Raw genomic sequence first — 461,373 nt, 5'->3', positions numbered from 1 at the left:
TTTATTAGAAGAAAAAGGCTTGTATTATGCCATGTGGAGACAGCAAATTGGTGAAAGAAAATAGTCCAACTAAGCTTCAACAGGATTGGTCAGCGTATTCAAATCTTTTTTCATTTTGTTCAACTTGCGTTTTTTAACCACATAGGTTTCCGAAAAAGAATCATGCCATCCTCTTGGAATTTCTCCAAAATAAGTAAAAGCTTCAAAAGGAATAAAACGGCAACAGGTTCTAATAAAAAAACGCTTTCCGGAAGGTTTAGAACCATCAGCATTAACAACGATAGTATGTGTGATTAACTTGGCAATAGTACGGGAAAAATACACTTCGGTAAAATAATAATACAAAAAGGCGACTATCGCTGAATAAAAACTAACTTCCAGAATAGCCATATTTTCTACCCAATTAGTAAGAGCAAAATTATTAGCCGACAAAGCCACTAAAATAATTGTGGTTCCTAAACTTAAAACAATGATATAAATAAACATTAAATCGATGCAAAGATTAAGAAAACGCTGAAATTGGGTGGCGTATAAATCATTGGTTATTGTAAATCCTTCGTTTTTCATGACTATCGTATTTAGTGTTAAAAAAGAATCTTTAAACAATATTAACTTACTCAAATATAAGGAATTATTAACTAAAACAGAAAGAAAGCGAGTTTTATGTTTTTCGATTAAAACCAAAAAAAACAGCTATCATTACGATAGCTGTTTTTCTTTGTTCTTTATTCTATTCTCTAAAAAATTACGCTCCACACATTTCGCAATCCTCCGGACCGCCTGCTTGGGCTTGTAAAATCATCTTTTTATAATCTTCAATATCAATCGCTTCTGTTTTTATTTCTTCAGCAACTGGCTGTTCTTTTTTATCGTTATTTAAAGTAAATTTAATTGCATCTACAGCCGATTTAGTTCTTAAATAATACATACCTGTTTTCAATCCAGATTGCCAAGCATAGAAGTGCATTGATGTTAATTTAGCATAATTAGCATCTTGCATAAACAAGTTCAATGATTGCGACTGGTCAATAAAATATCCTCTTTGACGAGACATATCAATAATATCCTTCATTGACATTTCCCAAACGGTTTTGTACAATTCTTTTAAGTCTTGCGGAATAATATCAATGTTTTGAACTGATCCATTATGACGCATAATTTCTTGTTTCAAACTTTCATTCCACAATCCGCGTTCTACTAAATCATGTAATAAATGTTTGTTTACTACAATAAATTCTCCTGATAACACACGACGGGTATAAATATTAGAAGTATATGGTTCGAAAGCTTCGTTGTTCCCTAAAATTTGAGAAGTAGAAGCAGTAGGCATTGGCGCTACTAATAAAGAGTTACGAACTCCGTGTTCCATCACTTCTTTTCTTAATGAAGCCCAGTCCCAACGACCTGATAATTCCTCATCTTTCAAGCCCCACATATTGTGCTGGAATTCTCCCTGAGAAATTGGAGAACCCGCATAAGTAGAGTATGGTCCTTCTTCTTTAGCCATTTCCATAGAAGCGGTAACAGCAGCGAAGTATAAGGTTTCAAAAATCTCCTGATTTAATTTTTTAGCTTCCTCACTTGTAAACGGCATACGCAACATAATGAAAGCATCGGCCAAACCTTGAACTCCTAAACCAACCGGTCTATGACGAAGGTTAGAATTTTCTGCTTCAGGAACCGGATAGTAATTTCTGTCGATAACCTTATTCAGGTTTCTGGTAACACGTTTCGTTACATTGAATAAAGCTTCGTGATTAAATGCGCCGTTTTCAACAAACATTGGCAATGAAAGCGAAGCCAAGTTACAAACTGCAATTTCATCCTTAGAAGTGTACTCCATAATCTCAGTACACAAGTTAGACGAACGAATAACTCCTAAATTCTTTTGGTTTGATTTACGGTTAACGGAGTCTTTGTACAACATGTATGGTGTCCCTGTCTCAATTTGAGATTCCAGGATTTTCTCCCATAATTCACGTGCTCTGATGGTTTTTCTACCTTTTCCACGGTTTTCATAGTCGATGTACATCGCTTCAAATTCGTCTCCATAAACATCATACAATCCCGGGCATTCGTTAGGACACATTAAAGTCCATTGTCCATCTTCCTGTACGCGTTTCATGAATAAATCAGAAGTCCACATGGCAAAAAATAAATCTCTTGCACGCATTTCTTCTTTTCCGGTATTCTTTTTCAAGTCTAAGAATTCGAAAATATCAGCATGCCAGGTTTCGATGTAAATAGCAAAACTACCTTTGCGCTTTCCTCCACCCTGATCTACGTAACGAGCTGTATCATTAAACACTCTCAACATCGGAACAATACCGTTTGAAGTTCCGTTAGTACCACGAATATAAGAACCTGTAGCACGAACATTATGAATAGAAAGTCCAATTCCTCCCGCTGATTGCGAAATTTTAGCCGTTTGTTTCAAAGTATCGTAAATACCGTCAATACTATCATCCTGCATTGCCAAAAGGAAACAAGAAGACATTTGAGGTTTTGGCGTACCTGCGTTAAACAAGGTAGGAGTTGCATGCGTAAAAAACTTTTTAGACATCAAGTCGTAAGTTTCTAAAACAGCCTGTAAATCATCTAAATGAATTCCAACTGCCACACGCATTAACATATGTTGTGGTCTTTCAACAATTTTCCCGTTTATTTTTAACAAATAAGAACGCTCTAAAGTTTTGAAACCAAAATAATCATAATTAAAATCTCTGGTATAAATAATATGAGAATCTAAGAAAGCTGCATTTTCCTGAATTACTTTGAATACTTCATCTGAAATTAACGGAGCTGCCTGACCATTTCTTGGATTCACATAGTGATACATTTCGGTCATTGTTTCCGAAAATGATTTTTTTGTATTCGAATGCAGGTTTGAAATTGCAATTCTAGCTGCCAACTGAGCATAATCCGGATGTGCAATAGTCATCGAAGCCGCAGTCTCAGCCGCTAAATTATCTAACTCTGACGTAGAAACTCCATCATATAATCCTTCTATCACGCGCATTGCCACTTTTACGGCATCCACTAAATCATTTAAACCATAGCAAAGTTTTTTAATTCTTTCTGTGATTTTGTCGAACATTACTGGCTCTTTGTGGCCGTCTCTTTTTACTACGTACATAAGTTTTGGGTTTTGTAAAACAGGGAATCCCTTCACTGTTTCTGGTTATTTGTAACATTTTTTTTTGCCGCTAAGGCGCTAAGACACAAAGTGCTTATTTTTTCCACTCACGAAACCAAGTCTTTTATTTGTGACTTAGTGCCTTTGTGGTGATTTTTTAAAAATCAGCGTCGAAAGAAATTTCCTGAGCATCAGAGTCATTAGCTTTCCCACTGTTTAAAACTCCTGCTTTTTGATATTCAGATACTTTTTTCTCGAAGAAATTAGTTTTTCCCTGAAGCGAAATCATATCCATAAAATCGAATGGATTTGAAGTATTGTAAACTCTTTCGCAACCTAATTCCACTAATAATCTATCGGTAACAAACTCTAAATATTGCGTCATCAAACTGGCATTCATTCCAATTAAACTTACCGGAAGTGACTCAGTGATAAACTCTCTTTCAATATCCAAAGCGTCAACGATAATCTCTTTGATTCTTTCTTTAGACACTTTATTCACCAGATGGTGGTTGTGTAAATGCACTGCAAAATCACAGTGTACACCTTCGTCACGAGAAATCAATTCGTTAGAAAAGGTCAATCCTGGCATTAAACCACGTTTTTTCAACCAATAAATAGAACAGAAAGCACCTGAGAAAAAGATTCCTTCTACAGCAGCAAAAGCAATTAATCTTTCAGCAAAAGAATCGGATTCTATCCATTTTAAAGCCCAGTCAGCTTTTTTTCTAATAGCAGGAAAAACATCTAAGGCATTAAATAATTCGTCTTTTTCTTTTTCGTCTTTTACATAAGTATCTATCAAAAGCGAATAAGTTTCACTATGAATATTTTCCATCATAATTTGGAAACCATAGAAAAATTTAGCTTCAGCATATTGTACCTCATTTACAAAATTCTCAGCTAAGTTTTCATTTACAATTCCGTCAGAAGCAGCGAAGAAGGCTAAAATATGTTTGATAAAATATTTCTCATCTGAATTCAACTTGTTGTTCCAGTCATGTAAGTCCTGAGACAAATCGATTTCCTCAGCTGTCCAAAAACTAGCCTCCATCTTTTTATACCATTCCCAAATATCATGGTGTTTTATAGGAAATATTACGAAACGATTTTTATTCTCTTGTAAAATGGGTTCTACTTGCGACATTGCTATTATTTTTATATGAGATTTAAGGATGTTTTTTGCTTTTTGAAGCTTTACAAAGATTATGAAATATTGCGGTAATTAAAAGTCAAACTTATTCACAATACACCCTAGTTTTTAACAAAGAAAGAAAAGACATTCAAATCCATTTTAAAAAACAAACCTTTATAAATCAATCATTTAAAAAACCGAAAACGTTATAAACAGGCGTAGAATATAGGATTTAAACAATACAAAACAAGAAAAAAATATTTTATTTTGACTTGACTTTTTTCCATTCCTGAGCTACTAATTCAAGCTCTAAATACCAATCTTCACCAAACCTTCTAATCAATGCTTCTTTGACGAATTTATACACCGGAACTTCCAACTCTTTACCTAAAGAGCAGGCATCATCACAAATATCCCATTTGTCATAATTAACCGCTGCAAACTCCGTGAAATCTTTTACACGAATAGGATACAAATGACAGGAAACTGGTTTTTTCCAATCTACAATTCCCTGATTATAGGCTTGCTCAATACCGCAAAGAGCAGTTTTTCCATCAAAAATTACATAAGCACAATCCTTATTATCAATTAATGGCGTTTCAAGGTCACCATCGGTACCTTTTACCCAGGTCCCCTGAGCCTCAATAGCCTCAATACCTTCTTTGCGTAAAAAAGGTTTTACTTTAGGAAATATTTCCTCTAAAATTTTAGTCTCCTCTTCATTTAAAGGCGCACCTGCATCACCATCAACACAGCAGGCTCCGTGACAGGCTGATAAATTACAAACAAATTCTTTTTCTAAAATGTCTTCCGAAACTATGGTTTTTCCTAACTGAAACATGGATTTACTTAGTATAATTTATAAAATGCAAAGATAATCATTCCTTATCGTACACTATCAAACAAGCTCTGTTTTATCCTGAACTTTAACTAAATTCAAGCCTATTTAAAATCAAAAAAAACAAGCACTAATCCGCAGTAAACCAAGGACTACAACAAAACCATAACTAATTAAAAACCAAAAACTTATGATTCTATTTTAACATATCGCTGTTAAATTATAAGCTTCTAATGTTAAAGGACTATTGCTCTAAACATTTTTTTTATAATTTTACCCCGTAATTTAGCCTGTAGAAACAACTTGAATTTCAATCTACAAGCCAACACTAATATCATGAAAATCTTTACTAACATCTTAGTGTTTCTAGCATCAGCACTGGTCATTTTTAACATCACTCAATTAGATTTCAATAATCTGTTTGGAGGAGATAACGCAGTTGCTTTTATTGGAATAGCTGCTTCTTGTTGCGCCATCTTAATTCTGGTGATTTTTAGATTATCTAAGAAAATAGATGACAAAATGAACGACAAACTATAAATTATATGTTTGACGTACTTATAATTGGCGGTGGAGTTTCGGGAATGTCGTGCGCTTTAGTTCTTGGCTCAGCCAAAAACAAAAGTTTTATGACCGAAAAGAGAATTGGCATTTTTACCCACCAGAAATCTTCTTCACTTCAGGACGCCTTATTTTATAACGCTTATGGTATCCCTGCCGGTAAATTAGGCTCGGAATTATTAACCGAAAGCAGTACTCACCTGGCTGAAACCTACCCGCATATTACACAAATTCAAAACGAAAAAGTCCTTCGTATTGAAGGTGAATATCCAAATTTTAATATAATTACCAACAAAAACAGCTACCAAACTAAAAAAATAGTAATCGGTATTGGTTCAGCAAATACTTTTGTTATTGAAGGATTAATGAATTATGTTATTCCGCACCAAAAAGCACTTCCTGAAAAACAAAGAATTCAATTAAAAAACACTGACCATAAAGTAGCCGAAGGCATTTATGTAATCGGGACATTAGCAGGATGGAGAAGCCAGCTTGCCATTGCCGCCGGAAGCGGAGCCGCTGTTGCCACAGACATTCTCACTTTATGGAATAACGGCATTCAAACTCACGCTCACGACAGCATTCGATAAATCAAAAAGTTTATTAAAAAATACCATTAAGAGATTAAGTTCATGAAGCGTACAGCTAAATTTCCTTAATCTCTTAATGGTTTTATAAATTTATTCAAGACCTAGTTGACCAAAACTATCTCGGTAACTTTTATATGTTTTTCCGTATCTGTTTTCCAGATCTCTCCTTTTAACACCACCTTATTTCCTGTCTTGAAAACTTTATAGTTTTGCTCAAGATTAACTCTACTTACAGTAGCTAAGTAAATTTGATTTTTATCCGTTTTGATTTTTGCAGTGTAGCCGTCCTTACCATATACAATTGACTCCACACTACCTTCAACCTGATTTTTATCTTTTAGCGAAGCACAAGAGAAAATCAAACCAACAAAAAACAACAGGCTCAAAAACTTTTTCATATTGCTATTTTTTACTTAAAACTTTTTTAATCATAACATCATCTTTCAAAACAATGTCATAATAGGCTTTTTCTCCGTACAATTGTCGGGCAAATTCGGCATTCAGATAACGTTTTACTACCCATTTACTTTTGCGTAACTGAATCCCTTTTACATGTTTAACCATAAAGTCTTCAAAAATATCAAAATAAACATCGGTAGCATTCATTTTATCTAAAAACTGTTCAAACGAAAGCCCTTTGAAAGCATTTCGATTTTTATCCAATTGTTCAAAAACAAAATTCCCCACAATTCCCGACTCCATCAGATAAACAGTTGCTTCATCGGCATTTTCATATTCGATTGGCACAAAAACATCGGGAACAATCCCGCCTCCTCCGTATACAATTTTCCCTTTTGGAGTCTTAAATTTCAAATTAGCAGCAACTTTTATGCTATCTTTTGCATATAATTCACCATTTTTAAAACGAGTTTCCGATTCCTCAAAATACTGCTCACTTCCTTTTTCATAAGGTTTTTGAATCGACCTTCCCGTAGGTGTATAATAGCGCGCTACCGTTAATCGCACCGCCGAACCATCTTTAAAATCCATTTCGCGCTGTACCAAGCCTTTTCCAAACGAACGACGCCCTACTATAGTTCCGCGATCATTATCCTGAACCGCACCGGCAAGAATTTCACTGGCCGAAGCCGAATTTTCATTAATCAGAACAAACAATCTGCCTTTTTCAAATTCACCTCTTTCGGTCGCATAGGTTTTCTCAACACGACCCTTTTTATTTTTAGTAAAGACTATTAATTTTCTGTTACCCAATAATTCATCGGCAATAGCAATAGCTTCTTCCATATAGCCGCCTCCATTATCCCTAAGATTAATCACCAGTGTTTTTGCGCCTTGTGCTTTCAATCGGAGCAAATTAGTTTTAAACTCTTCATAAGTAGTTTCGGCAAAACGATTGATTTTTATATAAGCCGTTGAAGGGTTCAGCATCAAAGCCACATCAACACTCTTTAACGGAATGACATCGCGTTTTATCTTAAATTCGATTTTTCTTTTCTCAGATTTTCTATAAACCGTAAGTACTACCTCAGTTCCTTCTTTGCCTTTGAGTTTGGCGAACAAACTATCCGTAGGTAATTTTCGTCCAAACAATTTTGTCCCATCGGCAAACAAAATTCGGTCTCCGGCTTTGATTCCTGCTTTTGCCGAAGGGCCATTTTCAATAGGCTGAACAATAGCAACCGTATCTTTATAAACATAAAATCGAACACCAATCCCCACAAAATCACCTTTCATATTCTCAGCTACCTCGGCCTGTTGTGTTGGCGGAACATAAACCGAATGCGGATCTAATTGAGCTAAAATATTATCTACGGTTCTGTCAACAATCGAATCGGTATCAATATCATCAACATATTCATTGTCGATGAAATCAATCAACTGATTGAGTTTTGCTTTCGAACTATTTGTGGGCGAAAGCTGATTTTCTGTTGAAAAATCCAACAAACCACCTATAAAAATTCCTATCGCCAGAATAGCGCTAATATAAATAGGAATGTATTTACTATCTATTTTCACTTTTAATCTTCTAATTCCGGAATATGATCCACAATTACACCTGCTTTCTTTAAAAACTGAATTCCCGAATCATCACGGTATCCGTTTTGATATACAACCCTCTTAATTCCGGATTGATGAATTAATTTACTGCATTCTTTACAAGGCGAAAGTGTGATATACAATGTAGCTCCTTCACAAGATTGTGTAGATCTTGCCACTTTTAGAATAGCATTGGCTTCGGCATGCAACACATCCCATCTGGTTAGACCTTCTTCGTCTTCACAACAATTATCAAAACCCGAAGGCGTACCATTGTAACCATCAGAAATAATCATTCTGTCTTTAACAATAATAGCTCCTACCTGTTTGCGTTTGCAATAAGATAAAAGCCCCCATTCCTTAGCAATTCGAAGATAAGCCTTATCGTATTTATTCAATTTCTTTTGTTCCATAATCTATCTTAACCAAATTTCATTACCAATAATAATTGGCAAAACTACTCCAATAATAAATGCCGACATAACCAAAGTCCAATCTCTTTTAGAAAACCGAAAAACAGTTTGCACTATATATGCCAAAATCAAAACAACCAGCATGACAACTAACTGAGCGGCTTCGATTCCCAACGCAAATTCTAAGATTGCTAACAACTTAGAAGTTGCACTTCCATGATGAATAGATTTAAAAGTATTCAAAAATCCTAAACCGTGGATAATCCCAAAGAAAAGTGTGATAAAGAAAACCAAATTAATACTTTCCTTTTTACCCGATTTTCCTGCTGTAAAAAGATGAAACAAGGCCACTATTAAAATTGTAATGGGAATCAACAATTCGATTACGGCTACTTTGACAGCTATAATTCCATAAATAGTTAACAATAATGCAATAGTATGACCTAAAGTAAATGTAGTCACTAAGAGTAAAATGCGTTTCCAGTCTTTAAAAGCAAGCGGAATTGCAAGGGCGATTAGAAACAAAATATGGTCGTAGGAATAGATATTTAAAATATGTTTTAATCCTAATTGAAAATAAATTAAAAATTGGGACATCGATTGCATTATTTGATTGATAAAGGGATTGTAAACTTACGATTAATTTTGAAACCCTCAATTCAATTGCAGAGCAAACGCATCAGTTTTATTTTTGCCACAAATCACACTAATTTGTAGCAATTTTAATGACTTAAAAAAAATTACACTAATTTTAAATCTGCCTTTAACAGATTCGTGTAATCAATAACATCACAATTTGTGTTATTTCGTGCAATCTGCCTGTCGGCAGACAGGTTCGTGGCTGTTTTTTTTATTACTAAAAGCAATGCGTTTGCCCTCAATTCAATTGCAAATTTCTTTAAAATAAAATTGATTCTAAATTAGATTCCCCATTAAATTAAAATTCAAAAGAAAATTAATAATTTAAAAATTGAAGTATATTTGTCTAATAAAAAAACACAGAAATTATGTCATTTTCAGATTTATTTGATAGCGAATTTAAACAAAGAAACAAAGGTCATTTTGCTGCAATTGTTCGTGTTGCTCTAGCTGACGGCATTGTTTCTGAGGAAGAAAAAGCGTTCATCAACAAACTAGCTACAAGACTTGAAATTGCTCCTTCAGAATACGAAGAGATTGTAGAAAATCCGGCAATTCACCCAATTAATCCCCCTTATTTATATTCTCAAAGACTGGAGCGTTTGTACGATTTAGCAAGAATGGTTCATGTTGATCACCAATTAGGAGACAAACAAGAAGTACTTTTGAGAAAAATAGGAATTGGCTTAGGTTTTACACCAAGCAACGTAAATCACATTATAGCAAAAGCCTTATCATTAGTTGACAAAAAAGTGGATTTTGATACTTTTGCCTACGAAATGCAAAACATGCACAAGTAATTTTACCTTTTTAAGTACATATAAAAAGCTCTTGATATTGAATTCAAGAGCTTTTTATATGATGTATTTATCTGAAAAACTATTATTTAGAAGCCTTCAACATAAACTCTTCTGCCTTAGTTACCATGTTATAACTTCCACAGAAAAACGGTACACGTTCATGTAATTCTGTTGGCTTAATTTCCATAATTCGTCTAAATCCATCCGAAGCTTTACCACCGGCTTGTTCAGCAATAAAAGCCATTGGATTGCATTCGTACAGCAATCGCAATTTACCTTTAGGTGCCTTAGAACTTGTAGGATAAATATAAATCCCTCCCTTAATCATATTTCGGTGAATATCCGAAACTAAACTACCAATATATCTTGAAGTATAAGGCCTATCCCCTTCTTCGGATTGACAATATTTAATATAATCTTTAACTCCTTGAGGAAACTGAATATAATTCCCTTCATTGATAGAATAAATATGTCCGTCTTTAGTAAATTTCATATCAGGATGCGAAAGATAGAAAGTACCAATTGCAGGATTCAACGTAAAACCATTCACTCCATGACCAGTGGTATAAACCAGCATTGTCGATGTACCGTAAATTACATAACCCGCCGCTACCTGCATGGTTCCCGGTTGCAAAAAATCTTCTAAGGTAACAGGAGTTCCCACCGGAGTAACACGTCGGTAAACCGAGAAAACAGTTCCTACCGAAACATTCACATCAATATTAGAAGAACCATCCAAAGGATCCATTAAAACGACATATTTGTTTTTATGCCCTTTGTCTTTTCCTTCAACAGTTATAAAATCATCATTTTCTTCAGAGGCAATTCCGCAAACAATCTCGCGATTTTTTAAAGTTTGGATAAAAACCTCATTAGCATAAACATCTAATTTCTGCTGGTCTTCTCCTTGAATATTTTGTTCACCAGCCGCTCCGGTAATATCAATTAAACCCGCTTTATTTACTTTGTAACTTACTACTTTTGCAGCCAATCGGATTGAATTGATTATTCGGGATAATTCGCCAGATGAATATTGAAAGGCATTTTGATTTTCAATAATAAATTCTCCTAAGGTTTTAGTGCTTTCTTCCATTACGAAATCGATATAATTTGAATTTGAAGTCACAAATATCGTTTTTTTTGTGATAATGATTCAATAAAACTTACTTAGTTTGGCAGTATTGTATATTTGCTAATAATTAGCAGCCTATCAGTTTCCAGGAAAGCCTTATTGTTAAATTTTAATCCAAATAATACGAATATATGAATATTAGAGTAGGTAAAAAAGAAGACATGAAGGCGGTTCTTAGCCTAATTCAGGAGTTAGCCGAATTTGAAAAAGAACCCGATGCTGTCAAAGTTACAGAAGCCGATTTGATTAGGGATGGTTTTGGTGAAAAACCCCTGTTTCATGTTTTTGTTGCCGAAGTACAGCAGGAGATTGTTGGAATTGCGCTCTATTATTACCGATATTCAACCTGGAAAGGAAAAATAATCCATCTTGAAGATTTGGTAGTAAAAAACAGCATGCGCGGTCAAGGTGTAGGTTATGCACTTTATTCCGAAATTATCAGGCAGGCACAGAGAGACAAGGTCAGACGAATTGACTGGAATGTACTGGATTGGAATACACCGGCAATTGATTTTTACGAAAAAACAGGAGCCAAAGTACTCAATGAATGGTGCGTAGCTCAAATGGATGAAGACGGTATTGCCAATTTTATAGAAAAGAAATTAAAATAAAAAACATATAATAATGACTTTAAATTTTTCAGCGATAAATCTTAAGTCTTAAATCTTAATTTAAAATGAAAGTATTCAAATTTGGTGGAGCATCTGTAAAAGATGCTGCCGGTATAAGAAACGTATATGACGTTTTACAAAAAGCAGGTTACGAGGATGTATTATTAGTTGTTTCGGCAATGGGGAAAACTACCAATGCCTTAGAAGTAGTAATCAAAAATTATTTCGATAAATCACCTGAACTTAACGCTTCGGTTCAGGAAATTAAAAAATACCACAATCAGATTTTATTGGATTTATTCGAAGACGATAAACATGAGGTATTTGCTGCTGTACAAAATCATTTTACTGATTTAGAGTATTTCCTGGCTCATAACAAATCGCCTAACTACAACTTTGTTTACGACCAAATAGTAAGCATGGGAGAGATTATTTCGACAACTGTTTTGAGTTACTACATGAATTTCATGGGGATTGAAACCCAATGGATTGATGTTCGTAATTACATTAAAACAAACAACAATTACCGTGATGCCGAAGTTGACTGGGAATTAACTCAAAGCAACATCTCTAAAAACATCAAAACCAAAAGCTTAAACATCACTCAGGGATTCTTAGGTTCTGACGAAAATAACTTTACAACAACCTTAGGCCGTGAAGGTTCTGATTATACTGCCGCAATTTTTGCTTATTGCTTAAATGCCGAAAGTGTTACTATCTGGAAAGACGTTCCGGGAGTTATGAATGCCGACCCTAGATATTTTGAAAATGCAAGTTTGTTAAATCAAATTTCGTACAGAGAAGCTATCGAATTAGCTTTCTACGGAGCAACGGTTATTCACCCAAAAACATTACAACCATTGCAAAAAAAGGAAATTCCTTTACACGTAAAATCATTCATCAATCCTTTATTAAAAGGAACTGTTGTGAGCAAAGGAGCAACACTTGAGCCATTCATGCCTTGTTTCATTGTAAAAAGAGAACAATTATTAATTTCACTTTCTTCTATTGATTTTTCATTCATCATGGAAGAAAACATTAGTGAAATATTTGGTTTATTCCACGAATTTAAAATTAAGGTAAACTTAATTCAAAACTCGGCTATCAGTTTTTCTGTATGTGTTGAGGACAAATTTGGTAACTTTAAAGACCTTCTTGCTATTTTATCTAAAAAATTCAAAGTGGGTTACAACGAAGATGTTACTTTATACACGATTAGACATTTTAATGACGCTGCTGCTCAAACAGTAGTAGAAGGAAAAACGGTGCTATTGAAACAATTAGGTACTGAAACGATGCAAATTGTTACTAAAGAAGGCTAATCTTTTCGCTATAATTATACAAAAAGACACTGTTGTTTTGCAGTGTCTTTTTTTTTACAAATTCCTCATTTAATTGTTATTTTAGGAAATAAAAACTTAATAGTTTGATAATTCATAAGCAAGTTTACAAAAACTTTGTTTAAGTATTTTTATCATTAAAAATGATTTAAAAAAATGAATTTAAACTCTCCTAGCAAAAACATTTTAGTAGCTCCGTTAAACTGGGGCTTGGGACACGCAACACGCTGTATTCCTATTATTAAAGCCTTACAAGACAATAATTTCATACCAATTATTGCCTCAGACGGCATTGCTTTGGACTTATTAAAAAAAGAATTTCCCTATTTAAAATTTCTTGAACTACCTTCTTACCAAATAGAATATGCCAAAAACGGCAAGTATTTTAAATGGAAACTGCTCAAAAATTGCCCAAAAATGATTGAAGCCATTTTAGAAGAAAAAAGATTAGTAAAAAAATGGATTAAAAAACACGACATCGACGGAATTATCTCTGACAACAGACTTGGTGTATTTAACAAAAAAGTGCCTTCGGTATTTGTTACTCACCAACTCAATGTAATGACAGGAAATACTACCTGGTTGAGCAGCATTTTACATCAAAATATTATAAAAAAATATACCGAATGCTGGATTCCGGACACAGCAAGCACACCCAATTTAGCCGGCGAATTAAGTCATTTAAAAAATCATGATTTAAACATCAAATACATCGGGCCATTGAGTAGAATGCAGCAAAAAAAAGCAACTAAAAAATACGACTTGATGATTATACTTTCCGGCCCTGAACCGCAACGCGGAATGCTGGAAGAAAAATTGAAAAAAGAAATTACACTTTACAATGGTAACATTCTTTTTATAAAAGGAATTATAGAAAAAGAACAAAAAAAAGAGCAAATAGGTAGTATTACTTTTTATAACTTCATGCACAGCCGACAACTGGAACAAGCACTGAACGAAAGTGACATCATTCTTTGCCGCTCAGGATATACCTCGATTATGGATTTGGCAAAACTGAATAAAAAAGCCTTTTTTATTCCTACTCCCGGACAATACGAACAAGAATATTTAGCCAAAAAACTAAAAAAAGAAGCTCTTGTTCCTTTTACAAAACAAGAGCTTTTTACTATTAAAGATTTGGATCAAATTGACAACTACAAAGGGCTTTCTGAGATAAAATCAGATTTAAACTGGTCTGAAATTTTCAAAGTTTTTTCATTAAACGAACACTAATCGACCATTAAAAATGGTCAATTAGTGCGTTTAAAGTGTTATCCTATATAACCCCCGTTTATAGGATAACGAAACAAAAACTAACCTAACTAACTAGTTACTTTATTGAAACAATTACAAATTCACTTCGTCTATTGGCCTGGTGTTCATCTTCAGTACATTCAACACCATCGGCACATTTATTAACTAATTTTGACTCTCCGTAACCCACAGCGGTCAATCGGGAAACTTCAATTCCGTTTTGAATCAACCAGGCTTTAGTGGCAGCTGCTCTCCTTTCTGATAATTTCCAATTGTACATAGCTGTATTTCTACTATCGGTATGCGAACGAATATCAATTTTGATCGTTGGATTTTGCATCATTACATCTAAAATCTTAGACAATTCTAAAGCTGCATCAGCTCGGATATCGGATTTATTCAAATCAAAATAGATGATTTTTATCCCGAATACCTTAGCAATATCATCACCAACAGTTACTTTTTTCAAGGTTTTTTCTATGGTAACCGGAACAAAAGTTTTACCAGTATTATCAGCAATTGTTGTAGAGATTTCGTCGGTATTATAAGCTTCTTTTTCAGTTTTGATATAATATTTAGCCTCACATTCGACTTCTCCAAAATCAAACTCACCTTTGTCGTTAGTGGCCGATGATTTCAACAATTGATAACTACTGTTATACAAACTCACCTTAGCATTTGTAATCAATTGACTAGTCTCAACATCGGTCACTTTTCCTGCTAAAAACTGCTCGCATGGATATTCAATTGATCTGTTTTCTTTAACTTTATAGATATCGTCTCCTCCTAACCCCCCATCTCTGTTTGAAGTAACATAACCTATTTTAGTAGCAGGATTAATTAACAAAGCAAAATCATCCTTAGAACTATTCAAGGGTTCACCCACATTTAAAACTTCTTTAAAGCTTCCGTCCTGTCTGGCTTTTGCAACAAAAACATCCATTCCTCCCAAACCGGGATGACCATCTGAGGCAAAATAGAGTTCGTTTTTTTCGGTTACAAATGGAAAAGTTTCCCTGCCTTCGGTATTGATTCCTTTTCCTAAATTCTCAGGAGTTCCATAAGTTCCATCGTCATATATTTTCACCTTATAAAGATCGGACTGCCCTAAAGTTCCCGGCATATCCGAAGCAAAATACAAGGTCTTTTCGTCAAAACTCAAGGCTGGATGTGCCACACTGTAATTGTCATTATTAAAAGGTAATTCGGTCACATTCTCCCATTTTTCACCATTTAAAGTGGCTCTGTAAATTTTCAGTAAAGTAGTTTTATTGGCATCATTGCCACGCTTACCTGCATTATAATTGTTTCGGGTAAAGTATACCGTTTTAGCATCGGCAGTAAAAACAGGAGTTGACTCATGAAACTTGCTATTCAAATTTTCGAATGCTTTTTTTACATTACCCAACATGCCATCTGAATCAATGTTGGATTGGTACAAATTAGTAAAGCCCTCTCCTGTCCATGGATCCATTCGTTTTACAAAACTCCCAGTATCCCGAGCCGAAGTAAAGACCAGATTTCCTTTGTAATAAGAACTTCCATAATCGGAATATTTAGAGTTGATTCCGGCATTTTCAATGATATATCTTCCTGAATTTTTCTTAATAATATCAAGGTAGTTTTTTTGAGTTGAAGCGAGTTTTGCTCTTAAATCATTACCGTTTTCCTTGTTAAACTTAGCCATCATTTCATCGGCTTTTTCATACTCTTTAATCGACTTTAAAGATTGAGCAAATCGATAATAACATTCGGGAGTCACAATGGTTTCGGTTGCAAATAACTCTTTGTAATATTTAGCAGCGTTTTCTAAATCGCCACTGAAATAATAAGCATTAGCCAACTTTAGCAGCATATCCGGAGACTTATAGCCTCTGTCAAACATGCGTTCGTAGGTTTTAATCGCATCAATATAAGCGAATCTGTCATAATCTTTATCTGCCTTTGTATCTCTGGAACCTACCTGTGCTGAAAGTTGCAAAGCAAAAAAGCCAAACAACAATATGGATATGTAATACTTTTTCATAAAACTATTATTTAAAAGAATCTTGGAGTTATTATCCTTCTTTGAATGTTGAACAATTCGAAACGCAGGAAAATCTCATGAGAACCTGAGTTGTAATTTTCCAGACTTGTGGTATCAAAATCATAACTATAGCCTACCAGTAATCCATCGGTAATTTGGATCCCTGCCATAGCTGTTGCAGCAGCACTCCATCGATAAGCAAGTCCTAACGAAACCTTATCCTGCAATAAAACATTGGCAGACAAATCAACTTGTAATGGAGCTCCCGAAACTATTTTAGTCAAAACACTTGGTTTTAACTTCACCGACGGACTCAAATCAAAAACATAACCTCCCATTAAATAGTAATGCAATCGGTCTTTGACAGCAGCCGAAGCATTGTCATCAAAATGCCTTACATTTAAAAAATTGGGAACCGAAAAACCTAAATACAATTGATCCGAATGATAATAAACCCCAGCCCCAACATTGGGTGCAAACTCATTATCAATATTGTTTTGAAACAAGGGATTACTGGGATCATATCGATTTAATTTAGTGTAATCCACATTCAACAAATCAGCCGAAACTTTGATTCCAAAAGACAAATCATACTTCTCAGATGTTGGAATCGAGTATGACAAATCTGCTCCAATATTACTTTGATCTCCAGCTCCAATTTTGTCATTTACAAATGAAAGTCCAATCCCTAACCTTGAATTTTGTATCGGGGAATGAATTGAAAACGCATTTGTAGTAGGTGCTCCGTCTAAACCGACCCATTGTGTACGATGCAAACCAAAAATACTTGTTACACCACGGCTACCGGCATAAGCAGGATTAATAGTAATGGTATTATACATATAATGGGTGTATTGCGAATCTTGCTGTGCAAAACCAGGCACCATTGCTAACAACAGAAGTAGTATTATAGAATTTGTTTTCATATATGTAAATTTTATTTGTCAGAGGTCATAGCTGCTTGCTGACAGTCAGCTATGGTATCCCGATTTCATTCTATTATTTTAATTTATTTCGAAAGAAACTTCCTTGCGGCAAACTGGATTATTAATCATTAATTAAATGCAGATAACCTGATTTATCATGTCCTTTTCCTTCTATATCTACATATTTAAGGATGTAGAAATATGTTCCGTTTGGCAAACCTTTGGATTGACTTACCGTTGTTCTTCCTTCGGAAATTCCCCTAAACGCCTTATCCCTATTATTATAACCATCTACTTCATAGACTTTCACTCCCCAACGGTCAAATACCTGAACAGTATTATCAGGATAACAATCCAATCCTCTTATGTATAAAACCCTTTCATATACTGAACCTACATTTGGAGAAACGGCATTAAAAACCTCTACAACACAGCCTTCAATACCTATTACAGTGGAATCATCTTCTAACGGACTATCATCATCTGACAAATCCTGAACTACAACTCCCAGTGGACTTGTTCCAAATACTATTGCCTGATTGTGAACATTTCCTGCAATAATATCCTGCTGAGTAAGTGTATAAGTTGCTGTAAAAGTGGTATTATCCATAGCTCCAATAGGCATATTAATAGTGCCCGAATTCATATCAAGCCCAACCTTTGTATCCTGAATCCAAACATTAGACAATGGTACATTACCCATATTCATAATCGTGTAAGTATATTGGATTGTCTCTCCTATTTGTGCCTGATCATCATTATTCTCATCCTGAAATTCACCCACTAACATTAATGCTATCTTTGGAGATTGGGCTAATGGAGTAATCGTACATGTTGGACAATCCGGATTAACCGGACAACTAACACAAGGTGTAGGATCGGTTGATGTATTGGTTACTTCTGTTTCTTTAGGTGTAGTTGCTTTAACAAGAGCTAAATTATAAACTAAACCGGCATCAATATCAGCCTGAGTGATAACATAAGTTGCCGTAAAAGCGGTACTATTTGAAGTATTATAAGCCAAAGTTGGAATAGGACTTCCTACTATTGTAACTTTTTCATCAGTTACAACTACATCATAAAGTGTTGTATTTCCTGTATTTCTAACCACAAAAGTGTAATTAATATGATCTCCTACATTTGTTAATCCATCATTATTAGCATCAATATAAACACCGTCTTTAGTAACACTAATAGAAGGGTTTGCTGTAATTTCAGTAATTGTTGGATTATCATTAGTAATTGTTGTACCTGATATATCTTCAACATCATTCCCTTGCGGATCTTTAGCCACTACTAAGGCCGAATTTGTTATTTCACCGGCATCAACATCAGCCTGTGTTAAAACATAAGTCCCAACAATAGTATTATTAGTAGCCCCAGGAGCTAAGCTGGCTATTGGACTTCCTGAAATCACTAAACCAACCATTGGGTCAGTAACCACAACATTTGTCAAAGTAGTATTTCCTGTATTTCTTACTGCAAATGTATAAGTGATAACATTTCCTAAAACTCCTGTTCCTCCTACTACTGCGGTTTTCACCAAGGCAATAGCATGATTTTGGGCAAGCGGAGTTTCGGTAGTATCATTAGTGGTTTCTGTAGTTCCTGAAATATCCGTCACATTATTATTCTGTGGATCTTTAGCAGTTACTAAAGCCGAGTTGCTTACTTTTCCGGCATCAATATCGGCTTGAGTGATGGCGTAAGTCCCCGTAATACTTGTATTCGTAGCCCCAGGAGCTAAACTAGCTATTGGACTTCCTGAAATCACTAAACCAACCATTGGGTCAGTAACCACAACATTTGTCAAAGTAGTATTTCCTGTATTTCTTACTGCAAATGTATAAGTGATAACATTTCCTAAAACTCCTGTTCCTCCTACTACTGCGGTTTTCACTAAGGCAATAGCATGATTTTGGGTAAGCGGCGTTTCGGTACTATCATTAGTAGTTTCTGTAGTTCCTGAAATATCCGTTACATTATTATTTTGTGGATCCTTGGCTGTTACCAAAGCCGAGTTGCTTACTTTTCCGGCATCAATATCGGCTTGAGTGATGGTGTAAGTTCCCGTAATACTTGTATTGGTAGCTCCAGGAGCTAAGCTGGCTATTGGACTTCCTGAAATCACTAGACCAACCATTGGGTCAGTAACCACAACATTTGTCAAAGTAGTATTTCCTGTATTTCTTACTGCAAATGTATAAGTGATAACATTTCCTAAAACTCCTGTTCCTCCTACTACTGCGGTTTTCACCAAGGCAATAGCATGATTTTGGGCAAGCGGAGTTTCGGTAGTATCATTAGTGGTTTCTGTAGTTCCTGAAATATCCGTCACATTATTATTCTGTTGATCTTTAGCAGTTACTAAAGCCGAGTTGCTTACTTTTCCGGCATCAATATCGGCTTGAGTGATGGTGTAAGTTCCCGTAATACTTGTATTGGTAGCTCCAGGAGCTAAACTGGCTATTGGACTTCCTGAAATTACTAATCCTGGCATTGGATCAGTCACAACAACATTAGTCAAAGTAGTATTTCCTATATTTCTTACTGCAAATGTATAAGTGATAACATTTCCTAAAACTCCTGTTCCTCCTACTACTGCGGTTTTCACCAAGGCAATAGCATGATTTTGGGTAAGCGGAGTTTCGGTACTATCATTAGTGGTTTCTGTAGTTCCTGAAATATCCGTTACATTATTATTCTGTGGATCTTTAGCAGTTACTAAAGCCGAGTTGCTTACTTTTCCGGCATCAATATCGGCTTGGGTGATAGTGTAAGTTCCCGTAATACTTGTATTGGTAGCTCCAGGAGCTAAACTGGCTATTGGATTTCCTGTTATACTTAAACCCACCATCGGATCGGACACTAAAATATTCTTTAATGTTGTTGTTCCTGTATTTTTCACTGTAAATGTATAAGTAATAACATCCCCTAAAACTCCTGTTCCTCCTACTACTGCAGTTTTCACCAAGGCAATAGCATGATTTTGGGTAAGCGGAGTTTCGGTACTATCATTAGTGGTTTCTGTAGTTCCTGAAATATCCGTTACATTATTATTTTGAGGATCCTTGGCGGTTACCAAAGCCGAGTTGCTTACTTTTCCGGCATCAATATCGGCTTGGGTGATGGTGTAAGTTCCTGTAATACTTGTATTGGTAGCTCCAGGAGCTAAACTGGCTATTGGACTTCCTGAAATCACTAAACCAACCATTGGGTCAGTAACCACAACATTTGTCAAAGTAGTATTTCCTGTATTTCTTACTGCAAATGTATAAGTGATAACATTTCCTAAAACTCCTGTTCCTCCTACTACTGCAGTTTTCACCAAGGCAATAGCATGATTTTGGGTAAGCGGAGTTTCGGTAGTATCATTAGTGGTTTCTGTAGTTCCTGAAATATCCGTTACATTATTATTTTGTGAATCCTTGGCTGTTACCAAAGCCGAGTTGCTTACTTTTCCGGCATCAATATCGGCTTGAGTAATGGTGTAAGTCCCTGTAATACTTGTATTTGTAGCTCCAGGAGCTAAACTGGCTATTGGATTTCCTGTTATACTTAAACCCACCATCGGATCGGACACTAAAATATTCTTTAATGTTGTTGTTCCTGTATTTTTTACTGTAAATGTATAAGTAATAACATCCCCTAAAACTCCTGTTCCTCCTACTACTGCGGTTTTTACTAAAGTAATAGATGAAGTTTGTGTAACCGGAGTTTCGGTACTATTATTGGTTCCTATTGTAGTCCCTGAAATATCCGTTACATCATTATCCAATGGATCCTTAGCAGTTACCAAAGCGGAGTTAACAACTTTTCCTGCATCGACATCGGCTTGCGTAATAGTGTAAGTTCCTGTTATAGTTGTATCAGTAACCCCAGGTGCTAAACTTGCAATAGGGCTTCCTGAAATCAGCAATCCTGGCATTGGATCGGTTACTACAACATCAGTTAAAGTTGTTGTTCCTGTATTGGTTACTGCAAAAGTGTAAGTAATTGTATCTCCAAATTCTCTAACTGCTGCCACATTTGCTGTTTTAACCAATGCAATTGTTGATCTTTGCCCAACCGGAGTTTCGGTACTATCATCGGTAGTAACTGTTGTTCCTGAAACATCGGTTACATTATTATTCTGTGGATCTTTAGCAGTTACTAAAGCCGAATTAGTTACCATTCCTGCATCGACATCTGCTTGCGTAATGGTGTAAGTTCCAGTTACACTAATATCGGTAGCCCCTGGAGCTAAACTGGCTATTGGACTTCCTGAAATTACTAATCCTGGCATTGGATCAGTCACAACAACATTAGTCAAAGTTGTTGTTCCTGTATTGGTTACTGCAAAAGTGTAATTAACAGTATCTCCTAAACCTCCTGCGCCTACAACACTTGCTGTTTTAACTAAAGCAATCGAATTAGTCTGACTTACAGATGTTTCGGTACTATCATCCGTAGCCAATGTAGTTCCCGAAATATCAGTAACATCATTATTCTGGGGATCTTTGGCTGTTACTAATGCTGAGTTAGTTACCATACCTACATTAACATCAGCCTGAGTAATAATATAAATCCCTTTAACAGTAGCATTAGTTGCTCCCGGAGCTAAACTGGCTATCGGACTTCCTGAAATCACTAACCCTGCCATTGGATCAGTCACAACAACATTAGTCAAAGTAGTATTTCCTGTATTGGTAACAGCAAAAGTATAAGTAATAACATCACCTAAAACTCCTGTTCCTCCTACTACTGCGGTTTTCACCAAGCCAATAGAATTCGTTTGAGCTATTGGAGTAGCCGTACAATCCGGACAAGCTGGGTTTACCGGACAAGTTGTACATGGTGTTGGATCAGTTGAAGTTGCAGTAATAATTGTACCCAAATTAGTTGTGGCAGTAACCGTTGCTAAATTATAAACCACTCCGGCATCAATATCAGCCTGAGTTATCATATAAGTCGCTGTATATGAGGCTGTATCATTTCCAGCCGGAGCTAAAGTAGCTATTGGACTTCCGCTTACTGTGGCATTATTATCCGTTACAGTTACATTAGTTAAAGTTTTACTACCTGTATTTCTTACATCAAAAGCATAATCCACTCTATCACCGGCATTTACAATTCCGTCATTGTTAGCATCTACATAAGTCCCGTCTTTTGTTACTGAAATGGATGAAGAATTACAAGACAAATTTCCACTACCTTCATCATCACTTTCTGAAGTATTTACAAATGCTCCATATACATTTATAGAATTGATGACACTTGCTACAGAATTTAAAGTCAATTTAATTTCGTCAAAGGCTAAATTAGTTTTGAAACCAACATTATAAACTCCCGGAGTAGATCCTAAAACATCAATTCCTAAAAGAGATAAATCGATTAACTGAGCTGCTGATCTTGCTTCTTGCAAAATGCCATTGTTATAGGTGCTTATTGTCATCGATTGCAATAAATTTACCTGTGCTAATGTTCCTAAATCTCTAATAACAAAACCTGCAAAAGTTCCTTTAGGATAAGTAAACAAATGATCTTTTACCGCTACAGAACCCGAGCCTACTACTCCTGCAATCAAAGTAATATTGGCAAAATCAGTTTCGTCAGCTGTTAATAAATTATCGGTATCATTTACTGCACAGGCCACACAGGCCACGCCCTCAATACCGGTATTATCTCCATTTATTGTTACCGGAAAAGCCGGATTTGTCCAAAGATAATTTTGATTACATTCAACTATTGGATTACATAATCTTTGAAAAACCGCACTATATACTTTAACTTCTCCAAGATTTACTGCAACCAGATTTTGAAATGTAATTCGAACCTCATCAAAAAGCAATGTAGCAACAAAACCTATCGTCTGTTTTCCTGTTCCAACTAACAAATCAGTTCCAACAGCAACTAATGGTCCATTACCCGATTTTGATTCCTGTTGAACACCATCTAAATAAGTAGTTACCCTTACAGCTCCTAAAGCATCAACATTAAGCAAGGCTGGATTTTCTATAGTATAACCGGCAAATGTTCCTGCAGGATAATTAGTTATTTGGTCTTTTACAGACAGACTTCCTGTTGTTCCTACCCCTACAGATAAATTGACACTGGCATAATTACTAAGGTCAGCATCTATTAAATTATCCTGATTAGTTACCGTACACAATGCACACACTAAACCATTAATTCCCGAATTGACATTATTAATATATACCGGATATGCCGGTGTGTTCATTACTGTTTGCATATTACAAGTGAGCTCAGGTCCTGCACAGAATCTCTGAAAAACTGCTCCATATACTCTGGTAGTCCCCAGATTTAAACCTATTGTCTGATTAACGGACAGTTTTACTTCATCAAATGACTGATTCGCAACAAATCCCAGTTTAAAACGTCCTCCCGAAGCAAGCAATGAAGCATTAGCAACCAAATTAGTCCCTGAAAATTGTTCCCGAAGTACTCCGTCCAAATAAGTCGAAACCACAACATTTCCTAAAGCAGCTATACTTAAAAGATTCAAATTCTCAATTTCAACACCGGCATAAGTTCCGGCAGGATAATCAGTAATCATCTCTTTTATGGCTATACTTCCTGAAGCCAGCAAACCAACAGTTAAGTTAATAGTTGCATAATCAGTATCACTGGCACTAATTGCATTTTCAACATCGGTAACACTGCCCACGCTTACTCCTGACATTCCTGTATTAGCCTGACTAATAGCAACCGGATGAGTAGGCAAACTTAGTTTAGTAACTGTATTACAGTCTAAGGCAGGTCCGGCGCAATATTCCCTTATTACTGCATGGTAAATATCAGTAGAACTTAATAAAGACACTCCTCCATCTAATACTATTTCGACAGCATCAAATGTTAGAGCAGTATTAAACCCAACAATATAATCAGTTGGACTGGAAAGCAATGTTAATCCCAATAAAGAAGCTCCCGACATTGTTTCTCTTAAAACACCATCGTTATAAGTTCGTATCCTTATTCCGTTTAATAAATCCAAACTAAGCAGTCCTCCGGCAGGAGCTATCTTAAATCCGGCAAAAGTACCCGCTGCAAAAGTTGAATTCCCATCAGTTACACGCAACGAATGATTGGTACCAATACTTAGCACTCCAAAACTTGCCGTAGCAAAATCGGTCAAACTGGCATTGATTAAGCGGCTTTCATTAAATATCCCGCATCCTAAAAGCGAAATACATCCTCCACTGGTATTAGTACTTACTGATAAATCATCAAAATTAGCCGATACAAAAGGAGTTGGAGTTGCTACATTACATTGTCCAAAAGAATTAAAAGACACTATAAATAAACCTATAAACAAAAACAACTGATGCTGTATGTTTCTGAGTAGCGTATTTTTAATAACATTCTTATTAAATAAATCAAGGTAATTATTTCTCATAATCTAAAGAATTTGAATTTGATTTAAATCAATATTTTATAGGTTTAGTTTTGAGTAATTGACACTCAAAAAAGAGTTAAACCCAATAGCAGTAACGATTTATTTACAAAAATAAAGCATTGATTATGTAAATTGTGAGAATATACGCTGATATAAAACGATTTATAAGTAAAATAAAAACTACAAAAAAATTGATAAAATTCTATACCAAAACCGATTTATTCTTACAAAAATAACAGCAGCATATTTGATATATTTGTAGTACACGATAATCTAATTAAGATAAAAATCATCTTCAACGTCTTAGCCATTCTCAAATAGCAACAAAAAAATAACATACAAACCTCAATAGTTAAGATTTGAAACAAGCCAAAAGAAATACTATCACTTTTTTAGTTCTTATATTAACCGCATGTTCTATGTTAATAGTGATTAATTTTTACACCATAAAAACTTTATCAGCAACCAGAGCTTATGTAAATGGAGAATCCCGCTATTCAAAAGGACACAATGTGGCAACCCGCAATTTGATAAACTATCTTTATACAAACAAAGAAGAATATTGGATGAAGTTCAAATCCAATATCAGTATTCCTTTAGGTGATAAAAAAGCCCGAATAGCACTCATTAATAAATTAGATTCTGAAACCATCAAACAAGGCTTTAGAGAAGGTAAAAATCATGAAGAAGACTTAAACGATATGATTTGGCTCTTTAATAATTTTAAAAGTATCTGGTTTTTAAAAAATGCCATTGCCGAGTGGAAAGTGGGCGATTCGTTAAACACCGAGCTCAATAAATTAGGACTTAAGGTAAAGCAAAAAATAGATAATAATGAATTAGACCACAATGCCAAGATTAAAACACTACTGCAACTGGACGATTTGAATAAAAAAATAGGACTTAGTGAAGAACGCTTTTCTACTCTTTTGGGGGACGGAACACGTAAAACAAACTATTACCTTTTGTTGACTAACATCTTTTTTATATGTGTAATTATAGGTTCCATAAGCATTTACTACAGCACTATGCTCCAAAAGATATTAAAATCAAAACAAGAACTAAAACAACAAAAAGAGCAACTGGAAGCCATTATTAAAGATTTAGAAAAAACAAAGCAGGACTTACATACCGAAATCATTCAACACAAAAAAATAATTGGAACCATTAGTCACGACATCAGAAGTCCGCTAAAATACATTCAGCTTATTGCCAAACACCTAAGCATCAGCACTAAAAAAGCAAAAAATACCATTACCTATAAATATGCCGATTCTATCTACAAATCATCCTCCCAACTCTATAATTTTACAAAAACACTGATTGAATATTCTAAAATATACATCGAAGACAAAGATTACAATCAGAACTATTATTCGGTTCATGAATTAATTGAAAACAAAAAGATTTTTTTTGAAGAAATTGCCTTAAACAACAATACCCAAATTATAAATAATACTAAGAACAGTCTAAAATCAAATATAAACATCCGAATTATTTCGATAATCATCCACAATTTGATAGACAATGCTGTAAAAAACACCCAATCGGGAATTATAGAAATTGGCGCAAAGGCAAATACTGAAAAAATAAGCTATTGGATTAAAGACACAGGCAGCGGAATGAGTCAGGATATAATTGATTATTACACCAAATTATTCCAAAACAGAGACCCCGAAAAGCTAATTTTAAGCACCTATGGAATAGGCTTACATCTGGTACTCGAATTACTAATAATCCTAAAAGGGAATATCACATTTTCAAATCCTAATAACCAGGGAACAACAGTAACTATAGACATTAATCTAAAAGAAAATTTTTAATCTAAATATACAATCATGCAAAAAGAAATCCTTATCGTTGACGACCATCTAGTTGTAAGAACAGGTGTTTCCATAATTTTAGAAGAAAAAATTAAAAACGTTGCTATTTCAACCAAAGACAATTACAGCGGAACATTAGATTTTTTAAAAAAGAAAAAAATAGATTTAATCATACTGGACATCAATATTCCCGGGGGCAGAAATACCGCTATGATAGAAGAAATCAAAAACATTCAACCTGATGTCAAAATACTCATTTTTTCTGTTTATGAAGAAGAAACCCATGCCTGCCCTTATATTATTGCCGGAGCCAATGGTTATCTCAATAAATTAAGTGACAAAAAAATGCTTGTTAATGCTATTGACACAATCTTAAAAACAGGAAATTATTTAACTCCAAATATTGTAAACGAACTGGTAAAAGCTTCTACAAATAAAACCAGTAATGACCCATTAGAAAAGCTCTCCAAACGAGAAAGAGAAATTTCGGAGTTATTAGTCAAAGGCGACGGAAACATTGAAATTGCCAACAAACTGAGTATTCAACTCACTACAGTAAGCACTCATAAAAACAAAATATTCAACAAACTCAACATCAAAAACATAGTTGAACTCATTGGTCTTTTCAACAAAACCAACGGAATAAATATCTGATAAAAATATTTTTGAGCTTTTTAAAAAAAGCTCAAAAATATTTCAACATAACTTTTCAAAATTTTTCTATCGTAAAATTAAATCTCGTAAACTTTCCTACTTCAGATTCAACATCAATAGTACCACCTAAGGCCAGTACTAATTTTTTTACTGTTGCAAGACCAATTCCGTTTCCTGTTTCTCCATTATGGTCACAGGTATCCAAAACTTCAAAAATTTCAAAAATTTTATGCTGATTTTCTTTTGATATGCCGGGACCATTATCTGTTACCGAAATTCGATATTGTAAATCTTCTTCATTTACCATAATTTCAATTTGAGCTATTTCTTTGTCATTGTATTTGATGGCATTAGAAATAAGATTAATTAAAATTTGCTCTAAGGCTACCTTATTGATAATCAATTTAGAAACATTCGATTTTAAACTAATATCATATTTATTATTAAAACTAAATAGTCCTAAAATTTCTTTCTTTAGTATTTGTAAATCGATTTCAGCTTTCTCTTGCTCAATAATTTTATCGTATTTACTATACTCTAATAATTCATCAATAAGTCCTCTTAATTTAGCCGAAGACTGATGAATTAACGCTATAATTTCGGACGCCTCTTCTTCTAAATCTTCACAATAATGTTCTATAAAAAAATCTGTCAAAGCATTAATATTCCCTAATGGTGATTTTAAATCGTGAGCTGCTATATAAGCAAAGCGCTCTAATTCTTTGTTTTTGTTTTCAAATTCGAATAAATTTTTTTCGAGTTGTTTTTTTTTCTTTCTCAACTCTAACAACTTCATTGCCTGATTCGAAAGTGCTTTCAAGGATTTTATCTGATTCTCACTTAATTCATTAGGTTTATTATCAATAACACATAAAGTCCCAAGGGGTAAACCATTTTGACTAACCAACGGAGCTCCTGCATAAAAAACAACATTAGGTTCCTCAATTACAAGAGGATTATCATAGAAGCGATGATCATTTCTGGCATCCTGAACAATAAATACTTCATCAGGATTGAGTATTGCATGGGCACAAAAAGCAATTTCCTTAGAAGTTTCCATAACATCGGTACCATAATGTGATTTAAACCACTGTCTTTTATTGTCTAAAAGACTAATCAGTGAAATTGGAGTACCACATATTTGAGATGCTAAATAAGTTAACTCATCGTACTCATCTTCAGGCAGAGTATCTATAATAGCATAAGAATCTAAGTCTTTTAACCTCTCATTTTCCCATACAAACGTATCTGGTTTAATCATATATCTTTAGTATTATATCTCGTTATTTTTATTAAGTCAATTTAAAAAATATATTCATTACCCGCTATTGAAATTTAAAATATTTTATAAAATACAAAGAAAAAAACAGTCGTACTTAAATTGTCTTACCGGATTAATTGTTTTCAAAACTAAAAGGCACAAAAAAAGCCGGCTCTTTTATTGCAAAAAAACCAGCTTTTTTTTCATTAAAATATTCGATTACTGTTGCTTATCATCAAACTTTTCATGTTTGATAATCTTGGCTTTAATCATAAAATGGACGTGCTCGGCAATATTAGTACAATGTTCTGAAACGCGTTCTAAATGTTTTAAAACCATAACCAGATTCATTCCTGAAACTACAGCCTTAGAGTTCGATTTCATTTCGTTCATCAAGCTATGAATCATATCATCCGTTCCTTTTTTAATACTGTTATTGAGTACAAAAATTTCTCCAATAGTGGTTTCGCTTCTATCTAAGAAACACTGATTCATTTTTACCGTGATTTCCTCAACTTGTTTTGCCAATTCGGCTACATTGAATTTTACGATTAAATCGTGCTTGTCTTTAATGTTTTTCGAATTTTTGATAACACTCATTGCCAAATCGCCAATTCTTTCAATCTCATTACTGATTTGCATCGAAGCCATGATAAACCGCAAATCGGAAGCTACAGGCTGTTGCAAGGCAAAAATAGTTTGACAAATCTCATCGATTTTCACATCTAATCTATCTATTTTTTCTTCGGTTTTTTTCACCTCTTTCTTCTCTGCCATAGGCTCTGAAAGCAGTGCTTTTACCGCTTCAATTAATTGATTTTCGGCAAGAGTACCTATCTTGATTATTACGTTTTTAAGTTTATCTAATTCTATTTCGAAGTGTGATGCCATTTTTTTAATTTTAAAGTTATCCGATTACAAATTGGGAACAAATATCAGCCAAATCTTCCTGTTATATAATCCTCAGTTTGCTGTATTGCCGGTTTGGTAAAAATCGTTTTTGTCTTATCACATTCAATCAATTTTCCCATATAGAAAAAAGCCGTATTGTCGCTCACACGCGCTGCCTGCTGCATATTATGCGTCACAATAACAATAGTATATTGCTTTTTTAATTCGTGTACTAATTCTTCAATTTTTGAAGTCGAAATAGGATCTAATGCCGAAGTAGGCTCATCCATCAATAAAACCGAAGGCTGTATAGCCAGAGCACGGGCAATACACAAACGCTGTTGTTGTCCACCGGATAATTCAAATGCCGATTTTTTTAACTTGTCTTTTACCTCATCCCAGAGTGCCACCTGCTCAATGGAAGTAATCACTCTTTCTTCGATTAAATGTTTATCCTCAACTCCGTTCACTCTCAAACCATAGGCCACATTTTCATAGATTGTTTTAGGAAAAGGATTAGGTTTCTGGAACACCATTCCCACATTCTTTCTCAAATCATCAACATTAGTATTCTTTTGATAAATATCCTTTTGATCAATTAAAATACTTCCTTCCATTCGGGTGTTATCAATCAAATCATTCATTCGATTCAATAAACGCAAATAAGTTGACTTCCCACAACCTGATGGCCCAATAAGTGCCGTAACGGTATTCTCCTTCATCGATAACGAAATGTCGTGTAAGGCCTGGGTTTCTCCGTAAAAAAAATTTACGTTTCTGGATTCTATTTTGTGCATGTTATACTTTTTACTTTTACTTAATAAACCAACTTTAATGGCATTAATTCATTTTTACTTTTTTCCCGTAATATTTACGAAGTGCATTCGCCAATAAATTAGAGATTAATACAATTATAATTAAAATAAGTGCCGTTCCATAAGCCATTGCTCTCGATTTCTCAATATTAGTTCCACTGGTTGCAATTACATATAAATGATACGGCAAAGCCATAGCCTGATCAAAAATAGACGAAGGTAATTTAGGCAAAAAATAAGCGGCTACAGTAAATAAAATAGGAGCTGTTTCGCCGGAAACCCTTCCGATGGAAAGAATCAAACCGGTAATGATATTTGGAAAAGCGATTGGCAAAACTACTTTGCTTGTTGTTTGCCATTTAGAAGCTCCCAAACCTAAACTGGCCTGCCTGAAAGTAGAATCAACAGCTTTTAAAGATTCTTCAGTTGTTCTGATAACAACAGGAAGTACTAATAATCCCAGAGTTAATCCACCGGCTAAAATTGAATCGCCAAAACCCAGTTTATTGACAAACAACGACATCCCAAATAATCCAAAAACAATCGATGGAACTCCCGCCAGATTATTTGTCATCTGTTTGATTATCTTTTTAACCCAACCGTCTTTTACATATTCGTTCATGTAAATTGCAGCAAAAACACCCACCGGAAAAGCAAAAATCATACTTGCCAAAACCAAACAAAGCGTACCTATGATGGCTGGAAAAATTCCGCCTTCGGTCATTCCGTTACTTGGCATTGCTGTAATGAATTCCCAACTAATTACGCCGATTCCTTTGACCACAATAAATGCCAGAATAACAAATAAAAGGGCTACAATAGCATAACTTATTGCTGTAAAGATTCCAAAAGCAATGTTTTGGCTAATTCTCTTTTTACGGGCTAATTTATTTTGTGCTTTCATTATTAATGTTTTTTGTGTGCTTTTCTGTTAGTCACTAATTCGACTAACATATTGATCCCAAATGTGATTAGGAATAAAATACAACCCAAAGCAAATAAGGCTTCGTAATGCAAACCTCCGTTTGGTGCTTCACCCAGTTCGGCAGCAATGGTTGCCGGAATGGTTCTTACCGGAGCTAAAAGGGTATTAGGAATTACAGCAGCATTTCCGGTCACCATTAATACCGCCATGGTTTCGCCAATAGCCCTACCAATTCCTAAAATAGCTCCCGCAGTAATTCCCGAAGCCGAATAAGGCATGACCACCTTATAAATAGTTTGCCATTTGGATGCACCTAAAGCCAAACTGGCTTCTTTCATGGCACGTGGCGTATTGCGCATGGCATCTTCTGAAATAGTAATAATAGTTGGCAAAGCCATAATAGCTAAAACCACACTTCCTGCTAATCCGGTTTCGCCTACAGGCAAATTAAACATTTCCTGAATTAAAGGGACAATCACCACTAATCCAAAAAAACCATAAACTACCGATGGAATTCCGGCTAATAATTCGATTAAAGGTTTTAATAAACTTCGGGTTCTTTTTTGAGCAATTTCACTAAGATAAATTGCCGCCGCTAATCCAATAGGCAAAGCCAATAAAATAGCACCAAAACTTACCCACAGCGTTCCATAAATTAAAGGCTTTACTCCCATTTGAGCAATGGGTTGGGCTGTAGGAAACCATTCTTCACCTGATAAAAATTCCCAAACCTTAATTTTATCAATATCTAACTCTTTACCAACAAATTGATCCGACTTGTATTTATCTGAAAAAAAAGCAATAATGCCGGGTTGTTTCTGAATTAGTTCATTAATTTTTTCAGGAAAATGCTCAAAGTTAGCTCCTAATTCTTCCTCAGTATAATATTGGGTAATATCACTGGTTGTAAATAACACTATGGGCCTGTTCTCACCTCCGAGTTGGTTCCAATTGGTTATTTTTTTATCAAAAACATCTTTTACTTGCGAAGGCTGAAGTGTCTTTACTTTGTTAGTAGCATTAACCACTAACAAATAACCATCATCAATGGGTTTTCTATTAAAAACTCCAGCACCTTCAATAAATAGAAAAAAAACAATCAAAACTACGGTAATACTTGTGGCCGCACCACTTAGCATTAAAACGGCTTCGATAAGCTTCTCTTTCAGCTGTTTAAAATTTGTTTTCAAATCAGTATCTTTTATTTTTTTGCAAAATTACATCAGCCTGACTGACTGAATGTTCTGTAGTTATTACTATTGAGTTAACTTAATGTTAAGCCAATGTATTTTTGGGTATAAAAAAAGGTTATCGATAAAAAATGATAACCTTTTCAAGAACTTATAATAACCTTTAGAATTATTTTAATGGAATATAACCAATATCTGAAACTGTTTTTTGACCTACATCCGAAAGCGCATAATCAACTATTGATTTTACTTTGGCTGCATTTGTTTTATCATACATATAAAATAACGGTCTTGAAATTGGATAGCTTTTATCTTTAGCAGTTGCTATTGAAGGCTCAACAAAAGTCTTTCCCTGATCATAAGAAACCGCTAATTGTTTTACTTCTTTAGTTTCATAAGCCAATCCGATATAACCAATAGCTCCTTTTGTCTGACCTACTGCCTGAACAATTGCTCCTGTAGCCGGTAAGCTTAACACATCAGTTGCATAGTTTTTCTTAGCCATTACTTCTTCTTTAAAAAACTCATAAGTTCCTGAAGAAGATTCTCTGGAATAAGCCACAATTTTCTCATCGGCTCCACCTACTTCTTTCCAGTTTTTAATTGCTCCTGTAAAAATTCCTTCTAATTGCTCACGAGTTAATTTAGAAACTCCATTAGCCGGATTCACAATTACTGTTAAAGCATCAAATGCAATAACTACTTCTTCAATCTCTTTTTTAGCTTCCGAAAATTTTAATTTCTCTTCTGTTTTCAAATCTCTTGAAGCCATTGCAATATCAGTAGTTCCATCAATAAGAGCGGTAATACCTACTCCTGACCCTCCACCTACTACAGTAACACTGATGTTTTTGTCAGATTTCATTAAATCCTCAGCTTCTTTTTGAGCCAATGGCAAAACAGTATCACTTCCTTTGATAGTTACTGAAACAGCTGCTGCATTATCCTCAGAAGCCTTATCTTCTGTTTTAGCCTTACCACAACTCAACATACCTATTAAAGGTAAAATCAAAAATAATTTTGTTTTTTTCATTTTGTTATAAATTAATTGTTGCAAAAGTAAATCCTCAATATTAAGCCTGCGTTAATTCATCATTAAGCAATTGGACGCTTTTTTCAAGGAAAACTAATTTTTAAATATATTGTTTAGATTAGAATGAATTAAAAATTAAACTGCGCTTGTAATCGCAATAAATTACCACGTTGTCTGTTGACAGGCAATGCGCTGTCTTCAAAAGTACGATCGGCAATTACCCATTCGGCTACTAATTCAAAAGCTTTAAAAGGCTGCCATTCCAATCCTAATTCGTAATCTCTTACTACATAACTTCTGGCATCTTTTTCAAATTTCTTTCCTCCATCATAGTATTGGAATTTTGCAAAAGGATAAATCAAATGGTGCTTAGGCAAATCTAATTTGTAGTTCAGCAATACATAACCACCTTCTAAATGAGACACATCAACAGTATTTGTTGTTTTGTTATAACGAGGTCCTTTACCAATGTTGTATTCTGCCTGAATCCCGAATGGTTTTGGATACAATATAAAAGAAGCCGCCACACGTTGATCCAAGGTATTTTGTTTGTTAGCAGTGGTTACTCCTGTTGAAAGTTCACTACCAAAAGCCCATTTTCCGGTATAAGCCTGAATTCCCGGCTCGATAATTTGATTCCCTACTACAAACGGATAACTAAAACGGGTTACCACATGCAGGTTTCTATTTGCTTCTGATTTATTAGCCGTTTGACCGTTGTAAGCTCCAAAGGCAAATACTCCGTAATCCCCTGAACCTTTGTAACCGTCTTTAATTAACATTGCAAAACGCTCTCTAACCACAGCTGGTGCCCAGTAGAAAAAAGCTCCTAAATCACGCTCATTAACCACAGCACTGTTCAAACCGTCGTTTCGGTCTAATGTCAATCGGTTTTGACTCGATTGCATATTTTCAAAACCATAAGGCACTTTACTTTGCCCTAAACGCACTCTAAATTCTCTCTTTTTATCAAATGACAAATCAAAATACGCATCTCTTAATTGAGCAAAATGATTCACCCCAGAAGCTGGAGAACTGGCAAAATCCGGCTGAATATAAACATAAACATTAGGATGAATTTGCCCGGAAAACACCAAACGTGCACGTCTTATAAAAAGACCATTGTTTGATTTTGCATCCGGAGCAGTCGAAGTCGTTCCCCAGGATTTATCACATTGGTCACAAGCTACTTTATCATTTGTTGACAACAAGCCATTGTATCGTACCTGCACATAACCTCTTAAACCAATATTATCATACCAATGTTCTTTTTTCTCGGATTTCTCCGGTTTTTCAGTAAGCATTGGTTTTTCCTGTTCGCTCTGTTTTTGTTTGTTAGCCGAATTAATAGAATCTAAAATTCGAACTACTTCTTTTTTAATCTCGTCTTTCTTTACATCTTGCGCATTCATTAATGACGAAACCAACAGTAAACCTGTAAATAAAAATCTTTTCATTTTAAGTATAAATCAATATTACATTATTTTAACGCAAAACTAATATTAAACTTTTTATCCAATATTAAGCCTGAGTTACCATTTGAACACCACCGCATAAACATTTGTTTACATTAGCACTCTAATTCTACATTTAAACACATACGCAGAAATTAAAAAACCAATAAACACAGTACTTAAGAAGCTTTTGTTTGTTAACGTTTACTTAACATTGAGAAAAAACAGCATTCTATTTTTATCAAAAAAAATACTTTTCGGCTTCATATTTGAGGATATTTATTTACAATTCCAAAATTCGTTTATCTTAAAATTTCCATTTAAATACTAAAACGAAGCTCTAAATCTGATTTTTAAAACAACCAAACGACCTTCGTATCGCTATTTTTTCAAAAATGACTCAATTACACTTGTATAAAACAAAAAAGGTGTCGCTGTACAAACAACGACACCTTTTAAGTGTTTTTAATTTACAAATGCTATTCAGGCACTAATTCTTTATCCTTATCTTTTTCTTTCTTTTTCTTCTTAGCTTTTTCGATGGTAAATGAAAACTCAGATCCAATTCCGAATTCACTTTCTACATATATTTTCTCTTTATGCGCTTCGATAATATGTTTTACGATGGCTAAACCTAATCCCGAACCTCCCTCGGCTCTGGAACCACTTTTGTTCACGCGATAAAAACGTTCAAAAAGCCTTGGAATATTTTGTTTTTCAATTCCTTCGCCGTCATCACTTATTCTGACTAAGACCTTTTCTTTAGTTAAATTCACAACGGCAATTTCGGTAGTTCCTTCTTTTTTACCGTACTTAATCGAATTCACAATCAGATTTTCTATCACCTGCTGGATTCGGTCTTTATCGGCTTTGACAAAATTAGGCTGGATATTTTCGTTTTCAAAAACCAAATTGATTTTCTTTTTATCAGCTTTCATTTCTAACAAATCGAAAACATTTCGAATCAGCTCTACAATATCAAATTCGGTTATTTCTAAATTCAAATCACCCGATTCGAGTTTAGTAATCATATCCAAATCTTCTACAATATAAATGAGTCGCTCTACTCCTTTATCGGCACGTTTTAAATATTTTTTACGAATAGCCTTGTCTTCCATTGCTCCGTCAAGCAAAGTAGAAATATAACCTTGCACGGTAAACAATGGTGTTTTTAACTCATGCGAAATATTCCCCAGGAACTCTCTTCGGTATTCTTCACGCACCTGAAGCATTTCGATTTCCAGTTTTTTATCGGTGGCAAACTTCTTGACTTCACGGGTCAGCGTTTCCATATCAGTTGTGATAGGCTGATTGATAAGCGTACTGGATTCTAACAGGGAAACATCGTCGTAGATTTTTTTGACTCTTCTGTAAATAAAACGCTCCACACGGTATTGAAGTACCAAAAATGAAAAGAGATAAATAGCAAAAACAAAAATAATCCCGAAAAGAAATAAGGTTTTGGTAGTGGTATTAAAAATTATCATTGCCAGAAAAAGAACAAAAGCCGTAGAAAAAAGGCTGATGTAAAATGCCGATTTGATGGCAAACTTGTATGTTTTTTTGAAGCTAATTTTCATTTATTCGTCTTTGTTCTTAAATAATAACAACCCTGTCTTTTTTTAACCATATACCTGTCTGCCGACAGGCAGGAGTCAGATACGTTTTTTCTCTTTGGCTGATTACAAAAATATCATTTTGAAAATAAGAGCATGTAAGCATAAGAACAAAAAGAAAACCTAACTATAACATTGGTTAAACTTATATGACTTCACGTTGGGTGTAATACCATTTAGAAATATAGAGAGGTCTGATTGTTTTTTGTCAAATCGAGCGCAGTCGAGATTAATAGTAGTTCTCGACTGCTCTCGAACTGACAATCAAGAACATTTTATATTTCTAAATGGTGGTATAACTTATATGGTTTTAAAAACCAACATTATACTTCAAATTTATATCCTACTCCTTTTATGGTTTTAAAAAGATCATCACCTATTTTTTCACGCAATTTTCTAATGTGTACATCAATAGTTCTTCCGCCTACCACAACTTCATTACCCCAAACCTTATCCAGGATTTCGTCTCTTTTAAATACTTTTCCTGGTTTTGAAGCTAAAAGGTAAAATAATTCAAACTCTTTTCTAGGCAAAGCAATCTCTACATCGTCTTTGATAATCTTATATTCTTCACGATTAATTTCGATTCCGCCCACATTTAGCGTTTCGCTGTCCTGTCCGCTTGCTTCTTTCAATCTTCGCAATAAAGCTTTTACTTTACTTACTAATAACTTTGGCTTAATCGGCTTAGTGATATAATCATCGGCTCCGGCATCAAAACCGGCTACCTGAGAATAATCTTCACTTCTTGCTGTTAAGAAAGTAATAATCACTTCGCTCAATTCAGGAATGTTTCTAATATTCTCACAGGCTTCCATACCGTCCATTTCCGGCATCATCACATCCATGATAATTAAATCAGGTAATTCCTTTTTAGCTTTAGTAATTGCCTCTCTACCATTAGAAGCTGTAACAATTTGATAGCCTTCCTGAGCTAAATTGTAACCTACAATTTCTAAAATATCTGGTTCATCATCTACCAGTAAAATCTTTGTGTTTTTCTTTTTCATAGCTAGCAAATTTTCTTTTGCGATGGTAAATGTACTAATAAAAAAACAGCATAAAAGTTGTGTTAACTGTAATTTAAAGAGATAACGATTTGATAATATTGAAGCAACATAATCGTAACAACCGATTAACACCAACTTTACAAAGCTGACATTACTTTGCAAAAAATTTAATCAAATTATGAAACTTAGATTATTGATTCTAACGCTTTTTATTACAACAATTAGCTTTGCTCAGAGTAAAGGTACAATTTCAGGAGTAATAACAGACAAAAATTCGAACAATGAAACACTACCTTTTGCAACTGTGCTTGTAAAAGGGACTAAAATTAACACTACTACCGATATTGATGGAAAATACACCATTAGTATCGCTCCGGGAAGCTACACAATTCAATATAGCTTTGTTGGTTATGAAACTAAGGAAGTTGCCGTAAAAGTAACCGAAGGAGCTAAACTAACTCTTGATCAATCACTCTCATCAGGTGGTTATACCCTCAAGGATGTTGTAGTAACTGCTACTAAAAACAGACAAAAAGAAACAGCATTATTACTTGAACAAAAAAATGCAGTTGAAATTAAGCAATCTATTGGCGCACAGGAAATGTCCCGAAAAGGTGTTAGTGATGTTGAATCAGGACTAACAAAAATAACCGGAATCACCAAAGTAGAATCCAGAGGGTTATTTGTACGTGGATTAGAAGACCGATACAACAATCTACAAGTAAATGATTTGGCGGTTCCTTCAAACAGCCCTTTTAAGAAAATCATTCCTTTAGATTTATTCCCAACTGATATTGTTGGCTATATGGATGTTTTTAAAACTTTCAATCCAAATATTTATGGTGATTTTGCCGGTGCAACAATTGATATTCATACATCACAACCTACAACTAGCTTTACCAAATTAAGCTATGGTGTTGGATATACTACCAATAACAATATGAGTGATTTTCTACTTTCATCAGATGCTGATAACACAAAAAGCTTCTTTGGATTTGGAGGACAGGAAAGACAATTACCAAGTGGATTTGGTAAAATACCAAACGGACAAATTAATAATAATTTCGAATCAAGCTGGAATGTAAAGAAAATGAAATCACCTTTAAACACAAGTTTTGGGGTTACTCATGCTGATAATTTTTCAATAGGAAAAAACAGTAACACATTAAAATACATTCTGGGAGTTAATTTTGATAATAAATATCAAATTAGAAAAGGAGCTGATCGATTTTTTGCAATTGGACAAGGAGAATACGACAACAACTTAAATCGTTCCCAATACAAATTTTTGACTCAGGCTTCTGCTTTACTTGGATTAGAATACAAAACTGACCGCCTAAAATTATCAACAACTTCATTGTTTTTAAAATCTACCGAAAATCAAATTCAAGATCAGGTTGGTTACACCAGAAATGCCAAAGACAATCCAAATGAAATTATTCGTTTAAATCAATATGACGAATCTAACTTTTTTACTAATCAGTTAAAGTCAGAATATAAGTTAACCGAAGAGGGTAATCATCTTATTAAAGGAGGATTATCATACACCAGAACAAAATACAATCAGCCTGATAGAAAATTTATAAACGGTGTACTTTTAAATGAGGAAGAAGCAGAAACACGTTATGGAAGTAACCACCTTATCAGACAATTTTTAGACGTTGAAAACAATTTTCATCTGTCAGGATTTTTTGAATATCAATATTTATTCGGAAAGAATGAAGACAAAAAAAATAAATTATCAGCAGGATACAACGGCTATGCCGAATACATGACGACCTCCTACCGATTTATTTCCGGAATTCCAAACGGATCTCAACCTGCTAATATTGTAAACATAAACAATATTGACAGTTCCATTCAAAATGATATTGCTAACAACAACTTATCATTTACTGAAAGTACTAACGGAGAATACAAAACCAAACTTGATAACAGAGTTGATGGTGTTTACGCTAATTTGTTATTTCATGTAGGAGAAAAACTTGAGATCAACACCGGTTTACGTGCTGAAAATACCATTCGTGATCTGAAATACCGATTGATTTTTGACCCAATAGGATCTGCATACAGAACAAATCTAACTGAAAAACTAGACATCCTGCCATCATTAAACATCAAATATTTAGTTAGCGAAAACAGCAACATCCGTTTTGCAGCAAGTAGAACAATTACCAGACCTGTTTTGTTTGAAACACTTCCAATGACTTATATTAGTGCAGACGGAACATCTGAAAGAGGAAATGAAAATCTAAAAAATTCCACAAATACAAATGTGGATTTGAAATACGAAATCTTCCCAACTAAAAACGAACTTTTCGCAGTTACATTATTTGGAAAACACATTCAAGATCCTATAGAACGTTCATTTGACAATTTTGGTGGTGGTTCCGGAAGACAAGTTGCCTATTACAACAATAAAACAGCTTCAATTTTTGGTGCTGAATTCGAAGTAATTATTGAACTAAGCAGATTATCCGAACAATTAGAAGGACTATCTTTTGGAGCTAATACATCAATTATGCACACAGAAGCTGTTGCCGACACAAACAGAGGATCCTATTTTGATACTTTTGAAAAAAGACAACTACAAGGAGCTTCAAACTGGTTAGTAAATGCCGATTTAAAATATGCGTTTGAATTCAATAGTGAATGGAAAAATACTGCAACCCTAGTTTATGGAGTTTACGGAGACAGGATATACGCAGTAGGTATTGCAGGACAAGATAATGAATACGAAAAAGCTTTTCATAAACTAGACTTTATTTGGGGACAAAGCATTAATAAAAAATGGGATATTAAATTCAGTATCAACAACATTTTAAACCCAAATTACAGAAGAGTTTTAGGAGGTGACAATAAAATTCCAATATTAGAATCTTCATTAACCTTACAAGAATACAAAAGAGGTACAGGATTTTCAACCAGCATTTCTTATACATTTTAACACTAACAACTTACCATCCGAAAGGATGGTTTTTTGTTTACACTAAAGCAACATTAAGATTACAATTAATCCAAATATGATAACTGTTTCATAAACTTTAGAAAACACCTAAAATTCCTTACCAATATACATTTGTAAAAAAATATTAAAACAATTCAATCATGAAAAAATTAGCATTAAGCTTATCAATCTTAGCAGCTTTATTCACAAGTTGTTCAACTAATGACGACGAAGGAACTATTCAACCTGTAGAAGGAGAATTAACCGGAGCTATTACAACAAACAGAACTATTGCATATGGAAACTATACTATTAAAGGTATTGTAACTATTGAAAGCGGAGTTACTGTTACTTTTGATGCTGGTTCAACAGTTACAGCAAATGCTGCTGATGGTGTTGATGCACTAGTAGTTAAAAATGGTGGAAAATTAATCATGAACGGAACTGCTAATCAACCTATCGTTTTAACTGAGCAATCAAAAATTGCCGGTTCATGGGGTGGAATTATCATGTATGGTGATGCTCCAATTAGAGGTGCTGGTGATACGGCTTCAAAAACATCAGAAGACGGATTAAACTACACTTATGGAGGTACAAATGCTGCTCATAACGGTGGAACATTAAGATACGTTAGAGTAGAATATGCCGGTAAAAAAATTACTGACGGAACAAGTGAAATGAATGCGTTTTCATTCTACTCTGTAGGATCAGGAACTACATTAGACCATTTAGTTGCTTACAAAGGAGCTGATGATGGATATGAATTTTATGGTGGTACAGTAAGTGCTACAAACTTGATTTCTTACGGAAACTTTGACGACTCTTTTGACTGGCAAGACGGATGGAGAGGACAAAACAACTCTAACTGGTTAGCAATTCAAGTAGGTACAGGAAATTTCGGAATGGAAATTGAAGCTTCTAACAACAACAATACTTACTGGCCAGTTATAGCTAATATTACATTAAAAAGAACAGCCGGAACACAAACAGAAGGAGGTTCATCTGCAGCAGAATATGATGCAATCCAGTTCAAAAAAGAAGGAAATGGAGAATTTTCAAACGTAGTAATCTCTGGATACACAACAACCGGAGCAGCTGCTGTAAGAATTCAAGATGTAACTACAAACACAAATCAAGTAACTGGAAGTAAAATTAAATTAACTAACATAAAAATTAATGATGTTAGTACTACTCAATATGCTGGAGCTGGTGCTATAAACCCTATTTTCCCAGCAGGACAATTTACTACAAACTCTTCCGCTACTGGAGCTTCTTTAACAACTGGAACTTGGGCAACTGTTGATGGTGTTAATTTAGTTAACTAATCAGTAAACACCCTTTAATACTTTCAAAAACATCCTGATAATCAGGATGTTTTTTTTTGGCATACTATTTGATTTTTTGTATATTTACTACACAAAATCAAGCTGATGAAAAAAAACTACTTTTATAGTATCCTTTTAACGGTTTTTTTCTGCTCCCTAAGCGTTGTTGCTCAGGATAACAAGCAGCAAAATAACCTGAGCGCACCCTCAGTTATTGAGGGCTTGAATTTGTACCCTAATCCCGTAAGTACCGGTCGAGTAAATATTACAACTAAAAATGATGGTGAAAAAGAAATTATCATTTTTGACTTATTGGGAAAAAAAGTACTTCAAACCCATCTTAACTCCAGGGAACTGAATGTTTCCGGTCTAATACCAGGTGTTTACATTATTAAAATAAACGAACAAAACGCTTCGGCTACCCGAAAATTAATTATCAGATAATCTAAACTTAAATAGTAAAAAGCTTCAAAATTCAACCTTTGAAGCTTTTTTTATGCTAAAGAAAAAGCAATAAATTTATACCTTTACCAAAAAAAATTCTTGATTACAGCTACCGATATATTTACCATTTCCAGCCAAAAGCAATTTGAAAAAACAGCCTTAAAAGTGTTTCGTTTTCAACATGAAAACAACTTAGTATATCGGGAATTTTGCGATTTTCTAAAAGTCGATGTTCAAAAAGTAAAATCACTACAACAGATTCCGTTTCTTCCCATTCAGTTTTTTAAAAGCCACAATGTAGTTTCCAACAGTAATCCTATTCAAACTACTTTTACAAGTAGCGGAACTACAGGGATGATTACCAGCAAACATCCGGTAACTGATGTAAGCCTTTATGAAGAAAGTTACCGAAAGGGATTTGCTGAATTTTACGGCAACATCGAAGATTATGTCATCTTGGCGTTACTTCCTTCCTATTTGGAAAGAGAAGGTTCTTCATTAATTTATATGGTCGAAGATTTGATAAAATCGTCTAATCATCCCGAAAGCGGTTTTTACCTCCACAACCACGAGGATTTGATTAAAAAATTAACCGAATTAGACCAATCAGGACAAAATGTAATCTTAATTGGAGTTACTTATGCCTTACTCGATTTAATCGAAAAACAGCAATTCCAACTCCAAAATACCATTATCATGGAAACAGGAGGCATGAAAGGCAAACGCAAAGAAATGATCCGCGAAGAACTACACACGCAATTATGCAAAGGTTTTGGCGTTTCGGCAATCCATTCTGAATACGGTATGACCGAATTATTGTCGCAAGCCTATTCTTTAGGCGAAGGTGTATTCGAATGTCCTTCCTGGATGCAAATTCTCATTCGCGATACCGAAGATGCTTTGACTTACATTCCTCAGGGAAAAACAGGTGGTATCAACGTAATTGACCTTGCTAATATCAATTCCTGTTCGTTTATCGCTACACAAGATTTAGGAAAAAAATATCCCAATAATTCTTTCGAAGTATTGGGACGTTTTGATAATTCGGATATCAGAGGTTGTAACTTGATGGTGGTTTAAAATCCCACTATATCTCAAAACAAAAGTAAACTATAAATTTTAAGCATAAAAAATGTCCGAAAATCACTTCTCGGACATTTTTTTTAACAACAACAATACTTATTATTATTCGAGTACTATTTTTAAATTTTTCTCTCCATCTGCACTAAGTACTTTCAGAAGGTACAGACCTCTTGCATGATTAGAAATATTACATAAAACAGTTTGCTTACCACCTACCAGACTAACTTCTTTTTGCATTAAAACTTGCCCAACTGTACTCATTATCACAACATTTGCTTTAGACGATTTATAACCATTAAGTTGAACCGTAAATTGTCCAGCTGTAGGATTAGGATACGCTAATACTTCAACTGTTGGCTCTTGAACCGCACAAGATCCTAATTTGCATCCATGATCTAGATGAGCCTGCACAGCAGCTGAGGCAACACAAAGAGCGACTCCGTTATGGCAGATCATCACTTTGTCATTTTTATTTCCACAGCTAACGTCTAACACATTAATCACTATTGATGCTTCACTAGTACAACCTTTAGTATCTGTAATAGTTAGGGTGTAGGTTCCTGCATTACTTACATTGATAGAAGAACTTGTTTCACCTGTACTCCATAAGTAACTATGATTTCCTGTGCCACCTTCGGAAATTGCATTCAAAGTAAGAAAAGTTGGTCCATAGCCAAGGTATAGTGTGTTAACCAAGTCGATGCTTGGGTTCATTGCATATACATCAGGAATACTCACAACTAAAGGAGCATTTACGATAACCGTAGTAGTGTCAATAGTTTGATTATTATTAACATCCGTTACTGTCCAAGTAATCGTAGATTCGCCTACATTGAAACTTCCGCTTGCATCTGTGCCAGAACCACTTCTTTCCGTAGCTCCTGTAATGTTATAAGTAACAGCAGCTATTCCGCAGTTGTCATTCGCTATCAGAGCAGGAATAGAGTAGGTTTCACTGTAGCATAGGTTTTGGGCAGCCGGAGTTGTCAAAACAGGAGCAATTGAATCCATTACTGTAACTTCAAAACTGTAATTAACCGAACCGGAAGTATTGCTGGCTGTAACGGTTACATTGGTAACTCCTTTGTTGAATATGCTACCAGAACCTGTGCCATTTCCAGAAGCTGTGGTTGCTCCTGTAAAAGTATACGTGTAACTTGGCGCTGGAAAACCTGAAGCTTCAGCGGCATAATCTACCATTGTATCGCATCCATCAATACGTGTATTTTTAGTTGTATTCATAACCTCCGGTGCTGTAATATATTTTACCTCAATATTAGGAGTTGGTGCTTCGGCCATATCATAGCCAAGGAAAAAACTTGGGTGAGGAGGCTGGTTATATCCTGAATTTTGCCAAGCTACAGCAGTACGATATTGCGGATCATGCATCAAGGTGTAAATTCTGTTTTCTGTTGGAATATTAGTAGTAAAAATAATCAACGCAGTATTGTCGCTACGGCGTAAGATGATTTCCTCTCTCCAATCACCAAATATATCAGCAGTAAGAGCAGGATTCTTTTTAGAATCGTTGTTTGACGAAACTGGTGCTGCTTGGTATATAGTAAACAAGCGATTCAGTGATTTTGTCACAGGATTCCATTTGTCCATAATTGTACCATCCAACACTTCTCGACCTAAATCTCCATCCCACCATACTAAGTGATTGACAGCTTGACTACCACCTGTAGGTTTAGCTGTTCCAATTTCTCCATCTTGAACGTTATAAAGATTTCCGGAAGAACTCCACATCTCATAACCTCTATGATTTGGGTCAATATCTGCTGCTAAAGCACGACCCACATCACCTGTTGTTGGTACACCAAAAATCATTGCTCCCGTTTTAGCATCATTAAGTCGAATACCATACGGACTGTATTGTCCCGGAGATTCCAAACATTGCCAGATTTCCTGACCTGGACGATCCGGATCCATATCGGACATGTGTAGTGCATCCCCATGACCTTGACCATAAGTCCATAGACGTTTACCATTATCGTTAATAGCACTCGATCCATTAATAATTTCGTCTTTACCATCACCGTCTACATCACCAACAGTCATCTGGTGATTTCCTTGGCTGGAGTAAGCGTTATTGGCAGGATCACTCGGGTCTTTACTGTCAAAAATCCATCTAAGCGTCAATTGACCGTCGCGCCAGTCATAAGCTGCACGGACTAATTTGTCATAATATCCACGTCCAACAACAATACTCGGACGTGCACCATCAAGGTAAGCCACAGCAGAAACAAAACGATCCTGACGGTTACCATAACTGTCTCCCCAATCGGAAGTATTTGCTCTAGCTGGTTGGTAAGTCGTGCTAGCCATAGCAGCACCTGTTAAGCCGTTGAATACTGTCAAGAACTCTGGCCCCTGTTGTACCCATCCGGAAGAATTTCGGTAATCAACAGTAGCATTACCAATCACTGTTCCTGTTCCATCAATAGTACCGTCGGCCGTTTTTAGAATAATTTCGGCTTTGCCATCTCCATCAAAATCATAAACCATAAACGGATTAAAATGAGGCCCCCCATTCATGTTGATCCCTAGGTCGATTCGCCATAATTTGATTCCGTTCAATTTATAACAATCAAAAATTTGGTTTCCACTATAACCACCTGAGTTATGATTGGCAACAGTAGGTTCCCATTTCAAGATGACTTCATATTCTCCATCACCGTCAACATCTCCTACACTGGCATCATTGGCAGTATAAGTATAGGCTTTCCCATCAGGTGTAGTTCCTCCTGGTGGAATTTGCAAAGGAATAGATAATTGATTGTTTGCCCAAACCGAAACTGGCGCAGAAACTGCTCCTTCGGTATTGTTATTTACTGCTTTCACAATATAAGTGCCATTAACGGCAGTATTGTCCAGAAAGTTTGTTGAATTAGTAATAGGAGTTGTATTGAGTTTTACATTATCACGGTAGATATTAAAGGCAATACCAGAAGGATCATTACCTAATAAACGCCAGCTAATAAATACCTGACTGCTCGATTTACGCAATGCAACTACTCCACGATTCAGGAATTCCATTTGCTTTGGTGTAGTCACCACTGCATCAGGTAATGCAAGAGTATTTAAACGTACATTGTCTCCGTAAGAGGTACCAGTGCTGTTAATAGCGTATGCTCTTATATAATACAAAGTAGCCGGGTTTAGATTAGGAATAGTTACATTATATGAACCTGAACCGGCACTAGAAGCTACAACCTTAGTATTCGCCGTTGTTGGGTTTCCACTGGTATTGTAAACAATTCCTCTTTCCGTGATGGCTGTTCCTCCATCAGAAGTAATATTCCCACCAGTTTCTGCAGTAGTAGTGGTAATATTGGTTACTGCAAGAGTACTCAATACGGCTGGCGGCGGAGGCGGTGTGTACATTCTAACAATAGGTGTACTGATGCTACTAGAATTGTTTTTTGTATATACCACAAAAGGATATTCGCTTCCTGCGGCAATAGTTAAATTACCCACAGGTTCGTCGATGCCTCGCGCTACAGTAGGATCTTTCATTTCAGTCCATGCTGTTGCACCTGCTAATTGTTTGAAAACACGTGCGGAGTAGGTTGGGGTGCTACTAACATTATCAATAAAAGAGCAATAAAGATTTCCTGATACATCTTTTATTAAACTTAAACTTGGGGAGTCTCTAGAACCTATTCGGGTGGTAGAACTCCAAGTAGCAGTAGTTTTGTTGTAAACAATAGATGTGGCTCTATTAGTATCAGCAGTATTAAAATAAGCAATAACTAAGTTTCCAGCAGAATTAAGCTCCATGCTGGTATGACGAATACCCGCAGTAACAGTTGGAGAAATAGAATTCCAAGTACCACTATTGTATTGGTAAAGAGCCATAGTTCCGGTAGAAGTAGTAGGTGTAGCAAGGCTACAAAACGTTAACCAAGGAGTGTCTGCTTCATCGATGACCAAGCTTACTGCTACTGCTTTTGCTGCTGCATTAACTGGGGCCGAACCTACGGTTATCCATGAAGTACCGTCAAATTTCTTTACATAAGGAGTCAGATTAGCACCATCTCCAAAAGCGATGTATGGGTTATTATCTGAATCGAATGCTAATGAACTACGTGGTGTTGAACTATATTGCCCTACATTGTTGGTAACTGAACCCGTAGAAACATAGAGATTGTTTGCATCCCCATTTATTGGCTCCCAAATTTGGCTGCTTTCGTTATATACTTTTACAGCTAGTTTATTTCCGTTAGAAGCATCAACATAAGTAATAAAAAGATTATTGGCTTTGTCCACATATATCCTTGTATAGGTGAGATTAGTACCAATATCATTTCCAAATTGCTCCCAGACTCCTGTAGCGGTGTTTCTCTTTTTTACTTTTGCAGTGGTGCCTTCTCTGTATACAACATAAGGAACATTATTCAAAGCTGCGATAGAAGTGTAAGTAGAAGCAACGGAGGATACTTGGTTTTCATTCCCTAAAATAGTCCATTGTTGGGCAAACGTAGTTTGAGTTATTAAAAAACTCAAAAGAACAAAAAAAGTAAGTCTTAAAAGCATCTTTTGAAAAAGAAACGATTTAGACTCATAGAGTAATTGTTTTTTCATAAAATAATGGTTAATGGTTAGTCATTTCAAAACTATTCCATTAACATTTTATTAGCATCCTGCCCTATCCTGCTACATATCAATATCTTAGAATAAACAATTACTAATAAAACTTTCAAAACCACCCAATCTACTGAAAATCAAAAATCTACAATAAATAATTAATATTAAAAATTAGCATAATAAAAATCATCGTTTTATTTTACGATTTACACAATCACTAATCTTAGATTAATTAAAAAAAACAAAATCCTCTCTTCTTGACATAACCAAAACAAAATATCCCAACAACTCTTTCGAGGTATTGGGACGTTCTGATAATTCGGATATTAGAGGTTGTAATTTGATGGTGGTTTAATAATTTTAAATCCATCTAATTATTAATTGAATAACGAATTCCCATTTCGAGACCTGCCAATTCAGCCAGACCTTTTAATCTCCCAATTAATGGGTAACCAGGATTTCCTGCTCTGTTAAAATCATCTAACATTTTATGTCCGTGATCAGGACGAATTGGAATATTATAATCGGTTCTTCCTGAAGATTTTCTTCTAATTTGTTCCTCGACAATAGCTTTCATCACTCTAGGTAAATCCACTGTTGGATCTAAATGCTCGGTTTCGTAAAAATCACCGTTGTCTAATATTTTTGTACTTCTTAAATGCAGAAAATGCACACGTTCTGCATATTTTTGAAAAATTTCTGCAAGATTATTATCCTTTCGCGCTCCTAAAGATCCTGTGCAAAAAGTAATTCCGTTATGTAATGACGGACAGGCTTTAGACAACCATTCAAAATCATCTCCACTGCTCACAATTCTTGGTAATCCTAACAAAGGAAATGGAGGATCATCAGGATGAACCGCTAAACGAACGCCATTCTCTTCAGCAACCGGAATCACTTCATTTAAGAAAAATGCAAAATTCTCTCTCAATTTATTCTTATCAATACCGTCATATTCGGCCAATAATTTTAAGAAAATGGCAATTGGTTCTTTTTCATCAGCATCAACAGCTCCATCTATAAAAGATTGAGTAGCGACAATGATATTGTAAGCAAGTGCTCTGGCATCTTCTTTAGTTAAAGTTTGATAAATATCCTCAGCTTTTTTAATTTGTTCATCGGTATAATCCCTAGAAGCATTTGGTCTTTCTAAAATAAACAGATCAAATGCTGCAAATAAATCAGCTTGAAAATACATGGCTTCAGTTCCGTTTTCAAGTGTATAGTGCAAATTAGTTCTGGCCCAATCTAATACCGGCATGAAATTATAGCAAATGGTGGTTATCCCACATTTACCTAAGTTTTTCACGCTTTCCTTATAATTGGCAATAATCTTATCACGACTGGCTTTTCCTTTCTTGATATCCTCATGAACGGGCAAACTCTCTACCACATCCCAAGTCAAACCATAAGATTCAATGTTGTTTTTAGTTTTCAAAATCTCTTCTACCGACCAAATTTCTCCATTTGGGATATGATGTAAAGCCGTAACAATACCTGTTGCTCCTGTTTGTTTGATTTGAGCTAAACTAATAGGATCTTTAGCACCAAACCACCTCAATGTTTTTTTTAATTCCATTTTATTATTTTTTAGACTATCCTTTTCTTATACCAATTATTGAGAATGGCACACAGATGAAACTGATTTTAGCGGATTATCGCAGATTGTAATTTACAAAAAACTATGAAAAATCCGTTTTTATCTGTTTAACCAGTGTTATCTGTGGGCTATTTTTTTTATTTAGTCCGCTTAGCGGACAGTCATATTATTTTTTAAACTCCGCTAAAAGAACTAAAACCTCCGTCAACAGGAATAATAGTTCCTGTTATAAAACTCGCTGCATCCGAACATAAAAATTGAACAATTCCGTTTAGTTCATTAATATCCCCAAAACGTTGCATTGGCGTTCTTGCCAACACTTTTTTACTTCTTTCTGTATAAGAACCATCCTCATTGATTAATACTTTTCTATTTTGATCTCCCACAAAAAATCCAGGTGAAATGGCATTTACTCTCACTTTTTCTCCAAATTTAGTTCCCAATTCCATAGCCAGCCATTTTGTAAAAATATCAATACCGCTTTTAGCTACCGAATAACCCGGAACTCTTGTTATAGCTGATAAGGTTGCCATTGAAGAAACATTAATGATACTTCCTTTTCCCTGATTTGCCATAACTTCACCAAAAACAATACAAGGATAAACACTTCCATTCAAATTCAAATCAGTTACTTTTTCAAAGTCAATAATTTTCATATCAAAGATAGTTTGTTCTTCTGTCAATGTTGCTCCAGGCATATTTCCTCCCGCTGCATTAATCAATATATCAATTGTACCCCAGATATCTACTATCTTTTTTCTTGTTTCTTTCATTTCTTCAACATCCAAAACATTAGAAACAAAACCGATAGCCTCTCCCCCCATTTGCTTTAATTCGGCCACTCGGTCATTAACATTTTCTTCTCTAATATCCAGTACAACAACCTTACATCCTGCACTAATTAAATGTTTAGCGATACTTCCTCCAAGTACTCCACCACCTCCTGTAACAATTGCAACTTTTCCTTCAATACTAAACGTATCATTCATATCTTATTTACTTTTAGATTACTATATACAAATCTAAGAAGAAGCAAAACCAATATTATTTCCTAAATTTGCACACACTGAGTCTATTTTTGCAAATTAAATAGCGATCTATGAAAACGATTATGAACGAAAGACTTCCTATTTCGAAGTCTTCACCATTAAAAGTACGCTTTTTTGACTATGAGCATTTTTCATACCCTTTGCATTTTCATTCGGAATACGAAATCATTTATATCAAAGAAGGTACAGGAACCCGATTTTTGGGCAACAACATTGCCGAATATCAAGCGGGAGATATCTTACTCATTGGTTCTAATTTACCTCATTTTTTGAAAAGTGATGCTATTTACCATTCCGGAAATACCGATTTAAGAGTAAAAGGCACCATCATTCAATTTGAAAAAGATTTTATGTATTATGCCATTAATCATTATCCCCATTTTATCAAAATAAAAAAGTTGCTGTATGAATCCCAAAGGGGAATTTATTTTTCATCAACCAATTTGCCAAGATTGGAATCTTTAGTGGCAAATCTACCATTAGAAAACGGTTTAAACCAACTGATGCTTTTTCTTGAAATTCTCAAAGAAATGTCGGAAACTGACAACAGACAAATTATTTCCACTACAGATTTTGTCAATGAAACGATATATGATACCGCAAGAATAGACAAAATAATATCCTTTTTGAATAAAAACTATACCCGTAATATCAGTCTTGAAGAAATTGCCTCATTTGCTGCAATGAATACTTCTGCTTTTTGTCGTTATTTTAAAAGCAAAACAGGCAAGTCTTTTAAAAATTATATTTTGGATATGCGAATTGGTTATGCGTGTAAATTATTATTAATGGAAGACATCAGTATTTCCCAATTGAGCAGCCAATGTGGTTTTGACACTATCTCTCATTTCAATAAAACCTTTAAAAAAATCATGGGATATGTGCCATCTCAATACCGAAAAACAATGTTAAGTAATTGACCTGATCTATAGCAAAAGACAAAGTTTATATATCCTTAAAAAATAAAGTGATCAGAATTTCTCCCAACCACTTTATACTTTGCTATCTATTTCTAATAATTAAATCAGACTATTTTAATTCCCATCAGGCTTTACAATTTCAACTCTGGCACTCGCTGGAACGGTCCAATCACTAAACTGACTTGGCTTTTTAGGATCATAATTTGGCACAGATGATTTTATGTTTTTAGCGATGTCCAATTTTAAATCCCTAATTCCCTGCACCACACATTTTGCCACTTCATTAGCTCCAAAACTTCCAAAATGGGTATTATCGGCCAAGGCTTTTGTTTGCCCTGGAAAAGTGTTTGCAGGATAAAACACAAATGCTTTTTTAGAGGCTTCATCTCCCCAGCTTTCATACATGGCTGTTGTCATATTAGTAACATCTATCAAAGGTACTTGCAGCTCCTGGGCTACTTTGCGCATTGCATCCGGAAATTCACCATGAGTAGGCTGCAAAGTTCCGTCAGTATTAAAACGACGTCTTTGTGTAGGGGTTATTAATACTGGAATTCCACCTTTTTTTCTGGCTCTGGTTACATATTCTTTTAACAAAGTGGTATATTCTCCCCAGGCTCCTTTACCTTCGCCTTTTGCTTTTTCGTCATTATGGCCAAACTCAATAAAAAGGTAATCCTCCGCTTGCATCAGGTATAATATTTTCTCCAATCTATTTCCTGATTTGAAAGAACTCAAAGCTAAACCGGAACAGGCATAATTAGCTACTGTTACATCTGTTGTTAGATAATTAGGGAAAAATTGCCCCCAAGATCCCCATGGTTCATTACCTTGATCAGTTACGGTAGAATCTCCGGCTATAAACAGGGTCTTAATTTTAGAAACCGGGGTAATTTTAATACTTTGAATAATGGGTGTACCCAAAAACTCCAAGGTTAATTTATTATCCCAATTCAAGCCACTAATTTCACCAGGTTTAAGACGAATATTATTGTTAGTGTCAAATTTTCCCGTTCTGACGTTTACTATAAAACGTTCTGTTTTAGTTTCTTTAGCAGCGGTTTTTATTTCTCTTAACATCAATCTTCTGGACTCGGCATTCACCGTAGTTGTTGTACTCGAATTTCCACCTAAAACTATCTCAACAGAATAATTTCCTTCTGGAAGTTTCACAGAAAAATAAAACGGACTTTGGGCTGAAATGGATTTCTTATCAAAAATTACATTTTTACCCGATTCAAATTCGAATCCGTACCCCAACTCCTCAGTATATCCAATTGTTTTATTTATAATTACTCCCGATTTTTTACTGGAATTTTCTCCAAAATTAAATTCTATGGTTGATTCTTTTTTTTGGGCATTGGCATTGAAAAACATAGCAATGCATAAAAACGGTAAAAGGATTTTTTTAGGGTATTTCATGATGTTTTTTTTAATTATCAAAAAGAATAATTTGGTTCCAAAAAATTGCCTATCAGAGTAAAACCACGTACTTGATAGGCAACTAACTACAAAACCAAACTAAAACCTATTAAATTATCTTTAATCTATTGATTGTATGTATTACTGTATCGGCTCATAAAACTCCACTTCTACTATTGGTAACTTCTGAATATTTTTATCAGATTTTAAACCCGCTTCATCCACTTTTCCTGTAATTTCTACCAGGTTCATAGCATCACTGTTTTTAGCATTTCCTATTAACTCAATTTTTACTTTTTTACCTTTTGTTGGCTTCACGTCAAGTGTAACATATCCTAAACTAAGAGGTGTGGATCCTTCGAATACTTTTTTATTATCAACAAAAATTCGAACTGGATATTTTTTACTTCTCCATCCTGCCAATTTCATCACTACCTGATTGATAGTAGCTTCGCGCTCTAATTCATATTCAATCACCGCATCATCACTTTTTCCGTAAGACCATTGTGTCAATTCGTTGTCATCATAACTATTAATGGCTTCTACCTGATTCGAATTGGTTTTAGCTCCAATAATTCCCACCGCAGTTCTTGTTCTCGTGAAAGAAGGCGTATTAGGCGTAGGTCCTTTTTCCATAAACGAAGGTAAGTTCTCATTTGGCATTTGTTGAGACAGTTTTTCAATGTCAGTTTTAATCGTTCTAAGAGTCAGCAAATCCCCTTTAAGTGCATCCGAAGATGCCTTGATTTTTATTTCACCATCAACTTCGGTTGCTCTTACCAAAATCCGGTTCACTCCACATTCTACAGGAAGACTTGATGCTCCAATATAATTATCCGGTCCCTGAGCAATTCCACCCACAAAAGTTCCTTGTCCCGTCACCTCAAAATTCACCATATTCAATGCCGTAGGACAACGATTTCCTTTAGCATCAACTAATTCAACCTGTACTAAAACCAAGTCGTTACCATTAGCCAAAGTTCCTCCCGGTCTTTCGATAGCTGTCAACTTCAATCCGGTCGCTTTTCCGGCAGTGATTATTTCTTTTTCGCAAACTTTTTTTCCTGATTTATCATAGCCAATAGCTTTGATAGCTCCCGGTTTAAATACCACATTTTTAAAAGTATAAATGAATCTTTTACTTTGAATTCCTTTACCAAGGCTCACATTATTAACGAATAATTCTACTGCATCAGCTGTCGAAATTACCGTAATATCTTTAGTTACTCCTTTTTCGTAATTCCAGTGTCCAATAATATGCGCTGCCGGTTTTTCGGTATCAACCCATCCATCCCAAATTACCTGATGTGTATAAAACCCATCTTTAGGAATTCGCATTGCATCCACTTCACCACTTCTACGATAATTTTCCTGTCCGCGGTAATGGGTATTTGAATCACTAAAAATAATATTCACTCCTCCCGAACTCACCCTTTCTCCCGTTCCCGGTCTCGATTCCCAGTAGTCATACCAACGTTCTGCATTCTCAATCGCATGAGTATCCTGATTGCGATTATAGGCACTGGCATCTGCAACTTTTGTACCATTCACATTTGTATGTGTAGTTCCTCCTGTCCCGTTTTTATGGAATGGCGGCGTAAATTCGTCCCAGTATTTACGTAAACCTTCGTCTCTGCTGTATTCCGTAGCCCAAAAAGGAAGCTTTGCACTCTTATTGATATACAACATTTCTCCTCCGTATTCAGCTACTTTACTATCCAGCATTTCTCTACTACCGATGGCGCGTCCTCCATAAGGATCATACGTATTTCTGATAGCCAACATTTCTTTCATGTGTTCCTCCGAAATACTTTCATTCCCACATTCGTAAAATAAAATACTTGGATTATTACGATTGTAAATAATCGCATCCCGCATTAATTCGGTACGTTGTTCCCATCTTCTCCCTGTAACATCGGCTTCTGCATCTCCAGCCGGCATTGCCTGAATCAAACCCACTCTATCACAAGATTCTACATCTTGTTTCCAAGGCGTAATGTGCATCCAACGCACTAAGTTCCCATTGCTTTTTACCATTAAACTATTAGAATAATCACTTAACCAAGCCGGAGCCGACATTCCAATCGAAGGCCATTCGTTGCTGGTGCGTTGTGCGTAACCGTGCATCATAATCACACGGTCATTTAAATAAACCATTCCGTTTTTAAATTCCGCTTTTCTAAAACCTGTACGAATTTCTGTTTTATCAACCGATTGATTATCTACTACTAATTCAGAAGTAACAGTATACAGATAACCATAACCCCAACTCCAGAAATTCAAATCCTGTAAAGCTTTAGACGCTTTTAAATCCTTCATTTCATTTGGAGCCAATGATATTGCATCGCCTAAAAAAGAAGCCACTTCTTTACCTTGCATATCTTTAACACTTACTTTCAATTGTGCACTGACCGTTTTAGCCTCTTCATTTTTCACTTGCGAAGAAACATTTACAGTAGCCTTCTTTTCAGCTATATTGAAATCAGTGGCATACACATAAGTTCCTGTTGTGCCTAAAAATGAATACAAAGGCAGGGTTTGGTATACTTTGGATTTTAGATGCAGAAATACATTTTTTGGAATTCCTCCATAATTGGCATTGAAGTTTTTATCATTCCATTGAAATCCTGAACCTGTAGCTTTTTCTTTGTATCGCCAATCGTTGTCGGTTTTAACGGCAATTACATTTTCCTGAGGAAAAGGATTCACAAAAGCAGAAATATCGATTCCAAAAGCCATAGCCCCATTTTCATGACGCCCCGCAAATTTTCCGTTTACATAAACTTCACCCATTTGACGCACCCCTTCAAATTCGATAAAGACTTTTTTGTTAACAGCCTCTTTTGGCAGTTGAAATGTTTTTCGGTACCAGGCAACTCCTGTTGAGAGATGGGAAATATCCAGTCTGAAAGCTTCCCCCTGATTCCATGAATATGGCAAATTTACGTTAGTCCATGACTTATCATTAAAGTTGGTATTTTGTGCCTCCTCTACATCTCCAATATTTAATTTCCAGCCGTAATTGAAGTTGTATTTTTCCCTGGCTGATTTTTTATCCTGTGCACTTACCGAGTTTGCCAATAGCGTTACAAAACTGAGTGCATATAAAACTCCTTTCAAATTCATTGCTTAATAGTTATTTGGTTTATTTTTTATAATGAACATAGATCAACAATACATCTACAAATGTAAATTCCTTAATTCATTTTGAATTATCATAGATTGCCATTAGCATTCATATCTTGACATTTGGCAGAATTTGATATAAAATGGCGGAATATGACTAGTGGATACGACGAAAAACAATAAGTAACAAGAATAATTTTATTTTGAATTTGACAAACTGAAACCACGAAACTACAAATTCAAAACCTAAACTTTGGAAAATAAATTTTACCACAGATTCGCAGATTATTAAAAATTTGCGAATTTGCGGTAATTATTTTTAGAACCTGAAAACTAAATAGTAATGATAAGCTTAAAACTATTGCCTACAATTTATTTTAGATATTGCGAAGGACTACAGCCAAAATGCTTAGAAAAAGTTCTGGAGAAATTAGAAGGTTCAGAAAAACCTACTTTGTATGCAATTTCGGAAATACTAAGATTGGAGTTTTTAAGCAGGGCTTCGGCATGATCCATCTTTACTTTTGTAATAAACTCGTGCACGGTACAACCACTAACTGCCTTTATTTTTCGATACAACTGTCTTTGGCTGATGTTTAATTCCTGTGCTAAGACATCAGAATTAAAATCTGCTTCTTCAATACGACTACTGATCAGCTCAACCATTTTACCCAGAAAAACCTTGTCTAAGCTAGGCGATTCTTCCTGAAGTTGTTTGATATCCTTGATTCCCGAAAGTCGGTTGAGCAAAATCATACGATTTTCTAAAACACTTTTTAGCTGTGCTTTTAAAACTTCCACACTAAAAGGTTTCATCACATAAGCTTCGGCTCCTAATTCGTAACCTTCAATCTGATTTTCATCAGAACCTTTTGCTGTTAATAGAATAACCGGAATATGACATGTATTTTCGTTTGCTTTGAGCTCCTTAACCAGTTCTGTCCCTTCCATCTCAGGCATCATAACATCCGAAATAATAATATCAGGAATGTATTGGATAGCGGCTTCTAATCCTTTTTTTCCGTTGTACTCCTGAATTAAAACATATTCTTTTTGGAACTCATTACTTAAATACGCCTGAACATCCGGATTGTCCTCAACAATAAGTACCGTGAGTTTGTTGGTCTCCAAGCCTGTGGTTGGCATTTCCTTTGGAATTGCATACGTTACTGCATCATCAACAGATTCTTCTTTAATTTTGACAACCGGCATTTGTTGAGAAGCGACATAAGGCAACGTAATCAGGACTTTTGTTCCCTGACTTACCACACTTTCCACAGCAATTGTTCCACTTAAAAACTGAACCAAACTTTGAGTTAACGACAAACCAATTCCCGAAGAATAACCATGAAAAGGACTCGGTCCTATATTATTGAAGGGTTCGAATATTTTTTCTAATTCTTTAGCTTCGATTCCAATACCATTGTCTTCGATACTAATTTCTAAGGCTGTTTTTTCTTTATTCAAATATGCCGAAAAGCAAACAACTCCTCCATCCGGTGTGTATTTTAAAGCGTTAGACAAAACATTAATGATAATCTGCTCTGTTTTTTCGAAATCCAAATCGCAATACAATGGCACTTTTTCAAGCTGTAATTTAAAATCGATATTACGCTTCATCGCTATGTACTTAAAGGTATTATAGCATTCTTCTATAAATACATTGAAATCCTGCGTAGAAGGTTTTAGCTTTAATTTACCTATTTCCGATTTTCTAAAATCTAATATTTGATGAATCAGCTTAGTTAAATAACTTAAATTCCTATTGATTATCGAAAAATATAACGCCTTGTCCTTAGCCGACAAACTCTTGTTTTCCAATTGTTTTAACGGATCAACAATCAGCGTTAAAGGTGTTTTCAAATCGTGGGAAATGTTGGTGAAAAATTCTAATTTTTCCCTGTTTAACTCTTCCTTTTTCTCGGCATTTAGTCTTTCTAATTTGATTTCGTTTTTCAATCGGTCACGATACAACATCGATTTAAAAACCCAATACACAGCCGCTACAATCAATCCCACGAAAATGAATTTAGCATACCAGGTAGCATACCAGGGCGCACTAACATTTACTTCCAAAGTTTGTATTGGCGATTTGCTGTCATTAAGTGAAACGATGCGCGCCTTGAAAACATAATCCCCCGGCGGCACTTTGTTATAAGTTATTTTGCTGCTGCTGGTTTTGATCCACTTGTCCTCATAACCTTCGAGCATGTACTCATAAACTTCCTTATTGGTTCTGTTGAAATTTAGGGAAGCAAATTCAATTGCAAAACTTCTGTTTTCATAATCCAACTGAATCGATTGAGTTTGCGATAAATCCTGCTCCAAAACAATTTGATCATTAATTGTATCCATCGGAATTACTTTTTCATTCGATAAATACAAGGTTTTGAAAATCAATTTATCATTAACTGAATTCGTTTTGATTTCTTTTGGACTAAAAGAAAGATAGCCGTTTTTATCCCCAAAATAGAGTTTCTGATTGGCTACATCCTTATAAAAAGCTCTTTCTGAAAAAGTCCATGACCCAAACTGATCTTCTCTCCTATAATTAGAAATTTTATTCGTTCCAATATCAATCATCGAAAGTCCCTGTTTATGGGCAATCCAAAGATTTCCTTTGACATCATCAGTTATAGACGAAATATAGATATTAGGACTTTCCGATTGCAATTGTATTTTTTCAATTCGCATCGGATTTTTATTCGTGTAGATTTTATTCAATCCTTCGCTGGAACCAACCCAAATTGCTCCTTGTTTGTCTCTATGCAAAGCGTAAATTATATTTCCTGAAATCTTATTCTTAAGATGCTTATCAAAAGTATTCAATGCTAATTTATCATATATTTTTCCCTGACTATTTATTTTTAATCGGATAACCCCGCTTCCCTCAGTTGCTAACCAAAGTTCTCGACCATTAACAGATAAAACATCCATAACACTACCATTATGGACAGTAGCCGCTAAATCATAATAGCTGATTTTATCGTTGGCTAAATTGATACGGGCAATACCATTGTACAAACCAACCCACAAATTATTCCCGGATGCTTCTAAGGCATAAACAGACCAAATTTCTAAATTTGGGCTTAAAGCCCTATTGATAATAAACTTACATTGATTGGTTTTAGGATCATAACACTCTAATCCGTTAATACCACCTATCCAAATTCTGCCCTTATTGTCCTTCAAAAAACTACGCGCATTCTTAATTTGGCTATTTGATTTATAAAAAGGATGATTATAATCTAAACCCTTGTTTTTGTAGATTAATATTCCTTCATCAGTAGCCAGCCATATTTTATCATCTACTTTTAAAATGCCTTTAACAGTAGCTAATTTGGTGTTTTCACTATCCTTCCTATAGCTGTAATGCAATTCAAAAGGATTCCTGTTTGGATTTGCCTTATATACATCACCACCTCTGGTTCCCAGCCAGATAATATTTTCATCATCAATAAAAAAATCAGTGATATAATCATCCAATAATTGCCCCGGACGATTGATATTAGCCGTATAACGATATTCTTCGCCTGATTTTACATCCTGAGAAGTAAATTGATGTGAGGATAAATAATAGCTTTTCCCATTTACAATCCGGTTTTTATTTAACTCACTGGATTTATTGTTAAGCCTCTCAATTATAATCTTAGGTACTTTATAAGTAGCAACAATTTTAAACGAATTTAACTGATAATTAAATCGCACGTATTTTCTATCGAAGGTAAAAAACCAAAGCCCTAATTTTTTGTCGGAAACAATATTGCGTATTCGATTATTAGGTAACGAAGTCTTATCTTTTGGGTTGTGATAAAAAAAGTCGAATGTTTTTCCGTCGTATCGGTAAGCGCCATTCCAGCTCCCAATCCAGATATAACCCACAGAATCCTTAGCAATACCATGTATTTGAGTAACTGGGTTTGCTTCACGACCGGAAATTTTTTCGAAAAAAAGATTTTGGGCTTTCAATCCTGATAAAGACAGGAGAGAAACCACAAAAAAAGAAACTACGTAAGACCAAACTTGTTGATTTTTCATACTGATAGTAAAATTCAAAAATAGATAACGGTTCTTAAAACACAAAAACCTGATAACAATATTATCAGGCTTTTGGATTTTTAATGTAATTCCCTAAAAAGAAAATCACTTTATTTATTGTTTGTTGAATGATTAAACTACTCTAACCACAAAATAATTTTTCTTTCCGCTTTGCAATAACACAAATTGGTCATTGATTAAATCTTTTGTCGAAAGGACAAAATCTTCTTTTACTTTTTCTCTGTTTACCGAAATAGAATTAGCAGTCAAAGCACGTCTTGCTTCTCCATTAGATTTCATAAATCCTGTCTTTTCATTTAAAACAGTCACAATATCTAATCCGGCTTCTATATCCGCTTTAGCGATTTCAGCCTGAGGCACTCCATCAAAAACTTCTAAGAAAGTAGCTGCATCTAATTGTTTTAAATCCTCAGCATTCGAGTTTCCAAAAAGAATATTCGAAGCTTTAATGGCATTTTCTAAATCTTCGGCTGAGTGAACCATAATTGTAATTTCTTCGGCCAACTTTTTTTGCAACACACGTAAATGCGGTGCTTCTCTGTGCTGTACTGTTAAATCTTCGATTTCCTCTTTCGATAAAAAAGTAAAGATCTTAATATACTTTTCAGCATCAATATCAGAAGTATTCAACCAATATTGGTAGAATTTATAAGGTGAAGTTCTGGCAGCATCCAGCCAGATATTTCCTCCTTCGGATTTACCAAATTTAGTTCCGTCCGCTTTTGTAATTAATGGACAAGTCAAGGCATAAGCTTTTCCACTGGCAATTCTGCGTACTAATTCGGTTCCGGTTGTGATATTTCCCCACTGGTCACTTCCTCCCATTTGCAGCGTACAGCTTTTATCTCTGTACAAATGCAAGAAATCGTAACCCTGAACCAATTGGTATGTAAACTCAGTAAATGACATTCCTTCAGCCGATTCGGATGACAAACGTTTCTTTACCGAATCTTTAGCCATCATATAGTTGACAGTAATGTGTTTACCCACATCACGAATGAAATCCAGAAAAGAGAAATTCTTCATCCAATCGTAGTTATTTACTAACTCGGCAGCATTTGGAGCATCGGAAGTAAAATCTAAGAAACGAGCCAATTGTCCTTTTATCGCTTCCTGATTGTGACGCAAAGTGATTTCGTCTAATAAATTTCTTTCGTTTGATTTCCCTGATGGATCTCCAATCATTCCTGTGGCACCACCCACCAATGCTAATGGTTTGTGTCCGGACAACTGAAAATGTTTCAGCAACATCACGCCTACTAAATGTCCTATATGTAATGAATCTGCAGTTGGGTCAATCCCCACATACGCCACACGCATTTGTTCCATCAAATGTTCTTCGGTGCCTGGCATAACATCGTGGAGCATTCCTCTCCAAGTTACTTCTTCAATAAAATTCTTCATGTTTTTAATCAATTTACGTCGTCAGTTCAGCCCTTTGGGCTTCGAGTGCGCAAATATAATGAATCAATGGCAAAAATCAATTTCAATGACAATAACAATAAAAAATCAATCATAATAACCATAGAAATATTCGACAAAACTTTAAAATTGAAATTGATTTTTGAAATTGCCATTGAAATTGATTTTATTACATTTACAAAATGATTTTAGTTACAGGAGGAACCGGTTTAGTGGGTGCACATTTATTACTTCATTTATTAGAGAATGGAGAAAAAGTCCGTGCTATTTACCGCAAAAAAAGCAATATCCAAAAAACAAAATCCTTATTCCTACATTATAACAAATCCGCTTTGTTTGATGCTATCGAATGGGTTCAGGCAGATATTCTTGATATTCCTTCATTAGAACATGCCTTTGTAGATATTACAAGAGTTTATCATTGTGCTGCCGTTATTTCGTTTGACCCAAAAGACGAAAAACAATTGCGCAAAACCAATATTGAAGGCACTGCTAATATTGTCAATTTCTGTATTGCCAAAGAAGTTCAAAAACTATGTTATGTTAGTTCCATTGCTGCACTTGGTGATTTAGCTTCACACGAAAGTATTGTCACCGAAGAAACTGAGTGGAATCCGGAGAGACACCATAGCGATTATGCTATTTCTAAATATGGTGCCGAAATGGAAATTTGGCGTGGTCAGCAAGAAGGCTTAAATGTCATCATTGTTAATCCGGGCGTTATTATTGGTCCCGGATTTCCAAAACAGGGCAGCGGACAGTTGATACAAAAAATAGCCGACGGTTTGCCATTTTACACCTCCGGAAACAGCGGTTTTGTGAGTGTAGATGATGTAGTACGAATTATGTACCAATTGATGCAAAGCAGTATTTGCAACGAACGCTATATTCTGATTGCTGAAAATATTGGTTTTAAAGCCCTTTTCAACACCATTGCCGACAGCCTTAAAGTAAAAAGACCCAGCATTGAAGCCAAGTCTTTTATTCTGGAAATAACGTGGAGATTACAATGGATTCTTAGTCTGTTTTCTAAAAAAACAAATAATTTATCTAAAGATGCTATTCGCTCTTTTATTAGCAAAACCGAATATTCAAATAACAAAATTAAAAACACATTAAACACTTCTTTTTTAGATGTACATCAATACATCGAAGAGAAATTTGCAGTTAATCAATCCTAACTCCGTTTTTAATTACTTTTGATTTTATTGTTGGCGTAACTGTTTTTGGTTTTTTCTTCAACAAAAGCAGGCTGTCTTTTTTCTTAATTTTTTGTAACGAATCTTTCTTCTTAGCCAAAATTACTTTTTTAGCCTTTTTAATCGAATCCAATTCTTTCTTTTTAGCAATCAAAGAATCTCTTTTTGCTTCTTTTTTAAGAACAGTATCAATAACTGCTTTTTTACTGTCAATTCGCTTAATCACATTATCATACATCTCTTTGTACTCTTCAAAATTTGATGCGTAATAAATGTTATTTTGTGCAAATTGCGCACTGTCTATTTTATATTTTTTATAAATAAACTCTTTTGGATTGACTTTATAATTTTCGGTCGTAGCAGGTTCGTTGTATTTTATCGCATCCAAAAGCGACAAATCATAAATAATATTTTGCATCACTTCCTTGTCTATAAGACGATCCGGTTCTTTTACCGTCTCTTCCTTACAGCCAATAAATGACATCATTATCATTAAAAAAAATACCGCTTTTTTCATGGTCTTATCGATCAAATGACAATCTTTTTCCAGCTCGGATGTTTTTTACTTTAAAAGCATTGTACACTAGCTGTCCGTTTACAAAAGTATGTGTAATTCTGGATTTAAAAGTAAATCCTTCAAACGGAGACCATCCGCATTTAGCAAAGATATTCTCTTTTTTAACTCCCCAAGGCAAACCTGCATTTACTATTACTAAGTCGGCATAATAACCTTCTTTAATAAAACCGCGTTTTTCAATCTTGAAAATCTTAGCCGGATTGTGACACATTTTCTCCACAATTTTCTCCACGCTAATTTTTCCCTGATGAAAAGCTTCAAACATAGCCACAACTGCGTGTTGTACCAGCGGCCCTCCTGATGGTGCTTTTAAATAGGATTGTTTTTTTTCTTCCAGTGTATGCGGAGCATGATCCGTTGCAATAACATCGATTCGGTCATCTAACAAGGCTTTCCACAAAGCGTCCCTGTCATTAGCGGTTTTAACTGCCGGATTCCATTTGATAAAATTACCTTTGGTAGCATAATCATCATTGGTAAACCATAAATGATGTACACAAACTTCAGCCGTAATTTTCTTTTCTTCCAATGGGATTTTATTGGTAAACAAATCCATTTCTTTAGCAGTTGAAAGATGAAAAATATGCAAACGCGCACCTGTTTTCTTAGCCAAAGCAATGGCTTTTGAAGAAGACAAATAACAAGCTTCTTCACTTCTTATTAAATGATGCGCCGTAACCGGAACATCTTCTCCGTATTCTTCTTTATATTTTTCTGAATTGGCTCTAATAGTCGCTTCGTCTTCACAGTGAACCGCAATCAACATTGGCGTACTTGAGAATATTTTTTCAAGTGTAGCTTCGTTATCCACTAACATATTTCCGGTTGAAGAACCTAAAAATATCTTGATTCCGGCAACATTTTTTGGATTGGTTTTTAAAACTTCTTCTAAATTGTCATTAGTTGCCCCCATCATAAACGAATAATTCGCATAGGATTTCTCGGCAGCCAACTGGTATTTTTCTTCTAAAATTTCCTGAGTCACTGCATTAGGAACCGTATTGGGCTGTTCGATATACGAAGTAATTCCGCCCGCAACAGCAGCTCTTGATTCTGATTCAATATCGCCTTTGTGAGTTAAACCCGGTTCTCTAAAATGCACCTGATCGTCGATAGCTCCCGGAATTAAGTAATTCCCTTCGGCATCAATAATTTTACAATCGGATGATTTTGCACTAATGCTTTCTGAAATTTCAACAATTAAGTCATTCTCAATTAAAACATCGCCTTCAAAAATTACTCCTTCATTTACTATTTTGGCATTCTTAATTAAAACCCTGTTCATTGTCTTTTTTTTATAATCTATTTATTAATTTTTTTAATCGAAGAGAAATAACTCCAAATACCGCTTCTACTATTATTGAATTACTCATTTTTGACTGCCCTTTAGTACGGTCGGTAAAAATAATAGGCACTTCGGTAATTTTAAAATTATGGCTAAAAGTGCGGTATTTCATTTCTATTTGAAAAGCGTAACCCACAAATTTTATTTTATCCAAGTTTATTTTTTCTAAAACTTCGCGTTTGTAACACACAAAACCAGCTGTAGCATCGTGAATTTGCATTCCGGTAATCATTCGAACATAAACCGAAGCAAAATAAGAAAGCAACACCCTGTTTAATGGCCAGTTCACCACATTAACACCTGTAACATAACGGGAACCAATAGCCAAATCAGCATCACCAAAATGGCAGGCATTGTATAATTTTTCTAAATCATTAGGATTGTGTGAAAAATCGGCATCCATTTCAAAAATAAACTCATAATTATTAGCCAATGCCCACTTAAATCCGTGTACATAAGCCGTTCCTAATCCTGATTTTTCTTTTCTGTTTTCTAAAAATAAACGCCCTTCAAATTCCGTTTGCAACAATCTAACCTTATCAGCAGTATGATCCGGAGAATTATCGTCCACTATAAGCACATGAAAATGTTTGTGTTGGGAGAGCACCGCTCTTATGATACTTTCTACATTTTCAATTTCGTTATAGGTAGGAATTATAACAATGCAATTATTCATATTTCTAAAAATTTCATCGCAAAAATAACCTTTTTATGCCATTTGATTCATAATAATATTATAATAATACCGATTGTATTTTCAATATAATTCAATTGTAATGCACTATTTTCATATTGCACGGGCATCAAACAAGAATAATTTGTGCTTATTTGTGGCAAAAATTTTTAAATGCCAATGCCTTGACAAAATATTGATATAAAATTTCACTAATTTTGCTATCGCTATGACAGAATACCTCTTACATCCGAGAATCACGGAGAACAAAGACTGGGCAACTTTTCTTTTTGTTCTTGCCTTTGGCATTATTGCCATCACTAAATCAGTTTACGGAAATCGATTTAGCGATTTTATCAATCTTTTTTTTTCGGATAAATATTCCAAAGTATATCGCGATAGCAGCCAGCTAAAAAGCAGTTTTACTATCTCTTTATTTTTTGTTCAGGTAATTTCTTTTGCCTTTTTTATCCAAATTTCCCTGAGTATTTTTGGTTATGCTTCAAAAACCGATTGGATTTTATACATCCAAATCATCACTTTTCTGAGCTTTTTTATTTTATCAAAGTATTTGGTCGAAAAAATTATTGCCACCACCTTTAATATCGAGGAATTTATGGAGCAATTTAACCTGCAAAAAATCACTTACCGAACCTATATTGGAATTATTATCCTGCCTGTAAACATTATTTTATATTACTATAATACTGTTTCTCAAAACATTCCTATTGTAATTATCAGCATAATCCTCTTACTTAGCATACTGACTTATTCTCTTTCAATAAAAAAATATCAAAGTGTAATATTCAGTAAGTTGTTTTATTTTATTTTATATCTTTGCACTCTCGAAATAGCTCCCTATTTTTTCATGTATTATTTGTTTACAAGAGGGAGCGCTTAGAAAATGTTAAAATATGAAAGTCAAAACAATTTTGGTATCGCAACCAGAGCCTAAAGTAGAGAATTCGCCTTACTTTGAACTCCAACAAAAACATAAAATCAAAATTGATTTCCGCCCTTTTATCCACATAGAAGGAGTTAGTGCCAAGGAAATTAGACTTCAAAAAATTGACCTCAACAATTTTTCTGCTATTATTTTAACCAGTAGAAATGCTGTTGACCACTTTTTTAGAGTGGCCGAAGAAATGCGCTTTAAAGTTCCTGAAGGTTTAAAATATTTTTGTCAGTCAGAAGCAGTAGCTTTCTACCTGCAGAAATATGTGGTTTACAGAAAAAGAAAAATATATGTTGGTGCAAAAGATTTTGCCGACTTATCGCCTTTAATTAAAAAATACAAGGACGAAAAATTCTTATTACCTGCTTCAGACCAATTGAACGCAGAAGCTCCTATAGTATTAGACAATTTAAAAGTGGATTGGAAACAAGCTACTTTTTACAAAACGGTAATGAGTGATTTATCGGATTTAGCGGATGTTTATTATGATGTTCTGGCGTTTTTTAGCCCAACAGGAATCAAATCCTTGTTTAAAAACTTCCCGGATTTCCAACAAAACAACACCCGAATTGCTGTTTTTGGAAGTACCACTCAAAAGGAAGCACTCGATCACGGATTAAGAGTTGACATTATGGCTCCCGCTCCGGGAACACCATCAATGACTATGGCATTAGAAAAATACGTTATTGAAGCCAACAAAGGGAAATAATCTCCTAAATCATATACTTCTAGCCGTCCCGAAAATATCGGGACGGCTTTTTTTATACTTATTTACAGGAAGCTAAAACAACAAAAAAAACAGCAATCTCTTTATTTTTATATTAAAAAAGCTTATTTTGCCATAAGCGATAAGACAAAAACTGTTGCTATTTATTTAAAAAAGCCTTTTTCCTGACACAAAACCTAATACCACATGATAGGCGAAAACGAAATTAAAAATCTTCGTTCCGAATTCTTTAATAATTCCGAATTGCATTTTATTGTATTTGACAAAGACCTCAACGTCATTGACATCAACGACAGCCTGCTTAAATTTTACCATATCGACTATAACAAAATCATTGGCAAAAACATTCTCGACATCTCACCAGACATAAGAGAAAGAGGCCTGTATGACAAATACCTCGAAGTAATTAGAACAGGAACTCCCATAGTTATCGAAGACAGCTTAAGTCATCCCAATTACGGCAACCAACTAAACAGACTCAAAGTGTTTAAAGTAGGCGACGGAATTGGTGTTACGGCTTCAAACATAACCGAATTAAAAGACACTATAAGTGCCTTAGAATTATTCTCCTACAAGATAACGCACGATGTCAATAGTCCAATGGCAAGCATATTAGGAATTACCGACCTGGCTCTTAACGAACCTAACGATTCTGACGAATTAAAAATGTACTTCGAATTAGTTCAGGAAAACATCCAAAAACTAATGAGCACATTGGAGCAAATTAATAAAACACTAAGGATTCAAAAAGGAAACACCCATTTAGAATTAATCGATTTCAAAAAAATAATCCCTGAGGTCAAAAAAACACTGGCCTATATGCCGGGTTACAACACTATTCGATTTGAAGAAAACATAGACCCCATAACTGATTTTTATTTTGACAAACTAATCATTATTTCTCTATTCCAAAACCTTATCGACAATGCTATAAAGTACAGAAAGGAAACTCAAAACGATTCCTTCATAAAAATCGATGTTTTAAAAAAAGAAGACAACACTACTACAATTACAGTTGCAGATAACGGGATAGGAATAATTGCAGCCTTACAAAAAAACATTTTTAAATTATTTTATCGGGCAACCACGCAATCCAGTGGAAACGGAATTGGGCTCTACACTCTTAGATATGGCATTGAAAAACTGGGAGGGCATATTAAATTTGAAAGCACCGAAAATATCGGTACTACTTTTACTGTTTATTTACCCAATCAAAAATAAATCAGAGAGTTTCCATCACGAATTGCACTAACAAACACGAATTAAAGCGTATCTCAATCACAGCAATTCTCACAATAGTCATTATCCAAATCGGACAAGATTAATCCCAATTGGCATGATTCACAGCACACTTAAAACCGAATATTCTGAAAACAAATCGACATTTAATACTCGAATCCTTTTTTTACTATTTTTGACCAACAACTGAAATAAAAAATCATGAAAAGAAACCAATTAATTGTCCTTATCATTCCATTATCCATGTTAATGGCAAACTGTAGTTCTGCCAAAAAAGGAAAAGACTATGTAGAAGCTAAAAAAATAAGCTACACCGCCGATGTAAAACCTATTATCACTAACAGCTGTACACCATGCCACATGCCACCTCAAGGACGTAAAGAACCATTTGAAAACTACGAACAGGTAAAAGAACATATCGCAGCTATAATTGCCCGTGTAAAATTACCTCAAGACGACCGTAAATTTATGCCTCCTGTGAATAAAAAACCGGCTTTAACTAATGAGCAAGTTGCGATTTTGGTACAATGGCAACAACAAAATATGCCGCAATAACAGCCCAAAATATTCAATAAAAAAATTCCAAATTCCAATTGTCACACTGAGCTTGTCGAAGTGTTATTGGAATTTGGAATTTTTGTTTTTGGATTTTTTTTTAATTTCTCCTGTTTCCTCCTAAATAAATAGACAAATAATACAACAGCGTAGCAATAGAACCCAAAGCCGCTACCACATACGTACGGGCAGCCCATTTCAAAGAATCTTCTGCACCCGCATATTCAGCGGGGTTAAGCATATTTTTATTTTTTAGCCAGGCCAAAGCGCGATTACTGGCATCGTATTCCACCGGCAAAGTAACAATCGAAAACAAGGTAGTAGCCGCAAACAGGATAATCCCAATTAACAACAATCCCGGAAAGGTCTTCAACATCAGAATTCCCGCCAACAAAATCCATTGCATATACGAAGAAGCCACATTGACAAATGGAACCAATTTAGAACGCATTGTCAACCACTCATAACCCACGGCATGTTGCACCGCGTGACCGCATTCGTGTGCCGCTACAGCCGCAGCCGCAGCATTGCGCTGATTATACACCGACTCGCTTAAATTAACCGTTTTATCCACCGGATTGTAATGATCCGTCAGTTGTCCCTCAGTCGAAATCACGCGTACATCATAAATCCCGTTATCCGATAACATTTTCTGCGCAATCTCAGCACCGCTCATATTATTTTGCAAATGCAATTGTGAATAATGTTCAAACTTGCTCTTCAGTCTTGAACTCACTAACCAACTGAACAACATAATTGCTCCCGCCAGAATTAAATAACCACTTCCCATATCTTTTTATATTTTTGTTTCAAATTTTAAAAGTAAACCTCAAATTCTAAACCAATTTACAAAAATGTCATTTTGACAGCTGTTAAAAAAATTACAATTTCAAAAATCAATTTCAAAAAAAAATCCAAACTCCAATTACACTTCGACAAGCTCAGTGTGACAATTGGAATTTGGATTTTGGAATTTACTTATTTCAACTTAATCATTGACGATTGAAATTGATATTGGAATTAAAATTACCCCACAAGGTTAATGATTTTCCCCGGAACAATAATCACCTTGTTTGGTGTTCTACCGTCTAATTGTTTTTGGGTTCTTTCGTCTTTCATAACGATTTCCTCAATCTGTTCTTTAGTTAAATCCAAAGGCAAATTAATCGTAAAACGCATTTTTCCGTTGAAAGAAACCGGATATTCTTTATCAGATTCTACCAAATGAGCTGCTTCGAATTTAGGGAAAGCCACAGTCGCAATCGAACCTTCGTGTCCCAAAGCACTCCATAATTCTTCAGCAATATGAGGTGCATAAGAAGAAATCACAATGGTCAATGGTTCTAAAATTGCTCTTGAATGACAATTTTGAGTTGACAATTCATTCACACAAATCATAAACTGGGAAACCGAAGTATTAAAAGAGAAACTCTCGATATCTTCTGAAACTTTCTTGATGGTTTTGTGTAACGATTTTAAGTTGTCTTTGGTTGGTTCGTCATTGTTTACGATTAAACCATTGTCATCGAAATACAATCTCCATAATTTTTTCAGGAAACCAAAAACTCCCGAAATACCAGCCGTGTTCCAAGGTTTTGCCTGTTCCAATGGCCCTAAAAACATTTCGTATAAACGCAAAGTATCCGCACCGTATTCAGCACAAATATTGTCCGGAGTTACTACATTGTATTTCGATTTCGACATTTTTTCGACTTCTCGACCTACAATGTATTTACCGTTATCATCCAAAATGAATTCAGCGTTTTTATAATCTTCTCTCCAATTTTTAAAAGCTTCAACATCTAATTCATCAGAAGAATTTACTATTGAAACATCTGCATGAATTGGCTGAACCGTTTGTCCTTCAATTTTGTTTTTAGAAACAAATGTATTTGTACCTTCCAATCTATAAACAAAAGCACTCGTTCCCAAAATCATTCCCTGATTAATCAGTTTTTTGAACGGCTCTTCAGTTGGAGCAAAACCTTTGTCTTTTAAAAATTTGTTCCAAAAACGAGAATACAATAAATGGCCTGTTGCGTGTTCGCTTCCGCCAATGTATAAATCCACAGATTCCCAATATTTCAGCGCTTCTTTACCAGCAAATTCGTTTTCATTAGCCGCATCCATATAACGCATCCAATACCAAGAAGAACCTGCCCAACCTGGCATGGTATTTAATTCTAATGGAAATATAGTTGCATTGTCAACCAAATTAGTTTCAACTACTTTATTATTCACACTATCCCAAGCCCAAACAGAAGCGTTTCCTAATGGAGGCAATCCGTCTTCGGTTGGTAAATATTTCTCTACTTCCGGCAAAATAATTGGCAAATGTTGCGCATCAATCATCTGTGGCAAACCATTCACATAATACACCGGAAATGGTTCTCCCCAATATCTTTGACGGGAGAAAACCGCATCACGCAAACGGTAATTTACCTTACCGTAACCCTGATTGATTTTTTCCAATTCGGCAATTACTTTTTGAGTTCCATCTTTGTAACCCATACCGTTTAAGAAATCAGAATTCACTAATTGAAAACCTTCTTTTCCTCCAAAAGCCGCTTCGGAAATATCTTTATCAACAATATTTTTAATTTCCGGCATTCCGTTTTGTCCCTTGAAGAAATTGGCAAAAGCATAATCCCTTTCATCACCACAAGGAACTGCCATTACAGCACCTGTTCCGTAACCCGCCAAAACATAATCACCAATCCAAACTGGAATCGCTTCTTTGGTAAACGGATGCTCGGCATAAGCTCCTGTGAAAACTCCCGAAATGGTTTTCACATCCGCCATACGCTCTCTTTCGGAACGTTTTGCTGTTTTTTCGATATATGCTTCAACTGCTGCTTTTTGTTCAGGGGTGGTAATTTGAGCTACCAATTCGTGTTCCGGTGCTAAAGTCATAAACGTCACTCCAAAAATAGTATCAGGTCTGGTTGTAAATACTGAAATACTGCTTTCTGAATTCTGCAGTCTGAAATCTACCATTGCCCCAACGGATTTTCCAATCCAGTTACGTTGACTTTCTTTGATACTTTCACTCCAGTCGATATCATTTAAACCTTGTAACAAACGTTCCGCATAAGCCGAAATACGCATGCTCCATTGGGTCATTTTTTTACGAACTACCGGATATCCTCCACGTTCTGAAACGCCATTGATGATTTCGTCATTAGCCAAAACAGTTCCTAATCCAGGACACCAGTTTACTTCGGTTTCAGCCAAATAAGTCAGTCTATATTGTAACAAGATTTTCTCTTGCTGTTCTTTTGCGAAAGCATTCCATTCAGCAGCCGAAAAACCTTCAATATTATCATCGCAAACGGCATTGACATTAGCATTTCCTTCTTTTTCGAAAAGGGCAATCAAAGTCGAAATATCCTCTGCTTTATCTGAATCTTTATTGTACCAGGAATTGAATAATTGGATAAAAATCCACTGTGTATGCTTGTAATAATCAGGATTTGAAGTTCGCACCTCTCTATCCCAATCAAATGAAAATCCTATTTTATCCAATTGCTTGCGGTAACCAGCAATTTGGTTTCCTTCTTTATCCACACCACCATCAATATTCACGCGAGTAGTATCTTCCGGACGTTGCCCAGTCTGAATAGCATATTGCTCGGCTGGCAATCCAAAACTGTCGTAACCCATTGGGTGCAAAACGTTAAAACCTTGGTGTCTTTTAAAACGAGAATACACGTCAGAAGCAATATAACCCAGCGGATGCCCCACGTGCAATCCCGCTCCCGAAGGATAAGGAAACATATCTAAAACGTAGTGTTTTGGTTTTTCAGAAGTATTGGATGCTGCAAAAGTTTTGTTATCAGCCCAGTATTTTTGCCATTTGGCTTCAATTTCGTTCGGATTGTATTTCATTCCTTTTATTTTAATTTTAAATTAAACCCATTCAGGGTTTTGAACCCTGAATGGGTTACAAAAAAATTGAGTGGCAAATTTACGTTTATTGCACATTGCACCAAAGTTATTTCTTGAAAAGAAGAAATAAATCAACAACTGATCAAATGCTAAGTAAGAATACTTATTTTTGCAATCTGTTTAAAAAGCATTTTGCACAAACAACTTTCTATGAAAAAAACGGCTCTGCTCTGCTTTCTTACTATTCTAAGCTTTTTCGCTTTTGAAAAAACAGCAGCACAAAACAACTCAGCCATTACCAATTTATTACTTCAAAAAAAACTCATTACACAAAGAGAGGCCGATTCAATAATGGCACTTCCAATTGTAAATCAAAACAAAAATTCGGAGAACAAAGAATTTAACATTGGTTTAGAATTCAGACCCAGAACTGAATATCGTGATGGATACAAACAATTGAGAACAGCCGATACTAAAGCCGCTTTTTTTACAACTCAAAGAAGCCGATTGTATTTTAATTACAGCCAACCCAAATTCAAATTTCATACTTCCATTCAGGATTTGAGAGTTTGGGGACAATACGGCCAAACTTCAACATCGGGTTCACTAAATGTTTTTGAAGCCTATGTAGATGCCAATATTAACGAGCAGTTTTTGGTTCGAATGGGCCGCCAAAAAGTAGAATTAGACAATGGAAGACTTTTTTCGGCTGCCAACTGGAGTCAGGCTGCCAGAGCACATGACGGAATTAATTTTATCTTTAACAACAGTAACATTCATTCGGAATTGATAACTTCTTTTAATCAAACAGCCGAACGCATTTTTGACACTGATTTTTCTCCAACCACATTTACCAATTACAAATTGCTCAATGTTCATTATCTAAAAGCAAAACTCAACGAACATTTTAGCCTGACCACAATCAATGCTGCTGATAGTTATCAGAGTAAAACAAATACCAATACCTTATACACCCGCGGAACTTCGGGAGGACGACTGGATTTTGAAAAAGGCAATTTATATGTAACGCTCAGCGGATATTATCAATACGGACAATTGCAAACAGGCAATCGTATTTCTGCCTATTATTTCCAACCAGAAATCCAACTGAAAACAAACAAACTCACCAGCCGTTTAGGAGCCGAATTTGTAAGTGGCGAGAATTCCGAAAAAACAAGCGAATTCTCAAAATCGTTTGTACCTCTTTATGGTGTGGCATGGCGATTTATGGGAAATATGGATTATTTTACTGCTTTTCCTACCGATGTAAAAAACGGCGGATTGTTTAATCCGTATTTATTCTTTATTTATGATTTGAATAAAAAAGTGAACTTACGTTCTGATTTTCACTTATTCTATTTGTCCAACAAGACTAAAAACGATTTGGGCAATACAATTAATCCTTACTTAGGTTTTGAAAACGATTTGTCAATCCATTACAAATGCAACTCATTTACAATGATTGATTTTGGATTCTCTTATATGACAGCCAAAAAAAGCATGGAAACACTTAAAGCAGGAAACAGCAACATCATTCCGGTTTGGAGCTACGTTATGATTACTTTTAAACCGGAATTGTTTAGTTTTAAAAAATAATCTTCATGGATTACACCCCTATTTTACTACTGTTTTTATTAGTATTAGTTGCATTTGTCTATTCGGCTGTAGGTCACGGTGGTGCCAGTGGTTATCTGGCTATCATGGCAATAGCTGGCGTAGCTCCTGCTATGATGAAACAATCGGCATTAGTGATGAATTTAGCAGTATCCTTATTCTCTTTTATTGGTTTTTACAGAGCTGGGGTTTTTCGATTAAAATTATTTCTTCCATTTGTAATTGCTAGTATTCCCATGGCTTTTTTGGGAGGAACTATGAGTTTACCGGATGCTATTTATAAAAAAATATTAGGCATTTGTATCTTTATTTCAATTATTAGATTAGTCTATCAATTTGAAGAAAAAAACGAACCCAATCGGGAAATTCCTCTGTGGGCAGGACTTTTTTCAGGTGGTAGCATAGGACTTCTTTCCGGACTTTTAGGCATTGGCGGAGGCATCATCCTTAGTCCTTTGATGCTTTTAATGCGTTGGTCAAAACTAAAAGAAACCGCAGCTGTTTCGGCATTATTCATTTTTGTCAATTCGCTTTCGGGACTTTATGGTCAAATTCAAAAAGGAGGTTTTAACCTCACACCCGATTTACAAATAGCGGTTATTGCTACAATTATAGGGGGATTATTAGGCTCTTATTTTGGAAGCCAAAAATTCAACTCCAAAACACTAAAATATCTTTTAGCAGTTGGATTAACAATTGCAGGCTTAAAATTACTTTTTACCTGAAAAATATTTTAAAAAGCCGTTCTTTATGACAAGAAAATCGAAACTTTGAACGTTATTAACTTCAAATAAAGAAATTCTTTATTATTTTTACCGCAAATTAAAGTAAACTATGAGTTCTTCATTTGATAAGTTTCAAAAACGCAGGTTAATTTCCTCTTATTTTTCGGTAGTTTTAAGTATTTCCTTAGTTTTATTTTTACTGGGAACATTAGGACTTTTTATTATCAATTCTAAAAGATTAGCTGACAATTTTAAAGAAAAAATTGCCATGACGGTATTCTTTAAAAATGAAGCCAATGATACAATTTTGAAAAATTTTGGCACTGAATTAAAAAGAGCAGCTTACGCAAAAAAGATTGTTTATGTCAGCAAAGATGCCGCTGCAAAACAACACACCGATATTATTGGTGAAGATTTCCTGACTTTCCTTGGCGAAAATCCGCTACAAAATTCTTATGACATTCACATCAAAGCGGCTTATGTAGAAAATGACAGCGTAGCCAAAATAGAACGTCAATTGCGCACTAACCCAATGATTTCAGACATTGTTTACGATAAACAATTAGTGAATTTAGTCAACGACAATATCAAAAAAGTAAGTATGTGGATTTTAATCATCAGCGGATTTTTAACTTTTATTGCTGTATTATTAATTAACAGTTCGCTTCGTTTGTCTATATATTCGCATCGTTTTATCATTAAAACCATGCAAATGGTAGGTGCTACAAAATCGTTTATTAGAAAACCTTTTGTAATGCGAAGTGTAAAACTGGGAATGCTGGGAGCTATTTTAGCAATTCTGGCTCTAATAGGACTTTTATTTTATGTACAAACTAACTTCCCTGATTTAGGAATTCTAAATGATAAAGTGCTGATTTTACTGGTTTTCGCTGCTGTTTTTGGATTTGGAGTTTTAATCACCTGGTTAAGCACCCATTTTGCTACACAACGTTTCTTAAACCTTAGAACAGACGATTTATACTAGTCATAAACTAACTTAATAATGAGGAAGAGATTGCTTCCGCCACGGCGGACAAGTAGTTCCTCGCAATGACATTATGAAAGACGACAAACAAGAATTCTTATTCGATAAAATCAATTATAAAATTCTATTAATCGGAATTGGAGTAATTGCACTTGGATTTATATTAATGTCCGGTGGCGGTAGTGATGACCCTAAGGTGTATAGCGATGCTATTTTTAACTTTAGAAGAATTCGTTTAGCTCCTACAACGGTTTTAATTGGTTTTGGAATTACAATTTATGCTATTTTAAAAAACCCTAAAAAACAGTAAACAGTAAGCAGCATTAGTTTGCAGCAAAAAGCAAATCTAATAAACTGAATACTAATCCTGATTCCGAATAATCGGGACGGGACTGAACACTGAACACTAAATAATGGATACATTACAGGCTATTGTTTTGGCAATTATCGAAGGAATCACCGAATTTCTTCCGGTTTCTTCAACAGGACACATGATTATTGCTTCTTCTTTTTACGGAATTGCACAAGATGATTTTACCAAACTTTTCACTATAGTAATCCAATTGGGAGCCATTCTTTCAGTTTTGGTACTTTACTTCAAACGCTTTTTTCAGTCTTTTGATTTTTATTTCAAATTATTGGTCGCTTTTATTCCCGCGGTAGTTTTTGGTTTGCTTTTCAGCAAAAAAATAGATGCTTTATTAGAAAATCCGTTAACGGTAGCCATTTCGTTATTAGTGGGTGGCATCATTCTGCTAAAAGTAGATGACTGGTTTAGCCATTCAACCGAAACCGAAATCAGCTATTTAAGAGCTTTCAAAATCGGATTATTCCAATGTCTTGCCATGATTCCTGGAGTTTCCAGAAGTGGCGCTTCTATTGTAGGCGGAATGTCTCAAAACTTATCGAGAACCTCAGCAGCCGAATTCTCTTTTTTCCTGGCGGTACCCACTATGTTAGGTGCAACAGTAAAAAAATGCTACGATTATTACAAAGACGGTTATGTATTGACCGAAGACCAAATTAACATATTAATCATTGGGAACATTGTTGCTTTTATCGTGGCCATGTTAGCCATTAAATCATTCATTGGTTTTCTAAGCAAAAAAGGATTCAAAATCTTTGGTTATTACCGCATTGCAGCCGGAATTATTCTGCTGATTATCCATTATTTTATTCACCCATTGACTATTATCTAATGAAGCCCGAAGAATATTTAGAAGGACAGGTTTTACTGATAGACAAACCCTTGAAATGGAGCTCATTTCAGGCGGTGAATAAATTAAAATACCTACTCATCAACAAAGTAGGATTACCTAAAAAATTCAAAATTGGTCATGCCGGAACTCTCGATCCATTGGCAACCGGATTGCTGTTAATTTGCACCGGAAAATTCACTAAGAAAATAGCAGAACTTCAGGGTCAAGCCAAAGAATACACCGGTACTTTTTATATTGGAGCCACTACTCCATCCTATGATTTAGAAACCGAAATTGACGAAACTTTTCCAACGGAACATATTAATGAAGCCTTAATTTACGAAACAGTGAAACATTTTTTGGGCGAAATTGATCAAAAACCACCAATTTTTTCTGCAATAAAAAAAGATGGTAAACGCTTGTACGAACACGCTCGTGCCGGAGAAGAGGTAGAAATTGCAAGCAGAAAAACGACCATTCTCGAATTTGAAATCACCCGAATTGCACTGCCTGAAATCGATTTCAGAGTAGTTTGCAGCAAAGGAACTTACATCCGTTCTTTGGCTTATGATTTTGGAAAAGCCATGAATTCAGGTTCACACTTGACGGCATTACGTCGAACAAAAATTGGTGATTATGACGTGAAAAACGCTATTGGTGTTACGCTGTTTGAAGAGTCTTTGGGATTGGATTCTGAATAAATATTGATTTTACAACAAAATATAGAAAGCTATGATTCAATTCATGGCTTTTTTTGTTGAGAAAAATACTACAAAAATATTTTTTTGACTCCTGTTTTTTATTAGATTTGTTTTAACCATTTTAAACGAAGACTAATAACAAAACCATTAAAATATGATTATCCGGAAACTTACTTTATTGTTTCTTTTGTGTTTTGGCTTTAACACTTATGCTCAAATTGAAGCTGTTCAGGTTACTTACACCCGCTGCCGCACGAATCCTTTCGTGTGGCATTGTAAACAGAAGTAGAAATTCTAACAACCTTGTTGACACAATTTGTCAACAAGGTTTGTTTTTTAGAATCAATCAATTCAATACCAAACATACAGGAATAATATATATTGAAGTGCCTGAATATTGACAATATTTTTTTAGGTCAATTAAAATTAAAAATAAAAGTTGAGGATCGTCCAGACCCCATTAACGTAAATTATATTTATGAAAACAATTAATTTATTAATTATGGTTATAGTACTTGCTTTATCTTCATGTACTAAAAAGAGCACATTAGAGGATATTTTTATTACTCCTAAAAATCAATATTGGCAATATAGCAGTACCAAACAATATGATTTATCATGTGGTAGTATAAATTTTCAATTTCATAAAGATGGATATTCTCACAGGTATAAATTTAGTACAAAAGAAGGTTATACTTTACTTGAAGGAATGGCTGGTGATGTTATAATTCGTCCTCAAAAATGGTCAGTTAAAAATGACTCTACTTTTGTTTGGGGCCATATCACTTACAAAATAGAACATATAGATCGTACCGTAATCGTTCTTAGTTTTCCTAGACCAGACAGTACGAAGCAACTACATTGGGTAAGACTACTTAAAGTATTAGGAGAAAAATAATTTTAATTCTCTAAAGGTTTTTTTGTAAAAATAATTCCGCATTGTCTTTTGACTTTGCGGAATTTTGTATTTAAAGAAAAACATATTTAAAACGATAATCTTAAACCATACCATCAATTTAAGATTATACTAACTATGCTCAAAAATTTTAATTTCATCCCTATAAAACCACCAAAAAGTGTATTTTTATCAAAATTGCAAAAGATGAACTTAAATTCAAAATCAATTGGCTTAGCGCTTTCGGGTGGCGGAACAAAGGGTTTGGCCCATGCGGGTGCTATCAAATTTTTAGAAGAAAAAAACATTCGCCCTAATCAAATTGCGGGAACCAGTGCCGGTTCTATCGTTGGTGCCATGTATGCCTGGGGAAAAACACCTGAAGAAATCTTAGAATTCTTCAAATCAATTTATTTATTTCACTGGAAACACATAACCTTTACTAAGGCAGGTTTGATTGACTCTGAAGCATTTCGTGAATATTTCCGGGTGGTTTTTGAAGATGCAACTCTGGCTGATTTGAATATTCCAACACAAATCACTGCCACCGACATGATCAAAGGACAATTAAAAATATTTGAACCTGAAACTAAAATTGTCGATGCCCTTATCTCTTCGTCTTCCTTTCCCGGGATTATTTCGCCTTATGAAATTAACGGCAATCATTATAGTGATGGCGGTATTTTAAACCACTTCCCTACCGATTTATTAAGAGACAGCTCTGATATGATTATTGGCGTTTATGTAAGCCCTATTAATATGATTACCGCTAAGGATTTAAGTTCTATCAGAGCTGTAACCACCAGAGCTTTTGATATTCTTTCGGAAAACTCTAATATCACAAAGTTTAATCATTGCGACTGGATGATTCAACCTAAAGAACTCAGCATCTACAGCACCTTTGAAACTAATAAAGTCAAGATGGACACTATATTCAATTTAGGTTATCAGGCGGCAAAATACAGTTACGAAAACAAAATCTATAAAATTTAAGTTGCCCTATTTCAGAAAAAAAGAATATCCCTATATTTGCACCAATCAACGCAACAAAGACATGAAATACAAAAGAATTCTTCTAAAATTAAGCGGTGAAGCTTTAATGGGAGATCGTCAATATGGAATAGATCCTGTAAGATTAGCTGAATATGCTGAAGAAATCAAAAAAGTTCACGCCAAAGGAGTAGAAATCGCCATCGTAATAGGTGGAGGAAACATCTTTAGAGGAGTTGCCGGAGCCAGCAGCGGAATGGACAGAGTGCAAGGAGATTATATGGGAATGCTTGCTACCGTTATTAACGGAATGGCTTTGCAAGGTGCTCTTGAGGACAAAGGCATGAAAACGCGTTTGCAAACTGCCTTAAAAATGGAGTCTATTGCTGAACCTTATATCAAAAGAAGAGCCGATCGTCACTTAGAAAAAGGTCGAATTGTAATCTTTGGTGCCGGAACAGGAAATCCTTATTTTACTACTGATACAGCTGCTGTTTTACGTGGAATTGAAATCAATGCCGACGTAATCCTGAAAGGAACCCGCGTAGATGGTGTATATGATTCAGATCCTGAAAAAAATGCTTCGGCAGTAAAATTTGACTATATTTCGTTTGATGATGTCATCAAAAAAGGATTAAATGTAATGGACACAACTGCTTTTACATTAAGCCAGGAAAACAAATTACCGATACTTATTTTTGACATGAACCAAAGCGGAAATCTGGAAAAAATCTGCGATGGGGAAAATATTGGAACTGTAGTTAATATATAGTTTATGGTTTTGAGTTTATTGTTTATAGTCCAGTAACATTCCAAAAGACAACATCTGAATTAGAACAATAAAACAACAACAAGCTATAAACAACAAACTATAAACATTAAAGAAATGACTGAAGAAATAGATTTTATATTAGAAAGTACCGAAGAATCAATGGAAGGTTCTATAGGACACCTTGAAAAAGAATTTCTAAATATTCGTGCCGGAAAAGCATCTCCTGCTATGCTAGGAAGTGTTTTTGTAGATTATTATGGTTCGTCAACAGCTCTTAATCAGGTTGCTAAAATCAGCACTCCGGATGCCAGAACCATTACATTGCAGCCTTTTGAAAAAAATATGCTGCAAACTATTGAAAAAGCCATTATGATTGCTAATCTTGGGTTCAACCCAATGAACAATGGCGATATCATTATCATTAGTGTTCCGCCTTTGACAGAAGACCGTCGTCGTGAACTGGCAAAACAAGCTAAAGCTGAAGCTGAAGACGCAAAAATTGGTATCCGAAATGCTCGAAAAGAAGCCAATACTGATATCAAAAAATTAGAGAAAGAAGGAACATCAGAAGACATTTGTAAAAGTGCCGAAGAAGAAGTTCAAAATCTTACCAATACTTATATCAAAAAAATTGACGAACTTCTTGCTGCTAAAGAAGCCGAAATAATGAAAGTATAACTTTCGAAAAACTCATTTAAAATCCGTCTTGTTAAAAATAATAAGGCGGTTTTTTTATTCTTACTTTTGCCATACCAAAACACGTTTATCCACGTTTTTGATTCAAACAGCAACCATGAAGCATTTTCTATTGTTATTCTTGTTCTCGATTTCGCTTCAGGCACAATTTCATATTAGCGGAATTGTAAAAGAATCCGGTTCTAACAAAACATTACCATTTGCTACAATAAGCACAAACAATGGCATTAACAGCATTAGCGATGTAGATGGGAAATTTGAAATCAACTCAAAAACTACCATTGTTTCCTTCACTGTTTCTTACATTGGTTACAACAAAATAAAAGTTGAAGTTCAAAAAAACAAGTTGTTTTTTAATTTGAAATTAACTCCAAAAACGGATCGTCTTAACGAAATTATCATCAGCAATGAAAATACAGCATTAAGCATCATCAAAAAAACCATTGTATTAAAAAACAATAATGATCCTCAAAAAAGACTTTCTAATTTTGCATTTAAAAACTACAATAAATTAATTGTTTCCGCCAATCCGGATTCTATTTCAGGACAAATAGATTCTGTCTTTGTTAGAAAATACAAACAAGGAGCCTTATACAAAATCGATTCTACAAATTACAAATTTAAAAATACGGTTAGCAAACGTCACTTATTCCAGACCGAAAAAGTATCCCAACATCAGTTTAGCAACAACCAACTAAAAGAAACTATTTTAGGCACAAAAATGGCCGGATTAAAACAGCCGTTGTACGAAATAATTGCTTTCAACCTCCAATCTTTTTCTATCTACGACCCGAAATACGAACTCTTTGAAACCAAATATAACAGCCCGATAGCTGACGATGCCGTCAAAGAATACAACTACAAATTACTGGATACCGTAGCCATTAATGGCAGGAGTTCCTATATGATTTACTTTAAGAACAAAAAGAAAAGCAAAGCCAAAGGTCTTGAAGGGGTTTTATATATTGACCAAAACAATTTTGCCGTTTCTAAAGCCATTATGCGTATAAGAGGCTTACTCAACATTAGCGGAACACATGAATTCGAATACTTACCCGAAGAAAATATCTGGTTTCCTGTTCATAAAACCTTTCAAATCATCAAAGGCCACAATGACGACGACATCAATATTTTCGGAGGTACCATTCAGTTTGACGGCGATATCGAACAAGATTTCAAGTCCCGAAAAAAACAGCCTTCGGATTATATTTATCTGCGCTCGGAAAACCATATTTTTGACATCCAAAAAAACAAAAATACTCCTATTGAAAACCCTTATTTTACTGTCGAAATTAACAAAAATGCTTTTGACAAAGACGAATCTTTTTGGGAACAGTATCGAAAGGACAGCATTGATATTCGCTTTAAAAAAACCTATAGCGAACTTGACAGTATTGCAATTAAGAAAAAATTTGCCAATAGGCTGTTTTTTGGAAAGAAAATCATCAACGGCTATTTGCCAATTGGTTTTTTCGATCTGGATTTACGAAAAATTTTCAGCTACAACAACTACGAAGGTTTCCGTTTGGGATTAGGCGGAGTTACTAACGAACGTTTATCTAAAAATTTCAGAGTTGAAGGTTATTATGCCTATGGGACAAAAGACGGTATTTTTAAAGGCAGCATAGGTGCTGCAGCAAAAATTAACCAACAAGCTAATTCCTGGCTTGGTTTTTCATACACCGACGATATTCGGGAAATTGCGAGTACTTCTTTTTCAATCGAAAAGAAACCTTATAAAATCTATGACCCCAGACCTATCAATATCAGCACTTTTTACAATTATATTAGTTGGAAAAGCTATTTTGAATCCAAACTAATTCCAAAAACAGAAAGCATTTGGGAAATTGCACAGGCCGAAATCCAACCCAAATTCAATTATGCTTTTAATCCAAAAAATCAATTATATACTCATTACACCATGACAACCGCTATGGTTTCACTCCAATGGAGTCCGTTTAGCGATTTTATGCAAACGCCAACAGGACAAATTGAGATTGAAAAACGCTTTCCAAAATTCAGTTTTCAATACACCCAATCCTTAGGAAGAGTATTAAACAATGACTTTGATTTTAGCAAATTTGACTTTAAAACTGAATATGAAAAGAAATATTTGAACGGTCAAAAAACCAGCTTACTCTTTCAGGCCGGATATGCCTTGGGCGATGTACCGCTAACGCATTTGTACAATACCTCTCCTAACAATATCACTAAAGAAACAATTATTCAAAGAATTACCTTTGGCGGAAAAAACAGTTTTGAAACCATGTTTTTTAACGAATTTTTCTCAAATAAGTACAGCTTATTTCAAATTAAACACGCTTTTAACAGAGTTACATTATTCAAAAAAGTAAAACCTTCGTTAGTTTTAGTTTCCCGAATGGCCTGGGGCGATTTAGACAATCCCGAAGAACACCTGGGACTTAATTTCAAAACCCTGAACAGAGGATACTTTGAATCAGGAATTGAACTCAATCAAATTTTTAATGGATTGGGATTGACTACTTTTTTCCGTTACGGCCCTAATCAACTAGCAAAATTTGAAGACAATATCGCCATCAAACTAAGTTATGTTTTGAATTTAGGGTTTTAGAATTTTAGAATGCAGATTAACAATTTTTGACCCGAGCGATAGCGAACTGGCGAAGCATTTCAGATTTTTATACACTAACACAAAATCTGAAATCATCATTAAAGTTTTGTAATCAAAACTGAGATAACGCAATTAACTAAAAGAGCCATAGGCTCGTATAATATTGTAACAACGTCCCGAAAGCATTCGGGATTAATCCGTTGAGAACAGATGATAACACATAAAAAAGTTCCGTAGGAACAATTCATTTCAAACACAGCTTTAGTCATTGATTAGATGGTATAAATGAATCGTTCCTACGGAACTTTTTTACTATACTATTTTTTTTAACGGAATAAACTGCCTCGGGGCAGAGCCCACGAGGTATTAAAAAAACAACCGCAGATTCGCAGATTTTCATATTATAATCTGCCAATCTACGGTAAAAAACGAAGCAGAGCTTCGAGGAATTAAACCTAAAGAGATCAAAATCCGTTGTTACAATATCAATCGTCCGCTATGCGGACTATTAAATACCAATCAACAATTTTTGAATTCAGATTTTTATATTAGCATATAACTTTTAAGGACTTATACGTCTGAAATCAAAAATCGTTAATCAAAAATCGTTAATCAAAAATCTAAAATCCTTTTTACGGTTTTATAATCAAAACTGAGGAAACATCTACCAGCCAATTGGTATCCGCATCAATAATATGCTTCCAACTTTCCAAACTTATAATCATTAAGTTCTGACTTTGCAGAAACTCTTTTCTAATAATTTTATCATTCATAATCATAATATGATTAGGAGCAATTTGCTCAATAGAGCGAATCGATTCCTCAATATCACGGGTCTTTTTAATCTCGCCTACAGCATCCAAAATCGTAATCTGAGAACCATTATTATTGATTAATTTTTTGGCATACTCAATTAAGAAAGCATCTTCTTTGCTGAAAATCGGCATAAAAACCTGATCGATTTCGTCTAAATCCTTATCAATAAAAATTCCGACAGGCATTTTGCTTTTAGCAATAATATGACGGGTTTTTTCGTCAAAAGGGGAATTTTCAAACAAGCCTTCTTTTCCTGTAAACTTATCTATCAATCGATCCGGATTGACAATTTGAGTAGTAAAACCTAAAATTTTTCCCAACAGGGTTTCATCAAAAATAGACTGACCTAAACCCACTAACAACAAGTCATATTCACCCTGATTAGCGGTATCAATTATATCCGTTACAATATCGTTAGTCACCTTAAAAACACTTACCACTTCCTGATTTAACAACTGCGATTCTTTAATTACGGGTGCTAACATATTTCGCTCATGATCTTTTACATCAAACGAATGTATTTCGGTACTTAAAGAACAGTGCATTGCAGCAACAATCGAACTATCGGCTTGTTTTTTAACCAAACTATTGGCAATTTTTAATAGTTTTTTACCTTTTTGGGGAGTAGAGAAAGAGAATAAAATTTTGTACTTACTTTTATTGGCTATTTCCTCAGGAACTACTGTAGCCTTATCTTTAAAAATAAGATTGATAAAATCTAAAGCCGGTCCGGTCATAAAAGTGGTTACTAATGCCATGATGACCATCATTGTAAAAATCTCAGTTGACAAAACCCCTAAATCATAACCAATATTCAAAACGACCAGCTCCATTAACCCACGGGTGTTCATTAAAGCACCAATAGCCAGACTATCTTTCCAGCTTTGCCCCATAAATTTAGCCGCAAGGGCACTTCCGAAAAATTTTCCAACCACAGCAACAGCAATAATTAAAGCTGTGATTTTCCATAAATAAGGATCGTTTAACAAGCCTATTTGGGTACGCAAACCTGTAAAAACAAAAAACAAAGGCAATAAAACAATAATAGAAACGTCTTCTACTTTTTCGATAAAAATATTTCTAAATTTACTGTTTTCAGGCATAATAGCTCCAGCCAAAAAAGCTCCAAATAACGCATGAATCCCTATTAATTCAGAAGCATAAGAAGAGAATAAAAGAGTTAAAAAGAAAATAGCCACCACAGGTTTATTCAAACTTTCGGGAGTGGAATTCAAATCGCCTACACGTTTTAGAAATGGACGAACTATCTTAAGCATTACAATTACATACAAAACAGCCAAACCAATTACATATAATGCACTGGTAAATGAACCTGCTTTAACAATAGCAATTACTACAGCCAGAATACACCAGGCCGTAATATCATCGGCAGCGGCACAGGTGATAACAATAGTTCCTAATTTGGTTTTTTGCATTTCACGTTCCTGAACAATTCGGGCCAGGACCGGAAATGCTGTGATACTCATGGCAATTCCCATAAACAATCCGAAAGAGGAAAACTCAACTCCCATGGGTGCAAAAATAGGATAAATAAAAAAAGCCAAAGTCAATCCTAAAGCAAACGGAATAACAATACTGGCGTGACTAATCACAACCGCATCACTGGCTTTATTCTTAAGCACTTTCAGGTCTAATTCCATCCCAATAACAAACATGAAAAATATTAAACCTATCTGACTCAAAAACTGCAAATTCCCTAAAGATGCCACAGGAAATAAGGCAGCGGAGAATTCCGGAAAGTACATTCCAACTACCGATGGTCCCAGAAAAATTCCGGCAATCATTTCGCCTATTACTGATGGTTGTCCTATCTTTCTAAAAAGCCAGCCAAACAAGCGTGCTACCAAAATAATAGTCACAATTTGAGCCAATAAAATAGCCAAAGGATGCTGCAAGTTTTCAACCATCGAATGTATAAAATCATTCCAGTGATTGCTTTCTATGCGTTTATGAACAATTCCACGACCTACTTCAAGCGAAGGCCCTATAGAAAGCAGCCAATATATTAAAGCTGTAAAACCACCTATAACAGAAACGTAAAACAAAGAATTCTTAATATTAGCCATACGCCATTTTTAAAATTTATTGGCAAATATCAGAAGTGATTTTTAAGTACAAAAAGAATTTTAAGGCTAATTTTTAATCTATGTAATAAACAGGAAAAAATTTGTAATAAGTTAGATTTTTATCTTTTTCAAAAAATCAGCCCGATAGGTTTCACTCAGTATTAGCGTAGTATTCTTAGCATTAGCATCTAAATGATGTAGCACAATTTCGTTATGATTGAAAAACTTTATCGCCTTTAAGGACACTATTTCTTTCTTGTTAATACGACAAAAATCAGCTTCGGGCAATTCATCCAAAAGCGAATCGAACTTTACATTTTTTAAATTCAAAAAACTGCCATCGGTTAAAAGTACCGTTTTGTCACGGCTATCGCCCAAAGCGGTTTTGATATACAAAACTTGGTTAAAATACAACAGACTCTTTCCTTTATCAGTATTGAGATGGATGAATTTCTTAGTATTTGCAGTGCTTCCAAAACGTTCTGTAGCCTTAGTAATTGCTTTTTGCAAACGCTCTAATTTTACCGGCTTGGTAATATAATCAACGGCATCAATAGTAAAAGCATCAGCAGCATAGGCTTTGTATGCTGTACAAAAAACAACTAATTTTTCTTTTAGCAAAGTTGCCAAATGCAAGCCGTCAATTCCGGGCATTTCGATATCTGATATTAACAAATCAAAATCGAGATTTGGAATTTCGGCCAACAGTTTTTCAGGATTATTAAACGTCTTTACGATTTCTACTTCGGGAATTTGTTCGCAAAGCATTTTCAAATACGTTAATCCCGGCAACTCATCGTCCAGCAGTAAACATTTCAGTTTTGTATTCAAGCAAATTAATCTTTAAATGAGCAATATAGATATCGTTTTCTACAAACTTATCGAGCTTAAAATTATTTTTATAAATAATGCGTAAACGTTGTTCTAAAGTGGCATTTCCTATACCGCTTCTTTCTTTTTTCAACACCTTTTTGTCCGAAATTTTATTCGAAACCGTCATTGCAAAAGCATTGTTTTTAAACTCAAAAATAACCGAAATAAAAGCATCAGGGCTTTGCAAATCGGCGTGTTTAAAAGCATTCTCAATCAAATCAATCGAAATTAACGGTGCCAGTAAAGGCTCTTCATACAATTTATCTTCCTTATCGATATGCGTTTTTATCTTTAATTCAAAAAGCGGACTGATTTTAATTTTGTTGATTTCGATTAAATTCAGTGCAAAATCAATTTCTTCTTTTGGAGTAACAAATTTTTTCTTGCTTTCATACAAAATATAATCCAGCACATTGGCTAATTTATCTAACGCAAAATAAGTTTGATAGGCATGGGATTGAATCGAATTGAGGATATTCTTAAAAAGATGCGGATTTAGTTTTGACTCTAAAGTTTCCAATTGCAAATCATTGACTTTCCTTTCGAGTACATAAAAATTATTTTCAAGCTCTCTTTTTTCTTTTTTGGCTTGCAGTAAATGATACAATACAAAACCAATAATCGCTATTAAAAGCAAAATGATGAGACCCAAAATATAACCCAGATTATTCGTTTCCTGCATACTATTGAAGTTGTCAATTGATTAATGACTCGACACAAATTTTAAACCGATGATAGACGAAATAAGTGTCATTAAAAAAAATAACCTCCAAAAACCGGCCGGTTCTTTAAAAACAAAAATGCCTACTAAAACAGTTCCTACAGCTCCAATTCCAGTCCAAACCGCATAAGCTGTCCCAATGGGTAAAACCTGAGTAACCTTGTACAGCAAAAACATACTTACTGATAGACAAACAAAAAAACCAATCATCCAATAGGTCGAAATTATTCCCGTTGTTTCTTTAGCTTTTCCAAGACAGGAAGCAAATGCTACTTCAAACAATCCTGCAATTACCAGCAAAATCCAATTCATTTTTGTTCCATTTTTAAATAAAATACAAATATGGGAAAAGCTACCATAGGAATTATAAAAACCTTAAAGAATTCGCACATCTTCAATGGTAAATTTTTGTTAACATACGGTGAAAGCTAGTGTATTATTTATGATTCCGAGCATTATTCACTACATTTGCGCCCGTTAAATATTCATTATGATTAAGTGGTTTAGTTTAGGATTCTGGGAGTTAATTGCCCGTGTTGTCCTCCGAAATAAAATTTTAATGCTATCGATTATTGTTGCTGCAACAATTTTCTTGTCGATGCAATGGAAAAACATCCATTTTACTTTTACAGAGGCCAATATGTTACCCAGCGATAACATTGCTAATGTTGAATACAATGCGTTCTTAGATAAATTTGGCGAAGAAGGAAATCTGGTTATCATTGGGGTAAAAGACAACACTTTCTTTACTCCAAAAGCTTTTAAAGCCTGGAACACCTTGATGAATAGTCTAAAAAAAGACAAAGCTATTGATCTGGTAATTTCGATTAATGACCTGAAAAAATTACAAAAAAACGATTCCCTTCAAAAATTTGAATTAATTCCTTTTGTTGACCAAAGTAAAACCGTTGACGAAGCTTATTTAAAAAACATCCAAAAGGATCTTTTTAATAACATGCCATTTTACGAAGGATTGTTGTTCAACAAGAAATCCGGAAGTATTCGCTCTGCCGTTTACATGGACAAGAAAATTGTAAACACTAAGGAGCGCAAAGACTATATCTTAGAAAAATTAATCCCTGCGGTTGAAAAATTCGAAAAAGAAACCAATATCGATTTGCGTGTTTCGGGAATGCCTTACATCCGAACCCTGAATGCCCAGACAATTACTGACGAAATCAGTATTTTTATTGGAGCTTCATTATTAGTAACCTCTTTACTGTTTTTCTTCTTTTTTAGAAGTTTCAGAGCCACTTTAATCTCCATCATTATTGTGATTATTGGTGTTATGTGGTCCTTTGGATTTTTAGGATTATTTAATTACGAAATCACGGTTTTAACAGCTCTGGTTCCTTCGTTGATTATTGTTATTGGGATTCCAAATTGCATTTTCCTGACTAATAAATACCATCAGGAATACAAGGTTCACCGCAATAAAGTCAAAGCTTTACAAAGAGTAACCACCAAAATTGGTATGGCAACTTTGATGACAAACGTTACCACTGCTATTGGTTTTTTCACCTTTATTTCTTCAAATAACAAATTGCTTATCGAGTTTGGAAATGTAACTTCCATCAACATTATGGCGTTGTTTTTCCTGTGTATCATAGTAATTCCTATTTTCCATAGTTACATCCCGGCACCAATAGACCGTCACATCGAACACTTAGACAGAGGTTCGGTAAAAAGATTCATGGATTGGATTCTGCGCAACGTAAAAACCAATCGCTTTTCTATCTATGTTGTTGCCATTTTATTACTTGTTATTAGCATCATCGGAATTTACAAAATGCGTATTTCGGGAAGTTTGATTGAAGACATGCCTAAAAAAGAAGCCTTTTTCCAGGATATTGTTTTCTTCGAAAATGAATTTGATGGTGTAATGCCACTGGAAATTATGATTGACACCAAACGTAAAAAAGGCGTAATGAAACTCTCTACGCTAAAACGAATGGACGAATTAGAACAGGCTATTGATGAAATCCCTGAACTGTCTAAACCTATCTCTATTGTCAATTTAGTAAAATATTCCAAACAGGCTTACTATAACGGAAACCCGGAATATTATGAATTACCTACTTCTCAGGAACAAGGATTCATTTTGTCCTATGCTAAAAATGCCACTAAGAATTCCAAAGAAAACCTAATGAAAAGCTATGTGGATTCGACAGGACAATTTGCCCGAATTACCACTTTTATGAGGGATGACAACGGAGGAGCAATACCAAAAGTGGAAGCTGAAATCAGAAAACAAGCCGACAAAATATTCCCACCGGATCGCTACAATGTAAGCATTACCGGAAAAGCATTGGTTTTCCAAAAAGGAACGGGTTACTTACTGGATAACTTGCTTTCGTCACTGGTTTTTGCCTTTTTCTTAACGGCACTTTTAATCGGATTTATGTTCCGTTCGTTCAAAATGATTTTGGTTTCCATCATTCCAAATTTATTACCATTATTGTTAACCGCAGGACTTATGGGCTTTTTAGACATTCCGTTAAAACCATCCACAATATTGGTATTCGGGATTGCGTTTGGACTTTCGGTAGATGATACTGTTCGATTCCTGGCACAATACCGTGAAGAATTAAAGAAAAACAACTGGAAAATTCGCAAATCAGTTTATGCAACTTTTAACGATGCCGGTTTGAGTATGTTCTATACTTCTATCGTATTATTCTTTGGATTTTCGGTATTTATGCTCTCCAGTTTTGGTGGAACCATCGCCCTTGGCGGATTGATTTCATTGACTTTATTATTCGGAATGCTGTCTAATTTAATGTTATTACCTGCTTTGGTATTAACCTTAAACAAAACATTGGCAAACGAACAGGAATTTATCGAACCAAAAATTGACATCATCGAACATAGTGATGAAGAAATCGATGCTTTGAAAAAAACTAAATTATTATAAAGGAAAAACAATTAAAATGTTAATAGATCAACAAGTTACACTAGTAAATAAGTACATCGAAAAATCAATCGATTTTGGTTTTGAATACGCACCAAAATTAGTTGGCGGAATGATCGTTCTGGTAATTGGTTTATGGTTTACCAAAATAGTTACCAAAGCAGTTGGAAGATCATTAGAAAAATCAAAGATTGATCAATCTCTGATTCCATTTTTAAGAAGTTTAACTAACATCACCCTAAAGGTTTTAGTCGCCATCACCGTAATGGGCATGATTGGCATCCAAATGACTTCGTTTGTAGCTATCCTGGGAGCTGCAGGTCTGGCCGTGGGTATGGCACTATCAGGAACACTTCAAAATTTTGCCGGAGGTGTAATTATTTTAATCCTGAAACCTTTTAAAATAGGTGATACCATCGAAGCACAGGGTTTTGTAGGAACTGTAAAAGAAATTACTATTTTTTCAACCCTACTCAATACTGCCGATAAAAAATTAGTTATTATCCCTAACGGACCACTTTCAACAGGAGCATTGACCAATTATTCTTTTGAGACAACACGAAGAGTGGACTGGACATTCGGAATTTCCTATGGCGATGATGTTGAAAATTTCAAAAAAGCGCTGAATGATTTTATTGCTGAGGATTCGAGAATTTTAAAAAATCCTGAGCCTTTTGTAGGACTTTTGGCACTTGCAAGCAACTCTGTTAATTTTACGGTAAGAGTATGGGTAAATAGTCCGGATTATTGGAATGTATTTTTTGACATGAATGAAAAAGTATATACCAAATTCCCTAATTACGACCTTCATATTCCTTTTCCTCAAACGGATGCTCCAATTAATAAGAAATAAAAAAGAACCTATTTTTTTTCAAAATACCAAAACTCCCCTCTTTTGAAGACGGGGAGTTTTTTATATAAAATAGTTTTTTCTTACAAACAAAATAAAATTGATATATTTGAAATTGATTATTATAAAACCAATTCCAAATGACCAAAAACTTAATCTTCCTTTTTTTATTAGTTAGTATTATTTGCAATGCCCAAAGCACAACAATCACTACAACTGGAAAAGACTCCATCTTAATTTGTCCTTTTCCAACAAACTGCGGTTATTACAAAGGAGAAACAACCATAGTAAATGGGAAAAGTGAAGCCAATGGAAAAGGCAAAGCAAATTTACGTGGCGGTATTGCAGAAGGCAACTGGAAAAACAATAGACTAGAAGGTTATGGAACTTATGAAGTTAAAAATGGATATAAATATATTGGCAATTTTAAAGATGGCCAGTTTTTCGGGCAAGGCTCAATAATTTATAATATTGGCAACAAATATGTTGGCGAATGGAAAGACAGTAAATTCTACGGACAAGGTGTTTTTTACACATCAAATGGCACTAAATATGCTGGCAAATGGAGTTCTGGTATAGGTAATGACTTAGGATTTGTTATTTTTATTAAAAACTCTATGTATACCGGTACAAAATATAACGGTAAAGGAACTCGAATAAACCAAAATGGAGATGTTTATACAGGCGATTTTAAAGATGGAAAACCAAATGGTCAAGGAACTAGAAAATACCCAAATGGAGCTGTTTATACAGGTGCATTTAAAGATGGAAAACCAAATGGTCAAGGAATAGAAACTTATAAAGATGGCCGGAAATATACTGGTCAATGGAAAGAAGGCAAATTTGATGGAAAAGGTACACTTAGAAATACTATAATAGACTTCAGTTATACTGGTGATTGGAAGGACGGAAAGCTTAACGGCAAAGGAACTTACATTGATACGAAACAAAAATACATTGGGGAATTTAAAGATGACCAAATGTACGGACAAGGAACAATTTCATACGAAAACAAAGAAAAATATTCCGGAGAGTGGAAAGAAGGCTATCGAGCAGGACAAGGCACTTACACTTGGCCTAATGGAGACACCTATACAGGTCATTTTGAAAAAAACAAACATCAAGGCCAAGGAACCATGATTTATGCCAATGGAGAAAAATTTGTTGGCGAATGGAAAGTTAGCAAAGAATTTAACGGAATTCTTTACAATAGCAATGGAACAAAAAAATCCAGCTATAAAGACGGTCTTCTAATAGAATAAAACGAGTACTACTTCATCAAAAAAATCGCTTATTTTTTTTCGAAAAACAAAAAGATTCTTAACAATACCAACAATTAGACAATACTTCTTCATCGAATGGGCAGTTGTGGAAAAAAATCTTATTTTTACTAATGACCGTATAGAAAATTACATTGAAAATGAGTTTTTAAAAACAGGTCTTAGCATTTAAATACCACTAACTAGCACACAAACAATATGGGGCATACCAATTCGGAAACAGAAAGACTAGCCGTTCCTAATAATTACAAAAATTGGAAAAAATGGGGCCCTTATTTAGCCGAAAGGCAATGGGGAACTGTTCGCGAAGATTACAGCGAGCACGGAGAAGCCTGGGAATTTATCGATCACGACAAAGCGCGTAGCAACGCCTACCGATGGGGAGAAGAAGGAATAGGAGGTTTTTGTGATTCCCGTGAGATTTTATGTCTGGCTCCTGCCTTTTGGAATGGCAAGGATCCTATTTTAAAAGAACGTTTGTTTGGTCTTACCAACAATCAGGGGAATCATGGCGAAGACGTAAAAGAACTCTACTTTCATCAACTTTCCACGCCTACGCACACGTACAACAAATACCTTTATAAGTATCCACAAAATGAATTTCCTTACAGCGATTTAGTCAACAACAATAGGAAAAGTAGGGAAGAAACCGAATTTGAACTACTGGATAGCAATGCCTTTAAAGACAATGCTTATTTTGATTGTTATATCGAATATGCTAAAGCCGGTATAGATGATATCCTGATGAAAGTTACCGTGGTCAATAGAGGTACGAATGATGCCAGCATACATGTGTTACCTCATCTTTGGTTTCGCAATTTCTGGAAACACAACAACAGACATCCGAGACCTAATATGGAGTCGGTTTCTAATAATGCGATACTTTCTAAAAGCAGCAGAAACGGAGACTATTATTTCTATCATGAACATGGCGAACAGCTATTTTGTGAAAACGAAACCAATAACGAACGCATTTATAAGTTTGATAACGAATATGAGTACGTTAAAGACGGAATTAACAATCATGTTGTAAACGGAGAATCTTCTGTGAACCCTAACAAAATTGGGACTAAAGCAGCTATTTGGTACAAACTAGATTTAAAAGCAGGTGAAGAAAAAAGTATTAATCTTCGCTTAAGTAACGTTGCCTTAGAAAATCCCTGGGCCGATTTTGAAAATCTATTTGACCAAAAGAAACAGGAATGTGAAGCTTTTTATAACGAAACCATAAATGAAAAAATCCCCGAAGCACACCGAGCGATTGCAAAAAGTGCTTTTTCAGGTTTGTTATGGACCAAGCAATTTTATTATTTTAATATCCACAAATGGCTATTTGGTGGTACCGAGGAAACACCGGCAAACAGAAGCAATCCGCGTAATTTTAGCTGGCAACATCTTAACAACCGTCACGTTATTTCTATGCCCGACAAATGGGAATATCCTTGGTATGCCGCTTGGGATTTAGCATTTCACATGGCATCGTTTGTAGAAATCGATCCTTGTTTTGCTAAACAGCAGCTGCTGTTAGTTTTACAGGAAAGTTATATGCACCCTAATGGTCAAATTCCGGCTTACGAATGGAATTTTAGCGATGTGAATCCTCCGGTTCATTCCTGGGCAGTTTGGCATGTTTACGAAAAAGACAAAGTTCGCACTGGCAAAGCCGATACCCCATTTCTGGAAAAAGCATTCCAAAAACTACTTATTAATTTCACTTGGTGGGTAAACCAAAAAGATACCAGCGGAACCGACTTATTTGAAGGTGGATTTTTAGGATTGGATAACATTGGGGTTTTCGACCGCAATCACATGCCGGAAGGAATTAAGAAAATGCAACAGGCCGATGCGACGAGTTGGATGGCTATGTTCTCGTTAAATATGCTTCGCATGTCGCTCGAGCTAGCAAAAACCAACAAAATCTACGAAGAAGTATCTGCTAAGTTTTTCAGACACTTTTTGAATATTGCGTGGGCGATGCACCATATCGGAAAAAAAGACATTTCGCTTTGGGACGACGAAGACAATTTCTACTATGATGTTGTCGAAATGTCAAACGGAAAAACGGATCGTTTAAGAGTTCGCTCTTTAGTGGGTGTTATCCCAATGTTTGCTGTCGAAATCATGCATAAAGATTTATTTGACCAATTACAAGACTTTAGAAGACGCGCCAACGAGATTATAAGAACACGTCCAGACCTGGCGTCGTTAATTTCTAATCTAGAAAAAGCCAACGAGGAAGGGAATTTTCTATTCTCGATTATGCGTGGTTTTAGATTAGAAAATCTATTAAAACGCTTGCTGGATGAAAATGAGTTTTTATCCGAGTTTGGAATTCGTTCGCTTTCTAAGTTCCACAAAGACCATCCATTTGTATTTAATGGTTCGCACCAAATTCAGTATGAGCCCGGTGAAAGCCGTTCGGCTATGTTTGGCGGAAATTCGAACTGGCGAGGCCCTATCTGGATGCCATTAAATTATATGATTATTCAATCGTTGCGTAAATATTATACTTTCTATGGTCCAACTTACATCTACGAATTCCCAACAGGTTCCGGAAACAAATTGAACTTAAAAGAAATTGCAAACGAACTGAGCAAGCGATTGATAAAACTCTTCGAAAGAAACGACGAAGGCAAATTTCAATACCATGCCGATGACCATGAAAAGCTTTTTACAAAAGACGAGCATTTTAGAAACGAACACTTCTTCTATGAATTTTTTGATGGTGATAGCGGTAAAGGACTCGGTGCTTCTCATCAAACAGGTTGGACAGCGCTTATTGCTAATTTGATTTTGGAATTAGACGAATAAAATATTTTTACAAATTATAAAATCCCGTCTCGTTTTTAGGAACGAGGCGGGATTTTATATGCAAACTAAATGACTTTAAAAAGAATTGACAAGCTTAGGGTTACTATACTTTACAAACTTTCGCATTGCAAATTAAATGTTCCGTACCTACGGCACTCAAACAAATTATCGTCAATTGTGGATGGATTAAAATCCATCCCTACAAAATATACCGAGCCTACGGCTCTTTGACATGCTTCTATAAAATGAATTGTATTTCTATACCCAATTTACACCGAAAAGTTCCGTAGGAACGGTATGTTTATAGCTCCATAGGAACGACACATTTTGTAGCCCCGAAATTTATTTCGGGGGAAATTGTTGATACGCATTAGAAAGTCCCGTAGGGACGACACATAATTCTTTTAATTAACCGATTAAAAACCTCGTGATTCTTTGTATTTCCTTTGGGCATCTTTGTGAAATAGCTCACCCCAATGCTCTTTTTTGATGATAAACGATAATTCCACTACACCCTAGCCCCGACCTGTCTGCCGACAGGCAGGTAGCAATGGAAATCCTTAATGTTTTTGTTGCCAAAAACATTAAGATTGAAATGGATTGCTTCGCCAATTCGGCTTTCAGCCTCGTGTGCGGGAAATTGCTACAAAAATCAGCAATAACAGCTCCCGATTGCTTTGTTAGTGGCAATGGCATTTCCAAACAAATCCTTTATATTTGCAATACGAACAAGAGCGAATTTTAAAATCAACTCTATACATAAAATGAGGCATACAAAAGTTAAAGACTTACTAAATAGTACCACGACGCTTCAGGAAGTAAATGCAAAAGGTTGGGTGCGAACTTTTAGAAACAACCAATTTATTGCTTTGAATGATGGCTCGACCATCAACAACATACAATGTGTAGTCGATTTTGAGAATACTCCTGACGAAACTCTAAAAAGAATTACTACCGGAGCTGCGGTTTCGGTAACTGGAAATTTGGTAGAGAGCAAAGGTGCCGGTCAAAAATATGAAATTAAGGTAGCGAAGTTAGAAATCTTAGGAGACTCAGACCCGGAGAAATTCCCAATGCAACCCAAAAAACACTCGTTGGAATTCCTGCGCGAAAACGCGCATTTGCGTGTAAGAACCAATGCTTTTGGTGCTATTATGCGAATCCGTTCAGTATTGTCATTTGCGGTACATAACTATTTTCAACAAAAAGGTTTTGTGTACGTCAATACGCCAATTATTACTGGAGCTGATGCCGAAGGAGCTGGAGAAATGTTTCAGGTAACTTCGTTGCCATTGGAAAATTTGCCAAAAAATGAAGAAGGAACTATCGATTATAAAAAAGATTTTTTTGGAAAACATACCAACTTAACGGTTTCAGGACAGCTGGAGGGCGAAACTTTTGCGATGGCTTTGGGACAGATTTATACTTTTGGGCCAACGTTCAGAGCCGAAAATTCCAATACTTCCCGCCATTTGGCCGAATTCTGGATGATTGAACCGGAAGTGGCTTTCAATGATTTGGATGCCAATATGGATTTGGCTGAAGATTTCATTCAATATGTAATCAAATATGCTTTGGATAATTGTGGAGATGATTTGAAGTTTTTAGAAGGACGACTTTTAGAAGAAGAAAAATCAAAACCACAGGCGGAAAGAAGCGAAATGACTTTGTTGGAAAAGTTGAATTTTGTCTTAGAAAACAATTTCAAACGCATTTCTTATACCGAAGCTATTGATATTTTAAGAGAATCCACTCCAAATAAAAAGAAAAAATTCAGCTATATCATCAACGAATGGGGCGCCGATTTACAATCGGAACACGAGCGTTACTTAGTAGAAAAACACTTTAAATGTCCGGTAATTTTATTTGATTACCCAGCAAATATTAAAGCGTTTTACATGCGTTTGAACGAAGACGGAAAAACCGTTCGTGCGATGGATATCCTTTTCCCGGGAATTGGAGAAATTGTAGGAGGCTCACAAAGAGAAGAACGTTTTGATGTTTTGGTTGAAAAAATGGCAGCCTTAGGAATTGACGAAAAAGAACTATCATGGTATTTAGATACCAGAAGATTCGGTAGTGCCGTTCACTCAGGTTTCGGACTTGGATTTGAAAGATTAGTACTTTTTGTGACAGGGATGACCAATATTCGTGATGTTATTCCGTTTCCTAGAACACCGGGAAGTGCAGAATTTTAAAAAAAGTTAGAAGTTAGAAGCTGGAGGTTAGAAGTTTAACAAAACCTCGAACCATAACTTCAAAAAATAAACATTTATGAGTTATGCATCAAAAGCGAACTCTTAATTTAAAAAAATTAGAAATTAGAAGTTAAAGGTTAGAAGTAATGAGTTAGGCAGCAAATCCCAACTCATAACCCATAACTCATAACCCACAACTAGAAATATGCTAAAGCAATTCTTAAATTTAAAATTATCACAGAAATTATCTCCACAGCAAATTCAGCTGATGAAGTTAATTCAATTGCCTACGCAAGCCTTTGAACAACGTCTTTTAGAAGAAATGAATGAAAATCCAGCTTTAGAAACTGGAAAAGACGAAGAGGAATACGAAAAAGACGAATTTGAAAACGATGATTATGACGATTACGATGACTCTGAGAGCATTGATGCCGACGACATCAATATTGACGAATATCTAAGTGACGACGACACTCCTGATTATAAAACCCAGGCTAATAATTACAGTGACGACGATGAATCGCGCGAATCGCCACTAGCGGCACCTATCAGTTTTCATCAGGATTTAATCAATCAATTAAATACTTTTATTCTCGACGATCACGAAAGAGAGATTGCCGAATTTTTGGTGGGCAGTATTGATGACATGGGTTACATCCGCAGAAGCATTCCCGATATGGTAGATGATATGGCATTTACTCAGGGAATTTACACCGATGAATACATGGTAGAACGTATGTTGCAGGTCATTCACCAATTAGAACCTTCAGGTGTGGGCGCTCGCGATTTACAGGAATGTCTATTATTGCAACTAAAACACAAAACACCTACAGATTCGGTTGAATTAGCTGCAGACATTATCGAAAATCAATTTGATGCTTTTACCAAAAAACATTACGACAAACTCATCCAGAAATACAACGTTTCGAATGAGCAATTGAAAAAAGCGATTTACGAAATTGAAAAACTGAATCCAAAACCGGGAGGCGGTTTTACAGGAAACAATAAAATCACTGAAAATGTGGTTCCGGATTTTGCCATTCGAATTATTGATAATGAACTCGAACTAACCTTAAACGGTCGAAATGCACCTTCGTTACACGTTTCTAAGGATTATCAGGAAATGATGCAAACCTACAAGGCTTCAAGAGACAAATCGAATTCTCAAAAAGAAGCCGTTCAGTTTATCAAACAAAAACTAGATTCGGCCAAATGGTTCATCGATGCTATCAAACAACGCCAGGAAACATTGTTTGTAACCATGAACGCCATCATGCACTATCAGGAAGAATATTTCTTTGATGGTGACGAAACCAAGTTAAAACCAATGATTCTAAAAGACATTGCCGACATTGTAGGACTTGACATTTCTACAGTTTCCCGTGTGGCCAACAGCAAATATGTAGAAACGCCTTATGGTACAAAACTGATTAAGGAATTTTTCTCGGAAGCAATGAAAAACGACCAGGGTGAAGATGTTTCAACTTTGGAAATTAAAAAAATACTTCAGAATATTATTGAAGAAGAAGACAAGAAAAAACCACTTCCTGACGACCAACTAGCCGAATTATTAAAAGAAAAAGGCTATCCTATTGCCCGAAGAACTATTGCCAAATACCGCGAACAACTCGATATTCCGGTAGCAAGAATGCGAAAAAAGATATAACATTTTAATTTATTTCGAAAATAAGAAAGGCTGTTTCAAATTCATGAAACAGCCTTTTTCTATATAAAAAACAATCTATTATTCTTTCTTACTGTCAATAATAGCTCCAGTACCCGCACCAACACCAGCACCAGCCAAACCACCAATAATGGCACCTTCGCCTTTTTTCTTACTGATAATTGCTCCTGTTGCCGCACCTACTCCGGCACCAATAACAGCACCTTTAGCAGTACTACTCCATTTTTTCTTCTCCGGAGCCGGAGCCGCCTGAGTAGTTTGGTTAACAACCACTACTTCTTTCTCTTTAGCTGCTTGCTGTTTTTCCATTTCTATTTTCATGGAATCAATAGCCTTTTGTTTTACTATTTCCATTTTCATAGAATCAATACTCGCTTGTTTGATTGAATCGATAGTTGCCTGATTATCGTTCATTACGCCTTCTTTATCCGCTTTTTTACAAGAAATAATCATTAAAGAAGCTACTAATACATACATATATTTCATGACCTAAGATTTTAAATATTAATACTAAACAAAGATACACCCAACTCCTACCAAAATCTTTTATATGATTCTGCTTATTTTTTACAGAATTTTAATTTCATCTTCAGGAAAACCTTAATCTTCCTGACTTTTCTGCATGGCTTCAAAATATGCCGCACGACTTAAGGGCTCGTATTCCTCTGTTTCTCCTAACAAGACTAATTTATCATTGGCTGTTTTTCTGAAACTATAATGCGCCAAATTACCTGTTCGGGTACACACCGCATGAACCTTAGTTACATATTCGGCTGTTGCCATCAGAGCTGGCATGGGACCAAAAGGATTTCCTTTGAAATCCATGTCTAATCCGGCAACAATAACACGGATTCCCTGGTTAGCTAAATCATTGCAAACAGTCACAATTTCGTCATCAAAAAACTGGGCTTCGTCAATGCCTACTACATCACAGCCCTGAGCCAGAATAGCAATATTAGCTGCTGCGGGAACCGGTGTGGAACGAATTTCATTGGCATCATGGGAAACTACCATATCCTGATGGTAACGGGTATCGACTTCCGGTTTGAAAATTTCTACTTTTTGTTTGGCAAACTGTGCTCTTTTTAATCGACGAATCAATTCTTCCGTTTTACCCGAAAACATCGAACCGCAAATAACTTCAATCCAACCAAATTGCTCTTTATGATTTACTGTATTTTCGAGAAACATTTTGTATTTTTCTAACTTAAAAAATGAATAGTTTTTATTACTTTGTAAACTTATAAATCGACTTAAGATTTTATACTTTTACACATTCTCAAAAGTAGAAAATTTTTAGCAATTCGAAGGTTTATGACTGTTTTATTAAAAACAATCGTTTAAAGCCTTACGCTAGTAAATAAACTAAAAAGACATTAGCCAAAATACATACTATAATTTAACTATTATGAAAAAAAGATTAGAAGCCGATTTAATTAGCATTGCTCACAGAATTTTACAACTCAAAGATAAATCCGACATCAATCAATTGTATTTGGAAACCCAAAAACTCTACGAAAAACTCTCTGTTTTAAAATTTATAGACGAAAATTATGCAGATGTAAAACCTACAATTGGCAACTACAGCGAAATTGAAAAAGAAATTGAAAACATCTACGACAAAAAAGCTTCTCAAACAGTTGAAACTGAAATAACAGAAATTAACTTAGCCCCGGAAACTGAAATTGTGGAAACACCAGAAGAAGTTCAAGAAACAGTTGCTCCGGAAACCGAGATAGAAAACCCGGATGACGAAATTCCTTCCGAAGAAATAATTGCTATTGAAGAAGCCGAACTAGAAAATAACGAAGCTGATTTCCATGAAGAAGAACCTGAAATTGAAGACGAAGCTGAAATTGAAGACGAAGCTGAAATTGAAACTGAAGAGATTGACGAGAATACAGCCAAAGAAGAAGTAGAAATCCCTGAATTCAAAGCTGCATTTGAACTTGACAAAGAAGCTGAAACAGAAGAATTAGAAGAAGCTAAAAAACCGGAAGCTGTTCAAATCTCATTTGAAGATTTATTAGGATTAAGCTATAACGAACCTGAATTTGTAAAAGTGGACGAGGTAGCCGCTCCTCCTGCTAAAGATATTATTTTTGAAAAAATAGAAGAAGTTGAAGCTGCGGAAGAGGTTGGAAAAGAAATTGAAGAAACAGAAACTCCACTACAAAAAGAGATAGAAACTACTGAAAAATCAAGTCCAAAAACAGTTTCCCTAAATGAAAAATTCTCAAAAGGAATAGATATCGACTTAAATGATCGCATTGCATTTGTAAAACATCTTTTTGGCAACAGCAACGAAGATTACAACCGTGTAATGAATCAGTTAATTACCTATGATAATTTTTACGAAACAAAAAGTTTCATAGACGAAATGGTAAAACCAGATTACAATAACTGGGAAGGAAAAGAAGAATACGAAGAACGTTTTATGGAATTAATCGAAAAAAAATTCCTTTAAAAACACACAAACAGTAAATCACTGTTTAAAGTTTTAAAATTACTTATGTCAAAATTATATATCGTTCCCACGCCCATTGGAAATCTTGAAGACATGACTTTTAGAGCCATTAGAATTCTAAAAGAAGCCGACTTGATTCTTGCCGAAGACACACGTACCAGCGGAAAACTCTTAAAGCATTTCGAGATTAGCACCCACATGCACAGTCATCACATGCACAATGAGCACAAAACCATCGAAAATGTAATTTCCCGACTCAAAGCTGGCGAAAATATTGCACTCATTTCGGATGCCGGGACACCAGCCATTTCTGATCCTGGTTTTCTTTTAACGCGTGCCTGTGTCGAAAACGGAATTGCCGTAGAATGCCTTCCGGGCGCAACCGCTTTTGTCCCTGCCTTGGTCAATAGTGGCTTGCCAAATGATAAATTTGTTTTCGAAGGTTTTTTACCTGAGAAAAAAGGCCGTCAAACCCGATACTTAGAACTAGCCGAAGAAACCAGAACAATGATTCTATATGTTTCTCCGCATAAATTAGTAAAAACACTGGCTGAATTTGTAACATACTTTGGCGAAGACCGACAAATATGTGTTTCCAGAGAACTCTCTAAATTACACGAAGAAAACCGCCGGGGAACAGCAAAAGAAGTTTTGGCTCACTTTGAAAAAACAGCTCCACGTGGCGAAATTGTTATGGTTGTAGCTGGAAAAACCATCACTAAAGAAGCCAAGAAAAGTAAATTTTCGAAAGAAGAAAAAGAATAAATCTCGAACAGAATTATTTCTTTTTTAATTATAAGTCACCTTTATAAACGATGATATGAAGAAGAAAATTCCATTACAAATTTTAAAAACATTAGAACCATTTTTAAAAGAACATTCTTCAATGTTTGAAATCGTTCCACAAAATGAATATTTAATTAAGATTTTAGATAAAGATAAAAATTCAGATTTCTATTTTGTAATTGAAGATTTTAAAACTCAATCTACACTTTCTGTTTTAGTAAATCGTAAACCAGAAAATGATTCTACAACAAAAGTTATTAGAAAATGGACAACTATTGACTCGTTAAAAAATGATTTTCAAGATTGGTTAAATATCCTTCAAGGTTATGACAATGTCAAATCAATATTTGACGATGTTATTACGGAAGCTTTTGCAAATGATTATTATTCTGAATTTGAAATCATTGATGAAGATGCAGCTGTAAATCCACTTAAAATAAACCAAATACTTTTATTAGATCAGCATTTAGAAAACATTCAAAATAATATTGATAAATATAAAACTGAGGAAAATAAACTTGAGATAGAGAGCATTTTACATGAAGTAATTGAGTTGAGAGAAAACTTAACTAAAAAATCAAAAAAATGGGTAATTAAAAAGCTATCCTTTGTTTGGGCAAAAATATCTAAACAAGGACCTATTTTCATTAAAGATTTTTTGACAGAAGGAAATAAACACTTAATAAAAGAAAGTGTAAAATTTGTGTTTGAAAAGGGAATGGACTTATTAAATTAAATACAAAAATTATATTACGTACAAATAAAAAATCAGAAAATTAAATCATGAGCATACAAGCCTTTTTAGAAAAATTAAAAGAAACACCAGAAGCAATCACTTTTCCTGAAACTATAGCTGTAATCGAAGAAAATTATCTTTTTACTCCGACAGCTTTCCAAAATGGGAATACCCATAATGCAGCAGGAACCAATTCAGGTTCTTGTAAATTATTTGCTTTTGCCCAATTGCAAAACTTATCCAAAGACGAAACCTTAGCTTGTTTTGGTGCTTTTTATCGTGACGAAGTATTGGGAGATCCTGAAGGAACCAATCACCAAAATATCAGAAATTTTATGATTCACGGTTGGGACGGAATCCAGTTTGAAGGAACAGCTTTAGAATTAAAATAAAAAATATTTTAGATTTTAGAATGTAGATTTTAGATTTCTGCATTCTGAAATCTGAAATCTAAAATCTAAAATCAAATGCGTTGGACTCTTAAACCCAAACCTTCGGAAGACAAAATCAAACATTTGGCGCAAGCCTTAAACGTTGAAGATTTTGTTGCCCAATTGTTAGTACAACGCGGCATTGAAACTTTTGAAGAAGCCAAACATTTTTTTCGTCCTTCCTTAGAACATTTACACGATTCTTATCTAATGAAGGATATGGATAAGGCAATCGAAAGAATTGAAAACGCCATCGAAAACCAGGAACGCATTCTTGTTTTTGGGGATTATGATGTAGATGGGACAACAGCAGTTTCGCTTGTTTCTTCTTATTTAAAAAGTTTTTACCCCAATGTGGCCACTTATATTCCGGATCGTTATGACGAAGGTTATGGCGTTTCTTTTAAAGGAATTGACTTTGCTGATGACAATGGTTTTTCATTAATTATTGCACTAGATTGCGGTATTAAATCGATTGATCATGTGGCTTACGCCAAAGAGCGAAACATCGATTTCATTATTTGTGACCACCACCGCCCCGGAGATACTTTACCCGAAGCCGTTGCTGTTCTCGACCCAAAGAGAAACGATTGCAACTATCCTTATGATGAATTATGCGGTTGCGGAATTGGCTTTAAACTCATTCAGGCTTTGGGATTGAATAGAAATCAAACTATCGAAGATTTAGCTCCTTATTTGGATTTGGTTGCCACCGCCATTGCTGCCGATATTGTTCCAATGACTGGCGAAAACCGGGTATTGGCTTATTTTGGTTTGCAAGTCATCAACAACAATCCAAGACCGGGAATTAAAGCTTTGATTCATCAGGTAAAAAAACAAAAATTAGACATTACCGACGTTGTTTTTATAGTTGCACCCCGAATCAATGCCGCAGGACGCATCAAACACGGCAATCATGCAGTGGAATTGTTAAGCGAATTTAACTTTGAACAAGCGCAACAATTTGCTTCTGAAATTGAAAAATACAATGCCGACCGCAAAGATTTAGACAAGCACATTACCAAAGAAGCTTTTCAGCAAATTGAACAAAATCAGGAACAAAAACGTTTTACGACCGTAGTTTTTCAGGAAGACTGGCACAAAGGCGTTATCGGAATTGTAGCTTCCCGGTTAATCGAAACTTATTATCGTCCTACCTTGGTTTTTACCAAAAGTGGCGATAAATATGCTGCTTCAGCTCGCTCAGTAAAAGGATTTGATGTTTACAATGCGTTAGAAGCCTGTTCGGAACATTTAGAGCAATTTGGAGGACACATGTATGCCGCAGGAATGACTTTAAAGGCTGAAAAATATGCTGTTTTCAAAGAAGCTTTTGAAAAACAAGTGCAGGAAACCATCCATCCTGACCAACTAATCCCTGAAATAGAAATTGATGCCGAAATCAACTTTTCGGACATTACACCAAAACTCAGCCGAATCCTGAAACAATTCGAACCTTTTGGTCCTCAAAACATGACACCTGTTTTTTTAACCAAAAATGTTATCGATACTGGTTATGCTAAAAAACTGGGTGCAGAAGACGAACATTTGAAACTATTTGTAAAACAAAATAACTCCGAGGGCATTGCCGCTATAGGTTTTGGATTAGGGAACAAAATCGATTTAACCACCAATCAAAAAACATTTCAAATTGCTTATTGCATTGATGAAAATGAATGGAATGGTAAAGTTTCAACTCAATTACGATTAAAAAGCATTCAATAATGAATTCCAAAAAATTAGACAAAAAAGACCCTTACGCAGCCTTGCGTTACAAAGAATTTAATACTTTTTTATTGCTGCGCTTTGCTATGGTTTTTGCCTGGTCAATGCAATTTATCGTTATCGAATGGCAGGTTTACAGCATCACTAAAGATGCACTTTCACTAGGAATCATCGGCTTAATGGAAGTAATTCCGGCAGTTTCATTAGCTTTATTTGCTGGACATATCGTTGACCAAAAAGAGAAAAAAGGATTATTGATGAAATGTATTTTTGGCTTTTCAGTAATTAGCTTTGGACTTTTCCTGCTAACCTGGCCAGCCGTAGTCGAAGGATTTTCGAAACAAATTATATTGTATTCCATCTATTTTCTGGTTTTTTTAGGCGGATTAGTTAGAGCCTTTCTTGGACCAACTATTTTTTCTCTTTTGTCTCTAATTGTACCTAAAAAAGTCTATCCAAATGCAGCCACCTGGAGCAGTAGTGTTTGGCAAATTGGTTCGGTTGTAGGACCTGCTGTCGCTGGTTTTTCAATTACTTTAATGGGAGTTCATTGGTCGTTATGTCTGGTTTTTGCCTGTTCGATAATGGCCCTGTTAGCCTTGTCCCAAATAAGTGAAAAACCTATTTTAAATCCAAAAATTGGAGAGCCTGTAATGCAAAGTTTGACCGAAGGTATTAAATTTGTTTTCAATAATAAAACGGTTCTAGGGGCTATTACTCTGGATATGGTTGCAGTTCTCTTTGGAGGCGCCGTAGCCTTATTACCTATTTTTGCTCAGGACATTCTAAAAGTAGGACCGGAAGGTTTCGGATTCCTAAGAGCAGCACCAGCTGTCGGGGCGTTTTTAACTATGCTAATTACAGCTTATGTTCCTCTGAGTAAAAATGCAGGAATGAAATTATTGGGAGCCATTTTTGGTTTCGGAGTCTGTATTATTGTGTTTGGACTTTCTACCCTATTTTGGGTTTCCCTTTTTGCCTTATTCTTCAGTGGTGTTTTCGATGGTATTTCGGTAGTCATACGCCAAACCATTTTACAGATTAAAACTCCTGACAATATGCGCGGAAGAGTTTCGGCTGTAAATTCTATGTTTGTTGGTTCTTCAAATGAGTTGGGTGCTTTTGAAAGTGGATTGACTGCCCGATTGATGGGAACCGTAACAGCGGTTGTTTTTGGCGGAAGCATGACGCTTTTAGTGGTTTTAACTACCGGAATTATCTCTCCATCTTTTAGAAAGTTAGATTTGACTAAAGATATCGAAGAACATGAAAAAGAAGGATAAATAAAATCTCTAAAATTCTTTCTAACTTTATTATTTTTATTTAGAATTAATATAAATAAAATATTTATATTTGTTTCATACATTAGAAATTATGGAACAAATACACCAAATTTATTTAAATAGTCTGGGAATAGCTTTTTTTTGGGAAAAAGAAGAAGGAAACATTCCAAACAAAGTTCAATTGATATTCAAGGAAATAGGTTTGTTTTTCTCTATAACTGAGCTCCAAGAATTTGAATATTTAATCAATGAAAGTATTGCCAAAAACAGCTGCTGCGAAGGCTGCGCCTTAAGAAACAGCAATTGCAAATTTTTACTAAAAACACCCTTGTATCAAATTGATTTATCCGTTTCTATGGACGAATTGAATAAGATTAAAGATTTAGTAAACGGAACTTTGTTTAGAATAAATATGGAAAGTTATTTAAACGGAGAAGGTAAAAATTAATTTTCGAATGTCTTGATTTCGAAATTTTCTCCGTCAAAAACTCCATAGGTAAAGTACGAAATCCAATCACCCAGATTGACATAATCGGAGTTTTTACCTACTGAATGAATCATTGGTAAATGACGGTGACCAAAAACCAAATAATTATAATGTTTGGTTTCTAATTTTCGTTTGGCGTAAAGAATTAGCCATTCATTGTCTTCTCCTAAAAATTTAACGTCAGATTCTCCGGAAATCAATTTGTTCTTTACCGAAAGATATTGTGCCAAACGCACTCCAATATCCGGATGAAGCCACCTGAAAAGCCATTTAGAAAATGGATTGGTAAACACTTTTTTCATGCGTTTGTATCCTAAATCGCCTGGACCTTTTCCGTCTCCGTGCCCTATAAGAAAGGTTTTTCCGTTAAAACTGAACTCTTTATTATCGTGAAAAACCGGAATATTCAATTCTTTTTCAAAATAATCATTCATCCATAAATCATGATTTCCAACGAAGAAATAAATTGGAATTCCGCTGTCGCGAATTTCGGCCAGTTTCCCTAAAACACGTACAAAACCCTTTGGAACTACGGTTTTGTATTCAAACCAAAAATCGAATAAATCACCTAAAAGAAAAATGGCTTCGGCATCTTTTTTCACTTCGTCAAGCCAGGCAACGAATTTCTGTTCTCTGGGAAAACTCGATTCGGCTGTTGGCGCTCCAAAATGTTGGTCAGAAGCAAAATAGACTTTTTTCATTTAGATAAACTTGGAATTTGGAATTTAAAAAATTGGAATTTCTACAAATTATCACTCGCAAACCATTCTGCAAACGAAGATTCTGTTTCCTGCAATTTTAAGGAGAAAAGCGTAATTCTTTCAGGCAATCTTCTGATTATTCTTTCTGCAAAATCAACTACCATATTTTCACTGGTAGGCTGGTAATCCACTAAAATTACGTGATGTCCACGGTTTTTTAATTCCTGAGCCAACTCTACGTGAGGAGTTGTTTCGTTAAAAACAGTCGCATGATCAAACTGATCTACAATTTCTTCTTTGACGATTTTTTTTAAATCCGAAAAATCGATTACCATTCCGAATTTCACATCATTACGGTTTGTAATTGGTTTTCCAATAACCGTTACAGACAATTTATAACTATGACCATGTACGTTTTTACACTTTCCGTCGTAGCCGTATAAGGCATGACCTGTTTCGAAACTAAATTGTTTTGTAATTCTGATATTACTCATCGTGGATTTATTTTGAGTGCAAATTTAAGGAATTGATATGAGAAATGACTTGCCTTCTATGAACTTATGCAGATTGCAAAATATAAGCTTTTGACTTTTTAAACCATTTAGAAATTAAGAATCATTTAGAAATACATCTTCTATGAACTTATACTATTACAAAAACTGATCTTTTAATTAAGAATAAAACTTAAATGACTTATATGGTAAATCAATTATTTACGTTTAAATTGTTCCAAAGCATTTCTAGTAAAATCAGACATAACCAATTTTCCCGTAATTGCGGCTCTTCCCAACAAAAGTGATTCCCAATTTTCAGTTCCTTCCCAAATCACTTTCTTCATTTCCAATAAAGCATCAGGATTATAGGAAGCTAATTTGAAAGCAAAATCGACAATAGCATTATCTAATAATTCTGGAGTTTCAAAAACGGCAGCATACAATCCTTTTTCTTGTGCCCAAGCTGCCGATTTCCATTCGTGAGCGGCTAAAGTCATTTCGGTCATCGCTGTTTTCCCTATTTTTCTACTCACGGCTGGTTCAATCACAAAAGGACCAATTCCAATGGCTAATTCCGATAATTTAATCGAAGCATTTGCTGTTGCAAAAACATAATCGCAGGCTGCTGCAATGCCCACTCCTCCTCCAACTGCTTTTCCATGAATACGTCCGATAATCAGTTTAGAACAACAACGCATCGCATTAATTAAATAAGCAAATCCGGAAAAAAACTCCAATCCTTCTTCGGGATTTGAAACAGCCAAAAGCTCATCAAAAGAAGCACCTGCACAAAAAGCAGCCGTTCCCTGACTCTTTAAAACAATTACATTAACAGTGTCATTATCACTTAATTTATTGATTTCGGAAGTCAACAAGTCTAATAACGAACGAGGAAAAGAATTACTTGCCGGATGTCCAAACTCGACCGTAGCAATATTATTTTCGATTATTGTTATTAACGAACCATTAGAATTTTGCATATCCATTGAATAGTTTTTAGGTAAAGTTAAAAATATTCGACAGAAAGAATACTTTTTTCAAAAGTTGTTTTTTTAATCCTATAAAATGCTATATTTGCGACTCTATTGGGGGATTAGCTCATTTGGCTAGAGCGCTACGCTGGCAGCGTAGAGGCGACCGGTTCGAATCCGGTATTCTCCACAAAGACTCAAACATTTATTGTTTGGGTCTTTTTCATTTCTACTCTTATGTTTTACACTTATATCATTTATTCAAAGACAATCGACAAATTTTACGTTGGTTCTTGTCAGGATATACAAGCACGTCTTCAAGACCATTTAAACAGCAGAAGTAAATACACAAAACAAACAAAAGATTGGGTTTTAAAATATTCCGAAAATTTCCAATCAAGAGCTGAAGCAGTTCGGCGAGAATTAGAAATCAAGAAAAAGAAAAGCAGAAAACATATTGAATATCTCATATTGAGCAACTCAATTACCTAGAGCGTCCCGAAAGCATTCGGGAAGGCGACCGGTTCGAATCCGGTATTCTCCACAAGTAAAAACCGTCTCGTTTTTTTAGAACGAGACGGTTTTTTACTTTCTGAAAAATTCAAAAATCGCTATTTAATTTCAATAACACTAATGGCATATCCACCCCCAGGAGCAGAAAACTGAGACAACTTAGACTTATTATTCACTTTTATTTTTCGAATATTATAAGCCTGTGGATTAGTTTTATAATGCGCATCTTTTGCGTCAGCATAAATAGTAGCTTCATATTTTTTTCCTTTTTCAAGGAAATCGAATGTAATGTTTGAAACACGAGCCGTTTCGCCGTTTACATTTCCAATGAACCAATTGTTAGTTCCTTTGGCTTTTCTGGCAACACTAATATATTCACCCGGTTCAGCTTCTAAATATTTACTGTCACTCCAGTCTATTGCTACATCCTTAATAAACTGAAAAGCATCTGCAAAGCGCATATAATTTTCTGGTAAGTCGGCTGCCATTTGTAGCGGACTATACATAGTTACATACAATGCCAGTTGATTAGCCAACGTACTGTTTAAGTGCGAAGTATTGCCTGGATTTAATTTACTAATATCCATTTCAAAAATACCCGGAGTATAATCCATTGGTCCACCAATCAAACGAGTGAATGGTAAAATGGTAACGTGATTTGGTTTAGACCCACCAAAAGCCTGGTATTCGGTTCCTCTTGCCGATTCGTTTCCAATTAAATTTGGGTAGGTTCTACAAATTCCTGTTGGTCGGATTGCTTCGTGCGCATTGACCATAATTTTGTAATCGGCTGCTTTTTCAATAGCATATTGATAATGGTTTACAGTCCATTGATTGTAGTGATTTTCACCACGCGGAAGAATTGGCCCTACATAACCACTTTTTACAGCATCATAGCCATTGTCTTTCATAAACTGATACGCTTTATCCATGTGACGCTCATAATTGCGGGTAGAACCTGAAGTTTCATGGTGCATAATCATTTTCACGCCTTTAGATTTTGCATAATCACGAATCCCTTTTACATCAAAATCCGGATAAGGAGTTACAAAATCAAAAACATAATCTTTAAATTGACCAAACCAATCTTCCCAACCTTCATTCCAGCCTTCTACTAAAACTGCATCAAATCCGTGAGTAGCTGCAAAATCAATGTATTTTTTCACATTAGCAGTATTGGCTCCGTGTTTGCCATTTGGTTTGGATTTATCATAATTAGTTACTCCTAATTGTACTGTTGAAAAATCATCAGTATAAGCCCAAGAACTTTTTCCGGTAATCATTTCCCACCAAACACCAACATATTTAACCGGTTTTATCCAAGAAGTATCTTCAATTTTACAGGGATCATTCAAATTCAAAGTCATTTTTGAAGACAAAATTTCGGTAGCATTATCACTAACCATAATTGTTCTCCATGGCGAATGATCCGGTGCCTGCATGTAACCTTTGTCTCCATTAGCATCAGGTGTTAACCAGGATTCAAAAATCATGTTTTTATCATCCAGATTCAGGTGCATACAGGAATAATTAATTAAGGCAGCTTCGTGTAAATTAATATACAGTCCATCGGCTGTTTTCATCATCAAAGACGTTTGTACTCCGGTAGGCGAAAATGTTTTTTGAGATACATTTTCGGTAGTTGCTTTTGTTGTTAAACCTCTAATTTCGGATAATTTTGAAGTGGTATAATCGTATTCCTGAGTATCATAATCTCCCGGTAACCAAAAAGCAGTATGATTTCCTGCCATAGCAAATTGGGAGCGCTCTTCTTTGATTACAAAATAAGTCAGATTCTTTTGCGCAGGAAATTCATAACGAAATCCAAGTCCGTCATCAAACAAACGAAAACGAATAATCAATTGTCTTTCGCTCACTTTTTGATTTAAGGTTACCACTAATTCGTTATAATGATTACGAATAGAAGCTACTTCGCCCCACACTGGTTTCCAAACTTCATCAAACGTACTGGTCTTTGTATCTGAAATTGTAAAATCGTTCAATAATGATTTAGCATCATTTTTTAGTTCTAATCCTAATTTACTTGGTTTTACAACAACTTTTCCTTTGTAATTTAAACTGTAAACAGGCGTACCATCACTTTGCAGAGAAAACTCCATTTGGAATTTTTGATCAGGTGATTTTAACTGCTGCGCAAAAGTGGTATGAACTAATGCAAAACAGCACAGCATTAATAAATAAAAATTTTTCATTTGGTTATATTAATAGATTAATAATTTGCTTAAAAAAGCATTCGATAACCAAATTTATATTGATTTTATCCGACTAATTTTTATTGATAAAAAATGGTAGTCAAAAACAATACAAAAACACCATAACTTACTGATTTACATACAAATATATAGTTTTAAAAGAATCAAAAAAGTAGTAAATCTGTAGTTTAAAAATCAACTTTTATAGTCAAAAAATGAAGATAAACCTAAGTAAAAAAAGTAAATTACTTATTTGTTGATTCTATACGCATCACATTTGCCTCAAATTCATCACGAGGTCCTAAAGCCTTATTTCTTAATTTAGTTCTATAATTATAAATAGTTGATAATGAATAACGTAAAAACTCCGCTATTTTCACACTGTCTGAAATCCCTAAACGAATCAACGCAAAAATTCGCAACTCGGTATTCATCAATTCGCCTTGTTTTAACTTAATATCCTCATTGTCAACCAGCAAATTATTGAAATCTTCAATAAAGTTAGGAAAAAGTAATAAGAAAGTCTTATCAAAGTTGTGATAAAAATCTTTTAATTCTTCCTCAATAAATTCTTTTGATTTTATCACTTTTACCAATTCGGCTGTTTTTCCACTGCTGACAATAACATTTAATTTTCGACGGTATTCGTCTAATTTACTAATGTAAACCGAACATTGATCCATATAGCGACCGATGTAAATTTCTTTTACCAAATTAGCTTCCTTCAATGTATTATTGGTTTCATTCAACTTTTCGTTAAAAAGATGCAATTCATTATTAAGTGCAACTAACTGAGCATTTGTAGAACTAATTTCCTGTTTAGCTTTGGATAATTTTTTCATTTGTTTGAACAACAAAAACAAAACAACCATTAAGAACAACGATAAAATACTGGCACTCACCAAAAACGTAATTAATTGATTGCGATTAGTATCATTTTGTTTTTGATAAGCATCATTAATGATGGGCATCATCTTCGAAATTTCGTAGGTTCTTAAACGTGCATTACAAAAAAGCGCATCGTCCAGTGAACGTTTGATATATTTATAAGCACGATCAATATCACCTTCTTTGTACATCATAAACGCTAACGAACGAAGAGAAATGTATTCTTTTTTCTCTAATTGCAAATCGGATATTGCCGAAAGAATCAACCATTTTTTTTCCTGTTGCAAGTCTTTTTTTCGAAAATAAGTTTGCGAAATGATATAAGCCACAACCGCTTTATCAGTATTATTATCATCCATTTTAGAGAAATAATTTTCTAATAAGCGAATTGTTTCATCGTATTTTCCTTTTTCAAAAAGTTTATTAGCCTGAGTAATAAAATAGGAATTTGAACCCACAGCATCGGACTGAAAGGTCGAATCGCGGTACTTCATCGTCAACAAATCGTATTTCTCTTTCTCCTGATTTGAAGCAGCATATTCGGCCATATTAAGGTAAATAGAGCTATTCACACCATAATACAAACTCTTAATTTCGGGAGTGGATTTAATGTCAAAACGGTACAATATATCAGTAGCTTCTTTGTACATCCCCAAGGTTCCCATGATAGAAGCCAGATTTATCTTTGCCGTATTTATCTTAGTTAAATCTTTTAAAGTATTGGCAACCGCCAGACTTTTTCTGGCATAGTTTAAGGCTGAATCCGATTGATAAAACTTAAACTCAGTAAACAACTTTTCATAAATTTCATATTTATGAACCTCTGTAGAAGTCAGTTTCAACAGACTGCGCAGTTTATTAATTTCGGCTTCTTTTTTATCATGATATAATTCACTTTTGTCTATAACAGCATCTAACTCTTTTAATAATGAGTCTATTCCAGCTTGAGAAAAAAGAAATAATGGAAAAAAAATAACAAGGATTGAAGTCCAAAATTTAAACATTGCAGTGATTTTAGTTTTATGTTAAATTAAAACTAATTTATTAAATATTCCTTATTTTAATGCTTTTTTTAAGTCAAAAAAAATAGTATTTATAAAAAAGCCAATCTATATTATCTAAAAATATAAGACACACTAATAGAACCATAAAAATAACCGATGTTTCTGTAGAATTTTAGTTCTTTCCCTCTGTAAACAAAAGCATAGGAAAGATTCAAATTCTTTCGGCGATACCTTAAACCTGTTTCGGCATTAAAACGAAAAGGAATAATATCAAAAGTAACCGGACTGTTATCATTAAAAAGACTTCCCTGAATGGTGGCATCATAAAATTGATAATTAACTGTAGGCAAAACATAGAAATACAATTCGCTATCTAATAAACCATTGGCTTTATTTAGTGAAGCTCCGTAAAAATTGGAATCCGAAAAAGGAACTAATTTTTTTATCCCGATTCTGCCAACAAATCCGGTTGAAAGTGATGTAAATATGGTTCCTAACTTTGCTTCCGATTGCCATCTAAAATCGATTGTTTTACTCTTCAGAGCATTAAAAACTGGCTTAGAAAACATAAAATAAGTTTGTATTCCCAGCGTATTTTTAATTTGATAATCCCATTCTTCAAAAGCGGTATAATCAAATAATTTATGTGTTTCTGATTGAATTTTGTCAGCAAAAGAATTTGGCCCTACGTACCCCAGTTGAATGTGTTTTTTAAACACAGACTGATTGGCATAAAAATTAGTACTGGCAAATTCCCCAAAAAGATAACCCGCAAAAGGCCTGTCAAACATTTGCTCTTCATCTTTATAAATAAACCGGGGGCTGTACATATACTGTCCTATCCTTATTTCATTGATTTTTTTTAAAAGTTGAGGCTTTTCCTTTTTAGACAAATACCGATAAAAAATTTCTAAACCATTGGTATAATACTGATCGTTTTTAGAAGAAGTATATAAATCATTATCGGTAACAACACCTATTTCAACCGCAGTATGCTGCCCCGATACCACCACCGAAAACAGAAAGAACATATTGAAAAAAAGTACTGTTATTAGTCGCATCTAATATTCAATTTTTCCAACGGTACGCATCACACGCATAATTTTATCTTTTCTTCGATTGATATAAGAAGACGAACTGGTTGCAGTATATTTTCTGGGATTTGGCAAGATAGCAGCAATTCCGGCTGCCTGTTTTCGCGTTAAATTGGCAGCATCTTTTCGATACCAATGTTCTGCGGCGGCCTGAGCTCCATAAACGCCATTACCCATTTCTATACTATTAAGATACACTTCCATAATGCGTTCTTTTCCCCAAATCAACTCAATCAAAACCGTAAAATACGCCTCTAAACCTTTCCTTATATAGCTTCGGCCCTGCCACAGAAATACATTTTTGGCCGTTTGCTGTGAAATGGTACTTCCGCCTTTTATTCTTCGACCTCTTTCGTTGTTTTTATAAGCTTTTTGCATGGCTCTAAAATCAAAACCATTATGTGTTAAAAACAAACCGTCTTCGCTGGCAATAACTGCTTTTTGTAAATTGACTGAAATATTCTCTAAAGGTTCCCAGTCATGACTAAAATAAACCGGTTTACCAGCCACTTTATTTTCTATTGCGCGGATAACCATCAAGGGAGTAAATGGCACCGGAACAAATTTAAAAAAGACAACAGAAAACAAAGAAAGTCCAATAAACCATAGAATTATTTTGAACAAAAACACTCTCAATCGAGCCATAAAACCTTGAGATTGTTTTTTTACGGGTCTTTTACCTGAGGAATTGGAAGTGATTTTTGTTGCCATTTATCTGTACTCTTAATGCTATTTTCTTTAAAAGATTTTAAAACCCTAACACTCAAAATCGATTAGAATTTTATAAAAAGTAAAATTACTTTTTTTAGCTAATCATCCAATAGATTTATCTTTATTTCTAATTCATTTTAAATTAAGTTAAAAAAAATCTGTTGCCATTAAATTAAACTATTTTTATACTCCCAAAACAATAGTAGCTCAAAAACAATGACACAACATAGAATGACAGCCCATTTGCTATGGCAATTAGGAAGAATAACAGCACTTGGATTTTGTAAAGACAAACAAAATATTGTTTACAAAGTCAGCACCCCTTCGGTTGAAGAAAACAAACAAAACACAAAACATTATTATATTCCAATAGAAGGCGGAAATCCCATTGAAATTGAAAAAACCGATGGCATTTTAGTAAACAAAAATCAATCTCCTGATGGTAAATACCTGCTTTCGCATCAGGAAGTAAAATTACAGAATGTTTTAGGTAAAGATTTTTATCCTGAATTAGAAAAAGCCGAAGTTCAAATTTATGATTCCTTGAATTACCGCCACTGGGACACTTGGAACGAAGGCAAATTCAATCATGTTTTTTATAAAGAAAATAAAGAAGATGCTACGCAAATTGACATCATGAAAGACGAACTTTTTGATTGTCCACAAAAACCTTTTGGTGATGATGAAGATTACATTTGGTCGCCCGACAGTAAAAGCATTCTTTATGTATCAAAGAAAAAAACAGGCACCGAATATGCTATTTCTACTAATAGTAACATTTTTCAATACGAACTGGCAACAGCAAAAACCACTAATCTTACCGAAGAAAATTTAGGTTATGATGTTGCTCCGCAATTTTCAAAATCAGGAATTTTGGCTTGGTTACAAATGCATCGCGATGGTTACGAAGCCGATAAAAATGACATTATAATTCTTTTTCAAGGAATAAAAACCAACCTCACTGCACACTGGGACGGAACTGTGGATAGTTTTATTTGGAGCGAAGACAGTCAAAAGATTTACTTTATTGCTCCAATTGATGGCACCAAACAATTATTTGAAATTCATTTGCCCGAACTTACGAAGATGCTGCCTCAAATAAATCAAATTACCGATGGATACTTTGACATTACTAAACTTATTGGTTTAAACAACAATAAAATTCTCGTTTCCAGAGAAGACACCAACCATGCAGCAGAAATTTTCTCTTATGATTTAATGGAGAAAAATTGGCAACAATTAACCAATATCAACACAGAAATTTATCAGTCTTTAGCTTTAAGCAAAACCGAAAAAAGATACGTAACTACCACCGACGGAAAGAAAATGTTGGTTTGGGTAATTTTCCCGCCTGATTTCGATGCTTCTAAAAAATACCCCACCTTACTTTATTGCCAGGGTGGGCCGCAATCTGCCTTGAGCCAATTTTATTCATTCAGATGGAATTTTCAATTAATGGCGGCCAATGATTATATTATTGTAGCGCCTAACCGCCGTGGAATGCCGGGTCACGGAGTAGAATGGAACGAACAAATCAGTAAAGACTGGGGCGGTCAGGTTATGAACGATTATCTTTCGGCTATTGATGATGTTTCCAAAGAATCTTATGTTGATTCTAACCGATTGGGCTGTATTGGAGCGAGTTACGGCGGTTATTCTGCTTTTTATTTGGCTGGAATACATCAAAATCGTTTCAAAACTTTCATTGCTCACGATGGCGTTTTTAATACCCAAAGTATGTTTGGAACTACTGAAGAAATATTCTTCAACAACTGGGATTTTGGCGGAGCTTACTGGGAAAAAGACAATGCTGTTGCTCAAAAAGCCTACAACGAATTCAATCCGATAAATTTAATCAACAACTGGAATACGCCTATATTGATTATTCAGGGAGGAAAAGATTTCCGAGTTCCTATTGGTCAGGCTCAGGAAGCCTTTCAGGCAGCACAATTACGCGGGATTAAAAGTCGTTTTCTCTATTTTCCTGACGAAAACCATTGGGTTCTCAACCCGCAAAATGCACAGGTTTGGCAAAAAGAATTCTTTAAATGGCTGAAAGAAACTTTATAAAACCAGAAATTCAGAATTAAAAATGAGCAACAAAAACAGTAATATTCCTGTAAAAGTATTTATCAGTTACATTCTACTTGTGGCACTTGTAACCAGTGTGGGCTGGATTTTGTATTCTGAAAACAGGGATTATTCAAAAATTGAAAACAAAATTGCTTTCGAAAAAAACAAGGTGCTAAAAATAAGCCAACTCTTTTCGAATGTATATAAAACGGAGAATTTAGCCCGAAAAACCATTCAATCTAATTCAGAAACCGACTATAAAAACTACATTCAGGAAACCGATTCTTTGCAAAAGAGAATTGGCTCCTTAAAAAAAACACTTTCGAGTGACTATCAAATCAAATTATTAGATAGTGTAATGATTTTGCTTACCGAAAAAACGCAAAATATTAAACAACTCAAAGCCATAAAAAACAAAACTTCTGATGAAGCTTCAGTTAACGAAGCCATCGAAGAACTAACCCAATTGGAATTTTCGCTTAGCAAATTAAAACTGGAAGATTTCACCAAAAACCCCGAAAATCTGAGCCCTTACCAACGCAAAGTTTTACAAAACTACGTTGACTATCTCAATCAGAATATTCCTGATGACACCAGCAATACGCTAACAAAAAAAGAAACCGATTCTATTTTAGCCGCTTCTAAACGATTGCTTAGTAAAGTAAAACTCGAAACCGAAAAGAAAAAAGAATCCTTAAATATCCAGGAAAGCAAGTTACTTACTAATGAACTTTTAATTTCAGATCAACTTAGAAAAGTACTACGAATTATCGAGCAGGAAATCCTGACTTCATCAATAAAAAACAACACCGAAAAAGAAAAATCACTAAAAAAAATCAATCAGATTGTAACTTATGCCGCCATTTTAGGTTTATTGCTCACTGTTTTTTTCTCGGTACTAATTGCCAATGATTTTTCGAAAACACAGCTGTATAAAAAACAACTCGAAATTGCCAATTTTAAAACTCAAAACCTATTAAAAAGCAGGGAACAACTTATTTCGACCGTTAGTCACGACCTAAAAACCCCATTAAGTACCATTGTGGGTTATGCTGAACTTTTAGGTAATTCAACCTTAAGCAGTAAACAATCCTATTTTACCAATAACATCAAAAACTCTTCGGAATACATTTCCAGATTAGTTCAGGATTTATTAGACTTTTCGCAAATAGAAGCCGGAAAAATCAACTTAGAAAGAAAGCCTTTTTCATTAGCCGAAACCATTAAAGAAGTAGCGAAAAACATTCAATCGGTTTACCCGCAGAAAGACATTGAACTTATAATTGTAATAGACCAAAAACTCAATAAACCTATCATAGGTGATGCTTTCAGGCTCAAACAACTTTTAATAAATATTATTGGCAATGCCTATAAATTTACTACTGAAGGCTATATAAAAATAGATGCGAAGTTAAATTCAGATCAGAATAAAGCATTTATAAGCATTGAAGACTCAGGCATTGGAATAGAGAAATCCAGTCAGGAATTAATCTTTGAAGAATTTGCCCAGGCAAACGAAACCATCGAAAAAAATTATGGTGGCACAGGTCTGGGATTAGCTATATCTAAAAAAATAGCTGCTCTTTTAGATGGAGAATTGTATTTGAAAAACAGCTCTAAAAAAGGAAGTTGTTTTGAAATTGAATTGGCTATAACTTTTGATACACAAAAAGAAACTCATAAACCAGCAACTTCAATTTATACACCCTCACTAACTGATAAAACCATAGTGGTAGTAGATGATGATCCCGATTTATTACAACTTACCACCGAAGTTTTAAAACAACATTACAGGGTTATTTCTTTTTCTAATGCCGAACAGGCCTTACAAAGCCTAAATTCTGAATATTTTGACCTGCTGATTACCGATATTCAAATGCCAATAAAGGACGGTTTTGAATTTATCAAAGAATTACAAAAGAAGAAAAACTACAACTATAACAACCAACCTTTGATTGCTGTAACCGGAAGAACCGATTTAAAAGATGAAATATATAGCCAGGCAGGATTTATTGCCGTACTTAAAAAACCCTTTACTCCTAGCATTCTCCTGCAAACCATAGATGCCGTTTTTAATAAAACATCGCTGCCTATTCAAGAAACTGCGGTTACAGCTATTACAAATCAAGAGAAACTTTTCTCTCTTGATTCTTTAAAATTATTTTTAAAGAACGACAAAGACGCATTAAAAACGGTAGTACAATCTTTTATAAACTCTACTAATTCGAATCTTTTTATTCTTGAAAACACTATTCAAACTTTAGAACATGAAAAAATAAAAGAAGTAGCTCATAAAATGGCCCCTATGTTCAAACAAATTGAAGCTACTGAAATTGCCGCAATTCTAAAAAAACTAGAATCGGAAGAATACAACGAAACCGAATTAACAACTCTGTTTTTAGATTTAAAATCTAAAGTTAGAAGCTTATTAATTATCCTTGAGGATAGCATTTAATTAATATCGTACAATTTTAATTTATTGTACAAGGTCTTTCGGGTAATTTTGAGCAATTTTGCCGCTTCCGATTTGTTATTTTTTGTTTTAGCCAAAGCATTTTCTATGGCTTCTTTTTCATTTTCGGATAATGAAAACTGCTCTGCTTTCAATTCGTTTTGATTAAAAAACTCTAAAGGCAAAACACTACTTTCAATAAAATCGCCCTGAGTCAACAGAGTAGCCCGTTTTACACAGTTTTGTAATTCCCTTAAATTTCCAGGCCAGGAATAATTTTGAAAAATCGTCACCACTTCCTTAGAAAAACCAATAACATCTTTATGTAACTGCACATTGGCTTTATCCAGAAAAAATTCTGCAAAAAGAATTAGATCTTCTTCTCTTTCAGTAAGCGAAGGCGAATGAATAGAAAATTCATTTATTCGGTGGTATAAGTCTTCTCTGAAATCACCATTTTTGACTGCTTCGCGCAAATCTTCATTGGTCGCCGTAATTATTCGAATATCAACTTCAATTTCTTTATTACTCCCCACGGGTTTTATTTTTCTTTCCTGCAGTGCACGCAATAATTGAATTTGGTTTTCATACGACAGATTTCCTATTTCATCCAGAAAAAGAGTTCCACCATTGGCAGCTTCAAAATAACCTGTCTTATCTGAAATTGCTCCGGTAAAAGAACCTTTTAAATGTCCAAAAAATTCACTTGCAGCTAATTCTTTTGGTATAGCACCACAATCGACCGCTATAAAATTATTCTGTTTTCTACGGCTTTGTTGATGTATACTTTTAGCAATTATTTCTTTTCCTGTTCCGCTTTCGCCAATGATTAAAACCGACATATCAGTTGGACTTACTAACTTGATGTGTTCAGATAATTTCTTAGAAGCTGCCGAAATTCCCTGAACATATCCGCTCGCGGCAACTTCTTTAACTACTTTATCATTTTTCTTTTGGGGAATAGTTGTTGTTTTTTCTGAAACTAATGCATTGCTGATAACGGCTAAAACTTCGTCAGGATTAAAAGGTTTCGAAATATAATCAGAAGCCCCATTTTTTATGGCTTTTACGGCTGTACTCACCTCCGAATAACCTGTCATCAAAATCACAGGAATGGCAGGATAATCGGTTTTAATCTCAGTCAACAAATCAATTCCATCGGCATCCGGCAAACGCAAATCGGTCAAAATCAAATCGAAATTTTCTTTTTGAATTGCCAATCGTGCTTCGGCAGCCGAAAAACTTAGATTAACGGTATAAGCATTTTTGCTTAGAAACTTTTCTAATAATTTGCAAAACGAAATATCATCTTCAACAATTAAAATCTTCGACATTAGACAGGCACTTTTTATGCTAAATTAAGTCTTATATAATTGGATTTTCATAAAATTATGCAAAAAAAAGAGGTTGTAAACCACAACCTCTTTTTCCAAAAAACAATAAGTTAATTCACCAACTTATTTCTTTAACCAGTTCCCATCGACATCTGTGTAAACAGTAGCCGTCTGGTCTTTAACTGATATTTCCAATTTATATTCTTTTTTTTCGTTTACATAAGCCTTGGACAAAACAGCATCAGGATATGATTTCTTTAAAGCCTCAGTTACCGCTGTTGGCAAATCGGTTGCTTTAATTTCAGTATAAGTTTCCGTTGCCGGAGCTACTTTCTCTGTTGAAGTTCCATTCTGAGCTTGCTCTTGGCCTGAAATTGTCGAAAAACTTCCTAAAGCAATCAGGGCGGATAAAATTAATTTTTTCATGGTAGTGAGTATTTTCAAATTATTTTTTAATCCATTTTCCGTTTGCATCAGCAAATAAAGCTCCTTCTTTGTCGCCAACTTTAACCTCTAGCTTGTATTCTTTCTTTTCGTTTATATAAGCCTTTGTAAGTATTGCATCCGGAAAAGCTTTCTTTAAAGCCTCGGTTACAGCTGCAGGTACTTCTTCTGATTTAATTTCTGTATAGCCGTCTGTTGCCGGAGCTGCTTGTTCCGTTGCAACTGATTTTTGTTCTTGTGCAGGAGCCTGATCCTGAGCTGACATAGTTGTTAAACTTCCTAATACGATTGCTGCTGATAGAATTAATTTTTTCATAATGTGTAATTTTTAAAATATTATTGATGTTTTACACTTGTGACAATGAAATTATTATACCAACATTTTTTAAAACCAATACAAAACACACAAACACTTGATTTACAGACAACAAACAAATGTTTAATCTTTATAAAAACATCATCCTGTTGTGTAAAAGTGTTTCTTTGTGTATAATTTTTACACACTAAAATGCATAAAAAAAGCCGCACATGATTGTGCGGCTTGATTCTATAAAAAAATATTTTTATTCCGGTTCGTTCATTTTGAAAGAATCCATAAAAGCAGTAGTATAATCTCCCGCAATATAACGTGGGTCATCCATTAATTGTCTGTGAAAAGGAATAGTTGTTTTGATACCTTCGATTACGAATTCGTCTAAGGCTCTTCTCATTTTACTGATTGCCTCCTCACGAGATTGGGCAGTAGTAATCAATTTAGCAATCATCGAATCGTAATTTGGTGGAATTGTATAACCTGAATATACGTGAGTATCTAAACGAACTCCATGACCACCCGGCATGTGTAATGTAGTAATTTTTCCTGGCGAAGGTCTAAAATCATTGTATGGATCTTCGGCATTGATACGACATTCGATAGCGTGCAATTGTGGCAAGTAGTTTTTACCAGAAATCGGAATTCCTGCTGCTACCATAATTTGCTCACGAATCAAATCGTAATCAATAACTTGTTCGGTGATTGGGTGTTCCACCTGGATACGCGTATTCATTTCCATGAAATAGAAATTACGGTGTTTATCCACTAAGAACTCAACTGTACCAGCACCTTCATATTTAATATATTCAGCTGCTTTTACTGCTGCTTCTCCCATTCTCTGACGCAATTCGTCTGTCATAAATGGAGAAGGAGTTTCTTCAGTTAATTTTTGGTGACGTCTCTGTACAGAACAATCTCTTTCAGAAAGATGACAAGCTTTTCCATAAGCATCTCCTACAACCTGGATTTCGATATGACGTGGTTCTTCAATTAATTTTTCCATGTACATACCGTCATTTCCAAAAGCAGCCGCTGCTTCCTGACGAGCACTTTCCCAAGCTTTGTGAAGATCTTCTTCTTTCCAGATAGCACGCATTCCTTTTCCACCACCACCGGCAGTAGCTTTCATCATAACAGGATATCCTATTTCTTTAGCTACTATTTGTGCTTGTTCAAAAGATTCTAAAATTCCTTCAGAACCCGGAACACAAGGAACACCAGCTTCAATCATAGTTGATTTTGCAGAAGCCTTATCTCCCATTCTGTCAATCATCTCAGGAGCTGCTCCAATGAACTTAATTCCGTGTTCTTGACAAATTTTTGAAAATTTAGAATTTTCAGAAAGGAATCCATAACCCGGATGTATGGCATCAGCATTTGTAATCTCGGCTGCGGCAATAATATTTGACATTTTCAAATAAGAAAGATTACTTGGAGCCGGTCCGATACAAACTGCTTCATCAGCAAATTTCACATGTAAACTTTCTGCATCGGCAGTAGAATAAACTGCTACCGTTTTGATGCCCATTTCTTTACACGTTCTAATTACACGAAGTGCAATTTCTCCCCTATTTGCAACTAATATTTTTTTAAACATCTTTTAAAAGTTAGAAGTTAGAAGTTAGAAATTAGAAGTCAAGAATGCAATTGATTTGAATCTGAATATTAATTAAGGTCAAATCTGCAATCTAAAATCTGTAATCTAAAATCTTAAATTTATGATGGATCTACTAAGAATAATGGTTGATCAAATTCAACTGGAGACATATCATCAACTAATATTTTAACGATTTTTCCAGAAACTTCAGATTCGATTTCGTTAAATAATTTCATTGCCTCAACTACACAAAGTACATCTCCTTTAGCAATAGAACTACCTACTTCAACAAACATTGGTTTGTCTGGGGATGGTTTTCTGTAGAAAGTACCAATCATTGGTGACTTAATAGTGATATATTTAGAATCATCAGTAGCTGGAGCAGCAGCAACAGGCGCAGCAGCGGCAGGCGCAGCAGGAGTTGCTATAATTTGTTGTACCGGAGCCTGAGCAGGCAACTGTTGTACATAAGTCGGTTCTGGAGCAGCGGTTTCTAAAGTAGTTCTAATGGTAATTTTTACATCGTCCATTTCTAACTTAACTTCAGCAACGCCAGAATTAGATACAAATTTAATTAGGTTCTGAATTTCTTTTAAATCCATAATATTTGTGATTTTAGTTTAAATTATTGTTTGTTATATGCCCATTTCAGATAAATAGACCCCCAAGTGAATCCTCCTCCAAATGCAGCAAAAATAATGGTATCTCCTTTTTTAAACAAATGTTCAAAATCATTTAAAACCAGAGGTAAGGTTGCTGATGTAGTATTTCCATATCTTTCGATATTCATTAAAACCTTAGAGTCCTCCAGATTCATTCTGTGTGCAGTAGCATCTATAATTCGTTTATTTGCCTGATGTGGCACTAAAAAGGCAACATCCTCGTTAGTCAGGTTGTTTCTTTTCAAGATTTGCTCACTAGCATCAGCCATATTGGTCACAGCATATTTAAATACCGTTTTCCCATCTTGTCTTATACTGTGTCTTTTCTCTTCAATTGTTTGAATAGTTGTTGGGTGAAGTGATCCTCCGGCATCAATTTTCAAGAAATCGCGACCTACACCGTCACTTCTTAAATATTCATCTTGCAATCCTAATCCTTCATGATTAGGTTCAAATAGTACAGCTCCTGCTCCATCACCAAATATAATACAAGTGGTTCTGTCAGTATAATCAACTATAGAAGACATTTTATCGGCACCTATTAATAGTACTTTTTTATATCTTCCTGATTCAATATAAGCAGCAGCCGTAGACATTCCGTATAGAAAACTAGAACAAGCTGCTTGTAAATCATATGCAAAAGCATTTGTAGCTCCTATTTGAGTAGCCACATAAGCTCCGGTTGCCGAAACCTGCATATCTGGAGTTGCTGTTGCCATTAAGACCAAATCAATTTCTAAAGGATTGATATTTGCTTTAGCAATTAAATCTTCAGCTGCTTTTATGGCTAAAAAAGAAGTTCCTTTATCAGCATCTTTCAAAATTCTTCTTTCCTTTATTCCTGTACGCGAAGTAATCCACTCGTCGTTTGTATCAACCATTGTTTCAAGAACCTGGTTTGATAGTACAAAATCAGGAACATAAGCTCCAACAGCAGTAATTGCGGCCGTAATTTTATTCATTTTATTCGGATATTTTTCCTTCCGTTTTTACACAAAAGAAAACGTTTAAAAAGGGGTTAAAAATACAAAAAAAATCTAAACCCTTTATCTTTAAAAACCTCTTATTTAACGAAAATCTTAAACAACAAAAAACTCTCACAATGTGTGAGAGTTCTCGTATTATCTATAAAAACGTATTATGCAAAAGTAGCTTCTGACTTATCAATAACCACTTGTCCTCTGTAGTACATTTTTCCTTCATGCCAGTAAGCTCTGTGGTATAAGTGAGCTTCACCTGTAATAGGACAAGTAGCAATTTGCGCTACAGTAGCTTTATAATGTGTTCTTCTCTTGTCTCTTCTTGTTTTCGAGGTTTTTCTTTTAGGATGTGCCATTTTACTATATTATTTATCCGTTAATAGTTGCTTTAATTTGTCCCAACGCGGGTCTATATTCTCTTCTTTATTCTCTTTTTCATCTACTTCTTTTACCTGCAATTTATTCAGTTTTTCTAAAGCTTCAGTTTTCAAACTTCCGTCTTTAACACCTGGATGAACTCGTTTTAAAGGAACCGAAAGCGCAATCATCTCATAGATATACTGTGCTATATCTATCTCAAATTCACCAAAAGGCAAAATCAACAACTCTTCATTGTCATTATTAAACACTTCCCCAAAACGAACAATTAACTTCATTTTACCTTTAATTGGCAAATCAAAATCTTCTCCCGTCAAGTCGCAAGGCACATTTACTGTCCCCTTGTGCTTAAAATTCAACTCAAGCATATTGCTTTTCTTCTCTAAAACTACAGCTACTTTGATATCCGAATTTTGAAATTCATCATACTCAAAGTTCTCAAAGAACGCATTACTTATTTGATACTCAAAATGATGTTTCCCTAGCTTTAAGCCTACGAAAGGAATTAAAAATTCTTTTGTCCTATTCATTTCAACAAAATTTTGCCCAATTCCGAAGCTTCGGAACGGGAGTGCAAAGATATAAAATTATTATAAATCCAATAACCTTATTAATCTTTTTTTATCTACATTTATTTTTCCTTAACTTTTAACGGCTTTTCAGTCATTTCTTCATACTGAATCCTTGATCGATAGACATCTAAAGCTAAATACACCGCTTCTTTAAACGAATTAAAATCTGCAATTCCTTTACCGGCAATATCATAAGCTGTTCCGTGATCTGGCGAAGTCCTCACCTTACTCAAACCAGCTGTAAAATTAACCCCTTTTCCAAAAGACAAAGTCTTAAACGGCACTAATCCCTGATCATGATAAGTCGCAATAACGGCATCAAATTTTTCGTAATGACCACTTCCAAAAAAACCATCTGCAGCAAAAGGACCAAAAACCATTGTTCCTTTGTCAAACATTTTTTTCAAAACTGGCTTTATCAACTCCTCATCTTCCTTACCTATAACACCACCATCACCACAATGCGGATTCAAACCTAAAACAGCAATCTTTGGATTACTAATACTAAAATCACGTATTAAAGACTGTTTTACCGTTTCAATTTTCTTGACAATCAAATCTTCCGTCAGTCGCGATGCCACTTCATTTATAGGCACATGATCCGTCAACAGCCCCACCCTTAAACTATCCTGTACCATAAACATCAAAGCATCACCTTCTAGTTCCTGATCCAAATAATCCGTATGGCCCGGAAATTTAAAATCTTCCGATTGTATATTGTATTTATTTATAGGCGCAGTTACCAAAACATCTACCAACCCTTCTTTCAAAGCCTTAGTAGCAGCAACGAAAGACTTGATAGCATACTCACCTACCTTATCATCATTGACACCTAAATTCAAATCAACTCCTTCTTTCCAAACATTCAACACATTAATTTTACCGGGAACAAGTTGATCCAACTTATCAATTCCATGCAACACCACAGTAGATTCGAGATTTCTTTTTATAAAAGACAAAATCTTTACATTAGCAAAAACTACAGGCGTACATAGTTCTAACATTCGAGAATCTTCAAATGTTTTTAGAATAACCTCGCTTCCAATACCATTCAAATCTCCAATCGAAATTCCTACGATAATATTTTCTGCTTTTTTAATCATATCCACAAGTATTTATTGCTAATTTTGAAGTGCAAATTTAGTAAAATAAAACAAGAATGTTTACAGGAATAATAGAAACCCTTGGTACCATCCAGGAAATAAAAAAAGACAAAGACAATATCCACGTAACGATTGACTCTTCGATTACAAACGAACTCAAAATAGACCAAAGCGTAGCCCATAACGGAATTTGCCTAACCGTAGTAGCCATAAAAGAAAACAGCTACACTGTAACCGCAATTGACGAAACTATAAAAAAAACAAACTTAGGAGAATGGCAAAAAGGAGATTTAGTCAATCTGGAAAGAGCAATGAAACTAGGCGATCGCCTGGATGGACATATCGTTCAAGGTCACGTTGACCAAACCGGGACTTGCATTTCCATACAGGAAACTAACGGAAGTTGGCTTTACACCTTTGAATACGATGACAAACTAAACAATCTAACCATCGAAAAAGGCTCTATCACTGTAAACGGAGTAAGCCTAACTGTTGTAAACTCTAAGAAAAACCAATTCAGCGTAGCCATCATCCCTTACACTCACGAGCATACCAATTTTAAAAATTTTACAGTGGACTCAAAAATTAATTTAGAGTTTGATGTTATTGGGAAATACGTTTCCAAACTACACGGAAACAAACCATAAAAAGAAACGCTCGGTTAAACCGAGCGTTTCTTTTTTACAGTAAAAACACATATTTTATAAAATCCGAATAACAAGCCTAAAGCCAACAAGCCCAACAAACCTTTATCTATTGGCAATCCAGGAGGCGAGGGAGGACACACAGGACACGGAGGCTCCTCTCCTCCCTGTGCAACAGCCGCAACACTCACATAGAAGCAGGCAATTAAAAAAATATATTTATTTAACATTTCTCTCATAGAATAGAAAAAAAATGTTTAGAAACCCCAAGCATATTCAACCAAATACATTAGACTCAATCTACATAAACTAAACATCAGCAACAAAGATATAGCATTTGAATTGATTTACTACAAAATAAAAAGCCTTTAAAACGTTAATTTTAAAGGCTTTTTATCGATTATTAATCAACTTACAACGATTGACTTTTGTTAAATATCGTAACATTCTATTGAATTAAAAGAATTTAAACCCAAATTAAAAAAATCAGCCCCTCATTCACTCCCTAGAAATAAAAAAACCTTACAAACATAGTGTTCATAAGGCTTTTTAAACTTAAAATGTGGTCCCACCTGGGCTCGAACCAGGGACCACCTGATTATGAGTCAGGTGCTCTAACCAGCTGAGCTATAGGACCAGTTAAGAGTTTGCAATATTACTATTATTTTTTGGTTGCTCCAAATATTTTTGACTTAGTTTTTTAGGCAATAACTAATATAAAAAATCCATTAATACAAAAGTACTGATTATTAGAATCATACTTTGATTATAAAATCTAAATGCTTTGACACAATTCCACCAAAACCCCATTGGTGCTTTTTGGATGCAAAAAAACTACCCATTTATTATCAGCACCCTTTTTAGGGATTTCATTCAAAACAACAAAACCTTCACTCTTTAATCTTTCAACTTCTTCCTGAATGTTCTCAACCTCAAAAGCAATATGATGAATTCCTTCTCCTTTTTTTTCTAAAAATTTTGCTATCGGACTCTCTGGATTTGTTGCTGCTAAAAGTTCAATTTTATTGGTATCTGTTTTAAAAAAAGAAGTCAAAACCCCTTCGCTTTCTACTTCTTCTAGCTTATAAGGCGAAACTCCTAATAGTTTTTCAAACAAAGCATTCGAAACATCAATATCTTTTACTGCAATTCCTACATGATCTATTTTTTTCATAAAATCCCAAATTTTAAACAACAAAAACTCCAAAATCAATTTTAAAGATACTTATTCTACAACTCAACTCCCTTAATAATTCTATAAAAAGTTTTAATTCCAGTAATTATAATTGTTATTTTGTACTTCTAAATTCTAAATTACATGTTGAAAGACAAACTAAAATACATTTCGATACTATTAATCCTAATTATAGCAAGCTGCGCCAAAAGAGGAAGCATTACCGGCGGATTAAAAGATACCATTGCTCCAACTTTAAGAACAAGTTTCCCAGAGAATTTCAGCACTAATTTTAACGACAAACAAATCAAATTAGAGTTTGACGAAATTGTAATCCTTAAAGGCTTGAGCAAACAATTAGTGATTTCGCCACCCATGAAATATGAACCTCTAATTATTCCTACCACTGCCAGCAAATACATTACTATAAAAATAAAGGACACCCTTAAACCCAACACTACCTACAGCTTTAATTTTGGACAAAGTATAACCGACAACAACGAAGGAAACCCTTTGAACCAATTTAAGTACGTTTTTTCTACAGGAAGCTACATCGATTCTTTAGCTCTTAACGGAAAAGTAAAATATGCTTTCGAAAAAGAAGCAGAACCCTTTATTTCAGTAATGCTTTATGAAGTAAATGACAACTTCAACGATTCGATAATTTACAAAGAAAGCCCAAGATACATTACCAACACCTTAGACAGTTTAAAAACATTCTCTCTGGAGAATTTAAAAGAAGGAAAATACTTTTTAGTCGCCTTAAAAGACCTAAACAAAAACAATAAATTTGACCCTAAAACAGAAAAAATTGGTTTTATAAAAGACTTTATAAACATTCCAAACGACACTATTTTTGAATTAGAATTATTTCAGGAAAAAACCCCTTTTAAAGCATTCAAACCCACTCAAGAAACAGCAAACAGATTGTTGATGGGCTATGAAGGCGATCTTTCTAAAGCCAAAACAAAACCCCAAATTAGCCTAAAAAACAACAGCGAAATACTTCCAAGCATTGTTACTAAAATGCCAAAAAAAGATTCGCTCCAAATTTGGTTTAAACCCATCAAAACCGATTCTTTAAAAGTAGCCATTAGTTATAATCAATACGAGAAAGATTTTAGTCTTAAAATCAGAAGTCCCAAAAAAGACAGCTTAAGCATCAACGCCATAAGTCCAACAAGTTTTAAAGATATTTTTACTCTTGAATCATCGATTCCAATAGTCAAATTTGACGAAACAAAAATCAATTTGATTGATGGTGATTCTACCGCTATAAAATTCACCAAAACCTACGATGAATTCAACCAAAAATTATATTTGGACTTCAAAAAAGAGCCTGCTAAAAAATACAACTTTAGCATTCTACCGGGTGCATTAACTGATTTTTACGAACACACTAATGACACATTAAGCTACCAAATCAGCACCAGAGAACTCAAAGAATACGGAAACTTAAAAGTAAAACTTGAAAATGTAAAATCATTTCCTGTTATCATCGAATTATTAAAATCCACCGGAGAGGTTGTTAGTAGTGAATACATCGAAAAGTCAGCTACAATTGATTTTAATTTATTAGACCCAGCCAAATTTAGCCTTCGCGCGATTTACGACACTAATAAAAACCAACAATACGATCCCGGTAATTATTTAGAGAAAAAATACGCCGAAGAAGTAGTTTATTTTTCCGGAGAAATCGATGTAAGAAGCAATTGGGACGTAGAACAAACTTTTGATTTAAGTATTCCCTACACGCCGCCGCCGCCAATCAAAAAAGAAGACTTAAAAAAGAAGAAAAAACAATATTAAAGCAACTTAAACGAATCCCGATCATTCAAAAAACCCAGCTTTTGTCTGGCTGCGATCATTTTCTGTTGATCTAACTCAGCTATAAAAACATTTTCTGATTCCGTTGGAGCAACCACATAATCACCCAGACAATCCAGCAGCTGAGAATGTCCTGGATAATTATGTCCATTAGCGTCAACTCCAATTCTATTAACACCAATAGTATAACTCATATTCTCAATAGAACGGGCTTTAAGAAGCGCATCCCAGGCATTTATTCTTTTTTCCGGCCAACTCGCCACATACAGCAGCAAATCGTAATTTTCGGTATTTCTGGAAAATACCGGAAAACGCAAATCATAACACACCATCGGACAGATTTTCCAGCCCAGATAATTCACAATTGATCTTTGGTTGCCTGCCGTATAAAATTTATCCTCACCAGCCAGCGTAAACAAATGCTTTTTATCGTAAAACTGAATTTCTCCAGAAGGAAACACAAACAACATTCGGTTATAAAAATTCCCAGATTCTTCAATAACTACGCTTCCTGTAATAGCCGTTTTTTTGGCTTTCGCCAAAGATTGCATCCATAACACCGTTTCTCCCTGCATGGTTTCAGCAACAACGCCAGGATTCATTGTAAAGCCTGTAGAAAACATTTCAGGTAGCACAATCAAATTGACAGACTCATTGATTCCATTAATTTTTTCTTCGAAAGAATCTCGGTTAGCTTTAGGATTTTCCCAAACTAAATCTGACTGGATTAAGGATATTTTCATAACAAAAAAGTTGTTTCACAAAGATACACAAAGTTTGTCCCAACAAAAAAAGCGCATTCAAATCAATGAATGCGCTTTTTAAACTATTCACCCTTTAGTTTTTTGACTTATTTTTATTTTATAAAATTACTAAAATTTGACATCAGAATCCAAGTCTACAAAGATCAGTACTATTTTGAATTTAATCCTTTATAGTTCTTGACATATTCGTAAAAATGAATAAGAATAGGAAACGAAACAAATACTATCCAAATAATTGATTGTCTATTCATAAATTGACATTTGTAATTCATCCAAAATAATGAAGTACTAAAAACAACACAAAACAAGGAATACCAAACACTTACTTGTTCCTCAGAATATCTCTCAACATGATCTTTTTTTAAAACTTTAATACGACGTGAATTTCGATACGATTTCTCATTTTTATCGGGAAGAAATCCAAAAATCATACTAATATTCTGGGCAATATAAATTGCTGAAACACCCAATAAAAAATACTGAAAAAAAAGATAAACCTCTTGCTGAAATGATACAGCATTACTAATTTCTCCATTTTTAAAAACTCTAATAATATAGTCCAATGCAAATACAATCATAGCTATTGAACTCCAAAGACTCAATAAAAAACGATTTGTTTTAGAAAGTGGAATTTTTGTAAAAGCGTTAATAATAGAAAATACAGATATGCAAAAAACAATAAAGAAAAACACATAAACAATTTTTGCATAAACATAATCCTTTGAAAAATCTACTAACCAATAAATAATTGCAATTGAATACAAAAGTGTTATACCTTCGGTCAATTTTGGAATTATCAACTCTCTGCTTTTTTTAAATTTAGCAAGAAATGCCAGTATAAAGCATAACAAAAAAGCATAAGTAATTAAATATATTTTCTCTCCAATATTATTAATACCCTTGTGAGAAATAATAAAAACAAAAAAACCTCCCGCAAGTGCAATTACAAAATTTTCAATTAAGGGTCTCCAAGTTCCATACAATCTTTTGCCTTGAAAAATGAGACCTAAAATTAAAGGAAAAAAACTCCACTGATTAAGTGTTACAAGGAGATATAACACCTGCAAAATAACTGGAATTACAAAAACACCAATAACTACATATAACATCTTATGACCACTTTCATTACTGTCAAATATGCTTTTATACTTCATAACTTATTCTATAAAAAACTAAAAATTGAATATCACAATGTAATATTTTTATTTTAAAAATCTATATATACAAAAAAAGCGCATTCAAATCAATGAATGCGCTTTTATAAAATATATTGAAAAAATATTATCCTTTCAAACTTGCTGACATGTACTCTCTATTCATACGAGCAATATTTTCTAGAGAAATTCCTTTTGGACATTCTACTTCACAAGCTCCAGTGTTAGTACAGTTACCAAAACCTTCGTCGTCCATTTGGCTTACCATGTTCAATACACGATCAACCGCTTCTACCTGACCTTGTGGCAATAGCGCAAATTGAGAAACTTTAGCAGCAACAAATAACATAGCCGATGAGTTTTTACAAGTAGCCACACAAGCTCCACATCCAATACAAGTTGCAGCATCAAAAGCAGCATCAGCATCTTTTTTATTTACCGGAATTGTATTTGCATCGATAGTGTTTCCTGAAGTATTTACCGAGATAAATCCTCCTGCGTGTTGAATTCTGTCAAAAGAACTTCTGTCAACAACTAAATCTTTAACTACAGGGAAAGCAGCTGCACGGAATGGCTCGATAGTGATAGTATCACCATCTTTAAACATACGCATGTGCAATTGACAAGTAGTAACCCCTCTGTCCGGTCCGTGAGCTTCACCATTGATGAATAAAGAACACATTCCGCAGATTCCTTCGCGACAGTCGTGGTCAAAAGCTACTGGCTCTTCGCCAGCATTGATTTGTTGTTCGTTGAATACGTCAAGCATTTCAAGGAATGACATATCAGGTTCAATTCCGTCGATTTTATAATCGACCATTTTCCCTTTATCTTGGGCGTTTTTTTGACGCCATATTTTTAATGTAAGTTTCATTTTGTCTAAGTATTAAGTATTAAGAAACAAGTATCAAGACTTTCTCAGAATACTATTTATAACTACGTTGAACTAATTTTATGTTTTCGTAATTCAATGGTTCTTTGTGCAATACTGCATCACTTGGTTTTCCTTTGTATTCCCAAGCTGCAACGTATGCAAAGTTTTCATCATCACGAAGTGCTTCTCCTTCTTCTGTTTGGTATTCCTCACGGAAGTGACCACCACAAGACTCTTTACGGTGTAAAGCATCTTTAGCAAACAATTCTCCTAATTCTAAGAAATCAGCAACACGAATTGCTTTTTCTAATTCCTGATTGAATTCTTTATCTGTTCCAGGTACTTTTACATCTTTATAAAACTCCTCACGTAAAGCGGCAATTTCTTCCATTGCTTCAGTTAAGCCTTTCTCATTACGAGCCATACCTACTTTATTCCACATAATTTTACCTAATTTTTTGTGGAAATAGTCAACTGAATGCGTTCCTTTATTATTGATAAAGTTTGCAATCAAATCTTTTACTGATTTTTCAGCTTCTTCAAATTCAGGTCTATCTGTAGAAATAGGTCCCATTTTGATATCCGGAGCTAAATAATCACCAATTGTATAAGGCAATACAAAATATCCATCAGCCAAACCTTGCATCAAAGCAGAAGCTCCCAAACGGTTAGCTCCGTGGTCAGAGAAGTTAGATTCTCCAATGGAGAAACATCCCGGAATTGTAGTCATCAGGTTATAATCAACCCAAGTTCCTCCCATTGTATAGTGAACCGCAGGGTAAATCATCATTGGAGTTGTATACGGATCCTCATCTACAATTTTATAATACATTTGGAACAAGTTCCCGTATTTACTTTTTACAATTTCAGTTCCTAATTTAGTTACTAAAGCTTTATCATTAGCATCTAAACCTTTTACATAAGCCGCTTCAGTTCCGTAACGTTGGATTGCCGCAGCAAAATCCAAGTAAACAGCTTCTCCTGTTTTGTTAACACCAAAACCGGCATCACATCTTTCTTTAGCAGCACGAGAAGCTACGTCACGTGGTACCAAGTTACCAAAAGCAGGGTATCTTCTTTCCAAGAAATAATCTCTGTCAGCTTCAGCTAAATCAGTTGCTTTTTTCTTTCCTTCACGAATAGCCTGAGCATCTTCTAATTTTGCAGGAACCCAGATACGTCCATCATTACGCAACGACTCTGACATCAAAGTCAATTTAGACTGATGATCTCCTGAAACCGGAATACAAGTTGGGTGAATTTGAGTATAACAAGGGTTTGCGAAGAAAGCTCCTTTTTTGTGGATTTTCCAAGCAGCAGTAGCATTAGAGCCCATCGCATTAGTTGATAAGAAAAAAACGTTTCCGTAACCTCCAGAACCGATAACAACTGCGTGAGCTGAATGTCTTTCGATTTCTCCAGTAATCAAGTTACGAGCGATAATTCCTCTTGCTTTACCATCAATAATTACTAATTCAAGCATTTCGTGACGGTTGTACATTTTGATTTTTCCACGACCAATTTGACGGTTCATTGCAGAATAAGCTCCTAGCAATAATTGTTGTCCGGTTTGACCTTGTGCATAAAATGTACGGGAAACCAAAGTTCCTCCAAATGAACGGTTGTCCAATAATCCACCATATTCACGAGCCAATGGCACCCCTTGAGCCACACATTGGTCAATAATATTAGCAGAAACTTCAGCCAAACGGTGTACGTTTGCCTCACGAGCGCGGTAATCTCCTCCTTTTACAGTGTCATAAAACAATCTGTAAACCGAGTCACCGTCTCCTTTATAATTTTTTGCCGCGTTGATTCCCCCTTGTGCTGCAATAGAGTGCGCACGACGTGGTGAATCCTGAAAACAAAATGCTTTTACGTTATATCCTAATTCTGCTAAAGTAGCAGCAGCAGAACCTCCAGCTAATCCTGTTCCAACAACGATAATATCTAAATTACGTTTGTTAGCAGGGTTTACTAAATTAATATGATCTTTATAATTTGTCCATTTGTCCGCAATTGGACCATTTGGAATTTTTGAATCTAATGCCATTATAATTGAATATTAATGATTGAAATGATGAAATAATGCAATAAATACGAATCCTAAAGGAACGATTACAGAAAACCATAATCCAAAACCTTTCATCCCTTTTGTGTATTTATTATTTGCTCCTACTGATTGAAAAGAAGAACTAAATCCGTGACGTAAGTGTAAAGACAACAATACAAACGATAAACTGTATAGTCCAGTACGCACAGGGCTAACGAATTTTTCAGCTAACTCATGAAAATAACGAGTTTCATCAGCAGGATTAAATTCTACATACTTATAAACCATTTCCGGAACCCAGAAATCATAAAAATGTACCGCTAAGAAAGCTAAAATAACAGAACCTGAAATGATCATGTTACGTGAAGCCCAACTTGCATTTGCAGCTCCATTGTAGCTTGCGTACCCTATAGGTCTCGCTTTTTTGTTTTGAATATCCAATACAAATCCCATGATAAAGTGGAAAATAACACCCACAATAAGAATTGGTTGAATAACAAACTGAACCAAAGGATTAGTTCCCATGAAATGAGAAATCGAATTAAACACATCGGCACTAATTACCGAAGTCAAATTAATTAAAAAATGCTGCGCCAGGAACAACATCAAAAAAAGTCCTGAAAGTGCCATAGCTACTTTTTTTGCTATTGACGATTTCAATAATCCAGATTTTGCCATAATATTTTAGAATATAATTTAAAAAGTACACAAAAATAGAGTAATTAGGAACGAACTACAACCTTTTCGTTCTTATTTAGAAACGTTATAAAGTTTTTAGCGAAAAACAAGGTTAATCAATCTCAAAATAGATTTTAAACAATTGATTTACAGTTTTTTAAATAAATTAAATCCTTTAAAAACCAGAAAAAAAACACAAAAACCAAATTAATTATTAGCATTCAAAAGCCTAAAAAATATACATTTAATAATTTTTAGAATAAAATGCTTTTAAATCAACAAAAAACACAAAAACAGACTATTTTGTGTAGTTAAAGAAACAGCAATTCCAAAGCGTCATTTTATCTTTGTGATTTCTAAAAAAATGATAATGAAAACAGGAATTGACGCACTCTCATTTGACGTAGCCAAACTACATTTACCCATAAAAACATTGGCAGAAGCCAGAAATATAGAACCCGAAAAACTAGAAAAAGGTTTAGGATTACTTAAAATGACTTTGCCCGATACGCATCAGGACAGCGTAGTTTTTGCTGCAAATGCTTTGACTAAATTAATCCAGGACAACCAAATCGACCTTAATGAAATTGCCCGTATTTATGTTGGTACCGAAAGTGCCATCGATAACGCGAAACCTATTGGTTCTTTCCTTATCGATTTAATGGAACAAAAATTTGGAGAAAACACTCTAGCCGAATGCGATGTTGTCGATTTCACTTTTGCCTGTATTGGCGGTGTCGACGCGATGCAAAACTGCCTTGACTTTATCAAATTAAACCCAACTAAAAAAGCAATTGTAGTTACTACCGATTTTGCCAAATACGATTTGAATTCTACCGGAGAATATACTCAAGGTGCCGGAGCAACAGCGATGTTAATCACTGTGAACCCAAGAATTATAGCTTTCGAAAATCATTGGGCGACTAATACTAAAGGTGTTTTTGATTTTTTCAAACCTCATAGAACAGTTTCAAAAGAAGCCATAACCGGAAACACCAACAACGAATCCTGGTTTGATAATTTGGAAGCCGAAATCGAAATCCACAAAGACCAACCGGTTTTTGACGGACAATATTCAAATCAATGTTACATGGACAGAACCAGAAATGCTTATTTCTCGTTCAAGAAACTAAAACAAACTTCAGCTACTTTATACCAAAGCTGGAACAGCATCATCATGCACCTGCCTTACTCCTTTCAAGGTCGCCGTATGTTATCTGAAATTTATGCTTTGGATGCCGAAAATTCAATTATTTCCGGAGAAGAAACCCCGGCTGAATACCAAAACAAGTTAAAGGAAACCAGCAAAACTCCGGAATACAAAAACTTTGTGGAAGAAAAATTAATGCCTGCCGAATTAGCTTCTTCGCTAATTGGGAATTTATATACGGGATCTATTTTCATGGGATTCCTTTCTACTCTAGCTCATTTTTATGACACGAAAAAAGAAATCTCAGGAAACACTTTTGGATTTCTTGCTTATGGAAGTGGTTCGAAATCAAAAGTATTCGAAGGAATCATTCAGGACGAATGGAAAGCGGCTTTAGCCAATGTAAACCTTTTTGAAACCTTAGCAGAAAGTTTCGAAATTGATTTTGACACCTACGAAAAACTTCATAAAAAAGAACAAAAACAAAGCATTCAATCACCAAAAAACGAATGGATTTTAGACAGAATCGAAAAAGAAATTCCAAATCTTATTGGTGCGCGTTATTACAAATGGATTGATTAAATTTGAGATCATAAATTACTATAATAAAAAACTTTAACCTATACATTTAGTTTGTCATTCCGACGAAGGAGGAATCTCATCAAACTGCTCACGCAACGAAGATTCCTCCTTCGTCGGAATGACAAGATTGTGGTTATGTCTATTTATAGTATTCAAAAATTAAATAACACAAATAAAAACTTTTTCTAAATGAAATACCATCCGATTGATCGCCATTTATTTATAAAAAATCGCAGCAAATTTACGGCTCAAATGAGTCCAAAAAGTATTGCGATTTTCAACTCAAACGACATTTATCCCGTTAGTGCCGACAGCACTTTGCCGTTTGCACAACATCGCGATATTTTTTATTTAAGCGGAATCGATCAGGAAGAAAGTATTTTATTGCTTTGCCCGGACGCGCCTTACGAACACCAAAAAGAAATGCTTTTCTTGAAGGAAACCAGCGAATTGATTGCTATTTGGGAAGGTGCCAAGTTAACAAAAGAAGAAGCCTTTGCTGTTTCAGGGATCAAAACCGTGCATTGGTTACAGGATTTTGAAAAAGTCCTGTTCGAAATGATGACCTACACCGATACGATGTACATCAACACTAACGAACACTACCGTTCTCATGTAGAAACCGAAACACGTGAAGCGCGTTTTGTAAAATGGTGGAAAGAAAAATATCCTGCACATGCTGTTGCCAAAAGCAATCCTATTTTACAACGCCTTCGTTCGGTAAAAGAAAACGAAGAATTGGATTTAATTCAGCATGCCTGTAACATTACCGAAAAAGGCTTTAGACGCGTTCTTTCGTTTGTAAAACCCAATGTAACGGAATACGAAATCGAAGCCGAATTCATTCACGAATTCATTCGCAATCGTTCCAAGGGTTTTGCTTACACGCCGATTATTGCTTCGGGAAATAATGCCAATGTGTTGCATTACATCGAAAACAACAAAGAATGCAAAGCAGGCGATTTGATTTTGCTTGACGTTGCTGCCGAATACGCTAATTATTCCAGCGATTTAACCCGAACCATTCCCATTTCAGGCCGTTATTCCGAAAGACAAAAAGCAGTTTACAATGCCGTTTTAAGAGTAAAAAACGAAGCTACTCATATGCTAACTCCGGGAACACTCTGGAAACAATATCAGGCAGAAGTGGGTAAAATCATGTCTTCAGAATTATTAGGTTTGGGACTTTTAGACAAAGCCGATGTACAAAACGAAAATCCGGAATGGCCGGCATACAAAAAATATTTCATGCACGGCACTTCGCATCACATGGGACTAGACACCCACGATTACGGCATCCTGACCGAACCGATGCAAGCCAATATGGTTTTTACCGTAGAACCAGGAATCTACATCCCTGAAGAAGGTTTCGGAATTCGTCTGGAAGATAATGTTGTCATTCAGCCTACAGGCGAGCCTTTTAATTTGATGAAAAATATTCCAATTGAAATTGAGGAAATTGAGAACTTGATGAACAGTTAGTATTCAGTTTTCAGTTCTCAGTATTCAGTTGGCACAGATAATACAAAACGGTTTGCGGTAATGCGAGCCGTTTTTTTTACCCCTAAATTTATCCAAAATTGTCATTCCGACGAAGGAGGAATCTCATCCAGCAACTCGACAAAGTATTTCTATTTGCTTATTATATTATGTATGTTAATTACAAATCTTTACCATCTGGACGAAAAAGTATTGAGGAGATTCCTCCTTCATCGGAAAGACAAACTAGGTGGTTTTTGTTTGTGTAAAAGAACTTTTCAAGGAGTTTTACTCCCAATAATTTCCATTCCTAAGAACTAGGACACGAGCGAAACGAACTAGTAAAGCAATCTCATTATCTAAATACTTTATGCGATTTCTAGTTTCTCGAAATGACAAAAACTACTATTTTTTTGGTAATTGAATTTGTGGCAAAGGGTGACAAAGCGTTTTGTTAACTATTTTTTCTCTCATTAATTTCTTTTTGTTAAAATGTCTAGATATATTTTGAATAATTTCAGTATAATTATCACTTCCATCTTCTCTTTGATGATAAAAAACTTTTATTGATATACAATTTGAATGTTCAAAAATGGTATTTAGCATAGTTCTATCTGACAAACCGCATGAATGTCCCATTATGTAAACTTGAAATTTTTTATCACTTTCAACAAAATCTAAAAGACTTTTATAATTTGAATTTTGTAGATATTGAAATGATTTAAAGTTCTTTAAATATTCATTATCATCTATATTTTCAATCAATTTATAATCATCATCCATTTCATCTCCAAAGCCAAAATTAACTTTATTAACCGAAGTGTTTAATTTACCGTGTATATAATTTATTTGTTTACTAAATGCAAATATATTATAATATTGTTCAACCACTTTCGTATAGTTAAAGCTTAAAAAACATGTTATCAAGTGATTCTTTTCTCCAAATTTTTCCAAAAATTCTCTAACATATAAATGATCTCCTGATTTAAATTCTTTAAGGTATCGGTCTTCATCAAACCTATTTATAAATTCTGGTAAGAGAAGATCTATAAAGGGGTTATTTCTGTGCATCGTAAAATCATATTGTTCTTCAACTTTTTCTTTCAAATATCTCTCCAGAAGATTTTTAACTTGTTCAAACTCGTTATTAAGTCTTAATATTTTTTTTTTTTAGAAATTTCAAACTCATTGTTATCTACTAAACTGTTTTCTGGTTTTGAAACAACAATTTTTTTTAATTCTCTATAGTATTCATTTTCAATATCAACCCAATTTTCAATTGCTTTTTGATTAATTAATCTAAAAAAATCGTTTTTATAATTGAGAATATGTGCTCTTGGATATTTTCCAGTTAGAATATTATTACCATATTCATGATAAATTTCCGCTTCAGAAAATTTTACATTTTCATCGAGTGCAATAAATTGTTTTGAAATACAATCAATATTTTTAATATTTTCAAATTCGATTTTAGTATTAAAAGTAAAAGAAGTAAACTCATCATTATGATTTGAATCTTTAATTCCTCTCCAATAATCATTAATAAAATCTCTATATGAAGTTGGCAATCCATGTGCTAAATCAAATCCGTTTCCAATAATAACTAGTCTATTCATATAAAAATCCTTTTCTCAAATATACTGACTTTTAGTACAAATAAGTGTCGCCGTTTTAAACCAAAAAGTATTTTTATCAACATAATTTCTTGCAAAATAGCAATAGAGAACAAAACGTAATCAATAGCCCCGATTGCAGTGGAAATCCTATTGCTTTTTTTTGAAAAGCAATAGATTGTAACGGAAAGCGGGAGAATTCGTGAATAACACGAAAATCATCTGCTCCAAAGAAAATAAGTATTCAGTTGACAAAAATAAAACGAAACGGCTTACTGTAATGTAAGCCGTTCTATTATTCTACTTTTAAATCTTTTACCATTTTTTGTATGCTAAAAACTTCCCATCCAGTATAATTTTGATACGATCTCCTTTTGGATTTTCTTCTTTCTCAATGTCCATAGTAAAATCAATTGCACTCATAATACCATCACCTGCTTTTTCGTGAATTACTTCTTTTATGGTTTCGCCATAGACTAATACAATTTCATAAAGTCTATAAATTAAAGGATCCGTGGGAGGCATAATAGCACTCACTCCCTTTTCAGGAAAAATTTGCAACGCTTTTTCGACATTAACATCTAAATCAAGTATTTCACAAATTATCTTAGCTTCATTGGCGTCAAAAGTATTTTGCCCTAAAATTGCCGAAGTAGTCCAAACTATATTTCTATTTATAGCTTGAGCAATATACTGATAGGTAATTTGTTTTTGTTGTTTGGCTTCGATTACCATTGCTGTGCAAACTTCTCTATTCATATTAATTAATTTTAAAATTAGACTTATTCATTAAAAATACAAATCGAAGAACAAATCCGCAACAACAAACCGCAATTAAAACCAATAAACACTCAAAAACATATTTTTTATTGCGAAAAATCAATTTTAACCAAAACCAAAAAAAAATCCCTTAACAACTATACGTCATTAAGGGATTTTAAATTTATTACTTGGTTTTTATTATCCAATTTTTGCGATTTGCACATCCAATGCAAATTTTCCAGTAGCTTCATTTTCATTGATTAATTCGAAAAGTTCTAAAGCTCTACGAGCATTTTTCTCTTCTTCTCTTTGCTCTGAAACATACCACATCATAAAATCTTCAGTAGCATAATCATTTTCTGCTCTACATTTTGCAATTACCTTATTAACCGCTTTAGTTACAGCAATTTCGTTTTGTAAAGCAATTTCAAACACTTCTCTAAAAGAAGCAAATTCTTGTTGTACTTCAGAAACAGAAGGCGTGATCGCAATTCCTCCCATATCAGTAATATACTTAAACACTTTTAAAAAATGCTCACGTTCTTCTTCGGCTTGTTTATATAAATATTCAGCTGTATTAGCATAACCGTTTCTATCCAACCAAGCTGCCATTGCTAAATATTTGTTAGAAGCATCGCTCTCAATTTTAGCTTGCAGGTTTAATATCTGTTCAATTCCTTCTGTTAACGAAGTATTGGTTCTTAGTAAATCTTTCATGACCTTTAAATTTTATACTACTAAATTATAAAATATAAAGGGATAAGGCTATACGAATGAGAAATTTGTATTTATTCTAAGTAAAATCAAACTAAATTTACGGTTAATATATCGCAAAGCATCGAATGTAAACTCAGGGTAAATTTTGTTCCGTTTAATAATTCTCTAAGTTGAACTATTTCGCAAATAGTAAGCTTACGAGAGAAGTTTCTTTTGGTAGTTTCAATCAATTGTGCATCTGATTGGTCTGATAAATCATAAAGCATATTCAAAATATCAACACTATTTACTTTTCTTTGAAAAATCAAAAAATCCTGAATTTTATAAGTAGAAACAGTATCCGCAAAATTAATAATGACACTATTAGTTACATCACATTGGTAACTATATCCTTTTTCAGTTTCAAATAAAACGTTAGTTGTCAGATCACTCACTTGATTCATAATGCTAAAATAATGCAGCAAATTTATATAAATTAAATGGATTCTACACATAATTAAGACTCATTTAAAATAACAACTACAGCTTTTAGAGTTAAATTTTGAAAATTTTCATCAATATTAGTGTCAAAATCTTACTTCTTTTTAACTCTAAAATTCCATCATTATAAAAACATTTAAAAGAAAACCAAAAAATAACTTTTTGCAATCCTTAGATAAAACTTTATTTTTGCACAAATACAAACCTTTCACTTGAAACAAATTCAATTTAAAAACACTAGCATTTCTTATACTGATTCCGGCAAAGGAACGGCTATTATCCTGTTACACGGTTTTTTGGAAAACCAAACGATGTGGGATGCTTTTGTACCTAAATTTTCTAAAAAATACCGCATCATTACCATTGATTTATTGGGTCATGGTGAAACTGATTGCATGGGTTATGTTCACTCCATGGAAAATAATGCCGATGTGGTTCATGCCGTTTTAGCTGAATTGCGCATTCGAAAAGCAATCTTTGTTGGACATTCTATGGGTGGTTATGTAGCTTTGGCTTTCGCCGAAATGTATCCGGATTACATCAAAGGATTAGTTTTGTTGAATTCCACTTCCAGAGCCGACAGCGACGAAAGAAAAGCGAATCGGGACCGAGCCATTAAAGCCGTAAAACAATCTTTCATTAATTTTATCTCACTTTCTATTGCCAATTTATTCAGCGAAGAAAATCGCGAAAGACTGCAGGACAAAATAGAATTGGTAAAAAAAGAAGCTTTAAAAACACCGCTTCAAGGCATCGTTGCTTCACTTGAAGGCATGAAAATAAGAATGGATCGCGAAGTAATATTACATCTAACGCCTTACCCAAAAATGCTGATTCTTGGAAAAAAAGATCCTGTTTTAACTTATGAAGAAAACATGGAGCAAATTGAAGAAACGGCTGTTCAATTAGTCACTTTTCCTGATGGACACATGAGCCATATTGAAAATGAAACCGAATTGACTAAAGTTTTATTGGATTTTTTCAAGAAGATTTAAAACTAAACTTTGTGTCCTTTGTGGTTAAATATTTTCTTCAAATGACTTTTCTGGATCTAGAATCTCTTTCAACAACAACACAATTTGTTCCAGATAATTAGTCATTATTTCTTGATTAATAATTTGCTGAACGTCTTTATCGACTTTAAATTGGAACGGTAAAAATCCTGATTTTAGATTTTTAAAGGAAATAATCCCCGCTTCTATTTGTTTTCCGTTGGCTTGCTGTTCATACATAAACGCATAAGCCAGAACCTGAATTATTTTATCATTTTTAAGCTCCTGAGTCAGTCCGTTCCAGGTTTTCAGACTAACACTTGTTTTTTCGACTTTACCGGTCTTATAATCTATAATGCGAATGATTCCGTTGCGCTCTTCAATTCTATCTACTTCTCCTCCAATTTTTACACGAAATGGCAAATCAGGGTGCTCTAAAAATCGTTCATAACGTTGTTCCAAAGCAATAATCTTGACAGCATCACCAGCTTTTATGCTTTCTAATTCCATTTTTAAAAAATTAGACACATTGCGTTTTGCTACTTCAAAAGCTAATAGGTTTCGTCCTTTCTTAATTTCTCCTTCTTTGTAAACAATTTTAAATTGCTTTAAAACCTCAGCATCAATCAATTTGAAACAATTGTCAATATCCGATTCTGAAATAAATTTCCCAATAAACGGTTCATATAAGACTTTTAAAGTTTCGTGAATTATGGTTCCTAAAGTATTCAAAGCGATGTTCTCTTCAACTTCTTCTACTTCTCTAATTCGCAATATTTTTTGGAAATAAAATTGAATCGGATTCCGAATATAACTTGTCAAAGCCGAAGGAGAAAATCCTTCTTCAGCAATTTTTTTCAAACGCTCCATTACCGCTGGTGATTTTTCTATCACCATTGGCGAATAGGCTGTTTCAGGTAAAACAGCATTGTAAATTTCGTGCGATAAATTATGACTTTGTTGTTTTTCGACTTCTAATTGCGTGATAAAACGGCTTTTTTCACCAGCATCGAGTCCTTCGCTTTCGGTATTGTACAACAAATAAATATTCTTAGCCCGTTGCAACAAATGATAAAAGTGATAGGTATAAATAGCATCTTTTTCTTTGAATGTAGGCAAGCCCAGTTCTCGTTTCACATCATAAGGAATAAAGGAATTTTGCGATTTCCCCGCCGGAAATTTACCTTCGTTCATTGAAGTGACAATTACAGTGTCAAAATCCAAAACACGACTTTCCAATACTCCCATAATTTGCAAACCATTCAGCGGCTCACCTTCAAAAGAAACTTCAGCCAAATCAATTACTTGCTTATAAATGGCATGTAAAGTTTCGATTTTATCGATATGTTGGTGTTTCGAATAATAATTGATTAGCTTATTTATTACTTTAAAAATAGCAAAAACAAAGGCTTTCGTAATCTTTTCCTCTTCATTATCATTGCTTAAATTTCCTTTTATAGTCAACAATAATTTTGAAACCGTTTGCAAGACCGCTATCGAACCCTCTTCCCATTTTTGAAACAACAACAAAAATAAATCAGTCGGATTAGCATTCAGTTCCATCAATTTATGAAGGCTGATAAAAGTATAATTGTTCTTATTGATTATATCAACCAAAGCGGTGGTTTTAGCATAAGGTTCCACCAAAGGATGGGTCAAAATATCCAAAACATCTTTATAATAAAACACATAACTTTTTGCATTTCTAGACAAAGCGTTGGTGTGCATTTTGAACAATTTGGCAATCAAAATTTGGGCAGGATTGTTTTTACTGGAATAGCCCATAGTAATATTCAAAGCCCCCACCGTTGACGGCAAAGAATACAAAAGCGGCACTAAAAGATTTTCTTCACCAAGTACAATCGCTACTTTATCCAATGATGTTGTTGGATTTTCTTCTATGATTTTCTCAATAATACTTCCTGAAATTTTGGCTTGTCCAATGCTTTTTGGCGTTCCAATAATCTGAATGTTTTTAGACTGCGAAAAATCATCTACAATCCATTCGAAAGGATTGGTTTTATAATGCTTCCAACTTTCTTTAAATCGACGCAAAAACAATCCTGCATCATGATAAGGATCATTTAAAAAAATTTGGTCGGCATCCCAATAAATCTTGGCTTGGTCATTCGAAATCAAATGCTGAATAATTTTTTCTTCGGAAGCATTCAATGCATTAAATCCGGCAAAAACAAATTGTTTATCAGTAATTGAATTCGAAAAATGATTTAGATTTTCGACCGATTCACGATAAATTAATCCTTGATACCCGATTCCTTTTTGAAGTAAATGTGCATGTAAAGATTGGTAATAAAGAGGTAGTAATTTCCAAAAATCGATATATTTTTCAAGTAATTGGGTTTTGTTCTCCACTTCAATTCCCCATTTTTTAATATCTTCAATATCCTTTAAATAAGACAGTACATGTGTGGGATCTAATAAATAACGGTCAATCTCATTAAAGTCTTGTAAAAGTGTTTTTGCCCAATTAGCAAACAACTCAAAAGACTGTTGGCTTGATTTGTCCGTTATAGATAAGTAAACTTCATAGAATTCAAATAGCAACTCTATTGGATCAACAGTGCGAGCACCCGCAATATCCTGAATAAAATCTTCTATGCTAATAATCTCCGGAGCAAGAATATTATTAGAAACTTGTTTTTTAAGTGCTTCAATCAAAAAAATCTTAGCTCTTTTATTAGGCAAAACTACTATTGTATTAGCTAATCTAGCTGAATATTTTTCAATTAAAACCTGGGCAATCTTATCTAAAAAAGTACTGTTTATCATTTTATAAAAATAAAAAAACGCCCCGATAAATCGGGGCGTTCCTATAATTATTTAGAAAGAAATTATTTGATTAATTTCACTTCAGTTCTTCTGTTTAATGCTTTTCCAGCAGCAGTTTTATTAGTAGCAACTGGCATAGACTCACCATATCCTACTGATTTCAATTTACTAGAAGAGATACCTCTATCAAGTAAAGCGTTTTTAACTGCAGCAGCTCTAGCCTCAGAAAGTTTTTGGTTGAACGCATCAGAACCATCGCTATCTGTATGTCCTTCGATTAAGAATTCAGAGTTAGCATAATTTTTAAGCAATGCAGCCATAGCATCTAATCTCTTAGGAACATCAGCAGATTTGAAAGTAGATTTTCCAGAGTTGAAATAGATAAATCTAGCTTGAGATTTAAGAGCATCCATAGCTTCCTCAGTTACTTCAGGACAACCTTTGTTGCTAGCTGGACCAGCAACTTCAGGACAAGCATCATCTTTATCAGCTACACCATCTTTATCAGTATCTGGCCAAGGACAACCTGCGTTTTCTTTAGGACCAGCAACATTAGGACATTTGTCATCTTTATCAGCTACACCGTCTTTATCAGCATCCGGACAACCTTTTAAAGAAGCTAAACCAGCAACATTAGGACAAGCATCTTCTGCATCAGTGATACCATCACCGTCAGCATCTGGACAACCTTTTAAAGAAGCTAAACCAGCAACTTCAGGACAAGCATCTTCTGAATCAATGATTCCGTCTCCATCAGTATCAGGACAACCATTGAATTGTTTTAAACCAGCAACTTCAGGACAAGCATCTTCTTTATCGTAGATTCCGTCTCCATCTGTATCTTTTCCACCAAATTTGAAAACAATACCTGCAGTGTGTTGAGCATGAGAACGAACTAATGGATCAGAAGTTCCAAATGCTTTTTTGTATGTTGTAGCAAGAGCCAAACCAACATTTTCGGTAAACCAGAAAGTCAAACCAGCACCAGCATTAACTGTTCCAAAACTACTATCTCCCAAGAAAGTATAACCTCCACCTAAGTGTAAGCTTGGATCAATTACTTTAGATTTAATTAAATTCATGAAACTGTATTTTACATTTCCATCAATTCCATAGTACATTAAATCTCCAGGATTAACTACATAATGATCTTGTGATGGATTACCATCCCACATTACTAATTTGTCAATTTTGTTAACAGAACCTTGGAGACCAACAGAAAAATTACTTCCAACATAACGAGACACGCTCAAATAAGATACAGAAGGAAGAATGTTCCAGTTCTCTTTTACATTAAATGGCTGAGAAAAATGGTCATCTAACCATCCTCCAGGTCCACCTGCACTAGTTCTAAAATCTACAGCATTTACTCCAAAAGCAATAGCCCATGGGTTGTTACTGTCCTGCGCCTGAGAACTTATCCCCATAGCCATCAATACAGCAACAAAAAGTTTGTTAAGATGTTTCATACTTAAAAAATTTAATTACAATTTAGTTAATTATTAACAAAAGTAACGCGTAATTCTTTAACTACAAAATAGAATATTAAAAAAAAAGTTATAAATTACGACTATCAACTCCTGTTAATCACTACAAAAGAACCACAAACTCAATACAGCAATGAGTTTTAACAACAAGCTTACTATATTAACAAAACTTCTAAAAATAAGAAATTATCATCTTTTTTACGATAAAAAAACTAACAAAATAACATTAAACACAATTATTATGCAAAATCAAAGCCCAACAACCTGAATATCTTCGCTTATATAAACCAGTACTTTCTTTTGAACTTTAAATCCCATCTGCTCAATTGCATACTGATAATCCTCTAACTGTCTATTGTATTTTGCGTTAGGAATACCTGTTTTATAATCCAGTAAAAAAACGGCTTTCTCTTGTGTAATTACCATTCTGTCAGGCTTTACAACAGCCCCTTTTTTCTGTACAATAGTTTGTTCATTTAACACTTGATTTCCTTCTGCGAAAAACAATTCCAATTCTGTATGGCTTACAATTTCCTGAATCTTTTTGTAAACCAATTCTTTCTGTATTGAATTAATCAAGCCATTTTCAATTGCCTTATCAACTGCTAAATCCACATCCTTTTTTGTTTTTACAAAAGACAAAATTTCATGAACTACATTACCATATTCTATCGATTCCTGCTGATGAGTACCCCACATTAAAGCTTCTCTTTGAGCTATTTTGATATTTTTAGGATTTAATGTTACAGCAACATTTTCAATTGGTTTCGAAGTATCAATGTGTTTTGTCTCTGAAGAAATTTTTATTCTATTTCCAAATCCATATTCCAATTTACTTTCATCAAAAAGCCCTTTATTCATCAAATAATTAATAAAAAAAGCACACATATTATTTTTTGGAATCTCTCCTTTTTTGGACAAATTCATATTAGAAACAACATATAATTGTTCTTCTGCACGTGTCAAAGCAACATAAAGCACATTTACATTATCCAACAATTCTTCCTGCTTTTTTTGATCATAAACCAATTTAGCTTCTTCCCCAAAGCCTTCCACAGCACTGCTATTATCGATTAGAGCCTTTGGTAAACCTAAATCCATTTCTTCAGCATCGAGCCACAACTTATCTTTTGGTTTTCTATTATAATCTTCTTCGGCAAAAGGCATAATTACAACTGGAAATTCCAAGCCTTTCGATTTATGAATCGTCATAATTCGAACTGCGTTATTCCCTTCTGGCGAAGGAATACTGAATTTTTCTCCATTTTTATCCCAGAAAATCAAAAAATCAGCTATCCCTGCCTGATTGCGCACATCTCGTTCGAGAACAATATCCAGAAAATACTGCACGTAAGCATTCCCCGAACTTGTAATATCAGAAAGGAATTTAGAAACAATAATCTCAACAGCTTCATAAAGAGACTTTTTTCGAATATTTTGAAACGAAAGCGAAATATCAAAACTCATCAGCCATTTTTCAAAATCGGCTTCTTGTTTTTGTTGCATTCCTTTAGCTATAAAATCATGGACTGGCATTTGGTCCTGAATATTTTTGGCGATATAATGCAAGAAATTGGCTTTCGATTCTAAATCGGCATTGTTTTTTAGATATTTTAAAAGATGAATAATCAATCTAACTTCGGTTGCATTTTGAATCATCAAAGTTTCCGAAGACAACAACGGAATATTTTGCTCCGTCAGATAACTAGCAATTGCAATTCCCTCGCTTCTTTTACGGGTTAAAATCACAATATCTTTGTATTCAAAACCTTGTTTTAAAACTTTTTGAATTGTATTTAAAGTAGCTAAAACATATAATTCTGTTTTATCTAACACCTCTTCCTCACTTTCTTCAGCTGTTTCTGTCTTTGGAATAAAAGAAATATTGACATAACCTCCTTTTTTGTCATTTATATGTTGATGACTATGATTTTCGTATAAATCTTTATAATCTGGATGCTCAAATTCAGATGATAACAACTTGAAAAAATCATTATTAAATTCGATAATTTGAGAATAGGAACGGTAATTTTTATCTAAATGCTCTAATTTTTTATCCGGATTATTAAACGGATTATTGTCTTTACTCAATTCAATAAATTGCTCCGCTTTTCCACCACGCCAGCGATAAATTGACTGTTTAGGATCTCCCACAATCATCAAAGTTCCCTTTTCTCCATAATCATCCTGACCCGAAAGTGCATTATCAATAAGCGGAATCAAATTTTGCCATTGCATCTCCGACGTATCCTGAAATTCATCAATAAAAAAGTGACGGTAGCGCTCGCCTAATCGCTCATATATAAAAGGAGCTGGCTGATTTTGAATTTCTCGATGAATAATAGCATTAAATTCGGATATTGAAAGCACATTTTGCTCTTCCTGAATTTTAGCCAATTCATTGCTCACTGTATTCAATAACGAAAGCGGCGTTATGTTTTTAAGGAATGCTTTGTAAAAATCACGTTTTTCGAAATTTTTATAAATCGTTGCTAAAATTTGTAATAATTCTGGAATTAAATTTTCAATCAAAGCGCGGTCTTTGGCCGTTTTATTAATTACAATATCATCAAACTCATGAAAAGTTTTATTTTTAGGATTGTATTTTCCGTCTCGAATGCTAGCCAAATGATTAGGAAAAGTACCTCTCGAAAATGATTTCAAATCAATACCATTATTCTCAATTAAAATCAGAGCAGCTTCGGCAAAGGCTACATTTTCTTTCTCTAAATCTTTACAAACTACAAGCAGTTTCTTCTTAATTTCGACAAACTCGGCAATGGATTTATCATGGAATTGAGTAATTTCATTTCGATTGTTTTCATTCAAAACCAACTTACCCGTTTCCATTATCTCTCTGGAAATATCCCAGGATTTATCGTCATCGGTTTTTTCCATCGTAAAATCGATGAGTAGTTTAGTTAAGGTTTCGTCTTCACCGGCTTGAGCAATAATGGCATCTATGGCTTCTGTCAACAAATTTTCGGTATCCAAAGTAACTTCAAAAGTCATTGGCAAATTCAAATCGTGGGCAAAAGCACGAATCACTTTATGCGTGAATTTATCGATTGTCGAAATATCAAAAGCGGCATAATTATGAATAATATGCTTGATGATTTGCTTTGATTTGGTTTTAATTTGGATTAGCGAGAGTTGTGTATCGATAGCTAAATCCCGCATTAAATCCTGTGCTTTTTTTGAAGGCTCGTCTTTTGCAAATTCAGACAAACTGCCTACGATACGGCTTTTCATTTCGTGTACCGCTTTATTAGTAAAAGTGATAGCCAAAATATTGCGATACGCATCATTTTTTGGAGCAACTAAAATGATTTTCAGGTATTCTTTGACCAATGCATAGGTTTTTCCAGAACCTGCAGAAGCGTCGTATATAGAAAAAGAATGTCTTTGCATAAACTTTTTGTTGTTGATTATCCAATGCCCTAGCCCCGATAGAAGCGGCATCCTCTTGTATTGCGTTAGCAAATACAAGAGATAAAGCGGATAGCGGGAAATAGCTCCTAAAAATCAGAAACTATAAAATTGCATTTTTAATGCTTAAAAGTAGTATTTTTGCAGTATGGAAACAAACAGACAGAAAAAAATAGGCGGAGTTATCCAAAAAGATTTGGTGGATATTTTGCAAGGTGAAGTGAGAAAAAATGGCGTTAGCAATTTGGTTATTTCGGTATCCAAAGTGTCGGTGACTACTGATTTATCTGTGGCTACAGTATATTTAAGTATTTTTCCTCAGGAAAAAGCACAAGAAACATTGGACGGAATTAAATCGAATACGACCTTAATTAAGCATGATTTAGCACAAAGAGTTCGTAAACAATTACGCAGAGTTCCTAATTTGGTTTTCTTTATTGATGATTCTTTGGATTACATCGAAAAAATTGACAATGCACTAAAAAACCAGGAAAACCCTATTGAAAACAGAGATTTATTAGAAAAAAGAAGACAGTTCTAGCAATTGAATTTCCCACTATACATAGCCAAACGCTACATTCGTAGCAACAGTAAAAACAATGCCATTAACATTATTAATCGCATTGCGAGCATGGGAATCATTGTTGGCGCGATGGCTTTGTTTGTGGTATTATCGGTTTTTAGCGGACTGAAAGTTTTTAGCCTTTCGTTTAGCAATGATATTGATCCTGATTTAAAAATAACCAGCACCTTAGGAAAATCGTTTTTTGTCACACCTAATCAGGAAGAACAAATCAAAAAAATTGATGGCGTTGTTTTTTATTCTAAAATTATCGAGGAACGCGTTTTATTTACTTTTGACAACAAACAGGAAGTAACTTACCTCAAAGGAGTTGATTCTAACTACAGCAAAGTCAACAACGTCAATAAAATTATTTACAACGGTCAATGGCTTGAAGACAATACTTATCAGGTAGTTGTAGGTTTTGGTCTGGTTCAAAAACTTTCGTTAGGACTACTCGACTTCAATAAACATTTGGAAGTTTTAGTTCCAAAAGCCGGTAAAGGAAACATAGAAAATGCCGAAGAGGCATTTAATTCATCGGAGATTTTCCCGATAGGGATTTACGCCATTAATGAAGATTTAGATTCCAAATATGTTTTTGCCAATTTAGATTTGGCTCAGGAATTACTGGAATACAAACCCAATCAAATTTCGGGAATTGAACTTAAAGAAAAGCCTAATGTTGATGAAAACGCTATCATCGAAAAACTAAACACTATCTTTAAAGGAAAAGTAACTGTTAAAAACAGAGCGCAACTCAATGAATCCTTATACAAAATGTTGAATACCGAAAATATTGCCGTGTATTTAATATTTACCCTTGTGATTATTGTTGCCCTTTTCAACCTGATTGGAGCATTAATTATGATGATTCTTGACAAAAAAGGAAACCTGAAAACCCTCTTTAATCTGGGAACTGAAATCAAAAATTTGCGTAAAATATTTTTATTGCAAGGTACTTTATTGAGCTTTTTCGGCGGACTTATTGGACTCGCTATAGGAATTATAATTGTGTTATTACAACAACATTTTGAGTGGATTATGATTACTCCAACCCTTGCTTATCCTGTTGTTTTCTCTATCGAAAATGTTTTAATAGTAATGGCTACAATTATTACTCTTGGATTTATCGCTTCGTTAATTGCAAGTAGTCGTGTGAGTGAAAAGTTATTGGATTAGATAAAGATTCAATTTAGGTTTCTATTATAAAAAAAGATAAAAACCCCCATTAGTACAAATACCAATAATTCTGGCCAGTATTTTTTTATTTGGCTAACTCTAGGTTTTACCTCTTCAATAAATCTCTCTTTATCAAATTTAAATAGAAGTATCAAATAGACTATTCCTAAACAAAACAAGATTAAGAAAACAGAATCATGATCTTCTCTTGCATAATAATCTCTCAAAAAGATTCTACACAAAACAGAAATAAGGAAAATCCAAGAAATAATTCTCCCAAATATTTTGATATACTTTTTTGCTTGTTGATTTTCCATAATCTATTTCAAAACATTGTTTTAATGTCTTGTAAATATAGTATTAAAAACTAATTGAAAGAAAAAAAGTACAATTGCTTTTTTTACACCAACTCATAACCTGAATATGCTTCCTCAATCTCATTCAAGACAGCATATAATTCCTCCGGATGATCTAAGGTCACTAATTTTTGTTTGTAGCTTTTAAACGAATGGATTCCTTTGAAATAATTAGTATAATGAGGACGGGTTTCAACAATTCCTAATCGCTCTCCTTTCCAATCCATAGCCCAGGTTAAATGGTTACGCACTGCTTCCACCCTATCAGCAACAGTAGGTTTTGCCAAATGCTCTCCTGTTTTGAAATAGTGTTTTATTTCGTTAAAAATCCAAGGATAACCAATAGCAGCACGACCAATCATGATACCGTCAATACCGTATTCATTTTTATAATGCAATGCTTTCTCAGGACTGTCGATATCGCCGTTCCCAAAAATTGGCATAGTAATTCTAGGGTTGTTTTTTACTCTTGCAATGTGTGACCAATCCGAATGGCCTTTGTACATTTGAGCACGAGTTCTCGCATGAATACTCAAAGCCTGCACACCAATATCCTGTAAACGTTCGGCAACTTCATCAATATTAATCGAATTATCATCCCAACCCAAACGGGTTTTTACCGTTACAGGAAGATTAGTACTATCAATTACGGCTTTTGTCAAACGCACCATCAAATCAACATCTTTCAATACTCCAGCACCAGCACCTTTACAAACCACTTTTTTAACCGGACAACCAAAGTTGATGTCAATTAAATCCGGATTTACTGTTGTTACAATTTTTGATGACAATGCCATCGCTTCTTCATCACCACCAAAAATCTGGATTCCTACCGGACGTTCGTAATCGAAGATGTCTAATTTCATTCGGCTTTTAATGGCATCACGAATCAAACCTTCAGAAGAAATAAATTCAGAGTACATCATATCGGCTCCGTGCATTTTACACAATCTACGAAATGGCGGATCGCTCACGTCCTCCATAGGTGCAAGTAAAAGTGGAAAATCGGGTAATTCTATGTTGCCTATCTTAATCATCTTCTGAAATTTGCTGCAAAATTACACTTTTTAGATGAAAAGATAAAAGAAGAATTAGGAAAGACTTAATTATAAAGCTTTTAGTTTATAAATTATAAGCTTTGAAGCTAGGGAATTTAGCGTATATTTGCAGATTAATCGACTGGTTTTTTGGGTTAAGTTAGTAGTTGAAACGGAATCTTTTTGTAGAACGAAACTCCTAAACTCCTATTTACAATTCAGTAGGATTTACAATATTGATATTTAGACAAAATGAAAAAAATAAGAAATTTTTGCATTATTGCACATATTGACCACGGAAAAAGTACACTTGCTGACAGACTTCTTGCTGCTACACAAACCGTTACGGCTCGAGAAGAAAAAGCGCAATTACTGGACAACATGGATTTGGAGCGTGAACGTGGGATTACCATTAAGAGTCATGCCATCCAAATGGAATACAAATACAAGGGCGAAGAATATATCCTAAACCTGATTGACACTCCGGGACACGTAGATTTTTCGTACGAAGTTTCCCGTTCGATTGCAGCTTGTGAAGGCGCACTTTTGATTGTGGATGCTGCACAAAGTATTCAGGCACAAACCATTTCGAACTTATATTTAGCTTTAGAAAACGACCTGGAAATTATTCCGGTTTTGAATAAAGTAGATTTACCATCTGCCAATCCTGAGGAAGTAAGTGACGACATTATTGATTTATTGGGATGTAAACTGGAAGATATTATTCATGCATCGGGAAAAACCGGTTTTGGTGTTGAAAATATTTTAGCTGCCATTATCGAAAAAATTCCTGCTCCAAAAGGAAATCCTGAAGAACCATTACAAGCTTTAATTTTCGATTCTCATTACAATCCGTTCCGCGGAATCGAAGTTATTTTCCGTGTGGTAAATGGTGAGATTAAAAAAGGTCAGAAAATCAAATTCATGGCTACCGGCAATGAATATTTTGCTGACGAAGTGGGAACTTTAAAATTAAATCAAGTTCCTAAAAATGTAATTTCAACTGGTGACGTAGGTTATTTAATTTCGGGAATTAAAGAAGCCAAAGAAGTAAAAGTAGGTGATACTATTACTGATGCAAAAGTTCCAACTACCAATATGATTACTGGTTTTGAGGATGTAAAACCAATGGTTTTTGCCGGAATTTACCCTGTAGATACTGAGGACTACGAAGATTTGCGTTCTTCTATGGAAAAATTACAATTGAACGATGCTTCGCTTGTATTTACTCCGGAAAGTTCGGCAGCTTTAGGCTTTGGTTTCCGTTGCGGATTCTTAGGAATGTTGCACATGGAAATTATTCAGGAACGTTTAGAGCGTGAATTTGACATGACTGTAATTACTACAGTTCCTAACGTTTCTTATCATGCGTTCACTAAAAAAGAACCGGATACCATTTTAATTGTAAACAATCCTTCTGACTTACCGGAACCATCAAAACTGGACAGAGTAGAAGAACCTTATATTAAAGCAACCATCATTACTAAAGCCGATTTTGTTGGAAACGTAATGAGTTTGTGTATCGAAAAACGTGGATTAATTACTAATCAAACTTATTTGACGACTGAAAGAGTTGAATTGAATTTTGATATGCCATTGGCCGAAATTGTATTTGATTTCTACGACCGTTTAAAAACCGTTTCTAAAGGATATGCTTCTTTTGATTATTCTCCTATTGGAATGCGAACTTCAAAATTGGTTAAACTGGACGTATTGTTAAACGGACAAAATGTAGATGCACTTTCCGCTTTGATTCACGAAGACAACGCCTATAACATTGGTAAAAAAATGACTGAAAAATTGCGTGAGTTGATTCCGAGACAGCAATTTGACATTCCTATTCAAGCGGCAATTGGAGCAAAAATTATCGCTCGTGAAACTATTAAAGCACTTCGTAAAGACGTTACTGCCAAATGTTATGGTGGAGATATTTCGCGTAAGCGTAAATTATTGGAAAAACAGAAAAAAGGTAAAAAACGTATGCGTCAGGTAGGAAATGTTGAAATTCCACAAGAAGCATTTATGGCTGTTTTGAAATTGAATGACTAGTTTTTTTCTAGAAAATAGAAGAAAGAACAAAGAATATAGAGAGAACCTGATGATGAAAATTGTCAGGTTTTTTATTTAGGTCAATTAAATTTCTTAACTTTAATAAAAATTTTAGTTATGGTCTTAATTATAAAAAAGAAAAACACCAAAAAAGAAATTGATTCTATTTTAGAAAAGAAAGAGAAATCTGCTTCTAAAAAAGGTAACCTTTCTAAACATTTTGGGAAACTAAAACGAAATATTGACGGATTAGAATATCAATTGGAAACAAGAAAAAATGAAGATTGACTTTTTAGCCGACACTAATTTTCTGATTTATTTACACGAAGGAAAGCCTTTTATAGAACCCTTTTTGAATTATAATTTTGGTATTTCTTTTATTTCAGAAATAGAACTTCTAGGTCATAAAAACATTTCTAAACAAGATGAAAAATCCTTAAAAGGTTTATTAAAAGACAGCTTTGTTTTCAATTTTAGTGAAGACATAAAACTTCAAACTATCAAATTAAAGCAGAAGTATTCTATAAAACTTCCCGATGCAATAATTGCCTCAACAAGTATTATTTTTCAAATCCCATTAATTACTTCAGATAAAGGATTTAAAAGCGTTGAAGAGTTAGATTTAATTTTACTTGAAAATTAGATATTCTACAAAAGGCGTTTATGGCGGTTCTTAAACTGAATGACTAGTTTTTTATAGGATATAGAGAAAACCTGATGATGAAAATTGTCAGGTTTTTTGTTTTAATTCAATTTCCAAAAACAGCAAAACTGTATCTTTGAAGTAAAAAATCATACTCATGTTTGATGAATCTCCAAAACGATTTGACCGCATTGTAGCCATTTTGATTCAATTGCAATCCAAAAAGATTGTAAAAGCACAGGAATTGGCGAATCGGTTTGAGGTGAGTTTACGAACCATTTATCGTGACATTCGCACCTTAGAAGCTTCAGGAGTTCCTATTTATAGTGAGGCAGGTGTTGGTTATGCTTTAATGGAAGGTTATCGATTGCCGCCGGTAATGTTTACGAGAGAAGAAGCCAGTAGCTTTATTGCTGCCGAAAAATTAATGCAGAAATTTACGGATGTGACTCTTGGCAATCATTATGCTTCGGCGATGTACAAACTAAAAGCCGTACTTCGAAGTGATGATAAAGATTGGGTTTCCAGTATTGAATCGAATGTTTTGATGCAAACATCGGAGAAACTTTTTAACGATAAATCACCGAATACTTTAGCCACCATTTTTGAAAGCATCGCCGAGAAAACGCAAGTAATTCTTTCGTATGAAGCCATTGATGCCGATGGAATTACGATGCGACATATTGAGCCTGTTGGTGTTTTTCACGACAACAATAATTGGTACATGCTAGGCTATTGTCATTTGCGAAAGGATTACCGTCAATTTAGAACTGATCGGGTACACGGAATTAAGAAAACAGCAATTCCTTTCTCGATAGAGCATGAGGCTTTAGAAACCTATTTGGATAAAAGCAAAAATATTCCGACTACTAAAATTCGAATTCTTGTAGATAAAAAAATTGCCAAATATTTAAGCTCTGAACGAAAGTACCACGGCTTTGTTTCTGAAAAGAAAATCAACAACAAAATCGAAATGACTTTTATGTCTTGTGCTACCTTGGAAGGATTTTCGCGTTGGTACTTGATGTTTGGCGATTACGCCACCATATTAGAACCAGAAGGATTGAAAACCAGAATTCTGGAATTACTGGAAATAAACAAACAACGACTTTTATAAAAAAGATCCTAAAACGAAATTCATCTAATGTTTTATTTATAAACCATTAAGAGATTAAGATGAGTTAAGTCTAAATTTTTCTTAATCTCTTAATGGTGAAAATCAATTTTTATCTTTCCCAGAAAAAAGGAGGTTCGATTCCCAAAGCACGCAGATACACATAAGCCTGACCGCGATGGTGCACTTCATTATCAATAAAATATAGAATGTTCTGAATGATTGGGAACTCATATTGACCAAACAAATTAAAGGTTTCATTAAAATCCTCAATAGATAATTGTTGCCAATATTTATTAATTTCAGCAGTAGCTTCATCCCATTTTTGCAGATATTGGGCTTTGAAAATTAATTTTTCTCTTCCTTCTTCATTATAAGGCTGAACTTCTCTATTTACAATTCCTTTCATAGCAGGCGCTGCAATAGCTAAAAGTTCATCTGCTAGTTTTGAAAAAGGTCTCATTCCGCCAATTGAAAATTCGAAGAAGTCTTTCTCGGGAAATATTTCAATTACACGACGTGTCAAGGCGCGGTGTCCTTGCCAATGTTGCAATAAATCTTCGGGAGTAATTACTTGTGCTGCTTGTGTTTTCATAATTTTAAAGTTTTAATTTTTTACTTCTTCAAAAGTAGATACAGCTGGTGACAACAGTTTGTCAGTAGTATTTTTATTTTTTTCGAAAAAAATAATACAAGCTATTATTCCTCCAAATAGATTTTTTAATTGGTCAAAACCTTTGCTCCCGAAGCTTCGGGATTGTATCTTTGCAGCTTTGAAACTTACAAACTATGATTGAAGATAAAAACCCACAACGTACCAGCATTGCTCAATTGGGCGAATTTGGATTGATAGACCATTTGACTAAAAATTTTGAAATCAATCAGGCTTCTACCTTAAAAGGAATTGGTGATGATGCGGCTGTTCTAGATTTTAAAGACAAAAAAGTAGTGGTTTCTACTGATATTATGGTTGAAGGTGTTCATTTTGACCTGGCTTATATGCCGTTGAAGCATTTAGGCTACAAAGCCGTAGTATCGAATGTGTCAGACATTTGTGCCATGAATGCCAAAGCCACTCAAATTACGGTTTCGATTGCGGTTTCGAATCGTTTTCCACTAGAGGCTTTAGAAGAATTATTCCACGGAATTACATTGGCGGCCAATGAGTACAAAGTGGATGTTATTGGCGGTGACACTACTTCTTCACAAAAAGGATTAATCATCAGTATTACTGTTTTAGGCGAAGCTGATGAAGAAGAAATCGTCTATAGAAATGGTGCTAAGCCTACTAATTTATTAGTTGTTACTGGCGATATTGGAGCAGCTTATATGGGATTACAGGTTTTAGAAAGAGAAAAACAGGTTTTCCAGGTAAATCCAAATTCGCAACCTGATTTAGAATTATATACTTATTTAATTGAACGCCAGTTAAAACCTGAAGCACGAAAAGATGTCCGTACTTTATTACATGCTTTAGAAATAAAACCAACTTCAATGATTGATATTTCAGATGGATTATCATCAGAGATTATTCATTTATGCAAACAGTCAAAAGTGGGATGTAATTTATACGAAGACAAACTACCATTAGACCCGCAATTTATCAATGTGTGTGAAGAATTTGATATTGACAGCACTACAGTAGCCATCAACGGCGGCGAAGATTACGAATTACTCTTTACTATTCCGATTGAAGATTTTGACAAAATCAAAGGAAATCCTAACTTCTCTATCATTGGTCACATGACCGAAGAAAGCGAAGGAATTCACCTTGTAACCAGAGCCAACACTAAAATTCCATTAAAAGCGCGTGGCTGGAATGCCCTGAGCGAATAATAAAACCCATATCTAAACAAGCGGCAATCTGAAATTTATTTTTGGATTGCCGTTTTTTTATCACTCTATTTTAATACTAAAATCCTAAAAAAGACAAGAATAAACCTGCATAAATTTGGTTTACACCAAAAATTTATACTGAATCAAATTCAGAAACTTTATTAAATGTATTCATAATAGCGCAACAATTCATCCAATAAAAGAACTGTTGCATCATCAGGCTATTGCTAACTTATTGAACTCAAGGCATCATTTGGCTTTAAAATTAATCATCCTCAAAAAGGAACTCTCTGCCATTATATAACTGTTATACCGCATTTTTTCAAGTTATTTTTTTGACTAAAAATTTTATTAAGAATATATTTATTCGTAACTTAAATTGTATTTTTTATAATTAATTAAAGAAATAATTGTTTAATATACAATTATTTACTCATTAATTCAACTATTTACTAAAAGGGCAAAAAAACAACTAAAACTCGGTTTTTTAACTACATATTCACTACTTTTTTTTAAATACAAAAAAAGCACAAACTACTGATTTTTAGGGTGTTTACAATAAAAAAACCACTCATTTAACTACATTTTTATTGTTGTTAAAATTGAGGCTGTTAAATCCATCTAATTTTACATTATCGAAATCGAAATACTGTTTCTAAACTACAAACTAAAACACATTAACGATTTTGTAAAACCAAAATTATTAACAACCAAAAACAAAAAATTATGGTCAAAATGAAAAACAGTATGTATTACATTTTACTATTATGTAACATGCTATTTATTGTACCAAACCTAGTTGCCCAAACTGCAACTAAAAAGATTTCCGGTCTTGTTGTAGATCAAAAAGGAGAACCGCTAATTGGGGCAAGTGTATTAATCAAAGGAACAACTATTGGTACAATAACAGATGTAAATGGCGCATTTACTTTACCGCTATCAGGCAACTCTGCTGTATTGCAATTTTCTTTTATTGGATTTACTTCAAAAGAAGTACCCGCTAATGGACAAGATCTTAGAGTAGTACTAACCGAAGATTTTAGCGAATTAAAAGAAGTAGTAGTACAGGTGGGTTATGGTACGGTGAAGAAAAAAGACGCAACGGGTTCAGTATCCCAAATCTCTGCTAAAGAATTTAATAAAGGAGTCAATGTAACTCCGGAAAGTTTAATTAGCGGTCGTATTTCGGGGGTTAATGTAACTGGCGGAGGAGCTCCTGGTGCAAAAGCAGACATTAGAATCCGTGGCGGTTCGTCTTTATCAGCGTCGAATGAGCCTTTAATTGTATTGGACGGACTTCCGTTGAGTAATGCAGTGCCAAGCGGTGCTACCAGTATTCTTTCTACAATTGATCCAAATGACATTGAATCTTTTACTGTTTTGAAAGATGCTTCTGCAGCGGCAATTTACGGTTCGCGTGCAGCCAATGGGGTAATTGTAATTACTACTAAAAAAGGAACAAAAGGCGGCGTGAAAGTAAACTTTAGTTCTCAGTTAGGTGTTAATACTGTGGCCAATCAAGTGGATGTTTTAAGTGCTGATCAGTTTCGGGCTTTAGTAAATGAGAAAGGTTCTGATGCTCAAAAAGCTTTATTAGGAACAGCAAATACGAATTGGCAGGATGAAATTTTCCATACCTCATTGACAATGAATAACAACATCTCCGTAAGTGGTGCTTTGTTTAATAAATTACCAATACGTTTATCTGTGGGAAATGTTGATAATTCAGGGCTTTTAAGAAATACTTCTTTTGAAAGAACTACAACTTCTATCTCTTTGAATCCTGTTTTATTTGATAATCATTTAAGAATTGATATTAGCGGAAATATGTCTTTCGGTAAAAATCAATTTCAGGATGAAGGAGCTGTAATTGGAAGCGCCATTGGTTTTGATCCAACACAGCCGGTTTATGATGCCAATTCTCGTTATGGTGGTTATTTTGAATGGTTAGAACCTAATGGAAATTTACCTTTATTACCAGCAAGAAATCCTGTATCAAGACTAAATCAGGATGAAAGAAGAGCTACTTCTACCCGAAAATGGGGAAATGTTAGATTGGATTATAAATTGCATTTCTTTGAAGATTTAAGAGTAGTTGCTGAAGCAGGTATTGATAGATTTGATAGCAAAGGATATACCGAAGTAAGTACGCAAAGTCCTTTAGGATTTCAGCCGAATGCTTTTAGCTCAGGAAACTGGGTCAATTTAGGAAATTACTCCAGTTATACTGATATGCTTCAAAATAAAAACTTAAATACCTACTTTAATTACACTAAAGATGTAGGCAAGTTTAAAATTGATGCTACGGCGGGTTATAACTACCAATTATTCCAAAAAGAAAAATACGAATCCGGAGAAACCAGACAGCCAAATCCTAAAGAAGATGTTATTACTGATCCGAATATCAATCTTCAATCTTATTTTGGACGTTTGAATTTAGGGTATGACAGCCGTTATTTATTGACATTAAACTATAGACGAGACGGAACTTCCCGTTTTTCTGAAGCTAACCGATGGGGTAATTTCTCAGGAGCTGCTTTTGCATGGAATGTTGCCGAAGAATCTTTCTTAAAAGACAATGAAACTTTATCAAGCTTGAAATTAAGAGTAGGTTATGGAACAACAGGACAACAGGACATTTCGGCTCAGTATGATTACTTACAAAGAGTTACACTGGGTACTATAAGCTCACAGTATATTTTTGGAAACACAGTTTATTCAACTGCCAGACCGGAAGGTTATAATGAAAATATTAAATGGGAAGAATTGGCCGAGACTAACGTAGGTATTGATTATGGTTTCTTTAACGACAGAATTACAGGATCTATCAATTATTTTGATAAAAAATCGACTGATTTATTAGCTGAAATTGCAGTTCCTGACGGAGCGAATATTAGAAATCAAGGTTTCTTTAATATTGGTAGCGTGAGAACCAAAGGAGTTGAATTTAATATTCAGTCGGATATTATTAAAAATGATAATCTGACCTGGAACTTGGCTTTCAACACCACTTATATCGATCAAAAAATTGACCAATTAGGAATAACCGTTCCTGGTTTCCAAGGTTATTTTACAGGAGATAATATCGCTGGTGGTGGTGGAAATAAAATCCAAATTAACTCGGTAGGATTTACACCTAATTCATTTTTTGTTTATGAACAATTATATGATGCTAACAAAAAACCAATTGCAGGAGCTTATGTTGATCGAAATAATGATGGAACATTAAATGATGGCGATCGTTATAGAGCTAACAAACCGGCACCTGACTATACATTTGGTTTATTCTCAACTGTAAACTACAAAAATTTTGACTTTACCATGAACTGGAGAGCCAGTTTAGGCAACTATATTTTTGATAACGTGAGTTCTAATTTGGGCTATTCGGATGCAGGTTTAAGAAGACAAACCGATTTATCAAACGTAAGTACCGATTACCTGAATACAGGTTTCACTTTTGAAGATAACGGTACTTCCAGATACTTATCTGACTATTATGTAAAAGATGCTTCTTTTATAAAATTGGACAACATCACTCTGGGATACTCCTTTGATAAAAAACTATTTAAAGCGGCTTCAGTACGATTTACAGCGGGAGTTCAAAACGTTCTTGTACTTACAAAATACAACGGTTTAGACCCGGAGAAATTCAACGGAATTGATAATAATGTATATCCGAGAGCAAGAACTTTCTTGTTTGGTGTTAATGCGAATTTCTAATAAGTGAACTGAAAAACAAATTTTTAAAAAGAAATAAAATGAAAATAGCATTTAAAAATATATCTTATTTTTTCCTATTGATTTTAGGGTTAAATATGGCGCTTACTTCGTGTACCAACGACTTAGAAGTAACTCCAAAAGATGACGATGAATTTTTATCGGAAACGTTTTTTGAAAATCCTGAATCTTACAAACAAGTATTGGCTAAGCTATATGCGGGTTTGTATGTAGGAGGAAATGATGGAGACGGATCAGCAGATATTGCCGGAATTGGAGGTGATTTCAGTAGTTATTTAAGACTGCTTTTTGTAGTGCAGGAATTCCCTACTGACGAAGCTATTATTGCCTGGGCCGACGGAACTTTACCTACATTAAACACTCAAAACTGGTCTCCTGCCAATGAGTTTTTAGCAGGAACTTTTTCAAGAGCTTTCTATCAAATTAGTGTGGCGAATGAATTTTTAAGACAAACAACCGATGAGAAATTAAACAGCAGAGGTGTTGATGCAAGCTTAAAAGCTGAAATTGCCACTTTTAGAGCCGAGGCTCGTTTTTTAAGAGCTTTCTCCTACTACAATTTGATGGATTTATTCGGAAATGTACCTATCACAACTGAGAATGATCCTGTTGGGTTTTTCTATCCGGAACAAAAAACCAGAGCCGAAGTCTTTGCTTTTATCGAATCAGAATTAAAAGACTTAGATAATAGTCTTGCGGCTTCAAGAACAAATGAATATGGTAGAGTAGATAAAACGGCAGCTAAATTTTTATTGGCACAAATTTATTTGAATTCTAAAGTTTATACAGGAACCGAAAGATTTAATGAGGCAGGTACTGTATGTGCTGACATCATCAACAATTCCGGATATACTTTTGCGAATGTTCCTTATCGTTATTTATTCTCTGCTGATAATAATACGAATGGTGCTCAAAACGAATTTATTTTTCCAATTGTAAGTGACGGAAATGCCATTAGAGCTACTGGTGGTGGTATGAGTTTTATTCTACATGCCTCTATTGGAGGAAGTATGGATGCTGCTTCCAGAGGTATGGACGGAGGATGGCAGGGAATCAGAACCCGTAAAGAGCTTGTACAGCTTTTCCCGGATGCTACTGCCACTGCTGATAAACGAGGTACTTTTTATACTGATGGACAAACACTGGATATTGCTAATGTGGGAACTTTTACAAATGGATATGCGGTTACTAAATACATCAACAAAAAAGCGGATGGTTCTGCTGCCCAAAGAAATGATATTCCGGATACTGATTTTCCAATGTATCGATTATCTGATGTGTATTTAATGTATGCCGAAGCAACTGTTAGAGGAGCATCTTCAGGAAATATTGCGACAGCTGTGGGTTATATCAACCAACTGAGAGACAGAGCTGATGCTGCATCAATAAGTGCATCCGACTTAACTCTTGATTTTATTTTAGATGAAAGAGGAAGAGAATTATTCTGGGAATGCCATAGAAGAACCGATTTGATTCGTTTTGGAAAATTCACCGGAGGAAGTAAAATCTGGCAATGGAAAGGCGGAACAGCAAATGGTTCTGCAACCGAATCTTATAGAGATTTAATGCCAATTCCTTCCCGAATTATTCAGGCAAATCCAACATTGGAACAAAATACAGGCTACGTAAACTAATTTTTTAATTTATAAATAATGATACAATTGAAAAATATATATAAAATTATAATCGCGTTGATTAGCATCTTAGCAGTTTCATGTAACGCTGATGATGTTGACAATAGACCAATTCTTGAGAGTGTTTCAGCTCCCGAAATGACCTTACCTGTAACAGGAAAAACATTTGTACTTACCGAAGAAAATGCTGAGGATGAAGCCGATTTGTTCAAATGGAATCCAGCAGCATATTCTCATGATGTAGTAGTTAGTTATTCATTACTGATGGATGTAAAAGATGGCGATTTTGCCAATGCTCAAACATTAGCAAGTACAAGTGATATTAGTCAGGCATCCATTAGTGTTAAAACGCTAAATCAGGCCGCAATCGAATTGGGGGCAGTTCCAGGAACAGCTAAGTTGTTTGATGTAAAGGTAAAATGCAATGTTTCCGGAAGTACAGCAATGGAAACGGAAGAAACTATTACCATCAGTATTACTGCTTATTCCGGATTAGTAACTTATCCGTTTACCGACTGGTATCTGGTAGGTGATGCTACAGTTGCGGGATGGGATAATAATAAAGGAAACCAACCGCTGTTTAGAAGCGGAGTAAACCCTAAATTATATAAATATACCGGTTATTTCAAAGCGGGTTATTTCAAAGTAATTTCAACTTTAGGGAAATGGGCTCCTATGTATGGAGGTGCAGGAGGAAACTTAGCGTACAGAGCTACAGATGCCGATGGCGACCCTGCAAGTTTCAACATCCCAACAGCGGGCTATTATACTTTTGCAATAGATACCCAAACCTTGACTTATACTTTGAATCCTTATGATGCTTCGGCAGCAACCGTGCATGCAACCATTGGATTAATAGGGTCTTCAAGAACAGGAACTGAAGCAGGATGGAACGATGATACTGATATGGTTCAATCTACTTTTGACCCTCATATCTGGACACTTACAATCAGCTTATTTGACGGTAAAGCTAAGTTTAGAGCTAACAATGCCTGGGATGTAAACTGGGGAGGTGATAAAGCTTTTTCAGGATATCCTGGAAACGGAACTGGTGGCGGAGATATTCCGGTAGCCAAATCAAAATACAAAGTCTATTTTAATGATTTAGACGGAAGTTATCTGATGATTCCTAATCAGCAATAAATTAATGAAATAATGAAAAGGCTATCTATCATCAGATAGCCTTTTTTTTCCTAAACCAACTATCATGAAAAAAACACTACTTCTTATTTGTAGTTTTTTTTCAATTATAGCTTTTGCCCAACAGCAAACAGTGACTTATTCAGTAAGTCCTGCTATTTTTGAAGAAACTACAGCAATTACTATAACTATAAACGGAAATAGTATTAACGAATCTAGCTGGGGTGTCACTGGAAATGCCCTGTATATGTGGGCTTGGGCTTTTGGTCTTGATGATACTACTGCCAAAGGAACTCCGGATAACGGAACTTGGGAGGCTTCTTCCGAAGCGAGTAAATTTACCTACAACGCCGCAACCGACACCTATACAAAAACCATAACGCCGGCTACTTATTATAATGCTACAGCATTGGGTAAAATTGGGTTTTTAATAAAAGCCAAAAATGGAACCGGAGATAAAAAATCGCAGGATATTTTTGCAGAAGTGGGTGGTTTTCAATTGACACTCACTGCTCCGTCAGAAAACAGCACCACAATTGTAACTTCGGGGTCTAATTTTACTGTTTCGGCCACTAATACTGGTGGGAATGCTGCCTATGTTTTAAAAGCTAATGGAACAACGCTAAATTCTAACAGCAGTACCGCTTCTTTTTCTTATACACATTCGGGAATTACCGCTAATCAAAATTATGAATTGCAAGTCACGCAGGGAGCAACTGTTATAACTAAGAAATTTACAGTTATTATTAATCCGAATACTGTTTTGGAAGCAATGACTACTGCTTTGGAGGATGGAATTAATTATAATACTACCGATAATTCTAAGGCAACTTTAGTTTTGAATGCTCCGGGGAAAGACTTTGTGTATGTCGCTGGAAGTTTTAATAATTGGCAGCCTACTTCGGCTTATGCCATGAAAAAAGATCCCACAACGGGAAAATTTTGGTTGGAATTAAGCGGGCTGACTTCCGGAACGAATTATACCTACCAATATTGGGTGGTTGATCAAACCCCATTGACTAATTCGCCAACGATGGTCAAAATTGCCGATCCTTATTCTACTTTGGTGCTTTCGCCTTATGATGATTCGGGAATTCCAAGTACTACTTATCCTAATATGCCCGTATATCCTGCGGGACAAAATTTTGAAGTAACGGTTTTAAAAACAGGACAAACGGCTTACAATTGGCAAGTGACTAATTTTACAAAACCAGAAAAGGAAAAATTAGTCGTTTACGAAGTATTAGTACGTGACTTTGATTCACATCGCAACTTTCAGGATTTAATTAATCGCATCGATTATTTCAAAAAATTAAAAATTAACGCCATCGAATTAATGCCGGTTATGGAATTTGAAGGGAACGAAAGCTGGGGTTATAATACCTCTTTTCATATGGCATTGGATAAGTTTTACGGACCTTCGGACAAGTTAAAAGAGTTTATCGATTTGTGTCACCAAAATGGAATTGCAGTTATTCTGGATGTGGCATTAAATCATGCTTTTGGTCGCAATCCTATGGTGCGTATGTGGATGAACGACCCTGATGGCGATGGTTTTGGTTCGCCTACTACCGAAAATCCTTATTTCAATACCGTTGCTAAACATACCTACAATGTTGGTGAAGATTTTAATCATCAACAAGCCTTAACGCAGTATTATGTAAAAAGAGTAATTAAACAATGGATTCAGGAATATCATATTGATGGATTTCGTTGGGATTTGACCAAAGGTTTTACTCAAAATTGTACCGCTTCTGATGAAAGTTGTACCAATGCGTATCAGCAGGATCGTGTAGATGTTTTAAAATCCTATGCCGATTATTCCTGGAGTTTGGACCCTACCCATTACACTATTTTTGAACATCTTGGAACCGATGCCGAGGAACAACAATGGGCTAATTATCGAATTGCTGAATCGCCAAGTAAAGGGATTATGTTATGGGGAAAAATGACAAACGAGTACAACGAATTGTCAATGGGATATACCTCAAATATTGCCCGAATGAACAGCAGTAGCAGAGGATTTACTAAGAACCGATTGATGGGATTTGCTGAAAGTCATGACGAAGAACGTTTGATGTATAAAAATTTGCAATACGGCAATGCAACTAATGCTTCTCATAATGTCAAAAACTTAAATACAGCTTTGTCCAGAATGTCGGCCATTGGAGCGGTTTCCTTGTTGGTTCCGGGGCCAAAAATGATTTGGCATTTTGGAGAATTAGGTTTCGAAAATTCTATTTATAGCTGTGATAATGGAACAGTAAATACCGAATCGGATGCCACCTCGGGTGATTGTAAATTGTCAACCAAGCCACAACCACAATGGACGAATAACTGGTTAGCCAATGATAATCGCTATAAAATTTATTCAGATTGGGCAAGAATGATTAAGTTAAAAACGGAAGAACCCGTTTTCTTAGGAACTGTAACAATGGCTAACAGTAGTTCCTTAACTAAAAACATCAAAATTTCAGATGCTTCATTACCTGCTAATACTTTGAAAGATGTGGTGATTTTGGGCAATTTTGATGTGAATACCCAAAATGTTGCAACTGGATTTCCTTATACGGGCGAATGGTACAATTTGATGGATAATTCGGTGTGGAATGTAACTAATGTCAATGACCCAATTGCCATTCCGGCTGGTCAATATCGAATTTACGGGAACAAACCCGCATTTGCAGCCAATGTTCCTTTTGCTTTGCCTTCGGATAATTTTACGGTTGAGGCTAAATCAGAAACTTGTGCCAATAAAAAAAATGGGCAAATTAGTATTACAGCACTTCAATCGTATAATTATGTTGCCAATATCAATGGAACGAATTACAATTTTGTAAATAATAGTTTGACGGTTTCCAATTTGGCTCCAGGAACTTATCCTATTTGCGTAAGCATTACAGGTAAAACTTTCGAACAATGTTTTTCAATCACTATCAATGCAGGTGGAACTTTGGTTGGAAAATCGACACTTTCTTCGAACAAATTGGCAATTGAAATCGCCGAGGGAACAGCACCTTATCAAGTGGTGGTGAATGGCGTTACTCAATTTGAAACAAATGAAACTGCTTTTTCGGTTGAGGTTCAAAAAGGAGATGTTTTAGAAGTAAAAACAGCAGTTCCTTGCGAAGGGGTGTATATGCAAAACATTGCCGATAACTTGGGCAATGTTATGGCTTATCCTAATCCAGTTCAGGATATTTTAACTATTGCAGTTCCTACTTCTAAAAAAGAAGTCAACATTGCTTTGTATTCTATAGGAGGGCAATTAATTTCTAATACCACTTATCCAATTGTAAATCAAATGGTGCAAATGAATTTAGGGAAATTGGCTTCGGCAGTGTATTTCGCTAAAGTTGAGCTGGAAAATCCTGTAAGTATAACTATTATAAAAGAATAACATGAAAAAGAATATTTATATCCTTCTAATAGCTTCATACATGTTGTTTTCATGTGGTGGAGGTGATTCTTCATCTGATGAAGAAGTTACAAATACAGCACCTACTGTGCCTACATTGACTTTACCGGCTAATAATCAATTGTGTATTAATAATGCAGTAAGTTTCGAATGGAATCTATCAACAGATGCCGAAAAAAATCCGCTTACTTATCAAATTCAAATTGCCACCGATAATCAGTTTGCACAAATTGTAAAAACGACCGAAGGTTCTTCAACCTATCAATCCTTTACATTGAATAAAGGAGTTGCTTATTATTGGAGAGTAAAAGCAACAGATAGTAAAAATGCCTCGAGTAATTATTCGGCTACCTATAGTTTTTATACCGAGGCTGATGCCGTAGCTAATCATACGCCATTTTTACCGCAGATTGTGCAACCGGAACTCAGTTCTTTTGTAAACACAACTACTGCAACTCTTAAATGGACTGCATCCGATGTCGATACTAGTGACGTGCTGGTTTATGATGTTTATTTTGGAACAACATCCACACCCACTACAAAAGTAGCAACTAATATTTCGACTACTTCATGGACAAGTACAACGTTGCAGGCGGCTACCAGTTATTACTGGAAAGTAGTCGTTAAGGATAATAAAGGAGGGGAGACTATAGGTCAGGTTTGGAGTTTTAAAACTAATTAATCACTGCAAATATGAATCTTAAAGGATATAATAAAAAATCGAAAATAGTAAAAGCAGTCACGCTGTTATTGCTTTTGTTTTCATTAAACACTATTGCTCAAATACAAAGAGTAGAGCCTCCGTTTTGGTATGCCGGAATGCACAATCCCGAACTGCAGATTTTATTTTATGGCAAAAACATTGCTGAAAATGAAGTAACTGTTTCCAATGGAATTTCTATTAAATCCATCCAAAAAACAGAAAATCCTAATTATCTTTTTATAACCATTGATACCAAAGGAATTGCTGCACAGGAAATTGTTTTTTCATTTTCGAAAAATAAAAAAGTAATCTTTACTAAGAAATACACCTTAAAACAGCGTAAGGAAAATTCCGCTTCACGCAAAAGTTACGATGCTTCGGACATGATTTACCTGATAATGCCCGATCGTTTTGCCAATGGAAATCCGAAAAACGACAGCCAAAAATCACTAGCCGAAACAGCAAATCGAAACAATCCGAGCGGAAGACATGGAGGCGATATCGAAGGAATAATTCAAAATTTGGATTATATTCAGGAATTGGGTGCAACGGCACTTTGGCCAACACCACTTTGCGAAGACAATGACCCCCAGGGTTCCTATCATGGATACGGACAATCGGATGTTTATAAAATAGATCCGCGTTATGGAACCAATGAGGATTACCTGAAATTGACTGCCGAATTGCACAAAAGAGACATGAAACTCATCATGGATTATGTGACGAATCATTGGGGAGCAAAACATTGGATGCTAAATGATTTGCCAACTTACGATTGGATTCATCAATTTCCGGGTTATGCCCAAACCAATTATCGTATGGCGACGCAATTTGACACCAATGCTTCCAAAATTGATGCAAAAATGTGTATGGACGGCTGGTTTGTAAAATCAATGCCCGACTTGAACCAGTCGAATCCTTTAGTGCTAAATTATTTGATTCAAAATGCCATTTGGTGGATAGAATATGCTGATTTGGATGGATTCCGGGTAGATACCTATTCGTATAATGATAAAATTGGAATTTCAAAATGGACCAAAGCCATCACTGACGAATACCCTAATTTTAATATTGTGGGCGAAGTCTGGATGCACGATCAGGCACAAATGGCGTATTGGCAAAAAGACAGTAAACTGGGCGCTATTCAAAACTACAATTCCTATTTGCCAAGTGTAATGGATTTTACTTTACACAATGCAACATCTGTAGCTTTCAACGAAAATCAGGCGGATTGGGACAAAGGACTTATGCGAATCTATGATAATTTTACCAATGATTTTCTGTACCCCAATCCAAACAATATCTTGACTTTTGTCGAAAATCATGATACCCAACGTTTTAACGAAATCTATAAAAAAGATTTCAAAAAATACCAAATGGCAATGGCTCTGATTGCTACTGTCCGTGGAATTCCACAGTTGTATTATGGTTCCGAAATTGCTATGGCAGGAAATAAAAATGAAGGCGATGGAGCTATTCGTCTGGATTTTCCCGGAGGTTGGAATGGCGACAGTAATAACGCTTTTACTCAAAAAGGAAGAACAGCTGAACAGCAACAATTTTTTGATTTTACATCAAAATTATTCCAATGGCGCAAAACGAATGAAGCGGTACATTTTGGGAAAATGACGCATTATATCCCGGAAAACAATGTCTATGTTTATTTTAGATATACCGATAGTAAAACGGTTATGGTTGTTGTAAATAATAATTTGACTTCAAGTGCCGTCAATCCAAAACGTTTTCAGGAAAATATAAAAGATTTCAAATTAGGTAAAGATGTTTTGTCTGGAAAAGCGGTAGATTTAAACTATGAATTTACGATTGAAGCACAATCGGTTTTGTTACTGGAATTGGAATAAAAAAAACATGATTGTCCGCTAAGCGGACTAGACTAAAAACAGGCCGCAGACCTGTCTGCCGACAGGCAGGTGACACTGATTGAACAGATAAAAACGGATTTTTCATTGCTATTTGTAAATCACAATCTGCGATAATCCGTTAAAATCAGTTTCATCTGTGTGCCATTCTCAATCATTGGTATATGAGACGGATAGTCATTAAAAAAATAGTAGTTTTGTCTAGTCCTAAATTTTAGGATGGTATAAGTATTTTTTGCTTTAAGATAAATTACAATTGATATGAAGATTAATAAGTTGATTTTTGGAATTTTGTTGGTTGCCATTTTTGCTTGCAATAACAAAGAGCAAGTTATCAAAGATCAGCCCGAAAATGTTGTAACTCCGCCCAATATGGTGTGGGTTTCGGGAAATACATTTACACAAGGAGCAAAAGAAAACGATCGATTAGCACTCGAACATGAAAAACCGGCACATAGTGTTGCTGTTGATGGTTTTTTTATGGATATCTCCGAAGTTACGAATGCCTGTTTTAAAAAATTTGTAGCTGAAACTCATTATGTAACCACTGCCGAAAGACCAATTAACTGGGAAGAATTTAAAAAATCCTTGCCCGAAGGAACACCAAAACCAGCCGATTCTATATTGCAGCCCGGTTCTTTGGTTTTTAATGATGAGGTAAAAAATGTGACTAATTATACTGATTTTCGTCAGTGGTGGAAATGGCAAACAGGAGCTAATTGGAGACATCCAGAAGGGAAAAATTCCAATATCATAGGAAAAGATAATCATCCAGTGGTTCATATTTCTTTTGAAGATGCTCAGGCTTATTGCAAATGGGCGAAACGCAGATTGCCTACAGAAGCCGAATGGGAATTAGCAGCTATGGGAAATTTAAAAAATCCTGTTTACAGTTGGGGCGATGATCAATCAAAAATGGATAAAAAGGCCAATACCTGGCAGGGAGATTTCCCAAATTACAACGCTAAAAGTGATGGCTATTCAGCTTTGGCTGCGGTGAAATCATTTACTCCAAATTCATTAGGAATTTATGATATTGCCGGAAATGTTTGGGAATACACTCAGGATTGGTACAATGTAAATTACTATCAGGAGTTATTTTCGAAAGGGGAAACTACCAGAAATCCTCAGGGGGCTACTGAAGCATGGAATCCAAGCAATCAATATGAAAATGAGCGAATAATAAAAGGAGGTTCTTTTTTGTGTAACGAATCCTATTGTTCCAGTTTCAGAATTTCTGCCCGAATGGGAATGGCTGAAGGTTCCAGTTCAAACCATGTGGGTTTTAGAACAGTTGTTGATTTGAAAATGCTTCAAAAGAATTGATTTTGAAACTGTACAACTATAAAACCGTCTCGTTTTAAAAAAAGCGAGACGGTTTTTTTTGTAGTTTCGTTATTGTGAATTCCAATAACAATTATGAATAGTAATTTTCGTCGTTATATTTTACTGGGGTTGTTTTTGTTTTGCTGTGTATCTCTAAATGCGCAGCAGTCTTTCGTATTTACAGCTATCGATTCTAAAAACGGACTTTCTGAAAATAGAGTGCGTACCATTTTGCAACTTCAAGATGGTCGAATGGTAATTACCACCGAAGGTGTAACCAATATTTATGACGGAACTTCTTTTAAATATTTACATCTAAAAGGCAACAACATTTCCCGATTAACGGGCTATTCAGGATTTCACCATGGCTATGTGGACAAAGAATATGTCTGGATAAAAGACAAAGCAAAGCTGATGGGTATTGATATAAAACAGGAACGTTTTGTGTCGAAACCTGATAGTATTTTATTGAAAATGGGAATTCGGGAACCCATTGCTGACTTTTTTCTGGATGCTTCTCAGAATTATTGGGTGCTCACATCTTCCGATAAGTTGTTATTTCGAAATGCCAAAAACGGAAAGACTTCAATTTTTCTCAAAAACGTTTCGACTCCCAATGGGACAAAAGACCAACTTTATGATATAGCTGTTATTAAGCAACAACTTTTTCTGTTCTATAGACATGGATTGATAGTTTGTTATGATTTGAAGACGGCTAAAGAGTTGTATAAAACCAATTCTTTGTCGAATGAAAATCCAACGAAATATGGCAACACGCTGATGGTTGTTCAGTCGGAGAATTCATTGTATCAAATACGGAATGGAGGAGGGAGTGTCATGTTGGCTTATGATATTAAAAAACGGACGCATACAAAAATACTTCAAACTGACTATTGGCTCAATACCATTTCTGTCGATAAAAAAGGCAATTTATGGGTGAGTTGCGCTATCGGATTGTGGTTTATTGACAAAAATCTGAAAGAAAAACATTTTATTCCATCGTTTAAATTGGTTGATGGAACCGCAGTAAATACCGAAGCGAGTACACTTTATAACGATTCACAAGGCGGACTCTGGATTGGGACATTCAATCATGGATTGTTGTATTACCATCCTGACCGATTCAAATTTAAGAATGTTGGGAAAACGTTTTTTGGAACACAATTAAAAGATATTGATGTAAGTTGTTTTGAGCAAACGACACAAAATACGATTTTGGTTGGAACAAAAAATGGACTGTACAGTTATTCTCCGGAAACTTCGAAACTTTCCATTTTTACTGGATTGCCAGCCGATGTAGATTGTTTTTCGATGACAAAAGATTCCCAAAATCGGATTTGGATTTGTACACGAAATAAAGGAGTGTATTGTTTGCAAAACAATCAGCTTAAACATATTGATCCTCTCGGTGGAAATTGTCGTTCCATTGTGGAAAAACCAGATGGAGAATTTTTAGTCGCAACATCAGATGGATTAGCTGTTTTTAATTCTGCGAATGGAGTGTTTCAGCCGTTGAAATTGGTGTTGAATGGAGAATCCTTAGGTTCAGTTTCTCAATTGATTGCTTTTGATACCCAATCTTTTTTGGGAAGAAGCAACGCTGAATTGTTTGTTTATAATTATAAAAAGAATAAAATCAGCCAACCGCTGAAAAAATTGCTGAAAAACGAAAACCAAAATTATACAGCTATTTTCAAGGACAGTCGTGGAATTGTATGGATTGGCACTCAGGATGGGTTAAGTGTTTGGCAGCCATCAAAATCCGAATTGCATACGCTTTTTACCGATGATGGCTTGGTGAATAATAGCATTAAAGGAATTGTAGAAGACAAGCAAGGACTAATATGGGTTACCACCGCGGGAGGTGTTTCCCGTATTGCAGTAGATACTAAGGAAAAAAAGCTTCGTTTTTCGATTGCCAATTTCAACCATTACGATGGAGTGATTGAGAATGAATTTACAGCTTCCGCTACTTTTGCATCGAATAATGGACAGCTGTTAATGGGCGGTGTTAATGGTTTTAACAGCATCGATTTACAAAAACCTTGGTCGTTTAAACAATTGCAAAAACCATTGTTTACTGGTTTAATGCTTTTTGGAACAAAAGTTAAATCGGGTGAATCTTATGATGGTAATATCATATTGAAAAATGCAATTGCTACAACTAAAAGTATTGCGTTAAATTACAATCAGAATTTTATAAGTGTTGATTTTTCGGCATTGAATTATGTCAATCCTACGCAAACCTATTACCGCTATCGTCTGGAAGGTGTGGATGATAATTGGCGTGAAATAGTGGCGCAAAATGGAACTGGAAATGCTTCGTATACTAATTTGGCTCCAGGAACTTATGTGCTGAAAGTGAAGGCGGCAAGCAATAGTAGAGAATGGTCGAAAGAGTATGCCGAAATCAAAATTGTTGTAAATCCACCTTTTTGGAAAACGCCAGTTGCTTATGTTTTGTATTTGGTACTCCTCTCGTTGTTGCTTTATTTTTCATTATCTTATTATAAAAAATGGACCAATCAGCAATTAATACGTAAGAATGAAGAAAAACTGAATGAAATGAAATTTAGTTTTTTTACCAATGTCAGCCATGAATTCCGCACCCCGCTTACGTTGATTATTACTCCGCTGGAATCCATTTTGAAAGAAATAAAAGGAACTGCAATCGAATCCAGAATTCAATTAGTGCACCGTCATGCATTAAATTTGCAACATTTGGTCAATCAGTTATTGGATTTTAGACGATTGGAAATTTCGGGTGAAAAACTGAATCTTACTTTTGGCGATTTGATAGATTTTGTAATGCAATTTGAAGATTTATTTGGCAAACTGGCACAGGAAAAACAGATTGATTTTTCGATACAATCCGAAAAGCCAGAGTTGTTCCTGTATTTTGATAATGATAAATTATATAAAGTAATTAATAATTTGTTGTCGAATGCTTTCAAGTTTACTCCAGCAGGAGGAACAATTACCGTGCGAATTTCGAAACCAAAAGAAAGTCAAAATTCGGATGTTATACAACTGGAAGTTGTTGATTCAGGTTTAGGAATTTCGGAAAATGATGCGCCTAATGTATTCAACCGTTTTTATCAGGCTTCGACAACTCAGGGCGGAAGCGGAATTGGATTGCATCTGGTAAAAGAATATGTTGAATTACATTCTGGAGATGTAATGGTGGAAAGTGAACCGAATATAAAAACGATATTTTCGGTTAGAATTCCAACAAATCTTGTTCCTCAAAAATTAGATTCTGAAATTCTTGTTGCTGTTCCTGAAGATACAATCGATAATCAGAATATTGAAACAACATCAAAGAAAGAGACTCTTTTAGTAGTGGAAGACAATGATGATTTAAGACGTTTTCTGGTAACCGAATTGTCTCATCAATATGAAGTTTTTGAAGCTGCTGATGGCGAAGAAGGAGAAGTTTTGGCTTTGTCAAAATCTCCCGATTTAATCATAAGCGATGTGATGATGCCCAAAGTTGATGGATTCGAATTGTGCAAACGCATAAAATCAAACGTACAAACTTCGCATATTCCTGTGATATTATTGACCGCACGCACATCCGAAGAACTTAAAATGACGGGCTATCAATCGGGAGCTGATGAATATTTGGCTAAGCCGTTTAATCTGAAAATATTATTACTTCGAATAGAGAAATTGATTGCACAGAAAAACCAACGGCAATCGGCATTTTCGAAAAAATTAGAAGTGAATCCAAAAGAGATTACGATTACCTCAATTGACGAACAGCTGATTGAAAAGGCACTTGACTGCATGGAAAAAAACATGGATAATCCAGATTATTCCGTTCAGCAATTTAGTCAGGATTTGGGAATGGATCGAACGGTTTTGTATAAAAAAATGCACTCTATAACAGGACTGGCACCTTCGGAATTTATTCGTTCCATTCGATTAAAACGCGCTGCTCAACTTTTAATTCAGGGACAATATCCAGTAGCTGAAGTAGCCGAAAAAGTAGGTTTCAATACGCAGAAATATTTCAGCAAATATTTTAAAGAAGCTTTTGGAGTCAGTCCGTCAAAGTATGTTCAAAACGTTAAAAGTACTGATAATGAGTTGTTGTAAAAGAATAAACAACGAAATGTACCAATGAAAACAACATATCGTACCACTTTCTTTAAATGAATATAAATAGCTTTGGTTGATATTGATTAACTTAAAATAAACCAAATGAAAAATGCATTTCTGAGTAGAAACCGCCAGTACATTTTGTTGCTTGCGCTGTTTTCTTTTTCGTCATTAGCAGCTCAAAATTATCAAAAAACGGCTTTAGGGCTAAAAACCAAACTTCAGTATATGGATGTTGAGGTTCAGTTTTACAGTCCAGGTATTGTTCGTATTTTAAAATCACCTGAAGGAGTTGCTTTCAAAAAAGAAAGTCTATCCGTTACCAAAAAACCACAGCAAACAAAATTCACAATTCAACAAAAAGGAGATGTGGTTTCGTTAAAAAGCGAAAAACTGAAAGTGGATGTTGATTTAAAATCGGGTAAAATAGCATATTACACAATTGCTGGAGGAGCACTTTTAAATGAGGCAGCATCAGGATCAAAATTTACTGATTTTGATGATGCAGGATCTAAAACCTATAGTATCAATCAATTATTTGTGTTAGATAAAGACGAGGCTATTTATGGTCTGGGTCAACAACAGCGAGGTAAATTATCACTGCGTAATGCAAAAATCAACATGGTACAAGGCAATGTTGATGATTATGTACCTTTCCTGGTTTCTACAAAAGGCTACGGATTGTTCTGGGATAATTATTCGCCTACTACTTTTGAAGATAAGCCAGAAAGTGCTTCATTCAAATCAGAAGTTGGCGATTGTATTGATTATTATTTTATGGTTGGTGGAAACATTGATGGTTCGATTGCAGGTATGCGAGAGCTTACCGGACAAGCTCCGATGTTTCCATTATGGACATTTGGTTATTGGCAAAGTAAAGAACGCTACAAAAGCCAAGATGAACTGGTAGGCGTAGTGAGTAAATACCGTGAATTGGGTGTTCCGCTTGATGGAATTATTCAGGATTGGCAATATTGGGGAAATAATTATTTGTGGAATGCGATGGATTTTCTAAATCCTGAATTCCCACAACCAAAGAAAATGGTGGATGATATTCACAACATGAATGCACACCTAATTATTTCTATTTGGAATTCATTTGGACCACAAACTAAGCAATTTCGAGAAATGCAACCAAAGGGTATGCTTTTAAATTTTGGTACCTGGCCACAATCAGGATTAGAAACCTGGCCGCCAAACCGTGACTATCCATCAGGTGTTCAGCCTTATGATCCATACAATCCAGGAGCTCGTGATATATATTGGAAGTATTTAAACAAAGGTCTTTTCTCGTTGGGAATTGACGGATGGTGGATGGATTCGTCCGAACCAGATCATCTAGACTTTAAACCTTCCGATTTTGATTTAAAAACGCACCTTGGTTCGTTCCGAAAAGTACGCAACGCTTTTCCATTGATGACGGTAGGAGGAGTTTCAGAACACCAACGTGCAGCAAGTGCTGATAAACGTATTTTTATTCTTACCCGCTCAGCTTTTGCTGGACAACAACGTTACGGAGCTAATACCTGGTCGGGTGATGTGAATTCCTCTTGGCAATCCTTACGCAATCAGATACCGGCTGGTCTAAACTTTTCTATGAGTGCCATTCCGTATTGGAATACGGATATTGGAGGTTTTTTCGCAGGTGCTTATAAAAGAGGATGGGGCGACGGAACTAAGAATCCATCGTTTCAGGAATTGTATGTTCGCTGGCTTCAGTTTGGGGCATTCACTCCTATGATGCGTTCGCATGGTACAGATATTCCAAGAGAGATTTATAATTTTGGAAAAAAAGGCGAAACAATTTATGATGCGATAGTTAAAACAATTGATTTGCGTTATTCATTGTTGCCCTATATTTATTCTGCTTCTTGGGATATTACCAATAATCAATCGACTATGATGCGTGCTTTGGTGATGGATTTTAATGATAAGAAGGTGGTAGATATGAACAATGAGTATCTATTTGGTAAATCAATATTGGTTGCACCTGTTGTTAATGCGCAATATACTCCGGAAACTATTGTAAAATCAAACGAAGAAACAGGTTGGAATAAAGATAATGATGCTAACGGAGCTAAAGTACAAGCTGTTACTTTTACCCAGGCTAAATCGACAAAAGTGTATTTGCCAGAAGGAGCAGCATGGTTTGATTTCTGGACAAATGAGAAAATTAATGGTGGTCAGGAAATTGAAAAAGCAACAACTATCGATGAAATTCCTTTGTACATTAAAGCAGGAAGTATTATTCCTTTTGGTCCAAAAGTGCAATATGCTACGGAGAAAAAATGGGATAACTTAGAAATTCGTGTTTATCCCGGAGCTAATGGTGAATTCACTTTATACGAAGATGAAAACGACAATTACAATTATGAAAAAGGAGCCTATTCTACAATAACTTTTAAATGGAATGAGCAAACTAAAACATTAACTGTTGGAAAAAGAAAAGGAGACTTCAAAGGAATGATAAAAAACAGAACGTTTAATATTATACTTGCAACTAAGGGAAAAGGAACTGGAATGACTGGTACAACTAATTTCGATAAAACTATAAGTTACGACGGAAAGGAAAAATCGGTGAAATTGTAATAGCATTTTTAGATTTTTGAATTCTCTTCAATTACATTACAAAGGCTGTTTCACAAAAAGTGAGACAGCCTTTTTACTAAGCTAATTTTTCATCGATGCTAAAGGCAAACTAAACTTAAAAGTACTCCCCTTACCTATTTCACTTTCTACCCAAATTTCGCCTTGGTGTTTTTTTATAAATTCACTGCAAAGTAACAAACCCAGTCCTGTTCCTATTTCGTTTTCAGTCCCTTTTTGCGTAACTCTCCCATTGATTTTAAACAATTTTTCTTTGATGTTATTAGGAATCCCAACACCGCTATCTATAACAGAAACCTCAGCATTTTGAGCCTGTTTTTTCATTTTCACCTGTATTTGACCGTGTTTATCAGTAAACTTAATTGCGTTTGTCAGTAAATTTCGCACTATGGTATCAATCATATTCTTATCGGCTTCGACTTCGATAAATTCATCCGAATCAAACATAAGACGGATATTTTTATTCAATGCTGCATTTTTATTGAGTTCCAGATTATCCTCAATTAAAGCATTCAACGCAATTTTCTTCGGATTAAACTCAATCATACCGGTTTGTACCTGCGACCATCCTAATAGATTTTCCAGCAGTTTGTAACTGTTTTTGTTGGATTGATGGAGCATTTCAGTAATCTCTTTAATTTCTTCAAGACTATACTGTCCAATATTTTCGGTTAGTATTTCCGAAAGTCCAACCGAAGATCCTAAAGGCCCACGCAAATCATGAGCGATGATAGAAAAAAACTGATTTTTATCTTTTAAAAGTCGCTGGATTTTCAAATCCTGTTTTTCTTTTATCAGTAATAAAAAACCAACGGTACTGGTTAACGACAGCAAAAACAAAGTGACATTATACATGCTATCAAAAACACTTTGTGCAAAGAAATCCGTTTGCGGATTGAAATAATTATAAATGATTCTGATGACCAATAAAATTTCAAATCCGGAAAAACATAGTCCGTAGAAGGTTCTGAAGAAATTATGTTTTGTATCCGTAAAATAGCTAATAGTTGGTCGTAAATAAATAGCAAATAAACCAATAGAAACAATCAAAACACGGGTATTAATGGTGCTTTCTAAAACTGTTGCGATGTTAAAAACGATTGCTGCCACAATAGTTATCCCTATTTGTATTTTAACCGACTGCTTTGATTTTGTTTTAAACATAGCAAGTATTGCAATTGTTTCATAACAACAGGCCGAAAAAACAATCATATTAGCTATATTAATCGAAAGGAAATCAGGAATGGTATTTCTTAAAAAAAGAAAAACCCAACCTATGGTTAACAATAACTTGCCAAGACCATAGTAGTTTAAAATCTTTCTGTTGTCGGTAGTAGCATAAGAAAACGAGTAGCTAAATATCAGAATACAAACAAATAAATTTCCTAAAAAATAAAGTTGGAAAACAGTTTTGGGGTCTAACAGCAGAAATTGAGACATTATAATTGTATTTCATTAAAAAACCGGGGAGATAAATGTACGAATTAAGAGAATATTCAGCCTTATTTATTAGTGATTTTTTATATTATTGTCAAAATAAACAACAAAATCAGAATAAAAAAATTAAGAAGAATTAAACAAATTTCCTGAAAAATATCATTTATATTTGGCTAACATAAAATGTAATGTACTATGGAATTCAAATCTAGAAACCCTTTTTTAAACAATAAAAGTTTCTCGCCTACATCAAGAGCAGAACAAGTTCACGAAGCCACTGTTATTGGTTATGATCAGGACATGACCATTTCGGGAACTATCAACAAAACTATTTTATTATTCTTATTGCTTACAGCAGCTGCCATGGTAACCTGGTGGATGACTTTTAACGGAATGAACCCTATTGTTCCTGCCATTGGCGGAGCTATAATCGGTTTTGTTTTAGTTATTATTTCTGCTTTTAAACCACAATATTCCGGCTATTTAGCTCCGGGTTACGCTATATTTGAAGGCTTATTCATTGGAGGAATTTCAGCAATTTTTGAAGTCAAATACCCGGGAATTGTCATTCAGGCTGTAGGAGCAACATTTGTAACCTTTGCCGTTTGTCTGGGATTGTACAAATACCGAATAATAAAAGTAACCGAACAATTCAAATCTGTCGTTGTTGCTGCTACACTGGCTATAGCTACTTATTATTTGATTTCCTGGCTGTTTTCGCTATTTACAAGCTACCAACCGGTACATTATGGAAATTCGATGTGGAGTATTGGAATCAGTGTTTTTGTGATTATAATTGCCGCCTTAAATTTATTCCTTGATTTTGATCGAATTGAAGAAGGAGCGCAACAAAGAATGCCAAAATACATGGAATGGTTTGGTGCCATGGGATTGATGATTACCTTAGTTTGGCTATACATCGAATTCCTGAGATTGCTATCTAAACTTTCCAGTAAAGACTAATTTCAAATTATAATATTAAATGTAAACCCTTCCCCAAAAGAAGGGTTTTGTGTTTTTTAAAAGTCAAATTTCAATTGAACTGCAACCACTGCTTTTTTAACTTCGGTATTTAAGTTACTCATAGAAATCCCAAGCAACCGAACCGAATCTTTCATTCGTTCCTGATACAACAATTCTTTTACTGTTTCTAAAATCAATCCTTTATCGGCAATAAAATAAGGCAGGGTTTTACTTCGGGTTTGTTGTGTAAAATCGCTGTATTTTATCTTTAAGGTTACTGTTTTTCCTGAAACATGATGTTTTTTCAACCTTCGCTCTAAACTATTGGCAATGTTCTCCAATTGTTCCAACATAAAGATTTCCGAAGACAAATTAGTTTCAAAAGTATGTTCGGCGGCTACTGATTTCGCAATTCGACTCGATTTCACTTCGCTATTGTGAATACCGCGCACCACATGGTAATAATAACTCCCTGATTTACCGAAATGCTTTTCTAAAAATTCTAATGATTTACTCTTTAATTCCTGTCCGGTAAAAATCCCCAGTTGGTACATTTTCTCCGTTGTCACCTTACCCACACCATAAAATTTGCGAATAGGTAAAACTTCCAGAAACGGAATCACCTCATCGGGAGTAACGGTTTTTTGTCCGTTGGGCTTATTGTAATCACTTGCAATTTTGGCCACAAATTTATTAATCGAAATTCCCGCCGAAGCCGTTAAACCCACTTCATTAAAAATACGATTTCGAATTTCCTGTGCCAATAAACTCGCACTGGGATTTCCTTTTTTATTTTGGGTTACATCCAGATAAGCTTCGTCAAGCGAAAGCGGTTCAATCAAATCGGTATAGTCGCGGAAAATCTTATGAATTTGATTCGAAATTTCCTTGTAACGCTCAAATCGGGGACGGACAAATATAAGTTCCGGACAATATTTCTTGGCCAAAACTCCGCTTATTGCCGAACGAACACCAAATTTCCTCGCCTCATAACTCGCCGCTGCCACTACCCCTCTGTTTTCAGAACCTCCCACAGCAATAGGTTTTCCTCGCAGCTCCGGATTGTCCATTTGCTCCACAGAAGCAAAAAAAGCATCCATATCGATGTGTATGATTTTTCTATGAGAATTTATTTCGAGCATAAAACAAAATTATAGAAAATTATCATTTTAAAATCTACAAAAATTACTTACATTTAATCCTGAATAAAATCAACAAACATTTCATTTACACAAAATAACATGAATATAAAAATACTTTCTTTTCTATTATTTTTCCCAATCTTATTCTGGAGTCAAAACAATAACTCTAATAAAACTGTTTTTAAATACTTCTACAGAGATAAAATAGTTTCTGTAGAAATTTGGAAAGGATCTGACAAAAAAATAGATAGCCTAAAAACCTATCATAATAATGGAAAAATAAACGAAGTTTTTTATTATGACGACAATGGACGTAGAGATTCCAATAGTTTTCAATACGACAGCCAAGGCGAAAAATTAGTTACCTGGAACTTTTCGCATGGTAAATTATTAAGCAGAACCGATCATAAACTACCTTTCAGTAACAAAGAAAATGAAGAAAATGCAAAAAAACATCTCCAATTACTTACTCAATTAAACACCAGAACCAACTACAATCCAACCCACATCAACGACCTGTTTCAGAGAGGTAATTTAAGAGCTCGTCTTGGAAACAGAACATTAGCTATTGATGATTTAAAAAGAGTAGAATCGATTATTAAAAAATCCGAAAAAGATACTACTAAAGTAATTTCGGAAGCTGTAAAAACCAGTAGAACTAAGTTTAAAAGCAGTCTTTATGATTTATTAGCTAACCAGTTTGGCGCACTTGAAATGGAACTTTCAGCCTATCAATATTATCTAAAAGCGATGGCTGCAGCTCCAAAAGACTATCGGATTTTATATAATTTTGCCAATTATCTGCAGCAGAAAAAATCCACTGATTTAGCCCGCTATTATTTGGAAAAAATTGTTACCGAGCAACCGCAACACGGTCACGCAAGATGGGGACTGGCTAAACTTTATAGTGATATTGGCGAATATGAAAAAGCCATGGAGAATATTAACATTGCTTTTACCAGAGAAGCAAAAATCATCTCACATTCATCTAATTACGGAAGTAGAGATTTACGAACTACCAGAGGTTTATTGTATCATAAACTGGGGGAATCCGAAAAAGGAATTGAAGATTTACAAGAAGCCTTAAAAATGGACAAAAACAATTCGTATGCGATGAAAAATTTAGGAATTATTTATCTCGATCAAAAAAAACACAGCGAAGCTTGTGAATTATTTGAAAAAGCTAAAGCACTTGATTACACCTTAATTTTTGATGAAAATGATTTAGCTTCTTTGATAGAAAGTGCCTGCAACAATATTCCTTATGTTGAAACCATTACTACTCCAACACCTTTTGTATTCCCTAATCCTGCTACTACAGTGGTTACAATTAAAAACTACGATTACAAAAGTTTTGATTATGACTTTTTTGACTTTGAATCCAATGCTGTTTTACATGGAAAAAGCACCGATGGCACCATTGATGTTTCCAGACTAAACGCTGGTTTTTATATACTTAAAATTTCAAATACTGATTCGCCACAGACATTTAAAATTATCAAAGAATAAGCTATCTTTAAACTTTGTAATTTATCAATAAGATGTTAGAAATAGAAAGAAAATTTTTAGTCACTTCCGATTCTTATAAAAAAGAAGCTTTTTCTAAAAAACGCATTATCCAAGGTTATTTGAGTTCTAATCCCGAGCGCACAGTACGTGTGAGAATCAAAGAAAACAAGGCTTATTTAACTATAAAAGGCAGTTCCAGCGCAAGTGGCATGTCGCGTTTTGAATGGGAAAAAGAAATTGCCGTTGATGAGGCTAAAAATTTATTGTTGCTTTGTGAAAAAGGAGTAATAGACAAAACACGTTTTGAGGTAAAAGTAGGTCATCACACCTATGAAGTGGATGAATTTTACGGCGAAAACGAAGGTCTTGAAATGGCCGAAATAGAACTAAAATCAGAAACTGAAGATTTTGAAAAACCCAATTGGCTGGGTGAAGAAGTAACTAATGATAAACGATATTATAATTCGTATTTAAGCAAAAATCCGTATCAAAATTGGTAAAAAAAGGTAATGTGGTCAAAAATAGTTGGTAATTTTTCATTTTGGATTAGTTAAATTACGCTATCAAATTGAAGAGGAAGTTGGCTCTGCTGAGGAGCAACCAGCCAGCAATAAATTTGATGATTATACGATAATTAAAAGGATAGTTTTTAGCTATCCTTTTAATTATCGGCAATCTGATATGGCTTACAAAAAACCTATTTTAGGTTTGGTTTTTATAATATAAATACCATTTCAAGAAGTTCTTTCTATTAGCTAAACTTAATCCTCTATGAATATTCAAGTTACCTTTTAAGTGTCCAAAAAAGGATTCTAGAGAGTTTGTTGAGTTGGGTATTTTGTCATCCTTCAAGTACAGGAACATGTTAGGTATAGCTTTCTTGATTACGGTAAATGATCTTTTAACCATTTTATGAGTATACCAATATCTTCCTGTTTCAATATTATATGATTTTTGGTTAATAAAATCTCTATATCGTTCTTCCCATTGAATGAGCTCTATTAGCCATAATTGTCGTTTGTATTCAGAATCAATATGATGGATTTTTACTGCTATTTGTTTGAGTTCAAAACCAGATTTATGTTTAGGGTTCTGTGTAAGCCATATTCTACACATTCTTGAGATATGGACTAAACATCTTTGAAAAGGCACTCGTGGACAAACTTTTTTAATGGCTTTTATAGATGATTTGTCTCCATCAGATGTAATACTTTTTATTTTGATTCCTAGACTTAATAAATTTTGCAAGTCTTCTGCTATTTCCTCAAAATGCTCTCCATTAGTCATTCTATAAAGCTGTGTCGACTTTAAATGAAAGTTTCTATAAACCACCAGACAAATATCATTTGGAAAATAAGTTCCATCAATTACCAGGTAAATTTCATCTGTTGAATTAAATTCTAAAATTGGAGCTTTGGATAACATTTTAGAAAAATAACGTTGCAATGTACTTTTGCTATATCCTGATTCGACTGATAGTTTATCAAATGTATCTTTGCCAATTACCCAGTTTCTAAACCAAATTTCTTTATTAGAATCCGAAACAGATTTATTATTTGATGTAAATAATTGTCCACAATCTTTACATTTAAATCTTTGCTTATTTAACTGGATTCCCCATTTAATAGTTTGAAGACTTTTACATGTTGGACAGCGCTTTTTTTTGAGTTTTTCATAAATAAAAAAAGTTTATTGAAACGAATTTCAATAAACTTTCGGGAGTGTCATATTTTTCAATGCTTAACAGAACTTTTACCAACTATTTTTGACTATTAAACCTAAAAAAAATTACTTTACAATTTCTTCGATGGTAACAATCATTGAACCTGCACCTCTATTTCGGGCAATTTCCATAAAGGCTCTTTTTGTCAAATCAATTTCTCTGGATCTTACAAAAGGACCTCTGTCAACAACTTCTACAATAACCGATTTCCCATTGGCCTCGTTGGTAATTCTTAATTTAGTTCCAAAAGGAAATTTTTTATGAGCCGCCGTATAATCGTTATTATTGAATTTTATACCACTTGCTGTTCGCTTTCCATTAAATTTATCAGCGTAATACGAAGCATGAACACTTTTTTTATAGACTTTTAACTTACCAACTACCTCATCCTGAATGGTATCTCTTACAACTTGATTTTTAGCTACAAATGCAAAACCTTTCACCGTATCCTTAGCCAGATTACCCTTAGTAGTTGAAACCGTTTTTGACTTAGCCGAATTTTGAGCATGAGCAAAAAAAACAGTAATAAATAGAAAAAGTAGTGTTATTGATTTTTTCATATTAGCTTTTTAGTTCGAATCTATTTAAAAACAAAAACCAGATAAAAAAAGTCCTGAAAAGGACTTTTTAAGATTTTATTGCATCCATAACGACCATGGAATTCTACTTAAAATAAGCAATAATCCAAATCCGTAGAAAATCGAGAAGGTTTTAAATTTTGATTCGCTTGTGCTTAACTTTTTGTGTTTAGACCAACCAATTGTAATTAGAACAATAGCAATAATATTAATTAATGGATGTTCTAATGACGTTAATCGCAACATTTTGTCTGACATTTGTCCCAGAGAATTTAATCCAAGTGGTGAAACAAAATACAAAATCAAACCAATCAATAATTGAGTATGTGTTCCTATTAATCCAAAAATTGCAATCTTTCTGTCTTTAGCAGTAAATTCTTTTTTAGAAACAAAACCAATAAAAGCATTAATCACTGCAACTACTAATAATAAAAGTGCTAAATAAGCCCAACCTGAATGAAATTTTTGAATGAATTCGTACATGTTTTTGATATTTTTTTTAACAAATATAAACAAAAAAGGTCTAAAAAAAACCTCATTATACTAAAAGCAAATGAGGTTTTTATTCGTATAATATAGCCGTTTTAAAAATAACAACTGATAATCAGTTATTTAAACAAAATCAGCTAAATGTTATTTATTTCTTAAAAAATGCCCCAATAAAGAAGCTGTAGAACTATCGTGATTTTTCACTTCATTCGAATTGATCTCGTCCAGGATAGAATTAGCTAATTGTTTTCCAAGCTCTACTCCCCATTGATCATAACTAAAAATGTTCCAGATAAATCCTTGCACAAAAATTTTATGCTCGTATAAAGAAATCAATGAACCCAAAGATTTAGGAGTTAATTTCTGAATCAAGAAGGTATTTGTAGGCTTGTTTCCGGCAAAAACTTTGAATGGCAAAAGAAAAGCAGCTGCCTCAGCCGACAATCCTTGTTTGTCAAATTCAGCCTGAACTTTTGCTTCCTCTTTTCCGTTTAACAAGGCTTCTGTTTGTGCAAAAAAGTTAGACATCAATTTATCATGATGATTGATATCACCATACAAAGGTTGAACGTAACCAATAAAATCGGTTGGAATCAACTTAGTTCCCTGGTGGATTAACTGGAAAAAAGCGTGTTGAGCATTCGTTCCCGGCTCTCCCCAAATAATAGTTCCTGTTTGATAATCTACTTCTTTTCCATCGCGACCTACACTCTTACCATTACTTTCCATAGTTCCTTGTTGTAAGTAAGGCGCTAATTTTTGTAAATATTGGGTATATGGAATCAAAGCTTCGCTTTCTGCTCCAAAGAAATTATTGTACCAAACGCTTAACAATGCCAAAACAACCGGAATATTTTTGTCAAATTCAGCTGTTTTAAAATGTTCGTCCATTTCGTTAGCTCCGTTTAATAATTCATCAAAATTATCAAAGCCTACCGCTAAACTGATAGACAATCCTACAGCGCTCCAAAGAGAAAAACGTCCTCCAACCCAGTCCCACATTGGAAATACATTATCAGGATTAATTCCGAATTCGGTTACTTTTTGCAAATTAGTAGAAACTGCCACAAAATGCTTAGCCACATCTTCCTGTGAAGCCGATTGTAAAAACCATTTTCTAATTGTTTCAGAATTGGTTAAAGTCTCCTGAGTAGTAAACGTTTTAGAAACAATAACAAAAAGAGTCGTTTCCGGATTTAACTTTTTAATAATTTCATTCACATGATCCCCATCAACATTGGAAACAAAATGAACATTCAGATTGTTTTTATAATATTGTAAAGCTTCCACTACCATTGCCGGTCCTAAATCAGAACCACCAATACCGATATTAACTACATCAGTAAAAGCTTTCCCGGTATAACCCGTTCTTTTCCCCGAAGTAATTTCGTTAGTAAAAGTTTTAATTTTATTTTTTACTTCATAAACTTCCGGAATTACATTTACTCCGTTTACATTGATTACCGCCGATTCTTTTGCTCTTAATGCAGTATGAAGCACCGCTCTGTTTTCAGTTTGATTGATTATTCCACCTCCAAAATAATCCTCAATTCCACTTTTAAGTCCCATTTCATTTGCCAATTCAAGCAACAATGCCATCGTTTCCTGATTGATAATGTTTTTAGAATAATCAATTAAAAAATCATTCCAAAGAATACTGAATTTCTCCGCTCTTGTAGCATCTTGTTTGAACATTTGCTGCATAGAAACATTTTTCAATTGACCAAAATGAGTTTCCAGCTTCTTCCATGAAGTTGTTTTTGTTGGGTTTAGAGTACTTAAAGCCATTTATATTTTTGTTTTTAGTGTTTTAGATTTGGGCGTAAAAATACTGAAATTAGTTGTAATAGCAGAAAGGATTCCAACTATATAACAACAAAACCCAACCAGTTTTTACTATAAAAAAACAGGAAACACAAGCCACTAACTATGTATTTCCTGTTCTAATTTGATTTTTCATTTTGTTACAAATTTCCAATACTATCCAATTCTCGCTTTAAAGGCTCGATGGCACTCATAAATCGGGCTTTGTTCCTGCTTTCCATTGGTGTTCCTGTTGGCAATTTTAATTTTAACGCATCAACCTGCACACCATTTTTCCAAAAACGATAACACACATGCGGACCTGATGCTAAACCTGTACTTCCTACTCTACCAATAACGTCTCCCTGATTCACATGCTGACCACGTCTAACTAGGATTTTTGACATGTGTAAATACTGAGTAGAATAAGTCCCATTGTGTTTTACTTTCACAAAATTCCCATTACCTGCGGTATATCCGGTTGCTTCTACCACACCAGTTGCCGTAGTCATAATAGGAGTTCCTGTAGGGGCAGCATAATCGGTTCCTTTATGTGCTTTCCATCGATGCTGTACAGGATGAAATCTATTCATTGTAAATCGGGAAGTAATTCGACTGAACTTAATAGGCGATTTCAGGAAGAGATTTTTCATCGTTTTTCCATCCTCATCATAATAATCCACTTTCCCCGAAGCCTGATTTTGAACAAATGGAAAAGCATACATGATTTTGCCTTTGTATTCAAAAAATGCACCTTCAATATTACTCTCACTCCGTTATAAATAGAATCATTAATGTAGCGTTCGTTGAAAGCAATCCCAAATCGATCACCTTTTTTTAATTTGAAAAAATCAATTGACCAGGAATAAATTTTAGTAATTTGACTTGCCAAGTTAGCATCAACTCCCGAATTTGAAAGTGTTTCCGACAAAGATCCTTTTAAAACTCCTGTAATTAGTTTACGTTTATAAGTTACCGGCCTCACTTTCTTATAAGCCACTACCGCCGAATCACGCAAATCAAAAACATAATACATTAAGTCGTTGGGCTCATACACAAAAACCTGAAGTTTATTGGTTTTATCCTTAGAACGCAACATGGTAAACGCCTTGTCTGGTCTAATCACACGTACATCAAAAGTATCTTTTATATCGTTTACAATCTCATAGATTTTGCGATCGCCAATATTTTGTCCATTAATAATTGTACCAAAAGTATCTCCTTTTTTTACGGTATCCTGAACCACATTAAAATCGGAAAAATTAAATCCAAAATCAGAATTATCTTTTTTATGCTTTTGCTTAGCTACTAACTGTTTTTTAGCTGTTTCAGAATCTGTTTTTTTACAGGATACTACTAAAGTCAGTGTAATTATAATTATTAAAAAATATTTCAAACTGTTGCTATTTATTGTATTCTACATTTATTCTTGTCCCCAATTTGCTAATTCAGCTTCACTCCATAATTCCGGAAAAAATATTCTTTTTTGATGCTTTGGGTGCATGTATTTTCTCCAGTCACTTCCTCCCGTTGCCTCTCCATCACCCATTCCACTCTCATCAATATACTTTATTGCCACATTCAGATGCTGCATTACCCAGGTAATATTGACCGTATAATCTAAATGACGCATCGCCTCTTTTAACGATGGTAATTCCTGATCCTCAACAGAAAGCTGCTTGTATTTTTGCCAAATATTTTTCGACTTATATTCTTCCATACAATCCAAAAAAGTGGCTTTGTATTTTTTTTCGAACTCTTCTAAGGTGTAAGTTTTTTTTCCTGTTTCAGGATCCGTTCCGGCTGCCTGCCAATAGAGAATATCAAACGCATTTTCATTGGAAATAGTATTATTAAATGATGATCTGAAACGACTATCAATTAAATTAACCACATCAGTTGCTCCAAACTCTATTAAACGGTATTGTGCACTTTGAAAACCGCTGGCCGGAGTGAGCGTATTTCTAAATTTCATATACTGATTTACATCCATCCCGTTTTCCATAATAGAAAAAGAGGTTGTCAACATATCAAAATAACGGCTAATACGCATTAATCTGTCCGTAAAAAAATCGGCTTTAATTTCCTGATGATGGGCAATTTGATTGATTTCTAAAAGTACCATTTTGAATATCAATTCATTAATTTGATGATAGAGAATAAAAACCATCTCATCAGGAAGCACCGTTCTTTGCGTTTGCAAATTCAACAATACATCGGTATGAATATAATCCCAGTAAGTAACAGGTTTAGACCAAAGCAAGCCTTCTAGCTGCGTATCCGTTTTTTGATCAATGGACGCATATTTTTGCTCTATTTGCTTTAGAATACTTGCTGTACTGGCATTAACACTCATTTTTTCTTTATTTTAAAAGAGCTTTTCAATCCTTTAAAAGCGTCTAAATCAGCTTTGAGTGAACCCACTGCCAAGTCGGCCTTAATACGCACCGGCAATCTATTCTCATCATCTGAAACCCAAATTGTTAAACTCTCCTCTTCTTTAAAAACACGACCCGACTGAACTAAAGGTTTAAAAACCATAGAAGGCACTACCCCAAATTTAGTTGTAATATCCTGACGTCCGACGAATTTTAACTTAAATTTTGTGGTTTCATCATCAAAAAACATATCTATTGCAATATATTCTCCAGGATGAATCTTATCAATAGTAGGATAATTGCGTAAATAGTAAAAAGCAGAGAGTATATCCTGAGTGTTTTTTGGAATTACAAAAGTCTTTTCGGTTTTTCTCTTGTAATCTTTTACCGTTATCTTATGGTCTGATTGATTAAAAAATCCTTCCTGATTTTTAGTATAACCGCCTTCATCAATCTTACGTACAAATTGATACGGATTTCCTGTTTCTTTATCAATATAACTTTCGTAGGTGTCATTTACTTTAAAAAAAAAGCGCGATACTCCTGTGGTATAACCTTTGCCCACAACATGAAAAACTTTTTTATTATTGATTACAGCGTCTTTTACTTCAAGTGTTGCAAAACCGGCATTGACAAATCCGTAGTGTACCCTGAATTTAAACCATTCACCTACGCCGTAAGAATCATCAGAATGGGAGTCAAAACTGGTGATTAAAATCAATAATGAGAGTAGCATTATCTTTTTCATAATTTACTTTTTTTATTGATTCAATTTGCAAATTTTGTTCCAAATATATTAAAACAAAAAAACTCAGTCAAATAATGACTGAGTTTTTATGCTATTAACCAACCAAAAAATTATAAATTATTAAATTTATATAAACCAAAAGGAAACCACCCCTTTTGTTTTGATATGACAAAGATACGGCAAGAAAATGCGATTTCTATAGTAAAAATGCAGTTTAACATAATTTTAAAATAAGATTCGGAAGCATCGCCATTTTTTTTTACATATCATAAAAAAAACAGCAATAAAAAATTAAAGTGTTAATTTTACTTTTAAGTCAAAAAATAAAAAGCCAAATTTCATGAGCTTAAAAAGCTTTTGTTAACAAAAAAAAGTCGCAGTTTTAGTCAAAAACCGCGACTTTTAGTCAACTATTAATTTGTGTGTTTAATTACTAAAAAGGAAAACCAACACTAAACCAGGTAAAACCACTATTAGTTTCCGGAGACCAACTGCGTTTTATCTCAATAGGCCCTATAGCCGTTTCTAAACCATAACCTATAGCATAGCCGGAAATTTTAGGGATTGAAACCCAGTTGACGGTTTCAAAAATATCTTCTCCTATATTAGCATAATTAGCTGTAAAATTGATATGGTTATTTTTAAATATTTCGCAATCTAAAGACAGTGTGGATTTAACATAACTATTACCCCCTAAACTCAGGAAATCATAACCATAAAAATGACTGAAATTATTATCCACATTATAGCCAAAACCTCCGAGAATAAAATTAAAAAAAGACACACTTTTAGCACCTATTGCAAAACCGGCTTCTGTTTGAATTTTAGCTGCAAACGATTTAAACAAAGGAATGGCTATTCCAAAATTAGCCTTAGCAATAGAAAATGGTGCAAATTCTTTAGTATAATCAGAAGAAAAGAGATACGAATGAATATCTCCTGAAAAGCTCCATCCTTTTGTTGGAAAAAATTTATTGTCCATGGAATCAAAATCCAGTCGCCCAAAAACACTTAAATAATGACTCCTGTCAATTACAGGATCAATATTGTCCAAAGTACGGGAATTAATACTCAAATATTTATGCTCTAAACCGGCTCCTATTAAAAAACGTCTGGCAAACATGGTTTGTAAATACAGCTGATTTGTCAAATCAAACAAATCAACATTCAAACTATTAATACCTAAGTCATCAAAATCAAAATTGGTTATTTGCCCCTCAATATTGCGGTTAAACGTATTTAGATAGGATTTGAATCCAAGACTTATATTGTATCCATTCTCTACATAATAATCAAAATTGTACCTGAAATTATCCCCTAAAATAACATCAAGCGAAGCCACATCATTTTTAAAAAAATTCTTTTTATGGGTTAAATTAACTAAAATAGCACTTTTATAAAGTCCGTCATAATGCAAACCAAATTTCAAATAGGTATCTGTTGGATTCTCTTTTAAAACCAAATTCAAATCGTCTTTGTCATTAGTGCCTTCAAATGAATAGTCTATAGCACTAAAATTTTCGGTAGCATTGAGATTATTAATCCCTTTTTGTAATTGATTGTAACTAATTTTAGCTCCTGGTTTAAATCGTAATTTTCCATAAACATAATCCTTAGTATAATTTTTCAATTTGTTGCAATTAACATCTTCAATTTGTAAACTGTCAACCTGAATTTTCAATTTGCTTTTTTTATAATTTCCTGATGCAACACCTAATTGCTTTAAACGTTCAAAAACCGAAAAAGCAGCTTCTTCTCCCTTACTCAAAATCTCCTGACCACTATCAAAAGACATCACACCATAATCTCTTATATCCGGTCGAATATAAATATCCGTTTTCAAAATATTCTCCTTCATCTTATCAACAGAATGAAGATTAGTAATTTGAACCAGAATTTTCGTGGCATCATTAAGGGCTTTTCGATCTAATAAATCATTTTGAACATCGACTCCAATTATGATATCAGCACCTAATTTTCTAACCTCATCTATTGGATAATTATTCACTACTCCTCCGTCAACTAAAAACCGATCCTGATATTCCACCGGAGAAAATAATGACGGAAACGCCGAACTGGCAATCATGGCTCTTGCCAGATTTCCTTTGTTCAAAACCACCTGCTCCCCTGTTTCAATATCCGAACCGATACATAAAAAAGGAATTGGCAACTGATTAAAATCTCTTACATGCCTAACATTTCGGGTAATTCGGCTTAGTAAATTAAAATTATACAAACCTTTAGAAAGCGCATCGGGAATCCCAATTTTGTAGTTGTTAAATGGCAAAACAAGCGCATAAACATCATCGTTTCTTTTCTCGTAAAAATTCTTAGTTTCTCTGGGAATATAGTCACTTAATAATTCATCAAAATTAGTGTCTTTAAAAATCGAATCGAGTTGTGCCGCATTATAGCCCGAAGCATACAAACCGCCAACTACAGCCCCCATACTGGTTCCGCCAATGTAATCAATCTTAATCCCGGCCTCTTCAATTACTTTAAGAACCCCAATATGAGCAAATCCTTTCGCACCACCGCCACTCAGCACTAAGCCTATTTTTGGCTGGTCTTTTCTTTGCGCAAATAAAGTCAGGCCACTAAAAACAACAAGCAATAAAAAGATGTATTTCTTCATAAAAAATATTCTTGCAACGTTAAAATTTAAGGCATTATGGTTTTGTAAAAATCGGTAATTTTTTTGGCTTTTGATACTCCTACAACGTCCGAAATTTCTTTTTCTGTTGCTAATTTCAATCTTTTAACACTTTTAAAGTGCTGAATTAACGTCAACATGGTTTTTTCGCCAATTCCCGGAATGGATTCAATCGAAGAATTCAAGGCCGCTTTACTCCTTTTGTCCCGATGATGGGTAATCCCAAAACGATGCGCCTCATTTCGCAGTTGCTGAATTACTTTCAAGGTTTCGGATTTTTTGTCCAAATACAACGGAACAGAATCGCCCGGATAAAACAGCTCTTCTAATCTTTTAGCGATACCAATGATACTGATTTTTCCCCGTAAACCTAAATCGTCAATACTTTTCAATGCCGATGACAACTGCCCTTTTCCTCCATCAATAATGATTAATTGTGGTAACGATTGTTTTTCGTCTAACAATCTTTTGTATCTGCGATACACCACCTCTTCCATCGAAGCAAAATCGTTAGGACCTTCAACCGTTTTTATATTAAAATGACGGTAATCTTTCTTACTGGGTTTTCCATCTTTAAAAACCACACAGGCCGAAACAGGATTTGTTCCCTGAATATTCGAATTATCAAAACATTCAATATGTCTGGGCTCTACCGGCAAACGCAAATCTTTTTGCATCTGCGCCATAATTCGGTTAGTGTGCCTGTCAGGATCTACAATCTGCAATTGCTTCAACTGTTCGATTCGATAAAATTTTGCATTTCGAATAGACAAATCCAGAATTTGCTTTTTATCTCCTAATTGCGGTACGGTGACTTTGATGTTTTCGCCCAAATCAACCGCAAATGGCACAATTACTTCTTTTGACAATAACTGGAATCGCTCTCTCAATTCCACAATAGCTAATTCCAACAATTCTTCATCGGTTTCGGCTAATTTTTTCTTGATTTCCAAAGTATGAGAACGAATAATCGAACCGTGTGAAATTTGTAAAAAATTGACATAAGCGGCACTTTCGTCAGAAACAATAGAAAACACATCAATATTGGTAATCTTAGGATTCACAATCGTAGAACGCGACTGATAATTCTCTAAAACTTCTATCTTTTCTTTTATTTTTTGCGCCTCTTCAAAATGCATATCTTGCGCCAATTGCATCATTAATTTCTTGAAATCTTTCAAACTGTCTTTGAAATTCCCTTTCAGAATTTCCCGGATAGCGTTAACCTGTTTCTGGTATTCTTCTAATGATTCATAGCCTTCACATGGCCCTTTGCAGTTGCCAATATGATATTCGAGACAAACCTTAAACTTGCCACTTTCAATATTCGAATCCGTCAAATCATAATTACAAGTGCGTAACGGATATAATTCTTTTATCAATTCTAAAATAGTATTCACCGTTTTAAAACTGGTATAAGGCCCAAAATATTCCGAACCATCCTTGACCATTCTTCGGGTAGAAAATATTCTCGAAAAAGGTTCTTTTTTGATACAAATCCAGGGATAACTTTTATCGTCTTTTAAATTGATATTGTATCGGGGCTGAAGCGTTTTTATCAGATTATTTTCCAGCAAAAGCGCATCAGTTTCAGTAGGAACCACAATGTGTTTTATGGTTACAATTTTCTTAACCAAGACATTGGTTTTAGCCGTATCGTGAATTTTATTGAAATAAGAAGAAACTCGTTTTTTTAAATTCTTAGCCTTACCCACATATAAAATCTTGCCTTCTTTATCATAATATTGATAAACACCCGGACTGTCGGGTAAAGTTTGAATTTGAAGTTCGAGAGCTGTTTTTTGCATTAGAATTTTGTTTCAGAAAAAGATAGAGAACATCAAAACAACCTAAAATCATACGGATTTAAAGCTATTATTTGATTTCTAATCAAATTTACGAATTACAAATAATTATTTCTATTTTTAGTTTTTAATTCCACAGCTTAAAATCAAAAATGCAAAACACTAAAAAAGAATTACGTTTAAAATACAAATCACTACGAAAACAGCTATCTGAGGAAGAAATGGAAGAAATGAGTTTAGCCATTGCCAATCAATTGCTGAAACTCAACATTTGGGACAAAAACTATTTCCATGTTTTCCTGCCCATTCAGGAACAACAGGAAATAGACACCGAATTAATTTTACATTTGCTTTCAGGGAAAGACAAAAACATTTTGATTTCTAAATCAGATTTTGAAAGTCGTGAAATGACACATTTTCTTTTAACCGATAATACCCAAATCAAAAAAAACGAATACAATATTCCCGAACCCGTTGACGGAATAGAAGCACCGTCCAAAAAAATAGAAGTTGTTTTTATACCGCTTTTAGCATTTGACAAAAAAGGACATCGTGTGGGTTACGGCAAAGGTTTTTATGATAAATTCCTAAGCGAATGCCAAGCTGAAACCATCAAAGTGGGACTTTCTTTCTTTGAAGCCGAAGCATTAATAGAAGATGTTCACGAAGGCGACATACAATTGGATTATTGTGTAACTCCCAATAAAATCTATCGCTTTTAAATTTGTACCTTCGTGGCTCACAAAGCCCCATTATTTTATGAAACAAATTCAAAATTCAAGATTTTATGCAATCCTTTTAATTGCGATATTTTCTATCTCTTTATCCGGTTGCGCTGTCGGAATTGGAACCAGATCAAGTAGAAGTTCTTATAAATCTAAACCGCTTCCTCCGGGACAAGCCAAAAAGATTACCGGTGAAAAAAGTGCCAAACGTTACGCCCCGGGACAAAACAAATAACACTTAAAAAAGAAGACCTGTTTCGTAATGAAACAGGTCTTCTTTTTATGTTTTATATAACTAAAATTATGCTTCTTTGTGATGAAATGCCTTTTTATTAAACGCAATCAAAATTCCTACTCCTGTTGAAATAGCTACATCAGCTACGTTAAAAATGGCATTGAAAAAAGTAAAATTTCTTCCGCCCCAAACAGGCAACCATTCCGGGAGATTCCCTTGCCAAATTGGAAAATAAAACATATCGACTACTTTGCCATGAAAATAGGTACCATAAGGCTCTTTTGAAAATAATGTTGCCAATTGAGAACTGCTGTCGTCAAAAATGACTCCATAAAAAACGGAATCAATAATGTTTCCGAATGCACCTGCCAAAATTAAAGCGATAGCTACAACTAAATAATTAGAACTGTGTTTCTTTTCAACCGAATCCCACAACCAATATCCAATTCCGCCTACGGCAACTAAACGAAACAAAGTAAGGAACAATTTTCCATAAGTTCCAGGGATTTGAGTTCCCCAAGCCATCCCTTCATTTTCAATAAAATGAATTTTAAACCAATTGAAAACTTCAACTTCTTCTCCTAATATAAAATTAGTTTTGATATATATTTTAGAAATCTGATCTACTATTAATACTAAGAAAATAAGCAGATAGGCTTTTCGTAATGACATTTTAAAAAATTTAAGTGCGTAAAAATAGATAAATTCCAAACATTAAATTCCAAATCCCATCACTAGTTTTGGAATTTGGAATTTAATGTTTGGAATTTGAAATAACAATTATCGTTGCATGTTTTTTGCCTCAATACTCATGGTTGCATGAGGAACAATTTTCAATCTTTCTTTGCTAATTAATTTACCTGTTACTTTGCAAATTCCGTACGTTTTGTTCTCTACACGAAATAAAGCATTCTTTAAATCGCGGATAAATTTCTCCTGACGGATTGCTAATTGAGAGTTAGCTTCCTTAGACATGGTTTCGCTACCTTCTTCAAAAGCTTTGAATGTTGGCGATGTATCATCGGTACCATTATTCAAATCATTCATATAGGCACTTTTTATCAAATCTAAATCGGCTTGCGCTTTCTCAATTTTCTTTTGAATTATCTCTTTGAACTCTGCCAAGTCGGCGTCTGAGTATCGTGTTGCTTCATCTACCATAATCAATATTATTTAGTAATCGTTATTTTAGTTTTAATGTCGTCAAATTCAATTTCTGTGCCATTCTCGATATGCTCTTCAAAAACCAACTCTTCCGTTAAGGTTTCTGATTTGATGTAACCATCATTTTCGTTTACTGCGGCCTCTAAAACAGCATTGTTTTGCAAATACACTTTAATCTTGTCAGTTACCTCAAATCCAGAATCTTTTCTGATGTTCTGAATTCTGTTGACTAACTCTCTTGCAATTCCTTCTTTTTTCAATTCTTCAGAAATAGTGATGTCAAGCGCAACAGTTATTCCGTTCGAATTGGCTACCAGCCAACCCTCAATATCCTGAGAAGTTATCTCTACATCCTCTAATGATAAAGTTACGTCTTTTCCTGCAATGACAATACTTAAGCTTCCTTCCTTATCCAACTGATTAATTTGCTCCGGAGAAAAACCTTGTATCTCTTTGGAAATCAATCCCATATCTTTTCCAAAACGTGGCCCAAGTGCTTTAAAATTAGGCTTAATTTGCTTTACCAATACCCCTGAAGCATCGTCTAAAAGTTCAATTTCTTTGACGTTTACCTCTGCTTTTATTAGCTCAGAAACGGCTTCAATTTCAGCTCTCTGTTTCTCGTCAAGTACCGGAATCATTACCTTTTGCAGCGGTTGACGCACCTTGATCATCTCCTTCTTACGCAGCGATAAAACCAGTGACGAAATGGTCTGTGCTTTCTGCATTTTGCTCTCTAACGATTTATCAACAAAGTTTTCAACGTATTTTGGAAATTCCGCCAAATGTACACTATCAAATTTTTCTGTTTGTGCAGCCTGTGTTAAGTCTCTGTAAAGCTTATCCATAAAGAAAGGAGCTATTGGAGCACTTAGTTTACTTACGGTTAACAAACAAGTATATAATGTTTGATAAGCCGCAATTTTATCCTGAGCGTATTCTCCTTTCCAGAAACGACGACGACACAAACGAACGTACCAGTTACTCAGGTTTTCCTGTACGAAATCAGAAATAGCACGGGCAGCTCTCGTTGGCTCATAATCGGCATAGGCTTCATCAACTAATTTGATTAAAGTATGTAATTCTGATAAAATCCAACGGTCAATTTCCGGTCTTTCATTCAACGAAACCTCAGCCTCATCAAATTTGAAACCATCAATATTAGCATACAAACTAAAGAATGAATACGTATTATAAAGTGTTCCAAAGAATTTTCTTCTTACCTCAGCCACACCTTCAATATCAAATTTTAAGTTATCCCAAGGATTCGCATTGGCAATCATATACCAGCGCGTAGCATCAGGACCGTATTCAGCCAAAGTTGTAAATGGATCAACAGCATTCCCCAGACGCTTAGACATTTTTTGTCCGTTTTTGTCTAAAACCAATCCGTTAGAAACTACATTTTTATAAGCAATGTTATCAAAAACCAAGGTTCCGATAGCGTGAAGCGTATAAAACCATCCGCGCGTTTGATCCACTCCTTCGGCAATAAAATCAGCCGGGAATGACTTATTGTTGTCAATTAGCTCTTTGTTTTCAAATGGATAATGCCATTGTGCATAAGGCATCGCCCCTGAATCAAACCAAACATCAATCAAATCACTTTCGCGCTTCATTGGTTTTCCTGAAGCCGAAACCAACGTAATTCCATCTACCACATTCTTATGCAGGTCAATTAAATCATAATTACTTTCGCTCATGTTTCCAATTTCAAAACCTTTGAACGGGTTTTCTTTTTGGAATCCGGCAGCAATAGATTTCTCGATTTCGTTGTATAATTCCTCAACCGAACCAATCAGAACTTCCTCTTGTTTATCATCGGTTCTCCAAATTGGCAATGGAATTCCCCAATATCTTGAACGTGACAAGTTCCAGTCGTTGGCATTTTTCAACCAGTTCCCAAAACGTCCTTCTCCGGTTGCTTTAGGTTTCCAGTTAATGGTTTCATTCAAATCAAACATTCTGTCTCTCACTTCAGTGATTTTGATAAACCAAGAATCAAGAGGATAGTATAAAATAGGCTTATCAGTTCTCCAGCAATGTGGGTAACTGTGTACATATTTCTCAACCTTAAAGGCTTTATTTTCTTCTTTTAATCGAATAGCAATCTCTACGTCAACCGAACGCTCCGGTGCCTGATCGGCATCATAATATTCATTTTTCACATATTTCCCTGCAAATTCGCCTAACCCTTCAACAAATCTACCTTGCAAATCTACCAATGGAACTGCTGTTCCGTTTTCGTCTAAAACTAACATTGGCGGAACTTCAGGAGTAGCTTCTTTAGCCACCTTGGCATCATCAGCACCAAAAGTTGGTGCCGTGTGCACAATTCCTGTTCCGTCCTCAGTAGTAACGAAATCTCCCGAAATTACTCTAAACGCATTTTCAGGATTTTGATATGGTAATGCCCAAGGCAATAATTGTTCGTAACGGATACCAACTAAATCAGCTCCTTTAGCTTCTGCTAAAATTTGGTATGGGATTTTCTTATCTCCTGCTTTGTAATTTTCAAAATCAGCAGCTTCTTCAGTTGCGAAATAAGATTTCCCAAACTGTTTACCTACTAAGTTTTTAGCCAAAACAACATTGATTGGCTCAAAAGTATATTGATTAAAAGTCTTTACTAAAACATAATCTATTTTTGGACCTACTGTCAAAGCGGTATTCGATGGCAAAGTCCAGGGAGTTGTCGTCCAGGCCAAGATATGAATCGTTCCAAAACCTTCTAAAAAGCCCGGTAAACTTTCCGTTTTAGCTTTGAACTGAGCTACAATTGTAGTATCAGTAACATCGCGGTAAGAACCTGGCTGATTCACCTCATGCGATGACAATCCTGTTCCTGCTTTTGGAGAATACGGCTGAATCGTATAACCTTTGTACATCAAATCTTTGTTATAGATTTGTTTCAAAAGCCACCAAACACTCTCCATATATTTTGGTTTATAAGTCACATACGGATCTTCCATATCTACCCAATACCCCATTTTTTCGGTCAAATCATTCCATACGTCTGTATAACGCATTACCGTTTTTTTACAGGCTTCGTTATAATCTTCTACCGAAATGGTTTTCCCGATATCTTCTTTGGTAATTCCAAGTTCTTTCTCAGTACCTAATTCTACTGGCAAACCGTGTGTATCCCAACCCGCTTTTCTTTTTACCTGAAAACCTTTTTGGGTTTTATATCTGCAAAAAATATCTTTAATGGCACGTGCCATCACGTGGTGAATTCCCGGCAATCCGTTTGCCGAAGGTGGCCCTTCAAAAAACACGAAAGGCTCAGCACCTTCGCGAGTAGTTACACTCTTTTCAAATATATTTTCTTTCTTCCAAAAATCAAGAACTTCCGACGCTACTGTTGGCAAGTCAAGTCCTTTGTACTCAGTAAATTTTGTGCTCATTTTATCCTTTTCTTAAACGAGGTGCGAAAGTAAGGAATTTTGAGGAAAATAGAGAAAAGAGGAAAGAAAAAAGAGCGAATAAACACAATTTCAGAAGGTTTTTGCAAAAAACAAGAAAGTTGTAACAATTAAAACTATTAGAACTTTCTGGCTTTCACCACAAACTTGTCATCCTGACGAAGGAAGACCCGAGCGATAGCGAACTGGCGAAGCAATCTCATCAAGTAACTCCACAAAGTGGCTCCTCTTTGTGGGCACAGAATGCAATTCTGCACTAACGTTTACATATATCCGAGCTATCTGGTGTCATTGCGAGGAACGAAGCAATCTCATCAAGTAACTCCACAAAGTGGCTCCTGTTTGTGGGCACAGAATGCAATTCTGCACTAACGTTTACATATATCCGAGCTATCTGGTGTCATTGCGAGGAACGAAGCAATCTCATCAAGTAACTCCACAAAGTGGCTCCTCTTTGTGGGCACAGAATGCAATTCTGCGCTAACGTTTACGGATATCAGAACTACCTGGGTCATTATAATTAACAAGATGCCACACGAAAGGATTCGTGCGGCAGCGTGGGGTTTAAAACAAAAAAGAACCTAATATTAGTATAATTGGCAAGACATATATTAATCCAAATATTTTAAAAAAGTCTGAGCGTTTCTGTTCTTTCGCAATTATTATTTTAACAATAAGAATTAATGAATAAATAGCGATAATCAGAAATGTTAACATAATTAAACCTCCATTCGCAGCTCCGCAAGAGTGAGGATAACTAGAAGAGCCTGATTTAAACCAATTGATAACGAAGATTATCCAAAATATGTAAATAAGAAGAAAAAAAGTCGAAATTTTGTGCCTATTAAATAATCCCATTTAGATTTAAAATATTTTGATTATATATTATTTTTAGTTTTCGTTATTTTTAGTTTGCTTACCGCTAACGTTTCGCGCATTTGCGCAGGAGCGGAAATAGGAGCAGAGTTCTCTCTGCTAAAATAGAATTTTCTTGGTTTGAACAAACGTTCAATTTACTAAAAACCAGCTCTTGCGTAAATGCGGTGTTGTGCGAGGTTTACTTTCTTTCTAATAAACTGACTATTTCAGCTGCTTCACTTTCGAAAAATCCAGATGCAATAGTTTTCTCTGATTCGGATTTTATCAGAACAACACTCCAATTTTTTTTATGGATTTTTGAAATAATATCAAGATATAATTTTCCGAGAGGAAAGATTTTTATAAACTGGACATTGTCTAAATTTCTTGTAACAAAAAAGTCATTTGAATTTATCGAGTATGTGGAAGAGTTTTTAAAGATAAAATAGTTTTTTTCTACATCTAATACATTTTCTTCGATAGAGATTTTCCAAAAACCAAAAACTTCCCAAAATATCCTTTTAAACAATAAAAAACCGAAAATTACAGCTACTATCAAAAATAAGTAAATGACATTCCAATTTGCTTTCACAGCCAAAATAAAGCTTGTGACCGAGCAAAAAAGGAGAAAAAGGAAAACTATGCTCAAACCAATAATTTTAAAATAGTTTCTTTTTAATTCAATTTTTAAACTATTTGATTTTCCCTTAATGTCCATTTCGTTTTAGGTTTTTTCTTAAATCTCGCACAACGTTTTTCGGCTTGGCGATGTGGCGGAAATCGAAGCACTTCACTGTCAACCAAGTAGAAACTTTGATAGAAGCACAAAGCTTGATTTAACCTCTGAACCGCCACTTTTGGGTAGGTGCTGTTGGGTGCTGGCTTTCTATTTGATGTCATACTTTTTCTCACGCTGTTTAAATGCTTCATTACCTCCCTCGAGTATTTCACAGACGTGTTCTTTAATTCCTTGTCTCTCTAAAATAATGTCAATTTTCGCATCAGTCTCTTTCGTGTTTTCCAAACTACCTGTGATATATTGAAATTTAGTTCCGTTTCTATTCTTGGTGTCAACACCATTTTGATTAGCAACAATTACTTGCTCTGAATCAGCACCTACCACGATATTTGGATTATGCGTTACCACAATTATTTGTCTTTCTTTTTTCTTCTTTTTCAGATACTTAACCAACTCTTTATAAATTGCCCTATTATCTAAATCGTCTTCTGGTTGGTCAATTAAAATTGGACAATCTTTATCACTAAAGTCTAACAGCAACATAAGAACAACAAAGGCTTTTTTTCCTTCTGACATTTGATTAAATGTGTCTTCATAAAGAATATTGTAGGAAATTTGAAAGAAATTTGTAGCCATTAATTTTAATGCTAAACCCAAATGTTCATTTCCGCCCTTTAATGTAATGTTAGCATTTAAGAGTTTCTCAAAAATCTCATTTGTAAGTTTAAAATAGTCTTCTACTTTATTTTCAATAGGAGTATTTACTAACCTTTTTCCTTCGTCACTTTGCTGATTGATACTCCAGTTAAGAAGTTCCTTGAATTCATTCGATTTTAATTTTGGGAAAGCTAATATTTCTAGTTTACCCTCTGAAATTTTAAGGCTTTCTTTAATTTCTTCAATCTTGATATAAAAGTTCCTATGTGCTTGTTTTATAGAGGTTTTAAAACTGTCAATTTGTAAAATAAACTCTTCTATTTCTTTTTTAATTAACGTTATGTCGGCAAGCTTGTCTCTTTGATTTTTGAGCTTCTCCTCAACTTCCTTGTATTGTTTGTTATTCTTGAAAGCTTCTATTCCTTTTATAAAATTTGGATTTTTTTCAATCTCGTTTATTGCTTCGCTGTTTGCTTTGACAATTACAGTGTTTTTTAAAGATATCTTATCAATTTCAGATTCCCATTCATTCTGAAATTTTTCTCTAAGCTTTTCAAAAGAAGATTTAATTTCACTTCTGTTTGCATCTGAGAGTGAAACTATATCAAAGTCGATGTCTTTATTAAGGAAAAACTTCTCCTTTAATGCTTGTATTTTTGAGATTTGAGTATTGTAGGTTTCGTTGGTCTTTGTAAGCTCCTCTAATTGCAATTTTAACTTGTTATATTCTTCAAGTTCTTGTTCGGATATTTGAATTTTTAGTTTTAGCTCTGAAAGTTCTTTAGTCAGTTTTTCGATTTCATTTCTAATTCCTTTTTCATCCCCTTTTTCTTTCAGTTTTAGCTTTCGCTTGATTAAATCTTCTTGTAATTGAAAGAGCTTGTTGATTTTTGTTGTTATATCAGAATTGTTTTCGCTTGAGAAGGAATCATAATTTGTTATTAACTGATTTTTTACTATATCCTGTTTAATAATTTCCTCTACTAATTTATCAAGTTCTCCATTTTTGTTTTTGGCTAATTGATACATATAGCTTTGTGGAAAATATTCGATATTTCTGTCGTTGTTTTCAACACCATCTTTCCAAGTAATGGAAAGACCAGAAACTATTGCGTTAACAAAGTCGGTGTATTCTTGATTGCCAAATTTTACAGGTTTATCGCAATTTAATTTCTTTGCAATTGCTCCAAGCAAAACGGATTTTCCTGTTGACCTTCCGCCTATTATACAGTTAAGGTTTTGATTTAAGTATAAAGTTTGATGTGTAAAATCACTATGAGTTATGGTTACAGAATCAATAGCCTGATATCCTGCTTTTTCTTGTGGTTTAATTTGCTCAATAATTACTCTCTCATCAGGTTCGTAATCAATTTGCTTTAGACCATTAAATGTTGGGTCTGCTTTTATCCAAGTATGGCAATGATAATTTTCAATTGGCTTTTTATTTCCATTTTCGTCAAATTCAAATGTGTCTAAATATTTGAATGAATGAATGTCTAGTGAATGAAGTAATTTTTTATTTCCAAACTCATTAAGCCAATTTTGATTTTTTTCATTTGAATCAATATTATTACTGAAAAATGCTTTGACTTGTGAATATAAATGGTCTTTTAAAGGTTTAAGCTGTTGATTTTTTTCCAGATTGCTCCATTCTTTATATCCAAGGAATAGAAAAGTTTTGTCCTTCCAAGCAGTTGAATTTACTAGTTCTAAAACTTCCTCTGTTGAAGGTATTAGTGATTCAAAACCGTCTTTTAATGTTCCGCCTATTTCAGAAAAATTTTCTTTTGAGAGTTTTTTAGTTTTATGAGCTTCTAATTTCGAAATCTTTATGTTGTCGATAAATTCTTCACGAATTTTCTTTATTTCAGCATCTAGTTTTGATTCATCTATATCGAATAAAATATGTAAATTAATTTTTTGAAGTCTGTTTTCATTTCCGCTTCCAAAGGTGTCAATTCGAAACTCAAGAATTGGAAATATTTTTTCAAGGTTTTTCAATCTTCCTTTGGCTTTATAAGCCATTACTTTCTCATATCCATCAATGAAATAGTAATCAGTTATACCAATCACTTTCACATCTTCTGGTAGGTTTTCTAGGCAGTTAATAAACTTCTCCCAATTCTCAGGTGTATTTTTATAGTCTTGACATATTGATTCAGGAGTATGAATATGTAAATCCCAAATTCTCCATTCTGAACCCCTTACAATTTTTGTCATAATTTTATTTTTTACGGTGTGTTTTTAAGCTTGCACCCAACTCATAAATATACGCAACTCTATTGCGCCTATCTGTCTGTATTTGGTATGATATACGCAATAGCTATTGCGTAAAAATTATTTCCGCTAATATATAAATAATTCTTACAAAAAAACTACTTCTTTATCATTTCTCTTAAGGTTTCGAGCTGTATTTCCAGTTTCTGGATATAAGCGTTTTTCTCATCGAGTTCTTTTTTTAGGGCTTTTTCACGTTTGTTCTCGTATGGAAAGGGTACGTATTCGCCCAGTTGTGCAATAAAATTGTGCTTGAGGGCTAGACTTAACTTCCAGAGTATAGCAAACTGCAAGGACTCTTTTTTGAAATATTCGTTCAATCCTGTGGGAAGTATGCCGAGTTGCCTGGCTACTTCGGCTTTCTTGATTTTATGCTGTACAATGTGATAATGGATAAAATTACCTATCAGGGGATAATGTTCTCCTTTTCCGTTCTTGTATTTGTTACTGGTGGATATCATCTTTTATTTGCTTTGCATTATTAATCTATAACATTTCCCTTAAAAACTAGTGCTAAACACTAATAGTATTGGTTCGAACTAGGTGGTTTATTGGTTCGAACTAGATGCTTTATTGGTTCGAACTACATATACTATTGGTTTAAACTAGATGGTTTATTGGTTCGGACTACATATACTATTGGTTCAAACTAGATGGTTTATTGGTTCGAACTACCTATACTATTGGTTCGACAAACCAATAAAGCAGGTTCGAAGCACCTATACTGTTGGTTCGAACTAGATGGTTTTTTGTTTCTTATCAATCAGAAAAGCGACAAAAAAATCGCTTCTTTATGACAGAAGCGATTGTAGCTGCTTTTACTAATTGTTGTCTTACTCTGTAGGCATGACAGGAGGTGTTGTAACCGCATTGCCCTTGCTGGCTACAAAACGAGTTTTGAGTTTATCAACAATGCTGTCGGCACCCACCACTCCGGCATCGGCGGCAGCCCCAAAGGATTTATACAGGCTAAGTGCTGTATTATAGGCTTCGCTACCCGCCAGCATTTTAGTATCGTCAATGCGTTCACACAATTGGTTCGCTAACCCCGAGATTTCGTCCATTTGGGCAAACAGCGTCAGGTCGCTTTGCATATTAGGCACCGAAATATAGCCGGGAACCAGCGTGGCATTGTTTACCGCAGCATTAAGAGCATCTTCGGCAAAGGCTTTGTTGTTGACATCAATGGCGTTTAAGGATTTCCTTTCGTCGGCAGTAAGTCCCACCAGAAAAGGAAGATTGGTTAAAATGGTTTGAAATGCAGTTTTTACTGCTGTTAGCTGTGCTGCCGTAGCCGTAGTGTTTACACGGTTGTTGAGTAAATTTGACATAAATTAATGGTTTAATGGTAAATAATTAATAAGATTATACACTCAAAGCTAAACTATTTTTCTTTTGGTTTGTAGTTTTTTTAGTTCTTTTTTTGATTTTTTTTATAAGTGATAGACTACGGATGAGGTTTTGGATAATTATTGTTTTGTGAATAGCGTCTGGCTTTAACCAGATGATTTGAATTAATAAACTGCCTCGGGGCAGAGCCCACGAGGCATTAGAAAAAAAACCGCTGATTCGCAGATTTTCATATTATAATCTGCGAATCAGCGGTAAAAAACGAAGCAGAACTTCGAGGAATTAAACCTAAAGAGATTAAAACAGAAAAGGCTTTAGCCAAATCTTGATTTAGATTTTGGCTAAAGCCTTTGGGAAGCTTTAATTTGTAAACGGGCTAAAGCCCGTTCCAATTGATACTTTTAAGATTGATTAATAATTTAAAACCCTGTCAGAGTTTTAAACTCTGACAGGATTGACTATAAAGCTGTTCTAATTGAATATTTAAAAATAATCTGTGATAATCCGTTTCATCGGTGTCACCTGCCTGTCGGCAGACAGGTCTGTGGCCTTTTTTTTTAGCTCGCTTAGCTGAAAGTCATAAACAATTCAAGAAAAAACCTCCTTTAAAACATCAAGCGATTTTGGTCTTTTAAAACCATCTAAATGATAGGCGTAATAGTCAATCAGAATTTTTAAAAGCAGTTGTCTTTCGATAACATGAAACACTTTTTGGTCGTTATCGAATTTTAAAGAAATGAGTTTTTTGAACAATTGGGTTTCATGCTCACTTAAAGAACCAATGGCATGAAAGGGAGTAAAAACACCTTCGTTCATTTCGAAAAAAGGCATATCCATATCGGAAGTATCGGGATAAAAACCCAGGTATTTGGTCATTTCGAGCATTAGCATCAAATGAAAATTAGCCATTTCATCGTGTTCGTCTAACCAATGCAAGGCAGTTTCCAAAAAAGTAAAAAGCGTCTCATTTTTTTCTTCTTCATGAATGGAATGATGCAAAATTTCCGAAAGAAACAGCACAATGGTACTCTTGTAAATATCAGAATGTATCGACTGAAATGGCTCTGCAATTTTAATTTCCTTAAAATGCTCTAAAGTCCCTTTGTTCTTGTGATTGGCTTCGATTTCCAGAATAGTCATCGGCTGAAAATAAGCCATTTTTTGACTGGTTTTTCTACTCGAAAAAGCATCTCGAACAAAATAAGATTTCAATCCATGCGACAACGTAAAACATTTTACTATCAGACTTTTTTCCTGGTATTTTAAAGCCGAAATAACAATTGCCTTGGTTTTAATTTGCATGAATTTGATTTTTTGCGAAGATAGTTAAAAGAGTCCTTAGTCCTTAGTAGTTAGTCCTTAGCTTTACAAATATAAAGTCCCTAGTCCTTAGTAATTAGTCCTTAGCTTTACAAAATATAAAGTCCTTAGTAGTTAGTCCTTAGAAAACACTAAAGTACAAACTAAAACTAAGCACTTAAAAGACTAAGGACTATGGACTATGGACTAAGGACTAAGGACTCACCAACTAAGGACTAAAAAACTAAACTACCCCTTGAGCCAGCATGGCATCGGCAACTTTTACAAAACCGGCAATATTAGCTCCTTTTACATAATCAACATAACCATCGGCATCAGCACCGTATTGCACACAGGCTGCATGAATATTAAGCATAATCTTCCTCAATTTTTCATCCACCTCCTCGGCAGTCCAGCTCAATCGCAGGGAATTTTGCGACATTTCTAATCCTGAAGTAGCTACGCCACCGGCATTAGAAGCTTTTCCCGGAGCAAACAAAATTTTAGCATCGTGAAAAACAACCACTGCCTCATAAGTGGAAGGCATATTAGCTCCTTCGGCAACACAAATACAACCGTTGGCCACTAAAGTTTTGGCACTTTCTTCATCCAACTCGTTTTGAGTGGCACAAGGCAAGGCAATATCACATTTTTGTTCCCATGGCTTCGCTCCTTCAATGTATTTTGCATTGGAATATTTTAGAACATATTCGCTAATTCGGGTTCGCAATTCGTTTTTCAAATACATAACATGAGCTAATTTTTCGGCATCGATTCCGTCAGCATCATAAATATAGCCCGCTGAATCTGACATCGTAACAACTTTAGCTCCTAGCTGAGTGGCTTTTTGAACAGCGTATTGTGCCACATTTCCGGAACCCGAAACCGTAACAATTTTGTCTTTCATATCATTTCCTTTGGTAGCCAGCATACTTTGGGCAAAATAAACCACACCATATCCTGTAGCTTCGGGTCTGATTAACGAACCTCCAAAAGAAACTCCTTTGCCCGTTAAAACGCCCGTAAATTCATTTCTAATTTTTTTGTATTGTCCAAAAAGATACCCTACCTCTCTTGCGCCTACTCCAATATCTCCTGCCGGAACATCAATATCAGCTCCAATATATTTAGACAATTCAATCATAAAACTTTGGCAAAAACGCATTACCTCATTATCCGATTTTCCTTTTGGATCAAAATCCGAACCTCCTTTTCCTCCGCCCATTGGCAAAGTAGTTAAACTGTTTTTAAAGGTTTGTTCGAAAGCTAAAAATTTTAAGACACTCAAATTTACCGTTGGATGAAAACGAAGTCCGCCTTTATATGGCCCGATTGCCGAGTTCATCTGGATACGATAACCTCTGTTCACCTGGATTTCGCCTTTATCATCAATCCATGCCACCCGAAAAATAACAATTCTATCAGCCTCCACCATTCGCTCTAAAAGCATCTTGTTCTGATATTTAGCATTTTGCTCAATAAAAGGAATGACTGTTTCGGCAACTTCTAAAACGGCTTGTAAAAATTCGGGTTCGTTGGGATTTTTAAGAGTTACCCCATTTATAAAATCTTGAATCGCTTGAGACATACTATCTTGGATTTTTAGTTAAAAAAATATTTTATGCTATTTATTATTTTATTCCAATGCTATTGAATACTTTATTTAATCTTACCTAATTTGCTGAATTACGGGACTTTTTCTACATAATAACCGGCATTACTCTTTCTACAAATATACATTTTATAGAAAAACACCATTCATAATCAACTTAAAAAAAGAAAGAATTAACTTATTTTGCAGAAAATTCAAATCATCCATTTTATTACACAATATACTAAAATTAGAAAGAAATTTTATGCTAATTAGTTTACTATTATTTGAATAGAGAAATAATGTTTTTATATCTTTGTTCCTACTCGAATGCTAGGAAAATGCTCAGAAATAATTGGCTAACTTTATTTTCACTATTTCTATTACTTGGAATTTCCAATAAAATGAATGCGCAGTTAGGTTTTTCACATGAAATAGGAGCTATTGCCGGCCCGGTTGCTTTTCAGTCTGATTACGGGGAACGCCATGATCTTAGTACAAATGCAGGAAATACCGGAATTGGAGTAGGAATCATTCATTACATCAACTTCTCTTATACCGCAGAATGTGATTGTTACAGTCCTGAAACTTATTTTAACGACCACTTTAAACTAAGAAGCGAATTATCATATAATAAAACCGAATTTGAACACTTTGGCGAATGGGTACGCCCCGAAAGAACTTCGCTTCAAGCCGATCAATTGCGTGCCATGAAAGGAAATAGTGCAGTGACTAATTTAGGCATGCAGTTAGAATATTTTCCTTTAAGCATTAGAGACTTCTCGGCAACAATAGGAAGTTTAGGCCCTTTTGTAAGTCTTGGAGCCCAGTTTAGCTATTACAACACCGAAGCTTATTCTACCATGGGACCTTTAGGAACACCATTGACCACCTATCCAAAATACCTGACTCCTACCGATAATCGCCAATATGGATTTTCAACCGAAGGCGGCAGCGTTTGGTCAGTTGTATCCAGTGTAGGAACCCGTTACAAATTAACGCCACTAAGCGATTTAATGGTCGATTTACGATTTCAATACTATTTCTCTGATTGGGTTGACGGCTTAAAACCAAATCCGGATTTATATAAAGAAAATAAGGCCAACGACTGGTTAGTTTGGTTCAACGTAGGCTACATTTACTACTTGCAATAAATATTAAACCATCTCATCAAAAATAATAAAAAGAGCTTCCACTGGAAGCTCTTTTGCTATAAAATATTTTCAAACGAAATGGATTATACCAATTTTCGAATAGCCATAATCACACCAATATGAAGTCCTTCATGAAAGTTATTAAACTCCATCGAGTCGCGATTGTTTTTTAAAACAAATCCTGTAGAGGTAGGATATTCGTTAAAATTTTGAAACAAATTATTTTCAACATCTTTCTCAGTTTGCTCAATTGTAGTATGCAACAAAGACAAAACTTCATCTACTTCTTCCTGAGTTGCCTCATGCTCCGTTTGAGTTCCTTTCTTGTACTTTTCTATCAATTCATCAGAAACCATTACAGGCAAACCAGCCAGTTTATAAACCAATAATTGTTGGGTAACCACAACATGAGCTACATTCCAAATCAAATTATTTTTAAATCCTTCAGGAACCTTATTTAATTGTTCTAAAGTATATCCCTGGATCAATTTAGAAATCATGTTTCTACTGGTCTTGGTAATCTCTAAAATATCTTTCATTGTATTGAGTTTGTAAATTTTGAGCAAAAATACGCATTTAACGTCGCAAATGATTTTTCTTTGCACAAAGAAATAAAAACTATGGCTAACAAAATATACTATCTCGCTTCTTGCGACACTTGTCGAAAAATCATCAAATCATTACCAAAAGACCACAATCTAGTTTTTCACGACATCAAACAAGACCCAATTACTGCTGAAGAACTGGAAGCAATGTATGCGCTTTCGGGAAGTTACGAAGCTCTTTTTAGCAAAAAAGCACAATTATACAAATCGATGGGATTAAAGGACAAAGGCCTGACCGAGGATGATTTCAAGAAATACATTCTGGAACATTACACTTTCCTGAGCCGCCCCGTTTTTATTATTGATGGCAAAATTTACATTGGCAACAGCCAACAAAATATCCATCAGGTAATGAAAGCATTGGAAAAATAGTCATTTTAGGCACTGCTGACTAAACACTGACTACTGAATACTTTTTTAGTATCTTTGAGCACTTTTTAAGAAACAATATGATACAATCTATGACGGGTTTTGGTAAAGCCACTTTGCAATTACCAACCAAAAAAATAACAGTCGAAGTCAAATCTTTAAACAGTAAAGGCCTGGACTTAAATGTACGAATGCCTTCGCTTTACCGCGAAATGGAATTGGGTTTACGTACACAAATTGCCTCAACATTAGAAAGAGGAAAAGTAGATTTTTCTATTTATATCGAAAGTACCGCCGAACAAACTTCGACAAAAGTGAATGTACCTATTGTAAAAGCCTACATCAACCAGTTAAGAGAAGTATATGCTGATGCCGAGGAAACCGAATTGATGAAAATGGCCGTGCGTATGCCTGACACCATGAAAGTGGAAAGAGAGGAAATTGACGAAAACGAATGGGCTCAGATAAAAGAAGTAATCAACGAAAGTTTGAACAACATACTTTCTTTTAGAAAAGACGAAGGTGCTTCTCTTGAGAAAGAATTCCAATTGCGTATTGGAAACATCCGCCAATTTATGAACGATGCGCTGGCTCTTGATCCGGAACGCGTTCAGGCCATCAAAGACCGTTTGCAAACCGCCATTGATGAGTTAAAAGTAAATGTTGACGAAAATCGTTTTGAACAAGAATTAATCTATTATTTAGAAAAATTAGACATCACTGAGGAAAAAGTGCGTTTGACAAATCATTTGGATTATTTCTTAGAAACTATCAATGGAACAGAAGCTAATGGAAGAAAATTAGGTTTCATTACTCAGGAAATGGGACGCGAAATCAACACCATGGGTTCTAAATCCAATCATGCACAAATGCAAAAACTAGTCGTGATGATGAAAGACGAATTGGAAAAAATCAAAGAACAGGTTTTGAACGTATTGTAAAAGTAATTAGTCCTTAGTGGTTAGTGCTTAGCATCAGAAACTAAGAACTAAGGACTAAGGACTAGGAACTAATCACTAAATTATGAAAGGAAAATTAATCGTATTCTCGGCGCCATCAGGTTCCGGAAAAACAACTATAGTTAGGCATTTATTAAAACAGGAAGACTTGAATTTAGAGTTTTCTATTTCGGCAGCAACCCGTGAAGCCAGAGGCGAAGAAGTAAACGGAAAGGATTACTATTTTATCTCTTTGGACGAATTTAAGAAACATATCAAAAACGAGGATTTCGTAGAATGGGAAGAAGTTTACAGAGATAACTTTTACGGAACTTTAAAAAGTGAAGTAGAACGCATTTGGGCTTTGGGCAAAAACGTGATTTTTGACATTGATGTGGCTGGTGGATTGCGTATCAAGCACAAATTCCCCAAAGAAACTTTGGCTGTTTTTGTAAAACCACCTAGCGTAGACGAACTAAAAAGACGTTTGAAAGAACGCTCTACCGAAAGCGAAGAAAAAATCAGTATGCGAATTGCTAAAGCTCACGTAGAACTGGCAACTGCTCCGCAATTTGATGTGGTTATAAAAAATTATGATTTAGAAGTGGCGTTAGAAGAAGCGACTCAGTTAGTAAAGGAGTTTGTGAGTAAATAGTCCTTAGTAGTTAGTACATAGTCCTTAGTATTAAAAACAATCAACCTAAAAACAATAAATTATGAGTGGAGTTAAATCATACAAAGAATTATTAATTTGGCAAAAGGGTATCAAGATTGTAGTTTTAATATATAAACTCACAAAGGATTTTCCGAAAGAAGAAATTTATGCCTTAACAAGTCAGTTAAAGAGAGCCAGTATCTCAGTTACTTCAAATATTGCCGAAGGATTTGGGCGACAAACTGACAAATCATTTAATCATTTTTTGAATATTTCCAGAGGTTCATTAAACGAAATTGAAACACAACTAATTATCGCAAAAGAATTAGATTTTGTAGTTGATGACAACTTATTTAATGAGATTCTGTTTTTAATAGAAGAAGAAAGTAAAATGATTAACGCCTTCTCAAAAAATTTGAAAGAATAAAAACTTAGGACTAACAGCTAAGGACTAGGGACTAAAAAACTAAGGACTAAAACAATGAAAATAGGATTGTATTTCGGCACTTTCAACCCCATTCATGTTGGACATCTCATTATTGCCAATCACATGGCTGAGCATTCCGACTTAGATCAGGTGTGGTTAGTGGTTACGCCACACAATCCTTTGAAGAAAAAAAGTACGCTGCTGGACGATTACCACCGTTTGCAAATGGTTTATCTCGCCACAGAAGATTATCCAAAACTAAAACCATCGGATATTGAGTTCAAATTGCCACAGCCTAATTACACCGTAACAACTTTAGTACATCTGGAAGAGAAATATCCGCATCATCAATTTTCTTTAATTATGGGCGAAGACAATCTGAAATCTTTGCACAAATGGAAGAATTACGAAGCTATTCTGGCGCATCATGAGATTTATGTTTATCCACGAATCTCAGCTGAAGCCGAGAATTCAGAATTCAAAAACCATCCTAAAATCCGCATGATTGATGCTCCTGTTGTTGAAATTTCTTCAACTTTTATTCGGGAAAACATTAAACTAGGAAAAAATGTTCGCCCTTTAGTTCCTACTAAAGTATGGGAATATATCGACCATAATTTATTTTATAAAAAGTAAATCAATTTTTTAAAACATATAAGTCATTTAAGTTTTTTAGCTTTATTCTATTCTTTATAATTTATATAGCTTTACAAATAAGAACATATAAGTATTAAAATAAATAGTACTTAACTTAAAAGCTTTTTCAACTCTTCTTCGATTTCCTGAGCGGCCAAATTAAACCCTGAATTTTTCGCTGACAAAAGATAGGCTGCAGTCTCAGGCATTTGATTTGTTTCCCACAGCAATTGCAATTTTTCATCCTGAATAAAAGAACGTGCATTGATATCCCAGCTAACGGCTACACCTGAATTCTTAGAAAGCACCTCCAGCATTTCGGACTCTGATGGAATAATATAATTCGGAACCATCGAAGGTCGTTTTTTATTGAAAACATGCAACCAAAACAATTTTATATGAGGAATTCCTGAATCATGACTGTACCATTTTTGATCGTTTAGCCAATTTTCAATGGCGTTATAATCGCTATTCTTAATGTCCGATTGTAACTTTGCAGCATCAATGTTTTTTGAACCTACGATGATTTGTCTAATATCACCCAACTTTTTTTGCACCGTGTCAAAGGTGTCATATTTTTTAGTTACAATAGCAAAATCAATCTTTTTAGCATTTACCAATTCGAAAAGCGCATCATTTTCCTGAAAGCTAAAATCGATATAATCAAATTTGGAAATCAAAAGACTGGCCATACTACTAAATAAATGTTTCGAGATCCCTACCGTAATTAAGCGATTGGCATCAAATGCTTTAGAGCGAAAACCATTTTCCACATTTTCTAAACGATCTAAGGCTTCTATAATTAAGTTATTGAGTAACTTAGCGTATTCCGTTGGTTCAACTCCTTTCGATTTTCTATTGAATAATTTATAACCCACATGGGCTTCCAACATCGAAATTTGCTGACTTACCGCTGGCTGACTGATAAATAATTCTTTGGCAGCCAATGAAAAGTTTCCGTTTTTATACACCGATTTAAAGGTTCGATACCATTCTAAATTCACCATGATATAAATAAATTTATCACAAACATAATTTAAATTATTTTTACTAATAACATATCTGTCCTAAATTTGTAACAACAAAAAAAATCAACTATGAAAAAATTTAAATTATTCAGCATTATAATCTCAGCTGTAGCTTCTTTTACTGCAACAGCACAAAATAAAACACCTATGAAAAAAGTATTATTTGTAGTTACCAGTCACGATAAACTGGGAAACACAGGAGAAAAAACAGGATTTTGGACCGAAGAATTGGCTGCACCTTATTATGAATTAGCCGATAAGGGAATCCAAATTGACATTGCCACTCCGCTGGGCGGACAACCTCCAATTGACCCAAAAAGTGCTGATCCTGCATCAGCTACCGAAGACACTAAAAGATTTGATGCCGACACGGAATTATTGGCTAAACTAAAACACACGCTAAAATTAGCTCATGTAAAAGAATCTGATTACGATGCTGTTTTTTATCCTGGCGGACACGGCCCATTATGGGATTTAACCAAAGACAGAAATTCGATTGCATTGATTGAATCTTTTTACAACAGCAATAAGCCTATAGCTTTTGTTTGTCACGCTCCAGGCGTATTAAAAGATGTGAAAATAAAAGACGAATATTTAGTAAAAGGGAAAAAAGTAACCGGATTTTCAAACGCTGAAGAAGCTGCCGTAGGACTGACTAATGTCGTTCCGTTTTTATTAGAAGAAGTACTTCAAGCCAATGGTGGTATTTATTCTAAAACCGAAAACTGGCAACCTTATGCCGTTGAAGATGGCATATTAATTACAGGACAAAATCCAGCCTCATCTAAACTAGTAGCACAAAAATTATTAGAACAATTAAACACTAAAAAATAAGATGTTAAACTTCGAATTATACAATCCTACGAAACTGGTTTTCGGGAAAGGACAAATAGAAAAATTATCTGAATTAGTTCCACAAGGCGCCAAAATCCTATTGGCTTATGGCGGTGGAAGTATTTTTAAAAATGGAATTCACCAACAAGTAATTGAGAATCTTAAAGGATTTGAAATAGTAGAATTTGGCGGAATTGAACCCAATCCGCATTTTGAAACTTTGATGAAAGCTGTTGAAGTGATAAAAGCAGAAAAAATAGATTTTATTCTGGCAGTAGGCGGTGGTTCGGTAATTGACGGCGTTAAATTCATTTCGGCAGCAGTAAATTTTGACGGAAATCCAATTGATATTCTTCAAAAACATATTTTAATAAAAGAAAATGCGATGCCATTTGGAACAATTCTAACACTTCCGGCAACGGGAAGCGAAATGAATTCGGGATATGTGGTAACAATTAAAGCAACTCAGGAGAAATTAGCTTCTGGCGGAAGCGCTTTATTTCCGCAATTCTCCATTTGCGACCCAACAGTGATTCAATCTTTACCAAAAAGACAATTGCAAAACGGAGTTGTTGATGCTTTCACACATGTAATGGAACAATATTTAACCTATCCACACGACGGTTATTTACAAGACCGAATTGCCGAAGGAATTTTACAAACTTTAATCGAAGTGGGACCAAAAGTAGTGGAGAATCCTGCCGATTATGCGCTGGCATCTAACTTTATGTGGAGTTGTACGATGGCTTTAAACGGATTAATCGCAAAAGGAGTTCCAACCGATTGGGCAACGCATATGATTGGTCACGAATTAACAGCACTTTATGAAATTGATCATGCCAGAACATTGGCTATTATTGGACCTAATTTATACCGCGTTTTATTCGAAACCAAAAAAGAAAAACTGGCACAATACGGAAAACGCATCTTTAATTTATCCGGAACGGATAACGAAATTGCTAATGAAGCCATCAACAAAACTGTAGCGTTTTTCCACACGATGGGAATAGACACAAAATTATCGCAATACACAGATGATTACAGCAAAACTGCCGATTTTATCGTGAACCGTTTTGATGAAAGAGGCTGGAAAGCTATGGGAGAAAAACAAAATATTACTTTGGAAAAACTAAAAGCCATTGTAGAATTAAGTTACTAATTCTTACTTATTTCTAAATCAACAAAAAAGGCGTCTTCGAAATTTCTTAGACGCCTTTTAAATAACACCAAAACTAAATTAACTAATTCTAATAATTCTAAAACACAAACTACTTATATACAAAAACTTATAACGAAAGAAACATTCTATTTATTGTAATTATTCAGAAAAAAATTAAAAAAAATTACAATTTCATTTATAAGTCCAATCCCAATTCGAAACAATTCCCCTTGCTTCATTACTACATTTTTAAGTACTTTTGATTAAACTATAAAAAGATGAGTGAAAATATAAAGTTTGCAGTAATTGGCGGTGGAAGTTGGGCAACAGCCATTACAAAAATGCTCTGTGTTAATCTTTCTGAAGTTTCATGGTACATGCGTAATGAATCGGCAATTGAGCATATAAAAGCGCATAAACACAACCCAAACTACATTAGCTCTGTTGAATTTGACACCAAAAAGCTAAAACTTACTAATGACATCAACGAAGCTGTTTCTTATGCTGACTATGTTATTTTTGCTATTCCTTCGGCTTTTTTAGATGCCGAATTACAAAAATTAACGGTTTCCCTAAAAGATAAAATCATCTTCTCAGCCATAAAAGGTATTGTTCCCGAAACGAGTTTGATTGTTGGGGAACATTTTCATTTTCAATACGATATTCCTTATTACAATATTGGTGTAATTACCGGACCTTGCCACGCCGAAGAAGTCGCTTTAGAGCGTTTGTCTTACCTGACAATTGCTTGTGGCGATGCTGAAAAAGCAAAGAATGTAGCCAAAAATCTGGCTGGAAACTACATCAAAACTAAGATTACTGACGATATTATTGGTACTGAATATGCGGCAATGCTTAAAAACATTTACGCTATTGCAGCCGGAATTGCACATGGTTTAGGTTATGGCGATAACTTCCAATCGGTTTTGATGAGTAATGCGATTCGCGAAATGAAGAAATTCATTCGAAAAGTACACAAGATGAAACGCAATATCAATGATTCGGCTTATTTGGGCGATTTGTTGGTTACAGGATATTCTGTTTTTTCAAGAAACAGAATGTTCGGAAACATGATTGGGAAAGGTTATACCGTAAAAAGCGCGATGATGGAAATGAGCATGGTTGCCGAAGGTTACTATGCCGCAAAAAGCGCCTACAAACTCAACCAGGGTTATGGTGCTAAAACGCCTATTATAGATGCGGTTCATGAAATTTTGTACGAAGGTAAAAATGCCAAGGCTGTATTTAAAAAACTGGTTGATAAACTGGATTAATGTCATTGCGAGGAACGAAGCAATCACATAACGAGAGCAATTGCAATGAGCAACTATTGAGATTGCTTCGTTCCTCGCAATGACATTTTACCTCACAATCACCCCTTCTACAAACAGAATCGGCACTTCTTCAGTATTGTTTTCGTTAATGGAATTGGCTTTAAAGATAAACTTCTTGTCGTACAAAGTGTTTCCAATAAAGAAAGTCAGCATGAATTCGTTATTCAAAGCCAAAACACTTTTCTCTACCATTTCTATTTTCACTACTGAAACAGCAGGAACTTCCACAAAAGCATGACGCAAAATAGAGGTTTTCTTCATTTCGCCATCAATAGTTCCAAAAGCTTTCGAAACCACCATGGCACTTTCGATGTTAAAATCGCTGTCGTTTACTAAATAAGCGTACCAAACTTTCTCCATAAAATCATCGCTCCATTCCTGAACGGCAGCAATAAATACGTTTTCTACTTCGGGGATTGTAATATCTTTTTTCATAGTTCAGATGAAGAGTACTTAGTCCCTAGTCCTTAGTAAAGTGTATTTGCTAAGGACTAGGGACTAAAAACTAAGGACTCAAATTATATAATCGATTTGAATTGCTCTAAGAAACGCACATCGTTTTCATAAAACATGCGGATGTCTCCAATTTGGTACAACAACATCGCAATACGCTCTACTCCCATTCCAAAAGCAAATCCGTTGTATTCGTCAGGATTGATGCCACAGTTTTTCAAAACATTAGGATCTACCATTCCGCAACCACCAATTTCTAACCAACCGGTTCCTTTGGTAATTCTATAATCAGTTTCGGTTTTTAATCCCCAATAAATATCAATTTCGGCACTAGGCTCTGTAAATGGAAAATAAGAAGGACGCAAACGGATTTTTGACTTTCCAAACATCTCTTTAGTGAAATACAAAAGCGTTTGTTTCAAATCGGCAAAAGAAACGTCTTTGTCAATATACAATCCTTCCACCTGATGAAAAATACAGTGTGAACGTGACGAAACGGCTTCATTACGGAAAACACGTCCCGGAGAAATGGTTCTGATAGGCGGTTTATTGTTCTCCATATAACGCACCTGAACCGATGAAGTGTGGGTACGCAATAAAATATCAGGATTGGTCTGGATGAAAAAAGTATCCTGCATGTCACGTGCCGGATGGTATTCTGGCAGGTTTAAAGCAGTAAAATTATGCCAATCGTCTTCGATTTCAGGACCTTCGGAAACATTGAATCCAATGGTTGAAAAGATATCTATGATTTGGTTTTTTACTATAGAAATCGGATGACGAGAACCGATAGTTACCGGTTCGGCAGCACGGGTCAAATCGCCATAAATTCCTTTAGATTCTTCTTTGCTTTCTAAAGTTTCCTGGATTGATTTTACTTTTTCCTCTGCAGAAGTCTTAAGCAGGTTAATTACCTGACCAAATTCCTTTTTTTGCTCATTAGGAACATTTTTAAATTCAGCAAAAAATTCTTTTAGAATTCCTTTACTTCCTAAAAACTTAATTCTAAATGATTCTAATTCGGCAGTATCTTGTGTTGAAAAAGCTTGTGCTTCACCAATATATTCTTTTATCTTATCTATCATTTTCATCCAATAATTGAGTGTGCAAATTTAAGCAAAAAGTTAGAAGTTAGAAGTTAGAAGTTGGAAGTTTTTCTACACTTCTGTCATAAAATAACAACGAATCAATCAATAAGTTGTTTTTCTATAAAATAACTCACAATGGCTTCCTTCATTAAAACCGATTGTTCCCCTGCTTTTAAAGCGGGTAATTGTTCCTTTACTTTGTAATGTGGCCAGCCTTCTTCATCAAAAAAGTCGAACTCATAAAAGCCATAAGGCTCCAGCAAACGACAAATAGCGATGTGCATCAGGTTTAGTTTTTCGTCTTTTTTATATTCTCGGTGTACCTGACCCAATTCCTGAACTCCGATTAAAAAAATAATGGCATCCAAATCCAAATCTTCACCTTGTGAAAATTGATTAGAAAGTATATCGACAAGCTTATCCCAGCGCTCTTTAAGTTGTGTGTCTCTTGACATTTTTTGAAAGTTAGAAATTAGAAGTTAGAAGTTAGAAATTGCTATTCTGATTTTCTACTATCTAAAATTATTAGGGCAAAGATACCAACATAATTCTTTTATCTTTGCTCTTTATTATTTTCTATTTTATTATGGGTTTTTTAGATATTATTTTAGGTGCTTTATTGGCATTTGCATTGTACAAAGGAACGGTAAATGGTCTTTTTATTGAAATCGCATCCTTTTTCTCCTTACTTTTCGGGATTTATTTAGCCGTTAAATTCTCGGTTATCACCAAAGATATTCTTTTAGGATTTGTGCATTGGAACCCCAATACGGTTCAGGTTACGGCTTTTATTCTCACTTTTATTCTGGTAGTAATTGGCATTCATTTTTTAGCAAAAATCCTAACCGGAATAGTGGATTTTGCTTTTTTAGGATGGATAAACAAACTTGGTGGCGGATTATTCCGAACACTCAAAACGGTCTTAATCATTGGAATTGTATTTTCTGTTTTCGAAAAAATAAACTACAATCATTTTTTTGCTAAAAAAGAAACGCTTGACAAATCGACTTTTTACTATCCAATTCAGAAAACGGCGGCTTTTATGTATCCCTGTATCACCGAATGGTATGGAACAATAAAAGAAGAACAAAACTAAACCCGATTAGGGATTTTATGTTTTTCTCTGTAAAAAAATGCAACAAAAAAGCCGCAACATCGCGGCTTTTTTGTTTAACAGTATCATTTAGGCTTCGACAAGCTCAGCCTGACATCATTATATATTATCTTCTTTTCACATAATCCAATTGCTCGTCCTGGTCGATGATTTCAAATTCGGCATCTTTTTCCCAAATTTCCATTTCACAAGGTTTGCAGTTGAATTTCAATTTGTATTCCGTTTCACCGTGTTTTAACGTTAGCGGTTCTTTTACTTTTTCTCCCATAGTATCACGCTGGAAGCGGGCACATTTACCCAATTCGTATTTCACGCAATATTTGGTAGTCATTACACGGGCTTTTCCAGGATCCCATTGCAATTCAAATGCCTTTTCAATCTCGGTTACACCGTGTCTTTTATAAAAAGCTCTCGCTAATTTATTCGAAACATTAAAAGTAAAATCTAATTTTTCGGTTGGATAAGGAATATCCGATTTTGTAATTTGGAATTCTTCTCTATGGTATTCGTTGATTCGAATATCAATCAATTGTTCCAAAGCAATTCTTCGCACTTCATTCACTTTCGAAATCGGCAAGAACCAATTCTTAGTAAATTCTACTTCAATATTGTCAACTATAAAAGGCGTATTTCCTGTTTTAACTAAGTTCTTTTTGATATTCGGGATTACTGATTCCTCGCTTTTTGCCAGTTCTTTTTCAGTAACCAAATTCGATATACTCTGGTGTCCGTCTTCATCCACCACTGTTAATTGGAAACCTTCTTCTGTTTCAGAAAAACGAAGACTTACACCAATTTTTCGAACCGCAGCATTTTCTTTTTCTACAATTCGGTTAAACTCTGCATCCGAATTTCGATAAATAACTGTTCCTACAGCAATATTTTTAAAGGTATTTGGCACCACAATATCATTCACGATAATATTGATTTGGACTCCATCGGCAATTCCCTCTTCATTGATAAAAAACAAACCATCACCATTGTTTAGCTTATCATGATTTTCAATCACATAACCATTGGCTTTGATTTCAGTTACTTTACCAATGTACTGCCCTTGTGATTTTGGACTTTCCCAGTTTCCTATTTTTTCTTTACGCTGGTTCACAAAATAATCGGTATACCCTCTATTGAAACTTCTGTCCATTTCAGGTTCGAAATTATAGAAAGTCCTTCCTGAAGAAGCTTTTTGGAAACTCTCATTATTTTCTAAGAAAGCATCCAGTTTCTTTCTTAAAAACGAAGTATTATTTTTTACGTAAACAATATCTTTTAAACGACCTTCAATCTTAAACGAAGTAATTCCTGCCTCAATCAAATTGGGCAATTGGTCACTTAAATCCAAATCCTTTATCGAAAGCAAATGACTTTCGGTCAATAAAGTTGTTCCATTTCCGTCAATCAAATTGTACGGCAAACGACAGTTTTGCGCACAAGAACCACGATTAGCGCTACGTTCTCCACCCGCGATACTCATGTAGCAATTTCCGCTAAAAGACACGCAAAGCGCACCAGAAACGAAGAATTCTAATTCTACATCAGTTGCTGCGGCAATGTCTCTCACCTGGTCTAAATTCAACTCTCTGGCCAAAACTACACGTTGCATCCCGACATCTTTCAGGAATTTTACGTGTTTTGGTTCACGGTTGTTCGCTTGAGTACTCGCGTGAATAACTATTGGCGGCAAATCCATTTCCATGATCGCCATGTCCTGCACAATAAGCGCATCGACACCAATATCGTATAATTGATAGATTAATTTTTTACAAGCGTCTAATTCGTTGTCGTACAAAATGGTATTGATCACCACAAAAACCTGCGCCTTAAATAAGTGAGCATATTTGACCATTTCGGCAATATCCTCAACTGAATTGGTTGCATTGGTACGCGCTCCAAAAAGCGGAGCACCAATATACACAGCATCTGCACCCGCATTGATAGCTGCAATTCCCTGAACCAAATTTTTAGCCGGAGCAAGAATTTCTACTTTCTTTTTCATATAATCATTGCTATAATTCCAAATTTTTTGGAATCAGAGTGCAAAAGTATAAAATACTTCTCAAAAAAGCAGGGTTTTGGAAAGATTAAGATTTAAATCATTTGAAAAACAGCTATTTATAAAATAACCCAAACGATTTAAACGAAAAAAAGCATGAATAAGATCCGTGCTTTTTAAATCTGAAAAATATTCTATGTTATTATTCCACTTTTTAACTCGTTTTTTAAAGGAGGTTCTTTTTTAATAAACATTTCTGATAGCCACTAACTAACTTTAGCCTCATTCAAGAATTTTTGCCAACTCAAATGATGCTTTCTCTTCTTTAGTAATACTGTTTTTAAGAGTATTTTTAATAATTATCGCAGAAAAATTTTCTCCAATTTGAAATTCTTTTATTTTATCTAAAAAAGACATCGGAAATGAAACCTTAAAAAGTTTACCTCCATCTTCTTCGATTTCAAGCTGTCCTTTTAGACTTTGCATAACCAATGTGCCTGAAATTTCGATTTCTTCAGGAGTAATGGTTTCTATTTTTGAAATAGAATTATTAAGTTGCTTTATTCTATCAAAGTTTCCTTCCCATTTAAAAACTTTTGAATTTGGTGAAGACCATTCTAAATCAAATTCTAAATGGTTATTAATACTTAAGTTTAATATTTTATTTAATTTTTTAATTCCTGCTCCACCATACTTTTCAGACTTATTCATTAATTCAGAATCATTATGCACATTTAACAACTCAAAAGTATTAATTAAAGCATTCTCTATCATACTATTACCAAATAAATCAGGACTATTGTTACCAGTAACTAAAATATGTGTTGAACCAGGGACTAATCTATCGAAGCGTAAATCTACAGTGTTTTTAATCGAGGTTAATATTTTTGCACCACCTTTATTACCATATTGATATTTCCTAGATGACTCTATAATACAATCTGATAAGCTTTTAGCAAACTCACCCAATAAATCTAAAGGTAGCTTCCCTACTTTTGCAACTTTACCTTTTAAGCGTATATCAATAATTTCTTTTTCTCTTTTCTGTTTTTCGAAAGCAAGATTAGAACGCAATTCTATCATTTGTTCTAAGGTATTTTTCACCATACCTTTATTGAACAAACTATTTGGATTGCCTTTAAGCAAATTCTCATATTTCAATAAAGTATCTTCCGAATTTGCTAATAATTCCTCTATACGTTCTATACTATACATCTTTTGGCAATTGTATTTTATATATTCCTTTGCTATTTATTTTTCTTGTATCAAAGCCATATGTTGTTATCCATTTTTGCTTTTCAATTTCATCATTTCTATCTATAAAATAAACATCTACTGAATATCTGGCTTTAACTATTTCTCTATTTAGAAACAATTCTTCAAATAACTTCAGTTTTCTATCATTTAAACTGTTTATTTCACTTTCGTCTAATAAAAAAACAACATCTATGTCTTCTGGTTCAGGTTTAAGAGTCGAAAATGATCCATCTATCCAAAGTTCTGCATTTAAACCTAAATATGAAAACTCACTTAAGTAAGCATTTAAGCGATTTATCAATTGCTTTCTTTGCTCATTTTCTCCAAAAGGCTCCAAAAAAATAACATCTAACTGCCACAAAGCAATCTCTTTAAACCCATTTCCCAACAGAGGCTCGTATTCTCTTTTGTACATTTTATTGACAAATTAGTTATGTAATTTACACCTTATTTTAATATTATTTAGTTAAAGTACTGCAAATTTAAATCCTTATAAGTTATAAACAAGCAAAACATTTCTTACTATGATAGAAAAGTAATAAAAATTAGACCTTCATATTTACAGAAATATAACAATCTCGATTATGAACCTTATATATTTCACCAATTACATATAAAATGGAAAACTTTTATAATCTACTATATGAAACTTCTCTTTATCTAATTCAAGGAACTTTGTTATTAATTGATCAATATCATCTTCATTAAGTAAAAACCACTCTCTACGAATTAATTTTGATGAAAGCATTTTATGTATTTCTTTTTCTAATTCCTTATAATGCTTAGTTATAATGTAAAATCTCAAACGAATTTGATTGGGTGACATCGTTCTAATAGCCTTCAGTCTTGCATCTAGATTCTTAGTAAAACCTATTTTATATTTATCTATATTACTAACATTAACAACGTACATTCCAGAAAATCTTGAAGTATGGTATTCAACAATTTTTATCATTCCACTACCTTCATAATAAATTTTGGATTTATAAGAAACTATTCGTGGAGACTCTCTTTCGATAATTCTAAAATCTAATTCTTTCAATAATTCCAATGAAGGCCAATAGTTATAGTCATCTTCATCATTATCTACATAATTTTCAAGTAGTTCATTTGGTATTGTGCAAATTTTCTTTGCTCTAGCATAGCCTCGATCGAAACCTTCTCCATCTTCATGAAAATTTCTAGCCTCCTGTTCTGAAGTTGATATAATAAACCAATTCTCAATATTACAAGGAGTCGTTACCCAATATATATTCTTATTTTGCATAAATTAGACATAGTATTGTTTATATAATGGCAAAAGAGTATTTAATAAATTGACACACTAATATAGCACTAATTTTATTACAAATAACAACCTGAAAGATAATTATCAAATTTGCTATCTAAAACGATTTTTCACATAAGTATATGATTAACCCAAAAACAAAATTAGAAGAATAAATTCATAAAAAAACTCCATTATTACTAATGAAGTTTTGAATACAATTATTTTTTTAAGATATTTATTCTACTTTAATACTCACAGTACCTAAGCTGATATTTCCTGCTGTAGTAGCTTCAAGAGTTATGTTTTCTGCTTTTTTATTCGATTGCAAAATCACTACACATTTTCCATTATATAATTTTCGATAATCGGCTTTAAAAGGTTCTAAACTGGCTTGGTAGCCATTGTCAACACCAACAATTTTAGCACCACCAGAAACTTTAAAGTTAATTAGATTATCGGCTTTTGGAAGTAGATTTCCGTCTTTGTCCTGCAAAGAAACCGTTACGTAAACCAAATCATATCCATCGTTTTTAATACTCGTTTTATCCGACTTCAAATCGATTTTAACTGCTTCGCCAGCGGTATGAATTTCGGTTTCCTTCACTATTTTACCCTCTTTTCTGGAAATCGCTTTCAAAGTTCCTGCTTCAAAAGGCACTTTCCAGGCAATGTGCAATTCTTCTCCTTTTTTAGCTTTCGAACCTAGAGATTTGCCGTTTAACAATAATTCAACTTCATCAGCATTGTTGTAATACGACCAAACATCAATCATTTGACCCTGTTTCCAGTTCCAATGTGGCAATAAATGCAACACATCTTTATCACTCCATTCGCTTTGGTACATATAATACACATCTTTAGGCAAGCCCGCCAAATCTACGATTCCAAAATACGAACTACGTGCAGGATACGGATACGGATCAGGTTCGCCCAGATAATCGAAGCCTGTCCAAATGAAAGTCCCCGCCATAAAATCCTGTTTTTTGATAGTTTTCCAGTTTTCTTCATGTGTCGTTCCCCAGTAAGAAGCAATATTATCATAAGCCGTAACCGTTAAATCAGCATTGCCATCAAAAGGGGCATTGTGTTTTGTTGGCCACATTCTTATGGAATCAGTTGGCATATCATAATGACCACGGGTTTCCAGTGCCGAAACACTTTCGGAAGCAAGTATTTTTTGTCCTTTAAATTTGGTTGGGAAATCTTTATAATCTTCGTGCTTGTAATTGAATCCCAATAAATCCAAAGCGCCCGACTGATAAATGAAATTTTTCTCAATAACATTCTCGGTCAAAGCACTCGTAACTGGACGAGTGGTATCCAGCGATTTTACGATTTGAGCCAGTTCTCTGGTAATAGCAATTCCAGTACTGTCAAATTGTTCCCTGATTTCATTCCCAATACTCCACATCATTACCGAAGGATGGTTGCGGTCTCTTTTGATAAAATCTTCCAGATCCTGTTTGTGCCAAGCATCCCAGTCTTTATGGTAATCATTGGTGACTTTTTTCTTTTTCCAGACATCGGTAAACTCATCCTGAACAATAAATCCCATCTCATCACACAGCTTCATCATTTCCAAAGAATGCGGATTGTGCGACATTCTGATGGCATTGGTTCCCATTTCTTTCAGGATTTTCAATTTTCTTTTGACAGCATGAATATTCTCCACAGCGCCCAAAGCACCGTTATCATGATGCAGGCAAACGCCTAATATTTTGGTAGGTTTTCCATTTAACGAAAATCCTTTTTCGGCATCGAAATTGAAATAACGAACTCCAAGCGGTGTTTCATAAGTATCAACTACAGTCGAACCATCATAAACCTTTGTTACTATCTTGTATAAATACGGATTCTCAGTATCCCAAAGAATTGGGTTTTCTATCTTAGTGTTTTGTTTAACTTGTAAAATTGAATTTGCTGGGATATTTCCATCAGAGATTGCTTTTGCAACTTCAACATTATTCTTATCTAAAATTGTCGAAACTAACTTAAAAAGTTTATTGGTCCCCAAACCATTTTTCACGTCAACATCAATATCAACAATAGCTTTATCTTTGGTGATTCCACGCGTAGTTACATACGTTCCCCATTTTGCTACGTGAAGTTTTTCGCTGGCAACCAATCGCACATTTCTGTAAATTCCGGAACCGGTGTACCATCTGGAATTGGGTTGTGCATCGTTATCAACTTTTACAGCGATGATGTTTTTCTGGGTCCCAAAGTTCAGGTATTGTGACAATTCGTAGGCAAATGAAATGTATCCATTTGGGCGCATTCCTAACGAATGTCCATTAATGAATACTTCGCTGTTTTTGAAAACGCCGTCAAATTCAATCGAAACGTTTTTGTTCTTCCAATCTTCGGGAAGTGTAAATGTTTTTCGGTACCAGCCTTTTCCTGCCGGCAAAAATGCCTGAGCCTGTTTGGTTGGATTATCTTTATTAAACGCACCTTCGATACTCCAATCGTGCGGTAAATCTAACGTACGCCAATCATTCGCATCAAAATTAGCCTGTATTGCCGTTGGATAATCGCCTAATTTAAAATTCCAATCCGGATTAAAATCAGCTATTATTCGGCTTTCTTTTTTTGTTGATGCACAGGCAACCAAGAACAACAACGCAATTGCTATTGTTCCTTTTTGTAAAACACTTTTATGTAAATTCATAAATCTATTTTCTTTATTCTTTTTTCTATTCTCTACTTATTGAAACTCAAAAGATTCCAAACGCAATCCTTTCATGTTATCCGATTCAATTCTGATTTTATATTTTCCAGCATTGATATAACCTCCCGAAGTGGTATTTAAAACCTTCCATTTCTCTGTAGGCGCCGGAAATTCAATTTCATCATTTCGCATCAAAATTCCGTAAGCATCTTCGATAATCAACTTCACCTTTATCGGTTCGGCATTCATATTCATGTATCTAAAACGCATCAGGTATATATTAGCAACACCAGGATTCACTTCAAATTCGATACTATTTGGTGTGTTTTTTGCAAATTCAACATAATCACTCGACTTGAAATTTCCTTTTACCGTTCCCCCACCTTTTATTTTAGCATCTTCTGCTTCGAATTTTAACGAAGGTCTGTCGTCTTTAACTTTTCCCAAATCGGAAGTTGGGACAACCACAATAGTAAATGATGGCGTACCATCGCCTTTGTTACCAAAAAATACGGTTTCTCCTTTTTTTACTTCTTTTTCGAAAATAGTAAAAACATCTCCGTTACTGTTTTTTGCAGTTGCTTCTGATTTTTTATAATCAGCAAGCCAAGGCAAAGTTGTTTCTATTTTCGAATCTACTAAAACTGAAACCGTAGCTTCTTCTTTCGAAATAAAAGAACCCGTAACATTATTTTCATTTGAAAATTGAATATAATCGGCAGCATACAACGCAGCTGGTAATTGTGTAAAAGTCACATCAGAATTTAAATATTGTTTCGAATTGAGATTTAACCAAGATGCAATTTCAAATGAAGCATTAGTTACAACATCCAAAATATTCTTTGGCGAAGGCGCAGCTGCTTTCACTGATTTGTCTTTGGTAGCAATCGCAATCGCAGAGATAATTCCTTCTCCCGAACTTACTTTTGGAAAATCAATTACTAACTTACCATTTTTACTTCTCACCGTGAACGTTTTTTTCACTGCTTTTGAAAAACCAACTTCACTCCAAATATCAAAATCTTTAAGCATTACATTATCATTAATTGCCACATCAAATACGCGCCAATCTTTGCAATCCAATCCGCCGCCAGTCCCGTACCAAGGCTCAGAAAAATACAAATCGACTAAATATTCACCATCAGGAACAGGAAATTCATATTTTAATTTATCCATTCCGTAACGGAAAGTTTGAAATAAAGCATCATTTTGAGTCCCATCAACTAAATCAGAAGTAGATCGCTGACTTGCAAAATAAGCAGGTAAATTTTTAAAATCATCTGTCCAGGAAACGGAACCCCAGGTATTCGCTTCGGTTTTATGAACATCAGCTGACCATACATTTCCGTCAGTATCTTTGAAATCAGGACCGCCACAATTGACACGATAAATGTAATTATAGTTCGCTTTTGAAGAAACGATTTCTTCTTTTGAACTTAAAGATTTCAAATGAGGCGCTTCAGGCAAATTGTTCAAAACAATATAATCCTGAGCTACTTTTTTACCATTTACATAACCTACAGCATACAACACATTGTACTGAATATTGACTTTATTCCATTGAAAATGTTGTCCTCTTCCTGGGTTTTTCAATTTCCCTAAAGATTGATTGTTGACATCATTAAACAATTCAACCTCATCACAATTCGAATAGACATCAATTCCGTTTTTAACTCCAGGAGCTTCCCAACGATTCGGCCAGGTGTGCGAAACAATATAGACCATTGGATTGGTTTTATTCGATGCATAATTGGCGCGGTACATATAATACGCATCCAAAGGCTCGCCCCAAATGCTAAACAACCCTTTGTAATTAACGGGTCCCACCTGATCGATAGCTCTGAATCCTTCGCCATTTTGTTCACGCCCCGGATTTTCATGCGAAGCAAATAACCAGTTGTATTGTCCTGCAATTTTATCTTTTACCGATTCAGCTTCACGGATTTTAATTTCCATTAACTGCGAAAAACGGTTTTCACTAAGAATTCCTTTTTGCGCAAATTCACCTTCGCTGTGCAAATCATGTGAACGCCAGGCACCGTATTCTCCGTTCAATAATTGCGTACTCATTTCGACAGCATAGTTAAAGGGATCTCCTCCGTAAGTTCCGGACCAGTTTTGCACCACATTCCAGTCGGTTCCTTCACCACCATTACAAGTTGTTACCTTGCGTTGTGAAGAAGCAGTTGGATCCATTTCACGAATGATTTTTGTACACTCTTCCGCAAATTCTTTTGGGATGGTACTTTCATTTTGTAATCCCCACAAAACTACTGATGGATTGTTACGACGTTCTTTAATCCATTCGCGCAATAAAGTCTTGAAGTTTTCTTTGAATTCCGGAGTATCGTACCAAATATGCGCCGAAAACTGACTCCAAAACAAAATACCACTTTCATCCAATAATTCCTGATATTTCAAATTGTGCGGTTGGTGTGCTTCTCTAAAAGAGTTGAATCCAGCCGCTTTGATTTGTTCAATTCTGGCTTTTATTTGGGTATCCGAAAAAGCATGACTTTGCCCTAATTGATGTTCATATTCACAAGTTCCATTAATAAATACGGGTTGATCATTAATAAAAAATCGCTTGTCATTGCCCGGTCTATCCACTGGCCAGGAAACCCAACGAATTCCATAAGGCGTCGTAATTTTATCTAAAACTTTATTTTTTTCTAAAATAGTAGTCGAAAGTGTATACAAATACGGACTTTCTGGCGACCATAAATTAGGATTCTTGATTTCAGGCAAAGTCTGTTGAATTTCTTTAGTCTCTTTCGAAAACAAAACAGAACTCTTAGCCGAAGCTACTTCTTTTCCATTTTTATCTAAAAGTTTATTGACAACAGTAATTGTTCGATTCGGACTGCTGTAATTTTGAATTTCAGTTGTAGTGTGTAAAATAGCCTGTTCTTTAGAAACCGTTTTGTCATTCCAAATGTGAATTCCAAAAGGCGCTATTCGAACATCATTTGTAATGACTAAGGTTACCGGTCTAAAAATCCCCATCGGTTGTGAACCTTCTGAAAATCCCCATTCGCCAGAACAACCACCACAAACCCAAGGTAAATCGGCAATAAAAGCAGGATGAGCTGCTTTGACCACAATTTTATTATTCGAACTGTATTTTACTGCATCAGTAATATCCAACGTAAAAGTGGTTCGACCTCCTTTGTGCTGACCAACTTCTTTTCCGTTTACCCAAACCGTAGCGTAACTGCTCACTCCTTCAAAAAACAGAAACAGTTTTTTCCCTTTTTGTTGTTTGCCAATTTTTAAATTTTTCGAATACCAGGCCGTTCCGTGCAAGTTACCATGTTTCATTTGGCGAAAGCCTTCATATTGATCCCAATTGTGAGGAACATTTACCGTTTTCCAGTTGGCATCAGCATTTGAATCTTGCGCAAAATCCTGTTTTGCTTCTGGATGAGAATCCACCATAGTGGTTTTCCAACCCGCATTCAACGAAATCTCTTTACGAAATGAAGTTGCTCTTTCTTGAGTTTGCGCCCAGGAAACAGTAGTTATAAAAAATAGTATATAAATTAATCTCTTCATTTTTTATGTATTTAACCCTTTCAAAGTACACTCTGAAAGGGTTTGAAATTTTCTATTCTTAGTAAAACAACCAGTCTACTGCTTCTTTTTCGCCAGCATCTATAAAGCCCACATCACGAGGTTCAATTTTTTGATTGGCATCAATGAATCCTAAAATCAGGACTCTTCCTTTACCTAAATTCAGTTGGTTTTCACCCGCTTTAAAAGTATAAGTATGAATATTTACCCTTGGTAATTCTTTTAAATTCATGGCATTCGCCAAAATTACCTCGGCTTCTCCCATTTCATTTCCGGCTGCATTTGTTTCTAAACTTGGAGGCAATAAAAACCTTTTTTGATCAGAATTGAAATAACCCACTACCAATTTTACCGGAGTATCATTCTTGAATTTTAAAGTTGTTCCTTCAGTGTTTTGCTGATCTTCAACGAATGAAATTCCTTTTAGGTTTTTAAGTTCCGGAGCTACTTTTATCAATTCTGAAATTGGCGTTCCGTACACTTTTGTTCCTTCTTTAACAGCGTAAGAATTTGATTTTGGACTTAACATAGTAACACTAGCCGTTTTCCAAGGCGTAACTGTTTTTTGTTTTACTTTTCCGTTTTTAGCATCTTTTAAAAGACTAATATTTCTTTTTAAATTAGCAAGTTCACGCTCGTAATGCGGTAACAATTCAGCCCAGGTTTTGTTGTTCCCGTCATCACCTCCAATAGGAATTCTACGTTGAGCAGTTTGCATACTATTAGCATACAAATAAGTATCTTTTGTCAATTTCACCAACTCTTCAAAGTACTCCAACGATTTTTCTAAATGCGGAACGGCTTTATCTAAATCGGCAATATCATTAGAATAACTGTATCTTAAAACTAACAAAGCCGCCTCAACTTTTTCAGAAAAACAATTTGCGAATGCATTGTAGCAATAGACATCATTTTTCAAACGATTAAATTCGTCTTTTTCCTTAGTAACCGAAAGAGTCGCTTTGTCAATGGCTTCGACAGCTATTTTTCCGTGTTGTACAATTTCTTTGATAATCTGCGTTGGTGTTTCACCAATATGCGGCTGTTTATTCCATTCTTTTTTAGCATATTCCAGAAGCAATTCGCCTACAGGTCCACAAGACTCATGGAATCCCGGATAAACACGCCATTTAGCCGGATTAACCAATTGGCTTTCGAACATTCCTAACAATAAAGTCTGACGGTTTCCTTCGGTAATTCCGAAACGTCTTAAGGTTTTAGGAGCAATTTCGCCTATTTGTTCATAAGCTTCTAAGATATTCTTTCCTGCTTCTGAATCTGTTCCATATTTTTTAGCAAATTGATTGTCCCAGTAACCAATTTCCTGAGTACGGTCTCTTTTACTGTCCCAGGCGTATCTTGCCCAGGCTTTGTACCAAATCCAGTCCCGATCCATTTCCATTAATCGTTCTCCCGTTTTGGTTTTATCAGCTGTATAAGGCCAGTCCCAATATGATGCCTGAGGATACAAATGCAGTGCATTTGCTCCATGAATATTATGCATTGCTTTTACTGTTTTTTGGATAAAATCTGGAGAACCATATCTAAAAGGCTCCAAATTTGCCAAAATATGCACATTTTCAATATGAATTGATCCTAAAGAACTCAATTGTTTGTGAGTTTCTCCCCAAGGTCCGCCTGGTGTATAAGTAGTCAACGATTCCCCAGTATACTTACTCATGGTGTATAAGTTTTTATACAATGGCAAAGCTTTCGCCATTACCGCTGGAGCATCTGTATCGTGTGAACGTAGGATAATAGGCGGTTCTTCGGTTTTTCCTAAGGCTTTCAAACCATCCTGAACACCTGGAAGAATTGTATTGGTAAACCAATTCACATCATCTTCAACCGTATTCATTGCTTCTCCTAAACAAACTAATAGACCAACATTTGGGTATTTTTCAATAAATGCAGTGATTGATTTTTTAGTATAATCGGCAATCAATGGCGTAATAACACGTTCTCTTTCCTGAGTTTTAAGATTATAATGATCCGCAAAAGGCTTAGAAAGAATAATGTTATAAAACATCTGAATCACCCAGATTCCTCTTTTATTAGCTTCTTCAGTTAGGAATTTGAAGACTTCTTCATTTTTCTTAAAAGTTTCGTCACTAACCTCAACCGCAAATGGATACTCTTTTAGTTTTACCAAAGAAGCAAATGGATGTCCGTTCCACAAATACAAAGAATTCATACGGTTTTCGACCATCATATCCAGGTATTTTATCCAAAGGGCTTTATCATAAAACCAAGGAAAAGATTCCGGAGTATACGGATATTCATAAACGCCACGACCTTCAAGATAAGTGGTTTTTTGCATCCCAATACAAGTTCCTCTCAATACCATTTCCGGGCTGTCCTGAATGGCTATTTCCGATGGGATTTTGCCTTCTTCTTTAATGCGATTGGCTAATTCTAAAGCGCCATACAAAGCACCAGAAGCATCAGTACCTTCAATGTAAATTATGTTCTTTTGAGTACTAATTTGAAAACCTTCTTTCTTGGTTAATTGACTATCATCAATTTTAGCATTTTTAGAATTTTGTTTCCAAAAATCAGTTCCTTTTTCGCCAATGATAATTACTTTATCTTTTGATTTTTTAGGTGCTTTATCAGCAAAAACTACTTTGAATCCTTTTGCTGTTGCTATTTCTGATAATTTTTCGGCACCAAATTGTGCTCTTGGTGCATTGGCATCACGAACAATGGTAACATTTTGCGCTGATGCAAAAGTAACACAAAGTGCTAAAAAAAGTAAGCTTAAATATTTCATTTGTATTATAATTTTTGTTTTGCCACAAAGACGCAAAGACTCAATTTTTTTAGAAGCCAATAATTTATTAAATCCGTTGAACTTAAATTTTCTTTGTGACTTTGTGCCTTCGTGGTATTTAATTTTTAATTCTGAAAAATTTTCTTCAAGTAAGCGACATTCGCTCCGTAATTGGCTTTTACATTATGTACATCCGTAGTATCACGGGAACGTTCCACAATAAGCCAGCCTTTCCAGTTCATCTTATCTAAAGTCGACTTGATTTTATGCATATCAATGGCTTTGTCATTTTGCAACCAAAAACCATCGGTATTGGAAGCATGAATTTGGGCTAAGTATTTTTTTCCTAAAATTTTAAGCTCAGCCGAGATATCCTTTTTATTTTCGATAGCATTCGAAAAATTGAATGAACTCTTGATGCTTTTACAACCAATATCTTTTAGTAATTTTTTCTCTGCAGTAGCATCTAGTGAAGTTTCGATAGCGATTACTCCTCCTATTTTAGCTACTTGTTTGCCAGCCCATTGCAAACGTTCAATAATAATTGGACGCAATTCTGGGAATTTTTTCAAATCACATTGTGTTCCTAATGGCAAATAAGCCACTTTTACATTCATAGTTTTCATGGCATCAATACAATCCTTAACCATTCTTTTTACGGTTTCTCTTTTTGCAAAAGATTGTCCGTAAAATCCAGACATAGCAATGGATGAAATCCCAACATTAAATTCTTTGGACTTATCCTTGAATTTTTTCACCTCAACAGGGTCAGCCAGTTTACTATCAAAAGTTTCACGATTGCCCAAACCGCCCATGTCTAGTTCGATTCCATCTGCTTTAATTTCACTCGCCAACTGAAATGAACCTAGCTTTTGTCTTTTTAAGATCATCCAGTCGCAAACTGCCACTTTGTAACGTTGATTTTTTGAGGTTTGAGCAAATGCAATATTATTAAACGTACTACTCAAAACAGCAAGAACTATAATAAGTGAATTTCTTTTTAAATAAGTTAATTTCATATTATTAGTTTTTACCATTAAGACAATAAGAAAGTTAAGATGAATCCTCAATGAAACTTACTATCTTAATGGTTAAATTTTTGATTTTTATTCTTCTTCCGCTTTAACAGCTTTGACCACTTTATTTTCTTCTCCAGGCCAAATACCATTGTTAATTGGTAAAGCTTTTAATTTTTTAGGATCTACTTTTACGTATTTCAATTTTTGACGTCTCCAGGTGTAAACAATATGCACCATTCCGTCTTTACTCTGTATCATCGAAGGATAGGAATATTGACTAATATTCGAATCTTCTAAAACCAATGCTGCTTTCCAGTTGATTCCATCATCAGAAATAGAAACATTCAACGGTGTTCTAGGTCCTTTAGCTTCTGTTCCTGGAGGCAAAACGTGATTGTAAACCAATAAATGTTTTCCATTTTTCAAAGTCACAGCATCGGTTCCTGAGTTGTTATTGGGTAAACCAATTAATTCTACATCAGTCCATGTTTTTCCGTTGTCTTTAGAAAAAGTACTGAAAATAGCTCTGTTTTTAGTTCTTCCAATTGCCTGAATGCTTCCATCTTTATGAAACAAAATACTTGGCTGAATGGCATTGATTTTTTGCTTTCCTCTTGAAATGGTATCTCCCATTACCCATGTTTTTCCAAAATCAGGAGTTGATTCCATACGCAAATGCCAGCCATTTCCTTCGGTGCTTGAAGGCAATAATAATGTTCCGTTACTCAACAAAACTGGTTTGTTTTTGATTGGCCCCAAAAAATCTTTACTCGGCATATCAATCTTGTCAGACCAGGTTTTTCCTCCGTCAGAAGAAGTTCTGTAAACTCCCCACCACTCAGATGGTTTTGGTCCTATTTTATAAAACAACATCAAATCACCTCCCGGAATTTGGTACAAAACAGGATTCCAGGTTGGAAATCTTGTTCCATCAGGCATTACTCCATCGGCAACTTTAACACCTTCATTCCACTTATCACTTCCCTTAGGTTTTATAGCTACATAAATACAAACATCAGGATGTCTTTCGTGCGTACCACCAAACCAAGACGAAACTAAATCTCCATTAGTTGCTTCTACAATTGTTACGGCATGGCAAGAAGGATAAGGTGCTTTATCGTATATAAACTGATCTACTAAAATCCCCTCTTTCCATGTCTTTTTTTCCAAAGCCGATTTACAACTTGCAAAAAGTATTACGGTTAAAACGAGAAGGCTTGTTTTTAAGGTTTTCATATGTTACTATTTATTGTTTTTTTTAAGGTCATATGTAATTCACATATCATTATTGGCTCTTGTAACCAATTATAGAGTATGCTCATTTCATCATTATTGTTTTATATTATTTACATTGAGTTGGTAAGTTCCCGAAGGCAATTCAAGAACCATTTTATTCTTTTCTATTTTAGAATTTTTATCCACCTTTTGTTTATTCACTTTTACATCAGAAGCATTCGCTGTTGGCAAATACACCAATGCCGATGAATTGGCCGGAATGGTAATTTTCCATTCTAAAGTGTTTTTGTTTTTCTTCCAGTCACTTTTAATCAGTCCGTAAATGGATTCATAAGACGCGTTTACAAAAGTCAATCCTGCATTGAAATCCGGTTTCATAATGATTTGCTTGAAGCCCGGAGTTTCAGGATTGCTCTTGATTCCCGCCATATTTTCGTAATACCAAATCAGTAAGTCTCCCAAAAGCATCACGTGGTTTTGTGAATTCATGGATGGGTCAGCAGTATTTCCGTTCCATAATTCCCAAATGGTAGTCGCTCCGTTTTCGACCATAAAGCCCCAACTTGGATAGGTTTTGTTCGAAGCCAGTTTATAAGCCAAATCTCCTCTTCCGAAGTTTGTCAGTGTTCGCATCAAAAATTGTGTTCCAATCACACCTGTGCTGATATGACCGTTTTTAGTCACCTCCACTTCGTGAGCCATATTTTGGAATACTTTGTCTTTTACATTTTCCGGAACTATTCCGAAAGCTAAAGGCAAGAGATTAGCTGTAACCGTATTATTAGCGTAAGTATTTTTGTCAACATTAAAAAACTTAGCGTTGAATGCTTTTTTAATTCTTGTTTCTAAATCACCATAATGGGCAATATCGGCATCAGCATTTGCTATTTTGGCAAACTTTTTCATTATCCCCAAAAGCTGATAATAAAACGCACTCGAAATCAATTCGCCATCCGTTAAACGGGCAGGATCTTTGGAACGAATCAATTCCAGCGATTCCGGCGGAACACACCAGTCACCGTATTTGTCCTTATCCATCAAATCATTTTGCAGATAATTTTCCTCCATATACACCATCCATTTTTTCATGTATGGATATTGTTTTTTAATCACTTCCGCATCACCAAATTGCTGGTACAGCATATCACCCACAGTGATGTACGTTCCCGGCCAGGTCACATTATCACCATAATAACGCCAAAATGCCGGCGCCACATCCGGCAATCCTCCGTCCTGAGTTTGGGAATATTTGATATCGTCTAACCATTTAGCATACAAAGTCTGGTTGTTGAATAAAAAACTTTCACCATAAGCACCCGTTGTTCGGTCGCCCAGCCAAGGCTGACGCTCGTTTCTTTGTGGACAATCGATTGGCATTCCTTTGTAATTTCCGCTGATTCCCCACCAGGCATTTTTGAAAATCTGGTTCATAGTCGCATCCGAAGATTCGAATGTTCCCGTTGTTTTCATATCGTCATAAACCACTTTTCCAACGAAATTATCCAATGTTGGTTTAGTCAGAAAACCCGAAATTTCTACAAATCGAAAACCGTGAAATATAAAACGAGGTTCCCAGATTTCTTCGCCTTCACCTTTCAAAGTATAAACATCAGTCGTTTTCGCATCACGCAAATTGGCAATGTACAGCAAACCATCAGCCTGCAACGATTCGGCAAATTTCATCGTGATTTGGTCACCGCTTTTTCCTTTCACTTTCAGTTGCAGCCAACCCACCATATTCTGTCCCATATCGAGAATATACGTTCCATTGGCAGTAGCCTTAATCGAAATCGGTTTCACTTCACGCATTATTTTCATATTCGGCGTCATTTGCGCTTCATAAAAACCACCCGGTTCCTGAACATATCTGGCATTAACCCAGTTTTTATCGTCAAAATTGGTAGTGTTCCAACCTTTCATTTCCTTGCGGGCATCGTATTCTTCACCGTCATATTCGTTGTTGGATAAAATCGGTCCGTCCGTAGTTAGTTTCCAGGTATCGTCTGTTCGAATAACTTCATTAGTTCCATCAGTATATTCGACAAACAATTGCAAAGCCATCTTTGGGAATCCAAATGATTTGATTTTATACGGTTTGTAATCCTGACGCATCGCAAAAAAACGTCCGTTCCCTAAAATCGTTCCCAGCATATTCTTACCTTCTTTCAATTGCGAAGTCACATCAAAAACATTGTATTTTACGTTTTTTGTGTAATCCGTCGGAACGGGTGCCAAAACTTGGTCGCCAATTTTATTTCCGTTAATGTACAGCTCATACAAGCCCATCCCCATAATATAAACTTTGGCAGATTTGACTTGTTTTTTTACATCAATTTCTTTTCGCAAATAACGCGCAGACAATCTCGAATATTGAGAAACGCTATCATCTTTCGATAATTTTTCATAGCCAATCCAGCGAGTCGATTTCCAGTCGGCATAAGTTAAAATCCCAATACTAAAATGAGCCTTATCTGTAGATTTTATTTCGCCTTTATTGGTAAAAGCAATTACTTTCCAAAACGCATTTTGTCGGTCTCCCAGCTTTTTCCCGTTGTAAACAACATTAACCGAATTATCGCTTGTTACTTTTCCACTATCCCACAAATCGGCTTGGTTTGCATTCAGGTTTTCTAAAGTCGAAGCCACAAGAATTTGATAGGCCGTTTGCTTTACATCGTTTACATCCGACTTTATCTGCCAGCTCAAACGAGGTTTTAAAACATCAATCCCTTCCGGATTGTTCAGCATTTCGCACTGCAGATTGGTTACGCTGATTTTATTTTGGGCTTGCGCCGAATAAGTCAAAAGTGTAATGATTAATGTAAAATGTAAAAAAAACTTTTTCATAATGTTATTTTAACCAATGTAAAATCCCAAAGGGACGATATATTTATAGATTTTATAATAGTAAAGTTCATTAAGCCCCAGCTAGGCGACATAATTTTTTATATGTATCGCTCCGCTGGAGCTTTTTATCATTCGGACGTATTTTGCTATAAATATTATGCTTCTCCGAAGCATTCAAAACTCTATTCCGAAATCACTCGCTGCAATTTTTCAGAAACCGCAATTTCCTTACCGTTTTTAAAAATTCTGAAACCTTTTCCTTTACCATATTTCTCCCCTGTTTTATCCCAAAGAATCGTTATGATATTCCCGTGATACAAAACATTATCCAAACAAAACCAATCCCACTTATCTTGTGGAATCAACGGATTCACTTCAATTTTTTCATCCGCTCTTGGACGTAAACCAACCAATCCGGTAATCATCAAATCGTTAAAAGTCGAGTGATTGTAATAACGGCTTCTTTCCCTGTCACCCATCAGCCAATAACCTGTCGTTTCATCCAGATATTCTCCAATATAAGGTCTGCCACGATAGTATTGTGATTCGACATACAGATTCATCTGTTTAAAATAATCGGTTTTGGCAACGAAATTCTGATTGTAATTGTTCAGAACATTCGCCAAAGCTGTCAAAGTCTGTGAACTCGCAAAAGGCCAAATTGCACCGTCCCATTCGCAGGTTCCGGTTCCGTGAGTTCTAAAACGAGGACTTCTGCGTTCTGCCGTTGTCAATCCAAAAGGTGCCGAAAACCCTTTTTCATCCTTAATTTGTTCCCAGGCTTTTTCAAAACCTTTGTCTTTTTGTGGCAGATTAAAATACCACGGAATAAATCCAATCGCTTCTCTCACTTGCGCCAGTGTATCTTTCTCGGTAAACGTTTCAAAGAATTCACTTTTCGAATTCCATAATTTGGTTTCTATCAATTGTTTCAGGACATCAGCTTTGGCTTTAAACTTCGCTTCCACTTCCTTGTCGCCTTTCATAGATGCCATTTTAGCAATCGCAATTGCATTTCCATACATATAACTGTTAATCGTCGGTCTTGCATTTTGCACTTTTCGCCCGCCACTCAACGACTCTTCCATTCCGTCCTTTACGTCATGTTGCCAAAACAAACCATCTTTACGCTGACGGTCTTTTTCCCAAACCGCATAATCAGTCACCATATCTGGGTACATATCCAATAAGAATTTTTCATCCTTATTCACCAAATAACGATTGTACAAAGCATCAGCTGTCCAACTGCTGAATTTATACAATTTGTTCATAGGTTTTCCTTCATTGCCACGGTACCAAATTTTCACATCCTGCTCAATGTACTGCGGATTGTGCACCCAACGAAATTCATTGATATGATGCCCAACCGCACAAGCAATCAAATTGTATTTATCAGCATACGAACGATCTACCAAAAACTCCGTAATTCCGAAACCAAGTGGCGTTTTCTTGATGTGTTTTCGAGCTGTCCACCAACGATAATAATAAATTTCCTCAAAATTCTGTTGCGGACATTCAAACAACGGAATATTTTTTTCCATCCACGCCCACGCACTATCATTCGGAATCGCAAATTTCAGATTCTCCTCTTCCATGGTGTTGAAATAATCAACATAATGCTTGTAATTATCCGCTTTTAAAATAACTGCCGTTCCTTTTTTAGAATGTGCCGCTCCTGACTTACAACTACTGAAAGCTGCAATCATTATTACGAAAGCTATTATCTTGTATTTAAATTGGTGTAACATTGTTCTAATTATTTTATTTAGTTTTCCGTTTGTCATTGCGAGGAACGAAGCAATCACATCTGTTGCTCACGTTATGAGATTGCTTCGTTCCTCGCAATGACCATTAATTCCCATAAAAAGTATAAGTCTGCCCAGCTTTCATTTCCACATCATATTCATTATACTTTGGCAATTGCACTTTAGGCAATTTTGCTTCTTTAGAAATGATTGGTTTCTTTACTTCAACCTCATAAAACAACGGATTCGGGTTTTTACCTTTTGCTTTTTTAAACGCAATTCCTTTTTCTGCTTTTAATGTATTTTCCAATTTCAATCGGCAGTTTCCTCCTAATTTTGAATACACTTTCAAAGTCGAAACTTTATTGTTTTTCCAGGTCATATCAATTACAAATCCGCCTCGGGTTACCAAACCTTTGATGCTTCCTTCTTTCCAAACCGTTGGCAAGGCCGGTAATAAATGAATCGCATCTTCCTGAGATTGCATCAGCATTTCGGCAATTCCGGCAGTACATCCAAAGTTACCGTCAATCTGAAATGGCTGATGGGCGTCAAGCATATTTGGGTAAGTTCCTCCACCTTTGCGTTGGTCAGCGGTTACCAAATGCAATTGGTCCTGAATTAATTTATAAGCGTGATTTCCGTCTAGTAAACGAGCCCATAAATTAACTTTCCAACCCATAGACCATCCTGTCGATTCATCTGTTCTGTAAATCAAGGATTGTTTAGCCGCTTCAAATAATTCAGGTGTTTTAATTGGTGAAATTTGATTACTCGGAAACAAACCGTATAAATGCGAAACATGACGGTGATTGTCTTTTGGATTGTCCCAATCTTCCTGCCATTCCTGTAACTGATTGTGTTTTCCCACTTTCATCGGAGGCATTTTAGCCAAAGCTTCCTTCAATTTTTTAGTAAAAGCTGCATCTGGAGAAACCAAAGCTGAAGCTTTCATCACATTAGTAAATAAATCAAAAACCAACTGATTATCCATAGTTGTTCCCGAAGCAATGGTCGATTTTCCATCCTCACCGGCATGAACATTCTCAGGCGAAGAAGAAGGCACTACCACCAAATAACCTGTATTTGGATCTTGAATCATAAAATCTAAAAAGAACTGAGCCGCTCCTTTCATCACCGGATAAATTTCGTTTAAATATTTTTTATCACCGGTGTACAAATAACGTTCCCACAAATCCTGACAAACCCAGGCGCCACCTGTTGGCCACATTCCTGAAGCTGCCTGATCTACAGGAGCGGTTACGCGCCAAATATCGGTATTATGATGCAAGACCCAACCGCGGGCATTATACATTGTTTTTGCTGTTTCGGCACCGGTAACACTCAATTCTTTTGCCATTTGGATAAACGGCTCGTGCATTTCAGAAAGATTGGTAACCTCAGACGGCCAATAATTCATCTCTGCATTGATATTCATGGTGTATTTACTATCCCAAGGCGGAGAAACCATATCGTTCCAAATCCCCTGTAAATTAGCCGGCTGACCACCCGGTTGCGAAGAAGAAATCAACAAATAACGTCCAAACTGAAAATACAGCGCTGCCAGTTGCGGATCAAATTGATTCTTAAAATCACGAATACGTTCGTCTGTAGGTTTCTTTGCATTAACATTTGAACCTAAATCTAAACTCACACGATCGAAGTACTTTTGATAAAAAGCTACATGATTCTTTTTAATGGTTTCGAAATCTTTTGGCAAAGCCACTGCTAAATATTTTTTACATTTTGGAGTTTGATCTTCATCCAAAGTTTTATAGTCCACAAAATTGGTCGCAATCGAAATGTACAAAGTCGCTTCATCGGCACCATTAATGCTTACAACACCATTTTTAGAAGTTACTTTTCCGCCTTTATTTTGAACTGCCAAACGCCCTTCAAATTTCACTTTTCCTTTTACTCCTTCAAAATTAGTTCCCGTTCCTGTCATTACAATCTCGTTGCTGTCTGAAAAAGAAACTGTTTTATCAATCGGGCTGTTCATCATTACATTACAAGTGATTTTTCCAGCTTTACTTGCCGATAATTTCACTGCAATCACCTGATCAGAAAAAGAAGTCAAGACTTCTCTCTTGTAAGTCACACCATCTACTTCGTATTGTACCGAAGCAGTGGCATTAGAAATATCTAAATCTCTATAATAGTTTTTGTAATCATTATGTCCGTTAAACGAAATATAAACGCTTCCAAAAGTCTGGTATGGCATTCCGTCATTGGTTTGCGACATAATATCGCGGGTTGCCAAATCCTGAGCTTCTTTGAATTTGCCTTCGAAAACTAATTTTCTAACAACCGGCAAAGCTTCCAATGATTTTGAATGCGCATTAGTATTTGGCGAACCAGCCCAAATAGTTTCTTCGTTTAATTGTAATCTTTCAATTGACGGATCTCCAAAAACCATCGCTCCTAAACGACCATTACCCAAAGGCAGGGCTTCGTTCCAGATAGCTGCGGGTTTATTGTACCAAAGTTTTAAATCGGATTTTGATTGCGCCTGAAATGTAAACGTTACCACAAAAGCCGATAATACAAATATTATTTTCGCTATATTATTTCTTAACTTCATATACTTTTTCGTTTTTTTCGCCAAAAAGGGCATACAATTCATTAATATCTTTTAAAGCATTTGCCGGTAACTTTTCGCCTTTAGTACCAAAAACCAATAACTTTTCTGTTGGTTCAATTACGCAAGTCGATTCATCTATTTCGCCTTTGCTGTTTTTTACTTTGCTAATATCCAAACCTAAATATTTCGCCATAAAAGGATACATCGCCATGCGTTTTGACTCTCCATAATTATGTCCTTCTTTAGGAAAATGTACATTTTCAACCAAACTTTGTTTTCCATACATACCATAGGTTTTTTGAATAAATGGAAATTCTAATTCCGGCACTGTAGCCGTCCAATCGCCACCATCGGAAACAATCAACTGTGGTTTTGGAGCTGCCATGGCTGCAATTTCAGCATTGTTAGTTCCGTTTCCACAAAGGTGTAAACCGCGACCACTTTCGCAAGGACAACCGCCCACAAAATGAGAAGAAGTCATCACCACTGGAACCGAAACTTTTATTCTGTCATCAATCGCTGCCAGGAACATTGTCATCGAACCACCGCCTGAACCACCAGTTACTCCCACTCGGTTCATGTCGGCATATTTTTGTGTTGTCAAATAATCTAACAATCTTTCTGCACTTAAAACCTGAATGGTTTGCGCAATACTATTTCGATGCAAAGTAGATTCAAATTGCAAAGTAGATTCGCCCCAGGCAAACAAATCAAAATCAACTACCACAGCTCCCATTTTTGCTAACATAGCGCAACGCAATTGCTGGTCTTTTCTATATCTTCCATCACCAAAATGCCCATTTGGCGTAATTACCACCGGCACTTTTCCTTTTAAAGGATAGGGTTTATAAATAGAACCTGTTACATAAACACCCGGAATAATTTCTAAACCAATATTCTCCACACTGTAATCTTTATAGATTCTTTTTGGGGTTAAAATTGGCTTTCCCTTTGGCATCGGCGGTGCTTTGTCTAAACCAATGGAACTAATGATGCATTGTTTTAAATCGGCTTTTCTGGTTTCCCAAGCTTTTAAATTAGGATACAAATCAGCCAAAAATTCTAAACGTTCTTTTCCAATAGTAGCCGATCTTCTGGCATATTCAAATTTTCGAATAGCATAAGTTGAATCGTTTTCTTTAAAAAAAGTAAGATCAAATGGCGCTAAAATGGCTGTCAATGAAACATCCAAATTGCCCTGACGAATTCTCCATTCGGCATAATCCAGTTCCTTGCCTTTTAGCAAACCATCTTTGTCGATGATGGTTATTTTAAAAATAGATTCTATTGTTTTGATAGCCTTTACTATCGGTTCTTTATAATTATCATCCGATGTTTGTGCTTCTACCTTTGGCAGCAACAAAAATAGCAATACCACAATAAACAACTTCTTCATTTTATTCCTTTTCATCCTTAAATTTATCATTTTATTTTCATTTACAAAGCACATTCTACAACATACATTCCTGAACCTAAAACAAATGAAGCTTTTTCTTCATTAGTTAAAACTTTCAGAACATTTTTAGAATCGCTTAGTATTTTACCATTTACTTTGATAACTGCATTCTTTTTTACCGGCAATTTTACTGTTGCCGTGGTATTAGCCGGAATCGTAAATTTAAAAGATACTTTATCTTCTTTTTTCTCCCATTCAGAAGCAATTTCCCCAAAAACCGAATTGTAACTTCCTTTTACAAAAGTCATATCACCTAAAATTTCCGGTTGCAGGAAGAAATGTTTGAATCCTGGATTCGTTTCATCAGGAACAATCCCTACTAAACTTTCATAAAACCATTCCTCAATTTGCCCCATCATAAAATGGTTCCATGAATTTCCTTTTCTCGGATCCCATTGCTCCGTTAAGGTGGTCAAGCCAAATTTAATTTGGAAACCATAACCCGGAGCATCATAATGATTGTGCATTTTGTACATTACCTCATTCAGCCCATTATCGGCCAAAACCTGAAATAAATAACGATTCCCCACATCGCCAGTGGTCAATCGATAATTTCTGGCTTTGATGTCATTAACCAAATTATCTAAAACAGCCTGCTTATCTTCTTTCGCCACCATACCTAAAAACAACGGAATAGCATTGCTAAACTGACTTCCTGTGCCATATTGTTTCGTCTTTGTATCAAAGAACTTGCCATTAAATGCTTTTTTTACACTTATTGCTAAATTTTCGTAAGTAACGGCATCTTCTTTCTTATTTAATAGCTTCGCAGCCTTAGCCAGCAAATCGACTCCAAAATAATAATGTGATGTAGCGGAAAGTGCTATCGGACTGTTTTTAGAATAACCCGCCGCATGTTCTCCGTAGTCATACCAATCGCCCAAGCCATAAGAAACAATGCCTTTGTCTGCCTTTGAAGTCAGGTAATCCACATATTTTTTCATTACAGGATAATATTCTTTCAACAAAGAATCATCGCCATAATATTCATAATACATCCAAGGCAAAATTACACCTGCCACACCCCATTCAGGCGAATCGGTAAAATCGCCACCAAAAATCACATATTCCGGCGCAATAGTAGGAATCATGCCGTTTTCACGCTGTGCATCGGCAATGTTTTGCATGATGGACGGAATATAATTTTTCAGATTGTAATTGTAAATTAATCCGGGACCGTTTAGATGTGATTCTTCAAGCCAACCCAGTTTTTCTCTATGCGGACAATCGGTCAACACAGATTGAAAATTACTCTTAATGGCATTATTAATCAACTCGTGTGTTTTATTAAAAATTTCATTCGAAGAAGTAAAACTTCCAGCTGTTCCTGCCGAATTATAAATGAAATTAGATTTTAAATCTACAATTGTTGGCAACGAAAAATCCTTTGTTTCTTTGTAATTCACACCTTCAATTTGAATATATTGGTAACCATAATAGCTAAATCTTGGCTGCCATTCTTCTACACCTTCACCTTTTAAAGTATAATCAAAATAATAGGGTTTTCCAGATCTTCCCTGACCGACGGTTCCATCGTCATTCAATCCTTCACCAACCCAAATGCGTACCGTTTGTCCTTTTTTTCCTTTTACTTTTATCGTTGGAAAACCGGATAAATTTTGTCCCATATTAAAAACACGAACTCCAACCTGTGGTTCCGTCACTGCTTTAACGCCAAATTGCTCTTCAATTTGTATTGGAGTCGTTTGCTGCGCTCTTAAAACGCCTTTTGGTGATTCCTGAACGACAACTGCTTTCCAATCTTTGTCATTAAAACCAGTCCTATTCCAGCCTTTCTGCTCTAAATTGGCATTGTAATCTTCGCCTCCAAAAATACTGTTGAAAGTAATCGGGCTTTTAGAATATTTCCAGCTTTTATCAGTTTTTATAATTTGTTCCGAACCGTCTTCGTACACCACTTTCATTTTCAGAAACAAGGTTGGCGGACCAAAACTCACAAAGAATTTTGCATACCTTTCAGCAAGCATATTATACATTCCGTTACCCAATAAAACCCCAAGAACATTCTCGCCTTTCAGCAATTCGTTTGCATTGATTTCGTAAGTATTGTAATAAACGGTTTTGTCATAATCCGTCCACAAAGGTGCAAACACACTATTACCTACTTTTTTTCCATTCAGTGTCAACTCATAATGTCCCAATCCAGAAACATAAACCACGGCTTCTTTTATTTTTTTCGAAACAACAAATGATTTACGCAATTGAATACTTCTTCGCGACAAAGAATCAGAGGCATCAATAATGGCTTGTTTTTTCTCTTTTTTGAAAGTAACAGCATGATAATTCCGGCCTTCCGGCAAATGACTATCTGCTTTTGTAATGGCACCAATCCAAGTTGGATTCAAATCCGAAGGTTGCGTTCTGAAATAAGCTGCGACACTCCAATTAGAAGCTTTTTTATCATTCGACCAAACCCTTACTTTCCAAAAATACTTGATTTCGCTTTTTAAGCCTTTGCCATTATAACGCACATCCTGACTTGCAGCAGAAACTACTTTTCCGCTATCCCAAACATCTCCTTCGTTCTTCTTTAGTTTCTCTTCAGAAGAAGCTATCAATAACTGATAAGCCGTTTGAGAAACATTGAAATCTTTAGAACTTAATTGCCAACTAAAAACAGGAGTTTGCGCACTTATCGCCAAAGGATTTGTAGCGCTATTGCATGTTAAATGGCTAACAGCAATTTGTCCATTAGAACTAAAAGCTACTAATAGACAAAGCAGAAATAATATGGATTTTAAATTCTTCATTTCTTATTGTTGAGATTAGTACACTGATGCCACGGATTTACTTTGTAAAAACGCGGATAAAAACGGATTTTTAAAATCTGTATTAATCTGCGTCTTCGCGATAGCGAATCCGTTACATCTGTGTTCTATAATTTTTTAGTAACCAAAGATTTGATATTAAAAACAGCCTCCGGAATTAATTTACCTGTATCAGGCAAATCAACAAAGTCCGGGGTATCCGGTTCTGTATCTGGATTTGGCGTATAACGTTGCTCTCCTGTACGGAACATAATGCGTGATATACCATCAACCGGAGCATAGAATATCTTAAAGGTTTCTTTACTATCGTTCACCTGAATCGTATAAGAACGGGAAGTAACATCTAACTTTACGGTAAGCTTATATTCTTTTCCTGCCTCATACTTGCCAATTCCACCATGACGAGCCCCGTGTTTAACTTTTATTTCCCCATCCGAATCAAATACAATTCGAATAGCAGGAAGTCCTTGTTTATTTTGGAATTCAACCTGTAAAAGACCATTATTATTTTGTTCAGGAACTACGGTAAAAGTAGCTTCCATTTTTTGGGCAAACGGAATCACACGTTCAGCTCGGGAATAATCGAAAGCATCCTGATCTCGAAGAGTCAGGGCTTTTTGTCCATCGGCTTTCTTTTCTATTTTAGCAGAAGCCCATGCCAAATCATAGGTATTCCACAGTTTCAATTCATCGCCATTTGGCAAATTATTGAAAACATCGTTGGCATTTTCTTTCACCTCACTGGTTACCGGAACCGGAATTGAAGCGACCCAAATATCTTCTTTGTTCACACTGTAACTCACCCAAAGTTTACCATCGGGTGGCGTTCCGTTGCCTTCCAGAATTCCTCGTACATACTGTGGACCTGCCGATTTGTAGTTTCCACCGTAACGCATCGGACTGATTTCGCCGTGAACTAACAACAAATCTTTATAATTTAAACCGTCATCAGAGGTAGAAATTGCCAATGGCCAACGGTATTCTGAAGGATTATACACTGTTGCATAACGGTTATCAGATGTTTTTTGTCCCCAGATTTTAGCATTGCTGTTTACAAAACCAGGCGCACGCAAAGGGGTGTATTCCCAGGTTTTTCCATTGTCTTTACTTAAAGATGTCAAAGCAAATTTCCAAAGTCCCACTACATTTCCGTTAGGCAAATGATAATAATTGAAAGCTTTGTATTGTTTCTTTAACGGAATTAATTCGTCATCCCTGTCGGCTTCTTCCACCCATTGTTGCATTAACAAAGGTTTAGAAAGTAACTCATCGCAGGCTTTGATGAATTTTTTGTCTTTACTCTTTTTATAAAACGGAAACGTTGTTGGCAGTGGATTTCCTGTTTTATTGTATCTGATAAAATAAATTGGTCCAAAAGTTCCGTCTTTGTAAATTTCCCTCACCACACGACCAATTCCTTTCCCGTCATTAGGGTCGTCTTTTTTATCCATGGCTACTCCGTAATAACCTAAAGAAAGTAATCTGTTATCCGAAGAAACATAAAATCCCATACGTTGGTGCATAATAGCATCCAGATTTTTAGCCACTCCTTCTACCTCTGTTTTTTTAAATCCGTCAGGAACACGGTAAATAGGAAAAAGCACCTTAGGTTTTGTCCAGTTGACCCCATCTTTGGAAGTCATCAAAAAAGTCTGGCTCGGCGGAATGTGCTCACCAGAAGGATCACTCAAATAATGTAAATAAAAAGTATTATTCCAATATGCCATCATTGACTGATGATTGTAGGTCCAACCAAAACCATCTGCTTTTTCAGGATGCTCACGACTGGCACGCATAATTTGCGTAGCGTGAACCCCCACAGCCGGACTCAATTGTCCATGATGGTAATCGACATTAGAAAGTGTTTTACCAACATATTTTATGGTATCATTTTGAGCAACTGCAGAATGAATTGCACCACAAGTCAATAAAATTGTTGTTGCTGTTGCAATATTGCTTTTTATATTTTGAAATAGAATCATTGTTCTTTAATTTTATTTTTGCCACAGATTTTACGGATTTCCAAGATTTCTAATCCTTTTAATCTGTGGCATTATATTTTACTTCTTTTCAATTAAAGCTTTCAAAGTTTTCTTTGAAATAGTTGTAATCGTTCCGTGTTTATGACCTTCCGGAAGTTTAATTTTTGAACTTACGTTTTCAAAATTTTTAAAATCAGCAGTTCGAATGGCCTGGTAATTTTTAGCTCCGTAGTTATCGTAATAAATCAACCAGTCTTTGCCTAAATTCACTACTGTAGGCCCTTCCGACAAATAATCGGTTAAGGGATTTGAAATATTTTCGAATGGTCCCAGAGGTGTTTTTCCAAAAGCCACTTTTATATTTCGCATCGGTCGGGTATTGTCCTTTAAAACCAAAACATAATCGTTTTTAGCACGTTTTAACAACACACAATCAATTACGCTAAAACCAGGTTCGAAAAACAATTTGGTATCCGAAAAAGTCTTGAAATCCTTAGTCGTTACATAATACATTCGATGATTGTTTTTCTCTTCTTCCACTCCTTTTGCAAAACGGAAAGGAATAGTAGAAGCCCAAATGATAATATAACGATCCTGCTCATCATCATAAAAAATTTCAGGAGCCCAGACATTAACTACCTCAGGTTCGTTCTTCATCACGTGGATGTATTGTTGTTCTGACCAATGGATTAAATCTTTAGAACTGGCATAACCAAAACCGTCCCCACCTTTCCAATCGGTTGTCCAAACCATGTGATACACATCATTTTTTCCTTTTACAATGGAAGGATCTCTCATGATTTTACTCTTTCCGGCTTCAGGTTTTAAGTAAGGCCCGCCCAAATCTTTCCAATGGTAACCGTCTTCACTGGAAGCCAAATACAATCCATCAGTAGCCGGTTCTCTAAAAGAAGTAAACAGATAAGCTTCTGCTTTTTTAGAAACACAACTGGATAAACCAACTAATACTAATAATGCTATTGTAATTTTTTTCATCAAATTAATCCTTTTATTCAACAATGGCTGCTGCGTTTAATGCTGCTCCTTTGTTTACTACTTTTTTCACATTGTTAAAAACGTTATTCTTTAAATAAATTCCTTTGGTTTTAGCACCATCGGCTTCTAAGAAAATATCAGTAGCAAACATTGGAAAATTATTATTAATCATCATGTTTGAAACATCCGTTAATTTAATCAATGGGGTATTGGCAATTGGTTTCATTGTAGCCACATTGTCTAAAATCAAATTATTTGAATTTTCGATTTCGAAAGAAGCCCCCATTTTAGTGGTAACTTTTACATCGTGAAATTCAACATTATCTGTGGTGTTCAATGTAAATCCGTCTTCAGACTGGATATTTATGTTCGAAAAAGAAATATTTTGAACTGGCATTTCAGAAATCCCAACAATAGATCCAGCTTTTTTAACATCAGTTCCTGTTAAATTACTGATGTGAATGTTTCTAAAAATAGGTGTTCGCTCCGAAACCGGTTCTTCTTTACTTGATTTATCATAAAACAAATCCATGATAATAGCATTTTCTTTGATGTTTTTCATCACGATATTGTCAACACGAATGTCTTCGACAACACCTCCACGACCACGAGCCGATTTCAATCGGATTCCTCTGTCGGTACCGTCAAAAACACAATTTGAAATCGTGATTTTTTTGATTCCACCCGACATTTCACTTCCAATAACAACTCCACCGTGACCACTCAACATCGTACAATTGGTAATTGTTACGTTCTCGGTAGCTACACCATATTTTCTACCATCGGCATCTCTTCCTGATTTAATGGTAATACAATCATCTCCTACGCTAATGTGACAATTAGAAATGTGTACATTTTTGCAAGACGAAGGATTGATTCCGTCGGTATTAGGCGAATGCGGATTGTTGATTGTAATTCCAGTAATGGTTATGTTCTCACAAAACTCCGGATTTATCGTCCAAAAAGGAGAATTTTGAAAAGTAACTCCTTCTATTAAAATGTTCTTACAATTAAGCACCTGGAAAAAAGAAGGTCTGAAGAACTTTTTATCCATGGTTCTTTTATAATATGGTTCATAACCAATTGCAGGATTTTGTTCGTCCCACATTTTTTGCCATTTTGTTAAAGGAATTGGTCCTTTGGCAGTTTCAATTCGGTACACTTCATTCCACCAGACTTTTCCCTGTCCGTCGATTACTCCTCTTCCTTTGATGCTAATGTTTTCGGCATCTTTAGCATAAAATAATGGCGAAAAAGTTTTCATCATGATACCTTCATAACGCATTTCTACATAAGGCAGGTAATCATCAAAATTCTCAGAAAATTTTAAAACTGCCCCGGCATCCAAATAAATTGTGATGTTGCTTTTTAATTTTAAAGCACCTGTTAAATAATTTCCGGCAGGAAAATAAACAGTTCCGCCTCCATCATTAGTTGATGCTTTATCAATAGCACCTTGAATTGCTTTTGTACACAGGATTCCTTTGTTGTTTCCACCAGCTTTAAGAATGTTTATCCAACCCTCATTTGCGAAAGCAGTGTTTAGTCCTGTAATAAAACAGAGAATGATAAGTATGTTTTTAATTTTCATAGTGTTATTATTTTGTTTCACGCAGATTCGACAGATTTATGCAGATTATATTTTTGGATAAACTGATTCTAAAATTAGTACCCAGTCATTTCCATCTTCTTTTTTCCCAGAAGGCTGGAATTCTTTTTTTCCTTTGTTATCAAAAACGCCAATTGGTGTTTTTTCTCCGTTTCTTGGGTTGTACCAGCTTGCAGTTACTTTATTTCCTTCTATTTTACCAAGATTTATGGCTAATTTTCTTCCGTTATAAGTATAAATCAAAGCATATTTTTTGCCTTTTATAGCTGGCAAATAATCGTATTTTGTACCCTGATTAGCAATTATCGAAGCATCGGCAACACCTTCAGTAAAAGGAAATTCCTCTATCAATTTTTTGATGTAAATCATTTGTCCTGCTCCAGTATCATTTATTGCATCATTCCAAAGTACTTTATTCCCATAAGCCGGATTATCTCCTTTTCTGAAAAACTGCATTACAGCACTGTGTCCGTATGTATATCCTGCAGCTCCCGAAAGTACCGACCAATATCCGTAACGACGTACATCATTAGCATTCCATTTTGGCTGTAAAGTGTCGTGTAAACCATGAGGAATTCCTTCATAAGATGGTTCTCCGTCAAGTGTTGGTTTTTTAGGTTTTAATTCTAAATCTCTTAAAACAAATTTGTAATTGTCTTCTTTAAAAGCAGTAGGATCTGTTTCCTGTGCATACGTTTTATGTCCAGATTGAAACATATTGAAATCTAACCAAGTGGCGTTATGGAAATTCTCAGATGAATCTGTTCTTCCAAATGGATGAAAAGTTACTAATTGATTTGGATTAGATGTTTTTAAAGTTGTTCCAATGGCATTCCAAATGTCTTGAAATTCATTTCCTTTAGTATCACCACCGTTTAACCAAATTACATTAGTACGTTTTTTATATCTATCTGCTAAAAATTTAGCGTATTTTTCAGCTTGATCTTTCGTTACCTTACTGTCTTTTTTACTCACATTTGTACCCCAAACAGGAACCATTGCAACATAAATTCCGTTTTGTTGCGCTACATCCAAAGTATAATCTACATGATCCCAATAATCATATTCAGAAGCATTATTTGGATCGTTACCAGGCGAAGTAATCTGATGTGTTAAATTATCATTCATTAATGCCTGAGCACCATACACATTTACAGCATTCAAATTATGCAATACCATAACCTGAACAACATTGAATCCTTTTGCTTTTCGATCTTCAAAATATTTTTTTACTCCTTCTCTATCCAGTTTACTGAATGCCAACCAGCCTGTATCACCTAACCAGAAAAATGGTTTTCCATCCTCTGTTTGAAAATACTGTTTGTTTGCAGTGATTTGAAGGTTTTGTAAAGGTTTTACAGTGTTCTGTGCATTAGAACAAATACTCGCAAAACTCAATCCTGCAAGAGTAATTATTTTACCAATCTTCTTTTTAGAAATCATTATTTTCATTTTTATTTCTTTTTAATATATGCTACTATTTTAGTTTCTTTTCCTTCAGGTACTGTCAAAGTATGTACTGATTTTCCTTGAATTGTTTCTTTAGAAATAACATTTCCTTTTTCAGGATTAATCCAATATACCTCAAAAGTACCGCTATACTGTGATAAATCAACTGTCGCTTTATTGGCTTTTAACAGATAAAAAAGATAAGCTTTTCCATCATCTTTTAAAGTCCAAATCGCACTGTTATAGTTCTCATCCTTGGCTGTTTTCATGTTTGCCAATGATTCATAAAAACCGGAAATTGCAATCTCAGGAATTGCCGGCAAAGAACCTCCTGCCATTAACACTGACCAACCAAATCTATTTGCTCCGGGCGTATTATAAATAACCGCTTTATCGGCATATTTATCTCGGTATTCGCGAACCGCTCTGTAAGTTTGTTCGTAGGTTTCTTTACCCACTTTCATATGTCGGGCGTGTTGCCTTGGCGCCAGGTTTTTTCCGCCTTCAGGAGCATACAAACTTCCGTCTTCTTTATAATACCAATATCTAATATCGATTACATCAACTACCGCAGATCTAGAGGCATCATTTAAAACAGCATCCTGCACATCTTTAGTAGCACTCAAAGCGATTTTAGATTGGTTTTGATGTGCTTTTTTGTAATTAGCCATTACGTCTATCCAAAATTGCATGAAGGACAATGGGCCTGTATATTCGGCACTTGTAAACTGAATCACATTAGCATTATCCTTAAAGTTTTCTAAGCTTTTTTCGATAAAGCCCTGATGTAATTTCTTGATATTCTCATTTTTAATATCATAGAATTGTTCGGCAATAAAAATTCTTTTATCACCCATATAAGGCGGTGGTTCAGGAAGCCCTGTGTTATTAATATTATTGGCCGGACGCCAAGGAGAACTTGACCAATGTGCTCCCGCTTCTAAAATATTATGCTGAAAATACTGTTGATTCATCAATATTTTATTTTGTTGAGCAGCTAAATCAGCAAAAGTTTTCAAACGATCCCAATACCAGGTATTGAATCTTGTCAAATCGTATTTACTCAAATGATCCCAGGCAGTACCTTGTCCTGTTCTGTCAAAAGGTTGTTCGTAAAAAGGTGCCCAAACATCGGCATCCATTCTGCGAATACGCTCGTGGTCTGCCATACGTTGTTCGTACCATAAACCATAATTATGATCCAAAGCCACTTTGTTATTATCCACTAAAAACTGAACTGTTTCGGATAAATTATCGGTATAACCCACACCATAATGTCCCGGTACAAAACGCGTAATATGCGGTCTTGCTTTTGCTATTTCCGACTCACGCAAACTTCCTCTCCACCAAGGAACATCAATAGTTTCGCCCGCAAGCAATCCTTTATTGGTAACTAAAAGTCCGTTTTTAATCGTGATTTTGGAAGTAACTTCTGTTGATTTGGCTTCTGCCTTTACTTCACTAAACTGTTTTGCTTTCGAATAATCAACTCCAATTGGATTTCTGGTTGCAGCCTCCTCAATCCATTGTTTCAGGGTAGTTTGTTTCTTGCGGGATTCGGCAGTTAAAATTGCTGCCTGTTCAATTGTAGGACTTGAAGAAGGTTCTGTTCCTAAGTCTAAAATTTGAGCCTGCATTGGTAATTTCCCAAGGCGTTGTTCCAATAAAGCATAATACAAACTTCTAGGCGAAATATGATTATTAACATCAGTCCAATGACCGTTTCCAGCCCATTGTGCCCAGACTCCAAAAGCCCAGTTATCGGCTGTAGGCGGACTGTAATTTTCGATTTTAGAGGCCGAAGATTCCCAAATAACACTATTGGCAGCATTCCATCCCAATCCACGGGCATCCTGTTCTTTGTTTTTAAAACTGATGGCATTACCGTCAATTAAAACTACATCAAATAACATTCCTGTAGCCCAGCTTCCTATGGAACCACTAAAACTATAAGGCAAATAAGACTGACATTGTAAAAAGACATTTGGCCCTGCCGTAGCATAACCACCAACAGCAAAATCATTATATCCATATTCAGAATAGCAACGTTGAAATAAGGTTTGCTGGCCTTCGGTATAAAAAGTATTTCTTCTGAAAGCGGCAATTTCTGAAATTGGATTCAAAGAGATACAATCTTCAACGGTGATTCTTTTAGCCGATTTTAATATCGAAACTGCACCACCGGCAAACTGCTCGAAGTTCACTTGTCTTACCCAGGCATCTTCGGTATTTTGTATCGAAACACCATGCCATCTGTGTTGTTCGTCTTTAGGATTTGTAGTGTCAAAATCTGATTTTAAAGTCAGATTTTCAACTCCAATACTATTAATTCTACCTGACCAATTGTAAACTACCACTTCCGATTGAGATAATTTTTCGTTCAAAGCATTAGTCAATGGAGCATCGATAGTGATTTTGTTATTCTGTACCTGATTTACCTCTCTATCGGCACGAATTACAAAGTCATCTTTTTTCCAACCTATCCATCCCGTTTCTGCCCCGTATTCGGTCATACCAAGACTTTCTATCCACTGCTGACTGATAGGAGTATTAATCAAAATATGATCGCCTTTTTTAATAGTCGTACCATTTTTTAATGAAATAGTAGTACTTCCCAAAGGAGTATATTCATCGGCCAGTTGAAATTTATCTTTCAAAACACGATTAGCTTTTCCCGAAATATTGACAATCGCTTCTCTATTAGTTCCAGTTCCCAGTATAATTGTACCGTTGTTTCCAGCTCCGCTTCCTCTTAAAACAATTCCGCTTACATTGATATTAATAATTCCCGAAACGGTATAAGTTCCTTTGTCTAAAAGTACTGTTCCTCTAAAACCATTGGCATCAACTTTAAGTGTAGCCACATAATCTATTGCTGCCTGAATAGTTGCAGTAGCATCTCCCGAAATATTTGGAACAAATGCTTTGACAGCAATAGTAGGAATTGCATATTGGGCTGCGCGATAACCCGCAAATGAAAAATCAGGTATTTGATTTCCTGAGTTATCCTGAGTTCTAACTATTTTCCCAGCCTTATCTTTGATAATGGTAGGAAAGTTATTTTGAGCAAAACTACTTTGGAAACTAAAAAACAAAACAAAACAGGAAATAATAATTACATCCTGTTTTGATAGTATTCTATATTTAAGTTTTATAAAATTCACGTTGAAGTGGTTTTAAAATTTATCTAAAAGAATTACTTCAAATGATTCTTTTTCTCTAATTGCTTTTTCTCCCAGGCTTTGCTTGTATGATGCAATTCAATTCCTTGTGAAGCCAAGATGTTATTTATTTTTCCTCTGTATTTAGCAAACCATTGAAATTGCCATTTATGAGTTCCCACATTCATAGCATTTTCTCTTGCTTCAACCAAATGATCATAAATCATCTTTTTTTGAACATCTTTAAGATTCTGAAACATATCCAGAAAATTATGATATGTTTTAGGCATAACATGATAAGTCATTGCATCTTTGACCTGAACTATTTGCAATTCATTTAATTTTTTAGATAATTTATCCAAATAAGAATCATGCAATTTACTAATCGAAGCTTTATATTTTACCCAAACTTCTTCTGATTTTAACTTCTGTTCCTCCTGATCAGTTACTGTTTTTTTAAGTTTTTCTAATTGAGAATCTCTTTTGAATTCGATTTTTTCAATATTAATATATTGCTTAAGAACAATTGTTTTGACTTCTTTTTTATCAGCATCATTGATATCTAATTTAGATACTATAGTTGCAGCGCGTTCGTTAATATCATTTATGTAATCTTTAACTTCATGCTGTTGCGCAGTGGCAACAAAACCAATACACATCAAAAATAACAGCTGTAATTTATTGATTTTTTTCAACATAAAGCTTCGTATTAATTTAATAATGATTGATTTAGAGTTTCTTTATTATTTGCAGGATTTGTCCAATCTACTTTTTGATTAGGATCAATTCCGTTAATATATTTTTCAATATTAGTGTAGCCGTCTCCATTCAAATCGCCATTAGCATCCGAAGCATCTTTAGGATTTAAACCGTATTTTTTCTCCCAGGCATCCGGAATACCGTCATTATCTGAATCTTTATAAGCTTTTCCTTTATAATTAGGATAACCGCCCACTTGATCCGGATGCGTTATAATTCCTTTTTTATAAGAATCGGCCGGCAATCTTCTTTTGATAAATTCTTTTCCAATACTGTTTTCCAAGCCGTCTTTGTACTCAATAGTTCCTGTGCGAACTTGTTTAATTACTCGTTCATCAACTGCATCTCTCTTTGGTAAAGTAGCACCAACATTGTTCAATACAAATTCATAAGCCGCCTCAGCACTCATAATGGTAATTTGTGGCATCGGGAATGCTTTACTTTGTTTAATATAAGCCAATTTATCTTTGGCTTCTTCAAAAGAAAGATTCTCTAATTGCACCCCACCATTCCAGTTGTCTTTAGTTACTTCGGGAACACCATCTATAAAATTTCCGTTTACATAAGCACGTCCAAAAGTCTTTGGAACCATATAACCTGATTCCGGTTTTAAGATGCGGTAGCTAATCGGCTCCCCTTTTGGCGTAATAGGTCCCGGTTTGAAATAATTGTTGATGATATTAAACATCGAACGATAATCACCTCCATCCAATGAACGATTCCACCAATTGAAAACCACGTTGTTTACAAAGTTAAAATCGCCATACATCCCGATAGAGCAGTTTCTCGAAATATTATTAGCCCAAAGATTACGCATAAAAGTACTGTTTAGCCCTCCAATGGTACTTCCAAAAGCGTGGTTGTAAGTATCTAAACCTTCTGACGAAATAGTGTTCTGAATAGTAATATTACAAGCCGGTAATTTTTCTAATTTAGATTTTTCATTAGCCTGAAACTGATGACGGTACAACGAAATATTTTCGTCTAATCCCCAACTCATCGAACAATGATCAATAATAACATTCCCAATTACATTTCCGCCTAACGCATCATCTCTACGAGTTACTTCAGTGGCTCCTCTTCTAAAACGCATGTGTCTGATAACAACATCATGTGTATCTATCAATAATGACTCTCCTGCAATACAAATTCCGTCACCCGGAGCGGTTTGACCTGCAATGGTTACATAAGGTGCACGAAGAGCGATAGGTTTCTTTAATTTGATAATTCCCGAAACGTTAAAAACAATAGTTCTTGCTCCAACGGCTTCACAGGCTTCTCTAAAAGTTCCCACACCGCTGTCTTCTAAGCTGCTCACTACAAATAGTTTACCGCCACGACCACCCGGAGTAAAAGCGCCTCCGCCTTCGGCTCCCGGGAAAGCAGGAATGCTGGCATGAACAAAATCTTTTGGGTAAGATGCCCAAGGCAAATAGGGACGACCTTGGAGTGTTTCTTTTTTGATTACATCAGCATTATCAGCCCAAATTTTAGCTAATCTTGCTTCTTCCTGTGCTAAAACAGCATCGGTTTTATCCTGAATTTCTTTTGGAATATCCGGATATTGGGCATGAATTGCTGAACAACTAAATAAAACAATACTTAAGTTGAACAAATATTTTAAATAGTACTTCATTTTTGAGGGATTAAGAATGAATTATTGATTCGAAAATAGAATTGATACAGTAAATCAATTATTAATTCGAACAATATAACTGAATAAGTCAAATTGCATCGTTTTGTAATTGCTTCACCTGTTCACTATCGTTCGAGTTCGACGAAAGAGGAGTCACATAAGATGAGTACCTAGTGTGATTCCTTCGTTCCTCGGAATGACATAAAATGAATAGTTTTGATCTACTTCTTTTTGTTTTTCTCTCTTTCTTCCAAACGTTTGTGCCAATCAGCACTTTCTTTGTTCAAATCGTAACCTTGTTTAGAAAGGTAATTGTTGATTCTTCCTTTGTATTTCCCAAACCAAGCATGCTTTTCTTTAGAAGTACCACCATCCATAGCGTGTTCTCTTGCTTCCACAAGTGCGTCATAGATGTATTTTTTTTGCTCAGCAGTTAAATTAGGCAACATATCATTGTAACCTAAAACAGTAATAGGCAATACGCCATAAGTCATCCCGTCTTTGACCTGAACAATTTGGCTGTTAGTTAGCTTTTTACTCAACTTTTTCAGATATGATTTATGAAGCGACAGGATTTTTTTATCAGCATCATTTTTTAATTTGTCAATTGCTTTTTGCTGTTGGTCTTTATCAGTAACTGCTTTTTTAGCAGCATCAATTTTAGCATCACGAGATTCATGAATTGTATTCAACGAACGGTATTGCTCAGCAATTATATCTCTAACGGCTAATTGATCTTCTTTTGAATTTAATTTCAAATCATCAACTATTTTTTGAGCTCTTTCATTTGTCACTTTTACATATTCCGGATCATATCCTTTTTGTGCCAAAACTACATTGGTACCCAGAAAAAGGAATAAAACCGCTACGGTTAATTTCTTGTACATTTTCATCTTCTATATTTTTTAAAAACTTAAGGATTATAAAGCAAAATTCTTGCTTCATCAGTTACAGACGAAGCAAGAAGTGTGCCATTTACAATTAAATTATTTCTTATACTCGGCTAATCCTTGTTCGATTTTAGCCAAAGTATCTTCATTATTATCTAAGTTTTTCCAATCTACTTTTTTAGTAGGATCTATGCCATTAATGTACTTTTCGATGTTTGTATAACCATCACCATTTAAATCTCCATTAGCATCAGAAGCATCATTAGGATTCAATCCGTATTTTTTCTCCCAAGCGTCTGGCATACCATCATTATCCGAATCTTTATAAGCTTTTCCTTTGTATTCAGGATAACCACCTACTTGAGCAATATCAGTAATAATTCCTAATTTATACGAATCAGGTCCAAGACGTCTATGTTCAAACTGATAAAAAGTTTTCTTCTCTAAACCTTTGGCATATTCTGGAACACCTGTTTTAACCACTCTTAAGATACGAGTATCAACAGGATCACGTAATGGCAAATTAGCTCCTACATTCTTAAGAACATAATCATAAGTTTCATTAGCAGTCATAAACTTTTTTAACCAAGGCATTGGCATTGGTTTATTTACTTTCATCTTAGCAAAATAAGTTGAAGCCTCTTCAAATGTCATAGGATTTCCCTTTTTGTTTTCCATTTGCACTCCACCAGCCCAGTTGTCATTAGACACTTTTTCATTGCCTTCCACCACGTTTCCGTTCACATAAGCTCTACCAAAAACCACATAAGGTAATTTACTTCTACCCGATTCCGGTTTTAAAATTCGGTAGCTAATAGGATCATTTTTATCTGTAGCCGGACCTGGCTTGAAATAGTTGTTTATAATATTGTATTGAGCAGTATAATCTCCACCGTCTATAGAACGATTTACCCAGTTAAAAATCACATTATTGGCAAAATTAAAGATTCCGTTCCAACCAATAGATGGATTTCTACCTGTATTAGAAGACCATAAATTTCTAACGAAAGAACAATTTTCGCCTCCTAAAGTACTACCAAAAGCATGGTTGTAAGTATCTAATCCTTCGGCAAACAAGCTGTTTTGAATTGTAACATTTACGGTTGGGAATTTTTTCTCCGGAATACCTGTACCATCATCATACATGTGTCTATAAAAAGACATATTTTCATCTAATCCCCAAGTGGCTGATACGTGATCGATAATGATATTTCCAACCGGATTTCCACCAATAGCATCGTCACGACGACCTACGAAAGTTTCTCCTCTACGAAAACGCATGTGACGAATAACCACATCATGTGTATCAATCCAAATGGTTTCACCAGCTACACAAATTCCGTCTCCGGGAGCAGTTTGCCCGGCAATAGTTACATAAGGAGCACGAACAATTAACGGACTTTTTAATTTAATAATTCCTGAAACATTAAAAACGATGATTCTCGCTCCACCTTGTTCCAAAGCTTCACGCAAGGTACCCGGTCCTCTGTCCTCTAAACTTGTCACAGTATAAACCTTACCTCCGTGACCACCAAAACTATACATTCCTCCTCCTTCAGCACCTGGAAAAGCAGGAATGGAAGCCTGTGGCAAATCAGTTGGTCTGGATGCCCAAGGAATAAAAGGTTTACCTTCTCGCTCTTGCTGTTCCACAATTACTTTAGCTTTTTCCCAAGCCTCATTTGAAAGTTTCTCCGCTTCCGCCTTAATCGCATTTTCTCTCGCCTGAACCTCAGGTGATATTTTCGGGTATTGTGCAAAACAATTCGCACTTCCCAAAACTAAAAAAGCTAATAAAAAATTTAATTTGTTCATTTTAAAATTATTCTTAATTAATAAAAAAATTGGGTTAGAATTGCTATTAATTAGATTAAAATTTGGTGGTTTAAAAGAAGAAATGCCTGAAATTATTCAGGCATTTCTATTATATAATTAGTTATTCTTGATAATTGAAAGTGCCTGTATTACCAGAAGCATCATTCCAACCCTTAGTTTGTGTTAACCATGGATTTTGAGACAAAACTGTAAGATTAAGTCCCATGATATAATAATGTGATTTCCAATCAATATTAGTTGCCACATTACCTACTTGATCCATTGGTGTTGGAGGAGAACGTAATTCAAAGTTAGTTGTGTAAAAAGTTGCCAAAGCCGTAATTTGAGTAGCAAAATTTGCAGCATCAGGATCTACTGAAATAGAAGCACGCGCAGTAGCTAATGGATCTGTATTAGCTGCACTAGTTCCTAATTTATAATGTAGATAGTTACCTATACGTTGTGTGCCATTTATTACAGGGATACCTAGCTTAGAATTTGTGTTATCATTTATAGTCGCATCATCGCTATATAACATCCAACGTTGAATATCATAAAAACGTTTACCTTCATACGCTAACTCTACGCTACGTTCATACAAACAAGCTTCTAAAGCAGCATATTTAGTAGCTAAAGTTCCAATACCATAATTGTTAGCGGCAGGAATTCCTACACGATTTCTAATTTTACCTAAATACGTTATAGTATTTGAAATATCTCCTTTAGCAGCATAACACTCGGCAATATTCAACAATAATTCAGCATAACGGTATTCCATAATATCCGTACCTGAAAACTGGAAATTTGATGCATTACTAACCGTAGGACTTGACATTTTACGAACAAAGGCTGGACTTGACACATCATTACCCATACTATACGCTACACCTGTAGTTGCATTAGTTGACCAACGGTATGCCCATACTGTAGGTTGAGTAGTCGATGTAGTAATGGTATTGTTATATGGCCAGAAACATCCTGAAAAACCGAAAGTTCTGTAAAAACGAGGATCACGATCTTTAAAGAACAAGAATGGATTATAAGTATTAATGGCCGTACCATTAATATCCATTGGACGTGTACCGTCTTTCATAGGAAACAAATCAATCATTCTTTTTGGAACATCAACACCTCCACTACCTTGACCTCCTTGACTAGCCAAACGAATTGTTCTTTCCCAAGAATTATTTGAATACAATGACCCTGTATTACCATCTGATAAAAGTTTAATAGTAATTGCTTCTTTATTAAAAGCATTATTATTAATATAAAACATTTCAGCCCATTGTTTAGCATTTGTCCCATATAAGCCATAGCCATCAGCAGTTAATTGCGTTTCGGCAGCTAATCCTGCATCTAAAGCATCTTGCCATCTGTTTTTATCACCTTTATAACCATTCGCAATAGATGAATCATCCCAATTTTTGTTAAATAAAGGGCTAGCATAAGTCAATAATACACGAGATTTTTGAGCTAAAGCAGCACCTTTGGTAAAACGTCCATAATTAGCATTATCCCAATTTGGAGGCAATAAAGTTGCTGCTTGATCTAAGTCAGCAACTATCTGATTCACCACTTGCGTAACTGTAGCTCTAGGCAATTTGATAGATTCATCTGTATTAGTAGCAATCTGAACTGTGGTTACAATAGGAACTCCACCAAAAGTACGCATTAAGTCATAATACTGTAGTGCTCTTAAGTAATACATTTGTCCTTTTATTCTATCACGAAAAAGCTGTGGTAAATTAGCCCCTAAAACATCAATATTTTCTAACATAGCATTACAATCTCTAATTCGATTGTAAGGCACATTATCAAAAGCATCCCTTAAAGCCGGCCCATAATAACCCGAACCATCTTGTGCATTTACCAAACTAACATTAGGATTAATCAAATTTGAAATCCCTCCTATTTCTTCTGTATATGAAGTTTCTGTTGTAGTATAAGAACCTACTCTAATTGCAGTTGGCGATTTATAGGCATCGAAAAAATCAAAATACAAATTATTCACATATTGAGTAACACGATCCTCGTTTTGATAAAACTCTTCATCAAAGTACTTATATTGTTTTTTATCCTCTAAAAAATCATCACTACAGGAAGAAACAACCCCCAGAACCACTAATAGTGACAGTACTATATATTTATTAATTTTTGTTTTCATAATTGTAATTAAATTAAAATTAGAATGATACATTCATACTAAGCGACCAAGTTCTAAGTGTTGGATATTTTGTAGATGAATCATCATACATATTACGGTATTTATTAGGATATGGATTGTACAAATCCCAAAGATTATTACCTGTAATACCAAAATTAAGTCCATCAATTTTTATAGATTTAAGTGCTTCTTTTGGAATAGCAAAACCTACTGTTAAATTTCTAATCACACATCTGAATGTGTTCAATTGCCAGAAATCAGATGGTGCAAATATATAATCCTGTTGCCCCATGTTAGGATATTTTCCATCTGGATTATCAGTAGCATCATACATGTCATTCCAGAAAATTTCATGAGCCCAATCATTATGTGCAGAAGAAGTTCCTTGTTTTACCATATCTAATGTATTGTAACCTCCCCAAGAAGTAGATATTTGAGATCTTAAATAAAAGCTTTTGTATTTCATTCCTAAGTTAGTAGTAAAACCATAAGTTCTATTTTGGTTAACTAACTTTTGATAATCATCAAGTCTAGTGATTTTTCCATCAGCAGCACGTCTCTCTCCCGTAGCAGGATCAAAAGCACCCGCTACATCTTGATAGGCCAACATCCCTTTTCTCATATTGGTTACACTGGTAATATTCATGTAATTTGGAGTTCCTCCAACTGCTGTAGCACGTTCTGTTAAATAATTCCAATAGTTAGTAACATCCTCATCGGTACGCAAAATACCGTCTCCTGTTGAAGTTTCTTTCCATGTTTTGAATCCCCAAACTGGAGTAAACATTGAACTACCTGCAACCCTAGCATTATTTGCAGGATCACCTAAAGCCGCCTCTGGGTATTTTTTAATTTCATTATTTGAAAAACCAAAGTTAACACCAACATTGTAACTGAAATTATCTTTTATATTGTCTCTCCAATTTACAGAAAATTCAGTTCCCCATGTATTAATTGCTGCATAATTTGACTCAGCAGTTGCACCTCCTACAGAAATTGGAGTACCAGCCTGAGTAGCTAAAGTAATCAACATATCTGTTTTTTTATCAAAATAATAATCAGCTGTAATTTGCAACCTATTATCTAATACGGCTAAATCAACACCATAGTTATGTTTCAAAGTAGCATCCCATCTTACATCTCTATTTGGAGTAACCCTAGGAGTTACACCAGGCCCTAATGTACCCCCTGCACTTCCAAATTGAGCTCCTTTATCAACTATAGTTTCCCATAATTGCAACCAACGCCACATTTGTAGATTATCATTTCCTGTTTTACCTACGGAATAACGCAATTTAAGGTTATCTACCCATGATACATTATCAGCAAACCAATTTTCCTTAGACACTACCCAACCCACCTGAGCTCCAGGAAAGAATGCTCGATAATTTTCAGGCGCAAACTTAGTTGAAGCATCACTTCTAAAAATCAACGATAACAAATACTTATCCTTAAAACTATAATTCAAACGCCCTAAGTAAGAAAGTGTTCCAGCCTCTCCTTTGTCAGCCGTTGAGTTAGTACTTATCGGCCCAGCAGTTGTGCTAGAACCTACATAATCTTTTCCAGTTCCCTCATAAGCCAAACGAACATTTTTGTACTCTGAATCAGAACGCTCCATACCTACCATAGCATCAAGATCATGATCTCCAAAAGTTCTAGCATAATTAGCAAAAATGTTTGCCTGAATTAAATTACTTAAATCAGTATTATAATATACTCTTGAACCACGAATGTTGGTTTCTGGTAAACCATTGTTAGCATAAGTAGAATTGGGATTTAAAAGATGATTACCCTCTAAGTGATGATTTGTAATTCTAAGTAAATCATAAGGCAACTGAACTTGTTCAGTATTTGCACTGGATTGACTTCTGGCATAACTTCCTTTAACCGACATTCCTTTAATAAAAGGCACTTTGTAGGTCAAATTCAAATTCACATTATATGAGAATTCTTGGTCAATTTGTTTACCAACTTCCTGAGTCGCAAAATAGTTCCATCCTGCAATAGTAGTATTTGCATTAGCACTACCTAAATTACGATCGGTACGAGGGAATGGTGACATCCAATACTCTTTACCATTATAAGTAGTTTGCCAAGGAACATATTTAGGCATGTGCAATAAATACATATAATCAGCTTGCTCTCCACCACCAAGAGAACCAAAACTACTATCATTCAAGTTTGCCGAAGCTTTTGAAAATGATTTTTGCACATCCAATGTACTAATACCAATAGAAGCAGAAAAATCCAAACTATTACTTACTTTAACATTAGTTCCTGTACGGAAATTCCATCTATTGTAATCCTGCTCCCCTAAATTAGCCCCTTGAGTAAAATAAGTTAATCCGGCAAAATAAGTTGCCTTATCAGTACCACCACTCACATTCAAAACATGTCTTTGTTGGGTAGCCGGTTTCCAGGCTTCTTTTAACCAATCATAATTCAAACCTTTCATTTGTTCTAACTCATCTGCTGAAAAATAATTAGCTGGTGTTGGATTCAAATTAGAATTTAAGAATCTGTTTTTCCAAATTCCATGTTCATAAGCATTCATTGTTTTCACATGACTAATCGCATCATTAACTGCAAATTGAGAATAATAAGTAAACTTAGCTTTTCCTTCTTTACCTCTTTTGGTTTTCACAATAATCGCTCCTTGTGATGCACGAGAACCATAGATTGCAGCCGAACCGTCTTTCAAAATTGTAATACTCTCAATTTCAGAAGGATCTAATCTATTAAAAGCTTCCTGAGAAGGCTTACCTGTTTCCGTATCTATCTGAATCATATCATCGATTATAATCAACGGAATAGTAGAGTTTCCATCTTTAGAAAACCCATAACTTTGACGAATTTGAATATCAGCAGCTCCTCCTGGACGGCTAGAACCATTGGCATTACTTACAGATAACCCCGGAGTCAACCCTCTTAAAGCTTCTGACAAATTAGATACAGGTAAATCCTGAACCGTTTCCGGATTAATAGTTGCCACAGCAGCTGTTAAATTTGATTTTTTCTGAGTACCATAACCTACAACTATTACCTCGTTCAAAGTAGAAGTATCTTCCTGCATCGTTAAATTAATTGTTGTAGCAGTACCCACTGTTCTTTCCTGGGTTTTCATCCCAATAAAAGTAAACTGTAACACCGCTCCTTTAGGAACCTGAATTTTATAGTTACCATCAATATCAGTCAAAACAGCGTGTTTTGTTCCTTTTTCGACAACATTAAGACCTATAACTCCCAGCCCATCTTTGTCCACCACCTTTCCAGTGATAGCAGTCCTTTCAGCTGCATTTTGAGCAAAACCATTCAGACACATAATACTGAACAGTAATACACTAAACACTATTTTAAATGTTTGTTTCATAAGTGTGTTTCTTTTTGGTTAAAAAATTAATTATTTAAGTTTGGTTTATTATTTCTATTTGTAACTGAGAAATCGAAAGTAAAGCTCTTCATACTATTTATTTTTTTAATGGTTCACTATTTTTAAAGAGCAAATCAAAATTTGTAAACGTTTACATTTTTTAAAACCACCTTAACATTTTATCTGAACTACAAGGTAAGCAAGTAAAATGTAAACGTTTACATTTATCAAAAGTAATAAAATTTTATTACACCACTCTTTTTTATCTATTTTTTTTTAAGTTTATTTTAAGTTTTCGTGTTTTTTTTATGTTAAAATTTCATTATCGCAATATTTCCGTGGTTTTAACAAGTCTTTTAATGTGAAAACCAAACACTCATTTCTTTAGCCGTTCCGTTGCCCCAGGAAAAATACGGAATTAATCGTAAGAAAATTTCTTCTTTATCCTGATTTAAAGGCTGATACAATTTCTTATTCCATGAATTATTGTCTAAAAATCCTTGTGCCGCTATCGAAATTAGACTTCTATTGCTCTTTTGAATAGGCTCAATTTTAAAATCAGAATTGGTATTCAGCACAATATTGTTTATCGAAGCCGTTTTAGAAATCCCATCTGATTCTAAACAATAAACTAATGGACCACGTTTAACCGCCACCTGATTTTTAGTTTCTTCCACTAATGGATTGGCTTCCATCAGTTCCACCGGCATTGGAATATTCAAACTAATTACATCCCCTTTTTTCCATTTACGTTCCACTTTTAAATAAGAACCAGAAACCGGATTACCTTCGATCTTTTGATTATTAACCAAAATAGTAGTTCCATTACTCCAGCCCGGAATTCTTAAAAACAACGCATACGCTTCTTTTGGAGCTTTATCAATGGTAATTGTAATAGCACCATCCCATGGATAATTGGTTTGTTGACGCAATTGAATTGCATCACCTTCCTGAGAAGTTGTATTTAAATTATTGCTTCCGTATAAATTAACATACAATCCTTCATTAGATAAACTATAAGCATAATTACCCACTTCGGCTAGCGTTCGGGTAACGTTTGGCGCACAGCAATTAGACAAGGCAATATATCCTTCACGTTCATTACTCCATCTTTGTTCGAAAGGCAAATCGACAGTTACAGTCAAAGGATTATTATAGCAAAATTTATTTCCCTCTAAATTAACTCCGGACAATACGCTGTTATATAGAGCCAATTCCACAATATCAGCATATTTGGCATCAGCCGTAATTTGTAACATTCTCCAGTTCCATAATACGTTTCCAATATTGGCACAGGTTTCAGTATGCGCTGTCGCATTCGGCAATTGGTACGGACGACCATAAGCCTGGTGTATTTTTTGAACAACAGTTGGATCATAAGAAGTTCCATCAGGAGAAACACCATCATACAAAGCTCCACAAGCTCCGGTAATGTACATTTTTCTAAAAGCCACATCATCCCAAATTGACTTTAAATTCTCCAACAATTTAGCTTCTCCAGTTTCGGCATACAAATCGGCAACACCAGCGTATAAATAATTGGCTCTCACCGCATGTCCCATAGCAGTAGTTTGTTGTCTAAACGGAATTCGATCCTGATTATCATCGGTTCCGTCATTTGTAGTTCCTCTAATATCAATTAGATTATTAGCCAGTTCCAGGTATTTTGGATTCTTTGTCGTGCGGTACATTTCGACAATTCCCATATAATGAGAAGGACAAATGGCATTTCGGGCTAACTCCGGCGAAGCTTTTTTATAAAAATCATATAAAAAGTCGGCAACTCCTTTGGCTACATTTAAAAAACTGGTTTTCCCTGTGGCACGATAATGTACACAGGCAGCTGTCATTAAATGCCCCATATTGTATTTCTCAAAACCCAATTGTTTTTTTACTTCTTCAGGACCCAAAGTTCCCCAACGCTGGTCAATTAAAACAGGGGTGTGCAAATAACCATCTTTACGTTGTACTTTCGCAAACATAGCAATGGCTTCGTCCATTTGCTTATCCAATTTTTTGTCTTTGGTTACAGCATAAGTAGCTGCCATTCCTTCGAAAATTTTATAGAAATCACCATCATGAAAAGAAGGACCCTTGAAGGTTCCTTTTCTATTTCCAGCAGCTATTTCAAAATTGGCATAGGCGTGAGAAACTTCATCATTATGATACAAATCCCACATAAAAGGTAAGGTTTCCTGATTCGCTACATTCAGTTGCTCTTTCCAAAATCCATTGGTCCAATTCACATCCTGCAAACCAACACTTCTCAATTTAGAATAAGGACTGGCCGAATTATCAACCAATCCCTTATTCTGAGCGAATGACACAGTCGAAAAAAGTACGACTGACAATAGAATAATATTCTTTTTCATTTTTATGATTTTAATATTTCGCACCAGATTAAAGTTTATTTTTTTACCGCAGATTCGCAGATTTTAATAATTAATAAAATCTGCGAATCTGCGGTATAATTTATTTTACAAATACATTTATTATTCTATTCATACTATCTCCATCAGCATCTTCAACCCTAACTTCAAGAGAGGCAAAACCTTTTTTAGTTGCTTTAAAAACAACTTCTTTTTTAGAAATTGAAGCAGAACCGTTTTCTTCTTTTACAATAGTGTATTTTGGTTTATCTGTAAAACCTTTAAATAAACTTTCAACATCTATTTTTAGAGATTCAGTAGCATTCACAAAATAATGTGGTTGTGCCATCCAGTTCAAATAATCTTCTAACTGTGTAAAACCTTTTCCTGTACCTTCATTGGCATCAGCGAAATCCCCTTTAATCGAATTTACGTTCAACCCTTTTGATTCTTCCCACCAGTTTGGCAATCCATCTTGATCGGTATCCCAATTAGCATCTCGGCTTTCATTTGGATAATTTTCCCAACCTCCGGCATCATCCTGGTGATCGATCATTCCGCCTAAACCACTTTTACTTCCTTTATAAGTATAAGTCCCTTTAAGTGTTTCATTAATAATTCTTTGATCATGACTATCAAATACAGGTTGATTAGCACCTACATCTGACAAAACATTTTTATAAGCAGCTTCCGCCGATTGTGTATTTACATGCGATTCGAAAAATGGTTTCGGTAGAAACACATCATAATCTACTATTGCTTTATTAGACAGGGTAAACTTTCTCCCTTTCTCCTGATTTTTAACATCAAAATAACCTGGCATAACATTACCATCAAAATAATATTGCTGTTTTCCTTTACCCACACCTTCAATCTGTGCATTCAAAGCGACAAATATTTTAGTAGCAACTCCCGGTTTGTAATAATTATTGACAAAGTTTACCTGATTAGCTCCTCCATCGGTAGCACGTCCACCCCAATTATACACCACATTATTACGAATATCAATTTTCCCACCATAATAACCATCTCCATTCAAACCTCCACCAATACTCCAATTGCGTCCGTAATTGTGAGCCAATAAATTATGATGAAAACTACCTACATCACCACCAATAGTGGCTGCATAGCCATGCATTTTTCCGGCTGGATATTTATCGTGACCTGCAACATTTAAGGCTTCGGAAATCAAAGTACGTTGCAAACTAATGTTATGCGCTCCTCTTGAACTGAAAGATTCGTCAATAGTCCAGCTAATCGAACAGTGATCAATAATACTATGATTAGCCCCTGTTAATCCCATTCCGTCATAAGTCGTTCCACCACCAATTCTAACTCTCAAAAATCGAATAATCCCATCATTTCCAGTCAACCCAATAGGTGCTCTGCTAATCATGATTCCTTTTCCGGGAGCTGTTTGCCCGGCAATAGTTACAAATGGCTGACTTACAACTAAACGTGATTTCAATTGGATATTTCCAGAAACATTAAAAACAATGGTTTTTGGTCCTACTTCCTGCTCAACAGCATCACGCAAGCTTCCCGGTCCGCTATCATTTAAGTTGGTTACCGCAATCACTTTTCCACCTCTTCCACCTATGGCAAAACGTCCGTAACCTTCAGCACCTGGGAAAGCAATTTGGGCCGGTTTAAAAAACCAAACTTTTCCTTGGGTTACTTCCTTATTGGCATCAATTTCATCCACTCTCCAATAATAATTTTTCAAATTACTAAGTGATGCATTATCAACAGTAGCGGTATTTTTGTTCAAATTTCCTTTGAATTCTGGCGAATTATGATTGGCTTCAGCAACTTTTTGTTCATTTTCTCCAAAATAAAAATCGTGAGAAACAGTTCCTTCCGGAGAATTCCATCCCAACTTAAAATCATTTCCTAAAATCACATGACCGTCATTATTTGCCGGCGTTGGCGTATTGGCTTGCTTTTTTAGATTTGGTAAATCCAATTCAAAACCATTAAGAATCACTTTTTGAATTTTTCCGGTTGCTTTTGCATCAGCTTCAAAACGGATAACAACGTCTTTTCCGGTTTCAGCATTAAAATTAATGTAAGAAGTAGCAGCCTGAATGGTAGCCGTTACCCTATTAGTAGGCTGAATAGTTTGTGAAAAAACACCATTCACAAAGATTGAAACCGGAGCATAATTAGCCAGTTCAGGACTATCAAAAGTATTGCTAAAAACCAGCAAACTATGACGCCCTTTAGACAATCCACTAATTACAATTTCAACACTTTTATCAGCAACAATTCCATCACTTACCAAACGGGCGTAAAATGGTGCCTGAATTCCTGTTTTGTGCCAGCTCGAATTAATAGCTCCTTTCATAGTCACTTTTAGGTCTCCAAAACTTTTCTCAAATTGAGTTCCTTCGCTAATTGGCCAGGAAATATAATTGGGATCATTTACTTCCAAAGTTCTGCGTTGTGCCAAATCAAAATCGACTTTTACCGATTTACTAACCGGAATTACATTCTGAGTTTGCGCACTAGCACTAAATGTAAACGTTATCATTGTTCCTGCGCAAAAGGCAAGCGTCTTAACTATATTCATTGCTGTTTTATTTTAAATTTGATTTTTCCGTTAGACTTTTTCCTAACAGATTTATGATATCTTTTTCTCTCTCTTTTGGAAAAACATTAAGAAAAGTTACTTTTCCTTTTTCCATTTTTACTTCAACGGTCGTGTTTTTTGGTGCGTGCAATTTAAAATGCACATCCCAGGCTGCTGGCCAGGCAGGGAAAATATAAATTACATCTCCGTTAGTTTGCAACAGCATTTCCTGCATTCCTATCATTCCTGCACCACCCCAGTTGTGATCCGGAACCCAATCAAATCCTGGCCCCCAAAAAGCAGGGAAGCGTCTCTCAGAATTTGCCATTTTTAACAAATTGTATTTTGCTGCTTCCTCAGTCAAACCAAGTCTTGCCGCAAAAATATTATCCTGTTTCCAACCAACATGACTTCTAAATTTCAATGCATCCGTATCGTATTTCCAGGTATTCAACGCGGTTTGCAAATCACTTTTTCCAATACCGTAAATTCCCCAAGGATAAACCGGATACAATTGCGGCACTTCAGAATTATTGATTCTTTCCCAAGTTTTGGCTGGAGCCAAAGTTTTATGTCCGTCAAATTCCCTGAAATTCAAAGGTGGAATCCGGGTTTGAAACCCTTGCAAATAAGCTAAATCCTCTTTTGATAATTCATTTTGCGATAATAACAAAAACTGTTCCGTAATTGTTCTTAAAGCCGAAATTGTGCTATTTGCATTATTCGTCATTTTATAAGTTTCGGCAGCTGAACCTGGAAAAAGAACCAAATGACCATTTCCATCCAATGTTTTTCTACCTCTATTTTTTGCTAAATACAGATAATGTTCATCAAAAAAACGAATACAACTCATGATAAACGGATTGTATTTTCGAATATCTTCATTCGCATATTGCTTTTGTTGCAACATCATTTGGCAAAACTCAAAAACCGTATCCCATTCATATTCTAACCAGGCATTATATTCCATTCCCGGGTCATAATCCGCAGGGCGTTTCCAATCGTATTCGGCTGGATTGGGTAAACCAAAATTTTCCAATTGTTCTGTAAAAGAAGCTCCGCCGTGTTTCCAATAGACTTCACTTCGCAATTCGGCATTTTTTTGTAAGCTCAAATAATAATCCAATTGGGATTTCATCATATCAAAATCGCCACTTTTTGCCATCGGAAAATAAACCAATCGCTGATTTTGTGCTGTCATCGTTCCGCCACCCCAATTTCTAAAATCAGGTGTAAAATTCAATTCTTTATTCGTATGCACTGGATCTACAGTAAAAAGTCCACCGTTAAATTTGGTTGGATATTTTCCATACGCATTACAACCCAGCATGTAACGAAACAACTGATAATTTTGTCCGATTTGATAGACCGAATCCTTATCACTTTTTGCTTTTTGTGTATAAATAAAGGAACGATTCCAGAATTTATTCCACCATGCAATAGTATTTTTCTCGGCTTTATTGGCTACTTTTTTATAAGCCAAAAATTGTTTTTGCAATTCCTTTTTCCATAAAGTCGCATCAGTAGATTGATTAGTATGCAACTGGATTTGGAATTCATGTTTTTTGGCTAATTTTACACTCGAAAGCTGGAATCCCCTAAAATCCGTATCCTGATAGATTCCGTTATAAGTTCCATTTGCTTTCAAATTGCTTCCAAATAATTGTCCGCCAAAAGTAAGATTAGCAATAGGATTCAACATTTGGTCTTTTACCGATTCCATTTTCTGTTGCTTCACCGTGACATCAAAAACAGTATTGGCTCTATTCCTGTGGTAAAACTGCACTGAATTTCCTTCAAAAGAAATCGAATCTTTATACGTTACAATATCGCCTTGCGGAGCCCATTTGTATGAATTGGCATTATTAGCTTTTCCTTTCGAATCTCTGTTTTTATAACGCCAACTTTCATAAGCTACTTTCATTTCAGTTGGAACTTTGCTATTTACATCAACATGAATCACAGGATTGAAAACATCAACCCAAAGTTTCACTGAAGTTCCGTTTTGAGAAACAGTTATATAGCCACCTTTCAATTGCAATTCCTGCTTAAAACCTTCATTATCCTTAAAAGGATTAGGACTCAAACTTACTTTTACTCTTCCTAATTTCAGTAATGTATTGTGCTCATCAAAAGTACCAGAACGAGAAAAATAGAAATACAAATCGCCTTTTTCTACCCACACATTCGCACCAATATCACCTCCACCCAAAGACATGGATTCAGATGAATTGTTACTCTGGGTTTTCCAAACCTGATTGTAATTATCAAGCGTGGAAATTTGCGCCTTGGTACAAAGCGTTACTAAAAGAAGAAATAGGAATATTTTATTTTTCAAAATTATTATTTTATTTATTAGTCATTGCGAGGAACGAAGCAATCACAAGTAGTTATTCACGTTATGTGATTGCTTCGTTCCTCGCAATGACAAAACCCTACCAATTATCAGTCCTGAAAGATGAAACAGGCAAACCTCCGTTACTAAAAATTTGCGCTTTTGCAACATCTTTAAATAAGTAACGAACTGCAACCGGTTTTTCTACCTGTGGCGAAGAAAGCAAAACGGATTTTCTTCTTAATTCGGCTTTAGCGGGATAAAAAACCTTGTTTTCTCCTGCAATTTCGAAACCGATTACTTCTTTTCCATAAGAAGTAATTCCGTTTGGAGCATTATCAAAAGCAACTGTCACGATACTTCCTTTAATTTCCAATGCCTTAAATACGGGGCTTTCAAACTCAAAACCAGTCAATCCATAAGTTTTGTTCAAAGCCAAATACCCTAATCGGCTTCCGCCCGCTTCTTTATCAGCGGGATGAATATTATTTTCTTCGCCAATATCCATCAATACCACCATTCCAGCATTCGGAATTTCTGTTGAAGCTTTCAGCTGTGCCTCACGCAAATAAGCCGAATTGTATTCTTCTTTATTGTCTTTTGGATGAAACTGTGCATAATTAAACGGAGCGATTTGGCAATAGTAAAAAGGAAAATCGCCTTGTTGCCAAAGCCCTCTCCAACTGCTCACCATCTTTTTCATCAAATCTTTATATTGCCCGGCACGCTCATAATTCGATTCGCCTTGGTACCAAATACAACCTTTAATTCCATAACCAATTACAGGCGATAACATTCCGTTAAACAAAGTTGTTGCCACACGATTAGGATCTTTAGCAATATCTTCTTTCTTGGTTGGAATCTTTGCTTCTTTAAAATCCTTCAACATTTCCTGATTCATCCAGGCTTCCATACTCGAACCACCATAGGAAACGTGAATTAAACCCACAGGAACATCTAAAACTTCCTGTAAAAGTGAACCAAAATACCAAGCTGTAGCGCTAAAATCTCCTGTAGTTTGAGCACTGGCAACATTCCATTGTCCCACAAAATCCTCGTTTGGAGTCAAAACTGTAGCTCTTGGAATAGTAATAAAACGGATTTTATTATTTTTCGAATGAACCACCGCCTCGTTTCCTTTCAACACTGGTTGTCCCGGAAATCCTTTCAACGGCATTTCCATATTCGATTGACCAGAACACAACCAAACTTCTCCAATTAAAATATTTTTAATCGATTTTGTTTCTGCACCATCCGAAACCGAAATTTCATAAGGTCCGCCTGCTGCAGGAGTTTGCAAAGCTATTTTCCATTTTCCTGATTTATCGGCTTTCACTTCATAAGTTTTAGCATCCCATGAAGTTTGGATTTTTATCGTTTGATTTTTATCTGCCCAGCCCCAAATTGGCGCATTACTTTGCTGTTGCAACATCATATTATCCGAAAACAAAGCCGGTAGTTTGATAGCTGCATTCATCTGGAAGCTACCTATCAAACATACAATCGCAACAAAACCGTTTATTAAATTCTTCATCATTAAAATTTCATTTTAATTCTATTAAACTTTCACCATTAAGAAGTTAAGTTTCATTTAGCTTAATACTCTAAATATCTTAATGGTAAAAAAACTTATTTTTCAATTTCTAATGTCACTGGTCCCAGCAATCCCGCTTTCAATAAATTCTCTGATTCTACTAATCGATACGGAGCCGTTGTCCAGGTTAATCGCTCTTTTTCTGGTAATTTTTGATCACCAATTAATCGATTCGCCCAGGTATTTGTAAGCTTTATAATAATCGTATTTTTTCCTTTTTTCAATGCTTGTGAAATGTCTGTTTTATAAGGAAACGTCCAAATCGTACCACAATCTTTTCCATTAACAATTACTTCGGCCATATTTGCAATGTTACCCAAATCAATCCAGATTTTATCAGGGTTTTTTCCTTTCCAAACAAAATCTTTTTTATAAACCGCTGTTCCTGAATAATATTTAATTTGTTCATTAGTTGAACTACTCCAATCAAAAAGCTTGTTGATTTTCACCACCTCTTTTGGACCTTTAAATTCAGCATCAAATTGCAATTCCCAATTTTCATCTAAAGTTTGCACGGTTTCAAAATTGGCACTATTTTGATTTCCTTTCGCCAAAGTATTTTTAGTTTCTTCTTTAAAAATTACAAAACCTGACTCATTTGCGTCTAAAGTTAGCGAAACAATGGTTCTTCCATTATCAATTTTCCAATTGGCTAATTCCGAACTTTTATCAGTCACCGGATTGTACCAAACTGGAACTTTTCCAGCAATTCGAAATGAAACTTCCAGTTGTCTTTTTTCTTGAATTTGATTCGAAAGAAAATAAATTTCTTCGTCACCATTTTTTCGGTGTGTCCAGGCAATCGAACTTCTGTCATTATTTTTAGCATCCGAAAACAAAACATCTGCCTCTATTCCTATTTTTGCAAAATCAGTATCTAAAAACGGAAGCACAATAACTGTTCCTTTTGCTAGCTTCCATGAAGTAGAACCTTGATTATTTTTATTCGTTTCTTTTCCTTTTGTCCATAATTCGTCAACAACAGCCTGCCATTTTTTAGCCTCTAAATCCGATTGAAAACTAGGTGTATCCATCGGTTTTTCATCAATAAATACCGTAGCTCCTTCTTTTACTAATTGCAGTATTTTTTCGGCTGCAGCCAAAGAAATAATCTTATTTGGCGCCATTCTTCTACTTCCCGGAAACAATAAAGCTCCGTATTCAATTCCGCCGCCAAAAGTCACTTTCGAATTTTCAACCTTCGCTCTGTTCAGTAAAACATCGGTATTAAAAGAATCGTATTGGTATCCATTCATTGGATTTATCCATTGGGACAAATCAGTATTGTTTTTTGAAAAAGTAACTTCTTTCGGCATTTTTGTTGTCGGCTGCCCTTCATTTTCCAATCGTATTTTTTCACTTGTTACTCTTTCTTGTCCAAAAACATTTGGAATAAAAGGAAACAAACGATCTGGAACTAGCGAACGTGATGGTAAATCCTCGCCAATAAAAACGGCTAAATCCACCACTGGTTTTCCTTTTTGCAATTGGAATTGTACTCTTTGACAATAATCAAACCAGACTTTTCCTGGTTTCCACCAAGTTTGGTCTCTTTGAAAAAAAGTTCCAATATCGTCTAAAGTCATCCCCGGTTTTCTGTCTGTCCAAGGATTGTGTACAAAAACGTGATAGAAAAAACGGTTGATTCCTAAAGCATAATTTCTATCGGCCAATGTTTTTAAATTTCCCGGATGTTCATCCCAGTCCATTCGTAAAGCAGTAAAAGCTTCTGCCTGAATAATGTCTTTTCCATAAATATGTCCACCCGAAATAGCATCCAGCATATCGAAAGGTTTGTCGTGCGTAGGGCTTTTTAACCAAAATTCCCCACTTGGATAATCCACATATTTAAAATGCAACAAAGCATCACTCATCATTGTTGGCGCCACATTCTCGGAACTAAACTTCACATTCGCTTTTTTAGCGATATCAGCCAGCGTTCCATAAAAATTATCCGCAACTAATTCAGCTATTGTTTTTCGAACATCGTATAAAACCTTCTCAGAAGTGGTTACATTTTCGATAGAAATTCCAGCCATTACAGGTAAATAATCCACAATATCATAACCGCGACGTTTTTGAAATTCTGCCTGAAAAACTGAAGACCAGTTTTGGCTTCCACATTCCCAGCTATCCAAATGTAAAATTTCCAATACTCTTGAAGCTAATTCGGGACCGGCAGTACGAATGGCTTCGCCAAACCAATGATCCAGTTGAAAACGAATCAGTTCAGGATTGAATTTATCTACTTCCAAACCTTTTCCTGCACCACCGGTAGCGTTTTCATGTCCTGTAGATGTATGTCCCATTCGGATAATTTTCCATTTTCCTTTGGGTGCTTTCCAACTTAAATTGCCGTCAGCATCAACAAATTTTGAAATATTGATGATCGAAGATTTTTTAAACGAATCGGAATTTGGAATTTGTTCCGCAGTTGTTGTTGGACTCAATCGCCAAACCGCTCCTGATTTTCCTTCGTAATTATCGATTAAAGATTGGTTCGAAAGCTTAATTTTACTCACTTTCAAATTGTTCTGTCTCCATTTGGCGAAATCCAAATCTTCCGCGCCGGGCTCAGTTCCAGTAACATCATAAACGAATCGGAAATATTTAGCCGTTACGGGTTTTATGGTATGTGTATGATGCACATCCATATCCTGCCAACCGTGACGCGGTGCAATCATTCTTTCGTGAAACTTAAAATGAACACCATCATCACTCACTTCCACAATTAGGCGTTGCGCCTGAAAATCTCTGCCTTTGGTTTCAATTACAATTGATTTACATGTAAATGGTTTTTCAAATTCGTACTGAATCCATCCTTTTTCACCCAATCTAAAATTCTCATCTTTTTTTACATCAGCCAAAAAGGAAGCATCAGTATTATTAGAAGTTGTAACCTTAGGTGCTATTTCCTGCGAATTGATTGTATTTTCTTTTATTGGAATAGCAAAAGTGGCAATGTCTTTATAGTAGTCTTTGTAATGCTCAGGAACTGCTAATTTGGTCGTCAATTTTTTTCCTCCAACAAATTCTGTTGTTGACCAAACTACTTTTTGCATCGACATCTCGGGTGTAATCCATGGACCTCCAGCAACGGCAAAACCATCGGCAGCGTGAAAAGCCAATTTTAAACCCAAACGATCTGCTTCAATAAAAGCCCATTTTACCATATCCCAAAATTCAGGACTCAATTGTAAAACTGGCGGGTCGATTAATGGCGGAGTACTTGGTCCTTTTATTGTCATCAAATAAGCACCTGCAATTCCAGCTTGTTTCATCGCTTCTAAGTCGGCTGTGATACCCACTTTAGAATACGCCGATTTCATCCAATACCAATACACCCAAGTTTTTGAGGATTCAATTGTTGGCTGAAATGAAATGTTTTCTTTCTTATGAATTTCCTGTGCGGAAAGCATTCCTACAAAGAGTAAAATAAAAAAGAGGTGTGTTTTTTGAAACATTGTTGCTATTATTTATTCATTTGTTTTGTTATTACGAGGAACGGGCGTCATCTCATTTTTTGCTCTCGTTATGAGATTGCTTCGTTCCTCGCAATGACACCACTAATACTTAAGTTTTTTTAAACTAGTTTCTAAACCGTTTTTACTTTCGTTAAATGGAATTAAATAGAAACTATAATTATAATCTTGTGCTTTAATTTGGTATTTTTCCATAGGAGCAGCCACCGGCGACCAACTGTCATTTCCGCCCACACCCATTTGCAACAAATCGATATTTAATGTCACAAATCCCGGATTTTCCAATTCATAAGTACGTTTCGCAGCATTCATATTTTCCTGCGTAAACGGCCAGACACTCATTTGCAACAATTGATCTTTATGTAAAACCAATAATCCTTTATTTTGATTTGCAGCAGATAAAGCCATCCAACGTACTTCCATACGATTCGCATTTTCTTGTGGCTTCTGATAAGGTTCAATGAATTTCTCGATAGCTAATGAATAACGACCAACGGTAAATCCGAAACTACGGTCACAATAATTTTCCAATTCCCCTTTTCCGTACCACGAAATTTGGTTAAAATTATTTGGAACGCCCATTTGCATTCCTACTTTTGGAATATTTGGCAACGGTTTTTCAATTTTTAATTGGTAATCTACCTGAATAATACCTTTTCCCTGTACCAAATAATTCACACGTACCGAAGCAGAATCTTTTACAATTTCGTAATCACTACTGATTTTGATTTGGCTGCCAACTGTTTCTGAACTCATTTTTTTCAATTTTGGAACCGCATTGTACCATTGCTTCAACAATTTATTTGGTTTCCAACCTTTACGATCATTATCGGTTAAAGGACGCGTAAAATTTGGCAACAAAGGTGCTAAAATCTGTTCCTCTTTTTTAAACACATAAGAAGTTAATGCTCCATTAGATTTATCGATTGTAATTTCAAAATCAGTTCCGGAAACTTTATAATTCGAAGTTGATTCAGCAAGTTTTGCAGTTCCTTTCGAAGTTAATTCAACATCCTGACCTTTTTGCAACAAAAATTGATCTGTTGAAACTGAGTATCCTTTTGATGCCCAAAACTCGTCTTTGGCTAGCTGAAATTCGATATTCAAGAAATACTCCGCATCTTTATTAAACTTAGGAAGGTATTTTTTCACATCCAAAACCAAATCACTTCCAGCCTCAATATCCATTGGTTTTAAAACCACTTGTTTGACAACATTCCCATCTTCTAAAACTTTCAAAACAGGAATAAAATCAATTAAATTTTGAACAACCTGACGATTATGAATCTTTAATTTAAAATCCTGACTTAAAGTTGAAGTTGCGGGTTGATAAATCCATTTGTTCTCATACATTGCAGCTTTTGGTCTTCCATCAGCAGCTATCAATCCATTGATATTGAAATTTCCATCGTGTTTTTTCTCACCAAAATCACCACCATAACCTAAATATTCTCTACCGGTTTTAGCATCTTTTCTCCATAAACCCTGGTCTTTTAAATCCCAGATACAACCACCGATAACTCTTGGAGTCGAACGGAATTCATCCCACAATTCTTTTAAATTCCCTGTCGAATTCCCCATAGAATGCGAATATTCTACAAACAAAATCGGACGTGTATCTTTCTTTTGATCTACTAAGAATTTTGGCGTAAAAACACCTGGATAAAAACGACTCACTATATCTACATAAGGTTCGTCCTGCGGGTTCTCATAACGGTGCGAATGATCTACCGTTTTTGGATAACGTGGATCTAACGGATCGATGTAACCGTCTAATCGAGGATTACCTTGCGCCGGTTCGTAATGCACTGGTCTTGTAATATCATAATCGTGTGTCCAGCCCGCCATAGCGGCGTGATTAGGCCCTTTTCCAGCTTCGTTACCTAAACTCCACATCACAATACTTGGATGGTTTTTATCACGATGCACCATTCGGGTCATACGCTCTAAATAAGCCGCTGTCCATTGCTGGTCATTACTCAAATGTCCGCCTAAACCATGGGTTTCCAGATTGGCTTCGTCCATTACCATCAAACCATATTTGTCACATAATTCATAGAAATAAGGATCTTCTGGAAAATGACTGGTACGCACAAAATTGAAATTGAATTTCTTCATTACTTTCACATCCTCTTCTAAATCCTGATGATTGACTGCTTCCCCACGAGCCGGATGATGTCCGTGATGATTTACACCGTACACATAAGTTTCCTTGCCATTGATAAGCATTTTTCCATTCTCTTTCGAAAATTCGATAGAACGAAAACCCAACTTACAACTTTTCACTTCGCTAATACTTCCATCAGAATTTTTAAGCGTCATGACTAAGGTGTATAAATTAGGCTTTTCGGCACTCCATTTTAAAGGATTTTTAATCGTTTCCTGAAAAAATCCAAAACGTACTTTATCCAAACGTGGGGAAACTTCACCAATAATTTCGGAAGCTTTTCGAACTAAGGCTTTTTCAAATAGTGGTTTGTTTTGTGCATCATACAACTGCACTTCAAAAGTGTGATTCTTGATGGTATCACCCGTAAAATTGTCTAAACGCGGACGCAATTGGAAAACTGCATCTTGGTATTTTTTGTCTAATTTGGTTTGGTAAAAGAAATCGGCAATACGCAATTTTGGCTCTGCCATGATATAGACTTCACGTTGAATTCCGCTTAAACGCCAGTGGTCCTGGTCTTCCAAATAAGAGCCGTCACTGTAACGCAACACACGTACGGATAAAATATTCCCTCCTTTTTTTAAATAAGGAGTAATATTAAATTCGGATGAGTTACAACTGTCTTCTCCATACCCCACAAAATCACCATTGACCCATACCTGAAAAGCCGAACTTACTCCACCAAAATGAAGTGAAACCGTCATTCCGTTCCAATTTTCAGGAACTGTAAAACTACGTTGGTACGAGCCTACCGGATTATCATCTTGTGGTACGAATGGTGGATTTACTGGTCGAAAAGAGTACACCGCACTTTTATAAATAGCCTGTCCGTAACCTTTCATTTCCCAATTCGAAGGCACTTCGATTTTATCCCAGCCTTTCACTTCATTTTTATAGAAATCCTGTGGCGCTTCCTGAAGGTTTTTGGCAAATTTAAAATCCCAATCTCCATTCAATATTTTGATTCTGCTTTTGGCTCTATTCCCTTCCAAAGCATCGGCTACTGTTGCATACGAATAGGCTGTTGCTCTGGCCGGTTCCCGATTAATACTCGTAACCATTGGATTTTCCCAAGGATTATCAATGAATTTTTGTGGGACTCTTGGAATTCCGGCAGGTTCACCGGTTACCAATTGCGCATTGGCAGCCACTGAAGCCAAAAGTGTAAATGCTATAATCTTAATTTTTTTCATATTTTTTTTCACGCAGTCCCGATAGCTATCGGGAGCAGATTTTTTTGAATTAATAGATAACTAAACTAATTCTTTTTTTTCTTTTCCGGAGGAGCCACAAAATTAGTTTCACTCTTACCTAAATCTTTAGAGGTTGCAACAGCAATTCCTCTTTGCTCTGCTTTGTTTACCGCACAATAAAAATGATATACCACTCCGTCGTGCTTTACTACAAATGATTTGTGGGCAAACATATTATCATACGGTTCTGAAGATTCAATCAAATTATCACCTTTCCATTCTTTCCAGTTTACTAAATCATTCGAAACAGCAAAACGATTGAATGCACCTTGATCCCAGCCAGTCCAAAAAGCTCCAAAATAAAACATCACCCAGGTATCGTTAACACGCTGAATATAGGCATCGCCTGTAATTCCTCTATGGTGATTTAGCAAAGCTTTTTTACCATAACGTTTCCAGGTTTTCATATCATTAGAAACTGCCATACCAATACGTTCAGCTCCTTTTGCCGGATTCAAACTATCGCCACGGGCATTGTAATACATGATAAATTTGTTTCCGGTAATGCGTTCTTTGTCTTCAATAACCGAATTTTTGTACATCGTACTGTTATCCCAAAAACTTGCATCTTTATCTTTTGGCGTTAAAACAGGTTTCGGTAAACGTTCAAATTCGTGTGCTTTTGTTGGAGATTGTTTCGTATAAGCCATTCCGATTGACAAAACACCTGCTTCATATCCGGTTGTATTTCCACCAAAATAACTCATCCAGTATTTACCATCGAATTTATTCCATTTGTAGCTTCCACCCCAAGTTGGGTCTTGTAATGCAATATAACCTGCTTTTTGATTGACATCCCAATGAGTTTCATCTTTTGAAAAAGACATTACTTTTCCTAAATGTTTCCAATGCAATAGATCGTCACTTTCAGCCAACCAGGTTTCGTATCCTCTTCCATCATAAATCAAATAAGTCATAAACCATTTGTTGTCTTTTCGGAAAACCGAAGGACAATCCATTTTGTATGAGTTATCCGCTGGCACCATCACCAAACCGTATTTATAAGGTGTTTTTACCTCGTTATAAATTTCATTCATAACGCTGTCGGTAATTTCTCTTTTCTTGTATTTGGTGGTTGCACAACTTGCAATCAGCAAAGCTGAAATTACTAGTGCAAAATATTTAATTGTGTTCTTCATTTCTAATGTTAATTTACTTCAATAGCCCACAGATTATACGGATTTAACCGATCTATGCGGATTTCTTTTTCTTTTTTCTTTCCACAGATTAAAAGATTATTACAGATTCATTATTAATTTAAAATCTGTACCAATCTGTTTCATCCGTGTAATCCGTGGCCTATTTTTCCAATTCCTTCAATCGGGCATCCATAACCTCTCTATTCAATTTTACTTTGACCATTCCGGTAGGATGAAATCTTTTTTTCAAATCGATAGCATTATACACAATCGTATATACATCGTTTCCTTCAGGAATCAAACACAATGGCGTTCTCATAATATCCCACCATTTAGCAACCTTAGTTTCTATAGGCCAATAATGTGCTTCCGACCAATTCACTCCATCTTTAGACAATGAGTAACCCATCATATTTGGCAAATGATGTCCCCAACCGTCTGGTCCTCCGTCAAAAATAGCAATGTACAAACCATTTGGAAGTTGACTCACAATGGGATTTTCAACAAAAACAGGATGTATCGATTTTATGGGTTCCAAACCTTTATTTAATCTTGTCCAGGGACCTTCTAAACTATTGGATTCTGCCAAAGCAACAAACCAGCCTTTTCCTGAATTTTTAGGATAATCAGCCCAAGATTCGAAAGGATAAGCTCCGCTGTAAAAACCAAACCATTTTTCACCTACCTGATATGGAAAGAACGAAGCTACTCCCTGACGTCCTTCCCAAGGTTGAGAATCCAATCCTGGCTCCATAATAATCCCTATATCTTTATAAGGACCGCCTATTCCGTTGATACCTTCTACAGTAGATTCGCATCTCCAAATTCTTCCAAAAGAGTGATTCGGTTGGATTTCTTTGTGAACGGTATATGCCAAATAATAGCCGTACCATTTGTTTGCTTTTTCGTTAAAAACTGGCATGTAAGACCAAATTGCTCCACGACGATCGTTCATCGGGTTATCATCTTCCGTTAGCGCATATGTTCCGCTGGCTTGGTAAATAGTTGATTGGCGTTTCCAATGAATCGCATCTTTACTCGTCCAATGTCCGATTTTAGTTTTTACACGATCATAGTACATTTCGACACCCACTTCTCCTGCTCTTTCCGTTGGGAACATGTGATAAGTATCGCCTACTTTTACCACACGACCACCTTCAAAACCACCTTGAATTCCTTCGGTTCCCAGAAAACCTTCATCAATTACGGGTTTGTTTTCGCCGCCAATAATTTCGAATAATGGTTTTTCATCTGAGAAACCTTCCACGATGAACGTTGGATTCCACAGCTTTCCGTCTGGAAATTCAGCATTTCGTGCAACTAAATTCTGATTGCTTTTTACCGCTCCTAAAACAACAAACAAACCTTTTGCTTTAGGTAAAATTGTTTGTGTTCCTTTAGAATACGAAATCGCATATACATTTACTGCTGGCAAACCTGTTACGGTCACTCCATTTTCAAGAACTAATTTAGCATTATCAGCCGCCGATAGCTGTAAATAATCTTTGTTGTCTTTTTCCTGAAAAACACCAACAAGCAATTGTACATTCTCTTTGAATTTCAGTTTCAAAGGTGCATTCGTTCCATTTTTGTATTGATCCAAAGGGAGTTCTACTCCTGTTAATCCTTGCAATTCCGGAGCAAGTTTGACAATATTGTGTTTGCTTCCTGAAAATACGTGTGCGTATTGTGTTGTTTTGAATGTCTTGTAATTCGAATTAACAACTTCAAAAGAAGCAGCCTGCCAAGGTGGGTTTTGTGCTTTTACTGAAAATTGAAAAAACACTAAACACAGCATTAAAAAAGCTGTGTCTAATTTGAAATTATATTTTGTGCTTTTTGAAAACATTGATTCTAACTTTTATTTAAAAATGTGAGCAACTAGTGTGATTGCTTCGTTCCTCGCAATGACTAAATTGCTTTATAACTTATTTTGTACTCTACATTCGGTTTTACCGTCAATTGATATTTGTTTTTAGCCAATTCTGTAATCGTTCCCGAATTGGTTTTTGGCTTGCTCTTACTTTCAATAATCAGTTTTCCTTCGCCTTCAGCCGCTTTTACTTTGATTTCTGATTTGCTTACATACAATGCCACTTCACCTTTTGGTGTTGGCACTTTTCCTTCCATCCATTGCAATCCGCCTAAATTCGGTTTGATTTCATATTCGTTATAACCCGGAGCTGTTGGTTTTACACCTAAATAATATTTTCCTAATAGATAAATCGGACTTGCTCCCCAGGCATGGCAAAGGCTTTTTCCATAAGGACGACCATACATCGTTAAATGTTCTGTTCCTTTTTTACTTGGATTGTATTCTTCCCAGAAAGATGTTGCGCCTTCTTTTAACATTCCGCCCCAATAATCTTTCATTTCTTTTAAAACGTAATTCTGTTCGCCCATAGCACACAAGGCTTCCAACTCGTAAAAACGCATGTATGGTGTTGTGATTTGAAGAACATCTTTATTCAGCAACACCTTATTTTTTACACTTTGTTTTTGTTCTTCATTAAAATAATTAAAGAAAATACCAAACATATTAGCGTATCTGGTTACAATATCCTGTATTTTACCATCTATACGCTGGTGCTTCATCACGTTTTGTTTCTTGTCCCAAAACACATCAAATAATTTTGTTTTTAAATCATCTGCTAGTTTTTTATACTGTTTTTGGTCATCCTTTTGACCTGCAATTTCAGCACTAACTGCCATAGCTTCTAAACTTCTTGCTAAAAGCATTTGCTCAAAACTAACCTCGCCGGTTTTTGGTAATCCGTTTGCCCAATCAATAAAAACCCAATCGCCTTCTAATGGCTCCAGAAATCCGTTTTTGTTTCTTCTTTCTAAGCAGAATTCCATCAACGATTTCATTCTTGGATAAAAAGTTTGGATAAATTTTGTATCACCCGTGTGCAAATAGTAATCGTAAACGCCCACAAACCAATACAGCGAATAATCCATTATGATATTTACATGAGCCGTTACAGGTTCTTTACCACGAAGCGCCAACATAGTTCTTTCTACAGAAGGCGAATCAAAGAATAGATAATAATTCATCAAATAACTTTGATAAGCATCGCCAGACCAAACCCAACGATCACGTTTAATTCCGTCTATAAAAAATTCGCGGGACGTTAAATGCATGGTATAAGCCGATACATCCCAAATTTTATTCAATTGTTGGTCAGAAGATTTGAATGCACCACGATAATCTAATGGCAAATATTCGTAAAGCATCGAAATCGAATCGTACTTTACCGTTGGATCAGCTTGTACCTGAACATATCGGAAAGCTTTTGACCCATCATGTGTGTAGGTTTCGGGCTGGTTTCCATCAAAAGATAAATGATCTAATGTTTCACATTTGGCTGTATCCAGTGCTTCTTCGCGAGATTCACCATAATACAATGCTAGTTTACCTTTTCCTTTTAAACCGTGAATTTTAATATAACCAAAAGTTTCTTTACCAAAATCTACCAACTCACCTGCTCCAATTTTTTCTGTTTTCTTAGCACTCCAAGGGGTAGTTGTGAGTTTAAACTCTGAAGGTTTACTCTCTGGCAAATCAAAATTCCAGGTCCCCACAGGCACCCATGGTGTTCCTGATTGTTGTGCTTTCCCATTTTCATCAATCCAAAGTTTATCTTCATTAGTCACCTTCCAGGATGCATCTGATTTTACATACTTACCAGCAATATAAATAGCCGGCAACACTTCCTGATTATATACTTTAAAGGAAATTTTGTGCTTCCCGGCAGGAACTTTTATTGATTTTGGCTGTCCATAAATTTGAACGCCATCTAAAAGTAACTGAAAAGGTCCTTCCGAATAGATTTTTACATCGTCTGGGGCAGGAATATCTACTTCTGTCTGAAAAGTTACCAAGGCATACGGACTGTAATATTGCCAAAGCGGTGGAAATACTGCTTCGCGTTCTGTACGTCTTACTTGCATTTTATTACTTAACCAAACTTCGAAATCTCCCGGATACCAGATCCAGGTTTGAGCCGAAGCCGCTTCTGACAAAAAGAATACCGCAACAACACAAACAATCGTTTTAAAACTTTGGCGTAAAGAAGAAAATAGGTTCATATTAATTGAAATTAAAAATGAGATATAAAACGACAATTGTTACTCCTAATAAACCAAACAACAATTTGACTTTTTTACTGGTTTTAGGAACTTCTGACTCGATTTCGAAATTAGTTTCGGGATTTTTATCCACTAATGAAATGACAATGGCTGTCACCATTAAAACGACAAAAATGTAAAAAGAAATTAATAAAAAGTGAGGCCAGGCTGTGTAAATATCAGCTGGAAAAATCCATAAATACAAAACCCCAACAAACAAACTAAAAGCTGAACCCCATGAAAGTGTCCAGTTTACGGCTCTCTTTGTGGTACGTTTCCAAAAAATACTCAATAAAAACACAACCGATAAAGATGGCGCCAAAAAGCCCAAAACTGCCTGAAAAATATTGAATAAATTTTGTCCTTTTATATTATCAATCGCCACAGCAATTAAAATAGCAAAAATACATCCTGCTCCAATGGTGATACGACCAACTTTAATTTGATCCTTGATAGTTGCCGCAGGATTCATTTTCTTAACATAAATGTCATTGGTAAAAACCGTACTCAACGCATTCAATGAAGAACCAATTGTGGCTACTAATACAGCAATCATTACACAAATAACCAAACCGTTCATTCCGCTTGGGAATAAATTGGTAACCATAGTCATGTAAGCCAAGTCAGAATTGCTTCCTAATTCTGGATATAAAACGGCACACAAAATCCCTGGTAAAATAAATAATGGCAATGCCATCACTTTTAGCCAACCTATAAAATTAACTCCTAATTGTCCTTGCTCTAAGTTTTTGGCTCCCAATACACTTTGTACCATCGATTGATCCGTACAAAAGAAAGCTACTGCAGCCACAGGATAACCTAATAAAATAGCAGGCCAGGGATAATGAGCATCATCTGCAGGACGCACTAAATTCCAAAAATTTGATGGCGTTTTTGCAATTAATGCTTCGATTCCGCCTACTTTTTGTAAACCTAAATAGGATAAGGTAAGCGATACAACAATTAACAAAATCATCTGAAAAACATTCACTTTGGCAATGGCTTTCAATCCTCCAGCATAGGTAAAAATTCCAGAAAAAATCACTAAAACCGTCACACTTTGCCACATCGGAATCCCTAAAATCTGACGTACTAAAACACCTCCACTAAACAATCCCAAAGACAACCAACTTACTAAAATTTTCACCATGGCGTACCAGGCTAAAATGGTCTGCGTACTATCACCATAGCGTTTTCCCATATATTCGGGCATTGTACTTACTTTACTGGCAATGTATTTTGGCGCAAAAACGATAGCCAAAAGCAGTAAAAAAACAAAGGCATACCATTCGAAATTTCCTGCTACAATTCCAGTGGTATATCCAATACTGGCAAAAGCTAATAATGAAGATGGCCCAACATTAGTTCCCCACATATTGAATCCAATATTGTACCAATTCAACGAATTTCCCGCCATAAAAAGCGTTTCATTCTTCTTGCTTTGTTTGACACTAACAATGTATCCAATAACCAATAATATCACTAAATAAGCAGCAACTATTATAAAGTCTAAAGCAGTTAATTTATCGTAGATGGTATTATTCATAGGTTATATTCTTTTAAAACATCAGCAATTTTTACTGGCATTCCGGTTTGTAATGTTTTGTCCATTGCCTGCAATAAAGCTACGGTTCCTATTCCTTCTTTCATATCCGGATAAGCAGTAAAACCCTGCTCAATACTATCTGCAAAATATTCTAAATAGTTTTGGTACTCACCACCATGATGGCTTTGTCCTTCAAAACGGAAATAGTATTTTAAAGTCGCATCACCCCAGTGAATGATTTTTTCTTCACCTTCTTTATCGGTAACTGAATAACGCAATTCATGATAATCTGCCTGACTTGCTCCTTCGGTACCTCTTAGAATAACACTCATTCCGCTATCTCTTTTGGTTGGCTGCGTTGGCGAAGTATAGACTCCACTTACTCTGGCAATTCTTCCATCAGTCGCTTTGAAAATAAAGTGCATTGTATCTTCATTTTTCAAACCTGCTGTTTTTCCGTTGCTGCTGATCATTCCATAACCCATTACTTCTTCGATATTAGGCAAATACCAACGGATAAAATCCACAGGATGACTCAATCCTCCGTACAACCATTTGAATGATTGCAATAAAGACCATTCTTTTTTCAAAAACCAACGGTGATCCGCATGATAATGTGATTCTATTGTAATTAAATCTCCAATAACTCCTTCTTCGAAATCTTTTCTTTGTCTTTTAGCCGGTTCAAAAAAACGGGAACTCTGGCCTATGAACACTTTCTTTCCTGTTTTTTCACTCAATTCCAACAATTCCTTCGCATCCGAAAGATCATCAATAAAAGGTTTGGTACAAACTACGTGTTTTCCATGCAACAAGGCTTGTTTTACATGTTCAGCATGCAAATGATCCGGCGTATAAATCGCAATGATATCAATAGCTTCGTCTTTTAATAAATCATCATAATTAGTGGTATACGAATGAAAATCAAATTCTTTGGCTCTTTGCTTGCACAATTCTTCATTTCTATCACATACTTTTACCAGTTCTACTTTACTGCTTTCTATAGCGGCTGACATGGTACTACGTCCTTCTCCAAGACCTAAAATGGCTATTTTTAACATTTATTCGTATTTAAATTGTTTTTGCCACGAATTCACTAATTATTTCTTTTTTAATCTTTGTCGTTACTATTCCACTAATCTTAATAGAAATTCGTGAGATTGTAAGCTAAAATTATTGATGTCATTCGTGAATTCGTGGCTTGATTTTTATTTTATGTTTTTCAGAAAAATCCAGGTTTCTCCTTGTTTTGCATCTTCAATACCTGTTTGGTATTTTTTCATTATGGCATTCCATTCGTCAACACGAGGATTATTTTCGGTAGTTTTTGGATTTAATTTATCCAAACTTTCTCCTTTTGGAATACTGATTACTAACATTAATTGTCTTCCGTTTTTGAAAACCTGCAATTGTTGGAAATCGGCATTACAGAAACCTTTAGCAATTTCCGGCCATTTTTCAAACTGAGTTGTGTGATAATCCACATACTCTTTTTGCATTTTTTCATCGGCTACTAAATTGGCAGTCAATACAATATTTTCCCATTCAGATGCCGGCTTGGAATCCTTGCATCTTTCTAAATTCTGAAAATCATAAATTGGGTTTTCATATATTTTGATTTCCAATGCTGGAAAAGCCAAAGCCAGTTTTCTTTTTGTTCTTTCTGGCTGATTCATCAAGCCATAAATCACCAGATGATTTTCCCATTGGTACAATTCCTCGCCTACAATTCGGAAACCTTTTATCGTCGATTTGATTTTTTCGATATCAAAATTCTTCCCGATTAATTCAATCGCTACCGATTTTGGCATTTCTTGTAATCCCCAAGCCTCATCAACAACTACTTCTTTTTTCAAATTAGCAAATGGCGCACGGATACCCGAATTTTCCTTAACCGAATTGCTCACAAACTGGTTGTTATCCTGCCAAATATTCCCTTTCGGACCATTGTTGTTTTTTAATATTTTCTGAATCGGAATCCAGTTGTTTTTAATCGTAAAGCCCTGACTTCCTTCATCAGTATACAAATACAGCCATAAAAATGGATCGTGAGCATACGGACTGTTGTACACTTTATCAATGTAATTTTCTTCTATTCGACTGTCTGGCTGTGATGAAAGCGTGTAAATTCCAGCAACATCATGCAAATGTTTCGCATAATGATGAATTTTATTCGCCAAAATTTTATTGTTTCGCATCACGTTTTCGGTGTGTGTCCAACCCCAACCCATCGAAATTCCGCTGTAAGCTACATCAGAAATTTCGTTATGTTCAATAGTCAAATTCTTCACAAAACCAGCTGCAATTCCTAAACATCCCCAATCTTCATTGGCAACATTAGTAATCAAATTATCAGCAATTAATTCATTCGAACAAACTTCTCTATCGTCTTTTACTTGTAATGGTAAATGCGCTTCGAAAGCTTCCTCAGAGAAAACGCCCAAATTAATTCCGTTTCCACCTATGTCTTTAAAAAGATTTCCTTGTACTTTGTTGTTATTTGTTCCTTTGTGCAAATCCAATCCTGTAGAAGACAAATGCTCAAAACTACAAGATTCGAAAATCGTGTTATTAGCAAAATTCACTTCTACAGCTGCTCTTGGTCTTCCCACCCAAGCCTGATTTTCTAAAGAAGCCTGATTCGGCGTTCCTGGAGTTTTCAATTTGTAAGCATCTAATAAATACATTCCTGCCTGCAACGGAACGTGACCTTGCTGAGAAGGACGAAGCCAATTGCTGTACTGAAAAGAAATTCCTTTGAATTTCACGTCGTGTACTGGCGAATCAATAGTCCCTTTTATTTGTATCAAATTCTCTAAAACCGGAACCGTTACTTTGGCGGAAGCCATATTTTCTCCTGCTCTTGGAATGTAATAAATCTTTCTGTTTTTTCTATCCAAATACCATTCGCCAGCTTCATTCAGCATTGACAGACCGTTGTTTAAAAAGAATGCTGAGTTTCCGTTATTTTTCGAAATCCAAGGCGCTGGCCAGGGATGCTCGCTTTGCACGCGGCTTTCTGGTTTTTCGAATGAAAGTCGGGCACTATCTTTTTTAACTTCGATATTTTTGATACGTAAATTGGCAATTGCCCACCATTGCACGATGAACATTTCCATTCCTGGCTCAAACTTAATTGACTTGTCTTTGAAAGGAATCCAGCAAGTTTCGGTTTCCTTGTCCCAAGACAAAATCCTTTCCATGGTAGTTCCAGCCGTACTTTTAGCTCGCACCGCTTTTACATCATTTACCCAAAGTTGGCGGTAATTGATTAATTCACCCGCTATTTCCGGAGCATCAGCAACCCACACTGTTCCTTTTTTTAATCCGTTGATGGAAGTAGTGGTTTTTTTCCAATTCTTAATTTCAATTCCTCCGTTAAATATCGGTTTTGCATTGGCATCTGCTTCAATAGTTGTTGGACTATCAGCTGTTCCAGAATCTTCTGGTCTTACAAACAATGGTTCATCAAAATAATAAGTCCCGTCTTTTATGATAATATGAATTCCTCCTTTTACCGAAGCATCTTTAAGCCTACGCAATTCCCTGGCTTTTCTCAGTGCCATGTGCACGGTTGCTAAGGGACTTGCTTTTGTACCTTCATTGGCATCATTACCGTTTGTCGCAACCCAAATATCGGCAGCCTGCATTGAAAACACAGTAAAAAACAGAAACAAAAAGCTCAATAAAGGATGTCGGTTTTTTAGAAACATAAAATATATTTTAAATTATAAATAGAATTCTGATTCTCCTCAATTTTAATACCATACTGTTTTCGAAAACAAAAAATGTAAACGTTATCATTTTAAAAGTAAAAAAAAAGTCTGTCGACTCTAATGTACTTGATAATAAATTAATTGGGCTGGGCAAGTTACCTATTTTAATACAAAAAAAATCATATTTTTAAACAACGGTCGATTCTATAAAAGCAGACAATATTCTAATAAATAAATTTAATAATTATCTTTATACCAATTTAATACAAAATAATTTATGAATTCTTTTTTATTACCAAAAACCTTGAAAGAAAAAGACGAACATGGTAATTATGGCGTTTGGTGGCACGAAAACAATCCGGGTCCCTTAAAAAAACTCCCTTTTATCAGTCAGTTTGGTAGTATGAAATTTTCCAAAGTCCGTATTGACGACACCATGCGACCGCATCTTAATGACGGAATTGAGATTCATTATGTCAACAGCGGGAAATACGATTGGGTAATTGAAGGCAAGGAAATTGAATTATTCCCCGAAAATTTATCTGTTACCGCACCCTGGCACGAAAACGGCAGTATTTCAGGAATCATGGACATTGGCCAAATCAATTGGATTATCATCAAACCTTTTGAATTTTCAAAAAACACAGCTTTAGACCTAGGCAATTGGAGTAAATTATCTAAAAGTTTCCAACAAAATCTGGGAGAAATGATAGGCGATGCCAACAATGCCGTACTCGAAAAAGCAAAGAATTTTAAAAAATATTTTGACGAACTCCGAAACGAATTAGCCTTTCAGGAAGAAGGTTTTGAGATAAAAGTCCAAAATATTCTGGAGAATCTTTTTATTGATTTACACCGACAACTTTCGAATAAAATTCAGAAAAATCAGGAAGACGACAGCTTTATTGAAAAACTAACGCAATTGCTTCAAAGTGATTTAATAAAGAAATGGCACATTGAAGATTTGGCTGCTGTGTTTAGCATGGGAAAAACCAAATTTACTTATGAAGTAAAAAAACTAACCGGATTTCCACCCAACAGTTTTATCATTAGTTTAAAACTGGAAAAAGCGATCCAGTTAATTCAAAACGAAAAAAACAGCAACATGTCTGAAATTGCTTTTGTCTGTGGGTTTTCGTCATTACAACATTTCACCTCTACTTTTTCACAACGCAACGGAATCAGTCCAAGAAAATTCCAGATTCAACAACAGAAGAAAAGAAAATAGTAAAAACGATTCTAACAATCTTGTCATTTCGACCAGAGGGAGAAATCACATAATCTGACTAACATGATGAGATTCCTCCTTCGTCGGAATGACAAACTATGAGGCATTTCTTTGTGTAAAAAAAAGCCTTTCCGTTAAGAAAGGCTTTGAAATTATAGTGATTCAATCAGCAACCAGGCTTCTGGATTTTCTGATTCCCGAACTTCATTTTTAACTTTTTGAGCTTCGGCATAAGTAGCAAAACTTCCGTAAAGCACCGGATAAAGACCGTGTTTGTTAACCTCTAGTCTTCTGGCTTTATAACCCATTTTGGTTAACTTTTTCAAAACCTGCTCCGCATTACTCTCATCTCTAAAAGCGCCAGCCACCACATGGTAAGGCAATTTTTCCTCTTTAACTTCTTCTTTATCTGATTTTACCGAAAGCGTCACAGGAGCCATTGGACTTTTAATAAAAAATGTAGCCTCTTGGATTTTGCTTTCTACTTGCTTTTGCACGGCTTTTTCAACCAGAACTCTTTCAGAAACAATTTCGTTTTGGTAAACCGAATAAGCTGCACTTCCAGCCAAACCTAACCCCAGAATAAATATAGCCGCATATTTCAAGTAAGAACGACCGTTTCTTTCTTCGGTAACCAAAGAAATAACAGGAGTTTCTTCGATAACTTCTTCTTTTTCTTCGAAAAATTCTCTTTTAACAACCGGAGCAATAAAAGAACCCAAACCAAAAGAAGCAGTCAAATAATTCTTTTGATCAGAAGGTGTGAAAATCAAATTATCAGTAGCGTTCAATGAAAAACTACCTATATTTTTAATTGTTAAGATTCTGTTTTTTTCCAATTCTTTCTTCCAATTCAAAACTTCGTATTGAATAGCACTAATAGCATATTCATAAGATGTTTTTTCAGCTCTGGCAATATGATTGGCTAATAAACCATCATTGTTTTTAATGTTGGTATTAAAAGAAATCAGTTTTTTAGGAGGAAAAAAAGAATTCGCACTTTCAACCCATTGAGCCGATTGAATTTCAGTCAAAAAAGCACCGAAACCAGGAACGGTAACGCATTGATAACGATATAAAAGTTGGCCTATGTAGTGTTCTATATTCATACAGACAAAGTTATACAATGAAAATAGTTATCAAAATTTTATTCACAATTTTTATTAACAATCTGACCGAAAATTTATACATTTCAGTCTCAAATATTTAGCATGACAACATCGGATTTATTTTACGTATTGGCTTTGCAAAGAGTAGAAGGCATAGGCGACATCATGGCAAAGAAATTAATTGGCCATTGTGGTTCGGCCGAAGCTGTTTTTAAAACAAAAAGCAGCCAGCTCGCCGCAATTGACGGTGTAGGCAGCATACTACTTAAAAACCTGAAAGATCAAAGTGTATTTGACAAAGCCAATAAAGAATTGGAATTCATTCAGAACAACAACATTAACGTATCCTATTTTCAAGACGAGAATTATCCCGACAGACTCAAACATTGCGTTGATGCTCCGGTATTACTGTTTACAGCAGGTAACATCGATTTGAAAAACAGAAAAATAATCAGCATTGTGGGAACACGTCAAATCACTTCTTACGGAATGGAATTTTGTAAAAAACTAATTGAAGATTTGACACCACTTGACCCTGTAATTGTTAGCGGATTTGCATATGGTGTTGATATTGTTGCGCATCAACTGGCTGTGGAAAACAATTTACAAACCATTGGTGTACTGGCTCATGGTCTAAACCAAATCTACCCTAAAAACCACAAGAAATACATGGCTAAGATGGAAACCAACGGCGGTTTTATGACCGAGTTTTGGAGTTCGACTAATCCGGATAAAGAAAATTTTGTAAAAAGAAATCGGATTGTAGCAGGTATTGCCGAAGCTACCATAGTTATCGAATCAGCAGAGAGAGGAGGTTCATTAATTACCGCTAATATGGCCAATGATTACAACCGTGATGTTTTTGCCGTTCCCGGTCGCACGACTGACAAATACAGCATAGGCTGCAACAACCTCATCAAAACCCAAAAAGCCAACATGCTCACCAGCGCCGCCGATTTAATTTATATGCTCAATTGGGACATTAAAGAAGAACCTAAAGCGGTTCAAAAACAATTGTTCGTTACTTTAGATAGCGACGAACAAAAAATATACGATTACCTCTTAAAAACAGGAAAAGAATTAATGGACATTATTGCTTTGGAATGTGAGTTTCCTATTTACAGAATCTCGGCTTTATTATTAAACATGGAACTTAAAGGAGTTATTAGACCATTGCCGGGAAAACTTTTTGAAGCGATATAAAATTGAAAACCGCAGATTCGCAGATTATTTAAAATCTACGAATCTGCGGTCTATTCTTTTACAAAATTACTTTATCCCAAATCCTAACTTTTCTCTCACTCTAGCCAAAACACCATTAGCAATAGCCGAAGCTTTTTCAGCACCTATTTTCAACAAAGCATCTACTTCTTCTAAATTGTTGATGTAATAGTGGTATTTCTCTCTTTCAGTTTTGAAGGTTTCACAGATTAACTCAAACAAAGCTTGTTTGGCGTGACCATAACCATAATTGCCACCTAAATAATTGGCTCTCATAATTGCAATTTGCTCTTCATTGGCCAATAAAGAATAAATTGCAAAGGCATTACAAGTATCCGGATTTTTAGGAGCTTCCAGTGGTGTACTATCGGTTTCAATGCTCATTACCTGTTTGCGCAAGGCTTTGTCTTCCAGAAAAATATTAATGATATTATTAGCTGATTTACTCATTTTTCCGCCATTGGTTCCCGGAATCAACATACTGTCGTCCTGAATTTTGGGTTCCGGAAGCACAAACGTTTCTCCCATTTGGTGATTAAAACGAGAAGCCACATCACGTGTCATTTCTAAATGTTGCAACTGGTCTTTACCCACTGGAACAAACTCGGCATCATACAACAAAATATCAGCAGCCATCAACATTGGATACGAAAACAAACCTGCATTTACATCGTCTAATCTATCTGCTTTGTCTTTGAAAGAATGTGCCAAAGTCAGCCTTTGATACGGAAAAAAACAGCTCAAATACCAAGACAGTTCAGCTGTTTGTGGCACATCCGACTGTCTGTAGAAAACCACTTTGTTCACATCTAATCCAAACGCCAACCAGGCTGCTGCAACGCTGTATGTATTATTTCTTAAAGTTTCTCCGTTTTTTATTTGGGTTACCGAATGCAAATCGGCAATAAAAAGAAAAGATTCGTTTGCTGAATTATTAGATAATTGTATTGCTGGAATAATTGCTCCAAGTAAGTTCCCTAAATGTGGAGTTCCCGTACTTTGAACTCCCGTAAGTATTTTTGCCATTATGATTTATTGGTATCGCTGAAATTTTATTTAACCGCAAAGTTCGCAAAGTTTTTTCGCAAAATCCACAAGGTCTATTTTATTTTTACCGCAAAGAAAGCAAAGTTTTTCGCAAAGTTCGCCGTTTCATTCTTTTATAAATTATTTACAACTCTTCTGATTCCGTTTTTCAACAGAATCTCATTGAAATTTATTAATAGTCCGAGTTTATAATTTCCTAATTTTAGATAAGTCAAAGTTTGAGCAAGATGAATTACACTTAAAGACTCCACACTTTTAAGTTCAACTATTAGTTTTTTCTCAACTAGTAAATCAACCCTATATCCACAGTCTATTTTTACTTCCTCAAAAATCACAGGCATCGGTTTCTCTTTTTCAACTAAAAGTCCGGCTTTATTTATTTTGTAAAACAAACATTCTTTATAGGTATTCTCTAACAAACCCGAACCAAGCGCTTTGTGAACTTCAATCGCTAAACCGATTACAATTTTTGAAATATCATTTTCTGTCATGCTACTTTTCTACTTTTCGAAAAAACTTCCACTAATTTAAAGTTAATTCCTATCAAATTTAATTATTTTCATTAAAAATAGATTTTTTACTTATTATACTTTGCGAAAATCTTTGCAAACTTTGCGGTTAAAAAGTAAATTTGACAATATGAAAAGCATAAAAACAATTTTCTGGATTCTTTGGCGCATTTGGTTTTACATCTTGATGGCGATACCAATTTTTATTATGTTGCCATTTTTAATACTTTCTATTCTTTCTGAAAAAGGCTATCCTTATTTCTTTAGAATGGCTCGAATTTGGGCTAAATTCATCCTTTTCGGAATGGGATTTTATTACAAAATAGAGAAAGAACAATCGATAGAAAAAAACAAAAGCTATATGATTGTGGCTAATCATACCTCGATGACCGATATAATGTTAATGTTGGCGATTGTAAAAAATCCATTTGTATTTGTGGGAAAACAAGAACTGGCTAAAATCCCCATTTTTGGTTTTTTCTACAAAAGAACCTGCATTTTAGTGGATCGGAAAAACTCACAAAGCCGAGTGGCGGTTTTCACCAAGGCTCACAAACGAATTGAGCGCGGATTGAGTGTTTGTATCTTTCCCGAAGGTGGTGTTCCTGATGACGAAACGATATTATTAGATCATTTTAAAGAAGGTGCCTTCAAATTAGCCATACAACACCAGATTCCTATTTTGCCTATTAGTTTTGGAGACAACAAAGAACGTTTTCCTTATACTTTTTTTGCCGGAAGCCCTGGAATTATGCGTGTAAAAATTCATAAACAGGTAGAGACTTTTGGAAAAACCGAATCGGACAGAAAAGAAATTCGGGAAGCAGTCAGAACTACTATTTACACCCAATTACTGGAATTTGAAACCGAAAAAAAAACTGAAACCGCTTAAAACAAAAAAATCACCCAGTTCATTAGGTGATTTTTTTGTTTTAAGAAAGATACTATTTACTGAGTAACGACAACTGCTACCTCTTCAAAGATATCTATCTCTTTAGTTGCATCATCTGGATCTGGGCCTTTACCTTTATAAAACTTAAACTTATAGTTTCCAGTTTCTTGAGGAACAAAATTAAATGAAGCATCAGACAATGGAGGTAATTCTTCTGTACAAACTTCGCCAACTTTTGTATTAGCATTAATACCTATTGTTCTGGTAAACGAATCGGCTCCGGTACCATAAACATAATACACTCCTCCGTAATTATAACAAACTGTAGGTCTTTGATACTTTAACTCAATTTTATGAGATGCTCCTACTTTGAAGGTTGAAGGCATCGTATAACTTTCAACAGGTAAAACATAAAAATTATACCTATCCGGTTCATCTAAACTACAACTTAACAATGTGGTCATTAAGACTAAAAACAGGGCTATTTTTTTCATTTTTTTGATTTTATAAATTAATAATCTATCGTTGATTCTTTTATAAAGACAGCAACAAATGAAAAAGGTTGCTTATAAAAACGTATTTTTTTCAAAAAAATTGTATCTAAACTCATTTGAAGCAAAAAAGGATAAAAAACAAACGAAATATAATCTTTGAGTATTGATTATTTTGAAATTACAATCTAAAAAAAGAAAAGAGGTTGTCTCACACTTTTTAATGAAACAACCTCTTTTATCAAATTATGAAGCCGAACTCACAACTATTGTTTGAGTTACAAACTCTGTTGCTGTTTTTTTAAACTTCAGGATATAAGTTCCTGCCGCAGTAGCTTTAAACTTGTATGAAGTTTTTTTAGTAGCAGCTGTTGTCCCACAATTACTTCCTTCATATTTAGTTTGCACTTCAATTGTTTTGGTGTTTCCTGCAGTAGTTTCAATAAACTTATTAAAAACACCACAATTGTTTTCTACTGCATAAGTCACTTCAAGTGTGATTTCCTGATTCACAGTTGAAGTAGTTGCTCCGGTTACGGCTGACACAAAAGCAGTTTTAGTTTCTACAGATGGTGTGTCATCATTATCACAGGAAACAAATCCTGCAGACACGAACAATACTAATGCAACTACTTTCAATTTTAAATTTTTCATTTTATAAATTTTTATAAGTTAATAATTACTTACAAGATGCTTATAAAATAAAAAGGTTGCTTATAAAACACATCAGACTCTAATTTTTCTTATAAAAAAATGCCCGCCAAATTGACGAGCATTTTGATTTATAACACAATACGAATTTTTAATTCTCTGCTAATTCTTTAATTCTGGCTTTGATTTTTACTTCTAATTCATCTGCCAATTCAGGATTGTCTTTGATTAATGTTTTAACAGCATCACGACCTTGTCCTAATTTGGTTTCTCCATAGCTAAACCATGAACCTGATTTTTTTACAATTTCGAATTCTACTGCTAAATCCAGAATCTCTCCTGTTTTAGAAACTCCTTCACCATACATAATATCAAATTCAGCTACTTTAAATGGTGGAGCTACTTTATTTTTAACAATTTTAACTTTGGTTCTGTTTCCAATAACATTTTCCCCGTCTTTAATTTGAGAAGAACGACGAATATCTAAACGAACCGAAGCATAAAATTTCAACGCATTACCACCCGTAGTAGTTTCAGGATTTCCAAACATCACCCCGATTTTCTCTCTCAACTGATTGATAAAGAAAACCGTACAATTGGTTTTACTAATAGTTCCTGTTAATTTTCTTAAAGCCTGAGACATCAAACGCGCGTGAAGACCCATTTTAGAATCTCCCATCTCGCCTTCAATTTCGCTTTTTGGAGTCAACGCAGCAACCGAGTCAATAACCACAATATCAATTGCTCCTGAACGAATTAAGTTTTCAGCAATTTCCAAAGCCTGCTCTCCATTGTCAGGTTGCGAAATAATTAAGTTTTCGATATCTACATTTAATTTTTCAGCATAATTTCTGTCAAATGCGTGTTCCGCATCAATAAAGGCTGCAATTCCACCTGCTTTTTGCGCTTCGGCAATAGCGTGAAGTGTTAAAGTAGTTTTACCTGAAGATTCCGGTCCGTAAATCTCAATAATTCTTCCTTTTGGATAACCACCTACTCCCAGTGCTAAATCCACACCTAAAGATCCCGAAGAAATTACCTCGACTTCTTCAATGGCTTTATCGCCCATTTTCATAACAGTCCCTTTTCCGTAGGTTTTATCCAGTTTATCAAGGGTAAGCTGTAACGCTTTTAATTTGGCTTCTTTCTCTGTACTCATATTTTCTTTTAGCTTTTCTTTCATTAAGTTAATATTGTTTCTATAGCGATTAGAAACTAATCAGAAGCAGTTGCTCTTTCTCATTTCTATTACATATCTTTTTTTGTGTTTGTAAAAATACTTCTTTTTTTGATGCAAACTTTTTCGTTTAAAAAGATTTTATCATCAAAAAACAAAGCTTACACAAACAACGCTTTCAACTCCGTAGCCTCTTCGGGTTTCATTTTTCCTGCCAGGACTAAACTCAATTGTTTGCGTCTTAAAGCCGCATCATAACGCTGTTTTTCCAATTCAGTTTCAGGAATGATTTGGGCAACTTCTACAGGTTTTCCTTTTTGGTCAACCGCAACAAAAGTATAAATAGCTTCATTAGCTTTAGTTTTCACACCCGATTCTCTATCTTCTACCCAAACATCAATATAAACCTCCATCGAAGTCTTAAAAGCTCTGGAAACCTTTGCCTCAATAGTTACCACACTTCCCAACAAAATAGCCTTGGTAAAAGCCACATGATTCACCGAAGCAGTAACTGAAATATTTCTGGAATGTCTCTGCGCCGCAATACTGGCCGCACGATCCATCCGGGCTAACAATTCGCCTCCGAAAAGATTATTGATATGGTTGGTCTCACTTGGCAAAACCAAATCAGTCAAAATAGTTAAGGATTCCGATGGATGTTTTGGTGTCATCTGATTTTAGATTGAAGATTGCTTCGCCAATTGGAGCCAAGCTCTCGGGTTACGATATTTGATTTCAGATTTAGTTGAAATTGATTTTTAACTCAACCAATACACCGCCATTACAGCCGGAATAAAATAAATAACAATAGTTCTGGCGCCGTCATAATCTTTGGCTAATCGCTGACCAAAAAGCATCATCAGTAAAGTAATCGCCGAAAATAACGCTCCGTAATAACCAAAGAGTCTTCCCTTATTTACTAATAATTCAATGCAACCCACAAAACACAAAACAGTCGAAATCAGCTCCATGATTACAAGATTAATCAACGCTAGTTTTACATGATTTTTTAATCGTGTTTTAGCAAAATGTTCTTTTAACCAGGTCACATTATCGTTCCAATAAAACAGTTTTTCATAACTGGATTGCAAAAAAGTAATTCCGAAAAATACCAGAAGTAAAAGCGAAGCCGGGTTATTCATAATCGTTATTTTTTGTGAATTAAACGTGTGAGTTTGATTGATAAATCGGTTAGAATTATTTTTGCATTTCCGTTGCGTTCTATATGATACATCGCATCCGAAAGTTCTTTAAATATATCCTGAATATTGTTACCATTTACAAATGGTGCAAAATTTTCTAATTTGAATTTATCGACTTTTGGTTCGAAATAAACTAAACCTGGTGTTTCATAATTAATCAACAATGCCTGACGAAACATTTCCATACAAAACTGAAGAAACTTCTTTTGCGCTTCTCTTCCTAAAGCAGCGATTTTTTCGCTCCAAAGAATTAAATCCTGAATGGCAGCTGCATCTTTTTTGGCCTTAAAAGCAGCACGAACCCAGGTAACAAACCATTGTTCAAACGGATGTTCTTCGTCTTTATCTCGTAACAAATGTAAAGCAGCATTGTAATTTCCTTGTGCCTGATGGGCTAATTTTGTGGCTAATTTTAAATCTATTTCTTCACGGGAAACCAAGGCATCGGCAATAACAGCCTCACTCAATCCATTAAAATGCAATACCTGACAACGTGAACGGATAGTTTGAAGAATATCTTCTTCATTTTCAGAAATCAGAATAAATATAGTTTTCTCCGGTGGTTCTTCGAGTAGTTTCAAAAGTTTGTTAGAAGCGGCAATATTCAATTTATCGGCCATCCAAACAATCATGATTTTATAACCACCTTCATAGGCTTTTAAAGAAAGTGATTTCAGAATTTCCTGAGCATCATCAACTCTAATTTCTCCTTGCTTATTTTGCACACCTAAAACCGCGTACCAATCAAACAATCCACCGTAAGGATTCTGAGTTACAAATTCCCTCCAATCGGCAATAAAATCGATACTTTTAGGGTTTTTCTTTACCTCATCGGTAGTAACGGTAGGATAAGCAAAATGCAAATCGGGATGCGATAATTTTTGGAATTTTACATTGCAGGCATGATTTTCACCATTGTTTTCTCCGTTTTGATTGCCACACAAAATATATTGTGCATAAGCAATTGCCATAGCCAGAGTACCGCTTCCTTCAGGGCCTACAAACAACTGCGCATGCGGAATCCTTCCTAAATCAGCACTTCTGCTAAGATGGTTTTTAATGTGTTCCTGCCCTAAAATTTCAGAAAATTGCATAAAGCAAAGATAGCAGAAAATGGATAAGTCTAAAATTTTAGATTATAAAGTTTCGGGACTAAAATTAGGTGAATCCTCAATTTATGTCTTCTCATATACTAAAAAAGGCAACTATAATTACTTACAGTTACCTTTTTCAATATTAGAGCTATTATTTACTCAATTTCAAAAGTAATAGCAGTAGCAAATGGCATATTCTTAGGACATTTTATTATTAATCCATCTGCCGTTTCTTTCCATTTTAGTTTTCCTTTGTAACCTAACAACTTAACGGTTTTAACTTTCTTGCCATAGTTATTTGCAGCTGTACCAAGAGACTTAATTTTTATTTGAGTATTCGGAGCTGGTACATTCATACAAAAGGCATACAGTTTATTGTTTTTACCAATTGTAAATCGGATATCCTGAGCGTTAAATTTAAATTCAGCTTGCCTACTACCCAATTTTCCTCCAGGAAGCATTTTTAACTTTCCATTAATCATTTCCCCTTCGGCTGGAATTACCCAGGCATGACTTCCATATACTCCTTCTCCATTAACTCGCATCCAGTTTCCTACTTCTTTCAACATCTTTTGACTCTCATCATTAATTGAACCGTCAGGCAATAAAGAAATACATATTGCTGCATTTCCATCACGTGCTATAGCTTCAATTATATAGCGAATCATCATACCTGAATCATAGGTAAAGTCGGGAGCATAAAACCAATCTCCTACGGGAGCTTCCGCAATCCAGGGCTGGTCTTTTTTAATCTCCGAAGGAATACCAAACTCCTCGGTATTTACTGTACCATTAGTGTTATGACGAAACTTAACAATGCTAAAAGTATTTACCTCACCTCGACGCTGTAAACTAGTATTGTAAAAATCAGCTATAACGCTTTGCATGGCATTTGCTTTTAAACCTGCTCCTGTTCCATCTCCTGTAAATGGTCCTTGAACGGTACCATCAGTATAAATAAAATCAGGGTCGTAATGTTGCACAACATCCATCATCCTTAAAGCCCAATTTGTGGCATACCATTTAGCATATCCTAAATGATTACTAAATATTCCTGCTGGTGGTGGTGTCCAATCAGTATGGGCATTTTTTTCTACTCCTTTGTACTCTCTTAAATCGATACCATAAAGCATTTTCGGATCGTATCCTTCCCACCATTTTCCTTTACCATCAGCAAGCGTAAGATGACCATCATAAGGAATTCCTTTTTTAGCTCCTTCTTTATCGCTTCCAAATGCTGTTTGCCACCACCACCATGTGTATTCGTGATGAAAAGTCACTCCATATCGCATTCCGACTGATTTACAGGCTTTTGACCATTCACCAATCAAATCTCTTTTTGGTCCAATGTTTACTGAATTCCAAGGCTGGTATTTAGAATTCCACATATCGTAATTATCATGATGCACTCCTTGAATCATTAAAAAACGAGCACCTGCATCCTGATAAATTTTTGTGAGTTTCTCCGGATCTAACTTTGTTGGATTCCAATCACGCAAAACTTCTTTGTATCCTGATTCAGAAGGATGTCCATACTTTTTAATATGATTTTTATAGGCAACTTTATCAGTTTTATAAAGATTACGCGCATACCAATCCCCACTTTCTCCTGCAGCTTGCGGTCCAAAATGAACCCATATTCCAAACTTCGCATCACGAAGCCAGGCAGGCTCTCCAGGGTAGTTTTTTTCTATCGATTCCCAATTGGGTTCAAAAGGCCCTTTTGCAATAGGTAATTCTAACTTTACCTCAGGAAATGTTTCCAAATCTCCCATTGGCACGCTATTCACAGCTAATGGAGCTGGTATAGCGGGCATAGGATTTTTTTCTTGGGCATAAACACTAAACTGAAGTAGAGATAACAGCGTGAATAAAATTTTCGTTCTCATTTTTTTATTTTATTTATTATTTGAATCATTTTGCAACTGAGCTTTACAAACTAGCAACTTGAATTATTTATTAATAAATTCATTCCAATTTATATATTTGTTCCATCGGCAACCATTTTTCACCCTCTTTAGCTCCCGGAGGCGCTTGTTGAAATTTCCACATCAATTCTTCCCATTCCTGAACTTTTGGATTGGCGGCATCCATCATTTGTTTGCGCTCCGGAGTATAGCTTTCATCTACTTCCATAATCATAAACAATCTGTTAGCCAGAAGATAAATTTCCATGTCTATAATACCAGAATCCTTAATGCTTTTAGTAATTTCAGGCCAAGCATTTTCTTTAGAATGATAGCTTTTGTATATTTCTATTAATTCTGGGCTATCTACTAAATCGCAGGCATAGCACAATCTCTTTGCATTCATAAAATTCAATTTTACTACATTTATTTTTCTAAAACAGCTACAAATCCGCCTCTTGGAAGACATTCCACATTTAAAACATCTCCTTTTTTTATTTTTATAACTTCAACAGCAAATGACTTATCATTTTCTCCATCCTTAATAAGCTTTAATTTAAAATTTCCTGTCCCAAGAAAATCAAAATTTATTTTTAATGTTTGTAATTCGTCCTTACCATTAATTCCGCCTATATACCATTGATTTCCTTTTCTTCTAGCCATAATAACTTTTTCTCCCGGATAACCATCAACAAGCTTGGTATTGTCCCAGCTTACAGGAACATTCTTTAGAAATTCTTTAGGTTCTGGAGGCAAACTTTTATACCCTTCCGGTCTATCGGCAAAATGCTGAAAACCAGACTCAAAAACTACTGACAAAGCTAATTCATGAGCATAAGAAGTAATATGTGGATGTTGCGAATTTGTAAAAGTTACCGGAGTATAATCCATCGAACCAATTACGTTGCGTGTAAAAGGAAGCGTTGCATTATGTACAGCAGCTTTATTAGTAAGAATGGGTTTATTGTTATACCATTCGGCTCCGTAAACAGCTTCGGTAGTCATCAAATTCGGATAGGTACGCGCCCAGCCACGCGGCACTGTAGCCCCATGAAAATTGACCATTATCTTATATTTTGCTGCATCCTTCAAAATATCAATACAGTATTTCATCATATCCTGTTGGTCTCCGGCAAAAAAATCAACTTTGATGCCATATATTCCTATTTTATTAAGCCAGGCAAATTCTTCTGCTCTTTTTTCAGAGGTTAACAAGCGGTCATTAGGCGTTGGCTCAAGCCATGAAGTCCCCGAATTATACCAAATCATAGGTTTAATCCCTTTACTTTTGGCATAATTTACTGCATCAGTTATATTTCCACCATTGGTCATAACATCCCATTCCCAGTCAATGAGCACATAAGGCCATTTCATTTCGACAGCTAAATCAGTAAATTCCACAGCTTTTTGATAATCTTTAGACCCACGATTATATGCCCAATAAATCCAAGCAACCGCACCGGGTTTTATCCAACTCGTTTCTTCTAATGTATTCGGTTCGCTAACATCAGTAATCAAAGTAGATTCGACTACATCAGACAATCCACCAATGATTAACGTATGCCATTGCGAGTTCCAAGGCAAGGTAGTTTTGACTCCAGTTTGCTTAAAACTGTCTCTTGGCGAAGCATAACTTACTTTGTATTCGTTTGGATTTTTCGAATTATTTAATTTTGCAGCACAGTTATTTTCTGAAATATTTGCCTCAGAAATCAATACCCAAACAGGATTATTATTTACTTTGAATAAGGCTGGAAATCCCCATTCTTGTTTTTTGTTATTGGTCTTACCCGAATCTGAAAAAGGAAAAAAATCTTCATAGGATTCCGTATATTGTTGCACCCAACGATTAGTAGCCGATGGAAAAACATAAGTAGTACTTTCATCAATAACATTCACTAATGAATCCCTTTTATTAGTAAATTCATAACGAAATGCTACTCCATCATTATAAACTCTAAAAACAATATTCAACGGTTCGTTATTCGAATTCACATATTTGAAAATCTTTTCAGTTCCTAAATTATCACAGAGTTTTTGTTTACCACAAATCATTTCATATTTCTGGTTTACTTCTTTTGCTTTAGATTCACTAACCAATTTCAAATTATCAGTAAATTGCTGGTCGTCTCTTAGAATGCCCAAAGGCGAACTTGGCATTACTTCAATATATTCCGATTTCTTTTTAAACAAAATTTTAAAATACACCTGACCAAAGGACTTTCCATTTGATTCTTTTTTCGAGACAATTACCTTAATCTTTTTATTTGGTGATACAATTTCCTGAGCATTTATTGTAAACGCAGTTGAAATAAACAGACAGAATATTAAATAGATGTATTTCATTAATCTTATTTTGATGTTTTTATTTTTTTTGAATAGCAATACTTTTTCCATTGTATTTTACCGAAATATTTGTTTTTCCGTTTTCGATACCAATACCGTTTGACTCGTTAACCCAAACAATATTAAAAACCCGGTTTTCAATTAATCCATTAAAACTTTTGCCTTTTCGTTTTCCAATTGTCAGCGTTTGTTTTTCTTCATTCCATTCAAAAGGTATCATCGAAAAAGCGCCTTTCTCATAGTTGTAATTTGTTCCTTCATCTTCATAAAGCTCAAACTTTCCATTGGCTCCTGTATAAATTCTAATCTCAAGATTTTCAGCAGGTTTTTCATTAGTGTACTGCATTTTTTCACCCATTGGAATAATTGAACCCGATTTCACATACAGCGGAATGGTCGAAAGAGATGCAGCTGTTTGTACTGTTTGCCCACCTTTAAACTGTTTTCCGGTCCAAAAGTTAAACCATCCGGATTGATTTTCCGGTAAGTAAACATCCCAATTCTCGACTCCTTCTGAAACAACAGGTGCAACAAGAAAAGCTGATCCAAACATATACTCGTATTTTTGCTTCAGTGAATTTATATCATTTGCAAAATCCATTACCAGCGGACGCATCAAGGTTCCGTTTTTGAAGGTTACATCTGCAGCCTGAGAATAAATATAAGGCAGTAAACGATAACGAAGGTTTAAGTATTTTAACGATTCAGCTTCTACTTTTTCTCCATATCTCCAGAATTCAGTATCCGTTTGATATCCATGAACTCTTTGAAGAGGTGAGAATGTAGCCAACTGAAACCAGCGTAAAAAACGTTCATGAAATTTGGAATCTGTATATTGACCTTTGCCTGGGCGAAAAAATCCTCCAGCATCAAAAGTCCACCAAGGCAATCCAGTTATGGAACAATTTAATCCAGCTGTTAGTTGTCGGCCTAGGGTTTCCCAATCGTTACCTACATCTCCAGTCCAAACGGCTGATGCATAACGCTGTTGCCCTGAAAACCCACTTCGGGTAAGAATAAAAACTCTTTTGTCCGGAGCGTCTTTGCGCGAACCTTCATATACCGTTTTTGTTACGTACATCGGGTAAACATTTCGCATTTGCTCTCCCGGAATTGTTCCGTTATTAATTTTTCTACCAACTAAATCATCATTTTCCGGTTCAGTTGCATCCTGCCACCAGGCATCAATTTGGTACGTTTTTAAGAGCTTTTCACTAAAATTCTTCCAATAATAATTTGCTGCATCAGGATTAAAAAAATCAACCCATTCGGTATTTGAGATATAGTATTTTTTATTGTTAAATTCTTTCCCAAGTACACTTTCTTTATCAATTTTAGACCAAACAGAAAGCATTAGTCGCATATTCATTCCATGTAATTCCTTTACCATAGCAGCAGGATCTGGAAACAAATCTTCATCGAATTTCATCGAATTCCAACCGTATTTTCCCCAATATTGCCAATCCTGAACAATTAAATCCATTGGCAATTTTTTATCTCTGAATGCTTTGGCATTTTCAAGCAAATCACCTTGAGTCATAAAGCGCTCACGGCAATGAATATATCCTAATGACCATATTGGCATAAGCGGAGCCTGGCCTGTCAAATTGCGATAGCTTGAAATAACCTCATCTGAATTTCCGGCAAAAACAACATAATCCAACTTATTAGCAACAGGAGATCTAAAGACTGTTTCATTGATAACCTTGCGATAATATACTACAGGAAGATCGTTTTTTTCTCCAGTAACCACCATGTCGTGTTTACCAGCTGTTAGTTTAACCAATATGCTCGTTGTAGGCGGAAGCCAATGATTTTTGAAATTAATAAGCTCTTTACCATCGATTGTTAACTGCCATTTTCTGGCCATTTTTTGACCAACATCCAGTAAAATAGCATATTCACCATTTTCTTTAACCGTGAAATTTCCCGTAAAAACACCATCTTGGCGCGTTTCTTTTTGGGTTCCATTAGTGGTAGTAACAGCAACAGTAACCGCTTCTCCACTTGTACCTGCTGGCTTTAAATTCACCACACTATCTGCAGGATTAAAATCAGTAAGTCCGTAATTATGCCATAGCAAACCATAGCCTTTGCTTGACATAATAAACGGAATAGCAATTTGTGTATTTACCTGAGTTAATCTTCTGGGCAATCCTTTAATATCCAAATGTCCGTCCTGAAACTGACCTGTTCCATAAATATATTCTTCGGGTAAAGTACTAAAACCTTGTTCAACAATATAACATGGCTCTCCTTGTACTAAACTTGGTTTAAAAACACGTCCTTCTGGTTTTTCGCTAAGAAACACCTTGCCTTGTGAATTGCGATATGACAATACTCCCGTTTTTTTATCTACTACCACAGTCATTTTTGACATAGCAATTTCAATAAGCGAATTAGATTCCGAAATCTTAAAATTAGGAACCTTAATTTTTGAAATAAAAACTAATTCAGGAATTTGACTTTTCATTTCCAAAGCATACTGAACTCTTACGGTATTTTCAGTTAAAGGACTCAAATGTAGTTCTCCTTTGTCAAGAGTTATAACTACTTTATCGTTCTGTTTTTTATAGCCCTTAACCATTTGTCCAATAGAAAAAGTTGGAATAAGTAAGACCAATAGAATTGTTATTTGCTTCATTTGCTTCATTTTTTTCATTTAATATAATACTATTCGTTATGATTATCAATCAAATTATATAAAGGTCAATTAGGTTTTCTTATCACTTTAGAATCCATTTAATAATCTTTAAAATCTCCCTTTTCCAGAAAATCTAAGTTTATTTTTAATATTTGCCACACGCATTGGGTCTATTGATTGAATGTTGATATCGCTAGTTTTAAAGCACTTCTTCTTTGCATCTTTTCATAATTTGGACAGAATTTATACATTTCCGATTTTATCAAATCTGTTTACAATCTGTTTTTATATAAAAACAAGTCAACAAGCTTTTTAACGACAGCTATTTTACATATAAATTTGATTATTAGTTTTTTTAATCGTTAATTTTTATACAAACAAAAACAAATGTAACTTAGTCGCAACATATCTTTTTTATTCAAAAACGATTTTTTATTACTCAAAAACGATTATTTTTTATTTTAACACCATTATGTCTAAAAGCACTTTCAAACATTCGTTTTCGCTGTTACACATTGACTACGTGAAACTTAATCACAATTGGAATTTCAACAATGTAATTAGTCCGTATTATCGACTGTATTATATTGATGAAGGAATGGGAACTATATCGAACAGTTCAGATAAATTAATTTTAGAGCCCGGTTATTTATATCTTATACCGAGTTTTACTATTTGCAATTTGAATTGTGAAGAATATTTGAGCCAATATTTCATTCAGTTTTTTGAGGAATCTCCGGATGGGATTTCGCTATTTAACCAGAATAGAAATGTAATGAAATTACCCGCTACTGAAACCGACATTATTCTCATCAAACAGATGCTAAAAAGCAACCCGGGAAGAGGGATTAACCGATCTGACAACCCAAAAGTCTATGAAAAAGAAGCTTTTTACAAAGAATACCGTTCTCATAATGATAAAATGAAACCGCATCTAAAATTTGAAAATCAAGGCACACTATTACTATTATTTTCCAGATTTCTAAACACTACAAATTTCAAACAAACCACACCTCAAGGAAGACCATCAAAAATTTTGGATACCATGAGTTACATTCAGCTTCATTTAGACAAAAACCTAACCGTTGCCGAATTAGCCCAAAGAGTCAATCAAAATCAAGATTATTTTTCGAAACAATTTCTGATCCATACCGGACAGCGACCTCTAAATTACATTCACGAAAAAAAGATAGAAAGAGCACAATACCTTATTGCAACCACAAACAAGAGTTTTCTGGAAATTGCCTTAGACACGGGTTTTTCTAATTTACCTCACTTTTCTAAAATGTTCAAACAAATAGTGAGCCTTACACCGGGTGAATACCGCAACAAAAATGATTTCTACCTCAATAATTAGACTTTTTATAACAAGAAGTCTAAATTTGAGTTAGCTAACTCTATTCTAATGAAAAAAAAGATTCCCTTTTATGCCTGGCACATCTTAGTATGCATCACTTTTATGCTGTTGCCTTATGCTTTCACATCAACAGGGAGTGTTTTTAATTTACCCAATTTATCCCATAATGGTCACGACAGAATTTATTTTTTAATCTATTTTCTTTTACTGCTTTTCTTTTATTTTAATTATTACTATTTAATTCCCAAATTCTATTTTTCCCATAAAATGGTTTCCTATTTTGGAATTATCGTTGTGTTTTTATTATTCTTTCTTTGGATTTCGACTTATTTTGACCATCCCGAACGCAATTTTTTGGACTTTGGAAAAAGAATGCCGCTTCACAACAAAATGCCTCATTCCTTTCCGCCCAACTTTGACAAAAGAGGAGGCCCTCCTACCCAATACAGTCATACTATTTTAGTGTATTTAATTGGTGTGATTTCCAGTTTACTATTTGCTATCAATAATCAATTGCGAAAAGTTGAAAAAGAAAAAATGCAATCGGAATTGTCTTTCCTGAAAGCCCAAATCAATCCGCATTTTTTGTTTAACACCTTAAACAGCATTTATGCTTTAGCTATAAAAAAATCAGACAAAACAGCCGATGCCGTGGTGCAATTATCCGAATTGATGCGGTACATTATCACCAATGCTAATGATGATGTGATTTCCTTAGACAAAGAAATCAATTACATCAATAATTTTGTTGAACTTCAAAAAACACGTTTGGGTAATACGGTAAACATTAATTACAAAGTTGAAGGAAATCAATACGGAAAATGCATTACGCCACTCATCTTAATTTCTTTTATCGAAAACGCCTTTAAACACGGTGTTAATCCCAATCAGGATTCCGAAATCAAGATTCACATTAACATTGAACAAGAAAATTTGATTTTATTTGTTTCCAATAACAAAGTAAAATCCAGTCCATCCGAAAGCGGCATTGGATTACAAAACACCATAGAAAGACTGACCCATTTGTATCCTGACACCCATGATTTGACAATTGATGACAATCCCGAAACCTATAATGTTACACTAAAAATTAAAGTAGCATGTTAAAAGCAATTGCATTAGATGATGAGCCATTGGCATTAGAGGTTTTGCAAAGTTTTTGCAATCAACTTGATGTGGTCGAATTAGAAAAAACATTCACCAAATCAGATGATGCTTTTAAATATTTAAAGAAATACCCCGTTGATTTACTCTTTTTGGACATCAATATGCCATCGATTTCAGGGATTGATTTTTACAAAAAACTTCCACACAAAACGATGGTCATTTTCACCACCGCTTATTCAGAATATGCTGTTGAAGGTTTTACATTAAGCGCCACCGATTATATCCTGAAACCTTTTAGCTTTTCAAGATTTCAACAGGCAGTAGAAAAAGCACATTCGCAATGGAAATTACAAAATCAGGATCCCGAACAACAATATCTTTTTATTCGCGCCGATTACAGCCTGATAAAAATTCTCTTTTCGGATATTTTATTTATCGAAGGATTGGATGATTATCTAAAAATCCACATCCAGAATCAAAAAACAATCGTTGCCCGAATGACTTTGAAAGCCATTTTGGAAAAACTCCCTCAAACGGAATTTATCAGAGTGCATCGCTCCTTTATTGTTCCCATTTCTAAAATTGACAAAGTCCGCAACAAAATCATTTACATCAACGAAGAAGAAATCCCGGTAAGTGCCAGTTATGAAACTGCTTTTTTTGAATTATTAAACCAAAAATAATTGTTAAAATATTACAAACTAGCATCATAAACTAATTCCTTTACCGCATAAATACCTCCAAACACCTCATATTTTTCATCGCTAACCGCCGTTTAAATACTTTTATACCATAACCTTATAAATTGTATGTAGTTATGGAAAGAAAAGATTTTTTAAGAGGATTAGGTTTAGTAGGATTAGGATCTTTGGCTATACCAATATTAAGTTCTTGCGGTGACGACGATTCATCTACCGATTCAAGCACAACCGACAACACCCAGGCTACTGATACCGGAAGTTCTACGGGTTCATCAACTTGTAGCGTTACTCCATCTGAAACAGCAGGACCATTCCCCACTAAAAGTCCTTCATCATTAGTAAAATCAGATATTACCAGCGATAGAACAGGCGTTCCATTAACGATAAACATCACAATCCAAAATAAAAATGCCAGTTGTGCTGCCTTAGCTGGTGCAATCGTTGATATTTGGCATTGTGACAAAGACGGTTATTATTCAGAATACGGAGGAACCGGAATGCAATCGGCTGATTTTACTGCTGTTCATTTTCTAAGAGGAAGACAAACCACTAATACTAACGGACTGGTTAGTTTTACGTCTATTTTCCCGGGCTGGTACAGCGGAAGAGCCACACACATTCACGTACACATTTACAATTCGGCAGGAACTTCTTTATTGGTTACCCAAATTGCCTTTCCTGAAGGTTCCGGCAGTGCCGTAGTTCTGGTTAACGCTTCAACAGCAAATGGATATACCAAGGGCATGAGCGGATACACTTATAACGCTAGTGACAATGTTTTTTCAGATGGAGTAAGCAGTGAGTTATCTACCGTAACCGGAAGTGTTGCTGCGGGATTTGTATTAACACATACCATAAACGTAGCGGGCTAATTTGATTCCTCAAATTATGATAAAGCAACATCCGGCACAAATGTATCTGGCAACAGCAAGAAAGCAACGGCAAACTAAGGGCTACAATTGTTGGTCAACATTAAGTATCGAAAATTATCAAGAAAAAACAAAAGATTTGGGTTCTTTATTTCTTTTTAATTATCAGATACTTGCGCCACATCAAAAATCAACAATGTTAGCCCAAGCCGATTGTTTATACTATATTTTACCTCTCTATGGTGGAATTGAATATCAGAATAAACTAATTGCAACAGAAAAAATCGAACAAATTGTTTCCAATAAAGAAACTTCATTTGAAGTATCAAATCCATTTGATGAAAACATGAGCTTTTTACAAATTGGTTTTAAAACCAATGAGCCAAGCCTTGAAAACAAATCACTTGAATTTGATTTCAAAGAAAAAAACAAACTCATTTCTTTATTCAAAAACAATACTGCCAATGCTTTTATAGCTCAATTTGACGGAAGGAAAGAAGTACATTACCAACTCCAAAACAAAGAAAACGGAATTTTTGTTTACATAATCAACGGCGCATTCGAATTTGAAAACAGACTTCTTGAAAGCGGTGATGCTTTAAGTTTAAAAGAAACAGAAGATTTAGAATGGGAATCTTTATCAGAAAACGCCATGTTGCTACTCATCGAAATACCATTAGCATGAACTATAAATCAAAAATAAGATTAGCCTATCGCTTTGAAATTGAACAAAGTGCTACTCTAACCTGGGACAAATATGTTTTTGAAGACACTTATAAGGAATATTTATTGCAACACCAACAATTTAATTCGAAAGAAAATCCGAAAAAGACTTTCAGGGAATTACTGGCCGAGAATGAAAAGGCTTCACAACTGCATTATCTTGTGGGCATCGCTGCCAATAATTATGTCCAACAGTTAAAAGGAAATTGCTACCGCCTAACCGATACCTTGGGAAAAAACTTTTTCCCCTTTATAAATTACCAATTAGACATTATAAATACCGACATTACTGATATTTCCAAGCATAAAATAGGCATTACTTTTTACTCGCCTTTGCTTACTTATTTAGGAATGATTGACAACCACTTCCTGCTTTCCAAAAACACTGATGACAGTAATGAATTTGAAACTTTTATGATTGCTGCTCAGGCTCATCTGTCGGTTTGCTATTTAAAAGAACAATAAGTAATTGTTTATTCGATTTCAAAAAGCCGACAAAATTTAACTTTTATAGGCAATTTTTTAAATTAAAGGACATAAATAAAATTATTTGTGAGTTTACATCGTTTTCGTTGCTAAAAATTGATTTTTTTGAAATTTTCAAATTTAATACTAATAGAAAAGTTCTATATTTGTTTCACTTTCAAAAAAATAAACTAAAAACAATACCTAATGAAGACTTTAAACGATTTTAACTTCGCTAATAAAAAAGCAATCATACGCGTTGATTTTAACGTGCCATTGGACGAAAATTTTAATGTTACTGATACCACTCGTATCGAAGCTGCAAAACCTACTATTGACAAAATTCTTGCCGATGGCGGAAGCGTAATTTTAATGTCACACTTAGGTCGCCCAAAAGGAGCTGAAGAAAAATATTCATTAAAACATATCTTAAAAACAGCAACTGACATTCTTGGAGTTCCTGTAAAATTTGCTTCAAACTGTGTAGGTGAAGTTGCAAAACAAGCTTCGAATGATTTAAAAGCCGGTGAAGTTTTATTATTAGAAAATTTACGTTTCCACGCTGAAGAAGAAGCCGGAGATGTTGCTTTCGCTAAAGAATTGGCTTCATTAGGAGACATTTATGTAAACGACGCTTTTGGAACTGCTCACAGAGCACACGCTTCAACTACAATTATAGCTCAATTTTTCCCAACAGCTAAATGCTTTGGTTCTTTGTTAGCTAAAGAAATTGAAAGCATCAATAAAGTATTAAAAGATAGCGAAAAACCTGTAACTGCTATTCTTGGAGGATCTAAAGTATCCTCTAAAATTACAGTTATCGAAAACATTCTTGACAAAGTAGATCACATGATTATTGGTGGTGGAATGACTTTTACTTTTGTTAAAGCTCAAGGAGGAAAAATTGGAAATTCTATTTGCGAAGACGACAAACAAGAATTAGCTCTTGAAATTTTAAGATTAGCTAAAGAAAAAGGAGTTCAAATTCACATTCCGGTTGATGTTATTGCAGGAGACAAATTCTCTAATGACGCTAATACACAAGTGGTTGATGTAACTAATATTCCTGATGGCTGGGAAGGTATGGATGCTGGCCCACAATCATTAGCCAACTTCGAAAAAGTTATTATGGATTCAAAAACAATTCTTTGGAATGGTCCATTAGGTGTTTTTGAAATGGAAACTTTTGCTAAAGGAACTATCGCTTTAGGAAATCAAATTGCAGCAGCTACAGCTAACGGAACTTTCTCTCTTGTAGGTGGTGGAGATTCAGTTGCAGCGGTAAAACAATTTGGCTTTGAAGACAAAATGAGCTACGTTTCTACAGGTGGAGGAGCTATGTTAGAGATGCTTGAAGGAAGAACTTTACCTGGAATTGCAGCAATTTTAAACTAAATGTGATAATTTTAACAATATTTATTGATTTTTTTAGTTGTAACCTATTAAGTTTGCATAAATGATTTTGTAATCATTTAAAATTAAGCAAGTTGACAAATAAAAAATATGAATATAAAAAAAATAACAATATCATTTTTTCTATTATTAACAGTTCCCTTGTTTTCGCAAGAAGTTGCCGAAAGCAAGGGAACTGCTGTAATAGAATCTAAGGTATCTTATCTTGATTCTATAAAAAACAGCTTTGTTAATGATGAAATAGCAAGTTGCGTGGACAGCTTGTGGACAAAAGAATTGACTGATTTAGATTTGTACAATGACATCACTAAGGATATTGTCAATATCAATACGGATGAGAAAGTAGATTACGAGTTACCTACTGAGTTGTTAAAATCCAGATTGGAAGCCATGAATGCTAAATCACCTTTTAACATTCAATACAATCAGGGACTGGAAAACATCATCAAGTCGTTTCTAAAAAACAGAAAAAGATCTTTTGAACGTTTGATGGCAATTTCAGAATATTATTTCCCAATGTTTGAAGAAACTTTTGCCAAACAAAATGTTCCTTTGGAAATAAAATACTTAGCCATCGTAGAATCGGCATTAAATCCAAAAGCGGTTTCTAAAATGGGTGCAACCGGAATTTGGCAGTTTATGTATCACACTGGAAAACAATACAATCTAAAAATAGATTCTTATGTTGACGAACGCAGTGATCCTCTAAAAGCTACTGCTGCTGCTGCTCAATACATGTCAAATATGTTTAGCATTTTTGGTGACTGGGAACTGGTTTTAGCATCTTATAATTCAGGCCCGGGAAATGTTTCAAAAGCCATCAGAAGATCTGGCGGACAACAAAATTTTTGGAGTATTAAAAATCATCTTCCAAAAGAAACTCAAGGCTATGTTCCTGCTTTCTTAGCTACAATGTACTTGTATGAATACCATAACGAGCACGGAATTAAACCAAACAAAGCCATTGTACAGCACTTTGCTACTGATACAGTAATGATTAAAAAACAGATGTCGTTCAAACAAATTTCTGATTTATTGGACGTTCCTGTCTCGCAATTGCAATTGCTAAATCCTTCTTACAAACTCAATGTAATTCCGCATTATAACGATCAAAATCATTTTTTACGATTACCAAAAGACAAAATAGGTGTTTTTGTTTCTAACGAAGATAAAATTTATGCTTACATTCAGCATGAATCAGAGCTTAAAAACAATAATCCTTTTAAAAACACAACAACAGCTGTTGCTGCTGTCGAAAAACCATCTTATCCTACCGGAAGCACTACTCAATATTACAAAGTAAAACAGGGAGATAACCTGAGCAGTATTGCAAAACAATACAACATTAGTATTGAGGAATTAAAAAAATGGAACAAACTAAGCAGTAATACTGTTGCATACGGAAAAGTACTAACCATCATAAGTACTGAAATAAACAATAATACTGCTGTTGCTTCGGCAGAAAACAAAATCAACAAGATTGAGAAGTTAAAAAAGGAAGTTAAAGAAGACACTCTTACTCATAAAACAACAAATTATATTGTTCAAAAAGGAGACAATCTAAGTGACATTGCCGAACAAAACAATGTAACAATTGCCCAACTTAAAGAATGGAATAAACTTTCAGGAAATATTATTCAGGCAGGTACCAGTTTACAAATAGCTGAAAAAGAAATTGAAACTAAAGAAGCCGTTGCTGCAACTCCTGAACTTAGAAACATTGAATACACCGTTCAAAAAGGAGATAATTTAGGAAACATTGCTAAAAAATTTGGAACTCCTATTGCTGATTTAAAAGAATGGAATCAGCTAACAGATAACAACATTATGCTGGGCAAAACACTTATTGTAGCTAAAAACGAAATTGCCATTAATACCTCAAAAGCTACTGCTGCTTCTTTTAAGAAGAACAAACTTGAAAAAACGTCATTGCAACAGGATTATTTAGTTAAAAAAGGGGATTCATTATTTAGTATTGCTAAAAAATCCGGAGTAACCGTTTCAGATATTAAAAAATGGAACGACATCAATACTGAAGATATCAAACCGGGAATGAAATTAAAAATAGGAGGATAAAACTAACCTCAACACCATAAAAAAAAGGCTTTATTTCGTAACAGAATAAAGCCTTTTTTAGTTTTAGAACCATTTATAAATCATTTTTATCTCACTTTTTAAAAAAATGGAACGATATTAGCTGGTTAAATTATTACATTAACACGATAATTCCAGTCCTAATAGGTACAAAATGAATAAAATCCATTTTATATTACTTTTCGTTTCCATCTTTTTTATTTCTTGCCAACAGCAAAACACGACTCCTAAAAAGACAAATGGAAAAATCAATAACATTTCGGTGATTATAGATGATTTATTATGGAATGGCGAAATTGGTGACAGCATCCGAAATAAATTTGCTTCACCGGTAATTGGGTTACCACAGGAAGAACCGCTATTCACCATCAATCAGTATCCGGTGAAATTAATGGAAGGTTTTATGACCGATAACCGAAACATCATTGTTATCAAAAAAGATACAAAAGAAGATTTTAAAATCGAAAAAAACAAAATTGCCATACCGCAAAATGTGTTCTACATTTCCGGAAAAGCAGCTGATGATATCTTGTGTTTAATTCAAACACATGCCGCTGAAATTATCAAAATCATGCACCAAACCGAGATTGAAGAATGCCAACGCATCAACAGAAAATCACTTTTAAGCACTAAATTTTTCAAAGACAGTTTCAATATCAAAATCGAAATGCCTTCTAATTATGAATTAATGCTGCAAAAAGAAGATTTTGTATGGTTTAAAAAAGAAATCATCAGCGGAAATAACAGCATTTTAATTTATCAAATCCCTATGAACCGTCTTGAAACCAAAAGAGACAAAGTTTCAGGGATTATCCAAATGCGGGATTCCATTGGAAAACTATACATTCACGGCAAGGAATTAAACACCGATATGATTACCGAAGAAGCTTATGCTCCTTATTTTTCAAATATAGTTCTGGATCACAAAAAAGCTTATGAAACTAAAGGTACCTGGGAATTAAAAAACGATTTCATGTCTGGTCCTTTTATCAATTACGCCATTGTTGACAAGGATAACGACCGTATAATCGTTTTAGAGGGTTTTTGCTACTCTCCTTCAAAAGAAAAGAGAGATTTAATGCTGGAACTGGAAGCCATCATAAAATCGGTAAAAATCGATAAAAAAACAAGTTCTAAGGAAACTTCAAAAATTATGGCAATGTTTACAAGATAAAAACTAAATCTTAGTAATCAGAAATTCAACCCTACGATCAAATTCATCACCCCTGCCCAGAGGAAACTGATTCCCCAAACCTTTATAAATCATTCTTAAACTGCTCACATTTTTAGAAATCAAATACCTGAAAACACTTTTGGCTCGGTTTAAAGATAGTTTTCTTTCCTTAGTAGCCCGGTCGATTGCATCTATGTAATAATCAGGAGTACAACACACATGACCCCGGATTTCAAATTCAATTTTTTTGTTGTTTTGAAGAATTTCAGCAATTCTGTCCAATTCCTTTTGAGAAGCCGGTGTGAGTTTACTGCTTCCTAATTCAAAAAAAATATTCTCCAAATAAATACGATCACCTACTTCATGCTTGTCCTGAAAAGAAGTATAAATTCCTTTTCCAAAACTATTTTTCTTTACAATCAATAAATCAACACGTCGGTTTTTAGAACGAATATCCTCTAAACTACCTCCTGAATGTTCGTCTAAGAGTACCCTGCCTTTGCCTTCAACAATTACAATTTTGTTTTTATTAAATCCGTTGGTAGTCAAAATATGCTTAACCGAATTAACTCTTTTCTCTGATAATTTTAAATTATAATCATTATTTCCCCGATCATCACAATAACCGTAAATCTGAATGGACTCGACCAAAGTTGTGTCTATTTTACTAACAAAATCAACCAACATTTGTTCCTGAACAGCATCAATATTGGATTTGTCAAATTCAAAATAAACAGTACCAATCTTTCTTTCCTGAGCATTCAATAGCCCAAAAGAAAAAAATACAATAATAAGAGCAGATTTAAACATTAGATTTTTAAAATATTCTTATACGTTGTGCTGTCATTTAATATAGTAACTGCTTTTTTGATCTCCGAATTGGTTTTCATATAATATTGATAAAAACCCTCCTGATATTGGTATCGTTTTATAATTTCTTCTAAAATCAAATTCTTAATTTCTTCCTGATGATTGTCTAACTGATCGGCTTCACTTTTTTGAACTACGGCTAAAAGTTGCTTGTATTCATTAATGATAGTGCCATCAAGAGACTCTTTTTTGGCTATAGCCAAAGTGTTTTTCAATGCCTCTTCGGTTTCGGTATCAAAAGAAATTTTCTGATTTTTTAAATACTGCTTGAAATCCTGAAAATCAGCAGTAGTGAAATTTGGAATTTGATTACCTAAGTTTGGATTTTTATAATAATAGACAGTTGCGTAATTAAAAATCGCGTCGTTTTTAAGCAAAGCATTGGCAATAACACTTGTTTTTGATTCTTCTAACTGTACATCCGGTAAAATCCCTCCTCCATCATAAACCGTTCTGCCTTTTCGGGTTTTAAACGAATTATAATTAGTTTCCTTGGTTCTAACTGCAACTCCATTTTCTTTATGAGCGTAATCCATCGCTTGAATACATCTTCCCGAAGGGGTAAAATACCTGGAAATAGTGACTTTTAATTGGGTATTATAAGTCAAATCAATTGGTTTTTGAACCAATCCTTTTCCAAAACTTCTGCTTCCTATAACTACCGCACGATCTAAATCCTGCAAAGCTCCGGATACAATTTCGGATGCCGAAGCACTTTTATCATTTACGATAATCACCAACGGAATATCCAAATCTATGGGTTCAGCAGCCGTTTTATAAGTATTATTGTGCTTCTCGTTGATAGATTTTGTGGTTACAATCACTTCGTTTTTTGGAACAAATAAATTGCAAATATTGATGGCTTCGCCTAAAAGTCCCCCGGGATTGTTTCTTAAGTCTAAAACTATTTGTGTAGCTCCTTGTTTTTTGAGTTCCAATAAAGCTTCTTTAGTTTCATTCGAAGCTTTTTTATTAAAACGACTCAGCACAATATAACCCGTTTTGTCATCAATTTTAGCAAAAAAAGGAACCGATTTTATTTCGACCTCATCCAAAGTAATTTGGGTCGTATTTGTTTTTCCCTGGCGCAGATATTTAATGTCAATTTTAGTGTTTTTAGCTCCTTTTAACAATTGGGAAGCATCCTCTTTAAAATCAGACAACGAAACATCGCCTATCTGAATAATTTCATCACCGACTTTAAAACCCGCTTTGTCGGCAGGGAAATTTTTATAGACTTCGCGAAGAATTAATTTCCCTGATTTTTGGGTAATCAAAGCACCAATTCCGGTATATTCTCCCGTATTATTAATTTTAAATCGCAGCACATCCTGCTCATTAAAATACACCGTATATGGATCTAAACTAGCCAACATTCCTTTGATGGCAGCATCCATTAATTCGCCGGGATTAGTTTCATCCACATAATTGGTGTTCAGTTCTTTAAAAAGTGTGGTGAAAATTTCTAATTGCTTGGCTATTTCAAAAAAATCATCTTTAAAACTCACCCCAACATATAAAAATGCGGAAGCAACTACGGGAATCAGGTATCTTTTCTGTAAAAGGCGAATCATGATTGTGGAGTATAATATTGGATACTAAAGTAGGAATAAATCATCAATAATAAAATTGACACTAAAGTTGATTATTTAGCGGGCTCATCATCCTTTTCAGAAGATTCTTTTTTCACATTTTGAGCTACAAACTTTTCAAATAACTGAATGGTTTTAGTATTGATTTCTTCATAAGTCAAACGCTCTTTAGTTTGGTAAAAAAACATAAAAGCATACGGTTTGTCTAAATTATCTAAAAGAATGTGTTTGTTAAGTCGGTAGGTTTCGCGAAGGATGCGTTTGAAACGATTTCTGTCAACGGCTTTCTTGAAGTATTTTTTAGAAACTGAAACTCCCATTTTAATTCTTTCGTTCTCGTTTAAAGAACCCGAATGATAAACCAATCGCAACGGATATTTTGAAACCGATTTACCTTCAGAGAACAACAATCCAATGGTGATTTTACTTTTTAGTTTCTCGTTTTTTGGATAATTGAAGCTCATTTTTTAGGAAAACACATTATTTTTTAAAGCACAAAGGTACGATTTAACACTAAACCTATTATTATTTAGGAATTAAATAGCACTAAAAATTTATTTCTTACTTTTGCAGCTAATTTTTTAAGAATGCAAAAACTTATTTCGTATCCAATATCCATAATTTATTATTTATGTTTTGGACTTACGTTAGTAATTTTCCATCCTATTCAATGGATTTGCCTGAATCTTTTTGGTTATCAGGCACACAAAAAAAGTGTCGATTATCTGAACTTTTTTTTATTAAAATGCACTAACTTAGTAGGTACCACTTATAAATTTGAAAACAGGGACAGCATACCTCAAGGAGTTCCGTTAATTTTTGTGGCTAATCATCAAAGTATGTACGATATTGTGGCTATGATTTGGTATTTGCGACGATTTCATTGTAAATTTGTAAGTAAGAAAGAGTTAGGCAAGGGAATTCCGAGTGTTTCTTATAATTTAAGACATGGTGGCGGAGCCTTAATTGATAGAAAAGACCCTAAACAGGCCATTCCTGAAATTAAAAAATTATCCGAATACATTGAAAACAACAAACGTTCGGCAGTAATTTTCCCTGAAGGAACAAGAAGCAAAACGGGTAAACCAAAAGAATTTGCCCAAACCGGATTAAAAATATTGTGCAAAAATGCGCCCTCAGCCTATATTGTTCCAATAAGCATTAACAATTCATGGAAAATGGTAAAATTTGGTTTTTTTCCGGTAGGTCTGGGAAATCATCTTACCTTTGTGGTTCATAAACCTTTAAAGGTGAGTGAATTTAGCTTTCCTGAATTAATGGAGAAAACGGAAAGTGCGGTAGTAAAAGGAATACAATTTTAATATATATAAATAAAATGTCTATAAAAAACATTCGATTAGAAGTTATGCAGTTTTTGGAAAAAAACGTGACTGGCTATATGGATCAGTATTTGATTCCAGTGGAACAAATATGGCAGCCGTCTGATTTTTTACCCAATTCTGAAGGAGATAATTTCTTAGAAGAAGTAAAAGAGTTACGCGAAATATCAAAGGATTTACCTTATGATTTCTGGGTAGCAATGGTGGGTGATATGATTACCGAAGAAGCACTTCCAACTTATGAAAACTGGTTGATGGAAGTGGAAGGAGTAGATAATGAAGAGAGAAATGGTTGGTCTGCCTGGGTTCGTCAATGGACAGGGGAAGAAAACCGTCATGGCGATTTACTAAACAAATACCTGTATTTATCAGGTCGTGTGAACATGCGAGAAATTGAAATGACCACCCAACACCTTATCAATGACGGATTCGACATTGGAACCGGTAGAGATCCTTATAAAAACTTTGTTTACACCAGTTTCCAAGAATTAGCAACCTATGTTTCTCACAATAGAGTTTCGCAATTAGCTAAAAACTATGGTGATAAAAAACTCTCTAAAATGTGTAAGATGATTGCGGGAGACGAAATGCGTCACCACCATGCGTACAGCCATTTTGTGAGTGAAATTTTCAAAGTTGACCCTAGCGAAATGATGCTTGCTTTTCAATACATGATGAAAGCTAAAATTGTAATGCCAGCACATTTCCTGAGAGAATCAGGACAAAAAATCAGCTCTGCATTCGAATTATTTTCTGATTCAGCACAACGTATTGGCGTTTATACAGCCAATGATTATGTTGAAATCATGCAAAAATTAATTGACAAATGGGAAATTGACAAGATTGCAGGTTTAACAGACGAAGCCGAAAAAGCCCGTGATTACCTGATGAAATTACCGGCCAGAATGGCCAGAATTTCGGAAAGATTAGTAATTCCTAAAGAATCCCATATCTTCAAATGGGTAGAACCTGCGAGATTGTAAATCTAAGATTTCAGAAAGCAGATTTAAGATTTAAGATTTTTTGAAATTTATTTTTGCCATTGAAATTGAGTTATAAAATACAATTTAGTTAATTTAAAATGTTGATTTTTGAAGTTTGAAAGCTTTGAAAATCAACATTTTTTTTAAAACAAGAACATGAACAACAGCGACATTATCAGTAAAACAATCACTTTTGTAAAAGAACAACTCAATAATGCCGAAGGCGGTCACGACTGGTTTCATATTGAAAGGGTGTATAAAAATGCCTTATTGATTGCTAAAGAGGAAGTTTGCAATCTACAAATAGTCCAACTCAGCGCTTTACTTCATGATATTGCTGATAGTAAATTTCACGATGGTGATGAATCAGTGGGACCAAAAGTAGCCAGAAGATTTCTGGAATCTCAAAATGTAGCCGGAGAAATTATCGATGCAGTTATCAATATCATCGAAAACATCTCTTTTAAAGGAGGTAATTTCGAAAAAAAATTCAGCTCGATAGAATTAGATATAGTTCAGGATGCGGATCGTTTAGACGCCATTGGAGCCATTGGGATTGCCAGGGCATTCAATTATGGCGGATTTAAAAACAGAGTACTCTATGATCCTAAAATTGCGCCAAACACTAACATGAGTATCGACGAATACAAAAAAAGTCAGGCGCCAACGATTAATCATTTTTACGAAAAATTATTGTTGCTTAAAGACAAAATGAATACCGAAACAGGAAAAAAAATAGCACAGGAAAGACATCAATTCATGGAAAAATTCCTGTCGCAATTTTATGCCGAATGGGAAGGTGTTAAGTAAACAGTATTCAGATTTCAGTATTCAGTTGACAGAATTCATTATTAAAAAACATTACAAATTAACACAATCACCTTTTTTTATTCAAAAAAAGTAGTGTTTCACCCTATTTTTTAGTCATTTACCCTGAATTAACAAATATTTATAGAGAACTTCTTGCCAGTATAATTTAGTAAATATACATTTGTCGCCTTAATGAGAAAGGCAATAAAACATATTATCCCTTTATGTATAATAATGCTACTAAGCAGCAGTTCTTTATTTGCCCATAAATTAGCTACAACAGCTTTGCTAGCCCATTCATTAAAACGAACACTTTTTACAGAAAAACTAGATCAAACTAAATTAGAACATCTTTTTGATAATAGATCTTCGATATCCGATGCGATGTTCGAAACCTTCCAAAAAAAAGAAATTCTTAGTTCTGATAATGAGGAAGAAGATTCAGAAACTACGGCTACAAAAAAAGTCCTGGAAAAAAAATCTTATCAACTCTCTTTTTTCCAACAGCAGGCAGCACCCGCTTTTATATCTTATATCAAGAAAACTCAAGCTTTCTGCAAAGAGCTTTCCTACCTACCCTCTTGTAATTCACTTTACATTATATTCGAGGTTTTCCGAATTTGATTCCAACTTTTTAAACATTTATTTGCTTACACCCTATTTCTTATCCCTAATTGAGATAAGCTAAATAAGGTGTCCAGGTTGTTGTTTTATACTTCAGCCTAAAAATCATCCCATTGTTTTAAAAAGTTAAAGAATATCATGAAAAAAAACGCAATTTTCATTGGTCTTATGGCCGCGTTATGCACTATTGGCTGCAACTCACATAAAGAGGAAAAGAAAGAAGAAACCACATTTAATGTTACTAATCCTGTGGCAATGGACACTTCAATTGTTAAAGAATATGTGTGCCAAATCCACTCTATTCAGCATATTGAAGTAAGAGCACTGGAAAAAGGATACCTTCAGAAAATTTATGTAGACGAAGGACAAAAAGTAAAAAAAGGACAAGCCTTGTTCGGTATTATGCCAAATGTGTATCAGGCGGAATTACAAAGAGCGAAAGCAGAAGGAAATGCTGCTTCGATAGAATATAAAAACACTAAACTTCTGGCGGATAACAAAGTAGTTTCGGCAAACGAATTGGCGCTTTCGAAAGCCAAATTAGACAAAGCCAATGCCGAAATAAATCTGGCAGCAACGCATCTTGGTTTTACCAATATCAAAGCTTCTTTTGACGGTATTGTCGATCATTTGGTATCAAGAGAAGGCAGTATGCTCGAAGAAGGCGAATTGCTAACCTCACTGTCTAATAACAGCAAAATGTGGGTTTATTTTAATGTTCCTGAAGCCGAATATTTGAACTATATCATGAGTCCCGATAAGAACAAAAAACAAAAAGTAAACCTAAAAATGGCTAATGAAATGGTTTTTAATCAATCCGGTGTTGTAGAAACGATTGAAGGAGAATTCAATAACGAAACGGGTAATATTGCCTTTAGAGCCACATTCCCTAATCCGCAGGGTATTTTAAGACATGGGGAAACAGGAACTATCCTGATGACGGTTCCGTTGAAAAACGTACTTATCATTCCGCAAAAAACAACTTTTGAAGTTTTAGACAAACGCTATGTTTTTGTAATTGACAAAAATGGCGTAGTGAGACAAAGAGAAATTACCATTGGAGCTACTTTAGAAAATCTTTTTGTTGTGAAAAAAGGTTTGGATGCTAATGATCATATCCTGTTAGACGGATTACGATTGGTTAAAAACAACGAGAAAATCAAGTTTAATGTTGAGAATCCTAAAAAAGTATTGTCAACTCTTGATGTTTACGCAGAGTAAAAACCCCTTAAAAACACAACAAAATGTTTAAAAAATTCATTCAAAGACCGGTCTTAGCGATTGTTATTTCGGTCATCATTGTATTTATGGGGTTGCTTGCCATCAAACAATTACCCATTTCGCAATTTCCTGAAATTGCACCAACTACCGTAAACATCTTTATCGCCTATCCGGGTTCGAGTTCAGATGTATTGGTAAAATCTACATTAATTCCGCTAGAAACAGCCATTAACGGAGTTCCGGGAATGCGTTATATTGCTTCCGATGCTACCAGTGCGGGAGAAGGAACCATTCGTGTTATTTTTGAACCGGGTACCGACCCCAACGTCGCCGTAATAAGGGTCAAGACCAGAGTGGATCAGGTGATGCCTTTATTGCCTGATTTAGTACAGCGTGAAGGGGTTATCATTACTCCTGTTCAGCCAAGTATGTTGATGTATGTGGATTTGTATAGCAAAAAAGGGCATGAAATGGATGAAAAATTCCTTTACAACTACGCCTATACAAACATGCTTCGCGAAATACAACGTATCAACGGAATTGCCAGTGCACAAATCCTGGGTAGCCGTAAATATGCTATGCGTATTTGGTTGAAACCGGACAGAATGCGTGCTTATAATATTTCTGCCGAGGAAGTAATGAAAGCCATGCAGGAACAAAGTATTCTGGCAAGACCGGGACGACTAGGACAAAGTTCGGGTATAAAATCACAATCACTCGAATATGTACTAACCTATAGAGACCGTTTTAGTGAACCTCAGGAATACAAAGACGTAATTATCCGTGCCAATGCCAATGGTGAGGAAATAAAACTGGGCGATATTGCCAATGTAGAATTAGGAAGTGAATTTTACGACATCTACGACAATTTAGACGGTAAACCATCGGCTTCAATCGTTTTAAAGCAAACGCTTGGAACTAATGGTAGCGATGTAATCAGGGATGTAAAAGCCAAATTAAAAGAACTGGAAAAAGACCTTCCTCCGGGAGTAGGTTACAAAATCAGTTATGACGTATCGAGTTTCTTAGACGCTTCTATCGATCAGGTAATTGACACGCTTAGGGATGCTTTTGTTTTAGTATCCATTGTAGTATTCCTGTTCCTAGGAGACTGGCGTTCGACATTAATTCCGGTTATTGCAGTTCCTGTTTCCTTAATTGGAGCCTTCTTCGTTATGCAAATGTTTGGTTTATCCATCAACCTGATTACCTTATTTGCATTGGTACTAGCCATTGGTATTGTGGTCGATGATGCGATTGTGGTAGTAGAAGCCGTCCATGTAAAAATGGAAGAAGAACATCTCTCACCCTTTAAAGCTTCAAAAGCAGTATTAGGCGAAATCGGTGGAGCTATTATTGCAATTACTCTGGTAATGGTTTCGGTATTTATTCCAATCTCATTTATGACGGGACCGGTAGGGGTATTCTATCGTCAATTCTCAATTACAATGGCGGGATCTATTATCATCTCGGCAGTTGTGGCTTTGACATTGACTCCTGTACTGTGTGCCATGTTACTGAAACACAATCACGGTCATGCTAAGAAAAAATCGCCTATCGATCGTTTTATCGATTGGTTTAACAAAGGATTTGAAAAACTTACAGGACATTATGTTGGTATTTTGAAACACATTGTGAACCGCAGAGTCATTACTTTCGGAATCTTAATTGGTTTCTGTTTTGCCACTTATTTCACTAATCAGGCACTTCCGGCAGGTTTTATTCCAAGTGAAGATCAGGGAATGATTTATGCCATTATTCAAACGCCTCCGGGAACTACTCTGGAACGTACCAATGATGTTGCTAAAAAATTACAACGCATTTGCGAGGAAATCGATGGTGTGTCTTCCGTTTCTTCTTTGGCGGGTTATGAAATCATGACTGAAGGTCGTGGATCGAATGCCGGAACCTGCTTGATTAACCTGAAACCCTGGGAAGAAAGAAAGCATTCGGTTCATGAAATCATGGAAGAATTGGAAAACAAGTCCAAAAATCTGGGAGCTGTTATCGAATATTTCGAACCACCGGCGGTTCCGGGATTTGGTTCATCAGGAGGTTTCTCTTTGCGTTTATTAGACAAAACAAATGGAACCGATTATCAGGAATTCCAAAAGGTAAACAACGATTTCATGGCCGAATTGGAAAAACGAAAAGAACTAACAGGAGTATTCACCTTTTATTCTGCCAATTATCCGCAGTTAAAACTAAATATTGATAACAAAGCAGCAATGCAAAAAGGGGTTTCTATAGGTAAAGCCATGGACAACCTGAATATCCTTATTGGAAGTACTTACGAACAAGGATTTATCAAATTCGGTCAGTTCTTTAAAGTATATACCCAGGCAGCTCCTGAGTACCGAAAAATCCCTTCTGATTTGGAGAAATTATTCGTAAAAAATGAAGCCGGAGAAATGGTTCCTTATTCTGCTTTTATGAAAGTAGAAAAACAATTAGGCCCTAATGAGATCACACGATACAACCTGTACAATTCGGCTGCTATTCGTGGATTACCTGCTAAAGGTTATACCAGTGCCGATGCTATTAATGCCATTAAAGAAGTGGCAAAAGTAAAATTACCACGAGGATATGATATTGCCTGGGAAGGATTGTCTTATGACGAGGCTAACAGAGGAAACGATGCTTTGTATGTGTTTGGTATCGTATTGATATTCGTTTATCTTGTTTTGGCAGCACAATACGAAAGTTTCCTAATGCCTTTGGCTGTATTACTGTCATTACCTGTTGGCTTCTTTGGTTCATTCGCCTTATTACAGTTGATGGGATTATCCAATGATGTTTATGCCCAAATTGGGGTCATCATGCTTATTGGATTGCTAGGTAAAAATGCCGTACTGATTGTAGAAGTTGCCGTCCAGAAACGTGCACAGGGCATGAGCATAGTAGATGCTGCCATGGAAGGAGCTAAATTGCGTTTCAGACCTATTTTGATGACTTCATTTGCCTTTATCGCCGGATTGATTCCTTTAGTTATTGCTACCGGAGCCGGAGCCATTGGTAACCGAACTATTGGAGGTTCTGCCATGGGAGGAATGATTATAGGAACCTTATTTGGAGTTTTCGTCATTCCGGGCTTGTATTACACCTTTGCCAAAATGAGCGATGGCCGTAGTTTGATTCAGGACGAACATAACGAACCGGCTTCAGAAGAATTCATGAGAGCCAGCGAAGGACAAAGCAGTCTTAAACTGAAACTTAAAGCAATGAACAAACAATTGAAAGAACTAATGAACAGAGACAAAAATGAATAAAGCAATTTTCAAATATATAAATCTAAGGTCAGGAATAACCCTGACCTTAGCAACCCTGGTCTTCCAAAGCTGTGTTCCTACCAAAATAACCCGGGAAACTAAAGACACTTTACCTGATAATTTTCAGAATGTTGTTTCTACAGACACTACTAATTCGGCCAAAATTAAATGGAAAGAATTCTTTAATGACGCGCAACTGGCTGCTCTTATCGATACGGCATTAGTAAACAATCAGGAGCTAAATATCATGCTGCAACAGGTTGACATAGCTAAGAATGAAATCCAGGCCCGAAAAGGGGAATACCTGCCGTTTGTAGGTATTCAGGCTGCTGCCGAAGTGGAAAAAGTAGGACGCTATACCAGCCAGGGAGCTAATGATGCTAATACTGATATCAAACCCGGTGAAGAATTCCCGGAACCTTTAAAAAATTATAAAGTTGGCGCATTTGCCACTTGGGAAGTGGATGTTTGGAAAAAACTGCGCAATGCCAAAAAAGCTGCGGTAATAGAATATCTTTCTTCTGTAGAAGGCAAGAATTTCATGGTAACCAATCTGATTGCCGAAATAGCTGATTCTTATTACGAATTGCAGGCTTTGGACAACAAACTGGAGATCCTTACCCAAAACTTAGAATTGCAAAATAACGGTTTAAGAACCATTCGACTTCAAATGCAGGCTGCCAAAGCAACAGCTCTGGGGGTTAAAAGATTGGAAGCAGAGGTGTATAAAAACACTGGAGAATTGTACTCAGTAAAACAGGAAATTATTGAGGCTCAAAACAAACTCAATTTCTTGATTGGTCGTTCACCACAAGCAATACAACGCGATTCGGAACATTTTATAGACCAGAAAATAGATACTGTCTATTCCGGTATTCCTTCACAGCTCTTGACTAATCGTCCTGATATCAGACGAGCCGAGTATGAATTGCAGGCAGCCAAACTGGATACACAGGTTGCCAGAGCTAATTTTTATCCGTCCTTTACGTTAAGAGCTGGTGTGGGATTAGAATCCTTCAAGACTAAATATCTTACTACAATGCCTGAATCTTTGTTGTACGGTTTAGCCGGCGATATGGTAGCTCCGTTAATCAACAGAAACGCTATTAAAGCCCAATATTACAATGCCAATGACAAACAACTACAGGCGGTATTTGATTACGAAAAAACCGTTTTAAATGCCCATATCGAGGTTCTCAATGGTTTATCTAAAATTGAAAATCTTAGACAGAGCTATATTCAAAAAGAACAACAGGTAGCTGCTTTAAAGAACTCTATCGAGATTACGAATAAACTTTTCAGCGCAGCCAGAGCCGATTACATGGAAGTTTTATTAACCCAACGCGATGCTTTAGAGTCCAAACTTCAATTAGTGGAAACTAAAAAAGATCAAATGACCGCCAGGGTAAATATCTACAAATCATTAGGCGGTGGATGGAATTAATTTCTGGATTTAAAAGTTTTAATGTTTTTCCAACCCCTCCTAAAAGCAACAAAGCCACTCAATGAGTGGCTTTGTTATTTTAAAACTTATTATTCCAAATTAAAGACCCTTTTCTTTCATCTCCAGAATCACATCCGAAGCACTTTTAAAAGTAGGCGCCTGTTCACTAATACTTCCGGTTCTTTTTTTGTTCAGTTTAAAAACCACATCATTATCAGTTGTAAACAACAAAGCGCTTAAAAAAGGATTATTCATATAAGAAGCTAAAATTGGGTAAGCCTCGTCTAAACTATGGAAACTTTCCATTTCCTCGGTTTTATATCTGGCAATTATGGACATTCTCATCAGGTTATTTTCCAGCAAAACAGGACGAACATAAATATTCTTCAATTCGGTATCCCCAATGGTTTTTGCCAGGGTTAATTTGGCAAAAGTTTTATCTTCAATACTCTGTTTCACTCTTTCCCAAAATAGGGCAAATATAGGCTCGTATGACATTTTGTTTTTAATTATTTTATTCTGAAATGGGTTTCTCTAGTATGAAACTGCAAACTGCTACTGCTTTCTGAATACTCTTTTACTCCCCCGTAAAAACCGCTTTTCTTTTCTCTAAAAAGGCTTTGGTTCCCTCTTTGAAATCTACAGTTCCAAAACATTTTCCAAAGGATTTTATTTCTGTTTCAAAACCGTTCTCCCCTTCTTTGTAATTAGCATTAATGGCGTTTATAGCCATACTAATGGCTGCCGGAGAGTTTTTAATAATCCTTTGTGCTATTTGATTGCAGTAAGGCAACAACTCTTCCTTCCCTACTACGTGGTTTACTAAACCTGTTCTGTAAGCTTCATCAGCTGTAACCATTTCAGCTGTAAGAATCATTTCAAGAGCGCGACCTTTGCCTATTAATTGCGGCAAGCGTTGTGTTCCTCCATAACCGGGAATTATTCCTAATGAGACTTCCGGAAGCCCCATTCGGGCAACATTAGAAGCCACACGAATATGACAGGCCATAGCTAATTCTAAACCACCTCCAAGAGCAAATCCATTGATGGCAGCAATAACCGGGACTTTTAAATTTTCGACAAAATTAAATAAGGTATCCTGTCCCTGAGCTGCAAGTTGTACTCCTTCTTCTACCGAAAAACGGGCAAATTCAGCAATATCAGCTCCCGCAACAAATGCTTTCTCTCCACTTCCTGTCAAAATAATAGCTCGCGTATCCTGATTTTGTTCCAATTCAGAAAAAGCATGATGCAATTCCTGAATAGTCAGTTTATTTAAAGCATTTAATTTTTCCGGACGATTAATAGTAATAGTTGCAATAGTTTGCTCTTTTTCAATCAAAATATTTTTGTAGCTCATGGTATTGATTTAAGAGTTAATAATTGGGAGAGCAACTGTAAAACAAGTTCCTTTTCCGAATTCAGTATCAAAGACAATTGTTCCTTTATAGTTTTCAATAATATTTTTTATAATACCTAATCCTAGTCCCATTCCACTACTTTTGGTAGTAAACTTAGGTTCGAAAATCCGATTCATATCTTCAGCTTTTATTCCTATTCCGTTATCTTCAACCAGAATTAAAACATTATTGGATTCTTTTTTCACCGTTACTTTTACTGTTTTAGTTTCTTGTTCCTCCGGAATGGACTGAATGGCATTTTTTACTAAGTTAGTAATAATTCGAATTAATTGTGTTCGATCTATTTTAGAAATTATCTCCGGTGAATCACTTTCGAAAATAATATGCTCTTCATTAAAAATATCCAAAGCTAATTCTACCACCTCTACCACATTCAAAGTCTCATTTTGTTGCGCCGGCATCGAAGCAAAATTCGAAAAGGCAGAAGCAACAGCACTCATCGTATCAATTTGCTGAATTAAGGTTTCGGAGTAATCTTTCATTTTTTGCAAAATATTAGGATCCTCAGGATTAAATTTTCGCTGAAAACTCTGCACTGTCAATCGCATTGGTGTTAGCGGATTTTTAATCTCATGTGCCACCTGTTTTGCCATTTCACGCCAGGCTTCTTCTCTCTCACTTTGTGCTAATTTGATGGCACTTTTTTCCAGTTCATCTACCATTTGGTTATAAGCATTAATCAACAAATTGATTTCTTTACTGCTGGCCGTGAGTAAGATCTTCTCGTTTTTTTGATTCAAACTGGTTTCATTCAATTTATCTGAAATAGTTTTCAGTGATTTTGTAATGTAAGACGAAAGAAAATAAGCCAGTCCAAAAGCCACAATCAACATAAAAGAATACACCTGACCTAGACGAATTAAAAAACTGTTTAATTCTTTGTCATAAAACCCATCATCTTCCTGATAAGGTAAGTTTAAAACCCCCAATGGCTTGAATTTATCGTCTTTAATTTGGGTAAACGACGATCTATTTTTTATTCCGTTAATGGTTTTAATGTCTTCATACCGTTTTTCAATCGAAGAACGAACTAATTTAAGAATGTATTTTGGAATAGGGGCTGCTGTTTTATCTACCGAAAAAGACTCTTTTGAGGATTTCAATAACTTTCCTTCTAAATCATAAACATTAATTTCAGTATTATGAATATGGGCTAATTCGTGAATTTTATCCTTAAAAATCAACTCCAGATTTTCAGTTGTTAGCGGATAAGTAGTAGTTGAAAGCACATAATTGATATGTTCCCGAACCGCATTTTCTTTTCGCTCTAATCGTTCACGATGGTATTCTTTAGCTTCATTTTTAAACTGAACAATAGAAATTGAAGCTAATAAAATCGAGGAAACAATTATCACTACGATCATCGAAAGAAAAATTCGAACTCGCAACGAAAGCATGGATAATTTGAAAATTCTAAGCATAGTTTTTAGTGTTCAGTATTCAGTTTCTTTAGTGTTCAGTGCCAACTGAATACTGTTAACTGCTTACTGTTTTCTCTCTCTAATTCTTTTATAAAATTTAAAACCCAGCATGATTAAAACCGAAAATAATACAATCCCAATTACACCATAAATCCAGTTAACAGCATTTTTTAAAATCACTAAAAACACTACTGCAAAAAGAATGATGGTAGCTCCTTCATTCCACAGACGCATGAAATTTGTCGTGTATTTTACGGCATCATTTTGCAATTGTTTAAATATTTGGTGGCATTTTAAATGATACAAATACAACACAAAAACAAAGCCAAGTTTAACATGCATCCAGGGCATTTGCAACCAGGCATTTCCCGTAGGGGTAAAGAACAACATCCAAAAAGCAAAAATACTCGCTAAAATTGCCGATGGCCAGGTGATAATATACCACAGCCTGTAACTCATGATTTTGAATTGTTTTTGCAAAATCTCCTTTTCGGGAGAAGGTTTATCGGCTGCTTCAATTTGATACACAAACAAGCGAACAATATAAAAAAGTCCGGCGAACCAGGTGATTACAAAAATTAAATGTAGCGATTTTAGGTAGTTGTAATATTCCATAAAGAATTTTAGATTTCAGATTAACGATTTTAGATTTCTGATATTATGTATTCTGAAAACATGAATTTAATATTTAAATCTGAAATCGTTAATCAACATTCAGTAATCTTAAATCTATTTTGCCCAATCATTGATCCAGTTCCCAACCGTTTGACACCATTCGTCATCATCATTCAAACAAGGAATTGCCAAGAAATCTTCACCACCATTTTCTTCAAATTCTTCTTTTGCTCGCATGGCAATTTCTTCTAATGTTTCTAAGCAATCCGAAACAAAAGCAGGAGTTACTACAGCTAATTTTTTAATTCCTTTTGCCGGCATATTGTTGATTTCAACATCGGTATAAGGTTCCAACCATTTGTCGCCTGCTAATCGGGATTGAAAAGTCAAACTGTATTTGTCTTTTGGAATGCCTAATTTTTCAATTACCAATTTTGTGGTTTCATAACACTGGTGACGGTAACAAAATTCGTGTGCCGGTGATGGCGTATTGCAACAAGAACCATCAATTTTACAATGCGATTTGGTTACATCCGTCTTACGAATGTGACGCTCCGGAATTCCGTGATAAGAAAACAACAAATGATCGTATTCAAAACCTTCTAAATGTTTTTTCATCGAATCGGCCAAATTCTGAATATAATCTGGTTTATTGTAAAACGCAGGAACGTCCGTAAATGTCATTTGAGGAAATTTCTTTTTACGAATTTCTTCTGCTTTTACTAAAATTGTCAGTGTTGAAGCCATCGCATATTGTGGATACAACGGGAAAAGCAATACTTCGGTAACGCCTTTATCGTGCAATTCCTGTAATCCTTTTTCAATGGTCATAGTTCCGTAACGCATTGCCAGCGCCACGGGAACATTTACTAAAGGCTGTACTTTTTGCTGCATTCTTTCAGAAAGAACTACTAAAGGCGAACCTTCGTCCCACCAAATTTTTGCGTAAGCATGAGCTGATTCTTCCGGTCTTTTTCTTAAAATAATACCACGAACTAATAAGGCACGCAACAAATACGGAACATCAATTACGTATTTATCCATTAAAAATTCGTCTAAATACGGTTTTACATCTTTTGGCGTTGGACTTTCCGGTGAACCTAAGTTGACTAATAATACTCCTTTCATTTGTAGCTTTTTGTTGTGTTTTAATTTTCGTCAAAAGTAGTACAAGCCACTTTGTAGAAATATGATAAATGTTATTTTTTATTTATGTTTTGATATATAAAACCAATATTGTTTTACATATTAGTATTAATCGACATCAAATATTTTTTTGGAGTGGTTCCAAATTTCTTTTTAAAAGCCGCAATAAAATGACTTCCGGTACTGTAACCTATTTTCAAGCCTACTTCGTTTACATTATAAGAACCACTATCGAGTAATTTTCGGGCATAATCCATTTTGTAATCAAACAGAAAACCATAAACGGTGTCACCATAAATTTGCTTAAAACCCATTTTGAGCTTTTTCAAATTCAAACCTACCTGATCGGCTAATTCCTGTAATCCGGGTGGTTCGGCCATGTTAGCAATAATAACTTCTTTGGCTTTTTTGATTTTCAACACATTTTCTTCATCTACTAAAAACGGACATTGTTCCGCATTTGGATCTTCATTTCGATTGAAAAAAAGACTCAATAATTCATAACCTTTTCCTTTGTAATACAGGTTTTTTATCGACGGATTCAGATTGTAATGAAACATTTGGTTCAAAACAATAGCCATCGACGGACTGATATCACTCTCGTTATAATATTTTTTTTCCTGATTTTCTTTGCTCAAAAACGGAATATGCTCGGCATCATTAGTAAACAATCCATGGAATTTTTTAATGGAAACAAATATAGAAATCAACCAGGTTTTAGGAGCAACTTCTACATTTAGAGGCAATTCTTTTTCGGTATTATAAAACAACAATGCTTTTTCTTCATTGAGTTTTAAATTATAATTTCCCTGATTAAAAATATAGTTGGCACTTCCTTTTAAACCGAAATGAAATTGGATTAAACCCAGCTGTACAGGACGTTGAAAAGTTAAAACCTCATCAGTATTATTTTGAAAACGAATTAAAATAAAATCGTCGTCAATCTTTATTTCTTCCTCCATTTTGTTGATTTAATTAATACAATTTATCAATTGTCGTTTTTAATTGAACGCCTTTGGTCTTTCAAAATTAAATCTTTTTGATGGTTTATTACAATTTCGGTCAAAATTTATAAAATCTTTAATTTTTAAATTCCTTATTTCAAAACAGCATCAACCTGAATATTGATTTTATTGGCCACTTTATTCTTAACCACGGCCGGTATTGCAATATCAAAATCGCTGGCGTTGACTGAAAAATTAGACTTCAAATTAATCCCTGAATTAGTCTGACTTATTTTAGCAACCGCCTTAATTACAAACGTTTTTCCGTGAAGTTCCAGTTTTCCGTTGATGATAAATTCCTTTGGACTTGAGGTTAAACTATTAACATCAAATCCTTCTATTTTTCCTTTAAACAAAGCTTTAGGATACTTATCACTTTCTATATAATTTTCATTAAAATGTTCTTCCATCAACGCTACTTTAAACCGAAAACCTTTTATTAAAGCTAAACTGGCTATTTCGCCTGTTTTAGAATTTAGAACTAAGGTTACATTTTTATTCGTTGCTTTTACTTCTTCAAAAGAAGGAACCGAAGCTTCAAAAGTAATCACTGCCGATTTACTAATGATTTTTTCTTGAGCAATTGACCAACTTGATATTAACAAAATTGCTATTACTATAGTGTTTTTCATCTTTTAGTTTTTAAAATTATTCATTTAATAATCCATCTTGCTGCCATTGTGCCACGATATCAATAGTTGACTGAGGCAACCTTGGTCCTCCTTGTGGCATTAGTAAACTATTACCATTATTCAACGAAATTCGATTCAGTAATCCGCGACTTTGAATGGCATTTTTTACTTGGGTATAAGTTACCAAAGACATGGGAGCGCCATTTCTAGGCGTTGCGGCATGGCAGAAAATACAATTATTATCTATAATAGATTTTACATTTTGTTGGTACGTAATCGCATCCTCATTAGGCATGTCCTCCATCAAAGTATCCGGATTATCATTGGAACAAGCCACTAAAAAGCTTGCAAAAACTAGTAACGAAAAAAGATTTTTTGGTTTCATAACGATTGATTTTAGATTAAAAATTTCATTGTATCACTCAGATAAATCATATACGTTGAAACTCCCAATCCAGTTTTCATACCACCATTATTTTTTCAAACAAAACCAATCTTTCTCTTTTTCCGTAGATAGTAATACACCATTAAAAACCAACATCATGAACAAAAAAATACGATATGGAATTCTAATCTTACTGGTGGCAGCCATTGCCATCTATAATTATACTTATCAGGAACATAGAGATATCAGCAGCGAAAAAGCCACTTATACAATTAGCATTCCCACATTGAAAAAAGAATTTGCTACTAATGACAGTTTGGCTTTCGCCAAATACCAGAACCAAACCATTGAATTAACAGCAAAAATTACCACAATTGATACCGAAAACAAAGCTGTTATTCTTGACAATAAAGTATTTGCGACTTTCAATGACAGCCTGCCCAAAGACATCGTTTCGGGCAAAAAAATAAAAATAAAAGGACGCTTTCTAGGCTATGACGAATTATTAGAAGAATTCAAAATAGATCAAAGTTCCATTATTCGCTAAAAAACTACTTACTAACAAACCAAAATTATTACTTATGAAAAAGCTCATTCTACTCTTATTATTACTTCCATTAGCATCATTCTCACAAGAGGATTTATTAAAAGGAATCGACACTATTTCCAGAAAAGAAAAAGTATCGGCAGCATTTAAAGGATTAAAAATTGTCAATCTGGAATCGACTAAACTAGCCGCAAAAGGCGATTTATATTTTATTGTTGCGCATCGATTTGGTTCCGTAAAAGATGGTTTTGAAGGTTTCTTTGGATTGGACAACGCCAACACTCAACTAAAATTTGTTTACGGGTTGACCGATTGGTTGACCATTAGTGGCGCCAGAAGCGAATTAGCCTATGATTTTTCTACTAAATACACTTTGATTCATCAAACAACAGACGGATTTCCGGTAAGTATTGCTGGTTTTACAAGTTTAGCCATAAACAATACATTGAAAGAAAGTCTCTATCCTAAATTGACATTCGACAATAGATTTACTTATGTACAACAACTATTGATTTCCAGAAAATATTCTGAAAAATTATCGCTGCAATTAGCACCAACCCTTTTTCACGAAAACTTTGTGGATAATGCTGAACAAGACAATACACAATACGCCATCGGAATTGGAGGTCGTTATAAATTATCCAAACGCTGGTCGTTAAATATTGATTACGCCGCACATTTAAACAGAGCTTCCAATTCTGTTTATAAAAACCCACTTTCTATAGGTTTTGATTTAGATACTGGCGGACACGTTTTCCAAATGCACTTTACCAGTTCGCAAGGCATTCATGAAGCTGGATATTTAGGTCAAACTACTGGAGACTGGGCAAAAGGCGATGTTTTTTTTGGATTCAATTTGCTTAGAGTTTTTTAAAAAATCGGCTTTTTAAAACCAATTCTAAAAGCACTGGTATTTAAAACAATTCTAAATTAATCTTTTTCTCATAAATTTTAAAACCATGACTAAGAATCACTCGTAAATAATTTTCAAAACCTAAAAATTATGAAAATGAATACAACAGTTAAAAAAGTAGTTCTCGTGCTGGCAGGAATTGGCTTTTTGTTTATTGCCATTTTGCTGTTTCACATTATTACCGCAAAACCGGCAGTGTATGAAACTCCAAACTTACAAGTAAGCCGAATTGATTTTAAATCCAATATCGATTCATTACAAGCCAAACAAATTTGTGCCGATTTAAGAACCATCAAAGGCCTAACAAGCGATTCTATTATTGTAAAAAGAAATGTAGTGGTGTATTTCCACAATAATAAAATCACCAATTCTGAGAAAGTTTTCAATGAATTAATGAGTAAAAGACCTTATGAAGCCCAACGCTTTATTCTACCAGCTAATATGGCCAACAAAGAAGTTTGTCCTGTGGATCAAAATAGCGTGAGTTATAAATTATCTAAATCAATAAATCAATTTTTTAATTAATCCTTAAATTCAATTATTATGAGAAATTTTTCTAAAATTACACTAAGTGTATTACTAGTTGCATCGGCGGCATTTACTTCTTGCAGTGACGATGATGATCCAAAACCAGAACCAGTAGAAGCATCAATCTACACTCGTTTAGGTGGAACAACTATGGTTGCCGATCCTGAAAGCCCGGGACAAATGATCGAACAGGGACGTTTGAATTTCCGTAAAGTAGTAAACTCTACTGTAGGACTAATTGTTGCCGATGTGCAAAACAATGCGTCTGGAAATCTTGGAGCGCATTTTGCACCGGTGCTGGCAGAAGTTGGAGCTGGAAACACTACTAAATATGCAATATTAATAGACAATCTAACCGATTTCTTCTCTTTCAATACAGGAGGAACTAATGCCGTAAACACTTACTCAGGATTGAATATGGTAGATGCTCATGATCCGGCTAAAAATCCTCGTATGGGAACAAAATCTTCTAGTGCCGATTACACCAAATTTGTTGGATACGTAGGCGCGGCTGCCAACACTAATGGTGTGGCTTCAAATACAGAACTTTATACTGATATTGTAGCTGTTTTGGAATCATTGAGAACTCCTATTGTTCAAAAATAATTCTGATTTAAAAATAAAAACGCTGCCTTTTGGGTAGCGTTTTTATTTAAAATACAATCGACTTAATTTCAAAAGTAAGTTGTTATATAATTTTAAAAAAGTATTAATAAATTATATTTTAATAACAATTATCAAGAACCCTAAGCGATATTTTTTCGTAAATATTATAGTAATCAAACAACCGTGTTATTTAGAATAAATCTACATAAAAATCTAAAAAACTCTTGATTTCACTATATTTTTAAATAAAATTCAGCTTGTAATTGCTATTTTGAATCAAATTTTCCCGAAGCGATACAAAAAGAACTTACAGCGTTGTTTTTATAAAATAGTTAATAATAATTTTGTTGAACTTTTTAAGGAAAGTATAATTATGGAAAATTTTAATATGTCCAGAAACAGCACTTTTTACGCTTTAGGCTTAAGTTATAAAAAAGCAGATGCAACCATTCGTGGTAAATTTAGCTTAGATGCCAAGGCACAATCTATTTTATTAATGCAGGCTGAAGCTGAAGGAATCGAATCATTGATTGTTACTTCAACTTGTAACAGAACCGAAATTTATGGTTTTGCTAATCATCCTTATGAGTTAATCAAATTACTTTGTGAAAACAGCCAAGGTTCCGTTCAGGAATTTCAAGAAGTAGCTTATATCTATAAAAATCAAGAAGCTATCAATCACATGTTTCGAGTAGGAACAGGATTAGACAGTCAAATTCTGGGTGATTTTGAAATCATCAGCCAAATAAAAAATGCCTTCATTCAAAGTAAATCTTATGGTTTAACAAACACTTTTATGGAGCGTTTGGTAAATTCCGTGATTCAGGCAAGTAAAAAAATCAAAACAGATACTGAAATTTCTTCTGGTGCAACCTCAGTTTCATTTGCATCAGTTCAATATATCATCAAAAACGTAGAAGATATTGCTAATAAAAATATCTTACTTTTTGGAACCGGAAAAATTGGTAGAAATACCTGCGAAAACCTGGTAAAACATACTAAACACGAGCAAATCACTTTAATTAACAGAACCAAAGATAAGGCAGAGAAATTAGCCGAAAAACTGGATTTGGTAGTTAAGGATTATTCTGATTTGCAATTAGAAATACAAAAAGCCGATGTTTTAGTGGTAGCTACCGGAGCACAAAACCCAACAATTGACAAAGCCATTTTAAATCTAAAAAAACCTTTATTGATTTTAGATTTATCGATTCCTAAAAATGTGAATGAAAACGTGACGCAATTAGAAGGTGTCACTCTGATTCACATGGATCATTTGTCTCAAATGACCGATGAAACTTTAGAAAACAGAAAGAGACACATTCCTGCTGCCGAAGCCATTATCGAAGAAATAAAAGACGAATTCAGAACCTGGACTAAAGGACGTAAATTTGCTCCAACTATCAACGCTTTGAAAGCCAAACTGAACGACATTAAAAATTCGGAATTGGATTTTCAAAGTAAAAAAATAGCCGATTTTAACGAAGAACAAGCTGAAATCATCAGCAACAGAATCATTCAAAAAATCACTACTCATTTTGCCAATCACCTCAAAGACGAAAACACTATGGTGGATGAAAGTATCGAATGGATTGAAAAAGTCTTTAAAATTGAGGCCTTAGTTAAATAATTAAAAACTTAATGAACCTTAATTCCTTAATGGTTTTGAAATCAAAACTATTTCTTGGAATAAAATATAAAAATGGCAGAAAAAACAATACGTATAGGTACAAGAGATAGCGAACTCGCTTTATGGCAAGCACATACCGTTCAAAAAAAATTAAACGATTTAGGTTATAAAACCGAGATTGTAGCCGTAAAATCCCAAGGCGATATCATTCTTGACAAACCCCTTTACGAATTAGGAATTACTGGAATTTTCACAAAAACATTAGATATCGCCATGATTAACGGCGATGTGGATATTGCAGTGCATTCGATGAAAGACGTTCCTACTGCCCTACCTGTCGGAATTGTTCAGGCTGCCGTTTTAAAAAGAGCCAATACCCTTGATATTTTAGTTCACAAAGGCAGTCTTGATTTTCTGGAAGCCAATGGAACTATAGCTACCGGAAGTTTGCGTCGTCAGGCACAATGGCTGAACAAATACCCAAATCATACTGTAGTTGATTTACGCGGAAACGTGAATACCAGAATGCAAAAATTGCAGGACAGCGACTGGAACGGAGCTGTTTTTGCCGCTGCCGGACTGGAAAGAATCAACATAAAACCGAGCGATTATATCGATTTGGACTGGATGATTCCAGCACCAGCACAAGGTGCCATGCTTGTAGTTGCTATGGGAAATGACAATTATACTCTGGATGCACTTTCGCATCTTAATGATATTGAAACGGAAGTTTGTACTTATATCGAACGTCAATTTTTAAGAACCTTAGAAGGTGGTTGCACCGCTCCTATTGGTGCTTTGGCGAAATACAATGAAGACGAAGATACCATTCATTTTGATGGGGTTTTATTTTCATTAGACGGAAAAGAAAAAATCGAAATCAACAAAGTAGTCGATATTTCAGAATGGAAGAAACTAGGATTTCATTCAGCGAAGGAAATCTTAGACAATGGCGGTACTGAATTGATGGCAGAAATTAAAAATAATTTGAAAAAATAATGAGTCAAATAAGTATTCTGTCAACTAAAACCTTATCAGCGGAACAACGACAAGTATTTCTTAATGCTAATATTGATCTTTTAGAACAAGATTTTATCGAAATTAAACACTCCGTTTTCGAATTAGATAAAATCAATTCCAATTTGATTTTCAGTAGTCAAAATGCTGTTTTAAGCCTGGTAGAGCAAAATGGCTGGGAAATTCTTAAATCCAAAAGCGTTTTTTGTGTAGGGATAAAAACCAAAGAGTTATTGGAGCTTCACGGTTTTAAAGTAGAAGCTTATATGGATTACGCATCTGAATTGGCAGAAATAATTACTTTAATCTATAACAAGGAAAGCTATACTTTTTTCAGCGGAAATCTACGCAAAGAAACCTTACCAAAAGCATTGAAGAATGCAGGTATTACTTTCAATGAAATTGAGGTTTATCAAACCAAATTAGCCCCTTTTAAAATATCCATTCAGGAAAAATTTGATGGGATTCTTTTTTTTAGCCCATCGGCAGTTGAAAGTTATTTGACAGATAATAAATTAAAAAACGAAATTTGCTTTTGCATTGGCGAAACCACCGCATCAGCATTGGAAAATAAAACAAAAAACATCATCGTTGCAGAACAACCTACCATCGAAGATGTAATTGAATCAATATTAGAAGAATATAAATAAAATTTGCGCCTTAGCGCCTTTGTAGCAAATACGATTATGATAAAGAACGACCTATTTTTAAAAGCACTAAAAGGAGAAACTGTACAACGCCCACCGGTTTGGATGATGCGTCAAGCTGGAAGATATTTACCGGAATTTAGAGCTTTGCGTGACAAATACGATTTTTTCACTCGTTGCGAAACTCCTGAATTAGCTGCCGAAATTACCGTTCAGCCTATTCGCAGAATTGCTCCAGATGCTGCTATTTTGTTTTCGGATATTTTGGTTGTGCCTCGCGCAATGGGAATTCACGTGGAATTGAAAGACAATTTAGGTCCAATTATTCCAAATCCTATTCGTACAATGGAACAAGTAAATCAGGTTTACGTTCCGGATGTGAATGAGACTTTAGGTTATGTTTTTGACGCCATTAAATTGACTAAGGAAATGCTGAATAACGAAGTACCATTAATTGGTTTCGCAGGTTCACCTTGGACAATTTTCTGTTATGCTGTGGAAGGAAAAGGTTCAAAAAGCTTTGATACCGCTAAAGGATTCTGTTTCTCTAACCCGGTAGCTGCTCATACTTTATTACAAAAAATCACCGACACCACGATTTTATACTTGAAAGAAAAAGTAAAATCAGGAGTAAATGCGGTTCAAATATTTGATTCCTGGGGAGGAATGCTTTCTCCTGTAGATTATCAGGAATTCTCATGGAAATACATTAACCAAATCGTTGATGCTTTGGCCGAAGTGACTCCGGTAATTGTTTTTGGAAAAGGATGTTGGTTTGCTTTGAACGATATGGGGAAAAGTAAAGCTTCTGCCCTCGGAGTAGACTGGACTTGTTCGGCTAGAAATGCGCGTTATTTATCAGGTGGGAATATTACTTTACAAGGTAATTTTGATCCATCTCGTTTGCTTTCGCCAATTCCAACTATCAAGAAAATGGTTCACGAAATGATCGACGAATTTGGAAAAGACAAATACATCGTAAACCTTGGTCATGGAATTTTACCAAACATTCCTGTGGATCACGCCAAAGCATTTATTGATGCGGTGAAAGAATACGGGAACTAGTAAGCAGCTTACAGAAAGTAGATAAAAGAAAAAATGCTAAATAAAGACTTAAGAGACCAAGAAAGTATACGGATAGACAATGTGCTAAAAACGTTGCATTCTTTGGTTTTTGTGCCTGAAAACGCATTTGATGTTCATAAAATCGAAGAAGCTCTAAAAGATTTCGGACTGAATATAGAAAGTTTGAATGCAATAGCACCAAATGACTTAATTGTACTTTTGGAAAGATTGCATCTGGACTGGAATCAAAAAGAGCAATTTGCTGATTTTTTAGTTACTTTTTCGAAACAAAATTCCTTTGATTTTAGAGAAAAAGCCATTGCCGTTTACAATTACATTCAATCCGAAAGCAAGACTTTTTCGTTTGGAATTTTTAATAAAATAGCTTCCGCAAAAGCCAATTTATAATGAAAAATAAATTTTACGCCTACATACAAAACTTGCAAGACCAAATCGTAGCCGGATTGGAAGCAGTTGATGGTCAAGCCAAATTCAAAGAAGACCTTTGGAAACGTCCGGAAGGTGGTGGCGGACGAACTCGCGTGATTGAAAACGGAGCCGTTTTCGAGAAAGGCGGAGTAAATATCTCTGCCGTTCACGGAAAATTACCCGATTCTATGCAAAAACTGTTCAACGTAGGCGAAGCCGATTTTTTTGCGTGCGGACTAAGTTTGGTCATTCATCCTAAAAGCCCAATGGTTCCTACGGTTCATGCCAATTGGCGCTATTTCGAAATGTACGATGATAACGGAAATGTCATTCAGCAATGGTTTGGTGGCGGACAGGATTTAACGCCTTATTATTTGTTTGAAGAAGATGCAATCCATTTTCATCAGACTTGCAAAAGCGCCTGTGACAAACACAATCCTGAATTTTATCCGAAATATAAAAAACAATGCGATGCTTATTTTTGGAATGCACATCGCAATGAAGCAAGAGGAATAGGGGGATTGTTCTTTGATTATTGCAAAGCAACTCCGGAAATGTCAATGGAAAATTGGTTTAACTTTGTTAGCGAAGTAGGGAATAGTTTTCTTCAAGCTTATGTTCCAATAGTAGAACAAAGAAAAGATTTACCTTATACTCCTGAACAAAAAAACTGGCAGGAAATTCGTCGTGGACGTTATGTAGAATTCAATTTAGTTCACGATAAAGGCACTTTGTTTGGCTTAAAAACCAATGGAAGAATTGAATCTATTTTGATGTCTTTGCCACCGCATGTTCAATGGGTGTACGACCATCATCCGGAAGCAGGAAGCGAAGAAGAAAAGTTAATAAAAGTGTTAGAAAATCCGATTGAGTGGATTTAAAGCTTCGGAGAAGCGTTATATTTATAGAAAATTATTCCGATTCATTTTAGCTCCATAGGAGCGTAATATTTGTAGCAATAAATAATATTTTTCAAAAGAGCACCAGCGGTGCGACATATTTATAATGGCAAATACCTATACTCAATTATATATTCAAATTGTCTTTGCTGTAAAGGGAAGACAAAATCTGATTTCCAATAAATGGAAAGATGAATTATTTAAATATATAACAGGAATTGTCACAAATGAAGATCAAAAATTGATTGCAATAAACGGAATGCCTGACCATATTCATATTTTAATTGGGTTAAAGCCCAATAAAGCATTATCTGATTTGGTGAGAGATATAAAAGCCAATTCATCCAGATTCATTAATGAAAAAGCTTGGATAAATGGTAAATTTGAATGGCAAACTGGATTTGGTGCATTCACCTATAGTCATTCACAATTGACTAATGTTATCAATTATATTCAAAATCAGGAATAACATCATAAGACAAAAACATTCAAGGAAGAATATATCGAATTTTTAAAATTGTTTAATGTTGATTTTAAAAATGAATATATATTTGATGATGTTTAATTAAAAATAAAGATATCACCCCTACGGGGTTCATATTCAAAACGATTATACAAATTGCTATAAATATTACGCTCCTACGGAGCTTGAAAAACTATAATTATGTTCCCATTACAAAGAGGCAGAAGATTAAGAACCAACGAATCCATTCGTTCTTTAGTACGTGAAACCAGTTTAAGTCCATCGGATTTTATGTTTCCGATGTTCATTGCCGAAGGCGAAAATGTAAAAGTAGAAATCCCTTCTATGCCGGGCATCTTTCGTCGTTCGATTGATTTAACGGTTGAAGAAGTCAAAGAATTGTTCGCTTTAGGAATTCGTGCCGTAAATATTTATGTAAAAGTTAGCGAAGATTTAAAAGACAATACCGGAAAAGAAGCTTGGAATCCTAATGGATTAATGCAACAGGCTATTCGTGCTATCAAAGCCGCTTGTCCGGAAATGATTGTAATGCCGGATGTAGCCTTAGATCCTTATTCGATTTACGGACACGACGGAATCATCGCTAATGGCGATGTTGAAAACGATTCGACTAACGATGCCTTGGTAAAAATGGCGGTTTCTCATGCCGAAGCCGGTGCCGATTTTGTAGCACCATCAGATATGATGGACGGAAGAGTTTTAAGATTACGTCAAGGTTTAGACGCTGCTGACTTTCACAATGTGGGAATCATGAGTTATTCGGCTAAATATGCATCGGCGTTTTACGGGCCGTTTCGTGACGCCTTAGACAGCGCACCAAGAGAAGCGGATGTAGTGGTTCCAAAAGACAAGAAAACCTACCAAATGGATTATGCCAACCGCATTGAAGCCATCAAAGAAGCTTTGTGGGACGTAGAAGAAGGTGCCGACATGGTAATGGTAAAACCCGGAATTGCTTATTTAGACATCGTGAGAGAGGTTAAAAACGCAGTGAATGTCCCAGTAACTGTTTATCATGTTTCGGGCGAATATGCGATGATTAAAGCCGCTGCCGAAAGAGGTTGGTTAGACAACGATAAAATCATGATGGAGCAATTAATGTGCATCAAACGTGCCGGAGCGAGTTTGATTTCAACTTATTTTGCCAAAGAAGCTGCCATTATTTTAAATCAAAAACAAACCTAATATGAAAAAATTAGCAATAATAGCGCTGGCTATTCTTTCTTTTTCTTGTAAAAAAGAAAGTCAGGAATCTTTTGGAAATGAAACTCCAGCGGTTACTGAAGAAAAAGAATTAACACCTGAAGAACTAGGAAAAGTTATTTTTGAAGGAAAAGGAAATTGTATTTCTTGCCATCAAATTGAAAGTAAAACCATTGGTCCAAGTACACAAGAAATTGCCAAAATTTACAAAGAAAAGAATGGAAATATCGTCACTTTCTTAAAAGGCGAAAGCGACGCTATTGTGGATCCTTCACAATTTGTCTTAATGCAAGCCAATCTTACATTAACAAAAACATTTTCAGATAAAGAATTACAAGGCTTAGAAGCTTATATCAATTCCTCTTTAAAACAATAAATTAGCCCACAGATCTTAAAGGATTACACAGATTTTCACCGATTTAACTAAAAATGAAATCCGTTTTTTATCTGTAATATCAGTATTATCTGTGGGCTATTTCTAATTATTTAATCCCTCCAAAAGCTCCAAAACAAGCATTTTTATGTAAAATTTCGGTGCTCGAAAAACCTACTTTTTTCATTAAATCCAATTGGTAAGTCATCGATCTCGGCGTGTCTTCTTTTTCGATATAATCAAATACTTTTTGCTGGTATTCTTCTCCGCCGTGTTGCTTCAAATAATTCCCATACATTTTCCAAACCAATCCATTAACACCTTCATGATCTTGAACCAATAAATCAGATATCAAGAAACAACCACCTGGCGTTAAACTATCATACAACTTTTGGAATACCAATTCCCAGTCAGAATCTTCTCTTAAATGATGCAAAACTGCTGCAGCCAAGATAATGTCATAATGATTTTTAGGCAATTCGATCTCGCGAATATCACCTTGAATAGTTTCAACTTTAGCAGTTGTAGCTTCAGAAACTCGTTCGAAAGCTTTGTCCAACATATTCTGACTCAAATCGACCAACGTACAATCCAAATCAGACACTTTAGACAACATTTTCAATGTATAATTTCCCGCTCCGCAACCCAAATCTAAAATGGTTTTTGCTTCCGATTTTACAGCTCTTGCGGTACATGTAATCAATTCTAATGCAATTTTTGCATCCATCGTAGCTACCTGTCCTGTCTCTAAATTCGAGAAACGTTCGACCTCATTGTCAAAACGTTCCCTGATTTCTGTTACTGTTGATTTTTCCATGATTATTGGTTTTTATTTTACAAACCTAAAATTTTTATATATACCGTAAAAATGCTTATTTTGTCAATTATTAATACCTAAAAAGTATTTATGGAATTACGACATTTAAAATATTTCCTCAAATTAGCCGAAGAACTGAGCTTTGTTCGCGCTGCCGATAAGCTATTTATTTCTCAACCGCCTTTGAGCCGGCAGATAAAAGAATTGGAAACCGAACTGGGTGCGACACTTTTCGAAAGAAATAACAAGCGCGTAATCCTTACCGATGCAGGGAAATTTTATCAAAAAGAAATCCAGGAACTGCTCAAGAATTTAGAACGCATCAATATTCAGACTAAAAAAATAAGCGAAAATCAAAGTGGCGAATTCCGAATTGCCTATGTGAGTTCAACTTTTTCGGGAGATATTTCTAAGTTGATACAATTTTTGTCAGCTCAATATCCTTTTGTCAATTTTCGCCTTTATGAAGTGCCAACAGTCAAACAAATTGCCGCTTTAGAAGAAGGAAAGATCGATTTTGGAATCATTCGTGCACCTTTACATTCACCAAAAATTGATTCCCAATTGTGGTTTAAAGACAGTTTTTCGCTGGTATTTAATCGAAATAAATATGCTATTGCCTCGGAAGACGAACTGGAAATATTAAAAGAAGCCACCTTTGTGTTTTTTAATAAAGAATATGCTCCGTATTTTTACGATGCCTTATTGCAAATTTGTGCCCAATATGGTTTTAACCCAAAAGTGGTGCATGAATCCAATAATATTTCGTCTATCATTCAATTGGTTAAAAATGGATTGGGAATTTCGATAGTTCCAACCGCCATTATGAAAAGTCATAACTATCCCGAATTGGAATTTTTAGAACTCAAAAAAGTAAATCTTTCTACCGATATTTTATTGGCTACGCCAAAAGGAAATCAGACCGAAATTTCAAAAGCAGCCATCAAATTTTTAATGGAACAAAACAGTAAAAATGAAAACTAACGAACAAGCCACAGCTTACATCAAAACACCTTTAGGAATCGCCCAAATCACAGGTGATGAAAACGGAATTTCAATAATTTCAATTGCTGATGAAGGAGAAATTAGTCCTGAAATTCCTGTCGTTTTACAAGAAGGAGTTACACAACTTCAGGGTTATTTTGATGGAAAAAGAACCACTTTCGACTTTAAACTGAATCCAAAAGGAACCGAATTTCAGCAAAAAGTGTGGCAGACTCTACTTGAAATTCCATTTGGAAAAACCTGTAGTTATATGGATTTATCCAAAAAACTAGGTGATGTCAAAGCTATTCGCGCTGTGGCTTCAGCCAATGGTAAAAATCCGTTATGGATTGTGGTTCCTTGTCACAGAGTCATCGGAACTGATGGTTCACTAACGGGTTACGCTGGTGGATTGTGGCGCAAAAAATGGTTATTAGAACACGAAAATCCATCGCGAAAACAAGAACTTTTGTTCTGAAATTAAAATATATTTTTATCCTTTTTTATGTAAATTCGTACTGAAGCTAATTCAAACCCCATGAAAAAACTCAAAAAAACACTAGTCGGATTGGTCATTTTTATAGGTGTTCTAATCCTTTCGCTCTATATTTTCAAGAAAGACTATTTGTTAAGAGCTGTTAGAATTACTTATTTTAACGGACATACAACCGCTTTTTTAGATGATTATAAATATTTTGACAATCGAATTATCCAAAAAAGTAATCAACCGCAACCTTGGAATTTAGCCAAAGATTACAACCTGGTAAAACCTACGGACAGATTAGAACAGCTACACAAAGAAATGGGAACTGTGGCTTTTTTAATCATCAAAAACGATAGCATCTGGAACGAAAACTATTATGATAATTACAGCAAAGATTCTAAGTCGAATTCTTTTTCGATGGCCAAAAGTATCGTAACGGCTTCCTTAGGAAAGGCTATCATGGAAGGAAAAATCAAAAATTTAGACCAAAAAGTAGGCGACTTTTTTCCTGAATTCAAAAAAGGAAAATCGGCACAAATGACTGTGGGCGACCTAGCTTCCATGTCCTCAGGATTAGATTGGGATGAATCCTATTACGACCCATTTTCAATTACTACTCAGGCTTATTTTGATGAAAATTTAACTCCAGTCATATTGGGTTTGAAAAGTATTCAAGAACCTGGAAAAGCCTATAAATATTTAAGCGGAAACACGCAACTTTTAGCAATGTGTATCGAAAAAGCGGTCGGAAAAAATTTAGCCGATTATGTTTCAGAATCATTCTGGAAGCCTTTAGGTACTGAAAGTGATGCTTTTTGGCAAACAGACAAAAAAGACGGAATGGTAAAAGCCTTCTGTTGCATTGCCAGTAACGCCAGAGATTTTGCCCGTTTTGGGAAACTCTATCTTCAACATGGAAAATGGAATAACAAAACCATTCTAGACAGCGCTTTTGTGGCCAAATCAGTAAGACCACGTTTTAAAGAATCTCCTCAATATGGCTATGGTTGGTGGCTAAGCCAATATAAAAACAAACAACTTTTTTATATGCGCGGTCATTTAGGCCAATATGTGATTGTAATCCCCGAAGACCAGCTAATCATTGTGCGATTAGGAAATAAAGAACATAAAAACACCAATACTAATCCGCATAGTGAAGATTTGTTTGTGTATTTGGACGAAAGCTATAAAATGCTTGGAAAAAATTAATTTTAGAATAAAAAACGAAACTGATGATTGAAAAAATAAACCTCAACAACATCTTATTTCTGGATATAGAAACGGTTCCTGAAACGGAAGATTTCAACTCTTTGGATCCGGAGATGCAAGCCTTGTACGAACAGAAAACCCAATACCAACGCAAAGACGATTTCTCGGCAGAGGAATTTTATGATCGTGCCGGAATTTGGGCTGAATTTGGTAAAATTATATGTATTTCTGTTGGTTTTTTTGTCATTAAAGGCGATATCCGCAACTTTAGAGTGACTTCATTTTTTGGAGAAGAAGCCAAGCTTTTAAAGGATTTTAATAATTTACTGAATAATCATTTCAATGGCCCACAACATCTTTTATGCGGACATAATGCTAAAGAATTTGACATTCCATTTCTGGCCCGCCGCATGATTATCAATCAAATTCCAATTCCCGACAAGCTGAATTTATTTGGCAAAAAACCTTGGGAAATTCCGCATTTAGATACTTTAGAGTTATGGAAATTTGGCGATTACAAGCATTTCACTTCTTTAAAACTAATGTGCAAAGTTCTCGGAATCCCTTCTCCTAAAGGCGATATCGACGGCAGTCAGGTAGGTCATGTTTTTTATGTGGATAAAGACATTGACCGAATTGTAACCTATTGCGAAAAAGACACCATTGCCGTAGCTCAAATTTTCCTCCGCTTGCGAAGAGAGGATTTATTGATTGAAGACGAGATTATTCATGTTTAAAAATATTTAAATGAAAGAATGGATTATTTCTGCTAATGCTGAAATGTATGATCATACCTCATCTTTTGAACATTTTGGCTACATTGATTGGAGACAAGGATTAACAAAATTCGAAATAGGTGATATTATATATATCTATTCTACGAGACCTACTTCAGCAATCCAATATAAATGTATAATTGAAAAAATAAATTTATCCAAGCACAATATCAGAGATGATAAAAATTATTGGAAAAATTTTGAAGAATACCAAAAATCAATTAATGGTACCTTTATGCGATTAAGATTAATGGATCAAATATCTAATGAGAAATTAAAATTAGAAAATTTAAAATTAAATGGATTAAAAGCTGCCCCTCAAGGACCTGTTAAAATAAAACCGGAATTATCAATTTACATAAATAAAAACTTCACTGACAATGAACAAATTGAATACTTCCCTGATTTATTAAATGAAGAACATATAGAATATGAAGGTTTAAAAAAACAAATTACTGTAAATAAATATGAAAGAAGTTCAATTGCCAGAAAAAAATGTATTGATTTTCATGGTTTAAATTGTTTTGTTTGTGATATAAATTTTTTAGAAACTTACGGTGAAATTGGCAAAGATTTTATACATGTACACCACGTAATTCCAATTTCTCAAATTGGAATAGAATACAAAGTTGACTACAAAAATGATTTAATACCTGTTTGTCCTAACTGTCATTCTATGTTACACAGAAAATTTAATGGTAAAGAGCCGTCAGTTTTTGAACTAAAAAAAATGATAAAACAATAAAAAAATTAATTATCCCTTTGCGAAAAGCCTTTGTGAACTTTGCGGTTAAATATATATTTTTACAAAAATTATAAATTATGGTATTAAGTAGATTTTGGTTAGTAATTTTCATTTCGTCAATTACATTTGTTCTTTTCAGTTTGTTTTCTGGTAGCAATTACACAATAGACCATGTTTTAAACGGAAAGAAAGACGATCCTATTTTAATTTCTGAAAAATATATCGATCAAATTCCTGCTTTTATAAAAGACAGTATCAATAAATCGGAAGAAAAAACCTTTACGATTAATAGAGATACGCTAAATATTGACACGACTTATGTCTATAAAAATAAAACGGTAAAAATCTACAGTGGTGTTCAAAAATCGGATGGTTTATTACCAACTTGTAAAAGTACCTTACTGGATTTGATTCTGCCATTGATGGCTTATTTGGCATTTTTCTGTGGATTAATGGAACTTTTAATCATTTCGGGAGTGTCTGAAAAACTAGCACGAGTATTAAGTCCGGTATTTGTAAAAGTGTTCCCAAGTATTCCAAAAAATCATCCCTCGATTTCTTATATGACCTTGAATTTTGCTGCCAATTTCCTTGGATTGGATTCGGCCGCAACTCCATTTGGACTGAAAGCCATGGAAAGTTTGCAAACCATTAATCCCGAAAAAGACAAGGCCAGCGATGCACAAATTATGTTCATGTGTCTGCACGCCTCAGGACTAACGTTAATCGCAACTTCAATAATTGGTTATCGCGCGGCTGCAAATGCTGCTAATCCTGCTGATGTAATGCTGCCTTGTATCATCACCTCATTTATAGGTACCATCGCTGCTTTTCTAATTGTAGGAGTTAAACAAAAAATTAATTTCAAAAGCGCTTCTTTACTCATCGGATTAATGATGTTAATTGCGGCTATTGTAGGTTTGTTAATGTATGTAAACCATTTGGATTTAATTGGTAAAAACTATTTCACTACTAATCTTTCAGCCATAATATTGATAGGAATTATTGTTGCTACTTTGATATTTTCTTTTCTTAAGGAGAAGAAATTCACTGAGGCTAATACTACTGTTTACGAAGCTTTTGTATCGGGAGCCAATAATGGTGTGAAAACCGGGGTTACCATTTTTCCTTATGTTTTGGGTATGTTAGTAGCTATTTCATTGTTTAGAAACAGTGGTTTATTTGAAATTATCAGCAACGGACTTGGATTTGTTTTCTCAAATATGGGAGTCAGTAAAGAAATTGTTGATGCTTTGCCGGTTGCCTTACTAAGACCGTTCAGTTCTGCTGGATCAAGAGGGTTTTTGATTGATTCGATGAATACTTTTGGCGCCGATTCTATGACGGGAAGATTGAGTTCTATTTTTCAATGCAGTGCCGAAAGTACTTTTTATGTAATTGCGGTTTACTTTGGTTCGGTTAACATCAAAAACACCCGATATGCTTTAGGAACTATGCTTATAGTTGATGTGATCTGTGTAATTACTGCTATTTTCGTGGCAAGCTGGTTTTTTTAAATCTTTAAAAAATGAATAGACTCTTTGGTAAATTAATCTTTTTATGGATTGGAAATATCATTATGTGGATTTACTTTGGAGGTGAAAAATCTATGAATGATGTATCTAAAACAGACAATGAAATTATTGGAAAGACACTAACAATAATTCTAGGATTATTAATCTATTTTTCATTCTTTTGATCTGAACAAAAAATTATCATTTATTAACCATTAAACCAATTAAAAAAATGTCAAAATATACTAAATACATCGCTATAGGATTGATGATTTTATTTTTACTTACTAGTTTATTATCTTAAATTTTATCAAAACACATTTACTTAACATGAAATATTCATTTCTTGCTATTATCGCTGTATTTTTTATGTCATGCAGTAATGATTCCGAAAAGTTGATAGATTATAGTGCGCAAAATGAGGCTGAAATTCAAGCTTATATCGCAGAAAATGATTTGGATGCACAAAGAACAAGTTCTGGTTTGTATTACGTAATCAATGAAGAAGGAACTGGAAAAAGACCTACTGCAACTTCAGTAATTACTGTATCCTACAAAGGGTATTATACAGATAAAACTGTTTTTGACCAAGGCAGTACAACTGGAGTTACTTTTAATTTACAACAAGTAATTAAAGGGTGGATTGAAGGCATTCCTTTCTTTAAAGAAGGCGGAAGTGGTATTCTGTTAATTCCAGCACATTTAGCTTATGGAAGTAAGGATTATCAAAAAGTTCCTGGGGGGTCTGTTTTAATTTTTGAAATTAAATTATTGGCGGTTGAATTTAGTGCTACTAATGATGCTCAAATTGTAAAATACATTAGTGATAATCAATTAAATGCTACAAAAACAGAATCTGGTTTGTATTATGTTATTGACGAAGCGGGAACTGGAAAACAACCTACATCAACCTCAAATGTTACTGTGGCCTACAAAGGTTATTTTACAAATAAAACTGTTTTTGACCCAGGCAGCACAACTGGAATTTCATTGAATTTGCAACAAGTAATTAAAGGCTGGACGGAAGGAATTCCGTATTTTAAAGAAGGAGGAAGCGGAAAACTTTTGATTCCTGCTACTTTGGGCTATGGCAGTTACAATTACAATTCTATTCCAGGCGGTTCGGTATTAATTTTTGATGTTAAGCTAATTTCGGTTAATTAAAAACAAATAAAAAATGTCAAAATATACTAAATACATCGCTATAGCATTGGTGATTTTATTTTTAGTTACTAGTTTGTTAGGCTAAAAACATTATTTCCATTACAAAAAAACACTTTTTTTGAGCTATAATTCAGCAAATCAGATGTTATTTGATGGTTGATTTGTAACAAAAAAAGTGTTTTTCAGTACTAATCCCATTCAGCAATTTCCTTTGCTGCGGCAAATATTTTTTATATTTGTCAAAAAAATAAAATACCAATGGACTTTATATATCAGGATCCTTATCCAATTTTAAAAGACGATACCCAATACCGCAAAATCACTTCTGATTACGTAAAAGTAGAGAAACTCGGCGATAGAGAAATCTTAACCGTTGACCCAAAAGGTTTGGAATTGCTTTCGCAGGAAGCAATGAAAGATGTTTCTTTTATGTTACGTACTTCGCATTTGGAAAAATTAAGAGCTATTCTTGATGATCCTGAAGCAACAGACAACGACCGATTCGTGGCTTATAATTTATTGCAAAACGCTGTTGTGGCTATTGATGGCGAATTGCCTTCATGTCAGGATACGGGAACAGCAATTGTAATGGCTAAAAAAGGGGAAAACGTATATACTGGTGTCGATGATGCCGAATGGCTTTCTAAAGGGATTTTTAACACCTATCAGGAACGCAACTTACGTTATTCGCAAATTGTGCCAATCAGTATGTTTGAAGAGAAGAACTCTGGTTCTAATCTTCCGGCGCAAGTTGATATTTATGCCAAAAAAGGAAGTTCGTATGAGTTTTTATTTTTAGCAAAAGGTGGAGGTTCTGCCAATAAAACGTATTTATACCAACAAACGAAATCCTTGTTGAATGAAAAATCACTGGATGCTTTCATTCGCGCTAAAATCATGGATTTAGGAACTTCTGCTTGTCCGCCTTATCACTTGGCTTTGGTAATTGGAGGAACTTCTGCCGAAGCAACTTTAGCAGCAGTTAAAAAAGCTTCTGCAGGGTACTACGACAATTTACCTACTACAGGAAACATGGCTGGTCAGGCTTTCCGTGATTTGGAATGGGAAAAACGTGTTCAAAAAATCTGTCAAGAAAGTGCTATTGGAGCTCAATTTGGAGGAAAATATTTCACGCATGATGTACGTGTAATCCGTTTGCCACGTCACGCAGCTTCTTGTCCGGTTGGATTGGGAGTTTCCTGTTCTGCCGATAGAAATATCAAAGGAAAAATTACCAAAGACGGAATCTTCGTAGAGCAATTAGAAGTAAACCCGAAACGTTTATTGCCTGAAACACCACCACATTTAGAAGAAGCTGTTGAAGTTGATTTGAACCAACCGATGGCTGATATTCTTAAAAAATTATCACAATATCCAATTAAAACACGTTTGAAACTAAACGGAACTTTGATTGTAGCCCGTGATATTGCTCACGCTAAAATCAAAGAATTATTGGATGCTGGAAAACCAATGCCGGAATACTTTAAAAACCATCCAATTTACTATGCAGGTCCTGCTAAAACACCGGACGGAATGCCATCAGGAAGTTTTGGACCAACAACTGCAGGACGTATGGACGTTTATGTAGAAGAATTCCAAAAAAATGGCGGAAGTATGGTAATGCTTGCCAAAGGAAACAGAACTAAAGATGTGATGAATGCCTGTAAAACTTACGGTGGATTCTATTTGGGTTCTATCGGAGGTCCGGCAGCTATTTTAGCTAAAGAAAACATTCTTTCGGTTGAAGTAGTTGACTTTGAAGAATTAGGCATGGAAGCCGTTCGTAAAATCACTATTAAAGATTTCCCTGCTTTTATTATCACTGATGATAAAGGAAATGATTTCTTTGAGAATTTATAATCTGAGGCACTAAACTACTAAGGCACTGAGATTCTAAATTTATATTTTTTAACCGCAAATTCGCAAATTATTTGAAAGTTTTTGAGCTTTTAAATTTGTGAATTTGCGGTTTGTATTTTTATTCAATCACCATTTCAGGAATATCGCCTTCTATAATCAATTCTGCTTCGGTCGAAGCGATGATATGCTCTACTGTTACTCCGGGAGCTCTTTCGAGTAATTTAATCCCCCTTGGAGTAATTTCCATAACTGCTAATTCAGTCACGATTTTTTTAACGCAGCCCACACCTGTTAACGGCAAACTGCATTTTTTTAGAATTTTAGATTCCCCTTCTTTGTTGACGTGCATCATGGCCACAATGATATTTTCAGCAGAAGCCACTAAATCCATCGCACCCCCCATTCCTTTAACCATTTTACCGGGAATTTTCCAGTTGGCTATATCGCCGTTTTCGGCTACTTCCATGGCACCAAGAATAGTTAAATCGACATGTTTTCCGCGAATCATTCCAAAACTTAATGCCGAATCAAAAAAGACAGCTCCGGGAAGCGTTGTTATGGTTTGTTTTCCTGCATTAATTAAATCAGCGTCTTCTTCACCCTCGAAAGGAAACGGACCCATGCCTAAAACGCCATTTTCGCTTTGAAATTCGACGTTTATTCCTTCAGGTATATAATTGGCCACCAAAGTAGGAATTCCTATCCCTAAATTAACGTAAAAGCCGTCTTGAAGTTCTTGAGCAATTCGTTTTGCGATATCTTCTTTTGTTAACATGATTTCGAACTTTTATTTTTTTGAACCATATAAGTCATAAAAAAACTATTTAAGTTTTGATTAAAAAAGCATAATCTATACCCTTTTTCTATTATCCTTCCAAAACTCTAACTGTTAGCAAACGTTATTTTATTCGTTTCATTATTATTTCTGTGATTGGAAGACAGTCCCTATCTAAACTGTCTTTTTGGATATATTTGATTTTTACTTTACTCAAATCGGTAGCCAATCTAATTCCAACAAGATATTTTTTTTCTTCTTTAAAATACTCATCTACAAAATATCCGCCATCTTCATCTTCATCAATTTCACCATCTCCATTCCAATTTTTATTTTTTGCAATTCCCCAATATTCTGTATCACAAGGAAGTGTTTCTGTGAAAAGATAGAATTTAATAGTTTTTTTATCAACGATATTTATTCCGAGTAATTGATTCTCTTCATCTTGTGAATATTGAAAAACTAATGAATAATCTTTTTGAGAAAACTTAGAAGGAATGTTTTTTTCAATGTTTTTATTCTCTTGAGTTTTAGCTTCAACTGTTTTAACATTTTTAGAAGCTTCATTATTTTTGCAACTAATAAAACCAAATGTTAGGATTAAAAATATTTTCTTGTATTCTTTCATTTGTGATATAATGTTTGCTAACTATTTTCTTTCTCGAACCGTTCTTTTCTCAATCCGTTTTTCATATTTCTCACCTTGAAAAATCCGTTGCACAAATATTCCGGGAATATGAATTTGATTAGGATCTAAAGTTCCTGCTTCAACTAGTTCTTCTACTTCGGCAATAGTGATTTTGGCAGCACCGGCCATGGCAGGATTGAAATTTCGGGCAGTTCCTTTAAAAATTAGGTTTCCTGCCGTGTCTCCTTTCCAGGCTTTTACAATGGAAAAATCAGCATTGAAAGCCAATTCCATCACGTGCATTTTTCCGTTAAATTCCCGGGTTTCTTTACCAATTGCAACTTCAGTTCCAAAGCCTGCCGGAGTAAAAAAAGCAGGAATTCCGGCCTGAGCCGCACGACAGCGTTCAGCTAATGTTCCTTGTGGAATAAGTTCTACTTCGAGTTCACCTGAAAGCATCTGACGTTCAAATTCGGCATTTTCACCAACATAAGATGAAATCATTTTTTTGATTTGTCTTTTTTGCAAAAGCATCCCCAAACCAAAATTATCCACTCCGGCATTATTAGAAATACAGGTGAGATTTTTAATTTCTTTTTGGACTAATTCGGCAATAGAATTTTCTGGAATACCACAAAGTCCAAAACCTCCCAACATAATAGTCGCATTGTCTTGAACATCACGCAGGGCTTCCTGAACAGAATTTACTTTTTTACAGATCATAACGAATTGATTTCTTTTGATTCTTAAAAATAAGTCTTTATTTCCAAAAGAAAAAACAATATTACTATTCGCCCCTAATTAAAGTTTTAGCTCTATATTTTTATGAAAATGATAAGCACTGATTGTAAAATCTTCTTTGAAATAGAGTTTATGAGCAGTGGTTCTAGCCGGACCGGAATCCAATTGAATGGAAACACATTGCTGTTCCAAAGCAATTTCTTTTAGGTAGTTTAGAAGTTGCGAAGCATAACCTTTCCCCCTAAAATTTTCCAGAGTAGAAAGATCATCCAGATAAAGCATTTTACCGCAATAGAGCATCGTATAAATGCGATAACCAGCAATTGCAACCGTTATACCCTCTTCCTGAATATAAAGCAGCTGATAGCCTTCTTTTTGTAAATCCTTTATTAGAGAAACAAAATGTTCTCTTTCTAACATTGGTCGTAATACAGAAATAGCTTCCCAACAGGAAGCTATTTCATTATCGGTAATTGCAATTTTAATTTCAGTCATAATGAACAAATTAAAATAAAACGTTTTTAGAATTCAAACTCGTCTGTATCCTGAATAACTGCAGTGGTATCCTTTTCTACTTTTGGACGCGGTTGATAACAATCTACTTTTATAGAAAGATTAGCCGGTCTTTCAAATGGTTCTTTTGAGACTTTTAGATTTGGATCCTCATAACATAATTTCATAAAATATCCCCAAACCGGTAGTGCTGCTGTAGCTCCCTGACCATAAGTAAGACTTTTAAAACGAGCTGAACGGTCTTCGCAACCTACCCAAACTCCTGTCACCAAATTTGGAACCATTCCCATGAACCATCCATCAGATTGGTTTTGTGTTGTTCCTGTTTTACCGGCAATCGGGTTTTTAAATACATACGGATAACCTGTCCAACGGTTGTCTCCGCTACCTCCGTATTCAGTTCTTAATCTGGATCCCGAACCACCTTCGGTAACACCTTCCAGTAATTTCACAACAGCAAAGGCAATATCTTTGTTCAAAACATCATGCGATTCCGGTATTGGCTCATAAATAACAACACCACTTTTATCTTCAATTCGAGTTAAAAACTGCGGTTTGTTATACACTCCCTGATTAGCAAAAGTACTGTAAGCAGCTACCATTTCTTCAACAGTAATATCTACAGCTCCAAGTGCGATCGAAGGCTGAGCAGGGATTTCAGTTTTAACCCCTAATTTATGCGTTAGTTTAATTACTGCTTCCGGGCCGGTTTTGTCAATTAATTTAGCCGAAACGGTATTAATCGAATTGGCCAATGCTTTCTTCAAAGTGACCATTCCAAGATAAGTATTGTTTGAGTTTCTTGGAGTCCAGGTTTCTGTAACGTGATGACGACCAACAGGAATAGTGAATGGTGCATCGATAATAGAATCGCAAGGAGACATGTTCAACTGCTCTATGGCTGTTGCATACACAAAAGGTTTGAAAGTAGAACCCACTTGTCTGGCTCCCTGAGCTACGTGATCGTATTGAAAATACTTATAATTGATTCCTCCTACCCAAGCTTTGATGTTTCCTGTTTGAGGCTCCATAGCCATCAATCCGGATTGCAGGAAATGTTTGTAATAACGAATAGAATCCAAAGGCGTCATAACCGTATCTCGCTCTCCTTTCCAGGTAAAAACAGTCATTTTTGTTTTCTTATTGAAAGATTCAATAATTTCATCTTCTGATTTTTCCATTGATTCCATAACAGTCCAACGGTTAGAAGCTTTCATAGCCAATTTTAAAATTCGATTGGTTTCTTTCTCAGAAATACCAACAAATGGCGCATTTTTATTGGTTTTTGCCTCAATAAAAAACTGTTCCTGAAGATTTGCCATGTGCTCAGTAACCGCCTTTTCAGCATGCAATTGCATTCTGGAATCGATAGTAGTGTAAATTTTTAATCCATCTTTATAGATATCATAATCTGAACCATCCGGTTTTTTATTGGTTTCTGCCCATTTTTTCATGTAGTCACGTAAGTATTCTCTGAAATAAGTAGCGGTTCCTTCTCGATGACTCTCTAATTTAAAACGTAAGTTTAGAGGTAGTTTTTTTAATTTTTCTTTTTGGGCTTCAGTAATCATATCCGACTTTTCCATTTGTCCCAAAACCACATTTCTACGGTTTTTTACACCCTCAGGATTTCGAATTGGATTATAAAGACTTGAATTTTTAAACATACCCACCAAAATTGCCGACTCGTCCACCGTTAATTCTTTTGGAGTTTTTGAAAAATAAGTCTGAGCTGCCGAACTTACTCCTACAGCTGAGTTTCCAAAATCATATACATTGCAATACATCGCCAGAATCTCATTCTTAGTATATTGTCTTTCTAATCGAATAGCAATAATCCATTCCTTCGCTTTTTGAACAATACGAAAAGGCAGGAATTTAGATCCTTCACCATGAAACAATTGTTTAGCCAATTGCTGTGTTAAGGTACTCGCACCACCATTTGTTCCTAAACTTACAATAGCTCTTAAAGTTCCTCTTCCGTCAATACCTGAATGTTCGTAGAAACGCTCATCCTCAGTTGCAACAAGTGCATCTACTAGATTTTTAGGCAAATCAGAATATTTTAATTGCGAACGGTTCGTTTGAAAATACTTTCCAATAACTACTCCATCAGCAGAAATAATTTCGGTAGCCAAATTAGAATCCGGGTTTTCTAAGTCTTCAAATGAAGGCATGGAACCAAAAAGTCCCCAGGATGCAAAAAGGAAAAACAACATAATTCCTGCCATTCCATAAAAGAAAAACTTCCAGAATTTTTTGGTGTAGTACTTAAAATCGTGTTCTGTAGTATTTGTTTTTTTATTAGTTGCCATAACTATTTATTCTTTTTTTTCAATTCTTAAACCTACTTCGGTAATGCCTTCTAATTCTGTAACTCCCGGAACCTTACCACCTTCTCTAACAGCTTGCTTTATATTGAGTTTGTATTTTCCTCTGAACCTTACATTCTCTTTAAAATACAATTTGCTCTCTTTTATATCGGTAAACCCATTCCCTAACAATGTGCCATCAGCCGCAGCCATTTGGTATTCTAAGGTATCCACTTTAGTGTAACCATTTGGTTTTTCAAGTGTTACAATCAAAAATAGATTACTAAAAGGATAATTATTATTATCTCTGATGTTTATAAAAAGATCATATCTTTTTGTAGAATCCAATTCAGGCAAATTAAAGGAAACGACGCTATCTTTATGCCAGGCACTACCAACGGATTTATATTCATCAAAAACTCTTTTTTTATCACAGGAGAAAAAAAGTATGCTAACTAAAAGTAATACAACGCTATTTTTTAGCCTCATTTTTTTTAATAATTATAGGTTTTCTAGGTCCTTTAGGTTTCTTTTCTGACGGTTGTTTGGGCGCAGATGGAGCTGCAGCCGTATTATTGTTGTTATTATTTGCCGGTTTGTTTTGCTGTTTTTTGGCATTTGGTGCTCCGGCATTATTTTCAACTGTCTTTTTGGGTTTTTTATTGTGTCTTTTGCTCTTTTTTGGTTGATCAAAACGAGTTAAACTTTCTTGTCCCATGGCATTATTAAAGTCTTTTTCAACTTCCTGAACAACTTCAATTGCAAAATCTTCTAAGGACGAAACTTTATTTTTTAGCTTATTTTCAGCAACAATTTCCTTAACCTTATCAATTTTTAAAACATGCCAATTGGCAAAATTGTTCGTGTAAGCAAACCACATCAATCCTTTAAAAATATCTTGTTTTTGACAAACAGCATCACCTTTTTCGGTAATCAATTTGGTGTCAAAATCAGGAAATCCTTTTAAAGCATCCATGTAAGTGTCTAATTCATAATTCAAACAGCACTTTAATTTACCACATTGTCCCGCTAATTTTTGCGGATTTAAAGACAATTGCTGGTAACGTGCTGCCGAAGTATTGACACTTCTAAAATCAGTCAGCCAGGTAGAACAACACAGTTCTCTGCCACAAGAACCTATTCCCCCCAAACGAGCCGCTTCCTGACGGAAACCAACTTGCTTCATCTCGATTCTGGTATTGAATTCTTTGGCAAAATCTTTAATTAATTGTCTGAAATCGACTCTGTCATTAGCCGTGTAATAAAATGTTGCCTTAGAACCATCTCCCTGAAATTCGATATCCGAAATTTTCATTTCCAGTTTTTGAGCAATAGCCAATTCGCGGGCGCGAACTTTCATTGGCTCTTCTTTACTGCGAGCCGCCGACCAAATATCGATGTCTTTTTGAGATGCTTTTCGGTACACTTTTGGTACTTCATTGCTATTAGGATCTACTCCTTTTTTCTTCATTTGGATTCTTACCAATTCTCCCGTCAAAGTAACAATTCCAATATCATGCCCAGGAGAAGCGACAGTTGCCACAATGTCTCCCATGCTTAAAGTTAATTTCTCGGTATTGCGATAAAATTCTTTTCTTCCGTTCTTAAAACGAACTTCAACACAATCAAAAGGAGCTTCACCACCCGGTAAACTCATATTCGAAAGCCAGTCAAAGACCGTTAATTTGTTGCAGCTATCGGTGCCACAAGTCCCATTATTTTTGCAACCTTTTGGTGCGCCACCATCAGAGGTTGAACAACTTGCACATGCCATAATTTTATATGTAGTGTTGTGACTGGCACAACTTAAGTTCTTAAAACGTTTAATCCGTAAAGATAGTATTTTTTAATCTTAAGATGCAAAATTAAGAATTTCTCAAAACATTAAAATTTTTATAAAAAAAGCCTGTTTCAAAATGAGTTGAAACAGGCTTTAAAATAATTTATAATTGAAATTTTATATCATTTATAAGACAAACGAATTCTGAAAGAATTAAAACAGATACAAGTTTCTTTTGACTTTATGACTTTTAAAATTTTGTCTTACGTATTGATTATTATTGTTTTAAACTTTTAAAATCTTCAATATACAATCCTTTGGCAGCATTCGTAGGATTGAACGAAGCAAGATTGTCGTTTCTAAAAGACAATGAGGTGTTGGTGTTTTGAGTATTAGTCCGCAAAGTTTGCCCAGTAATCAGTTCGAGAGCCTTTTTTAAACATGGATCTTTTACGTTTCCAAATTCAACCAGATTTAAGAAAGTAGAATAAGGATTAATCTCGTGATTAGGTGTAATTTTAGTTGGATTTACGTCTTTGTCTTTGTTGTAATAGGTAAACGTAATGGGTTGCAATTGCCATTGGTGTTTGGTACTTCTATTAGCGTATGAGGTATAATTTGATGTAGGAGAATCATATAGTGTATTAGATCCTACAAATTTACCTACTGTTTCTTCACCAATTGTAATTACGCTAATGTATTTTTTTAGACATTGAATAGTGAGTTCGCTGGCAGAAGCCGTTTGAAAACTTACTAAGACATATATTTTTGTTAAAGAAAGGCTATTGATACTTTCGTCTCTCTGAAAAGTGGGTTCGTTATCAACCAAATTGAAAATTTTTACTTTATCGGAAAGGTTTTCAAAACCATCGTTGCTATTATGTTTAGCATTGAAATCTAAATAAGCATACGGCTTGTTAGTAAAACTTCCATTGATCATTTGTGCCAAAGCTACTGCTGTTTCTAATGATCCGCCTCCGTTATATCTTAAATCTAAAACCAATTCGTTAATTCCATCCGATTGCATTTTGGCGAAAGCAGCATTAAGTTCATCATTATAATCGGATTTGAAACTATTATACACCAAATAGCCAATGTTTTTACTGCCATATACTTTCTTTTCGTAATAAGCAACCGGGTTTTCATCAATTTCTGTTTGAGTTACATTTACAGTACCTGCTTTGTCAGTAGTTACTAAACCAGTGCTTATAAATCCTACACTTGCTGCCAAAGTAAGTGATACTTGAGTATTGGCTAGTTGATCATAATTACTTGAGGTAAGTTGATTACCATTTATTTTTGTAATAACGTCACCCCTTTTCAATCCCGCTAAATCCGCAGGTGAACCTGGTACAATATAATTTATCAAGGCTACCAAATTTACATTATTCAAATCCTTAGGATAAACTCCATAACTAAAACCGCCACTTTTTTTGACTTCGGCAATTTTTGAAACATTCACCACTTCATTACTGTTTTCAATCCAGGAAAATCTATCCACAGTTCCTCTTTGATAAAGGAGCGAATAAAAAAGAGCATCTGGAGTTTTTCCGTTAATAAAATTAGCATAGTTATTGCTGGAAGTAATTTTGCTATCGGATAAATTGGCAACATTGGATTGCCAATAATACCAGGAATTCATCGCTTTCCAAACAAAGTCATTAATCTCATCAGGTACAACGGTTTTGACTGCATCAGAATCAGAATCAGAATCCTTACTGCAAGAAGTAAAAGCCAATCCAACAAGCAATATTAAAATTAGATATTTTAGTTTCATTATTAATCAATAGTTTAAATTAAATTTGTGCGAATAAAACATCAAAACTATGAAAAATAGTACACCAAAAGTCATTATTTTATTACTTTATTTAGGATCTTTCTTTATTTTCTCCTGTTCCAAGCAATTATTAGATATTAAAAACCAAACCTATAAAAGCTATAACAGAGATAGTGAAAAAGGATATACAGTTAGTTTTGAGCTTATTAATACTGAAATTATTCCAAAATCGATTGTGATTAATGGTATAGTTCAAAATATATCATTAGCAAACAAAACTGGTAAAAACTACCAAGTAAATGTGATTGCACAAACTAATATAATTCATAACTACCAAGTAAAATTAGAGAAAAAAGAAAACGGAATATATTTTGAAAAAGATTCAAAGTTGTTTTTTCAAGCTGTGAAATTCAAATTAATTAAGGATTAATTTTTCGCTACTCTAAATTAATCTTATGTTGCAAGATTAAGAACTGTTTAAAAAATTAAAATTTTTATAAAAAAAGCCTATTTCATTTTACTGAAATAGGCCTGCTTATAATTTTATAACTGTATTTAATCTAATATTTTAAATAATTTATCAGATAAACGAATTCTGAAAGGAACGGCAAAAGTTAGTTTGTCTCCTGCCTTGGCTTGAGTTCCCTCATAACCATTAACAAACATTTTTTCTAAAACCAATTCCTGATTTCCGGTTGTTGGTCCTGAAATTAGGATTTTATCGCCCAAATTCAATTCATTATTTTCAATGGTAAAAAGACCAATATTCGCTTTTACATAATAATGCTCGGCTTTACCCACTAAGGTCTTTTTTACTTTTATTTTTTGACGGATATCCGCCGATTTTGCTGCTGTCGCCAAAGCTGTATCGGACAGTTCACCCGAATGTTTGAACTTCAAACTTTCTGATTTTCCTTTTCTAAAAACCTTATTCCCTACTTGTTTTCCTCTTCTTAATTTTATTTGTTCGTCATAAGGCAAATGGATTGTTTCCTGACATTCAGTAGAACAACAATTTTCCATAGCTGCTTTACATTCATCACATTGGATAAACAATAAATGACAACCATCGTTAGCACAATTGGTGTGATTATCGCAAGGTTTTCCGCATTGATGACATTGGGAAACAATATCATCAGTAATTCTCTCCCCTAAACGATTATCGAAAACGAAGTTTTTTCCGATAAATTTACTTTCCAGTCCTTCCTCTTCAATTTGCTTTGCATAATTGATGATTCCGCCTTCTAATTGGAAAACATTTTTAAAACCTTGGTGTTTAAAATAAGCACTTGCTTTTTCACAACGAATTCCTCCGGTACAATACATTACCAGATTTTTGTCTTCCTTATAATCTTGAAGTTGCTCGTTGATTATGGGTAAACTTTCTCTAAAAGTTTCTACATCAGGAGTGATAGCCCCTTTAAAATGTCCCACTTCACTTTCGTAATGATTTCTAAAATCTACTACAATAGTATTTGGATCTTCCAGAATTTCATTGAATTCTTTGGCTTTTAAGTGTACGCCTTTATTGGTTACATCAAAAGTATCATCGTTAAGTCCGTCAGCCACAATTTTGTGACGCACTTTTATAGTCAATTTTAAAAACGCGTGATCATCATGTTCTACGGCTACATTCAAACGAATGCCTTTCATGAAATCATAAGCCTCCAAAGTTTCTCTAAAAGCTTCAATATTTTCGGCAGGAACGTTCATTTGAGCGTTAATACCTTCATGGGCAACATAAATTCGCCCCAGGGCATCAAGTGCATTCCAGGCTAGAAATAAATCGTCGCGAAATTTTTTAGGATCTTCAATTTTGGCATACGCATAGAAAGACAACGTAAGACGTTGTTTACCCGCTTGATCAATGAGTTCAGCTCTTTCTTCTGCGCTTAAGGTGTTGTACAGTTGCATGCTATAAACGGTTTAAGTGAGAATATTTTTTGCAAAAGTATAAAAAATAAATGGTTTAGCTGTTACGCAAAGATTCTCAAAGAAATCTCATTTGCAAATCAAGCGTTGTATAGCTCTTAGTGAGATTGCTTCGTTCCTCGCAATGACTTTTTAATTCAAACTCGCCTTAAACATTCGCAATTCTTCCCAACTGTATTTCTCTCCCAATTGTTCTTTCATTGGAGTAAGCGATTCTTCTTTGTAATATTTAAAAGCTTCGGCTAATTCATCCATTTTATCCTGCGGTAAGACTTCGCTAATTGAAACTCTTTTGGCTTGAATCAATTTAACCAAATGACTTTGAATAGTATTAACCGTTAATTTTCGAATATCGGCAATATCCTGAATCGAATTTTTAGCAATCCACAAATCAAAAGTTTCCTCAACTGTTGATTTTTTAGGTTCTTTTTGTCCTTTTTTCTTAGAAGTGTAGCGATTTACATCTTCTTCATCTTCAATCAACGTAATATTAGCTTCCTTGAATTGATTTTGAATAGCTTCTTTTTTCCTCGAAAGGTATTTTTTGATCTCGTCTGAAGTTAGTTTTTCTTTCGAAATAGCCTCGTTTGCAATAACGGTTTCTATCAACAATTTGGTTTTCATCAAACGCAAAACGGCTTTGGATTGTAACTCTTCTAATTCAGATAATTCTTCGAAATAGGCTTTGGCTTTCTTCAGTCGTTTGATTTCTTCAATTTTCCATAAAACCTCAAAAACCAAATCGTCCATCGGCTTGAAAAAATAATCAAAGGCTGCCTGAATTCGGGCAGAAACATGAATTAAATCCACCGTTTCATTGGCAAATATTTTATTCAATTGTATTATGAATTTTTTGGATGGATCCAAAAGCGATTCGATATTTTCTAATTGTTTTGCTGCCCAAAGTGCATTTTTAGATTTTGCCGAACTTTCCGTTTTATCCGAATAACTGAATTTATGATTGCGCCATTCCTGAGCCAAATCATGCCAATCAAAGCTATTAATCAAATAATTATGGATGAAATTCTTGGTTTCAAAATGCAGGGAATTCTTCAACACCTCTTCCGAAGCTTTATTTTGGGCATATTCCATCACATCCTGGTCGTTAGAAATACCATTCATTCGCAACGGAGAAAGCAAAACTAAGCCCTCTAACGAACGTAAACGCGATAAAGCCACATAAGCCTGTCCGGGCATAAAAACCTGTGAAACATCAATCGCTGCTTTGTCAAAGGTTAATCCCTGGCTTTTATGCACCGTAATTGCCCAGGCTAATTTGATAGGATAATGCACAAAAGTTCCCAAAACCTCCTCTTCCACTTCCTTGGTCAATGGATCCACTTTGTAACGAATATTTTGCCATTCGTATCGTTCCACTTCTATGGTTTTATTCTCTTCCGGAAAATGAACCAGAATTTCCTGACTTGAAAGCGACTTGATAATCCCCATTTTGCCATTGAAATAGTTTTTTTCGAAAGCCAAATCGTTTTTGACAAACATAATTTGGGCTCCTACTTTCAATTGCAAATTATACTCTACAGGATAAATTTTCTCTGGAAAATCTCCAATAATTTCAGACGTATAAGTAATTAATTCTCCCTTTAAATCTTCTAAAGCTTGTGCATTCATCGCATCCGCTTTAGCATTATGAGTCGTTAATGTGATATAACCTTTATTGGTTTTTAAATCAAAATCAGGTTTAACATATTGATTTAAAACCTGAACATCTTCGGGAGTAATTTGGTTATTCCTCAAATTATTTAAAACCGAAATAAAATTGGTATCTGTCTGGCGGAAAATCTTCGATAATTCAATATACAAAGGCGGACTTTGCTGAATAACATGCGAATGGAAAAAGAATTTTCCTTTGTAATAATTGCGTAACGTTCGCCATTCCTCATCTCTAATTACGGGCGGCAACTGCAATAAATCGCCAATAAAAAGAACCTGAACACCACCAAAAGGAATCGCTTTTTTACGAACGGTTTGCATCATATAATCCATCGCGTCAAGTAAATCGGCACGAAGCATACTCACTTCGTCAATAACCAGCAATTCCATATTTCGAATCACTGCTTTTTTCAAGCCATTCATCTTAAAATGCCTGCGTAAACTTTCCTTATTTTCAAACTTCACCGTTTCTGAAAATTGAGATTCGGCTGTATGCGAAGGAATAAATCCGCTAAAAGGCAGTTGAAACATCGAATGTATGGTAACACCTCCAGCATTCAAAGCAGCAATTCCTGTTGGCGCCACTACCACCGTATTTTTATGTGTAGTTTGAATTATTTCACGCAATAAAGTTGTCTTACCCGTCCCCGCTTTTCCAGTCAAAAACACCGAACGCTGGGTTTGATTGATAAACTGTAAGGTATATTTAGCGGCTTCTGATACGGTTTGCATGTAATGAAAAGATTTGGAGCAAAATTATAATTCAAAAAACTATTTCAAACTACAATTGATCATCAAACATTTCACAAAAATAACTTTTTTGGGCTATTAATGTTTCAAAATCACCTTTCTCCACGATACACCCATTCTTCATGACATAAATGACATCAGCCTTTTTCAATTGAAATAAACGATGAGAAACCAAGATAATCATCTTTTCTTTACCCCAATCTCTAAGTGAATTGTACAATTCACTTTCTGAAAAAGCATCCAAAGCACTTGTAGGTTCATCCATTACAACCAAATCAGCATCGCGATAAAACAATCTGGCTAAAGCTAATTTTTGCCATTCTCCACCACTAAGCTGTTCCCCCATCCAGAAAGTACGTCCTAATTTAGTATCCAATCCGTGTTTCATTTTATCAATAAAAACCTTTGCTCCACTGTTTTTTACAGCTTCATTTAGTCGTTCTAAATTCACTTCCCCTTCGGCTCCTAAACTAATGCTTTCAGCTACACTTAAAAAATATTTTTCGAAATCCTGAAAAAGGAAAACACTATTAGTTCTAAATTCTTCTTTATTAATATTTTTCAACGAAATGCCATCAATGGTAATGGTTCCGTTTTTATAATCGTATAATTTACCTAAAAGCTTTACCAGAGTCGATTTTCCTGAACCATTAGCCCCAACAATAGCAATAATTTGTCCTTTTTCACAAGACAAAGAAATGTCTTTTAGAATCTCTCTTTTGGTATCCGGATAAGTAAAATGGAGATTCTTAACTTCTAATTTTGAAGGTTTTACCGGAAAAGGAACTGTATTTTCTTTTAAATTTCTTTCAGGAATATCAAGAAATTGGAAAAGATGATTAATAAACATCCGATGTTGAAATAATTGTACCAAAGCAGTTAAAAAGCTTTTTGTCCCTGATTGTAATTTCTGGAAACCCTGAAGGTAAATTACAAAAAGTCCTGGTGTAATAATTTGCTCCCAAGTATTCTGAGCCAACGATAAAAAGATAAAACCCACTAGAATAATTTCACCAGCTTCAATAATAACGCTATAAAAATTTTGCTTGTTTTGAATGGATTTTCGTTGCGTGAACAAATATTCTCTTAAAGCACTATAACGGCTAATGAATTTTTGTCCAAAACCAAAAAGACGTACTTCCTTTGCATAACTCAATCCCGTTAAAACCTGCTGTAAATAATTGGATTCCCTTTCGGCTGCTGCCAGTCTTTTTTCTTCAGTAAAGCTTTTTCGAGAAAAAAACCATTTTACGGCAAACAAAGGCAGAGACAGCACCACAATAATTACAGCATATTGCCAATAATAATAAGCTAACATACTCGCAATCATAATAACGCTCGAAAACTGCATCAACAAATTACTGAATCCATTCAACAATTGGGCAGCTTTAAAAACCGCTTGTTGTTGTGCCAAATGCAAAGTATCATGATAAACAGGGTTTTCATAATACGAAAAATCAACCGAAATAGCTTTGTCAAGCACTCGTTTAGACAAATAGTCGCCTACTTTTTGTTGGTAAAGCGAATTAACATAAGTTGCCATTTGACTGCAAACCGAAGAAATAAGTTGTAAAACACAAAATCCTATGACCAACTTAATAATTTCATTAAAATCATGTCCTTTGGGAGTTGTTATAATATCAATAATTTCTTTAGTAATATAAAGCGACAAAACCGGAACAACGGACTGTAACAATACCAAAATAAAATAACTCACCGCATTTCCCGGAGAAGCTTTGTAAATGATTTGTAAAATTTGGACATAGTCCTGAAGGATTTTTTTGAATTGGAATTGTTTTTTCACAATGTATTATAGCTTTAATTCAGTAACCGTTTGCAATTTGTTTTCTAACAACCAATCGGTTATGATTTGTAAAGAAGTTTCAATAGTATCAATAGTAGTATCTACAACAATATCAGGATTGGATGGCACTTCGTAAGGACTATTGATTCCTGTTAAATCCTTGATTTCCCCTTTTCGTGCTTTTTCGTACAATCCTTTAGCGTCTCTTTGAATACAGGTTTCTAAAGGCGTAGCAATATAAACTTCCACAAAATGTTTTGCTCCCACAATGGCTTTAGCCGATTTTCTATCTTTCTCAAAAGGAGAGATAAAAGAACTAATCACCACTACTCCGGCGTCATTAAAAAGCTTAGCCACTTCTGCCACACGGCGAATATTTTCCTTCCTGCCTTCACGGCTAAAATCCAAATCACGGTTAAGATGTATACGGGTATTATCACCATCAGTAATATAAGAACGAATTTGACGCTTATAAAACCATTGATCCAGTGCAGCTGCAATAGTGGATTTGCCGGAACCCGAAAAACCCGTAAGCCAAATGGTAAAAGAAGCATGTCCATTCAATTCCTCACGTTCTTTTCTTGAAACCGAATAGTTTTCTTGGAATAGATTATTAGCTGCACTCATTATTGTAAATTTATTTAAGGTTCAAATTTACTCTTTTGGATTTAGTTTTTATAAAAAAAAAGCTTTTTGAAATTTTTGAACCTTTCGAACACTTTTTTCTGTTTTATTCTTTGGTGAAGTTTTTTATTACAAAAAATAAGTGTATTTTTGTTTCACTTTTTTAAACCTACAAAAAACAAAACGTATGAACACAGAAAAAAAACAATGGATAGCACCTCAGGCTACTGAAATTGAAGTAAATGGTGGATTAACATCATTTCCACAAGAGTCAACTATTGGTCAGTCATAAAAATTTAAATTAAACCATCTTAATAGCCTTATTTTTTAATTGTTTATTAAGCCAAAAAGAATTAAAGTTCACTTTAAAAGTGAACTTTTTCATTTTAAAATGAAATTGTTCAATAATTTCTTTCACAAAGTTTTTTATTACAAAAAAAAATATATTTTTGCTTCAATATTTTAACAAATAAAATCATATCTTATGGATACAGAAAAAAAACAATGGATAGCTCCTTTAGCTACTGAAATTGAAGTGAATACTGGAACAGTAGTATCTCCTCCAGAATCATTTAATTGGCGTTCATTTTCATAATGTTTAATTCTATTAATGTCCTATTCATTACGCTTAATGGATAATCATCGGTGTCAATTAAAAAATTAGTGACTGAACTACTCTGCACTTGAAAGTGCAGAGTTTTTTTTACGCTGAACTGAAACAATCTCTTTATCTTTCTCATTCAAAAATGAAATTTTAATTCTCAGCTTCATCATTTTAAGATACTCCCAGAATTAATTCCATCTTATCAATGATATTTCTGGTACTCTAAACTCCATATCTGCTTCTTCAAAAATGCTTCCCCTTGTAAAATTCATTTAATTCTTGAAACTACATCTATAATTTTATTGAAGTACTTCCTTTAAAACTCTCCAGGATTTCTAATATTTTACTTTGGTGTGTATTCTACATGTATGTGAACATAATCAGAACTATCTACTCCTTTTAGAGTTTCAATTCCTTCAGATTCACATATTTTAGTAGTTCTTGACTATCGCTTTTAAATATTCCATAAAACTTAAAACTATATTTATTGACCCACTACTAACAAATTAAACAACTTACTGCATACTAACCTTTTGTTAATCTGTAATCATAAAAATATAATTTATTGTATTACCAAATTACTGCAATAAATTACAAGGTTTAAGACAACAGAAATAAATTAAAAACATACTCAAAAATATTTTAATACGGCTTCTTTTTACTTTATATCATATTGATAACAAGAATATTAAACCTTAAAAAAAACACTATATTCCTTTACATTACATCTCCCACAAATGAATCTACCATTCACTTTTACCCAAGAATGTCCCTCTTTAATGGATTTTGTTTTATCAATACCTACAAAATAGTCAAAAGGAATCTGATATTTTAGAAGTAAAGATACTGCCTGCCAGGATTGATGACGGCAAACGTTTTTCCAGGGAAGGTAATTATTCACAATATGTATCGCCATGGTAATATCTTTTGCAATGGCTATTTTTCCATCTGTTAAAACTGCTTTTACTTTTTGATTTTGTAAAATATGCTCGGTAAAAGCTTTTTTAGAACCGCATAACAACAAAATATTTCTATAAATAGAAAGCCAAAAAACGAGAAAAATTAATTTTCGTTGTCGTTGACTTAAAATAAAGACATTTTTAAACTTCCTAAACAGTAGCTTCATTAATATAATCTTTAGCTATAAGATCGGAAATTACGGAGTTCAATTGAACTTTACACACCTCTTGATCCACTTCATATTCTTCCATTAATTTTGCTACAATAGTATTAAAATCTAAACCATCAGTAACATATTGAATAATAGAAGTATAAGTCGTATTCAAACTGATATATTTATTTTCTTCAATAGCATACAAAACCCCTTCTTCTTCTAAAGGCGTAAACAATACTTTTTCTGTATTTAAAAGGTATTTTTTATTTTCCATAATCTTCTAATTGTTTTATTGTTTCTTCCCAGTATCCCAATCGTTTCATCATCGATTCGTTCACGGTCATAATTTTTTTAATTTGTTCTATAGTTAATTCCTTTTTCCAGCGTCCTGTCTCTCCTTTAAAAAAGAAAGCCAAAGAAGGAATTGCTTTTTCTTTAAATCCTTTATTTTCTTCCTGTTTTTTTAATTTCTTAAAATCACAGGCCTCAATAGCTTTAAGAATTGCTTCATCACTATAATTCAACTGCATTTGTTCTACAGCTGCCTTAAAAGTTTCAAAAGCATTAGCTTTCATATCCTCATACCGAATAATATGCACAGGAATATCATTTTGGTTCATCCAGCTGGTAGCATGCATAGCCCAGGTACCCATCAATTGGTAATATTGCTGTGCTGTTTTCCCTTTTTTAACAAAAGCCCCTTCTTCACAATTGATATATTTATCAATGGTATCCTCAATATTCAAACCGGTATGATTGCCTAATGAAAGCACTACATCCAGAGGATTTCGAACCAGATAAATGGCTACCCGACTTCCTTCAGCAGGAATTAATGGTAGCCCATCCCATCGGGAATAAGTATAAGCATCATGTATTTTCACAAAAGATTCCTTAGTTATTTCATTTGCTTTATAACTAAAAGCAAGCTTTCTATAGGTTTCCAATTCCCTTGGTCTTAAATCATCGGTACATAGATCTAAAATACTTTCAATATATTCTTTAGACGAATAAATACCATCTGTTTCCATTTTATTGATATCAATCTCACCCTGATTCAATAAGGCGGTCAAAAAACTGCGAAACCAGGTGTTCCCAGATTTGGGATAAGATGCCAGCCAAATGATATTATTTTCCATCCGCCTCAATAATTTGTTCAATTATAGCATCGGCAAAACTATCAAAACTAGGTTTGTCTTTGGGTCTTGTAGCTACCCAAAATGGTACTTTTTGTGAAATAGCACTCACGGTCTTAAATTGCAACAATTGTTTGTTCATTCCATGAACCCATTTATTTCTATAAATGTTATTTCCTAGGTGTTGCATACCTTTAGCTGACTTCATTCGTTCAATTTGAATAGAATCACCTTGCATTTCCAGGAAAATAATTCCTTTTACTTTTTGGGATGAAGACACAAAATCATCATGAAAAGCAATACCAAATTTATTGATTTCGGCACGCAATTGTTTCCCTTCAGACAAGGCATATACCTGTTGATTGTTCATAGTATTTTCCCAGGCTCTTAAAACAGGATAAGAAGCAATTGCCACACATTCATTATTTACAATTGTAATCAATGCTGTATCATCAGTAAACAAGGCATAACCCTTTTCTTTTAATTTTAGAGCCGTTGTCGATTTTCCGGTTCTGGAAGGAGCTGCAAATAACCATAATCCTCCTTTGTTATCCAATACTCCTGAAACATGAAAAGGGATTAAATTTTTTTGAAATAAAATTGCTGCAATACTATTTGAATAAAAAAACAATAAAATACTGTCCCAATCTTCACACAAAGGCTCAATTACGACCTTATTACCATCGGTAACAAAATATTTAGCAATATCGGGTACCTGGTAAAAAAATTCATTTTCATTAAATTGGGTAAAAGGCTTTGTTACTGTTGGTTCCTTTTTAAAATTAGGTTCTACATTACCTAAAACAACTTCAAAATCAGGAATTGTATCCTCTACATCATTAACAATAAACGAAGGAAGTGGTATAGTTGACGTACAACATAGATTAAAAACCCTGTAATTGTATTGCATTAGCTAGCTTTTTTTTGATATTTTATTAACTTCGCAAATGTAAAAAAATACAGTGAAATGAAAGGATTTTTTGGAATATTAAACTTAAATAATGGTTATTTTGATAATGCTGCTACTAAGTATCTCAATACTAAATCGCTAAACCATGAAAATACTTCATTCATAACTGATAAAATCCTACTGGAAAATTTCACTACTCCGATTTTCAAAAATAATAAATTCCCTAATCTTCAATTTGTAGGATGGTGTCGATTAGATAATATTGATGAATTACAAAACCAATTACCTCTTTCTAAAAATCCTAAAGAAGAGGAAGTAATTCTTACTGCATACCTAAAATGGGGAACAGATTGTGTGAAACATCTAATAGGTGATTTTAGTTTTGCTATTTGGAACGAAGCCAAAAAAGAACTTTTTTTAGCTAAAGACCAAATGGGCATTCGTCCTCTTTTTTACATTGAACATGACGGATTACTTTATTTTAGTACCAGTATTCCTTTAATAAAATCTGCTTTACTTGAAAAACCAAAATTAAATGAAAGTTACATAGCCAAAGAATTACGCAATTACCCACAAGAAATAGAGGACACTTTTTTTAAGAATATTAAAAGACTCAAACCAGCGCATTATATTTCGATTTCAACTGGAAAAACAATAGAAGAAGTTAGATATTGGGAACTTGGAACTGTTGATTTAAGTCATTGTAAACAAAAAGAAGATTATTATGCTCTTTTAAGAACGACACTTGAAACAGCAATAAAATCTAGAATTAGAGGCAAAAAAAACGTGGGATGCCAACTTTCAGGCGGAATGGATTCTTCAGCAATTGCAGTACTCTTATCCCGATTAATGGACAAAAAAAATCTGCATACCTACTCTTTTGTCTTAGACGAAACAACAAAATCGTACTCTGATAATGGAATTGACGAACAAGGAACGCAAGAAGAAATCATATCTTATGCTAATTTAATTCGAGAGAATCACCACCACATTACTTCATTTTATTACAAAAATGTCTTTGAAGAATTCGCTAAAAAAAATGAGGTTATGGGAGGATATGCTAATAGTGATTGTATCTGGCAAGATAGCCTTTATAAAGTAGCTGCTGCTAAAAACCAGATAGAGGTTATTTTTAGTGGATTCCCCGGAGATGAAGGTGTTTCCCAAAACGGAAACAATTATTTTTACGATTATTTAAACGATTTTAATATTCGTGGTTTGTTCCAATTTTTAATTGATTTTAAACACAATGCTTTACGAAAGACTCTTCACTATTATAGAGCCAAAAAAGCAAAAACTACAGCGTTAAACTATTCAGAAATACAAAAGAAAAGAAATTTATTAAGTCCCAAGTCTAAATTTTATAACGAATTAAAAGATAGTTCTTTTTCATTTAATCCAAGTTTTAAAAGTTGGCAAAAACAACAAATTTGTAGAGCACATACCACATTACGAACCGAATCAGAAGGTGCCTATGCTAATCAATACGGTATAGAAACAGCGTATCCGTTAGCCGATATTCGTTTATTGGAAATTATGTATAGTTTACCTGCTGATTTATTTAAACCGAAACCATATTCAAGAGCATTATTTAGAAATATATGTGAAGGAATATTACCCGATAAAGTACGTCTCCAACCAAAAAGAAGCGGTGCTAAAACACTAGCTTTTGCAGATTATTGGATTTATACAAAATCCGAGGAATTAAAAAACTACAAGATTAAAAATCATACAGGTTTAATGCTTTCTGAAGAAGAATACCAACTTAAAGAGGCTGAAAATGAATTCATGAAAACAAAACGCTTAAATAATTTAAAAGAAATAGATTATTTAATTGATTTAAATTTACCACACAATCATAAAAAAGAATAATTTCTATCAAAAATTACTTAATTTAAATACCTCTTAAACATCATAACTCGATGATTTCTATTTCAGACATACAAACCAATTACGGAAATTCTATGGCATTAATTCTTTTATGCTGTAGAACATACTTTAGAAAGACTGAAATAAGCGATTTAAACGACTTTATTAGCGGCAATAATATAGATTGGTCAGATTGTATAAAAACCAGCAGAAAACATCAAATTAGTCCCTTAATTTTTAAAATCCTTTTAAAAGCGAATTTACCGGAAGAAATACAAAAGAAAATAAGTAATCTTTTAAATAAATCAACCCTACAGAGTTTTGAACAGGCAAAAGAAACCGAAAGACTCATTTATTTACTTAAAGAAAATAACATTCCGGTAATTCCATACAAAGGAACGTCTTTTTCCAAACAATTTTTTGGTAATATCAGCATGAGACAATCCAGCGATATTGATTTTGTAATCAATCCAAACGATTTGTCCAAAACTATTAAAATTTTAGAAAAAGACGGTTTCTTAGCATATCAAAAAGAATATTACCATTGGATAGGACATTCAAAATTTATTCTAAAACATAAAGATTTTAGCTTTGATAAATATAATGGAAACCAAAGAATTCATCATGTAGAATTTCATTTTAATATCATAAATAAAAACACACATTTACCAGATAAAACTAATACGTTTGATACGAATGAAAAAACTAAATGTCTTTTGTTTCAAAAAGAAATTGAATGTCTAAATCCTGTAGTACATTACAGAGCCATTGCACTTCATCATATGCTTATGGATAATATGGGGTATTTAAAAACTTTGATTGATATTACACAAATTCTTATTGAACTAGAAAAACTGATTAAAAATAATAAAATTGTTTCCACTGATCAAATCATTATAAATGAACTAAATAGCAATTATAATTTAAATTCTATTCGGAATGCAATAACAAATATTATTGGAATTAATTTTAAAGAAAATCAAAAATCAGAAAATCCTTTAATAAACAGAATATTAAACAGCTCTTATAGAAAGGTTAGAGAACATAAATTTCCCTTGTTTGATGCCATTTCTTATAATTACTATCAGTTGAAATTTACTGCTAATTTTTATACCAATAAAAGAGATAAAAACCTCTATATATTAAAAAACTTAATTAGCATTAGTTATCCTCAACCTGAGGATTATATGGCAATTAAACTCAATAGAAAACTCTATTTTTTATATTATTTAATTCGTCCTTTTAGGCTAATTTTATTCCCTGGTAATCCAAATAAAAAATAAAATTTATCAATAAAAAAATGCCTTCATTTATAATTTAAATGAAGGCATTTTTTAAACTTTAAAAGAAAGAATTATTTCTTTTCTTCAGCTTTAGTTTCTGATTTAGAAGAAGCTTTGTACTTCTCATTCAAGGCTTTAATGATTTCTTTAGTGATATCATACTTATCTTCAGCATATAGAATAGAAGCAGCATCTCCAGTACCGTAGATATAAGAATAACCTTTTTCTTTTCCGTAATCCTTGATAAATTTCTTAACTCCTTTGATAAGCGTATCCATTTCTGCACCACTTTCTTGTTGTAATTGCTGCGCCAAAGCTTGTTGAGCATAACCTAATTGTTGCTCTCTTTTTTGCAATTCAGCTCCTCTTTTTTGAGCCCATTCCTGACCGTTTGCCTGAGCCTGGGATTGGAAATTAGCAGCATCCTGCTTAAAACGATTAATCTCAGCTTCTAACTGTCTTCCTTTTTCCTCTGATTGTGCTTTATACTTTGCTTCAAGATCTTTTGCCTCTGTATATTCTTTCATTAATTCCGAAGTATCTACATAAGCTGTTTTCACTTCTTTAACTTCGGCAGTTTTGTTACAAGCAACAACTGAAATAGAAATTGCGATAATTAATAATACTTTTTTCATTTTAAATTAAATTGTGTAATTGATGTGTTGGTAGCAAAAATATAAAAAAATAGATAGCATCCTATAAAAGGCTGAAAAAATGGGAAAATTTTACGGTATTAGATTTTATTATTAATAAAACGAAAGCTATAATTTAAAGCTATAAAAAACGAATTAAATAGATTGAAAATAAAGCCAAAATAAAAAACAGACAATAAAGTTACCGTAAACACCAAAAAAGCCTCTAAAAAGGCTTTAAAATAAGTTTTAGTTGTTTTTTAAGACGTAAATCAACGAAGAATACTCCGAATTCTGTTTTGCTTTCCAATTCGATTGTAATCCGATAAAAAATGCTTTAATAAAATTCATTTTTCCGTTTTTATATTTTTCTGAAAGCAAACTAACATAAAACGAATCAAACTTCATAGGAAGTACTTTTTCTAATTTCATATTTTCTTTTTGAAAAAGTATTTGGATTGCTTTTTTTGAAAAATGCCAAAAATGGATTGGCACATCAAAAGCAGCCCAAAAAGTTCCATAATGTTTTGCGTCGAAAGATTTAAAATTAGGAACAGCAATAATTAAAGTTCCTGTTGGCTTTAGCAAACGTTTTAATTCTTTAATCTGAAAATCCAAATCGGGCACATGTTCTAAAACATGCCACATGGTTATCACATCAAAAGAATGACTTTCTAATGCAGTTGTATTTTCTACAAATGAAATTCCTTTATTGATTGCAATTCCTTTAGCTCTATCGCTAGGTTCAATTCCAACAGTTTCCCAACCGTCATTTTTAGCAACAGTTAGAAAATCTCCTGTCCCTGCTCCTATGTCTAAAATTCGTCCTTTAGCAACTTGCTGAGAATTGATTAAATTCAATTTGTTTTTTAAGGCGATGCCTTTTACAAAATGATATGCTTTTTCAAATAAAGAACGTTTGTTATCTGTATGCGAAATATAATCTTCGCTTTCGTAATACTTCCCTAAATTTTCTAAACTCGGTTGGGGATGCGTGATTAACATATCCAAATCTTCATCATGATACAATTCGAAAATTTCTTTAGAAACTGAATGGTCTTTAACCGTAAGGAAATGCTTTTTATTTGAAATATCCATTTTTTAATTTTCAGTGGTTGGTTTAGAATGAGGTAAAATTTTATACTAAATTTTAAAAAAGAGTAATAAATCGAAATCTATTACTCCTAGTTTTTTTATTTTTAAAATCACTTTTCTTAGTAATGACAAGGTTTTCGAGCGTAGTTTCACGTGGAACAATTAAAGTTAGAGGATTGAAATTAGAGGTTAGAAGTATTATTGTAAACTTCTAACCTCTAATTTCAATCCTCTAACTTCATATTATCTTCCCATGTAAATCAATAAAACCGAAATATCGCTAGGTGAAACTCCGCTAATTCTTGAAGCTTGTGAAATAGTTACTGGACGAATCTTATTCAATTTTTGTTTAGCTTCAATAGACATTGATTTAATTTTATTATAATCAAAATCGGCTGGAATTTTCACATCTTCTAGTCGAGTCAACTTATCTGCATTATTTCTTTCCTTTTCGATATAACCAGAATACTTCACCTGAATTTCGGCTTGTTCCAAAATTTCTTGGTCCAAATCATTTTCTGCTACATAAGCTTGAACTTTTTCAAACTTAATCATATCCTCCAAATCAATTTGTGGACGAGAGAAAATCTTAAACATCTTATCTCCCTGAGAAATTGGTGCGCTTCCTTTAGATTCCAAAATTGGATTGGTCTCTCCTATCGAAACACTCGTTTCCCTGAAAAATGAAACCATTTTTTCTGATTCATTAAGTTTACGTTCCATTCTTCGTAAACGTGCTTCTGAAGCCAAACCTATTTCATACGACATTGGTGTCAACCTAAAATCGGCATTATCCTGACGCAACAAAGTTCTGTATTCTGCACGAGAAGTAAACATTCTATATGGTTCTTCTGTTCCTTTCGTGATTAAGTCGTCAATTAAAACTCCAATATAAGCTTCATCTCTTTTCAAAATTAATGGTTCTTTTTCATGCACTTTTAAATGCGCATTAATTCCAGCCATTAATCCTTGAGAAGCCGCTTCTTCATAACCGGTAGTTCCATTAATTTGTCCGGCAAAATACAAACCTTCAACCAACTTCGTTTCCAAAGTATGTTTTAATTGTGTTGGTGGAAAATAATCATATTCGATTGCATAACCTGGTCTAAAGAATTTCACCTTTTCAAATCCTGCAACAGAACTCAAAGCTTTAAATTGAATATCCTCAGGAAGCGAAGTAGAAAATCCATTCACATAAACCTCACAGGTATTCCACCCTTCTGGTTCTACAAAAAGCTGGTGTCTTTCTTTATCAGCAAAACGATTAATTTTATCTTCAATAGACGGACAATATCTTGGACCCAAACTTTTAATTCGTCCGTTGAACATTGGCGAACGATCAAAACCTTCTCTCAAAATATTGTGAACTTCCAAAGAAGTATAGGTCATGTGACAAGATCTTTGATGTGTCAATGGAGTGGTCAAATCAGAATATGAAAACTTATCCGGTTTAGCATCTCCTTTTTCTTCATTCATTTTAGAATAATCTAAAGAACGTCCATCGACACGAGGAGGTGTTCCCGTTTTCATTCTGCCGGCTTCAAAACCCACTTGAATCAAATCTTCGGTAATTCCGTAAGCAGCACTTTCTCCTGCTCTACCTCCACCGAATTGTTTTTCTCCAATATGAATCAATCCATTCAGAAAAGTTCCATTGGTCAACACAACCGACTTGGAACGAATCTCTATTCCTAAAGAAGTTCTTATTCCTTTTATTTTACCATTTTCAATAATCAAACCTTTTACCATTTCCTGATAAAAATCAAGATTTGGAGTTCCTTCTAACATCATTCTCCATTCCTCGGCAAAACGCATACGGTCACTTTGAACTCTTGGAGACCACATTGCAGGCCCCTTTGATTTATTCAACATTTTAAATTGAATCGCAGTTTTATCAGAAACAATTCCTGAATAACCACCAAGCGCATCAATCTCGCGAACAATTTGACCTTTTGCAATTCCACCCATTGCAGGATTACAAGACATCTGGGCAATGTTTTGCAAACTCATGGTAACCAACAAAGTTTTGGAACCCAAATTTGCAGCAGCAGCAGCAGCTTCACAACCTGCATGCCCAGCACCCACAACAATTACATCATACTCTTCTAGAAACATTTTTTTATATTTTTCCTGAACACAGGGCTTAAATTAAAACTTAAAACAGCGAACGTTCCACGTGGAACACTTAACTTCGAATCCAGAAATTAATTTTACTGTTCCACGTGGAACATTGCTATTTTTTCATCTTCCTTAGAACGCATCAATCGTTCATCCTCTTCTCCCTTATCTTTATAACCGCAATAATGTAAAACTCCATGAACCAAAACACGCTTCAATTCTTCTTCAAAAGAAACATTAAAATCATTAGCATTGTCCTGAACACGTTCAACAGAAACAAAAATATCTCCATTTAACTCATTTCCTACCGTGTAATCAAAACTAATAATATCAGTAAGTGTATCGTGATTTAAATATTCTAGATTGATTTTATGAAGATAATCATCATCGCAAAAGATGTAATTAATCTCTCCTTCCTTCTTTTTCTCCGATGCAATTACAGCCGACAACCAAGTAGAAATAGCTTCTTCGTTATCTAAATTAAAGTCGTTTTCGTAATTAAAATTTATCATTTTGTTTTAAAATATTCTTGAACCTTGCGGTTAAAATTGGAGCGCAAAGGTAATGATTGTCTGTTTAATATCTCTATGCTATTCATATATTCTAACAAAGAATTAGGTAAAACTCTTGAATGATTAAGAAATTCTTTATCATTGGTTTGCGATTGTCTTTTATTTTCTTCTCCTTGTTGCTGAACCGCATTATTTAATTTTAAGAGCTCCTGCTTTAAATTCAAAACTTGTTGAAGCGTTTCGTTTTTAAAACCTTTATTCAATAATTGCTTTTCAATCTGTTTCATTTGCTCTAAAGCATTCTGACCTTTACTTCCTAAACCTTGCCTTTTTAATTCACCATCTAAAGCTTCACGCAGTTCTTTCTGCTCTTTGTAAATTTCCATTATAGATTTGGCATCACCTTCTCCGCCTTCACCATCTTCATCGCCTTTACCCGAATTAGGTTTCCCTTCTTTTCCTTCTCCGGGTTTAATTCCTTTTTTAATTTTATCTCCTAAGCCTTGTTGCTTCGAAATAATATCAGGCAACTGCATACCTTCTCCTTGACCCGGTTTAGGTTTTCCCTGTCCCATAGAAGACAAAGACATTTGCATATTATTCAGCATTTCACTTAGAAAATCTCCTAGTTTATTTGCAGAAGCTATCACATATTGCTGATGAGAAACTCCTTTAGGAATTTCAGAATCGGATAATTTATCAATAGCCTTATCAATGTTGTACTGAACATTTCCAACTTCTTTCGTAATATCTTCAGTGAATTTTGGATTTCGTAAAGACATTGCAAACAAACTATCATCAACATGTTTGAACTGAATTCGTAAATCCTGTTGCAGTTTTATATTTTTATTAAAAGCTGGAGAAGCAGAATTAAGAGATTTAAAATTCAACATTATGGATTCCTGCGAAAGAGAAAAAGCCAATAAATTATCTAAGATTTGGCGCAGCATTTTAACGTCTTCTTCCAGCTCTTCCATCTCGGCTCCGTCCATACCCTGATCCATTTTCATAGCCATTGATTTCATTTTCTTAGAAGCACTTTTCTGATTTGGCTTTGCTTTTGAAGTATTATTTTTTTGCAATTCTTCTGAAGCTTTCTTCAAATCTTCCTCAATACTTTTTTCAGTTTTATCATCTTTAGGAATGTCTAAAGGTGATTTTAACTCTTTATTGTCTTTTTCTAGATCATTCAAATCTTCTTGAATTTTATCAAAATCCTTATTTATTTCTTGTTGTTTAGCATTAGTATTTTCCTTTTCATGCTCTGAAAGTTTATCTTGCTTGTCTGATAATTTTTCTAATTTATCAGCAATTTGTTCTGCCTTTTTTTGAACGTAATACTTCTTAGTCAATTCGACTAATTGTTGTAAATTCTTAACCTGATTTTTACTCTTCTGTTTAAACTGATCTAACTTTTCAAGTAAATCTTCATTCTTCATTTTATCATTTAGCGCCTTTAACTCGTCTAAAAGTTTTTTGTTTTTTTCTAATTCCTCTTTGTTATTATCAAGACGTTTTTCCAGTTCTTTTTTGAAATTATCCTCAGGTTTTGATTTAGATTCATCTAAATTATTTTTCATTTTATCCATAAAATTCCGCATCATATCATCCTGCTTCTTTTGCTGTTGAATAAAATCGTTTACTTTTTGTTGGTCATTGAATTCAAAATTTTCTTTTTCTTTTCCTGATTTTTGAATCTTATCCAATTGTGAAAATTGCTTGTCTTGACTCTTTAATGATTTCTGTAAACCTTGAATGTTATCATTTTGTTGTTGCAAAATTAAATACTGCTTTTCCTGAGCAGTAACAATTCTATTAGAAAAAACTGCCGATTTAGAACTTTTAAAATGATGTAAAACATCATTATCAAAAACTTCGAAATAATAATCATAAGTTACTCCTTCGATAACCGGAAGATTAGCTGGAAATGAAAAAACAAATTGATCAAAAACTCCATACTTGATAGCAATTGTTCCACGTTTGGCAGTAGCCGGTTTATTAGATTCATAATAGACAACTTGTAATTTTGACAAACCATTATCATCCCCTATTTTCCCTAAAAGATAATTGGTAGCCAACTTCAAACTGTCTGGAGCCTGGTTAACTGTAATCGTTGGATATTGATCCTTGATAACTGTAAGCTGATAATTCAGTTTTTCGAAGTTAGAAACCATATTATTTGAAGTAATAATCTGATAATCTGTATTTTCTAAAACTTTTTTTGATAAAACAAAGTTGTTTTCTGATTTAGCAAACGGATAAACCGTGTTTGCATTAGAAAATAACACTTTTTGGGTTGCTTGTGTACTCATTCTCCAGGTTACCAATGTTCCTTCGGGAATAATGGCATTTCCTGTACCTTTGATAATTTCAGCTTTTCTATTGAGATGCGAAGGGAAATTCAATTGCATTTCGAAATTTAAAATAGAAGGAACAGCCACAACTTTTAGTTCATAATCATCGGATGAAACTGAATTTCCTTTAATATAAAAAGAAACATTTTGAGTGGGTTTTTCAATCTTAAATTCAAATTCACCTGGCTTGGTGTTCTCCATAAAATAACTTTCATCATTAATGAAAATCATTGCATTTTCAGGAATTACTTTACCCACCGTTTTTACTTTAACAATAAAATCTTTGTTTTGCTCCGTTTGTAAACTAGAATTCAAAAGCACAAATTCAAAAGGAGCCGGAGGTAAAAAAGAAGCATTAAAATGCACTACCCTATTCAAACTTTGAGTCAGTATCGATTTATTTCCAGAAATATAAAAAGCAGCAAACATCAAAAAAGGAATAAAAGCAAGCGGTAAATATTTTTTATTCGAATTAAAATTAATCGCATTAGAAAAAGGAATGGGTTGCAAAGCATTGGCTTTTTGCTCAATCGAAGCCAAAAGCAATTCGGATTTTGCTGTGTTATTTTCAGGATTTGAAAGCTGAATAAAATTAAGCAGCTTATCTTTTACATCCGAAAAATGATTTCCAATTATAGCCGAAGCATCATTATAATCAATTCCTTTTTGAAATTTAAAGAGTTTAAAAATTGGAAATACAATATAACGGAATAGTAAAAAAATTTCTACCCCGACAAAAGTCCAAAACAAAATGGCTCTTCCTGTAGGCTTTAACCAAAGGAAATATTCAATAAAAAGCGTAAAAAGAAAATACAACAAACCAAGCCCGATAAAGAAAACCACTCCTCTTATCAACTCGTTTAAATAATACTTTCTAATAAAAGCTTCTAATTTTTGAAATATAAAATTGGAACTATTCAAGGTATTTTTGCTTTATAATTACCCATAAAAGTAATAATTATAACATTATCAAATTCAATGACAATAACAATATCAACAAAAATCAACAGCTAGTTATTGAAAAACTTCTAACTTCTAACTTCTGACTTCTAACTTCTAATTATCTTTGCTACAAAATTTATAAAAAATGTCAAACCCAATTCGTGTGCGTTTTGCACCAAGTCCAACGGGACCTTTACATATTGGCGGAGTTCGTACTGCCTTATTTAATTATTTGTTTGCCAAAAAAAACGGTGGAACTTTCTTTTTAAGAATTGAAGATACCGACCAAAACCGATTTGTTCCCGGTGCCGAACAATACATCATGGAAGCCTTGGAATGGTTAGGAATTTCTCCTGATGAAACTATTGGAAAAAATGAAAAATTTGGTCCTTACCGTCAAAGCGAAAGAAAAGAATTATACAAACAATATGCTGACCAACTAATTAATTCAGGTTGGGCATACTATGCATTTGATACTCCAGAATCTTTAGATGCATACAGAAAAGCGGAAGAAGAACAAGGAAAAACATTTATCTACAATCATACTAACAGAGAAAAACTGGATACTTCATTAGTTATTTCTGCTGAAGAAACAGCGCAAAGAATTGATAATGGAGAACATTATGTCATTCGATTTAAAACTCCTGTTGACGAAATTTTACATTTAAAAGATATCATTCGTGGTCATGTAAAATTTGAAACTAATCTTTTAGATGACAAAGTTTTGTTTAAAAGTGACGGAATGCCAACCTATCATTTAGCCAATATTGTTGATGATCATTTAATGCAAACTACGCATGTAATTCGTGGTGAAGAATGGTTACCATCCATGCCTTTACATGTTTTATTATATCATGCATTTGGCTGGGCTGCTCCTGAATTTGCTCATTTACCTTTGATTTTAAAACCTGTTGGAAACGGAAAATTATCAAAACGTGATGGTGATAAATTAGGCTTTCCGGTATTTCCTTTAGAATGGAAAACCGAAGAAGGAATTTCATCAGGATATAGAGAAAACGGATTTTTCCCGGAAGCCGTGGTTAACTTCTTAGCTTTATTAGGCTGGAATGATGGCACAGAACAAGAGTTGTTTTCGTTGGAAGAATTAGTTGAAAAATTTGATTTGAACCGAGTTCATAAGGCTGGTGCCAAATTTGATCCGGAAAAGAATAAATGGTTCAATCACCAATATTTAATTAAGCAAAAAAATGAAGATTTGGCGAAAGCCTTCGCTCCTATTCTTAAAGAAAAAGGGGTCTCAACTACGCTAGAAGTTATAACGAAAATTGTATCGTTGATAAAAGAACGAGCTAATTTTGTTTCTGAATTTTGGGATTTAAGCAATTTCTTTTTTGTTGCTCCAACTGCTTATGACGAAAAATCAAAGAAAAACTGGAAAGAGGAAACACCTGCTTTAATGCAAGAATTAATTTCAGTACTGGAAGAAATCACCGATTTTACTTCAGTAAATATTGAAACTATTGTCAAAGATTGGTTAACTAAAAACGAAATTGGAATGGGGAAAGTAATGCAACCTTTCCGATTGAGTTTAGTTGGAGCTTTAAAAGGTCCTCACCTATTTGATATTGTGGAAATCATTGGAAAAGATGAAACAATTTCAAGAATTCAAAAAGCTATTGAAACTATATAAAACTAAAAGTCCCGATTTTGTCGGGACTTTTTTTATAGATAGAAAATTACATTACCGTTTAGAATCCCTGGATTTCCTTTAAAATCATAACCCGGATTTTTAGAATTTAAACTGCCTAACATATTTGAAATTCCATATTGATAAGAAACATTTACTCTAAAATGTTTTGCTCCTGCTGTAATTCCAACCGTTGGATAAAAATTAAATTTACCGATATCAGTTATATCTTTGGCCAATAAAGTAGTTCCTGAAATTATATTATTTTCCTTATCAGCATCAATTTTAAATTTTCCGTTTACCTGAACCAAAGGACCAAATTCAATTGATAAATGATTGTCGATTAAAACATAGCTCAATTGTAAAGAAATTTGAGCTGAAGGTAATTTGTAATTCACATCTTCACTGATTATAAGCGATCGATTTGTGGCTACCGAAAAATTATTTTCAGAAAATTGAATAGCATAAACCATATCCCAATTATCATAAAAATTACCTCGTATTGAAAGGCCGGCATTCCAACCCATTTCAGGTTTTGTATCAAAATTAGTAGTGTTTAGAGTAAATTGATTTACTCCTCCTTGAATTCCAATTCTATTGGAATCGCGATAACCGTATTGCGCGAAACAAAATACTGAAATTAGGAGAAAACAAAAAGTTAATGAAGACTTTATCATAATGTGAATTTTAACTGACACAAACCTAAAGTTTTTTTGTAATTTAACAGAGAAAATTTAACTAAATATACAACTTATGAACACTTCATTTATTTTTCTTTTATTTATTGCATTCTTTATTTTGCTTTCCTCCTTCTTCACCGTTAAACAACAAACGGCTGTAATTATTGAACGTTTTGGAAAATTTTTAAGTATCAGACAATCCGGTCTTCAACTTAAAATTCCTTTAATTGATAGAATTGCCGGACGTGTGAATCTAAAAATCCAACAGTTGGATGTTATCATTGAAACCAAAACTAAAGACAATGTATTTGTAAAATTGAAAGTTTCGGTTCAATTTATGGTGGTTAAAGAAACCGTTTATGATGCCTTTTATAAACTGGAATATCCACACGATCAAATTACTTCTTATGTATTTGATGTGGTTCGTGCCGAAGTTCCTAAATTGAAATTAGATGATGTTTTTGAACGAAAAGATGATATTGCTGTTGCTGTAAAAAGTGAATTAAACGAAGCCATGACAACTTACGGATACACAATCATCAATACTCTGGTTACTGATATTGATCCTGATATACAGGTAAAAAATGCGATGAACAGAATTAATGCTGCCGACAGGGAAAAAACGGTAGCTGAATATGAAGCCGAAGCTTCGAGAATCAGAATTGTAGCTAAAGCCAAAGCAGAAGCTGAAAGCAAGCGTTTACAAGGACAGGGTATTGCCGATCAAAGACGTGAAATTGCCCGTGGATTAGTAGAAAGTGTGGATGTTTTAAACAAAGTTGGAATTAATTCGCAAGAAGCCTCTGCCCTGATTGTGGTAACTCAACATTATGATACATTGCAAGCCATAGGTGCAGATGCTAATTCTAATTTGATTTTACTCCCTAATTCTCCACAAGCCGGAAGTGAAATGCTGAACAATATGGTCGCTTCTTTTAGTGCTTCGAATCAAGTAGGTGAAATGATGAAGAAAAATAAAAAGAGTACTCCTAAAAAAGCAGAACCAAAATTTGAAGAACCCGAAAATCCTCTAGAAGAAACAGAAGAATCGGATGAAGTATAAATTACAAACGAAAAAGAGGCTTAATTGCCTCTTTTTTTGTTCCTAAACCATTTTATAATAATTGGTATCACTAATCTCAATATTGTGCCGTAGGAACTAAAAAAAGTGCTTTTTACAGTATCTACAACATTAGAAGTAATATTTAAGAACGAAAAACTTTCCTTCGTTTTTTGAACACTTAAAACTAACTTTTGATAGCTGATTTCTTTTTCAACTTTTAAAATTTCAAGTTCCCTATCAATTTGAGCATAAGAAGAATATTTTTTTGTTTGCATAATAATTAGTCGTTAAAAAATATTTCTGAAAATTTCTCTAAAATAGGTCCTTCCACAATTTTATCTCTAACTAAAAACAATAAAGCTGTTAAAATAACATAAATTAAACCAACGGATAGAAAACCAAGGGTATAGCTGCCAAAATAATTTCCAATAGCAAATGCCAATGCTATAGAACAAAATAACAAAACCATACATATACAAAGCAAAATCAAGGTGAACTTAAAAATCATTGTAGTTGATTTCATAGCCATCTTAAACGCTAATAATTTGTAGTAAGAAAGATTCTTTTCTATATAATCTTTAGTTTGTTCCTGAATATTCTCAGTATGTTCTTTTAACTCATCAAAAGCCATAGTTTTTTATTTCAATATTATAAAAGAAATTATTGTTTATGAAGTTTAGCATTTTGTTCTTTCAAATCAGCTAATTTCTTTTCTAAAAAAGTAATAACATCTTCTGTTTTATAACTCATATTAGAAACTAAATTTTCATAAGTATCTTCTAAATCAACTTTTGCATTAGCTAATTTAGCTTTCATATCTTTTTCAAGATCTTTATATCCGTCTTTAATTTTTTTTCTTGTTTTTTCTCCTTTATCCGGAGCAAACAAAATTCCTAATACAGCTCCTATTGCAGCACCACTTGCAAGAGCTATTAAAGTTTTTCCTGTACTACTTGCCATAATATATTATTTTTAAGTTTCTTATAAAGATACTAATAAATTTAAAAAAAAATCTTCATAAATGTTATTATAAAAAAGTTAGAATATTTTTCATTATTTAAAATTATATAAATAGCATTCTATTTTCTTAATCGAAGTCTAAAAAATGGTAAAAATTAAAATAAAGCTTTGTATTAAACGAAAAAACAAAGAATGAATATTTCTATCAAAGCTTTTAAAAAAACGTTTTAAAATTAAAATATGAAAGCCATTTTTAATTATAAAATCCTATATATTTTAAATTAAAAATAGATTTTAATAATAATAAAAAAAAAGCGCTGATTAAGCGCTTTTTGATAGTTATAATTTATTTAAAAATTCTTCAATAAATTCCTTCTCTCTTTCGGTAGAACTTTTTGGAGGATTGGCTTCAAGTTTTAAAATTTCATCTTTAAAAGAATTTCTAAAGTCCAAATCATAATCCAAATGATTTAAATTTAAAATTGCTCTTGACCGAACAAAAGTGGATTCACTTCTAAGAGACATTGTATATAATTTATGCAGCTCTTCTTTATCATAATCTGAAGATTTTAAAGGAGCATATTTCAAAATCAAATTGGCAAACAACAATGAACTTTTATTATTGTTGATATTTTTCTTTAATGAATTTTGCAATAAACTATAATTAGAAATTCCGGCTAAAGTCTCCCCTATTGCTTTTCTAATGGCAATACGCTCTTCACGCGTTTCCACTTTAAAATATTTATTAATTTCTTTTAAAGAATTATTGATACTGTTGCTGTCTTTTTTTCCTTTTTCTTCCCAGGCATCTTTTAGTCCAACAGTCTTGTTAAATACTAATTTAGAAGCAGTTGAATCTTTATCAACATTAAAATAACCCAAACGTTGAAACTGAAATTTATCGCCAGAAACTGCTGTTTCTAAACTTGGTTCAACAAATCCTTTTATAATTGATAAGGAATTTGGATTGATAAAATCAAGAAAATTTTTCTCTTTATGACTATCCGGTGCTTCATCAATAAACAAACGGTCATACAAACGAACTTCGGCTTCAACAGCATGTTTAACTGAAACCCAATGCAAGGTTCCCGCTACTTTACGTTTAGAAGCTTCTGTACCACTTCCACTCAAAGAATCAGTATCATAAGTTACATGAATTTCAGTAATATTTCCGTTTTCATCTTTTACAACACTTTCTCCTTTAATGATATAGGCATTTTTTAAACGCACTTCGTTACCTAAGCTTAAACGGAAAAATTTAGCCGGAGCCACTTCTAAGAAATCTTCTCTTTCAATATATAATTCTCTTGAAAAAGGTACTTTTCTAAAACCAGCACTTTCATCTTCCTGATTGTTTTCGGCATCCAAAAGTTCTTCTTTTCCTTCAGGATAATTAGTAATAATTACTTTTACGGGATCTAAAACTGCCATAACTCTTGGAGCAGTTTTATTCAAATCGTCACGCAAACAAAATTCTAATAACGAATAATCAATGATATTTTCACGCTTCGCAACTCCAATATTTTCACAGAATTTTCTAATTGAAGCAGCTGTATAACCTCTTCTTCTTAAGCCGGAAATAGTTGGCATTCTAGGATCATCCCAGCCATTCACCACATTTTCCTGAACTAATTGTAATAGCTTTCTTTTACTCATTACAGTATAATTCAAGTTCAAACGGGCAAATTCATACTGATGTGGTCTTACTAGATTTTCATCATAAATTTGGTCTAAAAACCAATCATATAATTCGCGGTGCATCACAAATTCTAAAGTACAAATAGAATGCGAAATTTGCTCTAAATAATCGCTTTCACCATGTGTATAATCATACATAGGATAAATACACCAATCATCCCCTGTTCTATGATGTTCTTTGTGTAAAACACGATACATAATTGGATCACGCATCAACATATTTGAAGAAGTCATATCAATTTTAGCTCTTAAAATATGAGTTCCTTCTTCAAAATCACCGTTTTTCATTCTTTCGAATAAAGCTAAATTCTCTTCAACAGAACGATTTCTATACGGACTATCAACACCTGCTTGACTTGGCGTTCCTTTTTGTTCCGCCATAGCTTCAGAAGATTGACTATCAACATAAGCCTTGCCTTTTTTGATCAAAAGAATTGCCCAATCATACAATTGCTGAAAATAATCAGATGCATACAATTCCTTATCCCATTGAAATCCTAACCATTGTAAATCTTCTTTGATGGCATCTACATATTCCTGTTCTTCTTTAGCAGGATTGGTATCGTCAAAACGTAAATTTACAGGAGCATTGTATTTTAATCCTAAACCAAAATTCAAGCAAATTGATTTAGCATGTCCAATATGCAAATATCCATTAGGTTCAGGTGGGAAACGAAATCTTAATTTATCCTGAGGAAAACCATTCGTTAAGTTTTCTTCGATAATTTGTTCTATAAAATGGAGTGATTTTTCTTCGGTTGACATGTCTTAATTTTAAAAAAAACAAAGTTATCAAAATAGTTGGTTAATTACAGATTTGAGGAAATGCAAATTTGCTTAAAAACCATAAATTTCAAATATTTTGTACTTTTGCAACAAAATAAAACACAACAATACCAAAAGAAATATGGAAACTATTAAATTAAAAAATATCCGCACTTTTTCCTACCACGGATGTTTAGTTGAAGAAGGAAAAATAGGTTCTGAATACACTGTTAACTTAGAAATTAAGGCCAATTTACAGCAATCTACCCAATCAGATGAATTAGCCGATACAGTAGATTATGTTCACTTAAACCGTATTGTTGTGGAAGAAATGGCTATTCGTTCCAAATTATTAGAACATGTTGCCAAAAGAATTAACAAAAGAGTTTTAGCTGAACTTCCAATGGTAATGAAAACCATAGTTGAAGTTTCTAAAATCAATCCTCCTATTAGTGGTGATGTTGAGTCAGTTACCCTTATTTTAGAAGAAAGCAGAAATTAAATTCTATCCTGATAGCTATCGGGATAAAAATCCCAAATTCTAAATAAAATACATAATTGTATTATTTTGGAATTTGGGATTTGCTTTTTGTGTTTTTTATATTACCTTTGCAGTCCATTAAAACAATGGCGTCGTGGCCGAGCGGCTAGGCTGGGCTCTGCAAAAGCTCCTACTCCGGTTCGAATCCGGACGATGCCTCAGAAACCTCTAAAGTAATTTAGAGGTTTTTTTTATGTTTAATTTTTAAGAAAAATTAGCTAAAGTTTAGGTTCAAATCCAGACGATTACTTTAGAATCTATAAAGAAATTTAAAGTTTTTTTATATCTAATTTTTAGAAAAAATTAATTAAAACATAGGTTCGAATCCGTCCCGATTGCTATCGGGAGATGCCTCAAGAAGAGATACATTTTTGTATCTCTTTTTTTTATGCCTTTTATTTAGTCATTGCGAGGAACGAAGCAATCTCATTTAGTAACTCTATAAAGTTTTTATTTTAACATAGAATTCTGTTCAGAAATAGTTTAGTGTGATTGCCACGCTAACGCTCGCAATGACTAAACACAAAAAAACCGCTTGAATTAAGCGGTTTAAATATTACTTCTCGATATTTTCAAAGGCTTGTTTAACCATTTCTTTTTCTTTTGGAAACCAACCTTGAACCATTAAAACAATCCCAAAAACCATCAAAACAATACTGATTCCTTTTTTAATTCTCAAAATATTTGAAGGTGTCATTTTAGATTGTAATTGTTTAGCTAGTAAAATTTTAATACAATCAACTAACAAATAAGTGATAATTACGGTACTAAAAAAAGTGATCATTCTTGAGGTTTGCATATCTAATTTAGGACCTACAGAAATAATTACAGCCAACCAAAATCCTAAAACCCCAATGTTAATAACATTCAAAAAAAGACCTTTTATAAACAAACCTAAATAGTCTTTTTTTATGATTTCCTTATCAATTTGCTTGGTATTAATTCGCTTTTCTTTGTGTAAACCTATATAGGAAATCACTCCATAAGCGAGCATTACAATACCTCCAAAAATGAAAAGTGCGGGCTTATCTTTTAAACTTTGAATCAATCTAAAACTACCCAAATAAGCAATGGCAATAAAAATAATATCACCCGAAACTACTCCTAAATCAAAAAAAAGAGCGGCCCTGAATCCTTTTATAATACTGGTTTCCAATAAAATAAAAAAAACAGGACCAATCATAAAACTCAGGAAAATTCCCCAAGGAATCCCTGATAAAATATCATTAATCATTAATTTTAGAATTTATTAAAGAATAAAAATACATTTTTTTTATTCTTTTTCTTCAATTTTTCCTCCTAAAATTGTTTCCTGATTAATTTGTTTTGGTTTTCCGTAGATAGAAACAGTCCCTCCTGCTTTTACTTTAGCATCTACTAAAGTGCTTGCATTTATCTCGGCATTTCCTCCAGCTGAGAGACTTACAGTAGTTTGCGAAGTATGTAAATTTTTAGATTTTAACACACCACCTGACATGATAATTACATCTTGATTCACTGCTTCACCACTCAATTCGATAATTCCTCCGGTAACTGCTTTTACATTTACTTTTTGAGCATCAACTTTTAAATTAATTTTAGCCCCTTCTTTAACGCTTAAATCAAAAATAGTTTGTTTAAAAACCGCATCACTGGAAACAGATGAACCCTCAGTTGCTGAAATTTCATCTATGTTTTTATAATATAATTTAATTGTAACAGCATCACCTGATAGCATTTGTTTCAATGGCATTCTTAGTTTTAATTCCCCGTTGTTATTCACAACTTCTACTTCTTTTTCTTTGTCACCACTAATAACTGCCTTATTTTCATTTGAAGCTATTAATTTTACTGTGAGTTTGTCAAATACTTTTAAACTGTTAAACTCACCTAATTTTTTTGTTACTTGCGCAAATGTTGCCTGTGATACAATTGCAATTGCTACTAAAAATACTTTTTTCATTTTCATTTTCATTAATTTACTTTTTATTCTGATCTTCTTAAAAAATTAAAATCCAATTGTTTTTTAACTAAATCGGCATTTTTAACTTTAACGTAAATTTCGTCTCCTAATTGTAATAATTTATTTGAAGTTGCTCCAACCAAAGCATATTGTTTCTCATCGAATGTGTAATAATCTTCTTTTATGTCTCTAATTCGGACCATACCTTCGCATTTATTTTCTACAATTTCAACATAAATTCCCCACTCGGTTACACCCGAAATAACTCCCAAAAATTCCTGATCCTGATGATCTTGCATGTATTTTACCTGCATGTATTTAATAGAATCTCTTTCAGCGTTAGTTGCTAAACCTTCCATGGTGGAACAATGCAAACATTTAGTTTCAAATAATTCTTCATCAGCCGATTTTCCTCCGTCTAAATAAAATTGTAATAAACGATGCACCATAACGTCAGGATAACGACGAATAGGCGAAGTAAAATGAGAATAATAATCAAAAGCTAATCCGTAATGTCCAATATTATCCGTAGAATATTTGGCTTTACTCATTGAACGAATTGCCAGTGTATCAATAAGATTCTGTTCTTTTTTACCACTTACATCTTCCATTAATTTATTCAACGATTTTGAAATATCACCTGGATTACGGAAATCAAGTTTATAACCAAACTTAGCAATTACGGTTTGCATCGCTATTAATTTATCTTCATTTGGTTCATCGTGAATTCTATAAACAAAGGTTTTCTTTTGTTTTCCAATGTATTCCGCCACTTTTTTATTGGCTAAAAGCATGAATTCTTCAATCAGATGATTGGCATCTTTAGCTATTTTAAAATAAACACCTTCCGGTTCACCATCGGCATCCAAATTAAATTTTACTTCAACCTTATCAAATGAAATAGCACCATCATTCATTCTCTTTTTACGGAAAATTTTAGCTAATTCGTCTAATTTAAGCGTTGCTGAGACAATTTCTGGAGCAACTTTATAAGAAGTACCCGTTAACGAAATTTCAGCCGGAATAACATCGTCTTTCGTTTCTATGATGTATTGTGCTTCTTCGTAAGCAAATCGTTGATCCGAATAGATTACTGTTCGTCCAAACCATTGATTCACCACCTGACATTTTTCGGTAATTTCAAATACTGCCGAAAACGTATATTTTTCTTCTTGTGGACGTAATGAACAGGCAAAATTTGATAAAACTTCTGGTAACATTGGTACTACCCTATCTACCAAATAAACCGAAGTCGCTCTTTGATAAGCTTCATCATCTAAGATGGTTCCTTCTTCCAAATAATGCGAAACATCGGCAATATGTATACCTATTTCGTAATTTCCATTTTCCAGTTTTTTGAAAGAAAGTGCATCATCAAAATCCTTTGCATCTTTTGGATCAATGGTAAAAGTCAAAGTATCACGCATATCGCGACGCTTGGCAATTTCAACTTCAGATATTGAAGTATCTATTTTTTGAGCATAAGTTTCTACCTCAATTGGAAATTCGGCAGGTAAACCATATTCGGCCAAAATAGCATGAATTTCAGTATCATGTTCTCCTGGTCTTCCTAAAACTTTTGTTACTTTTCCAAAAGGACTATCGGCTCTTTTAGGCCAATCTTCGATATGAACCAATACCACATCCCCATTTTGAGCCTCTCCTAAATTATCTTTTGGAATAAAAATATCAGTATACATTTTTGGATTAGCAGTCGATACAAAAGCAAAGTTCTTTTGAATATCAATTACTCCTACAAAATCCGTTTTATGTCTTTCTAAAACTTTAATAACCTCACCTTCAGCGCGTCTTCCCTTTCTACGATTATAAACATAAACGCTTACCTTATCTTTATCTAAAGCACGATTCAAATTATTCGTTGGTATAAAAACATCTTCTTCAAAATCTTCACAAATAAAATAAGCCGTTTTACGACTAGTCATATCTATGGTTCCCTCATAATAATCCTGACTTACCGCTTTGATTAAATATTTTCCAGGTTCGGATTCTATAATTTTCTTTTCGGCTGCAAGAATTTTCAAATCCTTTATAATTTGATTTCTGCTTTGAGTATCATCTACTTCTAATTTTGCTGCTATCTGCTTATAATTAAAGGCTTTATTAGCACTATTCGATAATATTTTTATAATTTTATCTGAGAAACTTTTCTCTTTCTTAGCAGGCTTTCTTAATCTTTTTCCCATACGTCTTTTCTTAAAAGTCGAAAATTACGAAATAGTTAACAGTTAAAAGAATATAAGAACAGTTTTAAAGAAAATATAACGCATTAGCAATCGTTTCAACTTTGTAAAAAATTAGATATGGAAACTTTTATCACCATTGCCACTTTTAATTACATTCACGAAATCGAAATCCTGAAACACCGATTAGATCAGGAAGGTCTGCAATATTACTTTGAAAACGAAATCATGTCATCCATCGCTCCAATGTATTCAACAGCATTGGGCGGAATCAAACTTAAAATTCATCCTAACGATTTTGAAACTGTAAAAGCAATTCTTCAGGAAATGAAATACAATAACAATTTAAAAATTGTTTAATCTTTTCAAAGTTGTCAACATATATTAATATTATAAAAAAGAAAATTTTAAATTAATTAAATTATTGTTTGTTATTATAGCGTGTTAATAGTCGCAATAATTTTTTTAGAAATTGTTTCTAAATGAAGTTTTACCATGTTATAAAGACTTATTAACATAGTTATATTTAGCTAAATATTTAGTTTCAAAGTCTTTTTAAAATTTAGTTAACAACCGTTGATAACCTAAAATCATTTTAAAATGTAAATAAGTAATTTTTGAAATTGTATTAATAAACTAGTTTTTTCTGTTTATAACTTTTCTAAAAATCATTCAAACTTTTTTAGGTTATTAAATTCCAATTTTGGATTAGATTTTTTTTCGATACAACCAAAAAAAACTTCTAATTTTCTATCTCAACTTATTAACAAAAGATGTTAAATTAAGGTTAACTGAAAATCAATCAATTATGAATTGCTATTAACAATGTAAAAAATTAACAAATTAATTATAGAATACTAATTGATTTTCAATGTTTTATAAATTATTATAAGTGTTAATAAACTCCTATCCTATTAGTTATCTGATAATTATAAAATAAAAGGAGATATAGCTTTTTACATTTTTTTAAAAAAGAAATACAAATTGTTTTGGTAAATTTGCAGAAAATTAAATAGATATAAAATGAAGATTTCAATTGGAAATGATCACGCTGGACCAGAATATAAAAAAGCAATTGTTCAATATTTAGAATCAAAAGGACATCAAGTAACCAATTACGGAACAGATACAGCAGCTTCTGTTGATTATCCTGATTTTGGACATCCTGTTGCTTCAGATGTTGAAGAAGGAAAAGCCGATTACGGAATTGTAATTTGCGGAAGCGGTAATGGAATTGCCATGACTGTTAATAAACATGCAGGTGTAAGAGCAGGTTTGTGTTGGACTAAAGAAATTGCTTATTTAACACGTTTGCATAATGATGCTAATATTGTGAGTATTCCGGCGCGTTATACTTCAATTGAACAAGCTATTGAAATTGTTGATACTTTTTTAACTACAGAATTTGAAGGTGGAAGACACCAAAACAGAGTAGATAAAATTTCTTGTAAATAAAATTTTCGCGGTGCTACGCACCAAAATAAATAGTTAAGCTCGGTAATTCACCGGGCTTTTTTATTTTCTATTGACTGAATTTACATTAATTCAGTCAACGTACTGACGGAATTAACGTTTTTTAGTGTATTTATCTTTTTAAGAGACGCAAATTTTGAAGTGATTAATAAAAGTAATTATTTAGATTTTATTAGTTAAAATTTTAAAATGATAGCCCAGATAAATCAATATAATTTGGATAAAAATAATAACCCAAAACTTCCATAAATAACGAATTTTATTGGTTTTGTGTCTGAATAGGAGCATGGCTAATCCTGAACCAATTGTTCCGCCAATAAATGCAAAATTAAGAAGCATTCGTTCAGAAATTCTTCTTTTTTGTTGAATGGCTAATTGCTTGTCATAGCCAGTGATTAAGAAAGCGATAACATTTATTGTCAAAAAGAAATAGAATAAAATATCCATTTGGATTAAATTAAAATCAAAGATATTATTTTAGCCAATAGAAAAATATACCAATGACTAATATAGAATTCATATCAAAATCAGTTGCTACAGCAGCTATAAATATTAAAAATACCATTCAGTTATTACAGGAAGATTGTACAGTTCCTTTTATTTCCCGTTATAGAAAAGACACTACAGGAAATCTGGATGAAGTACAAATTGAACAAATTGCTAAACTTCAAAAAGAATACGAAGCGATTGTAAAACGCAAAGAAGCGATTTTGAAATCAATCGAAGAGCAAAACGGATTGACGCCGGAATTAGATAAAAAAATACAACAAAGTTTTGATTTACAGGAACTGGAAGATTTTTATCTGCCGTTCAAAAAGAAGAAAAAAACTAAGGCTGATGTTGCCCGTGAAAATGGTTTGGAGCCTTTGGCGAAAATCATCATGGCGCAAAACAATGATGATGTTGATTTTCTGGCAACGAAATATTTGAATGACAATGTGATTAATGAAGATGCAGCTTTACAAGGCGCACGAGACATTATTGCTGAATGGATTAACGAAAATATTTTTGTTAGAAAACAGTTGCGAAGACTTTTTCAACGCAAAGCTACCATTACTACAAAAGTGGTAAAAACAAAAAAAGACGAAGCAGACGCTCAAAAATTCAATCAATATTTCGATTGGTCAGAACCCTTGACAAAAGCGCCTTCACACCGTTTATTAGCAATGCTTCGTGCCGAAAATGAAGGTTTTATCAAGTTTAAAGTCGAAGTGGATATTGATGAAGCTTATGATATCATTGACGAATTGGTTTTAAAAGGGCAAAATACTACTACACCACATGTTCAATTAGCCATTGAAGACAGTTATAAAAGATTGTTGAATCCTGCTATTTCAAATGAAACTTTACAGGAAGCCAAAGCCAAGGCTGATGCCAATTCTATTCAGGTTTTTGCTAATAATTTAGGACAATTATTGTTGGCACCGCCATTGGGTGAAAAACGTATTTTAGCCATTGACCCCGGATTTAGAAGTGGTTGTAAAGTGGTTTGTCTGGATGAAAAAGGCGATTTGTTGTACAACGAAACCATTTATCCACACGCACCACAAAATGAAAGCGCGATGGCGATGAAAAAAATTCGTTCGATGGTGAATGCTTATAATATAGAAGCAATTTCAATTGGAAACGGAACGGCTTCCCGCGAAACAGAGTTCTTTATTAAGAAAATTGCTTTCGATAAACCAGTTCAGGTTTTTGTGGTTTCCGAGGCTGGAGCTTCGGTGTATTCGGCTTCTAAAATTGCCCGTGAGGAGTTTCCAAATTATGATGTGACAGTTCGTGGTTCGGTTTCTATTGGGAGAAGATTGAGTGATCCTTTGGCCGAATTGGTAAAAATTGACCCAAAAGCGATTGGCGTAGGTCAGTATCAACATGATGTGGATCAAACAAAATTGAAAGAAGAATTAGATACTACAGTTGTTCGTTGCGTGAATTCTGTTGGAGTAAATATCAATACAGCGAGTAAACATTTGTTGAGTTATGTGAGTGGAATAGGAGAGAAGCTGGCCGAAAATATTGTCAATTACCGTTCTGAAAACGGACCATTTGAAGATAGAAAACAATTGAAAAAAGTACCCCGATTGGGCGAAAAAGCGTATCAGCAAGGTGTGGCTTTTATTCGAATAAAAGACGGAAAAAATCCATTGGATAATTCGGCGGTACATCCGGAAGCCTACCCGATTGTGGAAAAAATGGCTAAAGATTTAAAGTTAAAAGTAACTGATTTGATTGGAAATAAAGAAAAAACAGCACTTATTAAAGCTGAAAATTATATTACGTCTGAGATTGGTTTATTGACTTTAAAAGACATCATTAAGGAGTTGGAAAAACCAGGATTGGATCCAAGAAAAGCTGCTAAAGTATTCGAATTTGACCCGAATGTAAAAACGATAAAAGATTTGAAAACAGGCATGATTTTGAACGGAATTGTCAATAACATTACCAATTTTGGTTGTTTTGTTGATTTGGGTATCAAAGAAAGCGGCTTAGTTCACATTTCTCAGCTTAAAGCAGGCTTTGTAAGCGATGTTAATGAAGTGGTCAAATTGCATCAACAGGTTCAGGTAAAAGTGACCGAGGTGGATGAGGACAGAAAGCGTATTCAGCTATCGATGGTTTTGTAAAATCTCAAAAATAAAAAATCCCAAAATCTAATTACTATAATCAGATTTTGGGATTTTTAATAAAAAACAAAATTTTTTATTTAGTCTCTTCTTCGCTTTTTTCTTCTTTTTTATCAGCTGGTTTTTGGTCTTCTTTTGCAGCGTTTTTGAATTCTTTAATTCCGCTTCCTAGACCTTTCATTAATTCAGGAATTTTTTTACCTCCAAAAAGTAATAAAACAACTGCCAATATAACCAGGATTTCTGTAACTCCAAATCTTCCCATGATTGAATAATTTATGCCGAAGCAAATTTGTAATAAAAACTGGCAGCAAAGATAATTAGAATAACTGAACAGGAACTCATTTTAAGGCAATTATTTAGTTTATATAACGTTAAAAATTATCTAATTTTTTTTCTATTATTTATAATGATAAGCTAATGCTGGCAAAGCACATTGATTGACATTAATTATTATATTTGTGAAATAAAGAAAAAGCATGTCAGGGAAAAGATTGAAAAGAAAGAAACTTCACAGGAAATTATTCACTAAAAACCGATTGGTTATATTGAATGAGGATACTTTTGAAGAAACTTTTTCTTTAAAACTGACTTTAATGAATGTTTTTGTGGTGGCTACACTGGGTGCTATTTTCCTGATTGCAGTAACCACTTTTATCATCGCTTTTACACCGCTGCGAGAATATATTCCTGGATATTCTTCCACCCAATTGAAGAAAGACGCAGCCGAACTGGCTCTAAAATCGGATTCCTTAACTAATATTTTAAAGAAAAATCAGGCTTATATTTCATCAATACAAAAAGTATTAACGGGTAAGTTAGATTATGCTAAGTTCAATAAAGATTCGATATTAGCATCAGCGACAGATACGATTCAAAAAGTAGATTTATCGCCTTCCAAAGAAGAATTAGAACTGAGAGCTGAGGTGGAAAAAGAAGAGAAAAAAGCACAGCAAACTGTTGTAAAAAAGAAGAAATAATTAAAGATTTAATTTCTTAATTGAAACCATTTATTTTCTTCAACAAATTATAATCAGCAAACAAAATGTCAATAAAATCAATAGCGGCAAAACTATTTGCTAAAAATATTTATAAAAAAACACAGCTTTGGGCACGCAACCCTGTGGCGACTCAACAAGCGGTTTTTGAAAGTTTAATTAATGATGCACAACAGACGCAATTTGGAAAAGACCATCATTTTGACCAAATTAAAACCACCGCCGATTTTGCCAAACAAGTTCCTATTCGTGATTACGAAGATTTAAAACCTTATGTTGAAAAAGTCGTAAAAGGCGAGGAAAATGTGTTGTGGAAAGGCAAGCCATTGTATTTTGCCAAAACTTCGGGAACGACTTCGGGGGCTAAATACATTCCTCTTACCAAGGAATCCATGCCGTATCATATTGAAGCGGCTCGAAATGCAATTTTGCATTACATTCACGAAACGGGAAATGCCGATTTTGTTCATGGTAAAATGATTTTTCTGCAGGGAAGTCCCATTTTAGAAGAAAAATATGGAATTAAATTTGGACGACTTTCAGGAATCGTGGCGCATTTTGTTCCGAGATATTTACAAAAAAATCGCATGCCTTCTTGGGAAACCAATTGCATGGAAGATTGGGAAGCTAAAATTGATGCAATCGTCGAAGAGACTTTTGATGAAAATATGACTGTAATTTCGGGAATTCCATCCTGGGTGCAAATGTATTTCGAGAAATTACAGCAAAAAGGAGGGAAGCCCGTAGGCAAAATCTTCAAGAATTTCAATTTGTTTATTTACGGCGGTGTCAATTATGAACCTTACAGAGCCAAGTTTGAAAATCTAATAGGAAGAAAAGTAGACAGTATTGAATTGTTTCCGGCTTCGGAAGGATTTTTTGCCTATCAGGATTCTCAAAAAGAAAAGGGAATGCTGTTGTTGTTGAATTCCGGAATTTTCTACGAATTCATAAAATCGGATGAATTTTACAATGAAAATCCACGTCGTTATACAATTGGTGAAGTCGAATTAGGAGTGAATTATGTGTTGATTATTTCTACCAATGCGGGACTTTGGGGCTATAATATTGGAGATACGGTTCAGTTTACAAGTTTAAAACCTTACAGAGTAATCGTTTCGGGTAGAATTAAACATTATATTTCAGCTTTTGGTGAACATGTTATTGGCAAAGAAGTAGAATGTGCTTTGCAGGAAGCTATGGAAGGAACTAACATTCGGGTGAATGAGTTTACCGTGGCACCACAAATCAATCCTGCCAGCGGTTTGCCGTATCACGAATGGTTTATTGAATTTGATCCTGAAGCTTCGGGAGAACCCGATAATTTGGAGGATTTTGCGGAAGCGATAGACAACGCCATGCGCAAGCAAAATATTTACTACGACGATTTGATTGTGGGGAACATTTTGCAAAAAGTAGTGGTTACCAAAGTACCAAAAAACGGTTTTCAGGAATACATGAAATCCATTGGAAAATTGGGAGGTCAAAATAAGATTCCAAGACTTTCCAACGATAGAAAAATTGCAGATTTTTTATCTAAAAACTCATGAAAGAAGCTAAAAACATATCCAGAACCAGAGCCCAGGAATCATCGGCGGCTATTGAAAAAATGTACATTACGATGCGTCATTTGTTCAATAGGGGTTTTTACAAACCGATGGGTGTTTCGGGCGATACTTTGCGGGAAGCATTGATGACTTTGCGTCCCGAAATTTACGGAAATATTGCTGACGAAAAAGTAGAATTAAAAGGACTTTTGTACGTTATCGAGCGCTTGCCGTTAGGAATTGAAGAATGTCGTTTTATTAACCTGACTTCTGATGAGGGTTATTCGAAATCACATTTTCAGGCGATTGTTCCGCCCAAAAGAAAACGAAATTGTTACCGAATTGACGAAGAGCAAATGAATATCGAAATTACCCGTGGACGCTCGGATATTTATGATATTCTGACGCATCTGACTTTTATTTTTATCGAATCGCATAAGATAAAAGACAGGGTTTTACTGGATGATGGAGGCGAAGTTTCGCGCGATTGGCAGAAATTAGAACAGGCGGTTTTACAAAATGAAAAATTAACCTTGGTCGAAAAGGAAATTGCCATTTCGCATGCGGCTAATATTTTAGGCAGAACCTTTGAAGATGTATTGGATATTTATGATGATTTTGGTTCAAATGAGCTGCCGGATCGTTTTTTACATATCATTTTTTGGCTGGGAAAATTAGCTATCGAAGAAGTGGTTCACAACAACAAAAGAACCATTACTTTCAGCCCGATTCTCAGAGAACGTTTAGGGCATCATATTCACGGCGAAATATGGGCAACGAACATTAAGGAAGTTTTAAAGGAAAATCAGCTTTTAGGACGTCCTATTCACATTATTAGTGCCAATATGCACTCGGTAATGAACTCTATTTTTGCAAAAAAGGTTTTAAAAACTACTTTCAAAGGCAAATCGGATTTCGATATTTTCGAAGAATTAAGCAAACCTACTGCTAATGGATTCAGAACTAAGGTTGTTGAAGAAGCTTTAAAGCAAGGAATGATTTCACTTCCGGAGACGGTAGGAACCAATATTGACGTTCAAATTTTTGATACCGCTAAGATTGACTGGGCTACAAGTGCTTTTCCGGAGGCTTATTTTGAAGGAGAAAAACCGGTGCTTATTGTGATGGATTATGCTTTTGGCGAACAGGCTTATGAAACGGTAGACGAGTTATTAAAACCTTATAAAAAGAATATTTTTTTAAATATTCAGTCGGTTTCAATCATGGGAAAAGCAGGAATTCTCGAAGGAGGAAAAGGCGATATCATGATTCCGAATGCGCATATCAATGAAGGAACTGCTGATAATTATTTTTTCGAAAATGAATTAACCGCCGAAATGTTTCAAGGCAATGGAATTTCGGTTTATGAGGGTGCGATGGTAACTGTTTTAGGAACTTCGTTGCAAAACAGGGATTTGTTGAAGTTTTTCCACGAATCGACCTGGGGTGTTATCGGATTGGAAATGGAAGGTTCTCATTATCAAAAAGCTATACAATCGGCTTCTAAAATCAGAAAAAGTATTCCAAAGGATGTCAAAGTGCGTTATGCTTATTACGCTTCGGATAATCCACTGGAAACAGGAAGTACACTGGCTTCAGGCGGATTAGGAACAACGGGGGTAAAACCTACTTATTTGATTACCATTAAAATATTAGAACAAATTTTTAATATCAATTAGATTAAATAGAGGAATAGATTGCTTTGCCACGTGCCTCGCAACTCCTCGCAATGAAATAGTTATGAAAAGAATATTGATTACAGGTGCTGCGGGATTTTTAGGTTCTCATTTATGCGATCGTTTCATCAAAGAGGGTTATTTTGTTATAGGAATGGACAATCTCATTACAGGAGATTTGAAAAATATTGAGCATTTATTCAAACTGGAAAATTTTGAATTCTATCATCATGATGTTACCAAGTTTGTTCATGTTCCGGGTGAATTGGATTATATTTTGCATTTTGCCTCACCGGCAAGCCCAATCGATTATTTAAAAATCCCGATTCAGACTTTGAAAGTAGGTTCTCTTGGGACGCACAATCTTTTAGGATTAGCAAGAGTAAAAAAAGCCCGAATTTTGATTGCTTCTACTTCTGAAGTTTATGGAGATCCATTGGTTCATCCACAAACCGAAGAATATTATGGAAATGTAAATACCATAGGACCAAGAGGAGTTTATGATGAAGCGAAACGTTTTCAGGAATCCATAACGATGGCATACCATACTTTTCACGGTGTAGAAACCAGAATTGTCCGAATTTTTAATACTTATGGTCCAAGAATGCGTCTTAATGACGGTCGTGTAATTCCGGCGTTTATTGGTCAGGCAATTCGTGGAGAGGATTTAACCATTTTTGGAGATGGATTGCAAACTCGTTCGTTTTGCTATGTAGACGATCAGGTGGAAGGAATTTTCCGTTTGTTACATTCGGATTATGTATATCCGGTAAACATTGGTAATCCGGACGAAATCACCATTAAAGATTTTGCCGAAGAAATCATTAAATTAACAGGAACCAATCAAAAAGTAGTTTATCATCCATTGCCAATAAATGATCCTTTGCAACGTCAACCGGATACTACCAAAGCCAAAGAATTATTGGGTTGGGAAGCTAAAGTAGGTCGCGCTGAAGGAATGAAAATTACTTATGAATATTTCAAATCTTTGTCTCCTGAAGAACTTTCTAAAGAAGAGCATAAGGATTTTGCGGATTATATTAAGTAAAAATGGAAAAGCCTTTAGTATCTGTAATTATACCAACATTCAATTCTGAAAAATACATTTCAGATACTATTATTTCTGTCCAAAATCAAACGTACCAAAACTGGGAAATGTTATTGGTTGACGACGGTTCGACTGATGAAACCCAAACTATAATTACTACTTTTTTAACGGATAAAAGGATTCAATTTTATCCGTTAGAAACGAATTCCGGAACCGGAGTAGCACGAAATTTTGGGGTTTCTAAGGCTGCCGGAAAATACATTTCGTTTCTGGATGCCGATGATTTGTGGAAACCTGAAAAATTAGAAAAGCAAATCAGTTTCATGCAAAAGCAAAATGTACCATTTACTTTTTCGTTCTACGATTGCATTGACGAGCAAGGAAATTCATTAAATAAAAGGGTAGAAGCACCGCGAAATTTGTCGTATCTCCAATTGTTTTTCTGTAATTATGTGGGGAATCTGACCGGGATTTATGATGTAGAATATTTTGCAAAAATCGGTATTTCTTCCATTCGAAAACGTCAGGATTGGATGCATTGGCTGACCATTTTGAAAAAGATTAAAACTGCAAAACCGGTTCCCGAGAGTTTGGCTTTGTATCGCGTGAGAGATAATTCCTTATCCACTTCTAAAACTGCCTTAATCCAATATAATTTTGCGGTTTACAGGCAATTTCACGGCTTTAATTTGGTAGTTTCCAGCTTGTGTATGATTGGGTTTTTATTTACCCAATTAGCCATAAAACCTTTTTATTCTAAGGAGGGTTAACTATTTTTTGTATCCAATTTTTGTTCTTGGTTTCTGCTCCTCTTTTTTCTCAGTTAACTCATCTAAATAAGAGAAAACCAATTCAATATTTTTGCCTTGATTTTCCAGTTTTTTCTGAATTTGAACAATATCCAATTTCATTTCGGTAGTGTCCAGAAGCATTTGTCTTACTTTGGTAAATATCCTCATGATTTGAATATTCGTTTGAATGGCTTTTTCGCTATTCAAAACGCTAGATAACATTAAAATGCCGTGTTCTGTGAAAGCAAAAGGCAAATATTTTTGATGTGTACCTCTTCCTTTCTTTAAGGTCACAATTTGTGATCTTAAAGAATCATATTCTGTTTTTGAAAGTTCAAACATAAAATCTTCTGGAAACCTTGTGATATTTCTTCTTACGGCTTGTTTTAAAACTCTTGTTTCAATGCCATAAAGTATTGCCAAATCGCTATCCAGCATTACTTTTTGATTTCTAATGTAGTAAATGTTATTAGAAATTGTTTCTTCCGAAAGAATAAGTTCTGAGTTCATCGCTTTATAGTTTATATAATACTAATATACGATTTTATTTACATTATAAAAATGATGTAAACTGTTTCAATTTTCCTCTGGCGGTTCTTTCTAAAGTGTTTTTTCTAATAAATGTAAAATGCAAGTTGGGCTCTAGATATAATTCAATTGCTTCTTCTATTTTTTGAATTTGTGTTAAATCTAATTCGGTTTCGCTTACGTATTCAATCTCAAAACTATCTATTTTGGTTTGTTTGATAACAAATTCTTTGACGTTTCCATCATTTTCAATAATTGATTTGGTTACATAATAAAACGTCAATCCAGGCGATTTTTTTCCACTAGGTAAAATCGCAATATCATTGGTTCGACCAATAAGTTGTTTTAAAATGGGTTTTTCTAAAGTACTTCGTTCGTCCAGAATTCCAATATCACCAATGTCGTAACGAATAAAAGGATGTGCTTTGTTGAACAGTGAAGTTATCACAATGCGACCTTCTTGGCCATAAGGTAAAACCTGATTGTTTTCGTCCAGAATTTCAACAAAAAGTGTTTCAGAATTGATTTGCCATTCGCCTTTAGGATTTTCAAAAGCAATTAAATCCAGTTCTGAGGCTCCATATTCATTGACAATTGGAATTCCGAATTGCGTTTCTAACAATTTTCTATCGTCTTTAAAAAGTATTTCGGAGGTTACCATGCACACTTTTAAAGTAGGACAAATAGCTGTCAAGATGAGGTTTCGCTTTCGCAAAAATTTAGCAAACAACACAATCGAACTCGTGTAACCGTTGAGGTATTCGAATTTTGTATTTTGAAATTTTTTCAGCATTTTTTCTAAAACCGCATCCGATAAATCAAAAATTGGAAATCGGAAACGTTTGCTCAAAAAGTCCTTAAAACGTTCTTTTTTGTATCCAATAAAATCCAGTGGAATACCATAAAATCTTGCTTGCAACGAACGATTAAAATCAATTCCAAACCAGCCAAAACGATACATGTTAGAAGCCCAAGTCAACGCATGAGCATATTTGTCTTTGGCAAAAATAAAAGGTTCACCACTGGAACCGGAAGTTTTGTTGATGTAGCTGTTTTTAGTTGTAAAACCTTTCGAAAGCCGGGATTCTAGCGGACATTGGAGATTGGTTTTGTTTAAAATGGGTAAGTCTTCCCAGTTTTTATAGTCTTTGGAACCAACTAATTTTTGATAAAAAGCATTGTTTTCCAAATGAAATTCCACAATAGCTTGTTTCTGATTTTCAATAAATTGCTTTTTTTCGGATGGAGAAAGCGCAACTATTTTGTCCAAATCGGATTTTGCTTTCCTGATCGGGAAAGCATTTAATTGGAGCGAAAGGTCGAAAATAGAAAACATGCGAGTGTTTATTTCCTCAAAAATAATATTCTATCAATAACTAATGGGGAAGAATCGACAACTTTTTAGAAAATAATTATTTTTTACGTTTAAAAGCAATTATTTTTGCAGCACTCTAAAAATGAGTTTTTGCAATTAAAAATTAAAGACATGAATATATTATTATTGGGTTCAGGCGGAAGAGAGCATGCATTTGCATGGAAAATGGTTCAAAGTCCATTATGCGATACTCTTTTTATGGCACCTGGAAATGCTGGAACGGCTGAAATTGCTACGAATGTAAATATAGCCGTAACCGATTTTGAAGCGATTAAAGCTTTGGTTATCAAAGAAAATATCGAAATGGTTGTTGTAGGTCCTGAAGATCCATTAGTAAAAGGTATTTATGATTTTTTCCTGAATGATGCAGAATTAAGTCATATTCCGGTAATTGGGCCATCAAAATTAGGTGCTACACTGGAAGGAAGTAAAGAGTTTGCTAAAGAATTTTTGGTAAAGCATAAAATCCCAACGGCCGCTTATGATAGTTTTACTGCTGAAACAGTAGAGCAAGGTTGTGCTTTTTTAGAAACATTAGCACCTCCTTATGTGTTAAAAGCCGATGGATTAGCAGCAGGCAAGGGAGTGTTGATTATTCAGGATTTGGCTGAGGCTAAGACCGAATTAAGAAATATGTTAGTAGGTCAAAAATTTGGAGCTGCGAGTTCAAAAGTAGTTATCGAAGAATTTTTGGATGGAATTGAATTGAGCTGTTTTGTATTAACTGATGGTAAAAGTTATAAAATTTTGCCAACGGCTAAAGATTACAAACGTATTGGTGAAGGCGATACAGGATTGAATACAGGCGGAATGGGAGCGGTTTCTCCGGTTCCTTATGTTGATGCTGTTTTGATGGAAAAAATTGAGACACGCATTGTAAAACCTACTATTGAAGGATTCCAAAAAGATGGAATAGAGTATAAAGGATTTGTTTTCATTGGGTTAATCAATGTTAACAATGAACCATTGGTTATCGAATACAATGTACGTATGGGAGATCCTGAAACTGAAGTAGTTGTTCCAAGGTTGCAATCGGATTTAGTAGAGTTGTTTTTGGCTGTAGCCAACCAAAAACTAGATGAATTCGAATTGAAAATCGACCCTAGAAGTGCTACTACAGTAATGTTGGTATCTGGAGGTTATCCTGAAGATTTTGAAAAAGGGAAAGTAATTTCAGGTTTAGATAAAGTTGAAAATTCAATAGTTTTTCACGCAGGAACAAAATTAGACAACGGTAATGTGGTTTCTAATGGAGGACGTGTAATGGCTATCACTTCTTATGGAGATTCTTTTCAGGAAGCTTTAGCTCAATCTTATCAAAATGTAGATAAAATTACTTTTGATAAAATGAATTTTAGAAAAGACATTGGTTTCGATTTAGTATAATCGAAACCATATTCAATAAAAAAACGTCCTGATAGAGCTATCAGGACGTTTTTTTTTTAAACTTTTCGTTCTATTCTTATTTTAAGAAAGAGTGAGCTGTAGTATCTTGATTTTCAGTTCCTGCATCGTCAAAAATACGTAATTGTTTAATCCAGTAAACAATAGCTGCAGTACAGATAATCATAAAAATCCAGTTTAGTGTATTAGCACCAAACCAAGAAACTAGTTCTAATGAACGTAACCAATCTAATGGTTTGAAAAGAAAATCTACAAAAAGAGATTGTATTCCTTCGAAAAATGCTTTCATGATATAGAATTTTAAATTTTATGAATCGTTTTATAATTGGGTAAATAATTAAAAATTTCATTAACCCAATAAAATTTTAGTATAACTCGTTTCCTTTTTAAACAAGTATTATATTTACAGTCACAAAAGTATAAAATATCCTTATGATTACAAGTGTTTTTAAAAAATCTACACTATTAAATTTTTCTTTGATAGTATTTTTGATATTGTTTTTCGATTTTATATATCAAATTCAGGATTTAGCTTGGTCAAATTCTGCTGTTTTAGTCATAAAAAAAATAGCAATAGGAGTTGTAGTTTTGTTTTCGGGATTGATCACTAATTTTGTATCTAAGCGCAACAATATTAGTAAAGACAGTGGTTATAGCCTATTATTCTTTTTGTTATTCTTGCTTTTCTTTCCGACACTTTATGATAACATCAATCTTGTTTTTGCCAACTTTTTTATCCTTTTAGCTCTTCGCAGACTGATTTCGTTACAATCTCAAAAATCTTCTAAGGAGAAAATTTTTGATGCTTCTTTATGGATTTTTGTGGCTTCCTTATTCCATTTTTGGTGTATAATTTTTTTAGTATTGGTTTTTATTTCTATTATTTCTCATGTTTCGGGAGATTACAGAAACTGGCTTTTGCCTTTCATTGCTTTTTTTGCCATAGCTATTGTTTTTGCTATGTATTCGTTAGCATTTAATAATGATGCCATTAGTTATATTACCAATGGAATAGAAACTAATTTTAGCATTGATTATTTTACTAATAATTACCAGAATGCAGCCTTGTCTATTTATGCTACGGTGGCTTTATTTTTTGTTATTTCGATGGTCATGACTTTGTCTTCCCGACCATTATTATTGCACGCTTCGTTTAAGAAAATTTTGTTTGCGTTCTTTCTGTCAGCAATTATCTATGTGATTTCTGATAATAAAAGCAACGATTTATTAGTGTTTACCATTGCTCCTTTGGCAATGATGGCGACAGCTCATATCGAAATGCCTCAGTCAAAATTAAACCAGGAATTGGCTTTGGGAGTATTGATGTTGTGTAGTTTATTTGTTTTTTTCTCTCAATTATAATTTGATTCCGTAAGCCAAGTCGCCAGCGTCTCCAAGACCCGGAACTATATAACTATGTTCATTTAGTTTTTCGTCTAAAGCACCAATCCATAAATGACAGTTATCCGGTAAATGTTTTTTCAGGTAAGCAATACCTTCAGGAGCGGCGATTGTCACGGCAATATGAATTGTTTTAGGAGTTCCTCTTTCCATTAATCTATTGTAAACAGCAACAATGGATTGTCCTGTTGCCAGCATGGGATCTACTAGTAATAAGCATTTATCATTAATATCAGCAATGGCCTGATATTCGACTTTGATTTCAAAAAAATCGTCTTTATTTGGGTGAAATCGATAAGCAGAAATAAATCCGTTATCGGCTTGGTCAAAATAATTTAAAAACCCCAAATGCATACTCAAACCTGCTCTTAAAATCGAACAAAGCACAATGTTATCGGCAATTTGAGTTGTTTTTTTGATCCCAAGCGGAGTTTGAATTTCAATGGTTTTATATTCCAATTCTTTGCTCAATTCGTAAGCCATAATTTCGCCAATGCGTTCTATATTTCGTCTAAATCGCATAGAATCTTTATGGATATTTACATCTCTTATTTCTCCTAAAAAATGATTTAGAATACTGTTTTTTTCTGATAAATGATGGATTTGCATAAGAGAAGATGTTATTTAAGATGAGCTATAGAAAGTTACAATGTAATTTTTTTATAAAAGTATAAAAAGTATCTTTGTCTAAATAAAAAGATAAAGATGTTTTCAAAATTAGCCTATTCCGTTTTTGAACAAAGTATAAAAGATTATCACCAATTTGATAATGTAGATCAACCGATAAACAATCCTTATCCTAAGGAACAGTTTGAGCATTTATTGTACCTAAAAAACTGGATTGACACTGTTCAATGGCATTTTGAAGACATTATTCGTGATCCACAAATTGATCCTGTTGCGGCTTTGACTTTGAAAAGAAGAATTGATGCTTCTAATCAGGAGCGTACTGATATGGTAGAATATATTGATAGTTATTTTCTCCAAAAATACAGCAAAGTAGTTGTAAAAGACAATGCTAAAATTAACTCAGAAAGTCCAGCCTGGGCATTTGACAGATTATCAATTTTAGCTTTAAAAATTTACCACATGGCCGAGGAAGCCAATCGTGCAGAGGCTTCGCAAGAACACAGAGATAAATGTCAGGAAAAACTAAACGTACTTTTAGAACAAAGAACAGATTTATCAACAGCCATTGATGATTTGTTGACTGATATTGAAAATGGAGATAAATTCATGAAAGTGTACAAGCAAATGAAAATGTACAATGACGACGAATTGAATCCTGTTTTATACCATGGGAAGAAATAATTGAAAAGTCAGTTGACTCCAAAAATAAAGCATATCGCCGTCATGAGACTCTCCGCAATGGGAGATGTCGCCATGACGGTTCCTGTTTTACGAGCCTTTGTAAAACAGCATCCTACCGTTCAAATTACGGTGGTTTCCCGTCCTTTTTTCAAGCCTTTTTTTGACAGAATTCCGAATCTCTCTTTTTTGGCTTTTGATGAAAAAGAACGTCATAAAGGTTTTTTAGGTTTACTGCGTTTGTTTACTGATTTGAAACAATTAAAAATCGACGCTTTTGCCGATTTGCATAATGTACTTCGCTCTAAAGTGGTACGAACACTTTTTGCTTTAAGCGGAAAAAAAGTAGCCGCCGTTGACAAAGGGCGTGAAGCTAAAAAAGCATTAACCGCTCTTGAAAACAAGGTTTTTAAACGACTCCCAACAATGTTTGAGAACCATACTCAGGTATTTGAAAAATTAGGTTTTGCCATTGATTTATTGAATCCTGAATTTCCTAAAAAAGCGGTTTTAAGTGCTGAAATTATTTCGATAATAGGTGAAAACAATCAGAAATTAATCGGAATTGCTCCTTTTGCACAATATGATTCTAAAGTATATCCTTTGGATTTAATGCAGGAAGTGATTTCGAGATTAGCAGAAAATAAAAATCATACTATTTTGCTTTTTGGCGGAGGAAAAAAAGAAATTGAAATCTTAGATTCTATTTCGTCTTCATACGAAAACGTCATCAATATGGCGGGAAAAATCAAATTTCAGCAGGAATTAGAACTCATCAGCAACCTCGATGTAATGCTTTCTATGGATTCTGGAAATGCACATATTGCGGCCATGTTAGGGGTAAAAGTAGTCACACTTTGGGGTGCTACACATCCTTTTGCTGGATTTTCACCTTTTAATCAACCACTGGAAAACGCCTTGGTTTCCGATAGAAATTTGTTTCCTAAATTACCCACTTCTGTTTACGGGAACAAAAAAGTTGAAGGTTATGAAGATGCTATGCGAACAATTACAGTTGATTCAATTGTGAAAGTTTTAAATTAGTGTAAACAAGTATATTGTACTTTTTCCAGATTTTACAGGACTTTACAGTTGTATTTTTTTGAAAGAATAACTTTACCAATAATTTAACAAATAGCTTTTGATTTATAAGTGTAAAAAATACTATTTTGGCTCTCTTGTGAGTTAGGTCTTACGACTCAGGGTGTAATACTATAAAAAAGAACTATTTATGCAAAGAATTACCGGATTAATTACAATTTTGTTTTTTTTCTCTTTTTCAGCTTTTTCTCAAAAAGCCAATATTTCGGGTGTTTTAACCGATGGAAATGACAAAACAGCCGTTCACAATTCGGTCGTGGCGTTATTAACTCCAATAGATTCTATTCTGTACAGATTTACCCGATCGGACAAAGAAGGAAAATTTAATCTAAAAAATGTAAAACCGGGAAATTACATACTGATGACTTCTCATAATCAATATGCGGATTATGTTGATGAAATAATGGTTAATGAAGGCGAAAAAAAATTGGGAACTATCGCTTTGAAAAATAAAATAGAACTGCTTCGAGAAGTAATTGTAAAGTCGGGTTCAATCAGGATTAAAGGAGATACTACCAGCTACAGAGCAAGTGATTTTAAAGTGGATGCTAATGCCAATGTTGAAGAATTACTTAAGAAATTGCCCGGAATTCAGGTGGATAAAAACGGAACTATAAAAGCCATGGGAGAGACCGTCCAAAAAGTATTGGTTGATGGCGAAGAATTCTTTGGTGATGATCCGGGTATGGCTGTTAAAAATTTACGGGCGGATGCAGTGAAAGAAGTTCAGGTTTTTAACAAAAAAAGCGATCAGGCTGAGTTTACAGGAATAGATGATGGCAATTCTAAGAAAACAATCAATCTGAAATTAAAAGAAGATAAGAAGAAAGGGTATTTTGGTAAAATTGATGGAGCCAATCAGCCGTTTACAGATGCCGATTCCAGATACAACAGTAATCTGATGTTTAGCAGTTTTAAGGGGAAAAGAAAGCTTTCGGCATTTTTATTAAATGGAAATACAGGTCAGGATGGTTTGAACTGGGAGGACAGCGAGAAATTTGGAGCTCGTGAGAACAATTTCAGTATGAATATGGACGACGACGGAAATGTAAATTATGAATGGGTAGGAGGTAATAATGATGGAGAACCTTATATTAATACTCAAAATGGTTTTATCAAAAACACCAATGCCGGTTTGCAGTACAGCAATAAATGGAATGATAAACAAACGCTTAATGTATCTCCAAAATTCAATAAGCAAATTTACACTAATAACAACAGTAGAATTTCGCAAACACAGGTGGGAGATACTCAACTAAATGAAGACAGAACCACGGTAACTAATGTTGACAGGAGTAATTTTAAACTCAATGCTACTTACGATGTAAAATTAGACTCGCTAAATTCAATAAAATTTACAGCCAGAACTAATTTTTATAATACGGAAAGCGATGAATTTACAGATGGAATTACTACCGGAAATGATGGAGTTTTAAAAAATAAACAGCAAAGATTGTTTACTACAAATTCGGATAAATCCTCTTTGTATGCCGGTATGCTGTTCAAACACAAGTTTGCCAAAGCCCGACGTACATTTTCTGTAAATAGCAGTTGGAGTCTTTTGAATACCAATTCAAATAACTTTTTAAAGTCTTCTAACGAAAGTTATGTTGATGGAGTTCTTGATTCTAAAGTGGATGTGGATCAAAATAAAATAGGCGATCGTTCCAATCAAAATTTTTCAGCCAATTTTACTTATTCGGAACCCATTGCTAAACAATTCTCACTTCAGTTTGCTTACCAAATTGCTTTTGATAAGGGAAAAAACAATTATTTCACCTATGATTATTCCGAAGATACAGGTAAATATGATGAAATAGTGACTTCGTTATCCAATCAGTTTGAGCAAACAGTAATTACCCAGAGACCCAATTTAAAGTTGAGTTACAATGCTAAAAAAATCAATTACAGTATTGGAAGTGGTTTCGGGTTTACAACTTTCGATTTGTTAGATAAAACTATGGACAAACAATACAAACGCAATTATACTAACTTTTTTCCTTCGGCAAGTTTCTCCTACAGGTACAAAAGCAACAGCGACTTACGTGTGAATTATCAGGGAGCAACCCGTCAGCCTACTCTGGAACAATTACAGCCTTTGACAAACAATCAGGACTTTTTTAATCAAACTTTAGGAAATCCTGATTTAAAACAGTCTTTTACCAATAGTGTGAACATTTATCAGAATAGTTATGATATGCTGACCGAAACTCAAATTTATCAGGGGCTTTCTTTTAGTACAACGAGCAATTTAATTACTTATAGCAGAGTGATAGATCCGGAAACAGCCAAAACAGTTTCCAAACCAATAAACACTAATGGCAATTTTTCAGGAAATTTCTATTTTGGATATGGATTTAAAGTAAAAAAGATAAACTTAAATGTTAATCTTAATCCATCCGTTAATTACAGTAAAACAGTACTTAGCATTAATGATAAAATAGGTAATTCTAAGAATTTAAACACAGGATTTGGCGTTTATTTATACAAATCAAAAGAAAAGAAATACGATCTTAGTTTGAGTAACCGATTTTCGTTTAATCGAAACAGTACCACTCAAAATGATGAAATCAAATCGTTTAACACCAATAATTTGAATCTGGATATAGGCGTTTATTTAGATGAAAAATGGAAACTATCAACCGATTATAATTTGAATACCCGACAAAAAACAATCGATTTTCAGGATAATTTAACTAATCAGTTGTGGAATGCAAGGTTACAGCGTACTTTCAAAAAAGACGAGTTTACAGCTTATATTTTGATTAGGGATATTTTAAATCAAAATATAGGAATTCAAAGAAATGTTTACGAAAATACCATTAGTCAGGAACAAAACGATAGACTCAAAAGATATGTCATGGTAGGTTTTACCTGGAATTTTAAAAACGGTGGCGGAACATCCCAAAAATAAATTCAAAGACAATTTCACAACTCATAACTTATAAACGATGAAAACAATATATTTTTTTATAACCGTACTCATTTTTACAACTACCATAAGAGCGCAGCAATTTGTAGATAAGGCTGTAATTGAATATGAGGTAAGTACCAATCTCAAAAAAACAATGAGTAATGATAGTTGGGACGAAATGATGAAAGACAATCTTTCTGATCTTAAAATTTCTTATTTCAACTATACTTTTGAAGACAATAAAAGCATATTCAAATTTGACAGATGGAACCCAAAAACAAGAGTTCCAAAATACTACAAAGAGGTCGATGAAGAAAATATTTGGTATTTTGATTTTACTTCCGGGACAATGAACATGCAAAAACAGATTGTTGGAACTAATTTTGTTATAGCCGATAGTATTCCAAAAATTGAATGGAAAATTACCAATGAAAACAGAGAAATAGCCGGATATAATTGCCGAAAAGCCGTTGGCAAAATAATGGACGACGTATATGTATTTGCTTTTTACACGGATGATATTACCATTTCGGGCGGTCCCTGTTCTATCAGTGGTTTGCCAGGTATGATTTTAGGGCTTACCATACCACGATTATATACTTCTTATATTGCGACTAAAGTTGATGTGACTTTTGCTAATGCAGCTGATATAAAACCCATCGCAGCCAAAAAGACCTATGATTTTGTAGGACTGAAAACATTGATTGAAGAAAAAACAAAGGAGTGGTTCAGCTATGGCGAGGATAAAGAAGAAAACAAAAGGCAAAAAAACATGTTTTTGTGGAATGCTTTCTTGTAGTCATTGCGAGGAACGAAGCAATCTCATTTTGTTACTCTCGACATGTGATTGCTTCGTTCCTCGCAATGACTTACAAATAGATCTTTTCATCCCGGCATCTCTCATAAATATAATTCTTTAGATTCGAAATAGTTTCCTGATAATCAGGTGGAGGATAACCAAAGCGTTCGTGTTCCATTTGCTCTTTTTCGACGGCATTGCAGCCTTTAATGACTTCTTTGATCATATCGAGCATAGGGAGTTCTTTATTGTCAGTTTTTTGAAATTTAAACTCAACAATTTCATCCTGTAATTCCTCACAATATGCGATAAGTTGCATTACTTCCGGTTCGTCAAGAAGAGAAGGATTGTTTTTGAATATTTCCCGAATGGATTTCATGGTATGAAGACTTGAAATGATTAGTGTTTATATTTTAGTTTTTTATTCTGTTAAATAATCTGATGTTTTTTCATTCCAAAAACATTTTATACATCTTCCGTTTTCAAATTCGTGTTTACAATTAGTATATCCATATAATTTATGGGCACAGTCAGGACATAAACTCAACATTTCCGAACTATCTTTATAGTATTCTGATTCGCATTCATTACAAATTTTTATTTCTCGGTACATCAGCTAATTATTTTATATTAGTTTAACGATGAGATACATTAAACAACAAACCGAAAGAAGAAGAGAAAGTAAAGAAAGTCTTGTTTGTTGATTAATTTTTTTACCATATCCTTCTCTTTCTACATTGTTCCATTCTTGTTCTCCAGTTGCATATCTATGTATTTCCATTTGTCTTATATCAATGTAAATCATAAATACCATATTTAATATTGGGAATATAATTGTCCAAAGTTTTACGTGAGGATTATCGTTAGGAAATGTTCCAAGAACTAAAAATGCACCAATTAAAATATTATTAAAATTAAATATTTTATCATGTACTCTGTCAAAAGTATTTTGAATCTGGTTTGTTGCAAATTCAACACGTCTATCTGATTTGTCAAATAGTTTATTAGTTTCTTCCATCATTTCAGAAGTTCGCTGTCGAATATTTATTTCAACAAGCGATTTATCAATTTGCTTTAATATTGTTAATATTTCTTCATCCATAATGTTTCCATTTACCTTAAATATTCGCTAATATAAGAAAAACCCCAACATCCCTAAAACAAAAAAACTTCCCTTTTCAGAGAAGTTTTAGTTATTGGAATTTTAAAGATTATACATCATCAAAATCTACATAAATAGTGTCCGATGTTGGATGTGCCTGACAGCTCAGGATTAAACCTTCGGCAATTTCTTTATCGGTAAGGATGGAGTTTTTCTTCATTTCGGCGCTTCCTTCGGTTACGCGACAAAGACAGCTGCTGCAAATTCCGCCCTGGCAAGAATATGGCGCATCGATTCCTTGTTTTAAGGCTGCTTCCAGAATGGTTTGTTTTTGGGACATTTCGAACGAAGTTTCTTCATCGTCCACCATAACAGTAATTTTTGAGTGTCCGCTCAAATCTTTGATTTCATTTTCAAAAGCCGAAGCTGTAAAAAGCTCAAACTTTATAGCCGAATCTTTTACGTTTTTCTCTTTTAAAATGCCAGATACGGTATCTATCATTTGTTCAGGACCACACAAATAGAATTTTTCAAATTCTATGGCAGCGTGTTTGTTGTTCAAAACATAATTCACTACCGATTTGTCAATTCGACCAAATAAAGCTTCATCAGCCTTAGCCTGGCTATAAACATAATGAACTAATAATCGGCTTACATATTGCAGGTGTAAATCGTGTAATTCCTGGTGAAAAATGGTTTCTTCGGGCGATTTGTTTCCGTAAACCAGCACAAAAGAACTCTTAGGTTCACTTTTTAAAACCGATTTGATGATAGATAAAACAGGCGTAATTCCGCTTCCGGAAACGAAGGCCACATAGTTTTTTTGTCGGTTAGTATCAGGTTCAAAAGTGAATTTTCCTTCTGGTTTTCCTACTTCAAGGACATCGCCTGCCTTTAGTTGGCTATTGGCAAATTGAGAAAACAAACCATCTTTAACGGCTTTCACAGCAATACGCAATTCGCCACTTTCAGGCGAAGAACAAATGGAATACGCACGACGAATTTCTTTTCCGTCCAATGTTAATCGGATGTTTACGTATTGTCCCGCGATGAATTTATAGTTGTCTTTTAATTCTTCAGGTACATTAAAAAGGATAGAAACAGCAGCGACAGTTTCTCTTTTAACCTCTTTTATAATGAGTTTAAGAAAATTTGGCATGTGATATAATTTTTTACAAAAATAGAAAACGCTACATAATTAAGATACTGAATTTGTGGAATATTTTGCGGAATCATTAATTTTGATTCCCTAAAACAAGCTTATCTGAAAGTTCAGTTTCAAAAAAGTAGCTTTTTTACTAGTCTTAATTTTTTGTTATTGTATTTAAACAGTTGATTTTGATTTTTTTGAGAATTTAGATAAGAATTTTAAAAGTGTATTTTGATTAATTTCAAAACTACTCAAAAGCTTTTCCGGCTTTAAATTTCTATATTTCAAAAAGAAACGTATTTTTACCAGTCATTATACTAAAAAAACTTTTTAAAAGTTTAATGATAAAACCAGCGAATCATTGAAAACCAACAAAATTAAATATTCAATTCCCCTAGGGTGTTTGTGTATTTTGGTAGCTTGTTCTACCAGGAATGATACTTTTTTGGCTCGAAATTCACATGCTTTAAGTACAAAATATAACATTTTGTACAACGGTCAAATAGGATTAGACAAAGGAATTAAAGGTATTGAGGCCAGCAACGAAGATAATTTCTGGGAGCGTTTGTCTATTGAACCCATGCACATCAATGAAGATATTGTAGTAGATACCACAAAAAATGCCGATTTTAAATTGGCAGAAACCAAAGCGACCAAGGCTATTCAAAAACATTCGATGAACATTGGCGGCAGGGAGCGCAATTCTCAAATTGACGAAGCGTATTTATTGTTAGGAAAATCCCGTTACTACGATCAACGATTCATTCCGGCACTGGACGCTTTTAATTATATTTTATACAAATATCCTAACAGCAGCCGAATAGAAGAAGCTAAAATTTGGCGTGAAAAAACCAATATGCGTTTAGGCAACGATGCTTTGGTGGTGAAAAATATCAGCAAAATGCTCAAAGATCACAAACCTAAAAAACAGGTTTTGGCTGATGCCAATGCGCTTTTGGCGGCTTCTTTTTTAAATTTAGAAGAAAAAGACAGTGCGATTGTTACATTAAAAAAAGCCGTGATTTTTACCAAACGCAATAATGAAAAAGCCAGATACCGTTTTATTTTGGGGCAATTGCATGAGGAAATGGGTCAAAATGAAATTGCAAAAGAGTATTATCAGGCGGTGATTAAGATGAATCGTAAATCAGACAGGAAATACATGATGCAATCGCAGGTCAGATTAGCTGCATTGTTTGATTATCAAAATGGTGATAAAATGGCCTTTGATGAGAAATTCCATAAATTGTTAGAAAACCGTGAGAACCGTCCTTTTTTGGATATTTTAAATTACCAGATGGGTGTTTTCTATGACAAGCAAGACAAGGACGAAAGGGCTTTAGAATATTACAATGCTTCTTTAAAAAAGGCTCAATCCGATAATTATTTAATAGCGTCCGATTACAGAAATATAGGAAACATGTATTTTAAAAATGCACGTTATCCGCTTGCGGCTAAATATTACGACAGTACTTTGGTAAAACTGAATCCTAAAACCAGAGAGTTTATTCACATTGAAAAAGTGCGTAAAAATCTCGATGAAGTAATTTTCTATGAAGACATAGCCACCAGAAACGACAGTATTCTACATATAGTTTCATTACCTGAATCCGGGAAAATAGCTTATTTTGACGGTTACATAGAGAAGTTAAAAAAATCAGATGAAGCCAAAAGAATTTTAGAGGAGAAAGAAGCCGAAAAGCAAAAAAATATCGAAAGAAACAGTCAGTCTTCGGTTGCTGATGCTGCTAAATCAGCTAATCCTGCTGCTAAAACGCCATTTGCTCCGCCATCTATGGCGAGCATTCAAACAGAAAACAGCTTTTATTTTTACAATCCTTCCACGGTGTCTTTTGGGAAAATTGCCTTTAAGAAAAATTGGGGGAAACGCGTTTCAACAGGATTTTGGAGAGTTAGTTCCTCAATTAATTTGAATCCGAATAATGCAATTGCTAACGATTCACTTAGCGTTCAGGAACAGGAAGTAGTGGCTGAGAAAGTTTCGAAAGAAAAAGAAGTTGAACCTAAATACACGGCTGATTTTTATTTAAAACAGCTTCCCGTAGCAGTGACAGCTATTGACAGCATTGCCAAAGAGCGCAATGATGCTTATTATCAGTTAGGTGTTATTTATAAGGAAAAGTTCAAAGAATATGATTTGGCTGCAAAAAAATTAGAACAATTATTAGCCAATCAACCCGTAGAAAAATTAGTACTTCCTAGCTTATATAATTTGTATAAAATTTATCAAGTTACAAATAATGAAAAAGCTGAGGAAATCAGGAACAAAATTATAAGTCAATATCCAAATTCGCGGTATGCTCAAATTTTAAACAATTCGAATGTGATAGTTGAGGAAGGAAGTCCCGAGGAGGTTTATAAAAAATTATATCAGCAATACAACAACGAAGAATTTGATGCTGTTTCGGCCAAAGTGGACGGATTAATCAATCAGTTTTCGGGTGAAGAAGTGGTACCTAAATTTGAACTTTTAAAAGCCAATACCATTGGAAAACAAAAAGGATTAGTTGCTTATAAAACTGCATTGGAATTTGTGGCAGCGACTTATCCAAATACCGAAGAAGGTAAAAAGGCACATAGCATTCTGGCAGAGCAAATACCGTCATTAGAACAAATGGATTTTGATTTTAAAGAGTCCACTCATTGGAAGATATTGTATCCGGTAGCTCTAAATGCTGCTAATGATAAAAAAACAATAGAGGAAAAAATCAGTAAGTTTATTAATGCTGAGAATGCTCAAAAATTAAATCTGGCTTATAATTCCTATGCTGAAAACCAGGGATTTGTAATCGTTCAGGGTATTTCCACACAGGAATATGCCACGAGTGTAGCAGGAGTTTTAAAAGAAAATCCAAGTTATCAAATCACAACTGTTCCTATAATTATTTCGAACGAAAATTATAAAATAGTTCAAATCAAGAAAAATCTAAACTCATATTTAGAAGCCAAAAAATAATTGCAATGTTTAATAAAAAAGAAAAACCCTATACCGAGCTTTTAGGTAAAACTAATAGAATCGTTGAAGGAACCATTATAAAAGGAGATATTATTTCGAAGGCTGATTTTAGATTAGATGGCGAATTAATAGGGAATTTTCAATCTATGGGTAAGTTAGTTATAGGCCCTACAGGAAGTGTTACGGGAGATGTTAGTTGTAAAAATGCTGATATTGAAGGGAAATTTAACGGAACAATTATAGTAGCCGAATTATTAAATATTAAATCCAAAGCAAGTATTCAGGGCGATGTTACCGTGGGAAAATTAGCAGTAGAACCAGGAGCCGATTTTTCTGCCTCCTGTACAATGAAAGAAAGTCAAAACATATCAAGTGATGGAAACGAATCCTAACGATAAAAAGCCTGGTAAATGGCTCGCTTTGATTAATATTCCCATACAAATGGGAGTAATCATTTTTTTGTTTGCATATTTAGGTGACTGGCTCGACGAAAATCATCCGCATCCTAAGATTTATTACAACAAAATATTTGTCATGATAGGGGTGTTCTTAGCATTGTATAATGTAATAAGGCAGGTTAACGAGATTAATAAAGATAAAGAATGAACCGTCTTTTCCGGACAAAACAACAATTATGATTTTAAAAAATTACAAGTCTCTTCTCTTTTTATTTATTTCGGTAGTTGTAGCTTATGTAGTGCATCAATTGGTTTTTTATTTTTTCAAAATCGACCAGCAGACGTTTTATTACAGTTTAGAGCAGTTGTATGGCATCTTTTTTATATTGTCTTTTGTGATTGTTTTTATTCTTTTAATGATAAAAAAACGCAATTTTGATCAGTTGGGAATGTCTTTTTTGTTGTTAACCAGCAGTAAACTTGTTTTCTATTATTTACTCCTAAAGCCGATTTTGAATAGGACTCATTATGACATTAGAATTGAGAAGATAAATTTTTTTGTACTATTTGTCCTTTTTTTGACAATTGAGACTGTTCTAACTATAAGAATATTAAGCAAAAAGCCTTAAAAAAGAGCCTTAAATCAGAGATTAAAAAAAATATATTTTTATATCCTTTTAGATGTAAATAAAAAATGTACCTTTGCGCCAAATTTTAGAAACGTAAATATAACATATTTAGTAATTATGGTGATTTTAAAGAGACCACTTAGATTTATAATAGCAACATTTTTAGCGTGTCTTCCATTGGTAAGTTTTGCAAATCAAGAAGTTGATTCGGCACAAGTAAAGGTAGAAGCCACTCACGAAGTAGCAGCCGAGGGGCATCATGAAGGAGCTCATGCTGAACCAACAGATTTAAAATCTAAAATTAAAGCGTTCATTGGTCACCACGTTTTGGATTCTCATGATTTTTCATTAACTCAGGATGATGAGACAGGAGAAAGCTGGGGTTTTCCATTGCCTGTAATTTTATGGGACAATAATGAATTACACGTTTTTTCTTCTGCAAAATTCCATCACGGAAAAGAAGTAGCAGAATCTAAAGGTAACTTTTATGCTATCAATCATCATGATGGTAAAATTTACAGAACAGATGCTTCAGGAACAATTACTGAGGATGAAGAAACTGGTTTCCCGACTAATGTTCGTCCTATTGACTTTTCAATTACTAAAACAGTAGTTTCAATTATTGCTGCTGCTTTATTAATGTTTTTCATTTTTACTAATTTGGCTAAATCTTACGCTAAAAACGGAGGAATTGCTTCTGGAGTAGGTCGTATTTTTGAACCATTAGTAGTATATGTTCGTGACGAAATAGCTATCCCAAACATTGGTGAGAAAAAATATAAAAACTATATGAGTTATTTATTGACAATCTTCTTCTTTGTATTGTTCTTAAATATCTTCGGATTAACTCCACTAGGAATTAATGCTACTGGTAACTTAACAATTACTTTCTCGTTAGCATTTTTAACTTTCCTAATTACTAACTTAACAGCTAATAAAAACTATTGGGGACACATTTTCTGGATGCCGGGTGTGCCAAAACCAATGCGTATTATCTTAGCGCCAATTGAATTGTTAGGTGTTTTCATTAAACCTTTCTCATTAATGATACGTTTGTACGCAAATATTTTTGCAGGACACATTGTATTGATGAGTATTATCGCTTTAATGTTTATCTTTAAAAGCTGGATTGGAAGTCCGTTATCTTTTGGGTTAGCATTTGCACTTTCTATTCTTGAAATTTTAGTTGCATTCTTGCAGGCTTATATTTTCACAATGTTATCGGCACTTTATTTTGGTGCGGCTGTTGAAGAACACCACCACGAAGAAGGTCACCACTAAAATGTTTATTGTTTGTTGTTTGTTGTTTAGAGTTTGTTGTTTCGCAACGATAAACCATAAATCACAAACGATAAACCCAACAAAGAATGTTTAATTTTTAATATATATATCATGGAAATTCCACAAATTATTGGAGCTGGATTAATCGTTATCGGAGCAGGTTTAGGTATTGGTAAAATTGGTAGTTCAGCAATGGACGCTATTGCTCGTCAACCAGAAGCTTCAGGAAAAATCCAAACAGCTATGCTTATCGCTGCTGCACTTATTGAAGGTATTGGTTTCGCAGCTTTATTCGCAGCTTAATTAAAACTAAAAAAAGACAATAGTTGCAACGGTTGGTTGTAACTATTGCTTTTAAAATTAAAACATTACATTGCAGCAATGCAACAAGATTAAATTTAGAATATAAAACTTAGAATTATATATAATGGAAAAGTTAATAAATCAGTTTGAGTTTGGTTTGTTTTTTTGGCAAGTATTAATATTTGTTGGATTAATATTATTATTGAAAAAATTCGCTTGGAAACCTATTCTTGATGCAGTTAATGAAAGAGAAGAAGGAATCAAAAACGCATTAGAATCTGCTGAAAATGCTAGAAAAGAAATGCAAAATTTGCAAGCTGACAATCAAAGAATTTTGAACGAGGCAAGAGCTGAGCGTGATGCTATGTTGAAAGAAGCTCGTGAGATGAAAGAGAAAATGATTGCTGATGCTAAAGGTGAAGCTCAGGCACAAGGTGAGAAAATGATTGAGCAGGCTAAAGCAGCAATTAACAGCGAAAAAAATGCAGCTATGGCTGAATTGAAATTGCAGGTTTCTACTTTGTCATTGAGTATCGCAGAGAAATTATTGAAAGACGAATTATCTAACACTGAAGCTCAAACTAAATTAGTTGAGAAAATGTTAGGTGACGTAAAGCTAAACTAATATTATGGCAGGTACAAGAGCAGCAATTCGTTACGCAAAAGCGATTCTTAGTATGGCAGACTCAATAGGAGTTGCTAACGAGATTAATAACGATATGATTTTAATTGCTTCAACTATTAAAGGAAACTCTGAATTAAATGCGTTTATTCAAAGTCCAACAATAAGTGTTGAGGTAAAAGAAAATGCACTATTGGAAGTTTTTGCTAATGTTAATGGCGTTACTAAAGGTTTCTTTCATTTATTATTTGAAAATAAAAGATTTGAAATCCTTGAAGCTATTGCAGTAGCATATTCTGAATTATTTGATGAGGCTAATGGTTTAGAAGTAGCTATAGTAACTACTGCTATCCCTTTGGATGCTGATTTAGAAGCTAAAGTTTTGGCTAAAATTGCATCTTTGTCAGATAAAAAAGTAACAATTGAAAATGTAGTAGATCCTGCTATCATTGGAGGATTTATTTTAAGAATAGGCGATAAGCAATACAATGCTTCAATTGCTAACAGATTACAAGTATTAAAAAGAGAATTAAGTAACTAGTTTTATTGCACATTAAGTGTCTAAATTATAAATTAAGATGGCGGAAATCAAACCTGCTGAAATTTCAGCAATATTAAGAAAGCAAGTAGAAGGTTTTGAATCTGGCGCTACGCTAGAGGAGGTAGGAACGGTACTTCAAGTTGGAGATGGTATTGCTCGTATTTACGGGCTTTCGAATGTACAATATGGAGAGTTAGTAGAATTTGAAAATGGTCTTGAGGCTATTGTATTGAATCTTGAAGAAGATAACGTAGGTGTGGTACTTTTAGGACCATCTACAGGAATCAAAGAAGGTTCTACTGCTAAAAGAACTCAACGTATTGCTTCTCTTAAAGTAGGAGAACAAATGGTAGGACGTGTAGTAAACACTCTTGGTTTTCCAATTGATGGAAAAGGACCAATCGGTGGGGACTTATACGAAATGCCTTTGGAAAGAAAAGCTCCTGGAGTAGTTTTCCGTCAACCAGTTACTGAACCATTACAAACAGGTGTAAAAGCGGTTGATGCTATGATCCCGGTTGGTAGAGGTCAACGTGAGTTGGTTATTGGTGACCGTCAAACAGGTAAATCAACTGTTTGTATTGACACTATCTTAAATCAAAAAGAATTTTATGATGCTGGTAAACCAGTATTCTGTATCTATGTTGCAATTGGACAAAAAGCGTCAACTGTAGCAGGAATTGCAAAAATGTTAGAAGAAAAAGGAGCAATGGCTTATACAGTTATCGTTGCTGCTAATGCTTCTGACCCAGCTCCAATGCAAGTTTACGCTCCATTCGCTGGTGCTGCTATTGGAGAATATTTTAGAGATTCTGGTCGTCCGGCTTTAATTGTTTATGATGATTTATCTAAACAAGCTGTGGCTTACCGTGAAGTTTCTCTTTTATTAAGAAGACCACCGGGACGTGAGGCATATCCTGGAGACGTTTTCTACTTACACTCTCGTTTATTAGAAAGAGCTTGTAAAGTTATCGCTGATGACGGAATTGCTAAAAACATGAATGATTTACCGGATTCTATCAAAGGAATCGTTAAAGGTGGTGGTTCATTAACAGCTTTACCAATTATCGAAACTCAGGCTGGTGACGTTTCTGCCTATATCCCAACAAACGTAATCTCGATTACTGATGGTCAGATTTTCCTTGATGGAGATTTGTTTAACTCAGGGGTTCGTCCGGCAATTAACGTTGGTATTTCTGTATCTCGTGTTGGAGGTAATGCTCAAATTAAATCAATGAAAAAAGTATCAGGTACTTTAAAATTAGATCAGGCTCAATTCCGTGAATTAGAAGCTTTCGCTAAATTTGGTTCTGACCTTGATGCTGTTACTTTAAACGTAATTGAAAAAGGAAAAAGAAACGTTGAAATCTTGAAACAAGGTTTGAATGATCCTTATACTGTTGAAGACCAGGTAGCTATTATCTATGCAGGTTCTAAAAACTTATTAAGAAATGTTCCTGTAAATAAAGTAAAAGAATTTGAGAAAGATTTCTTAGAATTCTTAAACGCTAAGCACAGACCAACTCTTGATGCTTTAAAAGCAGGTAAGTTGACAGACGAAATTACTGATGTAATCGAGACTGTAGCGAAAGAAGTTTCAGCAAAATATAATTAAGATAGAAGTTAGAAGCTGGAAGTAAGAAGTTAAAATCTTACTTCCTACTTCCATCTTCCAACTCCAAACTTTTACAAAAAAATGGCAAATTTAAAGGAAATCCGTAATAGAATTACTTCCGTTTCATCTACGATGCAAATTACATCGGCGATGAAAATGGTATCTGCAGCCAAGCTTAAAAAAGCTCAGGATGCAATTACAGCCATGCGCCCTTATGCCGAAAAATTAACGGAATTATTACAAAATCTTTCTGCAACTCTTGAAGGAGGAACAGGAGAAGAATTTACTACACAACGTGAAGTGAAGAAAGTATTATTAGTAGCGATTACTTCTAACAGAGGTTTGTGTGGTGCTTTTAATTCGAATGTAATTAAGGAAGCTAAAAATCGTTCTGAGTTTTATGCTGGTAAACAAGTTGATATTTTTGCTATTGGTAAAAAAGGAAATGATGTTTTAAGTAAGACAAATACAGTAATTGAAAATCAAAGTGCTGTATTTGATAATTTAACTTTTGATAATGTTGCTGCTATTGCTGAAACATTAACTCAAAAATTTGTTGGTGGTGAGTATGACAGAATTGAATTGATTTATAACCAATTTAAAAATGCTGCTACTCAAATTGTTCAAACAGAACAATTTTTACCATTAGCTCCAGTGAAATCTGATTTGAATGTTGCAGCCGGAGATTATATCTTCGAACCATCTAAAGAAGAAATTGTATTGACCTTGATTCCTAAATCATTGAAAACACAATTGTACAAAGGAATCCGTGATTCATTTGCTTCTGAGCATGGTGCGCGTATGACTGCAATGCACAAAGCAACAGATAACGCTACTGAATTGAGAAATCAATTGAAATTAACATACAACAAAGCACGTCAAGCTGCAATTACTAACGAGATCTTAGAGATTGTTGGTGGAGCAGAAGCTTTGAATGGATAAGAAAAAAGTAATTTTTCTATATAAAAATAGCCTCGTACTTACGGGGCTATTTTTTTTTGAAATTTTTTAAAAAGAAATTAGAATAGGTGTAAAAGCTACACCGATTAAACCAAAGATTTAGTTATTTTTGTTTTCTAAAAAGTATTAAGACATATCATTTTGGGTTTATATAAAAATCTTTTCAAACAAACAGCCATTTACGGACTAGCTACAGTTTTGCCTAGAATGTTTAGTTTTCTGCTGGTGCCACTTTATACCGATTTGCTTCCCAAAGCAGAGTACGGAAAAGTGACTATTATATTTGCCTGGATGATTTTTTTTAATGTGATTCTGGCTTACGGAATGGAAACGGCTTTTTTTAGATTCTACAATAAAGAAGAAGATAAAAAAATAGTGGTCGAAACTTCAATGGTTTCTATTTTTTGGACTACCATAGTGTTTTTATTTGTTGCACTTTTATTCCGAACTACCTTAGCCGATTGGTCCGGAATCGATTCCCAATACATTACCTATACCATTTGGATTTTGACATTGGATGCTCTGGTTATTATTCCTTTTTCAAAACTACGAGCTTTTCAAAGACCGATGATGTATGCCATTATCAAAATTGGAAATGTGTTAGTGAATTTATTATTGAGCATTTTGTTTTTGATTTATTTACCTAAAATGGCAGAATTAAATCCTACGGGTTTAATCAGTTCGTTTTATATAGAAAATTTTCAGGTAGGCTATATCTTTTTGGCAAATATAATTGCCAGTTTATTGACTTTTGTGGTTTTGTCTCCTGATTATGTTTTTCTAAAATGGAAGTTCAATTTTAGTTTGTGGAAAAAAATGATGGTTTATGGGTTACCCATTTTGGTTGCCGGAATTGCTTTTGCCATCAACGAACAATTTGACAAAATTCTTTTAGACCGATTATTACCCCGCAATATTGCTGAAGATGAAGTAGGAGTTTATTCGGCTTGTTATAAGTTAGGTTTGTTCATGGTTTTGTATCGAACGGCTTATACACTTGGTATTGAACCTTTCTTTTTTAGTCATGCTAAAGACGAAAACGCACCACAAACTTATGCAATGGTAACCAAATATTTTGTCATATTCGGTTCGTTTATTATGTTAAGTGTGATTGTTTTTGCCGATTTATTCAAGTTTATAATGATTCGTGACGAATCCTATTGGGTAGCAATGAAGGTGGTGCCGTTGATTATTCTGGCTAATTTTTGTTTGGGAATTTACACGAACCTTTCAGTTTGGTACAAATTGATTGATAAGACTTATATTGGTGCTTATATTTCTATTGTGGGAGCTATCATTACTTTGGTTCTGAATTTCCTGTTAATTCCGTCCATGAGTTATACCGGTTCAGCTATTGCAACATTGGCTGCCTATGGAAGTATGATGTTGATTTCGTATTATCTTGGAAATAAATATTATCCTATTCCTTATGATTTTAACAAAATAGGAGGCTATCTTGGTTTGTCTGTAATTTTCTCAGTAGTTTCATTTTATGGTTTCAGAGAAAATTATTTTGTTGGAATTGCGTTACTGCTTTTGTTTCTCTATTTCATTTACCACAATGAAAAAGAAACGTTGATGAGTATTATGAATCGAAAAAGTAATCAGAAAAAATAAGTGCCACTTATTTCTATATAAAATAAAAAAATGAAAATAAATATTATCAATAAATCACAACATGCCTTGCCTGGTTATGAAACTATAGCTTCGGCAGGAATGGATTTAAGAGCTAATTTAACCGAATCGATAATGCTACAACCTTTAGAAAGAACCATCGTTAAAACAGGTCTTTTTATCGAATTGCCGATAGGTTACGAAGCGCAGGTGCGACCAAGAAGCGGATTGGCATTTAAAAATGGAATTACCGTATTGAACAGTCCCGGAACCGTTGATGCAGATTACCGTGGAGAAATTGGAGTAATTTTAGTTAATTTATCCAATCAGGCTTTTGAAATTCAAAATGGAGAGCGCATTGCTCAACTCATCATAGCCAAACACGAACGTGCCGAATGGGAAGAAGTCATTGAATTGACTGAAACGTCTAGAGGAGCAGGAGGTTTTGGGAGTACAGGCGTAAAATAGGAGCATACAATTCTGATTTAAAAAATAAAGTAAATAACCAACAATAGTGAAATTTTCGGTTCCATTTGTGCCATACATTTGGATTGAAATTTTCATTCAAACTTAAGAACAATGAAAATAATCGTCCCAATGGCTGGTAGAGGTTCTCGCCTACGCCCACATACATTAACCATTCCTAAACCTTTAATTCCAGTTGCCGGAAAACCTATCGTTCATAGATTAGTAGAAGATATTGCCGGTGTTTTGAATCAGGATATTGAAGAAGTTGCTTTTATTATTCACGAAAGTTTTGGCGAAAAAGTAGAGCAGGATTTAATTGCTATTGCCGAAAAACTAGGTGCAAGAGGAACTATTTATTATCAAAATGAAGCTTTGGGAACAGGTCATGCGATTATGTGTGCCAAGGAATCACTTTCTGGTCCGGCGGTAATTGCTTATGCCGATACTTTGATTAGAGCTGATTTTGAATTGGATCCTGCTGCTGATGCGGTGATTTGGGTAAAACAAATTGAAAATCCGGAAGCTTTTGGTGTAGTTAAACTAAACGATAAAAATGAAATCATCGAATTGGTAGAAAAACCAAAGGAATTTGTGAGTGATTTGGCTGTTATTGGAATTTATTATTTCAAAGATATTGCTGTTTTAAAACAAGAATTGCAAAATGTTTTAGACAATAACATCCAAAATGGTGGCGAATACCAAATTAACGATGGTATCAAAAACATGATGGCCAACGGAAAAGTATTTAAAACAGGTGAAGTAAGTGCCTGGATGGATTGCGGAAACAAAAATGTAACTGTTGAAACCAATTCGAGGATGCTTGCTTTCTTAGCAGAAGATAAAGAAAGTTTGGTTTCGCCAAAAGTAAAAATTGAAAATTCGACTATTATTGAGCCTTGTTTTATAGGTGATGATGTGGTTTTAATTAATGCTACTGTTGGTCCAAATGTTTCCCTTGGAAACGGATGCCATGTAGTGGATAGCAGCATCAAAAACAGTTTGGTACAAACTCATGCGCATATTAAAAATGCTAATTTAGACAACGCCATGATAGGAAATCACGCTAGTTTTGATGGTAATTTTACAAGTATAAGTATTGGGGATTATTCGGTTTTAGAATAATGACAATAACTATAAAAATTTACCATTAAGAAAATTAAGTTGATTAAGCTTAATGGCTTAAATTCCTTAATGGTAAAATAATAAAGTGCTTTTGAAATTTAATTGGTAAAAATGAAAAAGGTAATTTCTTTACTGATAATGTTGGTTTTGCTATGCAATTCGGCTTTGTTATGGGGGCAAACGGAACCTGAAGAAATTAAACTCGAAGACAATAAATTTAAAGAATATTTTTTTGAAGCTTTAAAGCAAAAGGCAATTGAAAATCACGATAAAGCCATAACCGCTTTAGAACGTTGCCTGAAATTGGATTCCAATAATGCCACGATTTACCACGAATTAGGCAAAAATTATCTGGCTTTAAAAGAGTATAAAAATGCCTATTCTTCATTCGAAAAAGCCAATTCGATAGACCCCAAAAACAAATGGTTTTTAATTGGTATGTATGATGTGGATTATGAAACCAAGGATTATATCGATGCAATTAAGGTAATTAACAAACTCATTCCGTTTGATCCCAAGTTCAAAGAAGATTTGACTTCCTTGTATATGAATACAGCTGAATTTGATAAAGCTTTATTACTTATCAATGAATTGAATGAAACTGTGGGCAAATCAGAAAGGAGAGAAAATTACAAGCTTCAGATTTTGTCCCAAGGAACTTATCAGGACGCTGAAATAACTAATTTGATAAATCAAATTAATCAATATCCTAAGGAAGAGTCTAATTATATTTCGTTGATTTATTTGTATTCCAAGAAAGATAATTTAGAAAAAGTACTCGAAACGGTTCGAAAGTTAGAAAAAGAAATTCCTAATTCTGAATGGGCTCAGGTGAGTTTATTTAAAGATTATTTAGTTAACAAAGAAAGTCAAAAAGCAATAAAAGCCATGAATACGGTGCTGGCAAGTACAAAAATAGACAGCAAAATAAAACATCGTATTTTTAATGAATTTTTAATTTATGTCAATACTAATCCGCAGTTAGAGACTGATTTAGATAAGGCAATTGCTTATTTTGATGAGGATAAAAATGTTAATGTTGCTAAGGAAGTTGGTAAATATTACCACAACAAAAAGCAATGGGATAAGGCAATAAAGTATTATCTCATGGCACTCAAAAAAACAGGAGAAGCCGACGTAGAAATTAGTTTGCTTTTGATAGATGTATATTCGCAATTGGAGCAATTTGATAAAATTGCTCCAATTGCTAACGAAATGATTGAATTGTATCCGGTTCAGCCTCAATTTTATTATTTTGCAGGATTAGCTTACAATCAGTTGCGAGAGTTTAAAAAAGCGAAGGAAATATTAGAAATGGGCATGGATTATGTAGTGGAAGATGTATCATTAGAAATAGGTTATAATATTCAGTTAGGAGAAGCCTATAATGGTTTAGGAGATAATAATAAAAAAGAGTTCTATTTTTCGAAAGCAAACGAACTATTAAAAAAGCAAAAATAAAATGAAGAAGTATTTAGCAATAGTAGCAATTGTTTTTATGGTTTCCTGTAAACCAAAAGCAGTTGTAACATCAACAACAGTTACCGAACCGGTTGACGAGATGAAGGCAACTAAAATAATTGACAATCATTACAGCAATAAAAGTGATTTTTCTACATTATATATCAAAGCCAATGCCCGTTATGCCGATGATAAACAAGCCCAAAATGTAACTGCAGAAATTAAAATTAAGAAAGACCAGCAAATTTTAGTAAGCATTCGTTTTATAGGTATTACCATGGCAAAAGCTTCGATAACACCTACATCGGTGAGTTATTACGAAAAAATTAAAGGCACTTATTTTGATGGCGATTTCAGTGCATTAAGTCAGTGGTTAGGAACCGATTTGGATTACAATAAAATTCAAAACATGTTAACAGGAGAGGCTTTGGACGATTTGAACAAAGGAAAATACACTAAAATTCTGTTAGACAATCTCTATCGATTAGACGATTCGAATAATGGAAATACTAAAAAAAGTTATTATTTTAACCCAACTGATTTTAGTGTTAACAAACAAGAAGTAGTACAGGAAGCTGAAAACAGAAGCATTCAAATTGCTTACCCGGAAAGAGTAGCTCATAAAGAAGCTAATTTACCATCATCGGTTGAAATTAAAACGGCTCAGCCTAAAGGAAAATCTGAAATCAATTTGAATTACAATTCGGTTTCCTTTAACGAAGAACTTTCTTTCCCATATAGCATTCCTGATGGTTATAAAAGAATAATAATTAAGTAAATTTGCAAAAAAATATTTTTTAAGATGCCAAAATATCTCCTTAGTCTGTTATTTCTGTGTTTGACCTCTACTATGTGGAGTCAGTCCCAGCAAGAAAAATTAGAACAACGCAAAGCTCAAATTCAAAAAGAGATTAGAGAGAATGAAAAGATGCTGAAAAGTGTCAAGTCAAAGGAAAAATCAGCTATGAATGTTTTTTTGATTCAAAAGAACAAGATTAGACTGAAAGAAAATCTGATTCATACCACCGAAAAGCAAACCCGACTTTTAGGCGATGATATGTATCGTAATCAGCTTAAAATAAACAAGCTCAATAGAGAATTGAAAGTTTTAAAAGAAGATTATGCTAAGAAAATTGTAAATTCATACAAAAGTCGTTCAGAGCAAAGCAGAGCGATGTTTATACTTTCGTCAGAGAATTTTTTACAAGCTTATAAAAGGGTACAATATTTAAAGCAATATACCAGTTTTAGAAAATCCCAGGGAGTGGAAATTAACGCTAAATCGACCGAATTAATTAGTTATAACGAAAAATTAAAGCTTCAAAAAATTGCTAAACAAAAATTGCTTGCCGAAAATCAAAAGGAAAGGGAAGCCCTTGTCAAAGAAAAACAAGAGCAGGAGAAATTAGTCAATTCGATTAAAAAAGATAAAAACAGGATTGTTTCTGAAATTAGAAAAAAACAAAGAGAATCCAGAACTATCGATGCTCAGATTAACCGTTTAATTCGTGAAGCCATTGCCGAAGCGAATAGAAAAGCAGCTGCTGAGCGTGCTAAAGCCGCAGCATTAGCTGCAGCTGAAAGATCAAAGTCTTCTTCCAAATCTTCAGCTACAAAAGAGGTGAAAGAGGTAAAAGAAACCGTTTCCAGAGCTTCAGTTTCTTCTTCAAGAATTGAAATGACTCCAAGTGACAAATTAGTTGCCGACAATTTCAGAGCAAATCGTGGTAATCTCCCTTGGCCAGTAGAAAAAGGATTTATTTCCTTAGGCTATGGCGATCAGCCGCATCCTATTTACAATACGCTAGTGGTGCATAATAGTGGTCTGGAAATTACAACAAATGAAGGAGCCAATGCCAGAGCTGTTTTTGGCGGGGAAGTTGCTAGTGTGATGGTTTTATCTCCGGTAAATAAAGCGGTTATGATTCAGCATGGAGATTATTTTACTATTTATCAAAATCTAAGTTCAGTTTCAGTAAGTAAAGGGGATAAGGTGAGTATTAAACAAAATTTAGGAAGAATACGTACCAATGGCGATACGGGTAAAACAGTAATTAAATTTTTGCTGTTGCAAAATACAACTTATAATAATCCACAAAGCTGGCTGGCAAACTAATTCAGGTTTTCTATAAAAAGCAATATGACTTCCGTTTCTTATACCAATTATTGAGAATGGCACACGGATAAAACTGATTTTAAAAGATTTTCACTGATTGTAATTTACACAAAAAGCTTAAAAAATCCGTTTTTATCTGTTCAATCAGTATAATCTGTGACCTATTTTTCATTTGGTCCGCTTAGCGGACAGTCATAAAAAGCAAAAAGCGAGTCAGAAATTTGATTCGCTTTTTTTTGTGTTTAGAAATGGAGTTTTTTTAAAAATTACTGCTGCTGTTGTTCGGCATAATCCAATTGTTGTTGGTATTCAACAGAGTTTTTTTGTAATTCTACATCGTTGATTTCTTCAAAATGTCTGCCGTCTTCATAACCAATAGAAACACAAACAGAAAGGGTTTGTTTAGAAACTCCTTTAAAAGTTCCTTTTACCGGCGTACAATCTATAAAATTATGTCCTACAGCAAGTTTGACATGGTTGTCCATAGTCCAAATATTATTAGTAGGATCAATACCCAGCCAGCCTTGTTTAGGTGTATAAATTTCGACCCAGGCGTGTGTGGCACCTTCTCCTCTAAGTCCGCTTTCGTTAGGACAAATGTAGCCACTTACATATCGGGAAGGAATACCGGCAGTTCGTAACAATTGCAGTAATACGTTGGCAAAATCCTGACAAACGCCTTTTCGATGTCCTAAGATTTCATCAACGGTAGTCTCGATATTGGTGATTCCTTTGGTATAGGCAAAATGGTTATAAATGTATTTACTGCACTCATAGGCAATTTCGATGATTGATTTATCGGAGCAATCAATTTCTTTTAAAATTGCATCAATTTCGTCTTGTTTTGCAATGGTTTCAGGATAGCAAAGACGCAACAAATAAATATCGTTGTGCAAATTCAAATCGGAAACCTTAGTATGGTCTATTTCGGGTATTTTAAGCGAATGATTCACACGCACCAGCATTCTTGATTCAATCGTCATTTCGGTATGCGATTCCAGTGTATTGAAATTCCCAACCCTGTTGCCATGATAATCGTTGCTTATAGCCACATTAGGATTTTGTGTAATCGAAAGTTGGTATTGCAATACATCCTGATTTTCAAAGTTGTGCGGAAACAAACGAATTTCGTTAATACTTTCTTTGATGGGTAAGTTGTATTGGTATTTTGTAATATGTATAATATTGAAAACTGCCATTGTGTTTATGTGTATGAAAAGAATAATTTAGAGAAATCCATCGAAAATTCATTCAGTTGATCTTTGGTGTTTTTTAATACCTCCTCTAATTGATAGTTACTAAGATGATGGTAATCGGTGTATTCGACATAACTTTTTAATCGTCCAAACTGATTGCGCATTTTGCGGGCTTCCATGAGATTATTATTTTTAAAAACACAGTCTAAATAAGTTTCGATTAGTCCCAAAGTAAATATCACCGAATGAGCAAAATCAGGATTGAAAATCACATGTTGGATTACCTTTCGATTGTGCGGAATATTGCTATAACTTTTTAAATACAATTCGTAACCCGATAAAGACAATAATAATTTTCGCCAATACAATAAATCTTCTTTTCCTTCCAGATTGTATTCAATGGGAGCATAGTACGATTGGGTCATCGAAATGGTTTGCAAACATCTTTCGATATGTTTACCAATGCTTGAAAAACACCAGCCTAAACCTCTGGGCATGGTCACATGAAAGATTCCATTGTAAAGCAAAAAATCTTTATTTAGTTTGGCCAAAATACTAATAGCTTCAGGTGTTTCCAGCCTTTTAGGTAAATCGGCAGCATTGATGTAATGGTACATCGAATTGATGTGTTCCCAAAGTTCCTTGGTAATTTTATCCTGAGAACCTCGGGCATTTTCTCTGGCTTTGGTAATTAAATTTCGAACCGAATTGAGATTTTTGCTGTCGCAAATGACATATTTCAACACAAAATTAGTGTCATGCTGAAATTCGGCAATGTATTCAGGAGGCAAATCGGTATAGTATTTTAATAAGGGTTTGTATCCTTGGTAATCATTAGTCTCCTGGTCAAAAGACATGATGTACAGCGTGTTTAGGGTAAGTAACATCCCATCGGTTCGTTCCATATATCGGTTAAGCCAAAACATTCCGTCGGCTACACGACTCAGCATATTTACTTCCATAGTTATTTCTTTAAAAGTTTAAAAAACAATTTGTGTGCATTTATTTCATAATCCAGGTATCCTTACTTCCGCCGCCTTGGGAGGAATTCACCACTAAGGAACCTTCGGTTAGTGCCACCCGGGTGAGTCCGCCGGGAACTATTTGAACTCCGTTAGGGCCACATAAAGCATAAGGGCGCAAATCAACATGGCGTAGTTTTAGCTCGCCATCAATGTAGCAGGGAACGGTACTCAACTGAATGATAGGTTGGGCAATAAAATTGCGCGGATTATTTAAAATTGCCACTTTGGCTGCTTCCAGTTCTTCTTCGGTTGCTTTATTTCCCATCACCATTCCGTAACCGCCACTTTGGTTGGTTTCCTTAATCACCATGTTTTCCATGTCGGCAAAGACTAATTCTCTTTCTTCCGGATTTTCCATTTGGTAGGTTGGAACGTTCTTTAAAATAGGTTCTTCGTTGAGATAATATTGAATCATTTGTGGCACATAAGCATAAATGGCTTTGTCATCGGCAACACCATTTCCTACTGCGTTTACAAGAGCAACATTCCCCATTTTATAAGCACTTATCAATCCGGGAACGCCCAGTGTACTATCGGGTTTGAATACCAATGGATCTAAATATTCGTCGTCCAATCGTCTATAAATAACATCTACCTGTTGCAAGCCCGAGGTGGTTTTCATATACACTTTGTGATTGTTCACCACAAGATCACGACCTTCTACCAGCGGAATTCCCATTTGCCTTGCTAAAAAAGTATGCTCGTAATAAGCCGAATTATAAACTCCCGGAGTCAATAAAACTACATTGGGATTAGAGATGTTCCTTGGCGAAAGCGAAATTAAAATGTTATGGAAAATCATAGGATAATTGGCCACCATGCTTACATTGTTGGCGCGAAACATTTCCGGGAAAATCCTTTTGGTAATTTCCCTGTTTTCCAGCATATAGCTCACTCCACTGGGACACCTTAGGTTGTCTTCCAGAACATAGAATTCCCCTTTTTCGCCTCTGATTAAATCAATTCCGGCAATGTGCACATGAATGTTGTGCGGTACTTTGATTCCATGAACTTCCGGAATATAATGCGGACAGGAAGCAATTAAGGAAGCCGGTATAATACCTTCTTTGATAATTAATTGCTCGTTGTAAATGTCTTCCAGAAAAAGGTTTAAGGCTTTTAAGCGCTGACTAATTCCGGTTTCCACTTCCAGCCATTCGTTTTTGGTAATTATTCTGGGAATAATATCAAAAGGAAATATTCTTTCGATTCCCTGGTTGTCATCGCTGTAAACCGTAAAAGTAATCCCCTGGTTCATAAAAATATCCGAAGCCTGTTTCTGTTTCACATTCAGCTTATCAATATTTAAACTCTCTAATGTTTGTAATACTTGTTTGTAAGCGTCTCTTACTCCATCCCTGGAAAACATTTCATCCCATCCTCTTGGACTTAAATTTGGTGTTAAATTTACCATTCTATAAATTATTGAAAAATTAATAAAAACCAATTTTGATTATAAAAACATCAGTCTTTAGGCTAATTTAACAATTTTATTGATAAGTATTTGAAAATTTGTTGCGAATAGTGTAATTAATACAGCATTCTTTTTTTGACTATCTGTTTTTTGAGAATTAGTGTTTTTAAATTCTTTTTTTTCGGAATTTTTCAATAACCAAAAATAATGGAACAGCAATGCAACTCCATTAGAAACAAGGAGTTTGGAAAAAGAGTAAAAAGAAATCTGATTAAGAAAGATTTTTTAGCTAAACAAAAAGCTATTTTTTATTTGCAAAAGTAGTTTCCATGGATTTCATCATGCGGTCAGTGGACCAGTTTCCGGACACAATCATGCGTCGGATGGTGAATAAAGGATCAATCGAATCTCTTTTAGTCGAAAGAATATAAGCCATTTTATAACCGCTTTTTTTAATTTCAGGAATGGCTGCTGCGTTCCATAATCCAAAAGGATAAGCAAAATTAGTTATCGGTTTTCCAATGATTTCCTCCAGTTTGGCTTTTGGTTTTACTAATTGGGTGTTCCAGTCGTCGCCGGCATATTTAGTTACCATGTGATGATCCCAGGTATGAGCCGCAATACAATTTCCGGAATCAGAGAGTTCTTTAATATCTTCTTTGTTTAAATAATTCGGTCGGTTGATGGAAACGGTCATCACAAAGAAAACGCCTTTGAAATTGTATTTTTTCATTTCGGCTGCGCCAATGCTGTATTGCTCGCCTCGGGTATCGTCAAAGGTAATCATGACTGGTTTTTCAGGCAATGGCTTGTTATAGACCAAATAATCATACAATTGATTGGGTAAAATGCTGTGGTAACCGGCATTGGCCAAGGCTTTCATTTGCTCGGCAAAGTTGGCCGGTTTTACCGTATAGGTTTTAGTCATTTCACCAGCAGAATCCGTAAAATCTTTGATATTATGATAGCATAAAATAGGTACTTCTTTTCTAGCCAATATAGCCGCAGCATTGTTCATTACTAATTTTTCTTCCTCTTTTGGAGTTGCTTTAGTATCCGGAACAGCAGTTTTGGTTTCAACGGGAGCAGTTGTTTTTTGTTGGCAACTGAACATCAAAAAAAGACCAATTGTACTTAAGAATATCAATTTTTTCATTTTGGAATAGGCTTACAATTATTGAAACTGAATGTAACTTGGTTTGGGCGAAAATTCTAATAATTGTTCCGGAGTGTATATTTTCCAGTCGTTCCAATTGTCATTTTTGTAGAATAATTTAAAACCAGTAAACTGAACCGGTTCTCTGTAAATGTATCTCAAATAAGTAGAACGCTTTAAAACCTGACTACCAAAACCGTCCATGTGCATCACAATCTGAACTTCGGGAACAGTCTTGATGGCTTTGTAATTAGTCACCATACCCTGGGTAAACCGATGTACCACTAATATTTTTGGTGTCAATTTCTTTTCGCGAACAATTCGGGCCAAAATATCAATGGCATCATTGATATCATCGGCAGACATGGTTCCAATTTTTTTGCCGGGAACATGACCACTTTTCATTGAAAACTCAGGATCAATTCCTAAATGAACATTTGGTAAAGCCAGATATTCTTCAAGTTGGCTTACTTCTTCCTTAACCGTGCTGTGTCCCACCTGAATATCTAAAAAAACCAAAGCATTTATAGGTTTTGCCCAGCTTAAAAGCGTATCGATTTGTTTAAAAGGCATTCGCATATTGTATCTGTTGGCTTTTCCCGGCTGACTTTGAGCCGAAACGGCAATATAATGAAAGGCAGGAATGGTGGTTACACTGGAATCGACAGCCTGCCATTTGGCTACTTCTCCCTGTAGTTTTGCTATCATTTCGTCTTTTGGGTATTCGCCCAAAACCCCCATTCTTTTCGAATACAAATTTCCGTAAAAAGCAATAATTCGGTTATAAGGCAACAAAGCTCCTGGCAAAGGATACGGTGCTTTAACAGGCCACATTCCGGTAGTGTCTTTGTTAGCCAAAGCAATCATTCTTTGGTTGTAATCAACGGTGTCAATTGCAGTAATCGGCTTTTTTTCGGGCGAAGTTTTTACAGCAATACTGTCTTTTATACTACTTTCTTCGGTATCGGATTTACTTTTGTTGCAATTACTAAAAAGAGAAAATACAAAAGAACTCACTAAGATTGCTAAGGCATATTTTTTCATAAAAAAGGCATTTGAGGCAGATAAAAAAGAAATACTATTTGGAGGTTTTTAACTAAAATTCAGCATTAGAAAATATGATTATCCGTTTCTTATACCAATCACTAGGCAAACGCACGAGTTTTATTTTTGCCACGAACCTGTCTGCCGACAGGCAGGTTCCACGAATTAGCACAAATATTACTGGTTTTAAAATAAATTACACCAATTTTTTATTTGTCTTTGGCAGATTCGTGGAATATGATGACATTCCAATTTGTGTTATTTCGTGGAATTCGTGGCTGTTTTTTATTTAGTCCGCTAAGCGGACAGTCATATTAGAAAATTAAGGTTTTACTAAAGCAACTTCTTTATTAGTAACCATTTTTTTGCTTTTATTAGTCCAGGAATTAGAAACATAATTCATCACATCGGCTACTTCTTCATCGCTTAAACCCATTGGCGGCATGATGCCATTGTATTTTTTTCCGTTTACCACAATTTCGCCTTTCTGACCGTATTTTATGGCATGAATGCTTTCGGTTCTTTTCTTTTTCAACCAGTCAGAGCCATCCAGTGGCGGAAAAGTGGTTCCGTTTCCTTTTCCGGTTGCTAAATGGCATTGGATACAAAAATCGGTATAGACATCTTTGCCACGAGCCATGCTTTTTTGCAAAGGCGTTTGCTGTTGTTGTTTTATAGATAAATACTCTTTTGTGGAGTCGGTTAAAATTGTTGGATTTGAAAAATACAAACCACCTAAGAGTAACAGGCTTAAGCCAATATTTATTTTAGTAAATAGCATTTTAATTTTATTAAGTTTAATTTATTGAAGCACCACTGTTTCAGTCTTTTCACCGCAGATTGCTTCGCCTGTTCGCTATCGCTTGGATTGCATATTTTTTATGATAATCTGCGAATCTGAGGTAATTTTTTAAATAGTTGAGAAACTCTAATCTGCGGTAATTTAGTTTGGTATAATTTTTAGAATTCCTTTTCCTTCTACGCCCATGTAAATAAATCCATCAGGACCTTGGGTTACATTGCGCAAACGACCAATGTCAGTTGCGATTTTTTGTCGGCCAATGATTTTATCACCGTCTAATTTTACCAATTCCAAATATTGAAATTTAAGCGAACCTACTAATAAATGTCCTTTCCAGTCCGGGTATTTATCACCGCTTACAAAAGTCATTCCGCTTGGTGCAATGGATGGAACCCAATAATAGATAGGATTTTCAATGCCCGGTTTTTGTTGTTCATTACTAATAATGCTGTTGTTGTAATCAATTCCGTAAGTGACTACCGGCCAGCCGTAATTAGCCCCTTTTTTGATAATGTTGATTTCGTCTCCGCCTTGTGGGCCGTGTTCGTGTTCCCAGATTTTCCCGGTAACAGGATTTTTTACTAATCCCTGTGGATTGCGGTGTCCATAAGAGTAAATTGCTTCTTTGGCATTGGCTTGTCCCACAAACGGATTGTCTTTTGGAATACTGCCGTCGTCATTGAGGCGGTAGATTTTTCCGTTGTCACGGCTGATGTCCTGCGGATTCACAAAATGATTGCCGCGTTCTCCTGCCGAAAAATACAAATAACCTTCGTTGTCAAAAACAATTCGCGAACCAAAATGCTGTCCTCTGGTAGTATTAGGCCCGCATTTGTATAAAGATTGGATTTGGGTTAAGCTTTCGTTTTCCAGTTTGGCTCTGATGAGTTGGGTATTGCCGCCTTCACCTTCGCCCTCGGTAGAAGCATAAGTAATGTAAATCCAGCCATTAGTACTGTAATTTGGATGTAAAACAATATCCATCAAACCGCCCTGACCACGGTTGTACACAGCAGGAACATTTTTAACCTCGGTTTTTGTGCCTTTTGTAATATGGTATAAAGTTCCTGATTTTTCGGTCACTAACATCGATCCATCGGGAAGAAAAGCCATTCCCCATGGGTTATTAATACCATCAGCCACCGTTTCTAAGCTGTAATTTTTTGCATCTTCCTGTAGCGGAATAGCATCGTTCGTTTTTAACTGCGCCTCACAGTTGAAAATGAAAAAGGAAAAAAATAATAAGGATAAAGTCTTCATAGTTTTATGGGTTAAACTCGGACTTTAAAGGTAGTGAAAAAGTTGGATAAGAGTGTTTCAGGATTTTGATAACGTTTTTTCGAATTATAATTAAAATAAATAATAATTTACTTTCAACAAGTAATCGTTTATTTTAAAATTAAATTTTAAGTTTATAAAAAAAATGAACTATGATTAATGTTACATGTGCGATAATATTTTTTGAATCTAAAATATTAGTAACTCAACGCAGTGAAAAAATGAAATTGCCTTTAAAATGGGAGTTTCCAGGAGGAAAAGTTGAAGAGGATGAAAATGAAATTGAATGTATTAAAAGAGAAATTAAAGAAGAAATAAATATTGAAATTGATGTTTTGAAAAGACTTTCAAATAGTATTTATGATTATGGAATTTTTAAAATAAAGCTTATCCCTTTTTTAGCAAATTATATTTCAGGAGACATTGTTTTGAGTGAACATACAGATTATAAATTGTTAGATAAATCTGAATTATTGAATTTAGATTGGGCAGAAGCAGATTTGCCAATTGTTGAGGAATTTTTAAAACTTGAATTATGAATCAAGGCTTGTATGAAGAATTAGTTACTAAGCTAATAAGTTATAAAATAAATGAGCTTGATAAAGATAAGTTTCAAGTAAAGAAAACTACAATAGATAAAGCAGAAGCCTCTCAATTGTTATCGCAGCATATTGGTAAAACTATTAAGCATGCTTTCACTTTAATTAAAGGAGAAGATGCTATTGAAACACAAATCGAAATTTCAAATAAAATCATTTTATTTCTAAAAGAAGAACTTAAAAAAGAAGAATTTGAGGATGATTTAATTGAAACAGAGGGAAAAATTTTAAAAGCCGTCTTTAGTAAAGTTGATTCTCATTTTACAGATTTAGATTTGCATTTAAGTGAGATTACTCCTTATACAAGATTAATTCATAGTGAACTTTTTACTGGCGGAAATTCAGGAACAACTTTAGAAAGTGAATTAAGAAAAGAAATATTGTCATCAGATAGAATTGATTTATTGGTTTCTTTCATTAAATGGAAAGGAATTCGAATTCTCGAACGTGAGCTTCGAGAATTTACAGAAAGAGGTGGGAAATTAAGAGTAATTACAACTACATATATTGGAGCCACAGATTCCAAAGCAGTTGAGTTTTTGGCTTCTTTAGAAAACACAGAGGTAAAAGTTTCTTATAATACAGGTAATGAAAGATTGCATGCAAAAGCTTATTTATTCGAAAGAAACACAGGCTTTCACACTGCTTACATTGGTTCGTCTAATTTTTCTCGTTCAGCATTAACAGATGGTTTAGAGTGGAACTTGAAAGTAACAACCAAAGAAGTTAGTCACATTATTGATAAATTTAAGAAAACATTTGAAGCGTATTGGCAAAATACAGATTTTGAATTATATGACCAAAATATTCACTCTGAAAAATTAGTAGATGCCCTAAAACAAGGGGGTTTTTCAAAAGAGAATACTTTTACTACAGCCTATTTTGACATAAAACCTTATTCTTATCAAAATGAAATTCTTGAAAAATTAGAAGTTGAAAGAACAGTTCATAATAGATATAGAAATCTTTTAGTTGCAGCTACTGGAACAGGAAAAACGGTAATTTCTGCATTCGATTATAAAAAATTTAAGAGTAATAACAAATCATCAAAATTACTTTTTATTGCACATAGGAAAGAGATTTTAGAGCAATCCTTATCAAAGTTTAGAGGAGTTTTAAAACATAATGATTTTGGGCAATTATGGGTGGATGGTATTGAGCCAACAAACAATGAACATGTTTTTGCTTCAATTCAGACTTTAAAAAATAGATTAAAAGGAATAAAACTTTCACCAGATTATTATGATTTCATAATTATTGACGAAGCACATCATCAGAAAGCGTTTAGCTATCGTCCTATTCTAGATTATTTTAAACCAAAAGTATTACTTGGTTTGACCGCTACACCTGAAAGAATGGATAATAAGAATATATTAGAAGATTTTTGTAATAGAATAGCAGCTGAAATTAGATTGCCTGAAGCAATGAACAAAGGTTTACTATGTCCATTTCAATATTTTGGTATTTCTGATAGTATAGATTTAAAAAATATAAGTTGGGCAAACGGAAAGTATTTAGCAAGTGAATTAACTAACGTCTATACTACAAATGACGTACGAGTTGGTGAAATAATTAACAGTTTAAATAAGTATACAAATGATATTCATGATGTTTGTGCAATTGGATTTTGCGTTTCAATCAAGCATGCAGAATATATGACCGAAAAGTTTAATCTAGCAAAATTAAATGCAAAGTATTTGACTTCAGATAATAATAAGGAAAGAGAAATTATTAGAAATGAATTTAAAAATAAAAAAATCAATTATTTATTTGTTGTTGACATTTTTAATGAAGGAATTGACATTCCTGAAATTGATACTGTCTTGTTTTTAAGACCTACAGAAAGCTTAACAATATTTCTTCAACAACTTGGAAGAGGATTACGTTTATTAGAAGGAAAAGAGTGTTTGACTGTATTGGATTTTGTTGGAAATTCAAGACCTGAATATGATTTTGAAAGTAAATTCAGAGCGTTAATTGGAAAAACTACAACTTCAGTTCAAAAAGAAATAGAAGATGATTTTCCACATTTACCATTGGGATGTTCTATTGTATTAGAGAAAAAGGCAAAAGAAACAATTTTAGAAAATATCCGAAAAGCAACATCTCTAAATGTGACTCAATTGATAAATAAAATTAGAGGCTTTAGCGAACAAACTAAATTGCCTTTAACATTAAATAATTTCATAGAGTTAAACCATATTTCAATTGAAACAATTTATTCGAAAAAAGAAACTTGGTCAAGATTGTGTCAAAGAGCTGGTATAATTGAAGATTTTAATAACATTAATGAGAAACAAATTTATTCTGCTATAAGTAATAAATGGCTCTCTACAAACTCAGCTAGTTATTTTAATTTTATTCTTAAACTAGCTAAACAAGGATTTGACATTAATATAAGTGATTTTAATATTAATGAAAAAACGATGTTGCTAATGTTGCATTATGACATTTGGCAAAATGCTGGTGGTTATAAGTCGTTAGAAGAAAGTATTAGAACTATTGGAAAGAATAAAATTTTGGTTGATGAAATTATTGAGGTATTAGAAATATTAATCGACAAAATTGATTTTAAAGAAATAGATATTCAATTGCCTTATAGCCAACCTTTGAAATTACATGCTAGATATACAAGAGATCAAATTTTAGTTGCATTCAGAATGTCAACATTTGAAAAAAAATCATCAAATGCTATAGGAGTTGGAGTAGCAGAAAATAAAGAATTAAATACAGAAATATTATTTATAGATTTAATTAAATCAGAAGAAGATTACTCGCCAACTACTTTATACAATGACTTTGCAATAAGTGAAACGTTATTCCATTGGCAGTCACAGAATCAAACTAGAGATGATAAAGGAAAAGGCTTGACTTATATAAATCATAAAGAATTGGGAAAAAATATACTTTTATTTATCAGGGAAAAATCAAAAAATGAGTTTGGAAATACAATGGGGTATGTTTTTATAGGAGAAGGAAATTTTAAAGAAAATGAAGGTTCAAAACCAATGAGTATTAAATGGGAACTTAATGAACCGATACCAAACTATCTTTGGAAAGAATGTGCTAAAATGTCAATTGACTAATTAAAAGAAAATTCTATCTCTGAATTCTAGCCCTGACCGAAGCGAAACTCCTTATGCGGGAGGCCTGTGATTTTTTCTTGTGCTAAAAGAGCGACTGAAAGAAGCTCCTTTTTGGTGCTTAGAAAAATCCGGGACTCCAAATAAGAGTGAAGCGAAGGGCAGGAAGTAGCTTCTTATAAAAATAGTTCTCGATACTTTACAAAGTTTTTTTGTCGCAATATTTTTCTTTTTTGCTTGATCAAAAAAGAAACAAAAAAATCAAGTCTTACGCTTCCTCGTCGGTCAAATTAGTTTTCGAATGCTAAAAGAAAAGAACTCTCCGCCGCGGCGGATCAGACAGCTTTTCTTTTTACGCATTCTTTAAACATTTGACGCTCGACTGCGAAAGCTAAGGACGGTAAAAGCGTAAAATAAGAACGGGTATTTTATTGTGATAACATCCTATAATCTTTTGAAAAAATTTCATAGGAAATCGTTGTAGTTTTCGGATACATTTGTAAAATCATCAATACATTGTACGATATGCTTATTTGTGTTGAGATATTAAATATAAAATCCCATCTTTAATAAATGAAAAATTTACCATTATTAGATATCGCTATAATTGCGATTTATTTGATTGCTATGGTTGGCGTGGGAATTTATTTCTCCAGAAAAAATAAGAGTGCAGAGCAATACACTAAGGCTTCGGGTAAAATTCCCGGTTGGGCCATAGGACTGTCTATTTATGCCACATTTTTAAGCAGTAATACTTTTTTGGGAGTTCCTGGTAAGGCTTTTGGAGGAAACTGGAATGCTTTTGTTTTTAGTATTTCGATGCCATTTGCAGCCTGGGTAGCGGCTAAATATTTTGTGCCATTTTACCGCAGTACCGGAGAAGTTTCGGCTTATACTAACTTAGAAAAACGTTTTGGTCCCTGGGCCAGAACCTATGCCGTTGTTTGCTTTTTGCTAACGCAAATTACCCGAATGGGATCGGTGTTTTTTGGAATTTCCCTTACGTTGCAAGCCCTGACAGGTTTTAGCATGGAAACCATCATGCTGGTTACCGGAATCTGTATTGTGATTTATACGGTTTTAGGAGGCATTGAAGCGGTAATCTGGACCGAAGTGGTTCAGGCTATATTGAAAACAGGAGGTGCTTTATTGATTTTGTATTTGATAGTTTCAAAAATGCCGGGAGGTGTTTCTAAAATAATGGAAATTGGGCAGCAAAATGATAAGTTTAGTTTAGGTAGTTTTTCGTTTGATTTTACAAGCTCTACTTTTTGGGTGGTGTTGCTGTATGGTTTTTTTATCAACCTGAATAATTTTGGGATGGATCAAAATTATGTGCAACGTTACCATGCCTCGTCTTCAGCTAAAGAGGCTTCAAAGTCAATTTGGTTGTGTGTTTGGATGTTTGTTCCTGTTTCTTTGGTGTTTTTTGTGATAGGTTCTTGTTTGTTTGCTTATTATCAAATGACTCCTTCATTGATAGAGCCCATTAAACTACAGGCAGCTGCAGAACATTTTGGAGCAGGGGCTTCTCAGACTGATATAGCCAATTATGCAAAAACATTACAACCATCCGATTATGGAGATAAGGTGATGCCTAATTTCATGGTCAATATGATTCCTACCGGTTTATTGGGGTTAATCGTTTCGGCGATACTTTCGGCGGCAATGAGTACCATCAGTTCAGGAATGAATGCTTCGGCAACGGTGTTTTCAGAAGATATTTACAAGCGATATTCGAAAAAGAAAGTCAGCGACAAACAAAATATGCGTTTGCTGTATATCGGAACGGTTATGTTTGGATTGGGCGGAATGGCCTGTGGTATCGCGATGATAGGGGTGAAGAGTATTCTGGATATCTGGTGGCAACTATCAGGGATTTTTGCAGGAGGAATGTTGGGGCTTTTCCTTTTGGGAATTATCAGTAAAAAATCAGGTAATACAGAGGCTATGGCTGCAACAGTTATAGGGATAATGGTGATTCTTTGGTTGTCACTTTCGTACTTGATTCCTGATGGATATAGTTTTTTAAGAAGTCCGCTTCATGCTAATATGGTGATAGTGATTGGAACACTTGCTATCTATTTGACGGGTGCATTTATAGCAAAATTCAGAAGCGTAAAAGCTTAATAATATAAAAAAAGAGAAAATAGAATAACGATGAACAATTCAAAAAAAGGATTTATTCCGGTAATGTTAACGCCGTTTAATAATGATGGTAGCATTGATTACAAAACATTAACAGCTCTTACGGAACTTTATTTAAAGTCGGGAGTTACTGGTTTATTTGCTAATTGTTTGTCAAGCGAAATGTTTGAATTGTCAGAAGCTGAACGTCTTAAACTAACAAAACATGTAGTAGATGTTGTGGCTGGTCAGGTGCCAGTGGTAGCTACAGGAACTTTTGAAGGAACAATTCAGCAACAGGCTGATTTTACCAATAAAATTTACGGAACAGGAATTGATGCCGTGATTTTAATTTCGGGTTTATTGGCTAAAGAAACCGATTCGGATGCTGTTTTTGTTGACAATGTACATCAGTTATTGAATTTAACGCCAGGAGTTCCAACAGGATTCTACGAATGTCCGGTGCCTTATAAAAGAGTGCTGACAGCTGAGCAATTAGGAGATTTTGTCAATACAGGAAGAGTGATTTATCATAAAGATACCAGTTTAGATATCAATCAGATTAAGGCTAAATTGAGTGTGGTAAAAAATCCTGATTTTGGTTTGTATGATGCTTATATGGTACACGCCATCGAATCTTTAAAAGCAGGTTCGGCAGGATTGTCCTGTATTCAGGGGAATTTCTTTCCTGAACTGATTGTTTGGATTTGCGATAATTACAATGATGCTTCTAAGGCCGAAGAATTAGCAGCAGTGCAACAATTTTTAGAGTCTAATATGGGAGTTATGCACGATGTGTACCCTATTGTGGCTAAGTATACCTTACAAAAAAGAGGTTTGTCTATTTCTAATTACACGCGTAGGGAAGTAGGTAATTTTACTCCAATTGTAAAAAATGCAGTGGATCAACTGCAAAAAGAGTACGATATTCTCCAGAATGAGTTGTCATTCTAGTTTATATATTTTGGTTAGTGTTAGTGATTATTAAGTCGTCTGTTCGATTGTTTTTAAACAATGTCCGCTCCTCCCATTTTTTGGGCATTGTATAAGGATGTAGGAGTCTTTTTTTGACCATAATTTGGGCTCTTTATACAATTTCTGAAACAGAAGTTTTTCGGGCAGATGGGTTAATAATTGATCTAAACTAATATTCTTGTTGTTAAAAATATCTCTGATTTTTTTTGGAACACAGATTAGAAAAATTAAAGAAATAAACTTAGCGTATCTTTGTGGTTTTTTTTGTGAATCTCTGCGAAATAAAATAAATCACTGCAAATTATTTCTTTTATTTTCAGATATGAAAATAAGCTTATCTGTACTTTTTTATCACTTTTAGGATAACAAAACTTATATGTCTTATATGGTGAAAAATTCTTAGCGTGACTTTGCGAAACCCTCGTGCACTTTGTGGTTAAAAATTACCGCAGATTGCTTCGCCTGTTCGCTATCGCTCGGGTCGCAAATTTTTCCCCCAATCTTTAAGTTTAAAAATTAGCCACAGATTACACAGATTATCACAGATTTTGTCTTTGTCTTCTTTGCGGAAATCTTTGCTTCCTTTGCGGTTAATAAATCCGACACGAATGCACTATTGATTTTCTAATCTTTGTGTTTAGAATTACACGGATTTATATTTTCATAAATGAAAATAACTTATCTGAACTTCTAAATTATTTATAGAAGTAAAGAAAACTTATATGGCTTATATGTTTAGAAAAAATTGTGCCTTTTTCGCTTGCTT

Annotated in this window: 364 protein-coding genes, 3 tRNA genes and 2 pseudogenes (1 of these 369 only partly in view); 164 read left to right on the top strand and 205 right to left on the bottom strand. The window is 34.6% G+C overall.

Annotation, left to right across the window (positions count from 1 at the left end; genetic code table 11):
- A protein-coding gene (locus BIW12_RS08120) for an ABC transporter ATP-binding protein (protein WP_071184663.1) crosses the window boundary here: on the top strand, positions 1-64 show its 3' portion. It extends 1,685 nt beyond the left edge of the window; 64 of the gene's 1,749 nt are visible here — the last part of the coding sequence; its start codon lies beyond the left edge, outside the window; it ends in the stop codon at positions 62-64.
- 5 nt (positions 65-69) lie between these two features.
- On the opposite strand, the gene BIW12_RS08115 is transcribed toward BIW12_RS08120, so the two are convergent.
- From BIW12_RS08115 to BIW12_RS08100, 4 genes are all read right to left on the bottom strand, one after another.
- Positions 70-567 (bottom strand): RDD family protein, encoded by a 498-nt coding sequence (locus BIW12_RS08115; protein WP_071184662.1) that lies wholly within the window; start codon positions 565-567, stop codon positions 70-72.
- Between the two features lie 178 nt (positions 568-745).
- Entirely contained in the window at positions 746-3,136 is a 2,391-nt protein-coding gene (locus tag BIW12_RS08110) for a ribonucleoside-diphosphate reductase subunit alpha (RefSeq protein WP_071184661.1), read from the bottom strand.
- Positions 3,137-3,293: 157 nt separating this feature from the next.
- Complete coding sequence (locus tag BIW12_RS08105) at positions 3,294-4,283, bottom strand: ribonucleotide-diphosphate reductase subunit beta (protein ID WP_071184660.1); 990 nt, start codon at positions 4,281-4,283, stop codon at positions 3,294-3,296.
- Between the two features lie 250 nt (positions 4,284-4,533).
- Positions 4,534-5,112, bottom strand: coding sequence for a DUF3109 family protein (locus BIW12_RS08100; RefSeq protein WP_071184659.1), 579 nt, complete (start codon positions 5,110-5,112; stop codon positions 4,534-4,536).
- 333 nt (positions 5,113-5,445) lie between these two features.
- Between BIW12_RS08100 and BIW12_RS08095 the strand changes: the two genes are divergently transcribed.
- Positions 5,446-5,649 carry a hypothetical protein gene (locus BIW12_RS08095; protein ID WP_071184658.1) on the top strand — a complete coding sequence of 68 codons (204 nt, stop codon included), beginning with the start codon at positions 5,446-5,448 and terminating at the stop codon, positions 5,647-5,649.
- Positions 5,650-5,654: 5 nt separating this feature from the next.
- Positions 5,655-6,260, top strand: coding sequence for an FAD-dependent oxidoreductase (locus BIW12_RS08090; protein WP_071184657.1), 606 nt, complete (start codon positions 5,655-5,657; stop codon positions 6,258-6,260).
- Between the two features lie 101 nt (positions 6,261-6,361).
- Here the strand turns inward: BIW12_RS08090 and BIW12_RS08085 are convergent, their stop codons facing one another.
- Genes BIW12_RS08085 through BIW12_RS08070 form a run of 4 tightly spaced genes read right to left on the bottom strand, consistent with a single transcriptional unit; the run spans position 6,362 to position 9,268 of the window.
- The gene (locus BIW12_RS08085; RefSeq protein ID WP_071184656.1) at positions 6,362-6,658 is read right to left on the bottom strand and encodes a hypothetical protein; all 297 of its coding nucleotides are present in this window, start codon (positions 6,656-6,658) and stop codon (positions 6,362-6,364) included.
- Positions 6,659-6,662: 4 nt separating this feature from the next.
- The gene (locus BIW12_RS08080) at positions 6,663-8,237 is read right to left on the bottom strand and encodes a S41 family peptidase (RefSeq protein WP_071184655.1); all 1,575 of its coding nucleotides are present in this window, start codon (positions 8,235-8,237) and stop codon (positions 6,663-6,665) included.
- Between the two features lie 2 nt (positions 8,238-8,239).
- Positions 8,240-8,671, bottom strand: coding sequence for a deoxycytidylate deaminase (locus tag BIW12_RS08075; RefSeq protein ID WP_071184654.1), 432 nt, complete (start codon positions 8,669-8,671; stop codon positions 8,240-8,242).
- Positions 8,672-8,674: 3 nt separating this feature from the next.
- Entirely contained in the window at positions 8,675-9,268 is a 594-nt protein-coding gene (locus BIW12_RS08070; RefSeq protein WP_071184653.1) for a HupE/UreJ family protein, read from the bottom strand.
- A gap of 410 nt (positions 9,269-9,678) precedes the next feature.
- Between BIW12_RS08070 and BIW12_RS08065 the strand changes: the two genes are divergently transcribed.
- Entirely contained in the window at positions 9,679-10,110 is a 432-nt protein-coding gene (locus tag BIW12_RS08065) for a fructose 1,6-bisphosphatase (RefSeq protein WP_071184652.1), read from the top strand.
- 82 nt (positions 10,111-10,192) lie between these two features.
- Here BIW12_RS08065 and fbp read toward each other — a convergent pair whose 3' ends face one another.
- Positions 10,193-11,203, bottom strand: coding sequence for a class 1 fructose-bisphosphatase (gene fbp, locus BIW12_RS08060; protein ID WP_071184651.1), 1,011 nt, complete (start codon positions 11,201-11,203; stop codon positions 10,193-10,195).
- Between the two features lie 170 nt (positions 11,204-11,373).
- Here fbp and BIW12_RS08055 point away from each other — a divergent pair, with 170 nt between their 5' ends.
- From BIW12_RS08055 to BIW12_RS08045, 3 genes are all read left to right on the top strand, one after another.
- Positions 11,374-11,853: a GNAT family N-acetyltransferase gene (locus BIW12_RS08055; RefSeq protein ID WP_071184650.1), complete on the top strand. Its 480-nt coding sequence runs from the start codon at positions 11,374-11,376 to the stop codon at positions 11,851-11,853.
- A gap of 65 nt (positions 11,854-11,918) precedes the next feature.
- Complete coding sequence (locus BIW12_RS08050; protein WP_071184649.1) at positions 11,919-13,175, top strand: aspartate kinase; 1,257 nt, start codon at positions 11,919-11,921, stop codon at positions 13,173-13,175.
- Positions 13,176-13,349: 174 nt separating this feature from the next.
- Complete coding sequence (locus BIW12_RS08045) at positions 13,350-14,426, top strand: glycosyltransferase (protein ID WP_071184648.1); 1,077 nt, start codon at positions 13,350-13,352, stop codon at positions 14,424-14,426.
- Between the two features lie 97 nt (positions 14,427-14,523).
- On the opposite strand, the gene BIW12_RS08040 is transcribed toward BIW12_RS08045, so the two are convergent.
- The 3 genes from BIW12_RS08040 to BIW12_RS08030 all read right to left on the bottom strand — a co-directional run bounded on the left by BIW12_RS08040 (position 14,524) and on the right by BIW12_RS08030 (position 24,795).
- Entirely contained in the window at positions 14,524-16,473 is a 1,950-nt protein-coding gene (locus BIW12_RS08040) for an OmpA family protein (protein WP_071184647.1), read from the bottom strand.
- Positions 16,474-16,484: 11 nt separating this feature from the next.
- On the bottom strand, positions 16,485-17,399 hold the full coding sequence (locus BIW12_RS08035) for a PorP/SprF family type IX secretion system membrane protein (RefSeq protein ID WP_071184646.1): 915 nt from the start codon (positions 17,397-17,399) through the stop codon (positions 16,485-16,487).
- A 121-nt stretch (positions 17,400-17,520) separates the two neighbouring features.
- The gene (locus BIW12_RS08030; RefSeq protein WP_083382075.1) at positions 17,521-24,795 is read right to left on the bottom strand and encodes a DUF7507 domain-containing protein; all 7,275 of its coding nucleotides are present in this window, start codon (positions 24,793-24,795) and stop codon (positions 17,521-17,523) included.
- 419 nt (positions 24,796-25,214) lie between these two features.
- Here BIW12_RS08030 and BIW12_RS08025 point away from each other — a divergent pair, with 419 nt between their 5' ends.
- Positions 25,215-26,618: a sensor histidine kinase gene (locus BIW12_RS08025; RefSeq protein ID WP_071184644.1), complete on the top strand. Its 1,404-nt coding sequence runs from the start codon at positions 25,215-25,217 to the stop codon at positions 26,616-26,618.
- Between the two features lie 15 nt (positions 26,619-26,633).
- A complete protein-coding gene (locus BIW12_RS08020; protein ID WP_071184643.1) occupies positions 26,634-27,272 on the top strand; it encodes a response regulator transcription factor in 639 nt (212 codons plus the stop codon).
- Positions 27,273-27,327: 55 nt separating this feature from the next.
- Here BIW12_RS08020 and BIW12_RS08015 read toward each other — a convergent pair whose 3' ends face one another.
- The 9 genes from BIW12_RS08015 to BIW12_RS07975 form a co-directional block, all read right to left on the bottom strand.
- The gene (locus BIW12_RS08015) at positions 27,328-28,533 is read right to left on the bottom strand and encodes a GAF domain-containing sensor histidine kinase (protein WP_071184642.1); all 1,206 of its coding nucleotides are present in this window, start codon (positions 28,531-28,533) and stop codon (positions 27,328-27,330) included.
- 219 nt (positions 28,534-28,752) lie between these two features.
- Positions 28,753-29,424 carry a phosphate signaling complex protein PhoU gene (phoU, locus tag BIW12_RS08010; RefSeq protein ID WP_071184641.1) on the bottom strand — a complete coding sequence of 224 codons (672 nt, stop codon included), beginning with the start codon at positions 29,422-29,424 and terminating at the stop codon, positions 28,753-28,755.
- 44 nt (positions 29,425-29,468) lie between these two features.
- On the bottom strand, positions 29,469-30,221 hold the full coding sequence (gene pstB, locus BIW12_RS08005; protein WP_071184640.1) for a phosphate ABC transporter ATP-binding protein PstB: 753 nt from the start codon (positions 30,219-30,221) through the stop codon (positions 29,469-29,471).
- Positions 30,222-30,264: 43 nt separating this feature from the next.
- Entirely contained in the window at positions 30,265-31,143 is an 879-nt protein-coding gene (gene pstA, locus BIW12_RS08000; protein WP_071184639.1) for a phosphate ABC transporter permease PstA, read from the bottom strand.
- A gap of 2 nt (positions 31,144-31,145) precedes the next feature.
- Entirely contained in the window at positions 31,146-32,354 is a 1,209-nt protein-coding gene (gene pstC / locus BIW12_RS07995) for a phosphate ABC transporter permease subunit PstC (protein ID WP_232227065.1), read from the bottom strand.
- 169 nt (positions 32,355-32,523) lie between these two features.
- A complete protein-coding gene (locus BIW12_RS07990) occupies positions 32,524-33,387 on the bottom strand; it encodes a PstS family phosphate ABC transporter substrate-binding protein (RefSeq protein ID WP_083382074.1) in 864 nt (287 codons plus the stop codon).
- A 128-nt stretch (positions 33,388-33,515) separates the two neighbouring features.
- Complete coding sequence (locus BIW12_RS07985; RefSeq protein WP_394332098.1) at positions 33,516-34,691, bottom strand: porin; 1,176 nt, start codon at positions 34,689-34,691, stop codon at positions 33,516-33,518.
- 629 nt (positions 34,692-35,320) lie between these two features.
- Positions 35,321-36,421: a sensor histidine kinase gene (locus tag BIW12_RS07980; RefSeq protein ID WP_071184637.1), complete on the bottom strand. Its 1,101-nt coding sequence runs from the start codon at positions 36,419-36,421 to the stop codon at positions 35,321-35,323.
- 359 nt (positions 36,422-36,780) lie between these two features.
- Positions 36,781-37,467: a response regulator transcription factor gene (locus BIW12_RS07975; RefSeq protein ID WP_071186230.1), complete on the bottom strand. Its 687-nt coding sequence runs from the start codon at positions 37,465-37,467 to the stop codon at positions 36,781-36,783.
- 178 nt (positions 37,468-37,645) lie between these two features.
- On the opposite strand from BIW12_RS07975, the gene BIW12_RS07970 reads away from it, so the two are divergent.
- The 4 genes from BIW12_RS07970 to BIW12_RS07955 all read left to right on the top strand — a co-directional run bounded on the left by BIW12_RS07970 (position 37,646) and on the right by BIW12_RS07955 (position 43,263).
- Entirely contained in the window at positions 37,646-40,414 is a 2,769-nt protein-coding gene (locus BIW12_RS07970; protein ID WP_071184636.1) for a TonB-dependent receptor, read from the top strand.
- 161 nt (positions 40,415-40,575) lie between these two features.
- Positions 40,576-41,739, top strand: coding sequence for a hypothetical protein (locus BIW12_RS07965; RefSeq protein WP_071184635.1), 1,164 nt, complete (start codon positions 40,576-40,578; stop codon positions 41,737-41,739).
- A gap of 105 nt (positions 41,740-41,844) precedes the next feature.
- On the top strand, positions 41,845-42,183 hold the full coding sequence (locus tag BIW12_RS07960) for a T9SS type A sorting domain-containing protein (protein ID WP_071184634.1): 339 nt from the start codon (positions 41,845-41,847) through the stop codon (positions 42,181-42,183).
- Positions 42,184-42,282: 99 nt separating this feature from the next.
- Entirely contained in the window at positions 42,283-43,263 is a 981-nt protein-coding gene (locus BIW12_RS07955; protein WP_071184633.1) for a LuxE/PaaK family acyltransferase, read from the top strand.
- 105 nt (positions 43,264-43,368) lie between these two features.
- Here the strand turns inward: BIW12_RS07955 and BIW12_RS07950 are convergent, their stop codons facing one another.
- The 3 genes from BIW12_RS07950 to BIW12_RS07940 all read right to left on the bottom strand — a co-directional run bounded on the left by BIW12_RS07950 (position 43,369) and on the right by BIW12_RS07940 (position 50,445).
- Positions 43,369-47,853, bottom strand: coding sequence for a rhamnogalacturonan lyase family protein (locus BIW12_RS07950; RefSeq protein ID WP_083382073.1), 4,485 nt, complete (start codon positions 47,851-47,853; stop codon positions 43,369-43,371).
- A gap of 373 nt (positions 47,854-48,226) precedes the next feature.
- Positions 48,227-49,435, bottom strand: a complete 1,209-nt coding sequence (uxuA, locus tag BIW12_RS07945) for a mannonate dehydratase (protein ID WP_071184631.1) — start codon at positions 49,433-49,435, stop codon at positions 48,227-48,229.
- Positions 49,436-49,629: 194 nt separating this feature from the next.
- Positions 49,630-50,445 (bottom strand): SDR family oxidoreductase, encoded by an 816-nt coding sequence (locus BIW12_RS07940; protein ID WP_071184630.1) that lies wholly within the window; start codon positions 50,443-50,445, stop codon positions 49,630-49,632.
- A gap of 110 nt (positions 50,446-50,555) precedes the next feature.
- Between BIW12_RS07940 and BIW12_RS07935 the strand changes: the two genes are divergently transcribed.
- Positions 50,556-51,425, top strand: a complete 870-nt coding sequence (locus tag BIW12_RS07935) for an AraC family transcriptional regulator (RefSeq protein ID WP_071184629.1) — start codon at positions 50,556-50,558, stop codon at positions 51,423-51,425.
- Positions 51,426-51,539: 114 nt separating this feature from the next.
- On the opposite strand, the gene BIW12_RS07930 is transcribed toward BIW12_RS07935, so the two are convergent.
- From BIW12_RS07930 to tyrS, 4 genes are all read right to left on the bottom strand, one after another.
- Complete coding sequence (locus tag BIW12_RS07930) at positions 51,540-52,847, bottom strand: rhamnogalacturonan acetylesterase (RefSeq protein ID WP_083382072.1); 1,308 nt, start codon at positions 52,845-52,847, stop codon at positions 51,540-51,542.
- Positions 52,848-52,988: 141 nt separating this feature from the next.
- On the bottom strand, positions 52,989-55,973 hold the full coding sequence (locus tag BIW12_RS07925) for a glycoside hydrolase family 2 protein (RefSeq protein WP_071184628.1): 2,985 nt from the start codon (positions 55,971-55,973) through the stop codon (positions 52,989-52,991).
- 372 nt (positions 55,974-56,345) lie between these two features.
- Positions 56,346-60,011 (bottom strand): hybrid sensor histidine kinase/response regulator transcription factor, encoded by a 3,666-nt coding sequence (locus BIW12_RS07920; protein ID WP_071184627.1) that lies wholly within the window; start codon positions 60,009-60,011, stop codon positions 56,346-56,348.
- 132 nt (positions 60,012-60,143) lie between these two features.
- Positions 60,144-61,436 carry a tyrosine--tRNA ligase gene (gene tyrS / locus BIW12_RS07915; protein WP_071184626.1) on the bottom strand — a complete coding sequence of 431 codons (1,293 nt, stop codon included), beginning with the start codon at positions 61,434-61,436 and terminating at the stop codon, positions 60,144-60,146.
- A 200-nt stretch (positions 61,437-61,636) separates the two neighbouring features.
- On the opposite strand from tyrS, the gene BIW12_RS07910 reads away from it, so the two are divergent.
- Positions 61,637-62,635: an NAD-dependent epimerase/dehydratase family protein gene (locus BIW12_RS07910; RefSeq protein ID WP_071184625.1), complete on the top strand. Its 999-nt coding sequence runs from the start codon at positions 61,637-61,639 to the stop codon at positions 62,633-62,635.
- On the opposite strand, the gene BIW12_RS07905 is transcribed toward BIW12_RS07910, so the two are convergent.
- The 3 genes from BIW12_RS07905 to BIW12_RS07895 are packed head-to-tail and all read right to left on the bottom strand — an operon-like array spanning position 62,622 to position 65,251.
- Positions 62,622-63,170 carry a DUF4296 domain-containing protein gene (locus BIW12_RS07905; RefSeq protein WP_083382071.1) on the bottom strand — a complete coding sequence of 183 codons (549 nt, stop codon included), beginning with the start codon at positions 63,168-63,170 and terminating at the stop codon, positions 62,622-62,624. The genes BIW12_RS07910 and BIW12_RS07905 overlap by 14 nt on opposite strands.
- A 4-nt stretch (positions 63,171-63,174) precedes the next feature.
- Positions 63,175-64,515, bottom strand: coding sequence for a dihydroorotase (locus tag BIW12_RS07900; RefSeq protein ID WP_071184624.1), 1,341 nt, complete (start codon positions 64,513-64,515; stop codon positions 63,175-63,177).
- Between the two features lie 10 nt (positions 64,516-64,525).
- A complete protein-coding gene (locus tag BIW12_RS07895) occupies positions 64,526-65,251 on the bottom strand; it encodes a polyprenol monophosphomannose synthase (RefSeq protein WP_071184623.1) in 726 nt (241 codons plus the stop codon).
- A gap of 226 nt (positions 65,252-65,477) precedes the next feature.
- Here BIW12_RS07895 and BIW12_RS07890 point away from each other — a divergent pair, with 226 nt between their 5' ends.
- The 4 genes from BIW12_RS07890 to BIW12_RS07875 all read left to right on the top strand — a co-directional run bounded on the left by BIW12_RS07890 (position 65,478) and on the right by BIW12_RS07875 (position 68,724).
- Complete coding sequence (locus BIW12_RS07890; RefSeq protein WP_071184622.1) at positions 65,478-66,149, top strand: DUF4271 domain-containing protein; 672 nt, start codon at positions 65,478-65,480, stop codon at positions 66,147-66,149.
- 13 nt (positions 66,150-66,162) lie between these two features.
- Entirely contained in the window at positions 66,163-66,912 is a 750-nt protein-coding gene (locus BIW12_RS07885) for a uroporphyrinogen-III synthase (protein ID WP_071184621.1), read from the top strand.
- 204 nt (positions 66,913-67,116) lie between these two features.
- A complete protein-coding gene (locus BIW12_RS07880; RefSeq protein ID WP_071184620.1) occupies positions 67,117-68,151 on the top strand; it encodes a sensor histidine kinase in 1,035 nt (344 codons plus the stop codon).
- Between the two features lie 219 nt (positions 68,152-68,370).
- Positions 68,371-68,724, top strand: a complete 354-nt coding sequence (locus tag BIW12_RS07875) for a hypothetical protein (protein WP_071184619.1) — start codon at positions 68,371-68,373, stop codon at positions 68,722-68,724.
- A 100-nt stretch (positions 68,725-68,824) separates the two neighbouring features.
- Here BIW12_RS07875 and BIW12_RS07870 read toward each other — a convergent pair whose 3' ends face one another.
- Both BIW12_RS07870 and leuS read right to left on the bottom strand, forming a co-directional pair.
- Positions 68,825-69,514, bottom strand: coding sequence for a zinc metallopeptidase (locus BIW12_RS07870; protein ID WP_071184618.1), 690 nt, complete (start codon positions 69,512-69,514; stop codon positions 68,825-68,827).
- A 236-nt stretch (positions 69,515-69,750) separates the two neighbouring features.
- Positions 69,751-72,612, bottom strand: a complete 2,862-nt coding sequence (gene leuS, locus BIW12_RS07865) for a leucine--tRNA ligase (RefSeq protein WP_071184617.1) — start codon at positions 72,610-72,612, stop codon at positions 69,751-69,753.
- Positions 72,613-72,822: 210 nt separating this feature from the next.
- Here leuS and BIW12_RS07860 point away from each other — a divergent pair, with 210 nt between their 5' ends.
- The 11 genes from BIW12_RS07860 to BIW12_RS07810 all read left to right on the top strand — a co-directional run bounded on the left by BIW12_RS07860 (position 72,823) and on the right by BIW12_RS07810 (position 83,782).
- Positions 72,823-74,208, top strand: coding sequence for an alginate export family protein (locus tag BIW12_RS07860; RefSeq protein WP_083382070.1), 1,386 nt, complete (start codon positions 72,823-72,825; stop codon positions 74,206-74,208).
- Positions 74,209-74,213: 5 nt separating this feature from the next.
- The gene (locus BIW12_RS07855; RefSeq protein WP_071184616.1) at positions 74,214-74,951 is read left to right on the top strand and encodes a sulfite exporter TauE/SafE family protein; all 738 of its coding nucleotides are present in this window, start codon (positions 74,214-74,216) and stop codon (positions 74,949-74,951) included.
- A 109-nt stretch (positions 74,952-75,060) separates the two neighbouring features.
- Positions 75,061-75,936 (top strand): cell division protein FtsX, encoded by an 876-nt coding sequence (locus BIW12_RS07850; protein ID WP_071184615.1) that lies wholly within the window; start codon positions 75,061-75,063, stop codon positions 75,934-75,936.
- A 73-nt stretch (positions 75,937-76,009) separates the two neighbouring features.
- Positions 76,010-76,246: a DUF3098 domain-containing protein gene (locus BIW12_RS07845; RefSeq protein WP_071184614.1), complete on the top strand. Its 237-nt coding sequence runs from the start codon at positions 76,010-76,012 to the stop codon at positions 76,244-76,246.
- Between the two features lie 103 nt (positions 76,247-76,349).
- Positions 76,350-77,135, top strand: coding sequence for an undecaprenyl-diphosphate phosphatase (locus tag BIW12_RS07840; RefSeq protein ID WP_071184613.1), 786 nt, complete (start codon positions 76,350-76,352; stop codon positions 77,133-77,135).
- Positions 77,135-77,836: a tRNA pseudouridine(55) synthase TruB gene (gene truB / locus BIW12_RS07835; protein ID WP_071184612.1), complete on the top strand. Its 702-nt coding sequence runs from the start codon at positions 77,135-77,137 to the stop codon at positions 77,834-77,836. The genes BIW12_RS07840 and truB overlap by 1 nt, the downstream gene beginning before the upstream one ends.
- 478 nt (positions 77,837-78,314) lie before the next feature.
- A complete protein-coding gene (locus BIW12_RS07830) occupies positions 78,315-78,734 on the top strand; it encodes a hypothetical protein (RefSeq protein WP_071184611.1) in 420 nt (139 codons plus the stop codon).
- Between the two features lie 204 nt (positions 78,735-78,938).
- Positions 78,939-79,724 (top strand): patatin-like phospholipase family protein, encoded by a 786-nt coding sequence (locus BIW12_RS07825; RefSeq protein ID WP_071184610.1) that lies wholly within the window; start codon positions 78,939-78,941, stop codon positions 79,722-79,724.
- Between the two features lie 61 nt (positions 79,725-79,785).
- On the top strand, positions 79,786-80,493 hold the full coding sequence (gene pyrH, locus BIW12_RS07820) for a UMP kinase (RefSeq protein WP_071184609.1): 708 nt from the start codon (positions 79,786-79,788) through the stop codon (positions 80,491-80,493).
- Between the two features lie 114 nt (positions 80,494-80,607).
- Positions 80,608-81,171, top strand: coding sequence for a ribosome recycling factor (frr, locus tag BIW12_RS07815; protein ID WP_071184608.1), 564 nt, complete (start codon positions 80,608-80,610; stop codon positions 81,169-81,171).
- A 115-nt stretch (positions 81,172-81,286) separates the two neighbouring features.
- Complete coding sequence (locus tag BIW12_RS07810; protein ID WP_071184607.1) at positions 81,287-83,782, top strand: DUF5686 family protein; 2,496 nt, start codon at positions 81,287-81,289, stop codon at positions 83,780-83,782.
- Between the two features lie 632 nt (positions 83,783-84,414).
- Here the strand turns inward: BIW12_RS07810 and BIW12_RS07805 are convergent.
- From BIW12_RS07805 to BIW12_RS07790, 4 genes are all read right to left on the bottom strand, one after another.
- On the bottom strand, positions 84,415-86,685 hold the full coding sequence (locus tag BIW12_RS07805; RefSeq protein ID WP_071184606.1) for a cation:proton antiporter: 2,271 nt from the start codon (positions 86,683-86,685) through the stop codon (positions 84,415-84,417).
- A gap of 111 nt (positions 86,686-86,796) precedes the next feature.
- The gene (locus BIW12_RS07800; RefSeq protein WP_071184605.1) at positions 86,797-87,516 is read right to left on the bottom strand and encodes a LytR/AlgR family response regulator transcription factor; all 720 of its coding nucleotides are present in this window, start codon (positions 87,514-87,516) and stop codon (positions 86,797-86,799) included.
- Entirely contained in the window at positions 87,479-88,240 is a 762-nt protein-coding gene (locus BIW12_RS07795) for a sensor histidine kinase (RefSeq protein ID WP_071184604.1), read from the bottom strand. The genes BIW12_RS07800 and BIW12_RS07795 overlap by 38 nt, the downstream gene beginning before the upstream one ends.
- A gap of 21 nt (positions 88,241-88,261) precedes the next feature.
- The gene (locus tag BIW12_RS07790; RefSeq protein ID WP_071184603.1) at positions 88,262-88,591 is read right to left on the bottom strand and encodes a DMT family transporter; all 330 of its coding nucleotides are present in this window, start codon (positions 88,589-88,591) and stop codon (positions 88,262-88,264) included.
- Positions 88,592-88,769: 178 nt separating this feature from the next.
- On the opposite strand from BIW12_RS07790, the gene BIW12_RS07785 reads away from it, so the two are divergent.
- The 6 genes from BIW12_RS07785 to rpoN all read left to right on the top strand — a co-directional run bounded on the left by BIW12_RS07785 (position 88,770) and on the right by rpoN (position 99,995).
- Positions 88,770-91,193 carry an efflux RND transporter permease subunit gene (locus tag BIW12_RS07785; RefSeq protein WP_071184602.1) on the top strand — a complete coding sequence of 808 codons (2,424 nt, stop codon included), beginning with the start codon at positions 88,770-88,772 and terminating at the stop codon, positions 91,191-91,193.
- Between the two features lie 16 nt (positions 91,194-91,209).
- On the top strand, positions 91,210-92,043 hold the full coding sequence (locus BIW12_RS07780) for a mechanosensitive ion channel family protein (RefSeq protein ID WP_181161641.1): 834 nt from the start codon (positions 91,210-91,212) through the stop codon (positions 92,041-92,043).
- Positions 92,044-92,180: 137 nt separating this feature from the next.
- Entirely contained in the window at positions 92,181-93,302 is a 1,122-nt protein-coding gene (locus BIW12_RS07775) for an MORN repeat-containing protein (RefSeq protein ID WP_071184601.1), read from the top strand.
- Between the two features lie 216 nt (positions 93,303-93,518).
- Positions 93,519-96,131, top strand: coding sequence for an MGH1-like glycoside hydrolase domain-containing protein (locus BIW12_RS07770; RefSeq protein ID WP_071184600.1), 2,613 nt, complete (start codon positions 93,519-93,521; stop codon positions 96,129-96,131).
- A gap of 764 nt (positions 96,132-96,895) precedes the next feature.
- Positions 96,896-98,329 (top strand): asparagine--tRNA ligase, encoded by a 1,434-nt coding sequence (gene asnS / locus BIW12_RS07765; protein WP_071184599.1) that lies wholly within the window; start codon positions 96,896-96,898, stop codon positions 98,327-98,329.
- 205 nt (positions 98,330-98,534) lie between these two features.
- Positions 98,535-99,995, top strand: a complete 1,461-nt coding sequence (gene rpoN, locus BIW12_RS07760) for an RNA polymerase factor sigma-54 (protein ID WP_071184598.1) — start codon at positions 98,535-98,537, stop codon at positions 99,993-99,995.
- Between the two features lie 78 nt (positions 99,996-100,073).
- On the opposite strand, the gene BIW12_RS07755 is transcribed toward rpoN, so the two are convergent.
- Positions 100,074-100,499, bottom strand: coding sequence for a YMGG-like glycine zipper-containing protein (locus BIW12_RS07755; RefSeq protein WP_071184597.1), 426 nt, complete (start codon positions 100,497-100,499; stop codon positions 100,074-100,076).
- A gap of 114 nt (positions 100,500-100,613) precedes the next feature.
- The gene (locus BIW12_RS07750; RefSeq protein ID WP_071184596.1) at positions 100,614-101,204 is read right to left on the bottom strand and encodes a thymidine kinase; all 591 of its coding nucleotides are present in this window, start codon (positions 101,202-101,204) and stop codon (positions 100,614-100,616) included.
- A 217-nt stretch (positions 101,205-101,421) separates the two neighbouring features.
- On the opposite strand from BIW12_RS07750, the gene BIW12_RS07745 reads away from it, so the two are divergent.
- From BIW12_RS07745 to BIW12_RS07715, 7 genes are all read left to right on the top strand, one after another.
- Positions 101,422-102,480: a hypothetical protein gene (locus tag BIW12_RS07745; RefSeq protein ID WP_071184595.1), complete on the top strand. Its 1,059-nt coding sequence runs from the start codon at positions 101,422-101,424 to the stop codon at positions 102,478-102,480.
- A 45-nt stretch (positions 102,481-102,525) separates the two neighbouring features.
- Positions 102,526-103,245: a 16S rRNA (cytidine(1402)-2'-O)-methyltransferase gene (rsmI, locus tag BIW12_RS07740; RefSeq protein ID WP_071184594.1), complete on the top strand. Its 720-nt coding sequence runs from the start codon at positions 102,526-102,528 to the stop codon at positions 103,243-103,245.
- A 55-nt stretch (positions 103,246-103,300) separates the two neighbouring features.
- Positions 103,301-104,002: a hypothetical protein gene (locus BIW12_RS07735; RefSeq protein ID WP_071184593.1), complete on the top strand. Its 702-nt coding sequence runs from the start codon at positions 103,301-103,303 to the stop codon at positions 104,000-104,002.
- 47 nt (positions 104,003-104,049) lie between these two features.
- Positions 104,050-104,394, top strand: a complete 345-nt coding sequence (locus tag BIW12_RS07730; RefSeq protein ID WP_071184592.1) for a HopJ type III effector protein — start codon at positions 104,050-104,052, stop codon at positions 104,392-104,394.
- A gap of 75 nt (positions 104,395-104,469) precedes the next feature.
- Positions 104,470-106,158 (top strand): single-stranded-DNA-specific exonuclease RecJ, encoded by a 1,689-nt coding sequence (gene recJ, locus BIW12_RS07725; protein WP_071184591.1) that lies wholly within the window; start codon positions 104,470-104,472, stop codon positions 106,156-106,158.
- A complete protein-coding gene (locus BIW12_RS07720; protein ID WP_071184590.1) occupies positions 106,158-107,441 on the top strand; it encodes an MFS transporter in 1,284 nt (427 codons plus the stop codon). Before recJ ends, BIW12_RS07720 begins: the two co-directional genes overlap by 1 nt.
- A gap of 91 nt (positions 107,442-107,532) precedes the next feature.
- A complete protein-coding gene (locus tag BIW12_RS07715) occupies positions 107,533-107,889 on the top strand; it encodes a hypothetical protein (RefSeq protein ID WP_071184589.1) in 357 nt (118 codons plus the stop codon).
- Here the strand turns inward: BIW12_RS07715 and BIW12_RS07710 are convergent.
- The 3 genes from BIW12_RS07710 to BIW12_RS07700 all read right to left on the bottom strand — a co-directional run bounded on the left by BIW12_RS07710 (position 107,886) and on the right by BIW12_RS07700 (position 110,109).
- A complete protein-coding gene (locus BIW12_RS07710; protein ID WP_071184588.1) occupies positions 107,886-108,629 on the bottom strand; it encodes a UDP-2,3-diacylglucosamine diphosphatase in 744 nt (247 codons plus the stop codon). The two genes, BIW12_RS07715 and BIW12_RS07710, sit on opposite strands and share 4 nt — an antisense overlap.
- Positions 108,630-108,670: 41 nt before the next feature.
- Positions 108,671-109,123 (bottom strand): 6-pyruvoyl trahydropterin synthase family protein, encoded by a 453-nt coding sequence (locus tag BIW12_RS07705; RefSeq protein WP_071184587.1) that lies wholly within the window; start codon positions 109,121-109,123, stop codon positions 108,671-108,673.
- Positions 109,124-109,338: 215 nt separating this feature from the next.
- A complete protein-coding gene (locus BIW12_RS07700) occupies positions 109,339-110,109 on the bottom strand; it encodes an enoyl-CoA hydratase/isomerase family protein (protein WP_071184586.1) in 771 nt (256 codons plus the stop codon).
- A gap of 101 nt (positions 110,110-110,210) precedes the next feature.
- On the opposite strand from BIW12_RS07700, the gene BIW12_RS07695 reads away from it, so the two are divergent.
- A tRNA-Ala gene (locus BIW12_RS07695) sits at positions 110,211-110,284 on the top strand.
- Between the two features lie 47 nt (positions 110,285-110,331).
- On the top strand, positions 110,332-110,586 hold the full coding sequence (locus tag BIW12_RS07690) for a GIY-YIG nuclease family protein (RefSeq protein ID WP_071184585.1): 255 nt from the start codon (positions 110,332-110,334) through the stop codon (positions 110,584-110,586).
- Positions 110,587-110,705: 119 nt separating this feature from the next.
- Here BIW12_RS07690 and BIW12_RS07685 read toward each other — a convergent pair whose 3' ends face one another.
- The 4 genes from BIW12_RS07685 to mtgA all read right to left on the bottom strand — a co-directional run bounded on the left by BIW12_RS07685 (position 110,706) and on the right by mtgA (position 116,517).
- Positions 110,706-112,820: a glycoside hydrolase family 97 protein gene (locus tag BIW12_RS07685; RefSeq protein WP_071184584.1), complete on the bottom strand. Its 2,115-nt coding sequence runs from the start codon at positions 112,818-112,820 to the stop codon at positions 110,706-110,708.
- Between the two features lie 245 nt (positions 112,821-113,065).
- Positions 113,066-114,712, bottom strand: a complete 1,647-nt coding sequence (locus tag BIW12_RS07680) for a DUF6377 domain-containing protein (RefSeq protein WP_071184583.1) — start codon at positions 114,710-114,712, stop codon at positions 113,066-113,068.
- Between the two features lie 110 nt (positions 114,713-114,822).
- Entirely contained in the window at positions 114,823-115,773 is a 951-nt protein-coding gene (locus BIW12_RS07675) for a lipid A deacylase LpxR family protein (protein ID WP_071184582.1), read from the bottom strand.
- Complete coding sequence (gene mtgA / locus BIW12_RS07670) at positions 115,774-116,517, bottom strand: monofunctional biosynthetic peptidoglycan transglycosylase (RefSeq protein ID WP_071184581.1); 744 nt, start codon at positions 116,515-116,517, stop codon at positions 115,774-115,776.
- A gap of 216 nt (positions 116,518-116,733) precedes the next feature.
- On the opposite strand from mtgA, the gene BIW12_RS07665 reads away from it, so the two are divergent.
- A complete protein-coding gene (locus BIW12_RS07665) occupies positions 116,734-118,587 on the top strand; it encodes a S9 family peptidase (protein ID WP_071184580.1) in 1,854 nt (617 codons plus the stop codon).
- A 22-nt stretch (positions 118,588-118,609) separates the two neighbouring features.
- On the top strand, positions 118,610-121,045 hold the full coding sequence (locus BIW12_RS07660) for an ATP-binding response regulator (RefSeq protein ID WP_071184579.1): 2,436 nt from the start codon (positions 118,610-118,612) through the stop codon (positions 121,043-121,045).
- Here BIW12_RS07660 and BIW12_RS07655 read toward each other — a convergent pair.
- The 9 genes from BIW12_RS07655 to pdxA all read right to left on the bottom strand — a co-directional run bounded on the left by BIW12_RS07655 (position 121,042) and on the right by pdxA (position 128,425).
- Positions 121,042-122,376, bottom strand: coding sequence for a sigma-54-dependent transcriptional regulator (locus BIW12_RS07655; RefSeq protein ID WP_071184578.1), 1,335 nt, complete (start codon positions 122,374-122,376; stop codon positions 121,042-121,044). The genes BIW12_RS07660 and BIW12_RS07655 overlap by 4 nt on opposite strands.
- Positions 122,377-122,499: 123 nt before the next feature.
- Positions 122,500-122,802 carry a hypothetical protein gene (locus tag BIW12_RS07650; RefSeq protein ID WP_071186220.1) on the bottom strand — a complete coding sequence of 101 codons (303 nt, stop codon included), beginning with the start codon at positions 122,800-122,802 and terminating at the stop codon, positions 122,500-122,502.
- 19 nt (positions 122,803-122,821) lie between these two features.
- Positions 122,822-123,136 (bottom strand): hypothetical protein, encoded by a 315-nt coding sequence (locus tag BIW12_RS07645; protein WP_071184577.1) that lies wholly within the window; start codon positions 123,134-123,136, stop codon positions 122,822-122,824.
- Positions 123,137-123,383: 247 nt separating this feature from the next.
- Positions 123,384-124,730 carry an acetyl-CoA carboxylase biotin carboxylase subunit gene (accC, locus tag BIW12_RS07640; RefSeq protein ID WP_071184576.1) on the bottom strand — a complete coding sequence of 449 codons (1,347 nt, stop codon included), beginning with the start codon at positions 124,728-124,730 and terminating at the stop codon, positions 123,384-123,386.
- Positions 124,731-124,849: 119 nt separating this feature from the next.
- Positions 124,850-125,332: an acetyl-CoA carboxylase biotin carboxyl carrier protein gene (accB, locus tag BIW12_RS07635; protein WP_071184575.1), complete on the bottom strand. Its 483-nt coding sequence runs from the start codon at positions 125,330-125,332 to the stop codon at positions 124,850-124,852.
- A gap of 23 nt (positions 125,333-125,355) precedes the next feature.
- Positions 125,356-126,354 carry a beta-ketoacyl-ACP synthase III gene (locus BIW12_RS07630; protein WP_071184574.1) on the bottom strand — a complete coding sequence of 333 codons (999 nt, stop codon included), beginning with the start codon at positions 126,352-126,354 and terminating at the stop codon, positions 125,356-125,358.
- Between the two features lie 176 nt (positions 126,355-126,530).
- Entirely contained in the window at positions 126,531-126,728 is a 198-nt protein-coding gene (rpmF, locus tag BIW12_RS07625) for a 50S ribosomal protein L32 (protein ID WP_035659528.1), read from the bottom strand.
- A 9-nt stretch (positions 126,729-126,737) separates the two neighbouring features.
- Positions 126,738-127,280 (bottom strand): YceD family protein, encoded by a 543-nt coding sequence (locus BIW12_RS07620; protein ID WP_071184573.1) that lies wholly within the window; start codon positions 127,278-127,280, stop codon positions 126,738-126,740.
- A gap of 101 nt (positions 127,281-127,381) precedes the next feature.
- A complete protein-coding gene (pdxA, locus tag BIW12_RS07615) occupies positions 127,382-128,425 on the bottom strand; it encodes a 4-hydroxythreonine-4-phosphate dehydrogenase PdxA (protein ID WP_071184572.1) in 1,044 nt (347 codons plus the stop codon).
- Between the two features lie 56 nt (positions 128,426-128,481).
- Here pdxA and BIW12_RS07610 point away from each other — a divergent pair, with 56 nt between their 5' ends.
- A complete protein-coding gene (locus BIW12_RS07610) occupies positions 128,482-129,072 on the top strand; it encodes a riboflavin synthase (RefSeq protein ID WP_071184571.1) in 591 nt (196 codons plus the stop codon).
- Positions 129,073-129,086: 14 nt separating this feature from the next.
- Here BIW12_RS07610 and BIW12_RS07605 read toward each other — a convergent pair whose 3' ends face one another.
- The 3 genes from BIW12_RS07605 to mce all read right to left on the bottom strand — a co-directional run bounded on the left by BIW12_RS07605 (position 129,087) and on the right by mce (position 130,243).
- A complete protein-coding gene (locus BIW12_RS07605) occupies positions 129,087-129,308 on the bottom strand; it encodes a hypothetical protein (protein WP_071184570.1) in 222 nt (73 codons plus the stop codon).
- Between the two features lie 324 nt (positions 129,309-129,632).
- Positions 129,633-129,706: transfer RNA gene (locus tag BIW12_RS07600), tRNA-Ile, on the bottom strand.
- A gap of 138 nt (positions 129,707-129,844) precedes the next feature.
- Positions 129,845-130,243, bottom strand: coding sequence for a methylmalonyl-CoA epimerase (gene mce / locus BIW12_RS07595; protein ID WP_071184569.1), 399 nt, complete (start codon positions 130,241-130,243; stop codon positions 129,845-129,847).
- Between the two features lie 144 nt (positions 130,244-130,387).
- On the opposite strand from mce, the gene BIW12_RS07590 reads away from it, so the two are divergent.
- The gene (locus BIW12_RS07590) at positions 130,388-132,052 is read left to right on the top strand and encodes an Ig-like domain-containing protein (protein ID WP_071184568.1); all 1,665 of its coding nucleotides are present in this window, start codon (positions 130,388-130,390) and stop codon (positions 132,050-132,052) included.
- Here BIW12_RS07590 and BIW12_RS07585 read toward each other — a convergent pair.
- From BIW12_RS07585 to BIW12_RS07565, 5 genes are all read right to left on the bottom strand, one after another.
- Positions 132,049-132,813 carry an amidohydrolase gene (locus BIW12_RS07585; RefSeq protein WP_071184567.1) on the bottom strand — a complete coding sequence of 255 codons (765 nt, stop codon included), beginning with the start codon at positions 132,811-132,813 and terminating at the stop codon, positions 132,049-132,051. The genes BIW12_RS07590 and BIW12_RS07585 overlap by 4 nt on opposite strands.
- Before the next feature lie 170 nt (positions 132,814-132,983).
- Positions 132,984-133,988 (bottom strand): hypothetical protein, encoded by a 1,005-nt coding sequence (locus BIW12_RS07580; protein WP_157499509.1) that lies wholly within the window; start codon positions 133,986-133,988, stop codon positions 132,984-132,986.
- 127 nt (positions 133,989-134,115) lie between these two features.
- The gene (locus tag BIW12_RS07575; RefSeq protein ID WP_071184565.1) at positions 134,116-134,862 is read right to left on the bottom strand and encodes a succinate dehydrogenase/fumarate reductase iron-sulfur subunit; all 747 of its coding nucleotides are present in this window, start codon (positions 134,860-134,862) and stop codon (positions 134,116-134,118) included.
- 52 nt (positions 134,863-134,914) lie between these two features.
- Positions 134,915-136,915: a fumarate reductase/succinate dehydrogenase flavoprotein subunit gene (locus tag BIW12_RS07570; RefSeq protein WP_071184564.1), complete on the bottom strand. Its 2,001-nt coding sequence runs from the start codon at positions 136,913-136,915 to the stop codon at positions 134,915-134,917.
- 12 nt (positions 136,916-136,927) lie between these two features.
- Positions 136,928-137,593, bottom strand: a complete 666-nt coding sequence (locus BIW12_RS07565) for a succinate dehydrogenase cytochrome b subunit (RefSeq protein WP_071184563.1) — start codon at positions 137,591-137,593, stop codon at positions 136,928-136,930.
- A 370-nt stretch (positions 137,594-137,963) separates the two neighbouring features.
- Between BIW12_RS07565 and BIW12_RS07560 the strand changes: the two genes are divergently transcribed.
- A complete protein-coding gene (locus BIW12_RS07560; protein WP_071184562.1) occupies positions 137,964-139,325 on the top strand; it encodes a hydroxymethylglutaryl-CoA synthase family protein in 1,362 nt (453 codons plus the stop codon).
- A 189-nt stretch (positions 139,326-139,514) separates the two neighbouring features.
- Positions 139,515-140,807: an aminopeptidase P family protein gene (locus tag BIW12_RS07555; RefSeq protein WP_071184561.1), complete on the top strand. Its 1,293-nt coding sequence runs from the start codon at positions 139,515-139,517 to the stop codon at positions 140,805-140,807.
- Between the two features lie 402 nt (positions 140,808-141,209).
- Here the strand turns inward: BIW12_RS07555 and BIW12_RS07550 are convergent, their stop codons facing one another.
- From BIW12_RS07550 to BIW12_RS07530, 5 genes are all read right to left on the bottom strand, one after another.
- Entirely contained in the window at positions 141,210-141,911 is a 702-nt protein-coding gene (locus BIW12_RS07550) for an AbiH family protein (protein ID WP_198033459.1), read from the bottom strand.
- A 47-nt stretch (positions 141,912-141,958) separates the two neighbouring features.
- Positions 141,959-142,420 (bottom strand): AbiH family protein, encoded by a 462-nt coding sequence (locus BIW12_RS07545; protein ID WP_071184560.1) that lies wholly within the window; start codon positions 142,418-142,420, stop codon positions 141,959-141,961.
- Positions 142,421-142,732: 312 nt separating this feature from the next.
- Positions 142,733-143,176 (bottom strand): cyanase, encoded by a 444-nt coding sequence (gene cynS, locus BIW12_RS07540; protein WP_071184559.1) that lies wholly within the window; start codon positions 143,174-143,176, stop codon positions 142,733-142,735.
- Between the two features lie 201 nt (positions 143,177-143,377).
- The gene (locus tag BIW12_RS07535) at positions 143,378-143,896 is read right to left on the bottom strand and encodes a ferritin (RefSeq protein ID WP_071184558.1); all 519 of its coding nucleotides are present in this window, start codon (positions 143,894-143,896) and stop codon (positions 143,378-143,380) included.
- An 86-nt stretch (positions 143,897-143,982) separates the two neighbouring features.
- Positions 143,983-144,339, bottom strand: coding sequence for a hypothetical protein (locus BIW12_RS07530; protein WP_071184557.1), 357 nt, complete (start codon positions 144,337-144,339; stop codon positions 143,983-143,985).
- Positions 144,340-144,588: 249 nt separating this feature from the next.
- Between BIW12_RS07530 and BIW12_RS07525 the strand changes: the two genes are divergently transcribed.
- Entirely contained in the window at positions 144,589-145,371 is a 783-nt protein-coding gene (locus BIW12_RS07525; protein ID WP_071184556.1) for an alpha/beta fold hydrolase, read from the top strand.
- A gap of 24 nt (positions 145,372-145,395) precedes the next feature.
- On the opposite strand, the gene BIW12_RS07520 is transcribed toward BIW12_RS07525, so the two are convergent.
- From BIW12_RS07520 to BIW12_RS07510, 3 genes are all read right to left on the bottom strand, one after another.
- Positions 145,396-148,158: a PD-(D/E)XK nuclease family protein gene (locus tag BIW12_RS07520; RefSeq protein ID WP_071184555.1), complete on the bottom strand. Its 2,763-nt coding sequence runs from the start codon at positions 148,156-148,158 to the stop codon at positions 145,396-145,398.
- Positions 148,159-148,220: 62 nt separating this feature from the next.
- The gene (locus tag BIW12_RS07515; protein WP_071184554.1) at positions 148,221-149,627 is read right to left on the bottom strand and encodes an OmpA family protein; all 1,407 of its coding nucleotides are present in this window, start codon (positions 149,625-149,627) and stop codon (positions 148,221-148,223) included.
- A 267-nt stretch (positions 149,628-149,894) separates the two neighbouring features.
- Positions 149,895-153,056: a UvrD-helicase domain-containing protein gene (locus tag BIW12_RS07510; protein ID WP_071186216.1), complete on the bottom strand. Its 3,162-nt coding sequence runs from the start codon at positions 153,054-153,056 to the stop codon at positions 149,895-149,897.
- Positions 153,057-153,222: 166 nt separating this feature from the next.
- On the opposite strand from BIW12_RS07510, the gene rbfA reads away from it, so the two are divergent.
- Positions 153,223-153,615 carry a 30S ribosome-binding factor RbfA gene (rbfA, locus tag BIW12_RS07505; RefSeq protein ID WP_071184553.1) on the top strand — a complete coding sequence of 131 codons (393 nt, stop codon included), beginning with the start codon at positions 153,223-153,225 and terminating at the stop codon, positions 153,613-153,615.
- Positions 153,616-153,618: 3 nt separating this feature from the next.
- A complete protein-coding gene (locus BIW12_RS07500; RefSeq protein ID WP_071184552.1) occupies positions 153,619-154,818 on the top strand; it encodes an ABC transporter permease in 1,200 nt (399 codons plus the stop codon).
- A 400-nt stretch (positions 154,819-155,218) separates the two neighbouring features.
- Here the strand turns inward: BIW12_RS07500 and dusB are convergent, their stop codons facing one another.
- Positions 155,219-156,211 carry a tRNA dihydrouridine synthase DusB gene (gene dusB, locus BIW12_RS07490; RefSeq protein WP_071184550.1) on the bottom strand — a complete coding sequence of 331 codons (993 nt, stop codon included), beginning with the start codon at positions 156,209-156,211 and terminating at the stop codon, positions 155,219-155,221.
- Between the two features lie 252 nt (positions 156,212-156,463).
- Between dusB and lepA the strand changes: the two genes are divergently transcribed.
- The 4 genes from lepA to BIW12_RS07475 all read left to right on the top strand — a co-directional run bounded on the left by lepA (position 156,464) and on the right by BIW12_RS07475 (position 160,020).
- A complete protein-coding gene (gene lepA, locus BIW12_RS07485) occupies positions 156,464-158,260 on the top strand; it encodes a translation elongation factor 4 (RefSeq protein WP_071184549.1) in 1,797 nt (598 codons plus the stop codon).
- A 117-nt stretch (positions 158,261-158,377) separates the two neighbouring features.
- The gene (locus BIW12_RS16315) at positions 158,378-158,548 is read left to right on the top strand and encodes a hypothetical protein (protein WP_157499507.1); all 171 of its coding nucleotides are present in this window, start codon (positions 158,378-158,380) and stop codon (positions 158,546-158,548) included.
- On the top strand, positions 158,538-158,903 hold the full coding sequence (locus tag BIW12_RS07480) for a type II toxin-antitoxin system VapC family toxin (protein WP_071184548.1): 366 nt from the start codon (positions 158,538-158,540) through the stop codon (positions 158,901-158,903). The genes BIW12_RS16315 and BIW12_RS07480 overlap by 11 nt, the downstream gene beginning before the upstream one ends.
- Positions 158,904-159,060: 157 nt before the next feature.
- Positions 159,061-160,020, top strand: a complete 960-nt coding sequence (locus BIW12_RS07475) for a helix-turn-helix transcriptional regulator (RefSeq protein WP_071184547.1) — start codon at positions 159,061-159,063, stop codon at positions 160,018-160,020.
- Positions 160,021-160,129: 109 nt separating this feature from the next.
- Here BIW12_RS07475 and BIW12_RS07470 read toward each other — a convergent pair whose 3' ends face one another.
- Positions 160,130-160,612 (bottom strand): DinB family protein, encoded by a 483-nt coding sequence (locus BIW12_RS07470; RefSeq protein WP_071184546.1) that lies wholly within the window; start codon positions 160,610-160,612, stop codon positions 160,130-160,132.
- Positions 160,613-160,806: 194 nt separating this feature from the next.
- Between BIW12_RS07470 and thiL the strand changes: the two genes are divergently transcribed.
- The 10 genes from thiL to BIW12_RS07420 all read left to right on the top strand — a co-directional run bounded on the left by thiL (position 160,807) and on the right by BIW12_RS07420 (position 182,385).
- Positions 160,807-161,853, top strand: coding sequence for a thiamine-phosphate kinase (gene thiL / locus BIW12_RS07465; protein WP_071184545.1), 1,047 nt, complete (start codon positions 160,807-160,809; stop codon positions 161,851-161,853).
- A gap of 735 nt (positions 161,854-162,588) precedes the next feature.
- On the top strand, positions 162,589-165,573 hold the full coding sequence (locus BIW12_RS07460) for a SusC/RagA family TonB-linked outer membrane protein (protein ID WP_232227179.1): 2,985 nt from the start codon (positions 162,589-162,591) through the stop codon (positions 165,571-165,573).
- A gap of 38 nt (positions 165,574-165,611) precedes the next feature.
- The gene (locus tag BIW12_RS07455) at positions 165,612-167,225 is read left to right on the top strand and encodes a RagB/SusD family nutrient uptake outer membrane protein (protein ID WP_071184544.1); all 1,614 of its coding nucleotides are present in this window, start codon (positions 165,612-165,614) and stop codon (positions 167,223-167,225) included.
- A gap of 27 nt (positions 167,226-167,252) precedes the next feature.
- Complete coding sequence (locus BIW12_RS07450) at positions 167,253-168,368, top strand: SusE domain-containing protein (RefSeq protein WP_071186212.1); 1,116 nt, start codon at positions 167,253-167,255, stop codon at positions 168,366-168,368.
- Between the two features lie 64 nt (positions 168,369-168,432).
- Entirely contained in the window at positions 168,433-171,765 is a 3,333-nt protein-coding gene (locus tag BIW12_RS07445) for an alpha-amylase family glycosyl hydrolase (protein ID WP_083382067.1), read from the top strand.
- 1 nt (position 171,766) lies between these two features.
- Complete coding sequence (locus BIW12_RS07440; protein ID WP_083382066.1) at positions 171,767-172,465, top strand: glycoside hydrolase family 78 protein; 699 nt, start codon at positions 171,767-171,769, stop codon at positions 172,463-172,465.
- A gap of 11 nt (positions 172,466-172,476) precedes the next feature.
- A complete protein-coding gene (locus tag BIW12_RS07435; protein ID WP_071184542.1) occupies positions 172,477-174,348 on the top strand; it encodes a glycoside hydrolase family 13 protein in 1,872 nt (623 codons plus the stop codon).
- Between the two features lie 279 nt (positions 174,349-174,627).
- Positions 174,628-175,692 (top strand): formylglycine-generating enzyme family protein, encoded by a 1,065-nt coding sequence (locus tag BIW12_RS07430; protein ID WP_071184541.1) that lies wholly within the window; start codon positions 174,628-174,630, stop codon positions 175,690-175,692.
- A 93-nt stretch (positions 175,693-175,785) separates the two neighbouring features.
- The gene (locus BIW12_RS07425; RefSeq protein ID WP_071184540.1) at positions 175,786-179,793 is read left to right on the top strand and encodes an ATP-binding protein; all 4,008 of its coding nucleotides are present in this window, start codon (positions 175,786-175,788) and stop codon (positions 179,791-179,793) included.
- Positions 179,794-179,898: 105 nt separating this feature from the next.
- Positions 179,899-182,385 carry a glycoside hydrolase family 31 protein gene (locus tag BIW12_RS07420; protein ID WP_071184539.1) on the top strand — a complete coding sequence of 829 codons (2,487 nt, stop codon included), beginning with the start codon at positions 179,899-179,901 and terminating at the stop codon, positions 182,383-182,385.
- An 81-nt stretch (positions 182,386-182,466) separates the two neighbouring features.
- Here the strand turns inward: BIW12_RS07420 and BIW12_RS07415 are convergent, their stop codons facing one another.
- Complete coding sequence (locus BIW12_RS07415) at positions 182,467-183,843, bottom strand: sensor histidine kinase (protein WP_071184538.1); 1,377 nt, start codon at positions 183,841-183,843, stop codon at positions 182,467-182,469.
- Between the two features lie 192 nt (positions 183,844-184,035).
- On the opposite strand from BIW12_RS07415, the gene BIW12_RS07410 reads away from it, so the two are divergent.
- Positions 184,036-184,803: a Bax inhibitor-1/YccA family protein gene (locus BIW12_RS07410; RefSeq protein WP_071184537.1), complete on the top strand. Its 768-nt coding sequence runs from the start codon at positions 184,036-184,038 to the stop codon at positions 184,801-184,803.
- A gap of 56 nt (positions 184,804-184,859) precedes the next feature.
- On the opposite strand, the gene dinB is transcribed toward BIW12_RS07410, so the two are convergent.
- The gene (gene dinB, locus BIW12_RS07405) at positions 184,860-185,945 is read right to left on the bottom strand and encodes a DNA polymerase IV (protein ID WP_071184536.1); all 1,086 of its coding nucleotides are present in this window, start codon (positions 185,943-185,945) and stop codon (positions 184,860-184,862) included.
- A gap of 99 nt (positions 185,946-186,044) precedes the next feature.
- Between dinB and BIW12_RS07400 the strand changes: the two genes are divergently transcribed.
- Complete coding sequence (locus tag BIW12_RS07400; RefSeq protein WP_071184535.1) at positions 186,045-187,454, top strand: tetratricopeptide repeat protein; 1,410 nt, start codon at positions 186,045-186,047, stop codon at positions 187,452-187,454.
- 32 nt (positions 187,455-187,486) lie between these two features.
- Positions 187,487-187,954 (top strand): CYTH domain-containing protein, encoded by a 468-nt coding sequence (locus BIW12_RS07395; RefSeq protein ID WP_071184534.1) that lies wholly within the window; start codon positions 187,487-187,489, stop codon positions 187,952-187,954.
- Between the two features lie 202 nt (positions 187,955-188,156).
- Here BIW12_RS07395 and BIW12_RS07385 read toward each other — a convergent pair whose 3' ends face one another.
- The 9 genes and pseudogenes from BIW12_RS07385 to uvrC form a co-directional block, all read right to left on the bottom strand.
- A complete protein-coding gene (locus BIW12_RS07385) occupies positions 188,157-189,134 on the bottom strand; it encodes an IS256 family transposase, variant Zn-binding type (RefSeq protein ID WP_157499505.1) in 978 nt (325 codons plus the stop codon).
- A 108-nt stretch (positions 189,135-189,242) separates the two neighbouring features.
- Entirely contained in the window at positions 189,243-189,737 is a 495-nt protein-coding gene (locus BIW12_RS07380) for a septal ring lytic transglycosylase RlpA family protein (RefSeq protein WP_071184531.1), read from the bottom strand.
- Between the two features lie 75 nt (positions 189,738-189,812).
- Positions 189,813-190,238: a hypothetical protein gene (locus BIW12_RS07375; protein WP_071184530.1), complete on the bottom strand. Its 426-nt coding sequence runs from the start codon at positions 190,236-190,238 to the stop codon at positions 189,813-189,815.
- A 150-nt stretch (positions 190,239-190,388) separates the two neighbouring features.
- Positions 190,389-192,032, bottom strand: coding sequence for a glucose-6-phosphate isomerase (gene pgi / locus BIW12_RS07370; RefSeq protein WP_071184529.1), 1,644 nt, complete (start codon positions 192,030-192,032; stop codon positions 190,389-190,391).
- 176 nt (positions 192,033-192,208) lie between these two features.
- Positions 192,209-193,443 (bottom strand): annotated as a pseudogene (locus tag BIW12_RS07365) (peptidoglycan DD-metalloendopeptidase family protein).
- 27 nt (positions 193,444-193,470) lie between these two features.
- Positions 193,471-194,403 (bottom strand): tryptophan 2,3-dioxygenase family protein, encoded by a 933-nt coding sequence (locus tag BIW12_RS07360; RefSeq protein ID WP_071184528.1) that lies wholly within the window; start codon positions 194,401-194,403, stop codon positions 193,471-193,473.
- Positions 194,400-195,173 (bottom strand): DUF3108 domain-containing protein, encoded by a 774-nt coding sequence (locus BIW12_RS07355; protein WP_071184527.1) that lies wholly within the window; start codon positions 195,171-195,173, stop codon positions 194,400-194,402. Before BIW12_RS07355 ends, BIW12_RS07360 begins: the two co-directional genes overlap by 4 nt.
- 433 nt (positions 195,174-195,606) lie before the next feature.
- The gene (locus tag BIW12_RS07350) at positions 195,607-197,808 is read right to left on the bottom strand and encodes a patatin-like phospholipase family protein (RefSeq protein ID WP_071184526.1); all 2,202 of its coding nucleotides are present in this window, start codon (positions 197,806-197,808) and stop codon (positions 195,607-195,609) included.
- 26 nt (positions 197,809-197,834) lie between these two features.
- The gene (gene uvrC / locus BIW12_RS07345) at positions 197,835-199,634 is read right to left on the bottom strand and encodes an excinuclease ABC subunit UvrC (protein ID WP_071184525.1); all 1,800 of its coding nucleotides are present in this window, start codon (positions 199,632-199,634) and stop codon (positions 197,835-197,837) included.
- Positions 199,635-199,783: 149 nt separating this feature from the next.
- Here uvrC and BIW12_RS07340 point away from each other — a divergent pair, with 149 nt between their 5' ends.
- Complete coding sequence (locus BIW12_RS07340; RefSeq protein WP_071184524.1) at positions 199,784-200,353, top strand: 5-formyltetrahydrofolate cyclo-ligase; 570 nt, start codon at positions 199,784-199,786, stop codon at positions 200,351-200,353.
- Between the two features lie 37 nt (positions 200,354-200,390).
- On the top strand, positions 200,391-200,591 hold the full coding sequence (locus BIW12_RS07335; protein ID WP_071184523.1) for a hypothetical protein: 201 nt from the start codon (positions 200,391-200,393) through the stop codon (positions 200,589-200,591).
- A 66-nt stretch (positions 200,592-200,657) separates the two neighbouring features.
- On the opposite strand, the gene BIW12_RS07330 is transcribed toward BIW12_RS07335, so the two are convergent.
- The 9 genes from BIW12_RS07330 to gdhA form a co-directional block, all read right to left on the bottom strand.
- On the bottom strand, positions 200,658-201,263 hold the full coding sequence (locus BIW12_RS07330) for a lipoprotein signal peptidase (RefSeq protein WP_071184522.1): 606 nt from the start codon (positions 201,261-201,263) through the stop codon (positions 200,658-200,660).
- A gap of 108 nt (positions 201,264-201,371) precedes the next feature.
- Positions 201,372-201,752 carry a TraR/DksA family transcriptional regulator gene (locus BIW12_RS07325; protein WP_071184521.1) on the bottom strand — a complete coding sequence of 127 codons (381 nt, stop codon included), beginning with the start codon at positions 201,750-201,752 and terminating at the stop codon, positions 201,372-201,374.
- Positions 201,753-201,760: 8 nt separating this feature from the next.
- Positions 201,761-205,162 carry an isoleucine--tRNA ligase gene (gene ileS, locus BIW12_RS07320; protein WP_071184520.1) on the bottom strand — a complete coding sequence of 1,134 codons (3,402 nt, stop codon included), beginning with the start codon at positions 205,160-205,162 and terminating at the stop codon, positions 201,761-201,763.
- Positions 205,163-206,237: 1,075 nt separating this feature from the next.
- Positions 206,238-206,756, bottom strand: a complete 519-nt coding sequence (locus BIW12_RS07315; protein ID WP_071184519.1) for a hypothetical protein — start codon at positions 206,754-206,756, stop codon at positions 206,238-206,240.
- 168 nt (positions 206,757-206,924) lie between these two features.
- Positions 206,925-209,654: a TrlF family AAA-like ATPase gene (locus BIW12_RS07310; protein WP_071184518.1), complete on the bottom strand. Its 2,730-nt coding sequence runs from the start codon at positions 209,652-209,654 to the stop codon at positions 206,925-206,927.
- Positions 209,655-209,809: 155 nt separating this feature from the next.
- The gene (locus tag BIW12_RS07305; RefSeq protein WP_071184517.1) at positions 209,810-210,172 is read right to left on the bottom strand and encodes a hypothetical protein; all 363 of its coding nucleotides are present in this window, start codon (positions 210,170-210,172) and stop codon (positions 209,810-209,812) included.
- A gap of 372 nt (positions 210,173-210,544) precedes the next feature.
- Positions 210,545-211,042: a hypothetical protein gene (locus BIW12_RS07300; protein WP_071184516.1), complete on the bottom strand. Its 498-nt coding sequence runs from the start codon at positions 211,040-211,042 to the stop codon at positions 210,545-210,547.
- A gap of 607 nt (positions 211,043-211,649) precedes the next feature.
- Complete coding sequence (recO, locus tag BIW12_RS07295; protein ID WP_071184515.1) at positions 211,650-212,363, bottom strand: DNA repair protein RecO; 714 nt, start codon at positions 212,361-212,363, stop codon at positions 211,650-211,652.
- Positions 212,364-212,604: 241 nt separating this feature from the next.
- Positions 212,605-213,948 (bottom strand): NADP-specific glutamate dehydrogenase, encoded by a 1,344-nt coding sequence (gdhA, locus tag BIW12_RS07290; protein WP_071184514.1) that lies wholly within the window; start codon positions 213,946-213,948, stop codon positions 212,605-212,607.
- Positions 213,949-214,292: 344 nt separating this feature from the next.
- On the opposite strand from gdhA, the gene BIW12_RS07285 reads away from it, so the two are divergent.
- Positions 214,293-215,105, top strand: a complete 813-nt coding sequence (locus BIW12_RS07285; RefSeq protein ID WP_071184513.1) for a THC0290_0291 family protein — start codon at positions 214,293-214,295, stop codon at positions 215,103-215,105.
- An 83-nt stretch (positions 215,106-215,188) separates the two neighbouring features.
- Here the strand turns inward: BIW12_RS07285 and BIW12_RS07280 are convergent, their stop codons facing one another.
- Entirely contained in the window at positions 215,189-215,644 is a 456-nt protein-coding gene (locus BIW12_RS07280) for a DinB family protein (protein ID WP_071184512.1), read from the bottom strand.
- An 81-nt stretch (positions 215,645-215,725) separates the two neighbouring features.
- On the opposite strand from BIW12_RS07280, the gene BIW12_RS07275 reads away from it, so the two are divergent.
- The 5 genes from BIW12_RS07275 (at position 215,726) to nadD (ending at position 218,735) form a co-directional block, all read left to right on the top strand.
- Positions 215,726-216,082, top strand: a complete 357-nt coding sequence (locus BIW12_RS07275) for an arsenate reductase family protein (protein WP_071184511.1) — start codon at positions 215,726-215,728, stop codon at positions 216,080-216,082.
- A gap of 77 nt (positions 216,083-216,159) precedes the next feature.
- Positions 216,160-217,020 carry a YicC/YloC family endoribonuclease gene (locus tag BIW12_RS07270; protein WP_071184510.1) on the top strand — a complete coding sequence of 287 codons (861 nt, stop codon included), beginning with the start codon at positions 216,160-216,162 and terminating at the stop codon, positions 217,018-217,020.
- Between the two features lie 79 nt (positions 217,021-217,099).
- On the top strand, positions 217,100-217,672 hold the full coding sequence (gmk, locus tag BIW12_RS07265) for a guanylate kinase (protein ID WP_071184509.1): 573 nt from the start codon (positions 217,100-217,102) through the stop codon (positions 217,670-217,672).
- 61 nt (positions 217,673-217,733) lie between these two features.
- A complete protein-coding gene (locus BIW12_RS07260; RefSeq protein WP_071184508.1) occupies positions 217,734-218,099 on the top strand; it encodes a four helix bundle protein in 366 nt (121 codons plus the stop codon).
- A gap of 54 nt (positions 218,100-218,153) precedes the next feature.
- Positions 218,154-218,735, top strand: coding sequence for a nicotinate (nicotinamide) nucleotide adenylyltransferase (nadD, locus tag BIW12_RS07255; RefSeq protein ID WP_071184507.1), 582 nt, complete (start codon positions 218,154-218,156; stop codon positions 218,733-218,735).
- Positions 218,736-218,845: 110 nt separating this feature from the next.
- Here nadD and BIW12_RS07250 read toward each other — a convergent pair whose 3' ends face one another.
- Complete coding sequence (locus tag BIW12_RS07250; RefSeq protein ID WP_071184506.1) at positions 218,846-219,742, bottom strand: LysR family transcriptional regulator; 897 nt, start codon at positions 219,740-219,742, stop codon at positions 218,846-218,848.
- Positions 219,743-219,832: 90 nt separating this feature from the next.
- On the opposite strand from BIW12_RS07250, the gene BIW12_RS07245 reads away from it, so the two are divergent.
- From BIW12_RS07245 to BIW12_RS07235, 3 genes are all read left to right on the top strand, one after another.
- Positions 219,833-220,597 (top strand): type 1 glutamine amidotransferase domain-containing protein, encoded by a 765-nt coding sequence (locus BIW12_RS07245; protein ID WP_071184505.1) that lies wholly within the window; start codon positions 219,833-219,835, stop codon positions 220,595-220,597.
- Position 220,598: 1 nt separating this feature from the next.
- Positions 220,599-221,756: an iron-containing alcohol dehydrogenase gene (locus BIW12_RS07240; RefSeq protein WP_071184504.1), complete on the top strand. Its 1,158-nt coding sequence runs from the start codon at positions 220,599-220,601 to the stop codon at positions 221,754-221,756.
- Positions 221,757-222,034: 278 nt separating this feature from the next.
- Positions 222,035-223,030: an NAD(P)H-dependent glycerol-3-phosphate dehydrogenase gene (locus tag BIW12_RS07235; protein ID WP_071184503.1), complete on the top strand. Its 996-nt coding sequence runs from the start codon at positions 222,035-222,037 to the stop codon at positions 223,028-223,030.
- A gap of 87 nt (positions 223,031-223,117) precedes the next feature.
- On the opposite strand, the gene BIW12_RS07230 is transcribed toward BIW12_RS07235, so the two are convergent.
- The 3 genes from BIW12_RS07230 to BIW12_RS07220 form a co-directional block, all read right to left on the bottom strand.
- The gene (locus BIW12_RS07230; protein ID WP_071184502.1) at positions 223,118-223,525 is read right to left on the bottom strand and encodes a hypothetical protein; all 408 of its coding nucleotides are present in this window, start codon (positions 223,523-223,525) and stop codon (positions 223,118-223,120) included.
- Between the two features lie 83 nt (positions 223,526-223,608).
- A complete protein-coding gene (gene pheS / locus BIW12_RS07225; protein ID WP_071186209.1) occupies positions 223,609-224,628 on the bottom strand; it encodes a phenylalanine--tRNA ligase subunit alpha in 1,020 nt (339 codons plus the stop codon).
- 101 nt (positions 224,629-224,729) lie between these two features.
- Complete coding sequence (locus tag BIW12_RS07220) at positions 224,730-225,086, bottom strand: hypothetical protein (RefSeq protein ID WP_071184501.1); 357 nt, start codon at positions 225,084-225,086, stop codon at positions 224,730-224,732.
- 131 nt (positions 225,087-225,217) lie between these two features.
- Here BIW12_RS07220 and BIW12_RS07215 point away from each other — a divergent pair, with 131 nt between their 5' ends.
- Positions 225,218-225,727, top strand: coding sequence for a CvpA family protein (locus BIW12_RS07215; protein ID WP_071184500.1), 510 nt, complete (start codon positions 225,218-225,220; stop codon positions 225,725-225,727).
- A 124-nt stretch (positions 225,728-225,851) separates the two neighbouring features.
- Here BIW12_RS07215 and BIW12_RS07210 read toward each other — a convergent pair whose 3' ends face one another.
- The 37 genes from BIW12_RS07210 to BIW12_RS07030 all read right to left on the bottom strand — a co-directional run bounded on the left by BIW12_RS07210 (position 225,852) and on the right by BIW12_RS07030 (position 299,096).
- Positions 225,852-227,741: a peptidase U32 family protein gene (locus BIW12_RS07210; RefSeq protein WP_071184499.1), complete on the bottom strand. Its 1,890-nt coding sequence runs from the start codon at positions 227,739-227,741 to the stop codon at positions 225,852-225,854.
- Between the two features lie 279 nt (positions 227,742-228,020).
- A complete protein-coding gene (locus BIW12_RS07205) occupies positions 228,021-228,953 on the bottom strand; it encodes a hypothetical protein (protein WP_071184498.1) in 933 nt (310 codons plus the stop codon).
- A complete protein-coding gene (locus tag BIW12_RS07200) occupies positions 228,946-229,410 on the bottom strand; it encodes a DUF6932 family protein (RefSeq protein WP_071184497.1) in 465 nt (154 codons plus the stop codon). Before BIW12_RS07200 ends, BIW12_RS07205 begins: the two co-directional genes overlap by 8 nt.
- Positions 229,411-229,602: 192 nt before the next feature.
- Entirely contained in the window at positions 229,603-230,262 is a 660-nt protein-coding gene (locus BIW12_RS07195; RefSeq protein WP_071184496.1) for a GIY-YIG nuclease family protein, read from the bottom strand.
- Positions 230,263-230,500: 238 nt separating this feature from the next.
- Positions 230,501-232,936, bottom strand: coding sequence for a sugar-binding domain-containing protein (locus tag BIW12_RS07190; RefSeq protein ID WP_071184495.1), 2,436 nt, complete (start codon positions 232,934-232,936; stop codon positions 230,501-230,503).
- Positions 232,937-232,972: 36 nt separating this feature from the next.
- Positions 232,973-236,491 (bottom strand): malectin domain-containing carbohydrate-binding protein, encoded by a 3,519-nt coding sequence (locus BIW12_RS07185; RefSeq protein ID WP_071184494.1) that lies wholly within the window; start codon positions 236,489-236,491, stop codon positions 232,973-232,975.
- A gap of 58 nt (positions 236,492-236,549) precedes the next feature.
- Positions 236,550-239,282, bottom strand: a complete 2,733-nt coding sequence (locus tag BIW12_RS07180; RefSeq protein ID WP_071184493.1) for an alpha-d-galacturonidase — start codon at positions 239,280-239,282, stop codon at positions 236,550-236,552.
- Between the two features lie 125 nt (positions 239,283-239,407).
- Positions 239,408-240,301 carry a sugar phosphate isomerase/epimerase family protein gene (locus BIW12_RS07175; RefSeq protein ID WP_232227176.1) on the bottom strand — a complete coding sequence of 298 codons (894 nt, stop codon included), beginning with the start codon at positions 240,299-240,301 and terminating at the stop codon, positions 239,408-239,410.
- A gap of 87 nt (positions 240,302-240,388) precedes the next feature.
- Positions 240,389-241,537, bottom strand: a complete 1,149-nt coding sequence (locus BIW12_RS07170) for a sialidase family protein (RefSeq protein ID WP_071184491.1) — start codon at positions 241,535-241,537, stop codon at positions 240,389-240,391.
- Positions 241,538-241,630: 93 nt separating this feature from the next.
- Positions 241,631-244,384, bottom strand: a complete 2,754-nt coding sequence (locus BIW12_RS07165; protein ID WP_071184490.1) for a glycoside hydrolase family 78 protein — start codon at positions 244,382-244,384, stop codon at positions 241,631-241,633.
- 182 nt (positions 244,385-244,566) lie between these two features.
- Entirely contained in the window at positions 244,567-246,132 is a 1,566-nt protein-coding gene (locus tag BIW12_RS07160) for an MGH1-like glycoside hydrolase domain-containing protein (protein WP_071186208.1), read from the bottom strand.
- Between the two features lie 103 nt (positions 246,133-246,235).
- Positions 246,236-248,713, bottom strand: a complete 2,478-nt coding sequence (locus tag BIW12_RS07155; RefSeq protein WP_071184489.1) for a glycoside hydrolase family 95 protein — start codon at positions 248,711-248,713, stop codon at positions 246,236-246,238.
- Positions 248,697-250,109: an alpha/beta hydrolase family protein gene (locus BIW12_RS07150; RefSeq protein ID WP_071186206.1), complete on the bottom strand. Its 1,413-nt coding sequence runs from the start codon at positions 250,107-250,109 to the stop codon at positions 248,697-248,699. The genes BIW12_RS07155 and BIW12_RS07150 overlap by 17 nt, the downstream gene beginning before the upstream one ends.
- Before the next feature lie 41 nt (positions 250,110-250,150).
- Positions 250,151-252,940: a glycoside hydrolase family 78 protein gene (locus BIW12_RS07145; protein ID WP_071184488.1), complete on the bottom strand. Its 2,790-nt coding sequence runs from the start codon at positions 252,938-252,940 to the stop codon at positions 250,151-250,153.
- 125 nt (positions 252,941-253,065) lie between these two features.
- Complete coding sequence (locus BIW12_RS07140; RefSeq protein ID WP_071184487.1) at positions 253,066-254,940, bottom strand: sialidase family protein; 1,875 nt, start codon at positions 254,938-254,940, stop codon at positions 253,066-253,068.
- Positions 254,941-255,018: 78 nt separating this feature from the next.
- Positions 255,019-255,936, bottom strand: a complete 918-nt coding sequence (locus BIW12_RS07135; protein WP_071184486.1) for a glycoside hydrolase family 43 protein — start codon at positions 255,934-255,936, stop codon at positions 255,019-255,021.
- Between the two features lie 13 nt (positions 255,937-255,949).
- Positions 255,950-257,527 (bottom strand): glycoside hydrolase family 28 protein, encoded by a 1,578-nt coding sequence (locus BIW12_RS07130; RefSeq protein ID WP_071184485.1) that lies wholly within the window; start codon positions 257,525-257,527, stop codon positions 255,950-255,952.
- 45 nt (positions 257,528-257,572) lie between these two features.
- The gene (locus BIW12_RS07125; protein WP_232227174.1) at positions 257,573-258,997 is read right to left on the bottom strand and encodes a glycoside hydrolase family 140 protein; all 1,425 of its coding nucleotides are present in this window, start codon (positions 258,995-258,997) and stop codon (positions 257,573-257,575) included.
- Between the two features lie 2 nt (positions 258,998-258,999).
- Positions 259,000-262,158 (bottom strand): DUF6298 domain-containing protein, encoded by a 3,159-nt coding sequence (locus BIW12_RS07120; RefSeq protein ID WP_071184484.1) that lies wholly within the window; start codon positions 262,156-262,158, stop codon positions 259,000-259,002.
- Between the two features lie 32 nt (positions 262,159-262,190).
- Positions 262,191-262,853, bottom strand: coding sequence for a DUF3826 domain-containing protein (locus BIW12_RS07115; protein WP_071184483.1), 663 nt, complete (start codon positions 262,851-262,853; stop codon positions 262,191-262,193).
- Between the two features lie 11 nt (positions 262,854-262,864).
- Positions 262,865-264,550: a thrombospondin type 3 repeat-containing protein gene (locus BIW12_RS07110; RefSeq protein ID WP_071184482.1), complete on the bottom strand. Its 1,686-nt coding sequence runs from the start codon at positions 264,548-264,550 to the stop codon at positions 262,865-262,867.
- A gap of 221 nt (positions 264,551-264,771) precedes the next feature.
- Entirely contained in the window at positions 264,772-265,443 is a 672-nt protein-coding gene (locus tag BIW12_RS07105; RefSeq protein ID WP_232227172.1) for a DUF3826 domain-containing protein, read from the bottom strand.
- Between the two features lie 93 nt (positions 265,444-265,536).
- On the bottom strand, positions 265,537-267,255 hold the full coding sequence (locus BIW12_RS07100) for a polysaccharide lyase (RefSeq protein WP_071184481.1): 1,719 nt from the start codon (positions 267,253-267,255) through the stop codon (positions 265,537-265,539).
- Between the two features lie 121 nt (positions 267,256-267,376).
- Positions 267,377-269,419 (bottom strand): RagB/SusD family nutrient uptake outer membrane protein, encoded by a 2,043-nt coding sequence (locus tag BIW12_RS07095; protein ID WP_083382168.1) that lies wholly within the window; start codon positions 269,417-269,419, stop codon positions 267,377-267,379.
- A 19-nt stretch (positions 269,420-269,438) separates the two neighbouring features.
- On the bottom strand, positions 269,439-272,792 hold the full coding sequence (locus tag BIW12_RS07090) for a SusC/RagA family TonB-linked outer membrane protein (RefSeq protein WP_071184480.1): 3,354 nt from the start codon (positions 272,790-272,792) through the stop codon (positions 269,439-269,441).
- Positions 272,793-273,148: 356 nt separating this feature from the next.
- Positions 273,149-275,164, bottom strand: coding sequence for an aceric acid hydrolase (locus BIW12_RS07085; protein ID WP_071184479.1), 2,016 nt, complete (start codon positions 275,162-275,164; stop codon positions 273,149-273,151).
- Positions 275,165-275,264: 100 nt separating this feature from the next.
- Positions 275,265-277,733, bottom strand: coding sequence for a pectate lyase family protein (locus tag BIW12_RS07080; RefSeq protein ID WP_232227170.1), 2,469 nt, complete (start codon positions 277,731-277,733; stop codon positions 275,265-275,267).
- A 7-nt stretch (positions 277,734-277,740) separates the two neighbouring features.
- Positions 277,741-280,071 carry a DUF5703 domain-containing protein gene (locus BIW12_RS07075; protein WP_157499503.1) on the bottom strand — a complete coding sequence of 777 codons (2,331 nt, stop codon included), beginning with the start codon at positions 280,069-280,071 and terminating at the stop codon, positions 277,741-277,743.
- A 97-nt stretch (positions 280,072-280,168) separates the two neighbouring features.
- Positions 280,169-281,605 carry a sialate O-acetylesterase gene (locus BIW12_RS07070; protein WP_232227167.1) on the bottom strand — a complete coding sequence of 479 codons (1,437 nt, stop codon included), beginning with the start codon at positions 281,603-281,605 and terminating at the stop codon, positions 280,169-280,171.
- Between the two features lie 92 nt (positions 281,606-281,697).
- On the bottom strand, positions 281,698-285,126 hold the full coding sequence (locus tag BIW12_RS07065) for a glycosyl hydrolase (protein WP_071184476.1): 3,429 nt from the start codon (positions 285,124-285,126) through the stop codon (positions 281,698-281,700).
- 102 nt (positions 285,127-285,228) lie between these two features.
- Positions 285,229-288,507: a glycoside hydrolase family 2 TIM barrel-domain containing protein gene (locus BIW12_RS07060; protein WP_071184475.1), complete on the bottom strand. Its 3,279-nt coding sequence runs from the start codon at positions 288,505-288,507 to the stop codon at positions 285,229-285,231.
- A 65-nt stretch (positions 288,508-288,572) separates the two neighbouring features.
- Positions 288,573-289,706: a glycoside hydrolase family protein gene (locus BIW12_RS07055; RefSeq protein ID WP_071184474.1), complete on the bottom strand. Its 1,134-nt coding sequence runs from the start codon at positions 289,704-289,706 to the stop codon at positions 288,573-288,575.
- 160 nt (positions 289,707-289,866) lie between these two features.
- The gene (locus BIW12_RS07050) at positions 289,867-291,555 is read right to left on the bottom strand and encodes a glycoside hydrolase family protein (RefSeq protein WP_071184473.1); all 1,689 of its coding nucleotides are present in this window, start codon (positions 291,553-291,555) and stop codon (positions 289,867-289,869) included.
- A 62-nt stretch (positions 291,556-291,617) separates the two neighbouring features.
- Positions 291,618-293,798, bottom strand: coding sequence for an alpha-L-rhamnosidase-related protein (locus BIW12_RS07045; RefSeq protein WP_071184472.1), 2,181 nt, complete (start codon positions 293,796-293,798; stop codon positions 291,618-291,620).
- Between the two features lies 1 nt (position 293,799).
- Complete coding sequence (locus BIW12_RS07040) at positions 293,800-295,383, bottom strand: sodium:solute symporter (RefSeq protein ID WP_071184471.1); 1,584 nt, start codon at positions 295,381-295,383, stop codon at positions 293,800-293,802.
- On the bottom strand, positions 295,380-296,444 hold the full coding sequence (locus tag BIW12_RS07035; protein ID WP_071184470.1) for a Gfo/Idh/MocA family protein: 1,065 nt from the start codon (positions 296,442-296,444) through the stop codon (positions 295,380-295,382). The genes BIW12_RS07040 and BIW12_RS07035 overlap by 4 nt, the downstream gene beginning before the upstream one ends.
- Before the next feature lie 147 nt (positions 296,445-296,591).
- A complete protein-coding gene (locus BIW12_RS07030) occupies positions 296,592-299,096 on the bottom strand; it encodes an L-rhamnose mutarotase (RefSeq protein WP_071184469.1) in 2,505 nt (834 codons plus the stop codon).
- Between the two features lie 280 nt (positions 299,097-299,376).
- Here BIW12_RS07030 and BIW12_RS07025 point away from each other — a divergent pair, with 280 nt between their 5' ends.
- Complete coding sequence (locus BIW12_RS07025) at positions 299,377-300,327, top strand: helix-turn-helix domain-containing protein (protein WP_071184468.1); 951 nt, start codon at positions 299,377-299,379, stop codon at positions 300,325-300,327.
- 152 nt (positions 300,328-300,479) lie between these two features.
- Here BIW12_RS07025 and BIW12_RS07020 read toward each other — a convergent pair whose 3' ends face one another.
- Positions 300,480-301,436 (bottom strand): HU domain-containing protein, encoded by a 957-nt coding sequence (locus BIW12_RS07020; protein ID WP_071184467.1) that lies wholly within the window; start codon positions 301,434-301,436, stop codon positions 300,480-300,482.
- A 102-nt stretch (positions 301,437-301,538) separates the two neighbouring features.
- Between BIW12_RS07020 and dprA the strand changes: the two genes are divergently transcribed.
- The gene (gene dprA / locus BIW12_RS07015) at positions 301,539-302,639 is read left to right on the top strand and encodes a DNA-processing protein DprA (RefSeq protein WP_071184465.1); all 1,101 of its coding nucleotides are present in this window, start codon (positions 301,539-301,541) and stop codon (positions 302,637-302,639) included.
- A gap of 66 nt (positions 302,640-302,705) precedes the next feature.
- Here the strand turns inward: dprA and trpS are convergent, their stop codons facing one another.
- Positions 302,706-303,683, bottom strand: coding sequence for a tryptophan--tRNA ligase (gene trpS, locus BIW12_RS07010; protein WP_071184463.1), 978 nt, complete (start codon positions 303,681-303,683; stop codon positions 302,706-302,708).
- A gap of 134 nt (positions 303,684-303,817) precedes the next feature.
- Positions 303,818-304,195, bottom strand: coding sequence for a GxxExxY protein (locus BIW12_RS07005; RefSeq protein WP_071184462.1), 378 nt, complete (start codon positions 304,193-304,195; stop codon positions 303,818-303,820).
- A gap of 148 nt (positions 304,196-304,343) precedes the next feature.
- Between BIW12_RS07005 and BIW12_RS07000 the strand changes: the two genes are divergently transcribed.
- Positions 304,344-305,105 carry a lysophospholipid acyltransferase family protein gene (locus tag BIW12_RS07000; protein ID WP_071184460.1) on the top strand — a complete coding sequence of 254 codons (762 nt, stop codon included), beginning with the start codon at positions 304,344-304,346 and terminating at the stop codon, positions 305,103-305,105.
- Between the two features lie 56 nt (positions 305,106-305,161).
- Here the strand turns inward: BIW12_RS07000 and BIW12_RS06995 are convergent, their stop codons facing one another.
- The 10 genes from BIW12_RS06995 to BIW12_RS06950 form a co-directional block, all read right to left on the bottom strand.
- Positions 305,162-305,599: a hypothetical protein gene (locus BIW12_RS06995; protein WP_140485496.1), complete on the bottom strand. Its 438-nt coding sequence runs from the start codon at positions 305,597-305,599 to the stop codon at positions 305,162-305,164.
- 243 nt (positions 305,600-305,842) lie between these two features.
- Positions 305,843-306,250, bottom strand: coding sequence for a hypothetical protein (locus tag BIW12_RS06990; RefSeq protein WP_071184457.1), 408 nt, complete (start codon positions 306,248-306,250; stop codon positions 305,843-305,845).
- 148 nt (positions 306,251-306,398) lie between these two features.
- Positions 306,399-307,406: a recombinase RecA gene (gene recA / locus BIW12_RS06985; protein WP_071186197.1), complete on the bottom strand. Its 1,008-nt coding sequence runs from the start codon at positions 307,404-307,406 to the stop codon at positions 306,399-306,401.
- 179 nt (positions 307,407-307,585) lie between these two features.
- Positions 307,586-308,095 carry an acyl-CoA thioesterase gene (locus BIW12_RS06980; protein WP_071184455.1) on the bottom strand — a complete coding sequence of 170 codons (510 nt, stop codon included), beginning with the start codon at positions 308,093-308,095 and terminating at the stop codon, positions 307,586-307,588.
- 87 nt (positions 308,096-308,182) lie between these two features.
- A complete protein-coding gene (locus BIW12_RS06975; protein ID WP_071184453.1) occupies positions 308,183-308,566 on the bottom strand; it encodes a DoxX family protein in 384 nt (127 codons plus the stop codon).
- A gap of 5 nt (positions 308,567-308,571) precedes the next feature.
- The gene (locus BIW12_RS06970; protein WP_071184451.1) at positions 308,572-309,720 is read right to left on the bottom strand and encodes a DNA polymerase III subunit; all 1,149 of its coding nucleotides are present in this window, start codon (positions 309,718-309,720) and stop codon (positions 308,572-308,574) included.
- 155 nt (positions 309,721-309,875) lie between these two features.
- Positions 309,876-311,609, bottom strand: a complete 1,734-nt coding sequence (locus BIW12_RS06965) for an alpha-L-fucosidase (RefSeq protein ID WP_071184449.1) — start codon at positions 311,607-311,609, stop codon at positions 309,876-309,878.
- A gap of 79 nt (positions 311,610-311,688) precedes the next feature.
- Positions 311,689-312,033: an L-rhamnose mutarotase gene (locus BIW12_RS06960; RefSeq protein WP_071184447.1), complete on the bottom strand. Its 345-nt coding sequence runs from the start codon at positions 312,031-312,033 to the stop codon at positions 311,689-311,691.
- A 20-nt stretch (positions 312,034-312,053) separates the two neighbouring features.
- The gene (locus BIW12_RS06955; protein ID WP_157499501.1) at positions 312,054-313,973 is read right to left on the bottom strand and encodes a glycoside hydrolase family 97 protein; all 1,920 of its coding nucleotides are present in this window, start codon (positions 313,971-313,973) and stop codon (positions 312,054-312,056) included.
- A gap of 19 nt (positions 313,974-313,992) precedes the next feature.
- Positions 313,993-316,617 carry a glycoside hydrolase family 31 protein gene (locus tag BIW12_RS06950; protein WP_198033458.1) on the bottom strand — a complete coding sequence of 875 codons (2,625 nt, stop codon included), beginning with the start codon at positions 316,615-316,617 and terminating at the stop codon, positions 313,993-313,995.
- A gap of 472 nt (positions 316,618-317,089) precedes the next feature.
- On the opposite strand from BIW12_RS06950, the gene BIW12_RS06945 reads away from it, so the two are divergent.
- From BIW12_RS06945 to BIW12_RS06900, 9 genes are all read left to right on the top strand, one after another.
- Positions 317,090-317,974, top strand: coding sequence for a helix-turn-helix domain-containing protein (locus BIW12_RS06945; RefSeq protein WP_071184445.1), 885 nt, complete (start codon positions 317,090-317,092; stop codon positions 317,972-317,974).
- 48 nt (positions 317,975-318,022) lie between these two features.
- Entirely contained in the window at positions 318,023-319,081 is a 1,059-nt protein-coding gene (locus BIW12_RS06940) for a sensor histidine kinase (RefSeq protein ID WP_071184443.1), read from the top strand.
- Complete coding sequence (locus BIW12_RS06935; protein WP_071184442.1) at positions 319,075-319,764, top strand: LytR/AlgR family response regulator transcription factor; 690 nt, start codon at positions 319,075-319,077, stop codon at positions 319,762-319,764. Before BIW12_RS06940 ends, BIW12_RS06935 begins: the two co-directional genes overlap by 7 nt.
- Before the next feature lie 134 nt (positions 319,765-319,898).
- Positions 319,899-320,654, top strand: a complete 756-nt coding sequence (locus tag BIW12_RS06930; protein WP_071184441.1) for a dioxygenase family protein — start codon at positions 319,899-319,901, stop codon at positions 320,652-320,654.
- Positions 320,655-320,670: 16 nt separating this feature from the next.
- Positions 320,671-321,336: a pirin family protein gene (locus BIW12_RS06925; protein ID WP_157499499.1), complete on the top strand. Its 666-nt coding sequence runs from the start codon at positions 320,671-320,673 to the stop codon at positions 321,334-321,336.
- Positions 321,333-321,839 carry a hypothetical protein gene (locus BIW12_RS06920; RefSeq protein WP_071184439.1) on the top strand — a complete coding sequence of 169 codons (507 nt, stop codon included), beginning with the start codon at positions 321,333-321,335 and terminating at the stop codon, positions 321,837-321,839. Before BIW12_RS06925 ends, BIW12_RS06920 begins: the two co-directional genes overlap by 4 nt.
- Before the next feature lie 207 nt (positions 321,840-322,046).
- On the top strand, positions 322,047-323,234 hold the full coding sequence (locus BIW12_RS06910; protein WP_071184437.1) for a phosphoglycerate kinase: 1,188 nt from the start codon (positions 322,047-322,049) through the stop codon (positions 323,232-323,234).
- Between the two features lie 108 nt (positions 323,235-323,342).
- Complete coding sequence (locus BIW12_RS06905; RefSeq protein ID WP_071184436.1) at positions 323,343-325,328, top strand: LysM peptidoglycan-binding domain-containing protein; 1,986 nt, start codon at positions 323,343-323,345, stop codon at positions 325,326-325,328.
- A gap of 172 nt (positions 325,329-325,500) precedes the next feature.
- Positions 325,501-326,520, top strand: a complete 1,020-nt coding sequence (locus tag BIW12_RS06900; protein WP_071184435.1) for a DUF4837 family protein — start codon at positions 325,501-325,503, stop codon at positions 326,518-326,520.
- Positions 326,521-326,523: 3 nt separating this feature from the next.
- Here the strand turns inward: BIW12_RS06900 and BIW12_RS06895 are convergent, their stop codons facing one another.
- From BIW12_RS06895 to rnpA, 3 genes are all read right to left on the bottom strand, one after another.
- Positions 326,524-327,330 carry an OmpA family protein gene (locus BIW12_RS06895; protein WP_071184434.1) on the bottom strand — a complete coding sequence of 269 codons (807 nt, stop codon included), beginning with the start codon at positions 327,328-327,330 and terminating at the stop codon, positions 326,524-326,526.
- Positions 327,330-328,964 carry a S41 family peptidase gene (locus BIW12_RS06890; protein ID WP_071184433.1) on the bottom strand — a complete coding sequence of 545 codons (1,635 nt, stop codon included), beginning with the start codon at positions 328,962-328,964 and terminating at the stop codon, positions 327,330-327,332. Before BIW12_RS06890 ends, BIW12_RS06895 begins: the two co-directional genes overlap by 1 nt.
- Before the next feature lie 71 nt (positions 328,965-329,035).
- Positions 329,036-329,446 (bottom strand): ribonuclease P protein component, encoded by a 411-nt coding sequence (rnpA, locus tag BIW12_RS06885; RefSeq protein ID WP_071184432.1) that lies wholly within the window; start codon positions 329,444-329,446, stop codon positions 329,036-329,038.
- A 123-nt stretch (positions 329,447-329,569) separates the two neighbouring features.
- On the opposite strand from rnpA, the gene BIW12_RS06880 reads away from it, so the two are divergent.
- From BIW12_RS06880 to BIW12_RS06850, 7 genes are all read left to right on the top strand, one after another.
- Positions 329,570-330,304 (top strand): lysophospholipid acyltransferase family protein, encoded by a 735-nt coding sequence (locus tag BIW12_RS06880; RefSeq protein WP_071184431.1) that lies wholly within the window; start codon positions 329,570-329,572, stop codon positions 330,302-330,304.
- Between the two features lie 14 nt (positions 330,305-330,318).
- Positions 330,319-331,305, top strand: coding sequence for an acyl-ACP desaturase (locus BIW12_RS06875; RefSeq protein ID WP_071184430.1), 987 nt, complete (start codon positions 330,319-330,321; stop codon positions 331,303-331,305).
- A 156-nt stretch (positions 331,306-331,461) separates the two neighbouring features.
- The gene (locus tag BIW12_RS06870; protein ID WP_071184429.1) at positions 331,462-332,115 is read left to right on the top strand and encodes an HD domain-containing protein; all 654 of its coding nucleotides are present in this window, start codon (positions 331,462-331,464) and stop codon (positions 332,113-332,115) included.
- A gap of 192 nt (positions 332,116-332,307) precedes the next feature.
- Positions 332,308-332,739, top strand: a complete 432-nt coding sequence (locus BIW12_RS06865; RefSeq protein ID WP_071184428.1) for a hypothetical protein — start codon at positions 332,308-332,310, stop codon at positions 332,737-332,739.
- Positions 332,740-332,877: 138 nt separating this feature from the next.
- Entirely contained in the window at positions 332,878-333,960 is a 1,083-nt protein-coding gene (locus BIW12_RS06860) for an efflux RND transporter periplasmic adaptor subunit (RefSeq protein WP_071184427.1), read from the top strand.
- Positions 333,961-333,983: 23 nt separating this feature from the next.
- Complete coding sequence (locus tag BIW12_RS06855) at positions 333,984-337,229, top strand: efflux RND transporter permease subunit (RefSeq protein WP_071184426.1); 3,246 nt, start codon at positions 333,984-333,986, stop codon at positions 337,227-337,229.
- Positions 337,222-338,673, top strand: a complete 1,452-nt coding sequence (locus BIW12_RS06850; RefSeq protein ID WP_071184425.1) for a TolC family protein — start codon at positions 337,222-337,224, stop codon at positions 338,671-338,673. Before BIW12_RS06855 ends, BIW12_RS06850 begins: the two co-directional genes overlap by 8 nt.
- A gap of 99 nt (positions 338,674-338,772) precedes the next feature.
- Here the strand turns inward: BIW12_RS06850 and BIW12_RS06845 are convergent, their stop codons facing one another.
- The 8 genes from BIW12_RS06845 to BIW12_RS06810 form a co-directional block, all read right to left on the bottom strand.
- Positions 338,773-339,171 (bottom strand): hypothetical protein, encoded by a 399-nt coding sequence (locus BIW12_RS06845; protein ID WP_071184424.1) that lies wholly within the window; start codon positions 339,169-339,171, stop codon positions 338,773-338,775.
- Positions 339,172-339,250: 79 nt separating this feature from the next.
- Positions 339,251-340,033, bottom strand: coding sequence for an enoyl-CoA hydratase/isomerase family protein (locus BIW12_RS06840; RefSeq protein ID WP_071184423.1), 783 nt, complete (start codon positions 340,031-340,033; stop codon positions 339,251-339,253).
- Positions 340,034-340,042: 9 nt separating this feature from the next.
- Positions 340,043-341,458: a sensor histidine kinase gene (locus tag BIW12_RS06835; protein ID WP_083382062.1), complete on the bottom strand. Its 1,416-nt coding sequence runs from the start codon at positions 341,456-341,458 to the stop codon at positions 340,043-340,045.
- A gap of 120 nt (positions 341,459-341,578) precedes the next feature.
- On the bottom strand, positions 341,579-342,130 hold the full coding sequence (locus BIW12_RS06830) for a CopD family protein (protein ID WP_071184421.1): 552 nt from the start codon (positions 342,128-342,130) through the stop codon (positions 341,579-341,581).
- A 114-nt stretch (positions 342,131-342,244) separates the two neighbouring features.
- Positions 342,245-343,258 (bottom strand): ferrochelatase, encoded by a 1,014-nt coding sequence (gene hemH, locus BIW12_RS06825; RefSeq protein ID WP_071184420.1) that lies wholly within the window; start codon positions 343,256-343,258, stop codon positions 342,245-342,247.
- Between the two features lie 113 nt (positions 343,259-343,371).
- Complete coding sequence (locus BIW12_RS06820; protein WP_071184419.1) at positions 343,372-344,238, bottom strand: AraC family transcriptional regulator; 867 nt, start codon at positions 344,236-344,238, stop codon at positions 343,372-343,374.
- Between the two features lie 134 nt (positions 344,239-344,372).
- Positions 344,373-344,912, bottom strand: a complete 540-nt coding sequence (locus BIW12_RS06815) for a YceI family protein (RefSeq protein WP_071184418.1) — start codon at positions 344,910-344,912, stop codon at positions 344,373-344,375.
- Between the two features lie 16 nt (positions 344,913-344,928).
- Entirely contained in the window at positions 344,929-345,297 is a 369-nt protein-coding gene (locus tag BIW12_RS06810) for a hypothetical protein (RefSeq protein ID WP_071184417.1), read from the bottom strand.
- A gap of 157 nt (positions 345,298-345,454) precedes the next feature.
- Here BIW12_RS06810 and BIW12_RS06805 point away from each other — a divergent pair, with 157 nt between their 5' ends.
- The 13 genes and pseudogenes from BIW12_RS06805 to BIW12_RS06745 all read left to right on the top strand — a co-directional run bounded on the left by BIW12_RS06805 (position 345,455) and on the right by BIW12_RS06745 (position 355,641).
- Positions 345,455-345,844 (top strand): hypothetical protein, encoded by a 390-nt coding sequence (locus BIW12_RS06805; RefSeq protein ID WP_071184416.1) that lies wholly within the window; start codon positions 345,455-345,457, stop codon positions 345,842-345,844.
- A 34-nt stretch (positions 345,845-345,878) separates the two neighbouring features.
- Entirely contained in the window at positions 345,879-346,718 is an 840-nt protein-coding gene (locus BIW12_RS06800; protein ID WP_071184415.1) for a DUF5777 family beta-barrel protein, read from the top strand.
- Between the two features lie 135 nt (positions 346,719-346,853).
- A complete protein-coding gene (locus BIW12_RS06795) occupies positions 346,854-347,282 on the top strand; it encodes a hypothetical protein (protein ID WP_232227165.1) in 429 nt (142 codons plus the stop codon).
- Positions 347,283-347,300: 18 nt separating this feature from the next.
- Positions 347,301-347,891: a globin family protein gene (locus BIW12_RS06790; RefSeq protein ID WP_071184413.1), complete on the top strand. Its 591-nt coding sequence runs from the start codon at positions 347,301-347,303 to the stop codon at positions 347,889-347,891.
- Positions 347,892-348,264: 373 nt separating this feature from the next.
- Complete coding sequence (gene hemA, locus BIW12_RS06785; RefSeq protein ID WP_071184412.1) at positions 348,265-349,521, top strand: glutamyl-tRNA reductase; 1,257 nt, start codon at positions 348,265-348,267, stop codon at positions 349,519-349,521.
- A 72-nt stretch (positions 349,522-349,593) separates the two neighbouring features.
- On the top strand, positions 349,594-350,520 hold the full coding sequence (gene hemC / locus BIW12_RS06780; RefSeq protein ID WP_071184411.1) for a hydroxymethylbilane synthase: 927 nt from the start codon (positions 349,594-349,596) through the stop codon (positions 350,518-350,520).
- Positions 350,520-351,188: a uroporphyrinogen-III synthase gene (locus tag BIW12_RS06775; RefSeq protein ID WP_071184410.1), complete on the top strand. Its 669-nt coding sequence runs from the start codon at positions 350,520-350,522 to the stop codon at positions 351,186-351,188. Before hemC ends, BIW12_RS06775 begins: the two co-directional genes overlap by 1 nt.
- Positions 351,189-351,224: 36 nt before the next feature.
- On the top strand, positions 351,225-352,250 hold the full coding sequence (gene hemE, locus BIW12_RS06770) for a uroporphyrinogen decarboxylase (protein ID WP_071184409.1): 1,026 nt from the start codon (positions 351,225-351,227) through the stop codon (positions 352,248-352,250).
- A gap of 33 nt (positions 352,251-352,283) precedes the next feature.
- Positions 352,284-352,658 carry a hypothetical protein gene (locus BIW12_RS06765; RefSeq protein WP_071184408.1) on the top strand — a complete coding sequence of 125 codons (375 nt, stop codon included), beginning with the start codon at positions 352,284-352,286 and terminating at the stop codon, positions 352,656-352,658.
- Positions 352,658-353,560 carry an oxygen-dependent coproporphyrinogen oxidase gene (gene hemF / locus BIW12_RS06760; RefSeq protein WP_071184407.1) on the top strand — a complete coding sequence of 301 codons (903 nt, stop codon included), beginning with the start codon at positions 352,658-352,660 and terminating at the stop codon, positions 353,558-353,560. Before BIW12_RS06765 ends, hemF begins: the two co-directional genes overlap by 1 nt.
- A 124-nt stretch (positions 353,561-353,684) precedes the next feature.
- A pseudogene (gene tnpA, locus BIW12_RS06755) lies at positions 353,685-354,143 on the top strand (IS200/IS605 family transposase).
- A 99-nt stretch (positions 354,144-354,242) separates the two neighbouring features.
- Positions 354,243-355,247 carry a porphobilinogen synthase gene (gene hemB / locus BIW12_RS06750; protein WP_071184406.1) on the top strand — a complete coding sequence of 335 codons (1,005 nt, stop codon included), beginning with the start codon at positions 354,243-354,245 and terminating at the stop codon, positions 355,245-355,247.
- A gap of 1 nt (position 355,248) precedes the next feature.
- Positions 355,249-355,641 carry a c-type cytochrome gene (locus BIW12_RS06745; RefSeq protein WP_071184405.1) on the top strand — a complete coding sequence of 131 codons (393 nt, stop codon included), beginning with the start codon at positions 355,249-355,251 and terminating at the stop codon, positions 355,639-355,641.
- A gap of 106 nt (positions 355,642-355,747) precedes the next feature.
- Here BIW12_RS06745 and BIW12_RS06740 read toward each other — a convergent pair whose 3' ends face one another.
- Positions 355,748-356,455 (bottom strand): class I SAM-dependent methyltransferase, encoded by a 708-nt coding sequence (locus tag BIW12_RS06740; RefSeq protein WP_071184404.1) that lies wholly within the window; start codon positions 356,453-356,455, stop codon positions 355,748-355,750.
- A 90-nt stretch (positions 356,456-356,545) separates the two neighbouring features.
- Between BIW12_RS06740 and BIW12_RS06735 the strand changes: the two genes are divergently transcribed.
- From BIW12_RS06735 to BIW12_RS06700, 9 genes are all read left to right on the top strand, one after another.
- Entirely contained in the window at positions 356,546-357,439 is an 894-nt protein-coding gene (locus BIW12_RS06735) for a LysR family transcriptional regulator (RefSeq protein WP_071184403.1), read from the top strand.
- A complete protein-coding gene (locus BIW12_RS06730; RefSeq protein ID WP_071184402.1) occupies positions 357,429-357,917 on the top strand; it encodes a methylated-DNA--[protein]-cysteine S-methyltransferase in 489 nt (162 codons plus the stop codon). Before BIW12_RS06735 ends, BIW12_RS06730 begins: the two co-directional genes overlap by 11 nt.
- A gap of 60 nt (positions 357,918-357,977) precedes the next feature.
- Entirely contained in the window at positions 357,978-359,132 is a 1,155-nt protein-coding gene (locus BIW12_RS06725; RefSeq protein ID WP_071184401.1) for a serine hydrolase domain-containing protein, read from the top strand.
- Positions 359,133-359,155: 23 nt separating this feature from the next.
- Positions 359,156-359,869: a 3'-5' exonuclease gene (locus tag BIW12_RS06720; protein ID WP_071184400.1), complete on the top strand. Its 714-nt coding sequence runs from the start codon at positions 359,156-359,158 to the stop codon at positions 359,867-359,869.
- A gap of 10 nt (positions 359,870-359,879) precedes the next feature.
- Complete coding sequence (locus tag BIW12_RS06715; RefSeq protein WP_071184399.1) at positions 359,880-360,653, top strand: HNH endonuclease; 774 nt, start codon at positions 359,880-359,882, stop codon at positions 360,651-360,653.
- A 77-nt stretch (positions 360,654-360,730) separates the two neighbouring features.
- Positions 360,731-362,170, top strand: coding sequence for a nucleoside recognition domain-containing protein (locus BIW12_RS06710; protein WP_071184398.1), 1,440 nt, complete (start codon positions 360,731-360,733; stop codon positions 362,168-362,170).
- An 11-nt stretch (positions 362,171-362,181) separates the two neighbouring features.
- Positions 362,182-362,352 carry a hypothetical protein gene (locus BIW12_RS16310; RefSeq protein ID WP_157499497.1) on the top strand — a complete coding sequence of 57 codons (171 nt, stop codon included), beginning with the start codon at positions 362,182-362,184 and terminating at the stop codon, positions 362,350-362,352.
- A gap of 145 nt (positions 362,353-362,497) precedes the next feature.
- The gene (locus BIW12_RS16675; protein ID WP_071184397.1) at positions 362,498-363,331 is read left to right on the top strand and encodes an FKBP-type peptidyl-prolyl cis-trans isomerase; all 834 of its coding nucleotides are present in this window, start codon (positions 362,498-362,500) and stop codon (positions 363,329-363,331) included.
- 258 nt (positions 363,332-363,589) lie between these two features.
- Positions 363,590-365,191 carry a fumarate hydratase gene (locus tag BIW12_RS06700; protein ID WP_071184396.1) on the top strand — a complete coding sequence of 534 codons (1,602 nt, stop codon included), beginning with the start codon at positions 363,590-363,592 and terminating at the stop codon, positions 365,189-365,191.
- A 118-nt stretch (positions 365,192-365,309) separates the two neighbouring features.
- On the opposite strand, the gene BIW12_RS06695 is transcribed toward BIW12_RS06700, so the two are convergent.
- From BIW12_RS06695 to BIW12_RS06660, 8 genes are all read right to left on the bottom strand, one after another.
- Positions 365,310-365,966 carry a CoA transferase subunit B gene (locus tag BIW12_RS06695; RefSeq protein WP_071184395.1) on the bottom strand — a complete coding sequence of 219 codons (657 nt, stop codon included), beginning with the start codon at positions 365,964-365,966 and terminating at the stop codon, positions 365,310-365,312.
- 124 nt (positions 365,967-366,090) lie between these two features.
- The gene (locus tag BIW12_RS06690) at positions 366,091-366,594 is read right to left on the bottom strand and encodes a hypothetical protein (protein WP_071184394.1); all 504 of its coding nucleotides are present in this window, start codon (positions 366,592-366,594) and stop codon (positions 366,091-366,093) included.
- A 21-nt stretch (positions 366,595-366,615) separates the two neighbouring features.
- On the bottom strand, positions 366,616-367,317 hold the full coding sequence (locus BIW12_RS06685; protein WP_071184393.1) for a CoA transferase subunit A: 702 nt from the start codon (positions 367,315-367,317) through the stop codon (positions 366,616-366,618).
- Positions 367,318-367,395: 78 nt separating this feature from the next.
- Positions 367,396-367,830 (bottom strand): GNAT family N-acetyltransferase, encoded by a 435-nt coding sequence (locus BIW12_RS06680; protein WP_071184392.1) that lies wholly within the window; start codon positions 367,828-367,830, stop codon positions 367,396-367,398.
- A gap of 26 nt (positions 367,831-367,856) precedes the next feature.
- Positions 367,857-370,163, bottom strand: coding sequence for a penicillin-binding protein 1A (locus BIW12_RS06675; protein ID WP_071184391.1), 2,307 nt, complete (start codon positions 370,161-370,163; stop codon positions 367,857-367,859).
- A gap of 6 nt (positions 370,164-370,169) precedes the next feature.
- Positions 370,170-370,649 carry a gliding motility lipoprotein GldH gene (locus tag BIW12_RS06670; protein WP_071184390.1) on the bottom strand — a complete coding sequence of 160 codons (480 nt, stop codon included), beginning with the start codon at positions 370,647-370,649 and terminating at the stop codon, positions 370,170-370,172.
- Positions 370,633-371,934 carry a PSP1 domain-containing protein gene (locus BIW12_RS06665; RefSeq protein ID WP_071184389.1) on the bottom strand — a complete coding sequence of 434 codons (1,302 nt, stop codon included), beginning with the start codon at positions 371,932-371,934 and terminating at the stop codon, positions 370,633-370,635. The genes BIW12_RS06670 and BIW12_RS06665 overlap by 17 nt, the downstream gene beginning before the upstream one ends.
- Positions 371,935-372,217: 283 nt before the next feature.
- Positions 372,218-373,717, bottom strand: a complete 1,500-nt coding sequence (locus BIW12_RS06660) for a S41 family peptidase (RefSeq protein WP_071184388.1) — start codon at positions 373,715-373,717, stop codon at positions 372,218-372,220.
- 49 nt (positions 373,718-373,766) lie between these two features.
- Between BIW12_RS06660 and BIW12_RS06655 the strand changes: the two genes are divergently transcribed.
- Positions 373,767-374,147: a hypothetical protein gene (locus BIW12_RS06655; protein ID WP_071184387.1), complete on the top strand. Its 381-nt coding sequence runs from the start codon at positions 373,767-373,769 to the stop codon at positions 374,145-374,147.
- A 125-nt stretch (positions 374,148-374,272) separates the two neighbouring features.
- Here BIW12_RS06655 and trhO read toward each other — a convergent pair whose 3' ends face one another.
- From trhO to BIW12_RS06615, 8 genes are all read right to left on the bottom strand, one after another.
- Positions 374,273-375,631, bottom strand: coding sequence for an oxygen-dependent tRNA uridine(34) hydroxylase TrhO (gene trhO / locus BIW12_RS06650; RefSeq protein ID WP_071184386.1), 1,359 nt, complete (start codon positions 375,629-375,631; stop codon positions 374,273-374,275).
- Between the two features lie 150 nt (positions 375,632-375,781).
- On the bottom strand, positions 375,782-378,052 hold the full coding sequence (locus BIW12_RS06645) for a helix-turn-helix domain-containing protein (protein WP_071184385.1): 2,271 nt from the start codon (positions 378,050-378,052) through the stop codon (positions 375,782-375,784).
- A 49-nt stretch (positions 378,053-378,101) separates the two neighbouring features.
- The gene (locus BIW12_RS06640; protein WP_071184384.1) at positions 378,102-379,874 is read right to left on the bottom strand and encodes an ABC transporter ATP-binding protein; all 1,773 of its coding nucleotides are present in this window, start codon (positions 379,872-379,874) and stop codon (positions 378,102-378,104) included.
- A 6-nt stretch (positions 379,875-379,880) separates the two neighbouring features.
- Complete coding sequence (gene cysC / locus BIW12_RS06635) at positions 379,881-380,501, bottom strand: adenylyl-sulfate kinase (RefSeq protein ID WP_071184383.1); 621 nt, start codon at positions 380,499-380,501, stop codon at positions 379,881-379,883.
- A gap of 1,289 nt (positions 380,502-381,790) precedes the next feature.
- Complete coding sequence (locus tag BIW12_RS06630) at positions 381,791-382,228, bottom strand: lasso peptide biosynthesis B2 protein (protein ID WP_071184382.1); 438 nt, start codon at positions 382,226-382,228, stop codon at positions 381,791-381,793.
- Positions 382,212-382,451 (bottom strand): PqqD family protein, encoded by a 240-nt coding sequence (locus BIW12_RS06625; protein WP_198033457.1) that lies wholly within the window; start codon positions 382,449-382,451, stop codon positions 382,212-382,214. Before BIW12_RS06625 ends, BIW12_RS06630 begins: the two co-directional genes overlap by 17 nt.
- A gap of 28 nt (positions 382,452-382,479) precedes the next feature.
- Positions 382,480-383,352 (bottom strand): sulfotransferase domain-containing protein, encoded by an 873-nt coding sequence (locus tag BIW12_RS06620; RefSeq protein ID WP_071184380.1) that lies wholly within the window; start codon positions 383,350-383,352, stop codon positions 382,480-382,482.
- Complete coding sequence (locus BIW12_RS06615; protein ID WP_071184379.1) at positions 383,342-384,259, bottom strand: hypothetical protein; 918 nt, start codon at positions 384,257-384,259, stop codon at positions 383,342-383,344. The genes BIW12_RS06620 and BIW12_RS06615 overlap by 11 nt, the downstream gene beginning before the upstream one ends.
- A gap of 57 nt (positions 384,260-384,316) precedes the next feature.
- Here BIW12_RS06615 and BIW12_RS06610 point away from each other — a divergent pair, with 57 nt between their 5' ends.
- Entirely contained in the window at positions 384,317-386,131 is a 1,815-nt protein-coding gene (locus BIW12_RS06610) for an asparagine synthetase B family protein (RefSeq protein ID WP_071184378.1), read from the top strand.
- A gap of 50 nt (positions 386,132-386,181) precedes the next feature.
- Entirely contained in the window at positions 386,182-387,411 is a 1,230-nt protein-coding gene (locus tag BIW12_RS06605; RefSeq protein WP_071184377.1) for a nucleotidyltransferase family protein, read from the top strand.
- A gap of 71 nt (positions 387,412-387,482) precedes the next feature.
- Here the strand turns inward: BIW12_RS06605 and BIW12_RS06600 are convergent, their stop codons facing one another.
- The 5 genes from BIW12_RS06600 to BIW12_RS06580 all read right to left on the bottom strand — a co-directional run bounded on the left by BIW12_RS06600 (position 387,483) and on the right by BIW12_RS06580 (position 395,043).
- On the bottom strand, positions 387,483-388,046 hold the full coding sequence (locus BIW12_RS06600; protein ID WP_071184376.1) for an OmpH family outer membrane protein: 564 nt from the start codon (positions 388,044-388,046) through the stop codon (positions 387,483-387,485).
- Between the two features lie 246 nt (positions 388,047-388,292).
- The gene (locus tag BIW12_RS06595; protein ID WP_071184375.1) at positions 388,293-389,141 is read right to left on the bottom strand and encodes a class I SAM-dependent methyltransferase; all 849 of its coding nucleotides are present in this window, start codon (positions 389,139-389,141) and stop codon (positions 388,293-388,295) included.
- Positions 389,142-389,381: 240 nt separating this feature from the next.
- Positions 389,382-391,253, bottom strand: a complete 1,872-nt coding sequence (mnmG, locus tag BIW12_RS06590; protein ID WP_071184374.1) for a tRNA uridine-5-carboxymethylaminomethyl(34) synthesis enzyme MnmG — start codon at positions 391,251-391,253, stop codon at positions 389,382-389,384.
- Between the two features lie 95 nt (positions 391,254-391,348).
- Positions 391,349-391,768: an rRNA maturation RNase YbeY gene (gene ybeY, locus BIW12_RS06585; protein WP_071184373.1), complete on the bottom strand. Its 420-nt coding sequence runs from the start codon at positions 391,766-391,768 to the stop codon at positions 391,349-391,351.
- Entirely contained in the window at positions 391,765-395,043 is a 3,279-nt protein-coding gene (locus tag BIW12_RS06580) for a DUF4175 family protein (protein ID WP_071184372.1), read from the bottom strand. The genes ybeY and BIW12_RS06580 overlap by 4 nt, the downstream gene beginning before the upstream one ends.
- A gap of 166 nt (positions 395,044-395,209) precedes the next feature.
- On the opposite strand from BIW12_RS06580, the gene gltX reads away from it, so the two are divergent.
- Positions 395,210-396,715, top strand: coding sequence for a glutamate--tRNA ligase (gene gltX / locus BIW12_RS06575; RefSeq protein ID WP_071184371.1), 1,506 nt, complete (start codon positions 395,210-395,212; stop codon positions 396,713-396,715).
- A gap of 32 nt (positions 396,716-396,747) precedes the next feature.
- On the opposite strand, the gene BIW12_RS06570 is transcribed toward gltX, so the two are convergent.
- On the bottom strand, positions 396,748-397,389 hold the full coding sequence (locus tag BIW12_RS06570) for an outer membrane beta-barrel protein (RefSeq protein ID WP_071184370.1): 642 nt from the start codon (positions 397,387-397,389) through the stop codon (positions 396,748-396,750).
- 76 nt (positions 397,390-397,465) lie between these two features.
- Between BIW12_RS06570 and BIW12_RS06565 the strand changes: the two genes are divergently transcribed.
- The gene (locus BIW12_RS06565; RefSeq protein ID WP_071184369.1) at positions 397,466-398,455 is read left to right on the top strand and encodes an SPFH domain-containing protein; all 990 of its coding nucleotides are present in this window, start codon (positions 397,466-397,468) and stop codon (positions 398,453-398,455) included.
- 20 nt (positions 398,456-398,475) lie between these two features.
- Here BIW12_RS06565 and BIW12_RS06560 read toward each other — a convergent pair whose 3' ends face one another.
- The 4 genes from BIW12_RS06560 to BIW12_RS06545 form a co-directional block, all read right to left on the bottom strand.
- Positions 398,476-398,730 (bottom strand): DUF6327 family protein, encoded by a 255-nt coding sequence (locus BIW12_RS06560; RefSeq protein WP_071184368.1) that lies wholly within the window; start codon positions 398,728-398,730, stop codon positions 398,476-398,478.
- A gap of 5 nt (positions 398,731-398,735) precedes the next feature.
- Complete coding sequence (locus tag BIW12_RS06555) at positions 398,736-399,086, bottom strand: competence protein (protein ID WP_071184367.1); 351 nt, start codon at positions 399,084-399,086, stop codon at positions 398,736-398,738.
- Between the two features lie 29 nt (positions 399,087-399,115).
- On the bottom strand, positions 399,116-399,415 hold the full coding sequence (locus tag BIW12_RS06550; protein ID WP_071184366.1) for a YtxH domain-containing protein: 300 nt from the start codon (positions 399,413-399,415) through the stop codon (positions 399,116-399,118).
- 339 nt (positions 399,416-399,754) lie between these two features.
- Positions 399,755-401,878, bottom strand: coding sequence for a glutamine--tRNA ligase/YqeY domain fusion protein (locus tag BIW12_RS06545; RefSeq protein WP_071184365.1), 2,124 nt, complete (start codon positions 401,876-401,878; stop codon positions 399,755-399,757).
- Positions 401,879-402,020: 142 nt separating this feature from the next.
- Here BIW12_RS06545 and folB point away from each other — a divergent pair, with 142 nt between their 5' ends.
- Together folB and BIW12_RS16305 are read left to right on the top strand one after the other, a co-directional pair.
- Positions 402,021-402,380 carry a dihydroneopterin aldolase gene (gene folB / locus BIW12_RS06540; RefSeq protein ID WP_071184364.1) on the top strand — a complete coding sequence of 120 codons (360 nt, stop codon included), beginning with the start codon at positions 402,021-402,023 and terminating at the stop codon, positions 402,378-402,380.
- 127 nt (positions 402,381-402,507) lie between these two features.
- Positions 402,508-402,578 (top strand) — tRNA-Cys (locus BIW12_RS16305).
- 397 nt (positions 402,579-402,975) lie between these two features.
- On the opposite strand, the gene BIW12_RS06535 is transcribed toward BIW12_RS16305, so the two are convergent.
- Genes BIW12_RS06535 through rnr form a run of 3 tightly spaced genes read right to left on the bottom strand, consistent with a single transcriptional unit; the run spans position 402,976 to position 406,565 of the window.
- Positions 402,976-403,653 (bottom strand): LysE family translocator, encoded by a 678-nt coding sequence (locus BIW12_RS06535; RefSeq protein WP_071184363.1) that lies wholly within the window; start codon positions 403,651-403,653, stop codon positions 402,976-402,978.
- Between the two features lie 39 nt (positions 403,654-403,692).
- The gene (locus BIW12_RS06530) at positions 403,693-404,361 is read right to left on the bottom strand and encodes a head GIN domain-containing protein (RefSeq protein ID WP_071186193.1); all 669 of its coding nucleotides are present in this window, start codon (positions 404,359-404,361) and stop codon (positions 403,693-403,695) included.
- 23 nt (positions 404,362-404,384) lie between these two features.
- Positions 404,385-406,565 (bottom strand): ribonuclease R, encoded by a 2,181-nt coding sequence (gene rnr / locus BIW12_RS06525; RefSeq protein ID WP_071184362.1) that lies wholly within the window; start codon positions 406,563-406,565, stop codon positions 404,385-404,387.
- 117 nt (positions 406,566-406,682) lie between these two features.
- On the opposite strand from rnr, the gene BIW12_RS06520 reads away from it, so the two are divergent.
- Together BIW12_RS06520 and rpiB are read left to right on the top strand one after the other, a co-directional pair.
- On the top strand, positions 406,683-406,922 hold the full coding sequence (locus BIW12_RS06520) for a putative signal transducing protein (protein WP_071184361.1): 240 nt from the start codon (positions 406,683-406,685) through the stop codon (positions 406,920-406,922).
- Positions 406,923-407,585: 663 nt separating this feature from the next.
- Entirely contained in the window at positions 407,586-408,017 is a 432-nt protein-coding gene (gene rpiB / locus BIW12_RS06515; RefSeq protein ID WP_071184360.1) for a ribose 5-phosphate isomerase B, read from the top strand.
- 180 nt (positions 408,018-408,197) lie between these two features.
- On the opposite strand, the gene BIW12_RS06510 is transcribed toward rpiB, so the two are convergent.
- On the bottom strand, positions 408,198-408,482 hold the full coding sequence (locus BIW12_RS06510; protein ID WP_071184359.1) for a DUF1294 domain-containing protein: 285 nt from the start codon (positions 408,480-408,482) through the stop codon (positions 408,198-408,200).
- A gap of 53 nt (positions 408,483-408,535) precedes the next feature.
- On the opposite strand from BIW12_RS06510, the gene BIW12_RS06505 reads away from it, so the two are divergent.
- Positions 408,536-410,659 (top strand): Tex family protein, encoded by a 2,124-nt coding sequence (locus BIW12_RS06505; protein WP_071184358.1) that lies wholly within the window; start codon positions 408,536-408,538, stop codon positions 410,657-410,659.
- 76 nt (positions 410,660-410,735) lie between these two features.
- On the opposite strand, the gene tatA is transcribed toward BIW12_RS06505, so the two are convergent.
- Positions 410,736-410,924, bottom strand: a complete 189-nt coding sequence (gene tatA, locus BIW12_RS06500) for a twin-arginine translocase TatA/TatE family subunit (protein ID WP_071184357.1) — start codon at positions 410,922-410,924, stop codon at positions 410,736-410,738.
- A gap of 214 nt (positions 410,925-411,138) precedes the next feature.
- Here tatA and BIW12_RS06495 point away from each other — a divergent pair, with 214 nt between their 5' ends.
- From BIW12_RS06495 to BIW12_RS06475, 5 genes are all read left to right on the top strand, one after another.
- Positions 411,139-411,639: a peptidase gene (locus BIW12_RS06495; RefSeq protein ID WP_071184356.1), complete on the top strand. Its 501-nt coding sequence runs from the start codon at positions 411,139-411,141 to the stop codon at positions 411,637-411,639.
- Positions 411,640-411,704: 65 nt separating this feature from the next.
- Positions 411,705-413,207, top strand: a complete 1,503-nt coding sequence (locus BIW12_RS06490) for a GH3 auxin-responsive promoter family protein (protein ID WP_071184355.1) — start codon at positions 411,705-411,707, stop codon at positions 413,205-413,207.
- Entirely contained in the window at positions 413,204-414,883 is a 1,680-nt protein-coding gene (locus BIW12_RS06485; protein WP_071184354.1) for a DUF6909 family protein, read from the top strand. Before BIW12_RS06490 ends, BIW12_RS06485 begins: the two co-directional genes overlap by 4 nt.
- Positions 414,884-414,944: 61 nt before the next feature.
- Positions 414,945-415,928: a UDP-glucuronic acid decarboxylase family protein gene (locus BIW12_RS06480; RefSeq protein ID WP_071184353.1), complete on the top strand. Its 984-nt coding sequence runs from the start codon at positions 414,945-414,947 to the stop codon at positions 415,926-415,928.
- Positions 415,929-415,930: 2 nt separating this feature from the next.
- Positions 415,931-416,698 (top strand): glycosyltransferase family 2 protein, encoded by a 768-nt coding sequence (locus BIW12_RS06475; protein WP_071184352.1) that lies wholly within the window; start codon positions 415,931-415,933, stop codon positions 416,696-416,698.
- Here BIW12_RS06475 and BIW12_RS06470 read toward each other — a convergent pair whose 3' ends face one another.
- Positions 416,699-417,229, bottom strand: coding sequence for an ORF6N domain-containing protein (locus BIW12_RS06470; protein WP_071184351.1), 531 nt, complete (start codon positions 417,227-417,229; stop codon positions 416,699-416,701).
- A gap of 43 nt (positions 417,230-417,272) precedes the next feature.
- The gene (locus BIW12_RS06465; RefSeq protein WP_071184350.1) at positions 417,273-418,583 is read right to left on the bottom strand and encodes a phenylacetate--CoA ligase family protein; all 1,311 of its coding nucleotides are present in this window, start codon (positions 418,581-418,583) and stop codon (positions 417,273-417,275) included.
- A 150-nt stretch (positions 418,584-418,733) separates the two neighbouring features.
- On the opposite strand from BIW12_RS06465, the gene purD reads away from it, so the two are divergent.
- The gene (gene purD / locus BIW12_RS06460; protein ID WP_071184349.1) at positions 418,734-420,008 is read left to right on the top strand and encodes a phosphoribosylamine--glycine ligase; all 1,275 of its coding nucleotides are present in this window, start codon (positions 418,734-418,736) and stop codon (positions 420,006-420,008) included.
- A gap of 76 nt (positions 420,009-420,084) precedes the next feature.
- On the opposite strand, the gene BIW12_RS06455 is transcribed toward purD, so the two are convergent.
- Positions 420,085-420,315 (bottom strand): DUF6341 family protein, encoded by a 231-nt coding sequence (locus tag BIW12_RS06455; RefSeq protein ID WP_071184348.1) that lies wholly within the window; start codon positions 420,313-420,315, stop codon positions 420,085-420,087.
- Positions 420,316-420,458: 143 nt separating this feature from the next.
- Here BIW12_RS06455 and BIW12_RS06450 point away from each other — a divergent pair, with 143 nt between their 5' ends.
- Positions 420,459-421,388: a DUF6427 family protein gene (locus BIW12_RS06450; protein WP_071184347.1), complete on the top strand. Its 930-nt coding sequence runs from the start codon at positions 420,459-420,461 to the stop codon at positions 421,386-421,388.
- Here the strand turns inward: BIW12_RS06450 and upp are convergent.
- Positions 421,383-422,036, bottom strand: a complete 654-nt coding sequence (upp, locus tag BIW12_RS06445) for a uracil phosphoribosyltransferase (protein ID WP_071184346.1) — start codon at positions 422,034-422,036, stop codon at positions 421,383-421,385. The genes BIW12_RS06450 and upp overlap by 6 nt on opposite strands.
- 96 nt (positions 422,037-422,132) lie before the next feature.
- Here upp and BIW12_RS06440 point away from each other — a divergent pair, with 96 nt between their 5' ends.
- The 4 genes from BIW12_RS06440 (at position 422,133) to BIW12_RS06425 (ending at position 427,549) form a co-directional block, all read left to right on the top strand.
- The gene (locus BIW12_RS06440; RefSeq protein ID WP_071184345.1) at positions 422,133-422,738 is read left to right on the top strand and encodes a DUF4254 domain-containing protein; all 606 of its coding nucleotides are present in this window, start codon (positions 422,133-422,135) and stop codon (positions 422,736-422,738) included.
- 42 nt (positions 422,739-422,780) lie between these two features.
- A complete protein-coding gene (locus BIW12_RS06435) occupies positions 422,781-423,779 on the top strand; it encodes a glycosyltransferase family 9 protein (RefSeq protein WP_071184344.1) in 999 nt (332 codons plus the stop codon).
- A gap of 187 nt (positions 423,780-423,966) precedes the next feature.
- Positions 423,967-426,750: an outer membrane beta-barrel protein gene (locus tag BIW12_RS06430; RefSeq protein WP_071184343.1), complete on the top strand. Its 2,784-nt coding sequence runs from the start codon at positions 423,967-423,969 to the stop codon at positions 426,748-426,750.
- 37 nt (positions 426,751-426,787) lie between these two features.
- Positions 426,788-427,549 carry a GLPGLI family protein gene (locus tag BIW12_RS06425; RefSeq protein WP_071184342.1) on the top strand — a complete coding sequence of 254 codons (762 nt, stop codon included), beginning with the start codon at positions 426,788-426,790 and terminating at the stop codon, positions 427,547-427,549.
- 70 nt (positions 427,550-427,619) lie between these two features.
- Here BIW12_RS06425 and BIW12_RS06420 read toward each other — a convergent pair whose 3' ends face one another.
- From BIW12_RS06420 to BIW12_RS06410, 3 genes are all read right to left on the bottom strand, one after another.
- Complete coding sequence (locus tag BIW12_RS06420; protein ID WP_071184341.1) at positions 427,620-427,928, bottom strand: hypothetical protein; 309 nt, start codon at positions 427,926-427,928, stop codon at positions 427,620-427,622.
- Between the two features lie 246 nt (positions 427,929-428,174).
- Positions 428,175-428,651, bottom strand: a complete 477-nt coding sequence (locus BIW12_RS06415) for a hypothetical protein (protein ID WP_071184340.1) — start codon at positions 428,649-428,651, stop codon at positions 428,175-428,177.
- A gap of 109 nt (positions 428,652-428,760) precedes the next feature.
- Positions 428,761-429,810 carry a ferredoxin--NADP reductase gene (locus BIW12_RS06410; protein ID WP_071184339.1) on the bottom strand — a complete coding sequence of 350 codons (1,050 nt, stop codon included), beginning with the start codon at positions 429,808-429,810 and terminating at the stop codon, positions 428,761-428,763.
- Between the two features lie 352 nt (positions 429,811-430,162).
- On the opposite strand from BIW12_RS06410, the gene porW reads away from it, so the two are divergent.
- The 15 genes from porW (at position 430,163) to BIW12_RS06330 (ending at position 445,908) form a co-directional block, all read left to right on the top strand.
- The gene (gene porW / locus BIW12_RS06405; RefSeq protein WP_071184338.1) at positions 430,163-432,778 is read left to right on the top strand and encodes a type IX secretion system periplasmic lipoprotein PorW/SprE; all 2,616 of its coding nucleotides are present in this window, start codon (positions 430,163-430,165) and stop codon (positions 432,776-432,778) included.
- Between the two features lie 5 nt (positions 432,779-432,783).
- Complete coding sequence (locus tag BIW12_RS06400) at positions 432,784-433,170, top strand: bactofilin family protein (protein ID WP_071184337.1); 387 nt, start codon at positions 432,784-432,786, stop codon at positions 433,168-433,170.
- On the top strand, positions 433,154-433,384 hold the full coding sequence (locus tag BIW12_RS06395) for an AtpZ/AtpI family protein (protein ID WP_071184336.1): 231 nt from the start codon (positions 433,154-433,156) through the stop codon (positions 433,382-433,384). Before BIW12_RS06400 ends, BIW12_RS06395 begins: the two co-directional genes overlap by 17 nt.
- A gap of 538 nt (positions 433,385-433,922) precedes the next feature.
- Positions 433,923-435,086 (top strand): F0F1 ATP synthase subunit A, encoded by a 1,164-nt coding sequence (gene atpB, locus BIW12_RS06385; protein WP_071184334.1) that lies wholly within the window; start codon positions 433,923-433,925, stop codon positions 435,084-435,086.
- A 111-nt stretch (positions 435,087-435,197) separates the two neighbouring features.
- Entirely contained in the window at positions 435,198-435,389 is a 192-nt protein-coding gene (gene atpE, locus BIW12_RS06380) for an ATP synthase F0 subunit C (protein WP_026712861.1), read from the top strand.
- A gap of 124 nt (positions 435,390-435,513) precedes the next feature.
- Positions 435,514-436,014 carry a F0F1 ATP synthase subunit B gene (locus BIW12_RS06375; protein ID WP_071184333.1) on the top strand — a complete coding sequence of 167 codons (501 nt, stop codon included), beginning with the start codon at positions 435,514-435,516 and terminating at the stop codon, positions 436,012-436,014.
- Between the two features lie 4 nt (positions 436,015-436,018).
- Positions 436,019-436,552 carry an ATP synthase F1 subunit delta gene (gene atpH / locus BIW12_RS06370; RefSeq protein ID WP_071184332.1) on the top strand — a complete coding sequence of 178 codons (534 nt, stop codon included), beginning with the start codon at positions 436,019-436,021 and terminating at the stop codon, positions 436,550-436,552.
- Positions 436,553-436,589: 37 nt separating this feature from the next.
- Positions 436,590-438,167 carry a F0F1 ATP synthase subunit alpha gene (atpA, locus tag BIW12_RS06365; protein WP_071184331.1) on the top strand — a complete coding sequence of 526 codons (1,578 nt, stop codon included), beginning with the start codon at positions 436,590-436,592 and terminating at the stop codon, positions 438,165-438,167.
- An 81-nt stretch (positions 438,168-438,248) separates the two neighbouring features.
- The gene (gene atpG / locus BIW12_RS06360) at positions 438,249-439,109 is read left to right on the top strand and encodes an ATP synthase F1 subunit gamma (RefSeq protein ID WP_071184330.1); all 861 of its coding nucleotides are present in this window, start codon (positions 438,249-438,251) and stop codon (positions 439,107-439,109) included.
- Between the two features lie 159 nt (positions 439,110-439,268).
- Entirely contained in the window at positions 439,269-440,744 is a 1,476-nt protein-coding gene (locus BIW12_RS06355) for a lipopolysaccharide biosynthesis protein (protein WP_071184329.1), read from the top strand.
- 30 nt (positions 440,745-440,774) lie between these two features.
- On the top strand, positions 440,775-441,209 hold the full coding sequence (gene dut, locus BIW12_RS06350) for a dUTP diphosphatase (protein WP_071184328.1): 435 nt from the start codon (positions 440,775-440,777) through the stop codon (positions 441,207-441,209).
- Between the two features lie 111 nt (positions 441,210-441,320).
- On the top strand, positions 441,321-442,331 hold the full coding sequence (locus tag BIW12_RS06345; protein ID WP_071184327.1) for a sugar phosphate nucleotidyltransferase: 1,011 nt from the start codon (positions 441,321-441,323) through the stop codon (positions 442,329-442,331).
- A gap of 111 nt (positions 442,332-442,442) precedes the next feature.
- A complete protein-coding gene (locus BIW12_RS06340) occupies positions 442,443-443,792 on the top strand; it encodes a tetratricopeptide repeat protein (RefSeq protein WP_071184326.1) in 1,350 nt (449 codons plus the stop codon).
- A gap of 1 nt (position 443,793) precedes the next feature.
- A complete protein-coding gene (locus tag BIW12_RS06335; protein ID WP_071184325.1) occupies positions 443,794-444,570 on the top strand; it encodes a DUF4292 domain-containing protein in 777 nt (258 codons plus the stop codon).
- Between the two features lie 24 nt (positions 444,571-444,594).
- Positions 444,595-445,908 carry a murein hydrolase activator EnvC family protein gene (locus BIW12_RS06330; RefSeq protein WP_071184324.1) on the top strand — a complete coding sequence of 438 codons (1,314 nt, stop codon included), beginning with the start codon at positions 444,595-444,597 and terminating at the stop codon, positions 445,906-445,908.
- Between the two features lie 266 nt (positions 445,909-446,174).
- Here the strand turns inward: BIW12_RS06330 and BIW12_RS06325 are convergent, their stop codons facing one another.
- From BIW12_RS06325 to BIW12_RS06295, 7 genes are all read right to left on the bottom strand, one after another.
- Positions 446,175-447,107: a transglutaminase family protein gene (locus BIW12_RS06325; RefSeq protein ID WP_071184323.1), complete on the bottom strand. Its 933-nt coding sequence runs from the start codon at positions 447,105-447,107 to the stop codon at positions 446,175-446,177.
- Between the two features lie 5 nt (positions 447,108-447,112).
- Complete coding sequence (locus BIW12_RS06320; RefSeq protein ID WP_083382059.1) at positions 447,113-448,066, bottom strand: alpha-E domain-containing protein; 954 nt, start codon at positions 448,064-448,066, stop codon at positions 447,113-447,115.
- A gap of 40 nt (positions 448,067-448,106) precedes the next feature.
- Positions 448,107-449,543, bottom strand: coding sequence for a circularly permuted type 2 ATP-grasp protein (locus tag BIW12_RS06315; RefSeq protein ID WP_071184322.1), 1,437 nt, complete (start codon positions 449,541-449,543; stop codon positions 448,107-448,109).
- Between the two features lie 301 nt (positions 449,544-449,844).
- A complete protein-coding gene (locus tag BIW12_RS06310; protein ID WP_071184321.1) occupies positions 449,845-450,699 on the bottom strand; it encodes a polysaccharide deacetylase family protein in 855 nt (284 codons plus the stop codon).
- A gap of 18 nt (positions 450,700-450,717) precedes the next feature.
- Entirely contained in the window at positions 450,718-451,743 is a 1,026-nt protein-coding gene (locus BIW12_RS06305) for a hypothetical protein (protein ID WP_071184320.1), read from the bottom strand.
- A gap of 322 nt (positions 451,744-452,065) precedes the next feature.
- Entirely contained in the window at positions 452,066-452,524 is a 459-nt protein-coding gene (locus tag BIW12_RS06300) for a c-type cytochrome (protein WP_071184319.1), read from the bottom strand.
- 162 nt (positions 452,525-452,686) lie between these two features.
- On the bottom strand, positions 452,687-453,805 hold the full coding sequence (locus BIW12_RS06295; protein ID WP_071184318.1) for a PQQ-dependent sugar dehydrogenase: 1,119 nt from the start codon (positions 453,803-453,805) through the stop codon (positions 452,687-452,689).
- A 170-nt stretch (positions 453,806-453,975) separates the two neighbouring features.
- Between BIW12_RS06295 and BIW12_RS06290 the strand changes: the two genes are divergently transcribed.
- From BIW12_RS06290 to BIW12_RS06275, 4 genes are all read left to right on the top strand, one after another.
- On the top strand, positions 453,976-454,362 hold the full coding sequence (locus BIW12_RS06290; protein ID WP_071184317.1) for a (deoxy)nucleoside triphosphate pyrophosphohydrolase: 387 nt from the start codon (positions 453,976-453,978) through the stop codon (positions 454,360-454,362).
- On the top strand, positions 454,359-457,508 hold the full coding sequence (locus BIW12_RS06285; RefSeq protein ID WP_071184316.1) for a DEAD/DEAH box helicase: 3,150 nt from the start codon (positions 454,359-454,361) through the stop codon (positions 457,506-457,508). The genes BIW12_RS06290 and BIW12_RS06285 overlap by 4 nt, the downstream gene beginning before the upstream one ends.
- A 570-nt stretch (positions 457,509-458,078) precedes the next feature.
- Positions 458,079-459,635, top strand: coding sequence for a sodium:solute symporter (locus BIW12_RS06280; protein WP_071184315.1), 1,557 nt, complete (start codon positions 458,079-458,081; stop codon positions 459,633-459,635).
- 30 nt (positions 459,636-459,665) lie between these two features.
- Complete coding sequence (locus BIW12_RS06275; protein ID WP_071184314.1) at positions 459,666-460,586, top strand: dihydrodipicolinate synthase family protein; 921 nt, start codon at positions 459,666-459,668, stop codon at positions 460,584-460,586.
- Positions 460,587-461,373 lie beyond the last annotated feature (787 nt).

Origin of the sequence: Flavobacterium commune (assembly GCF_001857965.1) — a bacterium.
GTDB classification, from domain to species: domain Bacteria; phylum Bacteroidota; class Bacteroidia; order Flavobacteriales; family Flavobacteriaceae; genus Flavobacterium; species Flavobacterium commune.
Note: the sequence above shows the minus strand (reverse complement) of the source record. Positions and strands in the feature narration are given on the sequence as shown.

What these genes read in the sequence shown, in the direction of transcription:
- BIW12_RS06860 (WP_071184427.1), top strand. Translation starts at nt 332,878, where the DNA reads ATGAAAAAAAACGCAATTTTCATTGGTCTTATGGCCGCGTTATGCACT.
- BIW12_RS07775 (WP_071184601.1), top strand. Translation starts at nt 92,181, where the DNA reads ATGACCAAAAACTTAATCTTCCTTTTTTTATTAGTTAGTATTATTTGC.
- BIW12_RS06340 (WP_071184326.1), top strand. Translation starts at nt 442,443, where the DNA reads ATGAAAAAGGTAATTTCTTTACTGATAATGTTGGTTTTGCTATGCAAT.
- hemH (WP_071184420.1), bottom strand. Translation starts at nt 343,258, where the DNA reads ATGAAAGGAGTATTATTAGTCAACTTAGGTTCACCGGAAAGTCCAACG.
- BIW12_RS06835 (WP_083382062.1), bottom strand. Translation starts at nt 341,458, where the DNA reads ATGATCGTAGTGATAATTGTTTCCTCGATTTTATTAGCTTCAATTTCT.
- BIW12_RS06795 (WP_232227165.1), top strand. Translation starts at nt 346,854, where the DNA reads ATGAATACAACAGTTAAAAAAGTAGTTCTCGTGCTGGCAGGAATTGGC.
- BIW12_RS06620 (WP_071184380.1), bottom strand. Translation starts at nt 383,352, where the DNA reads ATGGAAAATAATATCATTTGGCTGGCATCTTATCCCAAATCTGGGAAC.
- pstA (WP_071184639.1), bottom strand. Translation starts at nt 31,143, where the DNA reads ATGAAAGCACAAAATAAATTAGCCCGTAAAAAGAGAATTAGCCAAAAC.
- BIW12_RS07455 (WP_071184544.1), top strand. Translation starts at nt 165,612, where the DNA reads ATGAAAATAGCATTTAAAAATATATCTTATTTTTTCCTATTGATTTTA.
- BIW12_RS08040 (WP_071184647.1), bottom strand. Translation starts at nt 16,473, where the DNA reads ATGAAAAAGTATTACATATCCATATTGTTGTTTGGCTTTTTTGCTTTG.
- BIW12_RS06870 (WP_071184429.1), top strand. Translation starts at nt 331,462, where the DNA reads ATGAACAACAGCGACATTATCAGTAAAACAATCACTTTTGTAAAAGAA.
- BIW12_RS06410 (WP_071184339.1), bottom strand. Translation starts at nt 429,810, where the DNA reads ATGCCAAATTTTCTTAAACTCATTATAAAAGAGGTTAAAAGAGAAACT.
- pstB (WP_071184640.1), bottom strand. Translation starts at nt 30,221, where the DNA reads ATGCACAAAATAGAATCCAGAAACGTAAATTTTTTTTACGGAGAAACC.
- BIW12_RS06670 (WP_071184390.1), bottom strand. Translation starts at nt 370,649, where the DNA reads ATGAGGCTAAAAAATAGCGTTGTATTACTTTTAGTTAGCATACTTTTT.
- BIW12_RS06875 (WP_071184430.1), top strand. Translation starts at nt 330,319, where the DNA reads ATGTCTATAAAAAACATTCGATTAGAAGTTATGCAGTTTTTGGAAAAA.
- BIW12_RS07055 (WP_071184474.1), bottom strand. Translation starts at nt 289,706, where the DNA reads ATGAAGAACACAATTAAATATTTTGCACTAGTAATTTCAGCTTTGCTG.
- BIW12_RS07260 (WP_071184508.1), top strand. Translation starts at nt 217,734, where the DNA reads ATGAGTGGAGTTAAATCATACAAAGAATTATTAATTTGGCAAAAGGGT.
- BIW12_RS07410 (WP_071184537.1), top strand. Translation starts at nt 184,036, where the DNA reads ATGGAATTCAAATCTAGAAACCCTTTTTTAAACAATAAAAGTTTCTCG.
- BIW12_RS06925 (WP_157499499.1), top strand. Translation starts at nt 320,671, where the DNA reads ATGATAAAGCAACATCCGGCACAAATGTATCTGGCAACAGCAAGAAAG.
- ileS (WP_071184520.1), bottom strand. Translation starts at nt 205,162, where the DNA reads ATGAGCACAAAATTTACTGAGTACAAAGGACTTGACTTGCCAACAGTA.
- BIW12_RS07710 (WP_071184588.1), bottom strand. Translation starts at nt 108,629, where the DNA reads ATGAAAAAAGTCTATTTTGCTTCTGACCAACATTTTGGAGCGCCAACA.
- BIW12_RS08070 (WP_071184653.1), bottom strand. Translation starts at nt 9,268, where the DNA reads ATGTCCCAATTTTTAATTTATTTTCAATTAGGATTAAAACATATTTTA.
- BIW12_RS06990 (WP_071184457.1), bottom strand. Translation starts at nt 306,250, where the DNA reads ATGAAAAATTTAAAATTGAAAGTAGTTGCATTAGTATTGTTCGTGTCT.
- BIW12_RS06940 (WP_071184443.1), top strand. Translation starts at nt 318,023, where the DNA reads ATGAAAAAAAAGATTCCCTTTTATGCCTGGCACATCTTAGTATGCATC.
- BIW12_RS06400 (WP_071184337.1), top strand. Translation starts at nt 432,784, where the DNA reads ATGTTTAATAAAAAAGAAAAACCCTATACCGAGCTTTTAGGTAAAACT.
- BIW12_RS06310 (WP_071184321.1), bottom strand. Translation starts at nt 450,699, where the DNA reads ATGAAAAAATTGATATTCTTAAGTACAATTGGTCTTTTTTTGATGTTC.
- BIW12_RS07965 (WP_071184635.1), top strand. Translation starts at nt 40,576, where the DNA reads ATGAAAAAATTAGCATTAAGCTTATCAATCTTAGCAGCTTTATTCACA.
- BIW12_RS08055 (WP_071184650.1), top strand. Translation starts at nt 11,374, where the DNA reads ATGAATATTAGAGTAGGTAAAAAAGAAGACATGAAGGCGGTTCTTAGC.
- BIW12_RS07780 (WP_181161641.1), top strand. Translation starts at nt 91,210, where the DNA reads ATGTTAATAGATCAACAAGTTACACTAGTAAATAAGTACATCGAAAAA.
- BIW12_RS06395 (WP_071184336.1), top strand. Translation starts at nt 433,154, where the DNA reads ATGGAAACGAATCCTAACGATAAAAAGCCTGGTAAATGGCTCGCTTTG.
- BIW12_RS07070 (WP_232227167.1), bottom strand. Translation starts at nt 281,605, where the DNA reads ATGATGAAGAATTTAATAAACGGTTTTGTTGCGATTGTATGTTTGATA.
- BIW12_RS06565 (WP_071184369.1), top strand. Translation starts at nt 397,466, where the DNA reads ATGAACACTTCATTTATTTTTCTTTTATTTATTGCATTCTTTATTTTG.
- BIW12_RS07715 (WP_071184589.1), top strand. Translation starts at nt 107,533, where the DNA reads ATGGAACAAATACACCAAATTTATTTAAATAGTCTGGGAATAGCTTTT.
- BIW12_RS07970 (WP_071184636.1), top strand. Translation starts at nt 37,646, where the DNA reads ATGAAACTTAGATTATTGATTCTAACGCTTTTTATTACAACAATTAGC.
- BIW12_RS07165 (WP_071184490.1), bottom strand. Translation starts at nt 244,384, where the DNA reads ATGAAAAAGTTTTTTTTACATTTTACATTAATCATTACACTTTTGACT.
- BIW12_RS06880 (WP_071184431.1), top strand. Translation starts at nt 329,570, where the DNA reads ATGCAAAAACTTATTTCGTATCCAATATCCATAATTTATTATTTATGT.
- BIW12_RS07980 (WP_071184637.1), bottom strand. Translation starts at nt 36,421, where the DNA reads ATGAAAATTAGCTTCAAAAAAACATACAAGTTTGCCATCAAATCGGCA.
- BIW12_RS06420 (WP_071184341.1), bottom strand. Translation starts at nt 427,928, where the DNA reads ATGAAATCCATTCGGGAAATATTCAAAAACAATCCTTCTCTTCTTGAC.
- BIW12_RS06450 (WP_071184347.1), top strand. Translation starts at nt 420,459, where the DNA reads ATGATTACAAGTGTTTTTAAAAAATCTACACTATTAAATTTTTCTTTG.
- atpB (WP_071184334.1), top strand. Translation starts at nt 433,923, where the DNA reads ATGGTGATTTTAAAGAGACCACTTAGATTTATAATAGCAACATTTTTA.
- BIW12_RS07880 (WP_071184620.1), top strand. Translation starts at nt 67,117, where the DNA reads ATGATAGGCGAAAACGAAATTAAAAATCTTCGTTCCGAATTCTTTAAT.
- BIW12_RS07305 (WP_071184517.1), bottom strand. Translation starts at nt 210,172, where the DNA reads ATGATATCCACCAGTAACAAATACAAGAACGGAAAAGGAGAACATTAT.
- nadD (WP_071184507.1), top strand. Translation starts at nt 218,154, where the DNA reads ATGAAAATAGGATTGTATTTCGGCACTTTCAACCCCATTCATGTTGGA.
- BIW12_RS07005 (WP_071184462.1), bottom strand. Translation starts at nt 304,195, where the DNA reads ATGACAGAAAATGATATTTCAAAAATTGTAATCGGTTTAGCGATTGAA.
- BIW12_RS07130 (WP_071184485.1), bottom strand. Translation starts at nt 257,527, where the DNA reads ATGAAAATTAAAAACATACTTATCATTCTCTGTTTTATTACAGGACTA.
- folB (WP_071184364.1), top strand. Translation starts at nt 402,021, where the DNA reads ATGGAAACTATTAAATTAAAAAATATCCGCACTTTTTCCTACCACGGA.
- BIW12_RS07795 (WP_071184604.1), bottom strand. Translation starts at nt 88,240, where the DNA reads ATGCAGGAAACGAATAATCTGGGTTATATTTTGGGTCTCATCATTTTG.
- BIW12_RS07355 (WP_071184527.1), bottom strand. Translation starts at nt 195,173, where the DNA reads ATGAAAAAGATAATGCTACTCTCATTATTGATTTTAATCACCAGTTTT.
- BIW12_RS06660 (WP_071184388.1), bottom strand. Translation starts at nt 373,717, where the DNA reads ATGAAACTAAAATATCTAATTTTAATATTGCTTGTTGGATTGGCTTTT.
- BIW12_RS07420 (WP_071184539.1), top strand. Translation starts at nt 179,899, where the DNA reads ATGAAAAATGCATTTCTGAGTAGAAACCGCCAGTACATTTTGTTGCTT.
- BIW12_RS07680 (WP_071184583.1), bottom strand. Translation starts at nt 114,712, where the DNA reads ATGTTTAAATTTTGGACTTCAATCCTTGTTATTTTTTTTCCATTATTT.
- upp (WP_071184346.1), bottom strand. Translation starts at nt 422,036, where the DNA reads ATGCAAATCCATCATTTATCAGAAAAAAACAGTATTCTAAATCATTTT.
- BIW12_RS07460 (WP_232227179.1), top strand. Translation starts at nt 162,589, where the DNA reads ATGAAAAACAGTATGTATTACATTTTACTATTATGTAACATGCTATTT.
- BIW12_RS07080 (WP_232227170.1), bottom strand. Translation starts at nt 277,733, where the DNA reads ATGAATATAGTTAAGACGCTTGCCTTTTGCGCAGGAACAATGATAACG.
- BIW12_RS08045 (WP_071184648.1), top strand. Translation starts at nt 13,350, where the DNA reads ATGAATTTAAACTCTCCTAGCAAAAACATTTTAGTAGCTCCGTTAAAC.
- BIW12_RS07205 (WP_071184498.1), bottom strand. Translation starts at nt 228,953, where the DNA reads ATGTATAGTATAGAACGTATAGAGGAATTATTAGCAAATTCGGAAGAT.
- BIW12_RS06710 (WP_071184398.1), top strand. Translation starts at nt 360,731, where the DNA reads ATGGTATTAAGTAGATTTTGGTTAGTAATTTTCATTTCGTCAATTACA.
- BIW12_RS07830 (WP_071184611.1), top strand. Translation starts at nt 78,315, where the DNA reads ATGAAAACAATTAATTTATTAATTATGGTTATAGTACTTGCTTTATCT.
- BIW12_RS06280 (WP_071184315.1), top strand. Translation starts at nt 458,079, where the DNA reads ATGAAAAATTTACCATTATTAGATATCGCTATAATTGCGATTTATTTG.
- phoU (WP_071184641.1), bottom strand. Translation starts at nt 29,424, where the DNA reads ATGGCATCACACTTCGAAATAGAATTAGATAAACTTAAAAACGTAATA.
- BIW12_RS07675 (WP_071184582.1), bottom strand. Translation starts at nt 115,773, where the DNA reads ATGCGACTAATAACAGTACTTTTTTTCAATATGTTCTTTCTGTTTTCG.
- BIW12_RS07175 (WP_232227176.1), bottom strand. Translation starts at nt 240,301, where the DNA reads ATGAAATTAACTTATTTAAAAAGAAATTCACTTATTATAGTTCTTGCT.
- BIW12_RS07690 (WP_071184585.1), top strand. Translation starts at nt 110,332, where the DNA reads ATGTTTTACACTTATATCATTTATTCAAAGACAATCGACAAATTTTAC.
- BIW12_RS07665 (WP_071184580.1), top strand. Translation starts at nt 116,734, where the DNA reads ATGACACAACATAGAATGACAGCCCATTTGCTATGGCAATTAGGAAGA.
- BIW12_RS07545 (WP_071184560.1), bottom strand. Translation starts at nt 142,420, where the DNA reads ATGAATAGACTAGTTATTATTGGAAACGGATTTGATTTAGCACATGGA.
- rnpA (WP_071184432.1), bottom strand. Translation starts at nt 329,446, where the DNA reads ATGAGCTTCAATTATCCAAAAAACGAGAAACTAAAAAGTAAAATCACC.
- BIW12_RS06745 (WP_071184405.1), top strand. Translation starts at nt 355,249, where the DNA reads ATGAAAAAATTAGCAATAATAGCGCTGGCTATTCTTTCTTTTTCTTGT.
- BIW12_RS08030 (WP_083382075.1), bottom strand. Translation starts at nt 24,795, where the DNA reads ATGAGAAATAATTACCTTGATTTATTTAATAAGAATGTTATTAAAAAT.
- BIW12_RS07895 (WP_071184623.1), bottom strand. Translation starts at nt 65,251, where the DNA reads ATGAATAATTGCATTGTTATAATTCCTACCTATAACGAAATTGAAAAT.
- BIW12_RS06845 (WP_071184424.1), bottom strand. Translation starts at nt 339,171, where the DNA reads ATGTCATACGAGCCTATATTTGCCCTATTTTGGGAAAGAGTGAAACAG.
- BIW12_RS07065 (WP_071184476.1), bottom strand. Translation starts at nt 285,126, where the DNA reads ATGTTTCAAAAAACACACCTCTTTTTTATTTTACTCTTTGTAGGAATG.
- BIW12_RS07480 (WP_071184548.1), top strand. Translation starts at nt 158,538, where the DNA reads ATGAAGATTGACTTTTTAGCCGACACTAATTTTCTGATTTATTTACAC.
- BIW12_RS06480 (WP_071184353.1), top strand. Translation starts at nt 414,945, where the DNA reads ATGAAAAGAATATTGATTACAGGTGCTGCGGGATTTTTAGGTTCTCAT.
- BIW12_RS06790 (WP_071184413.1), top strand. Translation starts at nt 347,301, where the DNA reads ATGAGAAATTTTTCTAAAATTACACTAAGTGTATTACTAGTTGCATCG.
- BIW12_RS07935 (WP_071184629.1), top strand. Translation starts at nt 50,556, where the DNA reads ATGAAAACGATTATGAACGAAAGACTTCCTATTTCGAAGTCTTCACCA.
- BIW12_RS07090 (WP_071184480.1), bottom strand. Translation starts at nt 272,792, where the DNA reads ATGAAACAAACATTTAAAATAGTGTTTAGTGTATTACTGTTCAGTATT.
- BIW12_RS07375 (WP_071184530.1), bottom strand. Translation starts at nt 190,238, where the DNA reads ATGTACGAATTCATTCAAAAATTTCATTCAGGTTGGGCTTATTTAGCA.
- BIW12_RS06595 (WP_071184375.1), bottom strand. Translation starts at nt 389,141, where the DNA reads ATGGATATTTCAAATAAAAAGCATTTCCTTACGGTTAAAGACCATTCA.
- BIW12_RS07735 (WP_071184593.1), top strand. Translation starts at nt 103,301, where the DNA reads ATGAAGAAGAAAATTCCATTACAAATTTTAAAAACATTAGAACCATTT.
- fbp (WP_071184651.1), bottom strand. Translation starts at nt 11,203, where the DNA reads ATGGAAGAAAGCACTAAAACCTTAGGAGAATTTATTATTGAAAATCAA.
- BIW12_RS06315 (WP_071184322.1), bottom strand. Translation starts at nt 449,543, where the DNA reads ATGGTAAATTTAACACCAAATTTAAGTCCAAGAGGATGGGATGAAATG.
- hemF (WP_071184407.1), top strand. Translation starts at nt 352,658, where the DNA reads ATGAAAAATAAATTTTACGCCTACATACAAAACTTGCAAGACCAAATC.
- BIW12_RS06720 (WP_071184400.1), top strand. Translation starts at nt 359,156, where the DNA reads ATGATTGAAAAAATAAACCTCAACAACATCTTATTTCTGGATATAGAA.
- uxuA (WP_071184631.1), bottom strand. Translation starts at nt 49,435, where the DNA reads ATGGAATTAAAAAAAACATTGAGGTGGTTTGGTGCTAAAGATCCTATT.
- BIW12_RS07025 (WP_071184468.1), top strand. Translation starts at nt 299,377, where the DNA reads ATGAATTCTTTTTTATTACCAAAAACCTTGAAAGAAAAAGACGAACAT.
- recA (WP_071186197.1), bottom strand. Translation starts at nt 307,406, where the DNA reads ATGAGTACAGAGAAAGAAGCCAAATTAAAAGCGTTACAGCTTACCCTT.
- BIW12_RS07250 (WP_071184506.1), bottom strand. Translation starts at nt 219,742, where the DNA reads ATGGTGAATTTAGAATGGTATCGAACCTTTAAATCGGTGTATAAAAAC.
- BIW12_RS06510 (WP_071184359.1), bottom strand. Translation starts at nt 408,482, where the DNA reads ATGGATATTTTATTCTATTTCTTTTTGACAATAAATGTTATCGCTTTC.
- BIW12_RS08020 (WP_071184643.1), top strand. Translation starts at nt 26,634, where the DNA reads ATGCAAAAAGAAATCCTTATCGTTGACGACCATCTAGTTGTAAGAACA.
- asnS (WP_071184599.1), top strand. Translation starts at nt 96,896, where the DNA reads ATGAGGCATACAAAAGTTAAAGACTTACTAAATAGTACCACGACGCTT.
- BIW12_RS07510 (WP_071186216.1), bottom strand. Translation starts at nt 153,056, where the DNA reads ATGCAAAGACATTCTTTTTCTATATACGACGCTTCTGCAGGTTCTGGA.
- BIW12_RS06545 (WP_071184365.1), bottom strand. Translation starts at nt 401,878, where the DNA reads ATGTCAACCGAAGAAAAATCACTCCATTTTATAGAACAAATTATCGAA.
- mnmG (WP_071184374.1), bottom strand. Translation starts at nt 391,253, where the DNA reads ATGTTTCTAGAAGAGTATGATGTAATTGTTGTGGGTGCTGGGCATGCA.
- hemE (WP_071184409.1), top strand. Translation starts at nt 351,225, where the DNA reads ATGATAAAGAACGACCTATTTTTAAAAGCACTAAAAGGAGAAACTGTA.
- BIW12_RS07950 (WP_083382073.1), bottom strand. Translation starts at nt 47,853, where the DNA reads ATGAAAAAACAATTACTCTATGAGTCTAAATCGTTTCTTTTTCAAAAG.
- BIW12_RS07660 (WP_071184579.1), top strand. Translation starts at nt 118,610, where the DNA reads ATGAGCAACAAAAACAGTAATATTCCTGTAAAAGTATTTATCAGTTAC.
- BIW12_RS07810 (WP_071184607.1), top strand. Translation starts at nt 81,287, where the DNA reads ATGAAGCATTTTCTATTGTTATTCTTGTTCTCGATTTCGCTTCAGGCA.
- BIW12_RS07630 (WP_071184574.1), bottom strand. Translation starts at nt 126,354, where the DNA reads ATGAATAAAATTACGGCCGCAATTACTGCTGTTGGAGCTTATGTTCCT.
- BIW12_RS07020 (WP_071184467.1), bottom strand. Translation starts at nt 301,436, where the DNA reads ATGAATATAGAACACTACATAGGCCAACTTTTATATCGTTATCAATGC.
- BIW12_RS06950 (WP_198033458.1), bottom strand. Translation starts at nt 316,617, where the DNA reads ATGAAGCAAATAACAATTCTATTGGTCTTACTTATTCCAACTTTTTCT.
- BIW12_RS06685 (WP_071184393.1), bottom strand. Translation starts at nt 367,317, where the DNA reads ATGATCTGTAAAAAAGTAAATTCTGTTCAGGAAGCCCTGCGTGATGTT.
- leuS (WP_071184617.1), bottom strand. Translation starts at nt 72,612, where the DNA reads ATGAAATACAATCCGAACGAAATTGAAGCCAAATGGCAAAAATACTGG.
- BIW12_RS06945 (WP_071184445.1), top strand. Translation starts at nt 317,090, where the DNA reads ATGTCTAAAAGCACTTTCAAACATTCGTTTTCGCTGTTACACATTGAC.
- BIW12_RS06490 (WP_071184355.1), top strand. Translation starts at nt 411,705, where the DNA reads ATGTCAATAAAATCAATAGCGGCAAAACTATTTGCTAAAAATATTTAT.
- BIW12_RS07845 (WP_071184614.1), top strand. Translation starts at nt 76,010, where the DNA reads ATGAAAGACGACAAACAAGAATTCTTATTCGATAAAATCAATTATAAA.
- BIW12_RS06495 (WP_071184356.1), top strand. Translation starts at nt 411,139, where the DNA reads ATGTCAGGGAAAAGATTGAAAAGAAAGAAACTTCACAGGAAATTATTC.
- atpH (WP_071184332.1), top strand. Translation starts at nt 436,019, where the DNA reads ATGGCAGGTACAAGAGCAGCAATTCGTTACGCAAAAGCGATTCTTAGT.
- BIW12_RS16310 (WP_157499497.1), top strand. Translation starts at nt 362,182, where the DNA reads ATGAATAGACTCTTTGGTAAATTAATCTTTTTATGGATTGGAAATATC.
- atpE (WP_026712861.1), top strand. Translation starts at nt 435,198, where the DNA reads ATGGAAATTCCACAAATTATTGGAGCTGGATTAATCGTTATCGGAGCA.
- BIW12_RS07565 (WP_071184563.1), bottom strand. Translation starts at nt 137,593, where the DNA reads ATGGCAAAATCTGGATTATTGAAATCGTCAATAGCAAAAAAAGTAGCT.
- BIW12_RS07210 (WP_071184499.1), bottom strand. Translation starts at nt 227,741, where the DNA reads ATGAAAAAGAAAGTAGAAATTCTTGCTCCGGCTAAAAATTTGGTTCAG.
- BIW12_RS07930 (WP_083382072.1), bottom strand. Translation starts at nt 52,847, where the DNA reads ATGAAATACCCTAAAAAAATCCTTTTACCGTTTTTATGCATTGCTATG.
- BIW12_RS06855 (WP_071184426.1), top strand. Translation starts at nt 333,984, where the DNA reads ATGTTTAAAAAATTCATTCAAAGACCGGTCTTAGCGATTGTTATTTCG.
- BIW12_RS08090 (WP_071184657.1), top strand. Translation starts at nt 5,655, where the DNA reads ATGTTTGACGTACTTATAATTGGCGGTGGAGTTTCGGGAATGTCGTGC.
- BIW12_RS06295 (WP_071184318.1), bottom strand. Translation starts at nt 453,805, where the DNA reads ATGAAGACTTTATCCTTATTATTTTTTTCCTTTTTCATTTTCAACTGT.
- BIW12_RS07515 (WP_071184554.1), bottom strand. Translation starts at nt 149,627, where the DNA reads ATGAAACATCTTAACAAACTTTTTGTTGCTGTATTGATGGCTATGGGG.
- BIW12_RS07745 (WP_071184595.1), top strand. Translation starts at nt 101,422, where the DNA reads ATGAAAAAAAGATTAGAAGCCGATTTAATTAGCATTGCTCACAGAATT.
- rpiB (WP_071184360.1), top strand. Translation starts at nt 407,586, where the DNA reads ATGAAGATTTCAATTGGAAATGATCACGCTGGACCAGAATATAAAAAA.
- BIW12_RS08085 (WP_071184656.1), bottom strand. Translation starts at nt 6,658, where the DNA reads ATGAAAAAGTTTTTGAGCCTGTTGTTTTTTGTTGGTTTGATTTTCTCT.
- BIW12_RS07270 (WP_071184510.1), top strand. Translation starts at nt 216,160, where the DNA reads ATGATACAATCTATGACGGGTTTTGGTAAAGCCACTTTGCAATTACCA.
- BIW12_RS07590 (WP_071184568.1), top strand. Translation starts at nt 130,388, where the DNA reads ATGTTGAAAGACAAACTAAAATACATTTCGATACTATTAATCCTAATT.
- BIW12_RS08110 (WP_071184661.1), bottom strand. Translation starts at nt 3,136, where the DNA reads ATGTACGTAGTAAAAAGAGACGGCCACAAAGAGCCAGTAATGTTCGAC.
- BIW12_RS06605 (WP_071184377.1), top strand. Translation starts at nt 386,182, where the DNA reads ATGATTTCTATTTCAGACATACAAACCAATTACGGAAATTCTATGGCA.
- BIW12_RS06440 (WP_071184345.1), top strand. Translation starts at nt 422,133, where the DNA reads ATGTTTTCAAAATTAGCCTATTCCGTTTTTGAACAAAGTATAAAAGAT.
- BIW12_RS07960 (WP_071184634.1), top strand. Translation starts at nt 41,845, where the DNA reads ATGAAAAAAAACTACTTTTATAGTATCCTTTTAACGGTTTTTTTCTGC.
- BIW12_RS07280 (WP_071184512.1), bottom strand. Translation starts at nt 215,644, where the DNA reads ATGAAAGATATTTTAGAGATTACCAAGACCAGTAGAAACATGATTTCT.
- BIW12_RS16675 (WP_071184397.1), top strand. Translation starts at nt 362,498, where the DNA reads ATGAAATATTCATTTCTTGCTATTATCGCTGTATTTTTTATGTCATGC.
- accB (WP_071184575.1), bottom strand. Translation starts at nt 125,332, where the DNA reads ATGGATTTAAAAGAAATTCAGAACCTAATTAAATTTGTATCTAATTCT.
- BIW12_RS07720 (WP_071184590.1), top strand. Translation starts at nt 106,158, where the DNA reads ATGAATTCCAAAAAATTAGACAAAAAAGACCCTTACGCAGCCTTGCGT.
- BIW12_RS07805 (WP_071184606.1), bottom strand. Translation starts at nt 86,685, where the DNA reads ATGGCTAATATTAAGAATTCTTTGTTTTACGTTTCTGTTATAGGTGGT.
- BIW12_RS07415 (WP_071184538.1), bottom strand. Translation starts at nt 183,843, where the DNA reads ATGTCTCAATTTCTGCTGTTAGACCCCAAAACTGTTTTCCAACTTTAT.
- BIW12_RS08015 (WP_071184642.1), bottom strand. Translation starts at nt 28,533, where the DNA reads ATGATTAAACCAGATACGTTTGTATGGGAAAATGAGAGGTTAAAAGAC.
- BIW12_RS07570 (WP_071184564.1), bottom strand. Translation starts at nt 136,915, where the DNA reads ATGGCATTAGATTCAAAAATTCCAAATGGTCCAATTGCGGACAAATGG.
- BIW12_RS06655 (WP_071184387.1), top strand. Translation starts at nt 373,767, where the DNA reads ATGAAAAATAGTACACCAAAAGTCATTATTTTATTACTTTATTTAGGA.
- recJ (WP_071184591.1), top strand. Translation starts at nt 104,470, where the DNA reads ATGCGTTGGACTCTTAAACCCAAACCTTCGGAAGACAAAATCAAACAT.
- BIW12_RS06555 (WP_071184367.1), bottom strand. Translation starts at nt 399,086, where the DNA reads ATGGCTTTTGATGAGTTAAAAGAACATACTGAGAATATTCAGGAACAA.
- BIW12_RS07155 (WP_071184489.1), bottom strand. Translation starts at nt 248,713, where the DNA reads ATGAAGTTAAGAAATAATATAGCGAAAATAATATTTGTATTATCGGCT.
- BIW12_RS07190 (WP_071184495.1), bottom strand. Translation starts at nt 232,936, where the DNA reads ATGAATTTACATAAAAGTGTTTTACAAAAAGGAACAATAGCAATTGCG.
- BIW12_RS07605 (WP_071184570.1), bottom strand. Translation starts at nt 129,308, where the DNA reads ATGAGAGAAATGTTAAATAAATATATTTTTTTAATTGCCTGCTTCTAT.
- truB (WP_071184612.1), top strand. Translation starts at nt 77,135, where the DNA reads ATGAAGCCCGAAGAATATTTAGAAGGACAGGTTTTACTGATAGACAAA.
- BIW12_RS08025 (WP_071184644.1), top strand. Translation starts at nt 25,215, where the DNA reads ATGTTAATAGTGATTAATTTTTACACCATAAAAACTTTATCAGCAACC.
- BIW12_RS07475 (WP_071184547.1), top strand. Translation starts at nt 159,061, where the DNA reads ATGTTTGATGAATCTCCAAAACGATTTGACCGCATTGTAGCCATTTTG.
- BIW12_RS08035 (WP_071184646.1), bottom strand. Translation starts at nt 17,399, where the DNA reads ATGAAAACAAATTCTATAATACTACTTCTGTTGTTAGCAATGGTGCCT.
- BIW12_RS07395 (WP_071184534.1), top strand. Translation starts at nt 187,487, where the DNA reads ATGTTAGAAATAGAAAGAAAATTTTTAGTCACTTCCGATTCTTATAAA.
- BIW12_RS06730 (WP_071184402.1), top strand. Translation starts at nt 357,429, where the DNA reads ATGAAAACTAACGAACAAGCCACAGCTTACATCAAAACACCTTTAGGA.
- rpmF (WP_035659528.1), bottom strand. Translation starts at nt 126,728, where the DNA reads ATGGCACATCCTAAAAGAAAAACCTCGAAAACAAGAAGAGACAAGAGA.
- BIW12_RS07910 (WP_071184625.1), top strand. Translation starts at nt 61,637, where the DNA reads ATGATTTTAGTTACAGGAGGAACCGGTTTAGTGGGTGCACATTTATTA.
- BIW12_RS07445 (WP_083382067.1), top strand. Translation starts at nt 168,433, where the DNA reads ATGAAAAAAACACTACTTCTTATTTGTAGTTTTTTTTCAATTATAGCT.
- BIW12_RS06905 (WP_071184436.1), top strand. Translation starts at nt 323,343, where the DNA reads ATGAATATAAAAAAAATAACAATATCATTTTTTCTATTATTAACAGTT.
- BIW12_RS06965 (WP_071184449.1), bottom strand. Translation starts at nt 311,609, where the DNA reads ATGAGAACGAAAATTTTATTCACGCTGTTATCTCTACTTCAGTTTAGT.
- BIW12_RS06290 (WP_071184317.1), top strand. Translation starts at nt 453,976, where the DNA reads ATGATTAATGTTACATGTGCGATAATATTTTTTGAATCTAAAATATTA.
- BIW12_RS06470 (WP_071184351.1), bottom strand. Translation starts at nt 417,229, where the DNA reads ATGAACTCAGAACTTATTCTTTCGGAAGAAACAATTTCTAATAACATT.
- BIW12_RS07430 (WP_071184541.1), top strand. Translation starts at nt 174,628, where the DNA reads ATGAAGATTAATAAGTTGATTTTTGGAATTTTGTTGGTTGCCATTTTT.
- BIW12_RS06330 (WP_071184324.1), top strand. Translation starts at nt 444,595, where the DNA reads ATGCCAAAATATCTCCTTAGTCTGTTATTTCTGTGTTTGACCTCTACT.
- BIW12_RS07620 (WP_071184573.1), bottom strand. Translation starts at nt 127,280, where the DNA reads ATGAATAGGACAAAAGAATTTTTAATTCCTTTCGTAGGCTTAAAGCTA.
- BIW12_RS07855 (WP_071184616.1), top strand. Translation starts at nt 74,214, where the DNA reads ATGGATTACACCCCTATTTTACTACTGTTTTTATTAGTATTAGTTGCA.
- frr (WP_071184608.1), top strand. Translation starts at nt 80,608, where the DNA reads ATGACTGAAGAAATAGATTTTATATTAGAAAGTACCGAAGAATCAATG.
- BIW12_RS07900 (WP_071184624.1), bottom strand. Translation starts at nt 64,515, where the DNA reads ATGAACAGGGTTTTAATTAAGAATGCCAAAATAGTAAATGAAGGAGTA.
- BIW12_RS06805 (WP_071184416.1), top strand. Translation starts at nt 345,455, where the DNA reads ATGAACAAAAAAATACGATATGGAATTCTAATCTTACTGGTGGCAGCC.
- pheS (WP_071186209.1), bottom strand. Translation starts at nt 224,628, where the DNA reads ATGATAGATAAGATAAAAGAATATATTGGTGAAGCACAAGCTTTTTCA.
- BIW12_RS07230 (WP_071184502.1), bottom strand. Translation starts at nt 223,525, where the DNA reads ATGAAAAAAGATATTACAATCCCCGAAGTAGAAAACGTATTTATTGCT.
- BIW12_RS07975 (WP_071186230.1), bottom strand. Translation starts at nt 37,467, where the DNA reads ATGAAAAAGAAAAACACAAAGATTTTACTGGTAGATGATGAACCAGAT.
- BIW12_RS07050 (WP_071184473.1), bottom strand. Translation starts at nt 291,555, where the DNA reads ATGTTTTCAAAAAGCACAAAATATAATTTCAAATTAGACACAGCTTTT.
- BIW12_RS06305 (WP_071184320.1), bottom strand. Translation starts at nt 451,743, where the DNA reads ATGAAAAAATATGCCTTAGCAATCTTAGTGAGTTCTTTTGTATTTTCT.
- dprA (WP_071184465.1), top strand. Translation starts at nt 301,539, where the DNA reads ATGACAACATCGGATTTATTTTACGTATTGGCTTTGCAAAGAGTAGAA.
- BIW12_RS06560 (WP_071184368.1), bottom strand. Translation starts at nt 398,730, where the DNA reads ATGCAAACAAAAAAATATTCTTCTTATGCTCAAATTGATAGGGAACTT.
- BIW12_RS07585 (WP_071184567.1), bottom strand. Translation starts at nt 132,813, where the DNA reads ATGAAAATATCCTTAATCCAGTCAGATTTAGTTTGGGAAAATCCTAAA.
- BIW12_RS07535 (WP_071184558.1), bottom strand. Translation starts at nt 143,896, where the DNA reads ATGAAAGATTTACTAAGAACCAATACTTCGTTAACAGAAGGAATTGAA.
- BIW12_RS06475 (WP_071184352.1), top strand. Translation starts at nt 415,931, where the DNA reads ATGGAAAAGCCTTTAGTATCTGTAATTATACCAACATTCAATTCTGAA.
- BIW12_RS06820 (WP_071184419.1), bottom strand. Translation starts at nt 344,238, where the DNA reads ATGGAGGAAGAAATAAAGATTGACGACGATTTTATTTTAATTCGTTTT.
- BIW12_RS07350 (WP_071184526.1), bottom strand. Translation starts at nt 197,808, where the DNA reads ATGAAGAAATACATCTTTTTATTGCTTGTTGTTTTTAGTGGCCTGACT.
- BIW12_RS06700 (WP_071184396.1), top strand. Translation starts at nt 363,590, where the DNA reads ATGGACTTTATATATCAGGATCCTTATCCAATTTTAAAAGACGATACC.
- trpS (WP_071184463.1), bottom strand. Translation starts at nt 303,683, where the DNA reads ATGGCAAAAATACTTACGGGAGTTCAAAGTACGGGAACTCCACATTTA.
- BIW12_RS08105 (WP_071184660.1), bottom strand. Translation starts at nt 4,283, where the DNA reads ATGTCGCAAGTAGAACCCATTTTACAAGAGAATAAAAATCGTTTCGTA.
- BIW12_RS06815 (WP_071184418.1), bottom strand. Translation starts at nt 344,912, where the DNA reads ATGAAAAACACTATAGTAATAGCAATTTTGTTAATATCAAGTTGGTCA.
- BIW12_RS06665 (WP_071184389.1), bottom strand. Translation starts at nt 371,934, where the DNA reads ATGGCATGTGCAAGTTGTTCAACCTCTGATGGTGGCGCACCAAAAGGT.
- BIW12_RS07140 (WP_071184487.1), bottom strand. Translation starts at nt 254,940, where the DNA reads ATGATTCTATTTCAAAATATAAAAAGCAATATTGCAACAGCAACAACA.
- ybeY (WP_071184373.1), bottom strand. Translation starts at nt 391,768, where the DNA reads ATGATAAATTTTAATTACGAAAACGACTTTAATTTAGATAACGAAGAA.
- BIW12_RS06520 (WP_071184361.1), top strand. Translation starts at nt 406,683, where the DNA reads ATGGAAACTTTTATCACCATTGCCACTTTTAATTACATTCACGAAATC.
- BIW12_RS06415 (WP_071184340.1), bottom strand. Translation starts at nt 428,651, where the DNA reads ATGGATGAAGAAATATTAACAATATTAAAGCAAATTGATAAATCGCTT.
- tyrS (WP_071184626.1), bottom strand. Translation starts at nt 61,436, where the DNA reads ATGAAGAATTTTATTGAAGAAGTAACTTGGAGAGGAATGCTCCACGAT.
- BIW12_RS06375 (WP_071184333.1), top strand. Translation starts at nt 435,514, where the DNA reads ATGGAAAAGTTAATAAATCAGTTTGAGTTTGGTTTGTTTTTTTGGCAA.
- BIW12_RS07060 (WP_071184475.1), bottom strand. Translation starts at nt 288,507, where the DNA reads ATGAAAAAAATTAAGATTATAGCATTTACACTTTTGGCTTCAGTGGCT.
- BIW12_RS07885 (WP_071184621.1), top strand. Translation starts at nt 66,163, where the DNA reads ATGAAAGTCAAAACAATTTTGGTATCGCAACCAGAGCCTAAAGTAGAG.
- BIW12_RS08065 (WP_071184652.1), top strand. Translation starts at nt 9,679, where the DNA reads ATGTCATTTTCAGATTTATTTGATAGCGAATTTAAACAAAGAAACAAA.
- BIW12_RS07990 (WP_083382074.1), bottom strand. Translation starts at nt 33,387, where the DNA reads ATGAAAAAAACAAAATTATTTTTGATTTTACCTTTAATAGGTATGTTG.
- BIW12_RS07135 (WP_071184486.1), bottom strand. Translation starts at nt 255,936, where the DNA reads ATGAAAAAAATTACAATAGCATTATTAGTATTAGTTGGTTTATCCAGT.
- BIW12_RS06995 (WP_140485496.1), bottom strand. Translation starts at nt 305,599, where the DNA reads ATGAAAAAAATAGCCCTGTTTTTAGTCTTAATGACCACATTGTTAAGT.
- BIW12_RS07560 (WP_071184562.1), top strand. Translation starts at nt 137,964, where the DNA reads ATGAAAACAGGAATTGACGCACTCTCATTTGACGTAGCCAAACTACAT.
- BIW12_RS07150 (WP_071186206.1), bottom strand. Translation starts at nt 250,109, where the DNA reads ATGAAGAAGTTGTTTATTGTGGTATTGCTATTTTTGTTGCTGCCAAAG.
- BIW12_RS07555 (WP_071184561.1), top strand. Translation starts at nt 139,515, where the DNA reads ATGAAATACCATCCGATTGATCGCCATTTATTTATAAAAAATCGCAGC.
- pdxA (WP_071184572.1), bottom strand. Translation starts at nt 128,425, where the DNA reads ATGATTAAAAAAGCAGAAAATATTATCGTAGGAATTTCGATTGGAGAT.
- BIW12_RS07655 (WP_071184578.1), bottom strand. Translation starts at nt 122,376, where the DNA reads ATGTCGAAGATTTTAATTGTTGAAGATGATATTTCGTTTTGCAAATTA.
- BIW12_RS06275 (WP_071184314.1), top strand. Translation starts at nt 459,666, where the DNA reads ATGAACAATTCAAAAAAAGGATTTATTCCGGTAATGTTAACGCCGTTT.
- BIW12_RS07785 (WP_071184602.1), top strand. Translation starts at nt 88,770, where the DNA reads ATGATTAAGTGGTTTAGTTTAGGATTCTGGGAGTTAATTGCCCGTGTT.
- BIW12_RS06680 (WP_071184392.1), bottom strand. Translation starts at nt 367,830, where the DNA reads ATGACTGAAATTAAAATTGCAATTACCGATAATGAAATAGCTTCCTGT.
- cynS (WP_071184559.1), bottom strand. Translation starts at nt 143,176, where the DNA reads ATGAATAGAGAAGTTTGCACAGCAATGGTAATCGAAGCCAAACAACAA.
- BIW12_RS07580 (WP_157499509.1), bottom strand. Translation starts at nt 133,988, where the DNA reads ATGAAGTATAAAAGCATATTTGACAGTAATGAAAGTGGTCATAAGATG.
- BIW12_RS07730 (WP_071184592.1), top strand. Translation starts at nt 104,050, where the DNA reads ATGAGCATACAAGCCTTTTTAGAAAAATTAAAAGAAACACCAGAAGCA.
- BIW12_RS07860 (WP_083382070.1), top strand. Translation starts at nt 72,823, where the DNA reads ATGAAAAAAACGGCTCTGCTCTGCTTTCTTACTATTCTAAGCTTTTTC.
- BIW12_RS06695 (WP_071184395.1), bottom strand. Translation starts at nt 365,966, where the DNA reads ATGTTAACAAAAGAAGATATCGCAAAACGAATTGCTCAAGAACTTCAA.
- rnr (WP_071184362.1), bottom strand. Translation starts at nt 406,565, where the DNA reads ATGGGAAAAAGATTAAGAAAGCCTGCTAAGAAAGAGAAAAGTTTCTCA.
- BIW12_RS07925 (WP_071184628.1), bottom strand. Translation starts at nt 55,973, where the DNA reads ATGAATTTGAAAGGAGTTTTATATGCACTCAGTTTTGTAACGCTATTG.
- BIW12_RS07360 (WP_071184528.1), bottom strand. Translation starts at nt 194,403, where the DNA reads ATGAGTGTTAATGCCAGTACAGCAAGTATTCTAAAGCAAATAGAGCAA.
- uvrC (WP_071184525.1), bottom strand. Translation starts at nt 199,634, where the DNA reads ATGCAAAAAACAGCTCTCGAACTTCAAATTCAAACTTTACCCGACAGT.
- BIW12_RS07275 (WP_071184511.1), top strand. Translation starts at nt 215,726, where the DNA reads ATGGCTAACAAAATATACTATCTCGCTTCTTGCGACACTTGTCGAAAA.
- BIW12_RS06970 (WP_071184451.1), bottom strand. Translation starts at nt 309,720, where the DNA reads ATGCAATTTTCTGAAATTTTAGGGCAGGAACACATTAAAAACCATCTT.
- BIW12_RS07185 (WP_071184494.1), bottom strand. Translation starts at nt 236,491, where the DNA reads ATGAAGAGATTAATTTATATACTATTTTTTATAACTACTGTTTCCTGG.
- BIW12_RS06570 (WP_071184370.1), bottom strand. Translation starts at nt 397,389, where the DNA reads ATGATAAAGTCTTCATTAACTTTTTGTTTTCTCCTAATTTCAGTATTT.
- BIW12_RS07440 (WP_083382066.1), top strand. Translation starts at nt 171,767, where the DNA reads ATGAAAAAGAATATTTATATCCTTCTAATAGCTTCATACATGTTGTTT.
- BIW12_RS06550 (WP_071184366.1), bottom strand. Translation starts at nt 399,415, where the DNA reads ATGGCAAGTAGTACAGGAAAAACTTTAATAGCTCTTGCAAGTGGTGCT.
- BIW12_RS07195 (WP_071184496.1), bottom strand. Translation starts at nt 230,262, where the DNA reads ATGCAAAATAAGAATATATATTGGGTAACGACTCCTTGTAATATTGAG.
- BIW12_RS07180 (WP_071184493.1), bottom strand. Translation starts at nt 239,282, where the DNA reads ATGAAATATTTAAGCTTACTTTTTTTAGCACTTTGTGTTACTTTTGCA.
- BIW12_RS07530 (WP_071184557.1), bottom strand. Translation starts at nt 144,339, where the DNA reads ATGAATCAAGTGAGTGATCTGACAACTAACGTTTTATTTGAAACTGAA.
- BIW12_RS06535 (WP_071184363.1), bottom strand. Translation starts at nt 403,653, where the DNA reads ATGATTAATGATATTTTATCAGGGATTCCTTGGGGAATTTTCCTGAGT.
- hemB (WP_071184406.1), top strand. Translation starts at nt 354,243, where the DNA reads ATGTTCCCATTACAAAGAGGCAGAAGATTAAGAACCAACGAATCCATT.
- BIW12_RS06910 (WP_071184437.1), top strand. Translation starts at nt 322,047, where the DNA reads ATGAAGACTTTAAACGATTTTAACTTCGCTAATAAAAAAGCAATCATA.
- mtgA (WP_071184581.1), bottom strand. Translation starts at nt 116,517, where the DNA reads ATGGCAACAAAAATCACTTCCAATTCCTCAGGTAAAAGACCCGTAAAA.
- BIW12_RS07100 (WP_071184481.1), bottom strand. Translation starts at nt 267,255, where the DNA reads ATGAACAAATTAAATTTTTTATTAGCTTTTTTAGTTTTGGGAAGTGCG.
- BIW12_RS07875 (WP_071184619.1), top strand. Translation starts at nt 68,371, where the DNA reads ATGAAAAGAAACCAATTAATTGTCCTTATCATTCCATTATCCATGTTA.
- BIW12_RS07685 (WP_071184584.1), bottom strand. Translation starts at nt 112,820, where the DNA reads ATGAAAAATTTTTATTTATTAATGCTGTGCTGTTTTGCATTAGTTCAT.
- BIW12_RS07985 (WP_394332098.1), bottom strand. Translation starts at nt 34,691, where the DNA reads ATGCTTACTGAAAAACCGGAGAAATCCGAGAAAAAAGAACATTGGTAT.
- BIW12_RS06465 (WP_071184350.1), bottom strand. Translation starts at nt 418,583, where the DNA reads ATGTTTTCTATTTTCGACCTTTCGCTCCAATTAAATGCTTTCCCGATC.
- BIW12_RS06955 (WP_157499501.1), bottom strand. Translation starts at nt 313,973, where the DNA reads ATGAAATACATCTATTTAATATTCTGTCTGTTTATTTCAACTGCGTTT.
- BIW12_RS16315 (WP_157499507.1), top strand. Translation starts at nt 158,378, where the DNA reads ATGGTCTTAATTATAAAAAAGAAAAACACCAAAAAAGAAATTGATTCT.
- BIW12_RS07315 (WP_071184519.1), bottom strand. Translation starts at nt 206,756, where the DNA reads ATGGACATTAAGGGAAAATCAAATAGTTTAAAAATTGAATTAAAAAGA.
- BIW12_RS06600 (WP_071184376.1), bottom strand. Translation starts at nt 388,046, where the DNA reads ATGAAAAAAGTATTATTAATTATCGCAATTTCTATTTCAGTTGTTGCT.
- BIW12_RS06335 (WP_071184325.1), top strand. Translation starts at nt 443,794, where the DNA reads ATGAAGAAGTATTTAGCAATAGTAGCAATTGTTTTTATGGTTTCCTGT.
- BIW12_RS06610 (WP_071184378.1), top strand. Translation starts at nt 384,317, where the DNA reads ATGAAAGGATTTTTTGGAATATTAAACTTAAATAATGGTTATTTTGAT.
- BIW12_RS07755 (WP_071184597.1), bottom strand. Translation starts at nt 100,499, where the DNA reads ATGAAATATATGTATGTATTAGTAGCTTCTTTAATGATTATTTCTTGT.
- BIW12_RS07700 (WP_071184586.1), bottom strand. Translation starts at nt 110,109, where the DNA reads ATGGATATGCAAAATTCTAATGGTTCGTTAATAACAATAATCGAAAAT.
- BIW12_RS06715 (WP_071184399.1), top strand. Translation starts at nt 359,880, where the DNA reads ATGAAAGAATGGATTATTTCTGCTAATGCTGAAATGTATGATCATACC.
- purD (WP_071184349.1), top strand. Translation starts at nt 418,734, where the DNA reads ATGAATATATTATTATTGGGTTCAGGCGGAAGAGAGCATGCATTTGCA.
- tatA (WP_071184357.1), bottom strand. Translation starts at nt 410,924, where the DNA reads ATGGGAAGATTTGGAGTTACAGAAATCCTGGTTATATTGGCAGTTGTT.
- BIW12_RS06975 (WP_071184453.1), bottom strand. Translation starts at nt 308,566, where the DNA reads ATGAATAACCCGGCTTCGCTTTTACTTCTGGTATTTTTCGGAATTACT.
- pyrH (WP_071184609.1), top strand. Translation starts at nt 79,786, where the DNA reads ATGAAATACAAAAGAATTCTTCTAAAATTAAGCGGTGAAGCTTTAATG.
- BIW12_RS07235 (WP_071184503.1), top strand. Translation starts at nt 222,035, where the DNA reads ATGAGTGAAAATATAAAGTTTGCAGTAATTGGCGGTGGAAGTTGGGCA.
- BIW12_RS07325 (WP_071184521.1), bottom strand. Translation starts at nt 201,752, where the DNA reads ATGGTAGATGAAGCAACACGATACTCAGACGCCGACTTGGCAGAGTTC.
- BIW12_RS06455 (WP_071184348.1), bottom strand. Translation starts at nt 420,315, where the DNA reads ATGAAAGCATTTTTCGAAGGAATACAATCTCTTTTTGTAGATTTTCTT.
- BIW12_RS06830 (WP_071184421.1), bottom strand. Translation starts at nt 342,130, where the DNA reads ATGGAATATTACAACTACCTAAAATCGCTACATTTAATTTTTGTAATC.
- BIW12_RS06900 (WP_071184435.1), top strand. Translation starts at nt 325,501, where the DNA reads ATGAATAAAATCCATTTTATATTACTTTTCGTTTCCATCTTTTTTATT.
- BIW12_RS07705 (WP_071184587.1), bottom strand. Translation starts at nt 109,123, where the DNA reads ATGAGTAATATCAGAATTACAAAACAATTTAGTTTCGAAACAGGTCAT.
- BIW12_RS07125 (WP_232227174.1), bottom strand. Translation starts at nt 258,997, where the DNA reads ATGAAAATAATGATTTCTAAAAAGAAGATTGGTAAAATAATTACTCTT.
- hemA (WP_071184412.1), top strand. Translation starts at nt 348,265, where the DNA reads ATGGAAAATTTTAATATGTCCAGAAACAGCACTTTTTACGCTTTAGGC.
- rpoN (WP_071184598.1), top strand. Translation starts at nt 98,535, where the DNA reads ATGCTAAAGCAATTCTTAAATTTAAAATTATCACAGAAATTATCTCCA.
- BIW12_RS07040 (WP_071184471.1), bottom strand. Translation starts at nt 295,383, where the DNA reads ATGAATAATACCATCTACGATAAATTAACTGCTTTAGACTTTATAATA.
- BIW12_RS06425 (WP_071184342.1), top strand. Translation starts at nt 426,788, where the DNA reads ATGAAAACAATATATTTTTTTATAACCGTACTCATTTTTACAACTACC.
- gdhA (WP_071184514.1), bottom strand. Translation starts at nt 213,948, where the DNA reads ATGTCTCAAGCGATTCAAGATTTTATAAATGGGGTAACTCTTAAAAAT.
- BIW12_RS06735 (WP_071184403.1), top strand. Translation starts at nt 356,546, where the DNA reads ATGGAATTACGACATTTAAAATATTTCCTCAAATTAGCCGAAGAACTG.
- BIW12_RS07610 (WP_071184571.1), top strand. Translation starts at nt 128,482, where the DNA reads ATGTTTACAGGAATAATAGAAACCCTTGGTACCATCCAGGAAATAAAA.
- BIW12_RS07340 (WP_071184524.1), top strand. Translation starts at nt 199,784, where the DNA reads ATGCAAAACACTAAAAAAGAATTACGTTTAAAATACAAATCACTACGA.
- BIW12_RS07245 (WP_071184505.1), top strand. Translation starts at nt 219,833, where the DNA reads ATGAAAAAATTTAAATTATTCAGCATTATAATCTCAGCTGTAGCTTCT.
- BIW12_RS07285 (WP_071184513.1), top strand. Translation starts at nt 214,293, where the DNA reads ATGCTCAGAAATAATTGGCTAACTTTATTTTCACTATTTCTATTACTT.
- accC (WP_071184576.1), bottom strand. Translation starts at nt 124,730, where the DNA reads ATGTTTAAAAAAATATTAGTTGCAAATAGGGGAGAAATTGCACTTCGT.
- BIW12_RS07770 (WP_071184600.1), top strand. Translation starts at nt 93,519, where the DNA reads ATGGGGCATACCAATTCGGAAACAGAAAGACTAGCCGTTCCTAATAAT.
- BIW12_RS06800 (WP_071184415.1), top strand. Translation starts at nt 345,879, where the DNA reads ATGAAAAAGCTCATTCTACTCTTATTATTACTTCCATTAGCATCATTC.
- dinB (WP_071184536.1), bottom strand. Translation starts at nt 185,945, where the DNA reads ATGCTCGAAATAAATTCTCATAGAAAAATCATACACATCGATATGGAT.
- BIW12_RS07335 (WP_071184523.1), top strand. Translation starts at nt 200,391, where the DNA reads ATGAAACAAATTCAAAATTCAAGATTTTATGCAATCCTTTTAATTGCG.
- BIW12_RS07380 (WP_071184531.1), bottom strand. Translation starts at nt 189,737, where the DNA reads ATGAAAAAATCAATAACACTACTTTTTCTATTTATTACTGTTTTTTTT.
- recO (WP_071184515.1), bottom strand. Translation starts at nt 212,363, where the DNA reads ATGCAAATTAAAACCAAGGCAATTGTTATTTCGGCTTTAAAATACCAG.
- BIW12_RS07400 (WP_071184535.1), top strand. Translation starts at nt 186,045, where the DNA reads ATGAATATAAAAATACTTTCTTTTCTATTATTTTTCCCAATCTTATTC.
- BIW12_RS07310 (WP_071184518.1), bottom strand. Translation starts at nt 209,654, where the DNA reads ATGACAAAAATTGTAAGGGGTTCAGAATGGAGAATTTGGGATTTACAT.
- BIW12_RS07145 (WP_071184488.1), bottom strand. Translation starts at nt 252,940, where the DNA reads ATGAAGAATTTAAAATCCATATTATTTCTGCTTTGTCTATTAGTAGCT.
- BIW12_RS07650 (WP_071186220.1), bottom strand. Translation starts at nt 122,802, where the DNA reads ATGAAAAAATTAATTTTATCCGCCCTGATTGCTTTAGGAAGTTTTTCG.
- BIW12_RS06690 (WP_071184394.1), bottom strand. Translation starts at nt 366,594, where the DNA reads ATGAAAGAATACAAGAAAATATTTTTAATCCTAACATTTGGTTTTATT.
- BIW12_RS06325 (WP_071184323.1), bottom strand. Translation starts at nt 447,107, where the DNA reads ATGGCAGTTTTCAATATTATACATATTACAAAATACCAATACAACTTA.
- BIW12_RS06320 (WP_083382059.1), bottom strand. Translation starts at nt 448,066, where the DNA reads ATGGAAGTAAATATGCTGAGTCGTGTAGCCGACGGAATGTTTTGGCTT.
- BIW12_RS06630 (WP_071184382.1), bottom strand. Translation starts at nt 382,228, where the DNA reads ATGAAGCTACTGTTTAGGAAGTTTAAAAATGTCTTTATTTTAAGTCAA.
- BIW12_RS06615 (WP_071184379.1), bottom strand. Translation starts at nt 384,259, where the DNA reads ATGCAATACAATTACAGGGTTTTTAATCTATGTTGTACGTCAACTATA.
- BIW12_RS06725 (WP_071184401.1), top strand. Translation starts at nt 357,978, where the DNA reads ATGAAAAAACTCAAAAAAACACTAGTCGGATTGGTCATTTTTATAGGT.
- BIW12_RS07045 (WP_071184472.1), bottom strand. Translation starts at nt 293,798, where the DNA reads ATGAACCTATTTTCTTCTTTACGCCAAAGTTTTAAAACGATTGTTTGT.
- BIW12_RS06740 (WP_071184404.1), bottom strand. Translation starts at nt 356,455, where the DNA reads ATGGAAAAATCAACAGTAACAGAAATCAGGGAACGTTTTGACAATGAG.
- BIW12_RS07750 (WP_071184596.1), bottom strand. Translation starts at nt 101,204, where the DNA reads ATGTTTCTCGAAAATACAGTAAATCATAAAGAGCAATTTGGTTGGATT.
- BIW12_RS07030 (WP_071184469.1), bottom strand. Translation starts at nt 299,096, where the DNA reads ATGTTTCTAAAAAACCGACATCCTTTATTGAGCTTTTTGTTTCTGTTT.
- BIW12_RS07920 (WP_071184627.1), bottom strand. Translation starts at nt 60,011, where the DNA reads ATGAAAAATCAACAAGTTTGGTCTTACGTAGTTTCTTTTTTTGTGGTT.
- BIW12_RS07215 (WP_071184500.1), top strand. Translation starts at nt 225,218, where the DNA reads ATGGGTTTTTTAGATATTATTTTAGGTGCTTTATTGGCATTTGCATTG.
- BIW12_RS07425 (WP_071184540.1), top strand. Translation starts at nt 175,786, where the DNA reads ATGAATAGTAATTTTCGTCGTTATATTTTACTGGGGTTGTTTTTGTTT.
- mce (WP_071184569.1), bottom strand. Translation starts at nt 130,243, where the DNA reads ATGAAAAAAATAGATCATGTAGGAATTGCAGTAAAAGATATTGATGTT.
- BIW12_RS07170 (WP_071184491.1), bottom strand. Translation starts at nt 241,537, where the DNA reads ATGAAAACCTTAAAAACAAGCCTTCTCGTTTTAACCGTAATACTTTTT.
- BIW12_RS06890 (WP_071184433.1), bottom strand. Translation starts at nt 328,964, where the DNA reads ATGATTCGCCTTTTACAGAAAAGATACCTGATTCCCGTAGTTGCTTCC.
- BIW12_RS07105 (WP_232227172.1), bottom strand. Translation starts at nt 265,443, where the DNA reads ATGAAAATGTACAAGAAATTAACCGTAGCGGTTTTATTCCTTTTTCTG.
- BIW12_RS07000 (WP_071184460.1), top strand. Translation starts at nt 304,344, where the DNA reads ATGAAAAGCATAAAAACAATTTTCTGGATTCTTTGGCGCATTTGGTTT.
- gltX (WP_071184371.1), top strand. Translation starts at nt 395,210, where the DNA reads ATGTCAAACCCAATTCGTGTGCGTTTTGCACCAAGTCCAACGGGACCT.
- BIW12_RS07110 (WP_071184482.1), bottom strand. Translation starts at nt 264,550, where the DNA reads ATGAAGTACTATTTAAAATATTTGTTCAACTTAAGTATTGTTTTATTT.
- BIW12_RS07645 (WP_071184577.1), bottom strand. Translation starts at nt 123,136, where the DNA reads ATGAAAAAATTAATTCTATCAGCAGCAATCGTATTAGGAAGTTTAACA.
- BIW12_RS06430 (WP_071184343.1), top strand. Translation starts at nt 423,967, where the DNA reads ATGCAAAGAATTACCGGATTAATTACAATTTTGTTTTTTTTCTCTTTT.
- trhO (WP_071184386.1), bottom strand. Translation starts at nt 375,631, where the DNA reads ATGCAACTGTACAACACCTTAAGCGCAGAAGAAAGAGCTGAACTCATT.
- BIW12_RS07200 (WP_071184497.1), bottom strand. Translation starts at nt 229,410, where the DNA reads ATGTACAAAAGAGAATACGAGCCTCTGTTGGGAAATGGGTTTAAAGAG.
- BIW12_RS07940 (WP_071184630.1), bottom strand. Translation starts at nt 50,445, where the DNA reads ATGAATGATACGTTTAGTATTGAAGGAAAAGTTGCAATTGTTACAGGA.
- BIW12_RS06930 (WP_071184441.1), top strand. Translation starts at nt 319,899, where the DNA reads ATGGAAAGAAAAGATTTTTTAAGAGGATTAGGTTTAGTAGGATTAGGA.
- BIW12_RS07825 (WP_071184610.1), top strand. Translation starts at nt 78,939, where the DNA reads ATGAACTTAAATTCAAAATCAATTGGCTTAGCGCTTTCGGGTGGCGGA.
- BIW12_RS07870 (WP_071184618.1), bottom strand. Translation starts at nt 69,514, where the DNA reads ATGGGAAGTGGTTATTTAATTCTGGCGGGAGCAATTATGTTGTTCAGT.
- cysC (WP_071184383.1), bottom strand. Translation starts at nt 380,501, where the DNA reads ATGAGTGCAGCTAATAATCTATTCCAAGAAAACTATTCGGTTTCAAGA.
- BIW12_RS06675 (WP_071184391.1), bottom strand. Translation starts at nt 370,163, where the DNA reads ATGGCAACTAATAAAAAAACAAATACTACAGAACACGATTTTAAGTAC.
- hemC (WP_071184411.1), top strand. Translation starts at nt 349,594, where the DNA reads ATGGCAGAAAAAACAATACGTATAGGTACAAGAGATAGCGAACTCGCT.
- BIW12_RS08075 (WP_071184654.1), bottom strand. Translation starts at nt 8,671, where the DNA reads ATGGAACAAAAGAAATTGAATAAATACGATAAGGCTTATCTTCGAATT.
- BIW12_RS07240 (WP_071184504.1), top strand. Translation starts at nt 220,599, where the DNA reads ATGTTAAACTTCGAATTATACAATCCTACGAAACTGGTTTTCGGGAAA.
- BIW12_RS08095 (WP_071184658.1), top strand. Translation starts at nt 5,446, where the DNA reads ATGAAAATCTTTACTAACATCTTAGTGTTTCTAGCATCAGCACTGGTC.
- BIW12_RS06645 (WP_071184385.1), bottom strand. Translation starts at nt 378,052, where the DNA reads ATGCAAACCGTATCAGAAGCCGCTAAATATACCTTACAGTTTATCAAT.
- pgi (WP_071184529.1), bottom strand. Translation starts at nt 192,032, where the DNA reads ATGGCTTTAAGTACTCTAAACCCAACAAAAACAACTTCATGGAAGAAG.
- BIW12_RS08050 (WP_071184649.1), top strand. Translation starts at nt 11,919, where the DNA reads ATGAAAGTATTCAAATTTGGTGGAGCATCTGTAAAAGATGCTGCCGGT.
- BIW12_RS06895 (WP_071184434.1), bottom strand. Translation starts at nt 327,330, where the DNA reads ATGTTTAAATCTGCTCTTATTATTGTATTTTTTTCTTTTGGGCTATTG.
- BIW12_RS07330 (WP_071184522.1), bottom strand. Translation starts at nt 201,263, where the DNA reads ATGTCATTACGAAAAGCCTATCTGCTTATTTTCTTAGTATTAATAGTA.
- BIW12_RS07095 (WP_083382168.1), bottom strand. Translation starts at nt 269,419, where the DNA reads ATGAAAACAAAAATTAATAAATATATAGTACTGTCACTATTAGTGGTT.
- BIW12_RS07435 (WP_071184542.1), top strand. Translation starts at nt 172,477, where the DNA reads ATGAATCTTAAAGGATATAATAAAAAATCGAAAATAGTAAAAGCAGTC.
- BIW12_RS06980 (WP_071184455.1), bottom strand. Translation starts at nt 308,095, where the DNA reads ATGACACCAAAACATCCATCGGAATCCTTAACTATTTTGACTGATTTG.
- BIW12_RS06850 (WP_071184425.1), top strand. Translation starts at nt 337,222, where the DNA reads ATGAATAAAGCAATTTTCAAATATATAAATCTAAGGTCAGGAATAACC.
- BIW12_RS07850 (WP_071184615.1), top strand. Translation starts at nt 75,061, where the DNA reads ATGAGTTCTTCATTTGATAAGTTTCAAAAACGCAGGTTAATTTCCTCT.
- BIW12_RS06505 (WP_071184358.1), top strand. Translation starts at nt 408,536, where the DNA reads ATGACTAATATAGAATTCATATCAAAATCAGTTGCTACAGCAGCTATA.
- dusB (WP_071184550.1), bottom strand. Translation starts at nt 156,211, where the DNA reads ATGATTAAGATAGGCAACATAGAATTACCCGATTTTCCACTTTTACTT.
- BIW12_RS06285 (WP_071184316.1), top strand. Translation starts at nt 454,359, where the DNA reads ATGAATCAAGGCTTGTATGAAGAATTAGTTACTAAGCTAATAAGTTAT.
- BIW12_RS06435 (WP_071184344.1), top strand. Translation starts at nt 422,781, where the DNA reads ATGAGACTCTCCGCAATGGGAGATGTCGCCATGACGGTTCCTGTTTTA.
- BIW12_RS06775 (WP_071184410.1), top strand. Translation starts at nt 350,520, where the DNA reads ATGAGTCAAATAAGTATTCTGTCAACTAAAACCTTATCAGCGGAACAA.
- BIW12_RS06865 (WP_071184428.1), top strand. Translation starts at nt 332,308, where the DNA reads ATGAGAAAGGCAATAAAACATATTATCCCTTTATGTATAATAATGCTA.
- BIW12_RS06840 (WP_071184423.1), bottom strand. Translation starts at nt 340,033, where the DNA reads ATGAGCTACAAAAATATTTTGATTGAAAAAGAGCAAACTATTGCAACT.
- BIW12_RS07220 (WP_071184501.1), bottom strand. Translation starts at nt 225,086, where the DNA reads ATGTCAAGAGACACACAACTTAAAGAGCGCTGGGATAAGCTTGTCGAT.
- BIW12_RS08100 (WP_071184659.1), bottom strand. Translation starts at nt 5,112, where the DNA reads ATGTTTCAGTTAGGAAAAACCATAGTTTCGGAAGACATTTTAGAAAAA.
- BIW12_RS06935 (WP_071184442.1), top strand. Translation starts at nt 319,075, where the DNA reads ATGTTAAAAGCAATTGCATTAGATGATGAGCCATTGGCATTAGAGGTT.
- BIW12_RS07905 (WP_083382071.1), bottom strand. Translation starts at nt 63,170, where the DNA reads ATGAAAAAAGCGGTATTTTTTTTAATGATAATGATGTCATTTATTGGC.
- atpA (WP_071184331.1), top strand. Translation starts at nt 436,590, where the DNA reads ATGGCGGAAATCAAACCTGCTGAAATTTCAGCAATATTAAGAAAGCAA.
- BIW12_RS06300 (WP_071184319.1), bottom strand. Translation starts at nt 452,524, where the DNA reads ATGCTATTTACTAAAATAAATATTGGCTTAAGCCTGTTACTCTTAGGT.
- BIW12_RS06810 (WP_071184417.1), bottom strand. Translation starts at nt 345,297, where the DNA reads ATGAAACCAAAAAATCTTTTTTCGTTACTAGTTTTTGCAAGCTTTTTA.
- BIW12_RS06920 (WP_071184439.1), top strand. Translation starts at nt 321,333, where the DNA reads ATGAACTATAAATCAAAAATAAGATTAGCCTATCGCTTTGAAATTGAA.
- BIW12_RS07085 (WP_071184479.1), bottom strand. Translation starts at nt 275,164, where the DNA reads ATGAAAAAGAATATTATTCTATTGTCAGTCGTACTTTTTTCGACTGTG.
- BIW12_RS07575 (WP_071184565.1), bottom strand. Translation starts at nt 134,862, where the DNA reads ATGAAACTTACATTAAAAATATGGCGTCAAAAAAACGCCCAAGATAAA.
- BIW12_RS07470 (WP_071184546.1), bottom strand. Translation starts at nt 160,612, where the DNA reads ATGAAAACACAAGCAGCACAAGTAATTACTCCCGAAGATTTATTGCAA.
- BIW12_RS07790 (WP_071184603.1), bottom strand. Translation starts at nt 88,591, where the DNA reads ATGAATTGGATTTTGCTGGTAATTGCAGGATTGTTTGAAGTAGCATTT.
- atpG (WP_071184330.1), top strand. Translation starts at nt 438,249, where the DNA reads ATGGCAAATTTAAAGGAAATCCGTAATAGAATTACTTCCGTTTCATCT.
- BIW12_RS07890 (WP_071184622.1), top strand. Translation starts at nt 65,478, where the DNA reads ATGACAGAATACCTCTTACATCCGAGAATCACGGAGAACAAAGACTGG.
- BIW12_RS07035 (WP_071184470.1), bottom strand. Translation starts at nt 296,444, where the DNA reads ATGTTAAAAATAGCCATTTTAGGTCTTGGAGAAGGACGTAGTACCATG.
- BIW12_RS07300 (WP_071184516.1), bottom strand. Translation starts at nt 211,042, where the DNA reads ATGTCAAATTTACTCAACAACCGTGTAAACACTACGGCTACGGCAGCA.
- BIW12_RS07520 (WP_071184555.1), bottom strand. Translation starts at nt 148,158, where the DNA reads ATGATAAACAGTACTTTTTTAGATAAGATTGCCCAGGTTTTAATTGAA.
- lepA (WP_071184549.1), top strand. Translation starts at nt 156,464, where the DNA reads ATGAAAAAAATAAGAAATTTTTGCATTATTGCACATATTGACCACGGA.
- BIW12_RS07160 (WP_071186208.1), bottom strand. Translation starts at nt 246,132, where the DNA reads ATGTTACACCAATTTAAATACAAGATAATAGCTTTCGTAATAATGATT.
- rbfA (WP_071184553.1), top strand. Translation starts at nt 153,223, where the DNA reads ATGGAAACAAACAGACAGAAAAAAATAGGCGGAGTTATCCAAAAAGAT.
- BIW12_RS07840 (WP_071184613.1), top strand. Translation starts at nt 76,350, where the DNA reads ATGGATACATTACAGGCTATTGTTTTGGCAATTATCGAAGGAATCACC.
- BIW12_RS07115 (WP_071184483.1), bottom strand. Translation starts at nt 262,853, where the DNA reads ATGTTGAAAAAAATCAATAAATTACAGCTGTTATTTTTGATGTGTATT.
- dut (WP_071184328.1), top strand. Translation starts at nt 440,775, where the DNA reads ATGAAAATAAATATTATCAATAAATCACAACATGCCTTGCCTGGTTAT.
- BIW12_RS06960 (WP_071184447.1), bottom strand. Translation starts at nt 312,033, where the DNA reads ATGAATGCAAAGAGATTGTGCTATGCCTGCGATTTAGTAGATAGCCCA.
- BIW12_RS08115 (WP_071184662.1), bottom strand. Translation starts at nt 567, where the DNA reads ATGAAAAACGAAGGATTTACAATAACCAATGATTTATACGCCACCCAA.
- thiL (WP_071184545.1), top strand. Translation starts at nt 160,807, where the DNA reads ATGATTGAAGATAAAAACCCACAACGTACCAGCATTGCTCAATTGGGC.
- rsmI (WP_071184594.1), top strand. Translation starts at nt 102,526, where the DNA reads ATGTCAAAATTATATATCGTTCCCACGCCCATTGGAAATCTTGAAGAC.
- BIW12_RS06345 (WP_071184327.1), top strand. Translation starts at nt 441,321, where the DNA reads ATGAAAATAATCGTCCCAATGGCTGGTAGAGGTTCTCGCCTACGCCCA.
- BIW12_RS06765 (WP_071184408.1), top strand. Translation starts at nt 352,284, where the DNA reads ATGCTAAATAAAGACTTAAGAGACCAAGAAAGTATACGGATAGACAAT.
- BIW12_RS06530 (WP_071186193.1), bottom strand. Translation starts at nt 404,361, where the DNA reads ATGAAAAAAGTATTTTTAGTAGCAATTGCAATTGTATCACAGGCAACA.
- BIW12_RS06485 (WP_071184354.1), top strand. Translation starts at nt 413,204, where the DNA reads ATGAAAGAAGCTAAAAACATATCCAGAACCAGAGCCCAGGAATCATCG.